This is a genomic window from Vibrio sp. RC2502, from assembly GCF_054850435.1.
In genome coordinates this window covers 1959977-2421349 of record NZ_CM141453.1, presented here as the reverse complement: position 1 = coordinate 2421349, position 461373 = coordinate 1959977, and the positions used below count along the sequence as shown (strand labels likewise).

At 45.1% G+C, this 461373-nt stretch carries 401 protein-coding genes, 8 tRNA genes, 1 other RNA gene, 2 riboswitches and 1 other annotated feature (2 of these 413 only partly in view); of the genes, 227 read left to right on the top strand and 183 right to left on the bottom strand.

Features of this window, described 5'->3' with window-relative positions; translation table 11 throughout:
• On the bottom strand, nt 1-1380 hold the 5' portion of the coding sequence (fadE, locus tag ACYJZR_RS11275; RefSeq protein WP_406966218.1) for an acyl-CoA dehydrogenase FadE. Its footprint begins 1065 nt before the window's first position; 1380 of the gene's 2445 nt are visible here — the first part of the coding sequence; the start codon lies at nt 1378-1380; its stop codon lies off the left edge, out of view.
• Between the two features lie 356 nt (nt 1381-1736).
• On the opposite strand from fadE, the gene lpcA reads away from it, so the two are divergent.
• Both lpcA and ACYJZR_RS11265 read left to right on the top strand, forming a co-directional pair.
• Complete coding sequence (lpcA, locus tag ACYJZR_RS11270) at nt 1737-2312, top strand: D-sedoheptulose 7-phosphate isomerase (protein WP_005457680.1); 576 nt, start codon at nt 1737-1739, stop codon at nt 2310-2312.
• Nucleotides 2313-2364: 52 nt separating this feature from the next.
• Nucleotides 2365-3210, top strand: a complete 846-nt coding sequence (locus tag ACYJZR_RS11265; RefSeq protein WP_005481076.1) for a class II glutamine amidotransferase — start codon at nt 2365-2367, stop codon at nt 3208-3210.
• 154 nt (nt 3211-3364) lie between these two features.
• Here ACYJZR_RS11265 and znuB read toward each other — a convergent pair whose 3' ends face one another.
• Together znuB and znuC are read right to left on the bottom strand one after the other, a co-directional pair.
• Nucleotides 3365-4150, bottom strand: a complete 786-nt coding sequence (gene znuB / locus ACYJZR_RS11260) for a zinc ABC transporter permease subunit ZnuB (RefSeq protein ID WP_406966219.1) — start codon at nt 4148-4150, stop codon at nt 3365-3367.
• On the bottom strand, nt 4143-4931 hold the full coding sequence (gene znuC / locus ACYJZR_RS11255) for a zinc ABC transporter ATP-binding protein ZnuC (protein WP_025498707.1): 789 nt from the start codon (nt 4929-4931) through the stop codon (nt 4143-4145). Before znuC ends, znuB begins: the two co-directional genes overlap by 8 nt.
• A 78-nt stretch (nt 4932-5009) precedes the next feature.
• On the opposite strand from znuC, the gene znuA reads away from it, so the two are divergent.
• From znuA to ACYJZR_RS11230, 5 genes are all read left to right on the top strand, one after another.
• Nucleotides 5010-5888 (top strand): zinc ABC transporter substrate-binding protein ZnuA, encoded by an 879-nt coding sequence (znuA, locus tag ACYJZR_RS11250; RefSeq protein ID WP_021454320.1) that lies wholly within the window; start codon nt 5010-5012, stop codon nt 5886-5888.
• Between the two features lie 210 nt (nt 5889-6098).
• The gene (locus ACYJZR_RS11245; RefSeq protein WP_406966220.1) at nt 6099-9470 is read left to right on the top strand and encodes a helix-turn-helix domain-containing protein; all 3372 of its coding nucleotides are present in this window, start codon (nt 6099-6101) and stop codon (nt 9468-9470) included.
• Between the two features lie 881 nt (nt 9471-10351).
• The gene (locus tag ACYJZR_RS11240; protein WP_005455496.1) at nt 10352-10579 is read left to right on the top strand and encodes a FeoA family protein; all 228 of its coding nucleotides are present in this window, start codon (nt 10352-10354) and stop codon (nt 10577-10579) included.
• Entirely contained in the window at nt 10579-12855 is a 2277-nt protein-coding gene (gene feoB / locus ACYJZR_RS11235) for a Fe(2+) transporter permease subunit FeoB (RefSeq protein WP_406966221.1), read from the top strand. The genes ACYJZR_RS11240 and feoB overlap by 1 nt, the downstream gene beginning before the upstream one ends.
• Nucleotides 12852-13082 carry a FeoC-like transcriptional regulator gene (locus ACYJZR_RS11230; RefSeq protein WP_005455490.1) on the top strand — a complete coding sequence of 77 codons (231 nt, stop codon included), beginning with the start codon at nt 12852-12854 and terminating at the stop codon, nt 13080-13082. The genes feoB and ACYJZR_RS11230 overlap by 4 nt, the downstream gene beginning before the upstream one ends.
• A gap of 117 nt (nt 13083-13199) precedes the next feature.
• Here the strand turns inward: ACYJZR_RS11230 and ACYJZR_RS11225 are convergent, their stop codons facing one another.
• Nucleotides 13200-13628: an HIT family protein gene (locus ACYJZR_RS11225; RefSeq protein WP_021449627.1), complete on the bottom strand. Its 429-nt coding sequence runs from the start codon at nt 13626-13628 to the stop codon at nt 13200-13202.
• A gap of 125 nt (nt 13629-13753) precedes the next feature.
• The gene (gene argS / locus ACYJZR_RS11220; protein WP_025569837.1) at nt 13754-15487 is read right to left on the bottom strand and encodes an arginine--tRNA ligase; all 1734 of its coding nucleotides are present in this window, start codon (nt 15485-15487) and stop codon (nt 13754-13756) included.
• 220 nt (nt 15488-15707) lie between these two features.
• On the opposite strand from argS, the gene ACYJZR_RS11215 reads away from it, so the two are divergent.
• Entirely contained in the window at nt 15708-16307 is a 600-nt protein-coding gene (locus ACYJZR_RS11215) for a VOC family protein (protein ID WP_023624131.1), read from the top strand.
• 73 nt (nt 16308-16380) lie between these two features.
• On the opposite strand, the gene purU is transcribed toward ACYJZR_RS11215, so the two are convergent.
• Nucleotides 16381-17214, bottom strand: coding sequence for a formyltetrahydrofolate deformylase (purU, locus tag ACYJZR_RS11210; RefSeq protein WP_005478783.1), 834 nt, complete (start codon nt 17212-17214; stop codon nt 16381-16383).
• Nucleotides 17215-17431: 217 nt separating this feature from the next.
• Here purU and ACYJZR_RS11205 point away from each other — a divergent pair, with 217 nt between their 5' ends.
• The 7 genes from ACYJZR_RS11205 to rnd all read left to right on the top strand — a co-directional run bounded on the left by ACYJZR_RS11205 (nt 17432) and on the right by rnd (nt 24909).
• Nucleotides 17432-19342: an ATP-dependent DNA helicase gene (locus ACYJZR_RS11205; protein ID WP_017448734.1), complete on the top strand. Its 1911-nt coding sequence runs from the start codon at nt 17432-17434 to the stop codon at nt 19340-19342.
• 56 nt (nt 19343-19398) lie between these two features.
• Nucleotides 19399-20100 (top strand): tRNA (adenosine(37)-N6)-threonylcarbamoyltransferase complex dimerization subunit type 1 TsaB, encoded by a 702-nt coding sequence (gene tsaB / locus ACYJZR_RS11200; RefSeq protein ID WP_218765253.1) that lies wholly within the window; start codon nt 19399-19401, stop codon nt 20098-20100.
• 50 nt (nt 20101-20150) lie between these two features.
• Nucleotides 20151-20456, top strand: a complete 306-nt coding sequence (locus ACYJZR_RS11195; RefSeq protein WP_005478797.1) for a hypothetical protein — start codon at nt 20151-20153, stop codon at nt 20454-20456.
• A 39-nt stretch (nt 20457-20495) separates the two neighbouring features.
• Entirely contained in the window at nt 20496-21053 is a 558-nt protein-coding gene (locus tag ACYJZR_RS11190) for a Slp family lipoprotein (RefSeq protein ID WP_218765252.1), read from the top strand.
• Nucleotides 21054-21058: 5 nt separating this feature from the next.
• Nucleotides 21059-21913 (top strand): alpha/beta fold hydrolase, encoded by an 855-nt coding sequence (locus tag ACYJZR_RS11185; protein WP_218765251.1) that lies wholly within the window; start codon nt 21059-21061, stop codon nt 21911-21913.
• A gap of 106 nt (nt 21914-22019) precedes the next feature.
• On the top strand, nt 22020-23711 hold the full coding sequence (gene fadD, locus ACYJZR_RS11180; RefSeq protein WP_005455511.1) for a long-chain-fatty-acid--CoA ligase FadD: 1692 nt from the start codon (nt 22020-22022) through the stop codon (nt 23709-23711).
• Between the two features lie 79 nt (nt 23712-23790).
• Nucleotides 23791-24909 carry a ribonuclease D gene (gene rnd / locus ACYJZR_RS11175; RefSeq protein ID WP_021447616.1) on the top strand — a complete coding sequence of 373 codons (1119 nt, stop codon included), beginning with the start codon at nt 23791-23793 and terminating at the stop codon, nt 24907-24909.
• Between the two features lie 87 nt (nt 24910-24996).
• On the opposite strand, the gene minE is transcribed toward rnd, so the two are convergent.
• The 3 genes from minE to minC are packed head-to-tail and all read right to left on the bottom strand — an operon-like array spanning nt 24997 to nt 26755.
• A complete protein-coding gene (gene minE / locus ACYJZR_RS11170; protein ID WP_005458079.1) occupies nt 24997-25260 on the bottom strand; it encodes a cell division topological specificity factor MinE in 264 nt (87 codons plus the stop codon).
• A gap of 2 nt (nt 25261-25262) precedes the next feature.
• Entirely contained in the window at nt 25263-26075 is an 813-nt protein-coding gene (gene minD, locus ACYJZR_RS11165) for a septum site-determining protein MinD (RefSeq protein ID WP_005458081.1), read from the bottom strand.
• Between the two features lie 17 nt (nt 26076-26092).
• A complete protein-coding gene (gene minC / locus ACYJZR_RS11160; RefSeq protein WP_011105734.1) occupies nt 26093-26755 on the bottom strand; it encodes a septum site-determining protein MinC in 663 nt (220 codons plus the stop codon).
• A gap of 197 nt (nt 26756-26952) precedes the next feature.
• Between minC and ACYJZR_RS11155 the strand changes: the two genes are divergently transcribed.
• The 4 genes from ACYJZR_RS11155 to ACYJZR_RS11140 all read left to right on the top strand — a co-directional run bounded on the left by ACYJZR_RS11155 (nt 26953) and on the right by ACYJZR_RS11140 (nt 30777).
• The gene (locus ACYJZR_RS11155; protein ID WP_005460544.1) at nt 26953-27237 is read left to right on the top strand and encodes a YcgL domain-containing protein; all 285 of its coding nucleotides are present in this window, start codon (nt 26953-26955) and stop codon (nt 27235-27237) included.
• Between the two features lie 44 nt (nt 27238-27281).
• Complete coding sequence (locus tag ACYJZR_RS11150) at nt 27282-28253, top strand: lytic murein transglycosylase (RefSeq protein WP_005479026.1); 972 nt, start codon at nt 27282-27284, stop codon at nt 28251-28253.
• 74 nt (nt 28254-28327) lie between these two features.
• The gene (locus ACYJZR_RS11145) at nt 28328-29272 is read left to right on the top strand and encodes a LysR family transcriptional regulator (RefSeq protein WP_005460577.1); all 945 of its coding nucleotides are present in this window, start codon (nt 28328-28330) and stop codon (nt 29270-29272) included.
• A gap of 305 nt (nt 29273-29577) precedes the next feature.
• On the top strand, nt 29578-30777 hold the full coding sequence (locus tag ACYJZR_RS11140) for a NupC/NupG family nucleoside CNT transporter (protein ID WP_005479028.1): 1200 nt from the start codon (nt 29578-29580) through the stop codon (nt 30775-30777).
• Nucleotides 30778-30845: 68 nt separating this feature from the next.
• Here ACYJZR_RS11140 and folD read toward each other — a convergent pair whose 3' ends face one another.
• Nucleotides 30846-31706 (bottom strand): bifunctional methylenetetrahydrofolate dehydrogenase/methenyltetrahydrofolate cyclohydrolase FolD, encoded by an 861-nt coding sequence (folD, locus tag ACYJZR_RS11135; protein WP_005460545.1) that lies wholly within the window; start codon nt 31704-31706, stop codon nt 30846-30848.
• Between the two features lie 203 nt (nt 31707-31909).
• Here folD and ACYJZR_RS11130 point away from each other — a divergent pair.
• Together ACYJZR_RS11130 and ACYJZR_RS11125 are read left to right on the top strand one after the other, a co-directional pair.
• Nucleotides 31910-31986: transfer RNA gene (locus ACYJZR_RS11130), tRNA-Arg, on the top strand.
• Nucleotides 31987-32152: 166 nt separating this feature from the next.
• Nucleotides 32153-33844 (top strand): methyltransferase domain-containing protein, encoded by a 1692-nt coding sequence (locus tag ACYJZR_RS11125; protein ID WP_406966222.1) that lies wholly within the window; start codon nt 32153-32155, stop codon nt 33842-33844.
• A 95-nt stretch (nt 33845-33939) separates the two neighbouring features.
• Here ACYJZR_RS11125 and ACYJZR_RS11120 read toward each other — a convergent pair whose 3' ends face one another.
• Genes ACYJZR_RS11120 through ACYJZR_RS11040 form a run of 17 tightly spaced genes read right to left on the bottom strand, consistent with a single transcriptional unit; the run spans nt 33940 to nt 49154 of the window.
• Complete coding sequence (locus tag ACYJZR_RS11120; RefSeq protein WP_406966223.1) at nt 33940-35163, bottom strand: beta-ketoacyl-ACP synthase; 1224 nt, start codon at nt 35161-35163, stop codon at nt 33940-33942.
• The gene (fabG, locus tag ACYJZR_RS11115) at nt 35160-35885 is read right to left on the bottom strand and encodes a 3-oxoacyl-ACP reductase FabG (protein WP_005460603.1); all 726 of its coding nucleotides are present in this window, start codon (nt 35883-35885) and stop codon (nt 35160-35162) included. The genes ACYJZR_RS11120 and fabG overlap by 4 nt, the downstream gene beginning before the upstream one ends.
• Nucleotides 35882-36346 carry a hotdog family protein gene (locus ACYJZR_RS11110; RefSeq protein ID WP_005460561.1) on the bottom strand — a complete coding sequence of 155 codons (465 nt, stop codon included), beginning with the start codon at nt 36344-36346 and terminating at the stop codon, nt 35882-35884. The genes fabG and ACYJZR_RS11110 overlap by 4 nt, the downstream gene beginning before the upstream one ends.
• Entirely contained in the window at nt 36339-37526 is a 1188-nt protein-coding gene (locus tag ACYJZR_RS11105) for a beta-ketoacyl-[acyl-carrier-protein] synthase family protein (RefSeq protein ID WP_005496034.1), read from the bottom strand. The genes ACYJZR_RS11110 and ACYJZR_RS11105 overlap by 8 nt, the downstream gene beginning before the upstream one ends.
• A gap of 20 nt (nt 37527-37546) precedes the next feature.
• Complete coding sequence (locus ACYJZR_RS11100; protein ID WP_025635655.1) at nt 37547-38158, bottom strand: DUF3261 domain-containing protein; 612 nt, start codon at nt 38156-38158, stop codon at nt 37547-37549.
• Nucleotides 38155-40497, bottom strand: a complete 2343-nt coding sequence (locus tag ACYJZR_RS11095) for an MMPL family transporter (RefSeq protein ID WP_406966224.1) — start codon at nt 40495-40497, stop codon at nt 38155-38157. The genes ACYJZR_RS11100 and ACYJZR_RS11095 overlap by 4 nt, the downstream gene beginning before the upstream one ends.
• Nucleotides 40469-41089: a LolA family protein gene (locus tag ACYJZR_RS11090; protein ID WP_005396016.1), complete on the bottom strand. Its 621-nt coding sequence runs from the start codon at nt 41087-41089 to the stop codon at nt 40469-40471. The genes ACYJZR_RS11095 and ACYJZR_RS11090 overlap by 29 nt, the downstream gene beginning before the upstream one ends.
• Complete coding sequence (locus ACYJZR_RS11085) at nt 41089-41535, bottom strand: acyl-CoA thioesterase (protein ID WP_025498690.1); 447 nt, start codon at nt 41533-41535, stop codon at nt 41089-41091. Before ACYJZR_RS11085 ends, ACYJZR_RS11090 begins: the two co-directional genes overlap by 1 nt.
• Nucleotides 41535-43088: an HAL/PAL/TAL family ammonia-lyase gene (locus tag ACYJZR_RS11080; protein WP_193282395.1), complete on the bottom strand. Its 1554-nt coding sequence runs from the start codon at nt 43086-43088 to the stop codon at nt 41535-41537. The genes ACYJZR_RS11085 and ACYJZR_RS11080 overlap by 1 nt, the downstream gene beginning before the upstream one ends.
• Nucleotides 43072-44778, bottom strand: a complete 1707-nt coding sequence (locus tag ACYJZR_RS11075) for a glycosyltransferase family 2 protein (protein WP_193282393.1) — start codon at nt 44776-44778, stop codon at nt 43072-43074. The genes ACYJZR_RS11080 and ACYJZR_RS11075 overlap by 17 nt, the downstream gene beginning before the upstream one ends.
• A complete protein-coding gene (locus ACYJZR_RS11070) occupies nt 44771-45139 on the bottom strand; it encodes an ApeI family dehydratase (protein WP_020840269.1) in 369 nt (122 codons plus the stop codon). Before ACYJZR_RS11070 ends, ACYJZR_RS11075 begins: the two co-directional genes overlap by 8 nt.
• 10 nt (nt 45140-45149) lie before the next feature.
• Nucleotides 45150-46550 carry an AMP-binding protein gene (locus ACYJZR_RS11065; RefSeq protein ID WP_406966225.1) on the bottom strand — a complete coding sequence of 467 codons (1401 nt, stop codon included), beginning with the start codon at nt 46548-46550 and terminating at the stop codon, nt 45150-45152.
• A gap of 4 nt (nt 46551-46554) precedes the next feature.
• Nucleotides 46555-47115 carry a COG4648 family protein gene (locus ACYJZR_RS11060; protein WP_005460553.1) on the bottom strand — a complete coding sequence of 187 codons (561 nt, stop codon included), beginning with the start codon at nt 47113-47115 and terminating at the stop codon, nt 46555-46557.
• Nucleotides 47115-47372, bottom strand: a complete 258-nt coding sequence (locus tag ACYJZR_RS11055) for an acyl carrier protein (protein ID WP_005460583.1) — start codon at nt 47370-47372, stop codon at nt 47115-47117. Before ACYJZR_RS11055 ends, ACYJZR_RS11060 begins: the two co-directional genes overlap by 1 nt.
• A 15-nt stretch (nt 47373-47387) precedes the next feature.
• Nucleotides 47388-47648 carry a phosphopantetheine-binding protein gene (locus ACYJZR_RS11050; protein ID WP_005457487.1) on the bottom strand — a complete coding sequence of 87 codons (261 nt, stop codon included), beginning with the start codon at nt 47646-47648 and terminating at the stop codon, nt 47388-47390.
• Nucleotides 47649-47661: 13 nt separating this feature from the next.
• Nucleotides 47662-48429, bottom strand: a complete 768-nt coding sequence (locus tag ACYJZR_RS11045) for a lysophospholipid acyltransferase family protein (protein WP_406966226.1) — start codon at nt 48427-48429, stop codon at nt 47662-47664.
• Entirely contained in the window at nt 48426-49154 is a 729-nt protein-coding gene (locus ACYJZR_RS11040; RefSeq protein WP_406966227.1) for a beta-ketoacyl synthase chain length factor, read from the bottom strand. Before ACYJZR_RS11040 ends, ACYJZR_RS11045 begins: the two co-directional genes overlap by 4 nt.
• Before the next feature lie 76 nt (nt 49155-49230).
• Here ACYJZR_RS11040 and ACYJZR_RS11035 point away from each other — a divergent pair, with 76 nt between their 5' ends.
• The 4 genes from ACYJZR_RS11035 to ACYJZR_RS11020 all read left to right on the top strand — a co-directional run bounded on the left by ACYJZR_RS11035 (nt 49231) and on the right by ACYJZR_RS11020 (nt 52914).
• Nucleotides 49231-49629 carry a lipoprotein gene (locus tag ACYJZR_RS11035; RefSeq protein ID WP_005460588.1) on the top strand — a complete coding sequence of 133 codons (399 nt, stop codon included), beginning with the start codon at nt 49231-49233 and terminating at the stop codon, nt 49627-49629.
• Between the two features lie 10 nt (nt 49630-49639).
• A complete protein-coding gene (locus ACYJZR_RS11030; protein ID WP_011105739.1) occupies nt 49640-50725 on the top strand; it encodes a methyltransferase in 1086 nt (361 codons plus the stop codon).
• An 8-nt stretch (nt 50726-50733) separates the two neighbouring features.
• Complete coding sequence (locus ACYJZR_RS11025; RefSeq protein WP_406966228.1) at nt 50734-51978, top strand: NAD(P)/FAD-dependent oxidoreductase; 1245 nt, start codon at nt 50734-50736, stop codon at nt 51976-51978.
• 195 nt (nt 51979-52173) lie between these two features.
• Complete coding sequence (locus tag ACYJZR_RS11020) at nt 52174-52914, top strand: transglycosylase SLT domain-containing protein (protein ID WP_005487709.1); 741 nt, start codon at nt 52174-52176, stop codon at nt 52912-52914.
• Here ACYJZR_RS11020 and ACYJZR_RS11015 read toward each other — a convergent pair.
• Nucleotides 52904-54256: a hemolysin family protein gene (locus ACYJZR_RS11015; RefSeq protein WP_406966229.1), complete on the bottom strand. Its 1353-nt coding sequence runs from the start codon at nt 54254-54256 to the stop codon at nt 52904-52906. The two genes, ACYJZR_RS11020 and ACYJZR_RS11015, sit on opposite strands and share 11 nt — an antisense overlap.
• A gap of 184 nt (nt 54257-54440) precedes the next feature.
• On the opposite strand from ACYJZR_RS11015, the gene ACYJZR_RS11010 reads away from it, so the two are divergent.
• The 9 genes from ACYJZR_RS11010 (at nt 54441) to ACYJZR_RS10970 (ending at nt 67200) form a co-directional block, all read left to right on the top strand.
• The gene (locus tag ACYJZR_RS11010) at nt 54441-55676 is read left to right on the top strand and encodes a DEAD/DEAH box helicase (RefSeq protein WP_020840278.1); all 1236 of its coding nucleotides are present in this window, start codon (nt 54441-54443) and stop codon (nt 55674-55676) included.
• A gap of 251 nt (nt 55677-55927) precedes the next feature.
• Nucleotides 55928-56590, top strand: a complete 663-nt coding sequence (locus ACYJZR_RS11005; RefSeq protein WP_005460581.1) for a potassium channel family protein — start codon at nt 55928-55930, stop codon at nt 56588-56590.
• Nucleotides 56587-57954, top strand: a complete 1368-nt coding sequence (locus tag ACYJZR_RS11000; RefSeq protein WP_005479004.1) for a TrkH family potassium uptake protein — start codon at nt 56587-56589, stop codon at nt 57952-57954. Before ACYJZR_RS11005 ends, ACYJZR_RS11000 begins: the two co-directional genes overlap by 4 nt.
• Nucleotides 57955-58249: 295 nt before the next feature.
• Nucleotides 58250-61234, top strand: coding sequence for a M6 family metalloprotease domain-containing protein (locus ACYJZR_RS10995; RefSeq protein WP_406966230.1), 2985 nt, complete (start codon nt 58250-58252; stop codon nt 61232-61234).
• Nucleotides 61235-61409: 175 nt separating this feature from the next.
• Nucleotides 61410-62222 carry a sugar transporter gene (locus tag ACYJZR_RS10990; protein WP_025622389.1) on the top strand — a complete coding sequence of 271 codons (813 nt, stop codon included), beginning with the start codon at nt 61410-61412 and terminating at the stop codon, nt 62220-62222.
• A 178-nt stretch (nt 62223-62400) separates the two neighbouring features.
• Nucleotides 62401-63870: a protein adenylyltransferase SelO gene (locus ACYJZR_RS10985; RefSeq protein WP_025588777.1), complete on the top strand. Its 1470-nt coding sequence runs from the start codon at nt 62401-62403 to the stop codon at nt 63868-63870.
• Nucleotides 63871-64072: 202 nt separating this feature from the next.
• Nucleotides 64073-65071 carry a TRAP transporter substrate-binding protein gene (locus ACYJZR_RS10980; RefSeq protein WP_005479018.1) on the top strand — a complete coding sequence of 333 codons (999 nt, stop codon included), beginning with the start codon at nt 64073-64075 and terminating at the stop codon, nt 65069-65071.
• An 89-nt stretch (nt 65072-65160) separates the two neighbouring features.
• On the top strand, nt 65161-65835 hold the full coding sequence (locus ACYJZR_RS10975; RefSeq protein WP_406966231.1) for a TRAP transporter small permease: 675 nt from the start codon (nt 65161-65163) through the stop codon (nt 65833-65835).
• Nucleotides 65836-65838: 3 nt separating this feature from the next.
• Nucleotides 65839-67200 (top strand): TRAP transporter large permease, encoded by a 1362-nt coding sequence (locus tag ACYJZR_RS10970; protein ID WP_100088612.1) that lies wholly within the window; start codon nt 65839-65841, stop codon nt 67198-67200.
• Nucleotides 67201-67247: 47 nt separating this feature from the next.
• Here ACYJZR_RS10970 and ACYJZR_RS10965 read toward each other — a convergent pair whose 3' ends face one another.
• From ACYJZR_RS10965 to ACYJZR_RS10955, 3 genes are all read right to left on the bottom strand, one after another.
• Nucleotides 67248-67430, bottom strand: a complete 183-nt coding sequence (locus tag ACYJZR_RS10965) for a hypothetical protein (protein WP_021451574.1) — start codon at nt 67428-67430, stop codon at nt 67248-67250.
• A gap of 76 nt (nt 67431-67506) precedes the next feature.
• Entirely contained in the window at nt 67507-68844 is a 1338-nt protein-coding gene (locus ACYJZR_RS10960; RefSeq protein ID WP_406966232.1) for a sigma-54-dependent transcriptional regulator, read from the bottom strand.
• 4 nt (nt 68845-68848) lie between these two features.
• The gene (locus ACYJZR_RS10955) at nt 68849-70651 is read right to left on the bottom strand and encodes an ATP-binding protein (RefSeq protein ID WP_005487692.1); all 1803 of its coding nucleotides are present in this window, start codon (nt 70649-70651) and stop codon (nt 68849-68851) included.
• Nucleotides 70652-70697: 46 nt separating this feature from the next.
• On the opposite strand from ACYJZR_RS10955, the gene ACYJZR_RS10950 reads away from it, so the two are divergent.
• The 8 genes from ACYJZR_RS10950 (at nt 70698) to ACYJZR_RS10915 (ending at nt 80018) form a co-directional block, all read left to right on the top strand.
• The gene (locus ACYJZR_RS10950; protein WP_020840285.1) at nt 70698-70883 is read left to right on the top strand and encodes a hypothetical protein; all 186 of its coding nucleotides are present in this window, start codon (nt 70698-70700) and stop codon (nt 70881-70883) included.
• A 293-nt stretch (nt 70884-71176) separates the two neighbouring features.
• On the top strand, nt 71177-72481 hold the full coding sequence (gene tig / locus ACYJZR_RS10945) for a trigger factor (protein WP_005460612.1): 1305 nt from the start codon (nt 71177-71179) through the stop codon (nt 72479-72481).
• A 105-nt stretch (nt 72482-72586) separates the two neighbouring features.
• Nucleotides 72587-73213, top strand: coding sequence for an ATP-dependent Clp endopeptidase proteolytic subunit ClpP (clpP, locus tag ACYJZR_RS10940; protein ID WP_005460620.1), 627 nt, complete (start codon nt 72587-72589; stop codon nt 73211-73213).
• 71 nt (nt 73214-73284) lie between these two features.
• Nucleotides 73285-74565 (top strand): ATP-dependent protease ATP-binding subunit ClpX, encoded by a 1281-nt coding sequence (gene clpX, locus ACYJZR_RS10935; RefSeq protein WP_005460618.1) that lies wholly within the window; start codon nt 73285-73287, stop codon nt 74563-74565.
• A 131-nt stretch (nt 74566-74696) separates the two neighbouring features.
• Nucleotides 74697-77048 (top strand): endopeptidase La, encoded by a 2352-nt coding sequence (lon, locus tag ACYJZR_RS10930; RefSeq protein ID WP_005493728.1) that lies wholly within the window; start codon nt 74697-74699, stop codon nt 77046-77048.
• A 192-nt stretch (nt 77049-77240) separates the two neighbouring features.
• Nucleotides 77241-77513, top strand: a complete 273-nt coding sequence (locus ACYJZR_RS10925; protein WP_005382341.1) for an HU family DNA-binding protein — start codon at nt 77241-77243, stop codon at nt 77511-77513.
• A 198-nt stretch (nt 77514-77711) separates the two neighbouring features.
• A complete protein-coding gene (gene ppiD, locus ACYJZR_RS10920) occupies nt 77712-79571 on the top strand; it encodes a peptidylprolyl isomerase (RefSeq protein ID WP_005495983.1) in 1860 nt (619 codons plus the stop codon).
• Between the two features lie 150 nt (nt 79572-79721).
• A complete protein-coding gene (locus ACYJZR_RS10915) occupies nt 79722-80018 on the top strand; it encodes a ComEA family DNA-binding protein (protein WP_406966238.1) in 297 nt (98 codons plus the stop codon).
• A gap of 90 nt (nt 80019-80108) precedes the next feature.
• Here the strand turns inward: ACYJZR_RS10915 and rrtA are convergent, their stop codons facing one another.
• A complete protein-coding gene (gene rrtA / locus ACYJZR_RS10910) occupies nt 80109-80660 on the bottom strand; it encodes a rhombosortase (protein WP_023624117.1) in 552 nt (183 codons plus the stop codon).
• A 3-nt stretch (nt 80661-80663) separates the two neighbouring features.
• On the opposite strand from rrtA, the gene ACYJZR_RS10905 reads away from it, so the two are divergent.
• The gene (locus ACYJZR_RS10905) at nt 80664-81278 is read left to right on the top strand and encodes a tRNA-uridine aminocarboxypropyltransferase (protein ID WP_069521292.1); all 615 of its coding nucleotides are present in this window, start codon (nt 80664-80666) and stop codon (nt 81276-81278) included.
• A 6-nt stretch (nt 81279-81284) separates the two neighbouring features.
• Here the strand turns inward: ACYJZR_RS10905 and ACYJZR_RS10900 are convergent, their stop codons facing one another.
• The 3 genes from ACYJZR_RS10900 to ACYJZR_RS10890 form a co-directional block, all read right to left on the bottom strand.
• Nucleotides 81285-82619, bottom strand: a complete 1335-nt coding sequence (locus ACYJZR_RS10900) for an anti-phage deoxyguanosine triphosphatase (protein ID WP_049873683.1) — start codon at nt 82617-82619, stop codon at nt 81285-81287.
• A gap of 12 nt (nt 82620-82631) precedes the next feature.
• Nucleotides 82632-83216 (bottom strand): 5'-deoxynucleotidase, encoded by a 585-nt coding sequence (gene yfbR / locus ACYJZR_RS10895; protein ID WP_005482513.1) that lies wholly within the window; start codon nt 83214-83216, stop codon nt 82632-82634.
• Between the two features lie 90 nt (nt 83217-83306).
• Nucleotides 83307-84521: a pyridoxal phosphate-dependent aminotransferase gene (locus ACYJZR_RS10890; protein ID WP_005456922.1), complete on the bottom strand. Its 1215-nt coding sequence runs from the start codon at nt 84519-84521 to the stop codon at nt 83307-83309.
• 216 nt (nt 84522-84737) lie between these two features.
• Here ACYJZR_RS10890 and ACYJZR_RS10885 point away from each other — a divergent pair, with 216 nt between their 5' ends.
• The 7 genes from ACYJZR_RS10885 to ACYJZR_RS10855 all read left to right on the top strand — a co-directional run bounded on the left by ACYJZR_RS10885 (nt 84738) and on the right by ACYJZR_RS10855 (nt 92307).
• Entirely contained in the window at nt 84738-86045 is a 1308-nt protein-coding gene (locus ACYJZR_RS10885) for an isochorismate synthase (RefSeq protein ID WP_021454285.1), read from the top strand.
• Complete coding sequence (gene menD / locus ACYJZR_RS10880) at nt 86042-87757, top strand: 2-succinyl-5-enolpyruvyl-6-hydroxy-3-cyclohexene-1-carboxylic-acid synthase (protein ID WP_406966233.1); 1716 nt, start codon at nt 86042-86044, stop codon at nt 87755-87757. The genes ACYJZR_RS10885 and menD overlap by 4 nt, the downstream gene beginning before the upstream one ends.
• On the top strand, nt 87744-88538 hold the full coding sequence (gene menH, locus ACYJZR_RS10875; protein WP_025505008.1) for a 2-succinyl-6-hydroxy-2,4-cyclohexadiene-1-carboxylate synthase: 795 nt from the start codon (nt 87744-87746) through the stop codon (nt 88536-88538). The genes menD and menH overlap by 14 nt, the downstream gene beginning before the upstream one ends.
• Before the next feature lie 26 nt (nt 88539-88564).
• Nucleotides 88565-89431, top strand: a complete 867-nt coding sequence (gene menB / locus ACYJZR_RS10870; protein WP_140269035.1) for a 1,4-dihydroxy-2-naphthoyl-CoA synthase — start codon at nt 88565-88567, stop codon at nt 89429-89431.
• Nucleotides 89432-89557: 126 nt separating this feature from the next.
• A complete protein-coding gene (gene menC / locus ACYJZR_RS10865; protein WP_005456942.1) occupies nt 89558-90547 on the top strand; it encodes an o-succinylbenzoate synthase in 990 nt (329 codons plus the stop codon).
• Nucleotides 90532-91974, top strand: a complete 1443-nt coding sequence (gene menE, locus ACYJZR_RS10860; RefSeq protein ID WP_406966234.1) for an o-succinylbenzoate--CoA ligase — start codon at nt 90532-90534, stop codon at nt 91972-91974. The genes menC and menE overlap by 16 nt, the downstream gene beginning before the upstream one ends.
• Before the next feature lie 144 nt (nt 91975-92118).
• The gene (locus tag ACYJZR_RS10855; protein WP_015296443.1) at nt 92119-92307 is read left to right on the top strand and encodes a hypothetical protein; all 189 of its coding nucleotides are present in this window, start codon (nt 92119-92121) and stop codon (nt 92305-92307) included.
• Here ACYJZR_RS10855 and ACYJZR_RS10850 read toward each other — a convergent pair.
• The 3 genes from ACYJZR_RS10850 to ACYJZR_RS10840 form a co-directional block, all read right to left on the bottom strand.
• Nucleotides 92300-93232: a YeiH family protein gene (locus ACYJZR_RS10850; RefSeq protein WP_017448694.1), complete on the bottom strand. Its 933-nt coding sequence runs from the start codon at nt 93230-93232 to the stop codon at nt 92300-92302. The two genes, ACYJZR_RS10855 and ACYJZR_RS10850, sit on opposite strands and share 8 nt — an antisense overlap.
• A gap of 128 nt (nt 93233-93360) precedes the next feature.
• Entirely contained in the window at nt 93361-95235 is a 1875-nt protein-coding gene (locus ACYJZR_RS10845) for an MFS transporter (RefSeq protein WP_406966235.1), read from the bottom strand.
• A gap of 17 nt (nt 95236-95252) precedes the next feature.
• Nucleotides 95253-95843, bottom strand: a complete 591-nt coding sequence (locus tag ACYJZR_RS10840) for a TetR/AcrR family transcriptional regulator (protein WP_005456899.1) — start codon at nt 95841-95843, stop codon at nt 95253-95255.
• 289 nt (nt 95844-96132) lie between these two features.
• Between ACYJZR_RS10840 and ACYJZR_RS10835 the strand changes: the two genes are divergently transcribed.
• Nucleotides 96133-97005 carry a Tim44 domain-containing protein gene (locus ACYJZR_RS10835; RefSeq protein ID WP_005495957.1) on the top strand — a complete coding sequence of 291 codons (873 nt, stop codon included), beginning with the start codon at nt 96133-96135 and terminating at the stop codon, nt 97003-97005.
• Nucleotides 97006-97482: 477 nt separating this feature from the next.
• On the opposite strand, the gene ACYJZR_RS10830 is transcribed toward ACYJZR_RS10835, so the two are convergent.
• The 6 genes from ACYJZR_RS10830 to ACYJZR_RS10805 form a co-directional block, all read right to left on the bottom strand.
• Nucleotides 97483-97567: transfer RNA gene (locus tag ACYJZR_RS10830), tRNA-Tyr, on the bottom strand.
• A gap of 81 nt (nt 97568-97648) precedes the next feature.
• A tRNA-Tyr gene (locus tag ACYJZR_RS10825) sits at nt 97649-97733 on the bottom strand.
• 81 nt (nt 97734-97814) lie between these two features.
• Nucleotides 97815-97899 (bottom strand) — tRNA-Tyr (locus tag ACYJZR_RS10820).
• An 81-nt stretch (nt 97900-97980) separates the two neighbouring features.
• Nucleotides 97981-98065, bottom strand: a tRNA-Tyr gene (locus ACYJZR_RS10815).
• An 81-nt stretch (nt 98066-98146) separates the two neighbouring features.
• A tRNA-Tyr gene (locus ACYJZR_RS10810) sits at nt 98147-98231 on the bottom strand.
• Between the two features lie 81 nt (nt 98232-98312).
• Nucleotides 98313-98397 (bottom strand) — tRNA-Tyr (locus ACYJZR_RS10805).
• 282 nt (nt 98398-98679) lie between these two features.
• Between ACYJZR_RS10805 and vmeE the strand changes: the two genes are divergently transcribed.
• The 3 genes from vmeE (at nt 98680) to ACYJZR_RS10790 (ending at nt 103306) form a co-directional block, all read left to right on the top strand.
• Entirely contained in the window at nt 98680-99774 is a 1095-nt protein-coding gene (gene vmeE, locus ACYJZR_RS10800) for a multidrug efflux RND transporter periplasmic adaptor subunit VmeE (RefSeq protein WP_406964729.1), read from the top strand.
• On the top strand, nt 99774-102887 hold the full coding sequence (gene vmeF, locus ACYJZR_RS10795; RefSeq protein WP_116920684.1) for a multidrug efflux RND transporter permease subunit VmeF: 3114 nt from the start codon (nt 99774-99776) through the stop codon (nt 102885-102887). The genes vmeE and vmeF overlap by 1 nt, the downstream gene beginning before the upstream one ends.
• Nucleotides 102888-103108: 221 nt before the next feature.
• Nucleotides 103109-103306, top strand: coding sequence for a type II secretion system protein (locus tag ACYJZR_RS10790; RefSeq protein ID WP_406964731.1), 198 nt, complete (start codon nt 103109-103111; stop codon nt 103304-103306).
• Between the two features lie 90 nt (nt 103307-103396).
• Here ACYJZR_RS10790 and ACYJZR_RS10785 read toward each other — a convergent pair whose 3' ends face one another.
• Nucleotides 103397-103972 carry a porin family protein gene (locus ACYJZR_RS10785; RefSeq protein WP_005495951.1) on the bottom strand — a complete coding sequence of 192 codons (576 nt, stop codon included), beginning with the start codon at nt 103970-103972 and terminating at the stop codon, nt 103397-103399.
• 215 nt (nt 103973-104187) lie between these two features.
• Here ACYJZR_RS10785 and ACYJZR_RS10780 point away from each other — a divergent pair, with 215 nt between their 5' ends.
• Nucleotides 104188-104505: a DUF1244 domain-containing protein gene (locus ACYJZR_RS10780; RefSeq protein WP_021449582.1), complete on the top strand. Its 318-nt coding sequence runs from the start codon at nt 104188-104190 to the stop codon at nt 104503-104505.
• Between the two features lie 63 nt (nt 104506-104568).
• On the opposite strand, the gene ACYJZR_RS10775 is transcribed toward ACYJZR_RS10780, so the two are convergent.
• Nucleotides 104569-105663, bottom strand: coding sequence for a PLP-dependent cysteine synthase family protein (locus ACYJZR_RS10775; protein ID WP_021823471.1), 1095 nt, complete (start codon nt 105661-105663; stop codon nt 104569-104571).
• A 139-nt stretch (nt 105664-105802) separates the two neighbouring features.
• On the opposite strand from ACYJZR_RS10775, the gene ACYJZR_RS10770 reads away from it, so the two are divergent.
• Nucleotides 105803-106267 carry an Lrp/AsnC family transcriptional regulator gene (locus tag ACYJZR_RS10770; protein ID WP_021823199.1) on the top strand — a complete coding sequence of 155 codons (465 nt, stop codon included), beginning with the start codon at nt 105803-105805 and terminating at the stop codon, nt 106265-106267.
• A gap of 457 nt (nt 106268-106724) precedes the next feature.
• Entirely contained in the window at nt 106725-109769 is a 3045-nt protein-coding gene (locus tag ACYJZR_RS10765) for a cadherin repeat domain-containing protein (RefSeq protein ID WP_406964735.1), read from the top strand.
• Nucleotides 109770-109833: 64 nt separating this feature from the next.
• Here the strand turns inward: ACYJZR_RS10765 and tesB are convergent, their stop codons facing one another.
• The gene (gene tesB / locus ACYJZR_RS10760; RefSeq protein ID WP_005461165.1) at nt 109834-110694 is read right to left on the bottom strand and encodes an acyl-CoA thioesterase II; all 861 of its coding nucleotides are present in this window, start codon (nt 110692-110694) and stop codon (nt 109834-109836) included.
• 311 nt (nt 110695-111005) lie between these two features.
• On the opposite strand from tesB, the gene ACYJZR_RS10755 reads away from it, so the two are divergent.
• Nucleotides 111006-111440, top strand: coding sequence for a YbaY family lipoprotein (locus tag ACYJZR_RS10755; RefSeq protein WP_025542216.1), 435 nt, complete (start codon nt 111006-111008; stop codon nt 111438-111440).
• Between the two features lie 29 nt (nt 111441-111469).
• On the opposite strand, the gene ACYJZR_RS10750 is transcribed toward ACYJZR_RS10755, so the two are convergent.
• Nucleotides 111470-111772 (bottom strand): DNA base-flipping protein, encoded by a 303-nt coding sequence (locus ACYJZR_RS10750; protein WP_005461131.1) that lies wholly within the window; start codon nt 111770-111772, stop codon nt 111470-111472.
• A gap of 268 nt (nt 111773-112040) precedes the next feature.
• Here ACYJZR_RS10750 and ACYJZR_RS10745 point away from each other — a divergent pair, with 268 nt between their 5' ends.
• The 4 genes from ACYJZR_RS10745 (at nt 112041) to ACYJZR_RS10730 (ending at nt 116048) form a co-directional block, all read left to right on the top strand.
• Nucleotides 112041-112784 (top strand): VP0952 family biofilm-associated protein, encoded by a 744-nt coding sequence (locus tag ACYJZR_RS10745; protein ID WP_021449578.1) that lies wholly within the window; start codon nt 112041-112043, stop codon nt 112782-112784.
• Nucleotides 112785-112944: 160 nt separating this feature from the next.
• The gene (locus ACYJZR_RS10740; RefSeq protein WP_023624111.1) at nt 112945-114948 is read left to right on the top strand and encodes a GGDEF domain-containing protein; all 2004 of its coding nucleotides are present in this window, start codon (nt 112945-112947) and stop codon (nt 114946-114948) included.
• A 136-nt stretch (nt 114949-115084) separates the two neighbouring features.
• Nucleotides 115085-115181, top strand: an RNA gene (ffs, locus tag ACYJZR_RS10735) — signal recognition particle sRNA small type.
• A 132-nt stretch (nt 115182-115313) separates the two neighbouring features.
• On the top strand, nt 115314-116048 hold the full coding sequence (locus ACYJZR_RS10730) for an RNA methyltransferase (RefSeq protein WP_005495942.1): 735 nt from the start codon (nt 115314-115316) through the stop codon (nt 116046-116048).
• A gap of 91 nt (nt 116049-116139) precedes the next feature.
• On the opposite strand, the gene fdxA is transcribed toward ACYJZR_RS10730, so the two are convergent.
• The gene (fdxA, locus tag ACYJZR_RS10725) at nt 116140-116463 is read right to left on the bottom strand and encodes a ferredoxin FdxA (protein ID WP_005461160.1); all 324 of its coding nucleotides are present in this window, start codon (nt 116461-116463) and stop codon (nt 116140-116142) included.
• A gap of 205 nt (nt 116464-116668) precedes the next feature.
• Between fdxA and ACYJZR_RS10720 the strand changes: the two genes are divergently transcribed.
• The 4 genes from ACYJZR_RS10720 to udp all read left to right on the top strand — a co-directional run bounded on the left by ACYJZR_RS10720 (nt 116669) and on the right by udp (nt 122610).
• Nucleotides 116669-118288 (top strand): NAD(P)/FAD-dependent oxidoreductase, encoded by a 1620-nt coding sequence (locus ACYJZR_RS10720; protein ID WP_005461132.1) that lies wholly within the window; start codon nt 116669-116671, stop codon nt 118286-118288.
• Nucleotides 118289-118631: 343 nt separating this feature from the next.
• Nucleotides 118632-119051 carry a CBS domain-containing protein gene (locus tag ACYJZR_RS10715; RefSeq protein WP_005461138.1) on the top strand — a complete coding sequence of 140 codons (420 nt, stop codon included), beginning with the start codon at nt 118632-118634 and terminating at the stop codon, nt 119049-119051.
• Between the two features lie 183 nt (nt 119052-119234).
• A complete protein-coding gene (locus ACYJZR_RS10710) occupies nt 119235-121541 on the top strand; it encodes a zinc/cadmium/mercury/lead-transporting ATPase (protein ID WP_406964742.1) in 2307 nt (768 codons plus the stop codon).
• A 310-nt stretch (nt 121542-121851) separates the two neighbouring features.
• Nucleotides 121852-122610 carry a uridine phosphorylase gene (udp, locus tag ACYJZR_RS10705; protein ID WP_005461152.1) on the top strand — a complete coding sequence of 253 codons (759 nt, stop codon included), beginning with the start codon at nt 121852-121854 and terminating at the stop codon, nt 122608-122610.
• A 190-nt stretch (nt 122611-122800) separates the two neighbouring features.
• On the opposite strand, the gene ACYJZR_RS10700 is transcribed toward udp, so the two are convergent.
• Both ACYJZR_RS10700 and ACYJZR_RS10695 read right to left on the bottom strand, forming a co-directional pair.
• Entirely contained in the window at nt 122801-123961 is a 1161-nt protein-coding gene (locus tag ACYJZR_RS10700; protein ID WP_005461150.1) for a DUF1887 family protein, read from the bottom strand.
• A 153-nt stretch (nt 123962-124114) separates the two neighbouring features.
• Entirely contained in the window at nt 124115-126106 is a 1992-nt protein-coding gene (locus tag ACYJZR_RS10695) for a methyl-accepting chemotaxis protein (protein WP_461715829.1), read from the bottom strand.
• Between the two features lie 236 nt (nt 126107-126342).
• On the opposite strand from ACYJZR_RS10695, the gene hinT reads away from it, so the two are divergent.
• From hinT to ACYJZR_RS10660, 7 genes are all read left to right on the top strand, one after another.
• The gene (hinT, locus tag ACYJZR_RS10690) at nt 126343-126693 is read left to right on the top strand and encodes a purine nucleoside phosphoramidase (protein ID WP_005461572.1); all 351 of its coding nucleotides are present in this window, start codon (nt 126343-126345) and stop codon (nt 126691-126693) included.
• Nucleotides 126694-126767: 74 nt separating this feature from the next.
• Nucleotides 126768-128165: a COG3014 family protein gene (locus tag ACYJZR_RS10685; protein WP_025509310.1), complete on the top strand. Its 1398-nt coding sequence runs from the start codon at nt 126768-126770 to the stop codon at nt 128163-128165.
• On the top strand, nt 128165-128557 hold the full coding sequence (locus ACYJZR_RS10680; RefSeq protein ID WP_005456243.1) for a YcfL family protein: 393 nt from the start codon (nt 128165-128167) through the stop codon (nt 128555-128557). The genes ACYJZR_RS10685 and ACYJZR_RS10680 overlap by 1 nt, the downstream gene beginning before the upstream one ends.
• Nucleotides 128558-128623: 66 nt before the next feature.
• The gene (gene lpoB / locus ACYJZR_RS10675) at nt 128624-129214 is read left to right on the top strand and encodes a penicillin-binding protein activator LpoB (protein ID WP_080532250.1); all 591 of its coding nucleotides are present in this window, start codon (nt 128624-128626) and stop codon (nt 129212-129214) included.
• A 24-nt stretch (nt 129215-129238) separates the two neighbouring features.
• Nucleotides 129239-130120: a thiamine kinase gene (gene thiK, locus ACYJZR_RS10670; RefSeq protein ID WP_005495931.1), complete on the top strand. Its 882-nt coding sequence runs from the start codon at nt 129239-129241 to the stop codon at nt 130118-130120.
• A gap of 74 nt (nt 130121-130194) precedes the next feature.
• Nucleotides 130195-130734, top strand: a complete 540-nt coding sequence (ycfP, locus tag ACYJZR_RS10665; RefSeq protein WP_005456278.1) for an alpha/beta hydrolase YcfP — start codon at nt 130195-130197, stop codon at nt 130732-130734.
• Nucleotides 130735-131263: 529 nt separating this feature from the next.
• The gene (locus ACYJZR_RS10660) at nt 131264-132553 is read left to right on the top strand and encodes an NAD(P)/FAD-dependent oxidoreductase (protein ID WP_005456272.1); all 1290 of its coding nucleotides are present in this window, start codon (nt 131264-131266) and stop codon (nt 132551-132553) included.
• Between the two features lie 129 nt (nt 132554-132682).
• Here ACYJZR_RS10660 and ACYJZR_RS10655 read toward each other — a convergent pair whose 3' ends face one another.
• The 4 genes from ACYJZR_RS10655 to ACYJZR_RS10640 form a co-directional block, all read right to left on the bottom strand.
• Nucleotides 132683-133231 carry a GNAT family N-acetyltransferase gene (locus ACYJZR_RS10655; protein ID WP_005481806.1) on the bottom strand — a complete coding sequence of 183 codons (549 nt, stop codon included), beginning with the start codon at nt 133229-133231 and terminating at the stop codon, nt 132683-132685.
• Nucleotides 133232-133442: 211 nt separating this feature from the next.
• A complete protein-coding gene (locus ACYJZR_RS10650) occupies nt 133443-134210 on the bottom strand; it encodes a peptidoglycan binding protein CsiV (RefSeq protein WP_021449347.1) in 768 nt (255 codons plus the stop codon).
• A gap of 7 nt (nt 134211-134217) precedes the next feature.
• Nucleotides 134218-137679 carry a transcription-repair coupling factor gene (mfd, locus tag ACYJZR_RS10645; protein WP_029822722.1) on the bottom strand — a complete coding sequence of 1154 codons (3462 nt, stop codon included), beginning with the start codon at nt 137677-137679 and terminating at the stop codon, nt 134218-134220.
• 5 nt (nt 137680-137684) lie between these two features.
• Nucleotides 137685-138254 (bottom strand): PilZ domain-containing protein, encoded by a 570-nt coding sequence (locus ACYJZR_RS10640; RefSeq protein WP_406964752.1) that lies wholly within the window; start codon nt 138252-138254, stop codon nt 137685-137687.
• 264 nt (nt 138255-138518) lie between these two features.
• Here ACYJZR_RS10640 and lolC point away from each other — a divergent pair, with 264 nt between their 5' ends.
• Genes lolC through lolE form a run of 3 tightly spaced genes read left to right on the top strand, consistent with a single transcriptional unit; the run spans nt 138519 to nt 141674 of the window.
• Entirely contained in the window at nt 138519-139727 is a 1209-nt protein-coding gene (gene lolC, locus ACYJZR_RS10635; protein ID WP_029785234.1) for a lipoprotein-releasing ABC transporter permease subunit LolC, read from the top strand.
• Entirely contained in the window at nt 139720-140427 is a 708-nt protein-coding gene (gene lolD, locus ACYJZR_RS10630) for a lipoprotein-releasing ABC transporter ATP-binding protein LolD (protein ID WP_023585383.1), read from the top strand. The genes lolC and lolD overlap by 8 nt, the downstream gene beginning before the upstream one ends.
• A gap of 2 nt (nt 140428-140429) precedes the next feature.
• Nucleotides 140430-141674, top strand: coding sequence for a lipoprotein-releasing ABC transporter permease subunit LolE (lolE, locus tag ACYJZR_RS10625; protein WP_406964755.1), 1245 nt, complete (start codon nt 140430-140432; stop codon nt 141672-141674).
• A gap of 204 nt (nt 141675-141878) precedes the next feature.
• Here the strand turns inward: lolE and ACYJZR_RS10620 are convergent, their stop codons facing one another.
• Nucleotides 141879-142388, bottom strand: a complete 510-nt coding sequence (locus ACYJZR_RS10620; protein ID WP_005456245.1) for a DUF2062 domain-containing protein — start codon at nt 142386-142388, stop codon at nt 141879-141881.
• Between the two features lie 8 nt (nt 142389-142396).
• On the opposite strand from ACYJZR_RS10620, the gene ACYJZR_RS10615 reads away from it, so the two are divergent.
• From ACYJZR_RS10615 to kdsB, 5 genes are read left to right on the top strand one after another with little or no spacing between them, the layout of a single operon-like run.
• Entirely contained in the window at nt 142397-144655 is a 2259-nt protein-coding gene (locus ACYJZR_RS10615) for a DNA internalization-related competence protein ComEC/Rec2 (protein WP_406964758.1), read from the top strand.
• 31 nt (nt 144656-144686) lie between these two features.
• Nucleotides 144687-146435, top strand: a complete 1749-nt coding sequence (msbA, locus tag ACYJZR_RS10610; protein ID WP_017448251.1) for a lipid A ABC transporter ATP-binding protein/permease MsbA — start codon at nt 144687-144689, stop codon at nt 146433-146435.
• A gap of 5 nt (nt 146436-146440) precedes the next feature.
• Nucleotides 146441-147448, top strand: a complete 1008-nt coding sequence (gene lpxK, locus ACYJZR_RS10605; protein WP_406964760.1) for a tetraacyldisaccharide 4'-kinase — start codon at nt 146441-146443, stop codon at nt 147446-147448.
• Nucleotides 147429-147608, top strand: a complete 180-nt coding sequence (locus tag ACYJZR_RS10600) for a Trm112 family protein (RefSeq protein ID WP_023585387.1) — start codon at nt 147429-147431, stop codon at nt 147606-147608. Before lpxK ends, ACYJZR_RS10600 begins: the two co-directional genes overlap by 20 nt.
• Entirely contained in the window at nt 147608-148363 is a 756-nt protein-coding gene (kdsB, locus tag ACYJZR_RS10595; RefSeq protein ID WP_005456221.1) for a 3-deoxy-manno-octulosonate cytidylyltransferase, read from the top strand. Before ACYJZR_RS10600 ends, kdsB begins: the two co-directional genes overlap by 1 nt.
• 77 nt (nt 148364-148440) lie before the next feature.
• Here the strand turns inward: kdsB and ACYJZR_RS10590 are convergent, their stop codons facing one another.
• The 9 genes from ACYJZR_RS10590 to ACYJZR_RS10550 all read right to left on the bottom strand — a co-directional run bounded on the left by ACYJZR_RS10590 (nt 148441) and on the right by ACYJZR_RS10550 (nt 161386).
• On the bottom strand, nt 148441-150000 hold the full coding sequence (locus tag ACYJZR_RS10590; protein WP_140099836.1) for a SpoVR family protein: 1560 nt from the start codon (nt 149998-150000) through the stop codon (nt 148441-148443).
• 11 nt (nt 150001-150011) lie between these two features.
• On the bottom strand, nt 150012-151283 hold the full coding sequence (locus ACYJZR_RS10585) for a YeaH/YhbH family protein (protein WP_005481863.1): 1272 nt from the start codon (nt 151281-151283) through the stop codon (nt 150012-150014).
• Between the two features lie 47 nt (nt 151284-151330).
• Nucleotides 151331-153265 carry a PrkA family serine protein kinase gene (locus ACYJZR_RS10580; RefSeq protein WP_005456210.1) on the bottom strand — a complete coding sequence of 645 codons (1935 nt, stop codon included), beginning with the start codon at nt 153263-153265 and terminating at the stop codon, nt 151331-151333.
• Between the two features lie 489 nt (nt 153266-153754).
• A complete protein-coding gene (locus ACYJZR_RS10575) occupies nt 153755-154255 on the bottom strand; it encodes a YfbU family protein (RefSeq protein ID WP_005456271.1) in 501 nt (166 codons plus the stop codon).
• 154 nt (nt 154256-154409) lie between these two features.
• Nucleotides 154410-155078, bottom strand: coding sequence for an energy-coupling factor ABC transporter permease (locus ACYJZR_RS10570; protein ID WP_406964766.1), 669 nt, complete (start codon nt 155076-155078; stop codon nt 154410-154412).
• Nucleotides 155079-155238: 160 nt separating this feature from the next.
• On the bottom strand, nt 155239-155979 hold the full coding sequence (pflA, locus tag ACYJZR_RS10565; RefSeq protein ID WP_005456250.1) for a pyruvate formate lyase 1-activating protein: 741 nt from the start codon (nt 155977-155979) through the stop codon (nt 155239-155241).
• Nucleotides 155980-156125: 146 nt separating this feature from the next.
• Nucleotides 156126-157103 carry a lipid A deacylase LpxR family protein gene (locus tag ACYJZR_RS10560; RefSeq protein ID WP_005481800.1) on the bottom strand — a complete coding sequence of 326 codons (978 nt, stop codon included), beginning with the start codon at nt 157101-157103 and terminating at the stop codon, nt 156126-156128.
• 152 nt (nt 157104-157255) lie between these two features.
• Entirely contained in the window at nt 157256-159532 is a 2277-nt protein-coding gene (gene pflB, locus ACYJZR_RS10555; RefSeq protein ID WP_005456189.1) for a formate C-acetyltransferase, read from the bottom strand.
• A gap of 306 nt (nt 159533-159838) precedes the next feature.
• Nucleotides 159839-161386, bottom strand: a complete 1548-nt coding sequence (locus ACYJZR_RS10550; protein WP_005456280.1) for a DUF3360 family protein — start codon at nt 161384-161386, stop codon at nt 159839-159841.
• A gap of 456 nt (nt 161387-161842) precedes the next feature.
• Here ACYJZR_RS10550 and ACYJZR_RS10545 point away from each other — a divergent pair, with 456 nt between their 5' ends.
• The 6 genes from ACYJZR_RS10545 (at nt 161843) to ACYJZR_RS10520 (ending at nt 169546) form a co-directional block, all read left to right on the top strand.
• Nucleotides 161843-163309, top strand: a complete 1467-nt coding sequence (locus tag ACYJZR_RS10545) for a hypothetical protein (RefSeq protein ID WP_031855594.1) — start codon at nt 161843-161845, stop codon at nt 163307-163309.
• Between the two features lie 242 nt (nt 163310-163551).
• Complete coding sequence (locus ACYJZR_RS10540; protein ID WP_005456207.1) at nt 163552-164322, top strand: ABC transporter ATP-binding protein; 771 nt, start codon at nt 163552-163554, stop codon at nt 164320-164322.
• Between the two features lie 83 nt (nt 164323-164405).
• Nucleotides 164406-165176 carry an ABC transporter substrate-binding protein gene (locus ACYJZR_RS10535; RefSeq protein ID WP_029846076.1) on the top strand — a complete coding sequence of 257 codons (771 nt, stop codon included), beginning with the start codon at nt 164406-164408 and terminating at the stop codon, nt 165174-165176.
• Nucleotides 165177-165257: 81 nt separating this feature from the next.
• Nucleotides 165258-165998 carry an ABC transporter permease gene (locus ACYJZR_RS10530; protein ID WP_406964771.1) on the top strand — a complete coding sequence of 247 codons (741 nt, stop codon included), beginning with the start codon at nt 165258-165260 and terminating at the stop codon, nt 165996-165998.
• Between the two features lie 3 nt (nt 165999-166001).
• The gene (locus ACYJZR_RS10525) at nt 166002-166679 is read left to right on the top strand and encodes an ABC transporter permease (protein ID WP_005456275.1); all 678 of its coding nucleotides are present in this window, start codon (nt 166002-166004) and stop codon (nt 166677-166679) included.
• Nucleotides 166680-166825: 146 nt separating this feature from the next.
• Nucleotides 166826-169546, top strand: a complete 2721-nt coding sequence (locus ACYJZR_RS10520; RefSeq protein ID WP_406964773.1) for an ImpA family metalloprotease — start codon at nt 166826-166828, stop codon at nt 169544-169546.
• Between the two features lie 97 nt (nt 169547-169643).
• Here ACYJZR_RS10520 and xthA read toward each other — a convergent pair whose 3' ends face one another.
• From xthA to dinG, 5 genes are all read right to left on the bottom strand, one after another.
• Nucleotides 169644-170450: an exodeoxyribonuclease III gene (xthA, locus tag ACYJZR_RS10515; RefSeq protein ID WP_005481860.1), complete on the bottom strand. Its 807-nt coding sequence runs from the start codon at nt 170448-170450 to the stop codon at nt 169644-169646.
• Nucleotides 170451-170540: 90 nt separating this feature from the next.
• On the bottom strand, nt 170541-170705 hold the full coding sequence (rsmS, locus tag ACYJZR_RS10510) for a pleiotropic regulatory protein RsmS (protein ID WP_005456217.1): 165 nt from the start codon (nt 170703-170705) through the stop codon (nt 170541-170543).
• On the bottom strand, nt 170705-171250 hold the full coding sequence (locus ACYJZR_RS10505) for a primosomal replication protein (protein WP_406964776.1): 546 nt from the start codon (nt 171248-171250) through the stop codon (nt 170705-170707). Before ACYJZR_RS10505 ends, rsmS begins: the two co-directional genes overlap by 1 nt.
• Entirely contained in the window at nt 171247-172032 is a 786-nt protein-coding gene (locus tag ACYJZR_RS10500; RefSeq protein ID WP_005456200.1) for a sulfite exporter TauE/SafE family protein, read from the bottom strand. The genes ACYJZR_RS10505 and ACYJZR_RS10500 overlap by 4 nt, the downstream gene beginning before the upstream one ends.
• A gap of 14 nt (nt 172033-172046) precedes the next feature.
• Complete coding sequence (gene dinG, locus ACYJZR_RS10495) at nt 172047-174122, bottom strand: ATP-dependent DNA helicase DinG (protein WP_021823168.1); 2076 nt, start codon at nt 174120-174122, stop codon at nt 172047-172049.
• Between the two features lie 514 nt (nt 174123-174636).
• Between dinG and ACYJZR_RS10490 the strand changes: the two genes are divergently transcribed.
• Both ACYJZR_RS10490 and ACYJZR_RS10485 read left to right on the top strand, forming a co-directional pair.
• On the top strand, nt 174637-175662 hold the full coding sequence (locus ACYJZR_RS10490; protein ID WP_021449333.1) for a porin: 1026 nt from the start codon (nt 174637-174639) through the stop codon (nt 175660-175662).
• A 76-nt stretch (nt 175663-175738) separates the two neighbouring features.
• Entirely contained in the window at nt 175739-176416 is a 678-nt protein-coding gene (locus ACYJZR_RS10485) for a DUF2057 family protein (RefSeq protein ID WP_020840327.1), read from the top strand.
• Between the two features lie 112 nt (nt 176417-176528).
• Here ACYJZR_RS10485 and ACYJZR_RS10480 read toward each other — a convergent pair whose 3' ends face one another.
• Entirely contained in the window at nt 176529-177227 is a 699-nt protein-coding gene (locus ACYJZR_RS10480) for a pseudouridine synthase (RefSeq protein WP_031855599.1), read from the bottom strand.
• A gap of 311 nt (nt 177228-177538) precedes the next feature.
• On the opposite strand from ACYJZR_RS10480, the gene ACYJZR_RS10475 reads away from it, so the two are divergent.
• Complete coding sequence (locus ACYJZR_RS10475) at nt 177539-179764, top strand: NADP-dependent isocitrate dehydrogenase (RefSeq protein ID WP_140078195.1); 2226 nt, start codon at nt 177539-177541, stop codon at nt 179762-179764.
• 130 nt (nt 179765-179894) lie between these two features.
• On the opposite strand, the gene cspD is transcribed toward ACYJZR_RS10475, so the two are convergent.
• Nucleotides 179895-180113, bottom strand: a complete 219-nt coding sequence (cspD, locus tag ACYJZR_RS10470) for a cold shock domain-containing protein CspD (protein ID WP_005456215.1) — start codon at nt 180111-180113, stop codon at nt 179895-179897.
• 699 nt (nt 180114-180812) lie between these two features.
• Here cspD and clpS point away from each other — a divergent pair.
• From clpS to ACYJZR_RS10455, 3 genes are all read left to right on the top strand, one after another.
• Nucleotides 180813-181133, top strand: coding sequence for an ATP-dependent Clp protease adapter ClpS (clpS, locus tag ACYJZR_RS10465; protein WP_005456259.1), 321 nt, complete (start codon nt 180813-180815; stop codon nt 181131-181133).
• Between the two features lie 47 nt (nt 181134-181180).
• Nucleotides 181181-183451, top strand: coding sequence for an ATP-dependent Clp protease ATP-binding subunit ClpA (clpA, locus tag ACYJZR_RS10460; protein ID WP_005495889.1), 2271 nt, complete (start codon nt 181181-181183; stop codon nt 183449-183451).
• Nucleotides 183452-183584: 133 nt separating this feature from the next.
• Nucleotides 183585-184625, top strand: coding sequence for a serine hydrolase domain-containing protein (locus tag ACYJZR_RS10455; RefSeq protein WP_406964783.1), 1041 nt, complete (start codon nt 183585-183587; stop codon nt 184623-184625).
• A gap of 68 nt (nt 184626-184693) precedes the next feature.
• Here the strand turns inward: ACYJZR_RS10455 and infA are convergent, their stop codons facing one another.
• From infA to aat, 3 genes are all read right to left on the bottom strand, one after another.
• The gene (gene infA, locus ACYJZR_RS10450; RefSeq protein ID WP_001040192.1) at nt 184694-184912 is read right to left on the bottom strand and encodes a translation initiation factor IF-1; all 219 of its coding nucleotides are present in this window, start codon (nt 184910-184912) and stop codon (nt 184694-184696) included.
• 81 nt (nt 184913-184993) lie between these two features.
• The gene (locus tag ACYJZR_RS10445) at nt 184994-185695 is read right to left on the bottom strand and encodes an arginyltransferase (protein ID WP_024699955.1); all 702 of its coding nucleotides are present in this window, start codon (nt 185693-185695) and stop codon (nt 184994-184996) included.
• Nucleotides 185692-186402: a leucyl/phenylalanyl-tRNA--protein transferase gene (aat, locus tag ACYJZR_RS10440; protein WP_023585402.1), complete on the bottom strand. Its 711-nt coding sequence runs from the start codon at nt 186400-186402 to the stop codon at nt 185692-185694. Before aat ends, ACYJZR_RS10445 begins: the two co-directional genes overlap by 4 nt.
• 39 nt (nt 186403-186441) lie before the next feature.
• On the opposite strand from aat, the gene ACYJZR_RS10435 reads away from it, so the two are divergent.
• Together ACYJZR_RS10435 and aroA are read left to right on the top strand one after the other, a co-directional pair.
• Nucleotides 186442-186918 carry an outer membrane lipoprotein gene (locus ACYJZR_RS10435; protein WP_005495881.1) on the top strand — a complete coding sequence of 159 codons (477 nt, stop codon included), beginning with the start codon at nt 186442-186444 and terminating at the stop codon, nt 186916-186918.
• 161 nt (nt 186919-187079) lie between these two features.
• Nucleotides 187080-188360, top strand: coding sequence for a 3-phosphoshikimate 1-carboxyvinyltransferase (aroA, locus tag ACYJZR_RS10430; RefSeq protein WP_005495880.1), 1281 nt, complete (start codon nt 187080-187082; stop codon nt 188358-188360).
• A 57-nt stretch (nt 188361-188417) separates the two neighbouring features.
• Here aroA and ACYJZR_RS10425 read toward each other — a convergent pair whose 3' ends face one another.
• Entirely contained in the window at nt 188418-188666 is a 249-nt protein-coding gene (locus tag ACYJZR_RS10425) for a YciN family protein (RefSeq protein ID WP_005495879.1), read from the bottom strand.
• A 465-nt stretch (nt 188667-189131) separates the two neighbouring features.
• On the opposite strand from ACYJZR_RS10425, the gene topA reads away from it, so the two are divergent.
• From topA to ACYJZR_RS10405, 4 genes are all read left to right on the top strand, one after another.
• Entirely contained in the window at nt 189132-191762 is a 2631-nt protein-coding gene (gene topA / locus ACYJZR_RS10420) for a type I DNA topoisomerase (protein ID WP_069505358.1), read from the top strand.
• Nucleotides 191763-192358: 596 nt separating this feature from the next.
• Nucleotides 192359-193576 carry a glucose-1-phosphate adenylyltransferase gene (gene glgC, locus ACYJZR_RS10415; protein ID WP_023585404.1) on the top strand — a complete coding sequence of 406 codons (1218 nt, stop codon included), beginning with the start codon at nt 192359-192361 and terminating at the stop codon, nt 193574-193576.
• On the top strand, nt 193566-195023 hold the full coding sequence (gene glgA, locus ACYJZR_RS10410; protein WP_025621962.1) for a glycogen synthase GlgA: 1458 nt from the start codon (nt 193566-193568) through the stop codon (nt 195021-195023). The genes glgC and glgA overlap by 11 nt, the downstream gene beginning before the upstream one ends.
• Nucleotides 195024-195145: 122 nt before the next feature.
• Nucleotides 195146-195949: an alpha/beta fold hydrolase gene (locus ACYJZR_RS10405; RefSeq protein WP_025629061.1), complete on the top strand. Its 804-nt coding sequence runs from the start codon at nt 195146-195148 to the stop codon at nt 195947-195949.
• 41 nt (nt 195950-195990) lie between these two features.
• On the opposite strand, the gene ACYJZR_RS10400 is transcribed toward ACYJZR_RS10405, so the two are convergent.
• From ACYJZR_RS10400 to torD, 5 genes are all read right to left on the bottom strand, one after another.
• Nucleotides 195991-196311: a putative signal transducing protein gene (locus ACYJZR_RS10400; RefSeq protein ID WP_020840338.1), complete on the bottom strand. Its 321-nt coding sequence runs from the start codon at nt 196309-196311 to the stop codon at nt 195991-195993.
• Nucleotides 196311-197003 (bottom strand): TVP38/TMEM64 family protein, encoded by a 693-nt coding sequence (locus tag ACYJZR_RS10395; protein WP_208871028.1) that lies wholly within the window; start codon nt 197001-197003, stop codon nt 196311-196313. Before ACYJZR_RS10395 ends, ACYJZR_RS10400 begins: the two co-directional genes overlap by 1 nt.
• 211 nt (nt 197004-197214) lie before the next feature.
• Nucleotides 197215-197805, bottom strand: a complete 591-nt coding sequence (locus ACYJZR_RS10390) for a TfoX/Sxy family DNA transformation protein (protein ID WP_005457243.1) — start codon at nt 197803-197805, stop codon at nt 197215-197217.
• A gap of 116 nt (nt 197806-197921) precedes the next feature.
• A riboswitch (cyclic di-GMP riboswitch) is annotated at nt 197922-198011 on the bottom strand.
• Between the two features lie 266 nt (nt 198012-198277).
• Nucleotides 198278-199282, bottom strand: coding sequence for an HTH-type transcriptional repressor PurR (purR, locus tag ACYJZR_RS10385; RefSeq protein WP_005457245.1), 1005 nt, complete (start codon nt 199280-199282; stop codon nt 198278-198280).
• A 437-nt stretch (nt 199283-199719) separates the two neighbouring features.
• The gene (gene torD / locus ACYJZR_RS10380) at nt 199720-200367 is read right to left on the bottom strand and encodes a molecular chaperone TorD (protein WP_208871027.1); all 648 of its coding nucleotides are present in this window, start codon (nt 200365-200367) and stop codon (nt 199720-199722) included.
• A gap of 265 nt (nt 200368-200632) precedes the next feature.
• On the opposite strand from torD, the gene torR reads away from it, so the two are divergent.
• Complete coding sequence (torR, locus tag ACYJZR_RS10375) at nt 200633-201346, top strand: two-component system response regulator TorR (protein ID WP_005457237.1); 714 nt, start codon at nt 200633-200635, stop codon at nt 201344-201346.
• Nucleotides 201347-201415: 69 nt separating this feature from the next.
• Here the strand turns inward: torR and elyC are convergent, their stop codons facing one another.
• Nucleotides 201416-202201, bottom strand: a complete 786-nt coding sequence (elyC, locus tag ACYJZR_RS10370) for an envelope biogenesis factor ElyC (protein WP_005457224.1) — start codon at nt 202199-202201, stop codon at nt 201416-201418.
• A gap of 114 nt (nt 202202-202315) precedes the next feature.
• Here elyC and cmoM point away from each other — a divergent pair, with 114 nt between their 5' ends.
• The 4 genes from cmoM to mukB are packed head-to-tail and all read left to right on the top strand — an operon-like array spanning nt 202316 to nt 209619.
• Complete coding sequence (gene cmoM, locus ACYJZR_RS10365) at nt 202316-203107, top strand: tRNA uridine 5-oxyacetic acid(34) methyltransferase CmoM (protein WP_461715828.1); 792 nt, start codon at nt 202316-202318, stop codon at nt 203105-203107.
• Nucleotides 203108-203109: 2 nt separating this feature from the next.
• Nucleotides 203110-204447: a chromosome partition protein MukF gene (mukF, locus tag ACYJZR_RS10360; RefSeq protein WP_005483103.1), complete on the top strand. Its 1338-nt coding sequence runs from the start codon at nt 203110-203112 to the stop codon at nt 204445-204447.
• Nucleotides 204428-205153, top strand: a complete 726-nt coding sequence (mukE, locus tag ACYJZR_RS10355) for a chromosome partition protein MukE (protein WP_005483111.1) — start codon at nt 204428-204430, stop codon at nt 205151-205153. Before mukF ends, mukE begins: the two co-directional genes overlap by 20 nt.
• Nucleotides 205154-205155: 2 nt before the next feature.
• Nucleotides 205156-209619, top strand: a complete 4464-nt coding sequence (gene mukB / locus ACYJZR_RS10350) for a chromosome partition protein MukB (RefSeq protein ID WP_461715873.1) — start codon at nt 205156-205158, stop codon at nt 209617-209619.
• 167 nt (nt 209620-209786) lie between these two features.
• On the opposite strand, the gene ACYJZR_RS10345 is transcribed toward mukB, so the two are convergent.
• The 7 genes from ACYJZR_RS10345 to ACYJZR_RS10315 form a co-directional block, all read right to left on the bottom strand.
• The gene (locus ACYJZR_RS10345; RefSeq protein ID WP_079858441.1) at nt 209787-209939 is read right to left on the bottom strand and encodes a hypothetical protein; all 153 of its coding nucleotides are present in this window, start codon (nt 209937-209939) and stop codon (nt 209787-209789) included.
• Nucleotides 209940-210141: 202 nt separating this feature from the next.
• The gene (locus tag ACYJZR_RS10340) at nt 210142-211110 is read right to left on the bottom strand and encodes an alpha-L-glutamate ligase-like protein (protein WP_005457241.1); all 969 of its coding nucleotides are present in this window, start codon (nt 211108-211110) and stop codon (nt 210142-210144) included.
• Nucleotides 211111-211113: 3 nt separating this feature from the next.
• Nucleotides 211114-212619 (bottom strand): inactive transglutaminase family protein, encoded by a 1506-nt coding sequence (locus ACYJZR_RS10335; RefSeq protein WP_005495851.1) that lies wholly within the window; start codon nt 212617-212619, stop codon nt 211114-211116.
• An 11-nt stretch (nt 212620-212630) separates the two neighbouring features.
• Complete coding sequence (locus ACYJZR_RS10330) at nt 212631-213377, bottom strand: ATP-dependent zinc protease family protein (RefSeq protein WP_005457212.1); 747 nt, start codon at nt 213375-213377, stop codon at nt 212631-212633.
• A 221-nt stretch (nt 213378-213598) separates the two neighbouring features.
• Nucleotides 213599-214570 carry a tRNA 5-methoxyuridine(34)/uridine 5-oxyacetic acid(34) synthase CmoB gene (cmoB, locus tag ACYJZR_RS10325; RefSeq protein ID WP_005483112.1) on the bottom strand — a complete coding sequence of 324 codons (972 nt, stop codon included), beginning with the start codon at nt 214568-214570 and terminating at the stop codon, nt 213599-213601.
• Between the two features lie 112 nt (nt 214571-214682).
• Complete coding sequence (gene cmoA, locus ACYJZR_RS10320) at nt 214683-215420, bottom strand: carboxy-S-adenosyl-L-methionine synthase CmoA (RefSeq protein ID WP_005457217.1); 738 nt, start codon at nt 215418-215420, stop codon at nt 214683-214685.
• A 142-nt stretch (nt 215421-215562) separates the two neighbouring features.
• Nucleotides 215563-216429, bottom strand: a complete 867-nt coding sequence (locus ACYJZR_RS10315; protein WP_406965131.1) for a DUF72 domain-containing protein — start codon at nt 216427-216429, stop codon at nt 215563-215565.
• Nucleotides 216430-216702: 273 nt separating this feature from the next.
• Here ACYJZR_RS10315 and aspS point away from each other — a divergent pair, with 273 nt between their 5' ends.
• The 21 genes from aspS (at nt 216703) to ACYJZR_RS10210 (ending at nt 236052) form a co-directional block, all read left to right on the top strand.
• Nucleotides 216703-218481 (top strand): aspartate--tRNA ligase, encoded by a 1779-nt coding sequence (gene aspS, locus ACYJZR_RS10310; RefSeq protein WP_406964800.1) that lies wholly within the window; start codon nt 216703-216705, stop codon nt 218479-218481.
• 128 nt (nt 218482-218609) lie between these two features.
• On the top strand, nt 218610-219131 hold the full coding sequence (gene ruvC, locus ACYJZR_RS10305) for a crossover junction endodeoxyribonuclease RuvC (protein ID WP_005457261.1): 522 nt from the start codon (nt 218610-218612) through the stop codon (nt 219129-219131).
• Between the two features lie 121 nt (nt 219132-219252).
• Nucleotides 219253-220704 carry a methyl-accepting chemotaxis protein gene (locus ACYJZR_RS10300; RefSeq protein ID WP_406964802.1) on the top strand — a complete coding sequence of 484 codons (1452 nt, stop codon included), beginning with the start codon at nt 219253-219255 and terminating at the stop codon, nt 220702-220704.
• Between the two features lie 78 nt (nt 220705-220782).
• Nucleotides 220783-221397 carry a Holliday junction branch migration protein RuvA gene (gene ruvA / locus ACYJZR_RS10295; RefSeq protein WP_005486097.1) on the top strand — a complete coding sequence of 205 codons (615 nt, stop codon included), beginning with the start codon at nt 220783-220785 and terminating at the stop codon, nt 221395-221397.
• 21 nt (nt 221398-221418) lie between these two features.
• Entirely contained in the window at nt 221419-222423 is a 1005-nt protein-coding gene (gene ruvB, locus ACYJZR_RS10290) for a Holliday junction branch migration DNA helicase RuvB (RefSeq protein ID WP_005457270.1), read from the top strand.
• A gap of 460 nt (nt 222424-222883) precedes the next feature.
• Nucleotides 222884-224470 (top strand): cytochrome ubiquinol oxidase subunit I, encoded by a 1587-nt coding sequence (gene cydA / locus ACYJZR_RS10285; RefSeq protein WP_005457265.1) that lies wholly within the window; start codon nt 222884-222886, stop codon nt 224468-224470.
• Nucleotides 224471-224487: 17 nt separating this feature from the next.
• Complete coding sequence (cydB, locus tag ACYJZR_RS10280; protein ID WP_005483614.1) at nt 224488-225624, top strand: cytochrome d ubiquinol oxidase subunit II; 1137 nt, start codon at nt 224488-224490, stop codon at nt 225622-225624.
• A 12-nt stretch (nt 225625-225636) separates the two neighbouring features.
• On the top strand, nt 225637-225744 hold the full coding sequence (cydX, locus tag ACYJZR_RS10275; protein WP_000270284.1) for a cytochrome bd-I oxidase subunit CydX: 108 nt from the start codon (nt 225637-225639) through the stop codon (nt 225742-225744).
• Complete coding sequence (ybgE, locus tag ACYJZR_RS10270) at nt 225737-226039, top strand: cyd operon protein YbgE (protein WP_005495828.1); 303 nt, start codon at nt 225737-225739, stop codon at nt 226037-226039. The genes cydX and ybgE overlap by 8 nt, the downstream gene beginning before the upstream one ends.
• Before the next feature lie 172 nt (nt 226040-226211).
• Nucleotides 226212-226631, top strand: a complete 420-nt coding sequence (ybgC, locus tag ACYJZR_RS10265) for a tol-pal system-associated acyl-CoA thioesterase (protein WP_005483618.1) — start codon at nt 226212-226214, stop codon at nt 226629-226631.
• Entirely contained in the window at nt 226621-227319 is a 699-nt protein-coding gene (tolQ, locus tag ACYJZR_RS10260; RefSeq protein WP_005485405.1) for a protein TolQ, read from the top strand. Before ybgC ends, tolQ begins: the two co-directional genes overlap by 11 nt.
• A 3-nt stretch (nt 227320-227322) precedes the next feature.
• The gene (locus tag ACYJZR_RS10255) at nt 227323-227766 is read left to right on the top strand and encodes an ExbD/TolR family protein (protein ID WP_005485411.1); all 444 of its coding nucleotides are present in this window, start codon (nt 227323-227325) and stop codon (nt 227764-227766) included.
• A gap of 12 nt (nt 227767-227778) precedes the next feature.
• Complete coding sequence (tolA, locus tag ACYJZR_RS10250; protein ID WP_203526435.1) at nt 227779-228765, top strand: cell envelope integrity protein TolA; 987 nt, start codon at nt 227779-227781, stop codon at nt 228763-228765.
• A 10-nt stretch (nt 228766-228775) separates the two neighbouring features.
• Nucleotides 228776-230128, top strand: coding sequence for a Tol-Pal system beta propeller repeat protein TolB (tolB, locus tag ACYJZR_RS10245; RefSeq protein ID WP_005459807.1), 1353 nt, complete (start codon nt 228776-228778; stop codon nt 230126-230128).
• A 30-nt stretch (nt 230129-230158) separates the two neighbouring features.
• Nucleotides 230159-230683, top strand: a complete 525-nt coding sequence (gene pal / locus ACYJZR_RS10240; protein ID WP_005459802.1) for a peptidoglycan-associated lipoprotein Pal — start codon at nt 230159-230161, stop codon at nt 230681-230683.
• A 15-nt stretch (nt 230684-230698) separates the two neighbouring features.
• Nucleotides 230699-231454: a tol-pal system protein YbgF gene (ybgF, locus tag ACYJZR_RS10235; protein ID WP_020904002.1), complete on the top strand. Its 756-nt coding sequence runs from the start codon at nt 230699-230701 to the stop codon at nt 231452-231454.
• A 211-nt stretch (nt 231455-231665) separates the two neighbouring features.
• Entirely contained in the window at nt 231666-232727 is a 1062-nt protein-coding gene (gene nadA, locus ACYJZR_RS10230) for a quinolinate synthase NadA (protein WP_005459805.1), read from the top strand.
• A 118-nt stretch (nt 232728-232845) separates the two neighbouring features.
• The gene (locus tag ACYJZR_RS10225) at nt 232846-233889 is read left to right on the top strand and encodes a potassium channel family protein (protein WP_025441591.1); all 1044 of its coding nucleotides are present in this window, start codon (nt 232846-232848) and stop codon (nt 233887-233889) included.
• Nucleotides 233889-234305 carry a DUF350 domain-containing protein gene (locus ACYJZR_RS10220; RefSeq protein ID WP_005483612.1) on the top strand — a complete coding sequence of 139 codons (417 nt, stop codon included), beginning with the start codon at nt 233889-233891 and terminating at the stop codon, nt 234303-234305. The genes ACYJZR_RS10225 and ACYJZR_RS10220 overlap by 1 nt, the downstream gene beginning before the upstream one ends.
• A gap of 8 nt (nt 234306-234313) precedes the next feature.
• The gene (locus ACYJZR_RS10215; RefSeq protein ID WP_005483629.1) at nt 234314-234883 is read left to right on the top strand and encodes a DUF1190 domain-containing protein; all 570 of its coding nucleotides are present in this window, start codon (nt 234314-234316) and stop codon (nt 234881-234883) included.
• A gap of 2 nt (nt 234884-234885) precedes the next feature.
• Nucleotides 234886-236052: a glutathionylspermidine synthase family protein gene (locus ACYJZR_RS10210; RefSeq protein WP_017448283.1), complete on the top strand. Its 1167-nt coding sequence runs from the start codon at nt 234886-234888 to the stop codon at nt 236050-236052.
• 72 nt (nt 236053-236124) lie between these two features.
• Here the strand turns inward: ACYJZR_RS10210 and ACYJZR_RS10205 are convergent, their stop codons facing one another.
• Entirely contained in the window at nt 236125-236736 is a 612-nt protein-coding gene (locus ACYJZR_RS10205) for a YecA/YgfB family protein (RefSeq protein ID WP_079766668.1), read from the bottom strand.
• A 53-nt stretch (nt 236737-236789) separates the two neighbouring features.
• Between ACYJZR_RS10205 and ACYJZR_RS10200 the strand changes: the two genes are divergently transcribed.
• The 4 genes from ACYJZR_RS10200 to ACYJZR_RS10185 all read left to right on the top strand — a co-directional run bounded on the left by ACYJZR_RS10200 (nt 236790) and on the right by ACYJZR_RS10185 (nt 241573).
• A complete protein-coding gene (locus ACYJZR_RS10200; protein WP_140133181.1) occupies nt 236790-239210 on the top strand; it encodes a hybrid sensor histidine kinase/response regulator in 2421 nt (806 codons plus the stop codon).
• Nucleotides 239211-239667: 457 nt separating this feature from the next.
• Complete coding sequence (locus tag ACYJZR_RS10195; protein WP_005459815.1) at nt 239668-240117, top strand: L-alanine exporter AlaE; 450 nt, start codon at nt 239668-239670, stop codon at nt 240115-240117.
• Nucleotides 240118-240261: 144 nt separating this feature from the next.
• Nucleotides 240262-240349, top strand: a tRNA-Ser gene (locus ACYJZR_RS10190).
• 183 nt (nt 240350-240532) lie between these two features.
• Nucleotides 240533-241573 (top strand): tyrosine-type recombinase/integrase, encoded by a 1041-nt coding sequence (locus tag ACYJZR_RS10185; protein ID WP_267343400.1) that lies wholly within the window; start codon nt 240533-240535, stop codon nt 241571-241573.
• 13 nt (nt 241574-241586) lie between these two features.
• Here the strand turns inward: ACYJZR_RS10185 and ACYJZR_RS10180 are convergent, their stop codons facing one another.
• From ACYJZR_RS10180 to ACYJZR_RS10170, 3 genes are all read right to left on the bottom strand, one after another.
• Nucleotides 241587-242075: a hypothetical protein gene (locus ACYJZR_RS10180; RefSeq protein ID WP_052699600.1), complete on the bottom strand. Its 489-nt coding sequence runs from the start codon at nt 242073-242075 to the stop codon at nt 241587-241589.
• 15 nt (nt 242076-242090) lie between these two features.
• Nucleotides 242091-243041, bottom strand: coding sequence for a hypothetical protein (locus ACYJZR_RS10175; protein WP_045620509.1), 951 nt, complete (start codon nt 243039-243041; stop codon nt 242091-242093).
• A gap of 386 nt (nt 243042-243427) precedes the next feature.
• Complete coding sequence (locus ACYJZR_RS10170) at nt 243428-243949, bottom strand: helix-turn-helix domain-containing protein (protein WP_193282036.1); 522 nt, start codon at nt 243947-243949, stop codon at nt 243428-243430.
• Between the two features lie 765 nt (nt 243950-244714).
• On the opposite strand from ACYJZR_RS10170, the gene ACYJZR_RS10165 reads away from it, so the two are divergent.
• From ACYJZR_RS10165 to ACYJZR_RS10150, 4 genes are all read left to right on the top strand, one after another.
• Nucleotides 244715-246352 carry a methyl-accepting chemotaxis protein gene (locus ACYJZR_RS10165; RefSeq protein ID WP_406964817.1) on the top strand — a complete coding sequence of 546 codons (1638 nt, stop codon included), beginning with the start codon at nt 244715-244717 and terminating at the stop codon, nt 246350-246352.
• Between the two features lie 424 nt (nt 246353-246776).
• Entirely contained in the window at nt 246777-247916 is a 1140-nt protein-coding gene (gene vmeA / locus ACYJZR_RS10160) for a multidrug efflux RND transporter periplasmic adaptor subunit VmeA (protein WP_193290477.1), read from the top strand.
• A gap of 2 nt (nt 247917-247918) precedes the next feature.
• Complete coding sequence (vmeB, locus tag ACYJZR_RS10155) at nt 247919-251080, top strand: multidrug efflux RND transporter permease subunit VmeB (protein ID WP_023585417.1); 3162 nt, start codon at nt 247919-247921, stop codon at nt 251078-251080.
• Between the two features lie 201 nt (nt 251081-251281).
• The gene (locus ACYJZR_RS10150) at nt 251282-251734 is read left to right on the top strand and encodes a MarR family winged helix-turn-helix transcriptional regulator (RefSeq protein WP_015296501.1); all 453 of its coding nucleotides are present in this window, start codon (nt 251282-251284) and stop codon (nt 251732-251734) included.
• A 74-nt stretch (nt 251735-251808) separates the two neighbouring features.
• On the opposite strand, the gene ACYJZR_RS10145 is transcribed toward ACYJZR_RS10150, so the two are convergent.
• Nucleotides 251809-252765: an AEC family transporter gene (locus tag ACYJZR_RS10145; RefSeq protein ID WP_031791931.1), complete on the bottom strand. Its 957-nt coding sequence runs from the start codon at nt 252763-252765 to the stop codon at nt 251809-251811.
• A gap of 635 nt (nt 252766-253400) precedes the next feature.
• Between ACYJZR_RS10145 and trpS the strand changes: the two genes are divergently transcribed.
• Entirely contained in the window at nt 253401-254423 is a 1023-nt protein-coding gene (gene trpS, locus ACYJZR_RS10140) for a tryptophan--tRNA ligase (protein WP_005459886.1), read from the top strand.
• Between the two features lie 71 nt (nt 254424-254494).
• On the opposite strand, the gene ACYJZR_RS10135 is transcribed toward trpS, so the two are convergent.
• The 4 genes from ACYJZR_RS10135 to ACYJZR_RS10120 form a co-directional block, all read right to left on the bottom strand.
• A complete protein-coding gene (locus ACYJZR_RS10135) occupies nt 254495-255454 on the bottom strand; it encodes a hypothetical protein (RefSeq protein WP_025609728.1) in 960 nt (319 codons plus the stop codon).
• A complete protein-coding gene (locus ACYJZR_RS10130; protein WP_029847807.1) occupies nt 255451-256779 on the bottom strand; it encodes a sphingomyelin phosphodiesterase in 1329 nt (442 codons plus the stop codon). The genes ACYJZR_RS10135 and ACYJZR_RS10130 overlap by 4 nt, the downstream gene beginning before the upstream one ends.
• 249 nt (nt 256780-257028) lie before the next feature.
• Nucleotides 257029-257799 (bottom strand): tRNA isopentenyl-2-thiomethyl-A-37 hydroxylase MiaE, encoded by a 771-nt coding sequence (miaE, locus tag ACYJZR_RS10125; RefSeq protein WP_406964822.1) that lies wholly within the window; start codon nt 257797-257799, stop codon nt 257029-257031.
• 124 nt (nt 257800-257923) lie between these two features.
• On the bottom strand, nt 257924-258688 hold the full coding sequence (locus tag ACYJZR_RS10120) for a hypothetical protein (RefSeq protein WP_005459911.1): 765 nt from the start codon (nt 258686-258688) through the stop codon (nt 257924-257926).
• 314 nt (nt 258689-259002) lie between these two features.
• On the opposite strand from ACYJZR_RS10120, the gene cysB reads away from it, so the two are divergent.
• Both cysB and ACYJZR_RS10110 read left to right on the top strand, forming a co-directional pair.
• Nucleotides 259003-259977: an HTH-type transcriptional regulator CysB gene (gene cysB / locus ACYJZR_RS10115; RefSeq protein WP_005459882.1), complete on the top strand. Its 975-nt coding sequence runs from the start codon at nt 259003-259005 to the stop codon at nt 259975-259977.
• Between the two features lie 56 nt (nt 259978-260033).
• A complete protein-coding gene (locus ACYJZR_RS10110) occupies nt 260034-261230 on the top strand; it encodes a methyltransferase (RefSeq protein WP_406964826.1) in 1197 nt (398 codons plus the stop codon).
• Nucleotides 261231-261322: 92 nt separating this feature from the next.
• On the opposite strand, the gene ald is transcribed toward ACYJZR_RS10110, so the two are convergent.
• Nucleotides 261323-262447, bottom strand: a complete 1125-nt coding sequence (gene ald / locus ACYJZR_RS10105) for an alanine dehydrogenase (RefSeq protein WP_005459904.1) — start codon at nt 262445-262447, stop codon at nt 261323-261325.
• Between the two features lie 156 nt (nt 262448-262603).
• Here ald and lrp point away from each other — a divergent pair, with 156 nt between their 5' ends.
• The 8 genes from lrp to ACYJZR_RS10065 all read left to right on the top strand — a co-directional run bounded on the left by lrp (nt 262604) and on the right by ACYJZR_RS10065 (nt 271985).
• Nucleotides 262604-263098 carry a leucine-responsive transcriptional regulator Lrp gene (gene lrp / locus ACYJZR_RS10100; RefSeq protein ID WP_005378234.1) on the top strand — a complete coding sequence of 165 codons (495 nt, stop codon included), beginning with the start codon at nt 262604-262606 and terminating at the stop codon, nt 263096-263098.
• Nucleotides 263099-263250: 152 nt separating this feature from the next.
• Complete coding sequence (locus tag ACYJZR_RS10095) at nt 263251-266337, top strand: DNA translocase FtsK (RefSeq protein WP_140071710.1); 3087 nt, start codon at nt 263251-263253, stop codon at nt 266335-266337.
• Between the two features lie 74 nt (nt 266338-266411).
• The gene (gene lolA, locus ACYJZR_RS10090) at nt 266412-267038 is read left to right on the top strand and encodes an outer membrane lipoprotein chaperone LolA (RefSeq protein ID WP_017448307.1); all 627 of its coding nucleotides are present in this window, start codon (nt 266412-266414) and stop codon (nt 267036-267038) included.
• Between the two features lie 66 nt (nt 267039-267104).
• Nucleotides 267105-268394: a replication-associated recombination protein A gene (locus tag ACYJZR_RS10085; RefSeq protein WP_043043278.1), complete on the top strand. Its 1290-nt coding sequence runs from the start codon at nt 267105-267107 to the stop codon at nt 268392-268394.
• A 91-nt stretch (nt 268395-268485) separates the two neighbouring features.
• The gene (serS, locus tag ACYJZR_RS10080; protein WP_005495761.1) at nt 268486-269793 is read left to right on the top strand and encodes a serine--tRNA ligase; all 1308 of its coding nucleotides are present in this window, start codon (nt 268486-268488) and stop codon (nt 269791-269793) included.
• Between the two features lie 100 nt (nt 269794-269893).
• Nucleotides 269894-270865, top strand: a complete 972-nt coding sequence (locus ACYJZR_RS10075) for a peptidoglycan-binding domain-containing protein (RefSeq protein WP_228763183.1) — start codon at nt 269894-269896, stop codon at nt 270863-270865.
• Nucleotides 270865-271578 carry a hypothetical protein gene (locus ACYJZR_RS10070; protein ID WP_021449298.1) on the top strand — a complete coding sequence of 238 codons (714 nt, stop codon included), beginning with the start codon at nt 270865-270867 and terminating at the stop codon, nt 271576-271578. Before ACYJZR_RS10075 ends, ACYJZR_RS10070 begins: the two co-directional genes overlap by 1 nt.
• A 140-nt stretch (nt 271579-271718) precedes the next feature.
• A complete protein-coding gene (locus ACYJZR_RS10065) occupies nt 271719-271985 on the top strand; it encodes a DksA/TraR family C4-type zinc finger protein (protein ID WP_015296513.1) in 267 nt (88 codons plus the stop codon).
• 69 nt (nt 271986-272054) lie between these two features.
• Here ACYJZR_RS10065 and bioA read toward each other — a convergent pair whose 3' ends face one another.
• The gene (gene bioA / locus ACYJZR_RS10060; RefSeq protein ID WP_069487814.1) at nt 272055-273335 is read right to left on the bottom strand and encodes an adenosylmethionine--8-amino-7-oxononanoate transaminase; all 1281 of its coding nucleotides are present in this window, start codon (nt 273333-273335) and stop codon (nt 272055-272057) included.
• A gap of 129 nt (nt 273336-273464) precedes the next feature.
• Between bioA and bioB the strand changes: the two genes are divergently transcribed.
• From bioB to bioD, 4 genes are read left to right on the top strand one after another with little or no spacing between them, the layout of a single operon-like run.
• A complete protein-coding gene (bioB, locus tag ACYJZR_RS10055) occupies nt 273465-274517 on the top strand; it encodes a biotin synthase BioB (protein WP_005495747.1) in 1053 nt (350 codons plus the stop codon).
• Nucleotides 274504-275655: an 8-amino-7-oxononanoate synthase gene (bioF, locus tag ACYJZR_RS10050; RefSeq protein ID WP_029864853.1), complete on the top strand. Its 1152-nt coding sequence runs from the start codon at nt 274504-274506 to the stop codon at nt 275653-275655. Before bioB ends, bioF begins: the two co-directional genes overlap by 14 nt.
• Complete coding sequence (bioC, locus tag ACYJZR_RS10045) at nt 275655-276461, top strand: malonyl-ACP O-methyltransferase BioC (protein ID WP_031851607.1); 807 nt, start codon at nt 275655-275657, stop codon at nt 276459-276461. The genes bioF and bioC overlap by 1 nt, the downstream gene beginning before the upstream one ends.
• Entirely contained in the window at nt 276458-277144 is a 687-nt protein-coding gene (bioD, locus tag ACYJZR_RS10040) for a dethiobiotin synthase (RefSeq protein WP_017448317.1), read from the top strand. The genes bioC and bioD overlap by 4 nt, the downstream gene beginning before the upstream one ends.
• A gap of 82 nt (nt 277145-277226) precedes the next feature.
• On the opposite strand, the gene ACYJZR_RS10035 is transcribed toward bioD, so the two are convergent.
• On the bottom strand, nt 277227-277394 hold the full coding sequence (locus ACYJZR_RS10035; RefSeq protein ID WP_005459995.1) for a hypothetical protein: 168 nt from the start codon (nt 277392-277394) through the stop codon (nt 277227-277229).
• Between the two features lie 357 nt (nt 277395-277751).
• Between ACYJZR_RS10035 and htpX the strand changes: the two genes are divergently transcribed.
• From htpX to ACYJZR_RS09990, 9 genes are all read left to right on the top strand, one after another.
• Nucleotides 277752-278615: a protease HtpX gene (htpX, locus tag ACYJZR_RS10030; RefSeq protein ID WP_005459987.1), complete on the top strand. Its 864-nt coding sequence runs from the start codon at nt 277752-277754 to the stop codon at nt 278613-278615.
• A gap of 215 nt (nt 278616-278830) precedes the next feature.
• Nucleotides 278831-279250 (top strand): nuclear transport factor 2 family protein, encoded by a 420-nt coding sequence (locus ACYJZR_RS10025; RefSeq protein WP_005495742.1) that lies wholly within the window; start codon nt 278831-278833, stop codon nt 279248-279250.
• The gene (locus tag ACYJZR_RS10020) at nt 279247-279972 is read left to right on the top strand and encodes an SDR family oxidoreductase (RefSeq protein ID WP_021454318.1); all 726 of its coding nucleotides are present in this window, start codon (nt 279247-279249) and stop codon (nt 279970-279972) included. Before ACYJZR_RS10025 ends, ACYJZR_RS10020 begins: the two co-directional genes overlap by 4 nt.
• Before the next feature lie 11 nt (nt 279973-279983).
• Nucleotides 279984-281276, top strand: coding sequence for an NAD(P)/FAD-dependent oxidoreductase (locus ACYJZR_RS10015; protein WP_461715827.1), 1293 nt, complete (start codon nt 279984-279986; stop codon nt 281274-281276).
• 1 nt (nt 281277) lies between these two features.
• Nucleotides 281278-282096 (top strand): DUF1365 domain-containing protein, encoded by an 819-nt coding sequence (locus tag ACYJZR_RS10010; protein WP_024699922.1) that lies wholly within the window; start codon nt 281278-281280, stop codon nt 282094-282096.
• Nucleotides 282090-283346 carry a class I SAM-dependent methyltransferase gene (locus tag ACYJZR_RS10005; RefSeq protein ID WP_461715826.1) on the top strand — a complete coding sequence of 419 codons (1257 nt, stop codon included), beginning with the start codon at nt 282090-282092 and terminating at the stop codon, nt 283344-283346. Before ACYJZR_RS10010 ends, ACYJZR_RS10005 begins: the two co-directional genes overlap by 7 nt.
• Nucleotides 283347-283351: 5 nt before the next feature.
• Entirely contained in the window at nt 283352-283864 is a 513-nt protein-coding gene (locus tag ACYJZR_RS10000; protein WP_025540599.1) for a DUF2878 domain-containing protein, read from the top strand.
• Nucleotides 283824-284417 (top strand): chalcone isomerase family protein, encoded by a 594-nt coding sequence (locus tag ACYJZR_RS09995; protein ID WP_461715825.1) that lies wholly within the window; start codon nt 283824-283826, stop codon nt 284415-284417. The genes ACYJZR_RS10000 and ACYJZR_RS09995 overlap by 41 nt, the downstream gene beginning before the upstream one ends.
• Before the next feature lie 44 nt (nt 284418-284461).
• Nucleotides 284462-284953 carry a DUF3833 domain-containing protein gene (locus tag ACYJZR_RS09990; protein ID WP_461715872.1) on the top strand — a complete coding sequence of 164 codons (492 nt, stop codon included), beginning with the start codon at nt 284462-284464 and terminating at the stop codon, nt 284951-284953.
• A 126-nt stretch (nt 284954-285079) separates the two neighbouring features.
• Here the strand turns inward: ACYJZR_RS09990 and purB are convergent, their stop codons facing one another.
• From purB to mnmA, 3 genes are all read right to left on the bottom strand, one after another.
• Nucleotides 285080-286450 carry an adenylosuccinate lyase gene (gene purB, locus ACYJZR_RS09985; protein ID WP_005460028.1) on the bottom strand — a complete coding sequence of 457 codons (1371 nt, stop codon included), beginning with the start codon at nt 286448-286450 and terminating at the stop codon, nt 285080-285082.
• A gap of 141 nt (nt 286451-286591) precedes the next feature.
• Entirely contained in the window at nt 286592-287209 is a 618-nt protein-coding gene (gene hflD, locus ACYJZR_RS09980) for a high frequency lysogenization protein HflD (protein WP_005495726.1), read from the bottom strand.
• Between the two features lie 10 nt (nt 287210-287219).
• The gene (gene mnmA, locus ACYJZR_RS09975; RefSeq protein ID WP_005459992.1) at nt 287220-288344 is read right to left on the bottom strand and encodes a tRNA 2-thiouridine(34) synthase MnmA; all 1125 of its coding nucleotides are present in this window, start codon (nt 288342-288344) and stop codon (nt 287220-287222) included.
• A gap of 189 nt (nt 288345-288533) precedes the next feature.
• Here mnmA and ACYJZR_RS09970 point away from each other — a divergent pair, with 189 nt between their 5' ends.
• Nucleotides 288534-288803, top strand: coding sequence for a hypothetical protein (locus tag ACYJZR_RS09970; protein ID WP_005459999.1), 270 nt, complete (start codon nt 288534-288536; stop codon nt 288801-288803).
• A gap of 117 nt (nt 288804-288920) precedes the next feature.
• On the top strand, nt 288921-290225 hold the full coding sequence (locus tag ACYJZR_RS09965; protein WP_005459989.1) for an inosine/guanosine kinase: 1305 nt from the start codon (nt 288921-288923) through the stop codon (nt 290223-290225).
• 125 nt (nt 290226-290350) lie between these two features.
• Here ACYJZR_RS09965 and ACYJZR_RS09960 read toward each other — a convergent pair whose 3' ends face one another.
• A complete protein-coding gene (locus ACYJZR_RS09960; RefSeq protein WP_005460020.1) occupies nt 290351-290758 on the bottom strand; it encodes a DNA-binding protein H-NS in 408 nt (135 codons plus the stop codon).
• A 597-nt stretch (nt 290759-291355) separates the two neighbouring features.
• Nucleotides 291356-291536, top strand: a riboswitch (Lysine riboswitch).
• Nucleotides 291537-291649: 113 nt separating this feature from the next.
• Here ACYJZR_RS09960 and tet(35) point away from each other — a divergent pair.
• Nucleotides 291650-293251: a tetracycline efflux Na+/H+ antiporter family transporter Tet(35) gene (tet(35), locus tag ACYJZR_RS09955; protein ID WP_005495724.1), complete on the top strand. Its 1602-nt coding sequence runs from the start codon at nt 291650-291652 to the stop codon at nt 293249-293251.
• 105 nt (nt 293252-293356) lie between these two features.
• Here tet(35) and ACYJZR_RS09950 read toward each other — a convergent pair whose 3' ends face one another.
• Both ACYJZR_RS09950 and ACYJZR_RS09945 read right to left on the bottom strand, forming a co-directional pair.
• On the bottom strand, nt 293357-295729 hold the full coding sequence (locus ACYJZR_RS09950) for a hypothetical protein (RefSeq protein WP_461715824.1): 2373 nt from the start codon (nt 295727-295729) through the stop codon (nt 293357-293359).
• A gap of 176 nt (nt 295730-295905) precedes the next feature.
• Complete coding sequence (locus tag ACYJZR_RS09945) at nt 295906-296859, bottom strand: sigma-54 interaction domain-containing protein (RefSeq protein ID WP_005480409.1); 954 nt, start codon at nt 296857-296859, stop codon at nt 295906-295908.
• A 364-nt stretch (nt 296860-297223) separates the two neighbouring features.
• Nucleotides 297224-297361, top strand: a sequence feature (His leader region).
• Between the two features lie 54 nt (nt 297362-297415).
• Here ACYJZR_RS09945 and hisG point away from each other — a divergent pair.
• The 8 genes from hisG (at nt 297416) to hisIE (ending at nt 304586) form a co-directional block, all read left to right on the top strand.
• Complete coding sequence (gene hisG, locus ACYJZR_RS09940) at nt 297416-298312, top strand: ATP phosphoribosyltransferase (protein ID WP_005480403.1); 897 nt, start codon at nt 297416-297418, stop codon at nt 298310-298312.
• A 5-nt stretch (nt 298313-298317) separates the two neighbouring features.
• Nucleotides 298318-299613: a histidinol dehydrogenase gene (gene hisD, locus ACYJZR_RS09935; protein WP_461715823.1), complete on the top strand. Its 1296-nt coding sequence runs from the start codon at nt 298318-298320 to the stop codon at nt 299611-299613.
• 15 nt (nt 299614-299628) lie between these two features.
• Entirely contained in the window at nt 299629-300669 is a 1041-nt protein-coding gene (gene hisC / locus ACYJZR_RS09930; RefSeq protein WP_461715822.1) for a histidinol-phosphate transaminase, read from the top strand.
• A gap of 65 nt (nt 300670-300734) precedes the next feature.
• A complete protein-coding gene (gene hisB / locus ACYJZR_RS09925) occupies nt 300735-301808 on the top strand; it encodes a bifunctional histidinol-phosphatase/imidazoleglycerol-phosphate dehydratase HisB (RefSeq protein WP_005460048.1) in 1074 nt (357 codons plus the stop codon).
• A 26-nt stretch (nt 301809-301834) separates the two neighbouring features.
• The gene (hisH, locus tag ACYJZR_RS09920) at nt 301835-302449 is read left to right on the top strand and encodes an imidazole glycerol phosphate synthase subunit HisH (RefSeq protein ID WP_005460004.1); all 615 of its coding nucleotides are present in this window, start codon (nt 301835-301837) and stop codon (nt 302447-302449) included.
• A 12-nt stretch (nt 302450-302461) separates the two neighbouring features.
• A complete protein-coding gene (gene hisA / locus ACYJZR_RS09915; protein ID WP_005495717.1) occupies nt 302462-303199 on the top strand; it encodes a 1-(5-phosphoribosyl)-5-[(5-phosphoribosylamino)methylideneamino]imidazole-4-carboxamide isomerase in 738 nt (245 codons plus the stop codon).
• Nucleotides 303181-303954: an imidazole glycerol phosphate synthase subunit HisF gene (hisF, locus tag ACYJZR_RS09910; protein WP_020840389.1), complete on the top strand. Its 774-nt coding sequence runs from the start codon at nt 303181-303183 to the stop codon at nt 303952-303954. Before hisA ends, hisF begins: the two co-directional genes overlap by 19 nt.
• The gene (gene hisIE, locus ACYJZR_RS09905; protein WP_005460001.1) at nt 303951-304586 is read left to right on the top strand and encodes a bifunctional phosphoribosyl-AMP cyclohydrolase/phosphoribosyl-ATP diphosphatase HisIE; all 636 of its coding nucleotides are present in this window, start codon (nt 303951-303953) and stop codon (nt 304584-304586) included. Before hisF ends, hisIE begins: the two co-directional genes overlap by 4 nt.
• Nucleotides 304587-304653: 67 nt before the next feature.
• Here the strand turns inward: hisIE and ACYJZR_RS09900 are convergent, their stop codons facing one another.
• From ACYJZR_RS09900 to ACYJZR_RS09885, 4 genes are all read right to left on the bottom strand, one after another.
• Nucleotides 304654-305157 carry a YchJ family protein gene (locus ACYJZR_RS09900; protein ID WP_015296531.1) on the bottom strand — a complete coding sequence of 168 codons (504 nt, stop codon included), beginning with the start codon at nt 305155-305157 and terminating at the stop codon, nt 304654-304656.
• Between the two features lie 73 nt (nt 305158-305230).
• A complete protein-coding gene (locus ACYJZR_RS09895; RefSeq protein ID WP_005459985.1) occupies nt 305231-306445 on the bottom strand; it encodes an EAL and HDOD domain-containing protein in 1215 nt (404 codons plus the stop codon).
• A gap of 108 nt (nt 306446-306553) precedes the next feature.
• On the bottom strand, nt 306554-307282 hold the full coding sequence (lpxH, locus tag ACYJZR_RS09890; RefSeq protein ID WP_025505243.1) for a UDP-2,3-diacylglucosamine diphosphatase: 729 nt from the start codon (nt 307280-307282) through the stop codon (nt 306554-306556).
• A 60-nt stretch (nt 307283-307342) separates the two neighbouring features.
• On the bottom strand, nt 307343-307837 hold the full coding sequence (locus ACYJZR_RS09885) for a peptidylprolyl isomerase (protein WP_005495708.1): 495 nt from the start codon (nt 307835-307837) through the stop codon (nt 307343-307345).
• A 203-nt stretch (nt 307838-308040) separates the two neighbouring features.
• Here ACYJZR_RS09885 and cysS point away from each other — a divergent pair, with 203 nt between their 5' ends.
• Together cysS and ACYJZR_RS09875 are read left to right on the top strand one after the other, a co-directional pair.
• Complete coding sequence (cysS, locus tag ACYJZR_RS09880) at nt 308041-309423, top strand: cysteine--tRNA ligase (protein WP_005478905.1); 1383 nt, start codon at nt 308041-308043, stop codon at nt 309421-309423.
• 82 nt (nt 309424-309505) lie between these two features.
• Nucleotides 309506-310084 carry a thymidine kinase gene (locus ACYJZR_RS09875; protein ID WP_005450744.1) on the top strand — a complete coding sequence of 193 codons (579 nt, stop codon included), beginning with the start codon at nt 309506-309508 and terminating at the stop codon, nt 310082-310084.
• 72 nt (nt 310085-310156) lie between these two features.
• On the opposite strand, the gene ACYJZR_RS09870 is transcribed toward ACYJZR_RS09875, so the two are convergent.
• The 3 genes from ACYJZR_RS09870 to ACYJZR_RS09860 are packed head-to-tail and all read right to left on the bottom strand — an operon-like array spanning nt 310157 to nt 312512.
• Nucleotides 310157-310795: a YdcF family protein gene (locus ACYJZR_RS09870; protein ID WP_005462434.1), complete on the bottom strand. Its 639-nt coding sequence runs from the start codon at nt 310793-310795 to the stop codon at nt 310157-310159.
• Nucleotides 310792-311619 (bottom strand): NAD(P)H-binding protein, encoded by an 828-nt coding sequence (locus tag ACYJZR_RS09865; protein ID WP_406964857.1) that lies wholly within the window; start codon nt 311617-311619, stop codon nt 310792-310794. The genes ACYJZR_RS09870 and ACYJZR_RS09865 overlap by 4 nt, the downstream gene beginning before the upstream one ends.
• An 8-nt stretch (nt 311620-311627) precedes the next feature.
• Complete coding sequence (locus tag ACYJZR_RS09860; protein ID WP_021449272.1) at nt 311628-312512, bottom strand: LysR family transcriptional regulator; 885 nt, start codon at nt 312510-312512, stop codon at nt 311628-311630.
• Between the two features lie 88 nt (nt 312513-312600).
• On the opposite strand from ACYJZR_RS09860, the gene ACYJZR_RS09855 reads away from it, so the two are divergent.
• Nucleotides 312601-313023 (top strand): PACE efflux transporter, encoded by a 423-nt coding sequence (locus tag ACYJZR_RS09855; RefSeq protein ID WP_406964860.1) that lies wholly within the window; start codon nt 312601-312603, stop codon nt 313021-313023.
• An 84-nt stretch (nt 313024-313107) separates the two neighbouring features.
• Here the strand turns inward: ACYJZR_RS09855 and ACYJZR_RS09850 are convergent, their stop codons facing one another.
• Nucleotides 313108-313344: a TIGR02647 family protein gene (locus tag ACYJZR_RS09850; protein WP_005462432.1), complete on the bottom strand. Its 237-nt coding sequence runs from the start codon at nt 313342-313344 to the stop codon at nt 313108-313110.
• A 299-nt stretch (nt 313345-313643) separates the two neighbouring features.
• Between ACYJZR_RS09850 and focA the strand changes: the two genes are divergently transcribed.
• Complete coding sequence (gene focA, locus ACYJZR_RS09845) at nt 313644-314504, top strand: formate transporter FocA (RefSeq protein ID WP_005462425.1); 861 nt, start codon at nt 313644-313646, stop codon at nt 314502-314504.
• A gap of 72 nt (nt 314505-314576) precedes the next feature.
• Here the strand turns inward: focA and ACYJZR_RS09840 are convergent, their stop codons facing one another.
• A complete protein-coding gene (locus tag ACYJZR_RS09840) occupies nt 314577-314714 on the bottom strand; it encodes a hypothetical protein (protein ID WP_005478877.1) in 138 nt (45 codons plus the stop codon).
• 237 nt (nt 314715-314951) lie between these two features.
• Nucleotides 314952-315764 (bottom strand): ABC transporter permease, encoded by an 813-nt coding sequence (locus ACYJZR_RS09835; protein WP_218765208.1) that lies wholly within the window; start codon nt 315762-315764, stop codon nt 314952-314954.
• Between the two features lie 461 nt (nt 315765-316225).
• Here ACYJZR_RS09835 and torE point away from each other — a divergent pair, with 461 nt between their 5' ends.
• The 4 genes from torE to ACYJZR_RS09815 all read left to right on the top strand — a co-directional run bounded on the left by torE (nt 316226) and on the right by ACYJZR_RS09815 (nt 322111).
• Complete coding sequence (gene torE, locus ACYJZR_RS09830) at nt 316226-316405, top strand: trimethylamine N-oxide reductase system protein TorE (RefSeq protein WP_005450728.1); 180 nt, start codon at nt 316226-316228, stop codon at nt 316403-316405.
• Nucleotides 316406-316455: 50 nt separating this feature from the next.
• A complete protein-coding gene (torC, locus tag ACYJZR_RS09825; protein ID WP_005462368.1) occupies nt 316456-317640 on the top strand; it encodes a pentaheme c-type cytochrome TorC in 1185 nt (394 codons plus the stop codon).
• A 24-nt stretch (nt 317641-317664) separates the two neighbouring features.
• Nucleotides 317665-320127, top strand: a complete 2463-nt coding sequence (gene torA / locus ACYJZR_RS09820) for a trimethylamine-N-oxide reductase TorA (protein ID WP_005462326.1) — start codon at nt 317665-317667, stop codon at nt 320125-320127.
• A gap of 244 nt (nt 320128-320371) precedes the next feature.
• Nucleotides 320372-322111, top strand: coding sequence for a glycoside hydrolase family 36 protein (locus ACYJZR_RS09815; protein ID WP_005478875.1), 1740 nt, complete (start codon nt 320372-320374; stop codon nt 322109-322111).
• 86 nt (nt 322112-322197) lie between these two features.
• Here ACYJZR_RS09815 and ACYJZR_RS09810 read toward each other — a convergent pair whose 3' ends face one another.
• Nucleotides 322198-323412: a putative manganese transporter gene (locus ACYJZR_RS09810; protein WP_025509279.1), complete on the bottom strand. Its 1215-nt coding sequence runs from the start codon at nt 323410-323412 to the stop codon at nt 322198-322200.
• Nucleotides 323413-323606: 194 nt separating this feature from the next.
• On the opposite strand from ACYJZR_RS09810, the gene ACYJZR_RS09805 reads away from it, so the two are divergent.
• Together ACYJZR_RS09805 and ACYJZR_RS09800 are read left to right on the top strand one after the other, a co-directional pair.
• The gene (locus tag ACYJZR_RS09805; RefSeq protein WP_005462364.1) at nt 323607-324512 is read left to right on the top strand and encodes a manganese-dependent inorganic pyrophosphatase; all 906 of its coding nucleotides are present in this window, start codon (nt 323607-323609) and stop codon (nt 324510-324512) included.
• A 75-nt stretch (nt 324513-324587) separates the two neighbouring features.
• Nucleotides 324588-324977: a DUF2750 domain-containing protein gene (locus ACYJZR_RS09800; RefSeq protein WP_005478908.1), complete on the top strand. Its 390-nt coding sequence runs from the start codon at nt 324588-324590 to the stop codon at nt 324975-324977.
• 75 nt (nt 324978-325052) lie between these two features.
• Here the strand turns inward: ACYJZR_RS09800 and ACYJZR_RS09795 are convergent, their stop codons facing one another.
• The 6 genes from ACYJZR_RS09795 to pspF all read right to left on the bottom strand — a co-directional run bounded on the left by ACYJZR_RS09795 (nt 325053) and on the right by pspF (nt 331519).
• Nucleotides 325053-325835, bottom strand: a complete 783-nt coding sequence (locus tag ACYJZR_RS09795) for a peptide ABC transporter ATP-binding protein (protein ID WP_005462331.1) — start codon at nt 325833-325835, stop codon at nt 325053-325055.
• Nucleotides 325832-326827, bottom strand: coding sequence for a peptide ABC transporter ATP-binding protein (locus tag ACYJZR_RS09790; protein WP_005462378.1), 996 nt, complete (start codon nt 326825-326827; stop codon nt 325832-325834). The genes ACYJZR_RS09795 and ACYJZR_RS09790 overlap by 4 nt, the downstream gene beginning before the upstream one ends.
• The gene (locus ACYJZR_RS09785) at nt 326827-327714 is read right to left on the bottom strand and encodes an ABC transporter permease subunit (RefSeq protein ID WP_005462338.1); all 888 of its coding nucleotides are present in this window, start codon (nt 327712-327714) and stop codon (nt 326827-326829) included. The genes ACYJZR_RS09790 and ACYJZR_RS09785 overlap by 1 nt, the downstream gene beginning before the upstream one ends.
• On the bottom strand, nt 327701-328663 hold the full coding sequence (locus ACYJZR_RS09780) for an ABC transporter permease (protein ID WP_005462367.1): 963 nt from the start codon (nt 328661-328663) through the stop codon (nt 327701-327703). The genes ACYJZR_RS09785 and ACYJZR_RS09780 overlap by 14 nt, the downstream gene beginning before the upstream one ends.
• Entirely contained in the window at nt 328663-330282 is a 1620-nt protein-coding gene (gene sapA / locus ACYJZR_RS09775) for an ABC transporter substrate-binding protein SapA (RefSeq protein WP_025624273.1), read from the bottom strand. The genes ACYJZR_RS09780 and sapA overlap by 1 nt, the downstream gene beginning before the upstream one ends.
• Before the next feature lie 226 nt (nt 330283-330508).
• Nucleotides 330509-331519 carry a phage shock protein operon transcriptional activator gene (gene pspF, locus ACYJZR_RS09770; RefSeq protein ID WP_005495684.1) on the bottom strand — a complete coding sequence of 337 codons (1011 nt, stop codon included), beginning with the start codon at nt 331517-331519 and terminating at the stop codon, nt 330509-330511.
• A 232-nt stretch (nt 331520-331751) separates the two neighbouring features.
• Here pspF and pspA point away from each other — a divergent pair, with 232 nt between their 5' ends.
• From pspA to ACYJZR_RS09735, 7 genes are all read left to right on the top strand, one after another.
• Complete coding sequence (pspA, locus tag ACYJZR_RS09765; RefSeq protein WP_005462360.1) at nt 331752-332423, top strand: phage shock protein PspA; 672 nt, start codon at nt 331752-331754, stop codon at nt 332421-332423.
• A 14-nt stretch (nt 332424-332437) separates the two neighbouring features.
• Entirely contained in the window at nt 332438-332671 is a 234-nt protein-coding gene (gene pspB, locus ACYJZR_RS09760; protein WP_005462365.1) for an envelope stress response membrane protein PspB, read from the top strand.
• Complete coding sequence (gene pspC / locus ACYJZR_RS09755; RefSeq protein ID WP_005462375.1) at nt 332664-333053, top strand: envelope stress response membrane protein PspC; 390 nt, start codon at nt 332664-332666, stop codon at nt 333051-333053. Before pspB ends, pspC begins: the two co-directional genes overlap by 8 nt.
• 161 nt (nt 333054-333214) lie before the next feature.
• Entirely contained in the window at nt 333215-334246 is a 1032-nt protein-coding gene (gene vmeG, locus ACYJZR_RS09750; RefSeq protein WP_005462329.1) for an efflux RND transporter periplasmic adaptor subunit VmeG, read from the top strand.
• 1 nt (nt 334247) lies between these two features.
• Nucleotides 334248-335333 carry an efflux RND transporter periplasmic adaptor subunit VmeH gene (vmeH, locus tag ACYJZR_RS09745; protein ID WP_406964873.1) on the top strand — a complete coding sequence of 362 codons (1086 nt, stop codon included), beginning with the start codon at nt 334248-334250 and terminating at the stop codon, nt 335331-335333.
• Complete coding sequence (gene vmeI / locus ACYJZR_RS09740) at nt 335330-338431, top strand: efflux RND transporter permease subunit VmeI (RefSeq protein WP_461715821.1); 3102 nt, start codon at nt 335330-335332, stop codon at nt 338429-338431. Before vmeH ends, vmeI begins: the two co-directional genes overlap by 4 nt.
• A 76-nt stretch (nt 338432-338507) precedes the next feature.
• On the top strand, nt 338508-339074 hold the full coding sequence (locus ACYJZR_RS09735) for a DNA-3-methyladenine glycosylase I (protein ID WP_005462357.1): 567 nt from the start codon (nt 338508-338510) through the stop codon (nt 339072-339074).
• A 33-nt stretch (nt 339075-339107) separates the two neighbouring features.
• Here ACYJZR_RS09735 and ACYJZR_RS09730 read toward each other — a convergent pair whose 3' ends face one another.
• The 4 genes from ACYJZR_RS09730 to cls all read right to left on the bottom strand — a co-directional run bounded on the left by ACYJZR_RS09730 (nt 339108) and on the right by cls (nt 344035).
• Nucleotides 339108-339959 (bottom strand): lipase secretion chaperone, encoded by an 852-nt coding sequence (locus ACYJZR_RS09730; RefSeq protein ID WP_406964877.1) that lies wholly within the window; start codon nt 339957-339959, stop codon nt 339108-339110.
• A gap of 12 nt (nt 339960-339971) precedes the next feature.
• A complete protein-coding gene (locus ACYJZR_RS09725; RefSeq protein WP_406964879.1) occupies nt 339972-340895 on the bottom strand; it encodes an esterase/lipase family protein in 924 nt (307 codons plus the stop codon).
• Nucleotides 340896-341118: 223 nt separating this feature from the next.
• Nucleotides 341119-342327 carry a cystathionine beta-lyase gene (locus tag ACYJZR_RS09720; protein ID WP_406964881.1) on the bottom strand — a complete coding sequence of 403 codons (1209 nt, stop codon included), beginning with the start codon at nt 342325-342327 and terminating at the stop codon, nt 341119-341121.
• A gap of 253 nt (nt 342328-342580) precedes the next feature.
• Entirely contained in the window at nt 342581-344035 is a 1455-nt protein-coding gene (gene cls, locus ACYJZR_RS09715) for a cardiolipin synthase (protein WP_193237200.1), read from the bottom strand.
• A gap of 431 nt (nt 344036-344466) precedes the next feature.
• Here cls and ACYJZR_RS09710 point away from each other — a divergent pair, with 431 nt between their 5' ends.
• From ACYJZR_RS09710 to ACYJZR_RS09695, 4 genes are all read left to right on the top strand, one after another.
• Nucleotides 344467-345837, top strand: coding sequence for a sodium-dependent transporter (locus ACYJZR_RS09710; protein ID WP_021447637.1), 1371 nt, complete (start codon nt 344467-344469; stop codon nt 345835-345837).
• Nucleotides 345838-346079: 242 nt separating this feature from the next.
• A complete protein-coding gene (locus ACYJZR_RS09705; RefSeq protein ID WP_015296549.1) occupies nt 346080-347693 on the top strand; it encodes a methyl-accepting chemotaxis protein in 1614 nt (537 codons plus the stop codon).
• 49 nt (nt 347694-347742) lie between these two features.
• Nucleotides 347743-348435: a TIGR01621 family pseudouridine synthase gene (locus tag ACYJZR_RS09700; protein ID WP_025551686.1), complete on the top strand. Its 693-nt coding sequence runs from the start codon at nt 347743-347745 to the stop codon at nt 348433-348435.
• Nucleotides 348436-348466: 31 nt separating this feature from the next.
• On the top strand, nt 348467-349399 hold the full coding sequence (locus ACYJZR_RS09695) for a class I SAM-dependent methyltransferase (RefSeq protein WP_406964884.1): 933 nt from the start codon (nt 348467-348469) through the stop codon (nt 349397-349399).
• A 90-nt stretch (nt 349400-349489) separates the two neighbouring features.
• On the opposite strand, the gene ACYJZR_RS09690 is transcribed toward ACYJZR_RS09695, so the two are convergent.
• From ACYJZR_RS09690 to ACYJZR_RS09635, 12 genes are all read right to left on the bottom strand, one after another.
• Complete coding sequence (locus ACYJZR_RS09690) at nt 349490-350545, bottom strand: FAD-binding oxidoreductase (protein ID WP_406964886.1); 1056 nt, start codon at nt 350543-350545, stop codon at nt 349490-349492.
• 80 nt (nt 350546-350625) lie between these two features.
• Nucleotides 350626-352287 carry a hydroxylamine reductase gene (gene hcp, locus ACYJZR_RS09685; protein ID WP_025499867.1) on the bottom strand — a complete coding sequence of 554 codons (1662 nt, stop codon included), beginning with the start codon at nt 352285-352287 and terminating at the stop codon, nt 350626-350628.
• Nucleotides 352288-352461: 174 nt separating this feature from the next.
• A complete protein-coding gene (gene norR / locus ACYJZR_RS09680; protein WP_025515757.1) occupies nt 352462-353991 on the bottom strand; it encodes a nitric oxide reductase transcriptional regulator NorR in 1530 nt (509 codons plus the stop codon).
• 212 nt (nt 353992-354203) lie between these two features.
• Nucleotides 354204-354683 (bottom strand): outer membrane lipoprotein, encoded by a 480-nt coding sequence (locus ACYJZR_RS09675; RefSeq protein WP_005462302.1) that lies wholly within the window; start codon nt 354681-354683, stop codon nt 354204-354206.
• A 124-nt stretch (nt 354684-354807) separates the two neighbouring features.
• On the bottom strand, nt 354808-355419 hold the full coding sequence (locus ACYJZR_RS09670; protein WP_005495656.1) for a CDP-alcohol phosphatidyltransferase family protein: 612 nt from the start codon (nt 355417-355419) through the stop codon (nt 354808-354810).
• Complete coding sequence (locus ACYJZR_RS09665; protein ID WP_017448687.1) at nt 355412-356059, bottom strand: ATP-binding cassette domain-containing protein; 648 nt, start codon at nt 356057-356059, stop codon at nt 355412-355414. Before ACYJZR_RS09665 ends, ACYJZR_RS09670 begins: the two co-directional genes overlap by 8 nt.
• A complete protein-coding gene (locus tag ACYJZR_RS09660) occupies nt 356025-357734 on the bottom strand; it encodes an ABC transporter permease (protein ID WP_015296553.1) in 1710 nt (569 codons plus the stop codon). The genes ACYJZR_RS09665 and ACYJZR_RS09660 overlap by 35 nt, the downstream gene beginning before the upstream one ends.
• 9 nt (nt 357735-357743) lie before the next feature.
• The gene (locus ACYJZR_RS09655) at nt 357744-358904 is read right to left on the bottom strand and encodes an ABC transporter substrate-binding protein (RefSeq protein ID WP_017448685.1); all 1161 of its coding nucleotides are present in this window, start codon (nt 358902-358904) and stop codon (nt 357744-357746) included.
• Between the two features lie 222 nt (nt 358905-359126).
• Nucleotides 359127-359804, bottom strand: coding sequence for a TVP38/TMEM64 family protein (locus tag ACYJZR_RS09650; RefSeq protein ID WP_005462335.1), 678 nt, complete (start codon nt 359802-359804; stop codon nt 359127-359129).
• Nucleotides 359805-359873: 69 nt separating this feature from the next.
• The gene (locus ACYJZR_RS09645; RefSeq protein WP_005478886.1) at nt 359874-360644 is read right to left on the bottom strand and encodes a heterodisulfide reductase-related iron-sulfur binding cluster; all 771 of its coding nucleotides are present in this window, start codon (nt 360642-360644) and stop codon (nt 359874-359876) included.
• Nucleotides 360641-362437, bottom strand: a complete 1797-nt coding sequence (locus ACYJZR_RS09640; RefSeq protein WP_406964892.1) for an FAD-dependent oxidoreductase — start codon at nt 362435-362437, stop codon at nt 360641-360643. Before ACYJZR_RS09640 ends, ACYJZR_RS09645 begins: the two co-directional genes overlap by 4 nt.
• 21 nt (nt 362438-362458) lie before the next feature.
• On the bottom strand, nt 362459-363442 hold the full coding sequence (locus ACYJZR_RS09635; RefSeq protein ID WP_005462348.1) for a sulfurtransferase: 984 nt from the start codon (nt 363440-363442) through the stop codon (nt 362459-362461).
• 302 nt (nt 363443-363744) lie between these two features.
• Here ACYJZR_RS09635 and ACYJZR_RS09630 point away from each other — a divergent pair, with 302 nt between their 5' ends.
• A complete protein-coding gene (locus ACYJZR_RS09630; RefSeq protein WP_461715820.1) occupies nt 363745-365547 on the top strand; it encodes a sensor histidine kinase in 1803 nt (600 codons plus the stop codon).
• Nucleotides 365537-366133 carry a response regulator transcription factor gene (locus tag ACYJZR_RS09625; protein WP_406964895.1) on the top strand — a complete coding sequence of 199 codons (597 nt, stop codon included), beginning with the start codon at nt 365537-365539 and terminating at the stop codon, nt 366131-366133. Before ACYJZR_RS09630 ends, ACYJZR_RS09625 begins: the two co-directional genes overlap by 11 nt.
• Before the next feature lie 59 nt (nt 366134-366192).
• On the opposite strand, the gene ACYJZR_RS09620 is transcribed toward ACYJZR_RS09625, so the two are convergent.
• Nucleotides 366193-366639 carry an META domain-containing protein gene (locus ACYJZR_RS09620; protein ID WP_005462359.1) on the bottom strand — a complete coding sequence of 149 codons (447 nt, stop codon included), beginning with the start codon at nt 366637-366639 and terminating at the stop codon, nt 366193-366195.
• Nucleotides 366640-366828: 189 nt separating this feature from the next.
• Here ACYJZR_RS09620 and ACYJZR_RS09615 point away from each other — a divergent pair, with 189 nt between their 5' ends.
• Complete coding sequence (locus tag ACYJZR_RS09615; protein WP_020840419.1) at nt 366829-367077, top strand: DUF1289 domain-containing protein; 249 nt, start codon at nt 366829-366831, stop codon at nt 367075-367077.
• Nucleotides 367078-367209: 132 nt separating this feature from the next.
• Here the strand turns inward: ACYJZR_RS09615 and ACYJZR_RS09610 are convergent, their stop codons facing one another.
• Nucleotides 367210-367431, bottom strand: coding sequence for a hypothetical protein (locus ACYJZR_RS09610; protein WP_005462330.1), 222 nt, complete (start codon nt 367429-367431; stop codon nt 367210-367212).
• 381 nt (nt 367432-367812) lie between these two features.
• The gene (ushA, locus tag ACYJZR_RS09605) at nt 367813-369507 is read right to left on the bottom strand and encodes a bifunctional UDP-sugar hydrolase/5'-nucleotidase UshA (RefSeq protein ID WP_406964898.1); all 1695 of its coding nucleotides are present in this window, start codon (nt 369505-369507) and stop codon (nt 367813-367815) included.
• A gap of 349 nt (nt 369508-369856) precedes the next feature.
• On the opposite strand from ushA, the gene ACYJZR_RS09600 reads away from it, so the two are divergent.
• Both ACYJZR_RS09600 and ACYJZR_RS09595 read left to right on the top strand, forming a co-directional pair.
• Nucleotides 369857-370564 (top strand): GNAT family N-acetyltransferase, encoded by a 708-nt coding sequence (locus ACYJZR_RS09600; protein ID WP_406964900.1) that lies wholly within the window; start codon nt 369857-369859, stop codon nt 370562-370564.
• 11 nt (nt 370565-370575) lie between these two features.
• Nucleotides 370576-371091 carry a GNAT family N-acetyltransferase gene (locus ACYJZR_RS09595; RefSeq protein ID WP_025499856.1) on the top strand — a complete coding sequence of 172 codons (516 nt, stop codon included), beginning with the start codon at nt 370576-370578 and terminating at the stop codon, nt 371089-371091.
• Between the two features lie 140 nt (nt 371092-371231).
• Here ACYJZR_RS09595 and rplY read toward each other — a convergent pair whose 3' ends face one another.
• From rplY to ACYJZR_RS09570, 5 genes are all read right to left on the bottom strand, one after another.
• Nucleotides 371232-371510 carry a 50S ribosomal protein L25 gene (gene rplY / locus ACYJZR_RS09590; RefSeq protein ID WP_005378066.1) on the bottom strand — a complete coding sequence of 93 codons (279 nt, stop codon included), beginning with the start codon at nt 371508-371510 and terminating at the stop codon, nt 371232-371234.
• 284 nt (nt 371511-371794) lie between these two features.
• On the bottom strand, nt 371795-373144 hold the full coding sequence (locus tag ACYJZR_RS09585; protein ID WP_021484787.1) for an ATP-binding protein: 1350 nt from the start codon (nt 373142-373144) through the stop codon (nt 371795-371797).
• The gene (locus tag ACYJZR_RS09580) at nt 373134-373793 is read right to left on the bottom strand and encodes a response regulator transcription factor (protein WP_005478918.1); all 660 of its coding nucleotides are present in this window, start codon (nt 373791-373793) and stop codon (nt 373134-373136) included. Before ACYJZR_RS09580 ends, ACYJZR_RS09585 begins: the two co-directional genes overlap by 11 nt.
• 18 nt (nt 373794-373811) lie before the next feature.
• Nucleotides 373812-374237: a PepSY domain-containing protein gene (locus ACYJZR_RS09575; protein ID WP_005495629.1), complete on the bottom strand. Its 426-nt coding sequence runs from the start codon at nt 374235-374237 to the stop codon at nt 373812-373814.
• A gap of 132 nt (nt 374238-374369) precedes the next feature.
• Entirely contained in the window at nt 374370-376121 is a 1752-nt protein-coding gene (locus ACYJZR_RS09570) for a DEAD/DEAH box helicase (RefSeq protein WP_140271753.1), read from the bottom strand.
• Nucleotides 376122-376242: 121 nt separating this feature from the next.
• Here ACYJZR_RS09570 and rsuA point away from each other — a divergent pair, with 121 nt between their 5' ends.
• From rsuA to ACYJZR_RS09555, 3 genes are all read left to right on the top strand, one after another.
• Entirely contained in the window at nt 376243-376944 is a 702-nt protein-coding gene (gene rsuA, locus ACYJZR_RS09565) for a 16S rRNA pseudouridine(516) synthase RsuA (RefSeq protein ID WP_020840423.1), read from the top strand.
• 432 nt (nt 376945-377376) lie between these two features.
• Nucleotides 377377-378579, top strand: a complete 1203-nt coding sequence (locus ACYJZR_RS09560; RefSeq protein WP_005462380.1) for a Bcr/CflA family multidrug efflux MFS transporter — start codon at nt 377377-377379, stop codon at nt 378577-378579.
• Nucleotides 378579-379238 (top strand): DUF2913 family protein, encoded by a 660-nt coding sequence (locus tag ACYJZR_RS09555; RefSeq protein WP_005462414.1) that lies wholly within the window; start codon nt 378579-378581, stop codon nt 379236-379238. The genes ACYJZR_RS09560 and ACYJZR_RS09555 overlap by 1 nt, the downstream gene beginning before the upstream one ends.
• Nucleotides 379239-379324: 86 nt before the next feature.
• Here the strand turns inward: ACYJZR_RS09555 and ACYJZR_RS09550 are convergent, their stop codons facing one another.
• The 3 genes from ACYJZR_RS09550 to ACYJZR_RS09540 are packed head-to-tail and all read right to left on the bottom strand — an operon-like array spanning nt 379325 to nt 384615.
• Complete coding sequence (locus ACYJZR_RS09550; protein ID WP_406964907.1) at nt 379325-381307, bottom strand: MtrB/PioB family decaheme-associated outer membrane protein; 1983 nt, start codon at nt 381305-381307, stop codon at nt 379325-379327.
• Between the two features lie 9 nt (nt 381308-381316).
• Entirely contained in the window at nt 381317-382297 is a 981-nt protein-coding gene (locus tag ACYJZR_RS09545; RefSeq protein ID WP_406964909.1) for a DmsE family decaheme c-type cytochrome, read from the bottom strand.
• Between the two features lie 53 nt (nt 382298-382350).
• Entirely contained in the window at nt 382351-384615 is a 2265-nt protein-coding gene (locus ACYJZR_RS09540) for an OmcA/MtrC family decaheme c-type cytochrome (RefSeq protein WP_461715819.1), read from the bottom strand.
• 452 nt (nt 384616-385067) lie between these two features.
• Between ACYJZR_RS09540 and ACYJZR_RS09535 the strand changes: the two genes are divergently transcribed.
• On the top strand, nt 385068-385691 hold the full coding sequence (locus ACYJZR_RS09535) for a c-type cytochrome (RefSeq protein WP_024699886.1): 624 nt from the start codon (nt 385068-385070) through the stop codon (nt 385689-385691).
• Between the two features lie 22 nt (nt 385692-385713).
• Entirely contained in the window at nt 385714-386298 is a 585-nt protein-coding gene (locus ACYJZR_RS09530) for a NapC/NirT family cytochrome c (protein WP_017448669.1), read from the top strand.
• Here ACYJZR_RS09530 and ACYJZR_RS09525 read toward each other — a convergent pair.
• Nucleotides 386255-387733: a DUF2867 domain-containing protein gene (locus ACYJZR_RS09525; protein ID WP_461715818.1), complete on the bottom strand. Its 1479-nt coding sequence runs from the start codon at nt 387731-387733 to the stop codon at nt 386255-386257. The two genes, ACYJZR_RS09530 and ACYJZR_RS09525, sit on opposite strands and share 44 nt — an antisense overlap.
• Nucleotides 387734-387827: 94 nt before the next feature.
• Between ACYJZR_RS09525 and ACYJZR_RS09520 the strand changes: the two genes are divergently transcribed.
• The 8 genes from ACYJZR_RS09520 to fabV all read left to right on the top strand — a co-directional run bounded on the left by ACYJZR_RS09520 (nt 387828) and on the right by fabV (nt 399985).
• Nucleotides 387828-389204, top strand: a complete 1377-nt coding sequence (locus ACYJZR_RS09520) for an MATE family efflux transporter (RefSeq protein ID WP_015296569.1) — start codon at nt 387828-387830, stop codon at nt 389202-389204.
• 273 nt (nt 389205-389477) lie between these two features.
• A complete protein-coding gene (locus ACYJZR_RS09515; RefSeq protein WP_005462397.1) occupies nt 389478-390149 on the top strand; it encodes an ABC transporter ATP-binding protein in 672 nt (223 codons plus the stop codon).
• Nucleotides 390130-392583, top strand: a complete 2454-nt coding sequence (locus tag ACYJZR_RS09510; RefSeq protein WP_005462410.1) for an ABC transporter permease — start codon at nt 390130-390132, stop codon at nt 392581-392583. The genes ACYJZR_RS09515 and ACYJZR_RS09510 overlap by 20 nt, the downstream gene beginning before the upstream one ends.
• A 38-nt stretch (nt 392584-392621) precedes the next feature.
• Nucleotides 392622-393707, top strand: coding sequence for a lipocalin-like domain-containing protein (locus ACYJZR_RS09505; RefSeq protein WP_045600793.1), 1086 nt, complete (start codon nt 392622-392624; stop codon nt 393705-393707).
• Nucleotides 393708-394037: 330 nt separating this feature from the next.
• A complete protein-coding gene (nhaA, locus tag ACYJZR_RS09500) occupies nt 394038-395189 on the top strand; it encodes a Na+/H+ antiporter NhaA (RefSeq protein ID WP_005462393.1) in 1152 nt (383 codons plus the stop codon).
• 426 nt (nt 395190-395615) lie between these two features.
• The gene (locus ACYJZR_RS09495) at nt 395616-396242 is read left to right on the top strand and encodes a TetR family transcriptional repressor PsrA (RefSeq protein ID WP_005462382.1); all 627 of its coding nucleotides are present in this window, start codon (nt 395616-395618) and stop codon (nt 396240-396242) included.
• An 82-nt stretch (nt 396243-396324) separates the two neighbouring features.
• The gene (locus tag ACYJZR_RS09490; RefSeq protein ID WP_193245580.1) at nt 396325-398607 is read left to right on the top strand and encodes an acyl-CoA dehydrogenase; all 2283 of its coding nucleotides are present in this window, start codon (nt 396325-396327) and stop codon (nt 398605-398607) included.
• Between the two features lie 175 nt (nt 398608-398782).
• Nucleotides 398783-399985 carry an enoyl-ACP reductase FabV gene (fabV, locus tag ACYJZR_RS09485; protein ID WP_020840437.1) on the top strand — a complete coding sequence of 401 codons (1203 nt, stop codon included), beginning with the start codon at nt 398783-398785 and terminating at the stop codon, nt 399983-399985.
• An 84-nt stretch (nt 399986-400069) separates the two neighbouring features.
• Here the strand turns inward: fabV and ACYJZR_RS09480 are convergent, their stop codons facing one another.
• Together ACYJZR_RS09480 and ACYJZR_RS09475 are read right to left on the bottom strand one after the other, a co-directional pair.
• Entirely contained in the window at nt 400070-401752 is a 1683-nt protein-coding gene (locus ACYJZR_RS09480; RefSeq protein ID WP_020840438.1) for an aspartate:alanine antiporter, read from the bottom strand.
• Nucleotides 401753-401929: 177 nt separating this feature from the next.
• Nucleotides 401930-402196, bottom strand: a complete 267-nt coding sequence (locus ACYJZR_RS09475) for a GrxA family glutaredoxin (RefSeq protein ID WP_005459605.1) — start codon at nt 402194-402196, stop codon at nt 401930-401932.
• Nucleotides 402197-402553: 357 nt separating this feature from the next.
• Here ACYJZR_RS09475 and ACYJZR_RS09470 point away from each other — a divergent pair, with 357 nt between their 5' ends.
• On the top strand, nt 402554-403792 hold the full coding sequence (locus ACYJZR_RS09470; RefSeq protein WP_406964920.1) for an iron-containing alcohol dehydrogenase: 1239 nt from the start codon (nt 402554-402556) through the stop codon (nt 403790-403792).
• A 66-nt stretch (nt 403793-403858) separates the two neighbouring features.
• On the opposite strand, the gene ACYJZR_RS09465 is transcribed toward ACYJZR_RS09470, so the two are convergent.
• The 5 genes from ACYJZR_RS09465 to ACYJZR_RS09445 form a co-directional block, all read right to left on the bottom strand.
• Nucleotides 403859-404713: a MurR/RpiR family transcriptional regulator gene (locus tag ACYJZR_RS09465; protein ID WP_005483567.1), complete on the bottom strand. Its 855-nt coding sequence runs from the start codon at nt 404711-404713 to the stop codon at nt 403859-403861.
• A 312-nt stretch (nt 404714-405025) separates the two neighbouring features.
• On the bottom strand, nt 405026-406672 hold the full coding sequence (gene panP, locus ACYJZR_RS09460) for a pyridoxal-dependent aspartate 1-decarboxylase PanP (RefSeq protein WP_406964923.1): 1647 nt from the start codon (nt 406670-406672) through the stop codon (nt 405026-405028).
• Between the two features lie 160 nt (nt 406673-406832).
• A complete protein-coding gene (locus tag ACYJZR_RS09455; RefSeq protein WP_005485575.1) occupies nt 406833-407345 on the bottom strand; it encodes a hypothetical protein in 513 nt (170 codons plus the stop codon).
• A 207-nt stretch (nt 407346-407552) separates the two neighbouring features.
• A complete protein-coding gene (locus ACYJZR_RS09450; RefSeq protein ID WP_005483516.1) occupies nt 407553-408458 on the bottom strand; it encodes a LysO family transporter in 906 nt (301 codons plus the stop codon).
• Between the two features lie 107 nt (nt 408459-408565).
• Nucleotides 408566-409486: an HDOD domain-containing protein gene (locus tag ACYJZR_RS09445; protein ID WP_005483559.1), complete on the bottom strand. Its 921-nt coding sequence runs from the start codon at nt 409484-409486 to the stop codon at nt 408566-408568.
• Between the two features lie 370 nt (nt 409487-409856).
• Between ACYJZR_RS09445 and ACYJZR_RS09440 the strand changes: the two genes are divergently transcribed.
• Nucleotides 409857-410444 (top strand): TfoX/Sxy family DNA transformation protein, encoded by a 588-nt coding sequence (locus ACYJZR_RS09440; protein WP_005459593.1) that lies wholly within the window; start codon nt 409857-409859, stop codon nt 410442-410444.
• A 173-nt stretch (nt 410445-410617) separates the two neighbouring features.
• Here ACYJZR_RS09440 and ACYJZR_RS09435 read toward each other — a convergent pair whose 3' ends face one another.
• The 3 genes from ACYJZR_RS09435 to ACYJZR_RS09425 all read right to left on the bottom strand — a co-directional run bounded on the left by ACYJZR_RS09435 (nt 410618) and on the right by ACYJZR_RS09425 (nt 413795).
• Nucleotides 410618-411163 (bottom strand): hypothetical protein, encoded by a 546-nt coding sequence (locus tag ACYJZR_RS09435; protein ID WP_005459590.1) that lies wholly within the window; start codon nt 411161-411163, stop codon nt 410618-410620.
• A gap of 197 nt (nt 411164-411360) precedes the next feature.
• Entirely contained in the window at nt 411361-411858 is a 498-nt protein-coding gene (locus ACYJZR_RS09430; RefSeq protein WP_406964928.1) for a response regulator, read from the bottom strand.
• Nucleotides 411855-413795: an ATP-binding protein gene (locus ACYJZR_RS09425; protein WP_086458771.1), complete on the bottom strand. Its 1941-nt coding sequence runs from the start codon at nt 413793-413795 to the stop codon at nt 411855-411857. The genes ACYJZR_RS09430 and ACYJZR_RS09425 overlap by 4 nt, the downstream gene beginning before the upstream one ends.
• A 186-nt stretch (nt 413796-413981) precedes the next feature.
• Between ACYJZR_RS09425 and ACYJZR_RS09420 the strand changes: the two genes are divergently transcribed.
• The 3 genes from ACYJZR_RS09420 (at nt 413982) to ACYJZR_RS09410 (ending at nt 417917) form a co-directional block, all read left to right on the top strand.
• A complete protein-coding gene (locus ACYJZR_RS09420) occupies nt 413982-415247 on the top strand; it encodes a DUF945 family protein (protein WP_025505176.1) in 1266 nt (421 codons plus the stop codon).
• 138 nt (nt 415248-415385) lie between these two features.
• Nucleotides 415386-416480 carry a 3-phosphoserine/phosphohydroxythreonine transaminase gene (gene serC / locus ACYJZR_RS09415; protein ID WP_005456169.1) on the top strand — a complete coding sequence of 365 codons (1095 nt, stop codon included), beginning with the start codon at nt 415386-415388 and terminating at the stop codon, nt 416478-416480.
• A 105-nt stretch (nt 416481-416585) separates the two neighbouring features.
• Nucleotides 416586-417917 (top strand): D-serine ammonia-lyase, encoded by a 1332-nt coding sequence (locus ACYJZR_RS09410; protein WP_203496732.1) that lies wholly within the window; start codon nt 416586-416588, stop codon nt 417915-417917.
• 72 nt (nt 417918-417989) lie between these two features.
• Here ACYJZR_RS09410 and cydC read toward each other — a convergent pair whose 3' ends face one another.
• From cydC to trxB, 3 genes are all read right to left on the bottom strand, one after another.
• Nucleotides 417990-419711 (bottom strand): heme ABC transporter ATP-binding protein/permease CydC, encoded by a 1722-nt coding sequence (cydC, locus tag ACYJZR_RS09405; protein ID WP_069549380.1) that lies wholly within the window; start codon nt 419709-419711, stop codon nt 417990-417992.
• Nucleotides 419704-421491, bottom strand: coding sequence for a heme ABC transporter permease/ATP-binding protein CydD (gene cydD / locus ACYJZR_RS09400; RefSeq protein WP_025795368.1), 1788 nt, complete (start codon nt 421489-421491; stop codon nt 419704-419706). Before cydD ends, cydC begins: the two co-directional genes overlap by 8 nt.
• A gap of 103 nt (nt 421492-421594) precedes the next feature.
• Nucleotides 421595-422554, bottom strand: a complete 960-nt coding sequence (gene trxB, locus ACYJZR_RS09395; protein WP_140303523.1) for a thioredoxin-disulfide reductase — start codon at nt 422552-422554, stop codon at nt 421595-421597.
• 357 nt (nt 422555-422911) lie between these two features.
• Between trxB and ACYJZR_RS09390 the strand changes: the two genes are divergently transcribed.
• Together ACYJZR_RS09390 and ACYJZR_RS09385 are read left to right on the top strand one after the other, a co-directional pair.
• A complete protein-coding gene (locus tag ACYJZR_RS09390) occupies nt 422912-423571 on the top strand; it encodes a 2OG-Fe dioxygenase family protein (protein ID WP_025500448.1) in 660 nt (219 codons plus the stop codon).
• Nucleotides 423555-424790 carry a cysteine desulfurase-like protein gene (locus tag ACYJZR_RS09385; protein ID WP_406964933.1) on the top strand — a complete coding sequence of 412 codons (1236 nt, stop codon included), beginning with the start codon at nt 423555-423557 and terminating at the stop codon, nt 424788-424790. The genes ACYJZR_RS09390 and ACYJZR_RS09385 overlap by 17 nt, the downstream gene beginning before the upstream one ends.
• Before the next feature lie 92 nt (nt 424791-424882).
• Here ACYJZR_RS09385 and ACYJZR_RS09380 read toward each other — a convergent pair whose 3' ends face one another.
• A complete protein-coding gene (locus ACYJZR_RS09380; protein WP_029816917.1) occupies nt 424883-425707 on the bottom strand; it encodes a DUF2797 domain-containing protein in 825 nt (274 codons plus the stop codon).
• Between the two features lie 349 nt (nt 425708-426056).
• On the opposite strand from ACYJZR_RS09380, the gene ACYJZR_RS09375 reads away from it, so the two are divergent.
• Complete coding sequence (locus ACYJZR_RS09375) at nt 426057-427394, top strand: diguanylate cyclase (protein ID WP_025506978.1); 1338 nt, start codon at nt 426057-426059, stop codon at nt 427392-427394.
• 372 nt (nt 427395-427766) lie between these two features.
• Here the strand turns inward: ACYJZR_RS09375 and ACYJZR_RS09370 are convergent, their stop codons facing one another.
• The 3 genes from ACYJZR_RS09370 to ACYJZR_RS09360 form a co-directional block, all read right to left on the bottom strand.
• Complete coding sequence (locus ACYJZR_RS09370) at nt 427767-429137, bottom strand: SLC13 family permease (protein ID WP_005462594.1); 1371 nt, start codon at nt 429135-429137, stop codon at nt 427767-427769.
• 232 nt (nt 429138-429369) lie between these two features.
• Nucleotides 429370-430104, bottom strand: coding sequence for a SanA/YdcF family protein (locus tag ACYJZR_RS09365; RefSeq protein WP_005462605.1), 735 nt, complete (start codon nt 430102-430104; stop codon nt 429370-429372).
• 165 nt (nt 430105-430269) lie between these two features.
• Nucleotides 430270-431958, bottom strand: coding sequence for an NAD-dependent malic enzyme (locus ACYJZR_RS09360; protein ID WP_005462599.1), 1689 nt, complete (start codon nt 431956-431958; stop codon nt 430270-430272).
• Nucleotides 431959-432172: 214 nt separating this feature from the next.
• On the opposite strand from ACYJZR_RS09360, the gene ACYJZR_RS09355 reads away from it, so the two are divergent.
• The 4 genes from ACYJZR_RS09355 to ACYJZR_RS09340 all read left to right on the top strand — a co-directional run bounded on the left by ACYJZR_RS09355 (nt 432173) and on the right by ACYJZR_RS09340 (nt 438142).
• Entirely contained in the window at nt 432173-434527 is a 2355-nt protein-coding gene (locus tag ACYJZR_RS09355; protein WP_461715817.1) for a helicase-related protein, read from the top strand.
• A gap of 187 nt (nt 434528-434714) precedes the next feature.
• On the top strand, nt 434715-435473 hold the full coding sequence (locus ACYJZR_RS09350) for a phospholipase A (protein ID WP_276385931.1): 759 nt from the start codon (nt 434715-434717) through the stop codon (nt 435471-435473).
• A 237-nt stretch (nt 435474-435710) separates the two neighbouring features.
• On the top strand, nt 435711-436088 hold the full coding sequence (locus tag ACYJZR_RS09345) for a transporter (protein ID WP_406964940.1): 378 nt from the start codon (nt 435711-435713) through the stop codon (nt 436086-436088).
• Nucleotides 436089-436468: 380 nt separating this feature from the next.
• Nucleotides 436469-438142, top strand: a complete 1674-nt coding sequence (locus ACYJZR_RS09340) for an alkaline phosphatase D family protein (protein ID WP_276393833.1) — start codon at nt 436469-436471, stop codon at nt 438140-438142.
• 80 nt (nt 438143-438222) lie between these two features.
• On the opposite strand, the gene ACYJZR_RS09335 is transcribed toward ACYJZR_RS09340, so the two are convergent.
• From ACYJZR_RS09335 to ACYJZR_RS09305, 7 genes are all read right to left on the bottom strand, one after another.
• Complete coding sequence (locus tag ACYJZR_RS09335) at nt 438223-439326, bottom strand: phosphoribosylaminoimidazolesuccinocarboxamide synthase (protein WP_025542598.1); 1104 nt, start codon at nt 439324-439326, stop codon at nt 438223-438225.
• A gap of 202 nt (nt 439327-439528) precedes the next feature.
• Nucleotides 439529-439921 carry a cell division inhibitor SulA gene (locus tag ACYJZR_RS09330; RefSeq protein WP_005462595.1) on the bottom strand — a complete coding sequence of 131 codons (393 nt, stop codon included), beginning with the start codon at nt 439919-439921 and terminating at the stop codon, nt 439529-439531.
• A gap of 404 nt (nt 439922-440325) precedes the next feature.
• Complete coding sequence (locus tag ACYJZR_RS09325; protein WP_005462602.1) at nt 440326-440511, bottom strand: hypothetical protein; 186 nt, start codon at nt 440509-440511, stop codon at nt 440326-440328.
• Between the two features lie 177 nt (nt 440512-440688).
• Nucleotides 440689-441666, bottom strand: a complete 978-nt coding sequence (locus ACYJZR_RS09320; protein WP_206972062.1) for a J domain-containing protein — start codon at nt 441664-441666, stop codon at nt 440689-440691.
• Between the two features lie 76 nt (nt 441667-441742).
• Complete coding sequence (locus ACYJZR_RS09315) at nt 441743-442402, bottom strand: OmpA family protein (RefSeq protein ID WP_005495535.1); 660 nt, start codon at nt 442400-442402, stop codon at nt 441743-441745.
• 187 nt (nt 442403-442589) lie between these two features.
• The gene (locus ACYJZR_RS09310) at nt 442590-443285 is read right to left on the bottom strand and encodes a DUF2786 domain-containing protein (protein WP_005462644.1); all 696 of its coding nucleotides are present in this window, start codon (nt 443283-443285) and stop codon (nt 442590-442592) included.
• Between the two features lie 212 nt (nt 443286-443497).
• Nucleotides 443498-444178: a DUF3334 family protein gene (locus ACYJZR_RS09305; RefSeq protein ID WP_005462648.1), complete on the bottom strand. Its 681-nt coding sequence runs from the start codon at nt 444176-444178 to the stop codon at nt 443498-443500.
• Nucleotides 444179-444441: 263 nt separating this feature from the next.
• Between ACYJZR_RS09305 and ydiJ the strand changes: the two genes are divergently transcribed.
• Both ydiJ and ACYJZR_RS09295 read left to right on the top strand, forming a co-directional pair.
• Nucleotides 444442-447480, top strand: coding sequence for a D-2-hydroxyglutarate dehydrogenase YdiJ (ydiJ, locus tag ACYJZR_RS09300; RefSeq protein WP_276422317.1), 3039 nt, complete (start codon nt 444442-444444; stop codon nt 447478-447480).
• Between the two features lie 69 nt (nt 447481-447549).
• Nucleotides 447550-448011, top strand: coding sequence for a methyltransferase family protein (locus ACYJZR_RS09295; RefSeq protein ID WP_024702686.1), 462 nt, complete (start codon nt 447550-447552; stop codon nt 448009-448011).
• Between the two features lie 105 nt (nt 448012-448116).
• On the opposite strand, the gene ACYJZR_RS09290 is transcribed toward ACYJZR_RS09295, so the two are convergent.
• The 6 genes from ACYJZR_RS09290 to hutC form a co-directional block, all read right to left on the bottom strand.
• On the bottom strand, nt 448117-448842 hold the full coding sequence (locus ACYJZR_RS09290) for a DUF3581 domain-containing protein (protein WP_005462640.1): 726 nt from the start codon (nt 448840-448842) through the stop codon (nt 448117-448119).
• 270 nt (nt 448843-449112) lie between these two features.
• Complete coding sequence (gene hutH, locus ACYJZR_RS09285; RefSeq protein WP_025526582.1) at nt 449113-450648, bottom strand: histidine ammonia-lyase; 1536 nt, start codon at nt 450646-450648, stop codon at nt 449113-449115.
• 11 nt (nt 450649-450659) lie between these two features.
• Nucleotides 450660-452357 carry a urocanate hydratase gene (gene hutU / locus ACYJZR_RS09280; RefSeq protein ID WP_005462647.1) on the bottom strand — a complete coding sequence of 566 codons (1698 nt, stop codon included), beginning with the start codon at nt 452355-452357 and terminating at the stop codon, nt 450660-450662.
• 84 nt (nt 452358-452441) lie between these two features.
• A complete protein-coding gene (gene hutG / locus ACYJZR_RS09275; protein ID WP_025502078.1) occupies nt 452442-453464 on the bottom strand; it encodes a formimidoylglutamase in 1023 nt (340 codons plus the stop codon).
• A gap of 1 nt (nt 453465) precedes the next feature.
• Nucleotides 453466-454716, bottom strand: a complete 1251-nt coding sequence (hutI, locus tag ACYJZR_RS09270) for an imidazolonepropionase (protein WP_406964948.1) — start codon at nt 454714-454716, stop codon at nt 453466-453468.
• 130 nt (nt 454717-454846) lie between these two features.
• Nucleotides 454847-455554 carry a histidine utilization repressor gene (gene hutC, locus ACYJZR_RS09265; protein ID WP_005483583.1) on the bottom strand — a complete coding sequence of 236 codons (708 nt, stop codon included), beginning with the start codon at nt 455552-455554 and terminating at the stop codon, nt 454847-454849.
• A 248-nt stretch (nt 455555-455802) separates the two neighbouring features.
• On the opposite strand from hutC, the gene ACYJZR_RS09260 reads away from it, so the two are divergent.
• Nucleotides 455803-456546, top strand: coding sequence for a sporulation protein (locus ACYJZR_RS09260; RefSeq protein ID WP_005462606.1), 744 nt, complete (start codon nt 455803-455805; stop codon nt 456544-456546).
• Here ACYJZR_RS09260 and ACYJZR_RS09255 read toward each other — a convergent pair.
• On the bottom strand, nt 456541-457536 hold the full coding sequence (locus ACYJZR_RS09255) for a DUF3187 family protein (RefSeq protein WP_406964951.1): 996 nt from the start codon (nt 457534-457536) through the stop codon (nt 456541-456543). The two genes, ACYJZR_RS09260 and ACYJZR_RS09255, sit on opposite strands and share 6 nt — an antisense overlap.
• Nucleotides 457537-457840: 304 nt before the next feature.
• Between ACYJZR_RS09255 and thrS the strand changes: the two genes are divergently transcribed.
• The 5 genes from thrS to ACYJZR_RS09230 all read left to right on the top strand — a co-directional run.
• Entirely contained in the window at nt 457841-459769 is a 1929-nt protein-coding gene (thrS, locus tag ACYJZR_RS09250; protein WP_005490070.1) for a threonine--tRNA ligase, read from the top strand.
• Nucleotides 459770-459772: 3 nt separating this feature from the next.
• A complete protein-coding gene (gene infC, locus ACYJZR_RS09245; RefSeq protein ID WP_071651979.1) occupies nt 459773-460324 on the top strand; it encodes a translation initiation factor IF-3 in 552 nt (183 codons plus the stop codon).
• Between the two features lie 119 nt (nt 460325-460443).
• Nucleotides 460444-460638, top strand: coding sequence for a 50S ribosomal protein L35 (rpmI, locus tag ACYJZR_RS09240; protein ID WP_005462620.1), 195 nt, complete (start codon nt 460444-460446; stop codon nt 460636-460638).
• Nucleotides 460639-460678: 40 nt separating this feature from the next.
• Nucleotides 460679-461032, top strand: coding sequence for a 50S ribosomal protein L20 (rplT, locus tag ACYJZR_RS09235; RefSeq protein WP_004727974.1), 354 nt, complete (start codon nt 460679-460681; stop codon nt 461030-461032).
• A gap of 245 nt (nt 461033-461277) precedes the next feature.
• Nucleotides 461278-461373 carry the 5' portion of a heavy metal-binding domain-containing protein gene (locus ACYJZR_RS09230; RefSeq protein WP_005462608.1) on the top strand. It continues 222 nt past the right edge of the window, so 96 of the gene's 318 nt are visible here — the first part of the coding sequence; its start codon is at nt 461278-461280; its stop codon lies off the right edge, out of view.

The window sequence follows — 461373 nt, the reverse complement described above, 5'->3', positions numbered from 1 at the left end:
ACCGCGGTGGGTACAGTGGTACTTCACGATTGCAGAAATAACCGATGGCTTTTCACCTAGGTCGATACCTGCAACAGTTAGGTTGCTGGCCGCATCCATGACGTATGCATTACCGCCAAGACGCGCCAATGGCTCTTCAACGCCTTCCATGTGACCGATTGGTTGTTTGAACTGACGACGAATGCGAGAGTATGCACCCGTTGCCATCGCAGCCGATTTGATACCACCCGTCGAGTTAGAAGGTAGCGTGATGCCACGGCCGACCGACAGACATTCCACCAGCATGCGCCAGCCTTGCCCTGCCATTTTCTCACCACCGATGATGAAATCGATAGGAACGAAAATGTCTTTACCACGGGTTGGACCGTTCTGGAATGGCACGTTTAGTGGGAAATGACGGTTGCCGATTTCTACACCTTTCACATCCGTTGGGATCAGCGCACATGTGATACCAAGATCTTCTTTATCACCAAGCAGGCCTTCTGGGTCACGCAGTTTGAATGCAAGGCCAAGTACCGTCGCAACAGGTGCAAGTGTGATGTAGCGTTTGTTCCACGTTAGACGCATACCCAACACTTCTTTGCCTTCCCATTCTCCTTTACAAACGACGCCGTAATCTGGGATTGAGCCTGCGTCTGAGCCAGCCTCTGGGCTAGTTAACGCGAAACATGGGATTTCTTTACCTTCGGCTAGGCGAGGTAAGTAATAGTTTTTCTGATCTTCTGTACCGTAGTGTTGCAAGAGCTCGCCTGGGCCTAATGAGTTAGGCACACCAACGGTAGAAGAAAGTACGCCAGAAACACCCGTCAGCTTTTGCAGTACCAAAGATTGAGCGTATGCAGAGAACTCTAGACCACCGTACTTTTTCTTGATGATCATGGCGAAGAATTTGTTGTCTTTCAGATACTGCCAAACTTCAGGTGGTAAATCCGCGAGTTCATGCGTTACTTGGAAGTCGCTGACCATAGCACACACTTCGTTTACTGGGCCGTCTAAGAACGCTTGCTCTTCAGCGCTAAGTTTTGGCGCTTGAATTGCGTGTAATTTTTCCCATTCAGGTTTACCTTTGAATAGCTCAGCTTCCCACCATACGGTACCAGCATCGAGAGCTTCTTTTTCAGTTTGAGACATCGCAGGTAGCACAGTCTTAAACAACGCCAGTGCCTTACGGCTAATAAGCGATTGGCGGATACCAGAAACGGCAAAGACCGCGATTGCAAGCACATACAGTGTCCAGCCAATAACGCCAACTGAGCCTGTGATAGTCAGCACTAGCATGGCAGCAGTTAGTAGGCTGACGGATTTAACGAGTGACATTCTGTGGTAAAGCGTAATGCCTAACACAACAGCCATCGCAACGATAGAGAGCAAGATGTCCATATAATTTTTCCTTTTCAGACTTTATAAATGTTGTACGTCTGTATTTTGGTAAGAGGTCTAACCAGTTGGTATAAGTGTAATCAAAATATTAAAGAAATGTAAAACACAAGATTGAGTAAAAAGTGATCTAAGTAGAGTTAAAATTCTAAAGTTGCGAATTGAGTGATGGTTTCGTAAGCAAGTTGACAAGTTTATTACTGTCACCAATCCAAATCTGGAGGTTCACTATCGACACTAATTCTCGTTTGTGGGTAAACTCAGTGTTATGAAATGTCCGGTGCTAAAATGGCATCAGAACCATTTACTAAGGCGAAGCGAATGCGCATTTACGCCCGAAATAATAAAGAGAACGTCTTATGTACCAAGATCTGATTAGAAGTGAATTGAACGAAGCTGCTGAAGTGCTCAACAAATTTTTAAGCGATGACCATAACATTGCTCAAATCGAAGCGGCAGCGAAGATGATTGCCGATTCTTTTAAGCAAGATGGTAAGGTGCTGTCGTGCGGTAATGGTGGTTCGCACTGTGATGCAATGCACTTCGCAGAAGAGCTAACAGGGCGTTACCGTGATAATCGCCCAGGATACGCTGGTATTGCGATTTCAGATCCAAGCCACCTTTCTTGTGTCAGTAACGATTTTGGTTACGACTTTGTTTTTTCTCGTTACGTTGAAGCGGTAGGCCGCAAAGGTGATGTTCTGTTTGGTTTGTCGACATCTGGCAACTCAGGCAATATTCTTAAAGCGATTGAAGCTGCGAAAGCGAAAGGCATGAAGACCGTCGCACTGACGGGTAAAGATGGCGGTAAAATGGCTGGTCTTGCTGATGTTGAAATTCGTGTACCACACTTTGGTTATGCAGACCGTATTCAAGAAGTACATATTAAGATTATTCACATCATCATTCAGTTGATTGAAAAAGAGATGGAATAATTTTCTGCAGCCACTTTTTCGGCTGTGGTTTAGGTAAGGAGTTCGTTAAACGATGTGTGAATTGCTCGGCATGAGCGCCAATGTTCCAACGGATATCTGCTTCAGCTTTACAGGGCTGATGCAGCGTGGAGGTCGTACTGGCCCGCACCGTGATGGTTGGGGAATTACTTTTTATGAAGGTAAAGGTTTTCGAACCTTTAAAGACCCAAAACCAAGCTGTGAGTCCCAAATCGCTGAATTGGTGCAAAACTATCCGATCAAAAGTCGTGCGGTTGTGAGTCATATTCGCCAAGCAAACCGTGGCGGAGTGAATTTAGAAAATACGCACCCATTCACACGTGAGTTGTGGGGCAAGTATTGGACCTTTGCTCACAATGGTCAGCTGTCTGATTACCAAGATCTGTACACTGGGCGTCATCGTCCTGTTGGTCAAACAGACAGTGAGCTTGCGTTTTGTTGGCTGCTAAAGCAGATGGAAGATCGATATCCAGAGCCTCCTCAGGACATGGAATCTGTTTTTCTCTACATCGCTAAGTGTTGCGATCAGCTCAAAGAAAAAGGCGTGTTCAATATGTTGCTCAGCGACGGCGAATTTGTCATGACGTATTGTACTAATCACTTGTATTGGATTACGCGTCGCGCACCGTTTGGCAAGGCCGCTTTGCTAGATGAAGATGTGGAGATCAACTTCCAAGAAGAAACAACACCAAATGATGTTGTTTCTGTCATTGCAACTCAACCTTTAACCGGCAATGAGACTTGGCATCGAATGAAGCCCGGTGAATATGGTTTGTTTCACCTTGGTGAACTGATCCAAAACAATGCATCTGATTTGAAAGATGTGCCATTTGCAGCGCCCAAACCGGGTAATCAAGCTCCGACCGAACCGTTGGAATAACGACGTTTCTAGACATCAAGTTTTCCAAATAACAAAAAGGCAGTCACTCGACTGCCTTTTTTGTATCTGATCTTGTGTTGATTTTGTATGTAAGCTAGCAATAGCACTGAGAATTCTTAATCACCAGATCCGTTTGCTTAACTTGTGCTTATAACTAAGCTTTCCGCTGAATCAGTTGGCTCAGCATAAACAAAGAAGTCGCACTGATCACCACTGATGGACCTGCTGGTGTGTCGAAGTGCCAAGACAGACTCAGTCCCATTAGAACTGAAATCGCACCTATGATGGATGCGAAGAATGCCATTTGTTCTGGTGTAGAAGACAACTTGCGCGCTGTTGCTGCAGGGATGATCAGTAGTGAAGTCATGATAAGGGCACCGACAAACTTCATACCTACCGCAATCACTACACCCACCATCAGCATCAAGACCAGACGGATTAAGTCTGTGTTCACACCTTCTACAGCGGCTAGCTCTTCGCTGACGGTACTTGATAATAACGGTCGCCAGAATATGTACAAACATGCACTAACGGCAATTACGCCGGCATAAATAAACATCAAATCTTCTGGTGATACAGCTAATAAATCACCAAATAGGTAACTCATTAGATCGACACGAACATTGTCCAAAAAGCTTACTGACACCAAACCGATAGACAAAGAGCTGTGAGCCAGAATTCCGAGTAGGGTATCTGTGGCCACCAGTTGCTGCCTTTGCAGTGTTACAAGGAGTATCGCTAATGCTAAACAGCAGACTAGCAGCGCAAGATAGAGGTTAACGTTCAGTAAGAACCCGAGAGCGAGCCCCATTAACGATGCATGGGCAAGAGTGTCACCGAAGTAGGCCATTTTGCGCCATACAACAAAAGACCCAAGTGGTCCTGCGATGATTGCAATACCAATACCAGCGAGAATAGAAGGTAGAAGAAACTCAATCATGGTGATGATGTCCGTGGCTATGGTTAGAGCACGAGGTAGCGTCGCCCGATACTGGAGAGCCAGACAAATCGTGATGGTGATGCTCGTGGTCGTGATGATAAAACGCGAGTGATTCTCTCGCTGCGTTACCAAACAATGCTATGTAAGAAGGATGCTGAGTGATCGTTGCTGGTGATCCCGAACAACAAACGTGGTGGTGCAAACAAATCACATCGTCTGTTTTTGCCATGACCAAATGCAAATCATGAGATACCATAAACACAGCGCAATCGAAGCGGTGACGGATGCTTTCAATCAAATCGTATAGATCGATTTGTCCTTGAACATCAACACCTTGAGCTGGTTCATCAAGAACCAACAAGTCAGGGCGTTGTAGCAGCGCGCGGGCGAGTAGGACGCGTTGGTTTTCACCACCGGAAAGGCGGTGCATGTTGCTCTTAATTAAGTGCTCTGCACCAACTAGTCTTAATGCATCAAGGCATTCTTGTTTGCTGTACTTTCCTGCTAAATTTAAGAAACGGATAACGTTTAGCGGCAAAGAGTCGTTGAGTTTCAGTTTCTGAGGCACATAACCAATTTTTAGCTTTTTCGCTTTAACCAATTTTCCGCTAGTCGGCTTTTGAAGCCCTAAAATGACTTTAACTAACGTGGATTTTCCCGCTCCGTTGGGACCGATTAGGGTTGTGATTTTGCCCTTTTCTAATTCCATGCTGATGTTATCAAGAACTCTGCGATCATCGAACTCGACGCACAATTGTTCAAGACTGACTAATGAAGACATGAATGAAACTCATTTGCAAAACTATAATGTTATAATGTAACATTATCGCACTTTCTACGCCATATCCCAAGTAAAACTATGAAAAGAGCTTTAATTCTTGCTGCTTCAGCAATGTTAACCTTGCCAGCGCAGGCGATAACAGTACTTACAAGCATTAAACCGATCCAACTGATGGTGACTGAACTGACGGAAGGCGTCACTACTCCTGAAGTGCTAGTTCAGTCAAACGCATCACCACACGATTATTCGCTGCGACCTTCTGATGTAAAAAAAGTCGCGTCTGCGGATTTGGTGATTTGGTATGGTCATGATTTGGAACCGTTTCTTGAAAAAGTCGTATCAAATAGATCTAGTACACTGACGCTAAGCGAAATACCAAATCTAGCGCTTCGTGAGTTTGATAGTGAGCATTCGCATGATCACGACGGTCATGACCACGGTAGCCACGACCCGCACTTTTGGTTGGGTATTAAACCGGTTAAACAGGTCGCCCAAGCTGTTGTGAACAAATTGGCGGAAATCGATCCAGCTAATGCGAAAACGTACAGCAACAATCTTGTTAAATTTGAAGAACAGCTTGCGGCTAGAGATAAGGAAATAGAGCAGCAGTTAGCACCAGTGAAGAACCAAGGATACTTCGTTTTCCATGATGCGTACGGTTATTTTGAAGAGCGTTACCAGTTAAATAATCTAGGACACTTTACGGTGACTCCCGACCGAAAGCCGGGTGCCAAGACGCTGATTCAGATCAGAAAAACACTGGGATCAGGTAACGTGGTTTGTGTGTTTTCTGAGCCTCAATTTACACCAGCCGTTGTCGAGAGTGTGATGCGTGGCAGCGATGTGGCCAAAGGCGAGCTTGACCCATTAGGCAGCACGATCAAAGTGGAGCCAGGCAGTTACTTTAACTTGTTAGGCAACATGGCTGACAGTTTTGCGCAATGTTTGGCTAAATAAGGGTAATTAGTTGTAGTTTTGCGGATGAAATGTCTCTTTTACGTGATCTAGCAGTAAGAATTACAACCTTTGGCAAGACGAACCTTTTCTATAAAAGGAATTGAGATATCATTATCAATAATTAGCGGCTCAAAATAACCCTACTCACAAGAGCTACGGAAGGCCTATAGGGAGTTGAGTTGATATAAATTGATATATAAGGTTTTCGTCTTGCTTCGCCAACTTGTCCTGATTTTCTGGGGACTCTTCATATCATCTCAAGCATTTGCGCTGAACAACGCAAATGCCATCTTTTACCCTTTGCCTACTCAGGTTAAGGGCACTTTTATTGCTGCGAAAAAATTGTTCTTGGGCGAGCAAGGTGGGCTATGGATTCATGATGTACATGGCCGCGTTCTTTTTTATGACGGCCAGAATGTTCTGCCAAAATCAGGCAGTTTTTTGCAAACGACCGCAAAGCAGCTTGCGTATCATCAAGGGTCATTCTGGACCTTTGTCGAAAATGAGGTTTATCAGACCTACCCAAACAAAGAAAGGCAGTTGGTCTTTAGCCTTAACCCCGGGTCGCAAATTAGAAAAATAGGTTCATCAGGTGATTATATTTGGGTCAGTGATGGCGCACATTTTTATACCTACAACATCAAAACCAATGAACTTGATTCATTTTCACTGCTTCAACTTTATCAACATAGCAATAATAGTTATGTGTACATCAATGATGCGATTCTGATCGAAACCAAATGGGCGTTGGCTACAACATCTGGTGTCTATCTCTCTGAAGGTAATAAATTTGATCATGTGATTTCATCCGGTCAAAACTACATTGAAAAAGTGTACTACTCGCATACGAGACGCGAGATATTGGTTGGCACCTTAAAAGGCGCGTTGATCTTCAATATTTACGAGCCGAAAAAAGAGATCGTCAAAATTGGCGGCTCCCACGTACTGACGTTTTCAGAGACCAATCAAGAGTATTGGGTTGGTACTGAGCACGGTTTGTATCTCTACTCGTTTTTAACAGGTGAAGTTACTGAAGTTGAGCCTGCGAGCTTCTTAGAGTTAGAACTCGATAGCACTAAAATTTATTCCTTACTTAGCGACAACATGGGCGGAATGTGGATAGCGACCAACCAAGGCATTCGTTATTACTCTTTGTTCAGCAAAAAATTTGAGCGAGTCACCTTTAGTAGTTATGACTCGCAAACCTTATCTGGTCGTATCAGACAAACGGTAACAGGGCCAGATGGTGTGCTTTGGTTTGCCGATGACCGCAAACTGTATCGTTCTGGCGCGGAAGGGATTGTAAAAGTCTTAGAATTAGATTCTCAAATTAACGAATTTGCGTTCCAACGAGGCATGTTATGGCTTGCCACTTCAAAAGGTTTGGAGATATTCCAATTGGAGGGGCTGAAAAAGGTTAGCTTCCCTTATTTACAAGTAATGGCTGGGCATGCTGTTGAGCATATTGCTCTAGACGACACAAACCGTTTGTGGGTATCCAGCGGTTACCAACTTTACAACGTTGATATCGACAAGCAATCCGTCAGAAACTTTGGTAGCGAATGGATCGTGAGTCAGTACTTACCAGCTAAAGTGACGCGCTTATATGATACCGAAGATAAACTTTTTATTGGTACGGATCACGGCATTTATGAATACGATGATGAACGTATTCGTTTCAATCGTTTCTCGGAAAAATATGGCGAGTCGCTAGATATAGTGACAGCGGCGGATGGCTCTCAGTGGTTTGCCTCTTCCTATGGGTTGTTTAAAACAGTGGCTGGTGGCGAAGCCAAGCAAGTCTTGGAGATGAGTGTTGCGAATGCTCGTCCGGCGTGTTTGATCAGTGATGCGAAAGGTGTGTGGCTCGCATCTTCTGTTGGGTTGAGTTACTACCGATTGTCCGGTGAGTTAGTTAAACATTATTCATCTGCATCGGGCTTGATTAATAATGAGTTTATTCCTGGGATATGTAGCGTAGTGAAACGCACAGAAGATGGTGAACGTGAACTTGTTTTAGGCTCAAAATATGGATTAGTTAAAGCAGAGGCTTCAAAACTATTGGTGTCAAACCCGCCAGAATCCCGCTTTATTGTTAGCCAAGTGATGCTTGAAAACGATGTAATCCAAGTGGGGAGTTCCGACCTTGATGGGATTAAGCTGCCTTATGGTTCTTCGCTGAGTTTTCTCTTTGGCATCATGCCTAAACCGGATAGCCAGAACCTGTACTACCGCTTAAACGAAGACGATCGATGGCAGACCTTAGAAGGGGGTCAGTTAACCTTAGAGCACCTCAACTCTGGGGAATACCACCTTCAAGTGAGTAACGAGTCACAGGTAACGGCGGGCGTTGTTGGTTTAGAGTCTCGTTTTGAAGTGCTCAAACCATGGTATCTATCCCAGCTTGCGATATTAGGCTTTCTCGCCTCAATTTCTACGCTTATCGGCCTTATCATGTACTGGCGTTCACGATATGTTATGCAAGCAAACCGAGAGCTTGCTGCTCAGGTCACTCTAAAGACCAACCAACTAAGGCATCAAAGCCGCGTATTATTGACGAGTAACCAACAGTTAAGAAAGCAAATTCAGGTTAGAAATCTATTAGTTGACCATGTTGCTCAGTCTATAAAAACCAGCGTCGATTATATCTCGTCAAAATTGCCAGTGGAGAGAGACTCCATCACAGAGGATCACGTATCAAAAACTTACTGGCAGCTGAATGAGCTTAAAAGTGCTCCTGGTGATGCGAGTAACGGCAGTCAAAACTACAACCTAAGCCAAATTACGCAATCTGTGGTGGATGTGTGGCGAGACGATTTCGCCAAAGCGGGGATCTCTGTGGAGTTAGAGGATGAGAACAAGTCTAGCCGTATTGCTCTAGAGAGTTTTAATCTGGACGTTATCTTCAACAGTATCTTTGCCAACATCATCAAGCGCTCTTTCCGAGGTCAAGCCGTTAAAGTGATGTTAGAAGAGGGGCGGGACATTGTCTCACTCAGCTTTTTGGATTACGGAACGCAATTGCCAAATAAACTTTCTCTAAGTCGTCCTGCTAATAACAATGTGGACTTGAGTATAGACAATCTTTCGCAGTTGGTTACGGTGAGTGGAGGGCACTTAGCGGTGTTCACTTCTGATGCGCAGAATAAAATTGAGATTACTTGGCCGATGGCAAAAGAGTTGAGCCATGTCGAGGAAGTTTTACCAGAATTTGTGCCAGAAAACATCGCCGAAGAAAAAGCCAGTCCAGAGAATGAGTGGCTACAAAAGGTCTATCAGTTAGTTGCTGAGCATTACCATGACCCTGATTTTGGTACTGCGACAGCGGCTAAGATGTTATTTATGTCTGAACGTAGTTTACAACGCCGCTTTAAGTCGGCCTCGTCAAGAACGTTAAAAGATTATTTAACGGAGGTACGGTTAGAAACTGCTTGCGAACAGTTACTCGCAGGTGAAAAAATCAGTGAAGTGGCTTTCAATTGCGGTTTCAATGATCCCTCTTACTTCAGCCAGAAGTTCAAGTTGCACTTTGGTTTACCTCCATCAAAGTTCGCGATGGAACAAGACAGTCACGCAAATTAGTCTCCAATCTTTCGAGCATCGTTAATAGTTACAGCACGGATGTTATCTAAATCACCTCCTCACGTTTAGCGGCGTGATTCGTTCTGATACCGCAACTAAACCATTCTAGTCGCCTCGGGCTACGCAGCGTTCTGTTTTTTTGAGTTGTTCTGAGTAAGTAAAGCATCTGTACTTTCTTATGTAGTTCATAGAAATAAAGAGCTGCAATGCCTTTGCGTGTTGTTAGGTTAGAGTTTTTTTGCCTAATTTATGCGTTGTGATAGGTAAGTGAAACATCAATGCACAGCGTTGTAGCAGTTTGTTTTCGCCAAACAGCACATATAAATAGGATATAGAAAGCTTAACTAAAGTGCTTCTAGTTACAGGAGGTTGGTTGTTAAAGGTTTAAATCGGGAGTAGAAAAGAAGTGAAAAAAAATATCGTGGTATAGCCGGGGGGACTATACCACGGGTGTCAATGACACCTTCGCTTGCTGCCGGAGTGACATGTTGCCATGCCACCTCTGGAATTCTTTTAAGAGGTTGCCCTCTCGATGGAATAACTATACGAGACCTTACTTATTTTTCTTATAAAAATAACGACAGGTTGATATGAGAAAAGCGACAATGTTGATTTTTCATCTTAAGTTATTGATTTTATGTGATAATATTTTTTCTGATTAGGCGATGTTAAGTTTTTGTTTCTTTTTAATGGTTTTAAAAATGTCGATTTTGACGAAAATGACGAGGTAAAACTTAACGGAGTTAACGTTCAAAATATGAAAGGCAATTATGGAATCTTTGATTTCACACAATGAATGGAAGGGTATAGAGGAGTATTATCGCAGCCTAAATACTCTTAAATAATAATATTTATCATTAGCAATACTCTTAAGGGCCACTATGAAATTATCAGAAATTAAACCTGGCGATACGGTGACAATTCGTTTGTTAGATGGTCTTTCATCAGATATTAGAAAAAAGCTTATGGTAATGGGGCTACTTCCGAACACAGAAGTTAAGGTGATCAGACGCGCGCCGATGGGAGACCCACTACAAGTTGAGGTACGCGGTGTATCTGTTGCGTTAAGAGAAACCATTGCTCAAAAAATTGAAGTGGAGCGAGTGTAATGCAGTATCAAGTTCTTACCGTAGGTAACCCAAACAGCGGTAAAACCACTCTTTTTAATGGTTTGACTGGTGCCAAACAGCAAGTCGGTAACTGGGCGGGTGTGACTGTTGAGAAAAAAACGGGTCAATTTAAGCACGCGGGTGATGAGTTTTTACTGACGGACTTACCGGGCATTTACTCTCTGGATAGCGGTAACGATAGTAACAGTATCGATGAATCCATCGCTTCTCGTGCGGTGTTGACGCACCCAGCTGATTTGATCATCAACGTGATTGATGCCACCAGCTTAGAGCGCAGTCTATATATGACGCTGCAACTTCGTGAGCTTGGTCGTCCGATGGTTGTTGTTCTCAACAAAATGGATGCGTTAAAGCGTGAACGTCAGATGATCAACATTGCTGAGTTAGAAAAGACGCTAGGTTGCCCAGTGATCAGTTTGTCTGCCACTAATAAAGCACAAGTTGCTGAGTTTAAAGAAAAGCTCCACAAAGCCATAGTTCAGGGTGTTGCGCTAAAAGACTGCTCTTTGAATTACGGCGATAAGATGGAAGCAGCGATCGAGCATATTTCTTCTCTATTTAACGATCAAACCGTTTCTCATCGCGCATTAGCGATTCGTGCTCTAGAAAAAGACACGATGGTTCTCAATAGCCTGTCCGATCTTGATAGAAGCAAAGTACTGGAAGCGATTGCGACTTTAGATTTGGATATTGATTTACACGTTGCGGATACCAAATACACACATCTGCACGAACAATGTAAAAAAGTTCGCCGCAGTGAAGGCAAACTCAGCCGCAGTGTTACCGAAAAACTTGATCAGTTTATTTTGAACAAGTGGGTGGGGATTCCATTCTTCTTTGTTGTGATGTACCTAATGTTTATGTTCTCGATTAACATTGGTAGTGCATTTATCGATTTCTTTGATCTCGGCGTTGGCGCACTTTTGGTTGATGGCGGTCATCACCTATTGGATGGTCATTTGCCAGTTTGGCTTGTGACGGTTATTGCCGATGGTATTGGTGGCGGTATCCAAACGGTAGCGACCTTTATTCCTGTCATTGCGTGTTTATATTTGTTCCTCGCTGTGCTTGAGAGTTCGGGTTACATGGCTCGCGCTGCGTTTGTACTCGATAAAGTGATGCAGAAAATCGGATTGCCGGGTAAAGCGTTTGTGCCGTTGGTTCTTGGTTTTGGTTGTAACGTGCCGTCAATCATGGCAACACGCACTCTAGACCAAGAACGTGAGCGTAAGTTAGCGGCATCGATGGCGCCATTTATGTCATGTGGTGCTCGTTTACCTGTATATGCACTGTTTGCGGCGGCGTTCTTTCCTGGTTCTGGTCAAAACATTGTCTTTGCACTTTATCTATTAGGTATTGTGGCTGCGATCTTCACCGGTCTTTTCTTAAAGCACACTCTTTACCCTGGCAGCAGCGATAGCTTAGTCATGGAAATGCCCGACTACGAATTGCCAACATTGCAAAACGTCGTGATCAAAACTTGGCAAAAGCTTAAGCGCTTCGTGCTGGGTGCAGGTAAAACCATCGTTGTGGTTGTTGCTATCCTAAGTTTCCTAAACTCGTTGGGTACAGATGGCAGCTTTGGTAATGAAGACAGTGAAAACTCTGTACTTTCTAAAGCGGCACAAGTGGTAACGCCAGTGTTTGCGCCAATTGGTATTCAAGAAGATAACTGGCCAGCAACAGTTGGTATTATTACCGGTATTTTCGCCAAAGAGGCGGTTGTTGGTACGCTAAACAGTTTGTACACGTCGCCAAGTGATGGTGAAGAAGCAGAGTTCGATCTGATGGGGAGCCTAAAAGATGCGGTAATGAGTATTCCTGAGAACCTTGCAGGCTTGAGTTACTCTGATCCATTAGGCATTGAAGTGGGTGACCTAACAGATTCAAATGCGGTCGCAGAAGAACAAGAAGTGGATGCGTCTATCTTCGGCAACATTAAGTCTCAGTTTGTTTCTGGTCATGCCGCGTTTGCTTACTTGATCTTCATCTTGTTGTACACACCATGTGTTGCTGCGATGGGGGCGTATGTACGTGAATTTGGCCATAACTTCGCACGTTTTATTGCGGTATGGACGATGGGTTTAGCTTACCTATGTGCAACGTTCTACAATCAGTTGACGCATTTCTCTGAAAGCCCAATTACCAGCGGTGTCTGGATGTCAATTATTGTTGCAATCTTCATTGGAACTTATCACGTATTTAAACGTATTGGTAAAAAACAACATGGTGCGTTAGAGGCGCAAGTCGCATGATTTTAAATGAGCTTTATCAATATATTGCAGACAAAGGGACGGTCTCACAGTCTGAGCTGGCTAAGCAGTTTGGAATGAGTGAAGATGGCGCGGATGCAATGTTAAGCGTGTGGATCAAGAAGGGTAAAATTAGCCGCTTGGTTGATACCAATAAAGCTCGAGATGTGATGCGTGTGCGTTATGCCGTGACAAAACAAGACGAGTTGTCACTCACTGTTACTATGTAGTGGTTCATCAACCAAAGTTTACAAATAATAAAGCCGCGTCATTTCTGATGCGGCTTTTTCGTTTCTAATCAATAGCCTTGTCGCTGGCAAGCAAATCTCATAGCGGCTGAATATTAATTAAGCTTTATGGAAGATCGAGCTTAGCGACAATACATTTCCAATACGTTTGAGAATCTCATCTTGTTCTTTTTCGCTGCGAAACTCGCCGCTTGTGTTTCCCCAAATCGGCCCTGGCCATGCAACGTCGTCCTTAAAGCGTGCGATATGATGAATGTGTAGCTGCGGCACCATGTTACCAAGTGCGCCAAGATTCAACTTGTCAGGACGGAAAGTCGCTTCGAGCGCTTGGCTTACCGCTTGTGATTCAAGTAAAAACTGTTGCTGCTCTTTCATCGGTAAGTGGTGCAATTCTTTTAAGTTGGCACGTTTAGGAACTAAGATGACCCACGGCACTGCATTATCTTTATGTAGAAGTGCAACGCAAAGAGGGAAGTGGCCGATTACTGTGGTGTCTTTTGCCAATTGAGGGTGCAGTTCAAAACTCATTGTGGATATCCGATTCATTTCAATTTGAATTAGTATACGTCAGATAAAACAAAAGGTTGACGCTTTCACGTCAACCTTTGCAATCATTCAGCTTGTGCTACTTAAGTTATCAACTTAAAAGCGTCTTACATGCGCTCTAGCGTTTCGATACCTAGTAGCGATAAACCTTGCTTGATGGTTTTCGCTGTTAGGGCTGCCAGTTTTAGACGGCTTTGCTTAACGGCTTCATCTTCTGCTACTAGAATTGGGCATGCTTCGTAGAAGCTTGAGAATTGACCCGCTAGTTCAAATAGGTAGCTACACATGATGTGCGGTTGGCCTTCACGAGCAACAGATTGAACGGCTTCTTCAAATTGTAGAAGTTTAGCGATAAGCGCTTTTTCTTTTTCGTCAGTGATTTGGATATCACCTTGAAGTTCATCCATCGCTACACCAGCTTTAGCAAAGATAGAGGCAACGCGAGTGTATGCGTATTGCATGTACGGCGCTGTGTTACCTTCAAACGCTAGCATATTGTCCCAATCGAACACGTAGTCAGTCGTGCGGTGTTTAGATAGGTCAGAATATTTAACCGCTGCCATCGCAACTGTTTTAGAGATCTTCTCTTTCTCTTCAGCATCTAGCTCTGGGTTCTTAGATTCGATCAACTGTGCAGCACGAACTTCGGCTTCATCAAGAAGGTCCGCCAAACGAACTGTACCGCCCGCACGAGTCTTGAATGGTTTACCGTCTTTACCAAGCATCATGCCGAAAGCGTGGTGCTCAAGAGATACAGACTCAGGTACGTAGCCTGCTTTACGAACGATAGTCCAAGCTTGCATTAGGTGCTGGTGCTGGCGAGAGTCAATGAAGTAAAGTACGCGGTCTGCGCCTAGTTCTTCGTAACGGTATTTCGCACATGCGATATCCGTTGTGGTGTATAGGAAGCCGCCGTCGCGTTTCTGAACGATAACGCCCATCGCTTCGCCGTCTTTGTTCTTAAACTCTTCTAGGAATACAACTTGCGCGCCGTCATCTTCAACCGCAAGACCTTGTGCTTTTAGGTCCGCTACGATCTTAGGTAGCATGTCGTTGTACATGCTTTCGCCCATTACGTCATCACGAGTTAGAGATACGTTTAGACGATCGTAGTTGCGTTGGTTTTGGATCATGGTTATGTCAACCAGCTTCTTCCACATTTCTGCGCAGAATTCATCGCCGCTTTGCAGTTTCACTACGTAGTTACGTGCTTTCACCGCGAATTCTTCATCTTCGTCGTACAGCTTTTTAGATTCACGGTAGAAGCCTTCAAGGTCCGCCAGTTCCATAGAAACTTCGCCAGACTCTTGTTGTACACGCTCAAGGTTTGCGATAAGCATACCGAACTGAGTACCCCAGTCGCCGATGTGGTTCGCGCGGATCACTTTGTGACCTAGAAACTCAAGCGTACGTACTACCGCATCACCGATGATGGTTGAACGTAGGTGACCAACGTGCATTTCTTTTGCAACGTTTGGTGCTGAGTAGTCAGCGACGATAGTTTGAGCTTCTTCAGCTGCAACGCCAAGGCGTGAGTCAGCCAGTGCTGCGTCAGCTTGTTTCGCAAGGAACTCTTCGCTTAGGAAAATGTTGATGAAACCAGGGCCAGCGATTTCTGTTTTGCTCGCAATACCATTTAGGTCTAGAACATCCAGTACTTTCTGTGCAAATTCTCGAGGGTTAGTACCCAGTTTTTTAGCAACGCCCATTACGCCGTTTGCTTGGTAGTCACCAAATTGTGGCTTTGCTGATTGACGAACAGCAGCAGGGCTTCCTGCAGGTGCGCCAGCGGCTTCTAGAGCCTGAGATACTTTGTCATTAATAAGTGCTTGGATATTCACACGCGTTTCCTTCAATTCAAGGACGAAGAACTCGGCAAAATAGGCGCCGAGTTCTGTTGGAGTTCACAAAAATGGGGCTAATGATAACAACTTTATTGCTTTTCATACAGAGAGGATTTGGGGAAATTTTTACTTTTTCGATTGAATGGAAATGTCACTTTGTTTGCGTTTACTATTGCGCTCAGAGTAAAGAGATAAATCGCCCCAAAAGAGAGCCACAATGACTATTCAACTTGTTGAAAAACGCCTTACGCCTGAACTAATGCTCCAAGACTTAGATGTCTTCATGGGCAAGATTGAAGAGCTTGCAACCCTGTTAAAACTGGATCTGAGCTTTGCTCAAGCTGACCATATTGCATTGCGTATTAATGACCCTGAAACGGCAAAAGCTGCGCATGAGGCATGGAATCAATACGGCAAGGTGATTTCACAAGCGAAAATCAACGGTCGTCCAATTATCGTCATCGAATTCGACACAGCACTCGAAAGCCGCGGCTGGAAGATTGAGTGTCTGGAATTGCCATACCCAGCCGAAGGGAAAACCTATCCAACCGAAAGTTGGGAGCACGTGGAGTTTGTGATTCCATCTCATGCGGAAACCGCAGACGAGTTTTTGGCGGACTTGAAACACACTTATCCAGCGTTTGGCGCGCGTTTTGATGAGTTAGAAGAATTGGGTGTGAAGATCAAACTATCGAGCCCGAAAGGGGAAGGTGAACGCTTGAACAACCCAACCGTGGCGTTTAAGTACCAAGGTATTTGTATCAAGCTGCATCCGCATTCGCTCAAGCGTATAGTGGAGTCTGAGCAGGCGGAATAAGCAAACTTTGAACGACTAGAAAGAAGAAAGGGTTGCAAATGAGCAACCCTTTCTTTCATTCAAATGCGTGAACTTAAAGAATCACAGTCTTATTCCCATAAACAAAAACGTGGTCGTTAATTACCTTATTCAGAGCTTTACTCAGAACATTCTTCTCAACATCGCGGCCTGCTTGAGCCATATCTTGTGCGCTGAATGTGTGATCGACTGGAATAACATCCTGCTTGATGATCGGGCCTTCATCTAGGTCGTTTGTCACGAAGTGGGCTGTTGCGCCAATAATTTTTACGCCACGGTCGTAAGCTTGCTGATAAGGCTTAGCACCGATGAAAGCAGGCAAGAAACTGTGGTGAATGTTGATGATCTTATGGCGGTATTTTTCAACAAACGTTGGCGTGAGAACGCGCATGTATTTCGCTAGCACCAAGTAATCTGCATCGTATTGATCAATCACCTCTAACATCTTTTGCTCGTGTTCTTCACGGCTTAGATCTTCGTGCGTCACATAGTGGTAAGGGATATCAAAACGTTCAGTGAGGCCTTGCAACTTATCGTAGTTACCCACCACGGCGGCGATTTCTACATCTAAACTGCCATCGTAATTTTTCATCAGAATATCACCTAAACAGTGTGCTTCTTTCGTTACGAGAATCACGATGCGTTTACGGCGAGAGCCAATGAGAGTGCGTTTTGCACCTTGCGGTAGAGCTTGGTCTAAATCGGCAAGAAACGTTTGGTCGTTGAAGTACCCCTCCAACTCCGTTCGCATGAAAAAGTGCCCACTGGTGTTATCAACAAATTCGTTATTATGAACGATGTTGAGCTGATGTTTGTAACAGATATTAGTAATTTTAGAGATCAAACCCGGTGCGTCAGAACAATGGGTCAACAGTGTTTTCTTTTCCATAAATCAGATACTTCCATGCATTATTTTTCTAGCGTACGAAATATGTGTTTTCCCCAAAAGGGTCAACCGTACAGCAATCTGACTTCATAAATAATCTATTCTTGCCATGGTTTCAACAAATTATCAGTGTTGGGCCGTAAGCTGGCCATCTTACGGGCTGATGTCTCTCCCAAACGTCTGATATACTCACGACAATTTTTCTAACCAGATGTCAGGCATGATCGCAAAAACATTTTCCTCTGATGGCGCTTTAGGTAAAGCGATTCCGGGTTTTCAGGCTCGTCAGCCACAAATAGACATGGCTGAAGCCGTCAGTAGTGCGATCAAAGAACAAAGTCAGTTGGTGGTAGAGGCAGGAACTGGTACCGGTAAAACATTTGCCTATCTTGTCCCAGCGCTGTTGAGTGGGAAGAAAGTCATCATCAGTACTGGCTCGAAAAACTTGCAAGAGCAGTTGTACCATCGTGACCTACCGCTGATGGTCAATGCGCTCGGTTTTTATGGTCAAGTGGCGTTATTGAAAGGGCGTTCCAACTATTTATGTTTGGATCGCTTAAGTCGCCAGATGGTAGAAAGCCACACCAACGAATCCGACCCAACATTGTTGACCCAATTGGTGAAGGTGAGGTCTTGGTCCTCAGAGACAAAAACCGGTGACTTAGGTGACTGTGAAGATTTGCCTGAAGACAGCATGATCATCCCAACGATTACCTCGACAAACGATAACTGTTTGGGGAAAGAGTGTCCCAGCTATACTGATTGCTTTGTCTTGAAAGCTCGTAAACGTGCAATGGATTCTGACATCGTCGTGGTGAACCATCACTTGTTTCTCGCGGATTTAGCCATCAAAGAGACAGGTTTTGGTGAGTTGATCCCAGAAGCCGATGTCTTTATTTTCGACGAAGCTCATCAGCTACCAGACATTGCCAGTGAATATTTCGGGCAATCGGTATCGAGTCGCCAAATTCATGACCTCGCCAAAGACATTGAAATCGCGTATCGCACCGAAGCAAAGGACATGCGTCAGCTGCAAAAAGTTGGGGATAAACTGCTTCAAAGTGCGATGGATATGCGCATCGTTCTGGGTGAGCCGGGTTTTCGTGGCAACTGGCGAGAAGCGATGCAGTCTGAATCCATTAAGCGCGAATTGGTTCGTTTAACTGACAGCCTAGATCTGGCGATTGATGTGCTCAAATTGGCACTTGGTCGCAGCCAATTGTTGGATACGGCTTTTGAGCGTGCGAACTTGATCAAAGGTCGAATCGATCGTGTGTGTGATGTTGACATCACCGGCTACTCTTACTGGTACGATACTTCACCGCGTCATTTTACTCTGCATATTACTCCGTTATCGGTGGCAGATAAGTTCCATGAACAAATTGAAATCAAGCAAGGTGCCTGGATCTTCACCTCGGCAACGCTTGCGGTCTCTGGTGACTTTAAGCACTTTACCGATCGTCTCGGCTTAAAACCTAAACAACAGTTTTCGCTGCCATCGCCATTTGATTATGAAAAGCAGGCTCGCCTTTGTGTGCCTCGTTATCTTCCTGAGCCAAACAGCCCAGGTTTAGCGGACAAATTGGTGAGAATGTTAGCACCAGTCATTGAAGAAAATGACGGTCGTTGTTTCTTCTTATGTACTTCTCACAGCATGATGCGTGAGTTGGGAGAGAAGTTCCGTGAGGTGTTGGATCTTCCGGTTCTTATGCAAGGTGAAATGAGCAAGCAAAAGACTCTTGCAGAGTTTATGGAGCTGGGTAACGCTTTGCTTGTGGCGACGGGGGCGTTTTGGGAAGGGATCGATGTTAGAGGTGACGCACTGAGCTGTGTTATCATCGACAAATTGCCGTTTACTGCCCCGGATGATCCGCTGCTAAAAGCCCGAATTGAAGATTGTCGATTGCGTGGTGGTGAGCCGTTTGCTGAAGTGCAAATCCCCGATGCGGTGATCACTTTAAAACAGGGCGTAGGGCGTTTGATTCGAGATCAGAAAGATCATGGTGCATTGATCATTTGTGACAATCGCCTTGTCACCCGTGACTATGGCGGCACGTTCCTTGGAAGCTTGCCTCCGATCCCGAGAACACGAGATTTAGAACGTATCAAAGCGTTTCTTAAAGCAGAATAATTAGTCGCAGCCTGTGCTGTGATGTAACCAAATAAAATAGAGTTTTAGAGAGTTAAATGAGCGCAAAAATTCTTGCTATCGATACCGCAACTGAAAACTGTTCAGTTGCACTACTGGTTAATGACCAAGTGATTTCACGCAGCGAAGTGGCACCTCGTGACCACACGAAAAAAGTGCTGCCAATGGTTGACGAAGTGCTGAAAGAAGCGGGTCTAACTCTACAAGACTTGGATGCTCTAGCGTTTGGCCGTGGCCCTGGTAGCTTTACTGGTGTTCGTATCGGTATTGGCATCGCTCAAGGTCTAGCATTTGGTGCAGAACTGCCGATGATTGGTGTTTCAACATTGGCTGCGATGGCACAGGCAAGCTACCGCCTGCATGGTGCAACTGATGTCGCTGTAGCGATTGATGCGCGCATGAGCGAAGTTTACTGGGCACGTTATTCTCGCCAAGAAAACGGCGAATGGATGGGTGTTGATGAAGAATGTGTGATTCCACCAGCTCGTTTGGCGGAAGAAGCACAAACTGACTCTAAAATGTGGACAACAGCTGGTACAGGTTGGTCTGCGTATCAGGAAGAACTGGCGGGCCTGCCGTTTAACACTGCAGACAGTGAGGTATTGTACCCTGACTCACAAGACATTGTGATTTTAGCTAAGCAAGAACTAGAAAAAGGCAATACGGTTCCTGTTGAAGAATCTAGCCCGGTTTACCTGCGTGATAACGTGACTTGGAAGAAGCTTCCAGGCCGCGAATAATTAGGAAAAAATAAAGACGGGGCGGTAGCCCTGTCTTTTTATGGAGCGTTATGGCGTCGATTAATGGTTTACCTCCTTCACTGATACCCGGTACCAACCGTACCAATAAAGTGGGTAAAAAAGGGCAGGTAAAGAAAGCTCAAAATAAGCAGTCCGTTGGTCAACCTTCAAAGGTGGCAAACGCAGTCGCGCATTCCATAAAACAAGTTGATGAGTCCCAAATTCATCGTGCTCAAGTACAATATGATTTGCCGGAAGGTAATGCTCGCAAAGCCATGGAGCAGTACATGGACGTCATGAATCGAGCAAAAAAAGAGGAACTGGCTCAGCTACTGGGTGTCGATATCTATGTATGAATTTCCTCGAATTGGTATTAATAGATTAAATGGTGGTTTATGAAGGTTTTTGGACGGTTGTTTTTGGTTTTGGTTGCCGCTTTTGGCTTGTCTGCATGCAGCTCTCTTCCTGAAGAGTTGAACGCTAGTACAGAGCAAGTCGTTACCGACTATAAGGCCTTTGCTGAGTCTCAAGGAGAGGTCACGAATGATGTTCGCCTCGGCGGTATCATTGCGAAAGTGGACAACTTCAAAGACAAAACACGCCTAGAGATCGTCAATCTACCTATCAATAAATCTGGCAAACCTGATATTGACCAAGAGCCTACGGGTCGTTTCGTCGTGTATTTTGATGGCTACTTAGAACCTGTTGCATTTAGCCAAGGCCGTTTGGTGACGATTGTGGGCAAAGGGGCCGGTGAAGAAGAAGGCAAAATCGGAGAGCATGAGTACGTGTTCCCATTAGTAAAAGGGCAGGGGTATCGCCTGTGGAAGATTGAAGAACGAGTGAGAATGTATGACTCTCCTACGTATTTCTATCCATGTTATTCCATCAACTGCCGCATGCTGCGTAATGATTTTCCACAAGATGGCAAAGTAATCAAACAGGTGAAATAAACCAGATGCATGAGCGCCGATTTACTCTCCCAACGGGAGAAATGGCCGCCCTTGAAATAGGTAATGAAAAAACGGCTGACTTGTCAGTCGTTTTTCTTCATGGGTGGTTAGATAATGCCGGAAGCTTCAAAGCGTTGATGGAGCAAATTCATCAATTGAACCCGAAGCTGCATTTGTTAGCTGTCGACCATTTTGGCCACGGCTTATCCAGTCACAAATCCCGCGACAATTATTACCTTTTTCATGATTACATTGCCGATATGTATCAGTTATTGGACGAATTATCGCCAAACAGACTCATGTTAGTGGGGCATTCTCTTGGTGCTTTAATCGCAAGTTGCTATAGTGCAGCGTTTCCTGAACAGGTCGAAGCATTAGTGCAGATTGAAGGTACGGGCCCTTTAACGGAATCTCCTTCAAATAGTTTACAGCGTCTTCGCAATGGTGTGTTAAGTCGAATCCGACAGCAAAACAAACCAGAACGTGCGTTGGCATCTTTTGATCTGGCGTTAAAATTGCGCATGCAAGCCAACCAATTGAGTGCTGATCAGCTTTTGCCCATTGTGGAGCGAGGGACTGAGTATCGCGACAACAAATGGTACTGGCGACATGATGCCAAGTTAAAGTGTGATTCACTTTACCGCATGGCTCGCGAGCATGCGAATTCGATCACCAGTCAAATACGTTGTCCTCATCTGATCGTATTAGGCGATCAAGGATTTCAGCATTTACCATCTAACCAAGTTGATTGGGGAGAGAATCCACCGCAAGTGGTTTCTGTCGCAGGTGGTCATCACTGCCATTTAGAGCAAATACTCGAAGTCGCAAAGCGAATTCTTGGTGTAGTTAACAAAATTTAAACAAGTGTTTGAGAGTTGCGTGCTCAAGCACGTTCGCTGTGCTGTAATAGCCCTCAAAATAAAAAGGACGCTATTTTTTAGCCAGTTATAAACGAGGAGTAACATCGTGGATAAACCATGGCTTTCACGTTATCCAAGTGACGTACCTGAAACCATCAATCCAGAGCAATATGAGTCTTTGGTAGAAATGTTCGAGCAGTCTGTACAAAAGTATGCAGACCAGCCAGCATTCATGAACATGGGCTCGGTAATGACCTTCCGCAAGTTGGAAGAGCGTAGCCGCGCATTTGCCGCTTACCTGCAAAACGAACTGAAATTGCAAAAGGGTGACCGTGTTGCTCTGATGATGCCAAACCTACTGCAATACCCAGTAGCGTTGTTTGGTATTTTGCGTGCAGGTTGTATCGCTGTAAACGTAAACCCTCTCTACACTCCTCGTGAACTTGAACACCAATTGAACGACTCTGGTGCCACGACGATTGTGATTGTGTCTAACTTTGCCAATACACTAGAGCAAATCGTAGATAACACACCTGTGAAACACGTGGTGCTAACTAGCCTTGGCCAAATGCTGCCACGTGCGAAAGGTACGATTGTCGATTTCGTGGTGAAATACGTAAAAGGTATGGTTCCTAAGTACGATCTACCGGGCGCAATTTCAATGCGTAAAGCGCTGCGCAAAGGTCGTCGTCTGCAATACGTGAAGCCGTTTATGTCTGGTGATGATATTGCATTTCTGCAATACACTGGTGGTACTACGGGTGTCGCAAAAGGTGCAATCCTAACGCATCGCAACATGATTGCGAACGTGCTTCAGGCGAAAGGGGCTTACGGTCCTGTACTTTCTCCAGGTCGTGAATTAGTGGTAACCGCATTGCCGCTTTACCACGTGTTCGCACTGACAGTGAACTGTTTGCTGTTTATCGAAATGGGCGGTCGTAACTTACTGATTACCAACCCGCGTGATATTCCCGGATTTGTAAAAGAGCTGCAAAAGTACCAATTCACAGCGATCACAGGTGTGAACACCTTATTCAATGCGCTAGTGAACAATGAAGATTTCCATGAGTTGGACTTCAGTAACCTTCGCTTGGCTGTTGGTGGCGGTATGGCAGTTCAACGTGCTGTTGCTGAGAAATGGCTGAAGACCACAGGCTGCTACCTGCTTGAAGGCTATGGACTTACTGAGTGTTCACCGTTAGTTGCGGCTTACCCGCATGACCTGGTTGAGTACAACGGTTCTATCGGTCTGCCAGTTCCTTCGACAGAAGTTCGTATGGTTGATGAAGAAGGCAATGTACTGCCAAATACTGGTACAGGTGAGCTACAAGTTCGCGGCCCTCAAGTAATGCAAGGTTACTGGCAACGTCCGGAAGCAACTAAAGACACCATTAACGAAGACGGTTGGCTATCAACGGGTGACATCGTTAAGTTTGATGACGAAGGCTTCCTGCACATTGTTGACCGTAAGAAAGACATGATCTTAGTATCAGGCTTCAACGTTTACCCGAATGAAATCGAAGACGTTGTCGCTCTGCACGGCAAAGTTCTTGAAGTGGCTGCTATTGGTCAACCGCATGAAGTGTCTGGTGAGTTGGTGAAGATCTACGTTGTAAAACGTGACCCGAGCTTAACCAAAGAAGAAGTGATTGCACACTGTCGTCAGCATCTAACGGGCTACAAGGTTCCAAAACTGGTTGAGTTCCGTGAAGACTTACCGAAGACCAACGTAGGTAAGATCTTACGTCGTGTACTTCGTGAAGAGAACGACGCAGAACTGGCAAAGAAAAGCGCGTAAGCCGATTTCGTTGAGTCGCCAGAATTAAAAAATGATAGAATGCCAGCGTTTTGCTGGCATTTTTTATAGCGAGAAGCATGTGAATTATCAGATTATTACTAAAAACAAAGACCTAGAACAAGTTTGTGCTCAAGCAAGAGACGCAGATGTCGTAATGCTGGATACCGAGTTCGTACGTATCAGGACTTTTTATCCGCAACTAGGTTTGATTCAGCTTTTCGACGGCAAGCACTTGTCCCTTATCGATCCGACAGAATTAACGGACATGACATCTTTCATCGAACTATTGAAAGATGCATCGGTACTTAAAGTGCTTCACGCCTGTGGCGAAGATTTAGAAGTATTCCAAAATGCATTTGGTTGTACGCCATTTCCAATGGTCGATACACAGTTAATGGCGGCGTTTCTTGGCCACGGGCTGTCAACAGGTTTCGCAACGCTGGTGGAAGAATACTTAGGTGTTGCGTTGGACAAGAGTGAATCTCGCACCGACTGGATGGCTCGTCCTCTCACGCAAAAGCAACTTGATTATGCAGCGGCAGACGTTCACTACTTGTTGCCACTTTACGAAAAATTGCTCGATAAAGTCACTGAAGCTGGTTGGTGGGAAGCGGTGCAGCAAGAGAGCGACTTGTTGGTTTCCAAACGCATTCGCGAAACCAACGAAGAAAATGCGTACCTTGATATTAAAGGAGCGTGGCAACTTAAACCGTCAGAGTTAGCTGTGTTAAAGCCGCTAGCGACTTGGCGTTATCGTGAAGCAATCAAGCGCGACTTAGCACTAAACTTCATCTTCAAAGAGGGTGATTTGCTAACGGTTGCTCGTTTAGGTTTAACAAGCTTTAAAAAGATGGAAGCGGAAGGGATGGATAGCCGCGCGGTCAATCGTCACGGTACTAAAATTGCGGCCATCGTGAAAAAGGCTAAGCAAACGCCACCAGAAGAATACCCAGCTAAAATTGATCGCCTGATGGATTACCCTGGCTATAAGCAGGTTTTCAAAAACATGAAAGATGTCGTGAAAAGTGCTGCGCAAAAATCAGGGTTAGCGACCGAGTTTTTAGCATCGAAAAAGCAGATTAACCAGCTCATCAGTTGGGTGTGGAAGAAGGATCGTGACCCTGCGCGCTTGCCTGATGTTATGCAAGGTTGGCGTCTAGAGTTATTGGGCGAAAAAATGAATAAGGCGTTGAAATAAGCGCAAACTAAAAAGGTTGACCAAATGGTCAACCTTTTTTCGACACGTACATTGTTGTGCGCTGCGTATTGCGTTGAGAATAAAGCCTTACTTCTCGTCGTCAGGCAGTTTCACGTTGAGCTCAAGTACAGAAATGTCGTCATCCTTGTGCTCAAAGGTTAAATCAACCATGTTCGGGTCAATGTCTACGTATTTACTGATCACCTTCAGAATGTCTTCTTTAAGCTGAGGTAAGTACGAAGGCGCAGGGTCATTTTGGCTGCGGCGTTCAGCCACGATGATTTGTAAGCGCTCTTTCGCCAGACTTGCAGACGTTTTTTTCTGCGGGCGGAAAAATTCTAATAATGACATGTCTAGCCTCCGAACAGTCGTTTAAAGAGTCCTTTCTTCTCCTCAGTAAGGAAACGAAATTCAACTTGATTGCCTAGTAAGCGATCAACGGTGTCAGAGTACGCCATGCCCGCATCGGTGTTTTCGTCGAATGTGACCGGCACACCTTTGTTTGATGCGTTAAGTACCGCTTGGCTTTCAGGAATCACGCCCAATAGTGGGATGTGTAGGATTTCTTCTACGTCTTCCACACTCAGCATTTCACCTTGGTTTACACGCGTAGGGTTGTAACGTGTCAGTAGAAGGTGTTGCTTCACTGGCTCTAGCCCTTGTTCAGCGCGTAGAGACTTAGAATCTAGGATACCTAGAATGCGGTCTGAGTCGCGTACTGAAGATACTTCAGGGTTAGTCGTTACAATCGCTTCATCTGCGTAGTACAACGCCATGAGCGCGCCTTGCTCGATACCTGCTGGTGAGTCACAGATGATGAAATCAAAGCCCATTTCATCTAGCTCAGTGAAAACTCGTTGCACGCCGTCTTTCGTTAGCGCATCTTTGTCACGAGTTTGGGATGCTGGAAGAATGAAAAGATTGTCTGTGCGCTTATCTTTGATTAGCGCTTGGTTTAATGTCGCTTCGCCGTTAATGACATTCACAAAGTCATAAACTACACGGCGCTCACAACCCATGATTAGGTCGAGGTTACGCAAGCCGATATCGAAATCGATCACCGCGGTCTTATTCCCTTTCAGAGCAAGACCAGAGGCGATGGCTGCGCTTGAAGTGGTTTTACCAACGCCACCTTTACCAGACGTTACTACAATAATGCGTGCCATTTTTTTTCCTTTTTAGACTAAATCGCGAGTACTTCTAAATGTAATGATTCTTCGGCTTTACTGATCATCACTTTCTTTTGCCAGTACTCACTCTCAATTTGATCGCTTAACCAGTAATCGCCCGCAATGGAGACCAGTTCAGCTTGTAAATCGTGGCAAATAATACGCGCTTCCTGCTGACCACTTGCGCCTGCAATAGCACGGCCGCGCAAGGTGCCATGAATATGAATAGAGCCATCTGCAATCACTTCTGCGCCAGCGCTTACGTGCGCCAGTACGACTAAATCACCGTCTTTTGCGTAAATTTGCTGACCAGAACGAACTGGCGTACGCACAACTTTAGTCGGCGCCATTTTCGCTGGAGCTTGGCTAGGTGATTTACTTGCAGACATGATGGCGAAGCCAGCTTCTGAGGCAAGGTTTTGTACACGTTTGTCTTTACTGCCCGTTATACCGACTGGAATAAACCCAGCATCTGCGATGCCTTGTTTAAGCGCAGGGAAATCAATGTCGCCTTGTACTTTTGCTATATTGATTACCAAAGGCGCGGATGCGAAGAAAGAAGGTGCTTGAGAAACTTTTTCTTGCAAAAATTCGACAGTATTTGCGATCTCATTGTCAGAAAGGTGTAAAACTGACAAAGTAAAACTGCTACCTTTAAGGTCTGGTGAATGGGTCATCGTGGACTTCTTGCCTCTGTTGAAAGAGCGTTGCCTTAAACTAGGTCTGTCATGTTATATTTCATCCTTTGACGCAGCAAGTTCTCTAGCAGGCAAATAGGTGAATTAATCTCAAATTTGCAATTAAGTTTGCGAGAATTTTACGTTTTCAACTCAATCCGCATTCAAAGCGGGTAAATCAGCATAAAAGGCGTGTCATGCTTTGTTCTATTTATAAAAGCTCGAAAAAAGAAGGTACTTATCTCTATATCCCGAAAAAGGATGATTTTTCACAGGTTCCTGACACCTTAATGCAGATGTTCGGTAAGCCTATTCCTGTCATGACGATTAAACTTGATGGTCGTAAATTGGCACAAGTAGATATCGAAAAAGTGAAGGCTTCATTACAAAATGATGGCTTCTTTCTGCAGGTTCCTCCACCGCCGGAAAACCTATTAGAAAAGTACAAAGAACAAAAAGCTCAGCAAAAGAACGAACAGTAACTCGGCTTCTTTCTGAGACTTCTGCCTTGCTCAAGGAGGGCAATATGAAAAAAATACTGGCTACAATGCTTAGCGTTGGCGTATGTACCTCAGCCTTTGCAAGTAGCGAGGGTTTTGAAGAATACTTAGATAAATTGCGTGCAGAAGCGCGTAACCAAGGTATCTCAGAGCAGGTAATCAGTGCCGCTTTCGCAAATGTTGAATACAAGCCGAGAGCAGTAACAGCAGACCGCAACCAACCAGAGAAAAAACTGACGTTGGATGAATACATTCCTCGTGCAGTCCCTGAGTGGAAAGTAAAGCAAGCCAAAGCACTATACAAAGAGCACTATGCGGAGCTTAAGCGCATAGGCGATCAATACGGCGTGCAACCTCGCTTTATTGTTGCGCTCTGGGGTGTAGAAAGTAACTTTGGCAAGTTTACAGGTAACTTCCGCGTAATTGATGCGTTGTCGACGATGGCATTTGAAGGTCGTCGTGAAGAATTTTTCCGCAAAGAGACCATGGCGGCGCTGCAAATCCTTGATCAAGGCCATATCGAGCTAGATAATTTTAAAGGTTCTTGGGCTGGTGCGATGGGACAGTGTCAATTTATGCCAAGCTCTTTCCTACGTTTTGCCGCCGATGGTAACGGAGACGGAAAAAAAGACATCTGGCAATCAGAAGCGGATGTGTTTGCGTCTACCGCTAACTACTTGAGCGAGTCTGGCTGGGACGATAAGTTTACTTGGGGGCGCCAAGTGAAAGTGCCGAAAGGGATTGATCGTAGCCTAGAAGGACGCGGGGCAGAAAAAGGCAAATATCTTCAGGAGTGGAGTAAACTTGGCATCACGAAGTACGATGGCAGTCCATTACCTAAACTGAATGAAGATATCCAAGCATGGCTTATCATGCCTGACGATGAAAACGGTCGTACGTATCTGGTTTACAATAACTATAACGTACTGATGAAGTGGAACCGCTCTTACTACTTCGCGCTTGCCGTCAGCCATCTTGCTGATCGCATTTCATTCTAGTTCGTTAGTAAATACTGTTTTATAGGGGCTCTTCGGAGCCCTTTGTTTTTCCCACATTCTTATCGAGGTACTGCGTGTTATCTGAACGTGCTGCGCAAATGGTGATCTTTTCTGCATTGATCAAACATAAAAACTTTACTGCGGCGGCGAAAAGCCTTGGAGTGTCAGTATCTCACGTCAGCAAACAGCTTAGTCAGTTAGAGGAATCTCTTGGCATCAAGCTTGTTCAACGCACCACGCGTAGTTTTACGCCTACCGAAGCGGGAAAAACGTTTTATCATCATTGTGAACAAGTGGTGCAGGCGGTGAGTAGTGCGACGTTAGAAATGGAAAGCCAAAGGGATGAAGTGGCTGGGCTGGTTCGCCTCGGGTTATCTCAATCATTTGGAACGCTGCACATCATTCCTGCGATTCAAGAGCTGCGTGAGTTGTATCCACAGCTTCAAGTGGAAGTGCATTTGTTTGACTACAAGGTCGATATGCTGGCGGAAGGGCTCGATCTGTGGGTAACAAACAATGAGCACCTACCAGAGGGCTACATTGCGCAGCGTTTGACGGACTGCCAGTTTGTGGTGGCAGCATCGCCGGATTATTTGCTTAAGTATGATACTCCGACTGAGCCGAACGACTTGTCTTTGCACAACTGCTTGATCTATCGCAGTTGGGAGCGTGATTACACAGGATGGGCATTTACCAAGGGACAACAAGAGCTAAACGTCAAAGTCTCCGGCAACTACTCTGTCGATTTAGCAGAAGCTGTCCGCGACGCCGCGATTGCTGGATGGGGGATTGCGTATCTCGCAACGTACTTGCTTGGTGATGAGTTCAGAACGGGTAAGTTGATTCAACTATTGCCAGACTGGAAAGCGAGCCAGTCGATGCCATTTTATGCGGTGTACCCAAGTCGTCAGCACATGCCGAAAAAAATATCAGCCGTTATCAACTTTATTAAACAGAAAATTGGCAACCCGTGTCACTGGGATCAGCGCCTCGCACCTTACATCTCTATTCCCAAGTAGATTCGTTAATAACGTTCAAGAGGTGTTTGTAGTCGATTTTCTCTAAGCAAAACATTTTTCGACTATTCAGTGGTTGTATAAGGTGATTTGTCTCACAAAATTTTTCCAAATCTAGAAACATCTTTTCCATATGGAAATAATAAAAACAAGCAAACGTTTATCTATAGCAAATTCAATTAGTTATTTGTGTGGTTAATTATTGTTCGCTTGAACTTTTCACACTGTTAACATCCTCAACTTGCGCCATTTTGAGTCCGCTATACAATCCGGTGCCTTCCATATCCCCCTTCTGTCGGATTCATTTTATGAACTCAATTATTGGTATCGTAGCCATACTATTCGTAGCATGGCTACTTTCTACAAATAGAAAAAATATAAAGCTGAGAACAGTGGCGTTTGCGTTTGCTTTACAGGTGCTGTTTGCATTGTTGGTTTTATATGTACCAGCAGGACGAGATGCGCTGAATTCAGTAAGCAGCGTAGTGTCGAATTTGATCAACTACGGTCAAGAAGGCATCGCGTTTTTATTCGGTAATTTGGCGACAGGGGGCTTCACCTTTGCGATCAATGTACTGGGTATCATCGTTTTCTTCTCCTCTCTTATCTCCGGTCTTTATCACATTGGTGTGATGCCAAAAGTTATCAACTTCATTGGTGGTGGTATTCAAAAGCTTCTTGGCATTGGTCGTGCTGAGTCTTTGTCTGCAACGGCAAACATTTTTGTCGGCACTATCGAAGCGCCACTTATGGTGAAACCCTACCTAAAACACATGACTGATTCGCAGTTCTTTGCGGTAATGACAGGTGGTTTGGCGTCAGTAGCTGGTGGTACGTTGGTAGGTTATGCCTCGTTGGGTGTCGATCTTAACTACCTTATCGCTGCTGCCTTTATGTCTGCGCCCGCAGGCTTGTTGATGGCGAAAATTCTCATGCCAGAAGATGTGAACAAAGCACCAGATATCGACATTAGCCAAGTGGAAATTCCACGCGCAACTAACGTGGTTGAAGCGTTAGCCGATGGCGCAATGGCGGGTGTTCGTATCGCTGTGTCTGTAGGTGGTACGTTGTTAGCGTTCATCAGCGTAATCGCGTTGCTGAACGGCATGCTAGGTTGGGTTGGAGACCTTATTGGTACGCCACTAAGCTTTGAGCTTATCTTAGGCTACGTATTTGCACCTGTCGCATGGTTGTTAGGTGTGCCATGGGAAGAGGCGATTACGGCGGGCTCGCTTATCGGTAACAAGATCGTGGTGAACGAGTTTGTTGCTTTCATCCAACTAGCAGAAGTGAAATCTCAGCTAAGTGCTCACTCTCAAGCTATCGTAACTTTCGCACTGTGTGGTTTTGCAAACATCTCTAGTATGGCAATGTTGATCGGCGGATTGGGTTCTTTGGTACCAGAGAAGCGTGCATTTGTTTCTAAGCATGGTTTCCGCGCGATTATTGCCGGCGTTATGGCGAACTTGATGAGTGCTTCTATTGCGGGTGTGATTTTAAGTCTGTAATTGAAATAGATATCTAAAATTAGCAAAAAGGCTCCTTGCGGAGCCTTTTTCGTATCTCAATATTGATGTTATTGTTCAGTATGGAACTGCTCGCAAGCCAACATCGTGTTCTCAATCAAGCTTGCTACGGTCATTGGGCCAACACCACCAGGAACCGGAGTAATGAAGCTCGCGCTTTCGCGGGCTTTGTCGTATTCCACATCGCCCACTAGCTTGCCTGAATCAAGACGGTTAATGCCTACATCGACAACCACTGCGCCTTTTTTAATCCACTCGCCAGGGATGAAGTTTGGCTTACCTACCGCGACCACAACAACGTCAGCTTGACGTACGTGGCTTTCTAGATCTTTGGTAAAGCGGTGGCATGTCGTTGTTGTACAACCAGCAAGCAGCAGCTCAAGTGTCATTGGACGACCAACAATGTTTGATGCGCCAACCACAACCGCATGTTTACCACGAAGCTCGATGTTGTAACGGTCGAGTAGGGTAATGATGCCTTTAGGCGTACAAGAGCGAAGCTTAGGAATACGTTGCGCAAGACGACCAACGTTGTAAGGGTGGAAGCCATCCACGTCTTTTTCTGGATGAATACGCTCTAGAACGTGTGTGGTATCAATACCAGCAGGAAGTGGCAACTGAACTAAAATGCCGTCAATTTCGTTGTCGTTGTTCAACTCATCAATAAGAGCAAGCAGCTCCTCTTCAGATGTTGAAGCCGGAAGGTCAAACGACTTGGATACAAAGCCAACTTCTTCACATGCGCGGCGTTTGCTGCCCACGTAAACTTGAGATGCTGGGTCTTCACCAACCAGAACAACTGCTAGGCCAGGAGCGCGTAAACCTGCTGCGACGCGAGCTTTAACACGTGCTGCAACTTCAGATCGAACAGTTTGGGAAATGAGAGTTCCGTCTATATTTTGAGCAGTCATGACTTTCCTTATAAATTAAGAAGGCAAATTATCTGCGGCGCATTGTCGCAGAAATTCTAATTAACATCCATACGCAAACGTTTGCCTTGTGGTGTTTTTGAACATTAAGCGTTTTAATGGACTTTTTTTAGGCATTCAGATCAGAATGTTATGAAAACCCGTTGATTTACCCGTTTGAACTCGTATAATCCTGTCCCTGTAGCGCGCCCTTAGCTCAGCTGGATAGAGCACGTCCCTTCTAAGGATGTGGTCATTGGTTCGAATCCAATAGGGCGTGCCATTTATTCTAAAAAGCCCCGATAACTCTTTGAGTTTCCGGGGCTTTGTCGTTTTAGAACATTCGATATTAATCGCTACGTCACCTACAACTTTTGACTGAGATTATAGCTATTGCAATCTCTAGCAATTAACATGAGCTCATATTAGTTGCTTTCCTGTTTATCTTTATGCCTGCCACGTCTAGATTTTATGAACAACACGCAGATTGTTTAGCGGAGCAATACACTTCGCTCAAGTTTGAGGATGTCCACGCGAGCTGGAGAGCTTTCTGGCCTCAAGCCAGAGATCGCGTCTTAGATGTTGGGGCTGGCTCTGGTCGAGACGCTAAATGGATGGCTGAACATGGATGTGAAGTTATTGCGATTGAACCTGCTCAAGCGCTTCTGAGATTTGGTAAGTCTTACTGTGATGATTCAGTTACTTGGCTTGAAGATGGGTTACCTAAGCTTGAGAAAGTCATTAATCTTGGCTTTCGCTTCGATTTAATTCTTGTTAGTGCGGTATGGATGCATCTTGCGCCTACGCACCGTGAACGCGCATTTCGCAAACTTGCGAATTTGCTAGCGCCCAATGGTCGATTGGTGATTAGCCTTCGTCACGGTGACTTTTCTGACGGTCGTAAAGCTTATCCGGTATCGGTTGAAGAGCTTGAAAAGTTTGCAAAGAATAGCGCGTTAATGGTGAGAAACGTATCTCTCGATGATGACCAGTTACAGCGAACAGGTGTATCTTGGCAAACTGTAGTTATGTCTTTGCCTGATGATGGTTCTGGTGATCTGAATAAGGTTCGTCACATTATCGTCAATGATTCCAAATCGGCTACCTATAAACTCGCACTACTGCGTACTTTACTACGAATTGCAGATGCTCATTCTGGTGCAGTGGTTGATCGTAGTGACGGTAAAGTTGCCATCCCATTAGGATTAGTCGGCTTATATTGGATTCGTCAATTTAAGCGTTTAATCGATAAAGAGAACATCCAGCAGAACTCGAACTCGTCTAAAGGACTAGGATTTATCAAGCCAGAAGGTTGGGGTAGACTTTCCCATTTAAGTCCTGATGATCTTGCTATAGGCGCGACATTTTTTGGTGAAGATGCAGTGGCGCTGGATAAAGCAATAAAAGACAGCTTAAAAACCATAAAAGATGGCCCCGTCACCTTTACCTATCAAGGTGATAAATCAAACCCTTACTTTGAAATGATTCGTTCAGCTAAGAAGCCAAAAAGTTCAATTGTTGTGGATAGCGAGTTCCTCAAAAGTTATGGGCTGTTTGTGTTGGATGAAAGCCTTTGGGATTGTTTTCGATTGTATAACTCTTGGATTGAGCCGCTGGTGGTCAACCAGTGGATTATGGAAATGCAACGATTTCGGTCTAATCAAGAGCGGAGTATTCCACTGCAAACGTATCACGATTGTTTGGTCTGGATTGATAAAGACCATGATACGCGAGCCGTTCGAAAGCGAATTGTTCAGTTGAAACTCAGTCACTCCGACATTGTCAGCGTATGGAGTGGAAGCAAATTACGAAATGAGTATCACGTTGATCACTGTTTGCCTTTTGCTTATTGGCCTAACAATGATAAGTGGAACTTGCTACCAACTTCTAAGGCTGAAAACCTGAACAAACGTGATCGTATTCCTGCTAGCTATCGATTAAACGCATCCAAGCCGCGAATTTTGGATTGGTGGCAGCTAGCTTGGGGAGAGACGGATAGTTTGAGTCGGACATTTTTTACCGAGGCTTCATTGTCGCTACCTAATGTGCCAGCATCTTGCCAAGATTTTGAGCATGTCTTTGAAGCGATGGGATTACAAATTCGTGGTGTTAAAAGTCGCCTGTGTATCGCGGAATGGTAATATCTCGTTTGCTATTACCTCGTGATAAATGAAGTTTGATTGGTAACTAACAAAAAAGCGCTGGTTAACCAGCGCTTTTGCATTTACTAAGGGCATTACATCTTTTTAAAGATGATGGAGGTGTTGATGCCGCCAAAGGCGAAGTTGTTACTCATCAAATATTTCACGTCCAGCTCTCGGCCTTGTCCGGTGATGTAGTCTAAATCGCCACATTGCTCGTCGAGGTTTTCTAGGTTGAGCGTTGGGTTGAACCAACCCGTGTGCATCATTTCTAAACCTAGCCACGCTTCAATCGCGCCACAGGCGCCTAGTGTGTGGCCAAAGTAGCTCTTGAGTGAACTGATTGGCACTTTGCCCAGAGCATTCGCTGTTGCGTTGCTTTCTGCAATATCACCGCGGTCGGTGGCAGTGCCGTGAGCAGATACATAGTCGATCTTCTCAGCAGTAATCCCCGCGTTTTGCAAAGCCATTTCCATACAGATTTGCATGGTTTCCATCTGTGGTTGAGTGACGTGTGCGGCATCACAGTTGCTGGCAAAACCGATGATTTCTGCATAGATTTTCGCGCCACGAGCGACGGCGTGTTCGTACTCTTCCAGAACCAGCGTTCCCGCACCTTCACCAATCACCAAACCATCGCGATCGGAGTCATAAGGTCTTGGTGTGCTTTTCGGGTCTTCATTCTTCAGACTGGTGGCAAAAAGGGTATCGAAGACAGCGGATTCCGTTGGGCACAATTCTTCAGCGCCACCAGCAACCATGACCGTTTGGTAGCCGTGTTTGATCGCTTCGTAGGCGTAGCCGATTGCTTGGCTGCCGGAGGTACATGCACTACTGGTTGGGATCACTCGGCCTTTCAAACCGAAAAATAGACCAACGTTCACTGCCGTCGTATGCGGCATCATCTGCACGTAAGTCGTTGCGGTGATCGCTTTAGTGGTTTTCTCATTCAGCATGACACCAAATGCGCCGATTGCGTCAGTACTGCCTGTTGATGAGCCGTATGCGATACCCGTTTGACCATTGGTGAGTACGTCGTTACCAATCAAACCTGCTTGGCTCAGTGCGTTTTCTGTTGCGACGGTCGCCAATTTAGAAACGCGCCCCATGCCGCGTACTTGCTTGCGCTTGTAGTGCTTTGGCAGTTCAAAATCTAAAATTGGTGCCGCGAGCTTGGTGTTCAAACCATCATACTGTTCGTAAGAAGGCATGTATTGCGTCGCGTTCTGGCAGTCACGCAGTTTCGGCTCGACAGATTGCCAATCGTTACCAAACGCAGTCACGCCCGACATTCCGGTTACAACGACTCGACGGTTCATACTAGGCCTCCGTTTACCGAAATGACTTGGCGAGTTACATAGCCTGCGATGTCAGACATAAGGTAACTGACTAAACCAGCGACTTCTTCTGGTTCTCCCATGCGGCGCAAAGGAATTTGCGGCATCGCGTGTTCTTTTACGTGTTCGTCTACCATGCCTGTGTCGATAAGTCCCGGTGCAACGCAGTTAACGGTGATTTTGCGTTTTGCCAGTTCAAGTGCGAGTGATTTTGTTGCACCAATTACGCCCGCTTTTGCTGCGCTGTAGTTGGTTTGACCACGGTTCCCCATCAGGCCAGATACTGATGCAAGGGTAACAATTCGACCACCTTTACGCTTTTGCACCATTGGCATAACACAAGGGTGAAGAACGTTGTAGAAGCTATCTAGGTTGGTATGAATCACGCCATCCCATTCTTCTTCGGTCATCGCAGGGAAAGCGGTATCTTTTGTGATGCCAGCGTTGTTCACGACGCCATAGTAAGCACCGTGTTCGGCGATATCGGCCTCTAGTTTCTCTCGGCAATCTGCGCGGTCACTGATGTCGAATTGGATAAGACGACCGCTACCCCCATGCTGTTCGATGGTGTCTAGGGTGTCTTGCGCGCCTTGTTGATCGCCCATGTAATGGACAATGATTTGGAAACCATCTTTGGCTAACTGAACGGCAATGGCTTTACCGATGCCTTTGCTGGCACCTGTAACGAGGACTTGTCGGGTCATTGTTGACTCCTGATTTTCATTTCTTGTAATTTTTCTTCTGATGGAACGTAAACGTTCAATTGGCAAGTCGCTACAACAGTTCCTTGTAGCTCAATACGGGCAGAAAATACCGCCATACCGTTATCTTCCATGACTTTTTCGGCATACACATCGAGCATTTGTCCGCGAGAAAACGCATCGCATTCAGAAGTGTATCGACGGCTACCAAGTAAAAAGCCAATCGGTGGCGCTTGTTCTTTCATTAATGCGTGGTAACCAGACCACGCTGCGACAGATTGCGCCATAAACTCAATGCCAACGTAAGCAGGCACGGTTTGAGAGGCCGAGTCGAAGAACGGGTTGTGTTCTGCGATATCAACCTGGCAGTGAATCGTATCTTGTTGAATATCCATAGCACGATCAACCAAGATCATTGGTTTGTCGTGTGGCAAAAGTTGTTCGATGGGAGGAAGTTTAGTCATGAGCGTAACCAAAAATAAGACTAATATTGTTGCCACCAAAAGCAAAAGAGTTACTGAGAATCGCTTTGTTGCCAAGTTTGGTTGGCGTCTCAACTAACGATATATGGATATCGTCTGCCTTGGTTTCGCAGTGTTGCATTGGCAAGTCAAGGTTGTACTTGAGAATATGCCAAGCGATAGCGGCTTCCGTTGCACTTGCTGCGCCTAATGTGTGTCCGGTAAGTGGCTTTGTAGAGCTCACAGGAACGGAGTCACCAAAGCAGCGGTGGATGGCTTTGCTTTCCATCGCATCATTTAACGGTGTTGCTGTGCCATGCGCGTTGATGTAACCAATGTCTTGTGCTGTTAGTCCTGCATTGGCCAACGCTTTTTTCATCGCTTCTTCTGCGCCTAACCCTTCTGGGTGTGGTGCGGAAATGTGGTGTGCGTCTGAGCTATCGCCAACTCCGAGAAGGGCAACAGGCGCGGGTGTTTTGCTTAGCAACATTAATGCTGCGGCTTCGCCGATATTGATGCCGTTGCGATGTTGGTCAAACGGTTTGCAAAGAGTATCGGATAGGGCTTCTAAACCGTTAAAGCCGTTTAGCGTTAGGCGACAAATGGTATCCACGCCACCCACAATGACCGCATCAACAATACCAGAGCGAATCAGGCGTTGCGCGGTTAAAAAGACACGACCACTAGAAGAACAGGCGGTTGAAACTGAGTAATGTGGGCCGCTCAAATCAAAGTAGGCGGCAATAAAATCGCTGCAGTTGCCAAGCTCTTGTTTGGTGTAATGGTAGTCGGCAGGAAACTCGCCGTTTGCCAGCTTCTCTCCAAACGCGATTTCGCCATCTGAAATGCCAGATGTGCTGGTGCCGATCACGACCGCGATACGGTCACGGCCATATTCAGCAATGGCGTTATGCACGTCGCTTTCGATTTGCTGCAAAGCCGAAAGTGCGAGGCGGTTGTTTCTCGTATCAAACCGGCTGAAAGCTGGTGGTAATTGCGGTAACGGCTGTGCAATTCGACCGATTACTGTTTGTCGGCCTGAATTCAAAATGTCTTGGTCAACCACCATGTTGGATGGTTTCGCTCCCGATAAACACTGGTGGATGATGACGTCATCTTGTCCCATTGCGGAGTGGAAACCACAGGCCTGAATATACAAAGGTTGAGGAGAGCGATTAGGCATATTGTTGTTCTAAATTGTTCTTAATTAATCTGATGTTGCAGTGTCTGAATAGAAATTGAAAACTGATGCTTGAGGTGGTGAAAATCAATCTTACCCTCTAATTTGTTAGAAGAACTGTATTGAATCTCAATGATCTTTTCACCGTCGCTATCAAAGATGGCGCGAGAATTATTTTTATCAATCATTTGCCACCTTACCTCATTTAACGACCCTTCCCAAGCGGAACTCGGCCAGAGCGTGATCATCAGGTTAAATAATACCTGTTCTGGCTGCGGTAGCGTACCTTGCAAACCGTTGAGCACTTCGGTTTGGATATGCTCTCCATCGTAAGACAACGAGAGCACTCGCGTACCCCAAGATGAGAAGCCTGCCAGTACCACTTCGTTGCTAGTCACTTGCAGTTGCACCGGAAGTTGCTCAGATGTGGGTTTGCCATCAATTACCCAAGAGGCCGTAATCAATTGGCTGGCAGCCAGCTGGTAACCTAAGCTAGCTGGTGTCGGTAAGTTAACTTGGGTGTTCTCAGCAATATCGACTTGAGGCGTCGATTGGTGAGGTACCAAGCTGCATGCACTTAAAAACAGACTCAGTACGATTAACGTCGCGCAGCGAAAAGCATGGTTAAAAATCATGACGTCGTTTCCTCTGTTTTAATCGCAATCGGAGAGAGCAGCCAAGCAACAAAAATACCACTTAACACCGTAATGCCGAAACTGTGAATCGCGTGAGTTTGGCTTAGTGACAGCAACCCAAATGACAGCATAGTGGTTATTGCCGAAAGGGTGATCGCCAATAGTGTGCTCACGCTGCGGGCTTTCTCGGCAAAGAACAGAGTGTAATCGATTCCGATACCAAGAATGAGCACCAAGCCAAGCAAGTTGAACAGGTTTAATGTTGTTCCCATCGCGACAGCAGTTGCCAGACCGCACGCACAAGCAATCAATGATGGCAGTAAAACTCGCCAACTGTGTTGCAGACCGTACCGCTTGATTAACACCAGAAAGATCACAGTACTGGCGGCTGCCAACAGCTCCATGATTTTGATTCGGTATTCACCAAATAGGGCGGAAATTTCTTCTGCTTTGTTTAGGTAGACAACGTCAGGCTGCGATTTGGCAAAAGACTTAACAACGGCGGAGTCTTGCAATTGGTTTAACACCACTACCGTTGCCGGTTTTCCTTTAATTTTACCCAAATGGAGAAAACGCACAGGCGCTGATACTGGGTTTTGCAAGTACTGATCAACCGTGACAGGGATAAAGTCGGCGTCCATTTTCGGCTTTTTATTTAAGCCCAGTCCGGATGCAAGTGGGCTGGATTGTGTTGCGTAAAGATCGCGAATCAATTGATAGTCTTGTTGCTGACGTTCCACTGAGCTCAAGTAGCGGCTCAGACTCTGGTAGCTTTCGATGGTGCTGTCCGCTTTCCACGCTTCTAATGTTGGCGTCAAAGACTCCAGTTTTTTCATTAGGTTTTCGTCATCGTCGGCGGTAACGACCAACATTTGCTGCGAAGATTGCATGCCACTGAGCGTCGTAATCAAGGTTTCTTGTTGCTTGAGATCCTTCGGCATCGTTTGCAGCAGACGAATGTCGTCATCGTAGTTCAATTGCAGCAAGAAAAAGCCACTCGCAACCACACATAACATCGGTAATCCGACTTTAATTCGAGGTTGATTCCAAAGCGTTAACCATTTCGCCAACAGTGATTGTCCCGGTAAATTCGAAATGGTGCGCGATGGGTTACGAGCCAGTATCGGATACCAAGCTACCACTGTGATGTAAGCGGCAATCAGACCAATGGATGAAAACAGCGCAAGCTGCTGCAAACCAGGAAACGGTGCCACTAACATGCCCAAATAGCCGATCAAACTGGTGATTAAGCCAAGTGTGATAGCTATGAAAATATGCTTTAACCCTTGCTCGCTATCCCATTCATTTCCCGCCGCAAGACGTTCGGTTAGGTAGTGGAATGCGTAGTCGATAGACACGCCGATTAAACTTGCGCCAAACACTAAGCTGAACAGATGGACTTTTCCAAAAATCCACGTCGTAACGGACAACGCAACGAGCAAACCAATGGTGATGGAAAGCAGTGCGAGAGACAGTGGCATCACACTACGAAAGACCAACACGAACAATGCAATGATACCGAGCAGAGAGAACACACCGATGGTACTGATCTCCGATTTGGCACTTTGCGTACCAAAGTCGGCGTAAAATAGAACGCCTGTATGTGCGACTTCAGCGCCATATTTCTGCGCGACGCTTTGTTCTAGCGCTTGAATATCAGGGACTGCAAGCTGCCCAGTTAGGCTATAAGGCGAGTCTTTTAGTTCGGCAGTAATAAGCAAGTATTGAGCATCGTCTTTTTCGACGGACAGATAGCCGTTATCCAATCGGAAAGAGGACGATTGCTGGGTAACTTGGCTTAAATAATCACGAAATAGCAAGAAAGGATCATTTTGTAACTCTTGCCCAGTCACCCCAGAAAACGGGTTGTACAGAGACTGAATCACATGCTGCACTTGCTGTTCTGGATTTTGGCTTAAACGCTCTCGTTGTTCAGGCGTCAGCAATTGGAAGCGGTGCTTAAAGTAGTAACTTGCCCAAGCTTGCTGTTCTTGAGGTGAGATTTTTCCTACCACATCGCGAAAATGATTACTTTGGCGTAACCCCTTATCAAATTCAGCGGCCGCTGCAAAAAGGGCATTTTTGTCCGGCGCTGTGATCACGAAAATGACTTTGTCGCTCATACTTGACGAGACCGACTCAAAGGCTTGCTCAGCCACCGGGTTTTGTTGGTTCTTCGGCAGCAGTTTTAAAATGTTGGTCTCAATCGGAGATTCTGCACTCCAAACCCATTGTTTGAGTAGCAACGCGCCCGCTAAAACAACGAGATTGAGCCAAACCAGAGCAAAGGTGTGAGTGCCGAGACTGAGTTTAGAAACGGAATTGAGCGTCTTCGGCATCCGTGAGTTCCTGAGGTAGAGAGGTCTGGTTCGTAAACGTGATTTCGGTCTTATCGCCACGCAGCTCTTGTAGGGTTAGGCGATCAATGTGCGTTTTACCGGAAAGGGTGATGGCTTTAAACACCGCATTTAATGGCGACTGTTTTGGCACTAAAACGAGCTGCCATTGATTGTTCTCAACTGAAAAATTGAGTGTGAATTGTTCTTGCAGTGCAGAAGTATCCCCGTGGAACACGGATAAAAACACATGGCTAAAGTAGAACGCCATTGGGTTTTCTTCTGCAGAGATCGTTTTCGGTGCTTGGTCGGCAAAAGTCTGACGAAGTTTGTTTTCCGTCAATACCAAATTGACTGCGAAAGGTTCTGCTTGTTGCCACAACAAGCCATGTGTTTTGCTCAGTGTGAACTGACCTTTAGAGGTTAAAGGTTGACTAAACATTTCCAGATGACGCTGCTGCGTAAAATCTCCGCGTACGATTTCATGCTGAGACAACTGCTGTTGAAGCGATGCCAAATCCGTTACATTTACTGTCGGTGTTGCCAGTGCTGAAACAGAAAATATCAGCAAAAAAGAGAGTAACCACTTTTGCATTAGTCCAGGCTCCCATGGTTGTGCCATTGCTCTACTTTATCTAAAAAGACTGCTGGAGAAACAAAGCACATCTCTTGCTTTTCAATGGATACGGCGACTTGTGTTGTATGCGCTTTGCACATACGTTGATTCGTTTCGGCGTCGTAAATCACGTAATCCACACGCAAGCGGTTTTCCCACTCAGTGAGTTGCGCGGTAATACGAATGGTGTGATTAAACGGAATCGCCTTCACGTATTTAACGCGCGTGTCGATGATCGGCCACATATACCCAGAGTCTTGCATATCGCGATAGCTGTATTGGATCTTCTCCATCAGCACACGACGCGCTTCTTCAAAATACCGAAAGAAGTTGCCGTGATATATCACGCCCATCGGGTCAGCATCTTGGAATGAGGTGACCATAGTCACCTCCGCTTCTAATGGGTAGAGAACCTGCTCTTGCATTATACCTCCGCGTAGAGTGGCCAATGACGTTGCTGAATGCGTTCAATGAAATGACGCAAATCTTGTTCTAACGGGCGATCTTCAATCACAAATTCAAACTCGTTCAGTACGGCGTCACGAATTACTCGCAAACTCTGACTCATGTGGTGTTCGTCCAATTCGTTATGACGGCGACGAATCTCAACCGCTTGAACGCTTGCTAGGAGTGAAGCCGCAGCAACTTGCTCTGTTAACTCAAGTACGCGTAGGCAATCACGAGCCGCAATGGTGCCCATGCTCACTTTATCTTGGTTGTGACATTCGGTTGATCGAGAAAAAACGCTCGCTGGCATGGTGTTTTTCAACGCTTCTGCCGTCCAAGCTGAGATACCAATCTGAACCGCTTTAAAGCCGTGGTTGATCGGTTTACGCTCGCCTTCTGCACCGGTTAAGTTAAACGGCAGGCCGTTATTGAACTTGTAATCCATCAGTTGCGCCATCTGACGGTCCAGCAAATCAGCTAAGTTGGCAATGTTCACTTTCAATGTGTCCATCGCCATTGCGATATGACCACCGTAGAAGTGACCGCCGTGCAGAACGCGCTCGTTGTCGCCATCGATAATTGGATTGTCATTGGCACTATTTAGTTCATTCTCAATCAATTGACGTAGCCAAGGCAGTGAGTCTTGAACCATGCCAATCACGTGTGGCGCACAACGCAGCGAGTAACGATCTTGCAGTCGGTCGCTATTGCGTGGCGGACGTTCAGCATTGAGATCATCACGCAGCCAAGCCGCAACTTGCTGTTGACCAGGGTGAGGTTTTACCGCAAACAACGCTTCATCAAAGTGGAAGTCATTACCTTGCATACCCACAGAGACCATCGCGGTAATCTTGGTGCAAAGCTGCGCTAGGTATTCTGCGCGTTTGTAGGCAAGACAGGCGAGGGCAGTCATCACGGATGTACCGTTCATTAACGCCAAACCTTCTTTTGGTTTTAGGCGAATTGGCTCAATGTCCAGCTCTGCAAACACTTCTTGTGTTGGTCGCACATCGCCTTTGTAAAGCACTTCACGCTCGCCAATTAAGGTCGCCGCTAGGTAAGACAGAGGCGTTAAATCGCCACTTGCGCCCACCGAGCCCTCTTGTGGAATACGCGGCGCAATATCGTGATTGATAAGCGTAACGATTTGGTTCAACAGATCGTGAGACACGCCAGATACGCCTTGCGACAATGAACATAAACGGGTTGCCAGCACCGCGCGAGCTTGCTCATGAGAAAGGATTTGACCTAAGCCACAGCCATGGAAGCGCGTAAGGTGCAACGGAAGTTCATCCACAAGAGCGGGTGGAATCGCCACAGTACATGAATCGCCGTAACCCGTAGTCACGCCGTAAATAACGCCTTCTTCTTTCAGTAATCGTTCCAGAAACGCCACGCCACGATCAATTTTCGCGGTAAATTCTGGCGAGGTGTTCATGTTTGCCTTTGCACCTTGAGCAATGGCAACGACATCTTCGATGGTTAAAGATTGTGCACCAAAAGTGATGTTGTGATTATTGTTGTTTGTCATGTGGCTGATTACTTAAAGTCCAGAAGTTAAAAAAGTTGTACCACTGTAACGGCGCTTGCAGTGTGTGGTGTTCTAATCTGTGTGCGTACTGTTGAACAACGTGTTCTAGTGCCTGCTGACGCTCCTTGCGCGGTAGCGTGATTTGGTCACTAAAGTGTTCAAAGTACACATTAAAATGCGGAGTGTTTGCTTCATCGTCGCGTAGGCCGAAGAGTAGATAAACCGGCGCTTTTAATACCGAGGCCAGCATGAATGGGCCTTGCGGGAATGGCGCGGGTTTACCAAGAAAATCTGCCCAAACGACACGATTTTCTTTGCTGGTAGAAGTGCGATCGCCAACGATCACCACCCACTCGCCTTGCTCGATTTTTTGTTGAAGCAGAATCGCGGTGTCTGGTCCCATTGAGCTGACTTGAATCAGATTCAGTTCCGAATTTGGGTTTACCGCCTTCATTACCGCATTAAATTGTTCAGCGTGTTGGGTAAATACCAAGGCATTGATTTTGACATGAGAGTGTCGACGACCAAGCGCGCGGCAGAGTTCGATATTGCCAAGGTGCGAGCCTAAAATGAGCACGCCTTGTTTTTTCTGCGCCATCTCTTCGAAATGATGCTGGCCGTGAATGGTTAGGTTATCGACGTTAAAGTCACCTTGCCATGCTGCCAGTTTGTCGAGCATGGTACGCCCAAAAGAAAGCAGGTGATGATAGCTGTCCAACTGTTTTGGCAGTGCGATGTTCTGCTGCGCTGCGTAGCGCTGCAAGTTTTGCAGGTAAATCTCAGACGCTTCGCGGGCTGATTTACCCGTGAAGTGGTAGTAGCGCATGACTAGCTTTAAAATCAGGTCGAACGCTTTTCTACCGAACAAGCGGTAAACCGCGAGCAAGGTTTTGATGCCTAAAATTGTGCCTTGTTCTTTTCGTTTCGACCAGTGGGCATTGCTGTCATCTGTGTGACGGCGCTTTTTGGCGAGTAGCGAAGGAATGCGCGGCAACATGCCAAAAAATAGGCGAGTGTGCATCCAGCTTATCTTGACGTTATCCCACAATGCGTCGAAGTGGGAAATGCCACCTTCAGGGTAGATCACGCGCGTTGGAACAAAATCAATATCGACGCCTTCCCAGTACATTCGCACCAGAATTTCGATATCAAAATCCATGCGTTTGCCGATGTTGTACTTGTTCAACACGGCGACCGTTTTCGCCACTGGGTAGGCGCGAAAACCGCACATGCTGTCTTTGATAGACAGTGACAAGGTTTCTATCCACACCCAAATGTGCGTAGCGTAGCGACCATACAGACGGGCTTTAGGTACGCTCTCGTCGTATATCGGTTGGCCAGAAATCAGGTTATCTGGTTTTGTTTCGCTGGCGCTGAGCAATTTCGGCAATGCTTCTAGGTCGTGTTGACCGTCTGCGTCGATTTGAATGGTGTGCGTAAAACCAAGCTGGTGAGCTTGATGTAGGCCAACCATCACCGCTCCACCTTTGCCTTGGTTTTCACTCAAACTAATCAGTTTTATCAGCCCTTGCTCACTCAACGCTGAAAGCGCTTGTTTGGTGTCTTCATTGCTGCCGTCGTCCACGACCAGCACTGGCAAAGCGAAAGAGGATAACGACGCCACCACGTCTGCAATTGTGCTGCCGTGGTTGTAGCAAGGAATTAAAAAGCAGGGACGGTAATCACTCACGTGACTCACCCAGTTTCATTTTGCCTGAAGAGTGAGTCACCAAGGTTTCACCGCTTTTCGATGTGTACTTAAAGGTCAATTTCTCGCGCTCATTGTCCCAAGAGAGTGAGAGACAAACGTCGGCGTTTGGCAGAATCGGCTCTTGAAATTTGATGACTTCCATTCCTTTAAATACCTTGGGAGTGTTCAAATATTGAACGGCGTAGAACAACGCCCAGTCAATTTGAGTGACGCCGGGTAAAAGAGGAAAGTGACTGAAATGACCTTGGAAATCTAAGATGTCAGCATCCACACGCAGCGAAAGCTCCGCGGTGTGGTCACTCACTTCAATATTCTGAATGGTTGGTTTTCTTTTATCCATGTTACTAGCTTTATTGGAATAGTTTTTCAATTTCAGCAACTTGGCGTTTGCCTTGGCTGTTCAATGGAATTTCGTCGACCACTCGGAATTTTCTCGGGATAGCGATCGGTTCTAGCCAATTGCGCAGTGCCTTGCGAAGCTCAAGCCAAAATTTGCCTTTACCAAGTTCATTAAGCACATCGCTGCCTTTATCGTTAAGTACGATGATCGAGACTAACGTGAGGCGACCAGATTCTTCCATTGGGATCACCACGCTTTCTTGAACCCACGGCAATTGCTCTAAACGTTTTTCCACTTCGACAAGGGAAATACGCTTTTCTTCGACTTTGACGATTCGGTCAGTGCGTCCACGCAATTCAAAAGAAATACTATCATGGAAATAGCATTCATCCGCAGTTTGGTACCAAGTGTTTTCATCAATGTGTGGCGAGCGGAGCTTTAAACAATTTTCATGGTTAAGCTCGGCTTCAACACCAGGGAATAACGTCCAAGGAGAGCTGGCTACGTGCTGCTGACGGTAGGCGATGCCGCCGGTTTCTGTGCTGCCAAAAACTTCAATAGGAAGTGACCCAAACAACAGCTGGCTGTGCTGCGCCGCTTGGTTTGACAAGGGGCCTCCAGAAGAAAATACGCACCGAATCGTAACCGGATTGTGCTCTTCACTGAGTCGTTTTAGTAACGCAGGGCTGCTTACTAGCGTGGTGTCAGCATCGGCGTGATGGACAATTTGCTCAGGGAATTCGAGGTTGTGTGCTGAAAATGGACGTGCAGAGCACAAAGGCCACAATACGCGAAACAGCAAGCCGTAAATGTGTTGATGAGAGACGGTGCTTTCAACGCGTGTGTTGGCAACCGTGTCGCCCCACAGGTTGTCTAGAATAGCAACTTCGATATCGAGCTGTTTCAGCGTTTTTGCAATGGCTTTTGGTTTGCCGCTTGAACCAGAAGTAAATAGCGTTACTGGTATTTTTGCCAGATTCAATTCGCGCCAAACAAAAGGTTGGTCTACCTGTTGCTCGTGAATCAAGGTGATGTCTACCGATGATTGAGCTTTTACTAGGAGTGAACTCACCTGTTCTGGAACAGAGACATCGGCATCATGCAACAATAAATCGTAATGCTCGCTGAGTTCTTTGAGTGCTTCTGGTTGGTAGTTACCAGGCAATACAATGGATTTTCCTACGTGACAACAAGCAAAAAAACCAACGGCAAATAGGTAGCTGTTGCCAAAACACAACGCAATGTTTTGCGTTGGCTGGCTTTCTAACTGCTGAGCAAGCGTTGCGACGTGCTTCTGGAAATCACCCCAAGTGATAACTGTGTCGCGATCGTAAGAGACAGGGGATTGCTCATACCTCTTTGTTCTGAACAAGGTCGCCAGTGAGGTAAAGCTCGAATACGTTGTATTCATACGATTAGTGTTCCTTTCGAACAAATTGACGCACGATCCACTCTCCGGCGAACAAGCTACCAGCAAGTAAGTAGCTAATCAGACCGTTATACAGCGTCCATATTTTTACTGGCAGGAAACAGGTATAGAGGGCAAAAGCGGCATTCAGTACAAAAAAAACGCACCAAACCATCGTCACTTTGCGAGTGTAAGCAACGCCGCTTGGCGGTAGTTCTGGTTCTTGTAAACGCGCGAGCCTTTCAATGATCGATTGAGGCTGTTTGAGACTAAATGCGAACACGCACAACATGCATACGTTCACAACCACAGGGTAAAACTTAAGCCACCCGTGTTGTTTAAACACCATGCCAAGCGCAACAAGAAGAATACCGACTGCGCCCGTGGTGAGCGCTAGGAATTTAAACTCTTTAAGTGGGGTCTTATTTGCGACGAATAAACGCAAAAGCAACGCAGCAATTAACAAGCCCCCAACTAAGTTCAAGCCAAATTTATCTATACCGAAGTAAACGGCGAAGGGGTAGGCAAACAGTACAATTGCAGACAGACCAGTCAGCAATTGGCGCATTAACTTTCCTTCAATAGCTCAGTGACTGCGTTAACGACATCGTCAACGGTTCTTACTGTACTAAATTCAGCAGGTTTGATTTTTTTACCAGTGACATTCTGTAGGTGCACGACCAAATCAACCGCGTCAATGCTATCTAGATCGAGATCTTGATATAAGTGCGCGTCAGGTTGGATGTCGTCTGCGTCGATTTCGAACAGCTCAACAAGCGCATCTTTAACTTGTTCAAATACTTGATCTTTATTTACATCAGTCATGAATATACCTACAACTTATTCATTAGTTTGAGAAGAAACGTATTTCGCTAGGTTTGCTACAGAAGCAAAGTGTTCGCGCGTATTTGAGTCGTCAGCATCGATGACGATGTTGTATTGCTTTTTAATTGCTAATCCAAGCTCAAGTGCGTCGATAGAGTCTAAGCCAAGTCCATCACCAAAAAGTGGCGCATCCGTTTCAATATCGTCTACGGTTAAATCTTCAAGGTTCAAAGCATTAATAATAAGTTGCTTAATATCGTTGTGTAACTGTTCCACTGGGACCTGCTTATCAATAAAAGTTTTCTGGAAAAATGTTGTCAGCTAAGTGCTGTTGTAAGCGTCGAGCCGCTATCGTTGGTGACGTAGTTTGCTTTATAAAGGGCTCAATCTCAACTTTATCCTTAACTTCAATTTTGAAAAAGGGCTTTGTTGTTGGCACCTGATACCATTTTTTCTCTTTTGTGAGAAAGCTCGGTGTCACCGTAATATGTACGACTCTTAAATCTCGTTCTGTTCTTACTGCAATTTGCGCCGCGCCACGTTGCAACTTAGGTTTTATGCCTGGTGTTGTTCTTGTGCCTTCAGGAAATATAAGCAACACGTTGCCTTTATTAAATCGTTCTTCACAAAGTGCTAATAAATCATCTGGCGCTTCGTTTGGAATATATCCGGCCGCTTTTACAATATGCTTCATAAAAGGATTCGACCAAATTGCCGACTTTACTAAACAATCACAGCGATTTAATTGTGAGGCGATTAAAACGTAATCAATTAAACTCGGATGATTGGCAACAATTAAACAATTTCGATCTTGTTGAAGACGGTCTGCGCCAATAATTTCATAATCAATCGCCCCGCTGAACTTCATTAATTTACAGAATGTGTTGAAAGAATATTGAATCGCGCCTTGAACTTTATATTCACGTTCAGTTTGGTCAGAGACAAAAATACGAATAGTTGGAATCACGATAAAGCTAAGCGCTAAACCACCCAAACCAAATACCGAAAAACAGAAACCCGTGGCGAGCACGCGCCAATACTGATTTAAGCGATTCATTGTTTGCGCCATTCCCAAGATTGCTGTGGGGCATGGATGGTCCACTGAGTTTTGTCTGACAAGTAGTGCTGCAAAAACGCTAAGCCTTGTGGCAAAAGGTGGCCTGGTGTTTCTACGCTGTGGCTGCTGCGCAACGTAAAATCATCACCGTTTGATAGCACCAAACCTAAGCCAAAGCCCGGATATTGCTGCTGTTCAAATTCGGTGTAGGAGTCAGGTAAAGGTTCATCAAAGTCGACCAGCAGAACTTTCTTATCTGGATTGTCTGCTAAAAATAGCCACGCTTCTAATATCGCGCTTTGGAATGTATTTTCCGATGCCGCAATCGAAGTGAGAGGGATTGGCTGCTTGGTTGCGATGGTCGCTAAACCTGCCGCGGTATTGTGCACTGATTGAGAGAACGCCATTGGAGAGGCTTCTTCGCCACTGATGATGTCTGCAACCAGCGCGACACTGCGATGCAGTTCGCCATGACGGCTAGAAAACACCAGATAATCGACCTGATGTTGCTTTAATAATTCGATGGCCGTTTGCACCGCAAGTTTACTTAATGGACTCATTCTTCTGCGCATCATTGCAGGAATATCCGCCACATTTACTTTGCCATCTTGTGGCCAATTTCCGCTTGCAGCCCATTCTTTCCATTCATCAGGTTGAGATAAACCCAGTGAATTCGCTGTCCACGCATCAATATTGAACGAAATTTTGATCTTCGAGTTTGGCATATTTGGTTAAATTGTTTATTTTACAGCTCGATACAATTTGGGCTTCACCCGAATTCATAATAAAAAGGAAATTCTTATGTCGCGCTTTAAGCTGTACATCTCATTATTATTAACTTTGCTTCTTGTCGGTTGTGGACGTGTACAACCTGTATTGAGTGTGGAGGATACTCCAGTTGCGTATGATCTTCAAAATAAACAAGTAAAAATGGCGATTGTGCAATCCGCAACTAACCGTGGTTGGACGATTGAAGAAGTTAGTCCGGGTGTATTAATTGCGAAAATTCACGTTCGTACACACTCTGCTGAAGTAAAAATTCCATACAACAACAAATATTATTCAATTATTTATCTCAACTCAGTAAATCTCAAAGCAAGTGATGGCAAAATTCACCGCAATTACAATCGTTGGGTAAACAATTTAAATGTTGATATTCAGCGAGCACTTGCGTTGTTGGGCACTCAGTCTCAGCAATAAAAATTATTAAATGCAGTTAGGTTTTTTCGTGTTAAATCAAAATAATGATCCTTTTAATGCTTTTGAAGCAAAAACAGAAGCTCAAAAATTATCTTTTGCCCCTATCGTTTTCCATACCGCGAGAACGCTCAGAGATTTGGGTATATTAGCGGCGCTCGATAGCGCTGGTTCAAAAGGCATGAGCGCCATTGATATCGCCGAAAAAACAGGCGTGTCAGAATATGGTGTCAAAGTGCTGCTAGACATGGCGATAAGTGCGCACATTGTTTTGTGGGAAAAACCTAACTACTCACTGGCCAACCTCGGGTTCTACTTGTTGTACGATGGCATGACCCAAGCAAACATGGATTTCACGGCCGACGTTTGTTATGCCGCGATGATGCACCTGACTGAAGCAATCAAAGACGGCAAACCAGCTGGACTGAAAGAGCTGGGCGATTGGGAAACCATCTATCAAGGGTTGTCGACATTACCTGAGCAAGCTAAGCAGAGCTGGTTTAAGTTTGATCACTTCTATTCGGATCGTTCTTTCCCATTGCTGCTTAAAGAAGTGTTTGCCAATGAGCCAAAACACATCGTCGATATCGGTGGCAATACGGGTAAATGGGCAATGCAGTGCTGCAACTACGATAAAGATGTACATGTGACCATTGTTGATTTGCCGCAGCAATTGGAAGTCGCGATGTCTAACGTGGCAGAGAATCAGCTCAGCGAGCGCGTGCATCCGTATCCTGCCAATATGCTTGATAAAGCCCAAACATTGCCTGATCATGCCGATATTTGGTGGATGAGCCAGTTCTTAGATTGTTTCTCTCCAATTGAAATTTTAAATATTTTGAAGAAAGTGAAGGCGCAGTTGAGCGCGGGCGATACCGTTTACGTTCTCGAACTGTTTTGGGATGCGCAGAAATACGCGGGCGCGTCATACAGCTTAAATGCCACCTCGCTTTACTTTACCTGCCTAGCCAATGGTAATAGCCGTTTCTACCGTAGTGATGATTTCCTAGAAATTGTTGAAGCAGCAGGTCTCTCTGTTGTGGAAAGAACGGACAACATTGGCCTCGGACATACCTTATTAAAACTCCAAGCAAGCTAGTATAAAGAATGAAAACAGAGCACAAGCAAGTTGTCGTCGTTGGCGCAGGTCCTTCGGGTTCCACCGTTTCTGCGTTGCTAAAATCTCGTGGTATTGATGTTGTCGTGATCGAAAAAACGACGTTCCCTCGTTTCTCAATTGGCGAAAGCTTACTTCCAGCTTGTATGGAGGTGGTGGAACTTGCCGGAATGACAGAGGCGGTGAAGCAGCATGGCTTCCAATTCAAAGATGGTGCGGCGTTCCGTCGTAACGGGGTCTACACCCACTTTGATTTCACTGACAAATTTACCGCAGGACCAGGCACCACATTTCAGGTTCAACGCGCCAGCTTTGATAAAGTGCTCGCCGACAACGCCGCAGAGCAGGGCGTCGATATTCGTTATCAACATGAGCTGGTTAGCTTGGCGTTTGAAGGCAAAAAATCGCGCTTAGAAGTGGTTGGGCCCGATAAGCAGGCGTACCAAATCGAAGCCGATTTTGTTTTGGATGCGAGTGGTTTTGGCCGAGTGCTGCCGCGTTTGCTGGATCTGGAAGAACCTTCTTGCCTTCCACCAAGAAAAGCGATCTTTACGCATATCGAAGATCATATTTCACCACAAGAACCAGAGTACGATCGCAACAAAATTCTGATTTCAGTCCATCCTGAAAATCACGACGTATGGTACTGGCTCATTCCATTCTCGAATGGTACGTGTTCGTTTGGTGTGGTGGGTGAGCCTGAGTTTTTCGAGCAACACCCAGAAGATAAGCTTGCAGCTTTGCAGCAGTTGGCTAATGAAGAGCCGGGTTTGGCATCTTTATTGCGAAACGCGAAGTACCCAAATCCTGCAGGAGAGTTGGGTGGCTATTCAGCGAACGTTAAACGCTTAGCCACAGAACACTACGCGCTGCTTGGTAACGCGGGCGAATTTTTGGACCCGGTATTCTCATCGGGTGTCACTATAGCGATGAAGTCCGCTCAATTTGCTGCTGATTGCGTTGTGCGTCAATTGAACGGCGAAGTGGTTGATTGGCAAGAAGAGTACTCAGAACGCTTGATGGTTGGTGTCAACACGTTCCGCACTTATGTGGAAGGATGGTACAACGGCACGCTTCAAGACGTGATTTTCTACCAAGCTCCAAATCCACGTATTAAACAGATGATCAGTGCAATATTGGCTGGTTACGCGTGGGATACCGAGAACCCATACGTCAAGCAAAGTGAACAACGCTTGTCGACGCTGGCTGAGTTAGTACGTGGCGAAGGTTTTTAAATTACTCAGAAAAAATTATTAAAAACATCTCATTAGCCCCATCTGTGATTCATAGGTGGGGCTTTTTATTGCCTTGATTTTAATAAGGTTATTTCTATTTTTTTGGTGGGTTATTGAACGTTGAGATTGCCATAAAAGAGACTTTGGTCACATAAATATTTGTTGTAGCTGATATTTCTATAAAATTTGTAGGAAATGGATTACATTTTGGGAGTGTTCCCTCAACTTGGTTATGTCGTGAAAAAGGTATCTAAGCGACTGTATAGGTTAGTAAAGTTTAAAAAACGGCAGCCACTCAAAACTGTATTGTTTTCCTTTACTTCCATGCTGAAGGGCAGGCAGCAGCGCCTCATTAAAAAGCTTCCTTTTTATCCCCAACGTTCCCATCGATGTATTTTTTCTCCCGAGCCATTTCAAGAGCCTTCTGAGCATGTTTTGGCGTGGGGACAGCGAGTCAGCCCAGCATTCAAAAGCAAAGTGGTCGAAATTTGCTCTGAGCTAGAAATCAACCCGAATCATCTAATGGCTTGTATGGCCTTTGAGACGGCTGAAACGTTCAGCCCTAGCATTAGAAACGGCTCTGGGAGTGGAGCGACAGGTCTGATTCAGTTCATGCCCGCAACCGCGAAAAACTTGGGGACGAGTACTAAGCATCTCGCCATGATGAGCGCCGTTGAACAGCTCGATTATGTGAAAGCTTACTTTTGGCCTTATCGACACCGAATGTCTTCGTTGGAAGATGTTTACATGGCGATTCTCTACCCCGCAGCAATCGGGAAGTCACCCTCACACGTGCTGTTCAAACAAGGTTCGATCGCTTACCGACAAAATGCAGGCATCGATCGTCACAGCAAAGGTAACATTACGTTGAGTGACGTCTCTTACAAAGTTAGGCAGAAGCTGGCGAAAGGTTTGCAGCCTAACTTTATGGGTTAGCGTCGCCATCGTTGGTGTCGGTGGTTGTTTTCGACTCTGTCTCTCGGCTCACTTTAACTTGTACAATCCGGTGATGTTTGACGTTTAACACCTCAAACTGCCAGCCCTCATAGTCGACCAACTCTCCTGCATGTGGAAGGCGTCCTAGCCACCAAGTTAAAAAGCCATTGAGGGTTTGAAAACCTTCACTCTCTTCGCCTTCAATTGTGGTCAATCCCAGTTTGTATTTGAGTTCGTTGAGAGGAATCAGCGCATCCATCAGCCAACTGCCGTCTTTTTGCTGCTTCGCCCAGATTTGTTCTGGTGCCATTCCTAATTCGCCAGCGATGGACTTGAGCAAATCGTATAAGGTGACTAAGCCTTGCACGTCGCCATATTCATCAACAATAAATACCATCTCTGCGCTGGTTTGCTGCATGTAGTTCAGTAGAGGCAAGCCTTTCATCGATTCCGGTACAAAGCGCGGATGTTTGAGCAATTTACCGAGTCGCGAAACAGACAGGTGGTCGTACTCATCAAGCAATACTTTTGAGGAAATGGTGCCGATGATGTTATCTAAACCGCCTTTGCACACAGGCCAAACTGAGTGTTGAGTTTGACGTAGGTGTTTGAGAATCGCATCCAGCGGCAAGTTGGTGTCCAAAAAATGGATGTCGCAGCGCGGCGTCATTAAAGACAGGGCTAAACGATCATTGAGGTGCAGTAGCTTGCGGATCATCAGTTGTTCTTGCGGTTCGATGGCTCCTGATTCCGAACCCTCATTGACGACGGCAAAGATGTCTTCTTCTGTGACGATTTCGCCTTGGTTTTCGTTTTGGCGCAGAAGTTTAAGTAACGCGTCTGTCGACACAGTAAGTAAGAACACAAAAGGTCTGGCAAGTTTGGCTAACCAATGAATCGGATAGGCGACCACAATTGCGATGCTTTCCGCGTTGTTTTGTGCAAAACGTTTTGGCACGAGCTCACCGATGATGATCGCGAAGTAAGTGATCAAAATAACAACGCTGGTGGTCGCAAGAATGGTGGCGACTTCGCGCTCTAGCCCTTGGGCAACGAGCCAGTGTTCAAAAGGAATGGACAGCGTCGCTTCACCAAAAATGCCACTGAGTAGACCGATGGCAGTAATGCCGATTTGGATAGTCGAAAGAAACTGGGTAGGGTTGTTTTTTAGTTCTAAAGCGAGCGCAGCAGGTGCGTTGTCTTCGGCCATCATTTTTAATCGGCCGCTTTTCGCCGCGACTAACGCGATCTCAGACATAGCGAAAATGCCGTTTAGTGCGATCAATCCAACAAGCAATAAAATGTCCATGGAGCCTTCCAGTAATGCACACGTTAGCAGCATAACGAGATTCTCTCGCGAGAAACGTGAGGTTGTGAATAATTCAACGCGTCATGCCAACAGAATGTCTTATTAAAAGGATAGAGTTCATTTGTTGAATGTGGTTTTCGCGTCCAGACGAATGATTCTGTTACTTGACTGGGATTCTGATAAACTACGCGCCCATTTCCTCTTTAGAGACGTTTCTATGCCATTTTCTAAGCTTGGTTTAAGCGCACCAATTACGGATGCCGTAACGGCGCTGGGTTACGAAAAACCGACTTCTATCCAACAAAAAGCGATTCCAATTGTGCTGCGTGGCAGCAACTTGATCGCGGCTGCGCAAACAGGCACGGGTAAAACCGCCAGCTTTGTGTTGCCAATCTTAGAAAAGCTAAGCCAAGGTGAGACGCAACGTAAAAAACGCGCTCGTGCCATCATTCTTACGCCAACGCGCGAACTGGCTCTACAAGTGCATCAAAGTATTGAAGCGTACGGGAAAAACTTGCCACTGCGCTCAATGGCGATGTTTGGTGGCGTGGAATATGCGCCGCAGAAGCAAGCGCTGATTGAAGGCGTAGATATTGTGGTGAGCACACCAGGACGTCTGATTGATTTATACGGCCAGCGTGCGATCCATTTTGATGAAGTGGAAATGCTGGTACTGGACGAAGCCGATAAGATGCTTGATATGGGCTTTATCGACTCGATCGATAAGATCATCGATTGCATGCCAGAAGATGTTCAAAGCTTGCTGTTCTCGGCTACGTTGTCGAACCCAGTTCGTGATTTGGCCAAAAACGCGATTGTTGATCCTGAAGAGATTACGATTGCAAAACACAGTGCATCTAAGTCGAACATCAAGCAGTGGATCACCACCGTCGATAAAGACATGAAGTCGTCGCTTTTGAGCCACATGCTGAATGAAAACGACTGGTCGCAAGTGCTGATCTTTATTGAAACAAAACACGGCGCGGCCAAATTGGTTAGCCAGCTTGAGAAGCGTGGCATTGTGGCTGAAGCGTTCCACAGTGGTCGCAATCAGCGTGTTCGTCAGGAACTGATTGAGAAGTTCAAAGCGGGTGAAATTCAATATCTGGTTGCAACTGGCGTTGCCGCGCGTGGTATTGATATCGACAACTTACCAGTAGTGATTAACTACGATTTACCATTCCCTGCGGATGAGTACGTACACCGCATCGGGCGTACAGGCCGTGCTGGCGCGCAAGGTGAAGCGATCTCTTTGGTATCGAAGGATGATTTCAAAAACCTGTGCATGATTGAAAGCCGTCTGGGCCACTTGCTTGAGCGTGTTGAAATCGAAGGTTTTGCTCCAAGAAAGCCAGTGCCGATTTCGATTTTGAATTACGTACCTAAGAATAAGCGTAAACCGCAAGACAATCGCCCGCGTCGTGAGAATTCTGAACAACGTGACGCAAAATAGTCTGCTGACACATTGAAAGCAAAGCCGCATTCGTGCGGCTTTTTTGCGTTTAGAGCCGCCGAAAATACGATGGATTTTGTCTGGTTTGTCGGTCGTGATGAGGAAAAAAGTTAAATCGTGTCATACGCTTAACACTCAAAATGCAAATAACTGCGTAAATGTTTTGTCAAATTTTTGTCCTCATATTTGCAGAAGGGCAGGAATAGGCGCAGACTTTCGCGCTTGCTAATGAATGCATAAATGAGGCACGAATGAAAACAGGTGATAAGCAATTCGCTGTTATTGGTCTTGGCCGATTTGGTTTGGCGGTATGTAAAGAATTACAAGATTCTGGGTCACAAGTCTTAGCGGTCGACATCAATGAAGATCGAGTGAAAGAAGCTGCAGGTTTTGTGAGTCAGGCCATTGTGGCAAATTGTACTCATGAAGAAACGGTCGCAGAGCTCAAGCTCGATGATTACGACATGGTGATGATTGCCATTGGTGCAGACGTGAATGCCAGTATTCTTGCTACTCTGATAGCAAAAGAGGCGGGTGTAAAATCGGTATGGGTAAAAGCTAACGACCGATTCCAAGCTCGCGTTCTGCAAAAAATTGGCGCAGACCACATCATCATGCCAGAGCGTGATATGGGCATTCGTGTGGCGCGCAAAATGCTGGATAAACGCGTACTCGAATTTCATCCATTGGGTAGCGGATTAGCGATGACAGAGTTTGTTGTTGGCTCGCGTTTGATGGGTAAAACGTTAAGCGATTTGGCGCTGTGCAAGGTCGAAGGCGTGCAAGTGTTGGGCTTTAAACGTGGCCCTGAAATCATCAAAGCGCCTGATATGAGTACCACGCTTGAAATCGGCGATCTCATTATTGTGGTTGGCCCGCAAGACAAGTTGGCAAACAAGCTGAAATCATTATGACGCAATTTCATCAGAGAGGCGTTTTTTACGTCCCAGACGGCAAACGAGATAAAGCGAAAGGTGGCGAACCGCGCATTATATTGCTGAGCTTTCTCGGAGTGTTATTGCCTTCTGCTGTTCTGCTTACGCTACCGGTTTTTTCGGTTTCTGGTCTGTCTATTACTGACGCGTTGTTTACCGCGACTTCAGCCATTAGTGTAACTGGGTTGGGTGTGGTCGATACCGGCCAACATTTTACGCTCGCGGGTAAAATTCTTCTGATGTGCTTGATGCAGATCGGCGGCTTAGGGCAAATGACCTTATCTGCGGTGTTGCTCTATATGTTTGGGGTGCGCTTGAGTCTACGTCAGCAAGCGTTAGCCAAAGAAGCACTTGGCCAAGAAAGGCAAGTCAACCTGCGTCGTCTAGTGAAAAAGATCGTCACATTTGCGCTGGTGGCAGAGGCGATTGGTTTTGTCTTCCTCTCGTATCGTTGGGTGCCAGAAATGGGGTGGCAGACGGGCATGTTCTATGCGCTGTTCCACTCTATTTCGGCTTTCAACAATGCTGGCTTCGCTCTCTTTTCTGACAGCATGATGAGTTTTGTCAACGATCCGTTAGTGAGTTTCACCTTAGCTGGTCTGTTTATCTTTGGCGGCTTGGGTTTCACTGTGATTGGTGACGTTTGGCGACATTGGCGTAAAGGTTTCCACTTCTTACATATTCACACCAAAATCATGTTGATTGCCACGCCGTTACTGCTGTTGGTGGGAACGGTGCTGTTTTGGCTTTTGGAACGTCACAACCCCAACACCATGGGGGCGCTCACTACTGGCGGGCAATGGTTGGCTGCTTTCTTCCAATCAGCCAGTGCGCGGACAGCGGGTTTTAACAGTGTTGATTTAACGCAGTTCACGCAACCGGCATTACTCATCATGATCGTTTTGATGTTGATTGGTGCGGGTTCGACCTCTACGGGTGGCGGTATCAAGGTGTCTACTTTTGCTGTCGCGTTTATGGCGACGTGGACGTTCTTGCGTCAAAAGAAACACGTGGTGATGTTTAAGAGAACGGTAAACTGGCCAACGGTAACGAAGTCACTGGCAATCATTGTGGTGAGCGGAGCGATTCTTACCACTGCTATGTTTTTGTTGATGCTGACGGAGAAAGCTTCTTTTGACAAAGTGATGTTCGAAACGATTTCTGCTTTTGCAACGGTTGGGCTTACTGCAGGTTTGACGGCGGAGCTTTCAGAACCAGGTAAGTACATCATGATCGTCGTGATGATTATTGGCCGTATTGGGCCTTTGACGCTCGCATATATGTTGGCGAGACCAGAACCAACGTTGATTAAGTACCCAGAAGACACGGTTCTTACTGGATGATTTGTCAGTAATAAGCAAAATGAACGTAAAATAACGCTTTGAATTTAAAGTGATATTTTGACTTTTTTGAGCGTCGATTGGTCATCGGCGCTCAAACATTTATAAATAACGTGGTCTTCTGCTCAAATTTTCTTTTTGATCCCCTTGTCAGCATTCCCTTATCCTTTCATTTCTGTACCATTCATTCACTTAATTTATATCTAATGCGTAAGTAACCATCAGGTAACCGCTCATTAAATTGATGGGTATCTGAGTTCGTTTTACGCATAGTGAATTGAAAAGATGGAGCCGTACTTTGAAATTCCACACCCTTGCCTTGACCATGCTGACTGCACTTGTTGCCGGAAACAGTATGGCAACGACACCACCATCGCCAATTTGGCATCCGATCACGCTGAGTGACGGAAGCAATAGCGAGGCGATTTTACGCGGAACTGCTGATTTCCATTGGTTTGAAGACAAACAAGGCAATGCCTTGATTCAGGAAGATGGTGTTTGGTTTTTTGCTCAGATCCAGCGTAATTCAGACACCCCTGAGTTGCTCTCGACTGGTATTGAGAAAACCCAATCCAGTGATGCGCCTGATTCAGCGAAGTTTCGTCCGGACGTGCAAGTTAAGCCGGAGCTGTCTTCGTTAAAAGCGATTGAACCTATGGCTCGCCAAAACTTATTGCGCACGGCACAAGGTTATCAGGCGATGAGCAGCTCGAGCGTGAAACAGCAGCCTCTGTTGGTTGTGCAGGTTTCTTTTAACGATCAAGCGATGGTGCACAATTTCGAGCAACGTGTTTTCGACACGAATGGCCAAAGCGTTGTGGATTACTTTGATAAAAACTCTCAAGGTAAATTCAAAGTCGTCCCAGCTATCGAGAGTTACGGCACCGCGAATGATGGTGTGATCAATGTGTCCGTGGCACAAAGCCACCCAAATTGTCACTCTAGTTCTAGCGACACCACATGTACGGCCAAGCTGAACGCCGTGTTTACAGAGGCCTACCAAAAACTGGATCCGTACTTCAATCTTTCTGCTTACGACAGTAACCAAGATGGAACCGTTGAACCTTCAGAGTTGTCAGTGATGTTTATCTTTGCTGGTGGCGACCGTTCAACCGGATTCCTTGACCGTCCTGCTATCTGGCCACACAAATTCTCTCACAATGATGTCACGCTAGATGGCAAAAAGATCACTGACTACTGCGTGTTTGCTGACTACCAAGTTGATCATCAAGCGACGTTGGGTGTGATCGTACATGAGCTTGGCCACTTAATGCTTGGCTTGCCGGACTTGTACGCAAGGAACAGTGACGCTTCGATCGGTTCTTGGGGCGTGATGGGTGCTGGTTCATGGGCGAAGAAACCGGGTGATTCGTACTCAGGTGATACGCCCGTTAACATGAGCGCATGGAGCAAACACGCGGCTGGTTTCGTTGTACCAACGATCACTCATGAAAGCCCGACGCCTATTCCCGTGAATAACGACGACGTCAAATTGGTGTATCTCGACCCATACTTAAAAGAGTTTGGCCCACGCGTGTATTTGGAAAACCGTACCTTTAGCGGTTACGACCGAGCATTGGCGGCAGAAGGGGTATTGGCGACGTCTGTGAACGTCCAGAACCGCTTTAACGATGTTGGCGCGATGCAGGTTCAAATCATGCAGGCTGATGGTCTGAATGAGTTAGAAAATGATGGAAGCAGTGATGCCGGCGATTTGTATCCTAACGGTGGCACTGAGATTTCCGACACTTCTAATCCAGGACTTCAAGCAGTTGCTGGGTTTGAAACTGGTGTTCGTATTTCTAACATTGCCAGCAGTACGAATGGTGGCAGTTTCGCCCTTGAGCAAGCGAGCGAGCCAAACAAATCGGCTTGGCTGAACTCTCTCTATCAAGGTTATGTGTTTGCTAGTGGCACAAATACGCTGGCGGTTTCACTAGATTTAAATAACGCTACAGAACTGGATGGTATTCAGCTGTACGCGCAAAGAAGCAGCCTTCAAAGTGATATGACTTACCGAGTATGGCGATTCCCATTCTCAGGTAATGCGGGTTACCGGTTGGTGTTAGACCAAGACAGCGCTGAACTGCTACAACAAGGTTCTTTCCAAAAATCATCACGAATCTTATTCCCTCAGCCAAGCCAACTAAGTGCTGCTCAGCATCTGTTGGTGGTGGAATTGGAAGGCGGTGAGTTTGAAGCGAACTTTGATTTCGGTCGTGTTCTAAAAACTGAAAAATCCTCTTTACCTGTGATGTGGACAGGCAGCGATAGCGACATGTACACATTTGGTTTGAATCAGACAGGCTTCTCTTTCGTACCGTTTGCCGCGCTGCTGAATGTGGATGCGAGTCATGTCGTTGAGGCAAAAGCAGACTCATTGCAAACCGATAAGAACAAGTCAATCGAACTGAACTTGATGGACAATGACTTTATGGCCGTTGGCTATCAGTTCAATGTGGACATCGTTCAACAACCAGAACATGGCACCATTTCGGGTAATCAGTACCAACCTGACATGAACTTTGTTGGCCTGGACCGTTTTCAATATCGTTTGTTGTCGATTGATGGTGCCTACTCATCTTCAATCGTGAATGTTCAGGTGGAAGTGCTTGGCAGCAACGAAGCGCCAGTTGCGGTGATTAATGTTGATAATCGAGACATGACGGTTGGGCAGCGAGTCACGTTGTCTGCACTAAATAGTACGGATGCTGATGGTGACGTGTTGAGTTATCGATGGGAGCAGTTGGCTGGCACTTCAGTTTCTCTTGGCAATGCAACCAATGTCGGCGCTAGCTTTACGGTGCCTCAAGGTGCAAAAGCGGGTGAGGTTCTGACATTCCGTCTTACGGTTGCGGATCCAAGTAACGAAACTACCAGTGCGACCATCGATTTAACCGTGCAAAACTCAGCTCCAATTACGCTAGCGGATACGGCGACAGTCGCCGTCGGTGAAAGCATTGTGATTGATGCAGCGGGCAATGATTCGGACGTGAACGGCGATAAACTGGTTGTACAAAGTGTACAAAACTTAACGGGAGAAGGAATCGCGAGTGTAGAGAACGGAAAAATCCGTTTTCAAGCACCGGATAGTCCGGCTGACGGCATCAAGCTGCAGTACACGGTTTCGGATGGCAAAGGCGCTACTGCAACGGGGCAAGTGACCGTGACGGTTGTTGCTTCTTTGAAAACAACGACGTTTAAAAACTCGGAGGGTGGCGGCAGTGTTTCTTATTGGGCTCTGATGTTACTCGCAATATTGGGCTGGCGACGCCGCGCCTAAAACGGTATTAAATTTACGGTATAAGCCACTCGCATCGAGTGGCTTATTTTTAGTGTCTGATTTATTTCGAATTTGCTCTCATTATCTTATGAGATGTGTTTCTCATTATTTTTAAAGCGATTTTTCTACTCTGCGGTTACCCTAGGGGCAGATTTTTACAAATTAAGGATGTTGTATGTCAACCGAGGACTTTTCTGTTTCGGCAATATGCCGAGAAGCGGCAGTGATGGTCAGAAGGAACCTACTCGCAATTGTCATTGCGTGTATTCCATTAATCATCGTGCACTCAATTTTTGTGTTTATGTATCCTGAAATGACGGGGCAAGATCAAGCGAGCGTCCAAGAAGGAAACATCACGGGATTTTATTTCGTCACAATCGTTTTATACCCACTTGTTGCTGCGATGGCTGCTGTGCGTGTGCACCGGATTTATTTGGTTGGCGATTACATGCACTCGGCGTTGGATGTGTTTCGTTTGTCGGCCCGAGAATTCCGTTTCATTGGCTGGTGGATATTGTTTGGACTGATGATGATGCTCGTCATTGGTATCCCAATCTTTGTATTGTCGTTTATCTACATTGCAGAAAGCGGTGAACCCGATTTTGTCGCCATGGCGTTTATCACAACAGTTGCAAGCATTCCAGGCTATTGGGTGATGGCGCGTTGGTCGTTTGTTCTGCCAGCGACCGCAATGGATCATCAGCCGCGCAGTTTGCGTCGTTCATGGAACCAAAGCAGACCATACAACAAGCAAGTATTCATTTTGATGGGATTAATTCCATTAGGTGCAGGATTACTCAGTCAGCTTATCTTTAGCCACTTTACGAATTTCTTCATGCTGAGTTTTGTTGGCGTTGCCTATGGTATTTTCGGCGCGTACCAGCTGGCATTGTTATCGTTGAGCTATAAAACGGTAGTGGATATCGAACGCGCTCGTTTTGATACGCCATCAGAGCCACCAAAAACGGGTGAAGAATTTTCCGCTTAATCAATTTGATCGTTTTTACATACCACCTCCGTTTGTGAGGTGGTATGTAGCGGGTGAATACCTTTCCTGCCGTCTTCGCGTTATTCACGCAAAATACCCATGCCCATTTCATGGCTGAATGACAGTGACGTTCACACGTATACTGACAACAGTACTTCTTTTTATTAAGGAACCCCACATGTCCATTTGGCAACGGGTCAGTTTCACCCATCGCTTTAGTCAACTACCGTCAGCTTTCTATACTTTGGTTGAGCCACAACCCTTGGATAATACTCGCTGGGTTGCTTGGAATGGTGAGTTTGCGCAGCAGTTTGGTTTACCAGCAGAGCAAAACGATGAGCTATTGGCGGTTTTTTCTGGGCAAAGCGAATTCGAACCGTTTCGTCCTCTGGCGATGAAATACGCAGGGCATCAGTTTGGCGTCTACAACCCAGACTTGGGCGATGGACGTGGATTGCTGTTGGCGGAAATTGAGCATCAAAATGGCACTTGGTTTGATATTCACCTTAAAGGCGCGGGGCTAACACCCTACTCGCGAATGGGGGACGGCAGGGCGGTGTTGCGCTCAACCATTCGTGAATATCTATGTAGTGAAGCCATGGCGGGGCTTGGGATCCCGACGACTCGTGCTCTTGGCATGATGGTTAGTGACACGCCTGTTTATCGCGAGAAAACAGAATTCGGTGCAATGTTGATTCGTATGGCGGAGACCCACGTGCGTTTTGGCCATTTCGAGCACCTTTTCTATACCAATCAATTGGCAGAGCAAAAGTTGCTGGCGGACAAAGTCATCGAGTGGCACTTTGCTGATAGTGCGTCGGCAGAGAGGCCATACGCTGCAATGTTTGGTGAAATTGTTCAGAAAACAGCGGACATGATTGCTTACTGGCAAGCGTATGGGTTTGCTCATGGCGTGATGAACACCGATAACATGTCAATTCTCGGGCAAACCTTTGATTACGGGCCATTTGGTTTTCTCGACGATTATGAACCGGGGTACATTTGTAACCATTCTGATTATCAGGGGCGTTATGCGTTCGAGCAGCAACCGCGAATTGCCCTGTGGAATCTTTCTGCTTTGGCACATGCCTTATCACCGCTTGTCGAGCGAGAAGATTTAGAACAGGCACTGAGCCAATTTGAAGGGCGTTTAAGCCAGCAGTTTAGCCGCTTGATGCGCAGTAAGCTGGGTTTGAAAACAAAAATTGCAGAAGACGGACGTTTGTTTGAGTCGATGTTTGAACTGCTTAATCAGAATCATACCGACTACACGCGATTCTTTAGAGCGTTGTCCAACCTCGATAAACAGCCAGCGCAAGAGGTCATCGATTTGTTTATTGACCGGGAAGCCGCCCAAGCTTGGCTTGATTTGTATTTAGCTCGATGTGAGCTGGAGGTAGATGAAATTGGTGAGCCGATTTCAGCCGAGCAGCGTTGTGAACAGATGCGCCAAGCCAACCCGAAATACATTCTTCGCAACTACCTTGCGCAATTGGCTATCGATAAAGCTGAGGAAGGTGATTTCAGCGAAGTTCACCGTCTTGCTGAGATACTTCGCCACCCATACGATTCGCAACCAGAGTTTGAAGCGTATGCCAAACTGCCGCCAGAGTGGGGGAAAAAGATGGAGATCAGCTGCTCCTCATAAATGGGTCATTTCCCACCCATATCCTTTAGGTTTGTGGGTGGATTTCCCTCCTTTTGGCTCTCGCTTGTCAACTTTAATATTTTAATGGATTGATTTTAAATAAAAAAATAGTTGGTCTGTTAATTGCTCTTTGATGAACATCCGTACCCATCACCTTAACTTCATGGACGGGATGGGATGTGATTTATCAAGGAGAATAATAATGTTAAAGCCTCTAACCCTACTATCTGTCTCTGCTCTTGCTGTTACCAGTTTTAATGCCGCTGCGAATTGTGACCCAGGTGAAACGGTCATCAAATTCAGCCACGTGACTAATGCGGACAAACACCCAAAAGGCATTGCTGCTTCGTTGCTTGAAAAACGTGTCAACGAAGAAATGAACGGCAAAGTGTGCATGCAGGTGTTTCCAAACTCAACGCTTTACGATGATGACAAAGTGTTGGAAGCTCTTCTAAATGGTGATGTTCAACTCGCTGCTCCTTCTCTTTCTAAGTTTGAGAAATTCACCAAGAAGTATCGCCTTTTCGATCTGCCTTTCTTGTTTGATGATGTCGCTGCGGTTGACCGCTTCCAAAACTCTGAAGCGGGAGAGAAGCTGAAAAACTCAATGAAACGTCGTGGTCTACAAGGCATTGCGTTCTGGCACAACGGTATGAAGCAAATGTCTGCCAATAAACCTCTGATGGTGCCAAGCGATGCGAAAGGACTTAAGTTCCGCGTCCAAGCTTCTGACGTTCTTGTTGCCCAGTTCGAGCAACTTGGCGCAAACCCTCAAAAAATGTCCTTCAAAGAAGTTTACGGCGGTCTACAAACGAAGGTTATCGATGGTCAAGAGAACACTTGGTCAAACATCTACGGTAAGAAGTTCTTCGAAGTTCAAGATGGCATAACGGAAACCAACCACGGTATTTTGGATTACCTCGTTGTGACGTCGAACGATTTTTGGCAGAAGCTACCAGAAGATCAGCGTGAACAGCTCAATACCATCATTCAAGAAGTGACTGTTGAGCGTAACGCGGAATCGACCAAAGTGAACTTGGCGAATAAAAACAACATTATCGAAGCGGGTGGTGTGGTTCGTACGCTAACGCCAGAGCAGCGTCAAGAGTGGGTGACGGCTCTGCAACCAGTGTGGAAAAAGTTTGAGAAAGACATTGGTTCTGACCTGATTGAAGCGGCTTTGGCTTCAAACCAACAATAACAAAAACGATATCCATTCGCCCTCGGACTCTCTCTAAGCCGAGCTGAGGATGAGGGCTTTTTCCCCTTTACTGATGACGTGATGTAATTATGGAACCGACTTTTTTTGCCAAGGCTGGACGAATCACCGATGCCATTGAAGAAACCTTGATTGCTTTCTTCTTAGGTGCGATGACATTGCTGACGTTTGCTAATGTCATTTTTCGCTATGTCTTTAACGATAATATTCTCTGGGCGTTAGAGCTCACCGTATTCATGTTCGCGTGGATGGTTTTAGTTGGCGCTTCGTACGGTGTGAAAAAACACTTTCACATTGGCGTGGATGTCATCATCAATATCGTGCCTGAAGGGCGCCGTAAACTCCTTGCGCTAGTCGCAGCGGCTTGCTGCCTAACCTTTTCGATTCTGCTTTTGATTGGTGCTTGGAATTATTGGTATCCCTTTGCGACAGAGCGCGCATGGTATGAAACCGACGATATCCCAATGCCTGAGTTTTTACAGTTCTTAGCGGATTGGCTTAATGAAGGCGAGCGCTACGAAAAACTGCCACGCTTTATTCCTTATTTCGCTTTGCCGTTTGGTATGGCGATGCTCACTTTCCGTTTTTTACAAGTCACTTGGCAGATCGCTACAGGCAAGCTGGATCGCTTGATTGCAGGTCATGAAGCTGAGGAAGAACTGGAAGCCTTAAAAGAAGAAATGAGTGCAGCTGGCGATGCCATGACTCCTCGTTCCTCGAACGATTCTGAGCACAAGGAGCGCTAAGCCATGGATATTTTACTACTGTTTTTAATGGTGATTGGCTTCATGCTCATTGGTGTGCCAATCGCAATTTCTCTGGGTCTTTCCAGTGTACTTTTCTTAATGCTGCATTCCGATGCTTCTTTGGCGTCAGTTGCTCAAACGCTGTTTAACGCCTTTGCTGGTCACTATACATTGTTGGCGATACCTTTCTTCATTTTGGCCTCAAGTTTTATGTCGACAGGTGGCGTTGCAAAGCGAATCATCCGATTTGCGATTGCCATTGTTGGTTGGTTCCGTGGTGGTCTCGCCATGGCTTCCGTTGTGGCATGTATGATGTTTGCAGCACTGTCTGGCTCTTCACCAGCAACCGTGGTCGCTATCGGTAGTATCGTCATTGCGGGGATGATTAAAAACGGTTACTCGAAAGAGTTTGCTGCGGGTGTTATCTGTAACGCAGGTACTTTGGGGATCTTGATTCCGCCATCGATCGTGATGGTGGTGTATGCTGCTGCGACCGATGTGTCAGTCGGGCGTATGTTCCTTGGTGGTGTGATCCCGGGTTTGCTGGCTGGCGTGATGTTGATGATCGCTATCTACATTGCGGCGAGGATTAAGAATCTACCTAAGCAACCATTCGTGGGATGGAAAGAAACGTTTGATGCCGCCAAAGATGCGAGTTGGGGCTTGCTGCTGGTGGTGATCATCCTTGGCGGTATCTATGGCGGCATTTTCACACCAACAGAGGCTGCGGCAGTTGCGGCGGTGTACTCATTCTTTATCGCGAACTTTATCTATAAAGACATGGGACCATTTGCTGATAAGCAAAACACCAAACTAGCGATCGTCAAAGTGATTCAGACCTTTGTGCATGAAGACACTAAGCATACCTTGTATGAAGCAGGCAAGCTTACCATCATGCTGCTGTTTATCATTGCTAATGCACTGATCTTAAAACACGTACTGACTGAAGAACGTATCCCTCAGATGATCACGGAATCGATGCTGTCTGCGGGGCTTGGGCCAATTACGTTCTTGATAGTTGTAAACTTGTTGCTCCTGATCGGTGGTCAGTTTATGGAGCCTTCGGGCTTATTGATCATCGTTGCTCCTTTAGTTTTCCCAATTGCCATTGCGCTGGGCATCGACCCAATTCACCTCGGTATCATGATGGTGGTGAACATGGAAATCGGCATGATAACGCCACCAGTCGGGTTGAACCTGTTTGTAACGGCTGGGGTGGCAAGAATGTCGATGATGAATGTTGTAAAAGCAGCATTGCCATGGGTGGGCGTCATGTTCTTGTTCTTGATAATTGTGACTTATGTACCTTGGGTATCAACCTGGTTACCAACGACCTTGATGGGGCCAGAAATAATCACTAAATAACACATTTTCCGAATTACATTCACGCAACCAAAAAGAGGTGTGAGCAATCACACCTCTTCGTCTATGGATTTAAAATCTTGTTTTCTCGGATCGGGATGGACTCTGCGCTCATAACCGTGCCACTTCTTTTTGTTTTTACGTCGGTCTTCACCGGAGCGCCTTTCTTCTTGATACTGGCCGTCTACCATCACTGTATCGGTAATGATCGGTATCCTCACTTTTTCATTCATATCCATATGAGCCCAATAATTGCCTTAGCAAAATTATGATTCAAGTTGGGTATAATACCAATCGTGCGAACCGGTTTTATTTATAGAGCTCTTTATCTATCTGATAGCGTTGCATTTTGTCATACAGCGTTTTTCGAGGCACATTCAACTGTTCCATCGTTTGTTTGATGCTGCCATTGTTTTCCAGTAGCGCATTTTCTATCGCTGCCTTTTCAAACTCCGCCACTTGCTCTGCAAGGCTACTGGTTGAGGCGGGGATGGAACTCGGTTCGCCTAATTGGATGAGTTTACCTAATAAAACGAAACGCTCTGCCGCATTGCGCAGTTCTCGGACATTTCCCGGCCAATCGTGAGCCATTAGCTGAGCCAAATCTTGTGCTGAAAGGCTTGGCGAACTTTTACCATAGCGCGACGCCGCGACTAAAAGAAAATGGTGGAAAAGGGCAGGGATGTCTTCCTTGCGTTCACGTAAGGGAGGCAAATCTAGCGTAACCACGTTGAGGCGATAGTAGAGGTCTTGACGAAATGTGCCTTGTTCCGCCGCACGTTTAAGATCCACTTTCGTTGCCGCGACAACGCGAATGTCGAGAGGTAAAAGTTCGTTTGAGCCAACGCGTTCAATCACGCGCTCTTGCAGGACACGCAACAAACGAATTTGTGCCTGAATCGGCATCGATTCGATTTCATCTAAGAAGAGTGTGCCGCCCTGCGCAAATTCAAACTTACCAATACGCCGACTTTCTGCCCCAGTAAATGCGCCTTTTTCGTGACCATAGAGTTCGCTTTCAATTAAGTTTTCTGGCACCGCGCCACAGTTCACCGCCACAAAGTTATTGTTTCTACGAGAACTTTGTTCGTGCAGTGAGCGGGCGATAAGCTCTTTACCTGTACCTGTTTCGCCAAACAGCAGAATATCGGCATCAGTATCAGCAATGTGGGTGATGGTTTCTCGCAGCGTTTGGATGCTGGTGGTTTCACCGATTATTCGGGGGCCAAGCGTTTGGCTTGCTTTGAGTGATTGACGAAGTTTCTCATTTTCGTTCGTCAGTTGGCGTCTTTCAATGGCGCGTTTTACGGTTTCAACCAAGTGTTCTGGCGCAAAAGGTTTCTCTATAAAATCGTAGGCCCCTTGGTGTAACGCATTTACTGCCATAGAGATGTCACCATGGCCTGTAATCATGATGACTGGCAGGTTTGGATCGCGTTGAACTAACGTGGTTAACAGGTCCATGCCTGAAATACCGGGTAAACAAATGTCGGTCACAATTACGCCAGCTTCGTCGCTTTGTTTCATGGCTAACAAGGCGGATTCTGCATCGGAAAAAAAAGTCGCGTCGATATCGGCTAGCTCAAACGTTTGTTCTATTGCTAATCGAAGGTCGGCTTCATCATCAATAAAAAACACCTGACACATTATCTTATCCTTCTGATTGTTCGGTGCGTTGGCATATTGGTAAGCACAATGAGAATCGAGCGCCACCTTGGGCTCGGTTGTGAGCACTCAAGCTGCCGTTCATACCAGCCAATATTTGCTGAGATATAGAAAGTCCTAATCCCAATCCATTCTTTTTAGTTGTTAAAAACGGTTCGCAAAGTTCGGACAGTGTGTGCGAACCAAGCCCAGGGCCATTGTCATCGACATGAATCATCACTTTGTTTTCATCCGTATCCGTTTCAACGAGCAACCACACTTGTTTATCTTGTTGTTCTTTTACGGCTTCAATTGCGTTCGTCAGCAAGTTAACCAGAACTTGCTCCAATTGAATGGTATTGATTTGAACCTCTATGTCGTCAGTAGGAAGTTCGGTAGCAAGTAGAACACGAGCAGATTTAAAAGCGGGTTTCATGAGCTCTTTTGATGAGGCTATCACGGGCAACAGGCGTGTTTGGGTAAGCTCATTGCCGCTGGCCTTTTTGGCAAACGAACGCAATTGCTGGCTGATGTTTGCCATTCTGTCTGTGAGGGCTGAAATGCGAGTGAGATTATCTTCCACTCGATCATACTTTTCTTTCTGAAGGAACAATTTTCCATTCTCAGCAAAGCTACGAATGGCTGCCAACGGATTATTCAGCTCATGGCTGATGCTCGCTGACATTTGACCGAGAACTGCCAGCTTAGCCGCTTGAATCAACTCATCTTGGGTCAAACGCAGTGTTTGCTCCGTTTCGGTTCGCTGCGCAATTTCAGCCTGTAACTCTGCTGTTCTCGCCATGACTTGAAATTCTAACTTCTGATTCGCTTCTTGTTGGATTCGTTCTAACTGCAAATGACGTTGTTGGCGGTGATAAATCAACTGGCCAATCAAGAACAAAACCGTAAAGGCCAACGTAAGCACAACGATATAGCCCATCGTAACCCAAACGATGGATTGTTTTGGCGAAAGCACACGAATCGTTAGCTTTAACTCAGGTAAAGGCAGTGAAGAGACAACCAGTGTCCCTTTATTGTAGGGGTAGCCTTGTTTCAGTTCAGAATTTGGTGCATTCAAGTTGCCGACAAAGCCCAATGTCGGAATCGGTGTGTCGAGATATTGTCTACTCGTCCAAACTTGCTTTTTATCTGCATCACTTAACGGTTGTAGGCTTTTGAATAGCCAATCCTGCCGGCTGCTCATAAAGACAATATTGTGAGGGTCGCTGGCGACGAACACGCTGTCAGGTTGTTGCCAGTTATCTTCAATTTTACTCAAGTCCATTTTTACGACCACGATTCCCAACACGCCGCCAGCATAAATTATTGGATATGAGTAGTAATAGCCACGTTGGCCGGATGTTGAGCCCAGAGCGTAATATTGGCTGCTTTCACCGCTGATGGCTTGTTTAAAGTAAGGTCTAAAAGCAAAGTTGCGTCCAATAAAAGAGCGCTTTTTACGCCAGTTACTTGCTGCAATGGTCGTGCCCCATTGATCAATCAAATAAGTATCTGCCGCTTCAATAACGTTGTTCACCGATTCTAGATAGCGATTGGTGATTTCGAGTTGAGCGCTATTTGAAGGATTCAGTAGAGCTTCAAAAAGAGGATCATCTTTGGCTAAAAGATTGGGTATATGGGCGTATTTATCGAGCTTATTTTTGATGTGGCTAGAAAATTGTTCGAGCTGTGATTGGTGTTTATCTAGCAAAGATTGATAGCTGTGTTGCCACACCCAGCGCCCGCCCACAATGGCGCACAGGAAATATAAGGCGAAAAAAATCAGTAAAATACGATTTCGTTGAGACATCCTTGCATTCCTATTACACGTCCTTTTTATGCCTTTAGAAATGTTAATGGGTTGTAGGGATGATGGGGGATTTAGTTTTCAACTCTGTGGAGTAAAACAAGAGCAAGATCTCTTTTTACGCTTTTCAATAAAAAAAGCAGTCGATTCTCTTGAAAAAGTCGCTATTGTCCCCATTCTAGATATGCTGGCGCGCTCATTGGGTGTTTTAATCCCATTTTTGGCAAAAAAATGAGTCAGCTTTCGAGAATTTAGCGCAGACAATGTCCACATGGTGGCTATTGGCTCGACAGGGTTGCGACAGATCGCTAGAATGTCGCGTCTAAAAATTCTGTCCTGAGGCTAATAGGAGATACCTTTGATATTTCTGTCGAAGATATCACTGATTAGTCTGGTGCTGAGAATCAGCATCAATACTCGATTTTAAATTAGGTGTTCGGACAGAACACTACACAAGGATGAAGCGTTAACTTAAAGAGTTACGCTCATACGCTCGGATAACCGAGCCACTTTAGAGGTTTATAAATAATGCAAGTTACTGTTGAAACGCTAGAGGGCCTAGAGCGCCGTCTAAACATTACTGTTCCAGCTGCAAACATCGAAGATGCTGTAACAGCTGAACTACGCAACATCGCTAAAAACCGTCGTTTCGATGGTTTCCGTAAGGGTAAAGTGCCTCTAAAAATGGTTGCTAAGATGTACGGCAAAGCAGTACGTCAAGACGTTCTTGGTGAAGTTATGCAACGTCACTTCATCGAAGCGATCGTAAAAGAGAAAATCAACCCAGCTGGCGCTCCAACTTTCGCTCCTGTAGAAAACAAAGAAGGTGCAGACCTAGTTTTCACAGCAACTTTTGAAGTTTACCCAGAAGTTGAACTAAAAGGCCTAGAAAACATCACTGTTGAGAAGCCTCTAACTGAAGTTAAAGAAGCAGACGTAGAAGAGATGATCGAAACTCTACGTAAGCAACAAGCAACTTGGGTTGAAGTTGAAGAAGCAGCAGAAGCTGGCAAACGCGTAAGCATCGATTTCGTTGGTTCTATCGACGGCGAAGAGTTTGAAGGCGGTAAAGCTGAGAACTTCCCACTAGAAATGGGCGCTGGTCGCATGATCCCTGGTTTCGAAGACGGTATCGCAGGTAAAACTGCTGGTATGGAATTCGACATCGACGTAACTTTCCCAGAAGATTACCACGCTGAAAACCTAAAAGGTAAAGCGGCTAAGTTCGCAATTAAAGTGAACAAAGTTGAAGCTCGTGAACTTCCAGAACTAAACGACGAATTCGTTGCTAAGTTCGGTGTTGCTGAAGGCGGTGTAGACGCACTTAAAGCTGAAGTACGTAAGAACATGGAACGCGAACTTAAGCAAGCTGTTAAGACTCGCATCAAAGAGCAAGCAATCGAAGGTCTAGTTAAAGAAAACGAAATCGACGTTCCTGCTGCACTTATCGAGCAAGAAATCCACGTTCTACGTCAACAAGCGGCACAACGCTTCGGTGGTAACCCAGAAGCAGCTGCACAGCTTCCACGTGAACTGTTCGAAGAACAAGCTAAGCGTCGCGTAGTTGTTGGTCTTCTACTAGGTGAAGTAATCAAGTCTGAAGAGCTAAAAGCGGACGACGAGAAAGTTAAAGCTCTAATCGAAGAAATGGCTACTGCATACGAAGATCCATCAGAAGTTATTGCTTACTACGAGCAAAACGAGCAAATGATGAACAACATGCGTAACGTAGCTCTAGAAGAGCAAGCAATCGACGCGATCATCGCTAAAGCACAGGTTACTGAGAAAGAAGTAGGCTTCAACGAGCTACTTAACCAACAACCTGCTGCTTAATAAGCAATATCTTGCGTAGAAGGTTGACTTAACGTTAACTATTCTGCTAACAATGGTCCGTATGATAGTCATCATCCGGGCCATTTATTTTAGGGACATAAGAATATGAGCTACCAAGAAAAAAATGCAATGTCGCCAATTATGGACGCACTAGTACCAATGGTGGTTGAACAAACTTCCCGAGGCGAGCGTTCTTACGACATCTACTCACGTCTACTTAAAGAGCGCGTGATTTTTTTAACTGGTCAAGTGGAAGACCACATGGCAAACCTTGTCGTGGCTCAGCTACTTTTCCTAGAATCTGAAAATCCAGATAAAGACATTTTCCTATACATCAACTCTCCAGGTGGCAGCGTAACTGCAGGTATGTCAATTTACGACACAATGCAGTTTATTAAACCAAATGTAAGCACTGTATGTATGGGTCAAGCTTGTTCTATGGGTGCATTCCTGCTTGCAGGTGGTGCTGCTGGTAAACGTTATGTTCTTCCTAACTCACGTGTGATGATCCACCAACCACTAGGTGGTTTCCAGGGTCAAGCTTCTGATATCCAAATCCATGCTCAGGAAATCCTGACCATTAAACAGAAGCTAAACAACCTGTTAGCAGAACATACTGGCCAGCCTCTTGAAGTGATTGAACGCGATACCGATCGTGACAACTTCATGTCAGCAGAGCAGGCTGTGGAATACGGTATCGTGGATGCAGTGTTGAGCCATCGCGGCGCGTAATTTAGCCAGCGCATTTTGGCAAAAATTGATATACACTCATTCATGAAGAGTAAAGGCTAAGAGGTTAGCGAATGACAGATAAAAGCAAAGAAAGTGGCAGCGGTAAATTGCTGTACTGTTCTTTCTGCGGCAAAAGTCAGCACGAAGTTCGCAAGCTAATCGCAGGTCCGTCAGTTTACATTTGCGACGAGTGTGTCGACCTATGTAACGATATTATTCGCGAAGAAATCAAGGATGTTCTCCCTAAGAAAGAATCTGAAGCGTTACCAACGCCAAAACAGATCCGTGAACACCTTGACGACTATGTGATCGGACAAGATTACGCGAAAAAAGTGCTCGCAGTTGCGGTATATAACCACTACAAGCGTTTACGCAATGGTGATACAACGAGCGAAGGTGTGGAGCTTGGTAAAAGTAACATCCTTCTAATTGGTCCTACAGGTAGTGGTAAAACGCTGCTTGCTGAGACGCTAGCTCGATTCTTGGATGTGCCATTCACAATGGCAGACGCAACCACACTAACCGAAGCTGGTTATGTGGGTGAAGACGTTGAAAACATCATCCAAAAGCTTCTGCAAAAATGTGATTACGATGTAGCGAAGGCTGAACGCGGCATTGTTTACATTGACGAAATTGACAAAATTTCTCGCAAAGCTGAAAACCCATCAATTACGCGTGACGTATCTGGTGAGGGTGTTCAGCAAGCGCTATTGAAACTTATCGAAGGTACGGTTGCTTCAGTTCCACCTCAAGGTGGTCGTAAGCATCCACAGCAAGAATTCCTGCAAGTGGACACGTCTAAGATTCTGTTCATCTGTGGTGGTGCATTTGCTGGTTTAGATAAAGTTATCGAACAGCGTGTAGCTACGGGTACTGGTATCGGCTTTGGTGCAGAAGTGCGCTCGAAGAACGAAACCAAAACCGTCGGCGAACTGTTTACTCAGGTTGAGCCAGAAGATCTAGTGAAGTATGGTTTGATTCCAGAATTCATTGGTCGTCTTCCTGTGACAACAACACTGACAGAGCTTGATGAAGAAGCGTTGATTCAGATCCTATGTGAACCGAAAAACGCACTGACCAAGCAGTATGCAGCATTGTTTGAGCTAGAAAACGCAGAGCTTGAATTCCGTGAAGATGCCCTTCGTGCTATCGCGAAGAAAGCAATGGAACGTAAGACAGGTGCTCGTGGTTTGCGTTCAATTCTGGAAAGTGTTCTGCTTGAAACCATGTACGAACTGCCATCTGCGACAGATGTAAGTAAAGTCGTGATTGATGAATCCGTCATCAATGGTGAGTCAGAACCACTGCTTATTTACAGCAATGCCGACAATCAGGCAGCTGGGGCAGAATAAATTCAGCCATGAATGAAAAAGGAGGTAAGTAATTACCTCCTTTTTTTATTTCTCTTATTGAATCCAAACAATTAGCCCCCATATACTGCCTTAAGTAATACGTTAAACGTGAAAGCGGAAGAGAGAATTATATGAACTTGGAACGTTCCGAGCGTATCGAGATCCCGGTATTACCTCTACGTGACGTAGTGGTCTACCCGCACATGGTGATTCCATTGTTTGTTGGTCGTGAGAAATCGATTAGCTGTCTAGAAACGGCGATGGAAACAAACAAACAAGTTCTGCTTGTGGCTCAAAAACAAGCTGACACTGATGAACCAACGGTTGATGACCTATTCGAAGTGGGTACGGTAGCTACCATTCTCCAACTTCTAAAGCTCCCTGATGGCACAGTAAAAGTACTGGTTGAAGGTCAGCAGCGCGCAAAAATCAATCATTTCAAAGAAAGTGATTTCTTCTTAGCTGAGGCGGAATTCATCGTAACACCAGAATTGGATGAACGTGAGCAAGAAGTGATTGTTCGCAGCGCAATCAACCAATTCGAAGGCTTCATTAAGTTAAACAAAAAGATTCCACCAGAAGTGCTAACGTCACTGAATGGTATCGATGAAGCGGCACGCCTAGCAGATACGATTGCGGCACATATGCCTCTTAAACTTGTTGATAAACAACAAGTTCTTGAAATTATTGATGTTACTGAGCGTCTGGAGTTCCTAATGGGCCAGATGGAATCAGAGATTGATTTGCTACAAGTTGAGAAACGCATTCGTGGTCGCGTGAAAAAGCAAATGGAGAAGTCTCAGCGTGAGTACTATCTGAATGAGCAAATGAAAGCGATTCAGAAAGAGCTTGGTGAGATGGAAGACGCTCCTGATGAGTTTGAGACTCTGCAAAAGAAGATCGACGAATCAAAAATGCCGCAAGAAGCACGTGAAAAGACAGAGCAAGAGCTGCAAAAGCTTAAGATGATGTCTCCAATGTCCGCAGAAGCGACCGTGGTTCGTAGCTACATCGACTGGATGGTAAGTGTACCTTGGACTAAGCGTTCTAAAGTGAAGAAAAATCTCGCGAAAGCGGAAGAGATTTTGAACGAAGATCATTATGGTCTAGAGCGTGTGAAAGAGCGTATTCTGGAGTACTTGGCAGTTCAAAACCGCATTAACAAGCTAAAAGGTCCAATCCTTTGTCTTGTTGGTCCTCCAGGCGTGGGTAAAACATCGCTTGGCCGCTCAATTGCATCTGCTACTGGCCGTAAATACGTACGTATGGCCCTAGGTGGCGTGCGTGATGAAGCAGAGATTCGAGGCCACCGTCGTACTTACATTGGTTCATTGCCAGGTAAGCTGATTCAGAAAATGTCGAAAGTTGGTGTGAAAAACCCTCTCTTCCTTCTGGATGAAATCGACAAAATGTCTTCAGACATGCGTGGTGACCCGGCTTCAGCGTTGCTTGAAGTATTAGACCCTGAACAAAACAACTCATTCAACGACCACTACCTAGAAGTGGATTACGACTTGTCTGATGTGATGTTTGTTGCAACGTCTAACTCGATGAATATTCCTGGTCCGTTGCTTGATCGTATGGAAGTGATTCGTCTATCCGGTTACACCGAAGATGAAAAACTAAACATTGCGAAGCGTCACCTTGTTGAAAAACAAGTGCAACGTAATGGCTTGAAACCAAACGAGATAGTCATCGAAGATTCAGCAATCATCGGTATTATCCGTTACTACACTCGTGAAGCGGGTGTGCGTGGTCTTGAGCGTGAGATTTCTAAGATCTGCCGCAAAGCAGTGAAGAACATCCTGCTAGATAAAGACATCAAATCAGTGACGGTAACGATGGACAACCTAAAAGAATACTTGGGTGTTCAACGTTTCGATTACGGGAAAGCTGATGAAAGCAACCGAATTGGTCAAGTTACTGGTCTAGCTTGGACTGAAGTGGGTGGCGATCTATTAACGATTGAAACTCAATCTATGCCAGGTAAAGGCAAGCTTACTCAAACAGGTTCACTGGGCGACGTAATGCAAGAGTCTATCCAAGCTGCAATGACCGTGGTGCGCTCTCGTGCAGATAAACTGGGCATTAACTCAGATTTCTACGAGAAAAAAGACATCCACGTTCACGTGCCTGAAGGTGCGACGCCGAAAGATGGCCCAAGTGCGGGTACAGCAATGTGTACTGCTTTGGTATCGGCTCTTACAGGTAACCCGGTAAAAGCTGAAGTTGCGATGACGGGTGAGATCACCCTACGTGGTGAAGTATTACCAATCGGTGGCTTAAAAGAGAAGTTACTTGCGGCACACCGTGGCGGCATAAAGACAGTGCTTATCCCGAAAGATAACGAGCGTGATCTGGAAGAGATTCCTGAGAATGTTATCGCAGATCTGCAAGTTATCCCTGTTCAGTGGATTGATGAAGTACTTAAAGTTGCACTAGAGCGAGACCCGACAGGCGTTGAGTTTGAAGCTAAAAAATAGTGATGTGCAGCAAAAATAAGTAAAAGTTTGCGCTGATAAGCCTAAAAAGGCTTGTCAGCGTTTTTTTTGGGCGCTAAGTTAGTTTCGATAGCTGCCAGCCCTTGAAAAATAAGGGTTGGAGCATATTTTCTTAACTATGGAACGAAAAGTCATCACAAAAATAATCACAGATGGCACAAAGGGGAAATCACAGTGAATAAAACTCAATTAGTAGAACAAATCGCAGAAAATGCAGACATCTCTAAAGCGTCAGCGGGTCGTGCTCTAGATGCATTCATCGAAGCAGTAAGTGGCACACTTCAGTCTGGTGATCAAGTTGCTCTAGTTGGCTTCGGTACATTCAGTGTTCGCACTCGTGCTGCACGTACTGGTCGTAACCCAAAAACTGGTGAAGAAATCCAAATCGCAGAAGCAAAAGTACCAGCTTTCAAAGCAGGTAAAGCACTGAAAGACGCTTGTAACTAATTAAAGCGTGATTCTGTTGCCGGCCATTTGAATAACTTTTGCTCAAACAATAAGTTTCGAACAAAAATTTACAAACTTCGAGCCGAACTTTTTTAAATTATGCGCATCATACTGATGCGCATTTCTTTTTCTGATATTATCGCGTCATTATATTTCTATTAGAAGCCGTACGCTTCAATTGTGGAGAGCAGTTAAATTATGATGGATCGACTACGCGAAGGCGTGAATAGCATCGCGGTCAAAATTATCCTTGGACTTATCATCCTGTCTTTCGTATTTGCCGGTGTAGGTAGCTACCTAGTGAATGGCAGCAACAATTCAGCAGCGAAAGTAGGTAACACCGAGATTCCTCGTGGTGAGTTCGAGATGGCTTACCAAAATGAGCGCAATCGCATGCAAGCTCAATTGGGTGACTACTTCTCTCAAATGTTGGCTGACCCTGCATACGTTGAATCTTTCCGCAAATCAGTGCTTGATCGTATGATTAATGACGTATTGCTTGACCAACAAGCTGAAGCACTTGGCTTACGAATCAGCGATGCTCAGGTTCGTAGCATGATTCTTGAAATGCCTCAGTTCCAATCTAACGGTCAGTTTGATCAAGAAATTTACCAAGCATCGCTACGTCGTGCAGGTTTCTCTCCTGATTCTTTTGCTGAGTACATGCGTCGTGAATTGGTGCGTGAGCAGCTTCTAACAGCGCTTCAAAGCAGTGAGTTTACTCTTCCAGGCGAAGTTCAATCTCAGGGTAAACTGTTTACCCAAACACGCGACATCCGCACTGTAACCATCGATTTGGCAGAGTTTGCGAAGAAAGTTGAGTTAACTGACGAAGAAATTCAAGCTTACTACAAAGCAAACCCAGATAACTTCACTCGTCCAGAGCAAGTGAAAGTGTCTTACGTTGAGTTGTCTGCTGAAGCACTTAAGAAGCAGATTCAAGTAACAGATGAAGACGTTAAGAAATACTACGACGAGCATCTAGACAAATACTCTTCAGAAGAGCAACGCCGAGTGGCGCACATTCTTGTTGAAGGTGATGATGAAGCAAAAGCACAAGCTATCTTAGATGAATTGAACTCAGGTGCAGATTTTGCTGCGGTAGCGCAAGAGAAATCTGATGATTTCGGTAGTGCTGAAAACGGCGGTGACTTAGGTTGGATCGAACGTGATGTTATGGATCCGGCTTTTGAAGAAGCTGCGTTTGCACTCAAGAACCCAGGTGACATGTCTGGTCTAGTAAAATCTGACTTTGGCTACCACATTATCAAGCTAGAAGAGCTGAAAGATGCTGTTGCAAAACCATTTGATGAAGTGGCTGCTGAGATTAAGCAAGAGCTAGTAGACCAAAAAGCGGTGGATCAATTCTACGAGCTTCAAAACGAGCTTGAGCGTGTTGCTTTTGAGTACCCTGATTCACTAGATGATGCTTCTAAAGCTATTAACCAAGAAGTGAAGACAACAGACTTCATCTCTCAAGTTGATGCACCTGAGGTTCTACGTAACCAAGCCGTTATGCAAGCACTACTGAGCCCAGAAGTGAAAGAAGACGGTCTGAACTCTGAAGCGATTGAAGTTGCGCCTGAGCACATTATTGTTGTTCGTGTTGAAGATTCTCGTGACGAAACAGTGCTTCCATTAGCTGAAGTGAAAGATCAAGTTGTGGCGGAACTATCTCGCGTTAAAGGTGAGCAAGGTGCTCTAGAGCTAGGTACAAAAGTGGTAGCTGCTCTGAATGAAGGCAATACTGCTGTTCTTGCGGAAAACAACCTAACATTTGGTGAGCAAGAGACCGTTGACCGTCGTTCACCACTAGCAACTACCGTCTTTGCAATGGCGAAGCCAGTAGATGGCAAACCTGTCTACGGTCAGTCGAAAGACCTTGAAGGCAACATCGTAGTGATTGAACTGGATGCTGTGAAAGCGGAACTAGATAGTTCGCTAGAAGATCAAGTTGCGATGCAAATGCAACGTGCATCATCTCAGCAGGATCTATCTTCTGTTCTCGCTGTATTGCGTGCTAACACAGACATTGAGTACTTTGTTGTGAGCAACTAAGCACTAATTATGTAATTTGCATGTTAACTAAAACGGGTCGCGTAAGCGGCCCGTTTTATTTTTGTTTAAACAAACTTCAATGACGATGAGTGTTTGCCTACATTAGGGCGGATTATTTCAGAGCGTTAATTTGGAGTGTATATGTTCAATATGAAATGGATTTTAACCTTGTGTTTAGTGGTGTTCGCACCACTCAGTTTGGCCGCTGATACCAAGGCTGATACCAAGGCTGATAAATATGAAGGAATTGAAATTACGGTCAATATCAATACTGCTTCTGCAGAAGAGATAGCAACGATGCTGAAAGGTATTGGCGAAAAGAAAGCGCAAAGCATAGTTGACTACCGTACTGAGCACGGCCCATTTAAAACAGCAGCTGATTTAACCAATGTAAAAGGAATTGGTGAAGCAACCATCAAGAAAAACGAAGACCGCATTCTTCTATAAACGCGGGCTTCGACCATTGTATTCTTACTGAGTTTTCGTTTCCGGTTACTGCTTTCCCGAACCAAACCCTCTTTCGTGGTTCGGGATTTTTTATCCAAATATACGGCGATGGAATCCTTTCTCTACTAATGCCATACCTAAGCCTCCCATTGCACCAAACAGATGTGCATCAACAGCAACACGAGCGCCTATCATTGCAGCAGTGCTGGTTGAAGGGCCATAAAATTGCTCCCATGCGATTTTCGCAATAAGTCCGGCGACTAAGAGTAGGCTACTTCTTCTGTTTTCAAACACTTCTCTGAGAGCCCAAAAACCAAACAAACCGTGTAAGACGCCAGACAAGCCGACATAGACTGACATGCTAGTCAGTAAGTTCATTGCGCCGACAAAGGCACAAAGTAAAAGAAAAACAGTCGAGAAGTTGCGCGCACTAGGACGGAATATAAACGCGATAACCCATAATCCAGCCAAGTTCATTCCAAGGTGGGCAAAGTTGGTATGCGTGAGATTTCCTGTTACGATTCGCCACCATTCACCATGACGTATGTTGTAAGCGTGCCATTCGGTGAGGCTCGCCATTGGTTCGAATTGTAGTACTAAGCAGATAACGCTGATGATGGTCAGCAATGTATAAAGGTTCACTCTATGTCTCGTTATTGTTCTCAGTGTGGAAAATCGCGCAAAGCCTGTATTTGCCAATGGATTGTACCGCTAGCAAGCGGGGTTGAACTTATCATTCTTCAGCATACGAGTGAAGCGCATCGTCCACTTGGTACGGCACGGATTCTCAATTTGAGTTTAAAGAACTGTACTTGTTTGATTGGCGAGAATTTTTCTGACGACGCTCAGTTAAACGCGTTGCTCACCGATGAAGCGTATCAGCATTTTATCCTTTATCCGTCGGAGCAATCACAGTGCCTTTCAGACATTGCGTGTACCGAGAGCGAGCGCACAAGAAAAACACGCCTAATTTTGCTCGATGGCACGTGGAAAAAAGCCTATAAAATGTGGCAGCTTTCCACCAACTTACACACTTTAACCACAGTGAAGCTTCCCGAGGATTTACAAGGTCACTATACAATTCGTAAAGCGCCTTCAGACAACAGTCTTTCGACAGTGGAAGCAGGGTTTTATGCGTTGAGTTTGTTGGAGCCGGATAACGACTTCTCGCCGCTACTCAATGCTTTTGACAGGATGATTGAATTTCAAATCGCCCAGATGCCTCCGGGCGTATTTGAAAAGAATTATTTGAACAAGTAGAACAGTCTACAAAACAATAGAAGAGAACAATTGGCGGTGTAGCTTTTGCGCATGACCATCGGTCATTGCGGATATGTAATCGGCAATGACTCGCATTTTGCCACTATCGCTAGTTGCACTCTGCCAAAGCTCTTTTGTGTGTATTGGCAACAATCGTTCAGGATCGGCACTTAGTGCTTCGAATATATCCATGATGATTTGTTGCCCTTTGTATTCGACAATCTGTACCTGCGGCACTTGAATGACATACTGACTGACGAAATGTTTAAGCACATCTAGCGCTTTCGCCATATGCGGTTCTAAACAAGCATTCCATGCCAGTAAAGGGTTTTGGAATGGTTCATCAACCACTTTAATAGAGATGCTTGTAAGTAGGGCATTGACCATACCGCCAATCGCATCTTTGCGTTGGTGATGTTTACCGCTAAACAGCATTTGCCCGATAGAGTCGATATGTTCTTCAAACCAAGGATCACCGCAATCAGCTAACTGACTTGCAGCACCTTCTTGCCATTGTTGACGTGTGACCATACCCAGCACAATGGCATCTTCTAAGTCGTGCACGCCATACGCAATATCATCGGCGAGCTCCATAATGGAGCAGTCGAGGGATTTAAAGCGCGTTTTGCTGTGCTCTAAATCGGAGTCTGGTCGATAGCGCATTTGGCTCAACAGGCTTTTGTCATTCTCGCTGAGTGGAGCAATAACCCAATCAAACAGATCTTTATCGCAATCGTAGATGCCTTTCGCTGGGCTCCATTCTTTGGCTTTTAATCGGCGTTGATGTTCTGCAGGGTTTGGCAGCTTGACTGAACGAGTCTGACTGATGAGTGCTGGGTATTTGATCAAACCTAACAAAGTTCGGCGCGATAGATTCATCCCGAAGTGCTCAGTGTATGGCTCCAATTTGGTCACAATGCGAAAAGTCTGCGCATTGCCTTCAAAGCCACCATGGTCACGCATCATATAGTTCAATGCGACTTCGCCACCGTGTCCGTATGGTGGGTGGCCGATATCGTGCGCGAGACACAGAGAGTCAATCAAACTGTCCGAGGGCAATAGTTCTTTAAATTCAGACTGTTTCTTTTTAAGTTGCGCGACAATACCCGTGCCTAATTGGGCCGCTTCTAACGAGTGAGTAAGTCGACTTCTATGAAAGTCTTCCAAGCTGTTGCCATGAACTTGAGTTTTCGCTTGTAGGCGTCGAAATGCCGCAGAGTGCAGGATTCTCGCTCTATCACGTTGATAGGGGCTGCGGTGGTCATCACGGCGGATTTTATGCTCATCATCGTGGCGCTCTTGCCACAAAGAGTGTAATTCAAACGACACGTTTATCTCCATAAACTAAACTGGCTAACTGATTTCATCCAGCGATAGCTCAAAGCTTGGGGCGAATGTATTAAGGAAGTATTCCATTTCTGGCGTTTTACGTTCTTGTAAAGTGACGTCTAGGCGCTTTTTCGCTAAGGCAAACTCATGGTTACCTGCACTTAGTTCTTCCAAACATTTTAAGTACGCACAGATGGAGTCGGCCTGTTTTACTATCTGAGAGTCTTCTTCGTGAGACGAATGAGAAAGTAGAAATGGGGCAAAATCTTCCTGAAATTCTTCCGGCAACATAGAAAGTAATTTGTGCTCGGCAGCGGCTTCTATCTTCTTATATTCTTTTGCGATTTCGGGATTGTAGTACTTAACGGGAGTTGGCAAATCGCCAGTGAGCACTTCACTTGAATCGTGATACATCGCGAGAAGAGCAATGCGTTCAGGATTAAGCGTGCCGCCGAACTTTTTGTTTTTAATTAACGCGAGTGCGTGAGCGACAAATGCGACTTGTAAGCTGTGTTCCGAAACGTTTTCTGGTGATACAGAGCGCATCAAAGGCCAGCGTTGGATAAGCTTCATTCGTGCCAAGTGGGCGAAAAAATGGCTTTCTTTCATGGCTTTCTCCGTTTCTGGTATAAAAAAGGAACTCACTAGGAGTTCCTCTAAGCATATGAGAGATCAACACTAATTACTACCAGTGATTCTTTACTGGCTGTAGGTTGATAGGAATCGCTCGAAGCGTCCGATTGCGGTTTCCAGGTCTTCAACGTGTGGCAAAGTCACAATGCGGAAATGGTCTGGTTTTGGCCAGTTAAAACCTGAGCCTTGTACTAGCAGTACTTTTTCCTGTTTCAAGAAATCGAGCACCATCTGCTGGTCATTCTTGATGTTGTACATCTTGGTATCGATTTTAGGGAATAAGTACATGGCACCTTTGGGTTTCACACAAGATACCCCTGGGATCTGGTTGATCAGCTCGAACGCACGATTACGCTGCTCTAGCAATCGACCACCAGGCAAGATCAACTCATTGATACTTTGGTAGCCACCTAACGCGGTTTGAATCGCATGTTGCATCGGCACGTTGGCACAAAGACGCATAGAAGAGAGTAGCTCTAGACCGTTAACATAGCCTTGTGCTAAGTGTTTTGGACCAGTTAAGAACATCCACCCGCCGCGGAAACCACATACACGGTAAGCTTTCGACAAACCGTTGAAGGTCATCACAAGTACGTCTTCCGTTAGCGTCGCAACAGAAGTGTGTGTTGCGCCATCGTAAAGCACTTTGTCGTAAATCTCGTCAGCGAAAATGATCAGCTTGTGCTGGCGAGCAATCTCAATCACCTCTAGCAAGAAGTCACGACTATATACAGCACCTGTTGGGTTGTTCGGGTTGATCAGAACAATACCGCGGGTCTTCGGCGTGATTTTCTTTTTGATGTCATCAAGGTCTGGATACCAATCCGATTGTTCATCACACAGATAATGAACGGGGTTGCCACCAGACAACGCTACTGATGCCGTCCACAATGGGTAGTCAGGCGCAGGGATGAGCATTTCATCGCCGTTGTTTAGCAACGCTTGCATTGCCATCACGATCAGCTCCGACACGCCATTACCGACGTACACATCTTCTACGTCTAGAGAACGAATGCCTTTGCGTTGGTAATGTTGAACCACCGCTTTACGTGCAGAGTAAATGCCTTTGGAGTCACAGTAGCCTTGAGAGGTCGGTAGATTACGAATTACATCTACAAGAATCTCATCAGGGGCGTCAAAACCAAATGGGGCAGGGTTACCAATGTTCAACTTTAGGATTTTATGCCCTTCTTCCTCCATGCGCTTAGCATGTTTGAGTACAGGACCCCTAATGTCGTAGCAGACATTGTCGAGTTTTGACGACATCCCGATATTTTGCATTGTATAATTCCTAAAAATTCGTTAATTTCTTTATTAAAATACAATAATTTGTTTTTTATTAGAATATAAATCTGTAAATTATCCGTTTGCAGGCTAACTTTTGCTCGCTTGCTATCACAGGATTTTGCAAAAGATCGCATACGACCTTGATTTGCTTTGGGTCTAAACTTAGAGTAGCCGTCAGTTACCTTTATCCTCACATACTTCGAGGTTGATTTGTCAGAGTTCCATCAAGCCGTAAAAAGAATTATCGAGCGAGTTCAGCACACGGAAGGCAATCAAGTACGTCTGGTCGAGCCCCTCAGCGAAAAACCGAATTTCGCATTTATTGATTGGCTTGATGCACAACCACTTTTCCCCAAGTTTTATTGGCAATCTCGTGATACTCGTGAAGAGGTCGTCGCGCTAGGACAGTTGCACTCTTTTGTTGAGCCGGGTCCTGCCTATACCATTCTTGGTGAAGGGCAGCGAGTATGGGGCGGGCGATCGTTTGATGGCCAGCACGAAAAAAATCGCCGTTGCATGCCTTCTTTCTTCTTTTTGCCTCAAATTGAACTGATTCGATTTGATCAGCAGTGGTCACTTGCGGTTAACCTAACTGAAGACAAAGCGCGCACGCTTGCAGGCTTGAGAAAGCTTATTTGCGATGTCGCCGCTTTACCTCCGATCTCGTCACACATTCGCTCGATTGTTCATACTCCTGTCAAATCTGAGTGGGATGCGCTGGTACATAAAGTTCTGACTGGGATTGAGAATGATGAGTTTAAAAAAGTTGTGTTGGCTCGCCGCTCTACTGTCCAACTGGATAACAGGTTGAGCGCTGCACAACTGCTTAAAGCGAGCTATTTGAACAACCATCACAGCTTTCATTTCTTGCTGAGTTTAGACAGCAAACACAGTTTTATGGGTTCTACGCCAGAGCGTTTGTATTCTCGTGTTGGACATGAGCTTCATACCGAAGCTTTAGCGGGCACTATTGGCCGCGGCGACAATGCCACTCATGATATGGAGTTGGCGAACTGGTTATCTCAGGATTCAAAAAACTTAAACGAAAACCAGTACGTCGTGGACGATATCGTGGAACGCCTTTCTCCTCATTCCGAAATGGTAGAAGTAGAAACCGAACCGAGATTGGTGCGTTTACGTAAGGTGCAGCACCTCAAGCGCAATATTCATGCAAGCTTAAAAACAGGCACAAATGGCGTACAACTGCTTTCTGCATTGCAGCCGACGGCCGCAGTGGCAGGTTTGCCTCGTAAAGAGTCGATGCAGTTCATCCTTGATAACGAGCCGTTTGCTCGTGGCTGGTATGCTGGCTCTATGGGTTACATCAGCCATGAACGCGCAGAGTTTTGTGTGGCAATAAGAAGTGCATTGGTGCTTGGCGATCAAGTTCAGCTGTTTGCTGGAGCGGGTATTGTTCCTGGATCAGTTGCTGAACACGAATGGGCTGAGTTAGATAAAAAGATGTCGACGCTGTTAACGTTGATTTCCGATCATCCGCCGCTTGGAGTGGCATCATGAGTTACGATCAAGCGGTTCTCAATCGAATTTGGTCAGAGACCATTTTGACTGAGCTTCACCGATTTGGTGTGAAGCATGTTTGTATCGCGCCGGGATCGCGTTCGACTCCTTTGACTTTAGAAGCGGTGGAACGGCCAAATTTTTCCATTCATACTCATTTTGATGAGCGTGGATTAGGTTTTATGGCGCTTGGTTTGGCGAAAGCGAGCCAAGAGCCGGTAGCCGTTATCGTGACTTCTGGCACTGCGGTCGCAAACTTGTTGCCTGCGGTAGCAGAAGCTAAATTAACGGGCGAAAAACTGGTTTTGCTTACCGCTGATCGCCCTGTTGAACTCGTCGGTTGTGGCGCAAACCAAGCAATTAATCAGCTTGGGATTTTTTCTCATCATGTATCGGCAAATTTGAACTTGCCAAGTCCGAGTTTAAATACGCCGCTCAACTGGTTACTCACTTCGGTTGATGAGGTGATGTTTAACCAGCAGTTACATGGCAGCGCGGTTCACATTAACTGCGCCTTTCCTGAGCCGCTGTATTCTGACGGGGAAAAAAGCGCTTACCAAAGCTACCTGAACAGTGTCGAAGCGTGGCGCAAAGGCGGTCAAACATATACTCAACGATTCGTCAGTCCATCATTCCGTGACATTCCATTTTGTGCTGATAGAAAAGGAGTGGTTGTCATTGGCAGCTTACCTGCTGATCACGCGCAAGCGGCAAAAGCGTTTGCACAGCAAATGGGGTGGCCTGTATTGGCGGATCCGCAAAGTGGAGTTAGCTCCGGTTGGTCACATTATGATTTGTGGTTACAACAGCCTAAGTTGGCCAGCCAACTCGACGAATGTGATTTGGTGCTCCAGTTTGGTAGCCGCATCATATCTAAGCGCTTGAACCAATGGATTAATAAACAGGTGTCGCAAAGCCAAAAAGGCCGAGATGTTCAGTACTGGTTTATCTCGCCAAGTTTAAGCCGAGATAACCAAACACACCTTCCGCAATTGCATTGGGCTGCATCACCTAAAAGTTGGGTCGAGCGTGTTGATGTTAAGAGCTCAAGTACTCAAGGGTGGGCTGATGGATTGCTGACCGATATAGCCCATGTTCGCGCTCACATTCGCGATGAGTTTCTGTCTTCATCAGCTTCAACGCTTAATGAAATCGCGTTAGCGGCTGACATTGAAGAGCGAACGCAGAACGTCGATGTCTTTCTCGGTAACAGCTTGTTTGTTCGATTAGTCGATATGTTTGGCCGATTAAATACTGAGGTGTTTACCAATCGCGGAGCGTCGGGTATTGATGGTCTATTTGCCACAGCTTCTGGTGTGCAGCGCTCACGAGGCAAGCCGCTATTGATGTACATCGGAGATACATCGGCGCTTTATGACCTCAACTCGCTCGCGCTGTTTTCTCGTAATGATCTGCCGTCAGTACTTGTGGTCACAAACAATGATGGTGGTGCGATTTTCGATATGTTGCCAGTGCCTCAGGAGCATCGCACTGCGTACTACCAAATGCCCCACGGTTATCAGTTTGAACATGCAGCTAAGCAGTTTGGCTTAAAGTATGAAAAGCCAACTACATTACAAATGTATCAAGCAATGGTTGCCGAGCACCTGTCGAGCGGCCAAGGCACAATGCTGGTGGAAGTTCAAACCCCACCAAGCCAAGTCGCAGAGTTGATAAAGGCATTTAATAAGAGCCTGCATGCTTCACTCTGAGCGTCTCTCTCCAACTAAAAAACACCAAAGTGGTGAGCTTCCCACTCTGGTGTTTTTGCATGGCCTTTTAGGAAGTGGTGCTGATTGGCAAGCTTGTTTGGATGAGCTGACTCAGTTTGAACGAGTCGTTATAGACCTTCCTGGTCATGGTCGCAGCCAGTTTACAAAGTGCAACGATCTCGATGATTGCTGCAAACTTCTTAATTCCACACTATCTTTATTATTTCCTCCGCAACAACCACTTATTTTGATTGGCTACTCAATGGGTGGAAGAATCGCAATGCACGGTCTTGCTGGTGAGTGCTTCTCAGATCTCAATATTGTCGGCGCGATTGTGGAAGGGGGAAACTTCGGGCTTCAAACAGAGTCAGAGATACAGTCAAGATTGCACAACGACCAAAAATGGGCACTGCGCTTCGAGAGTGAACCACTTGAACGTGTTTTGAGCGATTGGTATCAACAAGCGGTGTTTTCTTCACTAAACCATGAGCAAAGACAAACATTAATTGCCAAGCGAAGTGCTAATCTTGGCTCGGCAATTGCGAACATGTTGATGGCAACATCGTTAGCCAAGCAGGCGTATTTACTGCCCGCACTGCAACAACAGCGCATACCCATTTATTATGTGTGTGGCGCGAAAGACAAAAAATTTAGCCAATTGGCACAAACAAGCGGGTTGGCGTATCGACAAATTGAAGGCGCAGGACATAACGTTCATCAAGAGCAGCCAAAGCAGTTTGCGATGCACATTAAGCAAATAATTCATTCTCACTTTCAGTGAGAGCAACGAGAACAATGGGAATCACCATGGCTAAAACAGTAGGCATTTCTGAAGAAGAACTTTACGCTCCGGTTCAATGGAAAGATTGCGGCGAGAAATACGAGGATATTCATTACCACAAGTCTGAAGATGGTATCGCGAAAATTACCATTGCACGCCCTCAAGTGCGTAATGCGTTCCGCCCTCAAACGGTAAAAGAGATGATTGATGCGTTGGCAGATGCACGCTACGACTCAGGTGTTGGCGTTATCATCCTAACTGGTTTGGGTGAAGATGCATTCTGTTCTGGTGGTGACCAGAAGATTCGTGGCGATTACGGCGGTTACAAAGATGACCAAGGTACGCATCACCTAAACGTATTGGATTTCCAACGTGATATTCGTACATGTCCAAAACCTGTTATTGCTTCCGTAGCGGGTTGGGCTGTTGGCGGCGGTCATGTACTGCACATGATGTGTGACCTAACAATTGCAGCGGACAACGCGCAGTTTGGTCAAACGGGCCCTAAAGTGGGTTCATTTGATGGTGGTTGGGGCGCGTCTTACATGGCTCGTATCGTAGGCCAGAAGAAAGCGCGCGAAATCTGGTTCCTATGTCGTTTCTACAACGCGCAAGAAGCGTTAGACATGGGCTTGGTCAACACGGTTGTGCCTCTAGACGATCTAGAGAAAGAAACCGTTCGATGGTGTCGTGAAGTTCTTCAGCATAGCCCAATGGCGTTACGCTGCCTGAAAGCGGCATTGAACGCGGATTGTGATGGTCAAGCTGGTCTTCAAGAGCTTGCGGGTAACGCAACAATGATGTTCTACATGACAGATGAAGGACAAGAAGGTCGTAACGCATTCAACGAGAAACGTCGCCCAGACTTCGACAAGTTCCCTCGTAACCCATAATCCGTAAATAAAGAGGAGCCAGAGTGCTCCTCTGCTTCGTTTTTAGTCCCGAGCGCCTCGCCCTCAGGGAGGATGGTTCGTTCTTATAGCCAGCAAGCTTGGGTTGTACGTAATAGGACAGGAATTATGCGTAAAGCAAAGATTTACCGTTACTGCCTTCCAATGGACAGTGGCGTAATACTGCGTGATAACAAGCTGACTGAACGCATCGGCTACATTGTTGAGCTATCTGATGGCGAGAACACGGGATTAGGTGAAGTCGCACCGCTTTTTGGTTTTAGCTTGGAAAGTACCGAAGAGGCTGGCATTCAGTTACAAGAACAGGCTGAACGCTGGGTCGCGGGTATACCGGTTGATTATGCCAATATGTATCCTTCGGTTGCGTTTGGCTTATCTATGGCTCAATTGGAGTTAGAAGGTGGTTTGCCGACGCAAGGCAAATATCAAACTGCTCCACTGTGTACGGGCGATCCCGATGAGTTGATTCCAAAACTCAACGAGATGGAAGGCGAGAAAGTGGCAAAAGTGAAAGTGGGTTTGTATGAGCCCATTCGCGACGGCATGCTTGTGAATCTCTTCCTTGAATCTATCCCTCAATTAACGCTTCGACTGGATGCGAACCGCGCTTGGACTCCCGAAAAAGCGCAGCAGTTTGCTAAGTACATTACACCGTCTCTTCGCCAACGAATTACGTTTTTGGAAGAGCCATGCCGAGCTCCAGGCGACAGCATGTCTTTTGCCATTAATACTGGTATCGCGATTGCTTGGGATGAAACGCTGCAAGATGCCGTTCGTCGAGAAGACTTTAGCCTTGAAGATCTGACAGGCGTGAAAGCGATCATTATCAAACCGACATTAATCGGCTCCGTCGACTTCTGCATTAAATTGATCGAAAAAGCAAAAGCGTTAGGTATGAAAGCGGTGATCAGCTCAAGCATTGAGTCGAGCCTTGGTTTGAACCAATTAGCACGTTTGGCGCAATGGCAGTTGCCTGATGAAGTTCCTGGTTTGGACACTATCGGGTTGTTCAAAGCGCAGCTAGAGCAAGGTTGGCCAAAGTGCGAACTTCCTGTGCTTCCTTTGTCTGAGCAGGAGTTAGTGTGGCATTCAGCATAGAGCCATTCTCTACAGAAAATAGTGCGATTCCACCTTGGAAGTATTGGGCTCAAACGAGCCCTTTTTCTATTGCACTCGCAACATCTCAAGAAACATTGAATTGGCAACAGCTCTCGCTTCGTGTTACTCAATACGCGCAATCGCTCTTGCAGCAAGGTGTTACGCGCGATGATGTGGTGACTCTGGTAGGGAAGAACCAAGTTGAAACAGTACTGTTTTATTTAGCGGCGCAACAGTTAGGCGCCATCACCGCGTTGACTATGCCTCAGCCAATCGAGGCGCTACAAGGTAAGCTCTGCACACTGTACGGCGATCATCAAACGCGTTTTGTTTGGTTAACTCCGGAGTGTGAGTTCGCTTACTCTAGCGAAGAGAAAGCAGCATTAAATGCGATTTTTCTCACTTTGCCTACGGTAGATACCGTGGTTGAAAACACTGAGGACGACTATCAGCACGACAGGTTGGCTTCGATTGTGTTTACCTCAGGCTCAACGGGGGCACCGAAAGCGGTGGTACATACGCATCGACAGCACCTCGCTTCGGCAGAGGGATTACTTTGTGAGTTCACCTTCCATCAACAAGATACTTGGCTGTTGTCGCTCCCACTTTATCATGTTTCCGGCCTTGCGATTGTCTATCGCTGGTTGTTTGTTGGCGCAACGTTGAAAATCGGCACGGGAAGACTGGCAGACGATATCCTCGCGGTTTCACACGCCTCTTTAGTGGCGACTCAACTTAAACGCTTGCTAGATGATTATGTTGAACTGTCACTGACGCACGTTTTGCTGGGGGGCAGTCATGTGGCTCATGAGCTAGCGGTAAGAGCCACAGAAAAAGGCATCGAAACGTGGCTAGGTTATGGTATGACCGAGGCAGCATCTACCGTTACGGCAAAACAGATCAATGACGTAAGCAATGCTGGGCATTTACTAAAAAATCGTAAGATTAAGCTGGTTGATGAGCGCATTTACATTGGTGGACAAACGCTAGCTTCAGGCTATTTTCACCAAGGTCAAGTGACGGCATTCGTGGACGAGGATGGTTGGTTCGACAGTAAGGATCTCGGTACTTGGCAAGGAGATGAGTTAAAGATCATCGGTCGGGCCGATAATCAATTTATCTCAGGTGGAGAAAACGTTCACTGTGAGGAAATAGAAGCAGTATTGAACCAAATCCCAAGCGTCACTCAGAGCATTGTCGTGCCAGTCGAAGATGCTGAGTTCGGTCATCGTCCTATAGCCGTTATTCAATCAGAAGCGTTACTGAGCCAACAGGAATACGAGCAATACTTGTGGAAAAAGCTTGAGAAGTTTAAATGGCCAATCGCTTACTATTTGATGCCACAAGCCTTGTTAGAAGGTGGAATTAAAGTTTCGCGTAAAGCGGTCAAAGAGTGGTTGCTTTCTGAGTTAAATAATCAACGTTAAATAGCTGGCGCTCATTCTCCCGGCGGAAATGAGGCGAAGATTAGTCAATTTTGCTATGTGTTAGTCGGAAAGGGAATTTCGTAACCTTATAACTCTGAATCATAATTATGTCTCAACGTAGAGCAGAAAGGCATAAGCTTCAGAATGGTGAAATCGGTTTTATTGATAGCAGTGGTATTACAAATTGGCATCGCAATTAGCAGTGAAGGGCTCACTCGCTCGTTAGCGGAATTGACGGCGTTTTTAATCGCTATCGCGTTGGTGTTTGCGCTCAAGAGTGACAAACAAGAGTCAACCTCTGACCAACGCGATAAGTCGACAACGATTATCTAAGTACTAGCCAGCTTAGTGACGTGGTGGAAATTAATACCCATAAAGTCACACCAAACAACAGCGGTTTAGGACCCGAAGATTTCAGTTTCGAAATCGAAATACTACATCCTATCAAGAATAAGCACACCACCAGAGCTTGCTTCGCAATGGTAAAAATACCGTGATACACCACCTCAAATTGTGGAAAGAAATCACTAAAGGCGATGGCTGCGCAATACCAGAAAATGAAGTAAGGAATCACTAACTTTTTCGAACCGTTCTCTTTGTTCCCACGTGAGAAAATCACGGCGCTAATCAAAGCAACAGGAATGATCCACAAGGCTCGCGCCAGTTTGAGCGTGGTTGCAGTTGTCAGTGCCTCTTCACCGTAGGCAGAGGCAGCGCCAACAACAGACGAAGTATCATGAATCGCAATTGCCGCCCACGTCCCAAAGGTGTGTTGGTCTAGGTTTAACGCATGACCAATGACGGGGAAGATGAACAACGCTAGAGAGTTGAGTACAAAAACGGTAGCGAGTGCCAAACCTATTTGTTCATCTTTGGCTCTGATTGCTGGTGCGACCGCAGCAATTGCGCTGCCACCACATATCGCAGTTCCGGATGAAATGAGATACGCAGTCGTCGTTTCGAGTTTGATTACTTTGGCGATGAGTGAGCCAATAACGAGTGTGCCGACAATCGTAGCGATAATTAGCCCGATACCATCTGACGTGACAGACAATGCCTGTTCAAAATTGATACCAAACCCTAAACCGATAATAGAATAAGAAAGCAGTTTTTTGGTGAAAGAGGCGATGGGTAACTCAGTAGGAACTAAGCCAAAGCTGGCAAGTAAGAAGCCAATAACAAGTGCAATAGGGGATGACACAAAAGGAGTTAAGCAAAAAAGCAGTGCCAGTCCAAAGGGGATGTACTTTCTGTTCAAGATTTATGATTCATTGTCGTTAGTGAAAGCGAGAGTATATCGCACTGTATCTGGTCAGTTTGTCTTAATGATTTGAACACACGTTCAGATAATCTAAACGTGTGTTCAAATAATTCTCAACGTTTTGTTTATCGCCAATCTCCGCGCAATGCGTGCACTTTTTCGAACATAGTTTGTGCGGTGGCTGAGCTAGGATCTACCGGTTTGCCAGCTTCAATTTCCAATTTGGACCAGAAGCGAGTCGGGAATCCTCTGCATGCTCGTCCTTTAGCGCGGCTAAAATAACTGCCCCACAATCCTTTCAATGCCATCGGAATCACAGGTACTGGGCTTCGACGCAGAATAATGTCGATGCCACGCATGAAGTCGTTCATTTCGCCATCGGAGGTCAATCGCCCTTCAGGGAAGATACAGACAATATGGCCTTCATTGAGAGCTTCTTCGACGTCGTTAAATGCTCGACGAATAGAACTTCGGTTGCTAGCAGAAATTGGTATCACGCCAGCACGGCGTAAAAAGTGTCTTAGCGGCGGCAGGTTGGCGTAATCTTCTTCCATCACAAAGCGAATCAAACGAGGGCATACGGCACTCAGTAACAGGGCATCCATGTAGCTCACATGATTGCACACAATCAATGCACCACCATGCTCAGGTAAGTTATGCAGATTTTTGTGTTTAACACGATAGATGGTGTGCGTGAGCATCCACATTGCAAAGCGAACCACAAAAATCGGGATTTGTAGAAAGATATATGCCGCGACTAAGAAGTTAAGCACTGCAAGAAGCGCAAACAGTTGTGGAATACTCATCTCTACTACGCTTAGGCATATAATGCCAAGGACCGCGCTGCCCACCATAAATAGCGAGTTAAAGATATTCAGACCTGCTATCACTTGCGCTCGTTCAGTCTCCTTCGCTCGGTGCTGCATTAAGGCATACAGTGGGACGATAAATAATCCGCCCGATGCTCCTATCATGAGCAGATAGAAAAACAGTGGCCAGAAAGGCTCGAAACGAACAAATTCAATGAAGTTTGCGAACTCAGGTAGCTCAGTTGGTACTGATGTCGCCATTAAGTAACCGAAGATGGTGATGCCTAAGGCACCGATTGGCACGATGCCCACTTCGATTCGATGATTTGAGATCCAGTTGCAAGCCAGTGAGCCTAGAGCAATCCCTACTGAGAAGAGTGCAAGTAAGAAGGATACGGCGCTTTCTGTACCGTTCAGATAGACCTTGGTGAAGTTTGGGAACTGAGTAAGATATGCAGCACCGAGAAACCAAAACCAACTGATGGCCATTATGCATTGAAATATGATGCGATCGGATTTCGCGATCGCCAGCGTATGCTTAGTTTGCTGATAAGGTCGCCAACGGAATTTAAGTTCAGGGGCACTTGCCGCAGCAAATGGAATCGAGCGACTGGATAAGTAACCGAGCAGGGCAAATAGAACCACGCAGAAAGCGGCCAGATATTTCGCGTTGTCAGCAGAAGCAATAATGCCTGCACCGAGCGTGCCGATAAGAATGGCGATAAATGTCCCGGCTTCAACCAAGGCATTGCCCGGTACCAGTTCCTTAGCGTTTAATTCCTGAGGAAGAAGCGCGTACTTGACGGGGCCGAAGAACGCGGATTGCGTCCCCATTAAAAAAAGCAGCAGAAGTAAGACACCGTAGCTTTCTGTTATAAAGCCAACGGCGCCTAGCAGCATGATGGCGATTTCAAACAGTTTTACTTTGCGAATAAACCACGATTTCTCGTATTTATCCGCCAAAACTCCAGCAGAGGCAGAAAAAAGGAAGAATGGAAGAATGAATAAGCCAGCTGCTAAGTTTATGAATAAATTACTAGAAATGGGTAATGCGCTAGAACCAGCGAAAGCGACAAACAGCAACAAAACGTTTTTAAAAATGTTGTCGTTGAAAGCGCCAAAAAACTGAGTAACAAAATAGGGCAGGAACTTTCTTTGCGTAAGCAAGGACGGCTGTCTGTCGGATGACATGGATAATCCTTTGTTTGTTACCAGTTCATGATGTAGTTAGAAAGCAAGTTACTGATTAACTCTTTACCATCTACAGGCTCACTTGAGAAAAACTTGTCATCAACGCTAAGAAGAGTAATGCCGTGTACGCCAGCCCATAGTACGCGACTCGCTTGAATGACTTCGGATTCCGTACGTTGAGGAGCGATTTGTGCGAGTAATGATTCGAGCATGCCTGTCATGCCATCAATACGTTTCGCATGCCATTCTGGAAGTTCGGCACCGTTCATGTTGTGTTCGAAAACCAATTGCCAACGGTAAGGATGTTTTTGTGCGAAATCGTGGTAGCAGTATGCAAGTTCAAAAAGTGCTTGATGAGCATCTTTACTGCTTTTTGTTGCATTTAGCGCTTCCTGCGATAACTCATCTAAAGTTTGAGCCACGGCATGAAGTAGCAACAAATTATAGTTACCAAAAATATTCACCAAGGTGCTTGGCACGTAACCAATCATGTTAGCGATCTTACGAAGGCTAAGTTCGTGGTAAGAGTTCTCATCTAAAAAATTTTTGACCGTCGTTAAGGTCAAGTTAATCAACTCTTCTCTGGTGTGATCGTTTCTGCGCGCCATACTCTCAAACTGCTTTATTGAACAACGTTCAATATGATAGACAGCTACTTAATGAGCGTCAACCGCGCAATCACGTCAGAAGGCGACATGTTTGGCAATATTCTGATACATGTCAGACTCTTTAGATTGTTTTCATAAGGTGACATACGGAGTATGATGAACCAACAATCATCTTTGGCGTGCTACTGCTTGTATGTACAAGGTTTGGAGCACAATCTGAGATGTACCCAAACGGCTTCTTTTACCTGAGGTTGCGTGGGTATAACAATCGTCAACTTTAAGGATAACGATGAAACGTTTATTTTCTATTGTTGCTCTATTAATGTTTACCGTTGCTGTCACTCCTATCGCAGAAGCGAAGAAGTTTGGTGGCGGTAAGTCTTTTGGTAAGAGCTACAAAACAGCACCTGCACCTAAACAGCAGCAACAAAACACCAATACGATCGGTAAAGAGCAAACGACCAAATCTTCTAGCAAGAAAGGTTTGATGGGCGGTCTATTAGGTGGCCTTCTAGCTGGTGGCCTGCTTGCTGCGTTCTTCGGTGGTGCTTTTGAAGGTATCCAGTTTATGGATATCCTAATCATTGGTTTAATTGCCTTTATTATCTTTAAGCTTATGCGCGGAATGTTAGGTGCGAAGCAGGGCAGTATGAACCAGCAACGTCAACAACCGGCATTTGGTGGTAACGCGTCAAAGTTTGAACAACCAAACATGCAGAACTTTGAACAACAACCAAATACAAACGCAGGCGGTTTCACCGGTTTTGGTGCTCAAACAGATGTACCACACAATTACCCACCGGGTTTCGATCAAGCTGCGTTTATTAACGGTTCTCGTGAGCACTACCGCATTTTGCAAGGTGCGTGGAACCACAACCAACTAGACACTATTGAAGAATATGTTTCTCCAAGTCTATTTGAAGATCTGAAAGCTGAGCGCGCGAAGCTAGAAGGTGAGCAGCACACTGATGTGATGTATGTCGATGCAGAGATCGTTCGTGCTGAATACGATGCGAACAAAGCACAATTAAGTTTGCAATTTAGTGGCCGTTACCGTGATGCTGCAGAAGGTGTCGAGGAAGATATTGAAGATATCTGGCACCTAGAGCGCGACCTAACAGTACCGAATGCACCTTGGTTGATTGTTGGTATTCAAGGTTAATCACCAACGTCGTTCAATTTAGTCTTAATAAAATCCCGCTATTTAGCGGGATTTTTTGTATCTGTTAATTGTTGGATGAGCGGAGATAGCTCTACAGGTAAAAGCGAAAGGCAATGCTCCGTAGCTAAGCACAATACAACTCAGTCGTTTTATGATTTAGCAGTCTAATGACTTAACCATCTGGTATCTGGGATAGCTCAGTTAGTATTTTGTTGTGTCTATTCTTGAGAGATTTAGAAAGTTAATACTATTCAGTGTCTTGTCGAAGAACTCTTACCTGTTAAAAGATCGGTTCTAACGTTGAGTTTGGCCTAAAGCAATCTGGTTGTCGGTATTGGTTGAAGATCTTAGCTACAGTAGGAGTTCGTAGAACATGAATGCGACACCGTGGGGTGAGCGAGAGATTGTTAGAATGGGTGTTGATCTTACGATGTATAGAACGAAAAAAGCCAGCTCGATGAGCTGGCTTTTTCAATATGGTGGAGGGGGACGGATTCGAACCATCGAAGGCGGAGCCGGCAGATTTACAGTCTGCTCCCTTTGGCCACTCGGGAACCCCTCCAGGGTATTTTTATACTTAGAAAGTGTTTTCCCAACACGGCTTTCCAAGTGTTTTCTTATGACATAATCATAAGAAAGAATATGGTGGAGGGGGACGGATTCGAACCATCGAAGGCGGAGCCGGCAGATTTACAGTCTGCTCCCTTTGGCCACTCGGGAACCCCTCCAGGGTGTTTTTATACTTAGAAAGTGTTTTCCCAACACGGCTTTCCAAGTGTTTTCTTATGACATAATCACAAGAAAGAATATGGTGGAGGGGGACGGATTCGAACCATCGAAGGCGGAGCCGGCAGATTTACAGTCTGCTCCCTTTGGCCACTCGGGAACCCCTCCAGGGTATTTTTATACTTAGAAATTGTTTTCCCAACACGGCTTTCCAAGTGTTTTCTCATGACAAAATCACAAGAAAGAATATGGTGGAGGGGGACGGATTCGAACCATCGAAGGCGGAGCCGGCAGATTTACAGTCTGCTCCCTTTGGCCACTCGGGAACCCCTCCAGGGTATTTTTATACTTAGAAAGTGTTTTCCCAACACGGCTTTCCAAGTGTTTTCTCATGACAAAATCACAAGAAAGAATATGGTGGAGGGGGACGGATTCGAACCATCGAAGGCGGAGCCGGCAGATTTACAGTCTGCTCCCTTTGGCCACTCGGGAACCCCTCCAGAGTATTTTTATACTTAGAAAGTGTTTTCCCAACACGGCTTTCCAAGTGTTTTCTTGTGACATAATCACAAGAAAGAATATGGTGGAGGGGGACGGATTCGAACCATCGAAGGCGGAGCCGGCAGATTTACAGTCTGCTCCCTTTGGCCACTCGGGAACCCCTCCAGGGTGTTTTATACTTGAAAAATGTTTTCCCAACGCATCTCTCAAGTGCGGAGCGCATCATAGCAAACTCGCTCCGGCTGTAAAGCGTTTTTCTAGCGTTTTTACGTTGAATGCTGCCTTTTTGGGCAAAGATGGTAGAAAGTCAGCGTTTTGTATGTCCTTTATACAGAACGAAAATATACTTTTTACTGGAATTTACACTACTTGACGTTAAAAGACGTATCTATTGATAAACTGTAAGCAGTTTAATGACATAAGTTTATTCGTTTAGTAGTCAAGATCATGAGCATGAAAGCCACTTTATCCTTATCTGTTTTAACGCTTTCTATATTAATGGCTTCCCCTAGCGCTTTTGCAGCAAAGCGAGGTCCGTCTGCGGTCACGGTTGTGACTGAGCAAGTAGAAACGCACGAAATTAATCAATCTTTATCCCTTATTGGCAAATTGAAGGCGGCAGAGTCGGTGGTTGTCGCTTCAGAAGTTGCAGGTAAGGTCAAACAAATTGCGGTAAAAGCAAACCAGAACGTGCAGCAAAACCAACTGTTAATTCAATTGGATGATGATAAAGCGCAAGCAGCACTGGTAGAGGCAAAAGCTTACTTAAAAGATGAAGAACGTAAGTTAAAAGAATTTCAGCATTTAGTTAAACGAAACGCAATTACTCAAACCGAAATTGATGCACAAAAAGCAACCGTGGAGATTGCTCAGGCTCGACTTGATGCTGCGAAAGCGAATCTCGCCGATCTGCATATCACCGCGCCCTTTTCTGGAACGGTTGGATTTATCGATTTCAGCCGCGGGAAAATGGTTAGCGCAGGAACTGAGCTTCTGACATTAGACGATCTGTCGGTCATGGAGTTGGATTTACAAATTCCAGAACGTTATTTGTCGATGTTGTCAGTTGGAATGGAAGTTGCCGCGAAGACCAGTGCTTGGGGTGAACAACGTTTTTCTGGGAAAGTCACGGGTATTGATACCAGAATCAGTGCAGAGACATTGAATTTGCGCGTGCGCATTGAGTTTGATAACCCAGAAAACCAATTGAAACCGGGTATGTTGATGAACGCTTCACTGGCATTTCCTGCTATTAAAGCGCCGATCATTCCTGTTCAAGCACTTGAATACTCAGGCACCAAACGCTTTGTATATGTAATTGATGAAAACAACAAAGCGACTCGCCAAGAGGTGTTGCTGGGTGCTCGTGTCGACAACGAAGTAGTGATTGAATCTGGCGTTGAGATTGGTGACAAGATCGTTGTTCAAGGCATTGTTAACATGCGTGATGGCGTTGAAGTGAAAGAAATTGTCGCGCCACTCAAAGCTAACCCTGCGGATGTGACAGGCAATGACAGTGAATCGGCTGAGGAAGAAAACTAATGTTACTTTCCGACGTTTCAGTTAAACGCCCTGTCGCGGCGTTAGTTCTGAGTATGCTGTTGTGTGTATTTGGCTTTGTGTCATTCACCAAATTAGCTGTTCGTGAAATGCCTGATATTGAGAGCCCAGTCGTTTCTATCAGCACGCGTTATGAAGGCGCGTCGGCGACCATTATTGAAAGCCAAATCACCTCCGTATTGGAAGATCAGCTTTCTGGGATCAGTGGCATTGATGAAATCAGTTCCACCACTCGTAACAGCATGTCACGCATCACGATCACCTTTGAGTTAGGTTACGATCTGAATACTGGGGTGAGTGATGTGCGTGACGCCGTTGCTCGTGCTCAGCGCTCGTTACCTGATGAAGCAGATGACCCAATTGTTTACAAGAACAATGGTTCGGGTGAAGCGTCCCTTTACATCAATCTAAGTTCTTCTGAAATGGATCGCACACAGCTGACGGATTATGCCGAGCGTGTTCTGATGGATCGTTTCAGTTTGATCACGGGTGTGAGTTCTATCGATCTCTCTGGCGGTTTGTACAAAGTCATGTACGTGAAACTCAAACCAGAGCTTATGGCTGGTCGTGCGGTCACGGCATCGGATATTACATCAGCTTTACGAAGTGAGAACCTAGAAAGCCCGGGTGGTGAAGTTCGCAACGACTCGACGGTGATGTCGGTGCGTACAGCTCGTACTTATAACACGCCTGAGGACTTCCAATATCTTGTCATTAAACGTGCAAGCGACAACACGCCTATCTACCTAAAAGATGTGGCGGATGTCTTTATTGGTGCAGAAAACGAGAACTCGACCTTCAAAAGTGACGGTGTTGTAAACATCAGCCTTGGTGTGGTACCGCAGTCAGACGCAAACCCGCTAGAAGTAGCGAAGCTGGTTCGTTCTGAAGTCGATAACATTCAGAAGTTCTTACCAGAAGGAACACGTCTCGCGATTGATTACGACGCGACAGTATTTATCGAGCGTTCAATCGAAGAGGTGTACAGCACGCTGTTTATTACAGGCGGCTTGGTGATCTTGGTGTTGTATATTTTCATCGGCCAAGCTCGTGCAACTCTAATCCCAGCGGTTACGGTGCCCGTTTCGCTGATCTCTTCGTTCATTGCCGCGTACTACTTTGGCTTTTCTATCAACTTGATCACTTTGATGGCGTTGATCCTGTCTATTGGTTTGGTGGTGGATGACGCGATTGTGGTTGTTGAAAACATCTTCCACCATATTGAACGTGGTGAATCGCCTCTGCTTGCCGCGTACAAAGGCACTCGAGAGGTTGGTTTTGCGGTTATCGCGACAACATTGGTGCTGGTGATGGTGTTTCTGCCAATTTCCTTTATGGATGGCATGGTAGGGCTGCTATTTACAGAGTTTTCTGTATTGCTGGCTATGTCGGTAATTTTCTCCTCTTTGATTGCACTGACACTTACACCTGTGTTGGGCAGCCAGATCTTAAAGGCAAATGTAAAACCAAATCGATTCAACGAAGTGGTCGATCGTCTGTTTAGCAAGCTGGAGAATGGCTACCGCTCATTATTGAAAGGAGCATTGAAAGCTCGCTTGGCTGCGCCATTGGTGATTCTGGCTTGTATGGGCGGCAGTTATTTCCTAATGAATCAAGTACCAGCTCAATTGACGCCACAAGAAGATCGCGGTGTGATTTTTGCGTTTGTGCGCGGCGCAGATGCTACGTCGTACAACCGAATGTCAGCCAATATGGATATTGTCGAAGATCGATTGATGCCATTGCTAGGGCAAGGTTATCTGAAGTCATTCAGTATCCAAACGCCAGCGTTTGGTGGTCAGGCAGGTGACCAAACTGGCTTTGTGATCATGATTCTAGAAGATTGGAATGAACGTGATGTAACGGCTCAGGAAGCGCTCAACAAAGTACGTGGTGCATTGGCGGGTATCCCTGATGTTCGAGTGTTCCCATTTATGCCAGGTTTCCAAGGTGGTTCGAGTGAGCCAGTTCAGTTCGTATTAGGTGGTTCGGATTACGATGAACTTCTCGTCTGGGCTGAACTGTTGAAGAACAAAGCCGAAGAATCACCAATGATGGAAGGCGCTGAGATAGACTACTCCGAGAAAACACCAGAGCTGTTAGTTACGGTCGACAAACAACGCGCGGCTGAACTCGGTGTGAGCGTAAAAGACATTTCTGACACGTTAGAAATCATGCTCGGCGGTAAAAGCGAAACGACTTATGTTGAGCGTGGCGAAGAGTATGATGTTTACCTTCGCGGTGATGAAAATAGCTTCAATAATGCTGCCGATTTGAGCCAGATTTATCTGCGTACCAACAGTGGCGAGCTAGTGACATTAGACACGGTCACGAAAATAGAAGAAGTGGCAGCATCTATCCGTCTGTCTCACTACAACAAACAGAAGTCCATCACCATTACTGCAAATCTTTCCGAAGGTTATACATTGGGTGAAGCGCTGAATTACCTCGATCAGCAAGCCATCGACAACTTGCCGGGTGACATTTCTGTGAGTTATTCGGGTGAGTCGAAAGACTTTAAAGAGAACCAAGCGAGTGTCGCAGTTGTGTTTGCACTGGCATTGCTGGTGGCATATCTCGTGTTGGCGGCTCAGTTTGAAAGCTTCGTGAACCCGCTAGTAGTAATGTTCACTGTACCAATGGGTGTGTTTGGTGGTTTCCTTGGTTTGGCCGTAATGGGGCAAGGAATGAACATTTACAGCCAGATCGGCATGATCATGTTGATCGGTATGGTAACGAAAAACGGCATTTTGATCGTAGAATTTGCCAACCAGCTACGTGACCGTGGTGTTGAGTTTGAAAAAGCGATCATTGATGCCGCCGCGCGACGTCTACGCCCAATTTTGATGACTGCGTTTACCACACTTGCAGGTGCAATCCCGTTGATCGTATCAACAGGTGCTGGTTATGAGAGCCGTATTGCTGTGGGTACGGTTATCTTTTTCGGGATGGGATTTGCTACATTGGTGACCTTGTTTGTTATCCCTGCGATGTACCGACTGATTTCTGCGAAAACACAAGCTCCAGGTCATGTAGAAGCAGAACTGAACAAAGCGCTCAGCCACGATTCAAAAGGCCGCACAGTGCATCCTTAACGACAGCATGTAACGCTTTGATTAAAAACGCCGAACCATTTTTTGTTCGGCGTTTTTTATATTTCTAGTGATTATTTGTAGATCTAACCATTAATTGTGGTTATTATTTCGCCACTTCTTCGAGGGGCACAGGACTCGCTCATCGTTTATGACTGAATGTCGAGTCTTGCTAGGTATAAAGCCAGGAAGGTGGCTATACCTATGATTATTGAGGTGTTCCCTTGAAAAAAGTTCGTGGTAGTTACATGGTAGAAATGGTTCTGGTTGCGGGTATTATGGCGTTGTTAGTCAACACTGCACTTCCAACGTTTACGAATGCGCTAAAAGGTCATCAAGATGGTATTTTAGCGTCACTTGATACTGTTCAACCTAGCAGTCATGTAAACAAAGAGACCGCAGAAAAATTTTCCGCTCAATAAGCAAAGCTACTTTTTAGATTGATAAAAGAAGCCGAGGCATTTGCCTCGGCTTCTTTACATTTAACTTCAAATTCTGGGTTCAACGTCGCGCTAGAAGCGTTTTCCTAAGCTGATTTGTAGACCTTCATAGCTGTCGTAAAAGTCTTCAAAACCCATATCTGCGACATTGTAGATGTACTCTGCGCGTAACCAGATATCTTTACTCATATCCCAATGAACTCCAGCTCCCACGTTAAACAGAGCGCCAGAGTCGTCAGTCACTTTCTGGGCATTTGGAACATACATTTCTGCTTGAGTCCCCAAAGCGGTCACGCGGCCAAACAAAGAGAGTGGTGTGTCGCCTAGGTTGTCACTGGTTAATACCGCTGACATGCCCGCTTGGTAATAGTGCAAATCCAAATCTGTTTTTAGCGTGTCGTTCTTAAGCTCGTTTTGGGAGTAACGAAGTACACCTTCAAACGCAAGGTATTGATTAACATGATAGCCCCAGCCAACAGTGATATGCGGTGTGGACCACTCATTGTCTCTGTCTGATCCAAAATACGGCGTATCGAAACCAACGTTACCAGTACCTAGATAAAAATAAGATTGATGAGTTTGTTCTTGAGCAGCAAAAGTCGGCACACTGATGGTCAAGGCAGACAATAATAGGATGGCGTTTTTCATAACTTGACGATAACCTTTGTAAAAGACCGTTGTAATGATTTGTGTTAATATTAATTTAATCAATAAGATAGATGGCGCTTATCATATCAGTTTTTGTTCAAAGGTAGTGATTTTCGAATGGGAATTGTTGCGCTAAAGCATACTTCCTACTTATGAAAGTGGACTAACTGGATATGGTGACGAAAGCCAATCAAATAAGAGAGAAGGAAAGTAAAGTGGCTGAATTCAAATATAAAAATCTGACTCAAGAAGAACAAGACAAGTTAGACGCAGCGACATTTCGTCGTTTATTGGCGCATTTAGATGCAAACAAAGATGTGCAAAACATCGACCTGATGATCCTTGCGGGCTTCTGTCGTAACTGCTTTAGCAAATGGTACAAAGCAGAGGCTGAAAATCTCGGTTTGGATTTAGATATTGATGACGCTCGCGAACGTGTTTACGGCATGACTTATGATGAGTGGAAACAAAACCATCAACCAGCAGCAACGCCAGAACAATTGGCCGCGTTTGAAGCGCGTCAGAAAAAGTAATCCCAATCAATAAAAAACAGCCCGCACATAAGCGGGCTGTTTTTTTACATTCGAATTTGCATCTTAAGCGGTAATTGGACCACAACATGCCGGCTCAACACAGCCTTTCGCTTGAATGACTTCAAGTTGCGCGAGGTAAGGTTGAATATCACCGATGTTCTCTTTTACCCATGCTAAGTCGTAATACGTATCTAAGTAACGCTCACCAGAGTCACATAGAAGTGTCACGATAGAGCCTGTTTCACCGCGTTGTTTCATTTCGCAGGCCAGTTGAAGTACACCGTAGAGGTTCGTCCCCGTAGATGCACCGACTTTACGTCCAATCAGCTGAGAAACCCAATGCGCGGTCGCGACACTTGCCGCATCAGGAATTTTTCGCATCTCATCAACAACACCGGCGATAAAGCTTGGCTCAACACGTGGTCGGCCTATGCCTTCAATTTTGCTGCCAGTATTGCCTTTTAATTCATTGTTGCCGGATTGGAAGGCATCGTAAAACACTGAGTTTTCGGGGTCTACCACACACAGTTTGGTGTCGTATTTTTGGTAACGAATAAAGCGGCCAATGGTTGCTGATGTGCCACCAGTTCCTGGACTCATCACTACCCAACTAGGAATTGGGTGATCTTCTAACTGCATTTGGCTGAAGATCGAGTTCGCGATGTTGTTGTTGCCGCGCCAGTCAGTTGCACGTTCAGCATAAGTAAACTGATCCATGTAGTGACCATTTAACTCTTGAGCCAAACGTCGAGACTCGTCATAAATCTGATCTGAGCGTTCAACAAGGTGTGCTTTGCCACCGTAAAACTCAATTTGTTCAATCTTTTTACGCGCGGTGGTTTTTGGCATAACGGCAATGAAAGGCAAGCCAAGTAAGCGAGCGAAATACGCTTCTGAAACGGCAGTGCTGCCTGAGGATGCTTCAATTACTGTGGTTTCAGGACCAATCCACCCATTACAAATCGCATAAAGAAACAACGAACGCGCCAATCGGTGTTTGAGAGAGCCTGTTGGATGTGTGCTCTCATCTTTTAGGTAGATATCGATACCATCAAGAGAAGGCAGTTCGAGTTTAAATAAATGAGTATCAGCAGAGCGTTGAAAATCCGCTTCAATTTTACGCACTGCATTGTTGATCCAGTTGTGGTCAGTACACATGGCGTCTCTCCTTGGAAATCGATAGATAAGCATTAGATAGGGATAATTTACCTATAAGGTGAGAGAAAAACTTTGCTATAGTTGCTCTTGATGGGTATTGGAGTGGAAAAATTTTCTACATTTTATGGTTTTTATAGAAATGAAATTAGATCGGGTCGATAAACAGCTGCTTGCTTTGCTACAAACCGACAGCACCTTGTCATTAAATGACTTAGCAGAGCGAGTCAATCTGACAACAACACCATGCTGGAAGCGTTTAAAAAGGTTGGAAGAGGAAGGCTACATTGAAAAGCGCGTCGCGTTACTGAGCGCAGAAAAACTCGACTTGTCTTTTATCGCTTTTGTTCAGCTAAAAACCATCGATCACTCCGAAGATTGGTATCACCATTTTGTCACAACAGTGAGTGAATTCCCTGAGGTGATGGAGTTTTATCGTATGGCCGGCGAGTATGACTACATGATGAAAGTGCTGGTGAAAGATATGAAGTGCTTTGACGAGTTTTATAAGCGCTTAGTGAATAGTGTAAAGGGGCTCTCTAACGTGACTTCAACATTTGCAATGGAGTCGATTAAATATACCACTGAGTTGCCAATTCGAAGCTAATCTAAGTTTACAGTTACTGGAATAATCGTTGTTACTAACGAGACATTAAAATGGAATGTAAGAGTGGCATTATTCCAGTATTTAAAATACATATCTCTTTTATTAAATATAAACGAGATTCGTTCTTGCTTTTATTTGTGCATTAGATAATTATGTTTTTCTAATCTGTTAATGTCCATACAGCATAGCCTGCCAAAAATTAACGCAATTTTTCTTCATTATTTTTCCTGTTTTATTTTGTTGAATATTCACTCTTTCTAAATTAATTAATTATATTAATTTAAACGTTTGCTTTGTGTTTTTTCGGGTAATTTTCTCGCCATTTATCAGAATTTATTTTTACCCTTAATATAGTAGTAAATACTTAAGTAATAAAGTCATCAACAATAGGGATGGCGATTAATAAAACATCGTATTATTATCTCGCCCCTTGAGATGTAACAAATTATTACTAAAAATGAACAGAAATTATTATTTGATTTTTCTTGCTGCTTTACTTGCTGGTTGCGGTGGAGGAGGTGACTCCAAGCCGAGCAATACAAGCTCTCCAACTTCTATCACGAAGCAGAGTCGTCCACAGCTGATTGTTGAAGATGCCTCGTTGCAGTTTGAGGGTGTGGGAACCATCACTCAGACACTATTGAGCAACGTTCGCGGCTCAGTATCTTACCAAGTCATTGATTCAAATCCGCCGAATGTGGTGAGGGTGAATGATTCGGGTGTATTTCAAATCCTGCGTCCAGGCACTGCGATAATTCGTGCAACAGATACCAGTTCTGTGTATGAATCTTCTGAAACGACGTTTTCGGTCACGGTTGAACGAGGTTTTAACAATGATCTTTCTGCCAGTGATTTAAGCCTAGTTGCACTCGATCCTGACGGGAAAGCTCTGACCGTGCGCGGGCAGAAAGGTAAACTGACTTACCAAGTCGAAAGCGGGCAGAACCTCATTCAAGTTGATGATAACGGCGTTGTTTATTCACTTGGTTCTGCGGGTCAGGCTTCTGTACTGATTTCCGATTCAGGTAACGACTTATATCTACCTAAGCAAGTTCGTGCAACCGTAACATTGTATGCGATAGGTGCTGAGCAACTTAAATTTGCCTTAATCGAAGATGAGTATCGAGACGGTTTAACCATAGCGCCTTCACGTTTGGATAAAGTTGAAACGCAAAATATCACTTACAAAATTTTGCGCAGCGAACCAGACAACGAGGTTGCCGAGTTACTAAACCCAGAAACGGGTTTGCTTTTGATCCACAATGTTGGTCAGGTAACCGTCGAGGCGACAGCAACATACAGCGATGCTTTCTTAAACAAGCAGCAAGTCGCTCAGTTTGTGGTCGATGTGAAACAGGGTCAACGTCAAGCCATCAGTGTTGCGAATATTGCTAAGACGTATGAAGACGGTGGACGCATTTTCCCTCAAGTTGCACACGCTCGCGGCGACTATGGATATCGCATCATCAATGGTGAAGATGTTGTCGCTAAAACTACGGATGGTGAAGCGTTGTTGATCAAAGGTGTTGGTAGCGCAGAAGTTGAAACCTACGAATACGACTTGCGTAATTATCCAGCAAGTAAAACCCGCTTCAACATTGAAATCGAACGCGCACCTCATGCGGTAATGAAAGACGTGGAAATGTCTCTCACTTATCAGCCTAAACTGGCTATTCCAATGGCGTTTGCTGGTCAGAAAGGCAAAGTCAGTCTGATTGGTGGGTTGCCTGAAGGTCTTCGAATGAAGGATGGCAACTTAGAAGTGGATACCGCGGGCGAATATCGTCTTAAGTTTGAAGATGATGGCGGTGACTTTTACCAACCAATTCAATTCAATGTTGTGATCAAAGTTGCGAAAGCGCAAGGCCAAGCGATGACGACGCAAGATTATGAAATGGTATACAGTAAAGACTACGATTTTAACTTGCAGCGTGATTTTGGTTTAACGGCCAGCAATGATCATTTGGAAGTCGTTGACAATACTTCTCCAGGTGTTGCAGATGTTATTGGTGACGGTCTTATTCGTGTCTACAAAGCGGGTCAAACGACGTTAACGGTTCGCAGGAAAGAGAGTACAAATTACACGGCCGGTCCAGATCAAAAAGTTCGCTTCAACATTCTGAGTGCGCCAAGCCGAATTGCTATCCAGTCAGGCGTAGTAGAAGGTACGTGGAACATCAACCAGCCTTATGTCCAAAAACCATCGATTCTCGGTACGGTTGGTGAAGTAAGCTACCGATTTGCGACGGATTCTGCAACCGATGTGGTTTCCTTAGATCGCAAAACGGGTGATATGCGCATTCTGAATGCGGGCAGCACCAGAGTTATTGTGTCGGACGCAGGTAACGATAAGTTTACTCCAGGTGAAAGTAGCTTTGCTGTAACGATTAAACAAGGTAGCAACCCGGTTTCTATTACTTATCCAACTCTGAACTTTTCTGCTGGTGCGGTTATCACACCTGTGATGAGTGGGGGAGAAGCCAAAGCAAGCTACCGTCTGATTAACCAAGCTGAGCCGGTGGTTGAGTTGTTATCTTCAGATTCTGGTCGTTTGAAAGTGCTGCATGCTGGCGACTACCAAGTGGAAGTGACGTTAACTGCACGTAACTATACAACTAAAACAGTATTGGTTAACGGCACCATTAATAAAGCGGATCATCCAGGTCTTACGACGAAGCTTCAAACTGTGGAATTTACGCCATTTAAGACGATTAGTTTGGACTTTGGTAAAACGGTAGGCACTCGCACTTACTCATTTGCTGATACCGTGAGCGAAGAGCTTGCCACGTTAGACAATGCGAAAGCTGAGTTGACGCTAACTAATTACTCTCAATATCATTCTATTGCGTTGGATATTTCTGAGAGTGAATCGCGAGATTACAAAGCGTTACCAAGAACAAGAGTCACGGTTAATGTCGATTTGGCGGAATCGGGTGTTGCAGATAAATACACACAACTTGATAGCGAACAAACCGTCATCGTAAGTACCCTCAGTGCCCCGCAGTTTTCCAATTTAGAAGAAAGTGAGTTTGGCATCATGGGGTCGCGTTCGGTGCGTGAACCGACGGATGATGAGCTGCAAAAACTTGGCAAAGGTAAGGTCGCGCTGTTCTTGTTAAAACCAGTGGGTAGCGATGACCGAACCCAACAAAAGGCAGTCTGGGTACATGTTGCTCGATTTGATGGTTGTACTGCGGATCTGTTTTCTAATGATCTAAAACCATTTGATGCGATTGATTATGACGCTGCAGGTTATTGTTCGAACGGTAGTACGATTCGCATGACTCGCTTTTTAGTGATTGACGACTCTAAACTAGAAAACATTGAGTATGAGTTGGCAGCGCCTATCGTGTACTACCGTCGCGGTCAACGTGAGTTCTTAGCGAGTGATGACGGCGGTTTTTATGCCAAGCCAAATGTGGTGTACGGAAAAAGCAAGTATGGCTATCCGAAATCACTTTATGAGTGGTCAGTGGTAACCATGAAGTATCAACCGAATTAATCATCGCTTGATACCCACTAAAAAGGAGTGCTGAGCACTCCTTTTTGCGTCTTATACGCACGGGTTACTTCGTGTAGCGCATGACTCCTTCTTGTACGGCAGTCGCCACCAAATGACCTTGCTGGTTATAAATTTCGCCACGCACTAAGCCTCGAGTATTACTCGCCGTTGGGCTTTCTATTGCGTACAAAAGCCATTCATCCATCTTGAAGGGACGATGGAACCAGATTGAATGGTCAATCGTCGCAACTTGGAAATTCGGCGTCATTAACGACACTTCATGTGGATGCATCGCCGTGACCAAAAATCCCCAATCTGACGCGTAAGCCAGCAAGTATTGATGAATCAGTTGGTTATCTGGCATCTCACCGTTAGCACGAATCCAAAGGTACTGTTTTGGCTCCGCTTTTTTGGGTTTTAGAGGATTGATCACCGTGACAGGGCGAGTCTCAATCGGTTTTTCTCCGCAGAATGTTTTACGCAAGCGCTCTGGCAGAAACTCCGCAATATGACTTGCGAGTTCACTCTCTGAGGCGAAGTTTTCAGGCCCCGGAATATCTGGCATGGCTTTCTGGTGATCGAACCCCGGTTGATCGCCGTGATAAGAAGCCGTTAGATAAAAAATAGGTCGTCCATTTTGCACTGCTTTAACGCGTCTGGTGCTAAAGCTACGTCCATCTCTTAAATTTTCCACATCGTAAATGATCGGCTTTTCAGGGTCTCCAGGGTAGAGAAAATAGCTATGGAAGGAGTGCACAGTGCGTGTTTCTTCTACTGTGTAACGCGCCGCTGAGAGGGCTTGTCCAATCACTTGGCCGCCGTAGACTTGAGGTAAACCTAGGTTTTCACTTTGTCCACGAAACAAGCCTTCTTCTAATTTTTCGAGTTGTAGTAGGCTGAGCAATTCTCGTAATGGTTTACTCATTGTGTCTCCTCACCGATGTGTTTTTTCTTCACGTTACCTCAAGATCTGATGATCTGTGAAGTGACTTTGTTTAGAACTGTTGAGTGACTTAATAGTAGTCTCATCCATAAACCTACGAATAAGGCAAAATGAATGGTAACAACGTTTCTGCTTTGCAGGAAAAGTCCGGCTAGTCCTAATTATGAAACGAAATCAATTGTTTGAAAAATTCTAACTTAGTCAAACTATTGTCAAATAAACGAAAGGAAACAAGACAGTTTTATATTCCAACCCTATACTTATCCCGATTTAATACTCTTCTTGAGGAATATATGAAAAAAACACTACTACTTGTTACTTCTTTACTTTTTGGCGCTGCGTTAGTGGGTTGCCAAACTTCTCAAACAACAGAAATGGAATCTGCTGAGGCGTCAATGAAGACAATTACAGGTACAGTGGCTTACCGTGAACGTATTGCTCTACCACCAAATGCTGTGGTTACGGTAACACTAGAAGATGTGTCTTTGGCTGATGCGCCATCTAAGCTTCTAGCAAAACAAACGTTCGAAACAGAAGGTAAGCAAGTTCCTCTTGCGTTTGAGCTGAGTTACGACAGCAACAAAATTAAACCGAATCACACTTACAGCGTGCGCGCGCGTATTGAAGTGGATGGTAAATTGCGTTTCATCAGTGATACGCATAACGGTGTGATCACAGATGAAGCACAAACTCACCAGTTGGATATTCGTCTAGTTGGTACGCGTTAATACCCAACATAGCGAACAAAAATGGCAGCCTAAGGCTGCCATTTGTATTTTCTGAGGGCGATTTTTCCTATCTCAGACACTTCGATCCCTTCTGCTTCTAATTTCTGCTTTTGCCTGTCTAAGTCTCTGCCTTTCAGCGATATCTTTCCTTGACTATTGATGACTCGAAACCAAGGCAATTTGCTACCTTCTGGCAAATTCCCAAGAGCTTTTCCTACGTGTCTGGCGTATCCCGGATAGCCTGCCATTTTGGCAATTTCGCCGTAGGTCGATACTTTTCCTTTTGGAATTTGGTGAATTACAGCAAAGATTTGCACTAAAAATTGGTCCATACTGAAACTGTCCGTTGTGGCTTGCTAAGGAATGGTAATACACACGACTTGTATTTCGCTAACAGTTCTTGTGCATGGTTAACATTTGTTGCTAGTGAGTTAGATGCCTTTTTAAAGCCCTTTTAACTAAAGACAAATTGGTGCATCAAGCGCACGAAATACAAATTAACGATAAGCTAAGCTTGAATCTAGACCCACTCAACGACTTTAGATACCCAGTTTTATTTGCCGTTGAGTTACCAAGTTGGTGGGGAAGCCAGGAGGCGCTATGATTTTTTCAACACTTCAATTTTTCATCACAACTTTTCTTGCCGTTGTGTGTGCCCGAGCGATGAGTTTGAGTGAGGGCGAAATCCCAGTACTCGCGCTCATGATCCCGGCATTATGGCTGTTGCCTCAAGGTGGCTTTGCTGGCTTAGTGTTGCTCGGCGCTATGATGGTGTTTGGCGCGACGCTTTCGATGCAGCCCATTGCGTTGTCTGTAGGCGTGCTGATTCTATTCCCGTTACTTATGGTGGTGTTCTCACATCGCAGCTCTCTTGGCGTTCTCCTTACTACCGGTTTGATTGTGATTACCTTACAAGTAGGGCTGATGGTCACGCAACAAGGCGGTAAGCTTGATGGTTCAGCTTGGGTGACCGTGGTTCAAACGTTGTCTGTTGTGGTCATGTGGTGGGCTGCAACACATTGGAAACGATCAGAAAAACACAGCTGGTGGCCTTTGCTTTTACTTTTGCCTCTCTGGATTGCCGATCTTCATTACGCGGTGCTGGTGGCGTTGAGCATTACTGGGATGTTGGCTTCGATGGAAACACTCGCCAAATTAAAAGACTCGATTCGCTGGAGTAAGTTGCTTTGTTGGACACTACCAACCGTCGGTTTTGCAGCGTTGGTGGTGAGCCCTAATACGGATGTACCAAATCCTGTATTTGTGGTCTGGATCTGTTTGTTGGGTACTGCTTGGATGACGGACTACATCTTACGTAGTAGTGACGAGCAGGCGGAGTTATAAAATAGTTGTAGGCGTTCAGAGGAAAAAGTGACCCGTGCGGCAGACTGTTGAATTGATTGTGAAACAATAAGTGAATTAGTATATGTTCATCATTTCATAATCATTCTACTTTCCATAATAATAACCACACTGTAAGTGGTTAATTTTAGATAAGTTTGTCATGATCACACTTGCTCGAACGCTGCTGCTTTTCGCTTGTCTGTTGCCAAGCCTTCATGTAAAGGCCGAACCTTCATTACAGCCTCACTATAAAATCGCGACAGAAGCGGATGATGTTGTCACTCGCGTTTTATTTGATGCGGTATCCACTGAATTTGGTGTGAGTGTTGAGTACATCAACTACGCGAGTTTTGATGCCATTTTAGATGCAGTCGCGAATGAAGACGCGGACTTTGCTGCCAACATTACCTATACCGATACTCGCGCCGAGCGTTTCAGCTACTCCCGACCAACAAACATTGAATACACATATTTATATGGGTTGAGCGACTCGACATTAGATGATATTTCGCGTGTTGGTGTGCCTCAAAACACCATCTACTCAGAACTGATCAAACAGTATCATCCAGAGTTAAAACAAGTTCCCTATAAAGGCCATAATGAAGCAGTACGTTTGCTACAAACTGGTTTAGTGGATGGCGTGGTTGATGCGATTAACCAACTTAAACCAATGTTGTTGGAAGGGTTTGATGCAAAAATGCTCAACGATCAGATCTCCATCAAACCTGTTTCTATCATTAGTAAAAAAGGTCACCACTTAGAAGAGTTGGATACCTTTGCCTCGTTTATTCATGGTGAAGCGGTACAAAAGCAACTTCGTGAGCAAATCGCGTTGTATCAATTTGAGTTGAGACGTTCAGCCCTGCGAGATGCGATCAAGTTACTGCCTGTCGATTTAAAAGAGCCAATTCGAATCAAAATGGAATCCATCTTTCCTTATGTGGTGTACAACCCTGATGGCACCGTACAAGGGATGACAGCCGATATCGTTCTACAAAGCTGTGAAATTCTGGATTTAAACTGTGTGATCATCAGTGAGCCTAACGAAAGTTGGGAGTCGATGTATCGCCAGTTCATGAAAGGTGAATTTGATATTTTGGCACCATTGACGGTGAGCAGAGAACGGCATGAATTCAGCTATTTCCCAAGACCGCACTATTCACCAGCTTCAGTGATGGTCAAGCGATTGGGTTACAAGCCAAACACCTATTCCCATGTGTCACAATTGATCTCTGAAAGAATCGGTGTAGTCAAAGACGATTTCTTCGATCAAATGATGACTCAGCTTTTACCGTTGAAAGAGCTTGAGCGTTTTAACACGCAGCACGATCTTATTGAAGCATTGCTTAAAGGGGAGGTGGATTACATCCCGATGGATACGGCAATGCTCAACCATTTCCTTCGTTTGAGCGAGCTTGTGCCCATCGAACAAGATACCGCGATAGGGGAGTTTTACAGTTCGCAGTTGTCTATCGGCCTCGTCGCGAATGAACGCGGTGCAATGTTAGCGCCATATTTTAGCCGCGCGATCGCGATGTTGGGCGTTGACAAAATTGTGGCTCAATACGATTTGCGTCCAGATTGGCGCACGGCGTTAGAGTATGAGGTGCGATTGGCAACACAAACCCAAGCGGTATTTCTATTCGTACTTGTATTGGCAATTTGTGTTTCTCTCTATCTGTATCGTCAATCCAACACCGATAATTTAACTGGGTTGAGGAATCGTCGCTCTTTGCAAGTTAAGTATCGCCAAGGGGTGAATAAGGATTTGGCGATTCTTTATTTAGATATTAATCACTTCAAACAAATCAACGATACCTACGGTCATTTAGCCGGTGATGAAGTGCTGCAATTGCTTTCGCTGAAGATACATCGAGTGTGGTCTGGGCGAAGCTATCGTATTGGTGGTGACGAATTTATTTTGCTCGGATACCCAACACAAATAGAGCTTTCGCGAGCCGTTCAAGAACTGAGTCGATTGGATGTTACCGATAAATTGTGCGCAGAGCTGAAAACCGTCACGATTTCAGTTGGTGTTTCTGAGAAACGAAAGCAGCACATGAGCTTGGAACAAGCGCTGCATTTAGCGGATGAAGACATGTACGTCAGCAAACATTCTTCTCGTCATTATTCTGGTTCTAGCAACTATCTTGTTCAGTCTTAAATGGATGAATTGATCGAGTTTTGTCCAAACGAATGAAGAATAGTGGATTTAGCGGTTTTTGCCCTTGCATTATGAAGGCCGATACTGAATAATCCCCAACATCATTTGAGGCAAGCCCTCAAAAAGAATTATGGGGCTCTGGTCCTCTCGCAACAATAGCTCGTGAACTCGGTCAGGTCCGGAAGGAAGCAGCCGCAGCGTGTGACTTGTGTGCCGGGATGTGGCTGGGGTCCCACCCTTTAAAAGCCCCGCTTATATAGCGGGGCTTTTTCGTTTTTAACATCTCTTTTTGCCTTGAGCACTTTACTTTATAATCACGCTTGTTTTAATTCGCCAAGTATTCACTTTCCACCTGAGATATTGTCATGATTTCAAAAAACCAACTAAAACTGCTTCGTGCTTTGGGCCAAAAGAAACAGCGTAAAGCGCATGGTTTGTTTCTTGTTCAAGGTGAAAAGAACGTATTAGAGTTGGCGAGCAGCTCATTGGTTGTGAAGCAAATTTTTGCTACGGCAGACTTTTTGGAAAGTCACCGCCAAGAGCTGAGTGGTTTTGAGTGCGTTGAAGCGTCGCTTGATGATCTAACCAAAGCAAGTACGCTTGTGAGCAACAACGCCGCCATTGCTGTGGTAGAGATTCCAAACGTAAAAGAACCACAGGCAAAGGGCTTGATGATTGCTCTGGATGGTGTTTCAGACCCAGGTAATCTAGGTACGATTATCCGTGTAGCTGACTGGTATGGCATTAAGCACATTATTGCGAGCACTGACTGTGCAGACCCGTATAACCCAAAAACCATCAGCGCGACAATGGGCAGTTTTGGGCGTGTACAAGTGAGTTTGGTTGATTTGCCAAGCTACTTAGCTGAAGCAAACTTGCCAGTGTATGGTGCTTTCCTTGAAGGTGAGAGCGTGCATAAAACTGATTTTTCAGCAGAAGGTATTTTGTTGATGGGCAGCGAGTCACATGGTGTGCGAGAAGAAGCGTCCAAGTTCGTGACAGATAAGATCACGATTCCTGCTTTCGGTGGCGCAGAATCTTTAAACGTGGCAATGGCGACGGGCATCATTTTGGACAACATGCGTCGTCAGCACAGCTAATCGTATCAACGAAATTTAGATACAAAAAAAGCGTAACGGCCTAGGCGATGTCAAGCTGAGGTTCATTACGCTTTTTTCGTTTTGAATGCGGTTATTTTTCTAACATATCCAACTTGTTTGGCACGCCATTCCATTTTTCCGCTTCATCCATCGCTGGTTTCACTTCAGTTTGTACCGGCCAGATTTCTGCGAGTTCGGCGTTGAGCTCTTTATAGATGGTTTGATCTTCAGGCAGCTCGTCTTCTTGGAAGATTGCCGCTGCGGCACACTCGTCAACACACAAGCCACAGTCGATACATTCTATTGGGTTGATTACCATGAAGTTTGGACCTTCGTGGAAGGCGTCAGCCGGGCACACCGCGACACAGTCGGTGTATTTACATTGGATACAGTTATCGGTTACGACAAACGCCATGATAATCAGCTCTTAAGTTAGTCAAAATCAAAGAAGGGGGATAATACTCATCCCAAGGCAAAATTCAACATTCACCAAGTTAAATCCGTCGTCCAGCCTTGATTTAGTATGACAGACAATTCAATTTCTCGTAAAATGCGCGCCATTGTGAGCTGGGAGCCGTTAGGTTTTTTGGCTAAGACACCTACTATAACGAGACATCGATATGATTCGTATTAATGAAATTAAGCTTCCTCTTGATCATGAGGAAGGCGCGCTATTAGACGCGATCACTAAAAAACTTGGCATTCCTGCTGAGAAAGTTATCTCTTTTAACGTCTTTAGACGCGGCTACGATGCTCGTAAGAAAACCAATATTCATCTTATTTACACGCTAGACATCATCGTTGAAGGCGATGAAACCGCGTTGCTAGCGAAGTTCGCAAACGATCCTCACGTTCGCCAAACACCAGACATGGAATACAAGTTTGTTGCGAAAGCACCTGAGAACCTAACAGAGCGCCCAATCGTCATCGGTTTTGGTCCATGTGGTCTATTTGCTGGTTTGGTGTTGGCTCAAATGGGTTTCAACCCAATCATTGTTGAACGTGGGAAAGAAGTTCGTGAACGTACTAAAGATACTTTCGGTTTCTGGCGTAAACGCACGCTAAACCCAGAATCAAACGTACAGTTTGGTGAGGGCGGTGCGGGTACGTTCTCTGACGGTAAGCTGTACAGCCAAGTGAAAGATCCAAACTTCTACGGTCGCAAAGTGATCACTGAATTTGTTGAGGCTGGCGCACCAGAAGAAATTCTATACGTAAGTAAACCGCACATCGGTACTTTCAAGCTGGTAACGATGATCGAGAAAATGCGTGCGACTATCATCGAGCTAGGTGGTGAAATTCGCTTTAGTACTCGTGTTGATGATCTTCATATGGAAGACGGTCAAATCACTGGCGTGACATTGTCAAACGGTGAAGAGATCAAATCTCGTCACGTGGTATTGGCTGTTGGTCACAGTGCGCGTGATACATTTGAAATGTTGCACGAGCGCGGTGTGTACATGGAGGCGAAACCATTCTCGGTTGGCTTCCGTATCGAGCACAAGCAATCGATGATCGACGAAGCGCGTTTTGGTCCAAATGCGGGTCACCCAATTCTTGGTGCTGCGGATTATAAACTGGTTCACCATTGTAAAAATGGTCGTACCGTGTACAGCTTCTGTATGTGTCCAGGCGGCACTGTTGTTGCGGCGACATCTGAAGAAGGTCGCGTAGTGACGAACGGCATGAGCCAATACTCTCGTGCAGAGCGTAACGCAAACAGTGCGATTGTTGTGGGTATTTCTCCTGAGGTGGATTACCCGGGTGATCCTCTAGCAGGTATCCGTTTCCAACGTGAACTTGAATCTAACGCTTACAAACTTGGCGGCGAAAACTACGATGCGCCAGCACAGAAAATCGGTGACTTCCTGAAAGGCCGTGATCCAAGTCAGCTTGGTGATGTTGAGCCATCTTTCACGCCGGGCATTAAGCTCACAGACTTATCGAAAGCGCTGCCTCCATTTGCGGTAGAAGCGATTCGTGAAGCCATTCCAGCTTTCGATCGTAAGATCAAAGGTTTTGCATCTGAAGATGGCCTACTGACTGGCGTTGAGACTCGTACCTCTTCACCAGTTTGCATTAAGCGCGGTAAAGATTTCCAAAGTGTAAACTTAAAAGGCTTCTACCCTGCGGGTGAAGGTGCAGGTTACGCTGGTGGTATTCTTTCTGCTGGTATCGATGGTATTAAAGTCGCAGAGGCGGTTGCGCGTGACATCGTTGCAGCAATGGAAAATGCATAATTAAATCACTTTTTGATTTGATGAAAGCCAGTCAGTTTTGCTGACTGGCTTTTTTGTATGTGCTGCATAGCTAATTAGGATTAGTGAGCATTTTCTGCGCGACATTTGAGACGTTTCCTCGTCATGTCTCTGGCTTTTGTTGGTGTTTACTTCTGCAGATAAATTTTTCTTACTGGGATAAATATGCAACAAGATTTAGCTTGAGAGCAGTAGATAAATGAATTTTGATAGAGATCAATAGACTACGCCTATGAACAAAATTGCTAATTTCCATTTAGTAAAATCAAGAAAGTAGACGACACTTATCTTAAGGCCGCAATAAAATGCCGCTAAGGAGATAAGAATGCATTCATTAAAAGTAAAAGATTACATGACGTTGCAAGCGGTGACTTTCACTAAAGACATGTCACTCACAGCCGCTTTGAACAAAGTGATGCAGAGCGTGACGCTTGGTGGTCCAGTCATTGATGAAAACGAAAAAGTAGTGGGGTTCTTATCTGAACAAGATTTGTTAGATAAGTTGGTGAAAGCCAGCTACCACTGCCAAGATACACATACTGTGCAAGAGTGTATGCATGAAGATGTGTTGTCCGTCTCGCCAGAAATGTCGGTCATTGAGTTGGCGGATATGATGAAAGTTGGTAAGCCAAAAATGTACCCAGTAGTTGACGACCGAGGAAAACTTGTTGGCATCATCACTCGCCGTGATGTTCTGCGCGCTATTGGGATGACGTTGAACGAATGCTTTAAACATCCAGTTTGATGACGACATCGACATGACTACTTCGAAAGGCGCTGCGGCGTCTTTCTTTTTTCGGAAAAAGGCTGAGGTTGAGCGAAGTGGTTATTTTTTTCTTTTAACAAAATTCGCCTTGACCTTGGAGCTAGCTCCAAGGTTTATCCTTAGTGGTAGATGAACAGTCTCAGCCAATAAGGAAAACAAACTATGTGTACAAAACATCAAGGTTGCCAGTCAGGCAAAATCAAAACTGCTGTGCCACTCAGCGCCCATGACTCTTGCTGCGCGCCAACTAAACCGACTCTAAATATTGATCAAGCGGGTGTTGATACTGTTGAAAGCTCTTGCTGTAGTGGAGGCAGTTGCAGTTCGGACACCGCCGATGAAGAAGGCCCCGCGGAACAGCGAGAATCCTCGATTCGTAGCAGTTGGATCGTTTCCGATATGGACTGCCCGTCTTGCGCGCAAAAGCTTGAAAAAGCCATCATGTCATTGCAAGGCGTTACGAATGCTAAAGTCCTTTTTGCTACAGAAAAGTTAGTTGTCGATTTTGATGACCATTCTCTAAGTTCGATCATCGAACAAACAGCGCGCCAAACTGGTTTCCCGCTTTCTGCGCTGGATAAACCAAAGCAAAAGAAAGAGAACAAAGGCTGGTTCGGTTTTGTTCAAGACAATCTACAGATTTTATCGATCGCAGGTGCTATGGCATTTGCGGGCCTAGTCGCAAGCATCAACCCTCAGCTTAGTAGCTGGATTTTTACTTTAACCTGTTTGCTGGGTTTGTATCCTATTGCCCGTAAGGCCGTCAAACTGGCCCGTGGTGGCACACCATTTGCCATTGAAACACTGATGAGTGTTGCTGCATTAGGTGCGTTGTACTTAGGTGAAACCGCAGAAGCCGCGATGGTGTTATTGCTCTTCCTTATTGGTGAAAAGCTAGAAGCATACGCATCATCACGAGCTCGAAGTGGCGTTCAGGCCTTAATGGATTTGGTGCCAGAAAACACCACGCTGATCATTGATGGTGTACGCAAAGAAGTGCCAGCGTCTCAGCTTCAACCTGGGGATGTCATTGAAGTGGCACCTGGCGGTCGTTTGCCTGCTGATGGTGTATTGATGACGACGTTAGCCAGCTTTGATGAAAGTGCATTGACCGGTGAATCAGTTCCTGTTGAGCATGAAGAGGGCGGGAAAATCATGGCGGGGGCGGTGGTAGTCGATAAAGTAGTGCAGGTGCAAGTGACCTCCCGCCAAGGTGAAAATGCCATTGACCGCATCCTTCATTTGATTGAAGAAGCTGAATCGCGCAAAGCGCCGTTAGAACGATTCCTCGATAAATTCAGTCGCTGGTACACACCACTTATGATGTTGGTGTCTCTTGCCGTCATCGTTACGCCACCATTACTGTTCGCTCAACCTTGGGAAACATGGGTGTACCGTGGTTTAGCATTGCTCTTAATCGCTTGTCCTTGTGCCTTGGTTATTTCAACGCCTGCTGCGATTACGTCGGGTCTGGCTGCTGCGGCACGCCGTGGTGCATTGATCAAAGGTGGGGCAGCGCTTGAGTTGCTTGGCAAAGTGGAGTCGGTCGCGTTTGATAAAACAGGCACGTTGACACAAGGTAAACCGCAAGTAACGGACGTGGTGACTTATGATGTAACAGAAGAAACACTACTGAGTTTAACGGCTTCTATCGAGATGGGGTCAAGTCATCCTTTAGCGGTTTCATTAGTGAAGCGGGCCGAAGAACAAGGCGTTTCGATTCCTGAGGCAAGTGATAAAACTGCTCAAGTCGGCTCTGGTGTAACAGGTTTGGTGAACGGTAAATTAGTGCAAGTTATTGCGCCATCAAAAGCGGACTTCCCTGTTTCTTCGAAAGTTGAACAACGTGTTATTGAACTGGAAGAACAAGGCAAAACCGTGGTGATCGTTCGTCACGATTACGAAGTTATTGGCGTGATCGCGTGGCAAGATACTCTTCGTCAAGATGCTCAACAGGCAATCGCCACGTTGAAAATGTTGGGCGTGAGTTCTGTGATGTTGACTGGGGACAACCCACGCAGTGCGGAAGCGATAGCCCATCAAATTGGTTTGGATTACAAAGCGAGCTTGTTGCCTGCCGATAAAGTGCGTTATGTGGAACAACTTTCTACTGAGCACACGGTTGCGATGGTTGGTGATGGTATTAACGACGCACCTGCGATGAAAGCTTCTAGCATTGGTATCGCGATGGGCGGAGGTACTGACGTCGCATTAGAAACTGCTGATGCGGCACTAACGCACAACCGCTTGGTTGAATTGCCAGCAATGATTGAATTATCACGTGCGACGCTGAACAACATTCGTCAAAACGTGGCGTTGGCGCTTGGCTTAAAAGGTGTGTTCTTAGTCACCAGTTTATTGGGTATCACTGGGCTTTGGGTTGCGGTCTTGGCAGACAGTGGGGCGACTGCGTTAGTGACACTCAATGCGCTACGACTTCTGCGTTTTGAATCTAAACAAGTGCAATAACGCTATTCTCAAAGTTGCTCTATATTTAACCCGAGGCGTTTCTCGTCTCGGGTTTTTATGTTTCCGTGAGAGCTATAAATTTTGTGAATGTAATCTGAGCCATCGGACTTGTTGTTATGCAACGAAATGATAAATTCGCCCGAATAATGTGATCTAAACCGTTTTAATTTGAAATTGTAGATTTATTACATTTTATCAATGTGATTATGATCACTCTATGTTGGTGCAAGGTTCGCTACAGTGCTCCTGTACCCAACAACTTACTAATGAGCTTATTGTTTACAAAATAAGCCACAATAAGGAGCGACATATGTCTCAAGCTGTATTCCATTTAGGTGTTACTGAAGCTGATCTTAATGGTGCAACTCTAGCCATCATTCCAGGTGATCCAGCGCGTGTTCAAAAAATCGCAGAACAAATGGAAAACCCTGTATTCCTAGCAAGTCACCGCGAATACACGCTTTACCGCGCAGAACTAGACGGTAAGCCAGTTGTGGTTTGTTCAACAGGTATCGGTGGTCCATCTACCTCTATCGCAGTAGAAGAGTTAGCACAGCTTGGTGTTCGCACATTCCTACGCGTAGGTACGACTGGTGCAATTCAACCACACGTAAACGTAGGCGATATGATCGTGACAACAGGCTCTGTTCGTCTAGATGGTGCAAGCCTACACTTCGCTCCAATGGAATTCCCAGCAGTTGCGGACTTTGATGTTGCAACTGCGATGAAAGCAGCAGTTGAAGAATCTGGTGCAACAGTTCATATGGGTGTGACTGCTTCAAGTGACACTTTCTACCCAGGTCAAGAGCGTTACGACACATTCACTGGTCGTGTTGTGAAGCGTTTCCAAGGCTCTATGAAAGAGTGGCAAGACATGGGCGTGCTGAACTTCGAAATGGAATCAGCAACGCTACTTACCATGTGTGCAAGCTCTGGCCTGAAAGCAGGTTGTGTGGCGGGTGTAATCATCAACCGTACACAAAAAGAGATTCCAGATCATTCAACACTGAAAGAAACGGAAGCTCGCTCAATTAAAGTTGTAGTAGAAGCAGCACGTAAAATGCTTTAAGCGCTCACTTTAGTTGGCATTTAAACAAACAGAAAAACCCAGAGGCTTGCCTCTGGGTTTTTCTATGTGCCTTGTTCAGGTGCGATTTTCTAGATTCTGAAACGCAAAGTGATTGAAGCTAGGATAGGCACTAAAAACAGGCATTAAAAAAGCAGCTCCAGTGAGCTGCTTTCGTGTTTTTAGAGGGCGACTAAATTTCGTCAGAACCGCCAGCGGCTTCAAACCATTTCGCAAGATGCGTTTTGAGATCTTTCAGCTCTTCAGGGCCGATAAGCGCAAGGCCAAGATCCTCTGCACGAGTAATGTCATTGTGACGAAGAGGGCGGAAGCTCACCAGCATAGCGCGTGCTTGTAGACCGCCTAGCAGGTCACGCAAAGATTCCAGTTTGTACAGCGTATCGTCACCATCATCGCGCATGCCTTTCGTTTTACACTCAATGATGTGCAGCTTGTTATTTACAACCGTTGCTACGTCTAGCTCGTTACGTACTTCACTTTCACCCAGCTTACGATATACCTGAACATTCAAAGAGCGATCTTGAATCGTTGGCATAGTGTCTTGGATTTGCTTCACAGTGCTGTGAACCAGAGTCTCCAACCATTCGCCGTTAGAGAATCGACGTGCGTCTTCGTTCGCGAAGGTCAAAATGCCATTTTCGTAAGTCGCGATCTGTGCTTCGACAAGATCCGACAGCAGCATGTTGAGTTCACGGTAGCCTTGTTGCTTCTCAGACAGCTCCACATCCAGCTTCTGCTCCTTACGGCAGGTTGTCGCAAGGTAGTTGAGTGTCGCCAAGCCTGGACCCAATTCAAGCGCATTTGACGCCCAGCGTTCGCCAAGCTCATACAGTTTTTGATCAAGAAGAGGAGGAAGGTCTACGTGGTGGAACTCGCCGCGCGCACCGAAAATGGTTAGGTAGTCGGAGATAGTAATGTGGTCTTCAACTTGCGTATCTTCTTTGCCATCTGGGTAAAGCCAGCAAAGTTTGTCACTGTTTGGTTCAACCACGAAGATAGGCCAGCGATAAGTACGGAAAACCTCGTAAACCGACAACAATCGATGACGAAGGCCACAGCTTGCGTTCAGTTTGACGTCTTCTCCACGGTCGTGAAGATCTTTCGCGAGCTTTTGAATCGATTGTTTAATCAGGGTTGTATTGACAGCAGACGGAATTTCAAAAAACTCAGAAGTAATCTCTCGCTGCTCTAACACGCTACTCAGTCGGTCAAACATATCTACCTGTGTTTTGTCACCAATGAATACGATATGTGTGCTTAAAGTGCGATTATCCAATAGAGGAGTGACCAATCTCACTGGGTCTTGGTCGATAATACCAACATGAACAGCCATAGATTTTCCTTTTTGTGTGGCCGCTCGAAAAGAGAAGTGCAAGGGATGAGCAGGCCATATTACCCATATGTAGACAAGGCCGAGAAAAAACAAGGGCGACTTCATAAAAAGTCGCCCTTATACAGCTGGTTGCATCAACTGTTGCATAAAAATTTACAATTTAAAGCGATGGACTAATTCATTTTGCTGATGAGCAAGCTGAGTGAGAGATTCACTCGTATGAGTGATGCTCGACATCGCGTGGTAACTTTCATCCGCAATATTGTTGATGTCTTCAATGTTGCGCGCTATATCTGCTGAGGTTTCGCTTTGCTCTGCTGCCGCTTGAGAAATGTGCGTACTCATTTGGCTGATTTCGATAATGAGTGCTTGGATCTCTTCCATTGAACTGTTCGCTTTCGAGGCTTGCTCAACCGACATTTCCATATCACTCATGCAGCTTTGAATCACTTGGTTGGCTGACTGAGAGCTCGATTGCAGATTGCTGATCATCGATTCGATTTCTGTGGTGGATTGTGTGGTTTTCGATGCCAGCACACGTACCTCATCGGCTACCACGGCAAATCCGCGTCCTTGCTCTCCTGCACGTGCCGCTTCAATCGCGGCATTGAGAGCCAACAAGTTGGTTTGCTCAGCAATGTTGCGGATGACATCCAAAATTGAGCCAATTTGACCACTCATCTTTTGCAGTTCAGAAACGGCAGACACAGACTCGTGAAGGCGCGTTTCTAGCTGATTGATGGTCGAAATGTTGCTACTCATGACATTTCGGCCTTCTTCGGATGCAGACTCAACACGTTGAACCATTTCCAAAGAGCCTTGAGCGCTTTGCGCAACTTCTTGAACCGAGTGAGACATCTCGGTCATAGCCGTTGCCACGTTGGCGGTCTGCTCACGTTGTACATTCAGCTTAGATTGCGCTTGAGAAGACGTTCGTTCGTTGGTCGTCGCGGTCGAGGCTAAGTTTTCTGATGCTTCATTTAGCTTCACTAGAATGTCGTGCAAGCTGTCCGCTAACGTGTTGATATGGCCACTAACGCGGCTGAACTCGTTGTTAAAGCGAATATCAATACGTTGCGTCATATCGCCTTTAGTTAGGCTCTCTAGCGCATTGAGAATACGTGTTAATGGCTCACGCACACTTTGCGCGATGTGATAGCCGATAGCCGCCGCAAACAAAACTACAACTACACCAATCACAATCGCTTTCGTCACGCCAGCAGAGTAAATGTCACCGGCATCATCAAGAGATTCGTTTAGTTTGTCTGTTGCTGTCGCTGTGAATTGCTCAAGGATAGCCATCGTAGAATCGACTTTGTTAGCTAAGTTCGCAATGTTGTCGTACAGAGCTGCTCGAGCGTTGAGGTAGTTGTTGTGTTGGTCTAGCACACCACCACGCATACCTACGTCACGGGTAAATTGTTCTACGGATTCGCCAAAAGCTTTTTCTAGCTCAGGAAGTTGAGTGACCAACCCGCGGAACGCGTAGTTCAAGTGCGTTACTGCTTTACGGTTTTTCGTTACCGCTTGCGTAACAAACTCAGGATTGGAGCTGGCCAGCGCATCGGAAGTGATCACTTCGGCATCTTTGAGTTTGATGAAGTAGCTTTTCGCCATAACTTTCACTGAAATACTCGATTGGTCTGCAACGTATTCTTTCAGGCCAACAGAAAGTTCAGTGTTGAGTTTTTGAAAGCGGCGTGATGACTTCTGCACTTCTTCTTGTGCTGAAAACATTGCTTCATAGTTGTCCATCGCTTCGAGTGCTTCGGTAAAGTAGCTTTGCTCTAGCGTCTTCAGTTGAGAAAAAGGTTCGGCAAGAGAAGGGTAGATCTGGCTTGCTGATTCGAGCTGCGCCAAAGTGGATTCAAAACGTTGTTGAGATCTCGCAAACTCCTGACGCATTTCTTCCATGCGCTGTTTATTCTCAGTGGTCAGAAAATCTTTAAAAGACTTGTCGGCAGAAAGCAGTTCCACACTGGTTTGGTTAGATAACGATACAAGGGGCAACGATGATTTAGAGACGGTTTCAAATTTACCGTGAATATCGTGCATTCCCCCCATCATAATGGCAATTGTGACAGCAAACAGGATGATGATCAGCGCAAAGCCCGCATACATCCTTTTAATAACTGAACCTCGCATAAGTGAGCTTCCTCTCCCAAAAATAGACAACATAAATAAGAATTGTCTTAAAAAAGTAACAAAATTCATTGGATTGTATTGAGTTCGTGACACACGTTTTATGACGCATACGACAAAAAAAGCTTCGTTTATTAGCATTAGATTGATAATGTTAAGTGAACACTGTTTTTTATTGAGCTCAGCTTTGGGTTGGAGCATACTAAATGGGTTACACACCTTTATAAAATGGAGTCCCCATGGCGGAAGAAACTATCTTTAGTAAAATTATTCGTAAGGAAATCCCAGCAGACATTCTTTACCAAGATGATTTAGTGACCGCGTTTCGCGATATTAACCCTCGCGCGCCAAGCCACATTCTTATCATCCCGAACAAGTTGATTCCGACAACGAACGATGTGGAAGCAGAAGACGAAGCAATGATGGGACGCCTATTCACTGTGGCGAAGAAGCTTGCGAAAGAAGAAGGCATTGCTGAAGACGGTTACCGTTTGATCCTTAATTGCAACCCTCATGGTGGCCAAGAGGTTTACCATATCCACATGCACCTACTAGGCGGTCGTCCTTTAGGTCCAATGGTATTGAGCTAAGCTAATTTGAAAAGGGTGGTGCCTATGCCACCCTATTTATATTCTTTTCTGAGCACACATTTGCGGAGATAAATGTGAAATTAGGTGTGAAGCTGTTTGGACTGATTAGCTGGGTCTTGATGGCGTCTGGCTGCGCTAATTTGTCTGCGGGCAATTTGTTTAGCCACTACAGCGACCAGAATCAAGAAGTTTATCAGGCAGTTGTTGCTGGCAATTATGCCAACGCTGAGCAACTCCAATCGAGCGACGTCGGTGGCGAGATCCTTGGCAATTTCGAAAAGGGTCGTATTTCATTCCTTGCGAAAGATTATCCAACCAGCCTCAAAGCTCTCGAAGAGAGCGACCGCGCGGTACGTGTTCAACAAGACCGAGCAACCATTTCTGTTTCTGAAACAGCGACGAGCGTAGGTTCACTTGCTGTAAACGACAATCTTAACGAATACCAACCTGCAGACTACGAACTCGGCTTTTTGCATTTATACCTTGGTCTGAACTATCTACAAAAAAATGATTTAGAAGGCGCACTCGTCGAAGTTCGTCGTGCCAACCAAGTTCAGGAAGCGGCGAGAAAAGCGCGTGAAAAAGAGCTGAAGTCGGCAGAAAAAGATCTAAAAAACCAAGGTATGTCAGCCAACTTAGGCAGCGTGCTCGCGAGTTATCCAGACGCAGGGAAAAAACTCAGCGCGGTGCAAAACGGTTATCTCTTCTATCTTTCTGGTTTGTTGTACGAAGCGTCACGCGATCTTAACAGCGCTTATGTGGATTACCGTCGCGCTTTGGCTGTGATGCCAGATAACAAACAAGTTATTGAAAGCACGATGTACGCCGCGAAAAAACTCGGTATGCGTGAAGACTTACGTCTGCTTGAAAAACGCTATGGCAAGGCACCGACAGGGTTAAATAAGTCACAAGGACGCGTCATTGTGATTGACGAGCAAGGTGTGGTTGAGGCTTTGCAAGGTTGGCGTATTGATTTACCTATTTTTGACAGTCGCGGCAATGGCGCAATCTACTCATTGGCACTACCTTATTATCCGAAACGTGGGGCACCACGCTTTAGTGATGTGGCTTTGAATGGAAAAACGCTGCCTTCTAGTACGTTGGCTGACGTTAATGCCATGGCTCAGAATGATTTGAATGAACGCTTAACGACAATAGTGATTCGCCAAGCCATTCGCGTTTGGGCGAAAGACCGAATCAGAAAAGAAGCAGCGAAAAAAGGCGATGACGTCGGCAATATTCTTTTCAACGTTTGGAATACGTTAACAGAACAACCAGATACTCGAAGCTGGCAAACGCTGCCAGCGCAAGTGAAGACGGCCTCACAAATTGTGAAGCCGGGTACACAGCAGCTAAATTTAGGCGATCAAGTCTATCAATTTGACGTACCAGCGCAGCAAACCACACTGGTGTGGGTTTCTCGTCAGGGAGCGCATTCGACGGTATGGCATAAACAATTAGGGAGATTGTAATGAGAGCATGGCTTATTGGCTTAGCAGTCATTATCGGTTTGGCAGGTTGTGCGGACAACACTGCTGGGATCCGAGTTGATGGCCAAACACAAAACGTATTTTTTAACGATAACGTATTGGGCAGCCGACTGTTGGTTGACAACATCACCACGACTTACGTCGATGATCGACCACGTGGTGTGGTGCAGTTAAGCAGCAACTACAAAGGTGACCAGCACATTCTTTATCGCTTCTACTGGTACGACAACAATGGTTTGGAAGTGAACACCAAACCGGGGCCTTGGCGCAAAATGATCGTGCGTGGATTTGAATCTGTGACGCTTTCGGAAGTCACGGTCAATCCAAATGGTACACATTTCCGTGTTCAAATTAGAGAAGCACAAGACGATTAATCTTAACGGCTTTGCCGTAGCTGCCGCGCCAACATGCGCTGGTATTGATATAACTAAGGAACTCTCATGAAAAAAAGTATTATTGCTCTTTTAGGTCTAGCCGTTATTTTGGGTGGTTGTTCTAATAAAGTCTCTTACGGTGATTCACAAGCGATTGAAACGACAACCATCGATTTCGGTTCGACGGACCTACAAAAAATTGCTGGCGAGATGGTAGACAGCATGATGATGTCAGGTTCAGTAGCAGCAATTACTCGTGACCAACGTCCAATCGTGTTTGTTGAGCGAATCAAGAACAAAACCAGTGAGCACATCGACACTGAATCGATCACTGATACCATCTCAACTAAAATGCTGAACTCAGGCAAATTCCGCTTTGTTGATATGGACCGCGTAGAATCGGTTCGTGAGCAACTTAACTTCCAAAATACGGACGAGCTTGTTAACCAAAGTACAGCAATTCAGTTTGGTAAAATGGTCGGTGCGCAATACATGCTTTACGGTAACCTTTCTAGCATCGTGAAAAATGCAGGTAGCGATAAAGATGTATACTACAAAATGACAATGCGTTTGATGGATTTGGAAACAGGCCTAATCGAATGGGCTGATGAAACAGAAATCCGCAAAGAGCAATCTAAGAGCCTATTTGGCCTTTAATTGACCATAATGGAGAAGTCATCAATGGCGTGGTTTTCTTGGCAACAAGCAAAACAGTTAGATCCGAGCTTAAATGCGTTAGATGGCTTCTTTTCAGAACCACCGGTGAAGGTGCAAACCGTCACCGGCGGGCTCACCAACCGCTGTTGGCGGTTGGAATCTTCTCAAGGCCTTGCTTATGTCTGGCGACCGACCAGCAACGTATGCAAGGCTTTTTCTATCTCTCGTCATAACGAGTATCAAGTTCTTCATGCTATCGAGCCGCTAAATCTCGGGCCAAAGCCGATCTTCGTTCATGAGCAAGGGTTGTTAGTGGAGTGGATCGATGGGATCACGCTGACAAAAGATGGCATCGAGTTGGAAGAGCTCTTACCCATCGCGGCGACCATTCATCAATACCATTCGAGCTCCATACCTGTTGTGCCATTTTCTTACATCTCGCGAATTGATCATTATTGGTTGGAGTTAGAAGGAAAGTACGTCGGCTCGGAATTTGAAACCCTATACAAACACTGGCGTTCTGAACCTAGTGTTGAGCAAATTCCGTTAGCGCTGTGTCACTTTGATTTGGGGTGTTACAACCTAGTTCGGGGAGAGCAGGGCGTGAAAGTCATTGATTGGGAATACGCAAGCCTTGCAGACCCAAGATTGGATTTAACGCTCATTTTGCAAATTACCGATTCGCCAATAGAAGAGTCGGTTGAACGCTATTGCCAGATTCGAAATATTGAAAATACCTCAGTTTGGCTTGAAGGAGTAAAAGCGTGGCAACCCCGCACTTTAGTGATGGCAATGCTTTGGTACTTGCTTGCTTATAAATTATGGGGAGATGAACAATACTTAAACAGTGCGCAAGAGTTTAAAGACTTATTGTGTTTAGAAGATCACTGTTTTGAGAACTCGTGACGTTTTCCCCTTTATCAGTAAGGAAATAGTGGTAGTTTTAAAAAAAGTACCAGATTTTACAGGGAGAGGTACACATGATTATTTACTTGCACGGCTTTGATAGTACAAGCCCAGGTAACCACGAAAAAGTTCTTCAACTACAGTTCATCGATGACGATGTCCGTTTCATTAATTACAGCACGCTTCATCCTAAACATGACATGCAGCACCTGCTAAAAGAAGTGTCGAAGGTTATCGATCAGTCTGATGATCCTAATCCACTTATCTGTGGGGTTGGCCTTGGTGGGTATTGGTCTGAGCGTATTGGTTTCTTGTGTGGTATTAAGCAAGTGATGTTCAATCCGAACTTACATCCAGAAAACACCATGGCTGGTCGCATCGATCGACCAGAAGAATACGAAGATATTGCAACGAAGTGTGTAGATCAGTTCAGAGCTAAAAACCAAGGGCGCTGTTTAGTGATTTTGTCGAAAGAAGATGAAATTCATGACAATACAAAAACGGCTTCTGAGTTAGAAAAGCACTACGACATCATCTGGGATGAATCGCAGTCACATAAGTTCAAGAAAATCTCTCAGCATCTTCAAGCGATGAAAGAGTTCAAAAATACCTAGTACGCAAAACTCATTGTTTACGATTTAAACAGCACTGCTTGCAGTGCTGTTTTTCTATCTGTCCCATTTCGCTGGATTACTCCAGCTCACATTTTCAGCCGTTTAAAGGCAAGAATATTGTGTTCTTTCTATGGTTTTCTTACTGATGAACTATGTGGCACGAATACCTTGTTGTAGAGTAGTCGAAAAGTAGTCAATCCGCATCCAGAGTAAGGATTTTGGTTGCCTTCAAAGGATGGCTCTATATAATGAACCAGACTAAAATAATTTGATAAATATCAAAAAAAATTGAGAGCGAGTGAGAAACTTGCCCACTTTTGTCTGGAATCGTATGTTTCAGGCGATGTAAATGATGCCCAATGAACAAACAGTAATAACAACGAAAAACATAGGCATCCGTTTTAATCCAAACAAGCTGAGACACCTCTAAGAACCAAGAATTCATCGGTTGGATGTTTTACTGCAGATTTGCTGTGAGTGAGACATCGGGCTGAACCCCATATATTCATTTTTGTAGAGGAAAATCATTGTGACACGCATTATCGTTGTAGGCGGCGGTGCTGGTGGCCTTGAGTTGGCGACTAAGCTTGGCCGTACTCTTGGTCGTAAGAACCGTGCGCAAATTACGCTAGTAGACCGTAAAGCGAGCCACTTGTGGAAACCACTGTTGCACGAAGTTGCAACGGGTTCTTTGGACGAAGGTGTTGACGCTTTGAGCTACCGTGCTCATGCGAAAAACCATAGCTTCGATTTCCAAATGGGTAGCCTTCAAGACATCGACCGTGAACGTAAAGTGATCATTTTAAGTGAGCTGAAAGACGAGCACGGTGAACTTCTTATGCCAAGCCGCGAGCTAGAATACGATCTTCTAGTGATGGCGATTGGTTCAACATCGAACGATTTCAACACTCCAGGCGTTCGCGAAAACTGTATTTTCCTAGATAGCCCAGAACAAGCGCACCGTTTCCGTACAGAAATGAACAATGAGTTCCTAAAGCTGCATGCGAAAAACGGTAACGGCACAGTGGATATCGCGATCGTTGGTGCTGGTGCAACGGGCGTTGAGCTATCGGCTGAGCTGCACAATGCCGTGAAAGAACTTCGCACTTACGGATTTGGTGATCTAGATTCAAGCAAGCTGAATGTTAACCTGATTGAAGCGGGCGAGCGCATTCTTCCTGCATTGCCACCACGTATTTCGTCTGCGGCGCATCAAGAGCTTGTTAAGCTGGGTGTAAACGTTCGTACAGCAACGATGGTGACTAAGGCGGAGAAAGACGGCCTAACTACCAAAGATGGCGAAAAGATTCCTGCGCAAATCATGGTTTGGGCTGCGGGTATCAAAGCACCTGATTTCATCAAAGACATTGCAGGTCTAGAAACAAACCGTATTAACCAATTGGTTGTGAAAGGAACACTGCAAACAACGCGTGATGACGATATTTTTGTTATCGGCGACTTGGCGCAATGCACACAACCAGACGGCTCATTTGTGCCACCTCGTGCGCAAGCTGCGCACCAAATGGCTAGCCAAGCGTTCAGCAACATTGTGGCGAAGCTAAATGGTCGTGAGTTGAAAAACTATGTGTACAAAGACCATGGTTCTTTAGTGTCTCTAAGCCGCTTCTCTACAGTAGGTAGCTTGATGGGTAACTTAACCAAAGGGTCGATGATGGTTGAAGGCCGTATTGCACGTGTTGTTTATATCTCACTATACCGCATGCACTTGATGGCACTTCACGGCGTGTTCAAAACAGGCTTGATGATGCTGGTTGGCCGCATTAACCGTGTATTGCGTCCAAACCTTAAGCTTCACTAATATCGGCGATTCAGCCAGTTTCAGTGTTGAAACCATAGAATAGAAAAAGCCACCGCAAGTCGGTGGTTTTCTATTTCTGTTTTGTCCCGTCCCAAATAAGGCTTACACCTTCCAACGCTTACCGCTGTCTTACAGCAAATCTGTTGGCAGAAGTGAATACACGACGCCATCTTTTGGTTTGCCATGGAAAATAAATCGATTTCTGGCGATGGCTTCTTTTTTTGCTCCAACGGATTCGATCAAAGCTTGGCTGGCGTTGTTATCAGGATCACAAACGATTTCAATACGAGTTAAGCTCAGTTTCGCAAAACAAAATTCTGCCAACGCTTTAATCGCCTCTTGAGCGTAGCCTTGTCTTTGGTAACGGTCTGCTACCCAATAACCAATACTCGCCATATTAAACGTATGGTAAAGCTCATTCACGGCTGCCATTCCTAGCAAGGTATTGCTATCTCTATCATAAATACCGAAACCAAATGCTTCCGTTTTGACCCAATTTAAACGTGTTGCTAGTAGAAAGTCTTGGGCATCTTTTAGCGAGACTTCTGCGTCACACCAATCAAGCCAAGTATGCAAAGATGGGGATTGGGAGAGCAATCGTTGTAGCGAGTGAGCGTCATCTGCTGGGATAAGACGAAGGGCTAGGCGAGGGGTGATGATTTCAAAATCTGGGCTCATGAACAAATACGACTTCCATTGCTGATTTTAGAGATATGACCTTTCGTTCCTTAGGTCGTTGTAGTTGTTGGCTTGGGTTTACTTCGCTTAAAGGCTAAGGCTTCAAACCGAGTGACTACTGGCATGGTTGTGATTAAATGAGTTTAGGTGATATGAAGTGGCAGATAAAACAAAGCGCAGCGATTGCTGCGCTTTGTAGAACTGTCGAAGTTTAGTTAACTCGACGCACTTGGATGATCATTCCCATTAGAGGGTTGTCTAAGTAGTGCGTTTCGCTGCTTTTCATGCGGCGTTTTTGATCCAATCGGTAGCTCTTTAAGAAGGTTTCTTCAGTCACCGTTGGTGAGATTTCTGCGAGGTTACCCACTTGAACGTTGCCGTCAACATCACCGAGTTCATCATTCAACTGGTCAGTTGATTTAGACTCAAAGCGAACTTCACGGACGCTTGGTTCACGCAAATCCAGCGTGGTTTCTGCAAACAAGTAATGCTGCACGTAAATTTGGAATTTGCCATCTAACTCATACAGTGGGCCGTTGATGGTTTCTTCGTTATAGCCATCGCTAGAGTAGCTGTTATTGCCATTAATCGGGCTACCATCTGCATTGTAAGAGCCAGAGAAATCACGACCACCTACAATTCGAAAGATTGGCGCGCTTGCTTTACCTCGATCACCTTGACGCCATGCTACGTGTTTTAGCACTTTAAATCCGGCATGATTGTTCAGCGCCGCTTCTTGTGCGTTTAAGCGGAAAGAAGAGCGAGGTAACAGAGTTACGCCTTTAGAGCGGCGGTAGGCTTCGCTGTCCAAACTGCCGACATTTTCCATGTCGATTTTAGGCAGTTGGTTTGGCCAAGATTCAGTAGTGCTTTCAGCGTCGACTGCTCGCTTGAAAATAATTACTTCAATATCAAATTGACGCGCAGCCCAAGAAGGCATTGAGACACATAGAAGCAATAACGGGATCAATATTCTCATTCGACTATTAGCTCGTTGGTAATAAATTCTGTTTAAAATCATTCAGTAAGTCTTGTACAAACTGAATGCGTTTACGTCGGTCCGCCAATGGTACGCTAAACTTGAACTTAGTTGGACCTTCCATTGCAAATTTTTGCGGCTGTGATTGCAGGAGTTTAACTAAATACGCTGGATTTATGTCAGCATCAGGGTAAAACTCGATAAATCCACCTTTATCATGGGCTTCTATCTTCTTCGCTTTAATACTACCTGCGGCAAATTTCAATTCTGAGACAGCCAGTAAGTTCTTCGCGGCATCAGGAAGTAAGCCAAAGCGGTCGATCAGCTCAACTTTTAATTCGGATAGCTCATCGCTGTCGCTCACACTCGCAATTCGTTTGTACATCGACAGACGCGTATTGACGTCTGGAATGTAATCATCAGGCAGTAGCGCAGGGATTCTCAGTTCCACTTCTGTTTGTTCGCGAAGCAGATCATCCAATGATGGCTCTTTACCTTCTTTCAACGCTTCAACCGCTTGTTCAAGCATTTCCATATACAGTGTAAAACCAACCGATTGAATTTGACCACTTTGTTCGTCACCAAGCAGTTCACCAGCGCCACGAATTTCCAAATCGTGCGTTGCCAGAGTAAAGCCCGCGCCTAAGTCTTCCAGTGAAGCAATGGCATCGAGACGTTTAATGGCATCTTTGGTCATTGCTTTTGGATGTGGCGTTAACAAATAAGCATAGGCTTGATGGTGAGAGCGACCAACACGGCCACGCAATTGATGCAGTTGCGCCAAGCCAAGGTTGTCAGCACGATCCATAATGATTGTGTTGGCCGTCGGAACGTCGATACCCGTTTCAATGATGGTGGTACACACCAACACATTAAAGCGCTGGTGGTAGAAATCATTCATGATACGTTCTAGTTCGCGTTCACGCATTTGACCGTGTGCCACGGTAATACGGGCTTCTGGAATGAGTTTTTGTAAGTCTTCTGCCGTTTTTTCGATGGTTTCGACCTGATTGTGCAGGAAGTAAACCTGACCACCACGCATGATTTCACGCAGTACGGCTTCTCGAACCACAGACTCTTCACGTTCGCGAACAAATGTCTTAATAGCTAAACGACGTGCTGGTGGTGTGGCGATGATCGACAAATCACGCATACCACTCATTGCCATGTTCAGCGTACGAGGAATCGGCGTTGCCGTTAGGGTGAGAATGTCCACATCGGCGCGCATCGCTTTGACTTTCTCTTTTTGACGAACACCGAAGCGATGCTCTTCGTCGACAATCAGCAAACCCAAATCTTTAAATTTGATGTCGCTGGAGAGCAATTTGTGCGTACCGACGACGATATCAACTTTGCCATCCGCCACATCTTGCAAAATCACTTTTTGCTCTTTGGCTGATTTAAAGCGAGAAAGCACCTCGACTCGGATTGGCAAGTTCGCGAAGCGGTCACGGAAGTTTTCAAAATGCTGCTGAGCAAGCAGGGTTGTTGGCACGAGTACGGCAACTTGTTTGCTGTTGTCCGTAGCAACAAAGGCCGCACGCATGGCGACTTCTGTTTTACCAAAGCCAACGTCACCACACACCAAGCGATCCATGGCTTTTGCTTGGCACATATCGGAAAGCACCGCGTTGATTGCCATGGCTTGATCATCGGTTTCTTCAAACGGGAATGTTGCCTTGAAGGTCGCGTATTGGCCACGATCCAAGGCAAATTTAAAGCCCGGTTTTAGCTCACGCTTCGCGTATACATCAAGTAGTTCTGCTGCAACATCGCGTACTTTCTCAGCTGCTTTTCGACGTGCTTTCGACCACGCTTCACCGCCAAGTTTGTGCAGAGGAGCCGTTTCTTCAGCGCCGCCAGAGTAACGGCTGATCAAGTTTAGCGAGGAAACGGGAACATAAAGTTTGGCGTCGTTTTGATATTCAAGCGTCACATACTCGGTTTTCATTCCCCCCGCTTCAAGGGTTTGCAGACCGATGTAGCGGCCGATGCCGTGGTCAATATGAACAACAGGTTGGCCTGGTTTCAGTTCGGCAAGGTGGCGAATAACAGTGTCACTGTTGACGGCTTTTTTGTCTTTGCGACGGCGTTGAATTACGCGATCGCCAAGCAAGTCACTTTCGCATATCAGCGCGAAATTCAGCTCGTCATGAATAAACCCGTGTTCTGCTGAACCAAGAATCAACGTGAAACGGTGGTCTGACTCCAAAGCGTGATACAGCGATTCTTGCACCACTGGGCGAACTTTGATGCCTTGCAGAAGCTCAGTCAGGGCTTCGCGTCGACCTTCCGATTCCACGGAAAAGATGATTTTGCCCGTAAATTGTTCGCTGAATTGGCGCAGACGAGACAATGGCTCTTTGTTTTGCTGTTGAACGCCAAGTTCTGCCAGTGTTTGTACCGCTAAGTTTTGGCGGCCCGCACGTTTCACTACTTTCTCTAGGCTGAGCTGTGCCTGAGGAAGTTGTTTGAAGTGTGCAAACAATTCGTCTTTCTTGAGCCACAAATCATGTGGGGCAAGAAGTGGACGTAGAGGATCAATTTTCTTTTGATCGTAGCGATACTCGACGTCATTTAAGAATGTGTCGACGGCTGCTTCAATGTTGCCGTATGTGATCAGCTGCGAATCTTCAGGTAAGTAGTCGAACAGGGTTTCGGTATGGTCGAAGAACAGTGGTTGCCAGTATTCAATGCCTGCCGGCCACGTTCCTTTGGTGACTTGCATGTAGATGGATTCTGGCTCGCGTCTCGCCTCAAACTGGGTGCGCCAACGAGTACGGAAATCTTCAATCGCTTCTTTCGTCGTTGGGAATTCATGCGCAGGCAGCAATTGTATTTGCTGAATATCTTCGATAGAACGCTGATTTTCTGGATCGAAAGTGCGAATGGTGTCGATTTCATCATCGAAAAAGTCAATACGGTAAGGATCAGCACTGCCCATCGGGAATAAGTCGAGAATCGAACCTCGGCTCGCGTATTCACCCGGCCCAAACACTTGGTCTACATGACGGTAACCCGAGTTCTCTAGTTGCACTCTCAGGTTTTCTAGCGAGAAATTATCGCCTGTTTTGACCATTAGTGTGTGCTGTAACAAAAATTCTCGCGGAGATTGGCGCTGAAGAACAGTGCTGACTGGCACGATAGTGACGCCGCCACGTTGATTTGGCAGTTGGTATAGGCGAGCAATACGGTCAGAAATGATCTCTTGGTGTGGAGAAAAATTGTCGTATGGCAACGTTTCCCAATCAGGGAAAAGGCTTACCGGTTGGTCGGTAAACTGTTCGATTTCTGCTTGCAGTTTCAACGCGATCTGCGGATCTGGCACAACCAGTAGTGAGTGACTTGAATGCTGCTTGGCCAGTTCGGCAATGGCGAGTGGCAGCGCTGCACCGGGTAAGTTGCCAAGTTGTTTTTTGTCGCCACGCTCTGTTGGATTGGTGACGGAAAGTATCGTTGCTTTGGTCATAGGAGTTATTTTTTATCTCGCTCCAGTGAGCGCTGACGTAAAAGTTTTTGCTGTTGATATAAAGCGGCTTTAATGAGCAAATCTTGGTCTGCTTCTCTGAGCATTTTATATCTAAGAGTGACGACGAACCCTTGCTCAGAGGCGACACACTCTACGACTTGAGCGTAGCAGTAAATTGCCGCAGCAGGATGGTCAAGAAAGAGTTTTACTCGGACAAATTGGTCCGTTTCAATTGGGCTTGATGAGCGGTAACTCAACTGACTTGCACCAAATTGAGTGGTCTGGAAGCGAACCGAAATATCATCTTGTTGAGACAACATGAAGCTCAGCAGTAAGTTGAGCTTTGAGTTTTGCGTGTCGAGCAAACTAATAACGTGTTTAAGCTCTTTATTTTGCAGCTCTAGGCGTGCGTTATCTGCCAATGTATCTAAGTGGCTGAACTCGCTCGCGACAATAAAAGGCGCAGGAATTTCTGACACAAACGTTTGTTCGCCTGGCAAAGCAAAATCGGTCCCCAAGGCTTCCACGTTAATGGTGAGGTTATGGTGAACGGTGAAGTATTCTTGCTCTGTCATAAATCGGTCCTTTGTTGCCAGCGAGCACTCTCATTTCACTACTAATAAGAGGGATAGGGCACTGATTATCGCTAACTGAATGAAGTTATCAAGTTTACCACTACTGCGTTTGAACTTTTTGCCCTAAATGCAGACTTATTGCATGTCGTTGACAAATTTAGCGATTATCTTGTCTTCTTCATGAGAAGAGTAAGGTAAGATAACTCTTATTATTTAGAACTAGGGTCAATCGCCCTTATTAGAAAACCAGTTGGTTTGTCCTGTATGTATCATCCTATCTCTTTGTTTATTGGCTTGAGATATCTTCGGGGACGCTCCGGAGATAGGTTTAGCCGATTTGTTTCTTATATGTCGACGGCGGGCATCACGATCGGTGTGATGGCATTGGTCACTGTGCTTTCGGTTATGAACGGATTCGAAGCACAACTGAAAGAGCGCATTCTGGGTGTTCTTCCTCACGCGGTGATTTCTCAACATGATGGTCGCACTCCACTGACGGAGTCTGCGCCGCAATTCATTCAAGCGATGTCGGATGTTGCTGAGCCAGAACCTGTTGTTCGCGGAGAGGCGGTAATTCAAAGCTCGGCGCAACTGACGGCAGGTTATTTGATTGGGATTGAGCCTAAGAAAGGCGACCCGATTGCCAACCATTTGATTGCGGGTCGTTTGTCTTCTCTTCAAGCGGGAGAGTACAAAGTGTTTCTTGGCCACAGTTTAGCGCGCTCTCTTAAGGTTTCTATTGGCGACAAAGTTCGTTTAATGGTGACAAACGCCACGCAGTTTACCCCTCTTGGTCGAATCCCTAGTCAGCGCAACTTCACAGTGGCTGGTATTTTTAATACCGGTTCGGATGTCGATGGTCAGCTTATGATCGTCAATATGGCGGATGCAGCTAAGTTAATGCGCCTGCCCAAAGATACCGTATCTGGCTGGCGAGTGTTTTTCTCTGACCCATTTATGGTGACGGATTTCGCTGATAAACCGATGCCTGAAGGGTGGCAGTGGAGTGATTGGCGTGTACAACGTGGTGAGCTTTTCCAAGCTGTGAAAATGGAAAAGAACATGATGGGCTTAATGCTGGGGCTCATTGTTGGCGTTGCAGCGTTTAACATCATTTCTGCTTTGATCATGGTGGTGATGGAAAAACAATCTGAAGTCGCGATTTTGAAAACGCAGGGTATGACGCAATCGCAAGTCATGACGATTTTCATGGTGCAAGGCGCAAGTAGTGGTGTGATTGGGGCTATTGTCGGCGGAGCGGTTGGCGTGGCGTTGTCACTCAACCTCAACGCCATTTTGGAATCGGCTGGCGTGGCTCTGTTCAGCTTTGGCGGGCATTTGCCAATTGTGATTGATTCTTTCCAAATTCTATTAGTGGTAGTGCTAGCGATTGCTCTGAGTCTGGCTGCTACTGTTTATCCTTCTTACCGAGCATCTTCTGTTAAACCTGCTGAGGCACTTCGCTATGAATAAGCTATTAGAATGTCGTGATATTCGTAAAGTATACCGAGAAGGTTCGTTGGATACGGAAGTGTTGAAAGGCGTGAGCTTTGATATCGATAAAGGTGAGCTCGTTTCTATTGTGGGCTCATCGGGCTCAGGTAAGAGTACGCTACTTCATATCCTTGGCGCATTGGACGACGCAACGCAAGGTGAAGTCGATTTTTTAGGGCAGAACCTATCAGCGTTAAGCTCCAATAAACAGGCTGCTCTTCGCAACAAACATCTTGGTTTTGTGTATCAATTTCACCACTTACTTGCTGATTTTACGGCGCTCGAAAATGTCGCAATGCCACTGCTGATTGGCGGTATTAAAGTGACAGAAGCTAAACAGGCGGCAAAAGCGCTGCTTGAGAAAGTGGGCTTGAGCCATCGTATGGATCACCGCCCATCAGAGCTGTCTGGTGGTGAACGCCAGCGCGTGGCCATTGCTCGTGCTCTTGTGAACAAGCCTGACTTAGTTTTGGCTGACGAACCAACTGGTAATCTGGATCATAATACGGCTTTGGCGATTTACGATTTGATGCGTGAACTAAACAAAGAGTCGAACATCGCCTTTTTGGTGGTGACGCATGACAACGAACTCGCAGCAAAAATGGACCGTCAGATGCACATGCAAGATGGCCTTCTGGTGGATCGTTTGATGACCAAATCTGCATCGGTGGAGGGCTAGTTTTGTTCTCTTCTTTAGCATTGATGATTGGTGGACGCTTTAGCCGTGCGAAAAAGCGCAACAAAATGGTGTCGTTCATTTCTCTTTCTTCAACCATTGGTATTGCAGTAGGCGTGGCGGTGATCATCATTGGCCTTTCGGCGATGAATGGTTTTGAGCGTGAGCTTCAGTCGCGTGTGTTGTCCGTGATTCCTCATGGTGAGTTAGAAGGGGTTAACGGGCCACTGCAGAACTACACCAAGACGATGAACCAAGCGCTGCAACATGAGCATGTCGTTGCTGCCGCACCGTACGTCCGCCTTACAGGTTTAGCCGAAAAAGGCAGTAAACTAAAGGCGATTGAAGTGCGTGGTGTGGATCCTGCGTATGAGCAAGCGGTGTCGAGCATGTCTGACTTTATTGATCCAGAGGCATGGCAAAACTTTTACTCAGGCCAACAACAAGTGATTTTAGGTCGAGGGGTTGCAAATGAGTTGAAGGTGCAAGTCGGTGACTACGTCACGTTGATGATTCCTCAAACGGGTGGCACGAATAAAGTTCAAGCGCCAAAACGTGTGCGAGTCAAAGTGGCGGGCTTTTTGACGTTGAACGGCCAAATTGATCATTCATTGGCTTTAGTTCCGCTGGCGGATGCGCAGCAATACGCTCGTTTAGGAGACGGCGTAACTGGAATTTCTCTAAAAACCGATGATGTTCTTGATGCGCCTTCGATCGTTCGAGAAGTCGGCAACCTTGTGAATGTTTACGTATATTTGAAGAGTTGGCAGCAGCAGTTTGGCTTTCTCTACCGTGACATTCAGTTGGTACGCACGATCATGTATTTGGTCATGGTATTAGTGATTGGTGTGGCGTGTTTCAATATTGTCTCGACATTGATGATGGCAGTGAAAGATCGCGCAGCAGAGATCGCGATTTTGCGTACGATGGGGGCAAAAGATGGTCTGATTAAACGTATTTTCGTTTGGCAGGGCGTCTTTTCTGGAGTGTTTGGTAGCCTTGTCGGTAGCCTTGTTGGTGTGTTGGTTGCGTTGAATTTAACTCCAATCATTAAGGGGCTTGAAGGCTTAATAGGACACCAGTTTTTATCGGGTGATATCTACTTTGTGGACTTTCTTCCATCGCAGTTGCATTGGCCTGACGTTGCATTGGTGTCGACCACCGCTATCGTATTAAGCCTATTGGCCACTTGGTACCCAGCTTCTCGCGCAGCGAAACTGAACCCTGCCGCGGTTTTGAGTGCTAAGTAACTAAGGAAAGCAAGCTAGCCTCGTAGACATCGTTGTTGGCTAAGATTTCTTTTACCAAGTACACTAAATACAAAAAAGGACCTTTCATGGTCCTTTTTTGTACTCATTAGCATCTTTTCATTCTTTGCTTACATTTCGTTTCAGCTTTATTGTCGTTTGAACCTCAAGCCATGTCGCAACGAATGATTTTAGCGTCTTATTCGCTTATCTTACTTTTCGTTTTTGCCAACTGCGAACGACAGAGTAGCGCCACAATCCGCGAATACCGAAATAACCAATAATCGCAGAACCCACACCGCAAATTGCGCACCCCAATAGGAATGGAGGCCCAATCGTGCTCATCTGTTGCATGATAAAGTCCCAAGATAGCTCAAAATGGAATGGCTGAGGTGGAACATGCATGACCCATGCACCGAGCTTGTAAGCAAAGTAAAACAAGACTGGCATGGTAATAGGGTTGCTGACCCAAACGAGAGCGACTGACAGAGGTAAATTTACGCCCATTAAAATGGCTAAACCTGCAGACATGATCATCTGGCTCGGAAGCGGGACAAACGCCATAAATAGGCCAACGGCAAAAGCACCTGACGCAGAGCGACGGTTTAAGCACCAAAGGTTCGGGTTGTATAACACATTGCCGAAGACCTTCAATGCTTTTTGGCGTTTGATCACTTCGTGATCAGGCATGAAGCGTTTTATCAGCTTTCTAGGCATAGGACGACATGACTCTCTTAGAAAAAAGTTGGACCTTGGCGTTATTTGTCGCGAGCGTAATTTCGTCTGCATGGTGGCCGACGATGCCGGATTGGCGTTGGTTGCTGCTGGGAATAATTACCACTGGCTCAATAATTAAATTACGTCGAGGCTTAATTAGCATAGGCGTAATTGTGGGCTTTATGGTTGTCATCGTCCACGGCAATATTATGGAGTATCAGAGACAAGCCCTTTTTCAAGCAGGTGAGAATAGTACCATAATTGGTAGAGTTGACAGCTCTTTTACGCAAATAAGTCACGGATATGAAGGTGTCGTAGCGATAAAACAAGTGAATACTCACACTCTGTTACCTTTTCTTAAACCTAAAGTCCGCCTTATAACGCCATTCCCACTAGCTGTTAACAGTGAGTTTACGACTAACGTTTTGATTAAGCCCATTATCGGCCTCAGAAATGAAGCGGGGTTCGACGCAGAAAAACAGTCAATGGGAAGTGGTGTTGTTGCAAGAGCGGTCGTAACTAAAGATTCATACTGGGTCATTCGTACTTCTTCGTCTTGGCGCGAGTCGATTATTCAAACTGTTGAGCGTGATATTTCTCGCCTTGAGCACTTTGCTCTAATCAAAGCACTGGCTTTTGCTGATCGCACTGGGCTTACCAAAGAGGATTGGCAGTCTCTGCGTGACAGCGGATTACTGCATCTTGTATCGATTTCTGGTTTACACATTGGGATGGCATTGACGTTTGGGCTCGCCCTTGGTGGGCTTATTCGGCTTGTTATGCCGCGATATTGGTTTCTGCCATCAGTGAGTGGGTTGGCGTTTGCCATTGTTTACGCTTGGCTTGCTGATTTTTCTTTGCCGACGACCCGAGCCGTTTCTGTTTGTATCATCTATATTGCTTTGAAGTATTGGCTTGTTCATTGGAGTCCATGGCGCGTACTGTTATTGGCTGTGGCGTTGCAACTTTTCTTCCAACCTTTTGCTTCTTTTAGTTTGAGTTTTTGGCTGTCTTATTTATCCGTTGGTGCCGTTTTGTTTGCGGTTAACACAGTGCAAGACTCGAAGGAAGGTCGTTTGGGAAAGTTGCGGATACTTCTGTTGACTCAACTGATACTGAGCTTATTGATTGTCCCGATCAGTGGCTATTTTTTCTCTGGATTTAGCTGGTCTTCTTTAGTCTACAATTTGGTTTTCATTCCTTGGTTTGGCTTTGTTGTCGTTCCAATCATGTTTGCTGCTTTAATTGCGTCATTGCTCTTTCCTATGTTGGCGACGGTTCTATGGTGTTTGCTTGACGTGTTCCTTGTACCACTAAGTTGGTCGGTTCGATATGCCATAGGAACTTGGCAACCCATTAGTGCCGAGTGGACATTTGTTATTGCTGTAGTGAGTGCCGTGCTCGTTTTAAGACATGTTATGCCTCGTTACGTTTGGATGTTTGTCTGTGTAATTGTTGTGATGACAGGGCTGTTTCCTAAGCAAGATAGCCAAACTTGGCGTATTGATGTGCTTGATGTCGGGCATGGGTTGGCGGTGCTGGTTGAAAAAGAGGGTAGAGTTTTACTCTATGATACGGGCAAAGCTTGGCAAAACGGCAGTATAGCTGAGCAAGTGATTAGGCCAGTACTGCATCGCAGAGGCTACTCAATTGTCGATACGATGATTTTAAGTCATGCTGATAATGACCATGCTGGTGGCCGAAAAGTGATCGAACAGTACTTTTCACCTAAACACAAACTAAGCAGCCAGAGCTTTTTACATTATCAGCCTTGCATCGCTGGTGAAAAATGGAAGTGGCAAGGATTGAACATGGAGGTACTTTGGCCTCCTAAACCTGTAGTACGTGCATACAACCCCCACTCTTGTGTCATCAGTCTGGAAGACCCTAGTACAGGTTTTAAAATGTTGTTTACTGGTGATATCGAAGCCATCAGCGAATGGATACTGCTTCGAGAGCCAGAAAAGCTGCGCAGTGATGTAATGCTAGTGCCGCATCATGGAAGCAAAACCTCTTCTAACCCTATGTTTATCAATGTTGTTGAGCCTAGCTTGGCTATTGCTTCAACGGCAAAACTAAACCAGTGGGGAATGCCCGCACCGGAAGTCGTTCAGGCCTATACCGATAGTGGTGTTAGTTGGTTAGACACTGGAAGTGATGGCCAAATAACAATCTTACTTGATGGCAATAACTGGCGTTTTGAAAGTAAACGTCGTGAGACAATTGAGCCTTGGTATAGGCAGATGCTGCGTAACCGAGTAGAATAAGAGTCTTACTGTAAGAAAATAAAGCACTTCTATGTCGATAAATACTGATGAAACGACTTGGCAGACGTTTAAACGTCTTTGGCAATTTATCCGCCTTTACAAGTCTGGCCTTATCGTTGCCGTCATTGCATTAGTGATTAATGCTATCTCTGATACTTATATGATTTCCCTACTAAAACCACTTCTCGATGAAGGTTTTGGTAATGCGGATTCTGATTTTCTACGTACACTTCCTTTAATTATATTTGTCATGATGTTCATTCGTGGCACGAGTGGTTTTGTCTCCACTTATTGTTTGAGTTGGGTCTCTGGCAATGTGGTGATGCTAGTACGACGCATGGTGTTTAATCACTTTATGCACATGCCTGTATCGTACTTTGACAAAGAAAAAACGGGTAACTTGCTTTCTCGAATCACTTACGATTCAGAGCAAGTCTCTGCGGCGACGAGCCAAGCGTTAGTGAGCATCGTACGTGAGGGTGCAAGCATTATTGGTTTGCTTGTTCTGATGTTTTACAACAGCTGGCAGTTGTCATTAGTGCTGTTTGCTGTAGCGCCTGTGGTTGCTTGGGGTATTGGTGTCGTTTCTAAGCGATTCAGAAAAATCTCTAAGAACATGCAAACGATGATGGGTAATGTGACCGCATCGGCTGAGCAAATGTTAAAAGGGCACAAAGTCGTATTGAGCTACGGTGGTCAAGACATTGAACGTCAACGTTTTGATAAAGTCAGCAACCAAATGCGTCAACAAAGCATGAAGTTGGTAACGGCTCAGGCTGCGGCAAACCCTATCATTCAAATGATTGCATCATTTGCGATTGTAGCTGTTCTTTATCTGGCAAGCATTGATTCAATCAAAGAGCAGCTGACTCCGGGTACTTTTACCGTGGTCTTTTCTGCGATGTTTGGTTTGATGCGCCCACTTAAAGCACTGACAAACGTAACTTCTCAGTTCCAACGTGGTATGGCAGCAAGCCAAACTTTGTTTGCTCTGATCGATTTAGAACCAGAGAAAAACGAAGGTAAATACACGGTTGAGCGCGCGAAGGGTGATGTATCTGTGAAAGATGTCAGCTTCACGTATGCAGGTTCGGAAAAGCCGGCTTTAGAGCATGTCAGTTTTGATATTCCTCGAGGTAAAACGGTCGCTCTAGTGGGGCGTTCAGGTTCAGGTAAAAGTACCATTGCGAACTTGTTTAACCGTTTTTATGACGTGGACAGTGGCTCGATTACATTAGATGGCCGTGATATTCGTGACTACGAATTGAAGAACTTGCGCGAGCAGTTTGCGTTGGTTTCGCAAAACGTACATCTTTTCAATGACACCATAGCAAACAACATTGCTTACGCGACGGAAGATAAGTACCAGCGCAGCGATATTGAGCATGCAGCGAAGCTGGCTCACGCAATGGAATTCATCAATAAGATGGAAAATGGTTTAGATACCATGATCGGCGAAAACGGCGCGAGCTTATCTGGTGGTCAGCGCCAACGTGTAGCTATTGCTCGTGCGTTGCTGCGTGATGCGCCTGTACTGATTCTTGACGAAGCAACCTCTGCACTGGATACGGAATCTGAGCGTGCCATCCAAGCTGCATTAGATGAGCTGCAGAAAGATAAAACCGTGTTGGTGATTGCTCACCGCTTGTCAACGATCGAAAAAGCCGATGAGATTCTAGTCGTAGACGACGGTGCCATTATTGAACGAGGTAATCACGCAGACTTGATTGCTAAGAATGGCGCTTACGCTCAACTTCATCGCATCCAGTTTGGCGAATAGTTGCTGTGGTTGAAAAAATCTGGTTTGAAAATCATCCATTAAAATATCTGTTGTGGCCATTATTATGGCCACTCAGTGTGTTGTTTGGTGCAATCAGTAGAGCGAAGCGTCAACAGTTCCAAACTGGTCGCAAGCAAGCGTATCAAGCACCAGTACCCGTAGTGGTGGTCGGTAATATCACCGCTGGTGGCAATGGTAAGACGCCTGTTGTGGTTTGGCTGGTCGAGCAATTACAACATCTGGGGTATAAACCGGGAGTGGTGTCTCGAGGGTATGGTGCGAAGGCTCCGCAGTATCCGCTGGTGTTAAATGATGATACTCCTACTCAACATTGTGGTGATGAACCTAAACTCATCCACCGGCGCACCGGAGCACCTGTTGCAGTCGATCCTGTACGTGCAAACGCCGTGAAAGCGCTAGTAGAGTTAGACGTGGATATCATCATTACCGATGATGGTTTGCAGCATTATGCTCTAGAGCGTGATGTTGAACTTGTGATTGTTGATGGAAATCGTCGTTTTGGTAATGAGTGTTTGATTCCGCTTGGTCCATTGCGCGAAGGTGTTGAGCGACTTCAGGAAGTCGACTTTATCATCACCAATGGCGGTTTGGCCCATCAGGGTGAGATCTCGATGTCTCTAGCGCCATCAAAAGCGATCAACCTAAAGACCAAGCAGCAAGTTGATGTGAGTGAGTTAAAGGCGCTGGTGGCATTTGCCGGTATCGGGCATCCACCTCGGTTTTTTAATACACTAGAATCAATGCATGCGGATGTTAAAGTCATGAAAGGTTTTGCTGACCATCAAGACTTTGACCAAAAAGAACTTGAAGCATTGGCTCTGCAAGGGGCCAATGTGATTATGACAGAGAAAGATGCTGTCAAATGTTGCGACTACGCACAAGACAATTGGTGGTATCTGCCTGTATCTGCTCAATTTGAGCCTAAAGATGCAGAGCGAATTTTAAATCGAATAAAAGAGGTTAAAGCGACTTATGGATCACCGTCTGCTTGAGATTGTGGCTTGCCCAGTGTGTAAAGGTAAGCTGACTTACGATAAAGATAATCAAGAGTTGATCTGCAAATTGGATCGCCTTGCTTACCCTATCAAAGAGGGTATTCCTGTTCTGCTTGAGCCAGAAGCTCGCATCATGAGCATGGATGAGGGGCGTTAATGTCTTTTACGGTTGTTATACCGGCTCGTTACTCTTCGAGCCGTTTACCAGGTAAACCATTGGCTGATATTGGCGGTAAACCAATGGTGCAATGGGTTTACGAACAAGCAATGCAAGCTGGCGCTGATGACGTGATCATTGCTACTGACGATGAGCGAGTTTCTGCGGCGGTTGAGCAATTCGGTGGCAAAGTTTGTATGACTTCGCCAAATCACGAATCTGGTACAGAGCGTTTAGCGGAAGTGGTAGAGAAAATGGCCATTCCTGCTGACCACATTATTGTGAACGTTCAAGGTGATGAGCCTTTGGTACCACCAGTTATCATCCGCCAAGTCGCAGATAACTTAGCCGCTAGTGATGCGCCTATGGCTACGTTGGCGGTTGAAATTGAATCTGAAGATGAAGTCTTCAACCCAAATGCCGTAAAAGTCGTTGCTGATGAGCGTGGTTATGCCATGTACTTTAGCCGAGCAACAATTCCTTGGGATCGTGATAACTTCGCTAAGCAAGACAAAGCTATCGTTAATCCATTGATGCGTCACATCGGTATCTATGCATACCGCGCAGGTTTCATTAATACTTACGTAAACTGGGCGCCAAGTGCCCTAGAGCAAATTGAATGCCTAGAGCAATTACGAGTGCTTTGGTACGGCGAGAAAATCCACGTTGCAGTCGCTAAAGAAGCGCCAGCAGCAGGCGTTGATACGCCAGAAGATCTTGAAGCCGTTAGAGCTATTGTGGCGAAAAAAGCGTAACGATTCTACTTCTTGCAATTAATAAAAAGGCTCCTTTCATGGAGCCTTTGGCTTTAAGGGGATGAGTATATTTTTTACTAAATGTTTGAATCGTACTGATTGCGTTTTGGACAAGTAGCTAATGTTTCTCTGTGTCCCGTGTCTTTAACTTCTTCTAAGATTACGTCAAAGCCCCATAGGCGATAGACGTGTTTCAATACCTCATCATAACTTTCATCGAGTGGAATGCGGTTATGAGGGACGTACTGCAACGTGAGTGAACGGTCACCACGAACATCCACGTTAAACACCTGAATGTTAGGCTCTAAGTTTGATAGGTTGTACTGCGCTGCCAGAGTTTCTCGAATGCGTTTGTAGCCCATTTCATCATGTATGGCGGAGACTTCAATAAAGTTCTTCCTGTCATCATCGTTGATGGCGAACAGTTTGAAATCACGCATCAATTTCGGAGACAAATATTGGCTGATAAAGCTTTCATCTTTGAAATTATGCATAGCAAAATGCAAGGCATCTAACCAATCTGTTCCTGCTAGATCCGGGAACCACTCTTTATCCTCGTCAGTTGGCTCTTCACAAATACGCTTTATATCGCGGAACATCGCAAAGCCGAGAGCATAAGGGTTTATACCGCTAAAGTAAGGACTGTTGTAGGGTGGTTGAGCAACCACACTTGTGTGGCTATGCAAAAATTCAAGAATGAACTTTTCGGACACAATTCCTTCATCATACAAGTGGTTTAGAATCGTGTAGTGCCAGAACGTTGCCCATCCTTCATTCATAACCTGAGTTTGCTTTTGTGGATAAAAGTACTGGCTGATTTTTCGGACGATTCGAACAACCTCGCGTTGCCATGGTTCCAAGAGCGGCGCATGTTTCTCAAAGAAGTAGAGTAGGTTTTCTTGAGGTTCACTAGGGAAGCGCTCTTTAATGTCTTCTTCTTTAGTTTTGGCTCTTGGTACGGTTCGCCACAGTTCATTGACTTGAGATTGCAGATAAGCCTCGCGCTCCTCTTGGCGGGCCTTCTCTTCGGTAATCGAGATTTTCTCTGGTCGTTTGTAGCGGTCGACACCAAAGTTCATTAACGCATGGCAGGAGTCGAGAAGCTTTTCAACCTCTTGAACGCCATAGCGCTCCTCACATTCGGCAAGGTACTTTTTAGCAAAGAGTAAATAGTCGATGATAGAACTGGCGTCCGTCCACGTTTGGAACAGATAATTCCCCTTGAAGAAAGAGTTGTGGCCGTAGCACGCGTGTGCAATGACAAGCGCTTGCATGGTGACTGTGTTCTCTTCCATCAAATACGCAATACAAGGGTCGGAGTTAATCACAATCTCGTACGCAAGGCCCATCTGACCATGTTTGTAGTTCTGTTCTGTTTGAATGAACTTTTTACCAAATGACCAATGGTTGTAGTTGATAGGCATACCGATACTTGAGTACGCATCCATCATCTGCTCAGACGTGATCACTTCGATCTGATTTGGATAGGTGTCCAAACGATAGTGCTCCGCGACACGTTTTATTTCCTTGTGATAGCGTTCAAGCAATTCGAATGTCCAATCCGGTCCGTCAGGTAGCAACTTGCTGTTGCGCTTTTTAGGCGCCTCTCCAGAGAGTTTTTTTGTTGCGGTAGTCATCGCTAGCCTCCTTACGCCGTTTCTTTTTGGAATAGTTCTCGGAAGACTGGGAAGATATCCTCCACAGAGCGAATATTCTTCATAGCGAAGTTTGGAAACTCATCGGTGAGCTTCTCATACTCATGCCATAAGGTTTGATGTGAGCGACGCGTGATTTCTATATAAGAATAGTACTGACAATTTGGCAGCAACTTATTCACGAGTAAGTCTCGGCATCGTGGTGAGTCATCCGCCCAGTTATCCCCATCGGACGCTTGGGCTGCGTAGATGTTCCACTGACCAACCGGGTAACGCTCTTTGACGATTTCATCCATTAATTTCAAAGCGCTAGATACGATGGTGCCACCGGTTTCTTGCGAGTAGAAAAATTCGTGTTCATCGACTTCTTTGGCTTGCGTGTGGTGGCGAATAAACACAACGTCTACGTTTTCATAGGTACGAGTCAAGAACAGATACAACAGCACATAGAAGCGTTTTGCGATGTCTTTGGTCGCTTGATCCATAGAACCAGACACGTCCATCAGACAAAACATCACGGCTTGGCTAGAAGGGACTGGTCGTTTTTCGTAGTTTTTAAAACGTAAATCGAAAGTATCGATGAACGGCACATTTTCAATTTTCTTGCGCAGCTCTTCGATTTCTTTTTTCAGACGATTTTCTTCAAGTTGTTGTGCTGGCTCAATATTTTTGATGCGAGTCAACTCGTCTTCGAGCTCTTTAAGAAGTCGCTTTTTGCCAGCAGTCATGGCGGTTCGACGAGCTAACGATTGCTGCAATGAACGAATAACGGAAATATTGGAAGGGATCCCCGCAGTTTGGAAACCTGCTCGGTGAGTTTTCCATTCCGTAATTTTAGCGATTTGATTTTTTTCTAGATTCGGTAGCTCTAAGTCTTCAAAAAGAATATCCAGGTATTCATCTTTTGAAATTTGGAACACAAATTCATCTTGGCCTTCGCCATCTGGACTCGCATTACCTTCACCAGAGCCACTGCCTTGGCCTCCACCTTTTGGACGCTCGATTTTATCACCCGTAATAAACTGATCGTTACCAGGGTGCACGCGTTCACGCACGCCACCTTTCCCTTGATGGAAAATCGGCTCGTTAATGTCTTTGTGCGGTATTGAGACGTCTTCGCCCGTTTCTGTATTCGTGATCGAGCGTCGATTCACTGCGTCAGCTACCGACTCTTTGATCTGCTCTTTATGGCGCTTCAAGAAGCGCTGTCTGTTAACAGCGCTCTTGTTCTTGCCATTGAGCCTGCGGTCTATAAATTGCGCCATGAAATAGCCCTCTTCATGTTTCACAAGCGACCTAACTCAACACTGGGTTAGGATGACTTACGTACTCGTAGGTACCACTCAGAAAGTAGGCGAACCTGTTTCTCGGTATAGCCTTTTTCCATCATGCGAGCGACAAAGTCGTCGTGTTTCTTCTGATCTTCAGAAGAGGTTTTCGCATTAAACGAGATAACCGGAAGAAGCTCTTCGGTATTGGAGAACATTTTCTTCTCGATTACCGTGCGCAGTTTTTCGTAGCTGGTCCAAACTGGGTTTTGACCATTGTTATTGGCTTTCGCACGAAGCACAAAGTTTACGATTTCATTTCGGAAATCTTTCGGGTTGGATATACCAGCAGTTTTCTCAATTTTCTCTAGTTCCGCATTGAGAGATGCGCGGTCAAATAGCTGACCCGTTTCTGGATCACGGTATTCTTGGTCCTGAATCCAGAAGTCTGCGTAGGTAACATAACGGTCGAAGATGTTTTGGCCGTATTCAGAGTAAGATTCTAGGTATGCGGTTTGAATCTCTTTACCGATAAACTCAACGTAACGAGGAACGAGGTACCCTTTCAAAAACTCAAGATATTTTTCTGCGGTTTCTGAAGGGAACTGTTCGCGCTCTACTTGTTGTTCAATTACATAGAACAGGTGAACTGGGTTTGCTGCCACTTCGGTTTGGTCAAAGTTGAATACGCGAGACAAAATCTTAAATGCAAAACGTGTAGATAGGCCGTTCATACCTTCATCGACGCCTGCGTAATCTCGATATTCTTGGTAGCTTTTCGCTTTAGGATCGGTATCTTTTAGCGTCTCGCCGTCGTACACGCGCATTTTCGAGAAAATAGACGAGTTTTCAGGCTCTTTCAGACGAGAAAGAATGCTGAACTGCGCCAATGTTTCTAATGTGCTTGGTGAGCAAGGGGCTTGAGACAATTCACTGTTTTCAAGCAGTTTTTGATAGATTTTAACTTCTTCCGATACGCGTAAACAGTACGGTACTTTTACGATGTATACACGGTCTAGGAAGGCTTCGTTATTTTTGTTGTTGCGGAAGGTTTGCCACTCAGATTCGTTAGAGTGAGCTAAAATCATGCCGTCGAATGGAATCGCAGAAAGGCCTTCCGTCCCGTTAAAGTTGCCTTCTTGTGTTGCGGTTAGTAATGGGTGCAATACTTTAATTGGCGCTTTGAACATCTCGACGAATTCCATCAAGCCTTGGTTTGCTTTACACAGCGCGCCAGAGTAGCTGTACGCATCTGGGTCGTCTTGAGAGTAGTGTTCGAGTTTACGGATATCCACTTTACCGACGAGTGATGAAATATCTTGGTTGTTCTCATCACCAGGTTCGGTTTTCGCAATACCGATTTGGTCAAGGATAGATGGACGAACTTTCATCACTTTAAACTTGGTGATGTCGCCGCCAAATTCGTGAAGGCGTTTTGCTGCCCAAGGCGACATGATTGAGCGAAGATAGCGCTGCTCAATACCGTAGTCCGTTTTCAGAATCTCGCCATCTTCGGTCGCTTTGAATAAACAGAATGGGTGGTCGTTCACTGGGCTGCGTTCGCCATTAGCGCTCAATACGTAAATAGGCATCGCTTCCATAAGCGATTTTAGTTTTTCAGCAAGTGAGGACTTACCGCCACCAACAGGGCCTAATAGATAGAGGATCTGTTTGCGTTCTTCTAATCCTTGTGCCGCATGTTTGAGGTAAGAAACAATTTGTTCAATCGCATCTTCCATACCATAAAAGTCTTTGAATGTTTCATAGCGAGAGATAACGCGGTTGGAGAAGATGCGGCTCAAACGTGGGTCTTTAGCTGTATCTATTATCTCTGGCTCGCCGATTGCCATCAGTAGGCGTTCTGCTGCATTAGCATAAGCACTTTTGTCATCCTTACACAGGGCTAGAAACTCCTGTAACGACATCTCTTCATCTTTTGCAGCTTCATATCTGGATTGATAGTGGTCGAAAATACTCATGTCGCTTTCCCCTTTAATAGTCAGTCTACCGACGAACGTTGGTGCAGGCTGTTCCACGTTTTGCTGTGCTCTTAGTTGCCTGAATGTCGACGTCCTGTTATCTCATTTGGTTTGTACGAAATGTATGACCAGTAACACCAAAGACTTTGCTTTATGGACAGTTTTTTCATCACAACGGTGAGCAGTGGATGTGTACTTTTCAGTCACAGCCTTTCTCTACTTAAGCCTAGTCGGGGATTTGCAATTTTGCTTAACAATTATGAATTTATTGTAAAAGTGACATTTGAATCACTCTTTAGATGAGGATGAATTTATGTTGCGAATAGGGCGGAGATAAATCAAATATTTGGTGAAAAATACAGAATTTCAGTGATTCGTTATTCCACATTGCACAAGATAAGCAGAAGGATACGGTAGTGAAGAATGGAAGTTGTGACAGGAAAATAAAAAAAGGAGAGCGAATGCTCTCCTAATCAAAGACTTGCTAGCTTATGCACTAAAAATTTGTGCAAGCTCGTTTTCACACAAGTGATATTGACGAGGGCAGTTACGCCAAGTTTGCAGCATGCGACGGTATTTATCTAGCATTGGCATTTGGCTATTAAAGTGGTGATCTGCCTTGTCGAATTGTGGGTAAAGACCTTCAGAATCAACAAGGAAGCGGACGTAATGCACTTGCTGCGCTTCTGTTGCGATATCGAAACCTAAGAACTGTAAGCGACGTTGGTCTACTTTGCTACGCTCTTCCGCATCTAACATATTGTTAGATTCTTGCATCGCGTGATACATCTCCATAATGTCGATGATTTCACGGCATTCTGCTTCTGAAAGGCAACCGAAATCTTTGTTCAGTTCGCGCATTTGAAGCTCATAGCCGCGTTCAACGATCGTCTGTAGGCGTTTGTATTTAGCCGCATTATTCGGATCAAGCTGAGACATTAGGTTGTATTGGTTTGATAGGATCAAACGTTGAGCGTTTGACATTTCCATGATGACCTCACTAAATAATCTAATACATTTTTAATGTGCTTAGGTTAACGCTTCAGACAAGGGTGAAACATGATCTCAACACATATTTAATATGAAAAAATGGCAAGAATTGTCGAATTCAGCCACGGCGTGATACACGATATAAGAAGAATATCTACTTTTTGTGATAGTGGTTGTATATGTAATCTCGGTCCGAAAACACTCTTAACCACTCTGGCTTAAAGACGGTTAATACTGCCAGTGACATCCCGTTAAGTAACCCTTCGGGGAACGCAAGCAATGGGACAAAAATAAAGTAGTTGTGTTGAATGGTTTCCCAATCGTAGTGGCCAACCAACAAGTGATAAAACGAGTTAAATACTAAGTGTAAGCTGCCTGTGAGTGCGCCATTAAAAAAGCCAGCGACAAAAATAAACACAAAGATGTTGCGGGGTAAATAATGGTAACTAAGCAAAAAGACTAAGTAGCTGATTAATATTGGCATGAGTGCCGATAGCACAAGAGAGCTCGGGAGCAAGATAAACGAAACATCGTGTATCCAGTGGTAGGCGATCATAGCAGGAATGCTGAGCAAAAAAGCCATTCGCCAACCGTACATCATGGTTAGTGTCGTTAACGCGAGAAAGTGTATTTGTAACCCTTCTTTTACTCCTGCTTGAGCAGACCAAAGAACCGTAATGAGGAAGAAAGAGGCAAGCACGATATGTTGAAATGCTTTCTCTTGTTCAAGTTTAGGCCAAACTACTTTTCTCCAATCGGGTATGCAAAAAGCAACGACAACCCAAGTGACGATGATGAGTGAGCCTACGTTAAACCAGTCCATGAACTCTTTTCCTAAAATGCGTTTGTTACTTTTACGTTAATCCTTTTGTTGGGGCGCTATTTTACACGCCTTGGTGATTTATATAAGGAATTTGCCAGTGTTACATACAAAAATGCCAGCTAAATGCTGGCATTTCTAGAACGTTAAGGTTCTTATTTGCTTAGTATTTCACGTTAGAGTGGTACTGAGACAAGATGGATTGAATTTCATCCATTGTCTCTTTTGAAGGAGGATTCACGCCTTCAAGAGGGTACTCTAAACCAAGAGCTTCCCATTTATGTGCACCGAGTTTGTGGTATGGGAGCAGTTCAACTTTCTCGATGTTGTCCATATCTTTAATGAATTCACCCAGCATGTGCGCCGCTTCTGGATCATCGGTGTAACCCGGCACAACTACGTAGCGGATCCATGTTTTTTGACCAATTTTGTGCAAGTAACGAGCAAAGTCTAACGTACGTCGATTCGACACACCGATAAAGTCTTGGTGAATTTCATCTTTCATATGTTTGATATCTAGCATCACCAAATCAGTCGCGTCCAATACTTCGTCGATCACTTCTGTGTGTTTACGAATGTAGCCATTGGTATCTAGACATGTGTGGATGCCTTCTGCGTGAGCCGCACGAAAAAAGTCGCGAACAAATTCTGGTTGAAGCATGGCTTCGCCACCAGAACAAGTGATACCACCACCTGATGCATTCATGAAATGACGGTAGCTTTTCGCTTCGGCAATGATTTCTTCAACAGTAACTTCTTTACCATCATGCGTGTCCCAAGTATCGCGGTTATGGCAATACTTACAGCGCATTAAACAACCTTGCAAGAAGACGATAAAACGAATACCAGGTCCGTCTACGGTACCGCATGATTCAAATGAGTGAATACGACCAGTTGTTGACATCTTTTGCTCTCATTACTAATAAATTCTTGCTGTTATTTTATTACAAAAAGCAGGGTTAAAACAGCCTTGTGGGTGGCTAAGGCAGCGTAATGTGACCAAAGAAAACGGCCAATGACGCGTTCATTGGCCGGAGAGATAAATACTATTTAAAAGAAAGCAAAGACTGAGAAAGAACCAGTACCGTAAACGTCAGTTTGTGATTCTTCGTAATCAGGTGTTTTCACCGTAAAGGTTAGGCTCGCGCCGTAATTCTGGTTATACCAAGTTGCACCTGCAACGGCACTTGCTTGCCAGTTTTCTAGAGTCACATCATAGGGTTCTGATGAGCCTGGAATACCTGAGCGATCGCCTTCAATGGTGATATCGTTGAAACGGTATCGACCTTCAAATCCTGTAAAGACAAACCAACTGGAGGTATTTTTCGCAAGCATACTGGCAGAGAAAGGGCTTTCTACACTGATGTTTGCTGCGCCAATACTGTTGGCTAGATTCGTGCCCCAGCGGAACATGACACCTTGTGATACATCGCTGCGGAAGTTACCTGCGTTAATGTCATTCACATTAGTGATTTCCCATTGCGTCTTCTGGCCCTCACTGCGCATGAGTTTATTGAAAGCTCGGTAACCAACGCTAAAGGCAATTTCATCGTCAATTTGGTAATCCCAGCCTTGAGGATCGGTTGAACCAGTGATGCCGTGAACAATTTCCTGCGCTTTTTCTGATAGAGAACTTTCACCTGTGGCACCAATGGTGAAGTTATAGCGAACGGCTTGATCGGCGGTTAGAGATAGGTAGTTGATTTCAGTGTGTAGGTAACCAGCGTATGGACGGTCATTGGCAAGAGGGTAGTCTGCTTCAATATCACTTGGAGTCCACATCTTGTGGCCAAGTACTACCTCGATCTTATCGACATTGGATTGATCTGCATTTTCTAAGCTGAACCATTTCCATTCGCTTTCTTTTTTTAGCTTCTCGGTTGCGTAAGAGAAGAATATACCGTTGGTGTAATCTTGGTCGACACCAAAAATGCCATCATTATCAAGGGTAAAGGATACTGTGGATTTGGTGGATGCCAGAGCAACTGGCGATAAAAGGGTAAGGAAAATTAATTTACTGAGTTTCATATACTGCATTTACTAACTTTTTTTGCATCATACGTAAGAATTCAATCAAAATCTTCCGCAATGTCACAACTTTAGTTCAAGAAACAAAAAAAGGCTGATGCTTTGCAGCATCAGCCTTTGTTGTATCACTAAAACGTTATTTCGCTATAGTCTTATAGAGACTCAGTGAATGTACGTGCGATTACGTCAGCTTGTTGCTCTGCAGTTAGAGAGTTGAAGCGAACCGCGTAACCAGATACACGAATTGTTAGCTGAGGGTATTTCTCTGGGTGCTTAACTGCGTCTTCTAGAGTTTCGCGGTTAAGAACGTTCACGTTTAGGTGTTGACCACCTTCGATACCAGCTTCGTGGTGGAAGTAACCATCCATCAGACCAGCAAGGTTAGCGCGTTGTGAACCCTCATCTTTACCTAGTGCGTTAGGTACGATAGAGAATGTGTAAGAGATACCATCTTGTGCGTCAGCAAACGGCAGTTTAGCAACTGAAGTTAGTGATGCTACAGCACCTTTCTCATCGCGACCGTGCATTGGGTTTGCACCTGGAGCAAATGGAGCACCAGCACGACGACCGTCAGGTGTGTTACCAGTTTTCTTACCGTATACCACGTTTGAAGTGATAGTAAGAATTGACTGAGTAGGGATTGCATCACGGTAAGTCTTAAGCTTACGGATTTTGCCCATAAATACAGAAACAAGTTCACATGCGATGTCATCAACGCGTGGGTCGTTGTTACCAAATTTAGGGTAATCGCCTTCGATTTCGAAGTCGATTGCTAGACCGTCTTCATCACGGATAGGTTTAACAGTTGCGTATTTAATTGCAGACAGAGAGTCAGCAGCAACAGATAGACCAGCAATACCACAAGCCATAGTACGTTTAACGTCACGGTCATGCAGAGCCATTAGTGCAGCTTCGTAGCTGTACTTGTCGTGCATGAAGTGGATTGCGTTTAGTGCAGTCACGTACTGCTTCGCTAGCCAATCCATGAAGTGGTCCATTTTTTCCCACAACTCGTCATAGCTTAGTACGTCGCCTTCGATCTTAGGCATTTTCGGACCAACTTGGATTTTTAGCTTCTCATCCACACCACCGTTGATGGTGTAAAGCATAGTTTTCGCAAGGTTAGCACGAGCGCCGAAGAACTGCATTTGCTTACCAACAACCATTGGAGATACACAACATGCGATTGCGTAGTCGTCAGAGTTCATGTCTGGACGCATTAGGTCGTCGTTTTCGTACTGGATTGAAGAAGTGTCGATAGATACTTTCGCACAGAACTTCTTGAAGCCTTCAGGTAGTTGCTCAGACCAAAGTACAGTGATGTTTGGCTCTGGAGAAGGACCCATTGTGTATAGTGAGTTTAGGAAACGGAAGTTAGTACGAGTAACTAGCGTACGACCGTCAAGACCCATACCACCCATAGACTCAGTTGCCCAGATTGGGTCGCCAGAGAATAGATCATCGTACTCAGGAGTACGTAGGAAACGAACCATACGTAGTTTCATTACGAAGTGGTCGATCATTTCCTGAGCTTGTTCTTCAGTAAGCTTACCAGCAGCGATATCACGCTCGATGAACACGTCTAGGAACGTAGAAGTACGACCTAGAGACATTGCAGCACCGTTTTGAGACTTAACAGCTGCTAGGTAGCCGAAGTAAGTCCATTGGATAGCTTCTTGTGCAGTTTCAGCAGGGCGAGAGATGTCACAACCGTATTTCGCAGCCATAACTTTCATTTGGCCAAGTGCACGGTGTTGCTCAGCGATCTCTTCGCGAAGCTGCATAGTCATTTGAAGATCTTCACCGTTCTCAAAACGCTCTTGTAGAGATTTGAATTGAGCCAGTTTGTCCTTCATTAGGAAGTCGATACCGTATAGAGCAACACGGCGGTAGTCGCCGATGATACGGCCACGACCGTAAGCATCTGGAAGACCAGTTAGAACACCAGATTTACGACAAGCTAGGATTTCTGGAGTGTAGATGTCGAAAACACCAGCGTTGTGAGTTTTACGGTATTCTGTAAAGATTTTTTTAACTTGTGGGTCTAGTTCGCGATCGTATGCTTTGCACGAACCTTCAACCATGCGGATACCACCGTTAGGGATGATAGCGCGTTTTAGAGGAGCGTCAGTTTGAAGACCAACGATAGTCTCAAGATCTTTCTCGATGTAGCCTGCATCGTGAGCAGTGATGGTAGAGATGATAGAAGTATCGAAATCAACAGGAGCGTGAGTTGAGTTCTCTTGCTTGATACCTTCCATTACCTTAGCCCAAAGCTTGTTAGTTGCTTCAGTACCTTCAGAAACTAGGAAAGATTCGTCGCCTTCGTACGGAGTGTAGTTCTTTTGAATGAAATCACGAACGTTTACTTCGTTTTGCCAGTCACCTGCAACAAAACCTTCCCAAGCTTTAGCAAATTGCTCTGCCATGACATACCTACCTTTTTAGTAGAAAAAAATTACGTACTGCTTCGCCGTTGAGCCAGCTATCCCCAAAATCTGAGGGGGAACAGTACACTCTTTTGAATAACAATATTTATAGTCTTAAATTTAAAAAATTGGGTCACAAAACTATAAATATTGTCACTATCTTTAATGACACTCTTTTTAAGAGACAACTAGAGGTTAAACTAAAATTTTTTTGCAAACCTTAAACTAAATCAATAAATCCTCAAAAATCTCGATAAAAATGGGGTAGCGACAAGCGCTACCCACACGTTTTTTGAACAATCAGCCTTACAGCCAAGCTTTGATGCCATACTGGCCTTCTAGCATACCAACTGCAAGCATAGCGACCAAACAGATAACAAGTACACCCACTGGGATCACAATCTTGTCTACGAATGACAGGCGAGCTGCACGCTCTTTGTCACCAATTAGACCGTTGTTATCAAGTAGCATTGTTAATGCCCATGCTAGTACAGGGTTAACGACGGCAGAACCGAAAATACAGATCCCCGCTGCTTGAGAGTCTTTAGAGTCTTTCACCATTTGCATACCTGCTTCAAGTAGAGGTAGAGATACACCTACAAGAAGAGCGACACGCATTACTGGTGGCCATACTGCGATGTCCATTGGGAAGCCAAGGATCGCGATGATCATTACTAGAAGACCAAGAAGGATAGCACCGCCAGGAATTGGACGTTTTGCAATCGCTGCTGGGATCATGTAAGTACCCCAAGATGAAGTGATGTTACCACCACCTACCGCTGTACCTACCATCTGACGGATAGAACACATAGTCATTGTGTCATCAACGTCCATTAGTACTTTTTCGGTCTTTTTAGGGTAGTTAAGTTCTTGGAAAATACGATGACCTAAGAAGTCAGGAGACCACATTGCTACTGCTAGGATTGCAAAAGGCAGTGACGCGATGAAGTGTTCCATATTAGGAAGACCGAGCATCCAACCTTCTTCAGTGCTGCCCCACCAGTAAACAGGGTTTAGATTCGGTAGACCAGTTTCAGTGACGAATTTGATGTCAAAACCAGCACCTAGCACTAGAGCGATAATAAGGCCTGTGAAAGCACACACTGGAATCGCAAGCCAACGTTTGTTCACTTTTGCAAGGAAAGCGTATAGAGCGATAGTCACTGCAAGCACGATCAGACCCACGTAACCCATGCTGCCAGCTTCAACAGTTGAAGATTGTAGGCCAACTGCCCATTCTTGGATCGAGTTGATTTGGCTCATGGTCCCCGTCAAACCCAAGAAAATGAGCAAGCCACCAGCTGTACCCTCTGAGGTGAGGTTCACTAGTTTGGAACCGCCTTTCAAGAAGCTAAGTAGAAGACCGAATACACCAATAAGAATTGCCAATGCAAGAGGGTGAGCACCAGCGAGAGCGATGGTACCAATAAGAGGGATCATTGGACCGTGGTTACCTGCTAAGTTGGCTTTCGGGTTGATAAAGCCAGAAGCAAGCACACAGAAAAGTAGTGCAGGGATTAGCATTTCTACACGCGCAACTTCAATGGCAAAATCTTTGCCTAAGTTTACGTGGTCCCATGCTGCAGTAAGGCCTTCAGCCCAAGACATCATTACCGCAGAGTACATTGCGATAATGCCGATAGTACCAGCAAGTGCTGGAACAAGGTCTTCAAGCTCAAAGCGGAAGTCACGACCTGGCAAGTTTAAGCCGAAACGACGCGGCTTCATGATTTGTAGTTCGTGGTCTAGGTAGTCTGAACGGCTGGCGAACTCAGATGATGGACGATGAAGCTCACGGTAGCTTTTGGTCTCGATATCTGAATCAGAGTGCGCTTTGTTAACTGCGTCTGACATAGATTCCTCATATATTTAAAAGTTATGAATTATTCATTCAAGTGTGTTATTCCGCATCCTGCGGCACGTCCTATGCTAGCTATTATTAGATTTGTTACACGTCGACGTCGTGCCTAAGCATAGCTAATAACTTGTTGTGTTGAGGCACAAAAAATTCCTCATCTTTTGGCTGGAGTCTAGCAAGATAGCCATTTAGGGTGATTGATTTAGATCACTTTAAGAATAGATGTGAAATAAAACTACAGAAAGTGTCTGGTATGCGAATGAGATGGTTATTTAGTGTGTAATTTCATTACACAAGTTGCATAAAGTTAGAGTTTGTTGCCCTGCATCGCATGAGTCACCCTTAAATGGTCAATATTCACGATGTTTATATAAAGCTGGCTTTATTCTTGCTTTGTACCGAGCAACGACGATTTTTTGGCTAATCATTGCCGCTCAGTTTAGGAAGAAGACATGAAACAGCTTAAAGTACTGCCACTTGTGGCAATTATCTCAGGTTTAATGGTCGGTTGTGGCGGCGGTGGTGGTGGCGGCGGCGGCAGTTCCACACCGAGAACTACATTCACTTTTACTTTCGCAGCTCCAAATGTCATTAGTGAAACGAATGCACAAAAAGACAGCTGTACTATTTACGACCGTAGAGTAGATGGCAATGGCATCGAGCAGGTATTGACCTATCAACCAGCCGTAAGTGCACAGCTAACTGGAGGTAAGGTTGTCGGTTTCTATTCAGACAAGAATGGTGTCCGTCAAGGCGATTTTATTTACCCATCAGGCACTACTCTGAAATTTGTTCTAGAAGACATTCCTGAGGGTGGCTATTTTACTTATCAGTTGCTTGACGCTTCAGGAACAGTATTTACAGCAAACAGCTTCAGTCGAGATTTTTTAAAGGATAATAACCTTAGAAACTCAACGTTCTCGATGAATCGAGAAGCGGTGTCTACCTGTAATAAAAACGGCAACTTCAGGAAGGCTACCCGAACTGACCTCAAATATGAAGCAACGGAAGCAGGTGGCTTAGAGTACAACTTCATATCTCAAGTTGCGAAAGAGTCTAAACCTACCTATTCCATTGATTCTTTAGATGTAAGAGCAGTTGGTTCGAAGTTGGAGTCGACAGTAGTTCTGCAATATGCAGACACAGCGAAAACAGAACTGCATCAATATGGTATTCGTGACTGGTCAAGTGCATCACCATTGCCGTTGGTTGGAATGAATGGTTCCTCTCCAATCTTGAACCCAACATCCTTTAAATATGACTCTTTAGACATCAGTGTACTTGTTGGTGACTACAATTACGAAGTTGCAGAGCTTCCAATGTCAACGACGAAGTTTTACCACCCGCTTGAACCTAAAACAGAAACTTGGACTTACAGTGTTTCTGCGGAGAAACCTATCAATGGTTGGACGGTAGCGCTGAACCAAAAGATGTATCAGGACGCAAACTGGGATATCTCAATTGATCCAAGCACTTACTATAATCTAAATGCTTTACCTGCGTCGCACGTGGTGAGAGGTTCAACTATTGATACTGGTTTTGACTTCAATGAACAAGATAAAGGATTTAGTCGAGTTGCATATCGTGCAGAGTCTAACTCTGGAGCGCTACACCGAGTAACACACAAGATATTTACGGTCTTAGAGAGTGATATTGTTGTTCCGGAATTGTTCTACTACACATTCGATGACAATGTTAAACAGGATTTGAAAGTTTCTTCAACAAGTGACTACTCACAATCAGTTGTTGTGGAGTCCGCTGATGCAAACTTAAATAGCTACGACTTTGTTTCTCTTTTCTCTCATGGTGACGTGACTGACCTAAAAGTTGATTACGATGGTCTTGTGATAAGTGAAGTTGATTCTGAGAAGGTCAACACTAATGCGCAGAAATCTGATTTTATGGTATTGGTTAAGTAGTGTCTTAACACTTTTGTAAATTTATTTAGCCCCTCACTTGAGGGGCTTTTTTGTGGTCTATATTCACGAATAAAAGAATATGTTGCTATATATTGCATATTCATTTGTCTATCGTATCTATCTATTCGATTTATTTAGGTTAATAATTTGTTGCAACTTTCTAGGGGTGGTGCTAATTTGTTCCGAAATAGAGAGGGCGGAGTCCCTTAATTGCAGTGACAAAAACACAGGGAGTAGAGCGCATGAATGATGTACCAGCGCTAGATATAAAAGACCTGCACAAAACATTTGGACAGAATGAAGTCCTGAAAGGCATTTCACTTGCCGCTCACAAAGGGGATGTTATCTCCATCATTGGCTCTTCCGGTTCTGGCAAGAGTACTTTTCTTAGATGTATTAACTTACTAGAAACACCGACCGCTGGTGAAATTTGGGTAAACGGCGAGCTTATTCAAATGAAAAACAACCGCGCGGGTGAATCTGTACCTGCCAACGAAAAACAAGTTCAGCGTATTCGTTCGCGTTTAGCTATGGTTTTTCAGGGGTTTAACCTTTGGTCTCATCTTACCGTTCTTGAAAACGTCATCGAAGCACCTGTCCACGTTCTTGGTGTGCCGAAAGCTCAAGCAATTGAAAATGCAGAGTTGTTACTGAAAAAAGTCGGCCTTTACGAGCGTAAAGATTATTACCCAGGTCATTTATCTGGTGGTCAGCAACAGCGTGCTGCGATTGCTCGTGCCCTTGCCGTAGATCCAGAAGTTATGCTGTTTGACGAGCCTACCTCTGCGCTTGACCCTGAGCTTGTTGGGGAAGTGCTAGGGGTTATGAGAGATTTGGCAGATGAAGGGCGAACCATGTTAGTGGTGACGCATGAAATGGCGTTTGCTCGTGACGTCTCAAATCATGTGATGTTCTTGCATCAAGGCTTAGTGGAAGAACAGGGAGATCCAGCTAAGCTATTTACTAACCCGGATTCGCAACGATTACAGCAGTTTATCTCATCTATCTACTAATATTCATTAGGCGGCAGAGTTTTGCCTCCTAAGTAAGCACAACGAACAAAACCAAATAAAATAGCAATCACAGGAGTATGGAAATGAAAAAGTGGTTATTGGCAGCAACTCTTGCTGCAACGGCAGTGTCTGGTGTTGCTCAAGCGAAAGAATGGAAAACAGTTCGCTTTGGCATTGAAGGCGCATACCCTCCATTTAGCTGGACAGAAACCGATGGCTCTCTAAAAGGCTTTGATGTTGATATGGCCAATGCGCTGTGTGAAGAAATGCAAGTGAAGTGTCAGATCGTTGCACAAGATTGGGATGGCATTATTCCTTCTCTATTGGCTCGTAAATACGATGCGATCATCGCGGCAATGTCGATTACCGAAGAACGTAAGAAGAAAGTGGATTTCACGGGCAAATACGCACTGATCCCAAATAAGTTCATCGCTAAGAAAGATGCAAACCTAGACTTTGCTAATCTAGATGGCCAAAAAATCGCAGTTCAACGCGCGACCACTCACGATAAATACCTGACTGACAACTACGGTGACAAAGTTGAAATTGTACGTTACGGCTCTTTTGACGAAGCGTACCTAGACCTTGCGAACGGCCGTGTTGCTGCAGTTTTGGGCGATGCATCTGCTCTAGAGGAAGGTGTATTGAACAAAGCTGGTGGTGATGCGTACGAATTTGTTGGCCCATCTCTGACTGATGCGAAATGGTTCGGTGAAGGTTTCGGTATCGCTGTACGTAAACAAGATAAAGATCTAACGAAGAAACTTGATGCGGCAATCTTGTCACTGCGTGATAAAGGTATTTACCAAGAAATTGCTGGCAAGTACTTTAACTACGATGTTTACGGCGAATAAGCGGTAATTAAGCGACCGTTGGCTTGTTCCTAGAAGTAGTCAACGGTCGATTTTTTGAGTTTAGGGATTAGGAACTCACCTATGCTGGATTTACAAGGATATGAAGCCTCCATTTTTAATGGGGCTTTGGTAACCATCGAAGTAGCAGTTCTGTCACTACTGCTTGCGGTGATATTGGGAATGCTTGGCGCGCTTGCTAAGCTCGCACCCTACAAATGGGCAAGAGCAATTGCCACACTTTACACCACCATTATTCGCGGCATTCCAGACTTAGTTCTGATGATGTTGATTTTCTTTGGTGGGCAAATACTTTTAAACAATAGCCTCTATTCCATCAACGAAACGCTCAATGAATGGTTTGCATCTAGCGACCCAAATCATGAGTGGACTTCTTACTTACCTGACTACATTGATGTGAGCCCGTTTATTGCCGGTGTGCTGACAATTGGTTTTATCTTTGGAGCTTACATGGCGGAAACTTTCCGTGGTGCGATCATGGCCGTCGATAAAGGTGAGTTGGAAGCAGCAAAAGCTTATGGCATGAGCCCAGTGTTGTCGTTCAGAAGAATCCTTCTTCCTCAGATGATTCGCCATGCACTACCGGGATTTGGTAACAACTGGCTGGTATTGTTAAAAACCACCGCGCTTGTCTCCATCATCGGGCTTGAAGATATGGTGAGAATGAGCTCTCTGGCGGCTGGTACAACAAAAATGCCGTTCACGTTCTACATGGCCGTTGCACTGATTTTCCTTTTCTTCACCAGTATTTCGACGGGGTTGTTAAAACTCGTTGAACGCAAATTCAGTATTCATGCGAGGTAAGTAATGGATTTTTCGTTGATTATTGAAAGCTTCCCTGTTTACTTTCAAGGGCTTTGGACGACCGTTTGGCTGGTGGGCATTTCATTGGTGATTGGCTTGTGCGTCTCAGTTCCACTCGCCATTGCAAGAAACAGTACCAACTACGCTTTGAGCCTTCCTTCTTGGGGATTCATTTACTTTTTCCGAGGAACGCCACTGCTTGTTCAGTTGTATCTGATTTACTATGGCATGGATCAGTTTTTCCCAGTGAAAGATACCTTATGGGAACACGCGTGGTTTTGTGCTCTGGTTGCGTTTGTACTAAACACATCAGCGTATACGGCAGAGATCATTCGTGGTGCGATTAACGGTTTGCCTAAAGGCGAAGTGGAAGCCGCAAAAGCGTATGGCATGAGTAAATTTATGACTTACAAACGCATCATCTTGCCAAGTGCGTTACGCCGAGCACTACCTGCTTATTCTAATGAAGTGATCTTCATGCTTCACGGCAGTGCGGTTGCAGGGATCGTAACCATCGTGGACTTAACTGGTGCAGCGCGCTTAGTTAACTCTCGTTATTACGCACCATTTGAGTCGTTCTTGACGGCTGGACTTTTCTATATGTCGCTTACGTTTATCATTCTTTGGTGCTTTAAACGCGCGGAAAAACGTTTCTTAGCGTACCTGCGTCCTCTGAGCTAAATCATGTATTTAAGTAATGGTACCTACGGGTACCATTCTATTTTTGATACCTTCATTCATACTTTTCTGATTTATCAACAAGACTATTTCGCCCCCTCGTTCGCTTACATTACACTTCGGCAAAACCCTTGTTTAATAAGTGAAATATGAAAAAAACAATTATATCGTTGGGTCTTGCCGCTGTTGCCACCGGATGCGGTGGTGGAGAGAGCAAGTCACAATCAAACAGTCAAGTCACACCAACTCCAGTTCCTGTTCAACAAGCGCTAGAAACGGGCAATGCCCTGTTAGTTTCTGACCCAAATGACTTCATTCGTGAAAGCCGTCAAGTTGTTGAGGCGCACAAGAAACAGTCGAATGCGATCAAATCTGCGATAGCAAAAAATCTTTCGGGTCTTTACTGGGATCCGACGCATGATGCCGCGATTTTTGCTCCTACCTATGGATTCAACGACACCATCTTGATGACCAATAAAGCGATGGCGAGTGGTTACAAAGACCAAGCGTTGTCGATTGGTATTGCTGGTGAGCAAACTAATGGCCAGCGTTATGCTGTTTTAGGCAGTAACCCATTTCGAACCGCACAACGTTTTCCTGATTCTTCTAATGCGGCAATGACTCAATGGTTAAAAAACCTCGTTACTTGGTTGTCAGGTGGAGCTACTTTAAACGTCGTCATCGCGCAAATGGATCAGTCTTATTACTTTCCTGATGAGCAAGCGACGCGCAGTTGGTTAAATAACAATATTTCACCAGACCTGATATTTAATGAAGCTAACCTGTGCGACGGTTCAAAATTACTTAGCTGCTTGAAAGCCGATAAGCCAAACCTGTTGATTCTGTCACAACATTTGCTGTCAGGAGATACCAACCAACAGGTAATAGATGCGCTGGCTTATGCCGAGCAAGCTAAAATTCCGGTTCTATATCTGCATTGGGACGGTGGGCTGACCGATCTTGGCCGAGACATTTTGGCAAAATTCCATGTTGACTACGTGGGGGACAACTATTGGCGTAAGTTAGGTTTGGTCGATTGGGCACCTTCATCACTGATGAACTTTGTGCCAGATTCTGTCATCACGCAACAAGCGTTGTTGTCCCGTTTCGAAACTCAAAACTTCAATGTTGATTTGTCCCAATGTGATGATAAATCATGCCCAGAAGTAGCGAACATGGACAGTCAGTTTTACGACGCTGCCAACAGCATTCGCCAATGGCTGAAATCACTTGATGAGCAAAAAATCTCGTTGTTTGAACAAGATGGTTATCAATACGAAAAGCTGATGGTGTTATTGGCGGATCATTATCGTCAAACGGCCTCTTTTCCAATGGATAAGCAGTCTACGGGGACGACCGAATTTTTGAAATCGTACTTCGCGGACTACGTTCAATACAACAGTCGTCGCATCAACCCAAAACAACCAAATATGGGAAACTTCAGCCGCAGTGAATTTGGGGCCGATGTAAAGAGAATTGATACTACGGTGAATATGGAGTCTAAACGCAACTTCCGTTCGGCAGGAGTGTATGCACTACCAGGTGAGACTTTCACGGTAACGCGTAAAGACAACAATGATGTGACCACAAAAATTGTCATCAATAGCTTAAGAAGTGGAGCGACTCATGAGTTCAGTAAAGACGGTTATACTCGACCTAAACTGCTGACTTCATTTGCTTACGAAGTTAAAGCGGGTGAAACCATCACGCTGACTTCTCCTTATGGCGGCCCAGTACAGGTTCACTTTGACAAAAATGATATTCCGGTTGAACTGAGATTTAACCATGTGGCACAGCATCCTGTATGGAGAAGTGAGAAGGACAACGACACTTTTATTCAGCAGCTAGAAGCCAATTTGTTTGATTGGGCCGAGCTGATCACCCCTGGGTTTGAAGTGCACTCAAAGCGTGACAAGATGTTAGAGTCGGTCAACGATGAAATGTGGCCTACTCCTGCGGAAATGGCGCTGGCAACAGAAGAATATGTACATAACTACCCGCATGTTCTGGCTGGTTTCCAAGGGCCGGGTATAGACGAAGTACCTGAAATTATTCAATACGCTCAAAACCAAGGCTGGGAAATTGCCAATATTGATATGGTTAAGCACATGAATGCTGACCAAGCCGCTTGTGGCTATGGCTGCTCTGGTAACCCGTACGATGCTTATTGGGCCTTCAGTCCTTTAGGTCACGGTGATTTGCATGAGCTAGGCCACGGTTTAGAGAAAGGACGATTCCGATTCGCTGGTTGGGAAGGGCATTCGACGACCAACTACTACTCCTACTACAGCAAGTCTCGTTTCTTCCAAAATACGGGTAAGGAATCAACCTGCCAAAGCTTGGATTTCAAAGGTCAGTTTGAACTGTTGCAAACCAGTCGAACACAAAGCGAGCCAAATGCTTATATGGCGGAGCAAAACCAAACGGGTTGGAGCTGGGGTGCTCGCGTTTACATTCAAATGATGATGGCAACTCAGCACGAAGGTGTGCTTAAAAATGGTTGGCATTTACTGGCGCGACTTCATCTTATTGAGCGTGAGTTTAATCGTTTGAAAGCAGATGAGGCACTGTGGAATGCGAAACAATCAAGCATTGGCTTCTCGATGTATACCAAAGATGAAGCGAACAGCATCTCAAACAATGACTGGTTGCTCATTGCCCTAAGTTACGTGGCTCAGCGAGATATGACTAACTATCTCGACATGTGGGGATTCTCGTTCTCAGAAAAAGCGAAGCAACAAGTTGTTGCGTTGAATCTGACGCCGATGCCTCTCACTTACTTTGCAAGTAGCAATACTGGCTACTGTCTGAACGAATTCGCTCAAACGCCAGTAAGTATTGATGGTCAAACGGTTTGGCCGCTGAACTAGCTGAGTAGAAAATAACGTGCATGAAAAAGGGAGACTGAGTCTCCCTTTTTACTAGATTTACCTTAGCGTTGAGTCACGGTTATTGCTTTGTAAAGTATTACTTGAATGTCGACCAGATTGGCGCGTGGTCTGAAGGCTTTTCAATACCGCGTAATTCATAATCGATACCCGACTCAATACATTTTTGCGCGAGAGAAGGGGTCGCCAAAATCACATCAATTCGTAGGCCTCGGTTGTCATCAAAGCCGCGAGATCGGTAGTCAAACCACGAGAAGCGATCGTTCACTTCTGGGTAGAGCTTACGGAAAGTATCTTCAAAGCCCCAATCTAACAACGTTTTCAGCCATTCACGTTCTTCTGGTTGGAAAGAGCATTTACCCGTTTTCAACCAACGCTTACGGTTCGGTTCTCCGATACCGATATCTGAATCGATAGGGCTGATGTTGATATCACCCATAACAATCAACTGTTCATCGTTGCTGTGATGATCGTTTAGATACGTCATTAGATCTTTGTAGAACTGGCGCTTGTATGGGAATTTCGTTTCGTGGTTAATGTTGTCCCCTTGAGGGAAGTAGCCATTAAGCACCGTTACTTTTTCACCATTTTCGTTTTCAAACGTCGCCATGATCATGCGCTTTTGGTGTTCTTCGTTATCCGTTGGAAAACCTTTTTGTACGCGGATTGGCTCTTGCTTACAAAGCATCGCTACGCCGTAATGCGCCTTCTGGCCATGAAAATACACTTTGTAACCCATGGCTTCGACATCTTCAATCGGGAACGCTTCATCATGCACCTTAATCTCTTGAAGACCAATAACGTCAGGCTGGTGTTTATCGATTAGCGCTTGGAGTTGGTGCAGTCGAGCACGTAGTCCATTGATGTTAAAGCTGATTACTTTCATTATTTATCCTTTTGAGGGCGTATTTTTCTAGAATGGTATCATTCTGAAAGCGTAGTGAAAATGAATCTCAACAAAAGAAAAAAGCGCGTTTTACTGCGCTTTCAATTTGTTTTCTAAATCTGTTTGTACGATCTTCAATGCTTTAATCGCAACTTCTGGATCAATCTCGTTGGTTTCAAGCAAGTAGATCAAATCAACGGCCAGCTTGATCTCTTCTGGTGCATCATCAAGAGGAGAGGTTGGTTGGTCTGCCATTATTGGTGCTTTTCCCTATGTGTAATTTGATTTTCTAGTTTAAGAAGCGCTGCCTCACAACGAGCTAAACGTTGCTCTGTCGCCAGTAATACTTTCTGAGCTTCAGCTCGCATAAAACTAGGTGCAGTTTCCACTGCGCGTTCCTTTTCTAACACCATTTCTCGCAAGCGTCTTGCCCATTCTTGATGCTGCGCGAGCTCTTGATAAAGCACGTTAATTGGTTTGCGAAAGTGGCTGCTATGCTTGATTTCATTCTTACGAATTTTAGTGGTAGAAATCTCTCGCTGAATTGCGCCAATTTGCGCTACGAGTCGTTCGGTGAGGTACTCCGCTCGCAAAGTGGTGAGCTTATTTTCGTTTTGCTCTCGGATAATCGCGCCCAGTGTCGATTTCGCTTCTTTTACGCAAGGCGTAAGTAAGCGAGAACGGCAGCTAAATAAACGTTCATCAAACAACGGAACGTGATGCTCTCCTCGTTGGCGATCCAATGTCGCGGCTTGATTCGCCATGTGTTCTAAACTTTGCGAAAGTTGTTCGATGTTCATGATAAACCTACAAACCAAGCGTCATAAGCCAGCTTAATCGCCAATACGCTCACGACCGTGACAAAAACGGGACGAATGAACTTAGAGCCGAATCGAATTGCAGAATGCGCACCAACAAATGCCCCAGCCATTAAACACACACCCATTGTTAAGCCTAGCACCCAGTTAATATGACCTAAAATAGCGAAAGTAATAAGTGAGGTAAAATTACTGGTGAAGTTCATTGCTTTGGCTAAACCAGAGGCGAGCAATATATTGAGACGGTACAGCGCCATAGAACTTACAGTCCAAAACGCGCCTGTTCCTGGACCGGCTAATCCATCGTAAAAACCAATCGACAAACCTTGCAGGTACTGTTTTTTATGCAGCTTTGGGCAAGGCTCTGGTATTGGGCTTTGATGAGGGGAATGTGGCGTTTTGTGGAATACAGTATACAGAGCAGCGGCTAATATAATAAGAGGCAAGACTTTTTCTAGCCAATCCGTACTGATGGCATCGACAAAGAGCGTGCCCAATGTTGCGCCGACAAGCGTTGCTGCAAACGCGCGCCCCCAACACTGAGGTTTGAACAAGCGTTTTTTGTAGTAAGTGAATGCGGCAGTTGACGATGCAAAGGTGGCAGCCAACTTGTTCGTCCCCAAAGCAATGTGAGGAGGAAGCCCCAAAGACAGCAAAGCAGGGACGGTTAGCATCCCTCCACCACCTGCGACTGCGTCAATAAATCCAGCAACAAAAGCGACTAGCGCCAACACCAACAGCATTGTCGGCTCTATCATTTCCATAAATTCTTATTCTTCTAATATTCTATTTTTCGTTTAAATGGCGGCAGTGAGTCGATAAGTGCTTGCCCGTAGCGTTTGGTTACGAGGCGTCGATCCAGAATGGTCACTCTACCAGAATCTCGTTCTTTACGCAGTAGGCGGCCCACGCTCTGGATCAGCTTTTTGCTCGCATCAGGTACAGTGATTTGCATAAACGGGTTGCCGCCTTTCTTTTCTATGTATTCTGAATGCGCTTGTTCTACTGGAGAGGTAGGAACACCAAATGGAATTTTGGTGATCACTAAGTTTTCCAGTAACTCTCCTGGCAAATCGAGTCCTTCCGAAAAGCTTCCTGTACCAAAGAGAACGCTGGTTTTGTTTGTTTCTACAAGCTTTTTATGTTTTTTTAGAATTTCTTGACGAGAACTTTCGCCTTGTACTTGCAAAGCCCAGCCTCGTTTTATGAACTCTGAAGACAGCGCTTCTGCGACTTGGTTCATCTGCCAGTAAGAGGAGAATAATACCAAGTTGGCCTTTTTGTCTTCTAAGTACTTAGGCAAGATCTCAATAAGATATTCAGTAAACTGAGGTGCCGATGGTTCGTACTTCATTGCAGGTATGAGTAACTCAGCTTGGTTTTGATAATCAAAAGGCGAAGCGAGTGCCAAAAACTGAGTCCCAGATTCTGGCTTGCCATCAATGCCTACTTGATGGCAAAAATAGTGGAAAGAGTTCAACGCTCGCATTGTTGCTGAAACTAATACGGCACCAATACAACGACTCCAAATCTGTTGGTCTAGCTGCCATCCGATCTCAAGAGGGGATACGCTCACAATAAAATCGCCTTCACGATCGGGGTGAGTTTCTAGCCATCTCGCTAAAGGCGCTCCTTTTTCTCGTGTTGGCTCTGCCATTAAATGCCAAACTTGAGCGAGGTTCTCTAGTCGTTGAATATAGAAACCTAGTTCAGCGAGCGCAGGCTCGGCCAATCTTGCCGCGAGTTCGCCATCTTTGACTCTTTCTGCAATAAGATCGGCGATTTTCGCGACGCTTTGGTTTGCTTTCTTGCTGAACTGTTTTAGCTCTTTAGATTGGTTTTCTAGCCAAGTAGGCAGCTCGCCATGTTCAAAGCGGTAGATGCCTTCTTCAAACTGAGCTGGATCGAACTGCTTAGTCAACTGAGTGAGCGCAGGTATTAAGTTTTGCACGGAGTCTTGCAAGTCATTGCGGAATCGAGCGACACGTTTCTCATCAGCCAGTGATGAAAATTTACTGATTGACTGATTCAGCTTCTCTAGCCACGCTGCTGCGCCTTTTAAACTTGCGGATGCTGAAGCGTGATCACGGGCGACGTGAGGCAGGTGGTGAGCTTCGTCAAAGACATAAATCGTATTTTCTGGCTCTGGTAAGATTACGCCACCACCTAAGTCAGCATCAGCCATAACGAGAGAGTGATTCGCGATGATCACGTCATTTTTATCTAACTCAGAGCGAGCCTTTTGAAATGGGCACCCTCTGTGACCTGGCAAACTGTTATTACAGCTGTGTTTGTCGCTGACAATCAATTGCCAGATGCGGTCGTCTATAGGTTTAGGCCAAGCGTCGCGGTCACCATCCCATTTCCCTTGAGCGAGTGAGCGATACATGGTTTCCAGTAATTCAATGTCTTTTTTCTTTGGCTTGGTCTCAAACATCGCTAGTTGACCGCCATCCACACCACTGGCTGTTGCGAGCTTTTCTGCGCAGCAGTAGCGCTGCCTACCTTTGGCAAGAATGAAAGAGAATTCTCTGTCTGTAATACGACGGAATAGAGGAAGGTCTTTATTCACTAGCTGTTCTTGAAGCGCGACGGTTGCCGTTGAGATAACGACTTTGCGGTTGTTATGCACGGCAACTGGTATAGCGGCCATCAAATAAGAAAGTGACTTACCGATCCCTGTGCCTGCTTCTGCTACCAGTATTCGATTGGACTTATGATATTGACCACAAAGCGTCTTTGCGATTTCAGCGACAAGATAGTTTTGAGCTCGTCTTGGTACAAAGTTATCGAGTTGGGCTTGTAGGTTTTGATAGCTATTGCGAATCGATTTTTGAATGTTACTGGTCAGCATACGGGCCTCAAATGCGTTGGAGCCGAATAGTAGCACACATCACTAGTTGTACAGTAGTTCACAAAACGGAATGCTTTTGTAAGGAATCTAGATCTTCTTCACAAAAAAATATTGAACTCCATATCAATGCAAATAATTTCATTATATGAAAAATATAAAACTTCAAAAATGTGGATTTGTTAGATTTTAATGCTGTTTTTCTGTCTTCAAAGTTTTTCTTTAGATTTAAATTTTGATTATTAATAGGATGATAAATTGAGGAAAATCAAGCCGATAGTTTAGATGTTCATCGAATAAATTAAATAAAGTAAATCAAGTTATTGTTTTTATTGGTCATTTTTATTTTTTGATATTTATATTTAGAAAATTTGACAGGCAGAATAATCTTTTGCAATCTAGTGCCCAGATTTTGTAGGTCATGCATTGTTACGAATCGATAACAAGTGGCCTCAAAAATATAAAAAAGGGAATTCGGAAAGGATATCCCAAACTAAGAAAAGGCAGTGGATTAATTATGAAAAAGACTCTATTAGCACTAGCTGTAGTTGCGTCTGCAACTTCAGTTAACGCAGCGGAAGTATTCAAATCTGAAGAAGGTTCTGTAGATTTCTACGGTCAACTACGTCCAACTCTTCTATTCCTAGACAGCACAGACCACACTGCAGAGCTAAACACTAGCTCTTCACGTATGGGTGTAAACGGTGTTTACGTTGTAAACGATAGCCTTAAAGTTCTAGGTGAAGTTGAAATCGGTGTTGCACTTGGTGACAACTACGGTGCAGGCGCAGATTCAAGCGAGCGTACAGATGACACTGTATTCGTTCGTCGTCACATCTTCGGTTTCGACATGGGCGATATGGGTACACTTCGTTTCGGTAAAGAAGGTACTTTCGCGGATGACGTTTACGGTGCTGATTACTCTTACTTCTTTGGTGGCTCTGCTCTTCTTTACGGACACGAGTGGAACAACGACTCTCAAATCAAATACTCTTTCGAAAACGATGCATTCTGGCTAAAAGCTGGTTACGCGCTAGGTGAGAAAGACAAGAACGAAGAAGTTCGTGAAGTATTCGTAGGTAAGTCTTTCGGTGAACTATCTGTTCACGCTGGTGTACTTTCTTCTGTAAATAAGATTGCAGTTAAGAATGTTGCGCACAACACTGAAAACCTATCTTTTGAAGTAACTGGTGAATACGCACTTGGTGAGCACACTCTAGGCGCGACTTACTACTACAACGAAAACGAAGATAAAAACGCTAACTCAACTGTTGATTCTCACGGTATCTCTCTAGCGGGTATGTTCGCTGTAGCACCTAAGACAACTCTATACTCTGGTTACGAACTAGTAATGTCTTCTTCTGATGTTGCTGGCACTGTTGACGCAGACGACTCTCGTTTCTACGCTGGTGTTGAATACAAGTTCTCTAAATGGGCTCGCGTATTCGCTGAAGGTGCATACGTATTTGAAGAAACTAAGCTAGACAACTCTAAAGTTGACAGCAAAACTGACTTCGGTGTTGGTGCACGTTTCTACTGGTAATCAAAACCCAGTCTGATATTGTAAGACCCAGCTTTATGCTGGGTCTTTTACTATGAAGATAAGGATGAGAAATTCTATGCAGTTATCATTTAAAGTGGCGATGGCTCTGTCTATTTTTGCCTGCTCAAACCTATATGCTGCAACAACTCTGGTGGTTCCTGAAGATGTTAAACTTCTGGCTGTCAACATGGAAAAACCTAAGTTGGAAGGTGGGATCTTTTCTGATGAAAAGACAATAGAAATACCTGATGGGACGAATCAGATTGTCTTCAAATATCAACCTGAATTTGAAATTGGCGACGATATTAAAAGTGTATATAGCGATGTGATTATTGCTAAGTTTGATGTTAATAATGAAAAGCTCAAGTTCCAGCTTCCTCAATTTAATACGTATCGCCAAGCTCAAACGAGCATTTCTCCATTAGATTGGCAACTATTGGACTCTAAAGGCCAGACAATCGATTTAGTAGAAGATACTCTCGAATCGGAGGGTGTTCAAATAGGTCGAAACTATCCACAAGAAGCCCGCAGTTATAATATTGCTGGCGGTGTCGCTAGTGTTGCAGTTACTTATGTTACTGTGAATCAGCATCAACAAGTTGTGACGGGTATTGAGCCTGCTTCAAAAACCGTAGAAAGCACTCAAGGTTCTGGGCAACAAGATACGCAAATGGTCGACTTGCTAAAAACTATGTATCTAAAAGCTTCTCCGACCGATCAAGAAGCATTCAAGCTCTGGATCTCACAGCAATAATTCATCAACAATAATTGTTATTTGTGACGATAAAAATATAAAAAGCAGGCGACGGCCTGCTTTTATGTTTTTTGATGTTGACTACTTTAAGGAATGTGCTGTTTTAAGATGGCTAGAGCTGAATCTCTTTCCATTGGCCAGGCTGCAAGTCTCCAAGGGTAATGTCGCCCATTGAATAGCGTACTAAGCGTAAAGTTGGGAAGCCGATATGAGCGGTCATGCGTCTTACTTGGCGGTTTCTACCTTCCATGATAGTGATAGCTAACCATGTCGTTGGAATATTTGCACGGAAACGAACTGGTGGGTTTCTCTCCCAAATCGTCGGAGCATCAATGACTTCTACTTTTGCGGGTAAGGTCATACCATCTTTTAATTCAACGCCTTTACGCAACTTCTCTAAATCTTGCTCTTGTGGCGCTCCATCCACCTGTACCCAATACGTTTTCGGCGACTTTGATTTCGGCTGAGTCAGCTTCGCTTGTAGGATACCATCATTGGTTAACACCATTAGGCCTTCACTGTCTCTATCTAGTCGACCTGCTGCGTATACGTCTTTGACTGGAATGTAGTCAGCCAATGTTTTACGGCCGTCACCATCGGTAAATTGGCTCAGCGTATCGTAAGGCTTATTGAAAATAATGACTTTTCGATTTTGCAGGTCGACTCGAGGTTTATTGGCTTTGGCTGTGCGAGTAGGGTGGCGTCTTGTGGTTTGATCCTCTACACGGTTTGGTTTACCGGAACGTTTAAAATGGCCTGTTTTAGATTGGCTGGTACGACGCCCTTTTTCATGACCTGTGCGAGATGACATGTTAACTACCCTGCAAAAATGTAAATGAACTGTGTTTGAAAGTTTTAAGTTTTCTTAAGATCGGCTATCATTTGCGCGCCTAAAACTAACAAATGCGCACAGAATAATAGACTATTTCGTGTTATTTGTTTAATTATATCAGTGCACTCATGGATTCAGAGCCAAGAGCTTCAAACTACAAGAAAGAGTGCAAACCGCATGTGGCGTTAGCGAGGAGATACACACTACTAACGTGTAGCAATGCGTCAATTACACCAACTCAGACGCTGAGTTGATCAGCCAACAAGTTGATTCAAAAATAGGGAAATTTCATGCCTACAGAAAAACCTACCATTATCTACACCATCACTGATGAAGCACCGGCGCTAGCAACTTATTCATTACTACCAATCATTCAATCGTTTACTGCATCGTCTGGCATCAACGTAGATACTCGTGATATTTCACTAGCGGGTCGAATTATCGCTAACTTCCCAGAGCACTTAAAAGAAGAGCAACGCATTGGCGACGCGTTAACTGAGCTGGGCGAACTCGCACAAACACCAGAAGCAAATATCATCAAGTTGCCAAACATTTCGGCTTCTATTCCTCAGCTAAAAGCCGCAATCAAAGAGCTTCAAGCTAAAGGTTACGACCTACCAAACTACCCAGAAGAGCCAAGTACTTACGAAGAAAAAGCGATTAAATCGGCTTACGATAAGATTAAGGGCAGTGCGGTAAACCCAGTACTTCGTGAAGGCAACTCTGACCGTCGTGCGCCACTTTCTGTTAAGAACTATGCAAAGAAAAACCCACACTCAATGGGCGCATGGTCATCAGACTCTAAATCCCATGTATCAAGCATGGCGGGTGACGATTTCTTTGGTAGCGAGAAATCAACAACCATTTCTGGCGCAACAGAAGTAAAAATCGAGTTTGTTGGCGCAGATGGCTCTGTAAAAGAGCTAAAATCTGCTTTCCCACTGTTAGACAAAGAAGTTATTGATAGCTCTGTACTGAAGAAAAAAGCATTGGTTGAGTTCTTCGAAAAAGAAATCGCAGATGCGAAAGAGCAAGACGTACTGCTTTCTCTACACATGAAAGCGACGATGATGAAGGTTTCTGACCCGGTTATCTTCGGTCACGCTGTAAAAGTGTACTACAAAGACGTTTTTGCTAAATACGGTAAGTTATTCGAAGAGCTTGGCGTTGATGTAAATAATGGTCTTGGTGATGTTTACTCGAAAATCGAGTCACTACCAGCAGCACAAAAAGAAGAGATTGAAGCGGCAATTCAGGCGGTTTACCAAACTCAGCCTGAACTTGCGATGGTTGATTCGGATCGTGGCATCACAAACTTGCATGTCCCAAGCGACATCATTGTCGATGCATCTATGCCAGCAATGTTGCGTTCTTCTGGCCAAATGTGGGGTCCTGACGGCAAGCAAAAAGATACTAAAGCGATGATTCCAGATCGCTGCTATGCAGGTATCTACCAAGCAGTTATCGATTTCTGTAAAGAGCACGGCGCATTTGACCCGACAACAATGGGCAGCGTACCAAACGTGGGTTTGATGGCTCAAAAAGCAGAAGAGTACGGTTCTCACGATAAGACGTTTATCCTAGATGCAGCAGGTACAGTACGTGTTGTTGATGCTTCTGGCGCAGTGCTGCTTGAACAGGCGGTAGAAGAGGGTGACATCTTCCGTATGTGTCAGGTAAAAGACGCGCCAATTCAAGATTGGGTGAAACTTGCAGTAACTCGCGCACGTGCGACAGGCGTTCCAGCTGTATTTTGGCTAGATGAAAACCGCGCACACGATGCAGAGCTTATTAAAAAGGTCAATGCATACCTGCCAGATCACGATACTACAGGTCTAGAAATTAAGATTCTTGCTCCAGTTGAAGCATGTAAATACTCATTAGAACGAATGAAAGCCGGTCTAGATACCATTTCTGTAACGGGTAACGTACTTCGTGACTACCTAACAGACTTGTTCCCAATTTTGGAACTGGGTACATCCGCTAAAATGCTATCAATCGTTCCGTTGATGAATGGCGGTGGCCTGTTTGAAACCGGTGCTGGCGGTTCTGCTCCAAAACACGTTCAACAAGTTGAGAAAGAAAACCACCTTCGTTGGGATTCTCTAGGCGAGTTCTTAGCATTAGCTGCTTCTCTAGAGCATTTAAGCTCAGTAACTGGCAATGCTAAAGCGCAAGTTCTAGCCGATACACTAGACAAAGCAACGGGTGAATTCCTAGACAAAAATAAATCGCCATCACGTAAAGTAGGTGAGTTGGATAACCGTGGTAGCCACTTCTACTTAGCACTGTACTGGGCGAAAGCATTGGCAGAGCAAACTGTGGATGCAGATTTAGCCACTGAATTTGCACCTATTGCAAAATCTCTTGCTGAGCAAGAAGAGAAGATTGTTACAGAACTTAATAGTGCTCAAGGCGTGAAAGGTGAGCTAGGTGGTTACTACTTACTAGACGATGCTTTGGTTTCTAAATTGATGCGTCCAAGCGAAACGTTTAACGCAATCATCGACAAGTAATCTGCGGATGACACGTCGTGAGCGGCGTGTTTTTCAGATAATAAGAAACCCGCTTAATTGGCGGGTTTATTTTTCTCTTCACAAAGGTTTAAGCTATGTGAGAGCAATGGTTTCTACGACAGCACTCAATTTACTTGGCTTGGGCTTCAATTGGCACAACGCTACTTGCGTGGCAACCCTTTGGACCTTTTTCAATCTCGTAAGAGACTTGTTGGCCTGCTTTCAGTGTACGATAACCGTCCATTTGGATAGTTGAGTAGTGGGCAAAGATGTCTCCTTCCTCTTCGTCTGAACAGATAAACCCAAATCCTTTGGCATTGTTAAACCACTTTACTGTACCTGTAGCCATGCTTATACATCCCTCATGCATTTTTTACTGATGTTGTTACAACAACCAAGTTATACCTTTAACTTGGTACTACTGTTAGCGACCGCTAACAAACGTCTCATTGATACAGAATCACATTCACCAAGTTGCTTAAACTCAAACTGATCCAGAATGAGGATTTATGCATCAATACTTTCCACTGTAGTCAATGAATCCATACAGTCAATAGTGTCGAGCAACAAACGGAAACATAATTGAAAACAAATCACTTTTGAGATTAACAATTTTGCAAACTGTTTTTTGGACGTACGCCGAAGTTTAGATATTTAGACCAAAAAGCGACGGGTTACGAAAAATCCATACTGTTGGTGTTGCTTATGATAGTGAAATCATCGGATTGAATAAAAAATGAAGTTTTCGTGATAAATAACCTTTTCTCAGTGAGGTAGTGTGATCTAACACAGAAATTAGCATTGGTTAGATTCTGTTCGTTAGTGAGAAAAGAGAGTGATTTTTGAGTAAAAGTTCAGGGCTTATCGATAACCATCTTTTATTTGCGCGCCCGCGAGACGTGGATTAGTCTCTATATTAGGTAGCAACTTTTATCTATCAAAGTTCTAAATCGGTGCCACATCTCACTACACCGCACAGCATGCTTGTGGTAGATTGTTTTTATAGGTCGAAAACATCAACCCTTTGATACGATATCTTTAAATTGCCATGAGTAAAAATTTTGAATGGGTCACTCCGGACTCTGATCTTCTGGAGCGAGAAAGTACAAAAGTTCAGCCACCTAAGCTGTATAACGTTGTACTCAATAATGATGACTATACACCTATGGATTTCGTCATAGAGGTACTTGAGCGATTCTTTTCACATGATATTGATAAAGCAACACAAATCATGCTCAAAGTGCACTATGAAGGAAAGGCAGTCTGTGGAACTTACAGCGCAGAAATTGCCGAAACAAAAGTAGCGCAAGTTACGATGTACGCAAGGGAAAATGAACATCCGCTACTTTGTACTATGGAGCAAGCGTAGAAGAAGACTTGCTCGAACAACCCAAGTTGTTTTTTCGGGAGGTACTTATGCTAAATAAAGAACTAGAGTCAAGCCTTAACGGTGCATTTGCTCGTGCAAGAGACAAACGTCACGAGTTTATGACTGTCGAACACCTCCTACTTGCATTGTTGGAAAACGATGCAGCTAAGGAAGCCCTTTTAGCCTGCAAAGCAGACCTCGATGCTTTGCGCAATGAGCTCGATATATTCATCGATCAAACTACGCCGCTTATCCCTGAAAGTGATGAGACGCGCGAAACCCAGCCGACTTTGAGTTTTCAACGTGTATTGCAACGCGCGGTTTTCCATGTTCAGTCGTCTGGTCGCAACGAAGTAACGGGTGCTAATGTATTGGTCGCAATCTTTAGCGAACAAGAGTCGCACGCCGCTTATTTATTGAAGAAAAACGACATTTCTCGCTTAGATATTGTCAACTTTATCTCCCACGGTATTACGAAAGCTTCTGGCGCCGGAGAAGATCCATCTTCTTCAGATTCGTTTAGCTCGGATAGTGTCGAAGAAACAGGTTCCGATGAGCGTTTAGAAAGCTTTGCAACAAACCTCAACCAAGTGGCGAAGGCCGGTAATATTGATCCATTAATTGGCCGTGACAAAGAGCTAGAACGTACGATCCAAGTTCTATGTCGTCGTCGTAAGAACAACCCATTGCTCGTTGGTGAAGCCGGTGTGGGTAAAACGGCAATTGCAGAAGGCCTAGCTTGGAGAATTGTTGAAGGCCAAGTGCCAGAGGTGATTCAAAATAGCGTTATCTACTCACTTGATATCGGTTCGCTGCTAGCAGGCACTAAGTATCGTGGTGATTTCGAGAAACGTTTCAAATCGATTTTGAAGCAGCTTGAAAAAGAAGAAGATGCCATCCTGTTCATTGATGAAATCCATACTATTATCGGTGCTGGTGCAGCGTCTGGTGGCCAAGTCGATGCGGCAAACTTGATTAAACCTCTACTAAGTAGCGGCAAGTTGCGCTGTATTGGTTCAACTACCTACCAAGAGTACAGCAATATTTTCGAAAAAGAGCGTGCGCTATCTCGTCGCTTCCAAAAAATCGACGTTGTAGAACCATCTCTGGACGATACAACCAAGATCCTGATGGGCTTGAAACCAAAGTACGAAGCTCACCACGAAGTGCGTTACACCAACAAAGCACTGCGTGCAGCCGTAGAGCTGTCTGCGAAGTACATCAACGAACGTCATCTACCTGACAAAGCAATTGACGTTATTGATGAAGCCGGTGCTCGTAGTCGATTAGCTCCAGCAAGTCGTCGTAAGAAGACGGTTGGCGTGGCTGATATTGAAGCCATGGTTGCAAAAATGGCTCGAATTCCAGAGAAGTCGGTGTCTTCATCTGACAAAGACATCTTGAAGAATCTTGATGGCAAAATGAAGATGCTAGTCTTTGGTCAAGACAACGCTATTGATGCGCTTTCGGAGGCTATCAAACTGTCTCGTGCTGGTTTGGGTGTAGATAACAAGCCTGTGGGTTCGTTCTTGTTTGCAGGGCCTACTGGTGTGGGTAAAACCGAAGTAACTGTTCAGCTATCGAAACTGCTTGGTATTGAACTGCTTCGTTTTGATATGTCTGAGTATGGTGAGCGTCACTCTGTGAGCCGCTTAATTGGTGCTCCTCCAGGTTATGTTGGTTATGATCAAGGTGGCTTGTTAACCGATGCCGTTATTAAGCATCCTCATTCCGTTGTTTTGTTGGATGAGATTGAGAAAGCGCACCCAGATATCTTTAATTTGTTACTGCAAGTGATGGATAACGGTACGCTGACGGACAACAATGGTCGCAAGGCCGACTTCCGTAACGTGATCCTTGTGATGACCACTAACGCGGGTGTGGCTGAAACTGAGAAGAAATCGATCGGTTTAATCCAACAAGATCATAGTCACGATGCCATGGCTGAAATTAAGAAGGTGTTCACTCCGGAGTTCCGTAACCGTCTTGATAATATCATCTGGTTTAATAGCCTAGATGAAAGTGTTATCCATCAAGTGGTTGATAAGTTTATTGTCGAGCTTCAAGTCCAGTTGGATGCTCGCGGAGTATCCATGGAAGTATCGCAAGATGCTCGCCATTGGTTAGCACATAAAGGTTATGACAAAGCGATGGGGGCACGTCCAATGGGCCGTGTAATCCAAGAGCAATTGAAGAAACCATTGGCAAATGAACTGTTGTTCGGATCACTTGTTGATGGTGGTACGGTGAAAGTGTCGTTAGTAAATGATGCGCTTGAATTTGAATATTTGAGTGAGAAAGAAGCAGCAATGCACTAACGTTTGTCGTCAATTTCAAATCAAAAGCGTGCGATTGGTCGCACGCTTTTTTTATATCTGTCTAGCACGAAGACTCATCTCTTTATTTCTGTTTTATTCATGGTTGTGCATATTGAGAAATAAAGAGGAAAGCATGAAAACTTTTATCATAGCGTGGTTGCTTATCCTACTCGTAGGGTGTGATAAACACGCCGTAGTTGTTGAGGCGAGTAAGCCAGAGTTTGATCCTATCATTCAGCGAGTAGAACGAGGACAAGCAGCAAACCTGCATAGCTTACTAGTGTGGCAAGATAACCAGTTAACGTTGGAGCTGTATCGTCAAGGTGGTGGGCTTGATGGTAATCGTCAAACACCAAATGTGCCTGTCGGGCAAGAGGTTGTGCATAACGTGCATTCTGTCACGAAATCCTTTGTCGCTACGCTGATTTTCATCGCTATTGATGAAGGCAAAATCGAAGGGTTAGAGACGCCAATATTTGATTTCTTTCCAGAGTATACCGAGCCAGATAGACAGGCGAAGCTAGCGATAACATTACGAGATGTTCTAAATATGTCCACAGGCTACGCATTGGACGAATTGTCCGTACCATATGGACAAGGCAACATTTTTTCTCGTCATTACAATGCGAAGGACTTAAAACAGCAGTTTCTTTCCACTCAATTAGCTTTTGATCCAGGAACAAAGTTCGCGTACAGCGGTCTTTCTACAGTTGGCCTTTCTAAAGTGATTGAAAAAGTATATGGGCAATCATTTACGAAAGTAATGAAAGAGAAGATTTTTTCCCCTTTAGATATTGAAGAGTATCAGTGGCTGCCAAACATCGGTAGTGGCGAAGCAGGAGCAGACTGGGGCTTACGTCTAACATCCCGAGATATGGGTAAGTTTGGCTTGATGTGGCTTAACAAAGGACAATACAACGGAACGCAAATTGTTGGTAAAGAATGGTTGAATGAACTCAGAAAGAGTAAGTTCTATTCGTATGAGATGGGGTATGGGTTACATTTTTGGCAGGTTTCTAACGTTGAGAATGGCGTTGCGGCTGTAGGGATAGGAGAGCAGTACATTGTTGCCATTCCGAACAAAAATGCAGTGATTGTCACGACTGCTGGGAACTACGAAGCAAGATCTCGACCAGTGTTAACTCTGATCCAGCAATTGTCATCGTTACTTTAATTCAATGTTTACAAATAAAAAACGGAGCAAAAATGCTCCGTTTTTTATTTGCATCCGAAAATCAAAGATTAACGAGCGCGGAAGACGATGCGGCCTTTTGATAGGTCGTATGGAGTCATCTCTACAGTTACTTTGTCACCCGTTAGGATACGGATGTAGTTCTTGCGCATCTTGCCAGAGATGTGAGCAGTCACAACGTGACCGTTTTCAAGTTCAACACGGAACATAGTGTTTGGTAGAGTGTCAAGGACAGTACCTTGCATCTCGATTACGTCTTCTTTAGCCATTTAATCCTCTTTAGAAATTAGGCAATATTAGCGAGCGTTATTGTGCCGCTAAATAGGAATTATGTAAAGTTGGGGCGTATTCTACCCTTGCCAACGCTGATTTACTAGCCTTTGGTGGCGTTGAAAACGCGTTTTGTAGTTCATTGCTGGACATTCATCAATCTGATAACCCAAATATAGCCACTGCTCGTTATTTTGTTGGCAGTAGTTCACTTGGTACAGCACCGCTAGTGTACCGAGTGAAAGTGGGTAGTCTGGATCAAAAAACGTATAAAACGCGCTAGAACATTGTGTCATCACATCAGTCACCGCTACACCAAGTAGTTGATTTGATTCATCATAGATGTGCAAGAACAACGTTGTCAGCCAAGTCGTTTGTGCAAAACGTGAGAACTCATCTCGCTTGGGAGGGTACATGGTACCGTTTTTGTGTCGCTTGCAAATGTAACGGCTGTAGAGCTCAAACCACTCGGCGTCCATCTCCGTTTTCATCTCCCAACGCAGGTTTTTGGCTTTACTGAGCAGTCGTTTTTGACTTCTAGATAGTACGAAATCAGGTATCGATATGCGAATAGGTTGGCAAGCATGGCAACGCTCGCAATGTGGTTTGTATATTGTATCTCCGCTGCGACGAAAGCCATTAGCCATCAATAGTTGATAGTTTTGTTCAGTATGTAATTCAGCGTCCAATGCCACCGCAACACGCTCTTGTCGCTCCGGTAAATAGCTACAAGGATGGTTGTTGGTTAACCCAATTCGAATGTGTTGTAGATCTGTGCTCATGATTCTGAATCCTGCAAAACTTGGGGCGTAAAGGTGTCAGAAGCCGTTTGCTTTTCTCTTAAAGATAGTAGCTTTTGTATGAACTCGTCTCGGTCAAGCTCAAATGCGCCGAGGGATGCCAAGTGCGGGTTCATCACCTGACAATCTATTAATTGACCATGCTTTGACGCCAAATGCGAACACAAATACCACAATGCGATTTTTGATGCGTTGTCTTTCAAACTGAACATGGACTCACCACAAAAAAGTTGACCCACGCTAATGCCGTATAAACCGCCAACAAGCGTGTTGTCATGCCATACTTCTACTGAGTGGCAATGCCCTAGGTTGGATAGCTGAATATAAGCCGCTTGCATCTCTTCATTCAGCCATGTTTCATCTGCTGGCCGGGTAGACGAGCAAAGTTGAATGACGCGCTCAGTCGCTTGATTTATAGTGACTTTATATTGATGCTTGCGCTGAAACTTTTTAAGACTTTTTGATGGCTTAAACGTTAAAGGATCAAACACCGCACGTGGCGAAGGACTCCACCATAAAATGGGTTCTCCTGGACCATACCAAGGGAAAATACCTTGGTAGTAGCCACTCAAAATTCTATGTGGATCTAAGTCTCCGCCAAAAGCCAACAGACCATTGGGATCTGACAGAGCTTCGTAAGGGGATGGGAAGTTGAACGTTGAATCGAGTTCAGTTAAATAGATTGCCATAGAAAAGTACTGACCAATATCGAACCAGAGGAACTTGTGATGACTCGAGTTAGAAAATTTTTGAAAGTATGTCCTTGGATCATACTGTTTTTACCCCTTTTCGCCAATGCAGCGTACCAAAGGAATGTCGCAAAACCAGTGAATGAAGTGGTGTACGGGAAGATAGATTCAGTGCGTTACATCACTCAACAAGAAGTTGTGCAATCAAAAAGCAACGGTTGGAAAACCCTATTAGGGGCAACCATTGGTGGTTTAGTTGGCAACCAGTTTGGTGGTGGCACGGGTAAAGAGGTAGCCACAGCAGTTGGCGCACTGGCTGGCGCTGCGGTTGCTCAAAACCAAAGTAATTATCAATACACAGTTGAATATAAGTTGGTTGAACTGTTAATTAAAGTTAAAGGCGATAAACTGATCAACGTTATTCAGGATGTTGATAAAAATATGCTGTTTAGCCGAGGGGATGAAGTTCGTATCTTATATTTCGATGATGGAGTGCGCGTAGATTTAGCGTACTGAGTGGGTGTTTTAGCGTCAATTTTATCGTTGACTAATTATTCAGAAATTAGCGCAGATTTGCTCTGGTTTTGTGCTGGTTTTTTCGTTAGTCTGAATCCACGAAGAATTGTTTAGCTCTCACAACAGCGTGAATTGAGAGCACAAAGGATTATCAACTTTTAATGGAAAGCCTAACGTTACAACCGATCAATAAAATTCAAGGGGAAGTGAACCTTCCTGGTTCCAAAAGTGTTTCTAATCGAGCACTTTTACTCGCTGCATTAGCAAAGGGGACGACTCGTCTCACCAACCTTCTCGATAGTGACGACATTCGTCACATGCTAAACGCACTCACTAAACTAGGCGTGAAGTACACATTATCTGCAGATAAAACAGAATGTGTGGTTGAAGGCCTTGGTCGTCCGTTCTCAGTATCAGAACCTGTCGAGCTCTTTCTGGGCAATGCGGGCACAGCCATGCGACCTTTAGCAGCCGCACTTTGTGTTGGCCAAGGTGAATATGTGCTTACTGGCGAGCCTCGTATGAAAGAACGACCAATTGGTCATCTTGTGACTGCATTGCAAGAGGCGGGAGCAGATATTGAATATCTGGAAAACACAAACTACCCACCACTAAAGATTGTCGGTACTGGTCTGAAAGCAGGCACAGTGTCGATTGATGGTTCTATTTCTAGTCAGTTTCTCACGGCTTTTTTGATGTCTGCACCACTTGCCGAAGGCGAAGTGCGTATTAAGATTGAAGGTGATTTGGTATCAAAGCCTTACATTGATATTACGCTGCATATCATGAAGCAGTTCGGTGTCGAAGTGATCAACAACGACTATCAAGAGTTTGTGATTCCAGCTGGTCAGCACTATGTTGCGCCTGGTGATTTTCTTGTGGAAGGGGATGCTTCGTCGGCCTCTTACTTTTTAGCGGCGGCTGCAATCAAAGGTGGTGAAGTCAAAGTAACTGGCATCGGTAAAAATAGCATCCAAGGTGATATTCAATTTGCTGATGCGCTAGAAAAAATGGGCGCAGAGATTGAATGGGGCGATGATTACGTTATTTCCCGCGTCGGGAAGCTTAAGGGCATCGATATGGATTACAACCATATTCCAGATGCAGCAATGACCATCGCGACGACGGCTTTGTTTGCTGAAGGTACCACGGCAATTCGCAATGTTTATAACTGGCGTGTAAAAGAAACCGATCGTTTGTCTGCAATGGCAACAGAGCTTCGTAAAGTTGGTGCGGAAGTGGAAGAAGGTGAGGATTACATCATCGTTAAACCAGTACCTCACCTTAAACATGCGGCTATTGATACCTACGATGATCATCGTATGGCGATGTGCTTTTCTCTGGTGGCGTTAAGCGATACACCAGTGACGATTAATGACCCGAAATGTACGTCCAAAACATTCCCGGATTATTTCGACAAGCTTAAAGCGTTGAGCTGCTAGATCTCTAACTGAAAAGCCAGAGCGATGATGCTCTGGCTTTCTTGTCTTAATTTGCTGTTATTTAATCAGCGTAAATTCTTTAGAAAGGTGATGGGCTAAGTATTTGAACATATTGAATACTGCCGTAGTATTTGCGGTTGGTAAGCCTTTGTCATCAAGGAAGTACTCACCTTTAAATACCAAAACCCCGTCTTTTTCTTCTACGCTTGTCGCTCGCATTCCGTCGATGTAATCATCGTGCTCTTGGATGATTTGGTTTGCGATTAAAAGAAGGTCGAATTCTTCAATAAACTTTCTATCAGACATAACGTTCTCATCATTCATTACAAATTAAAAAAGTGTGGCGAAGTATACCCATATTCTTTAAGGGTTTGCATGATTAATTCCATCGCCACGTTGGTTGATTTGAGGCGAGGGTTAACTCAGTACTGAGGTTACGCGGATACAAAGTGGCTTTCAGCGCAACAACCTAAGGTTGCGCCATATTGACAGAAAATATTTTGTGATGAGTAACAAAATTTATTGCATTGGATTAGCAGCAGCAAAGTTTGCCTGCTTAGATATGCCGCTCAATACCTTTCAGACCCCTGTCTCTTTGAAGTATAAAGACGATGAATTGTCAACCAATCGGATCTGAATTTCAAAAAAGCAGTTGATCTTCTTTTCATCTCGCACAATAGTAAAAAAAGAAGCAATGAAATAGAACACTATGCGGGTGACCTTAAAACGAGGTTTCTACCCGCATTATTATGAAGGACGTTAGAGTCAGTTATGGGTAAATCACTCGTTATAGTGGAGTCTCCAGCCAAGGCAAAGACGATAAATAAGTACCTTGGTAAGGACTTTATTGTTAAGTCTAGTGTTGGTCATGTGCGTGATCTGCCTACGGCCGGTCAAAGCACTGGTGAGAAGAAAGCTGCAGCTATCTCAACAAAAGGGATGAGCGCAGAAGAGAAAGCGCGCGTTAAAAAAGAAAAAGATCGCAAAGCGCTGATCAAAAAAATGGGGATTAACCCATATCATGACTGGGAAGCGAACTATCAGATTCTTCCGGGTAAAGAAAAAGTCGTAAGCGAACTACAAAAATTAGCCAAAGATGCTGATTGCGTTTATCTCGCAACCGATTTGGACCGCGAGGGGGAAGCAATCGCATGGCACCTTCGTGAGATCATCGGTGGCGATGAAGAGCGATACAAACGAGTAGTCTTTAACGAAATTACTAAAAATGCTATCCAACAAGCTTTCCAGACTCCTGGCGAGTTAAATATGGATGGCGTTAATGCGCAGCAAGCTCGTCGATTCATGGACCGCGTTGTAGGTTTCATGGTTTCTCCATTGCTATGGAAGAAAGTGGCACGTGGCCTGTCTGCTGGTCGTGTTCAATCTGTAGCGGTGAAGCTATTGGTAGAACGTGAGCGTGAAATCAACGCATTTGTGCCAGAAGAATTCTGGGATATTCACGCAAATACCAAAACTAAAGATAAGTCAGATTTCAAACTGCTGGTTGCGCAGAAAGATGGCGTTGCGTTTAAGCCTGTTAACGAAACAGAAACTAAGGCAGCCATTTCTGTCCTTGAAAACGCAAGCTACGAAGTGTGTAAGCGCGAAGACCGGCCGACGAAGAGCAAGCCTTCTGCGCCATACATCACATCAACATTGCAGCAAGCGGCAAGTACCCGTCTAGGTTACGGCGTTAAGAAAACCATGATGTTAGCTCAGCGTCTGTATGAAGCGGGTTACATCACATATATGCGTACCGACTCGACTAACTTGAGTGCGGAAGCAGTTGATGCTGTTCGTGACTTCATTGATTCAGAGTTTGGTGACAAGTATCTTCCAGCTAAGCCACTAACGTACGGCAGCAAAGAAGGTGCTCAAGAAGCGCACGAAGCGATTCGTCCATCTGATGTGTCAGTGAAAGCAGAAGACTTGCAAGGTGTAGATGCGGATGCTCACAAGCTTTACTCACTGATCTGGAATCAGTTCGTTGCGTGTCAAATGACACCTGCAGAATATGATTCAACCACAATCAGCGTAAAAGCGGCGGAATACACGCTAAAAGCGAAAGGTCGTATCCTTAAATTTGATGGTTGGACTCGCGTACAGCGTCCAATGGGCAAAAACGAGGACACAATCCTTCCTGCGGTACAACTTGGCGATAAGCTAAGCCTAGAGTCACTTGACCCTAAACAGCACTTTACAAAGCCACCTGCGCGCTTTACGGAAGCGGCATTGGTTAAAGAGTTAGAAAAACGAGGCATTGGTCGTCCTTCGACTTACGCATCGATCATTTCTACTATTCAAGACCGTGGCTACGTAAAAGTAGATCAGCGCCGATTCTACGCTGAAAAAATGGGTGAAATTGTTACTGACCGTCTTGATGACAGCTTCAACGATTTAATGAACTACGACTTTACTGCGCGTATGGAACAGAAACTGGACCAAATCGCAGAAGGTGAAGTGAACTGGAAAGCAGTACTCGACAACTTCTTTGCGGATTTCACTGGTGACCTAGAAAAAGCCGAGTTAGACGAATCTGAAGGTGGTATGAAGCTAAACCACATTGTGATGACGGATATCGAGTGTCCGACATGTGGTCGCCCTATGGGTATTCGTACCGCTTCTACAGGCGTATTCTTAGGCTGTTCTGGTTACGCATTGCCACCTAAAGAACGTTGTAAGACAACCATTAACTTGGGTGACGAAGAAGGTATTATCAACGTTTTAGAAGAAGACGTTGAAACGGCTGCTCTTCGTGCGAAAAAACGTTGTCCGATCTGTGAAACTGCGATGGACGCGTACTTGATTGATGACAAGCGCAAGATGCACGTTTGTGGTAACAACCCGAACTGTGAAGGCTATGTTGTTGAGTACGGCGAATTCAAAGTGAAAGGCTACGATGGCCCTGTTGTTGAGTGTGACAAGTGTGGCTCAGACATGGTGCTTAAGAACGGCCGCTTTGGTAAATACATGGATTGTACGAGTGAAACTTGTAAGAACACCCGTAAAATCCTGAAGAACGGTGAAGTAGCGCCACCTAAAGAAGATCCTGTGCACTTCCCTGAATTGCCATGTGAAAACTCAGATGCGTACTTCGTGCTTCGTGATGGTGCTTCTGGCCTATTTATGGCGGCAAGCAACTTCCCTAAATCGCGTGAAACAAGAGCACCTCTAGTCTCTGAACTGGCGCGTTTTGAAGAGCGTCTACCAGAGAAGTTTAAGTACCTAACAACGGCTCCTCAAGAGGATCCAGATGGTCGCCCAGCCGTGGTTCGCTTTAGCCGTAAGACGAAAGAGAACTATGTTCGTTCAGAAGACGACGGTAAACCAAGTGGTTGGACTGCACTTTACGTTGATGGTAAGTGGGAAGTCACTGATAAACGTAAAAAAGCGAAAGCTTAAGCTCAACTTGTAAAACAAAGGCAGCAAATACGCTGCCTTTATTTTTATATCTTCCTATCTAAGCGGGTTTCCATCTGCTCCTTTCCCTACCGTTTTTAAGCTCTGTTTTCCCACTTTTAGCGATTTGTTTTGTATGAATCTACAAGTGTCTTTTCTGTAAACAACATTCAGTTGAACTATTCATTTTATATTCACACATTTGTTATATCTTGGTATTTCAAACATGAACTGTAGTTAACGCGTTCGTAAATTGTTTTCACAATGTAATCGCTTACTTGGCCTTGTGTGATCTGGATATCGTCTTGAGCAAGTAACCTTTGTATGCAACACAGAACGGCATATTAAAAATTGTAATTTAGATTCTGGTTGGATAATTTATTACAAAATTAGTGCAATTGTATGCATTTATTTAGCGTCAAAAAATAAGAACAATTTGAATATTTGCATACTGGAAAATGCAATAGCTTTTTTATCTACACTGCAAGGGCTCAATAGAGGCTCAGGTGTAGGTGCAACAATGTATTCGCTTGACTCCCCGAGTTTTACTCATTCAAGTGAGTACTAAATCCAAGCTATAACGATATGGAGAACAACGAATGGCTGGTGTTTTGGGAATGATTCTTGCTGGCGGTGAAGGCTCTCGTTTGAGACCTTTAACTGAATCCCGTAGTAAACCTTCGGTACCTTTTGGTGGAAGTTATCGGCTGATTGATTTCGCTCTAAACAACTTTGTAAATGCGGATTTGATGCGCATTTATGTCCTTACTCAATTTAAATCTCAGTCACTTTTCCATCACTTGAAAAAAGGGTGGAATATTAATGGTATTACTGATCGCTTTATTGACCCAATTCCTGCGCAAATGCGTACGGGTAAGCGTTGGTATGAAGGCACTGCAGATGCTATCTATCAAAACCTACGTTTTATGGAGCTCGAAGAACCGGATCAGGTTTGTATCTTTGGCTCTGACCACATTTACAAGATGGACATCAAGCAGATGCTGAACTTCCATACGGAGAAGAAGGCGTCATTGACGGTGTCTGCACTGCGCATGCCACTAAAAGAAGCTTCTCAGTTTGGTGTAATAGAGGTTGATGCTGAAGGCAGAATGATTGGCTTTGAGGAAAAACCCGTTAATCCAAAATCGATTCCTGGAGAACCAGATTTCGCGTTAGTCTCGATGGGGAACTACGTATTCGAAGCACAAGTTCTATTTTCTGAACTCGTGGAAGATGCAGACAATGAAGCTTCTTCTCATGATTTTGGTAAAGATATCATCCCGAAAATGTTCCCTCGTGGTGACGTTTTTGTCTATGACTTCAGCACCAACAGAATCAGTGGTGAGAAAGAAGAGGTTTACTGGCGTGATGTGGGTACGATTGATGCGTACTGGCAAGCGCACATGGATCTATTGGAAAAAGACGCGCCATTCTCTTTGTACAACCGTAAGTGGCCTCTTCATACCTATTACCCACCATTGCCACCTGCAACGTTTACCGATTCAGACAATGGTCGAGTGCAGATCATCGATAGCTTGGTATGTAATGGCAGCTATGTTCGTGGTTCTCGTATCGAGAAGTCAGTACTTGGATTTCGCAGCAATATTGCATCCGCGTGTGATATTAGCGAATGTATCCTATTAGGTGACGTAAAAATTGGCGAAGGCTGTGTGTTACGTCGTGTTATTGTCGACAAGGATGCCGATATTGCACCTGGCACTCAAATTGGTGTGAATCTTCAAGAAGATAAAAAGCATTTCCATGTGTCGGAAGAGGGCATTGTTGTTATTCCGAAAGGAGCTCGAGTTGGCTACTAACAACTTATCCATTCTGTTTGTAGCTTCTGAGGTTGAAGGTCTTATTAAAAGTGGTGGCTTGGCAGATGTTGCCAAGGCACTGCCGGAAGCCCTTCAAAACCTACAGCAAGATGTAAGAATTACGATTCCTGCGTACACCAGTATCGAAAGATTAGCGGACGCAGAAGTTGTACTAGAAACAAATCTAACGTCATGGCCGCATACAGAATATCGAGTTCTATTGCTTACGTTAGGAAACAATCCTGTCTATCTGATCGATTGTGAGCCGTACTTCAATCGACCATCAATGTATGCAGAGAACAACCAAGCGTATACTGATAATGGTGAACGTTTTGCGTTTTTCAGCGCTGCGTGTCTCGACATGTTGCCGAAGCTGGCGTTTCAACCTGATATCATCCATGCAAATGATTGGCACACAGGGCTGGTTCCGTTTTTGCTTAAGCACAGGTATGGCAATGATCCCTTTTTTGCTCATACAAAAAGCGTCATTTCAATTCATAATGCGGTCTTTAAAGGCGTATTTAGTTATGACGACGTACAGTGTTTGCCTGAGTTTCACTGCCGAAACGTTCCCGATGCTGCGGTGAGTGCAACGCATATTACTATGCTCAAAGCTGGCGTAATGAATGCCGATAAGATAAATGCAGTCAGCCCAACGTACGCTGAAGAGCTAAAGACAGAACTTGGCAGTCATGGAATGGCATGGGAGTTTCAGCAACGAGCAGGGGATCTAGTCGGAATTTTAAATGGTTGCGATTACAGTGCTTGGAATCCGGAAACTGATGTTTATTTGCCAATGAACTATAGTGCCGACAAACAAAGTATGGTTCTAGGTAAAAACACTTGTAAGCGCGCATTACAGCAGAGGCTAAACCTTGCTGAAAAAGACGTAGCCATGTTTGGTATGGTTTGTCGTTTGACTCAGCAAAAAGGCGTGCATTACTTGCTGCCGGCTTTGGCGGATTTTTTGAAGCATGATGTTCAAGTCGTTGTTGTTGGGACGGGTGATCCCGTATTGGCTGCACAATTGGAAGAGGTTGCGGCGCAATTCTCCGACAAGTTTGTATTTGTTGAGGCGTATGACAATGAACTCGCGCATTTAGTTGAAGCTGGTTCGGATTTCTTCTTAATGCCTTCTGAATTCGAACCATGTGGCTTAAATCAGATCTACAGCATGGCTTACGGCACCTTGCCTATTGTGAGAGGGGTAGGTGGCTTAAAAGACAGTGTGAATGATTACGACGTAGACCCTTGCGACGCTACTGGATTTGTATTTTATGAACCGACGTCTCAAGCGCTGCTACTTACTATGCTGCGAGCGTTGCTGTTGTATGCGCAAAACCTGACGGAAGTGCAAAGAGTACAACTGCATGCAATGCAAAAAGATTTCTGCTGGAGGAAGGCCGCAGAATCGTATTTGCAACTCTATCGTTCAGCGTTAAATTGACGCAAGTTTGATAAAAAGTGTAACCAAAGGCACCTATTGAGGTGCCTTTATTACCTTGGCTTTACGGAGTGTGATAGGATTCCGTCACTCTCTATCACAAAGAATCTTACTTATACTGACTCATGACTCAGCCACTGCTTTTTCACAAAACCTATCTGCATCCTACTAGTAATGAGTGGGTTGTTTTCGTGCATGGTGCTGGTGGCAGTTCTTCGATATGGTTTAAACAAATTAAAGCATATAAGCAGCACTTTAATTTGTTGCTGATCGACTTACGAGGACATGGAAAATCCAATCAGCTTTTGAAAGAGTTGATAACTAGTCGTTACACCTTCACGGAAGTGACGCAAGATATATTAAAAGTGCTGGATCACCTCAAAATCCAGTCGGCGCACTTTGTTGGCATGTCGTTGGGTACGATCATTGTTCGAAATTTAGCGGAGTTGTCTTCTGAAAGAGTTCGTTCGATGGTTTTAGGCGGTGCGGTGACACGCTTGAATACGCGTTCGCAGATTTTGGTTAAGTTGGGTAACTTCTGTAAACATATCTTGCCTTATATGTGGTTGTATAAGCTGTTTGCCTACATTGTGATGCCGCAACGAAGTCAGCGTGAATCAAGGCATTTGTTTATTCGAGAAGCAAAGAAGCTGTGCCAAAAAGAGTTTAAACGCTGGTTTATTCTTGCCGCGGATGTAAACCCATTGATGAAGTACTTCAAAGACAGAGAGTTACCTATACCGACATTGTATTTGATGGGTGATAGAGACTATATGTTCATCCAACCGGTGAAAGAGATGGTTGCAGCGCATAAGCTCAGTATCTTGCGTGAAATTCCAAACTGCGGTCATGTCTGCAATGTAGAGCGTCCTGAAGATTTTAACCAACACTCTATCGAATTTATAAAGCAACAAAGTATCGTCGTCTAGCCATCAATATAGACACCTGAAATGCGAGAATAGGGGAACGATCATGGCTCCCCAATTTGATATCCACATTGCCAACACGCACCAAACTGTCCTTCGTTGTGTTCAAGACAATGAGGACATTGCCAGTCTTCATATATGTTTCTTTGTGACTGCTGCCTAAATGCTTCAATAATTGCGTGAGCTTTCAATTGTTGTTCTGGATCTAATAGCCAAACATAAGGATCAGTATCATCGCCAAAAGGAAGCTCACCTTTCAGACCAAAAAGTCCTTCGCCACGCACCTCACAGCATATATCTTCAGTTTTTAATAGTTCACATACGATGTGCGCTTCTGCTGGATTTTTCGCGATAAAGATTTTCATCAAATACTGCCATTTGGCTGAGTAGGGGTTGGTCTGACCTTATTCATAACCCATTTTACGAGTATTGGAAACAGCCCCAGCAAAGCAAAAGATGCTAATACCGTCGGGGATACGATACCAGAAAGGCTATCAATGGTTGCTAACTGAGTACCAGCGTTAAGGTAAACGGCAGTACCAGGGAGCATGCCTATTTGACTGGTTAAATAAAAGCGCGCAATGCTCATAGGTGTTAATCCCATCAGTAGGTTGATGAGGAAAAATGGGAACACTGGAATTAAGCGCAAAGAAAACAGATAAAACGCGCCATCCTTTTTTACTCCTTGGTTAATCGCAACAAGCTTTTCCCCAAATCTCGATTGAACCCAATCCCTAAGCAAATATCGGCTACTCAAGAAAGCTAAGGTCGCACCGATCGTACTGGCAAAAGAAACCAAAAGTAAGCTAAACCAAAACCCAAACAACGCTGCGCCTAGCAAAGTAACCACTGCTGCTCCGGGAATAGAAAATGCGGTAATCGCAACATACGCTAAAAAATACAGCGTGGCGGCATAGACGATGTTGGCTTCGATGAATGAATTGAGTGCTTCTTGCTGCGCTTTTGCGTTTTCAAGCGTTAGATATTGACCAAAATTAGCGCCTAACAAAAGAATGGTGGCAACAAGTATCAGTCCAAAGATAAGTTTTTTATTCATGTGTGCTCCGTTTCTATATCTAGGCTACCGCTTAAAGTATTCATACTGAATATTGTTTTAACAATCTCGTTATCGAAACTAAGTCGTGGCGCTGAAGATACGGGTGTTTTGGGATTTACAAAGGAGTAGACACGAGGGGAGCTAAAAAAATTTCATAAAAAAACCGCAGTTCGCACTGCGGTTTTAGTCGATAGATTAGAGCAGACTTCTGTTACGAAAGGCCATTCATTAATTCTTCACGACGAGACTGGGGGACTACACTCCAGTGTGTGCCGTTAATAGCACCTTCTAAGGCCCAAAGTAGCTCAAGGCTAACTGTGGTGGAGTGCGTGTCTCTGATCGCTTTATAAGCACTTAGTGCGCCTTCTTCTTCAAGTTGAGCAACAGAATCAATACCCGCTTTCTTAAGCATTCTTTCTGTAGCCAATCTCAGGTTCGGCAGATCTTTCAAGCGATTAGGCTTAGTGCTCGCTTGTTGTTCTTTCTCAAGTTTGGCGTTTTCTAAGGATTTTTTCGCTACTTCAATTAAGCGATCGCTAGATTCCCATAGTTCGCTGGAAATAGCGTAGTACTTAGTAACGACTGGGAAGCCACGTTTTTTATAAACGTAAGGCTTTAGACCCTGTGTCTCGAAGTCAGATGAAGTTTGTTGGTCTGCTCGTATATGAAGCTGGTTGTTTACCACTAGTGCAAACATCGTTTCATCAGCGAAAAGTCCGAAGCCACCAAACATTGAGCGCGACTTGATAGTACCAAGTGCCTCAAATAGCTTCATAGAGTCTTTGAGTATCGGTTTATCCATGTTTTGTTATCTCGGTGTAATTAATATTACGCCACCAAAAGTCAGGTCCGAGAGAGTAGCAAACGTGCGCAAAGGCAATGTCATTAAAGGGTAAAGACATTGGTTGCACACTTGCCATCGGTAACCCCGCTACCTTCCATATACTACTATGGTTCAGGCCGGAGGCTTTGCGTCCCACCCTTTCGGATGGTTTGCCCTGTGCGTGACCAGATGAGGATACTTCGTATATTGAATTAACATCACACTTTAGATTTTAAAACGTGATCTTGATTCAATAAATAATGCCATTTTGTGCATGGGTACTCATAATTGAGAATTGTATTTAATGTTTGAAAAGAAGCGGGAATTAATAATTCACATGTAAAGAAAACAGTAACTTATGGAAGTTATTGTTTTTAAGAATGAGGCAAAGTGTGCGGGAAGTGTTATTTTTTTAATAAAAAAAAGCGCCCCTAAGGGCGCTTGTGTTCATTTAATTAAGTTTCTTAACGGTATTGCGGATAACAATCTCTGGTTGCATCTCGAACACACGTTTTTCGTGTTCTTTATCTTTAATGCGTTCAAGTAGGATCTCAAACGCATTTTTACCCACACGACGTTTAGGTTGGTGAATCGTTGTTAGCGGTGGTGAGAAGTACTCTGCAAGTTCAATGTTGTCGTAACCGATAACAGAAACGTCATCTGGAACCTTGATGCCGTTTTGTTGCAGACGGCTCATTAAGCCAAGTGCCATGGTGTCGTTAAAACAGAATACTGCAGTAGGGCGTTTTTCCATCGCGGTGATCTTGTCTGCAACCAGTACCGCAGTATCACATTCAAAGTTACCTTCAAGAATCCAATCTTCATTGATTGGCAGTTTTGCTTCAGCCATGGCACGACGAAAACCAGCGATACGCTCTTGGCAAGCAAGTTTCTCAAAGTGACCACTAAGGCAGGCGATGTCAGTGTGGCCGTTATCGATAAGATATTTAGTTGCTAGGTAGCCACCTTCTTCAGAGTTATCGATGATCTTGTCCGCACGAGAACTCTCTGGGCCCCAATCCATCACAACTTTCGGGATATCTGAGTGACGATCTAACATCTCTTTTAGTTCTTCGGTTAGATCTGAACACATCACCAAAATGCCATCTACACGTTTCTCAGCAAGCATGCGGATGTAGTCGCGCTGTTTCTCGTAGATGCCGCCAGTATTACACAAGATCAACGTGTAACCTTGACGGTAGCAGTAGCTTTCTACACCGTCGATCACTTCAGAGAAGAACAGGTTAGTTGATTGTGTTACCAACATACCAATAGTACGAGTTGAGTTGCATTTTAAACTACGAGCAACTGCGCTTGGTGCGTAGTTAAGCTCATCAACCGCTTTCATTACTTTTTCTTGGGTTGCTTCTGCAACAAAACGTGTCTTATTAATAACGTGCGAAACTGTCGTGGTAGAAACGCCGGCTAAGCGAGCAACGTCTTTTATAGTGGCCATAAATGATGTCCTGTATCGAGCTACTTAATACCGTAGTGAATACAACCATACGCTTAGTTTTTTGCGCAAACTAAACACCACAACAACAGTAGTGTCTATTCTAGTAGGCAGCGGTTGTACCGAAATCGGTATAAAAAGATTTGTAGCAACTTGGTTGAAGGTACTCGGCTTCCTACTAAATATGAGGAAGTGGTTATCAACCTATTAATAAAAAACAAAAACCGCTATATTTCAGCGGTTTACATATAAATCATATTTAATCGTTTGCGTTCACATTTTAGCCCTATGTGGGCTGGCTGGCAATATTTTCAGCAAGAGTTTTGTGTATTTGAAGTCACATTTTGACTGCTAAATGAACGAACGTCTTTGAGCCAGATTAAAAGCAAGCGAATAAAATAGGGAGCCCGACAGGCAGGCTCCCTAAAAATAGGCGGTGATTATTCACCAAGAAGGTAAGCGCTGTCCAGTTTACAAAATGCAATTAATAGTTGCGCAACGCTTAAGTAGAAGCCAAAATCATCAAATTGCTTACATTTTTCAGCAAATTTTGGCAACCAAGACATGAGTTGATTTTGGATGAAATCGTTTTGTTTAACGAAAGCCTCTTCCATATGTTTTTCTTGCTCTAACTCATTTGAGCGAATGATCATGTTGCCCAAAAAGTCCAATTCGACAGCGAGATGGTCTGCTGGTTCTTTGAGGTTTTCGTCTACCTGAACCCCAAAATCTGCCATCAGTTTTTCCATCTCTTCTGCAGGTTTGTCATTAAGCAAACCTGATTCACCAATGTACATAGAAGCGTACGGTAGTGCCCCATACTTATCTGTTTTTAAGAACAGCTCGCAAAAATCTGCTGCAAGTTCTAGTTGAGCATCATTGCGGTCTTGGAGTCTGTTTAGGGCATCAACTAGGCTATCAACGGCTGGCTTGAGTGATTCGTTCTCACCTAAGCCCGCTAAAAAACTGCGAATTTCAACACTGTGGTAGGTTTCTAGTTCTTTTTCGCTGAGTTCTTTAGCGAATAAGCTCGAAAACCACCAGTAAATTTCAGCACGCTTTTCATTAAAAGCTTTCACTTCTTGCATTTTTGGCTCCTGAAGGATGCTTCGAGTATTGCATCATAAAGTCAATTAGGGATATCCCCTAAGTGTAATCAAATAAGATGAATAGCAGTAACTATAATTATTGTTGATTATGTTGAATTGTGTGCACTTGTTAACGGTGATGGGCAAGCTTGTTTTGAATCAATAAAAACGCTAAATCTTGCTTTTTAATGTATCTATGACTAGAAATGTTACTAGTTATGAATAGAATACGTCTTGGATAATAAGAAGACAGAAAGTGGTGTAAATGAGCTATCACGTATTAGTCGTAGAAGATGATGTTGTAACTCGTAGTAAGCTTGCGGGATATTTCCAAAATGAAGGTTACAAAGTTAGCGAAGCAGAAAGTGGCGCGGAGATGCGCGAAGTTCTGCAAGGCGGTGATGTAGACCTTATTATGTTGGATATTAACTTGCCGGGCGAAGACGGCCTAATGCTTACGCGTGAGCTACGCAGTCAATCAGACATCGGCATCATATTGGTAACAGGACGCACGGATAGCATCGACAAAATCGTAGGCCTAGAGATGGGCGCAGACGATTATGTGACAAAGCCTTTTGAACTAAGGGAATTACTAGTTCGAGTTAAAAATCTACTGTGGCGCATTTCTGCGGCGCGAAGTGGAGCAAGTAAAGCGGCAAGCGAAACAAACGATGAACACATTGTTCGCTTTGGTGAGTGGACATTCGATATTCAGCGTCGAGCACTTAGCCGTAATGGTGAACCAGTAAAACTAACCAAAGCAGAATATGAGCTTTTGGTGGCGTTATCGTCTTACCCGAATCAAGTGCTGAGTCGTGAACGTATTTTGAATATGATCAGTCATCGAGTTGATGCTCCAAATGATCGTACGATTGATGTTCTTATCCGACGCATGCGCGCTAAGATGGAGTTTGATCCTAAGAACCCACAAATTTTTGTGACCGTTCACGGTGAAGGCTACATGTTCGCAGGTGATTAATCACCATCAGACAAGCAGTAAAGAAAAAGGAGAGCCAATGCTCTCCTTTTTTGTGTTTATAAATCGGGTTTATTCCGCTTCCACCATCGGCGTTTGCCCTACGGTGTCACGCAGTCTTTGCCAAACGCTACCAAGGTATTCATGCCAAAACAGTTCAGTTTGCTCAAGGTAACGAGCTTTAGGTGAATACTTGTCCCACGGTTGGCTAACTTCGTCTATCGCTAAGAAATTCGTTGGAGCAGGGATGGGTTTAATTCCAGCTGCGTTAAACTCGTACAGCGCACGGCTCATGTGGCTCGCTGACGTGACCAGCACAATCTCTTTTTGTTGAACAAAAGCGGCGGCTTGTCTTGCTTCTTCCCACGTGTCTTTTGCGTCTTCTAACAAAATAATGTCGGATTTTGCAACACCTAATGCCAAAGCAACGTTTGCCATCATACGAGCATGGCTGATCTCAGAGCCACCATCATAACCAGATAAAATTAGCTTTGCGCCTGGGTACATACGCAAAATACGAATGCCTTCCGTTAATCGCATCAACGCCGCGCGGCTTAATTGCGATGTTGGTGGAATTTCGTCATCGACCACGTGGCCATTACCCAGCACCATAACGTAGTCAATGGTACCTGACACAGGTAAAAAGGCCTTATGCTCGCGCTCAAGTGGCATGAGAAGCTTGGTTGAAACAGGTTGGAAGGCAACTAGAAAAAGGCCAACAAAAGAGAACAGAACAACGAAGCAGCCAGTTTTACGTTTTGTGGTAAAACTAATGAGAGCAAGACCTAACAAGCCTATCAGTAGCAATGCCGGAAGCGGCATAAGCAAGGCTGACATTACTTTTTTCAGCTCAAACATACATAAATAGTCCGAAAAAACATCAATTGATAATAAAAATGAGGGTGACCCTCTTTATTCCTGCTTTCCTTGTGCCAGAATAGCGGCACAATCCGATATGATAACTCAGCAGAAGTGACAGAAGACCGCAATTTCGACGATATCGCCCACAAATTTGCAAAAAATATTTACGGCTCCGATAAAGGGGAGATCCGCCAAATCATTGTGTGGGAAGATTTTCTACAGATTCTAAGTGAATTGGATGCGAGCCAGCAACCCCTAGAAGTACTTGATGCAGGTGGTGGTTTAGCACAAATGTCGCAAAAGCTTGCTAAGCTCGGACATCGTGTTGCGTTATGTGATCTATCTTCGGAAATGCTGCAACTAGCCAAACAGGATATTGAAAAAAACGGTTTGCTTGAGCAGTATCGCCTGATTCATTCGCCTGTTCAGTCCATTGCGGAGCACATGGAAGAACAGGTGGATTTCGTTATGTTCCACGCTGTCATGGAGTGGCTCGTTGATCCTAAAACGGCGCTAGAGACAGTATTGGAACAAGTAAAGCCGGGGGGCATCGTATCAGTGATGTTCTATAACCACCATGGTTTAGTCTACAAAAACGTGGTTTGTGGCAACATTCCTCATATTTTAGACGGCATGCCCCACCGAAAAAGATTTAAACTACAGCCGCAAAAAGGCTTGAAACCGGAAGATGTCTATCACTGGATAGAAGAGGCTGGTTTTAGCATTTGTGGCAAATCTGGTATTCGTTCCTTTAGTGATTACATAGGTAATATGCAATACATGGGCGATTACGAGTTTGAAGATGTGTTGGCGCTAGAAAAACAACTATGTCGACAAGAGCCATACCTCTCATTAGGCCGCTATATTCACGTGTGGGCCAAAAAGAACGATAAACAGGAATAACAATGAGTGAGATGACTCTCAATGCTGCAGAGCAACCAATCGATGAGTTGGTTGGCTGGGTTAAGCAGCACGATTTCTCGTTGAACCTGACCACAGAGCGATTGGCATTTTTGATTGCCATCGCCGTACTGAGCAATGAAAGGTTCGACGAAGAACTGGGTGAAGGTGAACTGCACGATGCGTTTGCCATCGTCACTCGACTATTTGATGAGACTGGCGAAGCCTCCGCTTTTCGTGCGAACAACGCCATCAACGAGATGGTCAAGCAGCGTCTTATTAGCCGTTTTGTCAGTGAAATTACTGACGGAGCGAGCATTTACCGCTTGTCGCCTTTAGCGATAGGAATTACCGATTACTACGTGCGTCATCGCGAGTTCTCAAGACTGCGTCTGTCTATCCAGCTATCGATGGTAGCGGATGAAATGGCGAAAGCGATTGAAGCGGCACAAAAAGGTGGCACACCGGGCCACTGGAAGAAAAACGTGTACGGAGTTTTAAAATATTCTGTAGGCGAAATCTTCGATCAAATCGACCTTAACCAACGTGTCATGGATGAGCAGCAGCAATCTGTGAAACAACAAATTGCCGACCTGCTAAACAAAGACTGGCGTGAAGCAATCAACAACTGTGAAGCACTTCTGTCAGAAACATCAAGTACGTTGCGTGAACTTCAAGATACGCTGCAAGCTGCAAGTGATGAACTGCAAACTCAAATCCTAGACATCCAAGAGATTGTTTACGGTGATCCTGAGCTTGAGTTTATTGAAGAAGCCTTGTTTGGTCTGCAAATGAAGCTAGACCGAATCACAAGCTGGGGCCAGCAAGCGATTGACCTCTGGATTGGCTACGACCGACACGTGCACAAGTTCATCCGTACCGCTATCGATATGGATAAGAACCGTGCATTTAGCTCGCGTCTGCGTCAATCGATAAAAGACTATTTTGATATGCCTTGGTATCTGACTTTTGCAGATGCAGAAAGGCTTTCCGACCTTCGTGATGAAGCTTTGGTACTGCGTGATGACGAGGTAACCGGCCAAGTTCCGATGGAAGTGGAATACGAAGAATTTCAACAAGTCAATGATGAGCTATCAGAACGCATTGGTGACATGCTAAAAGCGCATAAAGAGCAAGGCACGCCAATCGATTTGAGTGTGGTGCTGCGAGATTACCTTGCACAACATCCATACACTCATCACTTTGATTTAGCTCGAATTATCGTTGATCAAGCCGTACGTCTTGGTTATTCGGAATCGGATTATCAAGCGATTCAGCCTGACTGGAAAGCAATCAACGAATTTGGGGCAAAGGTACAAGCGAATGTCATCGACCGATACTAATGAATACATGTCAGATAATCTGGCAAAAGCAATTTCTAACCCTCTGTTCCCAGCGCTAGACAGCATGCTACGAGCAGGGCGTCATATTTCAACTGAAGATCTCGACAATCACGCGTTGTTGTCTGATTTCGAGCTTGAGCTTTCTTCTTTCTACCAGCGCTACAACACCGAGTTGGTAAAAGCGCCAGAAGGCTTTTTCTACCTACGTCCACGTTCAACATCATTGATTGGCCGCAGTGTTTTATCTGAGTTGGATATGCTGGTGGGTAAGGTACTGTGTTTCCTATACCTAAGCCCAGAGCGCTTAGCGCACGAAGGCATTTTCACCAATCAAGAGCTTTACGACGAGTTGCTTGCATTAGCAGACGAGAAAAAGCTGATGAAACTCGTGACGAACCGTGCAACGGGTTCGGATCTAGACAAAGAAAAACTGTTTGAAAAAGTACGTACGTCACTTCGTCGCCTACGTCGTTTAGGGATGATCATCAACATCGGTGAAACCGGTAAATTCAGCATTAGCGAAGCGGTATTCCGTTTTGGTGCTGATGTTCGTGTGGGCGATGACATCCGTGAAGCGCAGCTGCGTCTTATCCGTGATGGTGAAGCCGTAGTCCACACTAAAGAGCCGAGCCAAGGCAGCTTGCTGTCTGAAGAAGACCAAGAAGAACAAGCCCAAGAAGAAATGACAGAAGAGGGTGAAGCATGAGCATGATTGAACGCGGTAAATATCAATCGCTGACCATGGTCAACTGGAACGGCTTCTTTGCCCGTACGTTTGACATCGATGGTCTGGTTACGACGCTGTCGGGCGGTAACGGTGCCGGTAAATCAACCACGATGGCAGCGTTCATCACAGCGTTGATTCCTGACCAAACGCTACTGCACTTCCGTAACACAACCGAAGCGGGCAGCAGCCAATCGTCTCGCGATAAAGGTCTATATGGTAAACTACAGCCGGGTGCGTGTTACGCAGCGTTAGACGTAGTAAACTCACGTAACCAACGTCTATTGTTTGCAGTAAAACTGCAGCAAGTCGCGGGTCGTGACAAAAAAGTAGACATCAAACCGTTTGTTATCCAAGGTCTTCCAAGCCATGTGAAACCAACGGATATTCTGGTTGAAAGCGTATCGGCGACTCAAGCGCGCGTACGTCAAATCAATGAAGTCAAAGATGCGATTGCGGAATTTGAAGGCGTTCAATTCAAAGCCTTCTCTTCAATCGTGGATTACCACGCGCAAATGTTCGAATTCGGTGTGATTCCTAAGAAACTGCGCAACTCAAGTGACCGCTCTAAATTCTACCGTTTGATCGAAGCCTCGCTTTACGGTGGGATCTCAAGTGCGATTACACGCTCACTGCGCGACTACCTTCTGCCACAAAACGGTGGTGTGAAGAAAGCATTCCAAGACATGGAATCGGCGTTGCGTGAAAACCGCATGACGCTAGAAGCGATCAAAACCACTCAGGCTGACCGTGACTTGTTCAAACACTTGATCACCGAGTCGACAAACTACGTGGCTGCTGACTACATGCGCCATGCTAACGATCGTCGCAACAAGCTTGAACAAACTCTATCTTTGCGCTCTGAGCTCTTTGGCTCACGCGAGACGTTGATTGAGCAAAACAATCTGCTTAATCGCGTTCAAGAAGAACTTGAGCTTCTAATCGAATCGGAATCGGCACTAGAGCAAGACTATCAAGCGGCTTCTGACCACTTGCAATTGGTGCAAAACGCACTGCGTCAGCAAGAGAAAATCGAACGTTACCAAGAAGATCTTGAAGAGCTTAGCGAGCGTCTTGAAGAGCAGATGATGGTCGTTGAAGAAGCGCAAGAACGCGTGATGATGGTGGAAGAGCAAGCAACCGTTGCAGAAGAAGAGGTGGACAGCCTCAAGACGCAACTGGCTGACTACCAACAAGCACTAGACGTTCAGCAAACTCGTGCTCTTCAATACCAACAAGCGGTTCAGGCACTTGAGAAAGCGAAACAACTACTTGGTGATGACTGCCTGACGGCAGAGTCCGCGCAAGCACTTGTTTCTGAGCTTAAGAACAAAGAATCAGAAAGCACTAACGCGCTGCTATCGGTTAAGCACAAGTTGGATATGTCTTCTGCAGCAGCAGAGCAATTTGAAACTGCGCTGAAGCTTGTACAAAGTATCGTTGGGCAAGTCGAACGTAAAGATGCGGCTGAACAAGCGAAAATCGTCATTACGAAAGCGCGTGAATCTCAGCAAATCGCACAAAACGAACAACAATGGCGTGCTCAACATCGCGACCTCGAACGTAGCTTAAACCAACAGCGTCAAGCTCGTGAATTGGTCACGGAATATCAAAAACAGTTCCATGCTGAACTGACGGACGAAATCACGTTTGAACAAGAACGTGAACGTCACGCGATGCAAATCGAAACGCTAGAAATGACGCAAGAAGAGCTGCGTGAACAACGCAGTGAACAGCGTCGTCTAGAACAAGATGCTGCGGCAGAAATCAACAAGCTAGAAGCCATTGCACCAACATGGATTGCGGCGAACGATGCGCTAGAAAAATTGCGTGAGCAAAGCGGTGTAGACTTAGAAGATCGCCATGCTGTGATGAGCCACATGCAGGTTGTTCTGGAGCAAGAGAAAGAGTTGTCTCTAGCGAAAGACAAACTGGCAGAGCGTCGCTCGCAACTAGAAAGCGAAATCGAACGATTGGCATCACCTGGTGGTTCAAACGATCCTCGTCTGAAAGGCTTGGCAGATACACTAGGCGGTGTGCTTCTATCTGAGATTTACGACGACATTACAATCGACGACGCACCGTACTTCAGCGCGATGTATGGTCCGGCACGTCACGCGATTGTGGTTTCTGACCTGTCGGGTATCGAAGAGAAACTGGTAGAGCTAGACGACTGTCCGGAAGATTTGTACATCATTGAAGGTGACATAGATGCCTTTGATGACAGCTCGTTTGACGCAGAAGAACTTGAAGGTGCGGTATGCGTTCGTATGAACGACCGCCAAATGCGTTACTCTCGTTTCCCTGAAATTCCATTGTTTGGACGCGCGGCGCGTGAACAGCGTTTAGAGCTACTGCGCAATGAACGTGAGGAAGTGGTTGAGAAGCATGCAAAAGCGGCTTTCGATTCACAAAAGATGCAGCGTCTATACCAAGCATTCAACCAGTTTGTGGCTAACCACATTCAAGTCGCGTTTGAAGCTGACCCAGAACAAGCATTGGCAAATGTTCGCGAAAAACGCGGTCAAATCGCCCGTGTATTGGCTGATTTGGAAGCGAAAGAACAGCAACATCGTTCTCAGCTTCAAACTAGCAAGCAAGCTCTGTCTTCGTTAGATAAGCTCACGCCAAACATGGCTCTGATTGAAGACGATACGCTGCAAGCACGTTTCGACGAGCTGGAAGAGAAAATTGCGCAACTGTCAGAAGCGAAAGCGTTCTTGAACAACCACGCGAAAGCCGTGGCTGAGCTTGAAAAAATTGCTTCTGCACTTGATGCAGACCCTGAACAGTTCGATGCGTTAGAAGCAGAATACAAAGCTGCGGACGAGCAACTTCAAGAATTGAAGAAGCAGATCTTTGCCTTGTCTGACCTCGTTGAGCGTCGTCACTACTTTGCGTATTCAGACTCCGTTGATTTGCTTAACCAAAGCAGTGAACTTAGTGAGCAGTTAAAAGCGAAGCTGGTTCAGGCTGAGCAAATGCGTACACGCTCTCGTGAAGAGTTGAAACAAGCGCAAGGTCAAATGAACCAATACAACCAAGTATTGGCATCATTGAAAAGCTCGCACCAAGCGAAATTGGAAACCGTTCAAGAGTTCAAACAAGAACTGCAAGAGTTTGGTGTTAACGCCGATGAAGGCGCAGAAGAGCGTGCGATCCGTCGCCGTGATGAGCTGCACGAGCGTCTACACACATCTCGTAGTCGTAAGAGTGAATACGAGCGCACCATCACCTCTACTGAGCTAGAGATGAAAGGTCTGGCGAAACGTCTGAAGAAAGTTCAGAAGGAATACGCAGAGCTGCGTACCTTCGTGGTTGCTGCGAAAGCGGGCTGGTGTTCAGTACTTCGCTTGGCACGTGAAAACGATGTTGAACGTCGTCTTCACAAGCGCGAGTTGGCGTACATGTCTGCCGATGAACTGCGTTCAATGTCGGATAAATCGTTGGGTGCGCTGCGTCTTGCTGTTGCAAACAATGATGACCTACGTGATGCGTTACGTTTGTCTGAAGATAATGCACGTCCAGAGCGTAAAGTTCTGTTCTACATTGCGGTTTACCAGCACCTTCGTGAGCGTATTCGTCAGGACATCATCCGCACAGATGACCCAGTAGAAGCCATCGAAGAAATGGAAGTAGAGCTAGCGCGTCTGACTGAAGAGCTAACTCAACGCGAAAACCGTCTGGCAATCAGCTCTGAGTCTGTGGCAAGCATCATCAAGAAGACGATTCAGCGTGAGCAAAACCGTATTCGCATGCTAAACCAAGGCTTGTCGAACATCTCGTTCGGTCAGGTGAAAGGTGTGCGTCTAAACGTGAAGATCCGTGAAAGCCATGAAGTGCTATTGCATGGTCTGTCTTCGCAGCAAGAACAGCATAAAGATTTGTTTGAATCTCCACGTTTCACTTTCTCAGAAGCGATGGCAAAACTGTTCCAACGCGTGAACCCTCACATCGATATGGGTCAACGCTCTCCTCAGGTTCTGGGTGAAGAGCTACTGGATTATCGTAACTATCTAGAGCTAAGTGTGGAAGTTAACCGTGGTTCTGATGGTTGGCTGCAAGCGGAATCTGGGGCGCTATCAACGGGTGAGGCAATTGGTACTGGTCAGTCTATCCTGCTGATGGTTGTTCAGAGCTGGGAAGAAGAATCCCGTCGTCTACGCAGCAAGGACATCATCCCATGTCGTTTGTTGTTCCTCGATGAAGCAGCACGTCTGGATGCGAAGTCGATTTCAACGCTATTCGAACTGTGTGACCGTCTGGATATGCAGCTGTTGATTGCTGCACCAGAGAACATCAGCCCAGAGAAAGGTACAACCTACAAGTTGGTACGTAAGGTGTTTAAAGATCACGAACACGTACACGTTGTTGGTCTGCGTGGCTTTGGTCAAACAGATAAACCGAAGAGTGAAGTTCAAGAAATGATTGAAGAGTTTGAATCATAAGCTTGGAAGCATAAAAACGCCCGCAATTAAAGCGGGCGTTTTTGTATCTGATTAACAGAGAGATGCAGGTAACGGGCATAAAATAAGCCGAGGCTGTAGGACGACAGTCTCGGCTTTTTCGTGAGCACTTAGACCAATAGCAGGGAGTATTGGAAATAATCTAAGCGCTATTCCTCTGAAATATCGGTTCCAGCTTCGATAATTTCAGCAAGCTCTTCAAGTGCTTGAACCGAAAGCTCAGACAAACGCTGTAAGTGTTGGTCAAAAGTTTCCTGGTCTACAAGCTGTGGTTCATTATTATTTTTTTCTTTTGTTAGCATCGCCCAACCTCTTTAAGTTGAGTAAGGGGAGTAAACATCATACTCAATGGGCTCAGTAGAAAAGAAACGATCTATGTTGATTCTGTTAGCTCGATCATTGATTCAAATGATGAAACCAGCGAAATGAGATAGGAAGGGGAGTGAAAACGATGGCAGAAAGAAAAAAGCTAGCAACCATGTGCTGATTGCTAGCTTGTAAGGTTTAGAACTTTGGTTTTACACCAAACTGCTCAACCGCGTAGGCTACGCGCTCTATAGGCTTAGGGTACTCCGCTGGAGTGCCGAGGCTTTCAATATGCTTCAAGCGAGGAAGCAATCCTGCTCCGTTCGCGATTTGAATAGCCAAACCAGGACGAGCATTCAGCTCAAGTACCATCGGACCTTCTTCTTTGTCGAGAACCATGTCGGTACCCATGTAACCCAGCCCCGTCATTTCCCAAGCACTTGACGCAAGTTCTAGCAAACGCTCCCAATGAGGCACTTGCAGAGTCGATAAATCTTTACCCGTATCCGGGTGGTGCGTTACTGGTTGGTCGAATTGCACCGCACGAATGGCCTTGCCTGTTGCGATATCAATGCCGACACCGACCGCGCCTTGGTGAAGGTTAGCTTTACCATCAGACGCTGATGTTGAGCAGCGCATCATCGCCATGACAGGGTAGCCTTTAAATACGATGATGCGTACGTCTGGCACACCTTCGTAGCTGAAACCATCGAAGCAGTCATCAAACTTAATCAAGTTCTCAACCACGGCAACATCGTTCTTACCGCCGAGCGAGAACAGCCCCGCCAGTGCGTTACTGATGTGGCGTTCCACTTCTTCTTTGTTGATTGTCGCACCAGAAGGTTTGGTGTACACACCGTCTTTATGCGATGTCACCACCAGAATACCTTTACCACCGCTGCCTTGAGCTGGCTTAATCACAAAACCCGGCCAGTCTTTTACCATGTTGTGGATGGTTTTTACTTCTGCTTGGTTGTGGATCACGCCGATAAGGGCAGGGACGGTTGCCCCTGCAGCTTGAGCGATGATCTTGGTTTTTAGCTTGTCATCCACCAATGGGTATTTAGAGCGATCGTTATAGCGACCAATGTAGCTATGGTTACGCTTGTTCATGCCCATAATGCCTTTGTGGCGAAGTTTTGATGGCGTAGTGTAACGTTCAAACATCGTTTAATCCTCCGCTAGCGGTTTGAAACGACGTAGTTCAGTTAGACGGTAACCAGTGTAAGTACCTAGTAATAGAATACCCGCCAAAACAATTAGCTGTAGGCCGATAAAGTTAAATGTTAAGTGCTGGATATACGAGTTGGTCATCGCCAAGTAAACCAGTACCGCAGTCAGTAGTGAACCACCACCTTGCATTGCTACTTCTTTCGCGCCTTCTTCCTCCCACAGAATCGACATACGTTCGATCGTCCATGACAAGATGATCATTGGGAAGAAGGTGATTGTTAGACCTTCCGTCAAACCAATCTTGAATGCTACGACGGTAAACACCGAGATGATCATAATAACCGTGATAATAACCGCGGATATCCTTGCTACCAGAAGTAAGTTGAGCCGCGATAAATAACTTCGGATGATCAAGCCTGTACCAACAATTAATAGGAAGCCCACAATGCCAGTCACAAGCTGCGTTTGAACGAACGCAACCGCAATCAGTACTGGCATGAACGTACCAGAGGTTTTAAGACCAATAATCACGCGCAGGAACACAACGATCAATGCGCCAATTGGGATCAGCATGATGGTCTTGAACATCGCTTGCTCTTCTAGAGGCAAGCTGTGGATTGATAAGTTAAGCAGGCCATCGGCCTCAACCTTGTTGTTTGTCGCTTGTTGAGGCGTCACTTCTTGTTTGATCATGGAGAAATGAACTTGGCTGTTCTTGCCTCCCACAAGGTCAAGTAACGAAACGTTCGATTCATCCCAAACAAGAAGGTTAGGTTTTACGGCTTTCTGCTCTGAATTTGGCGAGAACAGTACCCAATCTTTTCCAGACCAAACTTGCACCATCGGTTGGATGGTTTGACGACGACGGCCATCTTCAAGCTCGATAACGCCAACAATTTTACTTTGAACGCCTGCTGACAGAAGAATCTTGTGCAGTGCATCGGTGCGGTCAAAATCGTTCAATAATAGAGCGGAGTTTTGGCTGTCTGGATCGTTAAGCGCTTTGATTAACTCGCGTGCAAACGTCACGTTGTCCGCAGAACGGCTCATGGCTTGATCGATGAGGGCGCTTGCTGCCGCTTGTTGCGGAGCGGATAAAGTCGGTGGCGTGATATCGCCAGCAGGAGGCAGTGGTTCCACTTTAGCTTGTGGATCAACTAAGAACTGCGCTTTGTAGTAAATTGTTTGAGGGCCTTTCGCTTGGCGAATCGACCATTCGGCACGGCGACCTGAATCAGAGTTAATGTAAGAAACGCCATAACCAGAAGAAGAAGCAGACTCGCCAATCAGTGTATAACCACTTTGTGTATGAGGAGCGGCAAGAGAAGCTTTCACTTCATTCCCGTTTGCATTGAACTCGATACGAGCCTCTACATCCCACACTTGACGTGTTTCGCCTGGCGTCCAAGGCACGCCGTAATTTTGGTGTCTGAAAACACTCAAAGCAATGCCCGCAACCACCAACAAGATGATTGAAAGGTAAAACGGTATTTTTGACGTCATAATCTACCTTATTATTTTTTATCTTCGTCCGTTTGAATGTATGTACGGCTCACATCAACCAATGCGATGTCGCGCATAAATTCTCTACCTAGTAAAACAGGATGGTTCATGTGGGAGCGATCCGCCAACGTAAATTGCGCTTTTTCATGAATTTTTCCAACTCGCACCCAAAGTTCGACCACTGCGCGACGCTCCAGTTCTTCACTTGTTACTTGACGAATTTTCACATAACGAAGAACAGGCGCTTCGATCCATGTATTTTTCTCTTCTTCTGATTTTGTTGCATCAGCAAGATGGAAACGAACCCAGTTTTTGCCGTTTCTTTCGAATTCTTCAATATCAACTGCATTCAAAGATGATGTAGCCGCACCTGTATCGACGCGAGCATCAAACGTTTGTTTGATGGAGTCGATGGTCACTTTTTCGATCGAACCTAAAACGATGTCATGAGTCGGCGTTGGTTCAATAGGGGCGGGCGCTTGGACAATAATAGGCTCTTTCGGTTTTTTAACCTCTGCCATTGCCTCTTCGCGGAAGGTGCTTAGATCACCTTGTAACTTATCGACTTGGTCTTCAAGGCTGTCGATGTAATCTGATTGGTTACTGATCTGCAGCTCTAAGTTAGTTATGCGATTATTGAAATTCGCTTCTGAAGCTTGAATAGCGGCTAACGTTTCTTGGTGGTACTGTTCGCCTTTGGTAAGTGTGCATCCAGATAATAAGGCGATGGCAACAACCGGAGTCAATCGTATTAACATTGAAAACCTTGGGATTGGATTAAGTTGTTTGTTTTTTAAGAGTTTAGCTTATATCGATAAAGGCTCACAAGTAAGAATCTTTCTCTATCTCTTATTGAGTGAGGAATAGTGATGAAAAGCTAATAATCAAGGATGCAAAGCGCACCCTTGATGAGAATAGAAGAGAGGGTAATGTCTTAATGGCAGGAAAGAGTTAAGACAATGTCAGAAATCTCAGTTAATTATGGCTTACGTGCTACCAGCACAGCGCGGCGTGGTGCCGGGTAGCCTTCCACTGTTTTGCTTGGATCGTTTGGATCTAAGTAATCTGGTAGAGAGTTGTGTGTCATCCAATCTGTTGTGCGTTGCTCATCAACTGAAGTCACGTTCTCATCCACAATATGAACATCTTCAAAACCAACCAGTTCTAGCCATACTTTTAGTGCTTTCGCAGACGGGAAGAAGTACACATTGCGCATTTGAGCGTAGCGTGAGGTCGGCACAAGTACTGCGTTTTCATCGCCTTCGATTACCAAGGTTTCCAATACTAACTCACCACCAGAAACCAACTGATCTTTTAGTTGAATCAAATGGTCAAGTGGAGAACGACGGTGGTAGAGAACACCCATGCTGAACACGGTATCAAACGCTTCCAGTTTAGGCAGTTGTTCAATACCCAGCGGCAGTAGGTGCGCACGTTGGTCGCCGCCCATGAGTTTGCGAATTGCTTCAAACTGGATCAGGAACAGGTGAGACGGATCGATACCCACGCAAAGACGAGCACCTTCGCCTAACATGCGCCACATGTGGTAACCATTGCCACAACCCACATCGAGCACGCTGCGATTTTTCAGTGGAGAAATGTGTGGAAGTACGCGATCCCATTTCCAGTCGCTACGCCACTCGGTATCGATATGAATGCCGTGCACCGTGTATGGACCTTTGCGCCAAGGGTGGAAAGTACGCAGTAAGTTTTCTAGCTTTTTCAGTTCGCCTTCATGGAAAGGCGTATCGTTGCTGATGGTTACAGAGTTCTTGATATCAACTTGATCTGGTGAGCCTTCTGGAATTTTGTTCAGTGCTTTCAACCAGCGACCAAAGTCACCGTGCTCTGCATTTTGCCAGTCCGTTAACTGTTGTGGTAACACATTCAGCCAAGGTTGAAGACGCGTGTCTTGGGCAATCAATTGGTAGAAATTTGCAAAGTTAAACATAGTTAGTTAATCGCTGAGTTGATGATGTAATTAAATGAGTGAAAGCGCCGCCAAAGGCAGCATCAGTACTTGCCTGCTTGAGTACAAACTGAACTGGGTTCGACCGCGAACCTTACTTAATCGCGAACATAGAACCGAAGTTAAAGCATTGGAACCAAACGTCGTAGCTAGAGAAGCCAATTTTTGCGAAACGTTCTTTGTGGTCTTTTTTAGAGTCCGGACGCATTACGTTTTCGATTGCGCTACGTTTTTGGCTGATTTCCAATTCGCTGTAACCGTTGGCACGTTTGAAGTCGTGGTGAAGGTCAATGAGTAACTCATTAGACACTTCATCTTCGAAAACGAATTTCTCTGACAGAATCAAAATGCCACCAGGACGCAGGCCCGCGTAGATTTTTTCAAGCAGCGCGTAACGGTCTTCTGGTGATAAAAACTGGAGCGTGAAGTTCAATACCACGACAGATGCATTTTCAATTTCGATATTACGAATATCGGCTTCGACCACAGTTACTGGCGTGTCGCTGCGATAAGCGTTGACGTGTAACTTACAACGCTCAACCATCGCTGGAGAGTTGTCTACTGCAATAATTTTGCAGCCTTCTTGCTTGATATGACGACGCATAGACAGCGTAGCGGCACCCAAAGAACAACCTAAGTCGTAGATGTTTGAGTGAGGCTTCACAAAGCGTTCTGCCAACATACCGATTGCAGAAATGATATTGCTGTAACCCGGCACCGATCGCTGAATCATGTCAGGAAAAACTTCCGCTACGCGTTCATCGAACGTGAAATCCCCAATTTTATCGATTGGAGCCGAAAAAATAGTATCTGGATTGCTCTTAGGGTTCATAACCAAATCTCTGCATACAAGCTGACGGGGCGATTCGTCTTCAAAAAACTAGTTAGTCTAGTCTTCAAAAACGTCAGGCATCAAAAAAGGCGCGTATTTTATGAGAAATTCGCGCCTCTGTCATGCGTTGAGCAAATTATTGTTAGAACATCTGTAACTGCGAGTTGCCATCATTGGCAGGGAAGGGGGCTAAATCTGGCAGGGCGACATGCTTTTGTAGATTCTTGTAAATGTTCGCTGCCAGCTCAGGCGCAATAATATTGTCTGCTGTGTGAATCATCACATATGGTTGTTTACCTTCCGCAATCCATTGTGGCAATTTACTTAGCCAAGGCACAAAGAAGTCGTAATTTTTTTGTTCTTCCGGATGGCCAATAAAACGAATCATCGGGTGTGAAGCGGTTGCAATCGCATGAACGGGAACTTTGGGCTTCTTCATTTGAGCATCAATGATGGCTTCATTGTTAGGCTTTGCCGCAAACACAGGGCGGCTATCCATGATTATTCGGTCAATACCGTTTTCCACCAACCACTGATTAAGCGCTCGCTCTTCCTCGCCTTTAGAGAAAAAGGCCATATGACGTACTTCTACGCCCAGTGGAAAGTTAGGCGGGAAACTGGCGCAAAACTTTTTCAAACGTTCAAGATACTCTGGGCCAAAAGCTGCTGGGAGTTGGATCGTCCATTGACCGACGCGCTCATGCAGGGGCTCCATGATTTTCATAAAATCACGAAGTTGCTCGTTGTAACCTCTTAGCATTTGTTCATGAGTGATAGCCTTAGGGAGCTTAAACGTAAACTTAAAATCGTCGTGCGTTGCCGCTTTCCAATTTTGCACCGTGTTGTGTGTCGGCGTGGCGTAAAAGGTGGTATTTCCTTCCACAGTATGAAATACCTGAGCGTATTTTTCTAAACGCTCAGCAGGTTTAGTTCCACTACCGTAAAAGCTTTGTTGCCATTGGTTGTGAGACCACATGGTTAAACCAAGTCGAAGGGGTAAATTATCCATCATTCTTTATTGTTTGTATCTCCTGTACGCACTTTACGAGAGTTTTGCTGAAATAGGTAATTTAGCGCTATAATCAGCACCAATTTTTTCGCTTTGGTGGGCTTTTGAACATTTGTTGTACTAAAAACCACCAGGGAATGATAAAACACACTTAATTGTATGTTGAGTAGTCGATTTTCATAGACTTTCAGCGTATAACGGAATCTTTACTCTGCTCGGCAATGAGGCTGACAGAGCGTAGTTAACAATATTTGAGAGATTGGGAATTTCATTATGCGTACCCATTACTGTGGTCACCTGAACAAGTCCCTTGCAGGACAAACTGTAGAACTTTGCGGCTGGGTTAACCGTCGTCGTGATTTAGGCGGTCTTATTTTCATTGATATGCGAGATCGTGAAGGCATCGTTCAGGTAGTTGTAGATCCAGATATGGCGGATGCGTATGAAGTGGCTAACACACTTCGTAATGAATTCTGTATTAAATTGACGGGTGAAGTTCGCGTTCGTCCAGAAAGCCAAGTAAACAAAGACATGGCAACAGGTGAAGTTGAGATCCTGGCGAAAGGTCTTGAAATCATCAACCGCAGTGACGTTCTGCCTCTAGACTTCAACCAAAATAACTCAGAAGAGCAACGTCTGAAGTACCGTTACCTAGATCTACGTCGTCCAGAAATGAGCGACCGTATCAAGCTACGTGCTAAAGCGTCTAGCTTTGTTCGTCGTTTCCTAGATGACAACGGTTTCCTAGACATCGAAACACCAGTACTAACCAAAGCGACGCCAGAAGGCGCGCGTGACTACCTAGTACCTAGCCGTGTTCACAAAGGCAGCTTCTACGCGCTTCCTCAGTCTCCACAGCTATTCAAACAGCTGCTAATGATGTCTGGTTTTGACCGTTACTACCAAATCGTTAAGTGTTTCCGTGACGAAGACTTGCGTGCAGACCGTCAACCAGAATTTACTCAAATCGATATCGAAACGTCATTCATGACGGCTGATCAAGTTCGCGAAGTAACTGAAAAAATGGTTCGTGAAATGTGGCAAGAGCTACTGAACGTTGACCTAGGTGAATTCCCAGTAATGCCATTTAGCGAAGCGATTCGTCGTTTCGGTTCTGATAAGCCAGACCTACGTAACCCACTAGAGCTAGTAGACGTTGCAGACCTAGTAAAAGACGTTGAGTTCAAAGTATTCTCAGGTCCAGCGAACGACGAAAAAGGCCGCGTTGCAGTTATCCGTGTACCAGGCGGTGCAGAGTTAACTCGTAAGCAAATCGACGGCTATGCAGAATTCGTAGGTATCTACGGTGCAAAAGGTCTAGCATGGATGAAGGTTAACGACCGTGCGGCAGGTGTGGAAGGTATCCAATCTCCTGTAGCTAAATTCCTAAGCGAAGACGTGATCAACGGTATCCTAGATCGCACTCAAGCGGAATCTGGCGACATCATTCTATTTGGCGCAGACAAAGCTAACATCGTTGCGGAAGCACTAGGCGCACTTCGTCTTAAACTAGGTAAAGACCTAGGTCTGACTAAAGAAGGCACTTGGGCTCCTCTATGGGTTGTTGACTTCCCAATGTTCGAGGAAGACGACGAAGGCAACCTACACGCGATGCACCACCCATTCACATCACCTCTAGGTGTGACAGCGGAAGAGCTAAAAGCGAACCCAGCAGTAGCGAACTCAAACGCATACGATATGGTGCTAAACGGCTACGAAGTGGGCGGTGGTTCTGTACGTATCCACAACGCAGAAATGCAAGCTGCGGTATTCGATATCCTAGGTATCGATGCAGAAGAGCAACAATTGAAATTCGGCTTCCTATTGGACGCTCTAAAATTCGGTACGCCTCCACACGCTGGTCTTGCATTCGGTCTAGACCGTCTAGTCATGCTGCTATGTGGTACTGAGAACATCCGTGATGTTATCGCGTTCCCGAAAACAACAGCAGCGGCGTGTTTGCTAACAGATGCTCCAAGCATTGCAAACCCAGCGGCTCTAAAAGAACTAGCGATTGCGGTAACTGCAGCGAAAGCAAAAGACGCAGAATAAGCGCACAACAATTAAAGAAAAAACTCCCGCACCTGCGGGAGTTTTTGTTTTAATGGGATATATCCAAACGACTTAAGAATGCTTGGGTTTAGATTCCAATAAAAATAGCGAGTTATTTAGGACGCTTCATGTCAATTATTTTGGGTATTGACCCAGGTTCTCGTATTACTGGTTATGGCGTTATTCGCCAGCAAGGCCGTCATCTGCAATATCTCGGCAGTGGGTGTATTCGTACCTCAGAAAAAGAATTGCCAGGCCGGCTTAAGCAAATCTATGCCGGCGTTACGGAAATCATCACCCAGTTTCAACCAGACGTATTTGCAATTGAGCAAGTGTTCATGGCGAAAAATGCCGATTCTGCTCTAAAGCTAGGGCAGGCTCGCGGTAGTGCGATCGTTGCGGCGGTGAATGCGGATCTTCCTGTGTATGAGTATGCTGCACGTCTAATTAAGCAAGCTGTAGTGGGAACTGGTGGTGCAGACAAAGTGCAAGTTCAGCACATGGTGCAGCACATGTTAAAATTACCTGCGAAGCCTCAAGCCGATGCCGCGGATGCACTCGGTGTGGCAATTTGTCATGCCAATACGAACAAGACCTTGGTTGCGCTCGCAGGCAAAGCAAGCAGTGCGAGAAAAGGGCGTTATCGCTAGACTCTCACTGTACTAAAAATGAGACACCTCAGACAGATTTAAGGAATAAATTTGTTGTGAAAATGTTACAAAACTATAGTGGTCGGATGTCTAATAAGAAATCAATCAAGGAAGATTGAACATGAATCCAGCCACGCTGTGGCGCAGTGTATTTATGCCGCGCCAACCTCAATGGACGAGAACGCAACAACGTCAAGCTGACATCCTCTCTTTATTTACCTTCATCGCTTTTCTGGTCGGAATTTATAGCTTAATTAAGTGGTTCAAGCATGGACACGAAAGCTTGATCTTAACTTCTGTCATTCTGATTACTCTTGAGCTTCTTTCCGCTTCTAGTCTCAAATGGTTTAAGCAACCTGCGTTATCACTTAACCTTGGTTTTGTCGGGATGTCGGTGCATGCACTCAATATCATTTATCAAAGTGGTGGTGTGGTTGATTCAACTCAAACTTATTGGGTGCCTTTGTTGGTTGTCGCTTTCTTCTTATCTGGCACTCGTCTTATCGCTATTGCTTGGAGTGGCGTGGTGATTGCCATTTCCGCCTTAATGACACATCAGCATGTTTCGGGTTTTGAGTTTCCTCAACTGGTATTATCGGAAGCTTCTCAGCGACTAGAAATTTGGTCTGGTACCGTATTGCCGCTGGTGGTGATTTGTATCGCTCAGGCATTTACTGCTAAGCAACGTGATGATGCGATTGAAAATGCCGAAGCAGCAAAAGTCGAGAGTGAGCAAGTCGCCAAAAAAGCAACAGAAGGCGAACTGCATCTGGCTGAAGTATTGGAACAAGCTAATTTAAATTCGACAGAGCTGAAATCTGTTTCGCTAACGCTTGATGAGCAATCATCGCAGTTGGATGAGCAAGTCAATGCGCTCAACGTGAATAGTGAATCTCAAGCAAGCGCGGCAGAGGAAATGAGCCAACAAGTACATCACATGGCCACAGGGATTGAAGAGTCGAGCAAGTTTGTGGAAGAGCTGCGCGAGAAGAGTGAAGACGTTCATCAACAAGCAGAGAAAAGCTCTGAACTGCTAGAAGATTCTACTCAAGCCATTAGCCAGATCATTACTACCCATGAAGAAATCATGAAAGTGGCAGACTTGATTACCTCTGTCGCAGAGCAAACCAACTTGCTGGCTTTAAATGCGGCAATCGAAGCGGCGCGAGCAGGAGAGCAGGGCAGAGGTTTTGCTGTGGTTGCCGAGCAAGTACGAGAGCTATCTGCGAAGAGCAGCCAGTCCGCTATTGAGATTCGACACTTACTTGATCGTAGTGAGCAAGAAGTGAAGCATGGCCAAGACGTGGTGACATCAAGCACCGAGAGGATGAACACTATTATTCAGCAAGTGACGACGATATCTCATGACGTACAAAGTTTATCAAGCATTATGGCAACGCAAATGACAGCGCTAAAAGAACTTGATGAAGCGAGTAGCGAAGTGGCGAATGGTGTAGTGAATACAAAATCCATTGCCGAGATTGTGGCTCAATATGGCAAAGAGCTTAGCGGTCAAGTTGTTGCTGTCCGGACGCTCACACAACAACTTGATCAAGTTGTCTCAAAAATCTAACCCCACAGCATAAAGGACTGGATGTCTATCCAGTTCTTTATTATCCTGTCGCAAATTCATTTCCAAAGAGTATTTATAGTGATTGGACGTCTTCGCGGCATTTTGCTTGAAAAGCAACCACCTGAAGTTTTAATTGAAGTTAACGGCATTGGCTATGAAGTTCAGATGCCAATGAGCTGTTTCTACGAACTGCCAAATATCGGCGAAGAAGCGATTATTTATACTCATTTTGTTGTGCGTGAAGACGCGCAATTGCTTTACGGTTTTAATACAGTAAAAGAGCGTGCGCTATTCCGTGAAGTGATCAAAGCAAACGGCGTTGGCCCTAAACTTGGCTTAGGTATTCTTTCAGGCATGACAGCGAGCCAGTTCGTGTCTTGTGTAGAGCGTGAAGATGTTTCTACGCTTGTGAAGTTACCTGGTGTTGGTAAGAAAACCGCCGAGCGTTTGGTCGTTGAAATGAAAGACCGCTTAAAAGGTTGGGGGGCTGGTGACTTATTCACGCCGTTTACTGATGCCGCTCCTACTGACTCGGCTGCCGCTTCTTCAAATAGTGCAGAAGAAGAGGCGGTCAGCGCACTTCTTGCTCTAGGCTACAAACCAACTCAAGCGTCGAAAGTAGTTTCTCAAATTGCTAAACCGGACATGAGCAGCGAGCAGCTGATCCGTGAAGCACTAAAATCAATGGTGTAACGGAAAGTTCAAGGTAACAGTATGATTGAAGCCGATCGTTTAATCGCTCCTGAAAATCCAGCGTTTCGTGATGAAGATGTTATTGACCGTGCTATTCGCCCTAAAAAGTTGGCGGATTACCAAGGTCAGGATCATGTCCGTGATCAGATGGAGATTTTCATCAAAGCGGCACAATTGCGTAGTGAGGCGTTAGACCACCTACTTATTTTTGGCCCTCCAGGTTTGGGTAAAACGACGTTGGCAAACATTGTTGCTAACGAGATGGAAGTGAACATCCGTACTACTTCTGGGCCTGTTCTCGAAAAAGCAGGCGATTTGGCCGCGTTGTTGACCAACCTTGAGGAAAACGACGTGCTTTTCATTGATGAGATCCATCGTCTTAGCCCTATGGTCGAAGAGGTGCTGTATCCGGCAATGGAAGATTACCAATTAGACATCATGATTGGTGAAGGCCCGGCCGCACGTTCTATCAAAATTGATTTGCCACCATTCACATTGATTGGTGCAACGACGCGTGCGGGGTCTTTGACTTCTCCGCTGCGTGATCGTTTTGGTATTACTCAGCGTCTTGAGTACTACAAAGTGCAAGATCTACAGAACATTGTTCAACGCAGTGCAGATTGCCTAGGGTTGTCGATGGAGCCAGAAGGCGCGTTAGAAGTTGCTCGACGAGCTCGTGGTACGCCTCGTATTGCGAACCGTCTATTGCGCCGTGTCCGTGACTATGCAGAAGTGAAGGGCAACGGACATATTTGTGCCGATGTTGCTGACAAAGCGCTTAATATGTTGGATGTCGATGCTCAGGGCTTCGATTACATGGACCGCAAGCTTCTTCTCGCTATCATGGAGAAATTTGGTGGTGGTCCAGTTGGACTCGACAATATGGCTGCCGCTATTGGTGAAGAAAAAGACACCATTGAAGATGTGCTAGAACCATATTTGATTCAGCAAGGCTATTTACAACGCACTCCCCGAGGAAGAATCGCCACAGATCGTGCATATCTTCATTTCGGAATTGAAAAATAAGATTCTAAGGCTGAGCAAAAATGCTCAGCCTTTCACCATAAGTGACCAACCTCTCATTTATTGAATTTCTTCTAATACTAATTAGGTAAGAAAAAAGCACTGATTGTTAACTCGATGTTTGCATGCAACTGGTTAATTTCTCTCCTGATTACTCTCTCTTAACATACGCTTCTAATACGGGTTGATCTGGATCAATGTGATGGATTTTTGTGCAAATTCAGCGCATAAACATTGATGTATATCAAAGCGCATTCCGGCTATAAACCTTTTGAAACAATCTGTTTTTACAAGTAATATTAGCCCCAGCTATATTAGCTGATGCTTAACAATTAACTAACCAATGAAGCACATTTTTGCAACAAAGAGTTGTGATAATTCAACAATTTTCAAGTGTGAATAACACCTGGATATGGATTGCAATATGTAGAGAGTGTCATTCAGCCGACACATAGGAGTTACCATGATTGACGTAGTTGATCTATCGCGGTTGCAGTTTGCACTAACAGCGATGTATCACTTCCTATTCGTACCATTGACCCTTGGTATGGCCTTCCTTTTGGCCATTATGGAATCGATGTACGTAATGACGAATAAGCAAATCTACAAGGACATGACCAAGTTCTGGGGTAAGCTATTCGGTATTAACTTTGCACTTGGTGTGGCTACCGGCCTTACCATGGAATTCCAGTTTGGTACTAACTGGTCGTACTATTCCCACTATGTAGGTGACATCTTTGGTGCGCCGCTGGCGATCGAAGCACTTGTCGCTTTCTTCCTGGAGTCAACTTTTGTTGGTCTATTCTTCTTCGGGTGGGATCGTCTATCTAAACGCCAACACTTAGCTGTTACTTGGCTTGTGGCGCTGGGCTCTAACTTCTCTGCTCTTTGGATTCTTATCGCAAACGGCTGGATGCAAAACCCAGTAGGCGCGGACTTCAACTTCGAAACCATGCGTATGGAAATGGTAAGCTTCTCTGAAGTTGTACTAAACCCAGTTGCTCAGGTTAAGTTCGTGCATACGGTTGCTTCTGGTTACACTTGTGGCGCAATGTTTATTCTAGGCATCAGTTCATACTACCTATTAAAAGGTCGTGATATTGCGTTTGCTCGTCGTTCATTTGCTATCGCTGCATCTTTCGGTATTGCTGCGATCCTATCAACCATCGTTCTTGGTGACGAATCTGGTTACGAGCTTGGTGAAGTTCAAAAAGTGAAGCTTGCTGCAATTGAAGCAGAATGGCACACAGAACCAGCTCCAGCAGCGTTTACGTTGTTTGGTGTTCCTAACCAAGAAACCATGCACACCGATTACGCAATCAAGATCCCTTACGTAATGGGTATCATCGCGACACGTTCTTTTGATGAGCAAGTGACAGGTCTTCGCGACCTTCGTGATGAGCACGTTGAGCGTATTCGTGGCGGTATGTACGCTTACGAACTTCTTGAGAAGCTTCGTGCTGGTGACAAGTCAGAAGAAAACATGACTGCGTTTGATGAAGTGAAAGGTGACCTAGGTTACGGTCTACTTCTAAAACGCTACACAGACAATGTTGTGGATGCGACAGAAGAGCAAATTCAAGCTGCTGCGGATGATTCAATCCCAACAGTATGGCCACTATTCTGGTCATTCCGTATCATGGTTGCTTGTGGCTTCATCATGTTGTTCGTATTCGGTGCGGCATTTATCCAAACATGTCGTCAAAAGATCGAACAAAAACAATGGATTCTTAAAGCTGCACTATTGAGTATTCCACTTCCGTGGATTGCGATTGAAGCGGGTTGGTTCGTCGCTGAGTACGGTCGTCAACCATGGGCTGTTGGTGAAATTCTTCCTGTGCACGTTGCGGCTTCAGCATTGACTGCAGGTGAAATCTGGACGTCACTATTCGCAATCTTGGCTCTATACACGGTATTCCTGATTGCAGAAGTTTACCTAATGTTGAAATTCGCTCGTAAAGGTCCAAGCAGTCTGAAAACTGGCCGCTATCACTTTGAGCAAAACGCTGACTCTGTTGAAGACAAAGTTAGCCGCCAAGTAGAAGCGTAAGGTAAGGAGATAACAAGATGTTTGATTACGAAATCTTGCGACTCATCTGGTGGGTACTAATCGGTGTTCTACTAGTTGGTTTTGCAGTAACAGACGGTTTCGATATGGGTGTAGGCGCGCTTGTACCTATTATCGGTAAAAACGACACACAACGTCGTGTCATGATTAACTCAATTGCCCCTCACTGGGATGGTAACCAAGTTTGGCTTATCACTGCTGGTGGTGCATTGTTCGCCGCTTGGCCTTTGGTTTACGCAACGTCATTCTCAGGCTTCTACTTAGCAATGATCCTGACGCTAGCTGCACTTTGGCTTCGTCCTCTGGGCCTAGATTACCGCTCTAAGATCGAAGAGCCAAAATGGCGTAATACTTGGGATATCTGTATCTCCATCAGTGGTTTTGTTCCGCCAATCATCTTTGGTGTGGCGTTTGGTAACCTTCTACAAGGTGTTCCATTCCAATTGAGCGAGTTTTTGATGCCAACATACCATGGCTCATTCTTTGGTCTGCTAAACCCATTTGCTCTGCTTTGTGGTCTGGTTAGCTTGTTCATGATTTTGATGCAAGGTTCTACTTGGCTACAAATGAAAACAACGGGTGAAGTTCACACACGTGCTCGCAACGTTGCTCAAATCACGGGTCTACTAACAGTGGTTGCGTTTGTTGCTGCAGGCTTCTGGGTTCAAAACATTGACGGTTACGTGATTGTTGGTGGCATCGACACAAACGCAGCTTCTAACCCTCTAAACAAAGAGGTAATCCGTGAAGCTGGTGCGTGGATGAAGAACTTTGAAAACTACCCACTACTATGGGCTGCTCCTGTACTAGGTGTTGCAATGCCGCTGCTTGCTGTATTGTCATCTCGTCTTGAAAAGTGTGCGATTTCGTTCATCACTTCAAGCCTAGGTGTTGCTGGTGTTATCTTTACTGCAGGTTTTGCGATGTTCCCATTCATCATGCCTTCAGATCTAATGCCAAGCCACAGTCTAACAATGTGGGATGCAACATCATCTGAGTTGACTCTGAACCTGATGACAGGCGTAGCGTTTGTTATGGTTCCAATCATCCTTGGTTACACGTCTTGGACTTACTACAAGATGTTTGGTCGCCTTGATGATCAGTACATTGAAGACAACAAAAACTCACTATACTAAGGAGCAATTACTATGTGGTATTTCGCATGGATTCTAGGTGTACTACTTGCTTGTGCATTCGGTATCATCAACGCTCTTTGGTTAGAGCACTCAGAAATGATGGACAAAGACAGTGAGTAATCTCGCTGACAAGGTAGCGAAGTTTCACGAACCAATGGATAAGACTCTGTTAAGAGTCTTATCCCTCATCCTTGGCTTTATGCACGTAGGATTGGTGATGTGGGATCCAGAAGCGTACCATCAAGCGATTGGTGGCTTTAACGCAGTGATCGCCCCGGCACTGATTTGGGCATTGTGCTCAAGTATGGTGTTCGGCGTAGGCTTCAAACCGAGAAATTGGTACTGGCAATTGTTGTTTAGCCCTTACTTCTCGTTAGCTATCTTAATTTATCTAACTGCGCTTTATTTCATGTAAATTGAATTACATTGCAATAAAGTTGGTTATTAAATCATCGAGTAAAAGCCGGGCAGTTTGTCTGGCTTTTATTTTTTCTACAAAAATCAAAAATATTCCTTCCGTTCAGTACCAATTGCTGTTGCTTCAGTTATAGTAACCACTTTAAAGAATTGAATATATTGGTACTCCCTTGCAAGGCACATCAAATCCCTTCCGCTGGCCGATCACCGTGTACTATGAAGACACCGATGCGGGCGGCGTTGTATATCATTCAAACTATTTAAAATTCTTTGAGCGCGCGCGTACTGAGATGTTGCGTGCAAAAGGCATTTCTCAACATGTGTTACTGGAACAAAATATTGGCTTTGTTGTCCGACACATGGATATCGATTTTAAACAAGGGGCGAGACTGGACGAACAGTTGACAGTATTAACCCGAGTGTCAGAAATAAAACGTGCGTCTTTGCAATTCTGTCAAGAGTTGGTCAATGATCAAGGCAAGATATTGTGCAAGGCCTTTGTTAAGGTAGCATGTATCGATAATAAGAAAATGAAACCAATAGCTATTCCAACATTTATCAATTCGGAGCTAACAAATAGTGACTGCTGATATTTCCATTTTAGATCTATTTCTTCAGGCCAGTCTGTTGGTAAAACTTGTGATGCTGACATTGCTAGGCATGTCAATCGCGTCATGGGCAATGATCATCAAGCGCAGCAAAGTGCTTTCCCAAGCATCAAAAAATGCAGAGCAATTTGAAGACAAATTCTGGTCAGGTACAGACCTTTCCCAACTTTACCAAAAAGTGAAAGGGCGCAAAGACGAGATAGCAGGTACAGAAGAAATCTTCTACGCAGGTTTCACAGAATTTGCTCGTTTACGTAAGAGTAATGCGAACTCACCAGCTTACATTATGGAAGGCACAGGTCGCGCGATGCGTGTTGCTGTTGCGCGTGAAGTTGATGAGCTTGAAACAAGCCTACCTTTCTTAGCAACTGTCGGTTCAATCAGCCCATACATTGGTTTGTTTGGTACTGTTTGGGGCATCATGCATGCGTTTATTGCACTGGGTGAAGTGAAACAAGCCACACTTTCTATGGTTGCCCCAGGTATCGCAGAAGCGTTGATCGCGACTGCTATGGGTCTATTCGCAGCAATTCCTGCGGTAATGGCTTATAACCGACTAAGCAACAAAGTAAGTAAGCTGGAACATACTTACGCGACATTCTCAGAAGAATTCCACAGCATCCTTCATCGTCAAGCGATGGCTGGCCGAGATAGCGCGGATAAGGAATAAAGCATGGCGGGTTATCAACCTAAAAAGCGAAAAATGACGGCAGAGATTAACGTCGTTCCTTATATTGACGTAATGCTTGTGCTGTTAATTATTTTTATGGCGACCGCTCCGTTTGTAACTCAAGGCGTAGATGTCGATCTACCAAAGACATCAAATGCAACTCCTGCTCAAGAACTTGCAGGGGATACAGATAGCAGCTTTATCATCATTGAAATCGATCGTGACGGCAATTTAGGCCTAAGCGTGAACGATGAAGAAGTGCAACGTGGTCTTTCACTGCAAGATGTCATTGTTCGAGTTAAAGCAGAGCGTTCCATCAAACCTGATTCACCAGTCGCAGTAGGCGGCGATGCAGCGACGCCATACGCTGATGTTGTCCTTTTACTTGATGAATTGAGTCGTGCTGGAATCCCTAAAGTAGGGCTCCTGACCGATATTAGGGAATAAACGTCAATATTCATGAAAGACAAAAAGAAACAATCGAAAGAGTACACTAAACCGATAGTCATATCGGTAGGTCTGCATGCTCTCTTGGTAGCAGCATTGCTCTGGGGTACTGATTTTGCGATGACCAAACCTGAGCCAACTGGACAGATGGTTCAGGCTGTCGTGATAGACCCTAAACTGGTGCAACAACAAGCGAAAGAAATTCGTCAGCAGCGTGAAAAAGCAGCAAAAAAAGAGCAAGATCGTCTTGATAAATTAAGACGTGAGGCGGAGCAGCTTGAGAAAAACCGTAAGGCTGAAGAAGAACAAATTCGTAAGTTGAAAGAACAGCAAGCGAAAGATGCAAAAGCGGCCAGAGAAGCTGAAGCGGCTCGCAAGCAAAAAGAGCAGGAACGCAAAGCAGAAGAAGAACGAGTTCGCCAAGAAAAAGAGCGTGCAGCTAAACTTGAGAAAGAGCGTAAAGCGAAAGAAGAAGCTGTACGTAAAGCAGAGCAGGAACGTTTAGCCAAAGAAGCGGCGATTGCCAAAGCGGAACAAGAGCGAGTAGCTCGCGAGAAGGCGGCAAAAGAAGCTGCGGAAAAAGCGCGTAAAGAAAAAGAGCGCCTTGAGCGTTTAGAACGTGAGCGTAAAGAGCAAGAAGCTGCACTGGATGATATTTTTGCTGGCCTAGAAAGTGAAGCGAGTGCAAACCAACAGGCTCAGGGGAAATTTGTGGCTGATGAGGTTTCCCGCTACAGTTCAATCTATATTCAGCTTATTCAAAGCCGATTGCTAAAGGATGACTACCTATTGGGAAAGGAGTGTAGAGTTAACATTAAGCTGATTCCTACGGGAACTGACATGATTGTTTCGTCAGTTAACGTGCTTTCTGGTGACTCTAGAGTATGTGCTGCTGCAAAGAGTGCAATTGCACAAGTACCAAGTTTCCCGATGTCAACCGATTCAACAGTTAACCAAAGGCTGAAGGATATTAACCTTACGGTCGCACTACAACAATAAGGGATAAGCCGTGATTAAACGTCTTTTACTAGGAATGTTTGTACTGCTAGGCAGTCTAACGAATGTAGCGCACGCTGCATTGGAGCTGGTCATTACTGATGGTATTGATTCGGCACGACCAATTGCTGTTGTTCCTTTTAAATGGGAGGGCAGTCAACCACTTCCTACCGACATTTCTGCTGTCATTGCGTCTGATCTACAGCGCAGTGGTAAGTTCAGCCCAGTACCAACGAATAAAATGCCACAAACGCCATTCAATGAATCAGAAGTTAACTTTGATTCGTGGACAAGCCTTGGTGTAGATGCGTTGTTGACTGGCTCTATCAAGCAAAATGAGCAAGGCGATTACGTTGTAAATTACCAGCTTGTTGATGTAGTACGCGGTCAGTTAACTGGTGGGCAGAGCAAAGCTCTAGGGAGTGACGGCGAGCTTGTTTTATCTAAAGACCATGTTTTGTTTAACAAAGTGGCTACGGTAAAAGGCCCTCGTATGCGTGAGTACGCTCACCGTATTTCCGACCTTGTCTATGAACAACTGACAGGTGAACGTGGCGCATTTATGACTCGTATTGCCTACGTGGTTGTAAACGACAAAGACCGTTTCCCGTACCAGCTTCGTGTCGCTGATTACGATGGTTACAATGAGCGATTAGTATTGCGTTCTAAGCAGCCTCTGATGTCTCCTGCATGGTCTCCAGATGGGCAGAAACTTGCGTATGTAAGCTTCCAAAATGGCCAAGCAGAAATTTTTATCATGAACATCTATACCGGTGAACGTGAAAAAATTACGTCATACCCTCGCCATAATGGTGCGCCAAGATTCTCTCCTGATGGTAACAAGTTAGCGCTTGTACTGTCTAAGACGGGCACTCTACAGGTGTACACTTTTGATCTGAAAACTCGCAAACTCACCCAAATTACGCGTAGCAGATCAAATAATACTGAACCGTTCTGGCACCCTGATGGCAAATCGCTGATTTTCACATCGGATAGGGGTGGTAAACCACAGATTTATCAAGTAAATTTGGGCAGCGGTTCTATCGATCGCTTGACTTGGCAAGGTAGCCAAAACTTGGGTGGTCAAATCACACCTGATGGCCGATTCCTAGTAATGGTGAATCGCAGTGATTCAGGTTTTAATTTGGCGAAACAAGATTTGGAAACTGGTGCTCTTCAAGTCTTAACTAAGACTCTATTAGATGAGTCTCCGAGTATTGCCCCTAACGGTGGCATGGTTGTGTATAGCTCGATTTACAACAAGAAAAACGTACTATCGATGGTGTCAATTGATGGTCGATTTAAAGCTAGATTACCGGCAACAAATGGGCGTGTGAGAGCGCCTGCGTGGTCACCGTTTTTGTAGTAATAAGTTTGATTAATAAAGGAAAATAAGATGCAACTGAACAAGGTTCTAAAAGGGCTACTAATCGCGCTTCCTGTAATGGCTATGACTGCGTGTAGTTCAAGCGACGACGCAGCTTCTAACACTGGCGCAGCAACTAACAACAATGCTGCAGCAGAAACAACAGTAGCGACGCCGATCGATCAAAGCGGTCAGCTAACTGAACAAGAGCTAAAAGAGCAAGCACTTCGCGAAACTCAAACAATTTACTTCGCGTTTGACAACTCTACAATTGCAGGTGATTACGAAGAGATGCTAGCAGCTCACGCTTCTTACCTAAGCAAGAACCCTGCTCTAAAAGTAACGATTGAAGGCCACGCTGATGAGCGCGGTACTCCTGAGTACAACATCGCTCTAGGCGAGCGTCGTGCTCAAGCAGTTGCTAACTACCTACAAGCGCTAGGTGTACAAGCAGATCAAATCTCAATCGTTAGCTACGGTGAAGAGAAGCCACTTCTTCTAGGTCAATCAGATGAAGTGTACGCTAAAAACCGTCGCGCGGTTCTAGTATACTAATTCGAGGAAATCCTCATGTTCAGTAACACTAAGCGCGCTGTTGCGCTTACGTTACTGGCAAGTGCAGCGAACTTCGCGTTCGCTGCACCAGCTCCAGTATCCGATCTCAACAGCACATCCTCAGTCTCTAAGAGCCGTTCATCTGAAACGGAAGTCGAGCGATTAGAGCGTCTACTACAAAATCGCAACCGTGTTCAGCTTCAAATGCAAGAGCAGATTGACCAAATGTCACAAGAGATCAGTGATTTGCGTGGTCAATTAGAGCGAAATAGCTACGAAATGCAGCAAATGTTGCAGCGTCAACGTGAGTTGTTTGTCGAGCTTGACCGTATTCGCGGTGAGATGAAGTCGGCACCGGTAAAAGAAACCAAACCAACAGAAACTAGTGGTAAATACACGCCAAATGTTGATGAGCAAACGGCATACCAAAATGCGGTTGACTTAATCCTTAAAAAGCGTGACTACACCGGTGCAATTGCTGCGTTCCAGCAGTTCCAGAAAGACTATCCTGATTCCACATACTCAGCGAATTCACACTATTGGTTAGGCCAATTGTACTTCGCCAAGAAACAGGATAAAGACGCGGTTAAAAGCTTTGCTGCGGTAGTGTCTTATAAAGACTCTAACAAACGAGCTGACGCCTTGCTTAAGTTAGGCGAAATCGCAGAGCGTAATAACAATGCCGCTCAAGCGAAAAAATACTACCAACAAGTTGTCGATGAATACCCAGGTAGTGCGTCGGCTAAACTGGCTGGCTCAAAGCTGAAATAAACACCATTCTAAAAAGGAAGCTTCGGCTTCCTTTTTCTTTTTAGATGCCTTCTGTTTTTTAAATTTTTTACAAAATTGCCGCGCATAAGAAAATGCCACATGTAACAAAGATATACGTCTAGACCGCTAGAAATTCTAGTTACAGGTTGGTTTTTGAAAATTAACGAGGTTACAATACGCGGATTAAAGGAAGTTGCGTAGAGCAAGAGCAATGAGCCACATATTAGATAAAATCGACACTGTTTACCCATTCCCACCAAAACCAATTCCGTTAAGCGAAGAAGAAAAATCGTCTTATATCGCGAGCATCAAAGAGCTGCTAAAACAAAAAGATGCAGTACTGATCGCGCATTACTACACCGATCCTGAAATTCAAGCACTAGCGGAAGAAACAGGTGGTTTTGTTGGTGATTCACTAGAAATGGCTAAGTTTGGTAACCGCCACCCAGCAAGCACACTGATTATTGCAGGCGTACGTTTTATGGGTGAGTCGGCTAAAATTCTGACACCAGAAAAACGAATTCTAATGCCAACGCTGGAAGCGGAATGTTCACTTGACCTAGGTTGTCCGGCGGACAAATTCAGTGAATTCTGTGATGCACACCCAGATCATACGGTTGTTGTCTACGCAAACACTTCTGCGGCAGTGAAAGCTCGTGCTGACTGGGTGGTCACATCAAGTATCGCGCTTGAAATCGTGGAACATTTAGACGCTGAAGATAAGCCAATTATTTGGGGACCAGACCGTCATTTGGGCTCATACATTGCCAATAAAACGGGCGCAGATATGTTGCTTTGGCAAGGTGAGTGTGTAGTGCATGATGAATTTTCTGCTGATGCACTTCGTAAGATGAAGAGTGTTTACCCAGATGCTGCGATTCTTGTTCATCCAGAGTCACCAGCAAGTGTGGTGGAATTGGCTGATGCTGTCGGCTCTACAAGTCAGCTTATCAAGGCTGCGAAAGAACTCCCTCACCAACAAATGATCGTGGCAACGGATAAAGGCATCTTCTTTAAGATGCAACAACTGGTGCCAGAAAAAGAACTGATCGAAGCGCCTACGGCTGGTGCTGGCGCGACTTGTCGCAGCTGTGCACACTGTCCTTGGATGGCAATGAACGGCTTGAAAGCGATTGAAAAAGCGCTTAGTGAAGGCGGAGAAGAGCACGAAATCTTCGTAGATGAAGCGCTACGAGTGAAGTCTCTTATTCCACTGAACCGCATGCTAGACTTTGCCGAGCAGCTAAATATGCAAGTGAAAGGTAACGCGTAATTACTTCTATTTATTAAGATAAATCCCAAAAAACCAGCCGAATATGGCTGGTTTTTTTGTTTTTGATTATCAATGGTTTAATATTGATTGATTTTGTAAATGCAGGGATCGGATATTTATGGCTGTGTGGCTAGTAGTTAAAAAGTGGCTTAGTTCGCACCTATTTAAATTAAGCAACCGAAACCTTCTTGTTATTAGTATTTTGTACATCAGTTTATCGTGGGGGCTTTTGGCTCTTGCGGGTGAAAAAGCGCTAACGGACAACTTCTCCAACTTCATTTATTACCTCATGGTTACCGCTAGTACGGTGGGCTATGGAGATCACTCTCCGGTCACAGACTTAGGGAAGTGGGTTGTTGTGTTGTTTGTTATTCCCGGTGGTTTGAGTTTGTTTGCTGCGTTACTGGGGCGTGTAGCTGGTTCTGCAATCGATTATTGGCGAGCGGGTATTTTGGGTAAACGGAGAGTGAGAGTGGAAAATCATATCGTATTGCTTGGGTGGAACGGGTCGAGAACAATGCACTTGATTCGTATGTTGCAACACGAAGAAGAAGGCAAGCGCCCTATCGTGTTGTGTAGTCGCTCTGATATTGAAAACCCATTGCCGGGTGAGATTCATTTTATCAAAGTGACCAGTTATACCGACGCACAGGAAATGAAGAACGCCAACATTACTGATGCGAGTTGTATCATTGTTGATAATCTTTCGGATGACATTACGCTATCCGCTGCGCTTTATTGTGCCTCTGTGAATCCTGACGCACACTTGCTGGCTTATTTTAAAGACGACGCTTTAGGTCGATTGCTCAGTCAGCATTGCCCTAAAGCAGAATGCATTCCTGCCGTAGGAGCAGAAATGTTGGCGAAAGCGGCAGTAGACCCTGGCTCTAGCGCCTTGCACCAAGAATTACTGGCATCCACCCGTGGGATGACACAGTACTCAGTCATTTATCCTGAGAATCAACCTATCACCACCATTGAGAGCATCTTTGGCTTTATCAAAAAGCGTCACCACGCGACGTTGATTGCGTTTGATATCGGCAACGGTATCCAACTCAACCCAGATTTAGATGCGGTAGTGCCACCGGGTACCAAGCTGTTTTACATTGCAGATGAACGTATTGATGATTTTGCATGGAAAGAAATGAACAAGGAACAATAATGCACATGATTGCCGGCCTGTTAGCAGGTTTTCCAAACTTTTTACTCTACTTCTCAGTATCCGTTATTTTTGTTTTGGCGTTTAAGTTCATCTACGTCAAGCTTACGCCTTATGATGAATGGCATCTGATCAAGGAAAAGCAAAATACCGCAGCCGCAGTGGCGTTGAGTGGCGCTTTTCTGGGTTATTGTATTGCGATTTCGGGTGCGGCAAAAAACTCAGTCAACATTGTCGACTTTATGGTTTGGGGCGTTGTTGCCATGCTTGCGCAAATCATCGCATTTGCCATCGTGCGTTTTATTTTGCTGCCAAGAGTTACTGAGCGTATCGAAAAAGATGAGCTGCCTGCAGGCATTGTACTTGCGGCGGTTTCTATATCAGTCGGCATGTTGAATGCTGCTTGTATGACGTACTAGGAGGAACGATGAAGCGCAGTTCCAACGTTAAACGTTCTTCCATGGATAAAAGCTTAAAGCTTGGAAAAATCATACCGTTCGCGGCATTTGGCGGAATTTTCTTCCTTGCGACCCAAGAATCAAAGACTGAAGGCTACATTTTTTCTGACGCCGATGAATGTAAATCCAACTCGCCAGAGTTTAGTGAGCAGTGTGATATAGCTTACCAAGAGGCATTGGCTCGTGCTGAACGCAATGCTCCTCGTTATAACAATGAATTCGAATGTGAAAACGACTTTTACGAAGACGATTGTTACTACAGCTCAAGCTCTCGTGCTTATGTCCCTCATTTTGGCGGCTTTTTCTATAGTCGTTCAGTTAATGATTTGAAAGGTTACAACAAGAGTTATTATTCGGAACCGATGTACCGCTATAAGTCCAAATTTTATAACGGTGCAGGCCAGTTTTTTGGCTCCTATCGTAACCAGTCGACCAAAGTCGCGACCAGTAACTTAAACAAACGTGGGGGCGGAACCATTGGAAGAGCCATGTCTCGAGGTGGGTTCGGGAAAGCGGTTTCGGTCAGTCGTGGCGGTTGATTATGTTTCGACGAGAGATACAAGAACGAGAAAACTGGCGTGAATTAGCACGCCAGTTTGGTTTTGGTTTTCATTCTATGTATGGGCAACCGTATTGGGATGAGAGTGCTTACTACCAATTTACGCTGGAGCAAATCGAGCACGACCTAGAATCTCCCACTGAAGAACTGCATCAGATGTGCTTGTCTATTGTGGATGAGGTGGTTCGCTGTGAGCAACTACTGACGAAATGTGCGATTCCTGAGTTGATGTGGGAACAGGTAGCGTCTTCGTGGCAACGAAAAGAGCCTTCGCTCTATTCTCGTTTGGATTTTGCGTATAACGGAACATCACCAGCAAAGCTACTCGAAAACAATGCCGATACACCGACAAGTTTGTTTGAAACGGGTTTTTGGCAGTGGGTGTGGCTGGAAGATGTAGTTAACAAAGGTCGAATTCATCAAGCCGCGGATCAATTCAATATTCTTCAAGACTTTCTAATTGAGCGTTTTGCGGAGATAGCCAAATATCAACCGGGACAAACTCTCCACTTTAGCTGTTGCAAGTACACAGAAGAAGATAAAGCGACTGTCCAGTATTTAGAAGATTGCGCGCGCGAGGCGGGGCTAGCGACAGCTTTTGTGCACGTCGAAGATATTGGTGTAACGGAAGACGGAAAATTTGTGGATGTGGACGAACGAGCCATTCGTTGGATGTTCAAACTTTATCCTTGGGAATTCATGTTTGAAGAGGAATACGCGAAATATTTAGCGACTGCAAACGTCAACTGGCTAGAACCCATGTGGAAATCGATTTTATCCAATAAAGCACTTTTGCCATTGTTGTGGGAACGCTTTCCAAATCATCCCAATCTTTTGCCTGCCTATTTTGCTAATGACCCAAAAGCGAGTTGTTTGAACGATTATGTCATCAAACCGTTATTCTCACGGGAGGGGGCGAATATTGAGATCGTCAAAGATGGAAAGCGCTTGGTGAAAACGCCGGGGCCTTATGAATCGAAGTTCAATATCGTTCAGAAATATCATCCGTTGCCTAAATTTGGGCAGAACCATACGTTAATCGGTAGTTGGCTCGTCAATGATAGAGCGGCGGGTATTTCGATTCGTGAAGATAGTAGCCTAGTGACACAAGATATGGCGCGCTACATTCCACATGTGATTTTGACGTAATGAAAAAGCTCTCCATTCGGAGAGCTTTTTCATATCAGATGTTCAATTTCAATGATCAACGATTACGTTATTTTATTGCTCTTCAGCCAACGCAACACCGCGTTGAGTAAGACCACATAGCATCACAGGTATAGCATTGAAGATCTCTTCAAATTGCTCTAAGCCTTCCATGCCTTGCTCTGCAAGCGTTGCAATGGTGGTTTCTGGATCGTACAACATGGTAAGAGAGAGCAGCACTCCACCCAATAGGGCACTGTCTTCGCTGTCTTCTGGCATTAACGTTTCCCAATCATCACGTGTCAGTTGCCAACCTTGAAGTACACCTTCACAGAAATCACGAGTACTTGCTGAGACAATGTCTTGCTCATCGAGAGTACAACCTTCAGGCCATTGCCAAGAACCTTCTAGCAAAGCTGGTCGAGTTTGGTTCCACATTTGTACAATTTCATCAATGTACAGTTCTAGTTGTTCACCATCTGAGAAAGGTGCAGTCTCTTCGCTGCCCCATAAGAATGGCAGCCACTCTTGAGGGTTCAACACGTTTGGCGCTGATGCCATCGCGGTTACAAAGCCTTGAGTTTTCGCTAGGTTTAGTAGTTTTCCATCAAGTTCTGGAAGAGAAAGCATGTCTTGTAGTTTCAAAATAGAATACCATTTGTTAATGGGCTGATTGGTTGCGCTCATCTTACCAATCAATCAGTGATAAATCGATATTAGGGAATGATTCGTCTACAGATATGGAAATTCGTTCGTCACTTAGAAAAAAAAGCATTCTCGCTCTCACACTGTACCTGTGTTTTTTTATCGCTACGATAGGGTCGGTGGTGTACTTGGTGGTTGAGCCACCTGTCCGTGACAAACTAGAAAGAAATCTCGATTTACGTACCCAACTGCTTGCTTCCCAGATAAAAGAGCCGCTCATCACATCCACGGGCGTACTGAATAGCTTGGTTGGGCTGGCGCAAAGCTCAAACCAAAGCAATTCCCTTAAATCGACCATCCCTCAGATTTTAAGATTAAGCGACGAGATCATCGTCAGTGGTGGATTGTGGCCTAAACCAGAACTCAAAGAAGAACGATGGCGGTTTACCAGTTTGTTCTTTAACAAGAACAGTGAGGGGAACATCGATCAGATTCATTCATACAACAATCCAGAATCTGGCGGTTATGACAATGAGCCGTGGTATCGCGCAGCCGCTGAACGACCGTCAGGCACGGTAAGTTGGTCTGCGGTGTATATTGATACTTTCACTCAAGTTCAAATGATTACCGCCTCTGCGCCGTATTATAAAAATGGAGAGTTTGCAGGCGTTGCGACGGTCGACCTTTCTTTGGAGGCCTTATTCCAGTTCATTCGTGAGCACACCAACCAATACTCTTTGGGGGTGGTCATTCGAGATGCTAACTCGAATGTCATCATCGAACACAACTTTCAAATCACCAAACAAATGTACATTAGTAAACTCGATTTTGGTGAATTTCATTGGAAGCTAGAAGTTGTCAATGCTAAGGCGAAAGTGGCAGATCAAGTGTTCGAGCAAGTCATGAGTGTTGAAGGCGGCATCATCCCATTCTTATTGCTATGCGTTCTCGTTGGGTACTATTTACTTAACCGATACATTGTCGAACCTATCGTACGAATCGCTACAAAAATTGATGATTCCAAAACTGGCGGGATCATTGATATCGATTACGGAAGTGAGGACGAAATCGGTCATCTCATTACCAAATTCAACGAGAAGACCATTTACCTCGAACAAGAGAGAGTAAAAGCCCAAGCGTCGACAAATGCCAAAACTGCTTTTCTTGCCACTTTGTCGCATGAAATCCGTACGCCGATGAATGGGGTACTCGGCACCGCCCAAATCCTGCTCAAAACGCCGTTAACGGACGAACAAAGAAAACACCTCAGTACATTATACGATTCTGGTGATCACATGATGACGCTACTGAACGAGATTCTTGATTACTCCAAGATAGAGCAGGGACATGTAGAGTTTTCGAACTCGCCATTCCCCATAGAATCGATCATCGGCAGTATAAAAAGCGTTTATCATACCTTGTGTGCAGAGAAAGGATTGCAGTTTAAGGTGATGTCGTTAGTCCCAGTTGGGCGCTGGTATGACAACGACAAAGCGCGCCTTCGTCAAGTGTTGTTTAATTTACTCAATAACGCCGTTAAGTTTACTGATAGAGGCATTGTTGAAGTGACGCTGAGTGAGCAAACTCACTATGACAAAACTGTGTTGGTTATCGCGATAAAAGACACGGGAATAGGGATATCTAAAGAGGCGCAAAAACGTATATTTCGCCCATTTGAGCAAGCAGAATCATCAACCACAAGGCGCTTCGGCGGGACTGGCCTTGGCCTTGCAATTGTCAAAGAGATCGCCGAGCACATGGGCGGTCATGTGATTGTGCAAAGCCAAGAAAATATCGGCACTACATTTACGGTTGAAGTTGAGATCTCTCCTTGCGAACCGGGGAAAGTGGAATCAGGACATAGGCACAAGCTCAATTGCAATGGTTTGAAGGCCTTGATAGTAGAGGACAATCGAACCAACGCCATCATTATGGAAACCTTCTTAAGAGCAAAGGGCTTTGAATGCTCAAGTGTTGAAAATGGGCAGCTAGCGGTAAATAAAATAGCTGTAGAGCCGTTCGATTTAATATTGATGGACAACCATATGCCTGTCCTTGATGGAGTTGGGGCAATCTCAGCAATTCGCTCCATGAGCAGCGCTGCGAAGTCGGTACTGATATTTGGTTGTACTGCAGATGTGTTCAAAGAGACCCAAGAGCGCATGTTAGGCGTAGGCGCTGACCATATCATTGCTAAACCAATAGTGGAGTCCGAACTGGATGATGCTTTGTACCGACATGCCGATTTACTGTATCAATATCAAACCAAGCAAAATCAACAAGCATTGGAAGTGTTGGGAACCGATTCTTTGCTGATTAGCTTTTATGTCGCTCTAGATAATGGCAATCTCGGAGACGCGCTTGATGCGCTACTTGCTATAATGGATAGCCTTCAACCTAATACAAATGAGGTATTGTCGGAGGTAATCACTAGGATTAAACGCGATCTACTGCGTCAATCTCCACCCGATCAGGAAGATATAGACACATTAACTATGTTACTTGCTACGCCGTAATATACAGGTAAAAAAAGCAGTCCATTTGTTTTCTTCGCCGCTCTTTTGACGCTTCTTGAACTTTAGCGTATTTTTACCATATCGGTAGTGCTTTGTGCCGTCATTTATACTCTGAGTTTTTATATCTAGGTAGCATAAGCGTTTGCAATTGGTGTAATAAAACCAAATTTTGTTCCAATTCTATACCATCTACTCATTTTCAACCCTCTTAAAAGTAAGCCATTTCCATATTTTTGTGCCTTTTTTACCCTTAAAATCCTGTTTTTTCTCTAAAACGGTGAAAAAAACTACTTTTGTTTCTAAAGTTGGTTATTAATTTACAACTTCATTTTAAATATAGAGCCATAATCTACAAATGTTGTGATTTAATAGTGTCATTAACTGGTAATTAAGTTGTGTGGCAGTTAATCATATTTAGTTCTTTATTAATTGCAGTGTTTGATTTTAGGGGTTGTAAATGAAGTCTCGTGGACCATTTTGTATTCGTCATGCCGCAGCGGATACTTTTGCTATGGTTGTTTTTTGCTTTATTACAGGGATGATTATCGAGATTTTGATTTCAGGAATGACGTTTGAGCAGTCTCTGGCATCACGCACGTTGTCTATACCAGTAAATATTGCGATTGCTTGGCCTTATGGCATGTTCCGTGATTGGGTTTTGCGCCAAGGTAACAAACTTTCACCTTCCTCTTTCATGAAAAATGTGTCTGATCTTGTATCGTATGTGCTTTTCCAATCACCTGTGTACGCCGGCATTCTTTTAGCCGTTGGTGCATCATATGATCAAATTGTTACGGCAGTTGCGAGCAACGCTGTGGTTTCTTGTGGAATGGGCGTGTTATACGGCTACTTTTTGGATATGTGCCGTCGTTGGTTCCGCGTTCCGGGTTATCATCAAGGCGTTTGATTGACACTGTTTTGTTCAATTTAGTTACTTAGTGAGCAAACGAGTGTAAAAGAAGGCTTTTTTTACGGTTTAGCCTTGACCATGAGGCTCATAATCATTAAATTAGCGCCTCGTTAGCCAAGAATGCTAACCACAATTTGATTCGGTGAGTTGTCCGAGTGGCTGAAGGAGCACGCCTGGAAAGTGTGTATACGGCAACGTATCGAGAGTTCGAATCTCTCACTCACCGCCACATTCTAAAAGGTCTGATTTATCAGGCCTTTTTTCATATCTTAAGGTTCTACAAGATAGCAATAGCCCACACTGGAGCTAACACATGCTATCAAACCATCGTTTACCTTCACGCAAAGCATTGTACCTTTTTACCAGTAGAACAGGTGTTTATACCTTTCGATGGAGCATTAGGAATAATGGCATGCATCACCAGCCTACATTAAGTTTAAAAACCAGAGATTACTTAACGGCTGTTCGGCTCGCTTCCGACTTAGCAAGTCGAATCCTTCAAGTTACCAACCCTACCATAGATGAAGTTAAGTCAATATATGATGACTTTCGAGGTCAGAAAAGGAAGGAGAGTCAACTACTTAACAGCGTTGATATTATGATGTGCCTTACGGATTTGAGTGCTAAAAGCCAGACAGAATATCGAAACTGTTGGTTTAGTTTTGTTCAGTGCCTTGCTCCGTCAACGACACTAGATAGTGTGAGGAGTGCTCACATTGAAAAGTGGAAGCAAACACAGACTTGTAGCGCTACTACTATGAAGAAAAAACTCCGTTTACTCTCTAGCTGTTTCAATCGCCTAGGGCATAAGGTTGAAGCTGAATGGTTTAAAATCAGTGTAGAGAAGAAACCAGTTCGACCAACTAGAGCTATTGCTGAAAGCGAGCTTAAAATGCTCCTACAAGCCACTGAGAGATACAAGAATGAAGTGGATAGATGGAAGTACTATCTACCTCGTATTGCAGCTCTAACAGGTTGTAGGCTCAATGAGCTAGCACAGTTAAGAGTTTGTGATATTGAGCTAGGCAAGCAACCAAGTTTGAGTATCAATGATTCCCACACTGATAAGAAGCTCAAGAATTCATCTAGTGAGCGTGAGATTCCAATAAGCAACGAGTTAAAGAAGTTGTTCGAGGAGCTGGTTGAAGGTAAAGGGGGTAATGAACGACTCTTTGACCTGCCATACAGCAAATACAACGGGTATGTTGGCAAACCAAGTAAGTTCTTTTCTCTCTTGATAAAACAACTAAAAATCAATGGCGTAACATTTCATTCTTTGCGACATTACGTGGTGACTGAGTTGTTTAATCAAGAGATTCAGGAAGAACTAATAAGTTCATTGTTAGGGCATAGCGTAGGTAAGCTAACAACGGGAAAAATCTACCTTTCAGGCTTCAATTACAAAGTGAAAAGAAATGCCATGTTAAAGTTATCATTAACCCGTTTATTATGATGTTAGCTCACTATTAGTCATCTTCTCCGTCATCGAACTTCGCTTGATTTACTACGATGATTGTTATGAGAATGATGTGGATTAGGTTTACTAATACTGTGCATAAAATGAACTTTAGCCAAACGATATTCATATTGTTTAAAGCCATTAAAATGCAAAGCCCAAAGGTCAATAGGAGGAAAACTATTGCAGCGCCATAAAGGTGGAAAAATACTGATAAGTATCCTTCTTCACGCCACTCGGTAAAAGCTGGAGTTCTCGAAACTGTAAGCAGGTAGGCTCCTATTGCAGCGATAAAACCCGTCATAGTGATGCTAAATGTGGTCACAAAACCTAAGATGACAGGAATGTTGCTGGGCATTATTCTAGGAAATAATGAGCCTCCGCCAGACATATAAACTACGCCTTCGTATATGCCGAATACAAGGAATACGGCCAGAGATGAAAGACCCCAAACCCCTCTTTTCCATTGTAGTTCTTCATTATCTTCGAGCATTGTCATCAAAGTAACCTCTCGTTAATAAGATTTAGCATCCTTTAGCTTGTCCCAGTTGGTGCAAGGTATTGTATCTTTGAGTTTTTTCTTTCTTGAAGCGAAAAATTCATCAGTTAAAGTGTCGACTTGCTGATTGGAGTAACGTTTGACTTCAATCTGTTCTTCAATTGAGACTCTAACTTTAGGGACTATCATGTCATATAGAACTAAGCTATGGTCTAAGTACATATCTTTGACTTGCTCTGACAGGGAGTCTCGTTTTCCACGGAAGTACGCATGAACAAACTCATTATTGCCACTATCAGTTTCGATAATGCTTAACAATGGCTCGATGTCTTTCTCTATACTGTTAGCTTGTGCGTTTGAGCGCTTAAATGTTACTTCAATTTCGAGATTGTTTGATGCTTTGTTGTTGGTTAGGAGCTTAGCAAACTTTGCCATCTGACCAGAGCCACTATCAAGTACAACCTTAGCTTGAGTAATCATTTTTAGCTTCTTAACGTCTTGTCTATCTACTCCAGATTTCAGGGGTTTTAAAGAAATCTCGTATGGTGTATCTGATGACAAACCGTTTAGAACTTCGTTTAAATAGAACTCCAAATCTTCAAAAGTAGCGCCCCCACGAGATGATGCGATACCTATAACTGGCTTTTTGTCATCAATATGAACATACGTTACTTTCTCTAAACTGTCAGTCCCAATTAGCGTTTTAAGGTCTGTAATCGTGCCTGATGTTTTGTTTAAAGAGCGATACTCATGCAAATCTGTCGGAGTCATAAGGTAGTACACAGTGTCAAAGGAATCTGCTTTGGCGAAGTAAAGCTCTTTTTCTGTCACCTTGTTAACTTTTACTAGACTGGCTCGGTTAGTTTGGTACTGACAAAAGATATCAACAATGTCTTTAATACAAACTTTTCGAGTTTTTCCCTTCTTCGTGAACTTAATAGTATAGGTATAGTAGTTTAACTTCATGATACTTATTGAATATGTTAGATTTGGACGGATTCTAACACAAGCTGTTGATTAGATACTTGATGCACTTCAAGTAGTTGTGTTGGCCGAATGATGTATACATGTTGTATGAAATCGACGGTTTAATGTATGCACTGAACGGCCACATGTATTGGCACTGAAAGGGGGAAGTCTATTTGTGATTTCTCTCTTTTTCTTTCAGCGTACTTATTAATTGGTAGGATAAATAATATATTAACTAGTCTGTTCCTTAGTATGTTTGTGTCTACTCGGTGAACATGGGGTGAAGCTTTATGCTACAAGGCCTATAGCGAGATTGGATAGGGGTAGTATTCTGATGCTACATACTCTGTCAAAGAGAGAAGAAAGCCCCCGAAGGGGCCGTCTCAGAACGGTGATTCATCTTCAGCGATTGCTTCTTCTAAATCGGCCCACCAGCCTGAAGTAGGCACTGATTCATGTCTACTCTCAGGTTGAAGGGCAGGTGTAGACTCCACGACTACTGGCGTTTCAGTAAGTGCTTCTTCTACTTCCGTTCTAGTTTCCACAACGTCAGATTCGCTTGGCTCGTCAGAGCTTTCGCATTCCAGTTCTTCAGTTGTTGGAATACCAAGCCATGTATAGAGTTTTGAAGTGTTACCACCTTCAGGTGTGCTGCGGTAGTTCGCCCTCAAGAACCCTAATCGCTCAAACTTTTGAAGTGCGCTGTTCACGGTTGGACGAGTACAACCTACTTCTCTAGCGATACGATTTTGGCTTGGGTAGCATGTGAACACGGAAGGGTTTTCTTGATTACCGAAGTAACTAGAAAGTGTAATCAAAACGCACTTTTCAGTGGCTGTGATTCCGTGCGTTTGCTTTAGATTCGATTCAATGATGGTTTTCGTTATAGAAAACTGATTGACCATTTTAGGCCTCCTTAGTATTCGATTAAGGAAGCAATGGACGCTCTAAACCTCTTCAGCGCGCATCTATTAACTTTCCACTGCCTTGTGTATTAAAAGTTAAGTAACGAATATTACATTAGGATGCAGAGATATGCTGTATCGAAAAAGTAAAATCGTGTAAAATCAGCCCACACAAACGCACACAATCAACAGTGGGTTTGCTATCTTACTGAAGATAAGTCATTGACCTATATACGGCACATCGCCGAAGGTGATGCTAAAAGCGTAGCTTTACGTATCGAGAGTTCGAATCTCTCACTCACCGCCACATTCGAAGCCCTAGCAGAAATGCTGGGGCTTTTTCGTTTTATCAATTCGTATTTTTCTTCTTCCTTTCCTTTATTCTTCTCGAAAAGCCTATTTATATCCATCTATCTCAATTTATTTGTTGCTGTAAGCTTTAAACATAAATAGATCATCTGCCTAACGTCATTCACTGTTTGGTGTGATTCTAAGGAAAATATGAATAAAATCAGGCTACGTTGAAATCAACTTAAGTACTATTTTGTTACATTTTTTACGTCGTGAATCATTTATTTTTCATCATTCTTGTGATTTGCCTCGATTAAAGAAAATTTCCTATAAATCAATTAATTGTTGAAAACAGAACCGTTATCAAAAAGACAAAAAATATTAGATAAAGTTGATCTAGTTACTCAGTTGAATAGTCCATTTGTTTGATATGATAGTGAACGAATTGTACATATATATTAAGGGAATCTATTCATGTTCCAAAACTTTACAATCAAACAAAAGATAGTGATTCCTCTATCTTTGATAATTGGATTGTTCACCGTGAGCTCAGTATTAAATGTTATGACAACGAGCAAGCAATCTGAATTAAGCGACACCTTAAATGAACAGATCGTACCCAACCTGTTCACGATTGAAGATGCGTACCGCGATCTTTACCAAGCGACTTCTGCTGTTCAAGGCATTGCCTTAGCAGAAACACAAGCAGATATTGATCATCACATTCACGAGTACAAAGACAATGCTTACAAAGCGTTGCCGCGTATGGAAAAAGTGATTGAGCTATCACGTGCGGGAGTGATGCCTGCATCACACGGTGCTGATGTGCAAAAACTGGTGACTTTAGGTCAAAAGTGGCTACAAAGTTACGAAGTGATGTTGAGCAAGCCTCAATCTCAATGGCTAAGCTACTACAATGAGCACAAGAACACGTTTGAGGAGCAATTTGTTGATGTTCGCGCCCAGCTCAATGTCGTGAAAAGTGCTATCGAAGATAAGCAAGGTGAGTTGAAGTCAGACATTTCAGCGGCGACTGCACGAGCAGAATCGATTTTAGAAATGGGTATCATCGTTGTGATCTTAGCGGCACTTGGCATGGTATTCCTGCTGCTACGCACAGTACTTAAACCATTAAACGACATCAAAGACGCAATGGCGCAAATCGCTTCAGGTGATGGTGATCTTAGCCAACGAATCCAAATTAATACGCAAGATGAAATTGGTCAGCTGGCGAAGGTATTTAACGAGTTTGTTTCTAAAATCCAAGCGACCGTGTCACAGGTGATTGATAGCTCAAACACGCTTCGTCAAGAGATGGCAAACTTAAGCTCGCTCACCGCGACGATTGCAGATTCGACAGTTTCTCAACAGCGCGATAGCGAAGCAGTTGCTGCGGCAGTGCATGAAATGCAAGTGACTAGCCGCAATGTGAGCGAGAGTGCAAATGAAGCAGCAGTTGCAAGCCAAACCGCGAATGATGAGCTTTCTAATACCAATGTGATTTTGGAGCAAACGGTCGGCTCGATTCGTGACTTGGCTGGAGAGATCGAAAGCGCAAGCCATGTGATCAATACGCTAGATAATGATGTGAGCGATATTGCCTCTGTACTAGATGTAATTCGCGGCATTGCAGAACAGACTAACTTACTTGCACTGAATGCGGCGATTGAAGCGGCGCGAGCGGGTGAGCAAGGTCGTGGTTTTGCTGTGGTTGCTGACGAGGTACGCTCTCTTGCAAGTCGTACGCAGCAAAGTACGGGTGAAATCCAAGCTATGATTGAAAAGCTTCAGTCTGGTGCAGGGCAAGCTGTAGAAGTGATGCGTGGTAGCCAAAATAGCAGTGAAGAGACCATTCAATCCGCTGGGCGAGCAAGCGAATCTCTGGCTGAAATTCTCAATGCAATTTCACGCATGAATGAGATGAACACGCACATTGCAACTGCAGCGAGTCAACAAAGCACAGTGAGCGATGAAGTGAATACCAACGTTCAGGGTATTGCAGACAGCAGTACATCGATTGTTGATATTGTCACGCAGGCTCAGCAATCACTTGCGATGCTGTCACAACAAACTCAGAGATTGGATCAGCAAGTCAGCCAGTTCCGAGTTTAAGCTCTGATATTTGAAATTGATGCGAAACAGCCCGCTGATGTGCGGGCTCTTTTTTAGCTGATGTCTAACGTAGCTTTTCGCCAATTGGATTTAATCAATTAAATCTGGACTTGACCTCAAAACTCTGTACAAACACTTGCCGTTTTTATCATCAATTTACACACTTTTTGACCCGTCCACTTGTACACAGAAAAGTGTGATTTCCAACACAATATCTTCAAATCTGAGAGTTCTATTGCACCTTTACAACAAACGCATTCGACAAGCGTATAGAAACGTAAATTTTGTTGTATGTACAACACTGGGTAATTATCATTCTAACTAATTTGTTTGGGATAAATGCATATCCACTAATCATAATCGAGCCATTCAGAACGCATTGAATTGGATATTTGTAGGGCTTGCAAAATAAGAGAGATGTTTCATGAGACGTAGAACCACGCTATCGCTGCTGATTGCATCGAGCCTGTTTATGGCGGGATGTCAACCAAGCCAAGAAGGAACTGAGCAAGGTGGTGGCGCCGCTCCCGCAACCGAAGTGAATGTGTTGACGGTTGAACCTGTTCGACAAGCTTTGACGGTTGAGTTGCCGGGCCGCAGCCGTGCATTTAAAGAGGCGGAAGTCCGCCCACAGGTAACGGGTATTATTTCAGAACGTAACTTTGTTGAAGGTGGCGTTGTGGAAAAAGGTCAGTCGTTGTATCAAATTGATGACTCTTCATTTCAAGCGGATTTGCTTAGTGCAGAAGCGGAGCTGATTCGTGCGCAAGCTTCTGAAGAATCGACGTTTGCAACCGTTAAACGTTACCGCGCATTGATTACCAAGAAATCGATCAGTCAACAAGATCTGGATGAAGCAGAAGCGGCTTACAAAGAAGCGAAAGCGCAAGTGCTCGTAGCCAAAGCGAAGATCAATACTGCAAAGATCAATTTGACTTATACCCGTGTGAAAGCGCCAATCAGTGGCGTGATCAGCAAGTCAAATGTGACTGCGGGAGCGTTGGTTACGGCAAACCAAGCCGACAAGCTAACGACGATTCAACAACTTGATCCGATCAACGTGGATATCGTTCAGTCTTCTGCTCAATTGCTGCGACTAAAAGCGGCGCTTTCTCAAGGTCACATGCAAGAAGATCAATCTGCGCAAGTCGCATTGACGCTTGAAGATGGCTCGACATACGAGCACAAAGGCGCAATGAAGTTCACGGAAGTTAACGTGGATGAAAGTACGGGAAGCGTGACTTTGCGTGCGGAATTCCCAAATCCTGATGGTTTACTTCTTCCGGGCATGTTCGTGCGTGCGACCGTGATTACTGGTGTTGACCCTAGCGCGATTTTGATCCCGCAAAACACCGTGACTCGCGATGCAACAGGCAAAGCTTCGGTGATGACGGTGAGTGCTGATAATACCGTTGCGATTACGCCAGTCATCACGGCGGAAGTTATAGACAACCAATGGCGCATCATTGATGGATTAAAAGCCGGTGACCAAGTCATTACTGCGGGTTTGCAAAAGGTGCGTCCGGGTAGCCCAGTCACCATCCAAACGGGAGAGCAGGGATAATCATGGCTCGATTTTTTATTGATCGTCCGGTTTTTGCTTGGGTACTGGCGATTCTGACCATGCTTGCAGGGATCATGTCCTTGTTCAACTTGCCAGTGTCGCAATATCCAACCATTTCGCCGACCACGATCACCATCAGTGCGCGCTATCCTGGTGCTTCTGCTAAAACGGTGGAGGACTCTGTCACTCAGGTTATCGAGCAAAACATGACAGGTCTGGATTACCTACGTTACTTGTCTTCGAGCAGTGACGCTTTCGGCAATGCGACCATTACACTGACTTTTGATAGCGAAGCCGATCCTGATATCGCGCAGGTTCAAGTGCAGAACAAACTGCAATTGGCGTTGACTTCGCTTCCTATGGAAGTGCAAAGCCAAGGTATTGTGGTGAACAAATCTAACACCTCATTTTTGATGGTGGTGGCGGTTTATTCTGACGATCCAGATTTTACACAAAACGACATTGCCGACTTTGTTGTAACCAACATTCAAGACCCAATCAGCCGTGTGACGGGTGTGGGTCAAGTACAGGCTTTTGGTTCTCAATATGCGATGCGTGTGTGGCTTGACCCGTTTAAGCTGACTCAGTTCAACCTGACGGCAATTGACGTTGCAAATGCGATCAGTGAGCAGAATGCGCAAGTGTCATCTGGTCAATTGGGTGCAGCACCTGCGCAGAAAGGTCAACTGCTTAACGCGACGATTTCTTCTGCGAGTCGTTTAAGCAGTGTGGCTGAGTTCCAAAACATCATCTTGAAATCAGATGCGAGCGGTGCAAACGTTTATCTAAGAGACGTTGCTCGTATTGAGCGTGGAGCAGAAAGTTACGATATTCAAGGTCAGTACAACGGTTTGCCGGCGTCTGGTTTAGGTATTTCACTTGGTACAGGTGCGAACGCGCTGGAAACGGCGGCTGCAGTCAAAGAGCGTTTAGCAGAGTTGAGTGAAAACTTCCCAGATGGTCTGAAAGTCGCTTATCCATTTGAGACAACACCGTTTGTAGAAGCATCGATTCAAGAAGTAGTGAAAACGCTACTGGAAGCGATTGTGTTGGTGTTCTTAATTATGTACCTGTTCTTACAGAACTTCCGTGCAACGATCATCCCGACGATTGCTGTTCCGGTTGTACTCTTGGGTACGTTTGCCATTCTTTACGCGACAGGTTTCAGCGTGAATACCCTGACGATGTTTGCGATGGTTCTGGCGATTGGTTTGCTGGTGGATGACGCCATCGTTGTGGTAGAAAACGTTGAGCGTGTGATGCACGAAGACGGGCTCGATCCAAAAGAAGCAACTAAGAAATCGATGGGGCAGATCACTGGCGCGTTGATTGGTGTTGGTTTGACCTTGTCGGCAGTATTCGTCCCTATGGCATTTATGTCAGGTTCGACCGGGGTAATTTACCGTCAGTTCTCAATCACCATCGTTGCTGCGATGACGTTGTCAGTGATGGTTGCGATCATCCTGACACCAGCGCTGTGTGCTACGTTACTGAAAAAAGGTGACGCTGAATTTACGGATAAAAAAGGCTTCTTCGGTTGGTTTAACCGTAAATTTGATTCGATGACCGCAGGTTATGAGGCTGGTGTAGCCAAGTTGCTAAAACGCACTGGGCGCATGTTGTTGGTGTTTGTGGCAATGAGCGCTGGTGCGGGTTGGTTATTTATGAATCTGCCGACGTCTTTCCTACCAGATGAAGACCAAGGTACGGTGTTCTCGATGGCAATCTTGCCGCCGAACTCGACTCAAGAGCAGACAGAAAAAACACTCGATAAAGTGCGTAGCTATTTCTTGGAAGAAGAAAAAGACAACGTAAGATCCGTGTTTACCGTGGCTGGTTTTAGTTTTGCTGGTCAAGGCCAAAACATGGGTATGGCGTTTATTGGCTTGAAAGATTGGTCTGAGCGCGAAGCGCCAGGTTCGGATGCTGCATCTTTGACAGGCCGTGCGATGGGTTACTTCTCAACCATCAAAGAAGCCATGGTATTTGCGTTTGCACCTCCTGCCATCCAAGAGTTGGGTAACGCAACGGGTTTTGATTTCTATCTACAAGACTCCCTGAGCCTTGGTCACGAAGCATTGGTTGCCGCACAAGGGCAATTACTGGGAATGGCAGCGCAGAATCCAAAACTAGTTGGTGTTCGTCCGAATGGCCAATCTGATGCACCAATGTACCAAGTGCATGTAGATCACGTTAAATTGCGCGCGCTGGATGTCAGCATCAACGACGTGAACCAAATCCTATCCGCCGCTTGGGGTGGAGCGTATATCAACGACTACATTGACCGTGGTCGCGTTAAAAAAGTGATGGTGCAAAGTGACGCAGAGTTCCGTATGCAGCCAGAAGATTTTAACTCATGGTATGTACGCAATGCACAAGGTGAAATGGTGCCGTTCTCGGCGTTTGCAAGTGGTGAATGGACGTATGGTTCACCGCAGCTTCAACGCTTTAATGGCCTAGCCGCGATGAACATTCAAGGTGGCGCGGCTCCAGGTGTCAGTACGGGTGAAGCAATGGCTGAGATTGAAGCGATGGTTGAGCAGTTACCAGAAGGCTTTACGGTGAACTGGAACGGCATCTCTTATGAAGAGCGTTTGTCTGGCAACCAAGCTCCAATGTTGTATGCGTTGTCCATTTTGGTCGTGTTCCTAGTACTTGCTGCGTTGTATGAAAGCTGGTCTGTACCGCTTGCGGTCGTGTTGGTTGTACCTTTGGGCGTATTAGGCGCTGTGCTCGCAGTACTGGGTCGTGGAATGGACAACGACGTGTTCTTCCAAGTGAGTTTGTTAACCACAGTGGGTTTGGCAACGAAAAACGCGATTTTGATCGTTGAGTTCGCGAAAGAATATTACGAGAAAGGTGCAGGTCTGATTGAAGCTACACTGCACGCGGTGCGTGTGCGTCTTCGTCCAATCATCATGACGTCCTTGGCGTTTGGCTTGGGTGTGGTTCCGTTGGCAATCAGTGCTGGCGTGGGCTCTGCTGGTCAAAACGCGGTAGGCACTGGTGTGCTTGGCGGCATGATCAGTGCGACCTTGCTTGGTATCTTCTTTGTTCCGGTGTTCTTTGTTGTGGTAGAGCGTTTGTTTGATCGCCGTGCTCAAAAAGAAGTGCAGAAAGAGCAATCTCAAGAACTCGCTTCAGCAACGGACAAGGCGGAGTAAGACTTCGTAAGCTTAACTGAGTTATACTAATAACAATAAACATAATAAAAGGGCGCGTAAGCGCTCTTTGTTTATGCTTTCAACTCGATGGTTTAATACGCCACCGATTTTGAATGAAGCCTAGGAAGAGTGATCACGTTTCGAATTCCTCATAAAAAGGTCAGAAAGCATAACATGAAGCCATAAGTTAAATAGGCGGCTATGAAAGAGCAAAAAATTTCACCTATCTCCGTTTTGGATCAAAGCCCAATGTTTGTCTCTGGGGTGATGCAACGGATGTATCGCAACCGAGCGCAAGCAGAGTTATGTCGTCAAAATCAGATGACCTTAGAGATGGCCAGTGCGTTGGCAGCGTTAGAAGAGTTTCAGCCAATGAGTCAACAAGCGTTAGCCGATGCCGTTTTGACCGAACGAAGCGTTGCAAAGCGCATGGTCGATAACTTGGAAAAACGTGGTTTTGTGTGCGTTTCGAAGAGTGAGGCGAACCAACGACTGAAAATGCTCAGTTTGACGAAAGAAGGTGAAGCAACGATAAAGAAAGTTCATCAAATAATGAGGAACTTGCAGCGCGAGTTCTTCTCTTGTTTATCAGAAGATGAGTCGGCAGAGTTTTTTCGTTTGGTAAGGAAAATGACATTAGCCAATCATTCGTAAGCGTTTTCTCTGCGTTAAATCTAAGCCTTTTTGTAAAGCCTCAGCTATGTTCTGAGGCTTTTTTATATCATTTTTCAGATCAAACCGTACGATTTTAGAACCACAATACCGAACGTGCAGGTGACGGTTGAAAGCACGGTTGTCAAAGCAATAATGTTGGCTGCCAGTACCGCGTTTCCTCCCATTGAGCGGGCCATGACGTAACTCGCTGCCGCAACGGGTGAGGCGTTCATGAAGAATAAAATCCCCAATTCAATACCTCGAAAACCAACAAAATACGCGCCTAACGTGATAAACACTGGGGCAACAATTAACTTGTAGCTGCTTGCAAACCAAGACGGGCCTTTTTCCTTTCTCATCAAACTAAAATCCAACGAGCCACCTGTACATAACAATGCGAGCGGCAACGTCATTTTCGACAGATAGTTACCCGCATCAATGACTACGTTTGGAACCGGAATCGACAACAAGTAGAAAAGCATACCTAAAACGATTGAGATGATAAGCGGGTTCTTCGTCAGTGTTCTTCCCATCATTTTTGCTGCTTGAGAGGCAGACGTAGCGCCTTTGGGTGATAGGCAGATCACCGCTTGAACGTTGTAGATAAATGTGGTGATGGCGACATACAGAGCAGCTAATGCGACACCCTGTGAACCATAAGCATTCGCAACGTATGCAATGCCGATAATGCCAGTGTTGGCGCGAAACCCACCTTGAATCAACACGCCCTGATCGGGAGAAGACTTAAACAGAATAGAAACGGATATGTAGGTGAAAATAAAAAACAGAATGCTCGCGACTACGCCGTAGTTGATGAAACCACTGGCGGCAGAAAAATCATGCTCAGAAGCCACAATACTGACAAACAACATGGCTGGCAGCGTGACCTTAAAAACCAGCTTAGAGCCTATTTCAATAAAGTTATCGTTGATGAGACCAAACCGTTTAAAGATAACGCCAAGCACCAACATTAAGCAGATGGGGCCGGTGATCGACAAAGAGAATTGCAACTGATGTAAAACAGAATCCATGTAAGTATCCGCAGCAAAAAAGAAAAAAGTCATTATTGTTTCGCTATTAAGCCACAAACTAGGGGGCGGGGAATAGGGAAGCGATGAAATTTTATTCTTATGTTGATTAGGATGTACGTTGCATTCCGATATGAGCCTAATATCTCAGTTTGACCAAGCTCGACTGGTCGAAGGTTGCATATATTGTTTTACTACTCCGACTTATCGCACTGGAGATAAAACAGAACTCCAGCGCCGACAAGTGAAATGAAGTTGAGCCGTGCTCATTCCTTGTGCGGCTCTGGTGGTGATAAATAGGAGTCCATCGATGAAAAGTAAACACAACAAAACCGTTCTATGTGCATTTGTTTCTGGTTCGGTATTTGGTGCTGTTCTCGTTATCGCAATGTCCTTGCCGATGTAATCGGGCAAATTTTTACACTGCATTTTCTTCACATTGGGATTGAGCATTGTCTTAGTCCCTGTTAGCTTAAGACGCATGAACTTATTCTTCACACCTTCATCATCATACTTTTTCTGGTGGCGCTCTATGTAGAGCGGCGCGGAATTCTTACATTCTTACGCTGCTGGAAGGTAGCGAAGAGTGTCTTGTCTTTTTATCTCCAGTAGCGATCTATTTTGACTAGGAGATAACCATGAACATCAAAGAAACGCATCAACAACGCGAAATCATTCTCACGGGGGACCGAGCTACAGGGCCTTTACACCTTGGTCATTACGTCGGTTCGTTACAACAGCGTGTGGCATTACAATCGGAGCATGACCAAACCATTCTGGTCGCCGATATGCAAGGCCTGACCGATAACGCGCACAATCCTTCAAAGGTATCTTCGAACATTCTAAACGTAGTCGCAGATTACCTTGCAGTTGGTATCGACCCCATTCAAACCACTATCTGTTTGCAATCTCAGCTGCCAGCCCTCGCAGAATTGACGATGTATTACAGCAACTTAGTTTCAATTGCTCGCTTAGAGCGTAACCCAACCGTAAAAAATGAAATTCAAAGCAAAGGTTTTGAGCGTTCAATTCCTGCAGGGTTCCTGACTTACCCAATTTCTCAAGCCGCTGATATAACGGGTTTTCGCGCTACACTTGTTCCGGTTGGGGATGACCAATTACCAATGCTTGAGCAAACGAATGAAATCGTGAGAAAGATTAACCACCTTGGCGGACAAGAGATCCTAAAAGAGTGCCGTCCGTTGCTTAGCGATGCGCCACGTTTACCGAGTACTGATGGCAAAAATAAAATGTCAAAAAGCATGGGTAATGCCATTAACTTAGGGGCGACTGAAAAGGAAATCTCAGCTGCAGTAAAATCCATGTACACCGACCCAAGCCATTTGCGCATCGAAGACCCTGGTCAAGTAGAAGGCAACATTGTGTTCACTTATCTCGATGCTTTTCACTCTGACAAAGAGCATGTCGAGCAACTCAAAGCGCACTATCGCCGTGGCGGGCTAGGAGATGGAACCACGAAAAAAGTATTGGAAGAATGCCTTCAAGAAATGCTGCGTCCGATCAGAGAGAAACGGGCGTTGTATTTGAACGACAAAGCGCAACTTATCGAGATTCTTAAACATGGCAGCCAAGTCTCTCGAGAAAAAACAGAACAAGTTTTGTCCGATGTTAAGAGTGTGTTTGGCTTGAACTTGTTCTGAAATAGGTTCGGGAACACAAAGTAAAAAGGCGCGAAAGCTAACCTGCTACGTGCCTTTTTTGTATGCGCACCTTATGAAGCAAAGAACTCGCGACGAAAATTCGCTATCTCTTGTTGATAGTAATGCTGCCAGTCAGATTCAGACCAACTCGCGTGGCTGGTGGCTCTTTGCGTTGCCAATCTGGATTCGAGCTGTTTTAGCTCGGTTTGATAACTGCGAACTTGCTGCTTTTGTTTTGCTATTTGTTGTTCACGAGTGCGGATTTGTTTCCTTTCTTGTTCCGACAGATAGTTTTTCTGCAACTCTTGAATCAAGGTTTGTCTCTCGATCCCCTTCATACTTGCAGGGATCAGAGCCACCGCTCGTTCATATTTTGTTTGGTTGCTGTCTAACCCCAAGGCATTTTCGTTCCCCTGCCATTCGGTGATTAAATCCTCGAATGCTTTCACGTAATCTTGAGCCGATACGGCGTCAAGTTGCTCGGCTTGTAAGCTGAAGTCGTAAAGTGCGAACTCATCGGCGAAAATAACCTCAGCGAGCTCTCCCCAAATCTTTCTCGCTTCGGATTTTAATCGCGCGATACGAGAGGCGAGCGGTTGCTGCTCATCAAACAACAGATTGCCAACGCTTTGCTGCCAAAGACCATCGAGTTGATGGTAGTTCGCTAACAAATTAAAACGATCTGAAGACAAATCTATAGCTAGTTCATTAAGTTTGGATTCGCAATTGAGCTCGGACATACAGGTGTGCCAAAACGTCTCGATTTCTGCTTTCAATGCTCGACCTTTAGAACGGTTTAGTCGCTCTGCAAGATCTTGAGTCTCAGTGGGCATGTTGTCTGATTTTGACTTGGACTTTTGAGTACTGCTTTGGCGCTGGGGTGGCCTCGAATCACTATCAACCAATGCGATTGATTTATCCTGCAACTCCGAAGAAAGCTGCGTTAAGTGATCGCGCTCGTCGACATTGACTGAAAACCAAACTATGCCCGCCAAAGCGGCGGACACAGTGATTAGTAAGCTAAGCTTCATGGCTTGATCACGGCGCTGACAGGGAAGTGATCCGACAGGTTGTAATGTTTCCACAACCCCTCTGCCGTTGAACGTGGAACATCAACGCGGTTGTCGTTAAACGATTTCACGCCATATTCGTTGCTCACCATGACGTAATCGAGGTATTCCACATTTTCGCCACCAGATAGTGCTTCGCCTGCGAAGTTATTGATACGAGGGTCGAACGTAGACGCTGTATAGCCAGAGTATTGAGGCTCCATCGCACTTAGGTTTGCGATCATCTGCTGGTAATCTCCAGGGAACTTCAGCTTGTTTACATTAAAGTCACCACTGTACACGACCGTTTCGTTGTTCGGAATGTTGAGAGACTGCGCCATAGTGCGCATTTGTTGAAATTGACGCTGACGATACTCACGCGCTGTATCAGTATCGAAAGACGCGGTATGTGTAGCAAAAACGTGGTAGGCCTGACCACCTTTGATGATCTCTGCGTAGTTTACGCCTTTATCAGCGAAGCAATCGGTACCCGAACAATCTGGGAACACGTATTGTGCCTCGTTGACGATAGGGTAACGGCTCACAATGATTACGCCTCCGTCGTAAACGTTGAAACCATCTTTATCCAACATTTTCGTTTGGTATGGGTACTCTTTTGCAAGCTCACGTAAAAATGCATCACGACCACTAGCAAAAACCTCTTGCAATGCCAGTACGTCATAGCCTTTTACGTAATCGGGGATTAACTCGTAACGTTCACCAATATGTGACGCAATCGCAGGCAAGGCCCAAATGTTGTAAGTCATCAGTTTGAGATTTTGCTCGCTGTTATCGACGGCTTCATCCACTTTGCTTGGTGTGACGGTGTAGTACAAATCGTCATAACGCGCGGTGCTATCCGATTTAAATGCTAGCTCTGCGCTGCGAGAGCCAAACGCCTCGGTATGTGAACGATGAATCGTGCGATCGTCTTTTAATGCCAAGTTCACGTCGGCGGCTGACAAACCGTACTCAATGGTCGAGTTGTACCAATGTCCTTCCATGACTTGGTGGAGTGTAATGCTTTCACCTTGCGGGTTAGATACGACAGTTTCAAAGCGATAGTTCTGACCCGATTTCACCCCTTCCCAACGATTAAAACTCAGTACGGGCTTTGTTTCCCAAGGGCCTAATACTTCTACGTGTTGCTGCCATTCTTCTCCGTATTGCAGCAGATCACTGCCATCGTGTTTGACCTGAATGGTTAATGGTTGGTCTGAGTTATTGGTGAGGTATACGTCCGTATCAGCCAAGCTCGGCAATACTACTAAAGTGCTCAGCAAAAGACTCCACTGCGAAAATTTCATCTTGTTTATCCATGATTTGTGTTAGAGCAATCATTCTTATTTATAAATGTTACTCGAGCGTTAAAGATGGATGACAGCTTATGGTTCGATGAAAATAGTTCGCTACTTGTGACCTTGGTTCTAACGGAGTTGTAAACAAAATGAAGTTACAGGCGCGGTTTATACAGACGAAGAGGTAGGTTGAAAGGGTGAGATTTAAAACAAAAAAGCCAGACTCACATCTGGCTTTTTACTGACGGTTTAGCACGGCTAAGCAGGTATGCCACTGTGGAACTTGAAGTCTTCGTCGGGGGTTGAAATCAGCTCAGCTTCGATACGGCCGAAGTATGCAATACGCTCGCTGATATCTTTGCCTGCAATCTGCTCAGCCAGTACAAGGTAGTCTTGATAATGACGTGCTTCAGAGCGGAGTAGGGAAACATAAAACTTCGCAATGTCTTCATCCATGTGCGGCGCAAGTTTGGCGAAACGTTCACATGAGCGAGCTTCGATGTAAGCGCCGATAATGAGCTTATCGATAAGCGTCTCGGGCTCATGAGTCTTCATGTGTGAAATCAGCGTTTTTGCGTAGCGGCTTGCGGGAATGTTTTTGTATTCCACGCCACGGCTCTCCATGATTTCCAGTACTTGATAGAAGTGATGTAATTCTTCTTTGATCAAGAGAACCATTTTATCGATCAGATCTTGGCTATACGGCGAATCCGATTTTGCCATGATGGTTTTCGAAATATTGCTCTTACCTTTTAATGTCTCTAATGAGCCGATTTTTCGGTAAGCGAAATCTTCATACGGTTTGAACCAGTCAAGTAAGGCATGTGAACTGTCTTTATCTACTGCGTATTTGCGGATCAAGAACATAGCTGACTGACCTGCTTTCAGCTCGCACAGTAAGTGATCCAATAAAATGGTTTGCAAGTTTTCTGGTTTCTTTGCTTCTTCAACCCATTCGTTGGGTGTGCGGCATTGCAGAAATTGATTGATAGGAGCAAGAAGATCTTGATAGGCGTCGAGATTAATCATTTTATTTTTAGTACGTTACGTTCAAATTTGGTTCATCCAGAGCATGAGTAAAACGGAAATCTGGATAGAAAAAAGGCTGCAAACGCAGCCTTTAATCGGATAGGGCGAAAAGCTGGTGTGGATATTACCACTTTTTCTTCTCGCCGAAGAGTGCTTCCATGTCGTTGTCACGCTCTTTGTCTGCCATTTGCTGCATTTCTGCATCGCTTTTGTCTTGGCGTTTCTTGTCTAAGTCGCCAAGCATCTCTTCAAGCTTTTGTTTTGCTTGGATGGAGTACGGATCGCTTTTTGTACTCAGCGCATCGATGCCTTTGCGAAGCAGTTGTAACGCAGTACCCGGTTGGCCGCGAGCAATGGAATCGTTCGCTCGCTTAATCACGTTTTCGATGTTGATGCGAATTTGCATCGTTTCCAAACGCGCATTCTCGGTTACGTAAGTCTGGGTGTCTAATCGGCCTTTGTTGTGCTCGTTTCGAACGGTGTCACGCAGGCGCTTAACCAGCTTAAGCATCACGATGGCTTGCTTATCGCTGCTTGGCATTTTGAAAGAGGTACTTTCACCAGTCGGACCGTTTTCTTTTAGCTGTCCGATTTGCTGCTTCATATTCTCTATGCGTTGAGTGAGCTGCTTATTTTTCGGGTCAAGCTCATGCATGCTTTCTAGTGCATCAAGAATACGATTGTTTAGGCACAGCAGAAGCTCCTTACTAAAAGGAATATGGTGTGCGTGACCAATCAGTTCTTCAGTGCCATCAATAAGTGCAACATAGCGTGCCGATTCCTGCCTTTTGGCGGTTTCAACTTTAACCTTGTATTGCAACATGATGTTATAGCCTAGGATTAATACCAGTAGGATGGCTACCAAAGCGATTATTAAACCAATATTCATATCTTTGCGTCTGCTTTTACTTTTCTACGGCTAGCGTTCAAGAATACATGAATCTTATCTTACTCGGCACCTTATTTGTTTGATTATTTTGCCTCACCCACGTTTTCGTTACTGATAGAACCAACATCACTAAAATCGATGTTTTTATAAGCTCAACATTGTGCATATTGTTTCTCTGCTTAAGGTTATCAGCTATATGTTAGAAATTACTGTTCATTTCGTTGTGATCGCGTTATAACTAATCATTATATCGCTCGTAAGAGCGGTCAATTTAGTTATGACATTATTATCTCGTGAATGAGTAAGGGATTACGATGAAACTGCAGCAGCTGAAGTACATTGTTGAGGTTGTGAACCATAATCTAAACGTTTCTGCGACGGCGGAGAGTTTATACACCTCTCAGCCTGGTATTAGTAAGCAGGTTCGTTTACTAGAGGATGAGCTGGGAATCCAGATCTTCGAACGAAGTGGTAAACATTTAACGCAAGTGACACCAGCAGGTGAAGAGATCGTTCGTATTTCCCAAGAAATCCTTGCTCGTGTTGAGAGCATCAAAGCGGTAGCGGGCGAGCATACTCACCCTGAAATGGGCACGTTAAATATTTCAACAACCCATACTCAAGCGCGCTATGCATTGCCCGATGTCATCAAAGGTTTTACGGCACGTTACCCGAAAGTGTCTTTGCACATGCATCAAGGTACGCCTTCTCAAATGTCTGAAGCGATTGCAAAAGGTACAGCCAACTTTGCGATTGCGACAGAAGCTCTCCATCTTTACCAAGATGCTATCATGTTGCCTTGTTACCACTGGAATCGCTCTATTGTGGTGCCAAAAGATCATCCGTTGGCGAAGAAAGACTTAGTTACTATTCACGATTTAGCTGCTTATCCTTTGGTGACTTATGTGTTTGGCTTTACTGGTCGCTCTGAGTTAGATACCGCTTTCAACCGTGAAGGTTTGACGCCGCGAGTCGTGTTCACTGCAACCGATGCGGATGTGATTAAAACGTATGTGCGCATGGGTATCGGTGTTGGTGTGATTGCGAGCATGGCTGTCGATGAAGAGCAAGACCGCGATTTAGTTGCTATTGATGCGAGCCATTTGTTTGGTGCAAGTACAACAAGTATTGGTTTCCGCCGTGGCACGTTCCTGCGTTCTTACATGTTTGACTTTATGGAGCGTTTCGCTCCGCACTTAACGCGCCCTGTTGTCGAACAGGCGATTTCTCTTAAGTCGAATGCTGAAATTGAAGAGATGTTTAAAGACATCGAGCTTCCGGTAAGATAACACTTCATTCAAGTGATGATTCCCCCTACAATCCATCCCAAATTGTAGGGGGGGCTATGCAAACGCAATTTCAATTTATTAATGACTGCTTAATTGAGCATCAACCATTATGGCGATTCGAGCCATTTCAAAGCAGCATCCAACCATCATTACCTTGGCAGGAAACACACCCTCAGCTTTGCCAATGGTTAGAATCGCTTTCTCCCTCACAAATAGAAAACCTCAAAGCTGACCCAGACCTTGCGTTGGCTGAAATCAGTGTGTTTTTGCCAGATTTACCATCCTTACTTAGGCATACACAGTTAGAGTCGATGGCATTAGATGGCCTAGCGCTAGAAAGAGGGTTAGACAGTGGAATCCCAGGGCGCAAGTTAGAACAGATCACGGCGATGGGGGAGGCAGCGATTCAATCTCATCAAGGTGAGGAATGGTTAGAGTGGTGCTCGGGTAAAGGATACTTAGGTCGGATCTTAACCACGCAAACCGATCAACCAGTGACCAGTTTTGAATATCAACAAGCGTTATGCGACTCCGGCCAACAAGCCGCGAATGAACATCATTGGAAAATGACCTTTATCCAAGGTGACGCGTTTGATCCTCAAACCAAGGCAGTATTCAAACCCACGCAACATGCTGTCGCACTGCATGCTTGTGGTGACCTTCATGTTCGGTTGATGGAATATGGAAGTGAAGCCGGCATCGCGGCGATGACGATTTCACCTTGCTGTTATCATTTGATTCAAAGCGAGACGTACCAAGCGTTATCCCAATCAGTACGAGCGTCTGAACTCATTTTGTCTAAGCATGAACTGCGCATTCCACTGCAACAGACGGTGACAGGCGGTGAACGTGTGCGTCGCCATCGTCAACAAGAGATGGTATTCAGGCTTGGCTTTGATTTACTGACACGTGAGATTTTGGGAGTTGATGAGTATCAACCCGTGCCAAGCATTCGAAAATCACAGTTAAGTGATGGTTTTGAGGCATTGTGTCTCGGGGCTGCGAAACAAAAAGGTATCGAGATTAACCAAGCGATTGACTTTGCCGAGTTTGAAAAGCGGGCAATAAAACGTTTTTGGCATATGGAAAGAATGAGCTTAGTGCAACTGGTTTTTCAGCGACCTTTGGAGATCTGGCTCGCATTAGACAAAGTGCTTTATCTTGAAGAACGTGGTTATCGTGTTAGATTGGCAGAGTTTTGCCCTAAATCAGTTACGCCGAGAAATATTTTAATTTGTGCATATAAGAATTAGTTATTTTTTATATCTAAATCGACTATATGAAAAAGCCCACTTTATTGTGGGCTTTTGTAAACAAAACGTGACAAAATTGCTTAATTTTGTTGTTAGTTGAACATGGCGATAGCTTGTTCAGGATCTACATATTCAAGGTCAAAGCTTTCTGCAACTTCTTTACAAGTGACTTTACCGTGAATCACGTTTAGACCTTCTAGGAAGCCTTTGTCTTCCAGAAGAGCTTGTTGATAGCCTTTGTTTGCAAGTTTCACAATGTAAGGGAGAGTGGCATTGTTCAATGCGAAAGTTGAAGTACGTGCAACTGCACCAGGCATGTTTGCTACACAGTAGTGAACGACATCATCAACCACGTAAGTAGGCTCGGCGTGTGTTGTCGCGTGAGATGTTTCGAAACAACCACCTTGGTCGATAGCTACGTCAACGATTGCTGCGCCTGGCTTCATCTTAGCAATATGCTCTTTTGTTACCAGTTTCGGAGCTGCCGCGCCTGGGATTAGAACTGCACCAATAACAAGGTCTGCTTCTAGAACATGCTTCTCGATAGCGTCTTCTGTAGAATAAATGACTTTCGCTTGGCCTTGGAATTCTTCATCCAGTTTACGCAGAGTGTCTACGTTGCGGTCAAGAATTGTGACGTCTGCGCGAAGGCCAACAGCCATACGAGCTGCGTTTGCACCAACGACACCACCACCAACGATAACGACTTTAGCAGGCTCAACACCAGGTACGCCGCCAAGAAGTAAACCACGACCACCGTGTGATTTTTCTAACGTTTGCGCACCCGCTTGGATAGACATCCGACCTGCCACTTCTGACATTGGTGCTAACAGTGGCAAACGACCCATATTATCTGTTACAGTCTCATAGGCTATACAGACAGCTTTGCTCTTGATTAGCTCATCAGTTTGTGGAAAATCTGGTGCTAGGTGTAAATAAGTAAATAAAATTTGCCCTTCGCGGAGCATTGCTCTCTCAACTGCTTGGGGTTCTTTTACTTTTACTATCATGTCTGCTTGCGCGAAAACGTCTGCAGCATGAGGGAGAATGGATGCGCCGACGGCGATGTAATCATCGTCTGAAAAACCAATGCCGGCACCTGCATTGGTCTCAACTAAAACTTGGTGGCCATGTGAGATGAGTTCTCTCACGCTAGCAGGGATCATACCCACACGGTATTCGTGGTTCTTGATTTCCTTAGGTACGCCAATGATCATCCTGTATCCTCTTTCTATAATGGTTGTAAAAACTATTTGTAGGGTGTTATTGTCGAATTTGTAACTAGTATAGTTATAGGTTTGTAAAATTTGGCACCAAATATTAAAAAGTTGTAGTATATTTTTTTGCAAGGAAGTAATAAGGTGGAATAAAAAATGGCAGACAACTATAAAAAGCCGTCCAAGGAACTAGACCGTATCGACCGCAACATTCTTAATGAACTGCAGAAAGACGGTCGTATTTCAAACGTTGAGCTTTCAAAACGTGTAGGACTTTCTCCAACGCCATGTTTGGAGCGTGTGCGTCGCTTAGAGCGTCAAGGCTACATCACAGGATATACTGCGCTACTTAATCCGCAGTTCCTAGATGCATCACTACTGGTATTCGTTGAGATTACGTTAAACCGTGGTGCGCCAGATGTGTTTGAACAGTTTAACTCAGCTGTTCAAAAGCTAGACGACATTCAAGAGTGTCATCTAGTTTCAGGTGACTTTGACTATCTTCTAAAGACCCGTGTATCTGATATGGGTGCTTACCGTCGACTACTTGGCGATACGTTACTACGTCTACCTGGCGTAAATGACACTCGCACCTACGTAGTTATGGAAGAAGTGAAACAATCTAACCAGCTTGTGATTAAAACTCGTTAATTTCTTGCAAAGAAAGCGGTATATGCTTCCGCTTTCGCCATAGAGTAATTGGGTTTTTCTCTTTGATATGGTTAAATCAATTTACCGAGCGGCTTGATGCCGCTCGGAATGTTTTGCAAATTCCTATTTCATTTCCATATTCAAGTTGATTTATGTTCAAAGAGAACGCAAAGAAAGTCGAAACCATCATTAAAACCAGTGAAGAGCCTCAGTCTTCACGCTTAAATGGCTTCCAACGCTTAAAAGAGTGCTGCTTTATCGTTGGCGTTCTTAGCTCGGTATTGCTCGCTGTAGCACTATTTACCTTTAGTCCAGCTGATCCATCTTGGTCCCAAACTGCATGGGGTGGGGAGATCGATAACGCTGGTGGCCTGTTTGGCGCATGGCTTGCCGACACTCTATTTTTCACTTTTGGCTCTCTCGCCTATCCGATTCCTTTCCTACTGGCTGCGGCTGCGTGGGTGATTTGTCGTAAGCGAGGGGAAGATGAGCCAATTGATTTTATGCTGTGGGGAACCCGTTTACTGGGCCTAACCGTTCTTATCATGACCAGTTGCGGCCTTGCCGATATTAACTTCGATGATATTTGGTACTTCTCATCGGGCGGTGTAGTAGGCGATGTTTTATCAAGCCTTGCTTTGCCGACGTTGAATGTACTGGGTACAACACTCGTCCTTCTATTTCTGTGGGGGGCTGGTTTTACTCTGTTTACGGGGATTTCTTGGCTGAACATCGTTGAATGGCTTGGTGACCGCTCGTTAGCGGTATTGGCTGCCATCGCGAATAAGTTCAGAGGTTCAGAACAAGAGACGCTAGAGCCTCAGCTTGATGAGTTTGTTGAGGATAAAGTATCAACAAAACACGTTGAAGACGATCAACAAGACGACGAGACGCTTCCTCACTTAACGGCTTACGAAGTTGAAGAACCAAAAGAGAAAGCGGCAGTACACGAATATCCTATATATATGCCGCAAGCCAAATCAGAAACGTCTGCGGTAAAACCGACGCCAGAGCCCCAACCTCAACGAGTTGCGGCAGTAAATGCGACGCCAACGTATGTTGAACCAGAACCACAACTTAAAGCGGTCAGCACAGATAACGTGGATCCAATGGTTGAGCGTACCAAGCAGCTGAACGTAACCATCGAAGAGTTGGAAGCAGCAGCGCAGCAAGCAGATGATTGGGCGTCAGCAGAACAAACAAGCCAATCTTATGCGGATACAAACGCAGTCTATCAAGAACAGGTGCAAGCCAAGCATGAAGAGGTTGTTGAACACGATACGCCTCAACGAGAATCAAGCTATGAAGAGTATGAACAGTTTGCTGCTCAGCAAGAACAGCAACTCCATGTGGAACCAACGCCACACGAAGAGCCTGTTATTGACACTCGTGCGCTTGATGACATTACCGACCACGCTGAGCCAAGTGAACATATTGAACCAACCATCTCTGATTTTGATGTAGTAGATGAAGAAGAGGCATATGTTGCTCCTCAACCTCAGTCGCGTTCACCAGAGCCTCAACCTATAGTTCAACCACAATCGGTTTCTCGAATTCAACCAGAACAGACACTTGAGCCGAGTGTAGTGTTTGAACCAGCGCCACAAGAAGTTGAGGTTGAGGAAGTGCAAGATGGCGATCAAGATGTTGCCGCATTCCAAAGCATGGTATCCAGCGCGCAAGCAAAAGTTGCCGCGACGCAAAACCCATTCTTGATGAAGCAAGAACAGAATTTACCAGTGCCAGAAGAGCCGCTGCCAACACTTGAATTGCTTTACCATCCGGAAAAACGTGAAAACTTCATCGATCGTGAAGCGCTTGAGCAAGTCGCGCGTTTAGTCGAAAGCAAGCTTGCAGACTACAAAATTAAAGCAGACGTAGTCGGCATTTACCCAGGCCCAGTCATCACTCGATTCGAGCTCGATTTGGCGCCAGGTGTGAAAGTAAGTCGAATTTCTGGTCTGTCTATGGACTTGGCGCGTGCTCTATCTGCGATGGCGGTACGTGTTGTAGAGGTGATTCCAGGCAAACCTTATGTCGGTCTTGAGTTGCCAAACATGAGTCGTCAGACGGTTTATCTGTCAGACGTCATCAGCAGCCCTCAATTTGAGCAAGCTAAATCGCCAACGACGGTGGTACTTGGTCAAGATATCGCGGGTGAAGCTGTCATTGCTGACATCGCTAAAATGCCTCACGTACTTGTTGCGGGTACGACAGGTTCAGGTAAGTCGGTCGGTGTAAACGTCATGATCTTGAGTATGCTCTACAAAGCTTCTCCAGAAGATCTACGCTTCATAATGATCGACCCGAAAATGTTGGAGCTTTCTATTTACGAAGGTATCCCTCATCTTCTTGCCGAAGTTGTTACTGATATGAAAGACGCATCCAATGCTCTACGTTGGTGTGTGGGTGAAATGGAACGCCGTTACAAACTGATGTCGGCACTGGGTGTGCGTAACGTGAAAGGCTTTAACGAGAAGTTGAAGATGGCAGCTGAAGCCGGCCACCCAATTCACGATCCATTCTGGCAAGAAGGCGACAGTATGGATACAGAACCGCCGTTGCTTGAGAAATTGCCATATATCGTCGTTGTTGTTGACGAATTTGCCGACCTTATGATGGTTGTGGGTAAAAAGGTTGAAGAACTGATTGCTCGTTTGGCTCAGAAAGCGCGTGCGGCTGGTATTCACTTGATTCTTGCAACTCAGCGTCCATCGGTTGACGTTATTACCGGTCTGATTAAAGCAAACATTCCAACACGCGTGGCGTTTACTGTATCAACGAAGACGGACTCGCGTACTATCCTTGACCAAGGCGGCGCGGAATCGCTACTTGGTATGGGTGACATGCTGTACTTGCCTCCAGGTTCTAGCCATACGATTCGTGTTCACGGCGCATTTGCGTCGGATGATGATGTACATGCTGTGGTGAACAACTGGAAGGCGCGAGGTAAGCCAAACTACATCGATGAAATCATCAGTGGTGACCAAGGCCCAGAAAGTTTGCTTCCGGGCGAACAAATGGAATCAGATGAAGAGATGGATCCATTGTTTGATCAGGTGGTTGAGCATGTGGTTCAGTCGCGCCGTGGTTCGGTTTCTGGCGTGCAGCGTCGATTCAAAATCGGTTATAACCGTGCCGCACGAATTGTCGAGCAGCTTGAGGCTCAAGGCATCGTGAGTGCGCCGGGTCACAATGGTAACCGTGAAGTCTTGGCTCCTGCGCCACCAAAAGATTAATGAACTTGTTTTACTCACCTTAGTCCAACTGAGGTGAGTAACTTTAGGTCTTTGACCCTCTGATAGGTATCTGAATGAAAAAACGATTTTCAGCGAAACTTTTCTCAGCGCTAGTTTTAAGCATTTCTTTCTTCTCTGTTGCAAATGCAGCCTCTCCAAAAGATGAACTGAACAAACGCCTCGCGATGAATGAGGGCTTCAGTGCCGATTTCTCTCAGCAAGTGATCAGCCCAGAAGGGGAAACGGTCATGGAAGGGGAAGGCTCGGTTGAAATCGCTCGTCCAAGCCTGTTCCGTTGGAGCACGACATTCCCAGATGAGAACTTGTTGGTTTCAGACGGTAAAACTTTGTGGTACTACAGCCCGTTTATTGAGCAAGTTAGCATTTACTGGCAAGAGCAAGCGACCGAGCAAACACCATTTGTGCTCTTAACTCGCAACAGAGCAAGTGATTGGGATAATTATAAGATCTCCCAGAAAGGGAATGAATTTACGCTTATCCCAACCGCAGTAGACTCTACTCAAGGTCAGTTCCAGATCAATATTGACGCGAAAGGCGTAGTGAAAGGCTTTAACGTCATCGAGCAAGATGGTCAGAAAGGGCTCTTTACATTCAGTAATGTTAAGCTTGGCAAACCAAAAGCAGACAGATTTACGTTCACAGTTCCAAAAGGCGTGGAAGTGGACGATCAAAGGAATTAATAGGTAGTGAGTAATTACACATTAGATTTCTCGGGGGACGAAGATTTTCGTCCCCTTGCTGCTCGTATGAGACCGCAAACTATTGAGCAGTACATCGGTCAGCAACACATTCTTGGCCCGGGTAAACCCCTGCGTCGCGCGTTAGAGGCTGGCCATGTCCACTCAATGATCCTTTGGGGGCCTCCTGGTACAGGTAAAACCACGTTAGCGGAAGTCGCTGCTAATTACGCCAATGCGGAAGTTGAACGCGTGTCTGCGGTGACGTCCGGTGTGAAAGAGATTCGTGCTGCAATCGAAAAAGCGCGCGAGAACAAAATGGCGGGTCGCCGCACCATCTTGTTTGTGGATGAGGTTCATCGCTTCAACAAATCGCAACAAGATGCTTTCTTACCACATATTGAAGATGGAACCGTCACGTTTATTGGCGCAACGACAGAGAACCCATCTTTCGAACTGAACAACGCATTGTTGTCTCGTGCTCGAGTCTACAAGCTGACTTCACTGGATAAAGAAGAGATCTCACTCGCACTAAATCAAGCGATTAACGACAAAGAACGTGGGCTGGGCAATACGCCAGCGAACTTTGCTGATAATGTGTTAGACCGTCTAGCCGAGTTGGTGAACGGTGATGCTCGCATGTCTCTTAACTACCTTGAGCTTCTTTACGATATGGCAGAAGAGAATGATCAAGGTGAAAAAGAGATAACACTCAAACTGCTTGCTGAAGTAGCCGGGGAGAAAGTCTCTCGCTTCGATAATAAAGGCGACATTTGGTACGATTTGATCTCCGCTGTGCACAAATCTATTCGTGGATCAAACCCAGATGCCGCTTTGTATTGGGCTGCTCGTATGATAGCTGCAGGTTGTGATCCACTTTACATTGCCCGTCGATTACTTGCGATAGCATCGGAAGATGTCGGCAATGCGGACCCTAGAGCCATGCAAGTTGCACTCTCCGCGTGGGACTGTTTTACACGCGTTGGTCCAGCAGAGGGTGAGCGTGCGATTGCTCAAGCAATTGTTTATCTCGCGTGCGCTCCAAAGAGTAATGCCGTTTATGTTGCTTGGAAACAAGCGCTCACTGACGCACATAACTTGCCTGAATATGAAGTGCCGCATCACTTGCGTAATGCACCCACCAGTCTGATGAAAGACATGGGCTATGGCGCAGAATATCGATATGCTCACGACGAGCCGGGTGCTTATGCTGCGGGTGAGCAATATTTGCCACCAGAAATGGCGGATCGTAAGTACTATCAGCCGACAAATCGCGGCCTAGAAACCAAAATCGGCGAAAAGTTAGATTACTTGGCTAAATTAGACGCAAATAGCCAACAAAAGCGCTATGAAAAGTAGGCGTTTTTGGATACATTTGTTCAGTAAATTTTTTTAACGCGTACGCTTGGAAAGTGCGCGTGATTTCACAACAAAAAGCATAGGATTAACAATGCTGGATTCTAAATTACTTCGTACAGAGCTGGATGAAACAGCTGCTAAACTGGCGCGTCGTGGCTTTAAGCTAGACGTAGAGACTATTCGTAAACTTGAAGAACAACGTAAGTCCATTCAAGTAGAAGTAGAAAATTTACAATCCACGCGTAACTCCATCTCCAAGCAAATTGGCCAAAAAATGGCGGCTGGCGACAAAGAAGGCGCAGAAGAGATCAAGAAACAAATCGGTACTCTAGGTAGCGATCTTGACGCGAAGAAAGTTGAACTTGAGCAAGTAATGGCTCAACTAGACGAATTCACGCTTTCTGTACCAAACATCCCAGCAGATGAAGTGCCAGATGGCAAAGACGAAAATGACAACGTTGAAATCTCTCGTTGGGGTGAGCCTAAGACTTACGACTTCGATTTGAAAGACCACGTTGACCTAGGCGAAATGGGTGGCGGTCTAGACTTCGCAAGTGCAGTTAAGATCACTGGCGCACGTTTCATCGTGATGAAAGGTCAATTTGCTCGTCTACACCGTGCAATTGCTCAGTTCATGCTAGATCTTCATACAGAAGAACATGGCTACACAGAGATGTACGTACCTTACCTAGTGAACTCTGACAGCCTATTCGGTACTGGTCAGCTTCCTAAGTTCGGTAAAGATCTTTTCCACACTGAGCCTCTAGCGGAAAAAGTAAACGACGAAGAGCCACGTAAACTGTCTCTAATCCCTACAGCAGAAGTACCAGTAACGAACCTAGTTCGTGACACTATCACTGACGAAGCGGATCTACCTATCAAGATGACAGCGCACACGCCATGTTTCCGTTCAGAAGCGGGTTCATACGGTCGTGATACTCGTGGTCTGATTCGTATGCACCAGTTCGACAAAGTTGAGCTAGTACAAATCACGAAGCCAGAAGATTCAATGAACGCGCTAGAAGAGCTAACAGGTCACGCTGAGAAAGTTCTACAACTTCTTGAACTTCCTTACCGTAAAGTCGTTCTATGTACAGGCGACATGGGCTTCGGCGCTCGTAAAACTTACGACCTAGAAGTTTGGGTTCCCGCTCAAGAAACTTACCGTGAAATCTCTTCATGTTCTAACATGTGGGACTTCCAAGCTCGTCGTATGCAAGCGCGTTTCCGTCGTAAAGGCGAGAAGAAACCTGAGCTTGTACACACGCTAAACGGTTCTGGTCTAGCAGTTGGTCGTACCATGGTTGCTATCCTAGAAAACAACCAAGAAGCAGACGGTCGCATTGCAATCCCTGCAGTACTTCAGAAGTACATGGGCGGCGCAACGCACATCGGTTAATTCATTAGCCACTAGAACACCAAAACCCAGCCTCAGCGCTGGGTTTTTTGTTATCTGCGTCGAGTGAAAATACGTTGTTATGTAAATGCTGGATGGGGTATTGCATAGTCGTCCTAAATTATTAAAACTGCTTTCTAATGATATTTTTCTAAGCCTTATTGGGCATGACAAGCTCCTCCAAAATGTAAAAGGAGGTACTTTCGTGGTTTCGATAAGATTAAGCGGCTCTGTTGGTTTGGGCGGTAAAAATGTGGATTCTGATATTCGAACGGTGCAAAGGTCTATTAACCAATTGCTCGGTTCTTTAAAGGGAATAAAGGAGCTTAAAGTAGATGGGAAACTGGGCTCTAGACCTGAAAACTCCAAGACTGTCGCCGCAATCAAAGCTTTTCAGAAAAACCTTGTTGGAATAGCTCGTCCAGATGGAAGAATCGATGTGAATGGAAGAAGTCATCGTAAGTTGACACAGGCTATCACGGTTTTGAGCGCGAAGAAGTCTGTGCCTGTTTCATCCTCCCTCAAAATGAAGCTCAAGATTAAATTAGAGCAATATGAGGGAAGAGTTGAGCATATGTATTTGGATACCAGAGGTTATATAACTGTTGGGGTAGGTAATATGTTAAGTGACGTTACCGCAGCAACAAAGCTCCCGTTCGTTCACAGTTCTACAAATGAACCTGCTACTCACGAGCAAATCAAGGAAGAGTTTTTGCGTGTTAAGGCTCGGCCTTTTGGTGAATCCGAGCCTGCTTCAAGGTTTAAGCCCTTTACAGTCCTCAAATTAACTGAAAGTGTGATGAACGAGCAGATAGCGCATCACATACAGTCTTTCGAAAAAGAGCTTAAGGTTATCTATGGAGATGACGCGTTTACATCTTATCCGGACAACGTAAAGCTAGCGCTTTTTGACATGATATTTAATTTAGGTATGCCAAAACTTAAAGATACTTATCCAAAGTTTAATGGGCATATTCGAAACGGAAATTATCAGCAAGCCGCCCTCGAGTCGAAAAGAAATGGTGTACAAGCAGAAAGAAATGCTTATGTAGCAAACTTATTAAGGTCGCATTAATGAAATCACTCTTAATTTTACTAGGTTTATCTTCTTCCAGCTTATTAGCAAAACCAATATCGATAGAGCCTTTCTATAGCCCTTACAACAACTCTGATCGTTTTTTTGTCGAGAAAGTGACCTTCTTAACGCAGGACAATGTCAGAGCTGCTTATGGTGCAGAATGGTATTTTGAGTTCCCACTAAAGTCCCCATCTGAAGAAGTCTCAGTAGCTAAAAGTTGTGCAGAACTCGAGCAAAAAAGCAAAAAAAAATATAGCGCAAAAATGGACTCAGAGTATTCTGCGTTAATGGCAACAAAAGTCTTATGTGAATCTTGGAAAGTGATGGGGGCTCTTAAACCATCTAATACTTCTTACATATCAGACAGCATCATTAGTGAGAGGCTGCCGGATATATCTCCGTCAGAGTTGAGTTTTATAATTTCTGATGAACAATTGAGAAAATCTAAAGAAGCACATCGATGGGCTGATATGGATAGAATCACTAGTTTTGAGCGATTGAATGACTTTCAGGCTGTATTTTACGATAACTCCGATGGTTACCAAAAAGTTACTCTTCTTGCGACCGGAGATTACAATGATGACGGTTTGGAAGATGTAATATTGTTAAAGGAAAACAGTGTGTTAAGCGGAAGCTATGGCTCTACGCATGGGTATGTTCTTTCAAGGCTTCACGAGAATGGGTCATATGAACTAATCAAAGAATGGTAATTGATTTTAAGTTTTCTATTTTTACTTAAATGTAATAGTGTTTTCTAATTCACCCTAATTATCTTGTTATTTGTAATCGATATAATCATCCCCCTTACCACGGTAAGTAGATTTTCTCATTCAAGTAACGAGGAGGGCTTATGGCCGTAGGGTGGGCAAGTGACGATAGCGTTAGCCAACAAATTCAAAATACCATCGACGACGAGATTTCCCGTGTTCGTGGCAATATTAAAGGGGGCGAAAGTGCTCACTATTGTGATGAATGTGGAGACGAGATACCTGAAGCGCGTCGAGTTGCAATGAAAGGTGTTCGTCTTTGTATCGAATGTCAGTCAACAATCGAATTGGTGTCTCAACGCCAAGCATTATTTAATCGACGAGCGAGTAAAGACAGTCAACTTCGATAGCTTTGCTGTTCTTGTAAATAAAGAGACGGTTTGAGTCTCATACTCAAACCGTTTTCGTGTTGAGTTGAACTATGAAGCGAAGCAGTCTTTACGTTGCAATGCTGCATCAATCGCATTAATTAATTTTTCAATATCTTCTGGTTTGCTGATGAATGGCGGCATCATATAAATCAGGTTGCCAAATGGACGAATCCAAACACCGTGCTCAACAAACAGTGCTTGGATGGTTTCCATATTCACTGGGCGATGCGTTTCTACGACGCCAATGGCACCCAACCAACGGGTGTTCTTCACCAAGTCGTATTCTTCAAGTTTTGGCAGTAATTCAAAAAACAGCATTTCGATTTGCTGGGTTTGCTGCTGCCAGTCACCTTGTTCGATCAATTCTAAACTCGCCGTTGCTACAGCGCAGGCGAGGGGATTACCCATAAAGGTTGGTCCGTGCATGAAACAACCTGCGTCACCACCACAAACCGTGTCAGCGACATGTTTACTCGCCAGCGTCGCTGAAAGGGTCATGTAGCCGCCTGTGAGTGCTTTGCCGACGCACAGAATGTCTGGTTGAATATCTGCGTGTTCGCAGGCAAACAATTTGCCAGTGCGTCCAAACCCTGTTGCGATTTCATCCGCAATCAATAACAAGTCATATTTATCACAAAGCCTACGCACGCCTTTGAGAAATTCTGGATGGTAGATACGCATGCCGCCCGCACCTTGAACGATAGGCTCTAGGATCACCGCTGCAAGCTCTTGATGGTGCGAGTCAATCTTGTGTTCAAAGTCAGCAAGGTCTTCTGGCTTCCACTCATCCCAATAACCACAAGTTGGTGACTCCGCAAAGATATGCTCAGGTAAAAAGCCTTTGTAGAGAGAGTGCATTGAGTTATCTGGATCGGTAACCGACATGGCTGCAAAGGTGTCACCGTGATAACCGTGGCGCAAAGTCAGAAACTTCGGTCGGCGTTCTCCCTTCGCATGCCAATATTGCAGAGCCATTTTTAAGCTAACTTCTACGGCAACGGAACCTGAATCGGCAAGGAATACATGCTCAAGGTTATTTGGTGCGAGGGACAGCAACTTCTTACACAAACTAATTGCAGGCTGGTGGGTAATCCCGCCAAACATGACATGTGACACTTGATCGATTTGCTGGTGAGCCGCTTGATTTAGGTGGGGATGGTTATAGCCATGGATAGTCGACCACCAAGAAGACATGCCATCGACAAGCTCTGTCCCATCTTCCAATTTAATGTGTACACCATTTGCTGAGGCCACTGGGTAGCAGGTCAGAGGTGTCAACGTTGAAGTGTAAGGATGCCAGATGTGATGGCGGTCGAAGGCGAGATCCATGTTCTATTCCAATAGTTGTTAAGGTTAAAAAATAAACCAATGTAAACTTTGTTGTTTCTTGTTGTGTTGACAGTTTATCGAGACTAAGTAGACTGTCAACACAACAAAAAAGTGATTAAAGGAATACACGTGGAAGTTCGTCATAACTGGACGCATGCTGAAGTGCGCGATCTCATGGAAAAGCCATTCATGGATCTCCTATTTGAAGCGCAGCTTGTTCATCGTCAATACCAACAAACCAACCATGTTCAAGTAAGCACGCTTCTGTCGATTAAGACGGGTGCTTGTCCAGAAGATTGTAAGTACTGTCCTCAGAGTGCTCGTTACACCACAGACATCGAAAAAGAGCGTCTGATGGAAGTCGAACGTGTACTCGACGCTGCTCAAAAAGCGAAAAATGCAGGTTCGACGCGATTCTGCATGGGCGCAGCGTGGAAGAACCCGAAAGAGCGCGACATGCCGCATTTGACCGATATGATCAAAGGCGTAAAAGACATGGGTTTGGAAACGTGTATGACGTTAGGTATGTTAACGCCAGAGCAGGCGAAGCAGCTGGCAAACGCGGGTCTGGATTACTATAACCACAACCTAGATACGTCGCCTGAGTTCTACGGCAACATCATTACCACTCGTACTTACCAAGACCGTTTGGATACGCTGTCTCACGTTCGTGATGCTGGTATGAAGATTTGTTCTGGCGGTATCATCGGCATGGGTGAAAGTGCCAACGATCGTGCAGGTTTGCTGGTTGAATTGGCGAACCTTCCTACACACCCTGAGAGCGTACCAATCAATATGCTGGTAAAAGTGAAGGGCACACCGCTGGAGACTGTGGACGATGTTGAGCCATTCGACTTTATCCGCCTGATTGCGATCGCACGAATCATGATGCCTCAATCGGCTGTGCGTTTGTCTGCTGGTCGCGAAAACATGAACGAACAGATGCAAGCGCTGTGTTTTATGGCAGGTGCAAACTCAGTATTCTACGGCTGCAAACTTCTAACGACCCCAAACCCCTCTGAAGACAAAGACATGATGCTGTTTAAGAAGCTGGGTATTAACAGCCAAGAAGTGTCTCAAAAACCTGATGAAATCGAAGAAAACGAATTGCTGGATCGCGTGGTAGAGCGCGTTGCTGCACGTCCAACTAAAGACGATCTTTTCTACGATGCCAGCGTTTAAATCTCGAATCGAATCTGCTCTTTCTGCTCGTAAAGCGCAAGGGTTGAATCGTTCAATGAATGTGGTATTTGCCGGAAACCAATCGATTTTAGAACATGATGGCAGACGCTACATCAACTTCTCAAGCAATGATTATTTGGGCTTAGCCAATGACCAAGCGCTTGTACGTGCTTGGCAGCAAGGTCTGAGCGTTTATGGTAGTGGCAGTGGGGCATCACCCATGGTCACTGGCTTCAGTGCTGCGCACAGCAACTTAGAAGCGGCGTTAACTGAATGGTTGGGCTTCGAGAGGGCGGTATTATTTGGTTCTGGTTTCAGTGCTAATCAAGCGTTGCTTTTTACCCTGCTAGAAAAATCAGACGTATTGATTCAAGACCGATTAAACCACGCATCTTTGATGGAAGCAGGCGCACTGTCAACGGCGAAAATGAAGCGTTTTAAGCACAATGACATTAAGCATTTAGAAACGCTGTTTACTAACGAAGGCAATCATCTGGTCGTGACTGAAGGTGTCTTCAGTATGGACGGCGATTGCGCGCCGTTGAAAGACATTGCGGAAGTAGCTCGCTTACGTAATGCATGGTTAGCAGTGGATGACGCTCACGGTATTGGCGTGCTCGGCGAAGCGGGTGGAGGCTCTTGTGAACTTGCTAATGTCAAACCAGAGATTTTGGTCGTGACCTTCGGTAAAGCGTTTGGCATGTCCGGCGCGGCGATTTTGTGTGATCAAGCAACGGGTGACTTTTTGACCCAGTTTGCTCGTCACCATGTGTATTCAACAGCAATGCCACCTGCGCAGGCCTACGCGTTGACACATGCGGTTTCTATGATTCAAGAGCAGTCTTGGCGACGCGAAAAGCTGGTGGAGCTAAATGAGGTTTATCAAACGAATCTAAGCGATCTGGATGGCTTTGTTAAAACAGATACCCCGATCAAGCCATTTGTGATTGGCGAATCAGAACTTGCTTTGCAGGTTGCGAACGCTTGTCGACAAAATGGCATATGGGTCACCGCGATTCGTCCACCAACCGTTCCGAAAGGTACCTCACGCCTTCGTATCACGCTCACTGCGAACCATAGTACAGAACAAGTTAAAACGCTTTCAATCGCATTGAAACAAGCATTAGGAGCGCTGTAATGGATAATGCCGAAAACATGGTGTTGGACAACGTACACCAAGACAAAGAGGCGATTGCTTCGTCTTTTGGCAAAGCGGCTGACACCTATGACAAACATGCTGCATTTCAACGAGATGTTGGCCATCGTTTGTTAGAAAAGCTCCCAAGCGCTCTTACCAACAAGCGCGTTTTGGACTTGGGGTGTGGAACCGGATATTTTTCTCAGCTATTGCTAGAGCGAGGCGCAAGCGTTGTTTGTGCCGATCTTTCGCAAGGAATGTTGGACAAAGCGCGCGAGCGTTGTGGTGACCATAATGTTCGTTATGTGGTAGCAGACGCGGAAAGCTTGCCATTCGAGGATGCTAGTTTTGACTATGTGTTTTCAAGTCTCGCGCTACAGTGGTGTGTCGATTTAAGTTATCCGTTGAGAGAAATTCGCCGAATATTAGCTGCTAATGGGAAAGGGTGTTTCTCAACACTAGTTGATGGCTCGCTATGCGAACTGCGCGATTCGTGGGCAAAAATTGACACATATCAACACGTGAATAACTTTATTACTCTCAATCAGGTAAAAATTGCGTTAGCGCAATCTCGATGCCATAACCATCATCTAGACTCGACCACCATCACAGTTTGGTACGACTCAGCATTTTCTGTTATGCGTGATCTCAAAGGTATTGGTGCAAATCACGTAAGCGGGCGCTCACATGGTCTAACAAGTCGTCGTACTTTGTTGCAAGTCGAGCGCGCGTACCAAGCATTCAAAAACGATCAAGGTCTTCTACCTGCAACTTATCAGGTTTGTTTTGGAGTCATACATTTATGATTGATGCATTTTTTATTGCTGGTACGGATACTGATGTAGGCAAAACGGTGGCGTCGAAAGCCGTCTTGCAAGCACTCGCAGCAAAAGGACTAAATACCATTGGCTACAAACCAGTGGCTGCAGGAAGCGAAAAAACAGAGCAAGGTTGGCGCAATTCAGATGCACTGCACTTGCAAAAAGCCGCAACCTTAGAAGTGGCTTATGAAGATGTGAACCCATACGCTTTGGAATTACCAGCTTCTCCTCACATCGCAGCTAAGCACGAGCAGGTTGAAATCGAATACGATTTGCTGAGTGAAAAGCTCGCTCAACATAGAGAGCAAGCCGATGTTGTACTGGTAGAAGGTGCTGGTGGTTGGCGTGTTCCTGTGTCAGACACAGACAGCTTGTCTACTTGGGTACAGCAAGAGCAGCTACCAGTGGTACTTGTCGTGGGTATTAAACTGGGTTGTTTGAGCCACGCTTTATTAACGGCAGAAATCATCAAAGCAGATGGTCTAAACCTAGTGGGTTGGATTGCGAACCGAGTTAACCCAGGCACAGAGCATTACGCGGACATTATTGAAATGCTTGAATCGCGCATCGATGCACCGAAGTTAGGCGAGATCCCTTACATTCCAAGTGCGAAGCGCAAAGAGTTGGGTAAATACATTAACGTTGAGCCATTACTGAACATCGATTAAGAGCATTTCTTGTAAACGTACTCAAAACCAAAGGGCTGCAATTTGCAGCCCTTTCTATTGGTGTAGCTTAATAAGATTACTGCTACTTTTCTTGGCTAAGTCCCATCAGCGCTTGCTGTGTCTCAGCAACACGTTTAGACAAGTGATGATCGGTTGAAATACCGAGTTGCTGTTTGGCCTCATCCTCTGAGATCCCTAGGTGACAACGTAGTAAATCGATAGCCATTTGATAGTCGTTAGTTTCTACCATGATATTTCCCTCAAGACATGGAAGTTTCGAGCTTCAATAACGCTCTTAGAGCGTGCTCTGTTTTGTTCATCTCGCTTGAATCTAGCATGTTCATTTGTCATCACAATAAGACCAAAGTCTATACTTAGCCTAAGGTGCTGTTTTTAGGTTGGTAACTTGTTTATGATTTTTCAGTCTCGAAAACAAATGTTGCAATTTATTGCTTAACCTTGTTTTTATCGCGGATAGACTATATCTATAACGCAACGGAGCACGAAACTAAGTGGAATCGGCTTTTATAGCGTTTGATTTCCCTTAAAAGATGTTCCATATAACAATCCGTTTTAAAAAAACGATAAGCTTCCTCGGAGAAAAGTAATGAAGCGAATTATGTTATTCCTAGCAACTAACCTAGCTGTTGTGCTGGTTCTTAGTGTTGTTCTGAATATTGTTTACGCGACCACTGGAATGCAACCAGGCAGTCTGTCTGGTTTACTTGTCATGGCAGCCGTATTTGGCTTTGGTGGCGCATTGATTTCGTTAATGATGTCAAAGGGCATGGCACTACGCTCAGTTGGCGGCATGGTTATTGAAAGCCCACGTAACGAAACAGAGCATTGGTTGCTTGAGACGGTAGGCCGTCAAGCGCAACAAGCGGGCATTGGTATGCCAACAGTAGCGATTTATGATTCTGCAGACATCAACGCATTCGCGACAGGGGCTAAGCGTGATGATTCACTGGTTGCTGTATCGACTGGTCTTCTACACAACATGACGCGTGATGAAGCTGAAGCTGTTCTGGCGCACGAAGTGAGCCACATTGCGAATGGTGACATGGTCACGATGACGCTAATGCAAGGTGTTGTGAACACGTTTGTTATCTTCCTATCGCGTTTTATCGCCAATATCGTGGCATCGAACGACGATGAAGAAGGACAAGGCACGAACATGATGGTGTACTTTGGTGTGTCTATGGTGTTGGAACTTGTCTTTGGTTTCTTGGCAAGCTTCATCACTATGTGGTACAGCCGTCACCGTGAATTCCATGCCGATGCAGGTGCAGCGCGTTTAGTAGGTAAAGAGAAAATGATTGCTGCTCTTGAGCGTTTGAAGATGAGCCAAGAATCGAAACTCGATGGCACAATGATGGCGTTCGGTATCAACGGTAAGCAGTCTCTAACAGAGCTACTGATGAGCCACCCACCACTAGATAAACGTATTGCGGCGCTACGTAACCAGTAATACGACTTACATAGTTTTTTGAAAAGGCTTGGTTTTTACCAAGCCTTTTTTTTTGCCTGATGATCGCTCACCAATTTGATTACGTACTACTTTCTAAAAATCAAAGCGCAGAAACAAAGTTATACAAGTTTTTTTTTGTACAACTTTTTCTAATTGGTCTATCTTGTACATATAATATTTTTGTACAACCTTCAGTGACGTTTGGGAGCGAAAGAATGGACATACAGTCGGTTGGAGACATTTACCAGAAGCTTAACAAAGCGAACCTGCATCTTCTGAAAGACGTTTATCACCAAGATGTGGTGTTTGAAGATTCGGCTCATCGCTTAGAAGGACTGCCTGCTCTTTCTGATTATTTCCAGTCATTGTACGCGAATGTGATTCGCTGTGATTTCATCATCCATGATCATCAGCAGGTTGGGGACACGGGTTTCCTGACTTGGACTATGGATCTTCAACATCCGAAATTACACAAAGGGGCTCCAATCGCTGTGAGCGGTGTTTCCCACATGAAGTTCTCCGATGGTCAAGTCATTTATCACCGAGATTACTTTGATTTGGGTGAAATGCTTTATGAGCATTTGCCTTTGCTTGGCTCTGTCATCAAAACCATTAAGCAAAGGTTGGGGCGATGAATAGTGTCGTTTTAATTACGGGGGCGACCTCCGGGATAGGTAAACAGCTGGCTGTCGATTTTGCTGAGTCTGGTTGGCGTGTCATCGCATGTGGACGCAATGAAGCTGTACTTGCCGAGCTAGCGGCAACTTCTTCATCTATTGAAACGCTGAAGTTTGATGTAACCGATTATGAGGAGACGAAGCGAGTACTGTCTTCGCTTAAGACGATTCCGGATACATGGATCTTCAACGCGGGTGATTGCGAATACATGGATGATGGCATTGTAGATGCGCAACTTATGGCGCGCGTGATGAATGTTAATGTCGTAGGTGTAGCTAACTGTATAGAAGCTTGCCAACCGTATTTTCAGCGAGGGCACCGCGTTGTCATTGTTGGCTCCATTGCCTCCGAAGTCGCGCTGCCAAGAGCGGAAGCGTACGGCGCGTCAAAAGCGGCAGTGAGCTACTTTGCACGCACGCTCGCTGTGGATCTTAAGAAGAAAGGCATCAAAGTGATTACTGTGTTTCCTGGGTTTGTTGAAACGCCCCTAACGGATAAAAACACCTTTGAGATGCCTATGATCATTTCAACCAAGCAAGCGTCTCAATTATTGAGAAGGCAGCTGGCGGCGAATAAAAGCCACATTTATTTTCCGGCGAGATTTACAGGCATTCTCCGCTTTATCTCGTTGCTTCCATACAGTTGGCAAGCAAGGCTGACGGCTAAACTCGTATCTTAAAAGGAAGAAGCATGAAAATCGCTATTGTAGGCACTGGAATTTCTGGACTGACATGTGGGTACTATCTGCACCAACACCACGATATCACTTTGTTCGAAGCCAACGATTATATTGGTGGCCATACGGCGACGGTTGATGTACGTGTCGGGGATGAGGATTATGCGATTGATACAGGGTTCATTGTATACAACGACCGTACATATCCAAATTTTATCAAAATGATGAATAAAATTGGCGTGGAAGGTATTCCGACGCAAATGAGTTTCAGCGTGAGAAACGATGGCAATGGTTTGGAATATAATGGCCACACATTAACAACATTGTTCGCACAAAAGCGAAATTGGCTTAATCCAAAATTCTATCGCTTTATTCTTGAGATTTTACGCTTCAATAAACTAGCAAAAGCGTCTGCTACTGAGCAAATATCGAGTTCTCAAACGCTGGGTGCATTTTTGGATGAGCACCAGTTTAGTGATTTCTTTTCTGACAACTATATTCTGCCAATGGGCGCGGCGATTTGGTCATCTTCCCTCGCTGATATGCGTGCATTTCCATTGATGTTCTTCTTACGCTTTTTCCTCAATCACGGTTTGTTAGACGTGACGAATCGTCCGCAATGGTATGTTATCAAGGGTGGTTCACGTGCTTATATTTCACCTTTAACGCAAGGGTTTGCAGACAAGATTCGACTGAATAGTCCGGTTGAAAAAGTTGTTCGCAGTGAACAAGGCGTAGCGATTTATGCAAATGGACAGTGTGAGTGGTTTGATGAAGTCATTTTTGCTTGTCATAGCGACCAGGCATTAGCGATGCTCAGTGATGCCTCGTCATGTGAAAACGATATTTTGTCTAATATGGCTTACCAAGCAAATGATGTGGTTCTTCACACTGACACGAGTGTATTACCGAAACGAAAATCTGCATGGGCATCGTGGAACTATTTGCTGGAAGGAGGCGAAGAGGAGTTGCAACGATTGCCGTCCCTAACGTACAACATGAATATTTTGCAGCATGTCGACTCTTCACACACATTCTGCGTCACCTTAAACCGTACTGAAGATATCGACGAGAACAAGATTCTGCGTCAGTTCACCTACCATCACCCTGTCTTTACGATGGAGTCTATCGCTGCACAGCAACGCAAAGAAGAAATACAAGGAGCTCAACATACGTGGTTTTGTGGCGCTTATTGGTACAACGGATTCCATGAAGATGGAGTGCGCAGTGCTTTGGATGTTGTGAAAGGAATTGCCGCTAAACATAACGAGCAAAACGACACACTTTATGAACAAGGTGCTGCGTAATATGAGTATCCCTTCTCACAGCCAGTTATTTATAGGCAATGTAAGGCATCGTCGTTTCACGCCCGTTAAGCACGAGCTGAATTATTCAATGTTTATGCCAGCGATTGATTTGGATGAAATTGGCGTACTTGAGAAAAAAGTTTGGGGCTTTGGGACACGCTGGTGGCATTGGGCTCGATTCAAACGTGATGATTACCTCGGTGAAGGGAGTTTGAAAAAAGCGGTGCAAGACAAAGTCGCAGAACTTACGGGCGTACGTTGCAGCGGCAAAGTACTGGCTGTCTGTCATTTGCGTTATCTCGGGCTCTATTTTAGTCCAGTGAATTTTTACTACCTGTATGACCAAAAAGGTGAATGGCAATATCTTCTCGCTGAAGTCAGCAATACACCTTGGAATGAGCGCCATTATTACGCGATAGCGGCTGACCCAAAGGATGAAGATTTTGGTTGGGAGCAAGACAAAGCATTCCACGTGTCACCGTTCAACCCGATAGACCAATTGTACCGCTGGAAAATAAAACCGCTTACAGACAAGTTAAATATCCATCTTGAATGCCATAAAGGTGAAAAACACTTCGACGCCACAATGGTCATGAAAGCACAGCCATTTTCCAGCGGTTCTTTATTGAAGTGCTTGTTCGGAACACCAATTCAAACAGTAAAAGTGATGGTTGGAATCTACTGGCATGCGTTGAAGTTATGGATTAAAGGTGCGCCGTTTTATTCCCACCCTAAATATTTGGCGTCCAATGAACGTCAAGCCTCTAGCGACAAATCAGATAAGAAAAATAATAAGCACAAGGAGAATTCTGCATGTTAAATACGACTTCTATAACATTGCCGCGCAAACTGACGACGACTCAGAAAGCGGCTCGCGGAGTTATTTTTCAGAGTCTGCAAAAGATGGAAATGGGTTGCTTAACCATTATCGAATCGTTTCATACTGAGACAAAGGAGCGCAGTGAACGTTTTACTGCGCCAAACGGAGAATACAGTGGCCAAGCTGTCGTTGCGACTATTGAGGTTAAGCACCCAGGTTTTTACTCCAGAATATTACAAGGCGGTAGCATCGCTGCTGGTGAGGCGTACATGGATGGCTGGTGGGACAGCCCAGATTTAACGGCATTGATGAAGCTGATGGCGCTCAATATGCGGGCCCTTGATAAGCTTGAGGAGCAGGGTAGTTGGCTTACCAAGTTACTTTACAAGTTTAGCCATTGGACGAATCGAAACTCGCAAGAAAACTCTCGGAAGAACATCCATGCTCATTACGATTTAGGCAATGATTTGTATGAAGCTTTTTTAGATACCAACATGCTGTACTCATCAGCGCTTTACCACACAAGTGCCGACTCCTTAGAGCAAGCTCAAATCAATAAAATGGAACGCTTGTGCCAGCAGTTGGATCTTCAATCTACCGACCATGTGATTGAGATTGGCACAGGGTGGGGTGCGATGGCGATATACATGGCTGAGCAATACGGTTGCCGCGTGACAACAACGACCATTTCGGAAGAGCAGCATGAGTATGCTCGACAGCAAATCGTACAACGAGGTTTAGTCGATCGAATTACTTTACTTAGAGAAGACTACCGTAACCTTACTGGGGCGTACGACAAATTGGTTTCTATCGAGATGATTGAAGCCGTGGGGAAACAGTTTTTAGCTTCCTACATCAAAAAATGCGAGTCATTATTAAAGCCTAGCGGCCTGATGGCTATCCAAGCGATTACGATTGCGGACCAGCGCTACGACTATTACAGCAACAATGTCGATTTTATTCAGAAATACATTTTCCCTGGTGGTTTCTTGCCGTCGGTGACGTCTTTGACACAAGCGGCTACTAAGCACAGTGATTTGGTGGTTCGTGATTTGTTTGACATCGGCCTAGACTACGCAAAAACACTGAATGAGTGGCATCGCCGTTTTAACCGCGCAGAGGATGCTGTGCGAGGGTTTGGGTACGATGACCGGTTTGTCCGCATGTGGCGTTATTACCTTAGTTATTGTGAAGGCGGTTTTCTTGCACGTACGATCAGCGCCGTTCACATGACTTTCCAGCGCCCATAACAATTATGAGAGTGTTGATTGCGTCCACTTGGTTTCAACTGTGCTGGTTTATTGCTGTGCTTGGTACGTTTGAGTGGCAATGGTTGATGATGATACTGGCGTTGGCGACCTTGGTGTATTCCATTCTGACGGAATTCCACTCGGTGAAAGCGATCTCCTTTGTCACCTTTTTCGGGCTAGTTCTCGATACGCTAAATCAACACTTTTCGCTTTTGGTTTTCCCTACCCCTTGGCTCCCTGTGTGGTTGATTGGTCTATGGGTATTGTTTGCATGGTATGCCTACCAACTGAAAGTGCTTTTGCACCGCTTCGCCAAAATCTACGTATCAATATTAGGTGGGCTTGGAGGAATGCTCAGCTACTTCGCTGGCTACAAGCTTCAAGCGGTAGAGTTTGGATTTGATACAAGTATTACGTTACTGGCCTTGTTTGTGGAATGGTTGGTGTTAATGCTGGTGATTCTCAAGGTGTATGACAATGGCAAGCTTAAAGAGAAAACTCGTAAGGGGTATGGGTAGCAATATCTTGTTTGTGTTTGCAATGGGCGCAATACCTTCGCAGGCACAAGATATAGGAAGTACTGACAAACTGAATGTAGAAAACTGGCAGGAATGGGAAACAGTAGGCGAAGCGCAGCTAACTTGGTTTGTGTTTGATATTTATCGATCTCGCCTAAAAGCACCCAATGGACAATACCTTGTTTCTACGGATGTTTCTCCGCATCCATTTGCTTTAGAGATCAACTATCAACGAGACATAAGCAAGCAGCAGTTGCTTGAGGTGACGGAGGAACAGTGGCAAAAACTGGGCTTCCCTAAGTCAAGCCGCCAACAATGGATTACCCAATTGAGCTTTATCTTCCCAAGTATCAAAAATGGCGATGAACTGACCTACGTCACTGATGGAGATAAGGGACAGATCATCTATCGCCAAGCAGGAACTAAAACGCAAAAAATGGTTGGCGAAATAACGGACGAACGTATGAATGATGCATTCCTGTCCATTTGGTTGTCACCAAAAACGGAATTTCCAAAGCTGCGTAAACAACTTATAGGACAAGTCAGACCGTGAACATCTTTAAAACATTATTGCGATACTTTGCTGTGTGCGTTGCTATGACGTTGACTGCTTGCTCGGCGGATATAGACAATTACCAAGCATCTACGCCGCCATTTAATTTATTTGAATATTTTGGTGGCAATGTGAAGGCATGGGGAATGGTGCAAGATTATTCCGAGAAACAAACACGCCGCTTTGAGGTTGATATTGTCGGTACGATAACGGGTGATGAATTGGTTCTTGTTGAGGACTTTGTTTTTGACGATGGTGAAACCGACCAGCGTGTTTGGACTATTTCTCGAGCAGAGGATGGCAGGTATACAGGTAAAGCAGATGACATTATTGGTTTCGCAAACGGAAAAGATCAGGGTAACGCTCTGCAATGGCAATATGACTTTGAGTTAAAAATGGACGACTCGACAGTGACCGTTGCCTTTGATGATTGGCTTTACCGACAAGATGACAAACACGTATTCAACCTGACCAAAATTAAAAAGTTTGGCGTGGAGGTGGGGACAATAACCTTGTTCTTTCAAAAACAACCCTAAATCCGCGATGCTCAACACGTATTGGGCGAAAATACTCTATTTGAATGCCTCGGTTGGTAAGCTTCCAAACAAAAAGGTTGACGCTTTCACGTCAACCTTTTTAGTTTTTCGCTCATTATTGAGAGATTACAGCTTGTCAGTTAGCTCGATTGCTTGACCGATATAGTTCGCTGGCGTCATCTCTTTTAGACGTGCTTTTTCGTGTTCAGGAAGCTCAAGGCCGTCAATGAAGTTACGCATTGCTTCACCGTCTACGCGCTTACCGCGAGTTAGCTCTTTCAACTTCTCATATGGCTTCTCGATACCGTAGCGACGCATTACCGTTTGTACTGGCTCTGCTAGAACTTCCCAGTTTTTGTCTAGTTCAGCAAGAAGCGCGTCACGGTTCACTTCCAGTTTGCTGATGCCTTTTAGCGTAGAAGTGTAGGCGATGATTGCGTAGCCAACACCAACACCTAGGTTACGTAGAACCGTTGAGTCAGTTAGGTCACGTTGCCAACGAGAGATAGGCAGTTTCTGTGCTAGGTGACCGAACACGGCGTTCGCAAGACCTAGATTACCTTCAGAGTTTTCAAAGTCGATTGGGTTAACTTTGTGTGGCATTGTCGAAGAACCGATCTCGCCAGCAATGGTTTTTTGCTTGAAGTGGCCTAGTGCAATGTAACCCCAAACGTCACGGTCGAAATCGATCAGAATAGTGTTGAAACGTGCCACAGCATCGAACAGCTCAGCGATGTAATCGTGTGGTTCGATTTGGGTTGTGTATGGGTTCCAAGTTACGCCTAGAGATTCAGTGATGAATTCTTCAGAGAACTTGTGCCAATCTAGTTCCGGGTAAGCAGATAGGTGCGCGTTGTAGTTACCTACCGCGCCGTTGATTTTCGCTAGGATTTCAACGTTTTCGATTTGCTTGTATTGACGCTCCATACGGTACGCCACGTTTGCCATTTCTTTACCCATTGTTGATGGAGAAGCTGGCTGACCGTGTGTACGAGATAGAAGAGGGATGTCGCGGTACTCAACAGCAAGTGCTTTGATAGCGTCAATAAGGTTGCGGATTTCTGGAAGAATCACGGTTTCACGCGCTTCTTTTAGCATTAGAGCGTGTGATGTGTTGTTGATGTCTTCAGAAGTACATGCAAAGTGGAAGAACTCGTTTACTGCGTGCAGTTCAGGAACGTCTGCGACTTTCTCTTTTAGGAAGTACTCAACCGCTTTTACGTCGTGGTTAGTTGTGCGCTCGATCTCTTTGATACGTAGTGCGTCTGCTTCAGAGAAGTTTGCAGCAAGGTCGTCTAGGAATTGGTTTGCTTCTGCGCTAAACGCTGGCACTTCTGCAATTTCAGCAGTAGCAGCAAGCTTTTGTAGCCAGCGGATTTCAACGATAGTACGGTATTTTAAAAGACCGTATTCACTGAAGATTTCGCGTAACGCAATTGTCTTGCTTCCGTAGCGGCCGTCTACTGGTGAAACAGCAGTCAATGCTGACAGTTCCATGATGTTCTCCTGAATTGGGTTTCTAAATTTCGTGAGCTTTATACCAATAACTGTGGCAATTGTCACGAATATTGCGCAAACGTTTGCGCGAGATTTGTTTTAGTCAAAAAAATTAGCTCGCGATGAACGCGAGCTATGGAATTACATTCTGGCTAACAGGATTTGAGCCTGTTCAACCATCTTCTTGCGTCCGAAGATTAAGTGGCGACGTTTGCCACCCACTTGACGCCAGAGTACTGCGCTACGGATGCCTGATAACAACAAAGCTCGAACTTTGTGTTGGTTGGCGGTTTGCTGCAATACCGATGGTGTGCCAGCTACTTGAATACGAGGGCCGATTGGGCTCACTACATCAAGATAAATGCTTGCTAGGTTGCTGATCATTTGATCTTCTAGCAATTCAAAGTGTTCTGTTTGGCGTTTCGCCATTTGGATGCGATCACCAAGCTGAGACATGGCATCAGTGCGTGCGGTTAGTTTACGCTCTAATGCCATTAGGCTAATGATGTATCGGGTGATTTCACTGCCAGATGGGGTGCTATCAATCCCTTTCACCAAACACTCAAGGCCAAGTTTTAGGTCGGCTTCGCGACCGAATACGCCAATAGTATTGGCTGGGTTTGTGTTCAAAATGGCGTTCATGGATGTTTCAAAAGCATCTTGATCACAATGTCCGTTTCTCGCAACTTGTTGAACCAAAGCAACAGCTTGGCAAATACCAGCGAAAGCGATAGTACGGTCATAAAGTGTATTCGCCACGTAACAACTCCTAAGCTTGAGAATATTTAATGCGTTGCTCGATGATACCACCACCTAAGCAAACGTCATCTTTGTAGAACACGGCTGATTGACCTGGAGTCACGGCAATTTGTGGCTCATCAAAGATCACTTTAATGTTCTCGTCGTCGATAGGAATGATTGTACAAGGAATATCTTGTTGACGGTAACGAGTTTTCACTGTGCACTTCATAACATCGCGAATTGGTTCACGATCTACCCAGTGAAGTTGTGATGCAAGTAGACCTTCTGATTTTAGCATCGGGTGGTCTTTACCTTGAACGGCGATAAGCACGTTGCGGTCGAGATCTTTCTCACCTACGAACCATGGATCTTCATTACCACCGCCGCCTTTACGACCACCGATATGAAGGCCTTTACGTTGACCTAGTGTGTGGTACATCAAGCCTTGGTGCTGACCGATAACTTCGCCTTCTGGCGTTTCGATGTTGCCTGGCTGAGCAGGAAGGTAACGGCCTAGGAACTCAGTAAATTTACGCTCACCGATGAAACAGATGCCTGTTGAATCTTTCTTCTTCGCTGTGATTAGACCTTGTTCTTCCGCGATACGGCGAACTTCTGGTTTTTCCAAATCACCCACAGGGAATAGGCTACGAGCAACTTGTTCGTGGCTTAGTGTGTACAAGAAGTAGCTTTGGTCTTTGTTGCTATCTAGGCCACGCAGCATTTGTGGCTTTTCGCCGTTTTCAGGGAAAGAACGACGCACATAATGACCCATGGCAATGTAGTCTGCCTCAAGCACTTCATCAGCGAATTCAAGGAATGCTTTGAACTTGATTTCTTTGTTACAAAGGATGTCTGGGTTTGGAGTACGACCTGCTTTGTATTCTGCAAGGAAGTATTCGAATACGTTATCCCAGTATTCTGCTGCAAAGTTGATGGTGTGTAGGTGGATGCCTAGCTTGTCACATACTGCTTGAGCATCGGCTAAATCTTCTGCTGCTGTGCAATATTCTTCGTTGTCATCTTCTTCCCAGTTCTTCATGAACAGGCCTTCTACTTGGTAGCCTTGTTGCTTTAGAAGATACGCAGAAACAGATGAATCAACGCCGCCGGACATACCGACGATGACTTTCTTTTGGCTGTTATCAGACATTACTAAACACCACTAAAATAAACGGGACGCAGATTCTAACAGAATCCACAGACCGGTGACAGATCCGAGATCGAAATCACAATTCGTTTTTGCTGCCTTTTTCCGCAACAGCATCACTAAATAGTAATTTCATAAGTATAGAGAGAATATATATGGCATAGTTGGCGAAAATCCAAGAGGACAATATAAATGAGTGACGAAAACCAATTTATGCAAGAAGCTGAGTTGATTGAAATTGTTGAGAATCAGCTTGAAGATGGGAACCCTATCAAAGTTAAAGAAACATTGATGCGTTTGATGATGACGGGTACACCAAGAGAAGAAGCGGTAGCTATGATGGCATGTGCAATGTCGATTGAAATCTTTGATGTAATGAAAAACGAAGGGGAGTTCAATTTAAAGCGTTACACTGAACACCTAAATCAGCTGCCTGATTTGAGCTTCATGGAAGGCGAATAAGTAACCCGGAAGAAAAAAGCATCCAGCAAACGTTTGCTATAATTGCTTTTATTGCCGCTTTATTATTAGCGGTATAGAATCCGTTCTCCTTTTCATCCCCTTACTCAGACTAACAATATGAAATTTCCTGGACAACGCAAATCGAAGCACTATTTTCCTGTTCATGCTCGTGATCCTTTGGTGAGCCAAGCACAAGAAAGCAAGAAGATGACGCGCACTCACATCATCGGTATTGACCAAACTTTGGTGGATATCGAGGCAAAAGTAACGTCAGATGTGATTGAAAAGTACGGTTTGAGTAAAGGTCACTCGCTGGTTATTGATGATGTAAAAGCAGAAGAGCTATACCAGCAATTAAAAGAAGAGAATCTGATCACTAACGAATACGCTGGTGGTACGATTGGCAATACACTTCATAACTACTCGGTTCTTGCAGACGATCGTTCTACGCTGCTTGGTGTGATGAGCCAGGATATCAAAATCGGCAGCTACGGCTATCGTTACCTTTGTAATACATCGAGCCGCATGGACCTGAATTACCTGCAAGGTGTTGATGGTGCTATCGGTCGTTGTTTTGCTTTGATCACTGAAGACGGTGAACGTACTTTTGCGATCAGCGAAGGTCAAATGAACCAGCTTCATCCAGACAGCATTCCTGAGAAAATTTTCAAAAATGCTTCTGCACTAGTACTGACATCTTACTTAGTTCGTTGTAAAGAAGGCGATCCAATGCCTGAAGCAACAATGAAAGCCATTGAGTTTGCGAAGAAGAACGATGTTCCTGTTGTATTAACGCTAGGTACTAAGTTTGTTATTCAAGACGATCCTAAATACTGGCAAGACTTTATTCGTGAACACGTTTCTGTTGTCGCAATGAACGAAGACGAAGCAGAAGCGCTAACAGGCGAAACTGATCCGCTAGCCGCTTCTGATAAGACGCTAGAGTGGGCTGATATGGTGTTATGTACCGCAGGTCCTGTTGGTCTGTTTATGGCGGGTTACACTGAAGACAGTGCGAAGCGTGAAACCACGTTGCCATTACTTCCTGGCTCGATTGCTGAATTTAATCGTTACGAGTTCAGCCGTCCGGCTAAAAAAGATGCTTGTCAGAATCCAATTCGAGTTTATTCACATATTTCTCCTTACATGGGTGGTCCAGAGAAAATTAAGAACACAAACGGTGCGGGTGATGCTGCGTTGTCTGCTGTTCTTCATGACATGGCGGCGAATAAATACCATAAAGAAAATGTGCCTAACTCTAGCAAGCACAGCAATGAGTATTTAACTTACTCATCTTTTTCTCAGGTTTGTAAATATGCGAACCGTGCGAGCTACGAAGTTCTCGTGCAACATTCTCCTCGTCTGTCTCGTGGCTTACCAGAGCGAGAAGACAGTTTGGAAGAAGCATACTGGGAACGTTAATTCATATCGAATTAACCACTTTATAACTAATGTTAAAATGGCGTGTTTGAAAAAATACGCCATTTTTTATTTGCGCAAGACAAATAAAAAAGGCTCCCAACGGGAGCCTTTTTAAACAAGAACGATTAGATTAGGAAATCGTCTAGTGATTTACCTGCGTCAAGTTGCTCTTGAATTGCAGAAGGTGTACGACCTTGGCCTGTCCAAGTTTTTTCTTGGCCATTTGTGTCGATGTACTTGTACTTAGCTGGGCGAGGAGCGCGCTTAGATTTTGCTTTAGTCTTAGTTTCGCCAGATAGTGCGCTAATTAGTGCTTCAACGTCGATACCGTCTTGAGCAATTTTTTCTGCAATCTCTGCTAGCTTAGCTTCTTGTTGTGCTAGTGCTTCACGCTCTGCTTCTTCAGCTTCACGACGCTCTTCAACAACAGTAGTTAGTTTATCTAGAGCTTCTTCCAATTGTTCTAGAGTCAGCTCACGAGAAAATGCACGAAGGCTACGGATATTTAGAAGTGTTTTAGTCAGCTCTGACATAACGATTCCTATTAATAGGTTAACGTGTTTGGCATTTTTAATCGTTACGATTAAATAATACCAATCTACAAATAAAGATAAGTCCTTATATTTAACTTTATCTTTTCCTTATGTGCAAATGCTAAATCATGATTTTGTTTAAATTGAGCTATTTTTTGACTGAAAACTAATATTAATTAACTCGAAATAAATCTTAATAGATAGTGAATTCAAGTTTTACGTGATTATTCTAATCAAGCGAGTTATTGAATGGTGTTTTTTATAAAAGGCACGCTTTGTATTTGCGCAACAGAAAACGAAAGCTGTAATGTGTACGGTATTTGTTATTCATATTTCTTTAAATTATCGATATTAGATAATCCATGATATTTTTATGGTAGTAATAAAGTTTCATAAACAACCAAATTAACGTGATTTCAGTTGCACAATACTCAATTTGTTTGTTCGACGTTTATAAATTGGGTTGGCGATTATTTATTAGTTTAATTTAGTTTGATGTGTTGCATTGGTTCTCATCATAAGTACAATGGCTGCTACCTGATGCAATATTGCAGATAATTTGTTGTTAATTTGTACAATTAACGGTTAATTGTTTGTTGTTGCCGTAGAGGCGCAGTCTCGAAGAGTAGCTATTATTGGGGTGATGCCAATGAATAATAGTGGAAGGCGAAGATTGCCGAAGTAAGTCGTATATCAAAACGCCTTGCTGGGGTTGTATCTGAAAGGAACAACACTGCCATAGTATATTTACATTAAACTATGGAGCGCTACTGTAGGGTTGGGTGGAGTGTTCGCTTCCCTGTCGCTAAGTTCAACATGAGCACGTTTCTTATAAAGAAGGCGTGACTTGTCTGCAGTAGATCTCTAGCCAAACTTTGGTTTTTGAAGATCATGAATTTAATAGATTTTTCTCATTCTCCTGTTTCATTATTGCCTCCTATTGTTGCTCTGACATTGGCGATTCTGACTCGACGTGTATTAGTTTCTCTTGGTGTAGGTATCGCGCTTGGTGCGGTTCTACTTAACAGCTGGTCAATTGGTGGTACTGCAAGCTATGTAGGTACTCAAGTGTCTTCTGTCTTCATTGAAGATGGTGGAATTAACACTTGGAACATGAGCATTGTTGGTTTCCTAATTCTATTAGGCATGACAACGGCTCTATTGACACTTTCTGGCGGTACTCGCGCATTCGCTGAATGGGCACAGTCTCGTGTGAAAAGTAAACGCGGCTCTAAACTTCTTGCAGCCTTTTTAGGCGTATTCATTTTTGTCGACGATTACTTTAACAGTCTTGCTGTAGGTGCGATTTCGCGCCCAGTAACGGATCGCTTCTATGTATCTCGTGCGAAACTGGCTTACATCCTAGATTCAACCGCTGCACCTATGTGTGTCATCATGCCAGCTTCTAGTTGGGGTGCTTACATCATTACTATCATCGGCGGTATTTTAGTATCACACGGTATTACTGAGTATTCAGCGCTTGGGGCGTATGTGCGTCTTATCCCAATGAACTTCTATGCTGTATTTGCGCTGTTAATGGTGTTTGCAGTAGCGTGGTTTGGTCTAGATATCGGCAAGATGCGCGAGCATGAAATTGCAGCGTCTCAAGGTCGTGGTTTTGACAAAGACAAAGAGAACGACACTCAAGAAGCGCATGAGCTTAACGAAGAGTTGGACATTCGTGAGAGCGAAAAAGGTAAAGTCTCTGACTTAATCCTACCGATTGTTACGCTTATCATTGCGACAATTGCTTCGATGATGTACACCGGCGGTCAAGCGTTGGCTGCTGACGGTAAAGAGTTTGCATTGTTAGGTGCATTCGAGAATACCGATGTGGGTACGTCTCTTATTTATGGTAGCTTGCTTGGTTTGGCCGTTGCTCTGTTTACTGTTCTAAAACAAGGTCTACCACTGACTGAGATTACTCGCACACTGTGGATTGGTGCTAAATCGATGTTTGGTGCGATTCTTATCCTTGTGTTTGCGTGGACAATCGGTTCTGTTATCGGTGACATGAAGACGGGTTCGTACCTATCGACTATGGCTCAAGGTAACATTAATCCGCATTGGTTACCTGTAATCCTGTTCTTGTTGTCGGGTCTAATGGCGTTCTCAACCGGTACTTCATGGGGTACATTCGGTATCATGTTACCAATCGCTGGTGATATGGCGGGTGCAACTGACATCGCACTAATGCTTCCTATGCTAAGTGCAGTTTTGGCCGGTGCAGTATTCGGTGACCACTGTTCACCAATCTCGGACACGACTATTTTGTCTTCGACAGGCGCTCGTTGTAATCACATTGACCACGTATCGACTCAGTTGCCTTATGCGCTGTCTGTTGCGTTGGTTTCATGTGTCGGCTTTATTGCACTTGGTATGACAACGTCAATCGCGTTCTCTTTCATTGCAGCATCGATTACATTTGTTATCGTCTGTGCTGTTCTATCATGGTTGTCGAAATCGAAAATAGCATCATGTCAGAGTGCTTAATGGCAATATGATTTGTTGAAAAGAGGAAGCTCCGCTAGTAACTAGCGGAGCTTTTTTTTAACGCGATTTAGGTGAGGGGGGCAATCGCGTTTTTGGGGATAACCTTTAAGATTCTGGCTGTGTGAAGTCAGGTGTTGGACAGTCTTCATACGACGATGGCAGAATTGGAACATCATCGTTGTTATTCAAACCATCCAAAACCGTCTTGATCTGATCAATTTGATTGATGTCTGAACCTTCCCAAGCACTGACCGCGTTACTAATGATATCTCCAATAGACATCCACTGATCGCCAAACCAAATAACGGTAGTTTGGGTTAAACCTTCAGAGGTTGGACGATGTCGAGTGTTAAAGATAAATGCGAGTAGTTGCTGAGCTAGCTGCTCTTTATGCTCGTTAAGGTCCGCGTTGCCATTGCTATCGACCAAGAATTGTGACACTTCGGATTGCCAAGTCCCGGCCATCCAAATAGCAGAATCGCCGCTAAATGCTGCTTCAACTGGCTCTCCACCAGTAAATTTACCGTCAAATGGCTCGTCACCAGCTCCAAAGTAGTTACTTGGAGAGGCGTAAGGGGCTAATCCATTCACATATACTCTGTCGGCTTCAGTTAGTTCACTTAAGCCATTTTTGTTGTGCCAGTAACCTTTGGTGTCAAAGTCTGCAGTGATTTCACAAATGTTATTGAAGTGCACTTCATTACCATTAAGTGCGTCACTGCGGTTGTAAACTTCACCGATAATGAGAGGGACGCCATTTTCCATTTTCATGACAGATTTTACGTCGAACGAAATGGTGTGATCACTGGTATTGTTCCATGCAGCAGAAAGGCTTTCGCTCACTTCATAAGGAGCGGGATCTTCACCGCGAACATTTGGAACGAGAACGAAGAATGTGGCACAGCCATCCTCTCCTGTCATTCGCTGTACGTAACCATTGGCATCGACTTCCGCTAAATTTTCGCCTTCTGGAAGAACACCGGCATCAAGAAGAAGTTGTTCTATCACTAAGAATTCACCATTTTCTGGATACTCAGGGTTGAATGGTTTAGGAACGGGTACACTGTCAGGTATGTAAAGGTTGACCGGCCAATTCGGAATCAAGCCTTCGCCTTCATCATGAATACCGTTACCGTTCATATCGAACGATTTACACACTTTAAGATTTGCAATACCGATAGAACCAAAACGGATGGTTAACACGGGATCATCACTAAAGGTTGGTTGAGCCCAAGCACTAGGCATGAAACCAACGTCATTCTCCTCATTGCCGCTGGCTTCATCTGTGTCCTCACCAGCAGAACGTTTGATGGTTTCGTCGACGTTGGTTTGACATGCTAGAGCGTTTGCAAAGCCTATATGCAGATCGCCATCTTCGAACGTCGGTGCAAAGTCTCTTAAATCTGCGAAGGTTGTGAAGTGAGTGAATGGGGTGTTCATTGCGGTAAAGCCAACTTTTTTCGCCCACCACATGAATTGGTCTAAGCTCCATTGATGGTCTTCAACCCCAAAAACACTAAACGTAATTGGCTCGTCAGGAGAATCATTGGAAAGTTTAGTATTACGCATACCACCCATTTCCATCGCTAAGTCACGAATACCGAACTCCCAATTAGGAATAACTTCATCGATGATAGGATCATATTGGCAGTTCAGGTTTCTGTCGTGGAACGCACGAAAAGCAATATCAAAGTTTGGCGGTTCTGGCTCCGCAGTCTTCGCTTTGAAGTTATCTGTTTTCGAGAATCGAGGGATAAACCCAAAGAACCCTGCACAGTTTTCACCAGTTTCTTCGCCATACAGGTCAGTACCTTCACAAGCGGCTTCTACGCTCGCTGCTGTGGATACCCAAGCTTTGTAAACCCCACCGGAGTTAGGTGTGTTGGCAAATGGAAATAGCTGTATGGTTTCTCCATCAGGCAGAGAAGTAGGGTCGACATCTAAATACTCACTTCCCAATAGATGTCGACATTCTATGTCTATCGATTGGGTGACCATTTTGCCGCGCACTTTAACTTCTTGAGTGATGGTGACGACGTCATTCATATATGTCACACCACCTTCACCGTCGAAATAGAAAAGACGACAGGCTAATGGTTCTGCGTAAAACTCTTCGGCGTTTCTAGCGTTCTTGCCTTTGATTTTTACATCTTGATAGCAGGTACCACCGTTGGTGTCTGCGCTATCTAAAGTGCTTGATAACAAACATTTACCTGATGGATCGGTAACTTGAAAATAATACAAACCAGCAGGCAGTGCTGCGGCTGTTCTTGGGGCGTTAGGCCCAGGGCCTCCATCTAAAAATACTTCTTGTTTAGACTCGTAGCGGACATTTTCATTGACGATATCACCAGCAGGTGTCGTCGTGAATATTGCGCCATCTAATCTAGCGAAAGCTGGTACAGCAAACATGATAGCTAACGAAGATATCGCAAGAGTTGTTGTCCTTAATTTGGATAAAAACCTGTTGATATTCATTTTTTGCTCCTGTGTCATCATGAGTGACGACACAGGATACAAAGGCAAAGAGTATGCCTGTTTTAACTTATTGATTTATAAGAGTCTTACATGACGTGTTTTATATGAAAAAGCTAAGTAAATGATATGCCGTGATTTCGTTGTTACACTGTGTTGCGTTACACATGTACACATTGTCAGATGTTGATATTGTACTTCTTAATAAGCCGATAAAGTGTTGTTCTAGAAATACCTAGATGGCGTGCGGCTGCACTCATATTGTGTTTATTTTCTTCGATGGCCTGTAACAAATAGTCAAGGTCAATTTGATCAACAGAAGGGAGTAATTGCCTTTCACTGTTCTCAAGCCCTAAATCAGCAACGAGTAGGGTATTGTCTTCACACATGACAATTGCCCGCTGAATCACATTACGCAGCTCACGCACATTTCCAGGCCAACGATGTTTAAGCAGTTTTGCTTTCACTTCTTCGGACATGTTGTGTACTTGACCATGAGATAAATCTGTTAAAAAGTGCTCAGATAGCATCAAAATGTCTTTGCCTCTTTTTCGAAGTGGAGGAATGGTCAGCGGTAATATATTGAGTCGATAAAATAGATCCTCCCTAAATTCTCCTTGTACGACTTCGCTTTTTAAATCCACGTGGCTGGCGGCAATCACACGACAATCAACATCGATAAATTTATCCGCACCTACTTTGTGTATTTGTTTGCTTTCTAAAAAGTGAAGGAGATGTATTTGAAGATCCGAAGGCATATCTCCAATCTCATCGAGAAATAAAGTGCCTTTGTGTGCTTTTTGAATAAAACCAATCCGGTCAGAAATGGCACCTGTAAATGCACCTTTTTCGTGGCCAAAAAGTTCGGAAGCAATCAAGCCACTTGGAATCGCACCGCAGTTAACCTCTACAAAGGGTGATGAGCGTCGACTAGATAACTGATGGATGAGTCGAGCACACAAACCTTTACCCACACCAGTTTCACCTTGTATGAGTACTTCAGCGTCACATTGCGCGTACTTTTTAATGGCATTTCGAAGCTCGTGGATACAAGCGCTATTCCCAATCAGAGGATATAGCTCCGCCTCGCTGAATTGCACCGTTTGTTTGGTACTACCTTTTCGCAGTTTCATCATTAATCACTATTTTTGCCCCACTGAAATAATAGTTTTGAATTAGCCGTCTCAATCGTGAGTGAATGTCTCTTTATTGAGAAGTTTGTTAATTACTGTGGATGGTAAAGTCTAAATGTTTGTTTCGGGGAAAATTTATACTAGGGACTTTTTTTGCTAGGAAAATCGTTGTATAGCAACTTCATTTCTTGCACTCTATCGCAATGAAACTAAAAATAAATACTTAAAAAACATAGACTTGAAAAAATAGTTAAGAAAAGTTCAATTTCGGTATTGAAAAATTAAGAATCCTTGGTTAGTGTGGTTACTAACGAAGCAACTAACTAAAGTCTTAAATAAGTATGCGTAATTTTGTAATGAACATTCATCACCATCATCACCCAGCCTAGTCTTTCGGGAGATGTACGCATACCCGGGAGGCAGGAAACTCCCGGAGGTGAAAATCAAAGTAAGAACAGATTTTAAACCCTCGGGAGACGCCAATCTCTCGAGGGTTTTTTAGTTTTACTGGTTTGAAAATTACTTAGATATCAAAATCTTGCACAGGGATAAAGCAATGCAAACACAACGCTTAAGAATCGCAATTCAGAAAAAAGGTCGTCTTAGCAAAGAGAGCCAAGCTCTACTCAAGCAATGCGGCGTGAAATTTAACGTAATGGGTGAGCGTCTTGTTGTTCACTCAGAGAACATGCCAATTGACTTGCTTTTGGTTCGTGACGACGACATCCCTGGCTTGATCATGGATGGCGTGGTTGACCTTGGTTTCATCGGAGAAAACGAACTAGAAGAAGTTCGTCTTGATCGCAAAGCTTTGGGTGAGCCATGTGAGTTTGTTCAACTTCGTCGACTGGATTTTGGTGGCTGCCGTTTGTCCATCGCCATCGATAAAGATGAAGAATACAACGGTCCACAAGATCTCGCAGGCAAACGCATCGCAACGACTTACCCTCAACTTCTTAAAGCGTACATGGATGAAGCCGGCGTGCCATTCTCAACTTGTATGCTCACTGGTTCTGTGGAAGTTGCGCCACGAGCGGGCTTAGCGGATGCGATTGCAGATTTGGTTTCTACAGGTGCAACATTAGAAGCAAACGGCCTGAAAGAAGCCGAAGTCATCTTCAGATCCAAAGCGACGCTTATCCAACGCATTGGTGAGTTCGACGCAGACAAAGCAGAGTTGATCAATAAATTGCTAACTCGCATGCAAGGCGTTCAACAGGCAAAAGAATCAAAATACATCATGCTGCACGCACCAGCTGGAAAGTTGGAGCAAATTAAAGCTTTACTGCCGGGTGCAGAAGATCCAACCGTTTTACCACTATCAGCAGACAAACAGAAAGTTGCCGTTCATTTGGTGAGTACAGAGAACTTGTTCTGGGAAACCATGGAACAGCTAAAAGAACTGGGTGCGAGCTCAATTCTAGTGCTACCAATTGAAAAAATGATGGAGTAACGGCAATGAGAACTGTTGTATGGCAATCACTGAGTGAAGAGCAACAAGATGCAATCTTAGAGCGTCCTGCCATTGCGGAAGGCGCGAATATTACCGCTGCAGTTGCGGATGTGATCGCAAAGGTGCGTACTCAAGGTGACGCAGCGCTATTCGAACTTACAGAAAAGTTTGACCGTGTAAAACCGGAATCAATCCGAGTTCCATCCAAAGAAATTAATGCGGCTTCAGAGCGCCTTTCTGCGGAAATGAAACAAGCACTAGAGCAGGCTTACAGCAACATTGCTAAATTTCATAAAGCACAAAAGCCACAACCAATTAAAGTGGAAACACAACCTGGAGTGATGTGTGAGCAAGTGACACGTCCCATTCAAAAAGTAGGGTTGTATATTCCTGGTGGTAGCGCGCCATTGCCATCGACAGTATTGATGCTGGGCGTGCCTGCAAAAATCGCTGGTTGTCGTAAAGTGGTGCTTTGTTCTCCTCCACCGATTGCAGATGAAATTTTGTACGTTGCCAAGTTGTGCGGCATTGATGAAGTTTACAATGTCGGTGGTGGACAGGCGGTCGCTGCAATGGCGTACGGTACGAAAAGCGTCTCTAAAGTCGATAAAATTTTTGGCCCGGGTAACGCCTATGTGACGGAAGCAAAACGTCAAGTAAGCAATGACTTCCGTGGTGCTGCGATTGACATGCCGGCTGGCCCTTCTGAAGTTCTTGTGATTGCAGACGAAACCGCAGATCCAGACTTCATCGCAGCAGACCTGTTAAGCCAAGCTGAGCACGGCCCTGATTCACAGGTGGTTCTTGTGACACCATCACCAATTGTCGCGGATCAAGTAACGGATGCCGTTCAGCTTCAACTAAAAGCCTTGTCTCGTGCAGACATCGCGCAGAAGGCGTTGGCTTCGAGTCTGATTATTATTTCTGAGTCAATCACACAAGCGGTTTCTATCTCTAACTACTACGGCCCTGAACACTTAATTGTGCAAACGAAGAACCCTCGTGAGCTACTTCCACTACTAGATAATGCGGGCTCTATCTTTCTTGGCGATTGGTCTCCTGAATCTGCAGGTGATTATGCGTCGGGAACTAACCACGTGCTTCCAACTTACGGGTATACTCGTACTTACTCAAGCCTTGGCCTTGCCGATTTTTCTAAACGAATGACAGTGCAAGAGTTATCGGCTGAAGGTTTACAGAATCTCGCTCCGACTGTGGTTACGATGGCGGAGGCGGAAGGTCTCGACGCTCACAAACGTGCAGTCACCATCCGAGTAGAAAAGCTGACCAAAAATAGATAATAAGAGAGTAAAGAGATGGAAAAGCTAGCACGCAAACAAGTCCAAGAATTAACCCCGTATTTATCTGCTCGCCGAATTGGCGGCACGGGTGACGTTTGGCTCAACGCCAATGAATCTCCATTTAATAATGAGTACAAAACGGATTTTGCTCGCCTAAACCGCTACAGCGAATGCCAGCCAAAAGCGCTTATTTCTGCTTACGCTGCCTACGCGGGCGTAAAGCCAGAACAGACGCTTACTTCTCGTGGCGCTGACGAAGGTATTGAGCTGTTAGTTCGCGCTTTCTGTGAGCCAGGACAAGACGCGATTTTGTACTGTCCACCGACTTACGGTATGTACGCAATCAGTGCTGAAACCATTGGTGTTGAACGTAAGACTGTACCGCTAACATCGGATTGGCAGCTTGACCTTGCTGGCATCGAATCCAATCTCGATAACGTCAAGCTGGTTTTTGTTTGTTCGCCAAACAACCCAACCGGTAACCTCGTTAAGCGTGAAGATATTGTCTCTCTGCTTGAGATGACAAAAGACCGAGCAATCGTGGTCATGGACGAAGCGTATATCGATTTTTGCCCTGAGGCGTCAACGGTGGATTTGTTAGCTCAATATCCAAATCTCGCGATTCTACGTACGTTATCAAAAGCGTTCGCGCTTGCAGGCTTACGTTGTGGTTTCACGCTTGCAAACGAGGAGCTAATCAACGTCCTACTTAAAGTCATCGCGCCGTACCCAGTACCAGTGCCTGTTGCTGAAATTGCGGTTCAAGCCTTGTCAGAAGCAGGTTTGGCTCGAGCGAAATTCCAAGTCCTCGACCTTAATGCAAACCGCGCTTATCTGCAGGTTGGTTTGTCGATGATTCCAGGATTGCAAGTTTTCGAAGGGTGGGGCAATTATCTATTGGTTAAATTCCCAGATGGTGATGCGCTGTTTAAAGCGGCGTGGGTTACCGGAATCATTCTACGTAACTCACCAATTGAAAACTGCGTGCGTATCAGCGTTGGTAACCGCGACGAGTGTGAAAAGACACTGGGTTTCATTAGAAACTACTATTCATAAATAGAATTCTCAACGTTCTCGGTTTATGCCGAGAACGAAACAAGATTAGTAATAAGGAAGTTCGAGTGAGCAAGCAACAAAAAATCCTATTTATCGACCGAGATGGCACGCTGATTGTTGAGCCACCGATTGATTTCCAAGTTGACCGCTTGGATAAGTTGAAACTAGAACCGTTTGTTATCCCAAGCCTGTTGTCGTTGCAGGATGCGGGATACCGTCTAGTGATGGTGACAAACCAAGATGGTCTGGGCACAGACAGCTACCCTCAAGAAGACTTCGATGCGCCACACAACATGATGATGGAGATCTTCGAGTCTCAAGGTGTGAAGTTCGATGATGTGCTGATTTGTCCGCATTTTGAAGAAGACAATTGCTCTTGCCGTAAGCCTAAATTAGGCATGGTGAAAGAGTATCTTCAAGGCGGTAAAGTGGATTTCCAAAATTCTGTCGTGATTGGTGACCGTCAAACGGATCTGCAATTGGCGGAAAACATGGCAATTCGCGGTATTCAATACAATCCAGAAACCATGGGCTGGAAGCAGATATTGAAAGATCTGACGGTGAAAGCACGGGTTGCCGAAGTGATTCGTACTACTAAAGAAACCGACATTAAAGTTGCCGTTAATCTGGATGAGCAAGGTGGCAATGATATCTCAACAGGTCTTGGTTTCTTTGACCACATGCTGGATCAAATTGCCACTCACGGTGGCTTCCAAATGGTGTGCAAAGTCGACGGTGATTTACATATTGATGATCACCACACGATTGAAGATACCGCTTTAGCCCTTGGTCAGGCATTAAAAGAGGCGTTGGGCGATAAGCGCGGCATTGGTCGCTTTGGTTTCAGCCTGCCGATGGATGAGTGCTTGGCGCAATGTGCGTTGGATTTGTCTGGTCGTCCTTACCTGAAATTTGACGCGAAATTTAGCCGTGATCAAGTTGGAGACTTGTCGACAGAGATGGTGGTTCACTTCTTCCGTTCTTTAACTGACACACTAGCGTGTACGCTGCACCTTTCTTCTGCTGGCGATAATGATCACCACATCATTGAGAGCCTATTCAAAGCGTTTGGTCGAACGTTACGCCAAGCAATCAAGGTGGAAGGTACGGAGCTGCCAAGCAGCAAAGGCGTCCTTTAAGGCTCATGTGAGCAAGGAGAAAAGCAGTGACAGAACAAAAAGTTGTCATTATCGATACGGGCTGTGCCAACGTTTCTTCGGTGAAGTTTGCCATTGAACGCTTAGGCTATGACGTAACGATTTCAAAAGATCCTCAAGTGGTGTTGTCAGCAGACAAGTTGTTCCTACCTGGTGTGGGTACAGCCAGCGAAGCGATGAAAAACCTTGAAGAGCGTGATCTTATCAATCTCGTTAAGCAAGTTGAAAAGCCATTGCTTGGTATCTGTTTAGGTATGCAGTTATTGGGTAAGTTTTCCCAAGAGAAAGGGCAGAAAGCAGATGAGTTAGTTGAGTGTCTTGGGCTTTGTGATGGCGAAGTGAAGCTGCTACAAACTGGCGATTTGCCATTGCCACACATGGGGTGGAATACCGTTTCCGCAAAAGCAGGCAATCCGTTGTTCAAAGACATTGAAGAGGGTGAGTACTTCTATTTTGTGCACAGCTTTGCGATGCCTGTTGGAGACTACACCATTGCCGAATGTGATTACGGAAATCCATTCACTGCTGCGGTTCAAAGTGGTAATTATTATGGTGTGCAATTCCACCCAGAGCGTTCTTCAAAAGCGGGCGCGAAGCTTATTCAAAACTTCTTAGAATTATAAAAGGGATTTAGTGTGATTATTCCAGCTCTTGATTTAATTGAAGGACAGGTGGTTCGCCTATATCAAGGTGATTACGGCCAAGTAACCGAGTACAAAGTCGACCCAGCAGAGCAGTTCAACTTGTATCACCAAGCAGGGGCTAACTGGCTGCACTTGGTGGATCTGACGGGCGCGAAAGATACATCTGCGCGCCAACTTGATTTGATTGCAAAGCTATTAGCAAGCACGCCTGCGAACATCCAAATCGGTGGCGGTGTGCGTACCGAACAAGACGTTGTGGACTTATTAGAAGCGGGTGCACAGCGCGTTGTGGTTGGTTCAACCGCAGTAAAACAGCCTGAGTTAGTAAAAGGTTGGATGGAAAAATACGGCGCAGAGAAAATCGTTCTCGCGTTGGACATCAACATCGACCAAGACGGCACACGTAAAGTGGCGATCTCTGGTTGGCAAGAAGATTCAGGCGTGACTATTGAAGCTCTGATCAACGATTACCTAACGGTAGGTCTACAGCACGTGCTGTGTACTGACATTTCTCGTGACGGTACGCTAGAAGGCTCAAACGTAGAGCTTTACGTCGACCTATGTAAACAGTACCCACAAGTGCAGTTCCAATCTTCAGGCGGCATCGGTTCGCTAGCAGATATCGAAGCGCTAAAAGGCAGCGGTGTGGCAGGAGTGATTGTTGGTCGCGCGTTGTTAGATGGTAAGTTCACAGCAGAGGAGGCATTTGCATGCTGGCAAAGCGAATAATTCCATGTCTTGATGTTCGTGATGGACAAGTGGTGAAGGGCGTTCAGTTTCGCAACCACGAGATCATCGGTGACATTGTTCCTCTCGCTAAACGCTACGCTGAAGAAGGCGCTGATGAGCTGGTATTTTACGACATCACTGCATCAAGCGATGGTCGTGTAGTTGATAAAAGTTGGGTAGCTCGTGTCGCGGAAGTGATCGACATTCCTTTCTGTGTGGCTGGTGGTATTAAATCCGCAGAGGATGCTGCACGTATTCTGGAGTTTGGTGCAGACAAAGTCTCTATCAACTCGCCTGCGTTGGCTAACCCGCAGCTTATTACTGATTTAGCAGATAAATTTGGCGTTCAGTGTATCGTAGTTGGTATCGATTCCTACTACGACAAAGATACTGGTAAATATCAGGTTTACCAGTTTACTGGCGACGAAGAACGTACAAAGGCGACGAAGTGGGAAACGCGCGATTGGGTACAAGAAGTGCAAAAGCGCGGCGCTGGTGAAATCGTGCTCAACATGATGAACCAAGACGGCGTGCGTAACGGTTACGATATTGAACAGCTCAATATGGTACGCGAAGTGTGTAAAGTTCCTCTCATCGCTTCCGGTGGTGCAGGTGCCATGGAGCACTTTGCAGAAGCATACCAAAAAGCAAACGTGGATGGTGCGCTGGCCGCTTCGGTATTCCACAAGCAAGTCATCAATATTGGTGAACTAAAGCAGTATTTGAAACAACAAGGCATTGAGGTACGACTATGAGTTTTAAAGCCGCCGAAGTCAGTTCGCTGTCGGAGCGAATCAATTGGGAAAAGGTGGATGGCTTGGTACCTGCCATCGTGCAAGACTTCCAATCGAGCCAAGTGCTTATGATGGGTTACATGAACCAAGACGCGCTAGCAAAAACGGGTGAAACGGGTCAGGTGACATTTTTCTCTCGCACTAAAGAGCGTTTATGGACTAAAGGTGAAACGTCTGGCAATGTTCTTCAACTCGTGAATATCTCTCTAGATTGTGACAATGATACTTTGCTGGTTCGAGTGAATCCGATTGGGCCAACTTGCCACACAGGCACAACAACGTGTTGGGACGGCGATGCACAAGAGGAATCACAAATGGTGTGGCTTCATCAACTTGAGCAGCTACTGGCTGCCCGCAAGAGTGCCGATCCAGACTCCTCTTATACCGCCAGTCTTTATGCCCGTGGTACCAAGCGTATTTCGCAGAAAGTGGGCGAAGAAGGCGTTGAAGTCGCGCTTGCGGCGACGTCGGGCGATAAGGCGGAGTTAGTGTGTGAATCTGCAGATTTGATCTATCACTTGTTGGTGCTTTTACAAGACCAAGGTTTATCAATGAACGATGTGGTGAATAAGCTTAAAGAGCGTCACAAGTAGTTCAAATCAAAGAAATAAAACAAAGGCTTCCATTTGGAAGCCTTTGTTTTTTCTTGATAGTGCGATTTTATCCGCAGCACTTTTTAAATTTCTTACCGCTGCCACAAATACATGGATCGTTACGGCCTACTTTTAAGCTGCTGATGGATTGATTAAGTCGCGGATCTTGCTCGGATTCTTCTTCAGGGAAAGTGCCATCAATGTAATACCACAGCCCATCTTCTTTCACGAAGCGTGAACGCTCGCTCAGGCAGTAGCGTTGGCCGTCTTCATTGAAATAGGCGTTGAACTCAACAAAGCCTTCATTTTCATGGCTGCCAGCTTCTGCTTTGACGACTTCCAGTTTGCACCAATCGCTGTCGATCGATTGTGCGATACCTTCACGTTGTTCTTCTGCGTTACAACTTGGGTGATATGTTTTCACAACGTAGTCAACGAGGCCTAGCACATGAGCGCTATAGCGAGAGCGCATTAACTGTTCTGGTGTTTTGACGTCAGCGTGATTGTTGTGCGCAATTTCGCAACACTGCTGGTAGGTACGGTTAGCGCCGCAAGGACAAGAAGAAGCCATAAGATGAAATCTCGTTAGGTAAAGCGATGAAACAAATAATCCCAATAGAGTGGGAGAGAAGCATTATAGCGAGTTAAGGTGTTTGAGAAAGCAGTTCTTGAGCCCACTCTGTCGATTCATTGAACGCATCAGCTAGCTGAGTTTCCGTTAACTTCAATACGGAGCAGTATCTTTCAGCCAGTTCCCAATCTGCTTGTTCGTAAGCAATACACATAGAAAGGAGATACCCAAGCACACCTTTTCGGCTTGTCAGGGCGAGCTTAATATCTTCATCGACGGGAATGTCTTCAATCACATCCGACAGAGGTTGATCGAGCAGCGAGCCTAGTAATGAGAACATACCAGTCAGAAAGGCTTGTCCAGGATCGTACTTGGTTTTCATTTGGCTAAGCAAAATTTCACACATACGAGCGCGTTGAATAGCAAGCGAGTAGAGTGAATCAGGCTTGTCCTCTTGCACAGAAGCAATCGCAACCAGAGAAATAAAGCGTCGTAAACGTTCTTCGCCCAGATAAATCAGCGCCTGTCTAAACGATTTGATCTTGGTTGTGAGCGTGTAACCCGAGTTGACGTAAGTGAGCAACTTATAAGAAAGCGTCACATCAATAGAGAACAGACGCTCCACTTCATTGAAGTCGATGGGTTTGTCAGCAATCTCTTTACACAACTGGATGACGGTTAAAAACGCCGGGTTGAGGCGCTTCTTTTGGATCATTTCTGGTTTACTAAAGAAGTAACCTTGAAAGTAGTTAAAACCAGCGTCAAGCGCTTGTTCAAACTCTTCATAGGTTTCGACTTTTTCAGCCAAAAAATCGATATTAAACTGGCTCAATGCTTGGATGAAAATTGCCGCTTTTTCAATTGGTACTAAACGAATATCAAATTTGATCATCGATACGTACGGAAGAAAGCGTTTCCAAGCCTTAGTTGGTACAAAGTCGTCGAGTGCAATTCGGTAGCCGCATTCGTGCAGATGTTTTATTGCATCGAGAAGCTCTTGCGTAGGCTCACAATCTTCGAGTACTTCAATAACCAGAGAATCTTTCGGAAACAGTGTCGGAACAAGGTTGACCAAGCTTTGGTGGGGAAAGTTAACAAAACCGAGTTTGTTACCTAACGTGTTGTAATGCGTCGACAAAAAATGATCAGATAGCAGTCGACTAGTAGCAAGCTCAGGTTCTACTTCAGGGAAGGTATTTTTGGGGCCGTCTCGAAAGAGAAGTTCGTAACCTATGGTTCGCTTTTCTCTGTCTAGAATCGGTTGGCGAGCTACGTAAGAATACTTCAATTAGGTACTTCGTTCTGTTTAACTTAGTAATATGATAATAGCGATTTTTTACAAAATATCTACGCTTTGAATGCGAATCTTCTACATGTTCGACATGCTTAGCGTAAATTATGTGTTGAAAGGCCGGTTTTGCAGTTCAAAACCATCAGAATTCACTTGTAAAACTGAGCCTTGCGTATACCAGTCCCCTAAGACGATGCGCGTGTTTTTAGCACCATTTGCGTCAAAAAAATGTGTATTTGGGCGATGAGTGTGCCCATGAATCATCAAGTTGACGCAATTCTGAGACATCACTTTTTCAACTTCGCTTTGATTCACGTCCATGATATCTAAAGACTTCATCTGCTTATCGTCGCGAATGTCTGATTGAACTTTAGAGACAATTTTTTTCTTTAAACACCATGGGATGCGTTTAAAGATCCATTGTAACCAAGGCTGATGCACAGTTTTACGAAATTTCTGATATTCCACGTCATCAGTACACAGGGTATCGCCGTGTAAAATCACCGCTTTTGTGCCATATAAGTCGATGGTGCAAACGTCATCAAGCAAAGTGATGCCCGTCTCTTTACAAAAGCGTTCGCCCAACAAGAAGTCACGATTGCCTTGAATAAAGAAAACCGGGACACCTTGGTCGGTGAGCGTTTTGAACTCGGTACGAATTTGGTTTGCAAACGGTGTTTTGTCATCATCACCGACCCAAAACTCGAAAAGATCGCCTAATACATAAAGAGCTTCGGCATTTTTGGCTTCCGTACGCATAAATGTAATGAAACATTCTGTGATGTCAGGACGTGACGGCGTAAGGTGCAAGTCTGATATAAATAATGTCGTCATAGAAATAAGGGGAGGCGAAGCCTCCCCAATTACTTATCTCTTGGGAATAATTCGCAAGAATTACTCTGCGATTGTAGTACCAGTGATTACCACGTCTTCTAGTGGTACGTCTTGGTGCATGCCGTGAGAACCAGTGCTAACGCCCTTGATCTTGTTTACAACGTCCATACCTTCTACAACTTCACCGAATACACAGTAACCCCAACCATCTAGGCTTTCGCTACGGAAATCTAGGAAAGTGTTGTTGTTTACGTTGATGAAGAACTGAGAGCTTGCAGAATGTGGTTCCATCGTACGAGCCATAGCAATCGTACCTACTTTGTTGCTTAGGCCGTTGTTTGCTTCGTTCTTGATAGGTGCACGTGTCGATTTTTCACGTAGACCTGATTCCATGCCGCCACCTTGGATCATGAAACCGTCAATAACACGGTGGAAAAGAGTGTTGTCGTAAAAGCCGTCGCGGCAGTACTGAAGGAAGTTTGCGCTTGTCTCTGGCGCTTTCTCTTCGTTTAGTTGAATCTTGATGTCACCAAAATTAGTGTGAAGGGTGATCATGCTACTTTCCTTTACTGTGTTGTGTTGAGCCCGAGATTCTAGCCTAAGTTATAACGCATTAAAAACTCGAGAAGAGTAAATTCTTCGTTTTGTGCTTGAAGTTTAGCCGATTATCGTTTTATCGGTTAATTGCTATTACCTAATAAGGTCGGACTTGATATACTCGACGTTCTTGTATTCATTCACAATCATAGATAGAGATCATGTTAAAGATATATAACACACTCACAAGACAGAAAGAGGAATTCAAACCAATTACAGCCGGTAAAGTTGGCATGTATGTCTGTGGGGTAACCATCTACGATCTCTGTCACATCGGCCACGGCCGCACCTTCGTTTCTTTTGACGTAGTATCACGTTATCTGCGCTACCTTGGTTACGACCTAACGTTTGTTCGCAATATCACAGATATTGATGACAAAATCATCAAACGTGCAGCAGAAAACGGCGAATCTTGTGAATCACTTACAGAACGTTTGATTGGCGACATGCACGCAGACTTTGATGCATTGAACATGAAGCGTCCTGACGTTGAGCCGCGCGCAACACAATTTATCGCAGAAATCATCGAATTGGTTGAAAAGCTTATCGAACGTGGTTTCGCATACGTTGCAGACAACGGCGACGTCATGTTTGAAGTGGGTAAGTTTGACGAGTACGGCAAGCTTTCTAAGCAAGATCTTGATCAGCTACAAGCTGGTGCGCGCGTTGATATCGAAACTGCAAAACGCAGCCCACTAGACTTCGTTCTTTGGAAAATGTCTAAACCAGGCGAGCCAACATGGGAATCTCCATGGGGCCCAGGTCGTCCAGGTTGGCACATTGAATGTTCAGCAATGAACTCTACGATCCTAGGCGATCATTTCGATATTCACGGCGGTGGCTCTGATCTACAGTTCCCACACCACGAAAACGAAATCGCACAATCTTGCTGTGCACACGACACTAAGTACGTAAATACTTGGATGCACAGTGGCATGGTGATGGTAGACCGCGAAAAGATGTCTAAATCTTTAGGCAACTTCTTCACTATTCGTGACGTTCTTGGTCACTACGATGCTGAAACCGTGCGTTACTTCCTAATGTCTGGTCACTACCGTAGCCAATTGAACTACAGTGAAGATAACCTAAACCAAGCACGCGCTTCTCTTGAGCGTCTATACACTTCTCTGCGTGGTCTGGATTTAAATGCAGCACCTGCGGGTGGTGAGGAGTATGTATCTCGCTTTACTGCAGCGATGAATGACGACTTCAACACACCAGAAGCATACTCAGTTCTGTTTGATATGGCGCGCGAAGTTAACCGCCTTAAGACAGAAAGCGTAGAGAAAGCGAGTGAACTTGGTGCGCTAATGCGCGAACTAGCAGACGTGATTGGTATTCTTTATCAAGATCCTGAAGCTTTCCTAAAAGGTAATGCTGGCAACGATGATGAAGTCGCTGAAATTGAAGCGCTAATCAAACTGCGTAACGACTCGCGTGCTTCGAAAGATTGGGCAAACGCCGACATGGCACGTGATAAGCTGACGGAAATGGGCATTGTCCTCGAGGATGGCCCAGAAGGCACAACGTGGCGTCGTAAGTAATTGAATCTTTTAAAAGGGCTGATGATTCAGCCCTTTTATTTTCCAATTTCATCAATAAAATTTTAACTTTAGGTAATGCTCTGTGGCTCAGATGTATTTCTATTACTCAGCAATGAATGCGGGTAAATCGACAACTCTTCTTCAATCTTCATTTAACTACCAAGAACGCGGTATGACGCCAGTGATTTTCACTGCGGCGTTGGACGACCGTTATGGTGTAGGCAAAGTAAGTTCTCGTATTGGTTTACAATCGGATGCGCATTTGTTCCGTCCAGATACGAACCTATATCAAGAGATTGCGGCCCTGCATGAAGTCGAAAAACGTCACTGTATTCTTATTGACGAGTGTCAGTTCCTATCGAAAGAGCAGGTTTACCAACTTACAGAGGTAGTGGATAAGCTGCATATTCCAGTACTTTGCTATGGTCTTCGTACCGATTTTCTTGGCGAACTTTTTGAAGGCAGTAAGTACCTACTCTCTTGGGCTGATAAGCTGGTTGAGTTGAAGACGATTTGCCACTGTGGCCGAAAAGCAAACATGGTTATCCGCACCGACGAACACGGAGTCGCAATCAAAGAAGGTGACCAAGTGGCAATTGGTGGCAACGACCGTTATGTCTCGGTTTGCCGTCAGCACTACAAAGAAGCCCTAGGTAAATAAACCTATCCATTCAGCTTCAAAGCAATACAGAAAAGCCACCGAATTCGGTGGCTTTTTAATTGTTCATTTCGCTCAGACGAGATCAAAACCGAATCGCTCTAACAAGACTTGATAAGATGAATCCACTTGCTTTGGAATGTCTTGCTTAGTTTGAAATCCTTTTTCGGGATAGCTTTTGACGCGGGAAAAATCTTCCATCAGCGCTTCTAACACCATCATTAGCGGCATGTCTTCGTTGATGTATTCGAAGAATGGATGAGCGGTAGAACTGACTTGCACTTGCGAGTAGGGCGATTGCCATTGCTTCTCAAACGTAGCGATGGCGCGGCGTTCCATAAATGGCTTTTGCACTAAAATAATAGATTCGCATTGGATGCCTTTCTCTTTTAATAACTGCTCGGTGAAACGGACGTTTTCTCCACTATTGGTTGAACGTGTTTCTACTAAAATGGCATCGCTTGGTACGCCAGCTAAACGCGCAATGTCTGCAAATGTTTCGGCTTCACTTTTTTCAAACAACCCATCCGTAAAACGGCCTTCACCACCGGAGAACACAATCAATGGTGCGAGTTTTTGGTGGTAAAGCGCAGCGGCGTGCTCAGCAACTCGCACGTCGTTACTGCACATAACAAACAAGCAGTCGGCAGGCTTTAAATCCTGTTTTAGCTGCATGTAATCCCAAAGCGTTTCTATATGTTGATATAACTTCATAGTGCATCCAGCGTTGAATTGAATCGGAATTGATACCCAAGTGAAACCAGTTTGTCCGCTAAAATGCGTTTATCGGCATCTTCTGTAACGGGAGGTAGCGAAATCTCTGCGCCACTTTTGGTGATTGCTGCTTGGTAAAACTCAGCTTTGCTCACCGTGTGAGGCGTTGTGACATTAATGATCTGATTACTCAGGTGATCCAATGCAAATTGTGCCACAGCGACTGCGTCACTTTGATGAAGCATGTTGGCTGGAGCTTTACGGCTGACTTGTTTTAGGCGCATGGCAAAGCGAGCGGGGTGTCTGTCTGGGCCAATCAAACCACTGCAACGTAAGATGGCGTAGTTTATGCCAGAGTCGATGACGGATTGCTCCGCTTCGAGCATGATTTTCGCATTATCAGAAAAGTGAGGGTGGGTTTGCGCGAGAGCGAGCGATGCGAATTCTTCTTTCATATCCGTTGGTAAATTAGGGTAGACCGTTGTAGAGCTGATCATGACGAGCTTTTCAATCGCATTCTGTTTTGCCGCTTTAACTAACGTTGACCATTGCTGCGCATACTCTCGACCAGACCCTCGACGAAACCCAGGTGGAAACGCACCAACAATACGCTCAATACGATTCGAATGAATTATTTCATCCAGTTTTTGCGCTGCGTTTTCATCGTTGAGATCAAGCAGGGCGGCGTTAGCAATAGTGGATGGCCGTTCATCTAACCGAGCTTGGCTACGACGCGTAACAACTACATCATGTCCCTCGACTAACAAGGCTTGCGCTAGTGGAGTACCAAGCCAACCTGCACCTACAATCAATGTGTTTGCCATTGTTTATCCTACTTAACTGTTTGCTCAAAGAGAGTAATGAGCTCTGCTTTGGCTTGTTGATGGAGGGGATCAGAATGCCATTTTTGATGCTGAATCAGGTCAACATTGACTTGCCAAGCCAGCTTTGTGAAATCATCCCCAACTTTTTTTAACGTGTTTGGTGAGTCTGCGACTAAGTGCTCCGGCAGGAAGCACCATCCAAACCCTTTGTTCGCTAATTCTAACAAAATGTAGTAGTTATCAGCGTACCAGATATCTGGGCTCAATGCTTGGTTGAGGCTACCTGGCTCTGCACTCTTTGAGCGTATCACCAGTTGGCGATATTGTTTGAGTTGATCGATATGGGTAATTCGCTGAGCCGCTAATGGGTGATCGGAAGAGACATACACATCGAATGCGATATTACCAAGATTGGTAAAATCGATATGCCTAGGCATTTGCAGATCGCTCAGAATAATTCCGGTGGTCGCACGTTCAGATTTCACCAGTTCAATAATGTCTGGGCTAGATGCCGTTAAACATTCGACTTGTAGTTGCGGAAATTGTTGCTCTAGGTTTTTAAGCACATCCGGTAATCGAGTCAGCGGAATCCCTTCATCAATCGCGAGAACAAGCTCGCTCGCCTGCGCAGAAAAGAGCTGAGTCGCTTTATTGTTTAATCGGTCGAGTTGACTGATCGCCGCTTGCGCGTAAGGCATCAGTGCATGGCCGTTCTCGGTCAGTTTGGGATAACGGCCGGAGCGATCAAACAGATCGACACCACAGTCGAGTTCCATGTTCATAATGTGTTGGCTTATCACGGATTGGGCTCGACCTAACTTTCTCGCTGCTGCGGAAAATGAGCCGGATTCGGATGTGGCAACAAACGCCTGCAATTGTTCGATAGTAAACATATCGTTTTTACCGATGGTATCTAACTTTTTATTATCTCAATCATAGATAAAATTTCAGTCATTGAGTAGAACAAATGGGTAGATAATCATGACTCGTAACGAACGAATTTTCCACGCAGTACTTTTTGAATTGATGGCGTTAGCGATCATTGTGCCTACAGCTGCGTTGATCACAGGCAAAGATTCAAGTGATTTGGCGTTAGTAGGGATCGGTTTGAGTTTGTACACCGTAGTTTGGAACTACATTTACAACTTGTACTTCGATAAGTGGTTTGGCAGCAACCGAGCAGACAGAAGTTTAGCAATGCGCCTTGGTCACACCATTGGGTTTGAAGGTGGGTTGATCTTTATTTCTATACCTGTGATCGCATGGTTCTTGGAGATTACGTTCCTTCAAGCATTGATGCTCGAAGCAGGGTTTCTAGTCTTCTTCTTGTTTTACGCCACAGGCTTTAACTGGTTGTACGATAAAGTTCAACCGTTTGGGAAAATGAGAAAGTTACTGGTGTAGCCGAGTGAGATTCCCCAAATGCGATTGGAGTAACTAGAAAAAAGCCACCGTATTTCGGTGGCTTTATTGGTCAGTGGGCGGTAGTTATTCTGCAGAAAGTACGCGTAAGATTTTGTCTGCGTGTTCTGCAACTTCAATACCTTCGTCGGTTAGATAACCACCATCAGGTTGCGTACACAATTGCTTTTGGTAAAGACGCGCAACTGCTGCTTGCATCTCTTCTGAGGCATCTGAATGGACTTTAATGCCTGTCGCTGCACTGCTTAAATCGAATTGAAGAAGAAGGTTCAGTTCGGCGATGTGTTCAGCTGAATATTTCATAGATAATTCCTTTGCGCTTTTTTATCCAAGCTAGTCTTAAAACCAGTGTTGAGCAACACAAAACAACAAGAAGTGTTAACTGCATTGCTATCAGACTGATATAACGTGGAATTTTTGTTCGAACGCTGAGTATCTTGTTTAATATCAATGATAGTTAAGACAACAAACTATAGTTGAGTTTTATCGATTTCCGTCTCACCAACAACATTTTTAGTAAACATGAAAAATAGCCCTTGAAAAAGTCAGGAAATGGAGCGATTATCCGCGCCTCTTTAATTGTTTCTAAATGTTACACTTCCATGAACTTCAATCAGTTTGACTCTTTATTGCCACCTCAGGCTGCTGAACGTGCCGCCGAAGTAGGTGTAGGCAAAGCAACGAAAGCTCCAATCAAATCTTTTCTGCTCGCCATTTCTGCGGGGCTTCATATTGGTATTGCTTTCATTTTCTATACCACAGTAACGACAGGCGCGGGCGATCTGCCTTGGGGCATCACACGACTCATTGGCGGTCTAGCATTTAGCCTTGGTTTGATTTTGGTGGTGGTTACTGGCGGCGAGCTTTTTACCAGTTCGGTTCTGACTCTGGTTGCGCGTGCGAGTGGCAAAATTTCATGGAAAACGCTGGTTAAAAACTGGTTTGTGGTTTATTTCGGCAATATGGTTGGCGCTATTTTGCTGGTGGCGTGTATGTTGGTGACAAAGCAATACATGTTCGATCACGGTCAAGTTGGTTTGAATGCCATGGCCATTTCACAACATAAATTGCACCATGGTTTTTTTGCGGCGGTTGCACTTGGCATCATGTGTAACGTGTTAGTTTGTATTGCGGTTTGGATGACATTCAGTGGCCGTACATTAACAGACAAAATCGCGGTAATGATTTTGCCAGTAGCGATGTTCGTCTCCGCTGGTTTTGAGCACTGTATTGCGAACATGTTCCAAGTTCCAATGGCTATTGGTATCAAATACTTTGCGCCAGAAGCCTTCTGGCAAATGACAGGTGCTGATATCGCAAATTATGCGGACTTGAACATGATGGGCTTTATCGTTAACAACCTTATCCCAGTCACGATCGGTAACATCATCGGCGGCGGTGTGTTCGTCGGTATGTGGTACTGGATGATCTATCTACGTGATGAAGACAAGCATCTGCGATAGAGCCCAAAGAAAGAGAAAGGCGAGCTAGGTAGCTCGCCTTTTTTGTACGTCGTATTTGGGTGAAAGTGCTTTCTAAATCAGCTCTTCATTGATTCCAAACTCGTTTGGCAACCAGTGAGAAGTGATCTCTTTTGGCTCTTGCACAAGCCATTCAACCGGCAAGTCAGACAGTAACTCATCGTGTTTTTCCGCCATGATCAATACGTCCATGATATCTGCTCCATTTTGTCTCTAAGCACAATGTAGAAGCCGAAGATGTCATTGAGTTGACTAAAATGTGACCATTGCATGTTGATAAGACAGGAGACTCAGAAATGTGGCTATGTTTCTGGTTGCGTATATCTTTTGGTGGCTTATCCACATTTTCTGTGGATAACCTGTATCAAAGATCGTGAGTATCTCTGAAGATCCAGAAAATTTCATAAAATTAGGGGGTTATGTGGCCAATTACTGACCTCGCTTCATTCCATCAACTGGGCGTACTTTGACCGTAACACGGCCTTCTTTTGTTTGTACAAAGCTCAATGTCATTTCAAGTGTGATGGCAACAGAGACGCTCATCATGACAAAAATAGCTAGCATGATGACTAGTTGATATTTAATGGCAACCAATGGGCTTGCGCCCCCTAGGATTTGCCCCGTCATCATACCAGGAAGCGTGACAAGGCCCATCGTGGTCATTGAGGCTAGCGTTGGCGCTAACGATTTTCTCAGAGCCTCCTGAACGAAAGGAAAGGAAGCGTATTTAGGGGCGGCACCCAGTGAGATGGCAGCTTCGTACTCAGATTTACGCTCTTCAAAAGCAGAGAATAAGTTTTGTAGCGCGATGATATTACTGCTCAGACTATTGCCTAACAGCATGCCTGCCAATGGGATCATATATTGTGCATTGTAAAGCGGAGTAGGGCGCACCAAGCCAGCGGTGATCGCAATTAGTAATGGAAACAAGCCACATACAAGCCCAGTTAGAAGTGGCAGCATGAGCGGCTTTTTCGGTAAACGTGCTTTCCCTGCAATGGAACTTGCTCCTACGACGAGCATAATCGCAAGCCAAAGTAAGTTGATGATCAAGCTGTTTAATTGAAAGAGATATTCAAGATAAACACCGATCAGAACGAGCTGTAAAGTCATACGCACAACGCTGACTGATGCATCTTTCGCGATGCCTAATCTATAGCGTGCATTGATCGCAAATGGCACTAACAGAATCAAACTGAAAGCCGCTAATTTTGCCCAACTAATGTCCACCACATTGTTCATAATCACTCCTTGAAATTGCCGCTTAGAATTGTAACCAACCCCATTCTCTATATGAATCTCAATGGGTAATTTTTGCTTTTTTCATGGTGGAAATTGCGAGAGGTTTTATAAAATGTTTTTTATCATTTTGTTTACAAGTCATTATCTTTTTCAAGAGTTTGAGTAATTTTTCGGCACGAATTTTACCGCTCAAATGTAATTTATGTTTTGTAAATGTTGTAAGTTTAACAAGGTTTTAAAAGACTTATTTTTTCATATCTGTTCATGTTTTTTAATAAATAATATCAATCCCACACAACTCTGGATGAGCTCAAAAAAGTGTTGAATTACAAGGCTTGAAGGGAGTTATTTGATTGAACCTTACTATTAGTATGGTCTAACATTTTCAATTAGAGATTGTAAAAACTTAAGCTTGGTTACACGGGCTTTTCAATAACACTAGATACAAAATAGGCAAATGTATGAGTGATGTTAATAAAATTGAGAGTGGCGAAAAACGCTCACTGGAGTGGAAGTCTTTCCTCTTCATTGCAGTTGTTCTCTTCCCAATTCTGAGTGTGGCTTTCGTAGGCGGCTACGGATTTATCGTTTGGGCACTACAAGTGTTCTTCTTTGGTCCTCCAGGCGCACACGGCATGTAAGCCAGTGAGCTCACAACCACACTTTTGAAAAGATTTTAAGAGAGCAAATAATGAAATCATTAATCATTAAACTGTGGCGTACGATGACGCGCCCGGCAGTTCATATCAGCCTTGGCGTGCTGACTATGGGCGGTTTCATCGCTGGTGTTATTTTCTGGGGTGGATTTAACACCGCGCTAGAAGCAACCAACACTGAAGAATTCTGTATTAGCTGTCACACCATGCGTGACAACGTATACGTTGAGCTGCAAGACACGGTTCACTGGAAAAACCACTCTGGTGTTCGTGCTACTTGTCCTGACTGTCACGTTCCTCACAACTGGACTGACAAAATCGCTCGTAAAATGCAGGCTTCTAAAGAAGTATTTGCGCAAGTTTTTGGCAACTACTCTGAACCTGGCGTTTTCGAAGAGCGTCGTATCGAACTTGCTAAACACGAATGGGATCGTTTCTCTGCAAACAAATCTCTAGAGTGTAAAAACTGTCACAACTACGAGTCTATGGACTTCGAGCAAATGTCTCCAACCGCTCGTATCCAGATGAAGCAAGCGGCAGAAAAAGATCAAAGCTGTGTTGACTGTCACAAAGGTATCGCGCACAACCTACCAGCAGGTATGGATAGCATCGGCGGTATCGTGGGTGATCTAGAGCAAATGACATCAGGTACTGACTACGCAGTAGGTCAAGAGCTCGTAAGTATTCGTCACCTTCCAATTTACTTTGACGCGCAAGGTGCGAAAGAAGCGGGTCTTCTAAACCCTGCATCAACAGTAAAAGTTCTGGAAGATAAAGGTGACTTCATCGAAATCGAAATTGACGGCTGGCGTAAAGCGAAAGGCTTTGGTCGCGTAATTCAAGAAGATTTCGGTAAGAACATTGCAACTGCGTCTCTACTTAAAGAAGCGTCTACAGACAGCAACATCGTTACGACTGGTGAAAAACGAGTGGACGAGCTGACTGGTCTTCCTTGGGAGAAAGTGGCAGCGAAAGTATGGATCAAGAAAGAGTCTATGCTGAACGACATCAACCCTGTATGGGAAAAATCGAAAGAAGCATACAAAACAAACTGTTCTGTATGTCATACACAACCAGCTGAAGCGCACTTCGATGCGAACACTTGGCCAGGTATGTTCGACGGCATGCTTGCGTTCGTTAACCTAGATACAGACAGTGAAGCACTGATCTTGAAATATCTACAGAAGCACTCTTCAGATTATGCTGAAGGCCACCACTAATAAGCGCGGATTGGAGTAATTTAAATGGCTATTACACGAAGAAGTTTTCTTAAAGGTGTAGCAACCACAAGTGCAGCGTCAGTTATCGGTCCAAGCTTATTGGCGTCAGCTTCTGCAAACGCAGCTGAGTCGACTGGTACTTGGAAAGTAACAGGCTCACACTGGGGCGCGTTCCGCGCCCACATCTACGCGGGTAAAGTTCAAGAGATCAAACCGCTAGAACTAGACAAAAACCCAACAGAAATGTTGAACGGCATCAAGGGTATTATCTACAGCCCTTCACGTGTTCGTTACCCAATGGTTCGTCTAGATTGGTTGAAGAAACATAAATACAGCGCGGATACTCGTGGTAACAACCGTTTCATCCGTGTGACTTGGGATGAAGCTCTAGACTTGTTCTACCGTGAGCTAGAACGTGTTCAAAAAGAATACGGTCCTTGGGCTCTGCATGCTGGTCAAACTGGTTGGAACCAAACAGGTTCATTTAACAACTGTACCGCGCACATGCAACGTGCAGTAGGTATGCACGGTAACTTCATCACTAAAGTAGGCGACTACTCGACTGGTGCAGGTCAAACCATCATGCCTTACGTACTTGGTTCAACTGAAGTTTACGCACAAGGTACGTCTTGGTCTGAAATCCTTGAGAACTCAGACAACATTATTCTGTGGGCAAACGACCCAGTGAAAAACCTACAAGTAGGTTGGAACTGTGAAACTCACGAATCATTCAAGTACCTTGCAGAGCTAAAAGAAAAAGTAGCGAAAGGCGAGATCAACGTTCTGTCTGTTGACCCAGTTAAGAACAAAACACAACGCTACCTAGAGAACGATCACCTGTACATCAACCCGATGACAGACGTAGCGTTCATGCTGGCTGTGGCTCATGTTCTGTACAACGAAAACCTGTACGACAAGAAGTTCATTGATACTTACTGTCTAGGCTTTGAAGAGTTCATCCAATACGTTCAAGGTAAGACAAAAGACAAAGTAGAGAAGACACCAGAATGGGCAGCGGCTATCTGTGGCGTGAAAGCGGACAAGATTCGTGAATTCGCACGCATGCTAGTAAGCGGCCGTACACAGATCCTGATGGGTTGGTGTATCCAGCGTCAAGAGCATGGTGAGCAGCCATACTGGGCGGCGGCTGTGGTTGCGGCAATGGTTGGTCAAATCGGTCTACCTGGCGGTGGTATCTCTTACGGTCACCACTACTCAAGTATCGGTGTGCCTTCTACTGGTTTCGCGGGCCCTGGTGGCTTCCCTCGTAACCTTGACCAAGGTATGAAGCCGAAGTGGGACAACAACGACTTTAACGGTTACAGCCGTACTATCCCAGTTGCACGTTGGATCGACTGTCTGCTTGAGCCAGGCAAAGAGATCAACTACAACGGCGGTAAAGTGAAACTGCCAGACTTCAAGATGATGGTTATCTCGGGTTGTAACCCATGGCACCACCATCAAGATCGTAACCGCATGAAGAAAGCGTTCCGCAAACTTCAAACGGTTGTAACGATCGAGTTTGCTTGGACTGCAACATGTCGTTTCTCTGACATCGTTCTACCTGCGTGTACGCAGTGGGAACGTAACGACATCGACGTGTACGGTTCATACTCGAACAAAGGTCTGATCGCGATGCATCGTCTCGTTGATCCATTGTTCCAATCTAAGCCTGACTTCCAAATCATGAGTGAACTAACTCAGCGTTTTGGTCGCCGCGAAGAATACACTCGTGGTATGAGCGAGATGGAGTGGATCGAAAGCCTATACAACGATTGTAAGAAAGCGAACGAAGGTAAGTTCGAAATGCCAGAATTCAATGAGTTCTGGGAGAAGAGCGTACTAGACTTCGGTGAAGGTAAACCTTGGGTTCGTCACGCGGACTTCCGTAAAGACCCTGAGCTTAACCCTCTAGGTACACCGTCTGGCTTCATCGAGATTACATCACGTAAGATCGGCCGTTACGGTTACGAACACTGTCAAGAGCACCCAATGTGGTTCGAAAAATCAGAGCGTTCACACGGTGGCCCTGGTTCAGACAAATACCCATTCTGGTTGCAGTCTTGTCACCCAGACAAGCGTCTGCACTCTCAAATGTGTGAGTCTGAAGAGTTCCGCGCGACATACGCGGTGCAAGGTCGTGAGCCTGTTTACATCAACCCAATCGATGCAAAAGCAAAAGGCATCAAAGACGGTGACTTGGTACGCGTATTCAACGGCCGCGGTCAGCTACTAGCTGGTGCTGTTCTAACTGACAGCTACCCACGTGGCGTTATCCGTATCGAAGAAGGCGCATGGTATGGCCCTCTAAACGAGAAAGAAGGCGCAATCTGTACTTACGGTGACCCTAATACGCTAACGCAGGACATCGGCTCTTCTGAGCTTGCTCAAGCGACTTCTGCGAACACATGTATCGTAGACTTCGAGAAGTTCACAGGCAAAGTACCGCCAGTGACTTCATTCGGTGGTCCAATCGAAGTTGCTTAATTAGTGCAATTTGCATAAATCGAAATACCAGCCTTCGGGCTGGTATTTTTTTAACCAAAATTTCAGTGAGCGTTATCTCAATAACCGTTTTTGAGCGTCAGAGTGCATGGATTCGTGACGAAAATAACGAATTGCTCGCATCATTCACAGGATAATGAAGTCATATTCAAAAGGCTTCACGCGCAACCAAGCATCGTGGGGTCAATTGGACACAAAACAATAATAATCAGTGAGTAGATGCAATATGGCTCAGACCATTCAGTTAGCCAACCATTCCGAAATGACGATCATCGATAACGATCTGCACGTGGATGTGATTGGTAATCAAGCCCATTTCTCTTTCTCTGGGCTTCACAATAAGACCTTTACTGACCGTGAAGTGCTGTTCGAAATGCCGTTTCTATACGAGCACGAAGCCAACGTGATTGGTGATGGTTTTCAAATGTTGGCGCAAACGTCAGGAACGATCACGCATCCTATTGAAATAGGTCGCTGCCCCGACAACATTCCCCCATACCGTGTGTACTCACAACATGCCCCCAAGCGTTACTACAACTATCTAGTGATTGAGGATTCTGCTGGTTACACCTTGTTTGGCTTCACGACGTGCCGTCGATTTGCTGGATACTTTGATATACAACAGCGAAATGGGCAGTGGATACTGACCGCTGCAATCGATGGCGAACACACGCAAGTGGCGGATTGGGAACACAATCAACTTGAGTCCATTACGATTTTAACTGGCAACTCGCTATCCGATCTGTATCAAGAGTTCAGCGAGATGATTGCCGTGCATCATCCTATTCGCAACGGTGTTACGCAGGATGCACCGATAGGCTGGTGTTCTTGGTATGCGTACTATGCCGATGTGACCGAGCAAAATGTTTTAGAAAATGTCGATTGCATGCAAGACAAGCTCGAAGACTTAGAATGGGTACTTCTGGATGATGGCTATCAAGCGTTCATGGGGGATTGGCTTACGCCGTCGGATAAATTCTCTGGCGGTGTGAAGGAGCTGATCCAAAACATTCGCGCAAAAGGCAAAAAGCCGGCGATTTGGATGGCTCCTTTCATAGCGCAGCCAGAATCTGAGGTCTTTAAGCAACATCCTGAATGGTTTGTTCGTCATCCTGACGGTCAGCTCCTTAAAGCCGAAGATGTTACCTACGGCGGCTGGCGTTGCACGCCTTGGTATATTCTCGATACGTCCAACCCAGAAGTGCAAGATCATCTAACGCACGTTGTGTCAGTGATGAGGCTAGAGTGGGGCGTAGAGCTGTTTAAGCTCGATGCAAACTACTGGGGAACACTAAAAGGAAAACGTAGTCAGTCTGGTATTACGGGTGTCGAAGCGTATCGATTAGGGATGGAGGCGATCGCCAGAGGCGCAGGAGACGCGTGGTTGCTTGGCTGCAACGCGCCAATGTGGCCATCTTTGGGGCTGGTGGATGCGATGCGTGTGTCTGATGACGTCGAGCGCCATAGCCACCGTTTTGAACAGATCGCTAAAGAGACGTTTTTCCGTAGCTGGCAGCACCGTAAATTGTGGCAAATTGACCCAGACTGCGCGACGTTTACTTCTCTTGCTAATCAAGCTGCATCACGTGAAGACTACGAGTTTCACCGTACCGTATTATTAGCGTCTGGCGGCTTGCTTTTGTCTGGCGACCCTCTCCCAGAAATCACGCCATTTGCGAGTAAAACCTTGGCGAAGCTGATGTTGCGACAACGACGCAGCCAAGAATCTGCTAAGTTCACGGCGTTAAGTTTGAGCCATGCTTTTTTGAAACTGACGGACAAGAATGATCTACATTGTTTGTTCAATTACGCGAATCACAATGCGACTGAATTTACTCTCACAGCGGATCAGCCCGTTGATTGGTATGACTATTGGACCGGAGAAAAGCTCAACCAAGATCCTTGTCAGTTGCTTCTAGTGAGTGTCGATAGAGGTCTGAATGCCAAAGCAATAGTGACCGCGTAAAGGTCATTGAAAACGACGTATTAAACGAAAAGAGCCACTTGGGCTCTTTTCTTGTTTTTACGTGTTCTTTTTTGAGAGCGGAATAACTAAAACTCAAACATAAAGTAATAGCCATAGCCCACAATGAACGCAGGGATAGAAGAATAGATCGTTGCCATCAATGCCGCTTTGGGAGCCATGGCAATCGCGGGGAACAGTGCATCTCCATCGTTAGAAATCGCATTCGCAATCTGCGCGGATAATGGTGCGGCACCAGTAATGTACAAACTGGTGACGAGAATCTGTGGGCCGCAGCCTGGTAGCATACCGATGGCTAAGCCAGCCAATGGCATCCAGATGCCCCAATTTGAGAAGGTAGCAGCCAAATCAACGCCTGAAAAATAGGTCGTTAATTCAAACGCAAGAAACGCCACGATAACCCACGCGCTGACAAAGTTGGTGTCTTGAGCTGCTTTTTGAATCGGGTGTGAATCAACGATTTTTTCATCTTCTGACACCGTCGATTGATAATCTCCCAACTCTTTTGTCATTGCCCACAACGACATGGAGACCACCGCAAATATCGCTCCTAACCATTCAATGCTACTTGGACTCAAATTCAGTAGCTGATTGATATCCACTTGGAATGAGGTCATTACGGCCACCATGCTCGCAGGGATTATCAACCACTTCCAGAATGCGCCTTGAAGATTAATCGCACGTTGCTCTAAAGGTGTGTATCGCTCGCTTTGATGCTGACAACAATGGTGGTGAGCGCTCGCTTGTTTTGGCTCGGGGCGTAGAAAATCATCAGGATGAAATGCGTTGACGATCAACCCCGAAACCGTACCTACCACAATGCCAAGTGCGACGACGCCAACGCCGACGGACGGTTTTGCCGCGAGTAACAAGAATGCCGCATCGCCCATGGTTGATGTCAGTACGGCTACGATTGCGCCAAATCCTACTCGTCCACTAATAAATTGAGTCGTAACAACAATAGCGCCGCCACAGCCCGGAAGCGCACCGAGTAGGGCTGCAAAAAACACCTGATGATGACGAGAGCGATGATAGAGCTGAGTGATGCGATTCGTCTTCGACATAAAGTTGGAGAGGTAATGATAAATCGCCAAGGTTGCTGCGACATAACAAGATACTGCCCAGAAAGAATCGGAAAGCGTGGTCACTGTGATCTCTCGGGTGTTCTCATTCGCTAATAAGACAAGCATGATAATGGGGATAAGCAGTCGCTTATAAGCTAACTGGAACTGAGTTGGCTGAAATAGCTGCTGTGCGGAGTGCAAAAATCGGGTCGCGTTCATCGTTAACTCAAATGCAAATGGTAATAATTATCATTATATGTAAATGAGATTTATTCGCAATAGGGTTGTGAACTTTTCTTCGTGTCAAATTCCCTCAAATCAGGTAAAGTATCGGCCTTTGTGAGCAAACAGCTTCCACGGCACATCGTGCCATTGTTCGGAAGCGTATCAAATTGACTTGAATAGGAAGAAACATGATTCTAGTTGTAGGTCATAAGAACCCAGACAGTGACAGTATTTGTAGTGCACTAGTTGCAACAGAACTTCTAAAGGCGCGTGGCGTTGAAGCAATGCCAATTCGTCAGGGCGAAATCAACCGTGAAACTCAGCACATTCTTGAAGTAGCTGGCGCAGAAGTTCCAGAACTTCGCACTTCAGTAGCGGGTGAAACCGTTTGGCTAGTAGACTACTCAGATCTAGCGCAAGCACCAGACGACATCGCTGAAGCTGAAATTGCGGGTATCGTTGACCACCACCGTCTAGGTGACGTGATGACAGTGAACCCAATGGAAGCATGGATCTGGCCTGTTGGCTGTACTAACACAGTACTATTCAACATGTTCAAGATTGAAGGTCACGAGATCAAGCCTCAAATCGCTAAGCTAATGATGTCAGCAATCCTATCTGACACAGTAGGCTTCGCTTCTCCAACTTGTACACAAAAAGACAAAGATGCTGTTGCTGAGCTAGCTGCAATCGCTGACGTACAAGATGTGGACGCATTCACGAAAGATCTTCTAATTGCTAAGACAAATATCGAAGGTCTATCTGCGGCTCAACTCGTTGAAAAGGACCTTAAAGGTTACCCATTCAACGGTCGTGACGTAGTGGTTGGTCAGGTTGAACTTGCAACTCTTGAGCAAGTTGACGGTATGATCGAAGCACTAGAAGCAGACCTAGAATCTCGTTGTGAGAAAGATAACCTAGCGTTCGCTGCAGTTATGCTAACAGACATCACAACTGCTCAAACTCGTCTTCTATACAAAGGTGAGTGGGCTGAGAAACTTGTTAAGCACGAGAAAGACGGCATGCTAATGATGGAAAATACACTAAGCCGTAAGAAGCAAGGTTGGCCTTGGCTTCAAACTGAGCTAGCGTAATTTCATTATTACCAGCATATACTGTAAATGCCCGCTTAGCTGCGGGCATTTTTCTATGGGAAACAGGAGACTGATATGTCTGAGCAACTCACCCAAGAACAAATCGATACGATTAATCGCTACAACGAAGAGCAGCGCCTAAAGTATTGTGTCAAAGAGATTGTCGCGAATCGTAAAGTTTGGATTCTTAAAGACGAGCACGGCTGTGTCATGTTAAACACAGAAGACGATGATTGCGTTCCTGTGTGGCCAAATGAAGAATTTGCCAAGCAGTGGGCAACGGGTGACTGGGAAGAGTGTGAACCAGAAGCGATCTCTCTTAACAAATGGCATAGCCGTTGGACTACTGGCCTAGAAGATGATGAGCTATCGGTTGTTGTATTCCCGAATCAAAACGAAGAAGGCGTGGTGTTGTTTCCTGACGAGTTTGATTTCGAACTGCGTAAACAAGCAAGCCGTCGTTAATCTGCCTTTACTCGCTTCACCCAATAGAAAAAGCCTGCATGAAAGCAGGCTTTTTGTTTTTCGTGAGCTGTCTGTTTAGTGGCTTGGCGCTTTGTAGAAATGGCTTTCTACCAAACGCTGGGTAATCGCATGTTCTGGATTAGTAAGGACTTGGTTTGTCTCTCCAAACTCAACCACTTCGCCTTCGTGCATGACCATCACTTTGTCAGTGATGTGTTTAACGATACCGATATGCTGAGACACGTACACAAACGACAAGCCCATCTCTTCTTGCAGCTCCAAGAACAGGTTGATGATCTGCGAGCGCATCGCCATATCCAAACCGTTTAGCGCTTCATCCGCCACAATGATTGATGGCTGAAGGATGAGTGCACGAGCCAAACACACACGCTGTTTTTGACCAGCAGCAAGCATTTGAGGATAGAAGTAGGCGTGCTCCGGCAGAAGCCCCACGCGAAGCAACGTCTCTTTTACACGTTTCATTCGTGCATCGGGCGGCATGTTGGTGTTTCGTTTTAACGGACCTTCCAAGATTCGTCCAATTTGAATACGAGGATTCAGTGACGTGTTTGGGTCTTGGAAAATCATGCGAATCAACTTACATCGCGTTGCGTAATCTTTGTGTTCTAAACGCTCACCATTGACTCGGATCTCACCAGAGCTCGGTTCAACAACGCCTGCGAGCATACGTGCAAGTGTTGATTTACCGGAGCCATTCTGGCCAATAAAGCCAATAGTTTGCCCCGGTTCTAGCGTAAAGCTCACGGGCTTAACTGCTTCATTAACTTGACGTCTGAACAGTCGAGAACGCGTGACAAACTGCTTCGATAAGTTATCGACTTCGAGTAACGCACTCATGACTTCTTCTCCGTGTTCAATGGAAAGTGACAGTTAAACTTATGGTTTTTAATGCGTCGCGTGTGTGGAATTTCAACACACTGTTTTTGCGCGTACGGACAACGTGGCCCTAATCGACAACCAATTGGCAGGTGCTGCAAAGGAGGGATAGATCCAGGTAGCGATTGCAGTTTCTGCTTGTGCGGTACCCAATCATTAAAATCTGGCATCGCTTTTAGCAGCGCGTCAGTGTAAGGGTGTTTAGGTGCTTCGATGATTTTGTCGGTGTCGGCAGACTCAACCGACTGACCACAGTACATGACGGTAATTCGGCTTGCCCATTGCGTGATGGTAGCCAAGTCGTGACCGATCAGCAAAATCGTGGTGTTATTGAGCTGGTTCATTCGGCTCAACAAACGCAGAATCTGCGATTGAGTGATGGGGTCTAAGTCGTTAGTTGGTTCATCGGCAATCAACAATTTAGGTTTGGTTGCGATGGCCATGGCGATCATGACTTTTTGACATTCACCATCTGTTAGCTCGTACGGGTAGCTGCCCATCAAGCGTTTGTGATCTTTGATACCAACTTTGTGCAGTAGCGCAATGGCCTGTTTTTTACGCCATTTGAATCGCTCCCACCACTTGCCTTCAAAGGCGCGAGAGGGGATAGACTCAATCAATTGACGTCCTACTTCTTCGGAAGGATCCAAACAGGTTGAGGGTTCTTGGAAGATCATCGCGATATCGCGGGCAATGACGCGTCGACGCTCTTTCGGCGTAAGCTGTAAAAGGTCGATGTTACCCAAGCGCATTCGGTCCGCGGTGATTCGCCAGTTGTCCTTACAAACCCCCACGATCGCTTTCGCAACTAAGCTTTTACCTGAGCCAGACTCGCCCACTAAGCCTCGGATTTCACCTTCGTTGAGCGTTAGGCTCATTCGGTCGACGGCTTTCACCATCCCTTGTGGTGTTTCGATCTCGATAGTCAGATGTCGAATATCTAATAACGGCATTATTCGATCCCCGCATTCAGCGCTTGGCGTACACCTTCACCTACTAAGTTTAAGATAATTACGGTGAACATGATGGTCAGACCCGGAAGCGTCACGGTCCATGGTGCGATGTAAATCAGCTCGACGGAATCACCCAAAATGGCTCCCCATTCGGTACTCGGCGCTTGAGCACCCAAGCCAAGAAATCCAAGAGCTGTAATATCCAAAATGGCCGCCGACAGAGCGAGAGTAATCTCTGCTGCAATGACGGTTAAAATATTTGGAAGAATCGAGCTCCACAGCAAGTAGAAGTCATTTGCGCCATCTAGGCGGGCTGCCATGATGTAATCTTTTTCTACCTCAGTATGTACGGCAATATACACAGAGCGAATAAAGCGTGGGATCAGGGCTAAACAAATCGCCAGCAAGATATTAAATTCACCAAAGCCAAGGAATGCCACAAAAATGATCGCGAGCAATAGCGATGGGATCGACATAACGGTGTCGAGAAGGTGGTTCAAAGTACTGGAAAGCAGACCTTTCGTCATCCCCGCCAGCACTCCGATAAAGCAACCTACGATGGTCGCAATCGCAGTAATGCCAACTGCTGCGCCAAAAGTCAGTTGAGAGCCCATGATCAAGCGCGACAGAATATCACGACCTAAGTCATCGGTTCCTAAAAAGTAATCGACGGTGCCCGCTGGTGCCCATGAAGGGGGAACGAGTAACTCACCAGATTGTGCTTGTGGATCAAACGGAGCAAGCCACGGAGCTAAGATGGTGATCAATACGATCAAGCCTAAACACCACAAGCCAAACATCGCTAACCCGTTAGCGCGGTAACTACGCCAAAATCGCTCAAACTGAGTTGGAATGCGTTCTTCCTGATAAACGTTATTTGTTAGCATACCATTCCTTTCTCACCAGAGGGTTGATCATGGCGCCAATCAAGTCCGAAAGGATATTGGCAGTTAATACGAGTGTCGCAAGCACCATTACTCCTGCTTGGATTGAGGCGTAATCTTGATTGGCAAGCGCATCCAGCAACCAGCGACCAATGCCCGGCCAGTTAAAGATCGACTCGGTGATGATCGCTAAAGTGATCATGCTAGATAGCTGAACCCCAACTTTTGGAATGATGGGCGGAATGGCGTTACGCATTACGTGCTGAGTGACGATCTCACGATTCGATAAACCTTTGATTCGGGCAGCGCGAATGTAGTTTTGGCTCATAACTTCTGCAACAGATGCACGCATCAAACCAACAACTTGAGTCGTAGGTGCTAACGCCAGAACCAAACACGGCAGAACCATGTGCTCGATGACACTTTGCAGTGCGTGAGCTCGGTATTCACCTTTCGCCATAAAGGCGTCAATAATGGCAAACCCAGTCACATGGTCGATTTCGTACAGCAAGTCGTAGCGTCCAGCAACAGGGAAGATATGGTATTCCAACGAGAAGACCATGATCAGCAGTAGTGCCACCCAGAAAATCGGAGCAGAGTAACCCGACATCGAAAGAAACGAGATACCAGTGTCGAGCCACTTACCCTGTTTCATCCCTGCAATCGTACCAAGTGGGATACCGATTAAGAGCGAAACCAGGAAGGCGAAAAAGCACAATTCTAATGTGGCTGGAAAAACAACGGCGAGTTCGTCGTAAATCGCATTGCCGTTTTTGCTCAAACCAAAATCGAGCTGAGAAAGGTTAATTAAGTAGCTTTGCCAGCCAGACCAGAACTCCACATTTGCCCAATGTGAAAGCGGGTCAAGGCGCAGCAGAGAAAAGCCCACCAAAGTGAGAATCATCAAAGTGATGAAAAAGAGGTTAAATCGTCGAATGGTGTACCAAAACATCAGTGGATTCTCTCAACTCTATCAAACGGTTGGGCATTGAAAGGGCTCGATTTGAAGCCAGTTAATGACTTGTCGTGCACACGGAATTGAACCCCATGTGCCAACGGAATAACTGGAAACTCTTCATTCAAAATATTTTGCGCCTGACGATACAGGTTTAGGCGGTAACGTTGCTCTTGCGTCTCTAGCGCGAGATCCAGCAAAAAGTCGAAATCATCGTTACACCACATCGAAACGTTAAGGCCCACTCGGTCTGATTCGCACGATAGTAAAGGACGGAAGAAGTTATCCGGATCGCCAGTATCGCCAATCCAGCCAGTAAGGAGCAAGTCGATATCGTTGATGTTTTCAAGATCCACTCGCTCGAAACGGTCGTCGGTGAGCAGAGTCAGCTTGATGCCGATATCGGCGAAGTTCGCCTGAATGAGCTCAGCAGTTTTGCGTGGACTTGGGTTGAATGCTCTTGGCTCTAGCGGCACCCACATCGACAGTTTTAGACCATCTTCGTATCCTGCTTCACGAAGTAGAGCGAGAGCGTAATTTCGGTCATAACGAATTTTCGCACTGTCTTTTTGATACGCCCAAGAGTTCGGCGGCAGCAATGTATAAGCTAGGGTACCTGTACCGTAATAAACCGAATCCAAGATATTTTGACGATTGATCGCAAGGTTCAACGCTTGGCGGACTCTTGGGTCGCGAAGTGCTGGAGTCTCGGTATTAATCGCAATAAAGGAAACGTTATTTGCTGGTGTTGCCGTCAACTCAAGGTTTTCATCTTCTTGAATGATTGGGATCTGGCTAGAGATAGGTGAAGACAAAACATCGCATTCATTGCGCAGCAACTTAGCTAACGTGCCAGTACCACGGTGTGAAATGTCGAACACTACTTGTTCCATTTTCGCTGGCGAGTTCCAGTAGTTCGGATGACGTTCCAAGCGAATCAAATCGTTTACTTGATACTCTTTGAGCTGGTAAGGCCCTGAACCAATAGGGAGTTGGTCGATTTGCTCTTTGTTGTCTTTTGCCGCCAATTGTTGACCGTATTCTGCTGACAGTATTACCGCATGGCTGGTGGCGATATTTGCCAAGAATGAAAAGTTTGGTTGCGCGAGTTTAAACGTCACTGTGTAATCATCGACAGCAATCACATCTTGCAATAGATTTTGAAAATCTAAACCAGCAAACCATGGATAAAAACCACCACCAACTTGATGAAAAGGATGGTCTACATCAATGATTCGCTTAAAGCTGAATACCACGTCTTTTGAATTTAACGGGCGAGTCGGAGAGAACCACGGTGTCGCTTGGAACTGAACGCCATGTTTGAGCTTGAATGTGTACTCAGTACCTTCCTTGTTCACAGACCAACTTTCCGCAATGCTTGCAATAGGTTGGTGTGTTTTAGGATCAAGCGTGAGTAAGGTGTCGTACAACTGAGGGCTTAACGCCTCGGCTGTAATACCACTGTCTATAAGCTGAGGATTAAATGTTGTTGGTTTACCTTGCCCACAAAACACAAAACCTGCTTGGCGAATATCGTTGTGATCGATTTCTTCACCACAGGCAGTCAGTAAGCTAATACCAATAAGGCTCAGCGATAATCTTATAAAAGCATTCATAATATGAAATGTTCATTGGATTTTGCTTGTTTCATTTGATCTTACTCGTCCAGAGCTCACAAGCGAAAATGATCTCGCTAATTTAACACCTTTGTGAACTCGCTCCAAACACAAAATCTTTTGCTGGTAGGGTGTTAGATCAAAATACGATGTCTATTTAACACTGTAGCCCGAATTTTGCAGACATGAGTTGCGTTATCTATGGCTAGTGGTGTTTTTGGTTTTGTTAACTTTGTCCGACTAAACCGTACTTTCTGACCATGCCTCGTAGCTGGTGATAGCTTAATCCTAGCAATTCGGCAGCTTGTCGTTGGTTGAATTTTGCTTCCTCCAAGGCACGATTGAGAAGATTGATATCTTGCTCCTCTTGCCACTGTTTGTAATCGAGAGGAAAGTGGATCGAAGTCGTTTGAGACGAGGCTTCTTCTTGAGGATCTTCGTTTGCCGCAGTATGACCAAGCGCATTGTTCCAACCAGTGGCAAAAGGGTTAAAAATTAGCTCATCAATCGGTTCTGCATTTAATCCGTGTTGATAGATAGCGCGCTCAATTACGTTTTTTAGCTCACGCACATTACCTGGCCACGAGTAATCGAGCAGGGCTTGTTGCGCTTGATGAGTGAAACCAACGAAGTATTCGAGTTGCAACTCTCGACACATTTTCATTGCATAATGTTCGGCAAGCGACAGGATATCTTCTTTGCGTTCTCGCAGTGGTGGCAACATGATAACGTCAAAGGCTAGACGATCGAGTAAGTCGGCACGGAAATCACCTTGCTCAGCCAGTCGTGGCAAATCTGCATTGGTAGCACACACTAAGCGTACATCCGCATTAAGAGCGGTATGGCCACCGACGCGTTCGTATTCACCGTATTCAATCACTCGCAGCAGCTTCTCTTGCACAAGTAACGGCGCAGTTGCCAACTCATCCAAGAACAAGGTGCCACCTTCCGCACGTTCAAAACGGCCTTTATGCTTGCCTTTTGAACCAGTAAACGAGCCGGATTCATGGCCGAACAACTCGGAGTCAATCAAACCTTCGCTTAAGGTCGCACAGTTGAGAGAAAGAAGTGGCTTATCCCAACGTTTTGATAAGTAATGCAAACGTTGAGCGATCAGTTCTTTACCGGTACCTCGCTCACCAATAATGAGGACGGGGCGTTCAATTGGGGCGAGTTGTGATACTTTATCCAATACAGCGAGAAAAGCGGGAGATTCACCAATAAGGTTTTGCTTCATAAAATCCTTCTTATTTTTGCTACCTAGCCTAATTTAAGCGAAGAGTTGGTGAATTTTACCAACTGTTGGTGAAAAACATCATAGCATAACGGTGCATAACAACAAGATTACTGGTAACTTGTTGATTTTAATAGATTATAAAAGTTGGCATGGTACTTGTTATGTATTCAGGGAGACACAAGGTGAATCACCACCTTGTCGAGTTTTAATAGGAAAAAAGAGGAGTTCCGTTATGGGTATTTTTTCTCGTTTTGCAGATATCGTTAACTCAAACATCAGTGCATTGCTAGACAAGGCGGAAGATCCTGAAAAAATGATCCGTCTTATCATTCAAGAAATGGAAGACACACTTGTAGAAGTGCGTACTAACTCGGCTAAAGCGATTGCAGACAAAAAAGAGCTGGCTCGTAAAGTTGAGATGCTAGAAGAGCAAATTGGCGAATGGGGTCAAAAAGCGAGCCTAGCGTTGGTTAAAGAGCGCGAAGATTTGGCGCGTGCAGCCCTAATTGAAAAGCAAAAACTTGAGCAAGTCGTAAAAGGTTTGCACACAGAGCAAACGCTGGTGGAAGAAACGATCAACAAGTTGACTGGTGAAATCGGTAAGCTTGAGAACAAAATCGCAGAAACACGAGCAAAGCAACAAGCGCTAGCGATTCGTAATCAAACAGCGTCTAACCGTCGCGATGTTCAAAAGCATCTGCATACTAGCCGCACAAATGAGGCAATGGCGAAGTTCGATCAATATTCTCGTAAAATTGACGAAATGGAAGCGGAAGCCGATCTGTACGCTCAAACTGGGAATGCAAAATCGCTAGAGCAAGAGTTTGCAGAGCTTCAGGCTCAAGACGAAATTGAAAAAGAGTTGGCAAAACTGAAAGAGCAGATGTCATCGCAAGATAAATAAGAGAGGAGCCATTTATGTCGGCATTTTTTTTAGTAGGACCAGTGATTGTCTTTTTAATCTTTGTCGCTCCACTATGGCTCTTCTTACACTATCGCAGTAAACGCAAAACGGATAGTGCACTGTCGAGCCAAGACTTAGAGCGCCTTCAGGTACTGTCTGAAAAAGCGGAAGCGATGCAGTCTCGAGTTGATACATTGGAGCGCATCTTAGATGCTGAGTCACCAACATGGAGACGTAAGTATGAATAATCGAGAACTGTATCGTGATCCAGTAAATGGCAAAATCTCCGGTGTTTGTGCCGGATTTGCCAACTACTTTGGTGCAGAAGTTTGGTTGATTCGTATTGTAGTGATTTCTGCTGCCCTATTAGGTGGTACATTCTTAGTGGTGTTAGCGTATATCGCGATGGCATTTATGCTCGAAAAGCAACCCGTGAGATATTCTGAAAACATAAGAGAGCAGCAAGAGCATACGCTTAAAAGTAAGCCTTGGCAGAAAGGACAAAGTCCGGATCAATTACTCAGTGTTTTGGAAAGAGATTTTGACCGTCTTGATGGCAAAATTCGTAACATGGAAGCGTATGTGACGTCCGATACATTTAGGGTGAACCGAGAGTTCAGCAAACTCTAAACTTGATGCATCTATCAATGATTTAAATAAAGCAGGCGACAAGCCTGCTTTTTTATCACAAATTACTAATTTTTAAGCATAATTAATCTTTTGTGCTCTGGAAGTTAATTCATAATTCATCTACTTTAAATGTAATCACTTACTTTTTATGGATGAATGTGATGAGAAAACTGCTCATTCCGATAGCCGTCACGGCTGCATTGTCGGGTTGTGGTAAAGAGCTTCCACCAGTTCCTGAGCCAGAATCTCGCCCCGCAAAACTTTTTACTGTTTCTGTTGGCAACGCACAATTTGAACGCCATTTCCCCGCCACCACAGAAGCCGGTGACAGAGCTGTACTCGCATTTCGTGTCCCAGGGTTGCTTCAATCGATCGAAGTTAATGAAGGGCAAGTCGTTAAAAAAGGCGATGTGCTAGCAGTCCTTAACCCAGATGAATATTCCTTACTGGAAAAGCAAGCAAGAGCGAATTTTGCGTTAGCTGATGTTCAGTACAAGCGCTATAAAAAGCTGCGGAAAGACCAAGTGGTCTCCGAACAAGATTTTGATGAAGCGAAAGCTAATCATAACTCCGCTAAAGCGCAATGGGATCAAGCCAAAGCGAACTTGCGCTACACCCAACTTGTTGCTCCTTACGATGGCACCATTTCTTATCTTCCTGCCGAAAATCATGAATACGTTGCCGCTAAAGAAGGGGTGATGAACATTCAAACCAATCAGGTAATGAAGGTGATTTTTCAACTGCCTGACTATTTGCTCAACCGCTATACGCAAGGCGTGAATGTTTCAGCAAAAATGATATTCGATGCGTTTCCCGAACGCTCTTTCGATCTGACTTTCCAAGAAATTGACACCGAAGCAGACCCAAAAACAGGCAGCTATAAAGTGACGATGGTGATGGAAAGACCGCCAGAGCTAGGCATTCTTCCAGGTATGTCAGGCAATGCGTATCTCGTGTCACAAAACTCCGGAGCGACCAAAATTCCAGATTCTGCGCTATTTGAAGAAAATGGAAAAACTTACGTTTGGCGCGTTGATGACCAAGGTGTGGTTGCGAAAGCAGACATTACGATGAATGACAATGGACAGATCTTGCAAGGGTTAGCGGATGGCGATCAAATCATTATCTCAGGCATTAATGTCATTGAGCCGGGAATCAAAGTCCGGGCTTGGGTGAAGGAGCGAGGGTTGTAGTATGAAAGGAATCATAACCTTAACCGCGATTTTCGCGGCGCTTACTTTGGCTGGCTGTGGTGAAAAAGGACCAGAAAGAACCGTCGAAACCCCCAAAGTAAGAGTGGTTTCGCTGGAAGGTAATCGAGTTGATGACAATCTGTATTTTCCTGCGGTTGCGAACGCTGCAGACCGCTCTCATTTGAGTTTCCGTGTGGCGGGCGAAGTGAGTCGCGTATTGGTGCGAGAAGGGGATAAAGTGCAAAAAGGCGCTGTTATTGCCACCCTAGACCCAACGGATTATCAACTGGATGTCGATAATGCCACGGCGAGATTTTCTGTGGTCGACAGTCAATATCGCCGCTCTCGGCCTTTGATGGATAAAGGTTTGTTGGCGAAGTCGCAGTTTGATGAAATTGCTGCGCAGCGCCAAATCGCGTTGGCGGAGTTGGAACTCGCTAAGTTGCGTTTATCGTTCACCACATTAAAAGCGCCGGTTGATGGCATCATTTCTCGGGTCAATATTGATCAATTTGAGAGTGTTCAAGTTGGGCAACATATTGTCAATATCCACAGTCTGGATCGCGTAGAAGTTCTGATTCAATTGCCAGATCGCTTGTACGTCAAACAGCCTCCTACAGAAGAAAGATTAACGGCAATTAATGCGGTGGTTCGTGTTCCTAGTGGCAACGAGTACAAGGCGACGATTAAAGAGTTCACCACTGAGCCTGATCCAACCACAGGAACGTTTACCGTGACGCTTTCTTTACCGATGCCAAAAGAGGAATACATCCTTGATGGTATGGCCGTTGAAGTGACCTCGAAAGATGAAAAAGTGGGTTTAGAGCTGAACGTTGGGATCAATGTGCCGATTGAGGCAATTTTCAATGCTGATGGAGACGAGCTTGGACGTGAGAACAAGTTTGTTTGGGTGCTGAATGACGACAGTACCATTTCACGAAAACAAATCCGAACCGGCAAAGCCTCCAAAACCTCGATTCAAGTGCTTGATGGATTAGCGCTTAACGACAAAGTGGTGGTTGCTGGCGTTTCGCGACTCAGAGATGGAATGAAAGTGGAAGTGGTTAAGCAGGAGGCTGGTTTATGAGCGAGCAAAACAAAGTGCCTCAAAGTGATGATGACGTAACGGGCATTGCGGCTTATTTCATTCGAAATCGCGTGATTAGTTGGATGGTGTCTTTGATCTTCTTGATTGGTGGTATTGCTGCTTTCTTCGGGTTGGGACGTTTAGAAGATCCGGCCTTTACTATCAAAGATGCGATGGTAGTGACGTCATACCCAGGTGCGACGCCGCAACAAGTGGAAGAAGAAGTGACGTACCCGCTGGAAAAAGCCATCCAGCAACTGACTTACGTTGACGAAGTGAACTCCATTTCCAACCGTGGTTTATCTCAGATCACCGTGACGATGAAAAACAACTATGGCCCCGATGATTTACCACAAATTTGGGATGAATTGCGTCGAAAAGTGAACGACTTAAAAGTCACGTTACCACCGGGTGTTAATGAGCCTCAGGTTATTGATGACTTCGGTGATGTGTACGGCATCTTGTTGGCAGTGACAGGGGATGGCTACAGCTATAAAGAGTTGCTGGATTATGTCGACTACTTACGCCGTGAACTTGAACTGGTCGATGGCGTCAGCAAGGTTTCTGTCTCTGGTCAGCAGCAAGAGCAAGTCTTTATTGAAGTTTCGATGAAGAAGCTAAGCAGTATTGGTTTGTCGCCAAACACGGTTTTTAACTTGCTGTCCACGCAAAATATTGTGTCTGATGCTGGCGCTATTCGTATTGGTGATGAGTACATTCGAATTCAGCCTACGGGTGAGTTCCAAAGCGTTGATGAGTTAGGGGATCTGTTGATCACCGAATCTGGTGCGCAAGGGCTTATTTTCCTCAAAGACGTAGCAGAAATTAAACGTGGCTATGTTGAAGTGCCGGGTAACATCATCAACTTTAACGGCAGCTTAGCGCTGAACGTCGGTGTGTCGTTTGCTCAAGGTGTCAACGTGGTTGAAGTCGGTAAGGCCTTTGATCGTCGCCTTGCCGAGTTGAAGTATCAACAACCGGTTGGTGTCGAGATCTCGGAGATTTACAGCCAACCGAAAGAGGTAGATAAATCGGTCAGCGGCTTTGTGATCAGTTTGGCGCAGGCGGTTGGCATCGTAATTATTGTATTGCTGTTCTTTATGGGGTTGCGCTCGGGTCTACTGATAGGCCTGATCTTGCTACTCACGGTTTTAGGTACGTTCATCTTCATGAAATATCTCGCGATTGACTTGCAGCGCATCTCTCTGGGTGCGTTGGTTATCGCACTCGGTATGTTGGTGGATAATGCCATCGTGGTGGTGGAAGGGATATTAATCGGCACTCAAAAAGGGCGAACGCGATTACAAGCTGCGACGGATATTGTCACTCAAACCAAATGGCCGCTATTGGGTGCAACTGTAATTGCGGTAACGGCATTTGCGCCAATTGGTTTGTCGGAAGACTCCACGGGTGAGTACTGTGGCACCTTGTTTACGGTGCTGCTGATTTCCCTCATGCTGAGTTGGTTTACCGCTATTTCGCTAACGCCGTTCTTTGCCGATATTTTCTTTAAGGGGCAGAAAATTAAGCAAGGTGAAGGTGAGGAAAACGACCCATATAACGGCATTATTTTTGTGGCATATAAAAAGTTTTTAGAGTTTTGTATGCGTCGCGCGTGGTTAACGGTCGTGGTTTTGATTGTTGGGCTTGGTGCAAGTGTTTATGGGTTTACCTTGGTAAAACAATCGTTTTTCCCATCTTCAACCACGCCAATTTTCCAATTGGATGTGTGGCTACCGGAAGGTACAGATATTCGTGCGACTAACGATAAGCTAAAAGAACTGGAATCTTGGCTTGCTGAGCAAGAGCACGTTGATCACATCACAACAACTGCGGGTAAAGGTCTGCAACGCTTTATGCTGACGTATGCTCCGGAAAAAAGCTATGCCGCTTATGGTGAAATCACTACGCGAGTTGATAACTACGAAGCGCTTGCGCCGTTAATGGCACGGTTTAGGGATCACCTAAAAGCCAACTATCCAGAGATCAATTACAAGCTCAAACAGATTGAACTGGGCCCTGGTGGCGGCGCGAAAATTGAAGCGCGTATTATCGGCTCTGATCCAACGGTGCTTCGCACGATTGCGGCGCAAGTAATGGATATCATGTACGCCGATCCGGGCGCGACCAATATTCGCCACGATTGGCGTGAGCGTACTCAAGTGCTTGAGCCTCAGTTCAACGAAAGCCAAGCGCGTCGTTACGGTATCACTAAATCTGATGTGGATGATTTCTTATCGATGTCGTTCTCGGGAATGACGATAGGTCTTTACCGTGACGGTACTACGTTGATGCCTATTGTGGCGCGTTTACCAGAAGACGAGCGTATCGATATTCGTAACATCGAAGGCATGAAAATTTGGAGCCCTGCGCAGAGTGAGTTTATCCCACTCCAGCAAGTCACAATGGGTTACGACATGCGTTGGGAAGACCCTATCATCGTGCGTAAGAACCGTAAGCGCATGCTTACTGTGATGGCGGACCCTGATATTCTCGGTGAAGAAACCGCATCGACGTTGCAAAAACGCCTACAGCCGCAAATCGAAGCGATTCAAATGCCACCTGGCTATTCTCTAGAATGGGGCGGTGAGTACGAGTCTTCAGGTGATGCTCAAGAGTCTCTGTTCACAACGATGCCGATGGGCTACTTGTTCATGTTCTTGATCACTGTGTTCCTATTCAACTCGATTAAAGAACCGCTGATTGTTTGGCTCACCGTGCCACTGGCATTGATTGGTGTCACCACGGGTTTGTTGGCACTCAATACGCCGTTTGGCTTTATGGCGTTGCTGGGCTTTTTGAGCTTATCTGGTATGGTACTCAAAAACGGCATTGTTCTGCTCGACCAAATTGAAATTGAGATGAAGTCGGGGAAAGAGGCGTATGACGCAGTGGTTGATGCGGCAGTCAGTCGTGTTCGCCCAGTGTGTATGGCAGCGATTACCACCATTTTGGGTATGATTCCTCTTCTACCTGATATCTTCTTTAAACCGATGGCGGTAACGATTATGTTTGGTTTAGGTTTTGCCACCATCCTGACACTTATTGTCGTGCCAGTGTTGTATCGTCTGTTCCATAAAGTGTCGGTGCTGAAATAGGCTTAATGTAAAGTAACGATGTAAAGTTCAGCGCCTCTAGCTGGTGAGTTAGAGGCGCTTTTTATAAGGACGAAAAATGACAGAACACAAAACGTGCGCGTGGGCGATGAACCACCCTCTAGAGCGCGAATATCACGATGCAGAGTGGGGCGTTCCGGTTTATGACGACAAAGTGTTGTTCGAATTTATTACGTTGGAAGGTGCGCAAGCTGGCTTGAGTTGGATTACGATTCTGAAAAAGCGAGAAGGCTATCGTGAAGCGTTTGAAAACTATGATTTGGACGTGTTGGAACAGAGAAATGAAGAGCGCGCCGAGTTCATCGTCGAAAACTTCGATGTAGTGAAGCATCGCGGCAAAATCAATTCGGTATTTAGCAACGCTAAAGCAGCCAAAGCACTTATTGCTGAATATGGCAGCTTATCAGAGGCGTTGTGGCAGTTTGTCGATGGCAAGCCTGTGGTAAATCAGTGGCATGAAATGAGTGACGTACCTGCTTCGACAGAACAGTCCAAAGCTATGAGTAAGTTTCTCAAAAAGAAAGGCTTTAAGTTTGTCGGTGAAACCATCTGTTATGCCTTTATGCAAGCCGTTGGCATGGTGGATGACCACATCGTTGGATGCCCTAAAAAACAAAACCAGTAACGTTTCGTTTATATAATTATTCGGTTTATACAGCTAGTTCTGGCTGTCATGAATACGTTCTAAGGCTTCGATACGGCGCCATTGAGTTGTCTCGAAGCTTTGCTTCCTTAAGTTGGCAATTTCTAACTGCTTCTCTTCGCTGTCCAAAATTTCATCATCAAGAATATCCGCACGTTTTTCTAGGTAATTTGTTAGCTCTGTTTCAAACGTCGCTCGTTGTTCATCCAATTTTTGCAGCCTTTGCGCGCCTTCTTCTCCTACCAACTCGACGCGAGCAAGATACTTATCCTGTGAACTGAGTAATTCGGTTTGGTCGAGTTGCCTCGTCAAGGCATTGTTGCGTTCACTTTGCTGGATGTACTCAGGTTGTTCAGATAACGCTTGGTTGAGTAGTAGTTGCTGAGAATCAGAGTCTTGCTCGTACGTTTTAATCACCAGTTTCTCTATTGCGAGTTGGCGTAGTCGATTTTCTTCATCAAATAGTTGGGAAATTTGTTGATCGTTAAAGTATTCAAGTTGCAAATTTAGAATGGCTTCATTCAGCCGTTGCAGTTGGCTTAATGATAACGTCGTATCTTCAAGTGGTTCTAATTTAGAAAGCGCTCGTTTGTACGCGAGATAGGTTTGAAACAACTCAACATCAATGCCTAGTGAGTTTTGCTGCGAGATACTTTCTTCAATATTTTCTTGGATTTCTTCAAGGCTATGTTCCCCCAAACCACTTAATGAGTACTCAAAAAAGTCTTTCTGAGAGGAGAAGTCGATAGCAGTGTCATGTTGCGATTGAGCCATCTTGGATTGTGGTGAGTCCGATACGTAGAGGGAAGCCGCTCCCACACCGAGAAGCGAAAGAATGGGCACAGCGATAAGAGCGACTTTCTTCATGGGGAACTCCTGTTACAGACCTTGCAGTTTCAAACGATTCGCATGCTGGCGATACAGCGTGACGGGGTCGGTTTCAAAAAGATGGTGGATACCGAGTAAACCGTTAATTTCGTCCAAGTGATTCATTTTGTAATCATCACGAATGACTTTTCCTAAATGAGTGCTGCATGCGCCAACGAGTCCATCGTTTGGCCCATCGAATGCCAAGCCGAGTACCATCATGGCTGCGTCTGTCGGATCGAAAACGTTGGAAAAAGTGGATGATCCGGTCCATGAGTAGTAATACACACCGTTCGGTGCCAGCAAATCACCGTCGCCACATTCGCTGGTTGGAATGCCTTCAGGGTAGTGTTGGTTAAAAGCTAGCGAGCCTTCCGTCGTTAATGCGGCTAACGAAGCCAGTGGATCTTGATCAAGATCTGAACCACCTGAAAGCAGATTGATCAGAGTGGTTAACCCCTGCGCGAGTTTAACGGCTAACTGTTCTGTCCCCGAGCCTTCTGGAACAGTACCGCGTACTAAGTCTGCGACTTTTGAGCCTTTGTTCACTCCGCCGATACTGGTGACAGAAGCCACTAAATCAGGGCGTACAGAGGCTACATAACGCGCTGTTGGGCCACCATGGCTGTGACCAATGAGGTTCACTTTGCTAGCACCTGTAGCGGCGAGTAAGGTTTCGACTTGAGAAAGAAGCTGCTCACCGCGGGCTTCGCTACTGTTTGTCGCAGAAACTTGTGCCACATAAACTGTAGCGCCATCTTTGGTTAATGAGTGAGGGATACCAAAGAAATAATCCACGCCAGCCAGCGAGTCAAAGCCGAATAAACCATGAACCAACACAATGGGGTATTTGGTTTGCGTATAGCCAGTGTTGGCTGAAGCAATCGGTAGGGTAATTAGAGTAAAAAGCAACACTGCTATGAGTTTGAGTTTCAAAGTTATCTCCTTGTGGTATGACCTCTTATGAGTGGTAAAAGGTAGGAGACAAATTGAGAAGATGGGAAGTCTTCATGAAGCACATGTTTTTATTCTGTGATTGCTCAAATGAAAAACAACACAAATGATGAACATTGAAGGAGAGTAAGATGGGAGACGGTAGATATCCCAGTTATTTCATTGGCTTATAAAAAAGCCCTGCTGAGCAGGGCGATAACATGAGTTATTTCAGAGAGACTTCTTTTTCAAGCACTAGGGCGTTGTATCGAGCAAATCCGGCTTCTAAATCGGCGATTAAGTCTTCAACATCTTCCAAGCCTACATGAATACGAATCAGAGTGCCTTCAAAGTTCGGATTGGCGACCGTGCGTAAGCTGTTAAAGCTGCGAGGTTCGTTAGCCAAAATCAAACTCTCATAACCACCCCAAGAGTAACCCATGCTGAAGTGTTTCATGCCATCAAGCAAAGCTGTGGTCGCTTTTGGATACGAGGTTTTCAGCACAAATGAGAACAAGCCATTGCCGCCAGTAAAATCACGCTCAAAGAACTCATGACCAGGGCAAGTCTCTAGGGCAGGGTGGCGAACATGATCCACTTCAGGGCGGCTTGCCAACCACTGTGCGACTTTCAAACTGTTTTCAGCGTGCTGGCGTAAGCGAATATCCAAAGTGCGAATGCCTCGTAGGCCAAGGTAAGCGTCATCAGGAGAAACGCATTGACCCATCAGGTAGCTTTGTTCGCGAAGCTGATCCCAGTATTTCTCAGACGCCACTGCGGTGCCGAGCATGACGTCAGAGTGTCCAACGATGTACTTTGTCGCCGCTTGAATAGAAATGTCCACACCATGCTCGAAAGGTGAGAAGTTCACGCCTGCGCCCCACGTGTTATCGAGCATCACAATGACATCGTGCTCGTGAGCGATGCGCGCCATGGTTGGAACGTCTTGAACTTCCATCGTGATTGACCCCGGCGATTCAAGAAACAGTATTTTGGTGTTTGGTTGAATCAAATCACGAATGTTTTCGCCGATCATCGGATCGTAGTAAGTGGTTTCTACGCCCATCTTTTTCATGATCACGTTGCAGAAATCACGTGTTGGTTCGTAACACGTATCAACCATCAAAATATGGTCGCCAGCTTCAACGAAAGAAAGGATCGCGTTAGAAATGGCTGCCGTTCCGCAAGGGTAAAGAGCACAACCCGCGCCGCCTTCGATCTCGACCATTGCATCTTGAAAAGCAAAGTGAGTGTTAGTACCACGACGCCCGTAAAACAGCGTTTTGTTTGCGCGGTTTATTGCGGCTTGGTTTTTCTCTGCAACAGTATTAAACACGACAGTAGAAGCGCGTTGTACTGGCGGGTTTACCACGCCGTTGGTCCACTTCTTATCGCGGCCTGCGGTAATGAGTTTGGTCTTTTTGCCCTCTGACATAAAAATTCCCTGTCTTAAATATTACAATTTGGATTATTTAAAACATGGACGACATAGGGTTTGCAAGGGAAAAGTCACATATCGACCAATAACCGTTTGGATTGAACGTTTAGAGCGCCGTGTGGTAGCGATGATTACATGAGACGTATTGGGGAAAGCACAGAATAGTCGATGCGAAAAGTAAGACGCAGATAAAATAAACCTCCAGCATGGACTCTCATTACTGGAGGTTTGAACTGAAATGGTCACTGATTTAGAGCAATGGGTTGAAGAGGTAGAACACACGCTCAAGGAAACGAGAATAAAGGCTACGTTTTTCCCACTCGTTCAAAACGACAGGATGAGATTGCTTGATATAACCATCTTGCAACCATGACAATTGCTTGGTGAACTCTTCATCGTCGACAGCCAGAGTGACTTCAAAGTTCAGCCACAGGCTGCGCATGTCCATATTCACTGTACCAACCAAACAGAACTGGTCGTCGATAACGACCGATTTGGTGTGCAGCAAGCCACCATAGAACTCGTAAATTTTCACGCCAGCGGCCAAAAGTTCGCTGTAGAAAGCGCGCGATGCCCACTGAACCATAAGTGAGTCATTTTTGTGCGGTATGATCAGCTCAACATCAATACCGCGCTGCGCCGTCATTTTTAACGTCTCAAGCAAGTCGGTATTAGGTACAAAATACGGTGTTGTGATTCGTACCGAACGATTGGCTTGGTTTATTGCCAAAGTAAGCACTTGATAAATCAAATACTCTGGCATGCCGGGGCCAGATGGAACGACCTGAATCGGATGTTGGTATTTGCTGTTGTCAATTTTGCACTCCGGCAACTTCGGCAGATAACGTTCGCCCGTTTCTACTTCCCAGTCCCAGCAGTGAATTGCACTCAGTACGTTTACGGTTGGCCCTGTAACTCGCACCATGATATCGATCCAACGCCCAACGCCGCTGCTCTGTTTAAAGTATGCAGGATCGACAAGGTTCATTGAGCCTGTATAGGCGATTTCATCATCAATGACGATGATTTTACGGTGCTGGCGAAGATCAAGACGACGTAAGAACATACGCCACATCTTCACTTCGAGCGCCTGAATAACCTCGATACCCGAATCTTTCATCATTTTGTACCAAGGACTTCTGAAGAAGCGCGGACTACCCGCAGAGTCCAATAGCAGCTTCACATCCACACCGCGTTTAGATGCTTGGATAAGAGCGGATGCTACCGAATCGGCCAAGCCGCCTGGGTGCCAAATGTAGAACACCATTCGAATGCTCGTTTTAGCATTCTCGATGTCTTCGATGATGGAGTGCAGAATTTCATCAGGAGATTGTTGCAAGGACAGAGTATTCCCGCTCAGAGCAGGTAGCCCAAGACGGTTGTTACACAGTTCATCGATACGGTAGATATGGCGACCCATGGTTTCAGGCATGTGCGCGTGGCAATCATTGAGTTGACTAAACCACTTGGCAAAAGGGGTAAACATCTCTTTTGCTCGTTCAGCTCGTTTTCTGCCTAAGTTCAGCTCACCAAATAGGAAATAGCACGCGACGCCAAGCACGGGAAGGATATAGATGATCATTAGCCAAGCTAAAGACACGCTCACCGCACGACGCTTCAAAACAACGCGTAAAGTAACACCAGCAACTAAGAACCAATACAGTCCAATGCCAGTAAGAGTAAGAAAATGATAGAACTTGTCCATATACGCTCAAAGTAATATGCCCATCTAGGATATTAAGCATAAAAGTGGGTTGGGGGAACAGATTTCCCAATGAGAAGTGGGATTGACCCTACATGAGGAACAAATTTCATAACAGGTGATTCTGTTATTTTAATGTGAAAAATAAGGCTATTCTTTAACTATCGAACAAAAAAGCAGCATTTAACGTGCGTAATACTACACTTGTGCGATAAATGTACTTTTTGGGGTTCCAATTCTAATGGGGAACTGCTTTACTTGCTATACATAGAGCGTCGAACAAACTTCTTATAAGTGTATACAAAAATTTACACAAACATTTTAGACGCCTATCTCTATGCATACACAACACAACAAATCTTTGGAGAATAAGCGTGGCTACAACTAATACAGCAGCACCACGTGATACGTGGGGGTCTAAATTAGGCTTCGTAATGGCAGCAGCGGGTTCCGCTGTTGGTTTGGGTAACATCTGGAAGTTCCCGTACACAGCAGGTGAGAGTGGCGGCGGTGCGTTCGTTGCGATCTACCTTTTCTTTGTTATTTTTATCGGCTTTAGCGTCATGCTTACTGAGTTCGCTATTGGTCGTAAGACAGGTCTATCAGCAGTAGGCGCATTTAAATCCACTGACCGACGCTGGACGTTCACTGGCGTAATTGGTGTGTTTAGTGGGTTACTTATCATGGGTTTTTACCCAGTCGTAGGTGGTTGGGCGTTAGCGTACATTTTTAAAGTCGGTGGTGGTCTACTAAGCACGCCGGAGGCAATCGGTGACAGCTTTGGTGGTTTCATTTCTGATCCGCTACAACCGCTGTTCTGGATGGGTGTGTACCTTTTCCTTAACGTACTGATCGTAATGAAAGGTATTTCTGGCGGTATCGAAAAAGCGGGTAAAGTTCTTATGCCGCTGCTGTTCATCATCTTGATCATCGTATCGGTGAAAGGTTTGATGCTTCCAGGTGCGATGGCAGGCCTTGAATTCTTGTTCATGCCAGACTTCTCAAAAGTAGACAGTAACGTGGTACTTGCAGCATTAGGTCAGGCGTTCTTCTCATTGAGTCTTGGTATGGGTTGTATGATGACTTATGGCTCTTACTTGAAGAAGAAAGAAAACCTCGTTCAAACAACAGGCATGGTTACGGCAATGGATACCGGCGTAGCGATCCTTGCTGGTGTCGCGATGTTCCCTGCAATGTTTGCTTTTGGCATGGAGCCAGCAGCCGGCCCAGGTCTGGTGTTCGTCGTTGTTCCTCAATTGTTCGCGGAAATGGGCGGTGTGATTGGTTTGCTACTTGCGCTTCTGTTCTTCATCGGATTAACGGTAGCGGCGCTTACCTCTTCGGTTTCATTGTTAGAAGTAGTGGTTTCTTACCTTATCGATGAGAAAGGCATGAAACGTTCTAACGCAGTAGTTTCAGCAAGTGTCGTGATGGCATCACTTTGTGTCTTTGCATCGCTTTCGCTAGGCGGTATGGGACCAACGCTATTTGGTACTGGCGCATTCGATATTTTCGACCTACTGACAGACAAAATCTTCCTAGCGGTTGGGGGTATGTTGGTATGTATCTTTGCTGGCTGGCGCTTAAACCGTGCAGAGCTTGAAAAAGAAATCACGAATGATGGCGAAGTATCATTCCCACTATTTGGCTTATGGTACAACCTCGTTAAATACGTCATTCCGGTAGCGATTGCTATTGTTGCCTTCATGGGCATTAAGTCTGGCTTCGATAGTGGCAAAGGCGAAATCATGGTTTTAGGTATCGCGATTATTGGTTTTGCAGGATTACTTTCGAAGAAACTGTAAACGACTTAAAAAGATAAAGAAAAGCGGGGGCTTAGTAAGGCTCCCGCTTTTTTTGTGTCTGTAGGATAAGACTGACATTTTTAGATTAATTGTGTCTTTTTATAAAACTTTAATTGCAATGTGATGTTTGTCACATAAAATGCGCAACCACTGCAAAGGGGTGTCTATCGTCCCGAAATAATTCATGTGCAGATTGATACAGCAATGTCTGCACAGAACATAATTTATAAGGAACCTTGTCAGTGAAAATGTCAGTTCGTAAAAAGTTATATGCGAGCTTTGGTGCCATTTTGGCAACCATGTTGGTGATGATCGCGATTATTACGTTTGAAGTGATTAATTCACATAAAGTGGCACAAGAAGTCAGAACAGACGACGTCCCAGAGACCATCGGATACATGGCTTTGATCGATGAAGCTGGGGATATTTATCGAGATGCTGTCGGTATGATCATCAATACCAGTGGTGCACAACGTGAATATCAATCGAACAAGAAAGAGTTTGCCTCTGCGTTGGCTGATGTAAAACGTCTTGAAACCGCTGGTGGAGAAGACTATCGCAATATCGAAAAAATTGAGCAGCTTATGGCGAATTTTACGTCGAGCTTTGAGAGCCAAATTCAGCCGAATATTGGGCATCGCAGTTTAGAAGAAAACGTTGAGCAAGTCCGTCAGTTGTACGAGGTGAATCTAGCTCCAATTGAAGACATGCTCAATGCGGCAACGGCAGAAGGTCGACAAAGCACACATGATGCGCTTCTCCAATTGACCGATTCATTCAACGATATTGAGAACACCATTTACGCGCTAGGTACGCTTGCGGCGATCGCAACAGTGTTCATTGCATACTTGTTGTCTAATTCAATCACAGGGCGTTTGACCGCACTGGATACTTTGGCACAACGTGTGGCGGAAGGCGATTTGACAGCTTCTCCTATCAAAGACGAATCGGGTGATGAGCTTTCTAACTTAGCGACCTCTTTAAATAAAATGCAGGCATCTCTAACGGGGTTGATCGGCTCTATTTCAGTCGTGTCTGAAGAAGTTAAGTCGGTAACGAGTGAGTTGTCTGTTGTTAGTCAAGACATTGTTTCTGGTGCGAGTAGCCAAGCCGACAAAGCGAACCTCATCGCAACGGCGGCAGAAGAGCTGAGTTTGACCATTTCACAAGTGGCGGAACAAGGTGCGTCTACGTTTGAAGAAGCTCGTAAATCAGAAGCCACAGCCGAGCAAGGCCGTACCGTCATTGTTGAAATGGTAGAGAGCATTCAACAGGTATCGAAGCAAATGGCGGACATGTCGGTTCAGATGAATCACCTTGGTGCTCATGGCGAGAAAATTGGCGCAGTGATTAAAGTGATTGAAGACATCGCAGAGCAAACTAACTTGCTTGCGTTAAACGCGGCAATTGAAGCTGCGCGTGCGGGTGAGTTTGGTCGCGGGTTTGCGGTTGTGGCTGATGAAGTCCGTGCACTTGCTGAGCGTACGACGAAAGCAACACAAGAAGTAGGCGAGATTATCCAAGCGATTCAAGTTGGCACGCAAGAAGCCGTGACTTACACCGAAGATGGTTGCCGTTTGGTGGAAATTGGTGTTAGCCAAAGCTCGGGAGCGGTGGAATCATTGGAAGAAATCGTTGCTGGTGCAGGGCACGTGCAAAGCATGGTGAACTCTATTGCGACCGCAGCCGAAGAGCAAACTGCGGTGACAAAAGAAATTGCCGCAGATATTACGTCGATCAGCGACATTTCGGTTCGCTCACTGCAACTAGCGAATGACAGCTCACAAAGCGTAGAAGGTTTGAACCGCAAGGTACACGAGTTGGAAACACTAGTGGGTAAGTTTAAGCTCGCCTAATCAATCAGAATCGGTATACTTCTGGCTCCAAACGTGGAGCCAGTTTTTTATGTTCGATATTCTACATACCCATCCCGATTTTCTGATCATCAATAAGCATCCCAACGTCTCTGTTCATAAAGACGATGGCGACACAATGCTGTTGCAAGAAGTGGCTAAGCAGAGTGGTGATGAGCAGCTCTATCTTATCCATCGCTTGGATAAAATGACATCGGGTATTCTGCTCCTCGGACGCAACGCCAAAGCGGCCAGTGCGTTATCGCAAGCCTTTGCTGACCGACAAGTAGAAAAGTTCTATCTGGCGATTGGCTCTAAAAAGCCGAAAAAGAAACAAGGTTTGGTCGTTGGTGATATGGAGCGTTCGCGCCGTTCATCATGGAAGCTGGTCAACAGCAAAAATAACCCAGCCGTCACCCAGTTTTTCTCTCTTGCGGCAGAGCCCGGAGAGCGCCTATTTTTATGTAAGCCACACACTGGTAAAACGCATCAAATCCGCGTGGCATTAAAATCGGTTGGCTCAGGTATTGTTGGCGACCCGATTTACAATGCAGGCAATGAGGCTGATCGCGGTTACCTGCATGCACTTTCACTTTGCTTCCAATACCGAGATGAGCAATATCGTTTTGTTTGCGACCCACGAGAATACCAAGTGCTGGGTAACAAATGGCACAGTGAAATCGTCTCTCAGGGTTTGGATACTTGGCTTTCCCCTTGGGAACTGAACTGGCCTACGATCAAATAACCGTCACAAAGAAAACTAATAAGAGAACTCGATGCAAGCATCACAACTTCCGCTGTTCTTTCAGCATCTAGAAACCGAGCTCGCGCAAGCTCCTAACGAAATTCGTCGACTGTTTCATGGTCGTGGCCGTCGTTTTGAGGGCCTAGAGCAAATCACCTGTGATTGGTTACAAGGTCAGTTGATTATCAACTTGTTTAAAGAAGTCGACGACGCGTTTCTCGCTGAGCTGAAAAGCGGCCTCAATGCGGTGGCACAATCACAACTGTGGGCAAATAAGCAAGGTCGCACTATGGTTCTTCAGCACCGTTATGCCGATGGTGCGCCTTCAGAAGTGCTTGTCGGTGAATTAGACGCTCGCCCTGTCGTTGAAGAAAGCGGTTTGAAATACCAATTGGATATTGGCCGCAACCAAAACTTCGGTCTGTTTTTGGACATGCGCTACGGTCGTGATTGGGTACGCGAAAATGCTAAGCATAAAAACGTGCTCAACTTGTTTGCTTACACGTGTGGCTTTTCTGTCGCTGCCATTGCGGGTGGCGCGGATAAAGTGGTTAACGTCGACATGGCAAAAGCGTCGCTGTTTAAAGGTCGTGAGAACCACAAGCTAAATGGTCATAACATCAACCAGGTAAGCTTTATGGGGCACGATATCTTTAAATCGTGGGGTAAAATTAAAAAATCTGGTCAGTATGACTTGATTATCATCGATCCACCTTCATTCCAGAAAGGCAGCTTTGCACTGACCAAAGACTACAAAAAGATTCTGCGTCGATTGCCTGATTTGTTGGCAGAGGGCGGTCAAGTGATGGCGTGTGTGAACTCACCATCAGTGACCAGTGATTTCTTGATTGAAAGTATGCAAGAAGAAGCGCCACAACTGACGTTCCGCGAGCGTCTGGATAACCCACCAGAGTTTATGGACGTAGACAGCGAAGCAGCATTGAAAGTGTTGTTGTTTAGCTAAAAGACTTTTGTTGCAACAGAAGTAACATCAAAAAAAGCGCCGCGAAACAACTAGACAGACGTATCGCGGCGCTTTTTTGTATTTGGAAAACTAACCAATCTGCACTTCAAGATCCGCTTCGATGGTTGATGAGCAGGCGAGCACATAGCCATGTTCAATTTCTTCTGGCGTTAATGTTTCTAGGCTGGTGGAAGAGACGTTGCCTTGACGAACCTTGCATTTGCACGAGCCACAAATGCCGCTACGACAAGCGACGATTAATGGTAAACCTGCGCCTTCAAGCACATCGGCCAGTACCTGACCTTTTTGCGCATCGATGGTTTGAGCAAAGTCAGGAACAGAAACACGAACAACTTCATCGGAGACCGATGTTTCTGCGCCAGTCGCTGGCGTAAAACTCTCTTGGTAGAAGTTCGTCATGTCAAAACCAAGGTCATTCAAATAGCCGTGAACATCTTGCATGAACTGACTTGGACCACACAGGTAAACGGTGCGTTGCTTGAAATCAGGAACAAGCTCTTTAAGCCAGTCGGCATTCAAACGACCTTGTGGGTGTGACGTTCCTTCGCGGTTTTTCAGCAACAGCTTTAAATGGAAGTTGGGATACACAGCGTCGAACGTTTCTAGCTGATCGTAGTAAATCGTCTCTTCAGGGCTGCGTGCGATATGAAGAAATGCGATGTCCACATCGTTGTCGTTTTCATCTTGATTACTCAGCCAGTGTTTTGCCATCGAAAATACGGGCGTGACGCCGCAACCTGCACTGATAAGCAAGGCTTTTGTTTCGCCATCACGTAAAACGGGTGGATGGTCAATGCAGTTAAATTCGCCCGTTGGTGGTAATGCTTGAACGGTATCACCGAGCAGCAGCGAGTCAACGATGTAGTTCGATACTTTACCGCCAGATACTCGTTTGATGGTGAGTTGAAGGTGATCGTCTTCATTGATCGAGCTGATTGAATAGGCACGAAACTCCATTTTTCCATCAATTTCGACGCCCAAGTTAATAAACTGGCCAGGTTTAAACTGAAACAGAAGTGATTCGGTTAGTTCGGCCAATTTGATGCTGACGGTGTCGTGTGTTTCGAAGTATTTGTCGATGCAACGGAGTGTGACGGGTTGGTTACCTTGCCATTCAAAAAACATAACAATCTCTTTGGTTGTGGCTATTTTTAGTTCGAAATAGATAGCGCCTCCACGTAAGGAGGCGCGAACAAGCAAGTTTATTAAGCTGCTAGGATGGCTTTTAGATCATCCTGAACATTGCCAATACTGCGCATATCGAACTTCTCTTGGATGATGGCGATTAGGTTTGGCGTTAGGAATGCCGGTGCAGTAGGGCCTGTGTAAATGCCTTTCACGCCCAATGCAAATAGCGTTAGCAAGATAACGATCGCTTTTTGCTCGAACCAAGAAAGCACAAGCGTGAGTGGTAGCTCATTGATGTCACAGTCAAACTCTTTCGCCAGTGCAAGTGCAAGCTGGATTGCTGAGTAAGCATCGTTACATTGGCCCACATCCAATAGGCGAGGGATGCCGTTGATATCGCCGAACGTATTCTTGTTGAAGCGGAACTTACCACACGCCAAGGTCAGGATTAGCGTGTCTTCTGGCGCTTCAGCCGTAAAATCGGTGTAGTAACTGCGTTCCGCTTTATCACCATCACAACCGCCGACTAGGAAGAAGTGTTTGATGTTGCCTTGCTTCACTTGGTCGATAACCGCAGGGGCGGCGTTCATCAGTGCGTTGCGACCGAAGCCAACCGTGATGTGGTGTTCGATTTCATCGTGTTGGAAGCCGTCTTGTGCTAGAGCACATTCAATCACTTGGCTGAAATCATCGCCTTCGATATGTGCAACACCAGGCCAGCCAACAATGCTACGGGTGAATAAACGGTCTGCGTATTGACCCACATTTGGATTCAACAAGCAGTTTGACGTCATTACGATTGCGCCAGGGAAGTTTGCGAATTCTTTCTGCTGGTTTTGCCATGCGCTGCCGTAGTTACCTACAAGATGAGAGTATTTCTTCAGCTCAGGGTAGCCGTGTGCAGGCAGCATTTCACCATTGGTGTAAACGTTAATGCCTTTGCCTTCGGTCTGTTGCAGGATTTTTTCTAGGTCATGCAAATCATGGCCAGAAACAAGAATACATTTACCTTTTACTGGCTTGACGTTCACCGTGGTTGGTTCTGGATGGCCGAAGGTCGTTGTTTCACCTTGGTCGAGCATTTCCATCACTTTGTAGTTCATCAGGCCAATGCGCATTGAGCAATCAAGTAGTTCGCCGAGATCTTCAGGATCGGTGCCCAACCACGCCATGATTTCATGGTATTCGGCATAGATATCGTTGTTGGTTTGCTCAAGAACGCGTGCGTGCTCCATGTACGCTGCGGCACCTTTAAGTCCGTATAGGCAAAGTAGGCGTAGGCCAATAACATCTTCATGTACTTGGTCTTTACCACGGTTAACCGCGACTTGAGGAGCAAAAGCTAAGATCGCTTCTGCGCTGTTTGGTAGCTCGAAGTTGGCAACGGCAGGAATGTCAGTAAGGTTGGTGTTTGACAAAGTCGCAGCAGACATTACTTGCTCTTTTAACAATGCTTTGTACGTTGCGGCTTGAGAAGTTAACTCCAGGATGCGTTCAGGGTCGAAGTTAACGTTCGTCAATGTAGAGAAAAATGCCTTGGGTGCCCATTGGTTGATTTCATCGTTAATGATGTTGAATTCAAGTGCTTTTGATGCCCAAAAAGAAACCCCTTGCAGTGTGTAAACCAACACGTCTTGTAGGTCTGATACTTCAGAAGTTTTGCCACACATGCCTTGTGCAAAAGAACAACCTTTAACAGCAGGGGTTTGAATTGTCTGTTCACATTGAATACAGAACATATTGGGTTCTCCAGTGATTGTTTTAATAGTCGTGATGTTGACCACTAGAGAGCAGAATGCGTGCCAATTATTATATTGTTGATTTTTAATGGTTTTGTTTGTTTTTGATAGAGGAGGTGATGTAATTAAGACAACGCAAATGATGTCTTAATTACATCGGCTTCTTGCGGTTGGTTATTTATTGATCCCAAGTTTTTTACCCATCCGATATAAGTTCCCGCGATCCATTTGTAAAAACTCCGCTGCTTTTGCCCAAACACCACCAGTTTGGCTTAAAGCATGTTCAATTAAATCACGTTGATAGCTTTCTATTAGCTCTCGCATTGGTTGGCTTTCTTTAGGTAGATAATGCGATGTGTTTTTTACATCATCGAGAGCCAATGAGGTGTCGAAATGGTTAAGCATGATCGTGCTTGCGCCTTGTTGAATGGCGTGCAAAGCCGCGCGAGTTAACGTATGTTCGAGCTCGCGCACGTTTCCGTACCAAGGTAAAGATTCCAATTGAGTCAACACTTTAGGATGAACGTGCAGATTGGGTGCATTGAATTGTTGGCGTACTTTTTCCAACAAATATCCTGCTAAAACGGGAATATCTCCGTCACGGGCACGCAGTGGGGGGACTTGGATTGGGAACACGTTCAAACGGTGGAAAAGGTCTGCTCGAAACGTGCCAGATTCGACCTCTTTTTCTAATTGTCGATTGGTCGCGGCGATGATGCGCACATTGACCATCAAATGCTGATCGCTACCTACACGTTGCAGCTCGCCTTGCTGAATTACGCGCAGCAATTTTGCTTGCAAAATCAAAGGCAGTTCGCCCACTTCATCAAGGAAAATCGTTCCACCGTCTGCCAGTTCAAACTTACCGGCACGGTGGCTATTAGCTCCAGTGAATGCGCCTTTGACATGGCCAAACAGTTCACTCTCAGCCAGACCTTCTGGTAAAGCCGCACAGTTGACGTAAATCATCGGCTTATCGCTACGATGAGATTGCGCGTGTACCGAGTGCGCGACCAGTTCTTTACCAGTTCCGGTTTCTCCTGTGATAAGTACCGCGTAATCTGATTGAGCAACGGTCGCAATATTGTTTCGTAATTGATTGATCTGTGGGCTTAAGCCCACCATTTCGCCGTGTTGAGAGCGGGCTTGTTGGATAAGGGTTTGAGTGACGCTTTTTTGCTTCTGGTTTTGCGCTTTGAGTGCTTTTAATTGAGCAATGTTACGCAATGTCGCAGCGGTCAAAGCTGCAAAGGTTTCGATAGCGACAGGATCGATGTCATCAAACGCGCCCACCGTTAGAGCGTCCATCGTTAGTGCGCCAACAAGTAGGCCTTCCACATACAAGCTAAAGCCCATGCAATCGTGTACATCAATGCACTGGTCTTCGGTTAATAGTGTGCCGTCAAAAGGATCAGGCAGTGAACAATCGGCATCGAAACGCACCGGTTCACGGCTATGAATAATGGCATCTAAGCGTGGATGTGCTTTGGGGAAATAGCGACGACCTAAGACCGAGCTGGATAAGCCTTTTACCGCGACAGGAGTCAGAAACCCATCCTCATCGAAGATAAACAGGCAGCTCGCATCACATGGGAATACTTGCGCGACCCCATCAATGAGGTTTTGATATTGCTGCTCGTGAGAGCGATTAGAGCTGAGGTTTAGCGCGATATTAAGGAGTACGTGGTCAACAGTCGGTGTCATAACAAGCCCAAAGTTATCTGGAATGGGCTCATGCTAGCAATTTGATGTCATTTGAACATCGAAAGGTGTGGGAGATTGATGTTCCATTGACGACGATCAAATTTGATACAAATAGAATCGCGCAAGCCGATGAGTAAGCAACGTACGCTTGCGCGGACTAAGCTCTTTGAGCCAAAACAGCAGACCAATGGAACGGAGTCATCGTGTTCAAATTAGCGAGGTACAACCCTTGCGTCATTACCAGACATGTTGATTTGAACGGCTTGGCCTGGCTGGAAAATCATGTTTGGGTTTGCTTCTTGAACGACAGATATGATCTTTCCATCCTCTAATCGAATGGTCAGGTTCACACCATTTCTTTTCGCGGTTGCTTCGGCGGCTTTACTACCTGCATAACCACCTAATAAACCACCACCAATGGCTGCGATATCCGAGCCAGAACCGCCCCCAATTTTCGAACCCAAAATACCACCAACGGCAGCCCCTGCTATTGTACCGATGGCGTTGGATTGGGTAGAGGCGTCAATGGTTACGGGTTCTACTTTTTCTATCGTGCCGTAGTAAACCTGCTGAACTTTGCGAGTGTCGGACGAGCCGTATGCATCTCCGTACGGGTTAGGTGAGCTACAGCCGCCAAGCACGATCGCACAAGTAATGGTGAGCAACATGCCTAACTTGATGTGTTTTTTCATATAGCCTCCGAATGGTTTCTCCACCCAAAGAGTATATACCTCAATTTAGCATGTGCTTTGATGCGTTAATAAACAGCCGCTTAGTGATGTTTTTTCTCAAGAATACGTACATTTCTGAGCGGTGTTAACGGCCTTTGAGCGTATGAAACCCAGAGTAAATTCGCGTGAATGTGGTAAACCAACATGCCGCACCGAAGATGTATGCAATGACCGAAAAGTGTTGTGGCATCAGGCAGAACAGCACAAAACAGCCGATGGTTTCCGTGCCTTCGGTTAAGCCGCTCATGTAGTAGAGAGATTTGTGTTTATACACCGGATTATCGATGCCTTGTTTCCCTGCCATGATGGCAAAAGCTAAAAAGCTGCTTCCCGTTCCGACAAAGGAAAAAATCAAAAATGCCCCTGCAATGGCATTTTGTTCTGGATTTGCTAACACAAAACCAAAAGGAATCAGGGAATAGAACAGAAAATCCAAGCTGATATCGAGAAAACCTCCCGCATCGGTAATGCCTTGAATCCTCGCCAGTGCACCGTCTAATCCATCACAGATTCTATTCAGCAAAATAAACAGCAATGCCAACAAGTATTGTTCGGTGATCAAAGCCGGCAGAGCAAAACAGCCAAGCACAAAACCAAATACTGTCGTCTGATTTGCGGTGATGCCACATTTATCGAGGTATGTCGCACTGAGTGCGAGCGGTTTGCGGATGAGCTTTATACTCAGGCTATCAAGCATGATTTGTCTCCCACGGCCAGTTTAGGCAGCGGCTGCCATTGGGAATGTCGTCTTCATCGTGGGTTACCATCAAAGTAGGGATGTTCGCTTGCTGCAATTGCTCTACCACCCAATTGCGAAATTGTACGCGCAGATCTTTATCTAACTTGCTGTAGGGCTCATCGAGTAGCGCAACTTTCGGCTTTGCCAACAGCATACGAGTCAAAGCAATACGGGCACGTTGTCCTCCGGAGATTTGATCTGGGAAGGATTCGGCAAGTTTGGTCAATGCAATGTTCTTCAGTGCTTGCATGGCGTGAGCTTTACGCTCATCACCTTTGATTGAGTTTGGTAGCGCGAAGGCAAGGTTCTCCCACACCGTCAAGTGAGGGAAGAGCAAATCGTCTTGGAATAGAATACCGACCTGACGCTTATGGGCAGGGAGGGCATCCAACTTTTCGTTATCAAGCGTAATGGATCCAGAGTAGTTGAACTCGGCGGATAGGTGCCCAGCAATAGCATCCAACAAAGTGGATTTACCACAACCACTTGGTCCCATCAGAGTAACAATTTCACCTTTCTCTACGGTCATGTTGAACGCTGAAAAAAGCGTGTCGCCATTGGCTTTACGGATGGCGAGGTTTTCGAGACAAAGACTCATTCAGTAGTAAACCTTTTATAGACAAGCGGCGATACTTCACGTGTAAGCGGCTTAGTAGTATCGCAAAAGAGAAGAACAAGAAAGGCAAGAGTGCTTGCCAAATGGCGTAAATCGCGGTGACACGTCGGTCAAAACCACTGGATAGCGCAACGGCTTCGGTGGTGATGGTGCTAATGCGCCCAGCCCCTAGCACCAATGTCGGCAAGTATTGCGCCAGACTTACGCTAATCCCAACCGCCCATGCGAATGCAATCGCAGGTAGGAGGATTGGCAGTTTCACTTTTAACCAAGCTTGCATCGGTGTTTTACCCAAGCTGAGTGCGACGCGAGTTAAGCCGTTATCGAAGCTGCGCCACGGGCCGTCTAGCGAGAGGTAAATAAATGGGAACGCAAAGAATACATGCGCCCAGCATACCCAAAAGAAATACGCGTTACTGTTTAAGTACAGTGTTACCACTTGCATACCGAATAGCACCGATAATTGAGGAATCAGCATCGGGATGGCGATGATGTAACCTGGCACCTGCCAGCGATAACGAAGGCGATACTCATGTGCGATCAAGGCAAGAGCTAGAGCGACGGTCGCGCTGATAACGGCAATCAGCATGCTCTGTTCCAGCGTGCCAAGAATGCTGTGCCATTCGTATTCCCAAAAACGCAGGCTATAGCGGCTCGGTAGTAAATCTGGAAAGCGCCAGCGTTGAGCAAAGCTCCACACCACCATGAGTGGAATCATTAGAAGTGCGAGTAGCGCAATCAGTGAAAATAGGGTTTTACCGGGTAAACGAAACCCGTTTCGACCAGAGTACTGCCAGCGTTTGAAGCCTTTGGTAATACACCATTCCATCAAGCGTGCAAATCCAATCAAAAGGCTAGCGATTGCAAACAACACGACCGCGCCTGCGGCAGCTCTTGGTAGTAGCGATAAATCTGGGTCGTTAAACCACTGCCATACCAAAACCGCAAACGTTGGTGGGTTGGTAGGGCCAATAATCAATGCAACATCGACAACCGACAAGCTGTAAGCCAATACCGCCAGCATTGGAAAGCGCAGTTTTGCTATCCATTGTGGGAATACGCATTTCCACCACGCTTGCGCCGAACTGTAGCCCATTGAGTGACTGACTTTTTCAATCTTATCGACTTTCAATTGCTGAAGAATTGGAATACTCATCAACAATAAAAACGGCACTTCTTTAATCGCAAGCATGATGACCAAACCGAGTGCATGCGGGTCTTTAATCAGCAACGCTAAGTCATTCACCGTTTGCGCATTTGGATCATAACCAAACAGTTGGTTGAGAACACGAACGCCCATACCGGTTGGTGCAAACAAGAACGCAAAGCCAATTGCAAACGCGACATGCGGCATAGCGAGAAGTGGCGAGAGGCTAACTTCAATTTTTCGCCAAAACTTGCTGCCCCACGATGCTTGCAAAATCGCAAATGTGATCAAGCAAGCCAAGTAGCTACTGAAAATGGCAGAGTAGAAAGTCAGCCCGATGGATGTCCAAACACCCTCCCAATCAAAAACAGCGTTAAAGCCATCCAAAGAAAAGTGGTGCAAGCCGATAGGAGGTACATAACCGAGCGCAGAAACCACCACTCCGAGTAGTCCCGGAATGGTAGGTAAAATACAAACAGCGATAATGACTAAATATAGCGCTCTTAACATGGGCTCTTATTAATTCCCGTAGCGTTTCAACCATTCTTTTTCTAAGGCAGATTGCCAACTCGGATGCGGCTCAGCGATAGATTTGAATTGTTGAGTATTTTTAGCCGAACCTGTTAGGTATTGGCTGCTTAGCACTGAAGGATCGCCCCAGATGTTAAGGTTACCTTTGCGAGATTGTGCTTCAGGGCTCAATAAAAAGTTTATCGCAACTTGCGCACCGGCACTGGCATTTGCGTTCCAAGGAATCGCTAAGAAGTGAATGTTTGAGAGTGCACCTGCGTCCATCGCATACGCTTTGGTGCTTTCTGCAAGATTACCACTCGATTGCGCAGAAAAAACCGCGTTTGGGTTAAAGGTAATCGCAAGATCAATCTGACCATCATCCAGTAATTGAAGCGTTTCAGCCGTCCCTCCTGGGAATTGCTTACCGCCACGCCAAGCAACTTTATGGAACTCATCTAGGTAAGCCCATAGCGGTTGAGTGATTTGCTCAAATGTTTCACCAGTGACTGGTTTTTGCAAAGCGGGATCGTTGTTGGTCAACTCAATCAACAGTGCTTTAATAAAGCTTGTCCCATGAAACTCTGGTGGGCGAGGGTAAGTTAGGCGATTTGGAAACGCTTTTGCGTAACTCAGCATTTCAGCAAAAGATCGAGGAGGGTTATGCAGGGTTTGCTCATCATGAATAAACACTAATTGCCCCACACCCCAAGGTGCTTCCAGACCTTCAGTTGGCTCTGAAAAATCCACATCAATTGGCAATGATTTGTCAACGTACTGCCAGCTTGGCAAGCCTTCAACAAAAGGACCAAACAGCAATTGGTTATCCTTCATTGATTTGAAGTTTTCGCCATTGATCCAAACCATATCAACACTGCCACCGCTGTTTTTGCCTGCGGCTTTTTCTGCGATTAGGCGAGTGGTGGTTTCGGAAATATCAGTGACTTTCACGTGATTTAGCGTCACGTTGTAGCGAGATTTAAGCTCTTTGCCTGCCCATTGGATATAGCGGTTGATCTCTTGGCTACCACCCCAAGCATGAAAATAGACGGTTTGTCCGTCAGCTTGTTGTTCGATTTTTTGCCATTCACTAGCGGCCGATGAGTCAGCAAAAGATGAAGTTGCAAAAGTGGTGGCTAAAATGCCAATGGTACTGAGTAGCTTTTTCATACGTAGTCCGTGTTTTTCTTCTGGTTCTTGTTTGAAGCTTCGCTGAGTTTGTTCACGAATAGCCTCTGTCCTTCACAAGGATAGTAATCTATCTCGCGGTATTATCAATGTGAATCCCAATAGGATTTATTAATTGATTCAGGGAATTACTATCAATGATGTAAAGGGTAGAGCGCAGCACGATAGCTGCACTCTTTTAGCATCAATGTTGGATAGACCGGACTACTTCGCTAATTCTTCCATGTTGATGCCTTTTTTCTTCGCGATGTATTTTGGAATCAGAGACATACCAAACAGCACAAGACCCGCAACCGCAAACTTCACTAGCAACATCACAGACACGCCGTTTGTCGCAATATCACCCGCCATGTAAGCGAAGATGAATGCGCCTGGTGCCATTGTTAGTAGAGAAACCAGTGCGTAAGTGCCTAGGTTTAGGCTGGTTAGACCGTAAGCGTAGTTTTGTAGGCTGAAAGGGAATACAGGGACAAGACGAGTCAGAATTAAGAAGCTTGTACCGTTTGCTGCTACACCGTCATCGATTTTCTTGAAGATTGGGTTATCGCCAAACTTTTTCATGATGGTGTTGCGAAGCAGGAAGCGCGCCACGATGAATGCCGCTACTGCGCCAAGCGTTGCAGAAAACAGCGCTAAGATACCGCCTTTGATAGGGCCAAATACGATACCTGCCACAATGGTGAACGCGCTGCCCGGCAGTAGGAAAACACACGCAAACACGAATGCTGCTACGAATACGGCGTAGCCCCACACACCAAAGCTGGCGATCCAATCTTGTAGGCTCTTGATGTCTGTGATGATTTCAAGAATGCCAGTTTGTTTAGCCGCGAACAGAGCAATAGCTACAACAGCGACAATAAGAGCGATTTTTACGAATTTCATAAGTTCAACTTCACTTAAACCTAATAATTAAAAAGATATAGCTACAAAGACGTAGTTACATAGACATAGCTACACAGACATACACTTGATCAGACCCGCTTTTGATTTGTAGCGGTTGAACCAAGCTTTTACAGGGCTAGCGAGTACGTTTACTGGCGGTTCATCACCTTGCATGATCACAGGGCCGAACATCAGGTCTAGAATGTGCCAAGATTTCGTGCCAACACCCATCATGGATGCACGACAAGCTGAGCAATAAACCACGACGTAGTCTGTCTCGAATTCTTCGACACGGCGCTTGATTACGCGTGTTGCCACGTCTGGGTTTGCAGGTACAACCATGCCGCCGAAACCACAACAGCGCGTGTTTTCACGTGTGTGTTCTGGTTCAGAGGTTTTGTAGCCAAGCTCGTTTAAGATCCAGCGAATGCCGTCTTGCAGTTCTTTCTCGTAGCGAGTCGAACAAGAATCATGAATGGTAAACACCACGTCACTGTTTTTTGCTTTGCCGCGTAGCGCTTCTGGCAAACCGATTTCTGGAAGCAGTTTCCATAATGAAACCGGCTTTTGTGTGCCGCCAGACTTCTTGATCATGCCGTAGCAGCTTTGGCACGCCACGATGACTTCTTGTGCATCTAGCTTGTCGAAGTCTGCTTGAAGCTGGCCGTAGCGTTCTTTGAACTTCTCTGTTTGACCGATAGCCGCGGTCGGTTTGCCACAGCATTTCTGTACTGCGCCCATTTCTGGGAATACTTCTTTTAGGTAGCTCGCAATGGCCGCTACGCCTTCTGGTGAATAGGATGGCAAACTGCATCCTGGCATAAATACTTTATTACTCATTTTGTCGATACCGCTCGTTTTGCCATAGTGAAGATTTTAGAGAAGCCCAGTTTCTGGTGCATATTGATCGCTTTATGACCCGGCATTGGTGATTCACCATTGTTTGCCTTAACAAAGTCAGCACGTGCGCCTAGGAACATTTCCTTCATCGGGAAGTCTTTCGGACACACGATGGTGCACTGGTCACAGGCGTTACATGAGTAAGCCAGCAATGGATCCATCGACTTGTTGTTCACGAAGTCAGAGAAGATGGTCTTTGGACAGTCGCTGAAGTCGTTCATCATGATGCACTCGGTCATACATAGCTTGCAGCTACATTGCAGACAGCGAGATGCTTCTTGTTTGATTTGTTGTTCAGTAAAGCCTAAATCCACTTGTGCAAAATCTTGCTTACGCTCTTCTGCGTCACGTAACTCACCGTGTAGGCGAGGGATATCTACCGTACCTTTTGGTAGTGGTACGTCTAGGTGAGATGAGTAGCTGTATTCTTGCTCGAAGTCGCGGTCTTCAGTTAGTGGGCGAGTTGTTAGGAAACGCTCAACACTCATTGCTGCTTTGCGACCTAATGCCATCGCTTCAATCACGATGTTACCGCCACATGCGTCACCGGCTACAAAGACGTCTTCTAGGTTAGAAGCTAACGTTTGTTTATCGACTACGTAACGGCCACCGCGAGTTTGCTCTAGTGCACCGTCAGTAATATCTGCCACGATTTGACCCGTAGCGAAAACAACGGTATCCACAGAGATGGTTTTACTTTCTTCGCTGTACTGAGGTGCAAAGTTGCCTTGCTTGTCGAAGATAGACAGGACTTTCTTGATAGTGATGCCGGTTACTTTGCCGTTCTCATGTTCAATAGCGACTGGGCCCCAACCTGCGTTGAACTCGACACCCTCTTCTAGCGATTCATCGATTTCGATTTGGCTTGCAGGTAGGTTTTCAAGGCTCTCAAGCGAACATTGGTAAACGTTGCTTGCACCGATACGCCATGAAGAACGCGCACAGTCCATCGCAACGTCACCACCGCCGATAACCATCACGCGCTTACCTGCTCGTGGGAATTGGCGAGTTTCAGAAATCTCTTTCAAGTATTCAACTGCAGAGAACACGCCATCGTTGTCATGACCCGGCAAAGGGATGATCGAACCGACGTGTGCACCGTGAGCCAGAATCACAGCATCATGTTCGCTACGTAGAGTGTCGAAGCTAATGTCTTTGCCGATCTCAACGCCAAACTGAGTTTTGATACCCAGCATCGCTAGGTAGCTGTATTCGAAATCGATAACATCGCGTGGTAGACGGTATTCAGGGATACCCACACGCATCATGCCGCCGTAAACGTCTAGCTTTTCGTAAATCGTTACTTCGTGGCCTTGACGACGAAGCTCAATAGCCGCTTGCGCGCCAGCAGGGCCTGCACCAACGATCGCGATGTGTTTGTTCGTCATAGGGGCAATGTTGAGATCCCAGTGATCTTGGTTATCCATTTTCTCTGCGACGAAACGTTTGATGCCTGCAACGCTGATTGGCTGACCGAACTCAGTGTTACGACGACAAGATGCTTCACAAGGGTGGGCACAAATACGACCAAGAGTTTGAGGAAGGAATAATTTGCTGCGGATCAGATCCAAAGCGCCTTGGAAATTCCCTTCACCAGCCATGCGAACGTACTGTTTTACGTCTGTGTGCATTGGACATGCGGTTTGACATGCCGGATCGGCATCACCCATACAGCCATCGACAATCATTTGCGCGGTGTCGTATAGCTTTTGGCTAAAAATTACATTATTCATTAACTGCGGTTTCCGTGTTGATTAGCTCTTGCCGTTGATAACGTTCACTTCAGGATTCTTTTGCTCGTAGTGAGCATGGCTGTACTCGATCCATGAGCCGTCGTAGTTGTAGACGCCTTCTGCACCTAATACTTCAGTAAGAATCATGGTGGTGTGGGCAGAGCGAACACCAGACTGGCAGTAAGCGATAACTTTCTTACCTTTGATGATGTCGCCGTAAAGGGCTTGCAGTTCTTCTGCTGATTTCAGCGTCGTGTCTTCGTTTAACGCTTTGGTCCAATTAATGTGAACACTGCTTGGGATAGTGCCCGGACCGTATGCGCCAGAAACTGCAACTTCACCGTTGAACTCGTCGTTGCCGCGAGTATCTAGGATCACCCAATCAGGGTTGTTTTGCGCTGCGATAACCATGTCTAGCGTTGCTAGGGCATTGTTCTCTTGTTGTGTGTTAGGTGCGTTGTATTCAACCGCTGCAACGCTTTGGTTTGCAGAGCCAGTTGGGTAGCCAGCGCCCATCCAAGCGTTCAAGCCCCCGTCAAGGTAACGAACATCTTGATGGCCAAGGTTATGGATTTGCCAGTAAAGACGCGCAGCATCGTGGTGTGAGCCCGCAGCGTAGACGACGATTGTGCTGTCTGTTGTTGCGCCGAAGCTGCCTAGGATTGTCTCCATTTCTTCTGTGCTATTACTCATACCACCGAAGTCGTAGGCGTCTTCAGTCGCTGAGTAATCGTTACGCCACATAGTGTAAGAACCAGAAATAGGACTATCTGGTTTGATAGGGTTTAGCGCACCGATCACAACCACGTCTTTGTCACCATCCATCAGCGATTTCAGTTGTTGTGCAGAAATGAAGTGTTCTGGGTGAGCGTATTGTGTGAACTTCTGCTCTTGAGCAGCAGCATCCACTATTACAGCCTCAGCTGAGAACATCGTATTGTAAGCTGAGTAGCCAACCGCTGCGACAGCGGCCAACACACCCAACGCAATTGTCGATTTTTTCATGAGTTGCTTCCGTATTTTAATTTAAAGTTTTGCTGCCGAATCCTTGATGCTTCGACAGATAGAATGCTTTTGAAGGGGGAGTACAGGCATGAATGTTTCTTAATCATTTTTGGTGTTCATGGCTTAAAATAAGCGGAAATGCGCTCTACCCCTTTGTGGGTAAGGCATTCTGAGGAAATCAATAGTTAGGCGGTATTGTGGTTTCCCACAATAATGATGTGGGATTGATCTAAAGCAACAAAGTTAGAGAGGGGAACGGTGCTAAAATGCGAAACCAATACGCTGTCGTTGTGCTTTATTAAGTGACTAAAAATTATTTTCAAAAACTCCTTTATTTTATCGTATTTGTTTGTTTTACCTGTATTTCTCAAGTCAAAGCAGAACATCAGTCTGATAGGACAACATTTGACGTAGGTGTGCTGGCATTGAGAGGGCATTCTCACGCTAAAGAATCTTGGCAACCCACAATGACATGGTTGGAAGAACAAAACCCCAGCTATGAATTCAACTTACATACTTACGATTTTGACCAACTAGAAGAAGCCTTTTTGCACGGTTGGTTGGATTTCATATTAACGAGCCCAGGACAGGCAACTAAGCTCGCTCGTGAGTACCCTATTAACTGGCTAGCGACGCAGAAAACGGCTTACAGTAATGTGCCGAACAAGTCGATAGCATCAGTCGTTGTTGTGCGTGAAGAATCGCCTTTTAAAACACTGAGAGACATCAATGAAGCCAGTATCGCCGCTGTATCAGAAAAGGCGTTTGGTGGTTTTCTTGCTCTACGTTATGAGCTCGACAAACTTGGGTATTTCAACTCATCGTTCTTTGAAACAATCCATTTTACTGGCCCACCGACCGATCAGTTGATTCTCGATGTGATCGACGACCAAATTGATGTTGCAATTGTTCCTGCTTGTACGCTGGAAAACATGGCGGCCGAAGGCAAGATAGAGCTGCATAATTTGAGAGTGCTCAACGAAAGAAGGCCTGCTGATTCGGTTTGCGCAGTTAGTACTCCTCTGTACCCAAATTGGACCATGGCCATGACGGAGCGTGCTCCGGTAGATGTTGGGCAAAAGGTCGCACAAACCCTGTTTGCAATGCCTGCAGAGCATCCAGCCGCTATTGCTGCCAACAATGTGGGTTGGACGCTACCTGCGCCTAGCGTTAACGTAGATAAAGTCTACAAGCATTTGGACTTACATCCCTTACAGAAACCTTGGGCGCAAAAAGTTCAAGAGTGGCTACATAAAAACCAAGCAGTCGCTATCGCAGCGCTGCTAACATTGGTGTTACTGACTATCTATCACTTTTGGCTAGAGTGGACGTTCAAACGTAGTAGAGAAAAGTTGAAAGCTACCCTTAATGATTTACGTCGTAAGAGTAGCATGTTGGAACACGCTCAACGGATTACGATTGTGGGGGAATTAGGCAGCAGTATCGCACATGAAATTAATCAACCATTGGCTGCGATTAAAAACTACAGTCAAGGTGCAAAGATGCGGATGGAGCAAGGCACTACACCCGAGGAAATGTTGCCGATAATAGAGAAAATTCAACAACAAGTGACGTCTGCGAGTGACATAGTGCAGCGTTTACGTAGTTTGATTCACCGGACGCCAATCGAGAAAAGCTGGGTTGACTTACCTGCCGTCATCAATGATGCAATGAAGTTGGTGGATTATGAGTTCCAACGTCACAATATCCAACTAGGTGTGATGTATTCTGGCGAGGTACAAAACGTTTATGCGGATGTGACCGGATTGCAACAGGTGATCATTAATGTGCTTAATAACGCCAAAGATGCCTGTCTTGCTCATTCGACTTCGCAAAAAGAGTTGTTTGTTGATCTCCATATCAGCTTTTGTGATGACGTTGTCATCATTGATGTCATGGATAACGGGGTCGGGATCGAAGAGCAAAATACCCCTCTTGATCAGCCTTTTTATACCACGAAGGAAAATGGCCTAGGGCTAGGGCTTGCTATTTGTCGCGATGTAATTGAAGCGCACCAAGGTTCCATCAATTTTAGGTCAATTGACCCATCTGGGTGCCAAGTGACTATCGTTTTACCATATCAGGAAGCTCAGAATGAGTCGTAATCTTTGCCCACTTTATATCGTTGACGATGAAGTGCCTGTTTTAGAATCAATGGCCTTTATGTTAGAAAGTTATGGTTATAGCGTCGATGTCTATTCAAACGGGCAAGATTTCTTACAGAGTGTGAATCTGCATCAAGCTGGATGTGTATTGTTGGATAGCCGAATGCCAGAAATGCGTGGGCAGGAGCTTCACCTGCTAATGCGTAATCAATGCAGTCCAATCAGCGTTATATATCTGACTGGGCATGGTGATATTCCAATGGCAGTCGAGGCCTTAAAAGAAGGCGCGTTGGACTTTTTTCAAAAGCCTGTGGACGGTAGTGCTTTAGTGGCGGCAATCGATAATGCTATGGAATGTTCATTAAAAAACCAAGAAAAACAAAGTGCAAAACTAACTCTTCAAAGCCTTACTAGAAGAGAAAAAGAAGTACTGATTCTGGTGGTTAAAGGGATGAAAAATCAGGATATGGCGAACCAACTGTGTGTTTCGCTTCGCACTATAGAAGTTCATCGCTCCAATGTAATGAAGAAGTTGGAAGTAGAAAGTTTAGCTGCATTGATTCATAAAGTAGGGCACGTAATTTAGGTATAAAAAAAGCAGCCAGTTGGCTGCTTTTAAAAATGATTTTGTTTACTGACTTGGGATTAATTTACCCAGTCACGTAGAGTAAACGTCAATTCATGATCGGCATTTTTCAGAACAAGACCATCTTTAGTTAGAGTGATGTCACTCCAGTTAGATAGTGTTTGTGTCATTGCATTTTCGATCTTCATTTGCTCTTCCATACACATCTTCATGGTCATGCCCATTTTTTCGATGCGTAGTTGGTTGTTTTTCAGCTCAGCTTGACCGAAGAAGTTGTTACAACCCGCATTGCCGTTTGCTGTTAGGTTTTCACCGATTTCTAGGCGAGCCGCTTTTTGGTTTTCGTCTAGAACGATATTTTTACCATCAACTTGAACAAGTTCCCAGTTGTGGTGCTGTAAATCTTGAGCCGTAATTTCTTTCACATCATCACCGTTGCTAGCACAAGCAGTCATAAGAACAGGGAGAGAGATTGCTGTAACTAACGTTTTTAGGCTAAGCTTCATTTTATAGACTCCGTTTTTAGAAACGCGGTAAGTATAAGTAATAAAACACTGTTTTTGTCAGCATACGGTTATGGTTTCGTATGTTTTTGACATAACGAAGTGTATAACAGATTTTGTCGGTGAGTAATCTTCTCGTTTAGTTATTTAAACTAGGCAAACACGCCCTAGCATGGAAAGAGCGTTTATAGTATGGAGCAACTGGAATTTTTCACTGTCCCAAGCCCTTGTGTTGGAGTATGTACCTCCGATGAAAAAGGGTATTGCAAGGGGTGTATGAGAAAAAGAGAGGAACGGTTTAATTGGCTGAACTTAACCCCCGCTCAGCAGTTGCACGTTATTAAGTTGTGTCGTCAAAGATACAGAAGAAAGATGTTGGCAGGGAAGACGAAGCCAGAACAGCTTCAAGATAATTCATCACCTCAACAAGATTTGTTTTAGAAGCATTTCTAATTAAGGTGCGGACACGCCATCGTTCTTGTTTCTGCTTTTTACATATTCCCGGCCCGGCAAGGTATCCTTTAAGAACCGGGAATCTCCTATCCATTTTTCCCTATAAATCGGTAATTGGCGTTATTTCATCGACCAACGGTCGCTAACCCAGCCTCCCGCTTGTTCGTCAAAGTGATTTCCTGCAAATCGATGGTTGAGCTCAACCTCTAATTTGCTTGTTGGAAGCTCATCCATTAACTGGTGAATGTACCTTGCCATAGGGTCGGTACATGCTTCACGTTCTCGGCGGATGACCACTTCTTTGATCATTTGGAGTCTGTAGCTATTGCTGGCTCGTTTCATTTTTGACCTCCAGAACTCGATGGCAGCAGTTTGAACACATTGACGTCCAGATCGCTGCTCATTGGCGTGCGCGTGGAGGCACATCACCATCGTTTGAAGTCCAAAGACAAATTGTTTGAGAGCAGTGTTTGTAACGCCATTCACATCTTTCTCAGAATCATTGACTATGCGAATAAAAATGTCTCGCGAAATTTAGCCGATGAGCCTGCATATTTGAAAGACCTTATCAAACATAGAAGCCCAGCACAGGGGCGTCAATAACACAAATGAACAATTTTTGAACAGATTGTGAAGGTGGAGAATTATCAGCAATTTATCGAAAATAAAAAACGGAGCCACTTGGGCTCCGGTAATCTTAGAGTTACTCTGACATGCCTTTAACTATTCAGCTGCGATTTCACAACCAAGTGGGCTGTCTGAGTTAGTGTAGACAATTTCGCCTTGAGGTTCGTAATTGCTTACTTGTACTGTATCGAGAGCGTCTAGATAGCTGTACATTACTTCTGCATCAACGTTACCAGTGTTAATTACGCTAAGCGCTGGGTAACCATCACCGCCAGCTGCGTTGAAGCTTGGTACGGTAAATTTGTAAGTTGCTGTTGCGTCGAAATCTTTGCCGTTGATCTTACTGATTTCAACTTGCTTAGCTGTACAGTCTACGGTCATATTTAGACCTGCTAGTTGTGCATACGCACCTGAGCCACGTTGCATCGTAGCGACTACGTTCAAGTAATCGATGACTTCAGCACCAGTCATGGTAGCTACTGTTACAGTATTACCAAATGGCTGCACCGTTAGTACGTGGCGGTAAGCAATCGGACCCGCTTCAATTGATGCACGAACACCTCCTGAGTTCATTACAGCAAAATCTGCTTTTTGATTTTCCTGATGAGCAGTTGCGATCAGACGACCTAAGTTGGTTTGTTGATAGCGAACCACAGCACGGTCACCTTCCAATTTACCATCAGAATTTGCAATTACCTTATCTAGCTCACCTTGTCCTTTGCTTTGAAAATATTCAAGACGTTCTTGAAGATCAAGGTCTGGTTTGATTTCAGTACCAATGAACTCTAGCTCACCTACTTCGTTTTTACGTTTTAAGTTTACTGGAACTAGCTCATAACCAGAAAGGTGAAGTTTACCGTCATAGTATTCGAAGTCAGCTTTACCAACGTACTTACCCCATTCGTGTGCTTGCATAATGTAAGTACCGTTTTGTTGGTCTGGTTTACAGTCATCACCTGGCTCGAAGTCTGCATATCCTGAACCATCAGGTTCCATACAAACTGGGTTTTGCGAGTGACCACCAAAGATAGCTGCAAGTTGTCCTTCTTCGACAGCTTTAGCCATTGCTACATCACCAGGGGCATTTGAACCGTGCTGACCATTTTCATAGTGACCCATATGCGTCGTAGCGAAAATAAAATCGACAGGGTCATCTTTGTAGGTTTCTTTGATTTCTGCAATAACCTTCGGCATTTCTTCCGTAGGCTTGGTAAATGTCAAGTCGGAGATAAACTCAGGGTTACCGATTTTTGCCGTATCTTCTGTTGTCATACCAACAACAGCTACACGGAGGTCGCCGATTTCAAAGATTTTGTAAGGTTGGAAGTAGCGATCTCCGTTTTTATCATAAATGTTGGCAGCAAGCATTGGGAAGTTTGCCCAGGCACGTTGCTTTTCAAGAACGCTAAGAGGATTATCAAACTCGTGGTTACCAACCGCCATTGCATCATAACCAATATCACTCATGCCTAAGAAATCTGGCTCAGCATCTTGTAGGTCAGACTCTGGAACACCTGTGTTGATATCACCACCAGAGAGTAGTAGAGATGAGCCTCCATTTGCTGCGACTTCTTGGCGCATTTGATCAATTAGTGTTTTACGTGCTGCCATACCGTACTCGCCGTCTTCGTTATGCCAGAAACGACCGTGGTTGTCATTGGTATGTAAAATTGTGAACTTAATGCAAGAATCAGCAGTGTCACAAGTCACTGGAGAGTTGTCGCTGTCTGAGCCACATCCTACTAGCGCAGCGCCAACTGAAAGTACCAAAAGGGATTTGGAAAACTTCATAAGGGATCCTTTCTTTGTGATTTTGTTATTGTTACGGCGTGAAATATACGGAATTAATGTGAAAGTTTAGTGATCTATCTCTTATTTATACTTCTATCGAAGATACGAATTAATAAGCATGCAAACTACGTCTATAAATAAACAGAATTGGTATTTAGCATTTATTTTATGTGGCTTAAGCTATTTTTTGTGAGGCAGTTAATTGAATGCGTGTTGTTTATGTGAATCAATACGCATTTTGGTGAGGTATGACGCTAAGTTTGGTTATTATTTTGCCAAATTCATGTTTTTCTAAGTTCCTACGAAACAAATAGTTATAATTTTCTACTGCAAAGGTAGAGAGGTAGGGATGCTTATAAAATCATCTGCGAAAACAGCAGAAATCGATTGCTCTTGGCGCAATCAGTTTGAACTCAGTCAAAAACCGTACAACGGTTATTACTATGACTCCCAATTTTGGAAAAGGTTTTCCGAACACACCGCTGTTTATTTATTCCAATCTGATGCGTTTACTCTTTTATCCTGTCCGGAAAATCTCTGGCATAAAATTAAACATTTTCAGCCGAGTGAGCTAGAGAGAAAATTAAATAACCTGCAATTATTCTGCGAATATGACGACGTCGACTATCATTTCTTTAATGATAATACCTTCAATAAAGATGCTGATGTTTTCACTTTGTATATTGAATCTGACAATGAGTTGCTTGACGAATTTTTACTTAGTAATAGCGCAGAAGATATTGAGAAAGCCGATTTCGAGCTCGATAGCCACTTCTTCTATGGCATTTTAGAAGAGGGTAAATTGGTTGCGGCATTGGCGTCATATTGCTACGAAGGAAAGGAGCCATTTGAGTCGTTATCGTTACTGGTTAGCCCTAAAGCGAGAGAAAAAGGGTACGGTAAGCGCTTGCTTTCACACTTAGTGGCGGAGGTTAAAACGCGAGATCGTAAAGTGAGATACCGAGTAAATATCGAAAATACACCTTCGATTAAGTTGTGCGAATCTTTCAGATTTGAAGCTTATAACCGATTGCGCGTATTTACTCAGGATGAATAGAAAGGAAAGTAATGGGATACACAGTAAGGAATGCTGTCAGAGAAGAAGCAGCTCAAATTGCTAAAATACATGTCGATTCGTGGCAGGTGGCGTACAAAGGGTTAATGCCACAAAGCTATATAGAGCAGTTTACCATTGAGCGCCGAGAAAGGATGTGGACACGAGTTATGACGGAGCAACTGGCTCAATTGATCGTGGTTGAGAAACAAGGGGAAATCGTCGGGTTTTTAAGTTACGAGTTGCCTAACCACACCAGTGAAGATAAAACGGCGTTGGTAACGTGTTGCTATGTCTCGCCGTTACATTATGGGCAAGGGGCAGGAAGTGCACTGTTAGATGAGCTCGAAACACGTCTACTCTCCACGCCAGTTATGCAGATTAGTCTGAAAGCACTGAACACCAATAATCAAGGGCTGAACTTTTACAAGAAGTGTGGTTTTGTGCGTACCGGGGAAGAAGAATCCGAAGTCATTGATAGCATGACGCTGACTGACCTCACTTTAATGAAGTACATTGCCCGTTCGTAAATCAAATGCCATATATAGTAAAACCCCGGAGGTGGTAAGACTCCGGGGTTTTGAAATTTTTTAGATGTCTCGGTTGGTAAATCCGATTATCTTTTATGCAAAAGGTCTGGATTTAATCCGATTAATTCCTTGGTAGGGAATTAGATACGGATGAAGTCCATGTGTTCAACTTTTGGCTTGAACGCGTGACGTTGAACGTCTTGTGGCTTAACTTTAACTTCTTTGCCATCGATAACTAGAACGATGCCTTCGTAGAATTCAGGCTTGTCCATTTGGTTTACGATGTCGTCGTGGTTAAGAACGATAGCTACTGCTGCTTCTTCACCGCCGTATACAACTGCAGGGAATTTGCCAGCGTGACGTAGGCGGCGGCTCGCACCTTTACCTAGTTCAGTACGTACTACTGCTTCGAATTTCATAGTATTTACTCTCAAATTAGTAAAAATCAAATGTTCACAATCAACAATGCGACCTTGTTGTTCGTGGTAAAGCTTGAAACAGGAACTGCTCAAGCGAGCGCGGATACTATCATTCCACTTAGAATTGGGCAACCCAAATCGTATCTAAATCAATAAAAACACATCATTTGGCGGATCCGAAGTTGATGGTTTTCATCACTTAGCGTGAAAAATGCTCGTATCGCTTCTATTTTCATCGGTTTGAGTAGCGTTTACCGATGAAAAAGAGTCTTTCGTGATTTGTTTTAAGTACGGCTACGGTGCAACGTTAATGTGGCTTTTAAACCACCCATTTTGCTCTTTTCTAAAGCCAGTTGGCCTCGATAGCTGTGCGCCATTTCACTCACAATATTTAAACCGAGCCCAGAACCTGGCGTTGTTTCGTCTAATCTGACACCACGTTTGATGACTTGGCCTAATTGCGCTTGAGGGATTCCAGGCCCATCGTCTTCGATAATCAGGTGGATACTATCCTTATCCTGAGTAGAGTGGACGCGAATCATGCTATTTGCCCATTTATAGCCATTTTCAAGCAAGTTACCGATCATTTCATCGAGGTCGGTTTTTTCGACTGCAACATTCAACTCAGAATCAAGCTCATTAACTAAGGTGATGTCTCGCTCGGCATAGACTTTATCGAACGCCATTGAGATAGCATCCACTCGCTCTGCTGGATTGGCTTTGACAGAAAGGATGTTCATGGAACCCGCCATTCGAGCGCGACCTAAATGATAGTCGATGTGATCTTGAATCTGGTTGAGTGGGGCGTTTAAGCGTGCTTGCGTTTTGGGCTCTAGCGTTTGCACTTCATTTTTTAACACAGATAGCGGCGTTTTGAGTGCATGTGACAAATTACCCGCGTGGTTACGCGCACGCTCCAGTAACTCCTGATAATGGAAAAGAAGAGCATTGAGGTCAGAAATAAGCGGCGAAATTTCTTTCGGATAAGTTTCTTCTAAACTCTTTTTATTTCCAGCTTTGAGCTCTGCCAGCTCTTTTTGCAGTTTAGTTAGTGGACTCAATGACCAAACGATTTGCAAGAGAATGACAGTCAGAACGCCAGCAAACAACAATCCTAGAATTAGCCAGAGTTGACCAATAAGGGTTTGCAGTGTGCTTTTTATTGGCTCTTCGTCGATACCTACGATGATATGAATTGGACCATCGTAGTCGGGTAGATATAGCGCTTTTTCCAGAGTAATCAGTTTTTCGTCTCTTGCACCATAAGCATCTTTATCGAGTCCTTTATACTCGATTCTTTTATCCCACAACGAGCGAGAGCGTTCGAGGCTTGAGTCTGTCGATGCACTCCAATATAAGCCGCTGTACGGGCGACTAAAGCGAGGATCCGACAGCTGAGCTGCTAACGAAAGATGGCCTGTATGATCGACTTCCAATTGAGCGGCGATTTCATCCATAAAGATGCTCAGCTGGGAGCGCGTGTCGTCCACCATATAGTTATAAACTTGGGTAGGAATGGTGACACCCGCAGCAAGGATCATGGCGGTGAGCCATACAACCGCCGCCAACACCAATCGGCTTTTGATACTTAATCGCTTTAAGGCATGCAGCGGCAGTTTGTTCTTATTCGGCATTCAGTTGATACCCTAAGCCACGCACGGTTTTGATGATTTTTGGGGCGATTTTCTTACGAATACGACCGATAAATACTTCAATCGTGTTGGAGTCACGATCAAAGTCTTGCTTGTAAATGTGCTCCACAAGCTCCGTGCGTGAAATGACTTTTTCAGGATTATGCATAAAGTAAGCGACTACTTTATATTCCAGCGCTGTTAGGCTCACTGCTTGGCCTTGCCACATCACTTTTGAGGTTCTGGTATCTAGGCTTAAATCGCCTATTTGCATGACCGGAGAAGCGTTACCAGATGCTCTGCGCAGTTGGGCGCGAAGACGAGCGATAAGCTCAACCATTTCAAACGGTTTAGTCAGGTAATCATCTGCGCCAGCGTTTAGGCCTTCTACTCGTTGAGTTAAGGTGTCACGCGCACTTAGGATCACGACCGGAGTGTTGATGTTTTCATCTCGAATGCCTTTTAAAACGGTCAAGCCATCGAGTTTCGGTAGACCAAGGTCGAGTACAATCGCGTCCCATTCTTCGGATGTCGCTCGGTAGAGCGCGTCAATGCCATCTTGTGATAGCTCAGGTACCCAACCGTTATTTTCCAACGTTTCGATAATTTGCTCGCCTAGACGAGGATCATCTTCGACAACAAGTATTTTCATGGCAGCGTTTCTTATTATTTAGTTTTGTGGTGGTTTTAAAGCTTTATTGAAGTTTCGACCTTTGACTTCCAACATTTCCAATGTGGCAGCGTCATATTCGACCTTCAACACACTATTGTTGAAGAGTATTTTCAGTTCGTAAACCCATTCATTGTCATCTTCTTCAAGCTCGACTTTGATGATGCGACCATAAAGGTCATTTTCGACGGCCGCGTAAAGCTCAGAGAAGGGACGAATGTAGCCTTTTTGTACGGCGCGGTAGACCTCATCCTGGTCTTCATCAAATTCGATACGTGTGCCGGGCTTTTCGACATCTTGCACGATGGCGTGGCCATTTTGCGTGGTGTAAATATCATTTTGCTGCGCGAAGCTTGGTGCAGAAAGCAGCATCGGGGCGAGGCTGAAAAACAACGCAAGATTTTGAGAAGTCACTGGTTTATACATAGCAAAACCTTTTCTGAAGAGTTGGCAAAATTATATCTAGCTGTACATGAACAGAAAGTGAATCATCGTGTGAACTGTCGGTTCAGTCACATTCACTTTGCTCTTGGCAAACTCATTGGTGCGAATCGAGCGTTATTTAAGTTCATCTCCAAAAATCTTGTCGCGCAACTTCCAAAAGCGCCCAGACTTTCTGGCAATGACAAACTGCGGTAAACGGAAACGGTGTTGATTAGCGACGACTCGTGTAGGCGATGCTTCTTCAAACGGGCGATGTTTATCGGCAAGGTGAGGGCGCACAAACTGGTCTTTAAAAGTTTGCTTCTGTTTCTTGGTGTTTAATGACCAAAACTCATGAACTAACGCATGACCTTCGCCTTGGTATGGTTCCCCCGAATACGTGACTTTGAGCTGTGATTTGCCGTCATTTGATTTGAACACGGACAAGTCCATTTCTGTGCACTCGAAGATCAGTGCGTCTTTCAAATTCAGTGCTTCTTTCAGTTTCTTATCTGGGTCGACCAATGTTGCATCACATTCATGGCATATACGAGCGGCAATATCATTATCTGCGCCACATTCGCCGCAATATTTGGCACGAAAACGGTAGCCACAATGTTCGCGTTCGCCCGTGTCTTCATCTTCAAAGTAACCTTGGCATCGTCGGCCAAAGTGTTCGAGTAAAAAGCCATTGCTGTCCAATTTACCCCAGAAATTGTTGTTAAATCCGCAAGCGGGGCAAGGAATAGTAATGATCTCGCTAGTGGAGTCGGGTTTTGGATCTCCCACTTCTGGCTGATACAAATCGTAGCTGTTACCCGCGTAATCGAGTACCAGACATTCATTTTTACCTTCCGATAAACGCAAACCTCGTCCAACAATTTGTTGATATAAGCTGACCGACTCCGTGGGGCGCAAGATGGCAATCAAATCTACATGAGGCGCGTCAAATCCGGTGGTTAACACAGAGACATTCACCAAGTATTTGATTTCGCGATTTTTGAAAGCTTGAATGATCGCATCGCGCTCTGGTGTTGGAGTATCACCAATGACGATGGCGGTTTCGCCTTCTGGCAGCAGGCCGTGAATTTCTTGAGCATGTCGAACTGTTGCAGCAAAGATCATCACGCCTTTACGCTCTCTCGCGTATTGAATGATTTGCTCTACGATCTGAGGAGTGGCGCGTTTGGCTTTGTCGATAACCATGTCCATTTCCGCTTCTTTGTAGCGTCCGGTATTAGCGGGTTTCAGCTGCGAGAAGTCGTAAGACAAAACGGGCGCATCCATCATGCGTGCGGGGGTGAGGAAGTTTTCGTCAAGCAAGTAACGGATCGGCAGTTCGAAAATACAGTCGCGGAAAAAGCGCGACTCTTCGGTGCGTACTTGACCTCGGGTGTGGTATTGATAAATCCATCCCATTCCTAAACGATAGGGTGTTGCCGTTAAGCCCAAAACTTTGATGCCAGGGTTGAGCTCTCGAAGGTGCGTAATCACTTTTTGATAGCTGCTGTTTTTATCGTCTGGCACACGGTGACATTCATCGATAACCAGAAGTGAGAACTGGTTTTTGAATGAGTCTAAATTGCGCACTACCGATTGCACCGAGGCAAACACCACTTGTTGGTCGGTTTCCTTTCTTCCTAATCCTGCCGAAAATATGGCGCCTTTCAAACCGTAGCCTTCATATTTCGCGTGGTTTTGTTCCACCAGCTCTTTTACGTGGGCCAAAACCAACACACGCCCTTTGGCAAGGCGTGCTAGTTCTGCAATAACTAAGCTTTTCCCAGCACCAGTTGGTAGTACGATCACTGCGGGGGTGGAATGTTTGCGAAAGTAATGAATAACGGCTTTAACAGAGTCAGCTTGATATGGGCGAAGTGTGTACATGAAAATATGTGAAATTGCTCAACTATTCGAACTAGGAAGGCTATAATACCTGACTTTTATACCCAAGTGACCTTTGAACCGTAATTCGGAGATCACTTGGGTATAATTCAATGAGGTATTCATGCGTTTAGATAAGTATTTGTGTGATGCTCTGGGTGCGACTCGCAAGCAGGCAACAAAGATCATCAAAAGTGGCGAAGTGCTCGTCGATGGCGAAGTACAAAAAAGTGGTTCATTCAAAGTGCCAGAAGGTGGTGTTGTGGAATGGGATGGCCGAGAAGTCGGTGCGCCTGGGCCTCGTTACATCATGTTGTACAAACCAGCGGATTTTGTTTGTTCACACGAAGATGGTTACAACCCTACGGCCTTTGTATTGCTTGATGAACCTAAAGTCGAAAACCTTCACTTCGCTGGCCGTTTAGATGTGGACACGACGGGTTTGGTGTTGATTACAGATGATGGCCAATGGTCTCACCGTATTACATCACCGAAACACAAATGCGAAAAAACATACCGCGTGTGGCTAGCGGATGCGATTCAACCTGATTACGTTGAAAAGTTTGCGCAAGGTATTGAGTTGAGAAACGAACGCGAAGCGACGTTACCAGCGCACCTTGAGATCGTGAATGAAGCAGAAAACGAAGTACTGCTTACTATCGTTGAAGGTAAGTACCACCAAGTGAAACGCATGTTTGCTGCACTTGGTAACAAAGTAGAACTACTTCATCGTGAGCGAATCGGCGATATCGTGTTGGATGACACTCTAGAACCGGGTGATTACCGTTATCTGACTCAAGAAGAAGTGGATTCTGTGTGGAATTAATCGTCGCTATCGGAAATTCTTTAGTTCCTAGCAGGAACTAGTCTTTTGGTAGGAATTGGCTCAAAATGACGATTCCTACCAAAATGTTTTCGTGCCTAGACAATTTCGGTATGCATGCTTAACCTCAGTGATATGCCGCGGTGTTTTATCACAGGCTCACGCATACTTTTCTCGCGAAACATCCGTTCGTAGTGAATCAATCATGCTGTCATCTTTGGTTTATTGCGCGCAATTATCGGGTGAACATGCATCGTTATCATGCGCTTTTCTATGTCGAGCTCGTCAAGGCCACCTTGGTAAACATTCGTCCTTATGATCCTCGAAAATTGAATCAGCAAAGCACTGTGCTTTGTTTTCAATGGTACGAGAAGCATCCTTGCTAGTTTCTGAAAAGAAATGGCTGATGGCAAGGACACAACTAGAGGTAAAAGAATGACAGAAAAAGCTCAAAGCGCTCCCCAATCTCAAATCAGTTTTTTACTGTTTCTTGTGCTCGGTGCAATTGGCGCGTTAACGCCATTGGCGATCGACATGTATCTACCGGCAATGCCGACCATCGCAAAAGATTTGGGCGTTGCACCTGGTGCGGTTCAAATTACATTGACGGCTTATACGGCGGGTTTTGCGATTGGTCAGTTAATTCATGGGCCGCTTGCCGATAGCTTTGGCCGCAGACCTGTACTGATTTTGGGTGTGCTTTTCTTTGGATTAGCAGCGGTGGTGAGTGCGACCACAAACGGCATTGATGCGTTAACCTATGTTCGTACCGCCCAAGGTTTTGCTGGCGCGGCTGCGGCGGTCATTATTCAAGCTGTGGTGCGTGACATGTTTGACCGTGAAGACTTTGCGCGTGCAATGTCTTTCGTCACATTAGTTATCACGATTGCCCCGTTGGTTGCGCCGATGATTGGCGGTCACCTTGCGATTTGGTTTGGATGGCGCTCTATCTTTTGGGTGTTAGCCATTTTCGCTGTGGTTGTCATTCTGCTGGTGTTCTGGAAAATTCCGGAGACGCTAAAACCAGAAAACCGCCAACCACTGCGTTTTCGCACCACATTAAAAAACTACGCCCGTTTGTGTTCAAGTTCTGAAGCGTTGGGCTTGATGTTGTCTGGTGCGTTCTCGTTTTCGGGGATGTTTGCGTTCCTAACTGCGGGTTCGTTTGTTTATATTGATTTATACGGTGTTCGACCTGACCAATTTGGTTACTTATTCGGTTTGAACATTGTGGCGATGATCATCATGACCAGCATTAACGGTCGTTTGGTGAAAAAAGTGGGCTCTCATGCCATGCTTCGTTTTGGGTTGTTCGTGCAACTTTTGGCTGGCATTGGTCTGTTCGTAAGTTGGTTAATGGACTTCGGACTGTGGGGCATCGTGCCTTTTGTTGTGCTGTTTATCGGCACATTGTCGACGATAGGTAGTAATGCGATGGCGCTGCTTTTAAGTGGCTACCCATCAATGGCGGGTACGGCATCGTCTCTGGCGGGGACGTTAAGATTCGGTATCGGCTCATTGGTTGGCGCGCTGGTGGCATCACTACCTGGTAATGTTGCGTGGCCTATGATCATCGTTATGTTTGCTTGTTCTGTGCTTTCAGCACTGTTTTATTGGACTTTAGGAAGAAAGGCGTAATGTCGAATTACACCAAAGAAATTCAAAACTTGGTTAACTCTGCTCTGAATGAACTGGAGCAGGAACATCGTTCTGGCAAGTTGGCCAATGCGCCAGTGGCGAACAACCACTATCTTGTTCGTTGGGTAACAAAAGCTCTGAAATCTCAACGTTTTGGTCGAACGGTCGGCGATGACTTAACTCGTTGGCAAAAGGCGGGTCGTTCAAAGGGGAACGACGCTGGTTTGTTGTTTATCTTCAAACGTATTTCTGCTTTCTACGCGCAATTCTTCCCTGAAGGTGAAGATTCAAAAGTGATCAAAGACTCTGACGTCGAAGCTTTTTTGGACGTAATGGAGCAAGCGGGTTGGGAGGTTTCTACCTCTGAACAATTGGTTGGTTGTGGCAAAATCCAAATCTTCACGGAAGGCCAAAATTCTTTGGCACTGTGTGCAGACCAATGCGAAAGCTGCTTCGACGGCGAGTTGCTCGTTAAACCAATGAGCTGGTTTGTGCGTGGCAACCATGCTGAGTTTGTTGAGAAAGCAGCGCAAGCGGGCTTTATGGTGCATAAAGTGACGGACTACAAATCGATGGTGAAATACCACGGCGAGTACCTTATCTTCCCTGCAAACGAAGGTAACCAATTGGCTGAGATTCCTTTGAGCTTCCAAGCTTAATCAACTTCTCACAGCAGTAGAATTGAAATACGAAAGCATCAGGCGCTTGAAACGTCTGATGCTTTTTTTGTTACGTCACACTGTGCTTAAAAGCGATATTTCCAATAGACGCCGCCATACAGACCTTCATAGCTTTGCAAAACGTCGCCCATCGTTCCGGTTTCGTTGTTAAACAAGTAATCCTCTTCTGAGTAGTCTTCATAACGAAGGTTAAGCTGCACGTTTTGATTTTCAGATACTTCATAGTCAGCGATGACTTCAAATCGATACGAGTTCGCCTCGTTATCAGGATATTGGTAACCACCAGATGTGGTTGAAGATTTACTGTCCGCTTGGCTGTAGCTGTAATCAAATGAGACAGAAAGTTTGTCGTCCAGCAGTCGCTCTTTACTCACACCAAAACCAATGGTTGTGATGTCATCTTTGAGCTTGGTGGTGTAGCGATTCCAGCCGACAACGTCAGAGTTTGCTTGTTGTTGCTCGGAGCGGATGATCTGTTGATTGTAAAAAACATGCCCGCTTAATCCGTCGAGTAAACTGAAGTTGAGGCTGAGGTCGTAGCCGTAATCCTCCCCTTCGCTTAAACCAATATCGGGTTTTGCATAGTCATCATTTCCGTACCAAAGTTCTGCAAGTAGCTGGACATCGTCTGTCATGTCATAACTGCCGTCGCCACGGAGCTCAATCCTCTCTTTGTCGGCTAAATAGTATTGGCGCAAATTAGGCGAGTCGCTGCTGTCGTCCTGCCAATCAGAGCCATCGCGGAAAGAGTAGGAGACTTTACCGCCTAATTGCCACGGACTGTTTGGTCTGTACTGAGCACCAACAAAAACGCGTTGTTCATCGGTACGTTTTCGGTCGGCATAGCTTCGCTCGTCTTGTTTGAAGTGATAACCCGCATTCACCTTCACATCAGACGCAACACGATGCGTTAACGTTGTTTCCAGTTTGGTTTTTGTGTGGTCGTATTTTTCTCTTGTAGAGCCGATGATGGTGTTTCTATCGGAGTTATCGTCTTTGTCTGAATAGTCAGCAGAAATGGCGAAAGCTGTGTCTCGCGAAAGCTTGTTGTGGTAATCCGCGCTCATTTGCCAAGTGTTGGTTTCGCCATGGAATGTATTGGAGTTAACGGGGGACTGCGGAAACGGATTTAACCCGCCTTCAGAAGACGTCTGTGACCAAAGTAAGCGGACACTGAACGTTTGTTGATTCAACCGATAATTCCCCGTGACAGCAAATTGGTGAAAGTCGTTTTCAGGCTCATACGCAAGGTGATTGGCGTAAGGGTTGGTAATGCCGCCGTAATAGAGTGCGGACTTGTCATTGCGGAAAAACGAGCCGCGATACGCAATATCCACCAGCCACAAATCTTCAATGTAGCTCACTCCTACTTGAGTATTTAAGGTTTCATGATCGACGGCTTTGGGTATGAATCCAGGCGCGTTGGCGTAACCCGGAATGGTCGATGAATAGAGCGAAGTGGTGCCTTCTTTACGTTCGTGCTTCATGGATGCATATGGCTTCCATGGCGTATGTGGTGTGTACTTGAGTTCTAGCTTAAATGTCTCTCGCGTAACTAAGTTTTCATATTTCGATAGGTCACCACTAACGAGTGCATCTTCTCTTGGATGATACGCACTGAGTGAGGACTGATTCCAGAAATAAGGAGTCTCACTGTAACTGCCGAGGACACGTAATCCGTCGTACTGGCCCATTTCCCACTGCAGTAAGAAGCGTTGCAAACCAAGATCTTCGACGACGGCTCGATTGTAGAATCCGTCGTCTTCATATTGTTCGATATCGGCGTTTAGGCTCGCGTTAAAGTGCTTATTGTCAGAGTTTGTACCGTAAACGGGCGGATTCCAATTATAGAATCGAGAGGACCCGTCGTTGTTAAGGTAACCGACGCCCGCGCTGACTTCTCCACTCCATGTGCCGTCGCTGCTGCATTCACTGCACTGCCAGCTGCTAGTGTCGGCTGGTTGAGAACGTTGTAACGAATAATCGTTGGCGTGCGCTTGCACAGCAAAAGCAAGGGAAATAGCGATGCACAGTTGAGATAGTTTCATGCCTCCCTCCTAATAACTTAATGTTTGACCACGTGGGTGGTTAGAGCCATGCACTTGATTGTGGCAGTTTAAACAACTTCCGCCGCGCACTCTCAAGTCGTTTTCAGGAATGGCTACGTTTGCATGTGGCACACGGTGACATTCCTGACATAGCATTGGCAGTCGTTTATTGAGCAGGGCTTTGTTCACTGAACCATGAGGTGTGTGGCAGGATGTGCAATCTTCAGTTACTGGCTCATGCTCCCATAAAAATGGGCCGCGTTTTTCCGCATGACACTCGTAACAAGCGTTATTGACGGTTGACCAGTTCAGGCTCGCTTCATTTAATGTCTGATGTGGATTGTGGCAGCTAGAACAAGTCATGACGCCGTCAATGATAGGATGACGACTGCGTTTGTGGATATCCGATTTGGTGCGGGAGTGACAATCGGTGCATTTGTCTGCTTGCATTTCGGCAACCATCATCGGATCGTCTTTTTGATGCAGTTGGTGACAGCTTGCACAAGACAGCCCTTCAAAAGCGTGCTCGCTACTATGCCAAGTCGAGCGTTTCACATCTTGGTGACAAGATAAACACACGCTGTTTTGCTTTTCGGCCGGAACAGGGGAGTTTGTTCCAAAAGTGATCATTGGCTCACGAACTTGTCCTTTTCGTGGATTGCGCTCGTGATTGTTCGCTGGACCATGGCATGCTTCACACTGTTTATCATTCATTGGCCCATGCAGGTTTGCGGACTTACCGTGGATGTTATCGAAAATACCCGTTGCAGGTTTGTCTGATGTATCGTCATGGCAACGAAGGCAGCCATCTGGCCCGCGGCGTGAATATTTCCCCTCGGAAAACTTGGTGTCTAATATGGTTTCAATTTCTTCTTGAGTTAACGTCGCCGCTTCGGGTTCTGGCTTGGCGACATCTTCCGAACTGACGGTGAAGATGACGCCTAACCCAAGTATCCCAGCTACCAACCACCGCAGAAACATTGCTTTCATAGCTCTTCCTTTTCTTATCCTTAATTGTCAAAGCATTGTGTTCAATGACGAATTCAACGGTAGTCGTATACCTTGTGAACCTTATCTACCCCTTGTGACTGACCAATGGCATGGCAAGTCGCACATTGTTCGGAGCCCATGGCTTGTGCTGCTGTGTCTGCTCCAAATACCGCGCCGTGATTCAGCATATGGTTCAGAGGCGCATCTCCTGCCACAGTATCCGGGTCAGCATTAGCTAAAGATGACTCTAAGTGACACGCGCCACAGGCGACTAATGCAGGACTAAAGTATTTACCACTCGCAAGAGAAGGGCGCGTATTTTGTTGGCTAGGTAAGTTGTATTGAGTATTGGTATGGCAGGCCTCACAGTTGTTGACTGCGCCAGGGAAAGGCGCTTCACCGCTATGAGCGGAGCCAAAGGCATGGAATGAGTGCACGTGGTACTTCAGATCAGCCGCCATTCCAGGATAAAACGCAGAACGTTCAGAGTTATGGCAATTTTTACATTGTTGGAAGTCGGTGGCGGCATGTGGATGCTCACCGAGCTTATGGATAGTCAGCTCTTTGTGACAATCGTTACACGATGAAATGTCCGCGCCAACTGGTAGTTTGTGTTGCTTGTTGATACCAGACACATCAAACGAGCCGGATGCGTTATTGGCGGCAATGACGAAAGGCGATTTGATAAGATCGATGCCTTCAAACGTGACGCATTCGGCGAGCTCGCCATCTCTACGGTTGGCGCAAAGTGGCATGTCGGCGATGTTAACCGTCAACGTAGAGTTGGAGATTGGCTTAATCGCAGCGTCAGTGAAGTCTTTATGACACAAGAATAGGCCTTCTCCTTGAGCCTCACAGCCGTCACCAAGTGCGCCATCATCGGCGGCGTTGAGACTGTTGTTTGCGACTATCGGGCCTTGGCCGTTATCCCAGTTCAGCAACAAATTGAGGTGCCCATGTTCGTTAATGAAAGGGGTCAGTTCGTTGATGGATCCAATACCTGTGCCCGCTTTCGACACTCTTAGTTCAACCTCAAACTGGTCATCAATAAATCGCGCGCTTTCAACGTTGATTTCGAGCGAATCACGTGCCTTTGCAAGATTCTCTAAACGCATTACGTGAACCGTTTTAGCACTTCGGCTTGCGTCTTGGCCGATGATTGGATCGCCATTGTCGTCTCGGTCATAAGGTCGGTGACAGCCCGAGCAAGAGTTTTGTGGCTCGCCGTTTCTTACCCAAGCCGTACCGATTTGATTATCATGCGCGCCTCTGTCTCGGTACAAGTGACAGGTCTCACAGGCAACTTGGCTTGGGTGTTCAAACCAATTGTTGGCGTCTGATGCTTTCGCGACATCGGTTGAATGGCAGGTTGTACAGTTGCGGGCATCTTGCGGGAAAGGGTTGCCTTCAATGACTAAACCATTGATGTCGGTAACGAGCACGTCATTCTCGTCGACAGGCTGTTTGTAAGTATCGGTGTTATTTCTGTCGCTACCTAATTTGAAAACATTACCGTGGTATTGATGAACAACGGCAGCGAGAGGGCGTCTGGCTGGTGCAGCGCCAGGATTACTGTCATTGTGGCAAGCGGTACAAACGGCAATGTTGTTATCAATTGAGCGATAGCCCGGTCCATGATGAAGCGGTTCGCCCATATGACAGTTTTCACACGTGCCTGTTTCAATCACATTGCGGGAGACCACTGCATCTGAACTTTCTTGCGGCACCCATTCAAACACGTAGGTAAAACCGTTGCCTTGCTCGCCATACGCCATGACGATTCGGTGGAGTTTATCCGCATCCCAAGCGATAAAACCGTTGTTGCTCGAAGAGTCGGCAGTATAAGGATCGGACACTTTCAAAACGTCAGGAATGGCAAACGTGTAGCGATACCCCTCGTCTGTTTTTACTAGTGTTCCATCCCAAACACTCTCCATGCTGGCACGGTTATTTGTGGTATTACTTGAGTGATGGAAACTCTTCCAATAGGTATTGCCATGACGCCCATTGAAGGCAAAGGCTGGATCGCTCGAATTTTGTGTATCGACACGAGAGGGCATTGCTTTAAGAAGTGCGATGCGAAAATCTTTCGTTTCGTCTAGCTCATGAGATCTGCCACTGCCGTCTTTGACGGTAAAATCGACCACCAGTTTGGTTTCTCCGGTTTCTTGAGTGACCAATGATGGCTCGGAAACACTGATCTCGAAAGCACCAAGCGCAGGTGGTGGTGTATTTTGATCGTTTTTGCTGTCTGGACCACATCCGGTGAGCAGTAAAATAAAAAATATTAATGTAGCGATCGACTTTAAACCGTTCATAGTCCCTCTCGATTCGTCCTAAAGTAAGTGGGAATGCGTTGGAATGGTTAAATATCTCAATAAGCAATTGATTGAAATATTAATTTTGTATTCAAGCCAAAAGCAAAATATCCATATTTACATCGCTTGAATAAATCGAAATACATGGCTTGTAAGAGTATAGACGCAATATGAAATATTATTAAAATAAACCGCTTTTTCTATGCGTGAATTTTGGGTTTTAAATTATTGTGTTTTTAAATCAATTATTTGTATTGAGGTTTGTTGTTCTTGAAGAGGTCGGTGCAGAAAAAGTAGGGGTATTGAACTACGCTACTTTAAATGGTTGACGGCTTAATATTTTTATCTTGGATATCGTTGGTTTTAAGTCGCGTTTATAAAATGATTTTCTTATCGTTTATTCGCTGTCTGGTTTTGATTAACAAAGATAATTACTACGGAGTCAGTCTAATATGCACCAACTAATTAAATTATCTCTAAAATTTTCCTCGGTGTTAGCCATTAGCTCAGTTTTGGCCTCCCACAGTTTAGCGTCACCAAGTGAGCTAATTTCACAACATGAATGTGAAGCTTGTCATGGGCCAAACGGTGTTAGCTCAGACACGAATATTCCGACCATCGCAGGGATTCCCGAGTTCAACTTTTTCGACCAGATGTTGCGTTACCTTGAGGGCAGACCCTCAGCTTCGGTTAATCACGTATACGGAGACACGAGCCAAAAAGGCGACATGGTGACGATAGTCAAATCTCTATCTGAAGCGCAGATTGAAGAGTTAGCAAAACATTATGCTGGGCTTGAGTTTGTGCCAGCTAAGCAGTCTTTTGATCAAGCGTTAGCGATGAAAGGTAAGGCTATCCACGCGAAAAGTTGCGAGAACTGTCATTCGGATGGTGGCAGTAACGCTCTGGATGAAGCTTCGATTTTAGCTGGTCAGCAGAAGGGCTATCTCGCCACTACGTTGCAACAGTTTAAGCAAGGCAAACGCTCCGTTGATAAAAAAATGGATGAGGCATTCAAAGGGCTTAGTGCCGATGATTTAAACGCGCTCGTAGAATACTATGCGAGTTATCGCTAGCGCTGCTTTGGGATGAACACCAATGAGTTTATGGCGTAAACCAAACAGAAAATGGATGCTCGGCATACCAATTGGTGGCTTATTGGCGTTTATCCTTGGTGGAGCGGCCCTCAGTGTTTTTCACTTTGGTATGGATTACACCAATCGCAACGAGTTTTGTTACAGTTGCCATATTGGGATGGATACGATAGTTGAGGAGTACCAAGTATCCCCACACTTCAAAAATGCTCAGGGTGTGATTGCCGCTACGTGCAGTGATTGCCATGTCCCTAGGGAGTTTTTTGCTAAAATCGCATTGAAAATCGGCGCTACAGCCGACATCTATCACAAACTGACTGGAGAAATTACGTTAGAGAACTTCGAGGCGGAGCATCGTCCGAGGTTGGCTGCTGAAGTCACACAGCAGTTTATCGAGAATAAATCAAAACAGTGTCGATATTGCCATTCCGTTGACAAGATGGATTTCGAAGCGCAAGGACGAACCGTTGCGCGTCGACATCAGATGATGGAAAGTCGAGAGCAATCGTGCATTGATTGCCATGCGGGGATTGCTCATCACCTGCCTATTTCTCTAGATTCTCCAGAGACTGTTCCTCCTGAGGAGTAATACTGATACTTTCGGCTTCTTTCGCGATGGCTTTGACCATGCCTTTGAATATGAATAGATGGGCTGGCATCATGGCAAACCAGTAAAGCAGTCCGAGAAATCCCTGTGGGTGCCACCAAGCGGTGATATCCAGTTCTCGTTCATCACCATGATCTTTGATGGTAATTTCTAAACGTCCAAGCCCTGGGCCTTTCATCCCAAAAAACAGTGAGAGGAACTGATCTTCCTCGCAGCGAATCACTTTCCAAGAGTCTATATAATCGCCGACTTTGAGCTCCGGCCCCGGAGGAGAAACGCGTATCGGTTTCCCACCACCAAAAAAGATGTCGAGCCATTCACGTGTGCGCCACAAAATGTTGGCAAAGTAATAGCCTTTTTCACGACTCCCGATTTTTTGAGCCACTTTCCATAATGCCGCAGCGGAGGCTTGAGTTTTTATGCTCGCACCGGCTTGTTTAGGGTAGTAGCCATACCCCGGCTGCCATCGACGAAGTGCCGCTGGCTCAAAGCCCCAAACATTACTGCGCACAAACGTGCCTTCATCTTGGATGGTATCGGATACCGCTTGCTCGTAGCTGATCAGCGTTTGCGGAAATCGTGCTTCAATCGCTTTGGAATCGGCAATGTAGTCATGCTCTAACCCCGCGAGTAATGCTTTGCCGATGTTTGCTGGCACAGAGGTGACCAAGCTGAGCCAGTACGATGCCATTTTGGGGGTAAGTAACGGTGTCGACCACAGCCGATAAGGCTTGTTGGTGATTCGGCAAATGACTTTAAACTGCTCGCGGTAGCTGAGTGTATCTGGCCCACCAACTTCATAAATTTGGCTTTCTTCTGGGGGTGATGCTTCGGCCAACTGCAATAAATAGTGATTGAGGTTGGGCAGGGCGATGGGGTTGGCTTTTGAGTCGACCCATTTAGGCGCAATCAAAATAGGTAAGTTGTAGACAAAATCTCGCATGATCTCGAAAGCGGCGGAGCCAGGACCAATGATGACACCAGCACGTAACTCTGTCACCGGAACACCGGATTGTCGAATGATCTTGCCAGTGGCTTTACGAGCGGCTAAATGGCGCGAGTTTCCAGTTTGTGGTTGGATGGCACTTAAATAAATAACGTGTTTGACACGGCTTTGCTCCAATGCGTATTTAAAGTTCAAAGCAAGGTTCAATTCGTATTCAACAAAATCATCACCTTGTGCCATGCCGTGCACCAGAAAGAACACCAAATCAAAGTCATCAACTAATGAAAGTGTACTTTCTGCGTCCGCCAAGTCTAAGTAAGTCAGTGTAAGGTTAGGATGTGGGCTGGTCCTAGATTCCAAATAATCAATATGTCGAGATGCTGCAGTTACGCTGTAACCTTTGTCGAGCAGTTGAGGAAGAAGCTGAGAACCAATGTAACCAGAGGCACCTAATACCAACACCTTTTTCATTATCCGTCCTTTTATTGCTGGTGGAAAAATCACCGCTGGGTATAATCATGAGACACTTTTCCCATTCTATCAATAAGTTGTCGTTGGAGTGCTCGTGACTTTTCTATCTCAACTCTCAACTCACGCAGATAAAGCCTTTTTGCGTCGATTGTTCGCAATAGCACTTCCCATCACGCTGCAAAGTATTATGTTTTCCAGCCGAAGCCTAGTCGATGTATTGATGCTAGGGCAACTTGGTGAAGCCGAAATTGCCGCTGTGGGAGTCGCAGCTCGAGCGACGTTTGTTACCACCATCATGTTAGTTGGTGTGACCACGGGTGGCGCACTGCTTACCGCGCAGTACTGGGGAGCGGGAGATAAAATTGGCGTAAGACAAAGTACGTCGCTGACTTGGATGATTGCGATGGTGTTTGCCGCGCTGGCCGTTTGTTTATTCGTCTTTTTCCCGCAGCCAATCATGGGCTTGACCACGGATTCCCAAGAGGTGATTGAGCTTGGGTCAAGCTACTTGGTAATTTCATCAGCCAGTATGTTCGCAGTGGCGTGTGTTGCCAGTATGGCGGTGGGATTACGTGCTATGCATCAACCAGGGTTGAGTACTTTCTTTAGCGGCATCGGTATTCTCTCTAACGTGTTTTTAAACTGGGTGTTGATTTTCGGTCACCTAGGCTTTCCTGCCCTTGGTATTACCGGTGCAGCAATTGCAACGGTGATCAGTGGAGCCATTGAAGTTGGTTGCTTATTTGGTTATTTGTGGTTGAAAAAACACATTATCGCCTTTGGTTGGGGCGATATTCGTGCCAGCTTAGTGTTGGACAAAATCACTCGTTTTCTTAGCTTATCTTTACCCACGACGTTCAACTTTCTCGCTTGGGCTGGAGGGCTGTTTGCTTACCACGCGATCATGGGACAAGCAGGCGTGCAAGGTTTGGCAGCGCTGTCGGTGATGACGCCCGTTGAGTCTATTGCTCTCGCTATGATGATTGGCTTATCGAACGCGGCTGCGGTTTTAGTGGGTAACCAACTCGGCGCGAAAAACTTTGAACCTGTGTATTACCAAGCTTGGGCGACGGTAATCTTGAATGTCCTGATTGCTTTCGGTGTTGCGGTACTTCTATTTTTCACCAATCAGCTCATACTCGATGCGTTCAGTGCATTGAGCGCCGAGACTCGTCATTTGGCAGAGCAGTTCATGGTGATTCTGGCACTTGGCGTCGTATTGCGCTCAGTGCCTATGATGGTCATTGTGGGGGTTCTTCGTGCTGGTGGAGATGTGAAATTCTGCCTGTATCAAGATGTGTTTGCTCAATGGATAATCGGTATTCCGCTCGCTGCGTTTGCAGCGATATATTTGGGGTGGGAACCACAGTGGGTGTATCTACTTTTCCTCACTGAAGAGGTAGTGAAGTGGTGTATCTGTTTGCCTCGAATGAAGAGCAAAAAATGGATGAAAAACTTAATTGAAAAGTAGCGATATTGAAGCTGGTTGAAGTTTCTAATAAATCTCGTTCATAGTTTGCTTATATTTCGCATTTTGCAGCCGTTTCAAGTTTTTTGCTTGCTATAGCTAGAAAAATTGCTGCAAAAATCTGCTTATAACGTCAACAAAATCTGTTGTAGAAAGTGAATCGAGTTGCATTTGTACTCTCATAGTGTGATCAAGTATTCAAAATACTTCCTACTAACAGGATTTTAGTGTAGATTCTGATCCCAATTTTTAAACACCATTTGAGCGGCAAAATCAATGTTAAAACTGTCAGACCTATGTAAAGGCTATGTAGACGGGGGAGAGTTTCATCCTGTGCTACAAGGGGCAGAATTAACATTACAGCAAGGTGAGCAAGTCGCTCTGATGGGGGAAAGTGGTTCTGGTAAAAGTACGTTGCTAAACGTCATTGCTGGTTTAGATACCGCCGATTCAGGCGAGGTTCAGTTTCCAAATTTTGCAATGCATGATGCTCCAGAACACTTAAGAACGCTCTACCGCCGCAACAATATTGGTAACATCTTCCAACAATTCAACCTCCTTCCTACTTTGAACATCGCCGATAACATCCGTTTTTGCCGTCAACTAAAAGGGTTACCGGAAGATAAAGGTCTGTGGCGTCAAATTCTTTCGGCTCTAGATCTCATGCCTTTATTAGGACGCTATCCAGAAGAAGTGTCGGGCGGCCAGCAACAACGTGCTGCGATTGCGCGCGCATTGTACATGGAACCAAAAATTCTGCTTGCCGATGAACCAACAGGAAGTTTGGATGAGCGAAATGCGGAAGCGGTAATGCGTTTGCTGACCAGTCTTGCACGCCAATTGGACTGTACTTTGTTATTAGTGACGCACAGTGAGAAAGTTGCGGCACACATGGAAGGGAAAATTCGTCTTCAAGGAGGGCAACTGCATGTTATGGCCCGTAGTTAAGGCACTACTCGGTCATTACCGTCGTTACCCACTGCAAATTATTCTCGTCTGGTTAGGCTTAACGCTTGGTGTTTCGCTTCTCGTTGGTGTTACTTCTATCAACCAACATGCGAAGCAGAGTTACGAAACAGGTGAGAAGCTTTTCTCAAACCCACTTCCTTACCGAATTCGTACCAAACATTCTGCAAATAAAATTCCTCAAGGATTTTACATTCAGTTGCGCCGCGCTGGTTTCAATCAATGCGCGCCTTTTGACGTCCTTCATCTGGATGCCAAAACGGACATGAACTTGATGCTCGTTGGCATCGATCCTGTCGCAATGATCCCCCTTCAGCACGGCAAGTCACTTAATGAGATGCCCGTTCTCTCCTTGATGAAGCCGCCGTATCCGATTTTGATCAGTCAAGATTTGGCGTCTTACATGAACTGGCAAGACGGTGACTTTATTGAGTTGAATGACGGCAGTCGTCTTGGCCCTGTCCAAGTGGATCAAAACAAGCTCTTATCAGGTACACGTTTAGTTACCGACATTTCTTTATTAAGAATGTTGAAGCGAAGCTCGGGCCTTTCAGCGATTTCATGTGGCGAGATGCCAGAAGAAAAACTGATCGCATTAAAAAACATACTGCCAAATGGCATGACTTTGGTTCGAAACACTCGTACTGAGCTTGAATCTTTGACCAAAGCATTCCACATGAACCTCACCGCGATGGGGATGTTGTCGTTTTTGGTTGGACTTTTTATCTTCTATCAAGCGATGTCATTGTCTTTTATTCAGCGTCAGCGATTAGTCGGCATTTTGCGTCAAACCGGTGTGAATGGAACCCAATTGGCGCAAGCGCTATTACTTGAGCTCTCGATACTCGTTTTGGTCGCTTGGGCTTGCGGTAACTTCTTTGGACTCATGTTAGCGAACGAGTTGATCCCAGCAGTATCTTCCAGTTTGAGCGATCTATATGACGCCAACGTTGGCCTTACTATCGGTTGGTCGTGGCAGTCGAGTTTATACAGTTTGATTATGTCGGCAATGGGCGCTCTGATTTCCTGTTTGTGGCCACTGATTCGATTGTTGAAATCGCAACCAATTCGTTTGTCTTCGCGTTTATCGTTAATGCGCTTTGCAGGAAGAGAGTTTTCTTGGCAAGCATTGGCGGCATGTGCTTTCTGTGTAGCAGCGGTTGCGGTTTACCAAGCACCTAAAACGCAAGAGACGGGTTTTGCCATTATCGCATTGATGTTGGTGAGTGTGGCTCTATTCATGCCATTTTTGATGTGGCACATGTTCCAAAGCTTCTCATACACGTTACGCTGGGTTCGTGTGCGTTGGTTCTTTGCTGATGCGGCGGCAAGTATGAGCTATCGTGGTGTCGCAACGATGGCGTTTATGTTGGCACTCGCTGCGAATATTGGTGTTGAGACCATGGTGGGTAGCTTTAGAGACACCACTGACAAATGGTTAAGCCAACGCTTGGCCGCAGATATCTATATTTATCCAACAAACAACTCGGCTGGGCGAATGAGCGCATGGTTACAAGATCAGCCAGAAGTTGAATCGGTTTGGTGGCGCTGGGAAAAAGATGTTCCTACCGAGCATGGCGCGTTGCAAGTGGTCAGCACAGGCCCTTCAGAAGGAGAGCTAGATTCGCTAACGGTCAAGCTTGGTGTTCCAAACTACTGGTATCAGCTGCATCAAACTAAGAGCTTGATGGTCAGTGAATCTATGGCTCTCAAACTGGATATTCGTCCGGGCGATTACATTGATCTGCAAGCGCCACTGGGTGAAGGTTGGCAAGTCGTGGGTGTGTACTACGATTATGGCAACCCATACAACCAAGTGATGATGTCCCATCGAAACTGGCTTTATGCGTTTGCCGGAACGGGCAACGTAGGGTTAGGCGTATTGCTGAAAGACAGCGTGAATGGGGAAGGGTTGAAGAATCGTTTAGAAAATGTCTTCCGATTGCCACAAGACCGCGTATTCGACAACAGCAATATCTACAATCAAGCCATGAGAGTATTTGATCACACGTTCGCCATCGCAGGCACGCTAGGCAACATTACTCTTATCATTGCTGTATTTGGTCTTTTCTTTGCAACCCTAGCAGGAGAACTCTCTCGTCAAAGACACTTCTCGCTGCTGAGATGCATGGGTGTTTCTGGCAAAGAGTTGGTTGCCTTGGGGGGCTTGCAACTGTTCGCCTTTGGTGCCATTTCTGCGATTATTGCAGTACCGTTAGGATTGGCCTTGGCCCACCTAATTGTTGATATCATCATTAAACAATCTTTTGGTTGGTCACTCGAACTGCAAACCATTCCTTGGGAATATGCACAAACTATCGCTTGGGCAATGCTCGCGATTATGATCGCCGGGGCGTTACCCGTAATTCGAATGATTAAGAGTACGCCAATGAAGTCGTTGAGGGATGCGTTGTAGTGGAAAAACAAAACTCTAAAAAGCGCGTTTTTGCTTCGATGCTGATCGTTGTCGTTTTTGCCATGTTGACTGGAGCGACGTTGTATTCAACGTTTTGGCTAGAGCCTACTGCTACCCAAGAAAATGAAATCAATTCGGTACTGACGCGAGAAAATAAAACCATTTTTGAGCCCGTTTTACCGGACGAGCATGTCTCATTGCCTTCAGACTTTCGCTTCCATCCTGAATATCAACATGAATGGTGGAACTACTTTGCGAAGCTGCAAGATAAGCAAGGTCGTACTTACAACGTGCAGTGGAGCTATTTTCGCGTCGCCACCGATGAACGAGAAACCAGCGGTTGGCAAAACCCGCAACTGTACATTTCACATGTTGTCGTGAGTCATGGTTCGCATGTGTGGAAAGAACAGCGTGTTGCGCGCGGTGGTATTGGTCAAGCTGGCATGACAAACCGACCATTCCGTTTATGGATAGATAACTGGACTTGGCGCTCATTAGGCTCTACACCATTTCCAGGCAACCTCAATGTTACAACGGACACATTCGGACTCGAACTGAATACCATGACAAGCGGGCCGTTTGTGGTAAATGGAGACAAAGGCTTTCAAGTTAAACATGCACTGCAATCTGTGGCGTCGTTTAGCTTTAGCGCACCATTTCTTAATGTAAAAGGCACATTGAACTTAAATGGCCGCCTCGTCCCCGTAACAGGCTCAGCCTGGACACAAAAAGAATGGGGCAGTGGCTTAATCGGCCAAGGCCAACAAGGTTGGGATTGGTTTGTCTTTAACTTGGATGATGGACGTGCGTTAACGGTTAGCCGTTACCGTCACCACGGTCAGACGCCTCATATTTTCGGTACGCTATCGACCCGTTCGGGAAAAGTGGTCAATCTATCAGAGAAAGAGGTCTCGATTACGCCAATGCAGGTAACAAGCCTGTCGAATGGCAGACGTTTACCGTTGCAATGGATTATCAATGTACCTGAACACAAAATTAATTTGACGACTCGTATCATAAAATCCGATATGTGGTTGCCATTTGTTATCCCTTATTGGGAAGGTCCCATCTTGGCTTCTGGCTCCAACGAGGCGTGGGGCTTTATGCAGCTCACCGGCTACTAAAATCTATCGAAAGCCACTTAGCAAAGTGGCTTTTTTGTGTCTGAAGCACGTTAGTTCTGTCTAAAAAATCACAGACTTACCGTGAAGTGAGACATCATCTTATGCTACTTTAATAACGATCTTGGTTAATAACTGGATAGATAAGAGGAGACGAGAAGGCTTACTTCGTCTCAGTGGTTTGTTGAAAAATACGATGAGTAGTTAAGATAACCTCGGAAAAATCGAAGTTTATACTCTGAACAAGCGATTATTCTAAAATTTTCTGCAGCTATACACTCTTATCATTCTTTGTTAATCGTTTATTAAGATAATAAATATAAGGACGAAACCATGAACGATGTCATCCGTGACTTTTTCAAAATGGAATCCGCAGGTGGTATTCTTCTCGTGATTGCAGCGGCAATTGCGATGACCATTGCAAACTCACCACTGGGCGAAACTTATCAATCTCTACTGCATACTTATGTATTTGGTATGTCTGTTTCTCACTGGATCAACGACGGCCTGATGGCTGTGTTCTTCCTACTTATTGGCCTTGAAGTAAAGCGCGAGCTGCTTGAAGGCGCGCTAAAATCGAAAGAAACTGCCATCTTCCCTGCAATTGCTGCGGTCGGTGGTATGTTGGCTCCGGCACTTATTTACGTTGCTTTTAATGCAAATGACCCTGAAGCGATCTCTGGTTGGGCAATTCCTGCGGCGACAGACATTGCATTTGCTCTGGGTATCATGGCGTTACTTGGTAAGCGTGTACCAGTGAGCCTAAAAGTATTTTTGTTGGCTCTTGCGATCATTGACGACTTAGGTGTTGTAGTCATCATTGCTCTATTCTACACCGGTGATCTTTCTTCAATGGCATTGCTTGTCGGCTTCGTAATGACAGGTGTACTGTTCATGCTGAACGCGAAAGAAGTCACCAAGCTAACACCGTACATGATTGTAGGTGCGATTCTGTGGTTTGCTGTACTTAAGTCTGGTGTTCACGCAACATTGGCAGGTGTAGTGATCGGTTTTGCGATTCCGCTGAAAGGAAAGCAGGGCGAACACTCTCCACTGAAACACATGGAGCATGCTCTTCACCCTTATGTCGCATTTGGTATTCTTCCTCTGTTTGCATTTGCGAACGCAGGTATCTCGCTAGAAGGCGTATCGATGTCTGGTCTAACTTCAATGCTGCCTCTAGGTATTGCACTAGGTCTATTGATTGGTAAACCTCTAGGCATCTTTAGCTTTAGCTGGGCAGCTGTGAAACTGGGCGTTGCGAAGCTACCAGAGGGTATAAACTTCAAGCATATCTTCGCGGTATCAGTGTTGTGTGGTATCGGTTTTACGATGTCGATCTTTATCTCTTCACTGGCGTTCGGTAACGTAAGCCCTGAGTTTGATACATACGCTCGATTAGGTATTTTGATGGGCTCAACTACTGCAGCGGTACTTGGTTACGCTCTACTGCATTTCTCATTACCAAAGAAAGCACAAGACTAACTTCGTATTTAACTGATTTGTAACTCAAAGCCTCCCACTTGGGAGGCTTTTTGTTTTTGAAGAGTGTTAGATAAAGCCTGATCGACAGGCGAAAAAAAGCCCAGCCGAAAAGTTGACTGGGCGGATACAAACATAGGAGTTAATAAGAAAAAAGCAGCAACGTAACAATTAGATTGAAACAAGTTTGACGGCCAGTGAAACTATAAATGCCCTAGTTGTTACATCTATTCAGACCGAGCTATTTCAGAACAGTTCCATTTTTTTTCAAAAAATTTTGCACTAAATTTATTCGTTTCAAATTCATTCTTTTAAGTGGCTTATCTACTTCGTGGTCCGACCAATGTCTGGAAATGTGATGTTAATCATTTGTTAATCTAAAGTTTCAGGAGTATATTTTCAAACAGTTGTTTAATACGAGTGATTAAAATGGCCCCGAGAAGCACAACAAAAGAAAAAATACTCGATGTCGCAGAAGGACTTTTTGCTGAATATGGTTTCAATGATACGTCGCTAAGAACCATTACAGGCAAAGCAAATGTGAATCTTGCATCGGTGAATTATCACTTTGGTGACAAAAAGACGTTAGTGCGCGCGGTATTAGACCGGTACCTTGAAGCACTGATGCCAAGCATAAAGGCGTCTCTCATTGAGTTGAATACCCGCGAAAGCTACAACATGGACGAAGTGTTTGAATCATTACGTTTACCGCTGCGTACACTTAATGATGTTAGACCAAATGGTACAGCACTATTTATGTTGTTGATTGGTCGAGGTTACACCGATGTACAAGGGCATTTGCGTTGGTTTATCAGCACTCGATACTCAGAAGTATTGAATTTGTTTACTTTCTCTATCATGAAAGCAAACCCAGAGTTGACGGAAGAGTTGTTGTTTTGGCGATTACATTTCACGTTGGGAACGTGCGTATTTACGATGGCCTCAAGTCAAGCTTTGACCGAGCTGGCAGAAAGCAAATTTGAAAAAGAAATCGATGTGAAATCTGTCGTCGATTTACTGATTCCTTACTTGTCCGCTGGTATGTCGGCGAAATAGTCGCTCGATAACGACAAGTAAAAAGTGAAACCAATAATAAGGATTAGCCGCAAGCGGTGACGTGAACAAAAGGATCTGAACTATGAGCTCTCTACGAAGAAAATGGATTAGTGACCCAGCATTTAAAGTGTTTAAGAAAGTTCTTCCTCCGCTGTCGAGTACAGAAAAAGAAGCGATGGAAGCCGGTAGTGTATGGTGGGATGCCGAGTTGTTTTCTGGCAAGCCAAACTTTACGACGCTACACCATTACCCAGCGCCGACGTTAACTGCTGAAGAGCAAGCGTTTATGGATAATGAACTTGAAACGCTCTTAGACATGCTAGACGATCAAAAAATCGTGAAAGAAGATCGTGATTTGCCACCGGAGGTGTGGGAATACTTGCGCAAAGAACGTTTCTTCTCACTGATTATCTCGAAAGAGTACGGTGGCCGTGAGTTTTCTGCATTGGCAAACTCAACGATTGTGTCTCGTATTGCAACGCGCAGTATTAGTGTTGCGGTATCGGTAATGGTTCCTAACTCGTTGGGGCCAGGTGAGCTTCTTTCTCACTACGGCACTCAGGAGCAAAAAGATTACTGGTTACCACGTCTTGCTGATGGTACGGACATTCCTTGTTTTGCTTTGACTGGACCGGAAGCAGGTTCAGATGCGGGCGGCATTCCTGACCAGGGTTTGGTGTGTTACGGCATGCACGATGGCGAAGAGGTGCTTGGTGTTCGAGTTAGCTGGAACAAGCGTTACATCACACTTGCACCTGTTGCGACTGTTCTTGGTCTAGCTTTCAAGCTGCAGGACCCAGACGGTTTACTCGGCGATAAGAAAGACGTAGGCATTACTTGTGCGCTCATTCCTGCTGACCATGACGGCGTTGAAATTGGTGAGCGTCACGATCCACTTGGTTCTGCTTTCATGAATGGTCCGACTCGTGGTGAAGATGTTTTCATTCCAATGGATTGGCTCATCGGTGGCTCAGATTACGCGGGCAAAGGCTGGCGTATGTTGGTTGAGTGTTTGTCTGCTGGCCGAGGTATTTCACTGCCAGCACTTGGTACTGCAATCGGCCATCTGACAACCAGAACCACTGGCGCTTATGCATACGTACGTAAGCAGTTTGGTATGTCTATCGGTAAGTTCGAAGGGGTAGCAGAAGCGATGGGCCGTATTGGCGGTCTGACTTATCTTTTGGAAGCAACGCGTACGTTGACGACTACCTCTCTCGATATGAAAGAGAAACCTGGCATTGTTACGGCTATTGCCAAATACCACATGACTGAAATTGCACGTACGATTTTGAACGACTCGTTCGATATTCACGCAGGTCGTGCGATTCAAGATGGTCCAATGAACTATCTTGCAAAACACTACTTGGGTATTCCTGTTGCGATTACAGTTGAAGGTGCAAATATCCTAACGCGTAACTTGATGATCTTTGGTCAAGGTGCGACCCGTTGTCATCCATATGTGCTTAAAGAGATGGAAGCGGCGGCGAATCCAGACTCCGAGCAGGGTGCCAAAGAGTTCGATTCTCTATTGTTCAAACATATTGGTCATGCGATGGGGAATACGTTTGGTGCGCTAGGTGCAGCACTAACAGGCTCGCGCTTTGTGAAAGCGAATATGAGTGGTCCAACTCAGCGCTATTATAAAGACATCACCCGTCTGAGCCGAGCGTTAGCGGTAAGCGCCGATTTTGCCATGTTGACGTTAGGTGGTGACTTGAAGCGTAAAGAGATGATTTCTGCACGTTTGGGTGATGGTTTGAGCTACCTGTACATGGCATCCGCGACGTTGAAAAAATACGAAGATGAAGGGCGTCAGCAAGGCGACTTAAACTTCGTGCATTACGCTGTCCAATACTGTTTGTACAACGCAGCTAAATCGCTGAACGAAGCGTACGCAAACTTCCCAGTGAAATATGTTGGTGGCGTGTTGAAAGGCTTGTTATTCCCACTAGGGAATCACTTCGACAAACCAAGTGATGAGTTAAGTGTCAGCATTGCTGAAGCAATGATGACCCCAGGCGTGCAGCGTGACCGTTTAACCCACTTGTGTTACATCGGCAAATCCGAAAATGATAGCGTAGGTTTGATGGAAAATGCCTTCCTAGCCATGTACGACGTCAAACCATTGGAGCGTAAGCTAATGAAAGCAGCGAAAGATGGCAAAGTGGCTCGTAAAGGTCTTCTTCAAGATCGCTTACAGCAAGCACTTGACGCTGGTGTGTTGACAGAGCAAGAGGTTGAAAAGATCACTGCTGCTGACCAACTTCGTTACAAAGCTATTCAAGTAGACCACTTCAGTCATGATTTCTCTGAAGTGCGTACTGATAGCCCGAAAAAATCACACTTGAATCCAGCAGCCTAATGAGTGAACCTCGGTAATGAAAAGCACCTCCAGAGGTGCTTTTTTGTGTCTTTTATTCATTACAAGGAAAGATAGTGCTCCAACCACTTGCATTTTCGAAGCATTTTTACAGAAATTAGATGCGAACTTCGAGCGAAACTTTTATCCTAACAAGGTTTTTTAAAGGAAGTTGAATATGATCATCAAACCTAGAATTCGTGGATTTATCTGTACTACAACGCACCCAGTTGGTTGTGAAGCTAACGTAAAAGAACAAATTGCTTACACAAAAGCGCAAGGCCCAATCAAAAACGCGCCTAAACGCGTTCTTGTCGTTGGTGCTTCAAGTGGCTACGGTCTATCTTCTCGTATCGCTGCGGCATTTGGTGGCGGCGCATCAACTATCGGTGTGTTCTTCGAAAAAGAAGGCACAGAGAAGAAACCTGGTACGGCAGGCTTCTACAATGCGGCAGCTTTTGAAAAGCTTGCTCGTGAAGAAGGCCTATACGCAAAAAGCCTAAACGGCGATGCTTTCTCAAATGAAGCGAAACAGAAAACCATTGATCTGATCAAAGAAGACCTAGGTCAGGTTGATATGGTGGTTTACTCACTGGCTTCACCAGTGCGTAAAATGCCAGAAACAGGTGAGCTTATTCGTTCAGCTCTTAAACCTATCGGTGAGACTTACACATCGACAGCGGTTGATACCAACAAAGACGTAATCATTGAAGCAAGCGTTGAGCCTGCGACAGAAGAAGAAATCAAAGACACAGTAACCGTAATGGGCGGTGAAGACTGGGAACTTTGGATCAATGCACTTTCTGACGCTGGTGTATTAGCGGAAGGTTGTAAGACAGTCGCTTACAGCTACATCGGTACTGAACTAACGTGGCCAATCTACTGGGATGGCGCGCTAGGTAAAGCTAAAATGGACCTAGACCGTGCGGCAAAAGCGCTAAACGAGAAACTGGGTGCAACTGGCGGCAGCGCAAACGTTGCTGTACTTAAGTCAGTTGTTACTCAAGCAAGCTCTGCAATTCCGGTTATGCCTCTTTACATCGCAATGGTATTCAAGAAGATGCGTGAAGAAGGTGTACACGAAGGTTGTATGGAGCAAATCTACCGCATGTTCAGCCAACGTCTTTACAAAGAAGATGGCAGCGCAGCAGAAGTGGATGATATGAATCGTCTACGTCTGGATGACTGGGAACTGCGTGAAGATATCCAACAACACTGTCGTGAGCTATGGCCACAAATTACAACTGAAAACCTAAAAGAGCTAACTGACTACGTTGAGTACAAAGAAGAGTTCTTGAAGCTATTCGGTTTTGGTGTCGAAGGTGTTGACTACGACGCTGACGTAAATCCAGCAGTAGAGACAGACTTCATTCAAATCTAATTGATTGGATAGATATGCAAAAGGCGCTCATTGAGCGCCTTTTTTGTACTTGATGATTGAGCCGTTTCATCAAACTCAAACCGGTTAACTCAGAATTATCAAAATCGTACCAGCTAGCGTCATTAGGATGTTGGCGATCGCATAAGTACCCGCATAACCAAGAGCAGGGATAGTCGATTTCGCGTATTCGTTTACGACATCCATCGCTGGTGCACAAGTACGTGCGCCAATGATCGCCCCGAATAGCAATGCGCGGTTCATCTTCAAAATGTATGCGCCAACAAGGTAAGCAAGCACAACAGGCACGACACTAACAATAAACGCAAGGCCGATCACCTGTGGGCCAACTTGAGTCAAGTGCTCGAACATCTTGCCACCAGCACTCAAACCGATACCAACCATAAAGAACATTAAACCAAGGTCTTTGACCATGTTTAACGCGCCTTGCGGTACGTAGCCGAAAGTAGGGTGGTTGGCTCTAAGGAAGCCTAGTGTAATACCTGACAGCAAAAGGCCTACTGCATTACCTAAGCTAAACGATACTTGACCAAATGTCATGGTCACTAGGCCAAACATAATGCCAAGAATAAAGAAGCTACAGAACGCCAATAAGTCGGCCATTTGGCTGTGGATCGAGATAAAACCGATTTTCTCAGCAAGGCCATGTACACGACTCTTCTCACCACTCACCTGAAGCACATCACCTTTGGCAAGAACAATGTCTAAATCCATTGGCATTTCGATTTGTGCACGAACCACACGGTTTAGGAAACAACCGAACTCAGACAGGTTCAAATCAGATAGACGTTTGCCGGCAATCGCGTCGCTCTTAACGACAATCTCTTCTTCCACAATACGCAGATCGAGAAGGTTACGGTCGAACACTTCTTTACCGTTTCGGAAGCTTGGGTCCAAACGAGCGTGGCTGTCAGGGAAGCCTACCAGTGCTATTTCATCGCCTTCTTGCAAAATCGCATCACCATCAGGGTGGGCGAGGATACCATTACGGCGAATACGCTCAATATAACAACCCGTTTGGCGGTAAATACCAAGTTCTCGTAAGTTTTTGCCGTCTGTCCAATCGATAAGCTCCGGGCCAACTCGATATGCGCGAATAATAGGTAGATAAACTTTGCGCTGGCTTGAGTTACCAAGGCCACGCTCTTGAGCGATTTGTTGAGCAGAGTCTGAAAGGTTCTGCTTTTGTAACTTTGGTAGCAACTTAGCGAACATGATCATGCTGATCAGACCAATCAGATAAGCCATCGCGTAACCTACGGATAGATTTTCTAATACCAAAGAAAAATCCATATTGCGCGGTATTGTTGCAAGACCTGAGTTCAAAGCATCTTGAGCACCAACTAGAACAGGTGTCGCCGTCAATGCTCCTGCCATCATACCGGCAGAAAGACCGAAATCGAGGCCAAAGTAGTGGCTTAAACCGTAAGTTAAGCTCACTGCAGCGACAAGCACGGTCATACTGAGGATGAAGTAGTGTTTACCATCCCTAAAGAAGATGCCAAAAAAGTTAGGTCCAGCTTCTATGCCAACGCAATAGATAAAGAGCATAAAGCCGATGGTTAGCGCTTCAGCGTTGAAGGAAAAGCCTAAATGACCCATGATCAGCGAGGTAATTAGAACACCTATAGAGTTGCCTAACTGTAGGTTTCCAAAGCGAATTTTTCCGATGGCAAGGCCAATGGCTAATACGACGAAGATTAGAAGAATGGGGTTTTGATCGAGAAGTTGTACGACGTCTATGTTCACTGTGTGGCTCGGTAAAGTGTGTGCCAAAAAAAGGTTTAGAACTGCGAATTGTAACTAAATATAGCAAAAAGATAAGTGAATTTTTTTAGGTTTTGCTATTAGTTGACTTAGGGAAGTAACAAGCTGAAAAATAATAAAAAAGCCGCATGATGCGGCTTTTAAAAAATCTAATGCTTATTACTCGTCGAATAGACCTAGGTGCTCTTTCGCGTAAGCTTCGAAATCGTCACAACCACCGATGTGTTCTTGGTCGATGAAGATTTGAGGAACAGTTTCAACTGGTTTGCCAACTGTCTTCTCAAGGTCTGCTTTAGAAATGCCTTCAGCTTGGATATCAACGTAACGGTAGTTAAAGTCATCACGTTTAGCTTTTAGTGTTTCTGCGTGTTCTTTAGCGCGAACACAGTAAGGACATGCAGGACGACCAAAAATAACAACGAACATATTCTTATTTCTCCTAAATCTATTCTTTTTTGAAAGCGTACAAACATAGAGGCTTGGTGCGCTCTCTTTTGTTGAAGTAACTATGCCTTATCCAGATACGGAAATAAAGCAGCAATTACCTCTTGTATCTATAGGCGAAATCTATCGGATAAAAACTAAACGAGCTTTAAACCAAAAGACGTAAATAACAGCTTACTCGGACAAAAATAAACCTTGAAAATGACATGGTAACTATGTGAAGTGACGCATAAAAACACACTTGTTGAAGGGTTATTGATGGCAAGGTGGATTGGGTCAACTTTTTTTAACGCAAACCATAGCAATCTATTAACAGTTGTCGTTTTGGGGAGGAAGTATATGTTTCAGTTTATGACTGCAACACGGATTATTTTCGGTGAAGGAGCGCTCCAATCTTCACTATCAGTTATCAATCAATTTGGGTATAGCGTCTTGCTCGTGACGGGAAAAGAGACTCAGCGCGCCACGCCCATCATCAATTATCTCAAAGTTCAAAATATGCGTTATCAGCACGTCGCCATCAATGGGGAGCCCAACATTACGATGGTGGAAGAGACGGCGGTGCTCGGGCGAAAATTTCAACCTGATGTGGTCATCGCGATCGGCGGTGGTAGCGTCATCGACATGGGCAAGGCATTGGCTGCAATCATCCCCAATCAGGGTAATGTCTACGATTATGTGGAAGTAGTTGGAAGAAACGTTCCTCTCAAAGCAAAACCGATTCACTTCATCGCGATTCCCACAACTGCGAGTACTGGCTCAGAAGTGACTAGAAATGCCGTTCTTAAGTCTGGGCAGGACAAAGTAAAAGTAAGTTTAAGAAGTCCGGACATGTTGGCTGACGTTGCGATTGTCGACCCAACATTGACTTATGGGACTGATCAATACACATCTGGACGAGGCGCTATGGATGCATTTACGCATCTGATGGAAGCTTATGTGTGCGGCGAGCCGAATCCTCTCACTGACATGGTATGCGAAGAAGGGCTTCGTCGATTGAGTCGATCAGTGATTGCAGGCTGCAAGCAGGATAATCATAAGGCTCGTTCGGATTTATCTTTTGCGGCTTTGCTTGGCGGGATGGCGATCACTAACGCTAAATTGGGCGCTGCTCATGGGTTAGCCTCTGCACTTGGTGGGAAACTTGATGCTCCGCACAGTGTGATAACTGCACGTTTAGCACCTCATGTGATGCAAGAAAACATCAATGCAGCAAAGCAAGCGGGCAGAAATGATGTGATCAATCGTTATCGAAAACTGGCTCAACTTGTCACGGACAGAGCGAATGCGAATGAACATGACGGCGTGCTTTGGGTCAAGATGGTGTTAGATAAGCTAGAATTGCCATTGCTTGGTAAGTTTGGTGTTTGCCAAACTTCGTTTGAACAGGTAGCAAACGATGCGCTTAAGTCTGTTGCGATTAAAGGTAACCCTTTACCTCTTAATCAGGAGCGTTTGGTGTTCATACTAAAACAGGTGTGCGATTGCAGTGGAGATTGCGTTGCAGAAAGCACGCCGCACATGAGTTCAGTAGAGGTATTGGAATCGAGAAGCGATTTATCAAGTGTAAATGAGTAAATACAAGTAAAGTCGTTGCGAGAAAAAATAAAAAGGGGAGCCAATTGGGCTCCCCTTAATCAATGCTTAGTACTGACTTAGCTTGTCATAACGACTGTCTTTTAATGCATCTTTCACGCGTTTTAGGTTTTCGCGGAAACCTGTACCACGGCGAAGTGTAAAGCCTGTGGCTAATACGTCGATAACAGTCATTTGAACGACACGGCTTGCCATTGGCATGTATACATCTGTATCTTCAGGAATATCTAAAGTGATAGCCAGTGAACTTGCTTTCTCTAATGGAGAATCTTTCGCAGTGATAGCGATGACAGTTGCACCGTTCTCACGAGCCAGATTCGCAATTTCAACTTGGCTTTTCGTACGACCAGTATGAGAAATGAGAACAATCACGTCGTTGTCGCTGCAGTTAATACAACTCATGCGTTGCATGACAATATCTTCAAAACAAGTAATTGGGATATTAAAACGGATGAACTTGTTTTGAGCATCGCGAGCAACAGATGAAGACGCACCAAGACCAAAGAAAGAAATACGTTTTGCTTGAGTCAGCAAGTCAACCGCACGGTTTACTTGCATCGGGTCTAGGCTATTTTTAGCAACATCCAAACACGCCATTGTCGATTCGAAAATCTTATGCGTGTATGCATCTGGGCCATCATCTTCTTCCACATTACGGTTTACATATGGCGTACCGTTAGCAAGGCTCTGAGCTAAGTGAAGTTTAAAATCCGGGAAACCTTTGGTATCCAGGCGGCGACAGAAGCGGTTTACAGTGGGCTCACTCACGTCAGCCATTTTTGCTAACGTTGCAATGCTAGAATGAATCGCAGTTTGTGGAGACGCCATAATTACTTCTGCAACTTTGCGCTCTGACTTACTGAAATTCTCCAGATTTTTTTGAATTTTTTCTAATGTATTCATAGTGTTCACGAGGGTATAGAGAACAACTCGCTGGCTCTGTTAACGGGTGGAAACACATCGGTTTCTAAGTTAGAGAGGGGCGTTAACGAAAACTACCAGCGCCATAGTTTCAGTATAAACCTGATCTTCAATCTGGCTAAACCAAATACGGTTACTATTTAGTGAGAATTTGACAGGCCTCAAACAAAATGTTGTAAAAACTACAGAATTGAATGTGGAATCGTAGTTTTGTTGCGCCAGTCGCACGAGAATGATGTTTGAGTTACATCAAAAAGAAAGAAATTTTCAAGTTGATGTAACTCATTCTTAGGCTTACGCGCCTAAAATATCTGAGGCCATTTCTTCGATTTTTGCTGTCAAACTTGGTGCTTGTTTGGCGATTTCGCGTTGTTCGTCCAGTACTGAGCTCAAGATATCTCTGGTCGTCAATGGGTTGGCTAGTACCACTCGGAATACGATGGTGTTCATTCTTTGCCATTGGGCAGGGTTCAGTCTTGTACGAGAAACAAACGATTTGCCCGTTTCACGTTGACGCTTCTGGATAAACTGCGTGAGCTGGTTGATGAGCTCGTTTAGTTTTTCCTTTTGAGTACCTTCCGCTTTATCTAGCGCTTCACGAATCAATGGCGGTAGATAGCGGTAGGTCAGTAGGCAAAGCTCCGGTTCAGAAACGAGTTCGAAGTCATCTTGCTGTTTGATGAGGTCAGCAAAGTAGCGCGCTTTCTCGATACTTTGATCGATCAATAGTTCGTAGCCTGGGCGACTAATAATGTGCATCGCCGCATACACTAACATGGCCATGCCTGAGCGAGAGCCTTCTAGTGTATGACTACCTAAATCTTTTGAACCTTTACGTAAGATGTATTGCGCATGGTGTTCAATGGATTTCATCGCGTCTGGGTCTTTGAACAACACCATGCCTGCACCCATAGGGATGTACAGTTGTTTGTGCGCGTCGATAGTCACTGAGTCAGCCAGTTCAACACCTTCGAGAAGATGACGGTAATGATTAGACATCAACGTTGCACCACCCCAAGCGGCATCTACATGGAAGTGACAATTGTGCTCTTGGCACACTTGAGCGATCTGCGACAGAGGATCGACGTTCCCCGTTTCTGTTGTGCCAGCGACACCGATAACCGCAATTGGTTTGATGTTTTGTTCTTTAAGCTCGGCAATTTTTGCTTTTAGGTCGTCAACAACAATACGGTTGTTTGCATCGGTTTTCACCGCGACTAAACCCTCTTGACCTAAGCCAAGTACGTCTGCTGCTTTTTTCAGTGAATAGTGACCACGTTCAGAAACCAGAACTGCAAGGCCTTCGTAGCCATAGTACTTCATGGCTTTGAATAGACCTTCTTTTTCTACCCCTTTGAAATCACCATCTGCTTTCAACGCTTTATTGCGTGCAACCCAAAGCGCCGTAATGTTCGCGATTGTGCCACCAGAGCAAAACGCACCAAGTGAATGGTTCGCGCTGTGCATCCATTTACGATAAAACTTGTCGTTTTGACCGTAAATTAAGCGGTGTAACATCCCTAAAACTTGACGTTCAAGAGGTGTGAATGCTTTTGATGTTTCGATCTTAACCAAGTTTTGGTTTAGCGCGATCATGATCTTGGATAAAGGCATCAAGAAGTAGGGTAGCGCCGAGGTCATGTGACCGATAAAACTTGGGGCTGAAGTGTGAACCGAGTGCGACACTAACGTGTCTAGCAGGTGCTCGGTGTGATCTGACACGAATTCAGGTTGCTCAGGAATCTGAGCAGAAGAAAAGTCTTTCTCGATTTCACGTAAAGGCTTTTCTTCTGCCACGATGTGTTCACGAAGAAATTGGTTCAAGTTTCGGGAGAGACTTTCGTCAATTTTTGTCAACGTAGAATCAGGACCTTCAGGTACGGTGAAGATCTTTAGCAAGCTCTCAAAGCTAACGTCAGCGGTTTTTTGTTCCTTAACCATGGCAAAGAATCATTTGTAGTTATTTTGGTAATGCGAGCGGCACAATCTAAACTAAAACGGGCGCAAAGTCCCGTTTTAATTATTGAAACCCATGTTACTGAAATGAAAGCGTGGTCATATCTAATCGCTCTAAACCGGAGGTTTTAGAGTCAGTTAGAGATTAGTCACACTTTTGTTTTTCAAGCTTCTCAATCGATTGGTTGTACTTGTTGAGTGCTGAGTCAATTTGTTGAGGGTGACTTAACAAATCAGCAAACGCTGAGCGAAGTTCGTAGTTTTTCGGATGATTGGTTGATTGACGATCACTAAATGTTTTCTTAGCGGCTTCACCTAAATCATCACTGCGACTTGCAAGCTGTTTGACATCGTGTTGCTCTAATTTCAACCAAGCTTCGATAGGTTGTTCTGTTGCTACGCGGCTTGGATCATTTTTAAGAAAGTAATGAACAGCCTCACGATTAAGTTCAAAGTGGTGTTTGCGACCATCTAAGAACCACTGGCTGACTTCTTTTAAGTCAGGATATTGGGAGACCGTTAAATCAACAAGATCTTGATACCATTGTAGTGAAGCATCGACATAGCCATCGTACTTGTTAGCAAGACACTGTTGATCTGCGGCAAACGTAAAAGTTGAGCTTGTAGCGAGGAGCGCTGCAACGACAAAGCGTTTCATTCTTCTTCCTTCTGGTTGTTATCCCTTCATTAACGTTTAAGCACATCGAATGATGTTGCTCTTCTCAATTGGATTTGTTGTATAAATCGTTGGGCTAAATAACAAAATTCAAATTAAGAAGTTGTCAGTGTACTGACCACTTTAACGTTAACTGGGTATTTAAATTTTTGCCGTATTGTAATGGATGTTAAAGATAAAACCTGAGATCTAGCTAGCAAGTGATACAAAGAAAAGCATCATAACGGGCACAAGTAAACTCAAGATAAAACCACTAACAATAGCGACAGGGACGCAGCGGACACCACCTGTGGTTTGAATCACAGGCAAAGTAAAGTCCATCGCAGTTGCGCCCGCATAACCGATAGCCGTACAAGGGTAGCTACGGATAAAAAGTGGGATCGCGACCAGCGCTATCAACTCACGCATGAGTTCGATAAGGAAAGACGCCCCACCAAACACAGGACCAAATGCGTCGCCCATCAAAATGCCTGCTAATGAGTACCAGCCAAATCCGGAAGACATCGCTAATGCTTGATAAAGTGGTAAGTCTAAAATCACAGAAGCGATAACGCCACCGAGCATACAAGTGGCGATAACAATGGCAGCAATCGCCATGCCTTGTTTGTTGAGCAAGATCTGTCTCAGAGTTAAACCGCTGTTTCTGAGTTGAATGCCGATGAAAAAGAGCAGAAGGAAGAGGATCCATTCGCTCGCGGTGTCTACCCACTCCAGACCTATCGGCAAAATGAGACCAGCAATTAAGCCTCCACCAACGACAACAATCAGTTTTACTGATTCTAATGCCATAGAAGAAAGTGGAAGCTTGTTTTGGTTGTGATTGGTCTGCAACGGAATAATCTTATCGATTATTGGCAGAGCGAGTAAGTTACATACACTCAAGCAGACGAAGAAAGTACCAGCGTACAGCAGTATACTCTGTAAGTTGCTACTCAAGTTGTCTAAGGCAGCTAAACTTAAACCCATCAACGAAAGAATGACGTAAATAAGGTATGAAGTTGATTGGTTAATTTTCTCTAGTAAAGCTGCGCGAGAAATAGGAATTAAGTACCCCACAACAAGAGGGGCAAAAATGAATAGCATCCCTGAGAACATAAAACTTGATAATTCCTTAGTGAGACAAGCCGGAGACAAAAGCCACTGACAAAACAACACTCGACCTTGAGTTTAATGTTTATCGTGGATGACGTTAGTTAACTTAATTACAAGCCGCTAGCACTGAGTACTGCGTTGATTTCGTTTTGAAAGTCAGTATCACTCATATTGCTTAGGTCATACAAGACCTCTGCACCTGTTAAATTGAATTCCACTTCATGTTCATCAATACGTTCGTCTTGATTGCGGAACATCAATAAGTGGTTTGCAATTCGAGCAATGTCCAAATAACTGACTTCTGGACGAGCGGTAACAAACTTTTCGTTTGAAGAGACTTCTCGAAAATCGTTGTCGAACCCCCAGCGTTCTAGCACCAACTTACTGGTTGCAGAGCAGCGAGTTTGGAAGATTTGCAATGCGATATCAGGGTCGAGGTAATTGCCACTATCCAGATACAGGTGATATTCGTTAATGAGGCAGAACAAGCCAATATCGGCCAATAAGCCAACTAGAAGTGCCTTTTCCAGCTCCAGATGTGTGTAAACAGAAGGCTCGTGTTTGTGGAATTCTTGTACGACCAGCACCATCGTGGCGCCAAGCTCTCGAGAGACGGCCGCACTTTTTACCAGTATGTCATTGCACTCTTTACTCAGATTGACCGCGTGTTTCAATTGCTCGATAGCTTGTGCGGTCACGATGTCTCGAACGCGGAAGATACCTAAACGAGAGACGGCGGTAGTTAAATCACTACAAGTAATGTTTCTTCGGTTAAAAATCACCGAGTTGGCTACGCGAATCACAATAGCAGCTAACCCTGGATCTTCTAAAAGGCAATTTGCGACATCAGAAACCGTGGTGTTTTCTTCTATACAAAGTTTTTGAATTTTGATGACTACATCGGGGATGGGTGGTAACGAAATTTTACCCGTAGATATGGATTGTTCGACCAATTGGGCGAATTCAGATTCAAGCGCTTGTATAAGCTTATCTTTGTTATTTGGTAGCCAAAAAAATGATAGATGTTCCATTGTGACGTGGTGTTAGAGAACTTTCGTACAGTGTACCCTTACCCGAAGAACATTATCAATGAAATGCGTACTAAGTTCTCTATAAATGGTATACGGATCATAACGATGCGTGGTTTTTGGCACGCCATGCGTCAAAAAAATATCGCTAAATACCCAATAAGTGTGAAACTAATCACGTATGATGAATTTATACTTTTTTATATGTGACCTATGTCCTAACTTATTTTTCAACGTTAAGTATGATTAAGCAAGTTGGTGAGCACAACTCACAAAAATATCGCCAACAAATCGACATTTTAAATTCGCTACAAGCTGCTGTTTATCTGGTGACATCGCTAATCGGGGTAATTTATTCAGATTAAAGAGGTCAATGGACATGACAGACCAAGCTTTTTTTAAATATGTACGCAATTTTAATGAGTATCAGAAACGTTCTATGTTTGGTGGTATCGGCTTGTTTAGCGATGACGCCATGTTTGCGCTTGTCAGCAATGATTGCTGTTATTTGCGCGGCGGTAATGGTTTAGACGAAGAATTTACTCTGCTTAATTGTGAAAAATACAAGCACGTCAAAAAACAGACGACGGCTACTGTAAACTATTATGACGTAACCGATTTATTTGAGTCCGGATTTACTGGCCTTGACGATTTGTTACGCAAATCTATTGATTGCTCAATTAAGGAGCGAAAATACCAAAAGTCTTCTGCAAGTAAACGTTTGAGAGATCTACCGAACATGCAGCTTACATTAGAGCGCATGGTTAAAAAGGCGGGTATTGATGATGTTGAAACCTTTTTGGAACTTGGTCCAGTTGAAGTGTTCAACAAAGTAAGAGTTGCTTACGGCAATGATGTTGACGTTAAACTGCTGTGGAAGTTTGCTGGTGCCATTGATGGTGTGCACTGGAAACTAATCCAAGAGCCGCGCAAAAAACAGTTACTGGCACTGTGTGAATAAGGCAACTGAACCACACAATGATTGACTCGTTTCTAATGGAGTTAGCGAGTCAGAAAAGTAAGTGTTAAAAGCAGAAAAGGGATGTTGATGTTTTTGACCACTTCATTTGAGTTAGTCATTTTATGAACAAAAAAACCGAGGCAATTGCCTCGGTTTTGCTTTTTTCACGCCAATTAGAACTTGAAGCGTGTAGTGAACATGATTTGATCACCGTAGAAATCGTTGATGCGAGCTTCAGCACCAAGAGAGAAAAGCTCTGTTGAATGGAAGCGCGCGTAAGCAGAACCTGTCCAATCGTCATCGTTGTCGATTGAAACGTAACCAACTTTACCACCCACTTCAAGTTGAGGACCAAGCCATTGGCGCACGCCTAGGTTTAGCTCCATACCAACATCTGTGCTGCTTGAGCTTGTTGGCTGAACCACACGCATTAGCATTTCACCTGTAAGGTCTGCCCAGTTGTTTAGCGGTGAGTGAAAGCCAAAACCTGCAGCAGAATCAAAGTCGCTATCAAACTCAGAGTCGATACGAGCAATAACGTGCGCATTCGGGTGAATAGATTTGCTGAAGCCAGCACCAAATGTCACAGGGCTTGCGCCGATACGAGCTTCGAAATAATCGTAGCTAAAGTTGCTCATAGTTGCAGGCGCGTTTCGGTCTGCGGCTAGGGCATGGCTTGATGCCATTAATAGGGCAGCGGCTAATAGTGTTTTACGCATAACTAACGATAAACCTTGTTCTTTATTTCCATGGATTCAGGCAAATGCTTGAACCGTAATCTGATTTGTCCGACATCATAATAAAAACGAAGGTCTACGACCAACAAAAATGTGTCGAGGTTTTGTCAATTGACTTAATGGTGACGTAACAAAAGCAAAAAGCGCGCCACTAGTTGTTAGAGAGCTACTCTCAACTATTACTCTCCGAAGCTAGCTCTGCGATCTGCCATTGCATTCAAGATTGCTTCTGAATCGAGAATCGTCGTCCAAGACAACAAATTGTCATCATTTTCAATAACAAAGGCTGTTAGCTGGGATGTAATGGCTTGTCTTAGAGCCTCACCTTTCCAAGGCTTGGCAATGTAATAATCTAAGCTAGCATGGTTTACCGCTTCAACGGTGTCTTCAAGACCAGCTTGTCCGGTTAGGAGCACTTTTCTGGCTGCTTTGGTGTCACCATTTTGACTCAGTTCTATAAGAAAGCTGATGCCCGTTTGTTCTGGCATGATGTGGTCGCACAAAATCAGCGCAAGCTGAACTTCTTCTTCCGCCATCTCTTCAATCACTTGCTTTGCTTCCGTAACGGACTCTGCGCCCTCAACGATGAAATGTTCTTCGAATGGTGCTAAATCTTGAAGGACACTATCCAAGACTTCTCGTTCGTCATCGACACATAAAATCAGATACTTAGTCATGTTTCATCTCCTTCTTCAATGACTGGTAACCAGACGGTCATACAAGTAAAGGCATTGAGTTCCGATTGAACATCAATCCAGCCTTTGTGTGCTGCAACGATTTGTTGGCAAATAGACAGTCCAATACCTAAGCCAAAGTTGCCTTCTTTTTTGGTTGTAAAGTTGAGTTCAAAAATTGCTTTTTTCTGCGAATCCGGAATACCGCATCCATTATCTTCAAATGAAATCACGGCATAACGCTGTTGGTTTTTTTCAACTTCTCTCGTTTGTATTGTTAACGACCCTTTGTCAGGAAAGGCGTCAATCGCATTAGAAATTAGGTTGGTCCACACTTGTTGCAATGCAATAGGTTGGCAAAGCATACGCGGAAGTGGGGCGTAATCTGTTGAAACTTGATGTACCTTTAGCTTGTTTTCGAAAATCACTAAAGTGTCTTCGATGCCTTCATGGATATCGGCGTAGTGCATGCGTTCATCATCAGATCTCGCGTAGCCTTTTAGACTCTTCACCATGTCAGCGATGCGAGCGGCACAAACATTGATAGAACGGAGAGAAGCACCTGCTTGATGGTATTGTTCTAACGTCTCTAGCGTAGAGGAGGCATTGTCTTTCTTCTTGGCGAGTTGGGAAACGAGTTCGGAATCGCTCTCTAGGCCTAAATTGACGACTTTTTTGGCAATGGCGCGATCAGGTAACGTGCTGTTGAGTTCTTTGACGCGTGAGCGCAGTTCGGCAGTCGAGGCTGGCTTGGCGGTTTGAGCTCTGGTTAGAAGCTGAACGCCTTTGATTTGTACTTCTGCTGTCGGAAGTTGAGTTAATAGCCCTTCGAGGGTATGAGTGAGGTTTTCTACACCACGCAAAATCGCAGCTATTGGGTTGTTCAACTCATGGGCCACGCCTGCAACCAACTGGCCGAGCATGGCCATTTTTTCTCTTTCAATCAGTTGTTGATGAGCCGATTCAAGTGACTCGAGTGTTTTCTGCAATTGTAATTTTGTGTTGATGCTTCTCTGTAATCGGCGATTGAAATGACGAAGAAGTAAGTTCGTAAATAGGGGGAGAAGGTTTGAGTCACTCTGCATTACTTTACGGAACACATTTCTATCAAGTTTAATTACTTCTGTTTCGGTAAGCGTAAGTGCAGTAGAAAAGGAGCATTCCCCAGTTACAAATGACATGCCGCCGACAATGTTCCCTTTGGTATGGCGAACCACTTCTCGCTGCATACCTTGTTCGTCTCTTTTGTAAAGCGCCACTTCTCCGCTGGTTATGAACCATAAAAAGCTGTTAGGTTCCCCTTCAACCGTCAGCAAATGCTCAGGAGAGTAGGTTCGACAAGCTTTTGTTTCGTCATTTTCTTTGAAAAACTGTTGCAAGGCAGAGATTACTTGTTCTGCCAGTTCATTATCAGACATCGAGTGATAGTCGTGTAAGAAACCTGCTTGGTAATTGCTCATCTGATTTTCGATATGAGCACGTAGCAATTTGTGCTGGTCCAAGATTTGGCTATAACTGAGCAAGTCTTCTTTGCAATTACGTAAGATAAACTGCGTCAGCTCTTTTTGAGCCGTATTAAAAAGGACGTTATCTGGTAGAGGCTTGGTCAAACAATGATCCAAACGACCTTCATTGACGGCCGTGAGTATCGCGTCAATATCTGAAGAGCAACTGATGAGAATTTTACGAGCGCGCTCGGTGTGCGGTGTTTTGTCCAGCCCAATGAGAAAATCCACACCATTAAAGTGCGCGTGATGGCTGGCGATCACTAACGCGACAGTTTGTTCTCTTTCTTCAAGATATTCCAACGCGCTTTGCGCTTCTTCTATCGACTCGACAGAAAAAATATCAAATTTGCTTGAGAAAGCCGACAGTTCCAATCGAAACTGCTCAGCACTGATTGGATTATTGTCGAGACACAATACAGCGTAACGATTCACAGGTGGTTGAGCTCCGGTTAAAACTTGGCCAAGCAAACTTTATCAATAAAACGGCGTAATGAGTGCGAGCTGCGTATGATTCCTGATTAATGGACTAGAATTAGCATCAATAGTCTGATTTATCTCAATGTTTTATCCGTTATTAGTTTGGGGTAGACTGAGCGCAAATACCTGAAAAGTGATGTTATGCAAAACTTAAAAAAACTAGGCGCCATCGGTGGTGCAATCTCATTGGCGTTGTGTTGGCCGCTTGCGGTTGGTCAAATTGGTCAGTCGATCATTGAAGACGGTATCGCCAATATGAATGATAAGATGATCAAAGGCGAAGTTGTTGAATACCAACGCGGCTACCTTTCTTCCGTTGTATTAACTCGATACTCAGTGGTTGACCCTGAACTGAAAACACAGTTTGAACGCGATGGTTTGCCGATTATGTTCGAAGTCACGAGTGATGTAAGCCATGGTTTAACTAGCCTGACAGCAGACTCTAAGCTGGTGGATAACGATTTTCTCCCGCTTACCATGCATAGCAAAACACAGCTTAATGGTAACACTGCGTTTACGTTGGATTTAGACAGCTGGAACTATCGCAATGAAGCGCAAGGCGTATCGGTTTCGACAAGTCCTGCGCAAGTGACTGGCGATGTTACCGTGCTCGGTGATTTGAAGTACCAAGTATCGATTCCTTCGGTTCAAGTCGATTTTGAAAATGGTGACGAGCTACACCTGAATGATCTGAGTGGACAAGGTAAGGGTAAGCAAGCGAAAGGTTATTGGCTTGGTGAACAAACCTTTTCTCTAGAAAAGTTAGATGTGGTTGATTCATCGCTTAAACAGGTATTTTTGATTGAAAAGGCGAGCTACAGCGGCAACACGTCGAATGACGAAACCGGTGAGAAGCTAAACAGCCAATTGAACATTAATGCTCAAAAAATGCGCCTAACGGATGGCACTGATGTTGATAACTTTAAGTTGAATTTTGCTATTGCAGATGTAGACAGTAACTCGTTCGATCAAATTATGTCGATCTATCAAAGCTCACCAGTACTTGATGAACAACAGGTGTCCGAATTAATGCCTCACATCGACACGCTATTTAGTAAGGGCTTTAAGCTTTCAGTTAATGAGCTTTCTTTGGCGTTTGGTGAAGGTCAATTCCGCAACGAGTGGCAATTATCTGTCCCTCAAGGTACAGACCATATCACGCAAGACCCAATGAAGTTGATGACCGCAACAAACGGCGAATTGAGTACTTACTTCTCAGATGAACTTGTTGAACACTATCCATTTATCCAAGAAGGCATTGATGAGCTTTTGATCATGGAGTTGATTGAAAAAGTCGATGGTGGTTATGAACTTAAAGCTCAAATCGGTGAAGGCAAGCTTAAGTTTGAAAATGGTCATGAATTTCCATTGATTGGTCTGTTAATGCCCGCGTTGATGCAGAAATAAGCCGATTATGATTCGGGCTTTCCGTTAATTTGACGTTTTCAGTTTAAAAGAGGTCTTAAGACCTCTTTTCTTGTTTTTATCACCATAAAAACGTGATATTAATTTCGTAATATTTACATAGCAGGAGCAATGAGCATCATGGAACAAAATACGGACAACGTATTTAACTTCAGTGCAGGGCCAGCGGCTTTGCCAAAAGCTGTCATGCAGCAAGCACAACAGGAACTTATCGACTGGCAAGGTCTTGGTACTTCGGTAATGGAAATCAGTCACCGAAGTAAAGAGTTCATCAAAGTTGCACAAGAAGCAGAGCAAGATCTACGTGATTTGCTGAATATTCCAGACAACTACAAAGTACTGTTCTGCCAAGGTGGTGCTCGTGCTCAGTTTGCCGCTGTTCCGCTAAACTTACTTGGTGATGCAGAAACTGCAACCTACATCGATGGTGGCTACTGGGCTGAAAGTGCAGTCGAAGAGGCGAAGAAGTACTGCGAACCTGACGTATTTGATGCCAAAACAGAGATTGACGGTAAAGTAGCTGTTCTACCTGCAAGCGAATGGAAAATTGCCCCAGAAGCGGCTTATGTTCACTTTTGCCCAAATGAAACCATCGATGGCATCGAAATCAATGATCTTCCGATCACCGACAAACCAATTGTTGCTGATATGTCTTCGACAATTCTTTCTCGTGAAATCGACGTGTCGAAATACGGTGTGATTTACGCGGGCGCTCAGAAAAACATTGGCCCATCAGGTATTGCCATCGCGATCGTTCGTGACGATCTACTCGGCATGGCGAAACAAGTGCTACCAAGTATTCTTGATTACAAAGTTCTTGCTGAAAAAGAATCAATGTTTAACACGCCACCAACGTTTGCTTGGTACTTGTCTGGCCTTGTTTTCAAATGGCTTAAAGCACAAGGCGGCGTTAAGAGCATTGAAACAGTGAATCGCGAAAAAGCAAAACTGCTTTACGATTACATTGATCAGTCTGATTTCTACCGCAACGGCGTTCATCCATCGAACCGTTCATTAATGAACGTTCCTTTCCAATTAGCGAAGCCTGAACTTGACGCGACTTTCCTTGAGCTCGCAGATGCAAAAGGACTAAAGGCGTTAAAAGGTCACCGTGTGGTGGGCGGTATGCGCGCATCGATTTACAATGCAATGCCGCTAGAAGGTGTGCAAGCGTTGGTCGACTTCATGAAAGAGTTCGAGCAAAACTACGCATAGAGCACAAATTGAATGAGTTAAAAGCGTCGCAATTGCGGCGCTTTTGTTTATGTGCGTAACGAATTGAATGGAAGATTCTAAAGAACGAATTGCAGGATAGAGGATATGAACAAGCTGAATGTGGAAGTGCTTAAAAAACAATTCCCACTTGTAGAGCAACTGATCAACCTAGATGAAGTTTGCTGGTTTAATCCCAACGTGACCTCGCTTGAAGAAGGTTTGCCGCACGTCGGATTGAACGCAGAAGATATTCATGTCGCGAGTGCAAGGCTCAAGCGCTTTGCTCCTTATCTTATGAAAGCTTTTCCTGAAACCAAAGCCGCTTCTGGTCTCATTGAGTCGCCTGTAGTGGACATTCCAAAGATGAAAGCGGCTTTGGAAACTCAGTACAACGTCCCAATATTCGGCCGCCTTATGCTCAAGCTTGATAGTCACCTACCAATATCCGGCTCGATCAAAGCCCGTGGTGGCATTTATGAAGTGTTAGTTCATGCAGAAAAACTGGCGATTGCCGCAGGGTTGTTAAGTGAGAGTGATGATTACAGCAAGCTGCTGAGTGGTGAGTTCCGACAATTTTTCCAACAATACAGCATCGCGGTTGGTTCAACGGGAAACCTAGGCATGTCGATAGGCATGATGAGTGCCAAGCTTGGTTTTTCAGTATCGGTTCATATGTCCGCCGATGCGAGAGAGTGGAAGAAAAACAAACTTCGATCACACGGTGTCAACGTGGTTGAGTACGAGCAAGATTATGGTGTTGCGGTTGAGCAAGGTCGAAAACAGGCAGAGAGCGATCCCAACTGCTTTTTTATCGATGATGAAAACTCACAAACCTTATTCCTAGGTTACTCGGTTGCAGGTGAACGCTTAAAACAACAATTTGATGATTTAGGTATTGTGGTTGATGAACGTCATCCACTGTTTGTGTATTTACCATGCGGTGTTGGTGGTGGGCCAGGTGGTGTTGCTTTTGGGCTCAAGGTGGCTTTTGGTGACCACGTGCATTGCATCTTCGCTGAGCCAACACATTCTCCTTGCATGTTGTTGGGAGTACATACGGGTTTGCATGATGAGATAGCGGTGCAAGATATCGGTATAGATAATCTCACCGCGGCAGATGGCTTGGCCGTTGGTCGTCCTTCTGGTTTTGTTGGGCGAGCCATGGAGCGGTTAATTGATGGTTACTACACCGTGACGGACGAATGTATGTATCAGCTTTTAGGTGAGCTGAGCGAACGAGAAGGCATCAATTTGGAGCCCTCTGCATTAGCCGGAATGATGGGCGCGGTGCATGTATCGAGTTCTCTACACTACCAGACTCGTTTACAGCTTACGGATGAACGTTTGAAAAATGCCACACACTTAGTTTGGGCGACCGGGGGAGGGATGGTGCCAGAAGCTGAAATGTCAGCTTACTTGGCGAAGTCTGGTCGTTAGAGCGTTCTTCAAATTTGTTGAGTTAGTCAAAATGAAAAAGCTCATCCGGAGATGAGCTTTTTTTAGTCTTACTTATAGAGATTGAAGCAACTGGTAATAACGACCGTGTTGAGCGAGTAGCGTTTGATGGTCGCCTTGCTCAATGATCTCGCCCTGTTCCATAAGGCAAATGTTGTCCATGCTCTCTAATTCGATGAGTCGGTGAGTGATGAACACAACCGTCTTGTTGGCAAAGTACTCGTTGAAAAGCGCCATGACTTTTTGTTCGGTGCGCTTGTCGAGGCCTTCGGTTGGCTCATCAAGAAGCAAGATCGGTGCATCTCGTAGCAACGCTCGCGCAATACCAATACGACGTTTCTCGCCACCGGAAAGTTGACGACCGCCATCACCCAGCCAAGCATCAAGACCCGGCTCTTCAAGCAGTGCACCCAGTTCTACTTTTGTTAGGATCTCCGCCAGTTGCTCATCAGTCGCATTTGGTGACGCCATTAACAAGTTGTCACGTAGTGTGCCGTTTAACACATCTACTCGTTGGCTCACTACGGTAATTGCTGAGCGCAGATCGGATTCACACCAATCTTTTAGTGAAGCGCCACCAATGCGAACCTCACCTTGGTTTACATCCCAGTAGCGACAAAGTAGTTGAATCAGAGTCGACTTGCCTGAACCCGTTTGACCAACAATTGCGGTTTTCGAGCCTAAAGGAAGTGAAAGCGAAAGGTCTTTCAGCACTTTCTGTTGTCCATCAGGGTATGCAAAATCAATGTTGATGAACTCGATATCCAGTGGCTTTTCTTCGCGTTTAGATTGCTCAGGGAAGACAACATCAGGCTCTGCGAGAATCACTTCGTTCAAGCGACGGGCAGAAGTCAGCGTTTGACCAAGGTATTGGAACGCACCCGCAATAGGCATCAAAATTTCAAAACTTGCCATTGTTGCAAAAGCGAATAGGGCGATCCAAGGATCAGGTGCCCGACCACCAACGCCATCAGCAGCAAACCAAAGCATGACAACTAAAGTCAGGCCGTTCACCAACATCAGAAGTCCTGACGCCATACCAGTCAGATTAGCGTTTACAAACTGGTTTGAAAGCAGTTGTTTTTGCTTTTCAAGAATCAGGTTACGGTAGCGTTCTTCTGCGCCAAAAATACTCAGCTCGCTATAGCCTTGTAGCCAATCGAGTGTCGCGACACGAAGCTGAGCTTTGTTATGCGTTAAGTGCTCACCATTGTTTTTGCCCAGTTTGTAAAAAAGCACTGGCCACACCAAAAGCATGATCGTAAGAATTGAGCCTAAAAGTAGCGCAAGATGCCAGTCAAAGAATGCCAAGACTGCGGTTAAACTCAGAATGCCAAAGATGCCAATAATGACTGGGCTGACAAGTCGCAGATAAACGTGATCCATTGCGTCCACATCGGCTACCAGACGGTTCAGCAGATCAGCATCGCGCATTGTTGACACTCGGCCTGGGATCAGCGGAGCAAGTTTCTTGAAGAAGAAGATACGCAGGTCTGTCAGTAATTTAAATGTCGCATTGTGGCTTACAACGCGCTCACCCCAACGGCCAGCTGTTCGTGCCATTGCGGCACCGCGCACGCCAGCACCTGGCAGCATGTAGTTGAAGGTTTCACGCGCAACGGTTAAACCTGCCACTGCTGCTGCGGAGATAAACCAACCAGACAGAGTGAGCAAGCCAACAGATGCAGCAAGTGTTAGGAACGCCAATAGCATACCCAGCGACAAACCGAACCAATGTTTTTTATACAGTTTTAGATAAGGGAGTAAATCACGCATCTAGGTTCCCCTTGTCTGATTCACGCTGCGCTAGGTTGGCAGCTAACATGTCTTTAAACAAACCTTCTTGTGAGGCTAGGGTAGCGTAGTCGCCACGTTGTACGATTTGACCATCTTGCATCACGAGAATTTGTGAAACGTTTTGCAAAGGCGCAAGTTGGTGAGTGATCATCAAGTTAGTGGTGGATTGGGTATACTTATTAATTCCCTCCATCACCAGTTTTTCACTGCGCGCATCCAAGCTTGCTGTTGGTTCGTCAAGCAACCAGAAACGGCCGTTTTGTAGCATTGCTCGCGCAAGTGCAAGACGTTGAGCTTGTCCTACAGATAAACCGCCTGAACGGTCAGAGATTGCGTAATCCAGGCCATGCATTTCAACAAACTCAGCTGCGTAAGAATCGTTGAGCACTGTATTCACTTGTGCGTCTGGAATATCGTGTTTACCAAGCGTGACGTTATCACGAATGCTGCCGTGCAATAACATTGGGTTTTGACCAATCCAGCTGACAGCTTCGCGCCAAGTCGATAGATCAAGTTGAGACAACTCGCAGCCGTTAATTTTTAAACTGCCCTTGTATGGCATAAAGCCAAGAATGGTATTAACCAAACTGGTTTTACCTGCGCCACTTGGGCCAACAAGCGCAGTGCTTTGATTGGCTTCCAATGAAAATGACAGAGGGCCAGCCAATTGTTTCCCTTCAGGGCTGAAAACAACCAAATTTTGAGCTTCGATTTGAATTGGCGTGTTCTGTTCAAGAGATTGAGTTCCATCTTTCACTTGATCGACCTCTAGTTCAAGAAACTCGACAATACTTTCGGCAGCGCCCACCGCTTGTTGCTTCGCGTGATAGAAAGTGCCGAGATCTCGAAGTGGTTGATAAAACTCAGGAGCTAAAATCAGGATGAACAGGCCAGCAAACAAGGTGACGCCAGCACCGTAGTAACCAAAGTTCAATTCACCGATGTAACTGAAGCCGAAGTAAACCGCAGTAATAGCGATAGAAATAGAAGTGAAGAACTCCAGTACCGCAGAAGAAAGGAATGCGATTTTTAGTACATCCATCGTGCGGGTACGAAATACCTCTGATGCCCCTTTTAGGGTCTCAGTTTCTGACTTTGTACGGTCGAAAAGGCGAATGGTCGTCATCGCTTGCAATCGGTCATAGAAGTGACCGGACAAGCGTTGCATTGCTTTGAAGTTTTTACGGTTCGCTTCCGCGGCTTTGATACCAACTAATGCCATAAAAATAGGCACTAGCGGGGCCGTCACAAGGAAGATTAAACCTGCCGCCCAGTTAACTGGGAATACCACAACCAAAATGATGAAAGGAACTAATACCGACAGCGACATTTGAGGTAAGTAGCGAGAGAAGAAGTCTTGCATGTTCTCAACTTGCTCTAGAATCAATGTTGCCCAACTGCCTGCTGGTTTGCCTTTAATGTAAGCAGGCCCCAGCTTGTGGACTTTGTCTAAAATGAGCTGTCGAATGTAAACTCGGATTTGTTCGCCACAGCGGTAGCCCGCAATTTCGCGGCCCCACGTACATGCAGCGCGGCCGATGACGGTTCCGACTAATCCGACAAAGTGCCAAATGAGCTCACTTTTATCGACTTGTTCGATGATTAATTGGTGAAGAATGGAGGCGAGCAGGGCTGCTTGAGCCAATAAAAACACGCTTGAAAGTACGCCTAGGCCTATCGCAATCATGAGCCAGCGCTTGGCTAACTTGCTCTGTTGCTTAAGCCACTTATTCAAGCTGCTTTGCTTTTTCTTATCCATCGTGAAGGCTTAATGATAATTGTTTTAATGAGGCGGTAGTATACAAAAGAAAACCCAGCGGGAATACCGCTGGGCTTTAAGGATATGACACAAATGTGAAAAGTTATTTGTCACTAAGTGCGTCTAGGAAGCGTTCCGCATCCAGAGCTGCCATACAGCCTGTACCTGCTGATGTGATTGCTTGACGATAGTTGTGATCCATTACGTCACCAGCTGCAAATACACCTTCAATGCTGGTTTGCGTCGCGTTGCCTTCTAGACCCGACTTCACAACGATGTAGCCATCTTTCATTTCTAGCTGGCTTTCAAAGATCTGGGTGTTTGGCTGGTGGCCGATCGCGATAAACGCGCCCATCACTTCAAGATCTTCAGTTGTGCCTGTGTTTACATCTTTAATGCGAACACCAGTTACGCCCATATCGTCGCCCAGAACTTCATCTAGTGTGCGATCGGTGTGAAGAATGATGTTGCCATTTTCCACTTTGTCCATAAGACGATTAATGAGGATCTTCTCCGCACGGAATGAATCACGACGGTGGATCAAGTGAACTTCAGATGCGATGTTAGATAGGTACAGCGCTTCTTCAACCGCTGTGTTACCGCCGCCGACAACCGCTACTTTTTGGTTGCGGTAGAAGAAACCGTCACACGTAGCACATGCCGATACGCCGCGACCTTTGAACGCTTCTTCTGATTCCAGACCTAGGTATTTAGCCGATGCACCTGTTGAAATGATCAAAGCATCACAGGTGTACTCACCAGAATCACCTTTTAAACGGAATGGACGTTGAGACAGTTCAACTTCGTTGATGTGATCGAATACGATTTCTGTTTCGAAACGTTCCGCATGTTCTTTCATGCGTTCCATTAATGCTGGGCCTGTTAGGCCTTCTGCATCACCTGGCCAGTTTTCTACTTCTGTTGTAGTGGTTAGCTGACCACCTTGTTGCATTCCCGTCACAAGCACAGGGTTTAGATTCGCGCGCGCAGCGTATACTGCCGCGGTGTAACCTGCTGGACCAGAACCAAGAATTAATAATTTACAGTGTTTTACGTCGCTCATTGTGGCTCCAAAGAGGGCTGAACATTTCTCTCGATTGTATGGAAATTCTTATAGCTTTAAAAGCATAAACGGCGATTGAGATCGAATAAATGGTTATAGATTAGAACTCACTATCGCGTGATAGAAATTGTCTTAATCCAGCATAAAATTCTATTTGCAGTAGAGAAATCTAGTTTCAAATGTTGCGTAAGCTTTAATCTAAAACATATACCTAATTTAACTTCTATTTGTGGGGTTTCATCTCGTTTTTTTATTTATGTTGAAGCTATCAACGTTAAAAGCTGGTAATTGCAGAATATTTGCGTAATCTATGTTGTAAATTAAATGTTAATTAAATGTGCCTCATTAAAGGAGTCAATGATGTTACATTCGCGTGAGAACACTCTACATTTAACTCAGCTCAGCATGGCAGCAATTGAGCAACTTTCGCCTTCATTTGAAGCGTTACCTCATACTGAGCACGCTGATGGGCAATATCGATTACGACGCTACTCAGTCGTGAGTTTTGAAGATGGACAAGTGATCGATTTGAACAAGAACAGCTTTGTACAGTCTTCAGATATCAACCGATTTCAGGGTGATGTCATCCGTCAGTTTGAACCTATCGAGAAAGACATTTTAGCAAGTGACGGCTTTCGCGAAATGTGCGCGCTATTCGTGAGCGCAAACCACCTTCCAAATGGTCAAGAAATCGAAATTCACCAGATTCGAATCACTGCATTAGATAGCGAAACGCAGGTCGCGCCAGAAGGTGTGCACCAAGACGGATTTGATCATATCGCGATGGTTGGTGTTGGTCGTCACAACATCATTGGTGGTGACATCATGCTATACAGTAGCCATAACCAAGCCCCATTTTTCCGCAAAGTATTAGAAAACGGGGAAGTGGCGATGTTGGCTGACAGCAAACTTTGGCACAACGCTTGTCCAATTCGTTCTGTGATTGATGACCAAGCAGGCCACATGGATGTCTTTGTATTAACCGCAACGGACAAACGTAATGAACTTCAATCTTAATCAAATCAGAGAACAGTTTCCCGCCCTGTCTCAGTATCATAATGACAAACCAGTTACGTTTTTTGATGGGCCTGGCGGCTCGCAAGTTCCTCAATCTGTGCTTGATTCAATGGTCGGTTACCTTGGGCGTTTTAATTCCAACTTGGGTGGGCATTACTTCTCTAGCCAAGCTACAGTCGATGTCATGCAGAGTGCGCGCGAGTCGGCACAAGCGCTATTGAATGCCCCTTCGTCTGGTAATATTGTCTTTGGCGCGAACATGACATCACTGACGTTCCAGTTAAGCCGTGCAATCAGTCGTGATTGGCAAGAAGGGGATGAGATCATTGTCTCAGCGCTTGACCATTACTCGAACGTTTCAAGCTGGCAACAAGCAGCAGAAGACAAAGGAGCGGTAGTTCGCCAAGTTCGAATCAATGAAGCGGACTGCACTTTAGATCTTGAGCACTTACAAAGCCTGCTTTCAGAAAAAACACGTTTGGTTGCCGTGACATATGCGTCAAACACCACGGGATCGATAGTCGATATTCAGCGCGTAGTTGACATGGCGCACGGTGTTGGTGCTCAAGTTTATGTCGATGCGGTGCATTATGCTCCTCACCACTTAGTCGATGTACAAGCGCTGGGCTGTGATTTCTTAGCGTGTTCAGCTTATAAGTTCTTTGGACCGCATGTCGGTATCGCTTACGTGGCTGACCAATGGTTGCACAGCCTTCGTCCCTATAAAGTAGAACCGGCTACGAATATTGGTCCGGGTCGTTTTGAAACGGGAACACAAAGCTTCGAAGGCCTTGCTGGTGTTGCGGCCTCAGTGGAATATTTGGCTCAGTTTGGCGACAACGACTTACCACTTCGTCAGCGATTAGAACAAAGTTACGCGCTTTACAATCAACACGAACAGCGTTTAAGTGAGCGTTTTTTGCAACGACTCGACGCGCTAGAAGGTGTGAAACTGTATGGCATTGAGAGCGAAGATTGTCAGCAACGTACGCCGACGTTTGCTCTAACGTTTGACAAGTACTCACCAGAGTTTATCGCTAAGACCTTAGGTGAGCACAATATCTGTGTTTGGAATGGTCACTTCTATGCACTTGGTTTGGTTCGTCAGCTTGGCATAGAAGAATCAGGTGGGGTCGTACGAATTGGTTGTATGCATTACAACACTATTGAAGAAGTGGATATGTTGTTTGATGTGCTAGAAAGCATCCTTGATACTTAATCTCTCATCGCTCTGAACGAAGAAAAACAAAAGCTCGAGCCAATGCTCGAGCTTTTTCTATCTAGGAAGTTTGTATAGCAAAGCAGACGTATCTACGCGCTTACTTCAACTTCGTAAGATGTAAATTTGCGGACGTTAATCACACCGGTATCAAAAATCAGATACTGACCTTTGATGCCTTGCAAAATACCAGTCACAACCGGGTTTTTGTCGAAGTTATGAGAGGTGATTTTCGTTGGGTGTTGCTGAACGGGGTAGCTAAGATCGGTAGTGGTTTCGCTCAGCACCTCGATGGCATCTTCACCAAATTGCTGTTTGATTTCAGCAATCTTGTCTTGCACAAGAGGGAGCAGTTCAGCAAAACGATCTTGTAACTCAATCGGTTCACCATCGCCTTTAAGCAAAGTGCGCCAGTTTGTTTTGTCTGCAATATGCTTTGCCAGTTCCACTTCAATCAAGCCTGAGATATAACGCGTTTTGACTTTGAAAATTGGCAGACCCTGAGTTGCACCTTGATCAATCCAACGTGTTGGAATTTGAGTGTGGCGAGTGATGCCCACTTTCAAGCTTGATGTATTTGATAGATACACGAAGTGATCCACCATACAGTTTTCTTCTCCCCACTGCGGTTCGCGGCATGTGCCTTGATCGTAGTGGCAAGTCTCTGGCTTCATGATGCACATATCGCAGCTCGCAAGCTTCTTCATACACACGAAACAGTGGCCTTGAGAATAGCTCTTCTTGGTTTTCTTACCGCATGAGCAACAAAAAATATTGCCAGTATGCGTCAACGTGAGTGTTTTACCGAGAAACGGTGACAGATCGACTTCTTCATCACCCACGGGAAGACGATAGCTGACGGCACCATCGAGAGAAGCACGCATTTTGTTTAGCGTACCAGTAGCAATTAATGACATGACATTACTCGTTATTGTGTTTTTCGACAGTATATAACGAAGTGCGCTCAAGATGCAGGGTTGACAGGGTTAATAACTGGCAATGTTTCCACAATGAATGGCCATTGTTTCTCGTCGCAAAGCTTGATGGTGCCTCGCTTGAGTGGTTGTGAATTGCTTCGCAAATAACAAGTAAGTCATCAAATTGGACGATTTTAAACCGTGATAACGGTTCAAAACACGTTACCATGTATCGGAAATAAGAACTCAAGCCAAAAGTAATTTTGTTTCTTGATAAATGACTTTATTTGAAGTTCGAAATATCATTGAGTACACTGTGTTGTATATAAGTTAAGCAGGTCACTTGCCTATGAAGTGGATACACAAATTAATCTTCGCTCTTTCGATTTGTACGATCAGTTTAGTTGCTCTGTACAGTGTGTTAGGTGACACGCGTAAGCTCGTCATCACACCTGAACAATTCAATATTTATGCGACAAAAGATGCGAGCGAAGGTGGGCTAAGTACGGCCGATATCACCTATGATGCGCAAAGCTTGGTACTCAATTGTGAGCTGAAAAAAAGCAGTTATGCTTGGCCGTATTGCGGTATCTCGGTTTATACCGATGTAGCGCAGCCAACGCATGGCATCGATCTTTCTAATTACCATACCATCCGATTAAAGCTTCATTATGAAGAGGCGGGCAATGGGCAAAACCCAAGCCATGACTTGCGTCTTTATCTGAGAAACTACAATCCGGAATACTCGAAACCGGATGATGAATACACCATCAAATACAATGGCATGCAGTTTTCTCCATCGAGTTTTAGTGAAACCATCGAGATTCCGATTAAGAACTTACAGGTAATGACGTGGTGGCTTGCGGATAACAAGGTCGATATTGAACATTCTGCGCCAGAGTTTTCGAACATTACGCGTATTGATATTGCCACTGGTTCGGGTGCTGCGCTTGGTCAGCACAAAATTGTGATTGATAAGATCGAATTTGAAGGTGCCTATCTTGCACAAGAAACGTTGTTGTTTGCTCTATTGTTTTCTTGGATGGCTTTAGGGCTGGCTTTCTCTCTGCATGAACTACGGAAAAACAGAGCGGCGTATGAAAAAGCGAAGCGTCGTCATCGTCATCTAGAAAAAGTGAATGGCACTTTGCGCGCGCAGAATTACGAATTTGCCGAGTTGGCGCACCGAGATGCGCTAACCGGAGCGATGAACCGTCATGCTGTACAAACTTGGTTAGAACAGCAAGCACGCCAAGTACGTTGGGGGCACTCGACGTTGAGCATCCTTTATATGGATTTAGACAACTTTAAGAAGATTAACGATAAGTTCGGGCATCAAATGGGGGATGATATTCTGCGTGAATTCGTCATGGTCGTTGCTAGTTCTATTGCACCTGATGACCGTTTGGTTCGTTGGGGTGGTGAAGAGTTTGTGGTTTTCTGTCCAGATACCAATATCGAACAAGCCGTGAAAAAGGCCGAGATGATACGCAAGAATGTCGCAAACCACTTGTGGGTTCATGGTGAGGCGCTTACTTGCAGTATTGGTGTGGCCCAAATGCAAAACGAGCGCGTAACCGAGACCATGGCAAGAGCCGATGAAGTATTGTATCTCGCTAAGCGTAATGGTCGAAACCGCGTTGAAGTGAACTACGGATTGTTGAGTTGCCAAAAGAATGAGGCATAAATAGATAGCATGACGTTCTAGCGATTCACACTTTTCGTTTAAACGCGCCGTTGTACTGAGCTTATGAAAGCAAAGTATGACGGCTTTTTTGTGTCTACAGTTTGTGTTGGCAGGCTATTGAGCTCGATTGTTCATTGAAGCTGGTATGAGAGTTTGTTCAGGCTTTAAGAGTTGAGGTTGATTGAGCGCTAGGAATTCCCCTATAGAGGGAGAATACAAAGTGAATCTGCCAATACGAGGTAAGAAAGAATAAAAAAAGGTGGCCAACTGGCCACCAAGAGGGAAACTGCTGAACACCACTTTAGGGGAAGTTTGGGCTATCAATTCGATCACCGTGAACAGCAGAGTAGTGCTAATCGAGTCAGTGTTTCTTTACCAGAACAACCAAGCGAACAGTGTCAGTGCACCGATACAAGCAATGTTTAATACGAAGCCGATTCTCATCATTTCTTTTTGCTTGATGTGACCCGTACCGAACACAATTGCATTTGGTGGCGTTGCAACTGGCAACATGAAGGCACAAGATGCGGCTACCGCGATAAGCGCTGACAGAATCACTGGTGATAGACCAAGTGCTTCGGCAATGGTCGCGAACACTGGGACCAGTAGCGCAGCACTTGCTGTGTTACTTGCAAACTCAGTCAAGAAGACGACAAAGGCAACCACAGAAAGGATAGTGAGCAATACACCTGCTTGTTCGAGGAAGCCAGTTAGGCTGTGCGCTAGGAAAACGCTGGTGCCTGTCGCTTTTAGAACGTTACTCAAGCAGATACCGCCGCCGAACAGGATCAGAACACCCCAGTCTGTTGTCTTTTCAATGTCCTTCCATTCGACTGCTCGAGATGCACCTAGCAGCAAGATGGCACCAATCGCGACCAAGGTGTCGAATTTTGCAAAGCCGCCAAGCATGGTGTTGATCGGCTTGCTGAAAATCCACAAAGTGACGGTAAGTAAGAAGATTGCCAGTGTGACCATTTTGCCGTTCGTCCACTCAACAGGTTTGTGGTCAAGTTCAAACTTGTGGCTCAAATCTGGCTTGGTCATGGTGTACAGAACCAAAATCGCAATTGGCATCAAAATCAAAGAGATTGGCAGACCTAGCTTCATCCATTCCGTGAAGTTCAAACCTACTTCGGCCGCAGCAATTGCGTTTGGTGGGCTACCAACTAGCGTAGCAATACCGCCGATAGAAGCGCTGTAAGCAATACCGAGAAGAACGAACAAGAAAGTGTTGTGGTTTTTCTTCGCGTCCAATTTCGTCATGACGCCTAATACCAAAGGAAGCATCATTGCGGCTGTTGCTGTGTTGGAAATCCACATTGAAAGACCTGCGCTCACACCGAACAGCATAAATACCGCGACAGACATTCGACCACGAGCAATCAGCAACACTTTGTCAGCAAGTGCTTGGTCAAGTTTCTGCTTGTGCAACGCAGCGGCGAGAGCAAAGCCACCCAAGAACAAGAAAATTATTGAGTTCGAGAAGTTATTCAGTGCAGCTTGGGTGTTAAATACGCCCAAGAAGACGGCAAGCATCGGGATCAGCAAAGCGGTAATGCTGACGTGAATCGCTTCTGTTAACCAAAGAATCGCAACAAAAACTAAGATGCTGATGCCGGTTACGACTTGTGGTTCAAAGGGTAGGGTATTAAACAAGATAATGAACAGCAGAATGTTGGCATTCAAAATCATGCTGTTGCGAGTGAAGAACCAATTCTTCAGTGTCACAGCGAGTGCGGTCATGGGTGTGCTCCTTTTGCATTGCCTTTTTGTCGGTTTTTTATGGCAAGGTAACTGACTTGTAGTTATTTATTGATTAAATGTTACTGCGAATGCGAAGGGCAATTTGGCCTGAATCGTAGGCGAAATAAGAAAATGTGAGGTTGAGATTTAGAAATGGGTAGAACTCTACCCATTTGTTTTTAACGAATTGTTATTCATGTGTGACGTGATGCACGAAAATGGTACCAGCCGATTATTCTATAGGAATGTTGCGCTCAGCATTTGATGCTTCTGTTGGGTCTTCTACCGCAAGAATTGGCTCTTGAGGGCCAAGGAAGCGTGGCTGCGTATTCATCACGTAGAGATCCAAAAATGCTTTCACACGAGCAAGCAGTTCACGAATTCGCATCGAAGTTTTTTGTTTATTCGCCGTTGGGCCTGCGACTGCAAGGCACTGTGCATCAATATTATACGCATCGGCAATGAACAACGCGCGCTCACAGTGAAAGCGTTGAGTCACGATCAAAAAACGCTCTGAGGCGAAGATCTTTTTTGCTCGCACTATGGAATCCAAAGTCCGAAATCCAGCGTAATCGAGATGGATGACTTCTTCTGGAACGCCGGCTTTAAGCAGATCTCGTTTCATGGTCCATGGCTCATTGTAAGAGCGATGTGCGTTGTCTCCGCTAAGCAAAAACTGTTTCACTTTGCCTTGTTTATAAAGCTCGATCGCTGCATTGATGCGATGAGTGTAATAGGTGTTGAGTGTCTTTCCGATGTATTTACTCGTACCAAGCACCACCGCGACTTCGTGCTGGGGTATTTGGTCGTAATCGATAAAGATATTGTCTTTGGCCTGCAATGCGACCCAGCGGTCGATGGCAACGACAGACAGGAGGAGTCCAAATAAAGAGATCGACAAAATCAAAGCAATTCGCTTCCACGAACACTTAAGCTTCCACTTTGACCTTATACGAGAAAACAGCAAAACGTCTTATACCCTTTAATAAATGTGTATTCCTCATCATATCTGATAGAAACAAAAAGAGAGAAGCCCATTTATGCCAAAATCTGGTTAGGATGATAAAAAACAGCTTAAAAAACAAAAGCCCCTACAGAGTAGGGGCTAATAATTATACAAGTTGTCTCAAGCTTAGAATGCTGTGCGTTTGTAGCGGCGGTAAACTGGCTGCCAGAACGCTTGGTCAATAGCATCGTTTAGCGCTTCGTCTGTGATTTCCAGTGCCACACCTTGCTCGATTGCTTTCTTCGCAACGGCAAAAGCAATCTTCTTCGATACTAGGTGGATTTCTTCCAAAGGCGGTAGAAGTGCACCACGACCATTAATCGCAAGTGGAGAGCATGTAGCCAGCGCTCGGCTTGATTCCATTAGCATTTCGTCAGTCACGCGTTTTGCGTTAACCGCTAAAACGCCAAGACCGATACCTGGGAAGATGTAGCTGTTGTTACATTGTGCGATAGGATAAGTGCGACCTTCGTGAACCACAGGATCAAACGGACTACCCGTTGCCACTAGCGCTTCACCGTTTGTCCAACGGATGATGTCGTTTGGTGTTGCTTCAACACGGCTGGTTGGGTTTGATAGCGGGAAGACAATCGGACGCTTGCAGTGTTTGTGCATCTCTTCGATGACTTCTTGGCTAAATAGGCCAGGAGCACCTGATACTCCAATCAGTACCGTTGGTTTCGCGTTACGCATTACATCTAGTAGTGAGAAGCCATTTCCTTCATTTTCCCACTCTTTTGTGTTGCTGTGTTTTTGGACCAAACGCTGTTGGAAATCAAGCAGGTTAGGCATGCCTTCTTGTAACAGACCCCAGCGATCGACCATGTAAACTTGAGAGCGTGCTTTCTCGTCAGAAATCCCTTCCGATACCATTTGCGCAATGATCGCTTCTGCGATACCACAACCCGCAGAACCCGCACCTAAGAAAGTGATGCGCTGTTTAGAAAGTTGAGTACCCGCCGCTTTACATGCTGCCAGTAGAGAGCCTACGGTTACTGCTGCCGTACCTTGGATGTCATCGTTGAAACAACAAATACGGTCTTTGTAGCGCTCTAGTAGAGGCATCGCATTTTTCTGCGCGAAGTCTTCAAACTGGATAAGTGCATCTGGCCAACGGCGTTGTACTGCTTGGATGAATTCTTCTACAAATGCATCGTAGTCAGGGCCCGTAATACGAGGATGACGCCAGCCCATGTACATTGGATCAGCAAGACGTTGAGGGTTGTTTGTACCCACATCCAGAACGATAGGCAATGTGTAAGCAGGGCTGATACCACCACATGCGGTGTACAGAGAAAGCTTACCGATAGGAATACCCATACCGCCGATACCTTGGTCACCCAAACCTAGGATTCGTTCGCCATCAGTCACAACAATCACTTTTACGTTGTGGTTGGCTGCGTTGTTTAGCAGGTCATCGATACGATCACGGTTCGGGTAAGAGATAAATAGACCACGACCACGACGGTAAATGTTCGAGAAGTTCTCACACGCAGCACCAACGGTTGGCGTGTAGATGATCGGCATCATCTCAGAAATATGGTTTTGTACTAAACGGTAGAATAGGGTTTCGTTGGTATCTTGGATATTGCGCAGGTAAATGTGCTTATCCATGTCGCTTTCGAAACTCTTGTATTGTTGGTAGGCACGTTCTACCTGTTCTTGAATTGTTTCTGTTGTCTCTGGAAGCAGACCTTCTAAGTTGAATGAACTACGTTCTTCAGCAGAAAAAGCACTGCCTTTGTTCAATAGAGGGGTTGCCATAAGAGCCGGACCCGCATATGGAATATATAGTGGGCGTTTATCGTTGTTCATTGGGTGCCTTAATGTAGGGTTGAAGGATGCGCACGAAATTTTAACGGGTTCACCATTTAGTTGTAAACATGCGTTGACGCACATCAATGTAATGTCGCAAAAAAACTCGTTTACCGACGAAAATATCGTCAATATTTGTTGTAAGAGATACCTAAAGCAGGATTTTTTCACTTGGGTATAATGCTCAGCATTATCACAACAAAATCCATTCTTTATGTTTCAACTGCCTATCGATAGCTTACAAGCTGAATTTGACCAACACGTGAAGCACCACCACCTCGTTGTGGAAGCAGAAACGGGTTCGGGTAAGTCAACACGCCTTCCTCTTTGGGCGGCAAAGCACGGACGTGTTTTGGTCATCGAGCCACGTCGAATTGCTTGTACCTCATTAGCTGAGTTTCTTGCGGAGCAATCTGGTGAGCCGATAGGTAACAAAATTGGTTACGCGATCAAGCTGCATGCGTATTTCGATGAGAACACGGAAGTCGTGTTTGTGACGCCGGGTGTAGCGTTGCGTTGGTTTGCGGAAGACAAACTTGCAAGCTTCGACATCGTGATAGTGGACGAATTTCACGAGCGTCGCTGGGACATTGATCTACTAACCGCAATTTTGAAGCAAGAAAATCAGCATCGATTGATAGTGACATCTGCCACATTAGAGGGCGAAAAACTCGCACATTATCTTAATGCTCATCGTCTTCGCTCAGAAGGGCGCTGTTTTCCTGTCTCGGTGACTCATCGAGTAATAGACAGTCGTCATCTGCCCAATAAAAAAGGGTGTGAAAATGACGTGGTGAAAACAGTAAAAGAAGCCCTTGAAGATGAGGAAGGCGATATCTTGGTGTTCTTACCGGGTCGAAAAGAGATCACTCAGTGCGCGCAGATGTTACAGCACTTGGATGATGTGCTTGTGGTGAAGCTTCATGCTTCGGTCAGTGATGAAGAGCGACATCGAGCTTTAACTGTTCAAGCGCAGCGCAAAGTGGTGCTGGCAACCAATGTCGCGGAAACGTCGCTTACCATTCCTAACATCCGCGTTGTGATTGATAGCGGTTTGGAGCGAAGAACGGTTCAGCGCAACGGACGTACTGCTCTCACATTAACCAACATTTCAAAAGCCAGTGCAGCACAGCGAATGGGGCGTGCAGGGCGCGTAGCAGAAGGCACTTGTATCCGTTTATTTGGCGAACATGCTCCATTAGAGCTGGTCACGCCACCGGAGTTGCATCGTGAAGAGCTGGTAGAGCCCATGCTTGCGGCGGCGTGTTGTGGCTATCGTTTATCTGAGCTGCACTTTCTTGATGCGGTTCCAGAAAAGTCATTGAACGCCGCACTTCTGTGTTTGCAAGCGATGGGTGCATTAGACGACAACGGTGATGTAACGGAGCACGGCAAAAAAGTCTATCCACTGCCAATTGATGCGCTATTCGCCGATCTGGTGACTCGCATTCCGACCAAAGCCGAAAAAGAAGCCATGATCGATTTAGCGGCAGCGCTCTCCGTGCCTGCACAGCTGTATCAACTGCAAGGGGGAGAGGCAGCAGAGGCACTAGAGCAAGAAGAACCTTTGGGGTGTGACGCGTCGCTAATGATTCGGTTGGTGCGTGGAGAGCGGCTTCCTGCTGTGATTGTTGATGCTAGTGTGTTGGAAGAAGCGCAAGGCTTAGCAAAGCAGATGCGGGACGTATTTGAATTGCCTCAATTGGAAGTGGCTTCGCGTTATCGACGAGATCAACTGACTCAAGCGATAGCGGCTTTGCATCCTGAATTGGTGTTTGTGCGCAGAGAGCGTCGCCGAGATGCACTTGGCAATGGTTCGATGGAAATGGTCGTTGGTCGAAACAGTCGTTTTCCGGATAAAAGTGAAGCGGCTTTGGTGCTAGATAGCCACAGCGTACCGGGTAGGGGAGTTAAACAAACGCTCAACCTTGCATCTGTCATGATGCCGATTTCGCTCGACCTCATTAAAACGCTCGAACTGGGAGAGTGGCACCAAGGTGATACTCAATACGAAGATGATACTCCGCTAGCAACTATGCACTTAGTGTACGCTGGTCGTACAATATTCACTGAGCATCAAGCGTTACAAGGTGAAGTGGCGATTCAATCTATTGCCGACATGATCGAACAAGAAATGTTGTTGCCAGGCTTTGCTCCATTGCGAAAACAACAAATTCAACACTGGAAAATCTACAACTCCCTAGGTCTGAATACTGAACTGGTGGATAAGAAAGTCCTTGATGAACTTTGTTTTTCTACTTGGTTGACTGAACAATTGGCAACGCTCGGCGTTGAAAGTGTTGAAGACATCGAATTGTTCGAGGCCGATGACCTTCCATTTGAAGGCATTCCCGAGTGGGAATACAACGACTTCGCAGAGCAGTACCCTCTGAAGCTCGTGTTAGCTGAGCTTAAGCTTGATGTGGAATACTTTGTGTCTCGCAAGTTGGTTCATGTCATCTACACAGAAGGAAATCGCAAAGGTGACCCTAAACGCTGGGAACTTCCAAGATGGGCTGGGTGGAAAGTTCAGTACAAAAAAGCCAGCCGTGTAGTGGATGTCAAATAAACGAATTTTATCAACGAGTTGGTAGAAATTGAGCTGTGTATCTACAGCTTATTGTAAAATCTTCAGTTAATTATAAAATCCGGAATGAAAATTGCTTTAACCGCTTTTCCCTTGCTGTTTATTGTCGAAGTTATCGATGATAAGGAATGATATTGCCGCTTTATGATTTGGCGGCAAAAGGATAACGATGAAGTATAAAGTAATTCCGCTCTTGTTGTGCCCCGTATTTGCTTACGGAAAAGACATTACCCATATCTCTACCTACGAAGACAACTACGTTCTAGGTACATACACCACAGACATCAACCAAAGCGCCTACAGCGAAATGGGCTCAGAGATGGATTCACTGCAAGATTTTGAAGTGAAGTTTCAGATCTCAGCATCAATTCCATTTTATCGCTTCAGCTCAGGCACTGCTTTGATGGGGGCTTATACTCAAAAGTCCTTATGGCAACTGGCAAACTCTGATATCTCATCGCCATTTAGAGAAACAAACTACAAGCCGCAAGTGTTCTTAGCACATCGATCGAACATGTTGTTGTTCAATCATGTTGAAGCCGGTTACAAACATGAATCGAACGGTCAATCCAGCAAACTGTCACGCAGTTGGGACCGTCTATATGTCGCTGCCGAGCGTTTTTCTGGCCCAGTCGAGTATGGCGTACATGCATGGTGGGTGATTACCACAGAAAATGACGACATGGAAAATTACTACGCACCTTACGAGTTGTGGGCGAAAGTTTATACCCGTGCGGGTGTGGTCAATACGCGCGGTTTTTACAACTTTGCTGATGATAAAGGTGGAGTTGAACTAGGTTACACATTCTATTTCAATGACATTCTTGGTGTATATCTTCAAGGTTACCATGGCTACGGTGAAACGCTGATCGACTATGATCATTCTCAAACCCGTGTTGGGCTTGGTATTAAGCTGATGAATCTATAAGCTTTTGGTATTGATATCATCGCTTAAGCCCTGTTTTTAGTTTGCTGTTTGAAATATTAATCAATTGAATGCTTATATATGGCGAAGCTGTGCATCACTTGTTACAAAGCTGGTTTTAATATTTCCTTTTGAATGTAATTAAGGGCATAAAAGACTATTCTTTTATATCCCATTGCTATATCAAAATAGTTGAACGATATTTGGTATATCTCATTTTCGAGTGTCGGGGGGCGGAGAATGGATCAACAAGGAAAGACATGCATCGAGTTCGACTACACCAGCTTTTTAGGAGCTACAGGAAGTAAGAAATGGACCTTCTTAGAGGCGTTCGCGACCATTGCGCCCATTTTTGGTTTGATGTGGAAGCAGAACATTGCAGAGTTGAGCCGACCGGAAGATCGACTCTGGGATGCGGCATTAAAATCGATGTCTTCACGTCAAAGTGACGAATCGAACTTAGTTCGTTTAACTCAGCTCGCAAAGCATGAAGGGATAAATGAATTACGTGTTGTCATGCCATATTCACTCGACCCAAAGCAGATTGAATATATTGAATCTCGCAGTAAGTTGAAGGTCGATGCGTCGGAGCAAGATGTTCTGAATATCAAGTTTTAAGCGTGGCCTTCTAATCTCACTTATACGCTTAAATAGAATCACCACAAAAGCGACCTCTCTGGGTCGCTTTTTTCGTATCTCAAGTGCTATGCATTCCACCTGCTCTGTCTAGCTCATATTATTGATTGGCTTAGTCCAATGCCACTTTTGTTGGAAGTGTGATGAATATAGAGTATTTACACTTAATTTAACAAAAATGTAACCTTTAGAAATGCAATTGTCATAACTAGCTTCTAACTTAGTGTTTTTAGGACAAATTACCGACCCAAATCATCGGCGCTGTGAGCTCGAATCAATACCCTTTTGTCTGCGGATAGGGAGATTTTTATTCGTTGCGTTATTTGGGCAAAAACAAAAACACAATAAGAAAGGAAGTCAGTATGTCTTTGTCTCGTCGAGACTTTATGAAAGTTGTCTCTTCAACCGCCGTTGCTACCGGTCTAATCGGTTGTGGCAGCGACGATAATGAATCCGTTGCCGTTAGTTTTGAACATGGTGTCGCCAGTGGCGATCCGACTCAAGCACAAGTGATTATTTGGACTCGGGTGACTACAGCCGCGAGTTACGTGGATGTGACCTGGCAAGTCGCATCCGACATGGAGTTTTCCAATGTCGTGCAAAGTGGCGTATTCACTACCGATACAGGACGTGATTTCACGGTAAAAGTGGACGTACAAAACCTCAACGCCAATTCTCAGTACTACTACCGATTTATGGTCGGCGAGATGATGAGTGAGGTAGGGCAAACTCAAACTCTGCCTGAAGATGGTGTAGAAAAAGCATCGATGGCGGTGGTGTCTTGCGCCAACTATCCAGCGGGTTATTTCCACGTTTATCGCGAGATCTTAAATCAACATGAACAATCGCCATTTGACGTTGTGTTACATCTTGGTGACTACATTTATGAATATGGGGCTGGAGGCTATGCCAGTGAAGATGCCGCTGCATTAGGGCGCGAACCGAGCAAAGGTGCAGAATGTATCACGCTGGACGATTACCGAAAAAGATACGCCCAATATCGTCAAGATGCCGATCTGCAAGCATTACATGCCAAACTGCCCATGATTGCAGTTTGGGATGATCACGAGTTAGCTAATGACACATGGAAAAATGGCGCCGAGAACCATCAGGATGATGAAGGTAGCTTTATCGACCGTCGAGCCGCCGCTGCGGCTGCATGGACTGAGTGGTTGCCAGTTCGTGAGAATACATTCTCAAACATGTTGATTTATCGTCAGTTCTCATTTGGCAGCTTAGTGAATCTCATGATGCTCGATACGCGCCTTGTCGGTCGTGATAAGCCATTGGATTACTTCTCACTCAGTGCACCAACAATGGAAGCTATCGGTGGGTTAGTTGTTCAATCACGCAGTGCAGATAGGGAACTGCTAGGCACTGAACAACTTGCTTGGTTGATGAATGAATTCAACACGCACGATGCAAAATGGAACGTTCTAGGCCAACAAGTTTTGATGTCGAGAATGGAGCTACCAAGTTCAGTGATGACGGCGATGTTCCAACTGTTTACGTCAACAGAAGAGAAGAAAACAGAAGCTTTGTTGGCCGTGAATACAGCGATCACGGGTTATCTTGCCGATCCAAGTGCAGATCCCATTTCTCTGCCTTACAACCTCGATGCTTGGGATGGTTACTATGTCGAGCGTGAAAAAGTCTACCAACTGGCCAAAGCAAGTAGTGGCAATTTTGTGTGTTTAGCGGGCGATACTCACAACGCGTGGGCAAGTGAGTTAAAAGATGTGTCAAACAATCCGATAGGGGTCGAGTTTGCGACGAGCTCGGTGAGCTCTCCGGGGTTGGAAGAGTATTTGGCGTTGGACCCGGTGGCGATTGCGCAAATGGAATACACCTTGCCGCATTTAGTCTCCGAGCTGCAATGGGCTGACATCAAACAACGTGGCTTTATGCGAGTGACCTTTACTGCTGATGCCGCTCAATCAACGTGGTACTTGGTGTCGACCATCAAAGATAAAAAGTATCAGGTGACGACGAAGTCGGCGTCTACGACAAATGGCACAACGTTAGACATTATCTAATCTAAACTGGCAAAAAAAGTAAAAGTCCGCTTATCAAGGCGGACTTTTTTATTGGCAATTTTCAATCAGCTTTCAGATAGCTAGTCGATCAAACCGTACTCTTTGCTGAGAATTTCGATGATTTCAGCTTTTGGATTTTCGCTTAGCGTAATTGGTTTACCTGTAATTTTCTCGGCGATACCAATGTAGGTTCTTGAAATATCCATCAAAGATTCAACAGGAAGATCGTTATCGCGTGCAAGAGCTTCGCGCTCTGGCATACGTTCTTTGTTTAATAAGATATCTGGGTCAGGGAAGTGGTTAAGTAGGAACTGACGGAAACCTTCTTTCGAGTTTTCAACGATGTTACCTGCCCGGTACTCCTTTGCATCCCAAATACGAGAAGAATCTGGCGTGCCAACTTCATCCATGTAGATCAGCTTTTCATTACCTGCGGCGTCATGAACATAACCAAATTCGAATTTGGTATCGACAAAAATTTGGTCGATTCCTTCTAACGCTTGGCTGATAACGTTAAAGCCTTCTTTCAACAATTTTTCGTACTGAGCGATATCTTCTGCGCTTGAGAAGTTAAACGCTTCATAGTTGTCCACGATATTTTGGCGAGTGATGTTCACATCGTCTGCTTCTGGTACACCAGGAATGCCTTTTAGGATGCCTTTGGTTGACGGCGTCATTAGCAAATTCGGTAGCGCTTTATCTTTTTCTAACCCTTCAGGAAGTTGAATACCACAAAACTCGCGCTCACCATTTGCGTATGCACGCCACATGGAACCAGTGATGTATTTACGGCAGATTGCCTCAATTTTTACCGGTTTTGCTTTTTGAACGATCCAAACAAATGGGTGAGGAATATCTAAGATGTGGCTGTCAGCTAAGCCGTTGTCTTTAAAAAGCTTAAACCAATGATTTGAAATGGCATTCAATGCGGCACCTTTACCCGGTACACCTTTAAGCCCACCTTCACCATGCCAAATACAATCGAAAGCAGAAATACGATCGCTGATCACCATGATGGCCAGGGGCGCATCTGGTGCGACATCGTATCCTTTTTCTTTGATCAGTCGGGCACTGTCTTCTTCAGTTAACCAGTAAACTGAACGAACTTTTCCGCTGTGTACGGGTTTGTGGGTGCGAATTGGCAGGTCGTCATTGACGGCAAGTACTTGATTAGCAAGGCTCATTGCGACATTCCTATCATCTTAATCAAACGTCTTAAGGAGAAGATATTCAGCGGAAAATATCAGCTGAATAAATCGAATGAGGGCATCATACCAGAACTATTTTAACTCGCCAGAGAAAAAGCAAACGTTTGCCTCTTTTCTTTAATACAAAAAATGCCCCCTTAAAAGGAGGCGAGATGCAGGATGGATAACGTCGATCTTGTTAGTGATACTGGTTTACTCTGCCTTCGACGAAAAAGACTTCACACTGATAACGCTGAGCGATGTCACGCAACATGGATTGGTTCATAAGAGCAATTTTGTTTGATGCGACAACCGCGCTGGCATTGCCAGACTGAATGGCTTTGATAACGATTTCGACTTCAGAAAGCTGTTGAGACGGCTTCATCTGAATAACGTTTTTGCAGCAAATATTGGAAGCAGTGAGTTGCTCAAAATCAGGACGAGGACACTCAGCGGTAAACAGAATCCATTGTTTTTGCTGTGACAATACTGCCAACTTAGAAAGAAGCTGATCAGACACATCCATTGGTTGAGTGGTTTGTGCCAGTACGTTGTAACGTGAGTATGTACGAGATTGACTTTGTAACTGCATCTTACTGTTCCTTTATACATGCTGTATGTGTATACAGTAGTTTGTTTTGGGTATCTGATCAACCCATTTTTACTGATGAGTACGTGAGATAACGCTCGTTGATAGTTGAATGATTTTTTAAGGTGTTGATTTTTAACGAATTGTTTTTGTTCTTGATATGTTGGGTATGGATTGAAAAGTGTGAAGTTAGCAACATTATCCGAGTGATATATACAGGTGTTTACTACTGTATATACAGTGCTTTTGTTGGTGTTATACAGTGGTTTTTGATGGTCGATACAGGTATGAGTCACACAATGAGCGTGTTTACGTCGTGATTATGGGGAAGAGATGTGAATCATAAGCGATCAAAAAAGCGCCCTAAAAGGCGCTTTTGAAAATCAGTTCCATTGATTCTAACCGGATTAGCTCGCTCGTTGTGCCATGCGCTCACGCATTTGCATTTCGCCTTGGTTAAACAGACGAACATCGATCTTCGCCATGTCGTAGCAGGCTTGGCAAGAGTGATGATATTTGCCATCTACATAATCGTGACGAGTAACAAAACTTGGTTTTTTACACCAATCGCAGGTGCCTTCTTCAGTGAACATTGATTTTCTCCCCACCTAGATAAATATGAGTCGTTAGGTGTTATTTTTCGCCGGGCATTATGGCATGAAAAAGAGATTGACGTTAAATGTCTGTTAATTTGTTTGAGAGCGAGATCGATTGCGAACCTTGTTTTACTTAGACTTAAAGCTAGCCATCAAGCGCCCTTTAGTTGTGGTTTACGATTTTGTAACATTTTGTGAGATGATTTTAAACGCCTGGTTCAAACGTTTCATTTCTTCTTCACTTCCACGAGTATCTGGATGATAGAGTTTTGAAAGTTGTCGATAGCGGAGTTTCACTGCTTGGTTATCAGGAATGGTTTGTGGTGTGTAACCAAACATCGCGCAGGCAACCGCAACTTTATGATTGTCGGATTGGCTACGAGTCTTTTTAAACTCTTTGAATACTTTCTCCAGCTGACGCTTCAATTGTTTATTCGTGAACTCTAACTCTTTTACTTTCGCATCAAGTTGCTGAGTTTGGTTTGCCTCTTGGGAAGACAGTGTGGCCAAGGCTCGTTGTTGTTTCCTTAGAGTTACCCATCCACCGAAGCCTGCTAGAGCGATCACCAATCCACCAATAGCCAACCACATAATCGTGCCATTATCAGACGTTACGGTTGATTGTGGAGCGACAGGCTGCTCTTCTTTTGTCGCTTCTTTATCTAATTCCACAATTTCGGAGACTTGCTTTGCACGCAGTTGATTGAAGCGCTCTTCGAGATAATGATTGTAAGCTTCTTCCGCTTGAGGGTTTGTGTCCGAGGCTAATTGGTACCACGCCTCAACGAGATCACTGGTGGTGATGTCTTTTTGGTGATGCTGAACAAAGTCCGCTAACAAGAACCCTCGGTCGCGAGGGTCATTCAACGCTACAGAGGTAAACCAATACGTTGCCTGTGAGTAATTAACCGCACCGGTCAATCCTCGGGAATAGTCTTCGGCCAGCTGTTTCTGTGCAGGTAAATAGCCTTGGCTTGCGGATTGCTCTAGCCAATAGCGAACATCCGATGGCGAATCTGATTTTGGAGAAAGAGCCAGTTGCTGCGCCAGTTCAAATTGTTCTGCTGGGGATGTTGGTGCTTGAGAAGCAAATGCAGATATAGAAAGACAGCTGCTTAACGTAAAGGATAGGGCGATGGTTTTGAATGACATTGAATGTGTCAGGCCTAGCGTAAGTTGCTAGGCCTGCTCCGGTAATTTTTGTTATTACCGTTATGGTGCTACCAAATTACTTCAGTGGCAAGATCTGGATTTCAACACGGCGGTTGCAAGCACGACCTTCAGAAGTTTGGTTTGAGCAAATTGGATTGCGCTCACCGTAGCCACGTGCAATTGCACGGCCTGGAGCCACTTTTTGAGACACAAGGAACTGACGAACAGATTCCGCGCGACGCTCAGAAAGCGTTTGGTTGTATGATTCGCTACCAGTGCTGTCTGTGTAGCCATCAATGACTAGGCTTGTATCTGGGTATTCAACCAGAATACGAGCAACACCACGTAGAGTATTGTGGATGCTTGCATCCAGTTGGTATGAGCTTGAAGAGAAGCCAATACCATTTTCCATGCGAAGTAGAAGTTGGTTTTCACCTACACGCTGTACTTGTACGCCAGAGTTTAGCAACGCACGACGCAGTTCTGCTTCTTGTTGGTCAAAGTAATAACCGACGCCTGCTCCAGTAGCACCGCCTGCCGCCGCACCAATAAGAGCATGTTTACGACGTTCTTTTGCGTTATCACCAGTTGCCAAACCGATCGCTGCACCAGCAATAGCACCAATTAGCGCGCCTTGCGTGGTAGAGTTCGTTTCGTATTCACCCGTTGTTGCATTTTGGCGTTGAGTAGCTTGACAGCCTGTAAGAGCTAGCACTAGTGCCAGTGCAATAGACATCTTTTTCAAGGGAAAATCTCCGTATAAAACTGAGGCGAAAGAGTGCCTCATAATGGGATGCGAATTATGAATCAGTAGATATTGATATTTGTTATGCGAAAGTAAGATTGATAGAAAGCTGTGTAAGAATTTTCTTATAACGCTCAATATCAACCCACTTTTACGTATCTAGTTGAGTATGTTGCGCTTATTTAGAGGTGTTGCCCAACATTTTTCTGGCTTGTTCTCCACCGACACCACGGTTTACAGAGACTTTTCTGCCTTTCTTTAATCCGACTTCGTAGTCTTCAGTCAGATTCTTCATGGCTTCTCTTAATTGTTTTTTGAACGTTTCACGGTCGATGTTCTGAAACTCTTTATCAATGTAATCATTGATTTTGTTTGCAGACTCTTCATCTGGTGAGATCACAGGTAGCTTTTCAAGTGCGCCTTCTACCCAGCCAGAAACAAAAGAGTTAACGCGACGAGTCACTTCCATTGAAGACGTACCAGAACCTGCAAAGCTATTACGGAACTGGCCGGTGCTTTCATTCAATTCTCGATAGATGATGTCGAAAGCAAAGGCAGCAAAGATAGCGCGATCGGCTTCACCAATAAACTCAACGCGTTTAAGCCCTTTGTGATTCAACAAGACGGCTTCAACACCAAACTTAGTGTTAATGCCACGAATCACGCGCAATAGGGTAGAACTGATGTTGGACGGCAACAAATGAGAAGATTGAGTTTTTCCCATTTTGATAAACTCAATATCGTCTTTGTCCAAACCATATTTGAGCATAAGGCGATGCGCCATCTTGATGGCGTTAGCCGCCTCATTCACGTTGGCGGAGTTACCCAGTTCCAAACACTTGGCGATTTTTTTCAGAGCTTTTTGTTTATCCATCGACAACCAGTAACGAAAGCAGAAAATTTACGAAGTCAGACATATTACCTTTTTTGACATAAAAACGAAATACAAGGCGAGGTGGAAGTGGGTTCTTCTGAGAAAAAATAAGCCCCGCGAGGAGCGAGGCTAGGCGTTTTTAGGTCGTCTTAATTCGGCGAAACGATATTACCTTATCGAGATGACTTCTCTTGGGATGGCGTGGCTGACGGTTACAAACCCAGTTGGCTCAGTAAGTCGTCAGCGTCATCTTTAGAGTTCGAAGATTCCGACTCTTTTTCTGCCATGTTTTTACGCGCGGCTTCTAAGATGTCATCTGGGTTTTCATCTTCTGCAATTTCAAATTCTTCAAGCTGGATGAACTCTGTTTTGTCCATCGCTAGCTCTAAATAGAAAATGTTGTTGTTCGCGGTCGAGAACGTCACACGACGTGCTTGAGGGCGATCCAAATTGGTATCAACTTGCAAAATTACCTGTTTGTTCAGTGCCAGCATCTTCGGCTGGTTTTGCGTGATGTTGGTTTGCAGTTCTTTACGGATTTTATTGGTAAAGTCACCGACCAATTGGTTCATGAGTTCACCCAATACGTCTGCAACTTCATCAGAAGTATGGGAGATAGCCAGTTCTTCTTCTGGCATGCCCATGTTACGCATGTAGTTGGTATAAATCTCTAAAGCGGCTTTTGCAGTAAAGTTAATCACTACAAGTCCGGTAAATCCGCCATCAAATAGGACAAAACAGCCAAAATCTGGTTTGAGGCTGGTCTTGTTGATCTTTTGAACCATTGCGGAGTAATTAACTTGAGAAGAGGTGGCCGAAGTAAGAACGCCAGAAACAGACTGGCAAAGTTTTAGAAGGATATCTTCCGTGGTAACAACTTTATTTTTTTTCATTCTGAAAGCTCATCTAGAAACGCGATTTCTATCCCAATGTAAGGCATCAAGCCTCAAAAAATAAAGCATAAGTTTAATTATTGTATTGAGATTCTGATTTGATCGCCTTTTTAAATGTTGTAAAGTGACGAAATTCAAAGAATATTACTCCTCTCACTTTTTTGCGGCGTCTTGTTGTGCTGACAGCTGCGCTGTATGAGAAATGAGCAAATAATTAGATAACCCGCAGCTGATGGGATCAGCGTCGTAGGGGCAGGAAGCAAATGTTACCAAGATTACACTCGCAAACTGATGTCGATCCTCTTGTTCTTCGTTTTCTGAAAGAGCTTGAGCAAGCCGGATTCACTGGCGATATCGAAAGCCAATATTCAAGTCGTTTAGCTGTCGCTACTGACAACAGCGTTTACCAGCAACTTCCTCAAGCAGTCGTCCATCCTCGAACGACTCAAGATGTTTCTCTCATCGGGAAACTGAGCAATCAAGAAAAGTACGAAAGAATCACGTTCTCCCCTCGTGGTGGCGGTACCGGCACAAATGGCCAGTCGCTGACCAAAGGCATTGTGGTGGATTTGTCTCGCCACATGAACAAAGTATTGGAAGTGAATGAAGATGAAGGGTGGGTTCGCGTTCAAACTGGTGTAGTGAAAGATCAGTTGAACGATGCGGTTCGTCCTTACGGCTACTTTTTCTCTCCAGATTTGTCGACCAGCAACCGCGCAACGATAGGCGGGATGGTAAATACCGACGCCTCTGGTCAAGGCTCTCTTAAATACGGGAAAACGTCTGATCATGTACTGTCGTTGCAAGCGGTGTTTGCTGATGGCTCGATTTTAGAGTCTGATTTGTCTCATGGTTATCCAAAAGAAGGCGAGTTTGCCGCTACGGCGTTACAAGTGACGGAATCAGTTTGTCGAGATAAACGCCAACAGATCTTGGATAAATTTCCTCCTCTTAATCGCTTCCTAACGGGCTACGACTTAAAGAACGCGTTAAATGAAGAAGATGACCGTTTCGATATCACACGAGTGCTGTGTGGAGCAGAAGGCTCATTGGCCTTTATTACGGAAGCGAAGCTAAACCTGACGCCAATTCCGAAAGCGCGTACCTTAGTTAACGTGAAATACAACAGCTTTGACTCTGCACTGCGCAATGCGCCATTTATGGTCGAAGCGAAAGCACTTTCTGTTGAAACTGTTGACTCAAAAGTACTTAATCTCGCGAAGCAAGACATTGTCTGGCACACCGTGAGCGATTTGATCACCGACGTGCCAAACAAAGAAATGCTTGGCATCAATATGGTGGAATACGCAGGGCAAGACGAAGAAGAAGTTGCTGCGCAGGTCGCGGCGTTAACCGCCAAACTCGATATCATGTTGGAAACAGAAGAAGCGGGCATTATCGGCTACCAAGTTTGTAACGATGTAGCGAGTATTGGACGTATCTACAACATGCGTAAAAAAGCGGTGGGTTTGTTAGGCGCTGCAAAAGGACGCGCTAAACCGGTCGCATTCGCTGAAGATACGTGTGTACCACCAGAAAACTTGGCCGATTTCATCGTAGAGTTCCGCGAACTATTAGATAGCAAGTCTCTGAATTACGGTATGTTTGGTCACGTTGATGCAGGGGTGCTGCACGTGCGTCCTGCGTTGGATTTGTGCGACCCGCACCAAGAAGCATTGATGCATGAAGTCTCTGATGAAGTCGTCAAGCTGGTAGCGAAATACGGCGGCCTGATGTGGGGTGAGCACGGTAAAGGTTTCCGCTCGGAATATGGTCCGGAGTTCTTTGGCAAAGAGTTGTTTACTGAGCTTCGACGCGTAAAAGCTGCATTCGACCCACACAATAAAATGAACCCAGGTAAAATTTGTACGCCACTTGATAGCGATGCAGAGTTGGTAAAAGTAACCGACACCAAACGTGGTTACTATGATCGCCAAATTGACGTACAAGTACGTGACAGCTTTAAGCAAGCGATGGAATGCAACGGGAACGGTTTGTGCTTTAACTACGATACCAGTTCGCCGATGTGTCCATCGATGAAAGTGACGGCTGATCGTCGTCATTCGCCAAAAGGGCGCGCTGGATTGGTTCGTGAATGGTTGCGTCAGCTTACTGAGCAAGGTATTGATATTCTTGACCTAGAAAAGCAAACGTTAGAAAACAAAACATCGATCAAAACCATGATTGATCGTGTGCGTCATTCCATTAATCGTCGTCACGAATACGATTTCTCTCATGAAGTTTATGAAGCAATGAACGGCTGCTTAGCGTGTAAAGCGTGTGCGAGCCAATGTCCGATCAAAGTGGATGTCCCAAGTTTCCGCTCCCGCTTCTTAAACATTTATCACTCGCGCTATCAGCGTCCGGCAAAAGATTATTTGGTTGCCAACATTGAAACCATGCTACCAATGATGGCAAAAGCACCGGCAGTCGTGAACGGCTTATTGAAACAGTCGTGGGTGAAGAGCTTAACGGCTTCAACTGTAGGGTATGTGGATGCGCCGTTGTTGTCTGTTCCTACGTTGAAACAGCGCGTAGAGTCGCTGACAACGCCGTATGATCTGCAAGCGTTGAGTGGTTTGTCTTCGACTGAGAAGAGCAAGCACGTATTAATCGTTCAAGACCCATTTACCAGTTATTACGATGCGGACGTTGTTGAAGACTTCGTCAAGTTGGTTAAAAAGCTAGGTATGCATCCAGTGCTTTTGCCATTTAAGCCAAATGGTAAAGCGCAACACATCAAAGGTTTCCTACGCCAGTTTAAAGATACCGCGGCTGATACGGCGAAGTTCTTGGCGATGGTGGCGGACTTAGACATTCCGTTGGTCGGCGTTGATCCGGCATTGGTGCTGTGCTATCGAGATGAGTACGCGGAAGTACTCGGTAGCAAGCGAGGCGATTTCGATGTGCTAACGGCTCACGAATGGCTGTACCCAAGGTTGGAAGCGTTTGAAGTAGCAAAGCAACGGGAAAATCAGGAACCGTGGTACTTGTTTGCGCACTGCACTGAAAAAACCAAAATGCCGAACGCAGAGAAAGAATGGGGCGCTATTTTTGCTCACTTTGGCGCGGTATTGAACACAGTACCGGTTGGTTGTTGTGGCATGGCGGGTACATTTGGCCACGAGGTGGATAAGCTGTCGATGTCGAAAGACATATACAATTTAAGTTGGAAACCAAACCTAGATAAGTTAGATAACGAAAGATGTTTGATTACTGGTTATTCTTGCCGAAGCCAAGTAAAACGCTTTGAAGGAACAAAGCCTAAGCATCCCGTTCAAGCACTGTTAACTTTGGTATAATGACATCAAGCCCAGTCCAACTGGGCTTTTTGCCCAATGATGAACATTCCATTTCAAAGGATCTGAACCTTGAGAAAACTTGAACTCAAAGTCCCACCTGTTGCGGTGTTTTTGCTGGTCATACTCTTGATGTACGGGCTTAAAGTCTTGACGCCGAGCATGAACATTCGAGTGCCCTTTGTTGAGTTTGTAGTCGGCGCACTAACTTTGTTGTCTGGCTACATGGGGATTGCCGGTGTATATGAATTTCGCAAAGTAAAGACTACCGTGAACCCAGTAAAACCTGATGCAGCATCTTCCGTTGTAAGAACTGGCGTGTTTGCCTTCTCACGTAACCCAATGTACATGGCGTTGTTACTGCTCATCATTGCAGTGGGTTTATGGTGGCAACATTTAAGTGTGGTGCTTTGCGGTGTGCTGTTTGTTAGTTATATGAATCGATTTCAAATCAAACCAGAAGAACATGTATTGGAAAGGTTGTTTGGTGATGAATACTTGGATTATAAAAACCAAGTTCGTCGCTGGATTTGAATACCGAACTGCCATCGACTCATTTTTTAAGTAAAAAGAAAGCCCAACATTAATCGTTGGGCTTTCTTTTTGGTATCCGATTGTTATCGCTAATTCGGCAGTCTGTTACGCTGCCTTAACGAACTTTGCTAGGAATGCATCCTTACGCTCATTAAAGCGGTGTACAAGATCGTCAACGGCTTCTTGATCGTATGGCTTCAAACCACTCGCTACCATGCGTTTAATACCTTTACCGACCACTTCACCGTCTTCTTTGAATGCGAAGTTCAAAGTCACCACGCCGCGCTTACCATCTACATCAAACGTCGCACCAGTGAAATCCACTTCAGGATGTGTAAGGTCTAAGCGTGAAAATTCCACTTCCATGCTTTCATAAATAACCAGTGGACGCTGACAGTTGATCATCATTTGTTTCTCTTCCATAAGAGGAACCATGATGTGCGGGAAGTTCATGCCAGAAAACTGCACGTAGTTTGTTACCACGTGCTCAATAAAAGCCGGGTTGTGGTTGGTTTCGCCTTCACGAGACATGTGCAAGTATTCTTTGCCTGCCTCATCTACAACTGCGCTTTCTTTTTCACACTTATTTTCAATATGCAGCTCAATGCCATCATTTACCATGCCAGAGAAACGAAAGCGCATTTTTTGGCTGATGCCTTCTTTACTTAGTAGAACGGCAAATAGCAGGTCGCCAGGCACACAAAAGCGTTTGTTATCTTCATCATGAATAGGGTTGTAATCACCAGCCACGCGCTTAGCAAAGTGACTTGCTTGTTCGCGAGTGAATTGAAATTGATGATTATTGTTTGAAAAATAAGGTGTTAGAAACATAATTATTAAGTAGTAACCAAAACTGTAAGGGATTATATGCGAATATCTGAGTAGCAATGGTCCATCCAGTAGAAAGTTCACTGCATTTTGACAATGCGCACCCAAATCAGCAGATAAACGTTTAAAAACACATGCTTGAATGGCTTATCCATTTATGATGCGAATAAGTGCGTCGCGCGACTCTGATATCACTCACGAATTGTTAAGAGTATAGACACAAAAAAGGCCCCACGAAGAGGTGGAGCCTAGACTGAAGTTTGCTTCTACAGATTAATGTACGCTTGGCAGAAGGTTCTCTGGCATCAGTGCGTTATGTAGAGCGAGTTTCAACAATGTGTTTGCTTGCTCGATATCGGGTGCAAAGTAACGGTCTTTATCGTAGAACGACACTTTTTCACGCAGCATCTGTTTTGCAATTTCGATTCGCTCAGACGATTTATTTGGCGCTCTGAAATCCAAACCTTGCGCCGCCGATAGATATTCGACAGCCAGAATGCCGCGAGTGTTTTCACCCATTTCTTTCAGCCTGCGAGCCGCGAATGTCGCCATTGACACGTGGTCTTCTTGGTTTGCTGATGTTGGTAAGCTGTCTACTGAGGCTGGGTGAGCAAGGGTCTTGTTTTCACTTGCCAATGCCGCAGAGGTTACTTGAGCAATCATGAAGCCAGAGTTCACGCCACCATTATCCACTAAGAATGGCGGCAGTTTTGATAGCGCGCTGTCGATGAGAAGTGCCATACGACGTTCAGACAAACTGCCAATTTCTGCAATGGCGAGAGCTAAGTTGTCGGCTGCCATCGCAACGGGTTCTGCATGGAAGTTACCGCCGGAGATGATGTCGTTATCTTCTGCAAATACTAATGGGTTATCAGAAACGGAGTTCGCTTCTACTTGCAATACTTCAGCGGAGTTACGAATTTGCTGCAAACACGCGCCCATTACTTGCGGCTGACAACGCAGTGAGTATGGGTCTTGCACTTTTTCACAGTTAGTGTGCGATTCACCAATTTCACTTGATGTATCCAGTAGGTGACGGTATGCGAGTGCTGCGTCCATTTGGCTACGATGACCACGTACGCGGTGGATTCGAGGGTCGAACGGACGTCGGCTACCTAGTGCGGCTTCTACAGACATGGCGCCACACACGGTTGCTGACGCAAAAAGGTCTTCAGCAATAAACAGACCTTCTAGCGCGAATGCTGTTGAAGCCTGTGTACCATTGAGTAACGCTAAGCCTTCTTTTGGCGCTAGTGTAATAGGCTCAAGACCAGCAATTTTAAGCGCTTCGTAGCCTGATACGATTTGGCCATTGTGACGTGCTTGGCCTTCACCAAGCAGCACCGTGCTCATGTGGGCTAGGGGAGCCAAATCGCCTGAAGCGCCCACCGAGCCTTTTTGAGGGACGCATGGATAAACTTGCGCATTGACCAAATCAATCAACATGTTGATGACTTTCAAACGAATGCCAGAAAATCCACGAGCCAAGCTGTTGATTTTTAAAACCATCATGAGGCGGACGGTTTCATCAGACATGAATTTACCGATACCCGCAGCGTGAGATAAAACAATGCTTCTTTGCAGCGTTTCTAAGTCTTCCGGTGCAATTCGAGTGTTTGCCAAAAGACCGAAACCGGTGTTTATACCATAGACGGTGCGATCTTCCGCAATGACGCGATCGACGACTTGAGTACTTTCTTCAATGCCCGGAATGGCCTCTGGGTCCAAAGTAAGGTTAACCGGGGAACGGCTCACTTGACGCAGTTCGTTTAAGCTAATATGACCTGGCTTTAGCGTTAAATTTAACATCTCTTTCATCCTTACTTGAGCTTCTTCAGTTCTTCGTTGAGCATTGGTAAATCCAGTCCTTGCTCGGCTGCACATTGTTTGGCGATATCATATCCTGCATCAGCATGACGCATTACACCCGTTGCAGGGTCGTTATGCAGTACGCGAGCAATGCGTTGAGAAGCATCGTCACTACCGTCACAACAAATGACCATACCCGAGTGTTGGGAGAAGCCCATACCTACGCCACCACCGTGATGAAGTGATACCCATGTTGCGCCACCAGCCGTGTTCAATAATGCGTTTAATAGTGGCCAGTCTGATACTGCGTCAGAGCCGTCCATCATGCCTTCTGTTTCTCGGTTCGGGCTTGCTACAGAGCCTGAATCTAAGTGGTCGCGACCAATAACGATAGGAGCTTTCAGCTCACCATTTTTCACCATTTCGTTGAACGCTTGACCAAGGCGCTCACGATCTTTCAAACCTACCCAACAAATACGAGCCGGAAGACCTTGGAACTGAATACGCTCACGCGCCATATCTAACCAGTTATGCAGATGTGGGTTGTCAGGAATTAACTCTTTTACTTTTTGGTCGGTTTTGTAAATGTCTTCTGGATCACCAGATAGAGCTGCCCAACGGAAAGGCCCAATGCCTTCACAGAATAAAGGACGAATATAAGCAGGAACGAACCCTGGGAAATCAAACGCATTTTCTACGCCTTCTTCCAGTGCCATCTGACGAATGTTGTTACCGTAATCGAGTGTCGCCGCGCCACGGCTTTGCAGATCAAGCATCGCTTGCACTTGTACTGCCATGGATTTCTTCGCTGCTTTTACAACAGCGGCTTCATCTTGTAGGCGCATTTCTGCTGCGTGAGACATACTCCAACCTTGTGGTAGGTAACCATTTAGTGGGTCATGCGCAGAGGTTTGGTCAGTAACTACATCTGGTGTGATATTGCGCTCAACAAGCTCAGAGAAAACGTCGGCCGCGTTACCTAGAAGACCTACAGATACTGGCGTGTCCGATTCGGTGATGATTGCGAGTGCTTCGTCTAGGGAAGTCGCTTTTTGGTCAACATAACCAGTACGCAGACGGTAATCGATACGTGATTCGTCACACTCAACGGCAATCATTGAAAAACCTGCCATGGTGCCCGCAAGTGGTTGAGCGCCACCCATGCCACCAAGACCACCAGTTAGAACCCAACGACCTTTTGCATCGCCGTTAAAGTGCTTTTTCGCAACTGACACGAAGGTTTCGTAAGTGCCTTGGACGATGCCTTGTGAACCGATATAAATCCAGCTACCCGCGGTCATTTGGCCGTACATCATCAAACCTTGCTTATCAAGCTCGTTGAAGTGTTCCCAATTTGCCCAATGCGGAACCAAGTTTGAGTTAGCAATGAGCACACGCGGTGCGTTTTTGTGGGTTGGGAAAACACCCACAGGTTTACCTGATTGCACTAAAAGCGTTTGGTCATCTTCGAGTCTTTCCAGTACTTCTACGATCTTGTCGTAACATTCCCAGTTTCGTGCTGCGCGACCAATGCCGCCGTATACCACTAATGAATGTGGATGTTCTGCCACATCAGGATCTAGGTTGTTCATTAGCATACGAAGTGGGGCTTCTGTAAGCCAAGATTTTGCGCGCAGTTTATTTCCGTGAGGTGCACGAATTGTTCTGCTTGTATCAAGTCGTGGATCTTGTCCCTGGCGCTGTGTCATTTTCAGACTCCTTTAGTTTCTCGTGATGACCAAGTGCTTGCTTGGTCTTGTTATTCCAAATTCACTTAGGTTTCAAAGTGATGGTTATTTAATAGGCTGAGGTTTATGTTCTTTCTCCGCCATGGCGTTGGCGATGTCCCAACACAAACGGGCAGCTAAGCGAGCGGTTTGACTATCGACATCGTAATTCGGGTTGTACTCTGCGATGTCAGCTAACATAAGCTTGTTTTTGTAGTGAAGAATTCGTTCTAAAAAAGGTGCGATTGTGTCGTAACTTACACCTCTAGCCGCAGGAGCACTTACGCCTGGCGCGGTTGCTGCTGGGAATACATCTAAATCAATGGTGAGATAGAGATAGTCACAATCGTCGATAAAGTGTTGCAGTTGGGTTAGGTGGTAGCTGTGATTCAAGTAATTGAGTTGACTATCTTCTACATACCATACGTTCAGTTCGTCTGCTTTTTGGAACAAAGCTTGCGTGTTGCTGCTGCGACTCACCCCCAAACAGGCGTAATGGAAAGCCCAATCATTACGCTGACAAAAATGATGAATTTGGTTGAATGGTGTACCTGAGCTTGGTTTTACATCCGCTAATGAACTTTCGAACGCGCGCAAATCGAAGTGGGCATCGAAGTTAATGATGCCAATTTTTGGCTTTTTCTCTGGATGATGCGTTTTGAAATATTCCGCTAGACCAGAAAACGATGCCCACGCAATTTCGTGTCCGCCCCCCAAAACGATAGTTGGCGTGTGAGGTAGCGCTTCTGAAATGAGGTTTGCACAGCGTGATTGGCTTTCTTCTAACAAGTCATCATCGCAAACGACAGTCCCAAGATCATAAAGCGGGGCATCTTTATGCCAAGCGAGATTCGCTAGCGCTCTACGAATCAAATCTGGTGCTTTTTTTGCTCCAATTCGGCCTTTGTTTCTCGCAACGCCTGCGTCGGTAGCAAAACCCAGAATGGATACGCCTTGAGAGGCTTTCTCTAGCTCGCTTGTTTTTTGATGTTTAACGACGTGGTGAATGCGTTGACCCAATTTGCCATCTTCAGCATCATGACGGCCTTGCCAGTGAAATTTTTGCTGGTGTAAATCTGACTGAGACATATTAAAAGCCTCCGTGTGAAACATATTCACCATTTACTATACGACCTACGAGACGTTTTGCTCCGACTTGGTAACTTAAATCTGCTGGGTGTTCGATATCCCAGATAGCAAAGTCCGCATCGAAACCTGTTTTTATCACTCCTCGTGAGTTGGTGTAGCCAAGTGCTTGTGCAGCATGTTGCGTTACGCCGCGCAATGCTTCTTGTGGCGTGAGACGAAATAGGGTGCATGCCATATTCATCATTAGAGTCAGGTCGGAAAAGGGAGATGTACCTGGGTTTACATCGGTGGCGATGGCCATTGGCACGTGGTACTTCCTTAGTAGCTCAATCGGTGGTAACTGAGTTTCTCTCAAAAAGTAAAAAGCACCGGGTAGTAGTGTGGCTACGGTATCGGATTTCGAAAGGGCGATCACACCGTCTTCATCGAGATATTCGATATGGTCAGCCGAAAGGCCTTTGTATCGTGCAGTCAATTCAGTGCCACCAAGGTTCGATAGCTGCTCTGTGTGGCCTTTTGCGTGTAAGCCATATTGTTTCGCTGTCGCAAATACTTTTTCGGTTTGCTCCAAATTAAAACCGATAGACTCACAAAACACATCCACACTGGTGGCCAAGTTTTCCTCTGCGACGATTGGGATGATTTCCTGACAAATATGTTCGATGTAATCGTCTGCGCGACCTTCAAATTCAGGCGGTAAAGCATGAGCGGCAAGAAGGGTGGTTGTGATTTTGACTTTACGCTCTTGTTCTAAGGCTTTTGCAGCACGCAGCATTTTTAGTTCGTCTTTGAGCGTCAAGCCGTAGCCTGATTTTACTTCAACCGACGTAACCCCACTTGCCAACAAGCCATCTAAACGAGGCAACGCGAGCTCAATTAATTGCTCTTCAGTAGCTGCTCGAGTGGCCTTTACACTGGAAAGGATACCGCCACCTTGCTTCGCTATTTCCTGATAAGGCACGCCGTTTAAGCGCATCTCAAATTCACTCGCGCGATTCCCCGCGTAAATTAAGTGGGTGTGGCAATCAATGAGTCCCGGCGTCAGAAGTTGACCTTGTAGGTCGATAGTTTGCGAATAGTGTTGAGGAGACAGAAGCGCTTCTATTTGAGGGGTGTCTCTTCCAACTGGATGAGCACTGATAGCCGCGATTTTACCAGCTTGAATACCAACACGGGCTGGCGGCGTTGGTAAGTAACCTGCTTCACCACGTTCCATGCTAACTAGTCGGGCATTCTCAATCAGCAAATCCATTCTCTCATTCCTACTTTGATTTGTATCTTTAAATGTATATACAAATAAATAGGTCAAAAAGAATGCGGTGACAAGCGTGATGTTGCTAAAATGTGATCAAAACGTAGTGGGAAAGGCTGTTTATATGCACCTAGAGCAGAACTTTAGAGCTCAGCTTGTACTTATTACCTGGGTGGTAGAGTAGAGCTGTACTGACCAATTTGTCTTGGCTCCATGTTCTACGATTCAGAAGAAGACAAGGTTCATTGGCCTGCATTTTCAAATCCAGTTTGATGCGATTATCGGGAACAATGGCTTCAACCGTGTGTTCAATCGCACTCAACGGACAGTTATTAGATAGGTATTGATTAGGAGTAATTTGGGTGAAGTCTTGGCTAAGATAACTCGGGGCGTATTGGCTGTTTACCCAACGCAGTTCTAACTGAATAGGTGTGCTGTCTTCATAGTGAATGATCTCACTGTAAAACACCGTTGTACCAAGCATTACACCAAGTTTTATTGCGATGCTATCATCCGCTTTTATCGCGACTTGCTGAACTACTTTACTGCTGTATTGGCGTCCTCGGTCACTGACTTCTTCCGCTATATTGCGAATATCTAGTAATGGGGATTCTGATTTCTCACTAGGGTCACAAACGAACGTTCCTAACCTTGGGCGACGTTGTAGTTTCCCTTCATTCACCAGATCTCGTATCGCTTTGTTTACTGTCATTCGGCTTACACCAAACTGTTCAGTCAGCTCGATTTCAGTCGCAATGCGCTGTCCGACCATCCAATCTCCGGAATCAATTTTATCGAGGATAAATTGTTTGATTTGCATGTAGAGTGGCGCAGACATAATGATACCTTTTAAATTGACTATACAAATACTGCTCAATTTAAGTACAAATTGCAAATAGTTATCGACAAATACGACATTTAGAGACAAATAGCGGGCATTTGCTTGCTGAATGATTTGGCTGATTTGATATTTTTTGAATCGATAATGGAATCAAGCCGTATTCTTGCGGTCTATTGCTTGCAGCTTATAAGGCAATTGTGTAAACAAAGCACAACTAATAAAAACAGTCGCAAAAAAGGAAAGGCATGTTTAAGAAATTAAAAGCATCGTTGGGTATTGGATCTGCAAAAGTGGATACTATTTTGGATGAAATGAGCGTGTTTCAAGGTGCGACGCTGAAGGGACATGTTCATATCAAAGGTGGGGATGTTGAACAGCAGATCGACGCTATCACCATTAAATTGAACACAGAAATGAAAGTTGAAGTGGACGATAGCGTAAGTTATCAAACCTTCACTATCGACCAGCTCAAGGCGGTTGACCCGTTTGTGATTCAACCGAATGAAGAAAAACAAGTGCCTTTCGAGCTAAAACTGCATGATGAAACACCTATCACTGCGGTTAGCGCATTGAAGAACCAGTGCAATGTTTGGGTAGAAACCACTCTGGATATTGATTTTGCAATCGACCCACGAGATCGCGATTACATTGAAGTGAAACCACTACCAGTGGCATCTCGCGTTATTCGAGCGATTGAACAAGCTGGTTTTACTATGGTGAAAGCAGATGTCGAAAAAGGCTTTTTGCGCGGCGGCTCTTTTGCCTCCCGTTCTGGTATCTATCAAGAGCTTGAGTTTCGCAATAGCGGGTTTGTGTCTTCAAAGGAAATTGAGCTGTCTTTCATTTTGGAAGGGCAGGTGATGCACTGTTTGGCTGAAATTGACCGTTCTTTGAGTTTCTCTGGTGATCAATATCGCTCATTCACATTGCCAATCAATGCCACTGATGCGCAAGTGGCAGCCGCAGTGGCACCAACCTTGAGTCTATAAAAACTCGCTTTCCGAGTCAGATGAAAGTAGGTACCGATATCCAATCGTGAATGCGATATCGGTACTGTTATCCATATTTCTCGCATTCTCTATCGCCATGATTTCAAGGGCGGAGTTGCCCATGAGATAGCGATATCCCATCACAATTTCATTTGACGCATCGGCAAATTCTGTTGGCCCCTCAGTGGAACCTTGATACCAGTGGTATTCAACAATAAAGTGGTGCTTTTCCCAAGGTGCATAACGATATCCACCCGCCATTGCAGCGGTGTTGTGGCGGTAAGGTAAATCGAGAAGAGCACGATCGTCAGAACGAAAAGTCATCCCGAACATTGAATAGAAAGCGTGTGCTCCGTACAGATAAGAGTAATTGAGTTGCACGCCTTGCTCAAAGCTACTGCCTTTAAAGCTACCGTGCGCGACTTTGTTATAATAGAGGCTTCCTCCTAGCGAAAGCCCATGACGTTCATTTTGCAATATTTGGTATTGAACGTACGTCGAGAGGTTGTTCGCGATGGTTTGGCCTTCGAAGCCGTCTTCCAACACGTCATATTGCGGCATTGATATGTAAAAGCGGTTTTTATCAACTTTATCTCGCCCGTTTTGTCCAATTCCAAATAGGTCATGAAAGCTTTCTGTTAAGCCATCCAGATGATTATCCGCAGCAAATACCCAGCGATAATTGAGTTCCCATTGCCATTGAGAACTGACTTGCCACTTAGCTCCAATTTCTAATTGGTTGTGGTAATAATCCAAAGCGTATTCGTCGGTATGAGCCCAAACACTCGCTATTGTCGCCGAGCCATAAGCTTCTATGTACTCTGAAGGCAAGCTAAACCCAGAGCGGAGATGGTTGGTATGACTGACCACTTGCATTGGCGATTGAGCGTAAGATCGAAGTGGTCCGTAAAGGTCGTTAGAGGCAAAAGTGGAAGCAGGCAACCAAAAAGCAAAAGCCAATATTGTAGGTTGCCATCGATTTTTCTTCATGATGAATACCTAAATATAGATTACTCAATAAATTAACTATAGTGTCACTCATTGTTTCGTGCTGGCTATTATACCAATGGTGTTTTTCGCCGAGTAGCTTATTTAGTAGTGAACTTTCAATGACAAACTGAAATCGCGCTTTGCAATCTAAATGTGAGCTAGGTACAATCGCTCTTCCGATAGCGGTCCGGTATTCGTGTTACTGAGCGACCTCTATCGCTTCTCAACTATTTATCAACAAATAGCTTCTAAATTTGAATAACATGTGTTGCTTGGTATGCAACACCACTGTAAAGGACATAGCATGCCTATTATTACTCTTCCTGACGGCAGTCAGCGTCAATTTGACAACCCAGTATCTACAATGGAAGTTGCGCAATCGATCGGTCCCGGTCTTGCAAAAGCAACGATTGCTGGTCGTGTTAACGGTAACCGCGTTGATGCGTGTGATCTAATTGAAGAAGACGCAAGCCTAGAAATCATCACAGTAAAAGATGAAGTTGACGGTCTAGAAATCGTTCGTCACTCTTGTGCTCACCTTCTTGGTCACGCTCTAAAACAGCTATACCCACAAGCTAAAATGGCGATTGGTCCTACCATCGACAATGGCTTCTACTACGACATCGACCTAGACGAGTCTCTAACGCAAGAAGATCTTGAAAAGATCGAAAAGCGTATGAAAGAACTTGCGAAAACCAAGTACGAAGTTGTTAAGAAAAAAGTAAGCTGGCAGGAAGCACGTGATACATTTGAATCACGTGGTGAACCGTACAAAGTGGAAATCCTAGACGAAAACGTATCTCGCGATGATCGTCCGGGCCTATACCACCATGAAGAATACATTGACATGTGTCGTGGTCCTCACGTTCCTAACATGGGCTTCTGTCAACACTTCACTTTATTGAATGTTGCAGGCGCTTACTGGCGTGGTAACAGCGACAACAAAATGCTTCAACGTATCTACGGTACTGCTTTCCACGATAAGAAAGCACTGAAAGCGCACCTAACTCGTCTAGAAGAAGCGGCGAAGCGTGACCACCGTAAAATCGGTAAGCAATTAGACCTATTCCACATGCAACAAGAAGCACCGGGTATGGTGTTCTGGCATCACAATGGTTGGTCTATCTTCCGTGATCTAGAAGTGTTCGTTCGTGACAAACTAAACGAATACGATTACCAAGAAGTGAAAGGTCCACTAATGATGGACCGCGTTCTTTGGGAACGTTCTGGTCACTGGGATAAATACGCAGACGCGATGTTCACAACTTCTTCTGAAAACCGTGAATACGCAATCAAACCAATGAACTGTCCTGGTCACGTTCAGATCTTTAACCAAGGTCTGAAATCGTACCGTGATCTTCCGCTACGTATGGCAGAGTTTGGCTCATGTCACCGTAACGAACCATCTGGCGCACTACACGGCATCATGCGTGTACGTGGCTTTACTCAGGATGACGCTCACATCTTCTGTACTGAGAGTCAAATCCAAGAGGAAGTAACAAGCTGTATTAAGATGGTTTACGATACGTACCAAACATTTGGTTTTGACAACATCGTAGTGAAACTGTCTACTCGTCCAGAAAAACGTGTAGGTTCAGATGAAATCTGGGATCAATCTGAAGAAGCATTGAAACAGTCTCTAGAATCAATGGAAATTCCATACGAGATTCAAGAAGGCGAGGGTGCATTCTACGGTCCTAAGATCGAGTTTACGCTATATGACTGTCTAGACCGTGCATGGCAATGTGGTACAGTTCAGCTAGACTTCAACCTACCTGGTCGCCTAGGTGCAACTTACGTAGGTGAAAACAACGAACGTCTTGTTCCGGTAATGATTCACCGTGCAATTCTAGGTTCTCTAGAACGTTTCATCGGTATCCTTATCGAAGAATATGCTGGTTTCTTCCCAACTTGGTTGGCGCCAGAACAAGCAGTTCTTATGAACATTACTGATAAACAGTCAGGTTATGTTCAAGAAATCGTACAAAAACTACAAAAAAGTGGAATTAGAGCTAAAGCGGACTTGAGAAATGAGAAGATTGGCTTTAAAATCCGCGAACATACTTTGAAGCGTGTACCGTATATGCTTGTTGTTGGTGACCAAGAAATGGAAGCTGGCGAAATTGCAGTACGTACTCGTAAAGGCAAAGATCTTGGTAAATTTAAAGTGGATGACTTCATCGCATACATCCAAGACGAGATCTCTAGCCGTAAGCTCAATCTGGAGGAATAAGCTATTAAAGGCGGAAGACGTGGCCAACAGCCGGTAAAACAAAACCCGCACCGTATCAACGGTGAAATTCGTGGTATTCGTGAAGTTCGACTAACAGGCGCTGACGGTGAATCAGTTGGTGTTGTATCGATTCAAGAAGCCATTGCAGCTGCTGAAGAAGCTGGTATGGATCTCGTTGAGATCAGCCCTAACGCCGAGCCACCAGTTTGTCGTGTGATGGACTATGGTAAGTTCCTCTTCGAGAAGAGCAAATCTGCTAAAGAGCAGAAGAAGAAGCAAAAGCAGGTCCAGATCAAGGAAGTAAAATTCCGTCCTGGAACTGATATTGGAGACTATCAGGTAAAACTACGCAACCTGACGCGTTTCCTTGAAGAAGGCAACAAAGTGAAGGTAACAATTCGCTTCCGTGGCCGAGAGATGGCACACCAAGACATCGGTGTCGACGTTCTAAACCGCTTGAAAGAAGACACTGCAGAAATTGCTGTAGTAGAAGCTTTCCCTAGCCGTATTGAAGGTCGTCAGATGATCATGGTGCTAGCCCCTAAAAAGAAGTAATTAACGGCTCATAAAGTAATTGAAACCCAGCCGTTTCCCTTTGAATAAAAGGCAACGGATGGGTTTTGTTCGCCCTAATTACATTGTTTATTAAACTACTCAATGCGGAGTTATTCATCATGCCTAAGATGAAAACCAACAAAGGTGCTGCTAAGCGTTTTAAGAAAACTGCTGGTGGTATTAAGTACAAGCACGCTACTAAACGTCACATCCTGACTAAGCGTACTACTAAGAACAAGCGTCAACTACGTCCAAATGCAATCCTTCCACGTTGTGAAGTGGCTGCAGTAATCCGTATGTTGCCATACGCTTAATTCTTTTTAGTTATCAATCGTTTAGTTTAGGAGAAGCATAATGCCTCGCGTAAAACGTGGTGTACAAGCTCGTGCACGTCATAAGAAAGTTCTAAAACAAGCTAAAGGTTACTACGGTGCACGTTCACGTGTTTACCGCGTAGCTTTCCAAGCAGTTACTAAAGCTGGTCAATACGCTTACCGTGACCGTCGCGCTAAGAAACGTCAATTCCGTCAACTATGGATTGCACGTATCAACGCGGCATCTCGTCAAAATGGTCTATCTTACAGCCGTTTCATCAACGGTCTTAAGAAAGCATCTATCGAGATCGACCGTAAGATCCTTGCGGACATCGCAGTATTCGACAAAGCTGCATTTGCAGTTCTAGTTGAAAAAGCGAAAGCTGCTCTTTAATTAGCAGTTTAGGTTTAAGGAAAGGAGAGCATTTGCTCTCCTTTTTTATTATCTGTAATTTCTCTTCTGTGTGTTTTTTTACTTGTTTGCATCACTTCTGGTTATACTCCTCTCACATTAAATACTTTCAATAAAGGTATTCACGCACAGCCACTTCTATATAACTTACTAACACTATCCTGATTTCATATTTAAAGGCTTGGTGGTAACGTACTGTACTTACTTCATAGCATTAAGGGCACGACATGATTTACACAACAACAGATACGATTCCAGGCAAGGAAATAGCAGAAGTTAGAGGAGTGGTGACGGGCAACGTTGTTCAATCTAAGCATATCGGC

Bases quoted from the DNA above. Each gene is read 5' to 3' on its own strand.
- lpcA (WP_005457680.1), top strand. From the start codon at position 1,737: ATGTACCAAGATCTGATTAGAAGTGAATTGAACGAAGCTGCTGAAGTG.
- ACYJZR_RS11265 (WP_005481076.1), top strand. From the start codon at position 2,365: ATGTGTGAATTGCTCGGCATGAGCGCCAATGTTCCAACGGATATCTGC.
- znuB (WP_406966219.1), bottom strand. From the start codon at position 4,150: ATGATTGAGTTTCTTCTACCTTCTATTCTCGCTGGTATTGGTATTGCA.
- znuC (WP_025498707.1), bottom strand. From the start codon at position 4,931: ATGTCTTCATTAGTCAGTCTTGAACAATTGTGCGTCGAGTTCGATGAT.
- znuA (WP_021454320.1), top strand. From the start codon at position 5,010: ATGAAAAGAGCTTTAATTCTTGCTGCTTCAGCAATGTTAACCTTGCCA.
- ACYJZR_RS11240 (WP_005455496.1), top strand. From the start codon at position 10,352: ATGAAATTATCAGAAATTAAACCTGGCGATACGGTGACAATTCGTTTG.
- feoB (WP_406966221.1), top strand. From the start codon at position 10,579: ATGCAGTATCAAGTTCTTACCGTAGGTAACCCAAACAGCGGTAAAACC.
- ACYJZR_RS11230 (WP_005455490.1), top strand. From the start codon at position 12,852: ATGATTTTAAATGAGCTTTATCAATATATTGCAGACAAAGGGACGGTC.
- ACYJZR_RS11225 (WP_021449627.1), bottom strand. From the start codon at position 13,628: ATGAGTTTTGAACTGCACCCTCAATTGGCAAAAGACACCACAGTAATC.
- ACYJZR_RS11215 (WP_023624131.1), top strand. From the start codon at position 15,708: ATGACTATTCAACTTGTTGAAAAACGCCTTACGCCTGAACTAATGCTC.
- purU (WP_005478783.1), bottom strand. From the start codon at position 17,214: ATGGAAAAGAAAACACTGTTGACCCATTGTTCTGACGCACCGGGTTTG.
- ACYJZR_RS11205 (WP_017448734.1), top strand. From the start codon at position 17,432: ATGATCGCAAAAACATTTTCCTCTGATGGCGCTTTAGGTAAAGCGATT.
- tsaB (WP_218765253.1), top strand. From the start codon at position 19,399: ATGAGCGCAAAAATTCTTGCTATCGATACCGCAACTGAAAACTGTTCA.
- ACYJZR_RS11195 (WP_005478797.1), top strand. From the start codon at position 20,151: ATGGCGTCGATTAATGGTTTACCTCCTTCACTGATACCCGGTACCAAC.
- ACYJZR_RS11190 (WP_218765252.1), top strand. From the start codon at position 20,496: ATGAAGGTTTTTGGACGGTTGTTTTTGGTTTTGGTTGCCGCTTTTGGC.
- ACYJZR_RS11185 (WP_218765251.1), top strand. From the start codon at position 21,059: ATGCATGAGCGCCGATTTACTCTCCCAACGGGAGAAATGGCCGCCCTT.
- minE (WP_005458079.1), bottom strand. From the start codon at position 25,260: ATGTCATTATTAGAATTTTTCCGCCCGCAGAAAAAAACGTCTGCAAGT.
- minD (WP_005458081.1), bottom strand. From the start codon at position 26,075: ATGGCACGCATTATTGTAGTAACGTCTGGTAAAGGTGGCGTTGGTAAA.
- minC (WP_011105734.1), bottom strand. From the start codon at position 26,755: ATGACCCATTCACCAGACCTTAAAGGTAGCAGTTTTACTTTGTCAGTT.
- ACYJZR_RS11155 (WP_005460544.1), top strand. From the start codon at position 26,953: ATGCTTTGTTCTATTTATAAAAGCTCGAAAAAAGAAGGTACTTATCTC.
- ACYJZR_RS11150 (WP_005479026.1), top strand. From the start codon at position 27,282: ATGAAAAAAATACTGGCTACAATGCTTAGCGTTGGCGTATGTACCTCA.
- ACYJZR_RS11140 (WP_005479028.1), top strand. From the start codon at position 29,578: ATGAACTCAATTATTGGTATCGTAGCCATACTATTCGTAGCATGGCTA.
- folD (WP_005460545.1), bottom strand. From the start codon at position 31,706: ATGACTGCTCAAAATATAGACGGAACTCTCATTTCCCAAACTGTTCGA.
- ACYJZR_RS11125 (WP_406966222.1), top strand. From the start codon at position 32,153: ATGCCTGCCACGTCTAGATTTTATGAACAACACGCAGATTGTTTAGCG.
- ACYJZR_RS11120 (WP_406966223.1), bottom strand. From the start codon at position 35,163: ATGAACCGTCGAGTCGTTGTAACCGGAATGTCGGGCGTGACTGCGTTT.
- fabG (WP_005460603.1), bottom strand. From the start codon at position 35,885: ATGACCCGACAAGTCCTCGTTACAGGTGCCAGCAAAGGCATCGGTAAA.
- ACYJZR_RS11110 (WP_005460561.1), bottom strand. From the start codon at position 36,346: ATGACTAAACTTCCTCCCATCGAACAACTTTTGCCACACGACAAACCA.
- ACYJZR_RS11105 (WP_005496034.1), bottom strand. From the start codon at position 37,526: ATGCCTAATCGCTCTCCTCAACCTTTGTATATTCAGGCCTGTGGTTTC.
- ACYJZR_RS11100 (WP_025635655.1), bottom strand. From the start codon at position 38,158: ATGATTTTTAACCATGCTTTTCGCTGCGCGACGTTAATCGTACTGAGT.
- ACYJZR_RS11095 (WP_406966224.1), bottom strand. From the start codon at position 40,497: ATGCCGAAGACGCTCAATTCCGTTTCTAAACTCAGTCTCGGCACTCAC.
- ACYJZR_RS11090 (WP_005396016.1), bottom strand. From the start codon at position 41,089: ATGCAAAAGTGGTTACTCTCTTTTTTGCTGATATTTTCTGTTTCAGCA.
- ACYJZR_RS11085 (WP_025498690.1), bottom strand. From the start codon at position 41,535: ATGCAAGAGCAGGTTCTCTACCCATTAGAAGCGGAGGTGACTATGGTC.
- ACYJZR_RS11080 (WP_193282395.1), bottom strand. From the start codon at position 43,088: ATGACAAACAACAATAATCACAACATCACTTTTGGTGCACAATCTTTA.
- ACYJZR_RS11070 (WP_020840269.1), bottom strand. From the start codon at position 45,139: ATGGATAAAAGAAAACCAACCATTCAGAATATTGAAGTGAGTGACCAC.
- ACYJZR_RS11065 (WP_406966225.1), bottom strand. From the start codon at position 46,550: ATGAATACAACGTATTCGAGCTTTACCTCACTGGCGACCTTGTTCAGA.
- ACYJZR_RS11060 (WP_005460553.1), bottom strand. From the start codon at position 47,115: ATGCGCCAATTGCTGACTGGTCTGTCTGCAATTGTACTGTTTGCCTAC.
- ACYJZR_RS11055 (WP_005460583.1), bottom strand. From the start codon at position 47,372: ATGACTGATGTAAATAAAGATCAAGTATTTGAACAAGTTAAAGATGCG.
- ACYJZR_RS11045 (WP_406966226.1), bottom strand. From the start codon at position 48,429: ATGAATCGCTTAAATCAGTATTGGCGCGTGCTCGCCACGGGTTTCTGT.
- ACYJZR_RS11040 (WP_406966227.1), bottom strand. From the start codon at position 49,154: ATGCCAAACTCGAAGATCAAAATTTCGTTCAATATTGATGCGTGGACA.
- ACYJZR_RS11035 (WP_005460588.1), top strand. From the start codon at position 49,231: ATGTCGCGCTTTAAGCTGTACATCTCATTATTATTAACTTTGCTTCTT.
- ACYJZR_RS11030 (WP_011105739.1), top strand. From the start codon at position 49,640: ATGCAGTTAGGTTTTTTCGTGTTAAATCAAAATAATGATCCTTTTAAT.
- ACYJZR_RS11025 (WP_406966228.1), top strand. From the start codon at position 50,734: ATGAAAACAGAGCACAAGCAAGTTGTCGTCGTTGGCGCAGGTCCTTCG.
- ACYJZR_RS11020 (WP_005487709.1), top strand. From the start codon at position 52,174: ATGGATTACATTTTGGGAGTGTTCCCTCAACTTGGTTATGTCGTGAAA.
- ACYJZR_RS11015 (WP_406966229.1), bottom strand. From the start codon at position 54,256: ATGCTGCTAACGTGTGCATTACTGGAAGGCTCCATGGACATTTTATTG.
- ACYJZR_RS11010 (WP_020840278.1), top strand. From the start codon at position 54,441: ATGCCATTTTCTAAGCTTGGTTTAAGCGCACCAATTACGGATGCCGTA.
- ACYJZR_RS11005 (WP_005460581.1), top strand. From the start codon at position 55,928: ATGAAAACAGGTGATAAGCAATTCGCTGTTATTGGTCTTGGCCGATTT.
- ACYJZR_RS11000 (WP_005479004.1), top strand. From the start codon at position 56,587: ATGACGCAATTTCATCAGAGAGGCGTTTTTTACGTCCCAGACGGCAAA.
- ACYJZR_RS10990 (WP_025622389.1), top strand. From the start codon at position 61,410: ATGTCAACCGAGGACTTTTCTGTTTCGGCAATATGCCGAGAAGCGGCA.
- ACYJZR_RS10985 (WP_025588777.1), top strand. From the start codon at position 62,401: ATGTCCATTTGGCAACGGGTCAGTTTCACCCATCGCTTTAGTCAACTA.
- ACYJZR_RS10980 (WP_005479018.1), top strand. From the start codon at position 64,073: ATGTTAAAGCCTCTAACCCTACTATCTGTCTCTGCTCTTGCTGTTACC.
- ACYJZR_RS10975 (WP_406966231.1), top strand. From the start codon at position 65,161: ATGGAACCGACTTTTTTTGCCAAGGCTGGACGAATCACCGATGCCATT.
- ACYJZR_RS10970 (WP_100088612.1), top strand. From the start codon at position 65,839: ATGGATATTTTACTACTGTTTTTAATGGTGATTGGCTTCATGCTCATT.
- ACYJZR_RS10965 (WP_021451574.1), bottom strand. From the start codon at position 67,430: ATGAATGAAAAAGTGAGGATACCGATCATTACCGATACAGTGATGGTA.
- ACYJZR_RS10960 (WP_406966232.1), bottom strand. From the start codon at position 68,844: ATGTGTCAGGTGTTTTTTATTGATGATGAAGCCGACCTTCGATTAGCA.
- ACYJZR_RS10955 (WP_005487692.1), bottom strand. From the start codon at position 70,651: ATGTCTCAACGAAATCGTATTTTACTGATTTTTTTCGCCTTATATTTC.
- ACYJZR_RS10950 (WP_020840285.1), top strand. From the start codon at position 70,698: ATGGGTTGTAGGGATGATGGGGGATTTAGTTTTCAACTCTGTGGAGTA.
- tig (WP_005460612.1), top strand. From the start codon at position 71,177: ATGCAAGTTACTGTTGAAACGCTAGAGGGCCTAGAGCGCCGTCTAAAC.
- clpP (WP_005460620.1), top strand. From the start codon at position 72,587: ATGAGCTACCAAGAAAAAAATGCAATGTCGCCAATTATGGACGCACTA.
- clpX (WP_005460618.1), top strand. From the start codon at position 73,285: ATGACAGATAAAAGCAAAGAAAGTGGCAGCGGTAAATTGCTGTACTGT.
- lon (WP_005493728.1), top strand. From the start codon at position 74,697: ATGAACTTGGAACGTTCCGAGCGTATCGAGATCCCGGTATTACCTCTA.
- ppiD (WP_005495983.1), top strand. From the start codon at position 77,712: ATGATGGATCGACTACGCGAAGGCGTGAATAGCATCGCGGTCAAAATT.
- ACYJZR_RS10915 (WP_406966238.1), top strand. From the start codon at position 79,722: ATGAAATGGATTTTAACCTTGTGTTTAGTGGTGTTCGCACCACTCAGT.
- ACYJZR_RS10905 (WP_069521292.1), top strand. From the start codon at position 80,664: ATGTCTCGTTATTGTTCTCAGTGTGGAAAATCGCGCAAAGCCTGTATT.
- ACYJZR_RS10900 (WP_049873683.1), bottom strand. From the start codon at position 82,619: ATGGAGATAAACGTGTCGTTTGAATTACACTCTTTGTGGCAAGAGCGC.
- yfbR (WP_005482513.1), bottom strand. From the start codon at position 83,216: ATGAAAGAAAGCCATTTTTTCGCCCACTTGGCACGAATGAAGCTTATC.
- ACYJZR_RS10890 (WP_005456922.1), bottom strand. From the start codon at position 84,521: ATGCAAAATATCGGGATGTCGTCAAAACTCGACAATGTCTGCTACGAC.
- menD (WP_406966233.1), top strand. From the start codon at position 86,042: ATGAGTTACGATCAAGCGGTTCTCAATCGAATTTGGTCAGAGACCATT.
- menH (WP_025505008.1), top strand. From the start codon at position 87,744: ATGCTTCACTCTGAGCGTCTCTCTCCAACTAAAAAACACCAAAGTGGT.
- menB (WP_140269035.1), top strand. From the start codon at position 88,565: ATGGCTAAAACAGTAGGCATTTCTGAAGAAGAACTTTACGCTCCGGTT.
- menC (WP_005456942.1), top strand. From the start codon at position 89,558: ATGCGTAAAGCAAAGATTTACCGTTACTGCCTTCCAATGGACAGTGGC.
- ACYJZR_RS10855 (WP_015296443.1), top strand. From the start codon at position 92,119: ATGGTGAAATCGGTTTTATTGATAGCAGTGGTATTACAAATTGGCATC.
- ACYJZR_RS10845 (WP_406966235.1), bottom strand. From the start codon at position 95,235: ATGTCATCCGACAGACAGCCGTCCTTGCTTACGCAAAGAAAGTTCCTG.
- ACYJZR_RS10840 (WP_005456899.1), bottom strand. From the start codon at position 95,843: ATGGCGCGCAGAAACGATCACACCAGAGAAGAGTTGATTAACTTGACC.
- ACYJZR_RS10835 (WP_005495957.1), top strand. From the start codon at position 96,133: ATGAAACGTTTATTTTCTATTGTTGCTCTATTAATGTTTACCGTTGCT.
- vmeE (WP_406964729.1), top strand. From the start codon at position 98,680: ATGAGCATGAAAGCCACTTTATCCTTATCTGTTTTAACGCTTTCTATA.
- vmeF (WP_116920684.1), top strand. From the start codon at position 99,774: ATGTTACTTTCCGACGTTTCAGTTAAACGCCCTGTCGCGGCGTTAGTT.
- ACYJZR_RS10785 (WP_005495951.1), bottom strand. From the start codon at position 103,972: ATGAAAAACGCCATCCTATTATTGTCTGCCTTGACCATCAGTGTGCCG.
- ACYJZR_RS10775 (WP_021823471.1), bottom strand. From the start codon at position 105,663: ATGTGTACTGACCACAACTGGATCAACAATGCAGTGCGTAAAATTGAA.
- ACYJZR_RS10770 (WP_021823199.1), top strand. From the start codon at position 105,803: ATGAAATTAGATCGGGTCGATAAACAGCTGCTTGCTTTGCTACAAACC.
- ACYJZR_RS10765 (WP_406964735.1), top strand. From the start codon at position 106,725: ATGAACAGAAATTATTATTTGATTTTTCTTGCTGCTTTACTTGCTGGT.
- tesB (WP_005461165.1), bottom strand. From the start codon at position 110,694: ATGAGTAAACCATTACGAGAATTGCTCAGCCTACTACAACTCGAAAAA.
- ACYJZR_RS10755 (WP_025542216.1), top strand. From the start codon at position 111,006: ATGAAAAAAACACTACTACTTGTTACTTCTTTACTTTTTGGCGCTGCG.
- ACYJZR_RS10750 (WP_005461131.1), bottom strand. From the start codon at position 111,772: ATGGACCAATTTTTAGTGCAAATCTTTGCTGTAATTCACCAAATTCCA.
- ACYJZR_RS10745 (WP_021449578.1), top strand. From the start codon at position 112,041: ATGATTTTTTCAACACTTCAATTTTTCATCACAACTTTTCTTGCCGTT.
- ACYJZR_RS10740 (WP_023624111.1), top strand. From the start codon at position 112,945: ATGATCACACTTGCTCGAACGCTGCTGCTTTTCGCTTGTCTGTTGCCA.
- ACYJZR_RS10730 (WP_005495942.1), top strand. From the start codon at position 115,314: ATGATTTCAAAAAACCAACTAAAACTGCTTCGTGCTTTGGGCCAAAAG.
- fdxA (WP_005461160.1), bottom strand. From the start codon at position 116,463: ATGGCGTTTGTCGTAACCGATAACTGTATCCAATGTAAATACACCGAC.
- ACYJZR_RS10720 (WP_005461132.1), top strand. From the start codon at position 116,669: ATGATTCGTATTAATGAAATTAAGCTTCCTCTTGATCATGAGGAAGGC.
- ACYJZR_RS10715 (WP_005461138.1), top strand. From the start codon at position 118,632: ATGCATTCATTAAAAGTAAAAGATTACATGACGTTGCAAGCGGTGACT.
- ACYJZR_RS10710 (WP_406964742.1), top strand. From the start codon at position 119,235: ATGTGTACAAAACATCAAGGTTGCCAGTCAGGCAAAATCAAAACTGCT.
- udp (WP_005461152.1), top strand. From the start codon at position 121,852: ATGTCTCAAGCTGTATTCCATTTAGGTGTTACTGAAGCTGATCTTAAT.
- ACYJZR_RS10700 (WP_005461150.1), bottom strand. From the start codon at position 123,961: ATGGCTGTTCATGTTGGTATTATCGACCAAGACCCAGTGAGATTGGTC.
- ACYJZR_RS10695 (WP_461715829.1), bottom strand. From the start codon at position 126,106: ATGCGAGGTTCAGTTATTAAAAGGATGTATGCGGGCTTTGCGCTGATC.
- hinT (WP_005461572.1), top strand. From the start codon at position 126,343: ATGGCGGAAGAAACTATCTTTAGTAAAATTATTCGTAAGGAAATCCCA.
- ACYJZR_RS10680 (WP_005456243.1), top strand. From the start codon at position 128,165: ATGAGAGCATGGCTTATTGGCTTAGCAGTCATTATCGGTTTGGCAGGT.
- lpoB (WP_080532250.1), top strand. From the start codon at position 128,624: ATGAAAAAAAGTATTATTGCTCTTTTAGGTCTAGCCGTTATTTTGGGT.
- thiK (WP_005495931.1), top strand. From the start codon at position 129,239: ATGGCGTGGTTTTCTTGGCAACAAGCAAAACAGTTAGATCCGAGCTTA.
- ycfP (WP_005456278.1), top strand. From the start codon at position 130,195: ATGATTATTTACTTGCACGGCTTTGATAGTACAAGCCCAGGTAACCAC.
- ACYJZR_RS10655 (WP_005481806.1), bottom strand. From the start codon at position 133,231: ATGAGCCCAGATTTTGAAATCATCACCCCTCGCCTAGCCCTTCGTCTT.
- ACYJZR_RS10650 (WP_021449347.1), bottom strand. From the start codon at position 134,210: ATGAGAATATTGATCCCGTTATTGCTTCTATGTGTCTCAATGCCTTCT.
- mfd (WP_029822722.1), bottom strand. From the start codon at position 137,679: ATGACCAAAGCAACGATACTTTCCGTCACCAATCCAACAGAGCGTGGC.
- ACYJZR_RS10640 (WP_406964752.1), bottom strand. From the start codon at position 138,254: ATGACAGAGCAAGAATACTTCACCGTTCACCATAACCTCACCATTAAC.
- lolC (WP_029785234.1), top strand. From the start codon at position 138,519: ATGTATCATCCTATCTCTTTGTTTATTGGCTTGAGATATCTTCGGGGA.
- lolD (WP_023585383.1), top strand. From the start codon at position 139,720: ATGAATAAGCTATTAGAATGTCGTGATATTCGTAAAGTATACCGAGAA.
- ACYJZR_RS10620 (WP_005456245.1), bottom strand. From the start codon at position 142,388: ATGCCTAGAAAGCTGATAAAACGCTTCATGCCTGATCACGAAGTGATC.
- ACYJZR_RS10615 (WP_406964758.1), top strand. From the start codon at position 142,397: ATGACTCTCTTAGAAAAAAGTTGGACCTTGGCGTTATTTGTCGCGAGC.
- msbA (WP_017448251.1), top strand. From the start codon at position 144,687: ATGTCGATAAATACTGATGAAACGACTTGGCAGACGTTTAAACGTCTT.
- ACYJZR_RS10600 (WP_023585387.1), top strand. From the start codon at position 147,429: ATGGATCACCGTCTGCTTGAGATTGTGGCTTGCCCAGTGTGTAAAGGT.
- kdsB (WP_005456221.1), top strand. From the start codon at position 147,608: ATGTCTTTTACGGTTGTTATACCGGCTCGTTACTCTTCGAGCCGTTTA.
- ACYJZR_RS10590 (WP_140099836.1), bottom strand. From the start codon at position 150,000: ATGACTACCGCAACAAAAAAACTCTCTGGAGAGGCGCCTAAAAAGCGC.
- ACYJZR_RS10585 (WP_005481863.1), bottom strand. From the start codon at position 151,283: ATGGCGCAATTTATAGACCGCAGGCTCAATGGCAAGAACAAGAGCGCT.
- ACYJZR_RS10580 (WP_005456210.1), bottom strand. From the start codon at position 153,265: ATGAGTATTTTCGACCACTATCAATCCAGATATGAAGCTGCAAAAGAT.
- ACYJZR_RS10575 (WP_005456271.1), bottom strand. From the start codon at position 154,255: ATGGAAATGTCAAACGCTCAACGTTTGATCCTATCAAACCAATACAAC.
- ACYJZR_RS10570 (WP_406964766.1), bottom strand. From the start codon at position 155,078: ATGGACTGGTTTAACGTAGGCTCACTCATCATCGTCACTTGGGTTGTC.
- pflA (WP_005456250.1), bottom strand. From the start codon at position 155,979: ATGTCAACAACTGGTCGTATTCACTCATTTGAATCATGCGGTACCGTA.
- ACYJZR_RS10560 (WP_005481800.1), bottom strand. From the start codon at position 157,103: ATGAAACTCAGTAAATTAATTTTCCTTACCCTTTTATCGCCAGTTGCT.
- pflB (WP_005456189.1), bottom strand. From the start codon at position 159,532: ATGGCAGAGCAATTTGCTAAAGCTTGGGAAGGTTTTGTTGCAGGTGAC.
- ACYJZR_RS10550 (WP_005456280.1), bottom strand. From the start codon at position 161,386: ATGTCAGACGCAGTTAACAAAGCGCACTCTGATTCAGATATCGAGACC.
- ACYJZR_RS10545 (WP_031855594.1), top strand. From the start codon at position 161,843: ATGAAACAGCTTAAAGTACTGCCACTTGTGGCAATTATCTCAGGTTTA.
- ACYJZR_RS10540 (WP_005456207.1), top strand. From the start codon at position 163,552: ATGAATGATGTACCAGCGCTAGATATAAAAGACCTGCACAAAACATTT.
- ACYJZR_RS10535 (WP_029846076.1), top strand. From the start codon at position 164,406: ATGAAAAAGTGGTTATTGGCAGCAACTCTTGCTGCAACGGCAGTGTCT.
- ACYJZR_RS10530 (WP_406964771.1), top strand. From the start codon at position 165,258: ATGCTGGATTTACAAGGATATGAAGCCTCCATTTTTAATGGGGCTTTG.
- ACYJZR_RS10525 (WP_005456275.1), top strand. From the start codon at position 166,002: ATGGATTTTTCGTTGATTATTGAAAGCTTCCCTGTTTACTTTCAAGGG.
- ACYJZR_RS10520 (WP_406964773.1), top strand. From the start codon at position 166,826: ATGAAAAAAACAATTATATCGTTGGGTCTTGCCGCTGTTGCCACCGGA.
- xthA (WP_005481860.1), bottom strand. From the start codon at position 170,450: ATGAAAGTAATCAGCTTTAACATCAATGGACTACGTGCTCGACTGCAC.
- rsmS (WP_005456217.1), bottom strand. From the start codon at position 170,705: ATGGCAGACCAACCAACCTCTCCTCTTGATGATGCACCAGAAGAGATC.
- ACYJZR_RS10505 (WP_406964776.1), bottom strand. From the start codon at position 171,250: ATGAACATCGAACAACTTTCGCAAAGTTTAGAACACATGGCGAATCAA.
- ACYJZR_RS10500 (WP_005456200.1), bottom strand. From the start codon at position 172,032: ATGGAAATGATAGAGCCGACAATGCTGTTGGTGTTGGCGCTAGTCGCT.
- dinG (WP_021823168.1), bottom strand. From the start codon at position 174,122: ATGCTGACCAGTAACATTCAAAAATCGATTCGCAATAGCTATCAAAAC.
- ACYJZR_RS10490 (WP_021449333.1), top strand. From the start codon at position 174,637: ATGAAAAAGACTCTATTAGCACTAGCTGTAGTTGCGTCTGCAACTTCA.
- ACYJZR_RS10485 (WP_020840327.1), top strand. From the start codon at position 175,739: ATGCAGTTATCATTTAAAGTGGCGATGGCTCTGTCTATTTTTGCCTGC.
- ACYJZR_RS10480 (WP_031855599.1), bottom strand. From the start codon at position 177,227: ATGTCATCTCGCACAGGTCATGAAAAAGGGCGTCGTACCAGCCAATCT.
- ACYJZR_RS10475 (WP_140078195.1), top strand. From the start codon at position 177,539: ATGCCTACAGAAAAACCTACCATTATCTACACCATCACTGATGAAGCA.
- cspD (WP_005456215.1), bottom strand. From the start codon at position 180,113: ATGGCTACAGGTACAGTAAAGTGGTTTAACAATGCCAAAGGATTTGGG.
- clpS (WP_005456259.1), top strand. From the start codon at position 180,813: ATGAGTAAAAATTTTGAATGGGTCACTCCGGACTCTGATCTTCTGGAG.
- clpA (WP_005495889.1), top strand. From the start codon at position 181,181: ATGCTAAATAAAGAACTAGAGTCAAGCCTTAACGGTGCATTTGCTCGT.
- ACYJZR_RS10455 (WP_406964783.1), top strand. From the start codon at position 183,585: ATGAAAACTTTTATCATAGCGTGGTTGCTTATCCTACTCGTAGGGTGT.
- infA (WP_001040192.1), bottom strand. From the start codon at position 184,912: ATGGCTAAAGAAGACGTAATCGAGATGCAAGGTACTGTCCTTGACACT.
- ACYJZR_RS10445 (WP_024699955.1), bottom strand. From the start codon at position 185,695: ATGAGCACAGATCTACAACACATTCGAATTGGGTTAACCAACAACCAT.
- aat (WP_023585402.1), bottom strand. From the start codon at position 186,402: ATGGCAATCTATTTAACTGAACTCGATTCAACGTTCAACTTCCCATCC.
- ACYJZR_RS10435 (WP_005495881.1), top strand. From the start codon at position 186,442: ATGACTCGAGTTAGAAAATTTTTGAAAGTATGTCCTTGGATCATACTG.
- aroA (WP_005495880.1), top strand. From the start codon at position 187,080: ATGGAAAGCCTAACGTTACAACCGATCAATAAAATTCAAGGGGAAGTG.
- ACYJZR_RS10425 (WP_005495879.1), bottom strand. From the start codon at position 188,666: ATGTCTGATAGAAAGTTTATTGAAGAATTCGACCTTCTTTTAATCGCA.
- topA (WP_069505358.1), top strand. From the start codon at position 189,132: ATGGGTAAATCACTCGTTATAGTGGAGTCTCCAGCCAAGGCAAAGACG.
- glgC (WP_023585404.1), top strand. From the start codon at position 192,359: ATGGCTGGTGTTTTGGGAATGATTCTTGCTGGCGGTGAAGGCTCTCGT.
- ACYJZR_RS10405 (WP_025629061.1), top strand. From the start codon at position 195,146: ATGACTCAGCCACTGCTTTTTCACAAAACCTATCTGCATCCTACTAGT.
- ACYJZR_RS10400 (WP_020840338.1), bottom strand. From the start codon at position 196,311: ATGAAAATCTTTATCGCGAAAAATCCAGCAGAAGCGCACATCGTATGT.
- ACYJZR_RS10395 (WP_208871028.1), bottom strand. From the start codon at position 197,003: ATGAATAAAAAACTTATCTTTGGACTGATACTTGTTGCCACCATTCTT.
- ACYJZR_RS10390 (WP_005457243.1), bottom strand. From the start codon at position 197,805: ATGGATAAACCGATACTCAAAGACTCTATGAAGCTATTTGAGGCACTT.
- purR (WP_005457245.1), bottom strand. From the start codon at position 199,282: ATGGCCACTATAAAAGACGTTGCTCGCTTAGCCGGCGTTTCTACCACG.
- torD (WP_208871027.1), bottom strand. From the start codon at position 200,367: ATGCAAGAAGTGAAAGCTTTTAATGAAAAGCGTGCTGAAATTTACTGG.
- torR (WP_005457237.1), top strand. From the start codon at position 200,633: ATGAGCTATCACGTATTAGTCGTAGAAGATGATGTTGTAACTCGTAGT.
- elyC (WP_005457224.1), bottom strand. From the start codon at position 202,201: ATGTTTGAGCTGAAAAAAGTAATGTCAGCCTTGCTTATGCCGCTTCCG.
- mukF (WP_005483103.1), top strand. From the start codon at position 203,110: ATGAGTGAGATGACTCTCAATGCTGCAGAGCAACCAATCGATGAGTTG.
- mukE (WP_005483111.1), top strand. From the start codon at position 204,428: ATGTCATCGACCGATACTAATGAATACATGTCAGATAATCTGGCAAAA.
- mukB (WP_461715873.1), top strand. From the start codon at position 205,156: ATGATTGAACGCGGTAAATATCAATCGCTGACCATGGTCAACTGGAAC.
- ACYJZR_RS10345 (WP_079858441.1), bottom strand. From the start codon at position 209,939: ATGCTAACAAAAGAAAAAAATAATAATGAACCACAGCTTGTAGACCAG.
- ACYJZR_RS10340 (WP_005457241.1), bottom strand. From the start codon at position 211,110: ATGTTTGAACGTTACACTACGCCATCAAAACTTCGCCACAAAGGCATT.
- ACYJZR_RS10335 (WP_005495851.1), bottom strand. From the start codon at position 212,619: ATGACGTCAAAAATACCGTTTTACCTTTCAATCATCTTGTTGGTGGTT.
- ACYJZR_RS10330 (WP_005457212.1), bottom strand. From the start codon at position 213,377: ATGTTAATACGATTGACTCCGGTTGTTGCCATCGCCTTATTATCTGGA.
- cmoB (WP_005483112.1), bottom strand. From the start codon at position 214,570: ATGTTTAACTTTGCAAATTTCTACCAATTGATTGCCCAAGACACGCGT.
- cmoA (WP_005457217.1), bottom strand. From the start codon at position 215,420: ATGAACCCTAAGAGCAATCCAGATACTATTTTTTCGGCTCCAATCGAT.
- ACYJZR_RS10315 (WP_406965131.1), bottom strand. From the start codon at position 216,429: ATGGATAATTTACCCCTTCGACTTGGTTTAACCATGTGGTCTCACAAC.
- aspS (WP_406964800.1), top strand. From the start codon at position 216,703: ATGCGTACCCATTACTGTGGTCACCTGAACAAGTCCCTTGCAGGACAA.
- ruvC (WP_005457261.1), top strand. From the start codon at position 218,610: ATGTCAATTATTTTGGGTATTGACCCAGGTTCTCGTATTACTGGTTAT.
- ACYJZR_RS10300 (WP_406964802.1), top strand. From the start codon at position 219,253: ATGAATCCAGCCACGCTGTGGCGCAGTGTATTTATGCCGCGCCAACCT.
- ruvB (WP_005457270.1), top strand. From the start codon at position 221,419: ATGATTGAAGCCGATCGTTTAATCGCTCCTGAAAATCCAGCGTTTCGT.
- cydA (WP_005457265.1), top strand. From the start codon at position 222,884: ATGATTGACGTAGTTGATCTATCGCGGTTGCAGTTTGCACTAACAGCG.
- cydB (WP_005483614.1), top strand. From the start codon at position 224,488: ATGTTTGATTACGAAATCTTGCGACTCATCTGGTGGGTACTAATCGGT.
- cydX (WP_000270284.1), top strand. From the start codon at position 225,637: ATGTGGTATTTCGCATGGATTCTAGGTGTACTACTTGCTTGTGCATTC.
- ACYJZR_RS10255 (WP_005485411.1), top strand. From the start codon at position 227,323: ATGGCGGGTTATCAACCTAAAAAGCGAAAAATGACGGCAGAGATTAAC.
- tolA (WP_203526435.1), top strand. From the start codon at position 227,779: ATGAAAGACAAAAAGAAACAATCGAAAGAGTACACTAAACCGATAGTC.
- pal (WP_005459802.1), top strand. From the start codon at position 230,159: ATGCAACTGAACAAGGTTCTAAAAGGGCTACTAATCGCGCTTCCTGTA.
- ybgF (WP_020904002.1), top strand. From the start codon at position 230,699: ATGTTCAGTAACACTAAGCGCGCTGTTGCGCTTACGTTACTGGCAAGT.
- nadA (WP_005459805.1), top strand. From the start codon at position 231,666: ATGAGCCACATATTAGATAAAATCGACACTGTTTACCCATTCCCACCA.
- ACYJZR_RS10225 (WP_025441591.1), top strand. From the start codon at position 232,846: ATGGCTGTGTGGCTAGTAGTTAAAAAGTGGCTTAGTTCGCACCTATTT.
- ACYJZR_RS10220 (WP_005483612.1), top strand. From the start codon at position 233,889: ATGCACATGATTGCCGGCCTGTTAGCAGGTTTTCCAAACTTTTTACTC.
- ACYJZR_RS10215 (WP_005483629.1), top strand. From the start codon at position 234,314: ATGAAGCGCAGTTCCAACGTTAAACGTTCTTCCATGGATAAAAGCTTA.
- ACYJZR_RS10210 (WP_017448283.1), top strand. From the start codon at position 234,886: ATGTTTCGACGAGAGATACAAGAACGAGAAAACTGGCGTGAATTAGCA.
- ACYJZR_RS10205 (WP_079766668.1), bottom strand. From the start codon at position 236,736: ATGAGCGCAACCAATCAGCCCATTAACAAATGGTATTCTATTTTGAAA.
- ACYJZR_RS10200 (WP_140133181.1), top strand. From the start codon at position 236,790: ATGGAAATTCGTTCGTCACTTAGAAAAAAAAGCATTCTCGCTCTCACA.
- ACYJZR_RS10195 (WP_005459815.1), top strand. From the start codon at position 239,668: ATGAAGTCTCGTGGACCATTTTGTATTCGTCATGCCGCAGCGGATACT.
- ACYJZR_RS10185 (WP_267343400.1), top strand. From the start codon at position 240,533: ATGCATCACCAGCCTACATTAAGTTTAAAAACCAGAGATTACTTAACG.
- ACYJZR_RS10180 (WP_052699600.1), bottom strand. From the start codon at position 242,075: ATGACAATGCTCGAAGATAATGAAGAACTACAATGGAAAAGAGGGGTT.
- ACYJZR_RS10175 (WP_045620509.1), bottom strand. From the start codon at position 243,041: ATGAAGTTAAACTACTATACCTATACTATTAAGTTCACGAAGAAGGGA.
- ACYJZR_RS10170 (WP_193282036.1), bottom strand. From the start codon at position 243,949: ATGGTCAATCAGTTTTCTATAACGAAAACCATCATTGAATCGAATCTA.
- ACYJZR_RS10165 (WP_406964817.1), top strand. From the start codon at position 244,715: ATGTTCCAAAACTTTACAATCAAACAAAAGATAGTGATTCCTCTATCT.
- vmeA (WP_193290477.1), top strand. From the start codon at position 246,777: ATGAGACGTAGAACCACGCTATCGCTGCTGATTGCATCGAGCCTGTTT.
- vmeB (WP_023585417.1), top strand. From the start codon at position 247,919: ATGGCTCGATTTTTTATTGATCGTCCGGTTTTTGCTTGGGTACTGGCG.
- ACYJZR_RS10150 (WP_015296501.1), top strand. From the start codon at position 251,282: ATGAAAGAGCAAAAAATTTCACCTATCTCCGTTTTGGATCAAAGCCCA.
- ACYJZR_RS10145 (WP_031791931.1), bottom strand. From the start codon at position 252,765: ATGGATTCTGTTTTACATCAGTTGCAATTCTCTTTGTCGATCACCGGC.
- trpS (WP_005459886.1), top strand. From the start codon at position 253,401: ATGAACATCAAAGAAACGCATCAACAACGCGAAATCATTCTCACGGGG.
- ACYJZR_RS10135 (WP_025609728.1), bottom strand. From the start codon at position 255,454: ATGAAGCTTAGCTTACTAATCACTGTGTCCGCCGCTTTGGCGGGCATA.
- ACYJZR_RS10130 (WP_029847807.1), bottom strand. From the start codon at position 256,779: ATGAAATTTTCGCAGTGGAGTCTTTTGCTGAGCACTTTAGTAGTATTG.
- miaE (WP_406964822.1), bottom strand. From the start codon at position 257,799: ATGATTAATCTCGACGCCTATCAAGATCTTCTTGCTCCTATCAATCAA.
- ACYJZR_RS10120 (WP_005459911.1), bottom strand. From the start codon at position 258,688: ATGAATATTGGTTTAATAATCGCTTTGGTAGCCATCCTACTGGTATTA.
- cysB (WP_005459882.1), top strand. From the start codon at position 259,003: ATGAAACTGCAGCAGCTGAAGTACATTGTTGAGGTTGTGAACCATAAT.
- ACYJZR_RS10110 (WP_406964826.1), top strand. From the start codon at position 260,034: ATGCAAACGCAATTTCAATTTATTAATGACTGCTTAATTGAGCATCAA.
- ald (WP_005459904.1), bottom strand. From the start codon at position 262,447: ATGATCATTGGCGTACCTAAGGAAATCAAGAACCACGAATACCGTGTG.
- lrp (WP_005378234.1), top strand. From the start codon at position 262,604: ATGGCAGACAACTATAAAAAGCCGTCCAAGGAACTAGACCGTATCGAC.
- ACYJZR_RS10095 (WP_140071710.1), top strand. From the start codon at position 263,251: ATGTTCAAAGAGAACGCAAAGAAAGTCGAAACCATCATTAAAACCAGT.
- lolA (WP_017448307.1), top strand. From the start codon at position 266,412: ATGAAAAAACGATTTTCAGCGAAACTTTTCTCAGCGCTAGTTTTAAGC.
- ACYJZR_RS10085 (WP_043043278.1), top strand. From the start codon at position 267,105: ATGAGACCGCAAACTATTGAGCAGTACATCGGTCAGCAACACATTCTT.
- serS (WP_005495761.1), top strand. From the start codon at position 268,486: ATGCTGGATTCTAAATTACTTCGTACAGAGCTGGATGAAACAGCTGCT.
- ACYJZR_RS10070 (WP_021449298.1), top strand. From the start codon at position 270,865: ATGAAATCACTCTTAATTTTACTAGGTTTATCTTCTTCCAGCTTATTA.
- ACYJZR_RS10065 (WP_015296513.1), top strand. From the start codon at position 271,719: ATGGCCGTAGGGTGGGCAAGTGACGATAGCGTTAGCCAACAAATTCAA.
- bioA (WP_069487814.1), bottom strand. From the start codon at position 273,335: ATGGATCTCGCCTTCGACCGCCATCACATCTGGCATCCTTACACTTCA.
- bioF (WP_029864853.1), top strand. From the start codon at position 274,504: ATGCCAGCGTTTAAATCTCGAATCGAATCTGCTCTTTCTGCTCGTAAA.
- bioC (WP_031851607.1), top strand. From the start codon at position 275,655: ATGGATAATGCCGAAAACATGGTGTTGGACAACGTACACCAAGACAAA.
- bioD (WP_017448317.1), top strand. From the start codon at position 276,458: ATGATTGATGCATTTTTTATTGCTGGTACGGATACTGATGTAGGCAAA.
- ACYJZR_RS10035 (WP_005459995.1), bottom strand. From the start codon at position 277,394: ATGGTAGAAACTAACGACTATCAAATGGCTATCGATTTACTACGTTGT.
- htpX (WP_005459987.1), top strand. From the start codon at position 277,752: ATGAAGCGAATTATGTTATTCCTAGCAACTAACCTAGCTGTTGTGCTG.
- ACYJZR_RS10025 (WP_005495742.1), top strand. From the start codon at position 278,831: ATGGACATACAGTCGGTTGGAGACATTTACCAGAAGCTTAACAAAGCG.
- ACYJZR_RS10020 (WP_021454318.1), top strand. From the start codon at position 279,247: ATGAATAGTGTCGTTTTAATTACGGGGGCGACCTCCGGGATAGGTAAA.
- ACYJZR_RS10015 (WP_461715827.1), top strand. From the start codon at position 279,984: ATGAAAATCGCTATTGTAGGCACTGGAATTTCTGGACTGACATGTGGG.
- ACYJZR_RS10010 (WP_024699922.1), top strand. From the start codon at position 281,278: ATGAGTATCCCTTCTCACAGCCAGTTATTTATAGGCAATGTAAGGCAT.
- ACYJZR_RS10005 (WP_461715826.1), top strand. From the start codon at position 282,090: ATGTTAAATACGACTTCTATAACATTGCCGCGCAAACTGACGACGACT.
- ACYJZR_RS10000 (WP_025540599.1), top strand. From the start codon at position 283,352: ATGAGAGTGTTGATTGCGTCCACTTGGTTTCAACTGTGCTGGTTTATT.
- ACYJZR_RS09995 (WP_461715825.1), top strand. From the start codon at position 283,824: ATGGCAAGCTTAAAGAGAAAACTCGTAAGGGGTATGGGTAGCAATATC.
- ACYJZR_RS09990 (WP_461715872.1), top strand. From the start codon at position 284,462: ATGACGTTGACTGCTTGCTCGGCGGATATAGACAATTACCAAGCATCT.
- purB (WP_005460028.1), bottom strand. From the start codon at position 286,450: ATGGAACTGTCAGCATTGACTGCTGTTTCACCAGTAGACGGCCGCTAC.
- mnmA (WP_005459992.1), bottom strand. From the start codon at position 288,344: ATGTCTGATAACAGCCAAAAGAAAGTCATCGTCGGTATGTCCGGCGGC.
- ACYJZR_RS09970 (WP_005459999.1), top strand. From the start codon at position 288,534: ATGAGTGACGAAAACCAATTTATGCAAGAAGCTGAGTTGATTGAAATT.
- ACYJZR_RS09965 (WP_005459989.1), top strand. From the start codon at position 288,921: ATGAAATTTCCTGGACAACGCAAATCGAAGCACTATTTTCCTGTTCAT.
- ACYJZR_RS09960 (WP_005460020.1), bottom strand. From the start codon at position 290,758: ATGTCAGAGCTGACTAAAACACTTCTAAATATCCGTAGCCTTCGTGCA.
- ACYJZR_RS09950 (WP_461715824.1), bottom strand. From the start codon at position 295,729: ATGAATATCAACAGGTTTTTATCCAAATTAAGGACAACAACTCTTGCG.
- ACYJZR_RS09945 (WP_005480409.1), bottom strand. From the start codon at position 296,859: ATGAAACTGCGAAAAGGTAGTACCAAACAAACGGTGCAATTCAGCGAG.
- hisG (WP_005480403.1), top strand. From the start codon at position 297,416: ATGCAAACACAACGCTTAAGAATCGCAATTCAGAAAAAAGGTCGTCTT.
- hisD (WP_461715823.1), top strand. From the start codon at position 298,318: ATGAGAACTGTTGTATGGCAATCACTGAGTGAAGAGCAACAAGATGCA.
- hisC (WP_461715822.1), top strand. From the start codon at position 299,629: ATGGAAAAGCTAGCACGCAAACAAGTCCAAGAATTAACCCCGTATTTA.
- hisF (WP_020840389.1), top strand. From the start codon at position 303,181: ATGCTGGCAAAGCGAATAATTCCATGTCTTGATGTTCGTGATGGACAA.
- hisIE (WP_005460001.1), top strand. From the start codon at position 303,951: ATGAGTTTTAAAGCCGCCGAAGTCAGTTCGCTGTCGGAGCGAATCAAT.
- ACYJZR_RS09900 (WP_015296531.1), bottom strand. From the start codon at position 305,157: ATGGCTTCTTCTTGTCCTTGCGGCGCTAACCGTACCTACCAGCAGTGT.
- lpxH (WP_025505243.1), bottom strand. From the start codon at position 307,282: ATGACGACATTATTTATATCAGACTTGCACCTTACGCCGTCACGTCCT.
- ACYJZR_RS09885 (WP_005495708.1), bottom strand. From the start codon at position 307,837: ATGATCACCCTTCACACTAATTTTGGTGACATCAAGATTCAACTAAAC.
- cysS (WP_005478905.1), top strand. From the start codon at position 308,041: ATGTTAAAGATATATAACACACTCACAAGACAGAAAGAGGAATTCAAA.
- ACYJZR_RS09870 (WP_005462434.1), bottom strand. From the start codon at position 310,795: ATGAAGTTATATCAACATATAGAAACGCTTTGGGATTACATGCAGCTA.
- ACYJZR_RS09865 (WP_406964857.1), bottom strand. From the start codon at position 311,619: ATGGCAAACACATTGATTGTAGGTGCAGGTTGGCTTGGTACTCCACTA.
- ACYJZR_RS09860 (WP_021449272.1), bottom strand. From the start codon at position 312,512: ATGTTTACTATCGAACAATTGCAGGCGTTTGTTGCCACATCCGAATCC.
- ACYJZR_RS09855 (WP_406964860.1), top strand. From the start codon at position 312,601: ATGACTCGTAACGAACGAATTTTCCACGCAGTACTTTTTGAATTGATG.
- ACYJZR_RS09850 (WP_005462432.1), bottom strand. From the start codon at position 313,344: ATGAAATATTCAGCTGAACACATCGCCGAACTGAACCTTCTTCTTCAA.
- focA (WP_005462425.1), top strand. From the start codon at position 313,644: ATGAACTTCAATCAGTTTGACTCTTTATTGCCACCTCAGGCTGCTGAA.
- ACYJZR_RS09840 (WP_005478877.1), bottom strand. From the start codon at position 314,714: ATGGACGTATTGATCATGGCGGAAAAACACGATGAGTTACTGTCTGAC.
- ACYJZR_RS09835 (WP_218765208.1), bottom strand. From the start codon at position 315,764: ATGAACAATGTGGTGGACATTAGTTGGGCAAAATTAGCGGCTTTCAGT.
- torE (WP_005450728.1), top strand. From the start codon at position 316,226: ATGAGTGATGTTAATAAAATTGAGAGTGGCGAAAAACGCTCACTGGAG.
- torC (WP_005462368.1), top strand. From the start codon at position 316,456: ATGAAATCATTAATCATTAAACTGTGGCGTACGATGACGCGCCCGGCA.
- torA (WP_005462326.1), top strand. From the start codon at position 317,665: ATGGCTATTACACGAAGAAGTTTTCTTAAAGGTGTAGCAACCACAAGT.
- ACYJZR_RS09815 (WP_005478875.1), top strand. From the start codon at position 320,372: ATGGCTCAGACCATTCAGTTAGCCAACCATTCCGAAATGACGATCATC.
- ACYJZR_RS09810 (WP_025509279.1), bottom strand. From the start codon at position 323,412: ATGAACGCGACCCGATTTTTGCACTCCGCACAGCAGCTATTTCAGCCA.
- ACYJZR_RS09805 (WP_005462364.1), top strand. From the start codon at position 323,607: ATGATTCTAGTTGTAGGTCATAAGAACCCAGACAGTGACAGTATTTGT.
- ACYJZR_RS09800 (WP_005478908.1), top strand. From the start codon at position 324,588: ATGTCTGAGCAACTCACCCAAGAACAAATCGATACGATTAATCGCTAC.
- ACYJZR_RS09795 (WP_005462331.1), bottom strand. From the start codon at position 325,835: ATGAGTGCGTTACTCGAAGTCGATAACTTATCGAAGCAGTTTGTCACG.
- ACYJZR_RS09790 (WP_005462378.1), bottom strand. From the start codon at position 326,827: ATGCCGTTATTAGATATTCGACATCTGACTATCGAGATCGAAACACCA.
- ACYJZR_RS09785 (WP_005462338.1), bottom strand. From the start codon at position 327,714: ATGCTAACAAATAACGTTTATCAGGAAGAACGCATTCCAACTCAGTTT.
- ACYJZR_RS09780 (WP_005462367.1), bottom strand. From the start codon at position 328,663: ATGTTTTGGTACACCATTCGACGATTTAACCTCTTTTTCATCACTTTG.
- sapA (WP_025624273.1), bottom strand. From the start codon at position 330,282: ATGAATGCTTTTATAAGATTATCGCTGAGCCTTATTGGTATTAGCTTA.
- pspF (WP_005495684.1), bottom strand. From the start codon at position 331,519: ATGAAGCAAAACCTTATTGGTGAATCTCCCGCTTTTCTCGCTGTATTG.
- pspA (WP_005462360.1), top strand. From the start codon at position 331,752: ATGGGTATTTTTTCTCGTTTTGCAGATATCGTTAACTCAAACATCAGT.
- pspB (WP_005462365.1), top strand. From the start codon at position 332,438: ATGTCGGCATTTTTTTTAGTAGGACCAGTGATTGTCTTTTTAATCTTT.
- pspC (WP_005462375.1), top strand. From the start codon at position 332,664: ATGAATAATCGAGAACTGTATCGTGATCCAGTAAATGGCAAAATCTCC.
- vmeG (WP_005462329.1), top strand. From the start codon at position 333,215: ATGAGAAAACTGCTCATTCCGATAGCCGTCACGGCTGCATTGTCGGGT.
- vmeH (WP_406964873.1), top strand. From the start codon at position 334,248: ATGAAAGGAATCATAACCTTAACCGCGATTTTCGCGGCGCTTACTTTG.
- vmeI (WP_461715821.1), top strand. From the start codon at position 335,330: ATGAGCGAGCAAAACAAAGTGCCTCAAAGTGATGATGACGTAACGGGC.
- ACYJZR_RS09735 (WP_005462357.1), top strand. From the start codon at position 338,508: ATGACAGAACACAAAACGTGCGCGTGGGCGATGAACCACCCTCTAGAG.
- ACYJZR_RS09730 (WP_406964877.1), bottom strand. From the start codon at position 339,959: ATGAAGAAAGTCGCTCTTATCGCTGTGCCCATTCTTTCGCTTCTCGGT.
- ACYJZR_RS09720 (WP_406964881.1), bottom strand. From the start codon at position 342,327: ATGTCAGAGGGCAAAAAGACCAAACTCATTACCGCAGGCCGCGATAAG.
- cls (WP_193237200.1), bottom strand. From the start codon at position 344,035: ATGGACAAGTTCTATCATTTTCTTACTCTTACTGGCATTGGACTGTAT.
- ACYJZR_RS09710 (WP_021447637.1), top strand. From the start codon at position 344,467: ATGGCAGCAGCGGGTTCCGCTGTTGGTTTGGGTAACATCTGGAAGTTC.
- ACYJZR_RS09700 (WP_025551686.1), top strand. From the start codon at position 347,743: ATGTTCGATATTCTACATACCCATCCCGATTTTCTGATCATCAATAAG.
- ACYJZR_RS09695 (WP_406964884.1), top strand. From the start codon at position 348,467: ATGCAAGCATCACAACTTCCGCTGTTCTTTCAGCATCTAGAAACCGAG.
- ACYJZR_RS09690 (WP_406964886.1), bottom strand. From the start codon at position 350,545: ATGTTTTTTGAATGGCAAGGTAACCAACCCGTCACACTCCGTTGCATC.
- hcp (WP_025499867.1), bottom strand. From the start codon at position 352,287: ATGTTCTGTATTCAATGTGAACAGACAATTCAAACCCCTGCTGTTAAA.
- norR (WP_025515757.1), bottom strand. From the start codon at position 353,991: ATGACACCGACTGTTGACCACGTACTCCTTAATATCGCGCTAAACCTC.
- ACYJZR_RS09675 (WP_005462302.1), bottom strand. From the start codon at position 354,683: ATGAAAAAACACATCAAGTTAGGCATGTTGCTCACCATTACTTGTGCG.
- ACYJZR_RS09670 (WP_005495656.1), bottom strand. From the start codon at position 355,419: ATGCTTGATAGCCTGAGTATAAAGCTCATCCGCAAACCGCTCGCACTC.
- ACYJZR_RS09665 (WP_017448687.1), bottom strand. From the start codon at position 356,059: ATGAGTCTTTGTCTCGAAAACCTCGCCATCCGTAAAGCCAATGGCGAC.
- ACYJZR_RS09660 (WP_015296553.1), bottom strand. From the start codon at position 357,734: ATGTTAAGAGCGCTATATTTAGTCATTATCGCTGTTTGTATTTTACCT.
- ACYJZR_RS09655 (WP_017448685.1), bottom strand. From the start codon at position 358,904: ATGAAAAAGCTACTCAGTACCATTGGCATTTTAGCCACCACTTTTGCA.
- ACYJZR_RS09650 (WP_005462335.1), bottom strand. From the start codon at position 359,804: ATGAAATTCGTAAAAATCGCTCTTATTGTCGCTGTTGTAGCTATTGCT.
- ACYJZR_RS09645 (WP_005478886.1), bottom strand. From the start codon at position 360,644: ATGAGTAATAAAGTATTTATGCCAGGATGCAGTTTGCCATCCTATTCA.
- ACYJZR_RS09640 (WP_406964892.1), bottom strand. From the start codon at position 362,437: ATGAATAATGTAATTTTTAGCCAAAAGCTATACGACACCGCGCAAATG.
- ACYJZR_RS09635 (WP_005462348.1), bottom strand. From the start codon at position 363,442: ATGAAAAAATCGACAATTGCGTTGGGTGTGTTGGCCGCTGTCGCAGCG.
- ACYJZR_RS09625 (WP_406964895.1), top strand. From the start codon at position 365,537: ATGAGTCGTAATCTTTGCCCACTTTATATCGTTGACGATGAAGTGCCT.
- ACYJZR_RS09620 (WP_005462359.1), bottom strand. From the start codon at position 366,639: ATGAAGCTTAGCCTAAAAACGTTAGTTACAGCAATCTCTCTCCCTGTT.
- ACYJZR_RS09615 (WP_020840419.1), top strand. From the start codon at position 366,829: ATGGAGCAACTGGAATTTTTCACTGTCCCAAGCCCTTGTGTTGGAGTA.
- ACYJZR_RS09610 (WP_005462330.1), bottom strand. From the start codon at position 367,431: ATGAAACGAGCCAGCAATAGCTACAGACTCCAAATGATCAAAGAAGTG.
- ushA (WP_406964898.1), bottom strand. From the start codon at position 369,507: ATGAAGTTTTCCAAATCCCTTTTGGTACTTTCAGTTGGCGCTGCGCTA.
- ACYJZR_RS09600 (WP_406964900.1), top strand. From the start codon at position 369,857: ATGCTTATAAAATCATCTGCGAAAACAGCAGAAATCGATTGCTCTTGG.
- ACYJZR_RS09595 (WP_025499856.1), top strand. From the start codon at position 370,576: ATGGGATACACAGTAAGGAATGCTGTCAGAGAAGAAGCAGCTCAAATT.
- rplY (WP_005378066.1), bottom strand. From the start codon at position 371,510: ATGAAATTCGAAGCAGTAGTACGTACTGAACTAGGTAAAGGTGCGAGC.
- ACYJZR_RS09585 (WP_021484787.1), bottom strand. From the start codon at position 373,144: ATGCCGAATAAGAACAAACTGCCGCTGCATGCCTTAAAGCGATTAAGT.
- ACYJZR_RS09580 (WP_005478918.1), bottom strand. From the start codon at position 373,793: ATGAAAATACTTGTTGTCGAAGATGATCCTCGTCTAGGCGAGCAAATT.
- ACYJZR_RS09575 (WP_005495629.1), bottom strand. From the start codon at position 374,237: ATGTATAAACCAGTGACTTCTCAAAATCTTGCGTTGTTTTTCAGCCTC.
- ACYJZR_RS09570 (WP_140271753.1), bottom strand. From the start codon at position 376,121: ATGTACACACTTCGCCCATATCAAGCTGACTCTGTTAAAGCCGTTATT.
- rsuA (WP_020840423.1), top strand. From the start codon at position 376,243: ATGCGTTTAGATAAGTATTTGTGTGATGCTCTGGGTGCGACTCGCAAG.
- ACYJZR_RS09560 (WP_005462380.1), top strand. From the start codon at position 377,377: ATGACAGAAAAAGCTCAAAGCGCTCCCCAATCTCAAATCAGTTTTTTA.
- ACYJZR_RS09555 (WP_005462414.1), top strand. From the start codon at position 378,579: ATGTCGAATTACACCAAAGAAATTCAAAACTTGGTTAACTCTGCTCTG.
- ACYJZR_RS09550 (WP_406964907.1), bottom strand. From the start codon at position 381,307: ATGAAACTATCTCAACTGTGCATCGCTATTTCCCTTGCTTTTGCTGTG.
- ACYJZR_RS09545 (WP_406964909.1), bottom strand. From the start codon at position 382,297: ATGAAAGCAATGTTTCTGCGGTGGTTGGTAGCTGGGATACTTGGGTTA.
- ACYJZR_RS09540 (WP_461715819.1), bottom strand. From the start codon at position 384,615: ATGAACGGTTTAAAGTCGATCGCTACATTAATATTTTTTATTTTACTG.
- ACYJZR_RS09535 (WP_024699886.1), top strand. From the start codon at position 385,068: ATGCACCAACTAATTAAATTATCTCTAAAATTTTCCTCGGTGTTAGCC.
- ACYJZR_RS09530 (WP_017448669.1), top strand. From the start codon at position 385,714: ATGAGTTTATGGCGTAAACCAAACAGAAAATGGATGCTCGGCATACCA.
- ACYJZR_RS09525 (WP_461715818.1), bottom strand. From the start codon at position 387,733: ATGAAAAAGGTGTTGGTATTAGGTGCCTCTGGTTACATTGGTTCTCAG.
- ACYJZR_RS09515 (WP_005462397.1), top strand. From the start codon at position 389,478: ATGTTAAAACTGTCAGACCTATGTAAAGGCTATGTAGACGGGGGAGAG.
- ACYJZR_RS09510 (WP_005462410.1), top strand. From the start codon at position 390,130: ATGTTATGGCCCGTAGTTAAGGCACTACTCGGTCATTACCGTCGTTAC.
- ACYJZR_RS09505 (WP_045600793.1), top strand. From the start codon at position 392,622: ATGCTGATCGTTGTCGTTTTTGCCATGTTGACTGGAGCGACGTTGTAT.
- nhaA (WP_005462393.1), top strand. From the start codon at position 394,038: ATGAACGATGTCATCCGTGACTTTTTCAAAATGGAATCCGCAGGTGGT.
- ACYJZR_RS09495 (WP_005462382.1), top strand. From the start codon at position 395,616: ATGGCCCCGAGAAGCACAACAAAAGAAAAAATACTCGATGTCGCAGAA.
- ACYJZR_RS09490 (WP_193245580.1), top strand. From the start codon at position 396,325: ATGAGCTCTCTACGAAGAAAATGGATTAGTGACCCAGCATTTAAAGTG.
- fabV (WP_020840437.1), top strand. From the start codon at position 398,783: ATGATCATCAAACCTAGAATTCGTGGATTTATCTGTACTACAACGCAC.
- ACYJZR_RS09475 (WP_005459605.1), bottom strand. From the start codon at position 402,196: ATGTTCGTTGTTATTTTTGGTCGTCCTGCATGTCCTTACTGTGTTCGC.
- ACYJZR_RS09470 (WP_406964920.1), top strand. From the start codon at position 402,554: ATGTTTCAGTTTATGACTGCAACACGGATTATTTTCGGTGAAGGAGCG.
- ACYJZR_RS09465 (WP_005483567.1), bottom strand. From the start codon at position 404,713: ATGAATACATTAGAAAAAATTCAAAAAAATCTGGAGAATTTCAGTAAG.
- panP (WP_406964923.1), bottom strand. From the start codon at position 406,672: ATGGTTAAGGAACAAAAAACCGCTGACGTTAGCTTTGAGAGCTTGCTA.
- ACYJZR_RS09455 (WP_005485575.1), bottom strand. From the start codon at position 407,345: ATGAAACGCTTTGTCGTTGCAGCGCTCCTCGCTACAAGCTCAACTTTT.
- ACYJZR_RS09450 (WP_005483516.1), bottom strand. From the start codon at position 408,458: ATGTTCTCAGGGATGCTATTCATTTTTGCCCCTCTTGTTGTGGGGTAC.
- ACYJZR_RS09445 (WP_005483559.1), bottom strand. From the start codon at position 409,486: ATGGAACATCTATCATTTTTTTGGCTACCAAATAACAAAGATAAGCTT.
- ACYJZR_RS09440 (WP_005459593.1), top strand. From the start codon at position 409,857: ATGGACATGACAGACCAAGCTTTTTTTAAATATGTACGCAATTTTAAT.
- ACYJZR_RS09435 (WP_005459590.1), bottom strand. From the start codon at position 411,163: ATGCGTAAAACACTATTAGCCGCTGCCCTATTAATGGCATCAAGCCAT.
- ACYJZR_RS09430 (WP_406964928.1), bottom strand. From the start codon at position 411,858: ATGACTAAGTATCTGATTTTATGTGTCGATGACGAACGAGAAGTCTTG.
- ACYJZR_RS09420 (WP_025505176.1), top strand. From the start codon at position 413,982: ATGCAAAACTTAAAAAAACTAGGCGCCATCGGTGGTGCAATCTCATTG.
- serC (WP_005456169.1), top strand. From the start codon at position 415,386: ATGGAACAAAATACGGACAACGTATTTAACTTCAGTGCAGGGCCAGCG.
- ACYJZR_RS09410 (WP_203496732.1), top strand. From the start codon at position 416,586: ATGAACAAGCTGAATGTGGAAGTGCTTAAAAAACAATTCCCACTTGTA.
- cydC (WP_069549380.1), bottom strand. From the start codon at position 419,711: ATGCGTGATTTACTCCCTTATCTAAAACTGTATAAAAAACATTGGTTC.
- cydD (WP_025795368.1), bottom strand. From the start codon at position 421,491: ATGGATAAGAAAAAGCAAAGCAGCTTGAATAAGTGGCTTAAGCAACAG.
- trxB (WP_140303523.1), bottom strand. From the start codon at position 422,554: ATGAGCGACGTAAAACACTGTAAATTATTAATTCTTGGTTCTGGTCCA.
- ACYJZR_RS09390 (WP_025500448.1), top strand. From the start codon at position 422,912: ATGATGTTACATTCGCGTGAGAACACTCTACATTTAACTCAGCTCAGC.
- ACYJZR_RS09385 (WP_406964933.1), top strand. From the start codon at position 423,555: ATGAACTTCAATCTTAATCAAATCAGAGAACAGTTTCCCGCCCTGTCT.
- ACYJZR_RS09380 (WP_029816917.1), bottom strand. From the start codon at position 425,707: ATGTCATTAATTGCTACTGGTACGCTAAACAAAATGCGTGCTTCTCTC.
- ACYJZR_RS09375 (WP_025506978.1), top strand. From the start codon at position 426,057: ATGAAGTGGATACACAAATTAATCTTCGCTCTTTCGATTTGTACGATC.
- ACYJZR_RS09370 (WP_005462594.1), bottom strand. From the start codon at position 429,137: ATGACCGCACTCGCTGTGACACTGAAGAATTGGTTCTTCACTCGCAAC.
- ACYJZR_RS09360 (WP_005462599.1), bottom strand. From the start codon at position 431,958: ATGAACAACGATAAACGCCCACTATATATTCCATATGCGGGTCCGGCT.
- ACYJZR_RS09355 (WP_461715817.1), top strand. From the start codon at position 432,173: ATGTTTCAACTGCCTATCGATAGCTTACAAGCTGAATTTGACCAACAC.
- ACYJZR_RS09350 (WP_276385931.1), top strand. From the start codon at position 434,715: ATGAAGTATAAAGTAATTCCGCTCTTGTTGTGCCCCGTATTTGCTTAC.
- ACYJZR_RS09345 (WP_406964940.1), top strand. From the start codon at position 435,711: ATGGATCAACAAGGAAAGACATGCATCGAGTTCGACTACACCAGCTTT.
- ACYJZR_RS09340 (WP_276393833.1), top strand. From the start codon at position 436,469: ATGTCTTTGTCTCGTCGAGACTTTATGAAAGTTGTCTCTTCAACCGCC.
- ACYJZR_RS09335 (WP_025542598.1), bottom strand. From the start codon at position 439,326: ATGAGCCTTGCTAATCAAGTACTTGCCGTCAATGACGACCTGCCAATT.
- ACYJZR_RS09330 (WP_005462595.1), bottom strand. From the start codon at position 439,921: ATGCAGTTACAAAGTCAATCTCGTACATACTCACGTTACAACGTACTG.
- ACYJZR_RS09325 (WP_005462602.1), bottom strand. From the start codon at position 440,511: ATGTTCACTGAAGAAGGCACCTGCGATTGGTGTAAAAAACCAAGTTTT.
- ACYJZR_RS09320 (WP_206972062.1), bottom strand. From the start codon at position 441,666: ATGTCATTCAAAACCATCGCCCTATCCTTTACGTTAAGCAGCTGTCTT.
- ACYJZR_RS09315 (WP_005495535.1), bottom strand. From the start codon at position 442,402: ATGTCTATTGCACTGGCACTAGTGCTAGCTCTTACAGGCTGTCAAGCT.
- ACYJZR_RS09310 (WP_005462644.1), bottom strand. From the start codon at position 443,285: ATGGATAAACAAAAAGCTCTGAAAAAAATCGCCAAGTGTTTGGAACTG.
- ACYJZR_RS09305 (WP_005462648.1), bottom strand. From the start codon at position 444,178: ATGAAAAAAAATAAAGTTGTTACCACGGAAGATATCCTTCTAAAACTT.
- ydiJ (WP_276422317.1), top strand. From the start codon at position 444,442: ATGTTACCAAGATTACACTCGCAAACTGATGTCGATCCTCTTGTTCTT.
- ACYJZR_RS09290 (WP_005462640.1), bottom strand. From the start codon at position 448,842: ATGTTTCTAACACCTTATTTTTCAAACAATAATCATCAATTTCAATTC.
- hutH (WP_025526582.1), bottom strand. From the start codon at position 450,648: ATGTTAAATTTAACGCTAAAGCCAGGTCATATTAGCTTAAACGAACTG.
- hutU (WP_005462647.1), bottom strand. From the start codon at position 452,357: ATGACACAGCGCCAGGGACAAGATCCACGACTTGATACAAGCAGAACA.
- hutG (WP_025502078.1), bottom strand. From the start codon at position 453,464: ATGTCTCAGTCAGATTTACACCAGCAAAAATTTCACTGGCAAGGCCGT.
- hutI (WP_406964948.1), bottom strand. From the start codon at position 454,716: ATGGATTTGCTGATTGAGAATGCCCGACTAGTTAGCATGGAACGTGGT.
- hutC (WP_005483583.1), bottom strand. From the start codon at position 455,554: ATGTCTGCGCCACTCTACATGCAAATCAAACAATTTATCCTCGATAAA.
- ACYJZR_RS09260 (WP_005462606.1), top strand. From the start codon at position 455,803: ATGTTTAAGAAATTAAAAGCATCGTTGGGTATTGGATCTGCAAAAGTG.
- ACYJZR_RS09255 (WP_406964951.1), bottom strand. From the start codon at position 457,536: ATGAAGAAAAATCGATGGCAACCTACAATATTGGCTTTTGCTTTTTGG.
- thrS (WP_005490070.1), top strand. From the start codon at position 457,841: ATGCCTATTATTACTCTTCCTGACGGCAGTCAGCGTCAATTTGACAAC.
- rpmI (WP_005462620.1), top strand. From the start codon at position 460,444: ATGCCTAAGATGAAAACCAACAAAGGTGCTGCTAAGCGTTTTAAGAAA.
- rplT (WP_004727974.1), top strand. From the start codon at position 460,679: ATGCCTCGCGTAAAACGTGGTGTACAAGCTCGTGCACGTCATAAGAAA.